394 protein-coding genes, 10 tRNA genes, 7 pseudogenes and 1 riboswitch (1 of these 412 cut by a window edge) are annotated in these 461,373 nt (G+C 73.3%); of the genes and pseudogenes, 187 read left to right on the forward strand and 224 right to left on the reverse strand.

Annotation, left to right across the window (positions count from 1 at the left end; genetic code table 11):
* From OVA32_RS06325 to nrdR, 23 genes are all read left to right on the forward strand, one after another.
* On the forward strand, positions 1–87 hold the 3' end of the coding sequence (locus tag OVA32_RS06325) for a DUF3040 domain-containing protein (protein WP_012750919.1). 300 nt of this gene lie to the left of the window's left edge; 87 of the gene's 387 nt are visible here — the last part of the coding sequence; its start codon lies off the left edge, out of view; it ends in the stop codon at positions 85–87.
* Between the two features lie 322 nt (positions 88–409).
* Positions 410–841 (forward strand): division/cell wall cluster transcriptional repressor MraZ, encoded by a 432-nt coding sequence (gene mraZ / locus OVA32_RS06330; protein WP_002854575.1) that lies wholly within the window; start codon positions 410–412, stop codon positions 839–841.
* A gap of 142 nt (positions 842–983) precedes the next feature.
* Positions 984–1,979 (forward strand): 16S rRNA (cytosine(1402)-N(4))-methyltransferase RsmH, encoded by a 996-nt coding sequence (rsmH, locus tag OVA32_RS06335; RefSeq protein WP_036384563.1) that lies wholly within the window; start codon positions 984–986, stop codon positions 1,977–1,979.
* Positions 1,980–1,999: 20 nt separating this feature from the next.
* Positions 2,000–2,569: a hypothetical protein gene (locus OVA32_RS06340; protein ID WP_235186537.1), complete on the forward strand. Its 570-nt coding sequence runs from the start codon at positions 2,000–2,002 to the stop codon at positions 2,567–2,569.
* Between the two features lie 68 nt (positions 2,570–2,637).
* Positions 2,638–4,392: a peptidoglycan D,D-transpeptidase FtsI family protein gene (locus tag OVA32_RS06345; RefSeq protein ID WP_245245376.1), complete on the forward strand. Its 1,755-nt coding sequence runs from the start codon at positions 2,638–2,640 to the stop codon at positions 4,390–4,392.
* A 38-nt stretch (positions 4,393–4,430) separates the two neighbouring features.
* Positions 4,431–6,188 (forward strand): Mur ligase family protein, encoded by a 1,758-nt coding sequence (locus OVA32_RS06350; RefSeq protein ID WP_101966016.1) that lies wholly within the window; start codon positions 4,431–4,433, stop codon positions 6,186–6,188.
* Positions 6,185–7,699: a UDP-N-acetylmuramoyl-tripeptide--D-alanyl-D-alanine ligase gene (locus OVA32_RS06355; protein WP_073116566.1), complete on the forward strand. Its 1,515-nt coding sequence runs from the start codon at positions 6,185–6,187 to the stop codon at positions 7,697–7,699. The genes OVA32_RS06350 and OVA32_RS06355 overlap by 4 nt, the downstream gene beginning before the upstream one ends.
* Positions 7,696–8,823 (forward strand): phospho-N-acetylmuramoyl-pentapeptide-transferase, encoded by a 1,128-nt coding sequence (gene mraY / locus OVA32_RS06360; protein ID WP_060973595.1) that lies wholly within the window; start codon positions 7,696–7,698, stop codon positions 8,821–8,823. The genes OVA32_RS06355 and mraY overlap by 4 nt, the downstream gene beginning before the upstream one ends.
* Positions 8,820–10,415 (forward strand): UDP-N-acetylmuramoyl-L-alanine--D-glutamate ligase, encoded by a 1,596-nt coding sequence (murD, locus tag OVA32_RS06365; protein ID WP_060973594.1) that lies wholly within the window; start codon positions 8,820–8,822, stop codon positions 10,413–10,415. The genes mraY and murD overlap by 4 nt, the downstream gene beginning before the upstream one ends.
* Before the next feature lie 44 nt (positions 10,416–10,459).
* Positions 10,460–11,752, forward strand: coding sequence for a putative lipid II flippase FtsW (gene ftsW / locus OVA32_RS06370; RefSeq protein WP_044659504.1), 1,293 nt, complete (start codon positions 10,460–10,462; stop codon positions 11,750–11,752).
* Positions 11,749–12,879, forward strand: coding sequence for an undecaprenyldiphospho-muramoylpentapeptide beta-N-acetylglucosaminyltransferase (gene murG / locus OVA32_RS06375; protein ID WP_041102719.1), 1,131 nt, complete (start codon positions 11,749–11,751; stop codon positions 12,877–12,879). The genes ftsW and murG overlap by 4 nt, the downstream gene beginning before the upstream one ends.
* On the forward strand, positions 12,876–14,363 hold the full coding sequence (gene murC, locus OVA32_RS06380) for a UDP-N-acetylmuramate--L-alanine ligase (protein ID WP_185194386.1): 1,488 nt from the start codon (positions 12,876–12,878) through the stop codon (positions 14,361–14,363). Before murG ends, murC begins: the two co-directional genes overlap by 4 nt.
* Complete coding sequence (locus OVA32_RS06385) at positions 14,360–15,145, forward strand: cell division protein FtsQ/DivIB (protein WP_245245375.1); 786 nt, start codon at positions 14,360–14,362, stop codon at positions 15,143–15,145. Before murC ends, OVA32_RS06385 begins: the two co-directional genes overlap by 4 nt.
* 317 nt (positions 15,146–15,462) lie before the next feature.
* Positions 15,463–16,686 carry a cell division protein FtsZ gene (gene ftsZ / locus OVA32_RS06390; protein ID WP_049146932.1) on the forward strand — a complete coding sequence of 408 codons (1,224 nt, stop codon included), beginning with the start codon at positions 15,463–15,465 and terminating at the stop codon, positions 16,684–16,686.
* A complete protein-coding gene (locus OVA32_RS06395; protein WP_060974345.1) occupies positions 16,683–17,504 on the forward strand; it encodes a polyphenol oxidase family protein in 822 nt (273 codons plus the stop codon). Before ftsZ ends, OVA32_RS06395 begins: the two co-directional genes overlap by 4 nt.
* Positions 17,501–18,289 carry a YggS family pyridoxal phosphate-dependent enzyme gene (locus OVA32_RS06400; protein ID WP_144825524.1) on the forward strand — a complete coding sequence of 263 codons (789 nt, stop codon included), beginning with the start codon at positions 17,501–17,503 and terminating at the stop codon, positions 18,287–18,289. The genes OVA32_RS06395 and OVA32_RS06400 overlap by 4 nt, the downstream gene beginning before the upstream one ends.
* 110 nt (positions 18,290–18,399) lie before the next feature.
* On the forward strand, positions 18,400–19,032 hold the full coding sequence (gene sepF / locus OVA32_RS06405; RefSeq protein ID WP_185194385.1) for a cell division protein SepF: 633 nt from the start codon (positions 18,400–18,402) through the stop codon (positions 19,030–19,032).
* 7 nt (positions 19,033–19,039) lie between these two features.
* The gene (locus tag OVA32_RS06410) at positions 19,040–19,336 is read left to right on the forward strand and encodes a YggT family protein (RefSeq protein WP_010078509.1); all 297 of its coding nucleotides are present in this window, start codon (positions 19,040–19,042) and stop codon (positions 19,334–19,336) included.
* A 139-nt stretch (positions 19,337–19,475) separates the two neighbouring features.
* Entirely contained in the window at positions 19,476–20,075 is a 600-nt protein-coding gene (locus OVA32_RS06415; protein WP_095353833.1) for a DivIVA domain-containing protein, read from the forward strand.
* Between the two features lie 56 nt (positions 20,076–20,131).
* The gene (gene lspA, locus OVA32_RS06420) at positions 20,132–20,602 is read left to right on the forward strand and encodes a signal peptidase II (RefSeq protein ID WP_095353834.1); all 471 of its coding nucleotides are present in this window, start codon (positions 20,132–20,134) and stop codon (positions 20,600–20,602) included.
* Between the two features lie 4 nt (positions 20,603–20,606).
* Positions 20,607–21,569: an RluA family pseudouridine synthase gene (locus tag OVA32_RS06425; RefSeq protein ID WP_095353835.1), complete on the forward strand. Its 963-nt coding sequence runs from the start codon at positions 20,607–20,609 to the stop codon at positions 21,567–21,569.
* 107 nt (positions 21,570–21,676) lie between these two features.
* Entirely contained in the window at positions 21,677–25,273 is a 3,597-nt protein-coding gene (gene dnaE / locus OVA32_RS06430) for a DNA polymerase III subunit alpha (protein ID WP_049146940.1), read from the forward strand.
* Positions 25,274–25,316: 43 nt separating this feature from the next.
* A complete protein-coding gene (gene nrdR / locus OVA32_RS06435) occupies positions 25,317–25,811 on the forward strand; it encodes a transcriptional regulator NrdR (protein WP_002855838.1) in 495 nt (164 codons plus the stop codon).
* Positions 25,812–25,969: 158 nt separating this feature from the next.
* Here nrdR and ppgK read toward each other — a convergent pair whose 3' ends face one another.
* Together ppgK and map are read right to left on the reverse strand one after the other, a co-directional pair.
* Complete coding sequence (gene ppgK, locus OVA32_RS06440; protein WP_036339941.1) at positions 25,970–26,794, reverse strand: polyphosphate--glucose phosphotransferase; 825 nt, start codon at positions 26,792–26,794, stop codon at positions 25,970–25,972.
* A gap of 21 nt (positions 26,795–26,815) precedes the next feature.
* Positions 26,816–27,760, reverse strand: coding sequence for a type I methionyl aminopeptidase (gene map, locus OVA32_RS06445; RefSeq protein WP_041102725.1), 945 nt, complete (start codon positions 27,758–27,760; stop codon positions 26,816–26,818).
* Between the two features lie 36 nt (positions 27,761–27,796).
* Between map and OVA32_RS06450 the strand changes: the two genes are divergently transcribed.
* Positions 27,797–28,009, forward strand: a complete 213-nt coding sequence (locus OVA32_RS06450) for an SPOR domain-containing protein (protein WP_036340724.1) — start codon at positions 27,797–27,799, stop codon at positions 28,007–28,009.
* Between the two features lie 67 nt (positions 28,010–28,076).
* On the opposite strand, the gene panB is transcribed toward OVA32_RS06450, so the two are convergent.
* Positions 28,077–28,940 carry a 3-methyl-2-oxobutanoate hydroxymethyltransferase gene (gene panB / locus OVA32_RS06455; protein WP_036383056.1) on the reverse strand — a complete coding sequence of 288 codons (864 nt, stop codon included), beginning with the start codon at positions 28,938–28,940 and terminating at the stop codon, positions 28,077–28,079.
* 36 nt (positions 28,941–28,976) lie between these two features.
* On the opposite strand from panB, the gene glnA (OVA32_RS06460) reads away from it, so the two are divergent.
* Positions 28,977–30,317, forward strand: coding sequence for a type I glutamate--ammonia ligase (glnA, locus tag OVA32_RS06460; RefSeq protein ID WP_210078875.1), 1,341 nt, complete (start codon positions 28,977–28,979; stop codon positions 30,315–30,317).
* Between the two features lie 10 nt (positions 30,318–30,327).
* Positions 30,328–33,450 carry a bifunctional [glutamine synthetase] adenylyltransferase/[glutamine synthetase]-adenylyl-L-tyrosine phosphorylase gene (locus OVA32_RS06465; RefSeq protein WP_267713715.1) on the forward strand — a complete coding sequence of 1,041 codons (3,123 nt, stop codon included), beginning with the start codon at positions 30,328–30,330 and terminating at the stop codon, positions 33,448–33,450.
* A 66-nt stretch (positions 33,451–33,516) separates the two neighbouring features.
* On the opposite strand, the gene OVA32_RS06470 is transcribed toward OVA32_RS06465, so the two are convergent.
* Together OVA32_RS06470 and glnA (OVA32_RS06475) are read right to left on the reverse strand one after the other, a co-directional pair.
* Positions 33,517–34,521, reverse strand: coding sequence for an LLM class flavin-dependent oxidoreductase (locus OVA32_RS06470; RefSeq protein ID WP_036314199.1), 1,005 nt, complete (start codon positions 34,519–34,521; stop codon positions 33,517–33,519).
* Positions 34,522–34,674: 153 nt separating this feature from the next.
* Positions 34,675–36,099 carry a type I glutamate--ammonia ligase gene (gene glnA / locus OVA32_RS06475; RefSeq protein ID WP_036314201.1) on the reverse strand — a complete coding sequence of 475 codons (1,425 nt, stop codon included), beginning with the start codon at positions 36,097–36,099 and terminating at the stop codon, positions 34,675–34,677.
* A 151-nt stretch (positions 36,100–36,250) separates the two neighbouring features.
* On the opposite strand from glnA (OVA32_RS06475), the gene OVA32_RS06480 reads away from it, so the two are divergent.
* On the forward strand, positions 36,251–36,751 hold the full coding sequence (locus tag OVA32_RS06480; RefSeq protein WP_049146950.1) for an RDD family protein: 501 nt from the start codon (positions 36,251–36,253) through the stop codon (positions 36,749–36,751).
* Between the two features lie 121 nt (positions 36,752–36,872).
* Here the strand turns inward: OVA32_RS06480 and OVA32_RS06485 are convergent, their stop codons facing one another.
* The 3 genes from OVA32_RS06485 to lipB are packed head-to-tail and all read right to left on the reverse strand — an operon-like array spanning position 36,873 to position 39,417.
* Complete coding sequence (locus OVA32_RS06485; RefSeq protein ID WP_036314203.1) at positions 36,873–37,685, reverse strand: DUF4191 domain-containing protein; 813 nt, start codon at positions 37,683–37,685, stop codon at positions 36,873–36,875.
* Positions 37,686–37,711: 26 nt separating this feature from the next.
* On the reverse strand, positions 37,712–38,719 hold the full coding sequence (lipA, locus tag OVA32_RS06490) for a lipoyl synthase (protein ID WP_036383060.1): 1,008 nt from the start codon (positions 38,717–38,719) through the stop codon (positions 37,712–37,714).
* Positions 38,716–39,417: a lipoyl(octanoyl) transferase LipB gene (gene lipB / locus OVA32_RS06495; RefSeq protein ID WP_036314221.1), complete on the reverse strand. Its 702-nt coding sequence runs from the start codon at positions 39,415–39,417 to the stop codon at positions 38,716–38,718. The genes lipA and lipB overlap by 4 nt, the downstream gene beginning before the upstream one ends.
* Before the next feature lie 108 nt (positions 39,418–39,525).
* Here lipB and OVA32_RS06500 point away from each other — a divergent pair, with 108 nt between their 5' ends.
* On the forward strand, positions 39,526–41,196 hold the full coding sequence (locus OVA32_RS06500; RefSeq protein WP_063189717.1) for a serine/threonine-protein kinase: 1,671 nt from the start codon (positions 39,526–39,528) through the stop codon (positions 41,194–41,196).
* Between the two features lie 116 nt (positions 41,197–41,312).
* On the opposite strand, the gene OVA32_RS06505 is transcribed toward OVA32_RS06500, so the two are convergent.
* The 4 genes from OVA32_RS06505 to OVA32_RS06520 form a co-directional block, all read right to left on the reverse strand.
* A complete protein-coding gene (locus OVA32_RS06505) occupies positions 41,313–41,657 on the reverse strand; it encodes a hypothetical protein (protein WP_010078527.1) in 345 nt (114 codons plus the stop codon).
* An 18-nt stretch (positions 41,658–41,675) separates the two neighbouring features.
* Positions 41,676–43,568 (reverse strand): 2-oxoglutarate dehydrogenase, E2 component, dihydrolipoamide succinyltransferase, encoded by a 1,893-nt coding sequence (gene sucB / locus OVA32_RS06510; protein WP_069941364.1) that lies wholly within the window; start codon positions 43,566–43,568, stop codon positions 41,676–41,678.
* Between the two features lie 98 nt (positions 43,569–43,666).
* Positions 43,667–45,046, reverse strand: a complete 1,380-nt coding sequence (gene lpdA, locus OVA32_RS06515; RefSeq protein ID WP_069941363.1) for a dihydrolipoyl dehydrogenase — start codon at positions 45,044–45,046, stop codon at positions 43,667–43,669.
* 115 nt (positions 45,047–45,161) lie between these two features.
* Complete coding sequence (locus OVA32_RS06520; protein WP_069941362.1) at positions 45,162–46,694, reverse strand: leucyl aminopeptidase; 1,533 nt, start codon at positions 46,692–46,694, stop codon at positions 45,162–45,164.
* A 234-nt stretch (positions 46,695–46,928) separates the two neighbouring features.
* Between OVA32_RS06520 and OVA32_RS06525 the strand changes: the two genes are divergently transcribed.
* The 3 genes from OVA32_RS06525 to OVA32_RS06535 all read left to right on the forward strand — a co-directional run bounded on the left by OVA32_RS06525 (position 46,929) and on the right by OVA32_RS06535 (position 50,691).
* Positions 46,929–47,885 (forward strand): PAC2 family protein, encoded by a 957-nt coding sequence (locus tag OVA32_RS06525; protein ID WP_036384622.1) that lies wholly within the window; start codon positions 46,929–46,931, stop codon positions 47,883–47,885.
* Positions 47,886–47,921: 36 nt separating this feature from the next.
* A complete protein-coding gene (locus tag OVA32_RS06530) occupies positions 47,922–48,980 on the forward strand; it encodes a DUF4192 domain-containing protein (protein ID WP_012750911.1) in 1,059 nt (352 codons plus the stop codon).
* 160 nt (positions 48,981–49,140) lie between these two features.
* Positions 49,141–50,691, forward strand: coding sequence for an RNA polymerase sigma factor (locus OVA32_RS06535; RefSeq protein WP_228070681.1), 1,551 nt, complete (start codon positions 49,141–49,143; stop codon positions 50,689–50,691).
* A gap of 65 nt (positions 50,692–50,756) precedes the next feature.
* Here OVA32_RS06535 and OVA32_RS06540 read toward each other — a convergent pair whose 3' ends face one another.
* Positions 50,757–50,966, reverse strand: coding sequence for a DUF7455 domain-containing protein (locus OVA32_RS06540; protein WP_002858172.1), 210 nt, complete (start codon positions 50,964–50,966; stop codon positions 50,757–50,759).
* A 252-nt stretch (positions 50,967–51,218) separates the two neighbouring features.
* On the opposite strand from OVA32_RS06540, the gene OVA32_RS06545 reads away from it, so the two are divergent.
* Complete coding sequence (locus OVA32_RS06545) at positions 51,219–53,324, forward strand: DNA gyrase/topoisomerase IV subunit B (protein ID WP_041104604.1); 2,106 nt, start codon at positions 51,219–51,221, stop codon at positions 53,322–53,324.
* Positions 53,325–53,448: 124 nt separating this feature from the next.
* Here OVA32_RS06545 and OVA32_RS06550 read toward each other — a convergent pair whose 3' ends face one another.
* The 4 genes from OVA32_RS06550 to OVA32_RS06565 form a co-directional block, all read right to left on the reverse strand.
* Complete coding sequence (locus OVA32_RS06550; RefSeq protein ID WP_041104605.1) at positions 53,449–54,522, reverse strand: NAD-dependent epimerase/dehydratase family protein; 1,074 nt, start codon at positions 54,520–54,522, stop codon at positions 53,449–53,451.
* On the reverse strand, positions 54,519–57,455 hold the full coding sequence (locus OVA32_RS06555; RefSeq protein ID WP_069941360.1) for an alpha/beta fold hydrolase: 2,937 nt from the start codon (positions 57,453–57,455) through the stop codon (positions 54,519–54,521). Before OVA32_RS06555 ends, OVA32_RS06550 begins: the two co-directional genes overlap by 4 nt.
* 18 nt (positions 57,456–57,473) lie before the next feature.
* Positions 57,474–58,505: a 3-oxoacyl-ACP synthase III gene (locus OVA32_RS06560; protein ID WP_044659529.1), complete on the reverse strand. Its 1,032-nt coding sequence runs from the start codon at positions 58,503–58,505 to the stop codon at positions 57,474–57,476.
* 139 nt (positions 58,506–58,644) lie between these two features.
* Positions 58,645–61,251 (reverse strand): DNA gyrase/topoisomerase IV subunit A, encoded by a 2,607-nt coding sequence (locus OVA32_RS06565; RefSeq protein ID WP_095354124.1) that lies wholly within the window; start codon positions 61,249–61,251, stop codon positions 58,645–58,647.
* 48 nt (positions 61,252–61,299) lie between these two features.
* Between OVA32_RS06565 and OVA32_RS06570 the strand changes: the two genes are divergently transcribed.
* The 3 genes from OVA32_RS06570 to OVA32_RS06580 are packed head-to-tail and all read left to right on the forward strand — an operon-like array spanning position 61,300 to position 65,933.
* Positions 61,300–64,029 carry a GNAT family N-acetyltransferase gene (locus tag OVA32_RS06570; protein WP_095354126.1) on the forward strand — a complete coding sequence of 910 codons (2,730 nt, stop codon included), beginning with the start codon at positions 61,300–61,302 and terminating at the stop codon, positions 64,027–64,029.
* Between the two features lie 57 nt (positions 64,030–64,086).
* The gene (locus OVA32_RS06575) at positions 64,087–64,755 is read left to right on the forward strand and encodes a DUF5998 family protein (RefSeq protein WP_036314118.1); all 669 of its coding nucleotides are present in this window, start codon (positions 64,087–64,089) and stop codon (positions 64,753–64,755) included.
* The gene (locus tag OVA32_RS06580; protein ID WP_095354128.1) at positions 64,752–65,933 is read left to right on the forward strand and encodes an alkaline phosphatase family protein; all 1,182 of its coding nucleotides are present in this window, start codon (positions 64,752–64,754) and stop codon (positions 65,931–65,933) included. Before OVA32_RS06575 ends, OVA32_RS06580 begins: the two co-directional genes overlap by 4 nt.
* 30 nt (positions 65,934–65,963) lie before the next feature.
* Here the strand turns inward: OVA32_RS06580 and sepH are convergent, their stop codons facing one another.
* Positions 65,964–67,388, reverse strand: a complete 1,425-nt coding sequence (sepH, locus tag OVA32_RS06585) for a septation protein SepH (protein WP_095354129.1) — start codon at positions 67,386–67,388, stop codon at positions 65,964–65,966.
* Positions 67,389–67,679: 291 nt separating this feature from the next.
* Here sepH and OVA32_RS06590 point away from each other — a divergent pair, with 291 nt between their 5' ends.
* Positions 67,680–67,979 (forward strand): DUF4193 domain-containing protein, encoded by a 300-nt coding sequence (locus OVA32_RS06590; protein ID WP_041104622.1) that lies wholly within the window; start codon positions 67,680–67,682, stop codon positions 67,977–67,979.
* 19 nt (positions 67,980–67,998) lie between these two features.
* Here OVA32_RS06590 and OVA32_RS06595 read toward each other — a convergent pair whose 3' ends face one another.
* On the reverse strand, positions 67,999–68,541 hold the full coding sequence (locus tag OVA32_RS06595; RefSeq protein ID WP_041104623.1) for a DUF3093 domain-containing protein: 543 nt from the start codon (positions 68,539–68,541) through the stop codon (positions 67,999–68,001).
* A 117-nt stretch (positions 68,542–68,658) separates the two neighbouring features.
* Here OVA32_RS06595 and dut point away from each other — a divergent pair, with 117 nt between their 5' ends.
* Genes dut through OVA32_RS06615 form a run of 4 tightly spaced genes read left to right on the forward strand, consistent with a single transcriptional unit; the run spans position 68,659 to position 70,956 of the window.
* Positions 68,659–69,141: a dUTP diphosphatase gene (gene dut / locus OVA32_RS06600; RefSeq protein ID WP_010078549.1), complete on the forward strand. Its 483-nt coding sequence runs from the start codon at positions 68,659–68,661 to the stop codon at positions 69,139–69,141.
* On the forward strand, positions 69,138–69,914 hold the full coding sequence (locus OVA32_RS06605; protein ID WP_041104624.1) for a DUF3710 domain-containing protein: 777 nt from the start codon (positions 69,138–69,140) through the stop codon (positions 69,912–69,914). Before dut ends, OVA32_RS06605 begins: the two co-directional genes overlap by 4 nt.
* Entirely contained in the window at positions 69,911–70,228 is a 318-nt protein-coding gene (locus OVA32_RS06610; RefSeq protein WP_041104625.1) for an OB-fold nucleic acid binding domain-containing protein, read from the forward strand. Before OVA32_RS06605 ends, OVA32_RS06610 begins: the two co-directional genes overlap by 4 nt.
* Positions 70,229–70,251: 23 nt before the next feature.
* A complete protein-coding gene (locus OVA32_RS06615) occupies positions 70,252–70,956 on the forward strand; it encodes a DUF3159 domain-containing protein (protein ID WP_041104626.1) in 705 nt (234 codons plus the stop codon).
* Here OVA32_RS06615 and OVA32_RS06620 read toward each other — a convergent pair.
* Positions 70,908–71,621: a potassium channel family protein gene (locus OVA32_RS06620; protein WP_041104627.1), complete on the reverse strand. Its 714-nt coding sequence runs from the start codon at positions 71,619–71,621 to the stop codon at positions 70,908–70,910. The two genes, OVA32_RS06615 and OVA32_RS06620, sit on opposite strands and share 49 nt — an antisense overlap.
* Complete coding sequence (locus OVA32_RS06625; RefSeq protein WP_010078554.1) at positions 71,618–72,319, reverse strand: potassium channel family protein; 702 nt, start codon at positions 72,317–72,319, stop codon at positions 71,618–71,620. The genes OVA32_RS06620 and OVA32_RS06625 overlap by 4 nt, the downstream gene beginning before the upstream one ends.
* Before the next feature lie 134 nt (positions 72,320–72,453).
* Here OVA32_RS06625 and OVA32_RS06630 point away from each other — a divergent pair, with 134 nt between their 5' ends.
* The 4 genes and pseudogenes from OVA32_RS06630 to OVA32_RS06645 form a co-directional block, all read left to right on the forward strand.
* Complete coding sequence (locus OVA32_RS06630; protein ID WP_041104632.1) at positions 72,454–74,406, forward strand: APC family permease; 1,953 nt, start codon at positions 72,454–72,456, stop codon at positions 74,404–74,406.
* Positions 74,407–74,565: 159 nt separating this feature from the next.
* Positions 74,566–76,038, forward strand: coding sequence for a class I SAM-dependent RNA methyltransferase (locus tag OVA32_RS06635; protein WP_020625083.1), 1,473 nt, complete (start codon positions 74,566–74,568; stop codon positions 76,036–76,038).
* A gap of 201 nt (positions 76,039–76,239) precedes the next feature.
* The gene (gene acnA, locus OVA32_RS06640; protein ID WP_041104628.1) at positions 76,240–78,942 is read left to right on the forward strand and encodes an aconitate hydratase AcnA; all 2,703 of its coding nucleotides are present in this window, start codon (positions 76,240–76,242) and stop codon (positions 78,940–78,942) included.
* Positions 78,943–79,172: 230 nt separating this feature from the next.
* Positions 79,173–79,890, forward strand: a pseudogene (locus tag OVA32_RS06645) (transposase); the annotation flags it as partial.
* Between the two features lie 336 nt (positions 79,891–80,226).
* Here OVA32_RS06645 and OVA32_RS06650 read toward each other — a convergent pair.
* On the reverse strand, positions 80,227–80,898 hold the full coding sequence (locus tag OVA32_RS06650; protein WP_311765026.1) for a CueP family metal-binding protein: 672 nt from the start codon (positions 80,896–80,898) through the stop codon (positions 80,227–80,229).
* Between OVA32_RS06650 and OVA32_RS06655 the strand changes: the two genes are divergently transcribed.
* Both OVA32_RS06655 and istB read left to right on the forward strand, forming a co-directional pair.
* Positions 80,876–82,399 (forward strand): IS21-like element ISMlu14 family transposase, encoded by a 1,524-nt coding sequence (locus tag OVA32_RS06655; RefSeq protein WP_031943827.1) that lies wholly within the window; start codon positions 80,876–80,878, stop codon positions 82,397–82,399. The genes OVA32_RS06650 and OVA32_RS06655 overlap by 23 nt on opposite strands.
* A complete protein-coding gene (istB, locus tag OVA32_RS06660; RefSeq protein WP_010078636.1) occupies positions 82,396–83,181 on the forward strand; it encodes an IS21-like element helper ATPase IstB in 786 nt (261 codons plus the stop codon). Before OVA32_RS06655 ends, istB begins: the two co-directional genes overlap by 4 nt.
* Before the next feature lie 503 nt (positions 83,182–83,684).
* On the opposite strand, the gene OVA32_RS06665 is transcribed toward istB, so the two are convergent.
* The 4 genes and pseudogenes from OVA32_RS06665 to OVA32_RS06680 form a co-directional block, all read right to left on the reverse strand.
* The gene (locus OVA32_RS06665; RefSeq protein WP_280790510.1) at positions 83,685–84,020 is read right to left on the reverse strand and encodes a metal-sensitive transcriptional regulator; all 336 of its coding nucleotides are present in this window, start codon (positions 84,018–84,020) and stop codon (positions 83,685–83,687) included.
* An 11-nt stretch (positions 84,021–84,031) separates the two neighbouring features.
* Positions 84,032–86,059, reverse strand: a pseudogene (locus OVA32_RS06670) (heavy metal translocating P-type ATPase).
* A protein-coding gene (locus OVA32_RS06675) for an IS3 family transposase (RefSeq protein WP_095695754.1) occupies positions 86,056–87,206 on the reverse strand; the annotation gives its coding sequence in 2 pieces (ribosomal slippage) (positions 86,056–86,936 and positions 86,936–87,206; 1,152 coding nt in all). The pseudogene OVA32_RS06670 and the gene OVA32_RS06675 overlap by 4 nt, the downstream one beginning before the upstream one ends.
* A gap of 301 nt (positions 87,207–87,507) precedes the next feature.
* Positions 87,508–88,095, reverse strand: a complete 588-nt coding sequence (locus OVA32_RS06680; protein ID WP_041103644.1) for a YdhK family protein — start codon at positions 88,093–88,095, stop codon at positions 87,508–87,510.
* A gap of 501 nt (positions 88,096–88,596) precedes the next feature.
* On the opposite strand from OVA32_RS06680, the gene dxs reads away from it, so the two are divergent.
* The 4 genes from dxs to OVA32_RS06700 are packed head-to-tail and all read left to right on the forward strand — an operon-like array spanning position 88,597 to position 92,434.
* Positions 88,597–90,612 (forward strand): 1-deoxy-D-xylulose-5-phosphate synthase, encoded by a 2,016-nt coding sequence (gene dxs / locus OVA32_RS06685; protein WP_052520056.1) that lies wholly within the window; start codon positions 88,597–88,599, stop codon positions 90,610–90,612.
* Positions 90,609–91,127 (forward strand): hypothetical protein, encoded by a 519-nt coding sequence (locus OVA32_RS06690; protein ID WP_041103646.1) that lies wholly within the window; start codon positions 90,609–90,611, stop codon positions 91,125–91,127. Before dxs ends, OVA32_RS06690 begins: the two co-directional genes overlap by 4 nt.
* 3 nt (positions 91,128–91,130) lie before the next feature.
* Entirely contained in the window at positions 91,131–92,105 is a 975-nt protein-coding gene (locus OVA32_RS06695; RefSeq protein WP_041103647.1) for an aldo/keto reductase, read from the forward strand.
* The gene (locus OVA32_RS06700; protein ID WP_020627854.1) at positions 92,105–92,434 is read left to right on the forward strand and encodes a PLD nuclease N-terminal domain-containing protein; all 330 of its coding nucleotides are present in this window, start codon (positions 92,105–92,107) and stop codon (positions 92,432–92,434) included. The genes OVA32_RS06695 and OVA32_RS06700 overlap by 1 nt, the downstream gene beginning before the upstream one ends.
* Positions 92,435–92,441: 7 nt before the next feature.
* Here the strand turns inward: OVA32_RS06700 and OVA32_RS06705 are convergent, their stop codons facing one another.
* Positions 92,442–92,954: a Rieske (2Fe-2S) protein gene (locus tag OVA32_RS06705; RefSeq protein ID WP_078025486.1), complete on the reverse strand. Its 513-nt coding sequence runs from the start codon at positions 92,952–92,954 to the stop codon at positions 92,442–92,444.
* Between the two features lie 94 nt (positions 92,955–93,048).
* Here OVA32_RS06705 and OVA32_RS06710 point away from each other — a divergent pair, with 94 nt between their 5' ends.
* A complete protein-coding gene (locus OVA32_RS06710; RefSeq protein WP_078025485.1) occupies positions 93,049–93,705 on the forward strand; it encodes a hypothetical protein in 657 nt (218 codons plus the stop codon).
* Positions 93,706–93,746: 41 nt separating this feature from the next.
* On the opposite strand, the gene OVA32_RS06715 is transcribed toward OVA32_RS06710, so the two are convergent.
* From OVA32_RS06715 to msrB, 4 genes are all read right to left on the reverse strand, one after another.
* Entirely contained in the window at positions 93,747–95,918 is a 2,172-nt protein-coding gene (locus OVA32_RS06715; RefSeq protein WP_267713747.1) for a 3-hydroxyacyl-CoA dehydrogenase NAD-binding domain-containing protein, read from the reverse strand.
* Positions 95,919–95,994: 76 nt separating this feature from the next.
* A complete protein-coding gene (locus OVA32_RS06720; protein ID WP_101967650.1) occupies positions 95,995–97,245 on the reverse strand; it encodes a ribonuclease D in 1,251 nt (416 codons plus the stop codon).
* A 71-nt stretch (positions 97,246–97,316) separates the two neighbouring features.
* Positions 97,317–97,931 carry a DUF3000 domain-containing protein gene (locus OVA32_RS06725; RefSeq protein WP_020627849.1) on the reverse strand — a complete coding sequence of 205 codons (615 nt, stop codon included), beginning with the start codon at positions 97,929–97,931 and terminating at the stop codon, positions 97,317–97,319.
* A gap of 75 nt (positions 97,932–98,006) precedes the next feature.
* Positions 98,007–98,522 carry a peptide-methionine (R)-S-oxide reductase MsrB gene (gene msrB, locus OVA32_RS06730; protein ID WP_020627848.1) on the reverse strand — a complete coding sequence of 172 codons (516 nt, stop codon included), beginning with the start codon at positions 98,520–98,522 and terminating at the stop codon, positions 98,007–98,009.
* Between the two features lie 87 nt (positions 98,523–98,609).
* Between msrB and OVA32_RS06735 the strand changes: the two genes are divergently transcribed.
* Positions 98,610–100,010 carry an alpha/beta hydrolase family protein gene (locus OVA32_RS06735; protein ID WP_020627847.1) on the forward strand — a complete coding sequence of 467 codons (1,401 nt, stop codon included), beginning with the start codon at positions 98,610–98,612 and terminating at the stop codon, positions 100,008–100,010.
* Between the two features lie 6 nt (positions 100,011–100,016).
* On the opposite strand, the gene OVA32_RS06740 is transcribed toward OVA32_RS06735, so the two are convergent.
* Positions 100,017–102,110 (reverse strand): M3 family metallopeptidase, encoded by a 2,094-nt coding sequence (locus tag OVA32_RS06740; protein WP_036380983.1) that lies wholly within the window; start codon positions 102,108–102,110, stop codon positions 100,017–100,019.
* Positions 102,111–102,209: 99 nt separating this feature from the next.
* On the opposite strand from OVA32_RS06740, the gene OVA32_RS06745 reads away from it, so the two are divergent.
* The 8 genes from OVA32_RS06745 (at position 102,210) to OVA32_RS06780 (ending at position 111,242) form a co-directional block, all read left to right on the forward strand.
* Positions 102,210–102,971, forward strand: a complete 762-nt coding sequence (locus OVA32_RS06745; protein WP_036317934.1) for a YebC/PmpR family DNA-binding transcriptional regulator — start codon at positions 102,210–102,212, stop codon at positions 102,969–102,971.
* Positions 102,972–103,018: 47 nt separating this feature from the next.
* Complete coding sequence (ruvC, locus tag OVA32_RS06750; RefSeq protein WP_036317938.1) at positions 103,019–103,654, forward strand: crossover junction endodeoxyribonuclease RuvC; 636 nt, start codon at positions 103,019–103,021, stop codon at positions 103,652–103,654.
* 80 nt (positions 103,655–103,734) lie between these two features.
* A complete protein-coding gene (gene ruvA / locus OVA32_RS06755; protein WP_036317942.1) occupies positions 103,735–104,379 on the forward strand; it encodes a Holliday junction branch migration protein RuvA in 645 nt (214 codons plus the stop codon).
* Complete coding sequence (ruvB, locus tag OVA32_RS06760) at positions 104,376–105,398, forward strand: Holliday junction branch migration DNA helicase RuvB (RefSeq protein WP_036317944.1); 1,023 nt, start codon at positions 104,376–104,378, stop codon at positions 105,396–105,398. The genes ruvA and ruvB overlap by 4 nt, the downstream gene beginning before the upstream one ends.
* 60 nt (positions 105,399–105,458) lie before the next feature.
* A complete protein-coding gene (locus tag OVA32_RS06765) occupies positions 105,459–105,890 on the forward strand; it encodes a preprotein translocase subunit YajC (RefSeq protein WP_036317946.1) in 432 nt (143 codons plus the stop codon).
* A gap of 70 nt (positions 105,891–105,960) precedes the next feature.
* Positions 105,961–107,727 carry a protein translocase subunit SecD gene (secD, locus tag OVA32_RS06770; RefSeq protein ID WP_250161804.1) on the forward strand — a complete coding sequence of 589 codons (1,767 nt, stop codon included), beginning with the start codon at positions 105,961–105,963 and terminating at the stop codon, positions 107,725–107,727.
* A gap of 49 nt (positions 107,728–107,776) precedes the next feature.
* Complete coding sequence (gene secF, locus OVA32_RS06775; protein ID WP_036317952.1) at positions 107,777–108,817, forward strand: protein translocase subunit SecF; 1,041 nt, start codon at positions 107,777–107,779, stop codon at positions 108,815–108,817.
* Between the two features lie 115 nt (positions 108,818–108,932).
* The gene (locus tag OVA32_RS06780; RefSeq protein WP_069941678.1) at positions 108,933–111,242 is read left to right on the forward strand and encodes a RelA/SpoT family protein; all 2,310 of its coding nucleotides are present in this window, start codon (positions 108,933–108,935) and stop codon (positions 111,240–111,242) included.
* A gap of 11 nt (positions 111,243–111,253) precedes the next feature.
* Here OVA32_RS06780 and OVA32_RS06785 read toward each other — a convergent pair whose 3' ends face one another.
* Both OVA32_RS06785 and OVA32_RS06790 read right to left on the reverse strand, forming a co-directional pair.
* On the reverse strand, positions 111,254–111,871 hold the full coding sequence (locus OVA32_RS06785) for a hypothetical protein (protein ID WP_036380977.1): 618 nt from the start codon (positions 111,869–111,871) through the stop codon (positions 111,254–111,256).
* Between the two features lie 85 nt (positions 111,872–111,956).
* On the reverse strand, positions 111,957–113,495 hold the full coding sequence (locus tag OVA32_RS06790; RefSeq protein ID WP_044659821.1) for a DUF349 domain-containing protein: 1,539 nt from the start codon (positions 113,493–113,495) through the stop codon (positions 111,957–111,959).
* Positions 113,496–113,669: 174 nt separating this feature from the next.
* Between OVA32_RS06790 and hisS the strand changes: the two genes are divergently transcribed.
* On the forward strand, positions 113,670–115,046 hold the full coding sequence (gene hisS / locus OVA32_RS06795; RefSeq protein WP_267713760.1) for a histidine--tRNA ligase: 1,377 nt from the start codon (positions 113,670–113,672) through the stop codon (positions 115,044–115,046).
* A 60-nt stretch (positions 115,047–115,106) separates the two neighbouring features.
* Here hisS and OVA32_RS06800 read toward each other — a convergent pair whose 3' ends face one another.
* A complete protein-coding gene (locus tag OVA32_RS06800) occupies positions 115,107–116,408 on the reverse strand; it encodes an APC family permease (protein ID WP_041103670.1) in 1,302 nt (433 codons plus the stop codon).
* Between the two features lie 145 nt (positions 116,409–116,553).
* Here OVA32_RS06800 and aspS point away from each other — a divergent pair, with 145 nt between their 5' ends.
* Positions 116,554–118,368, forward strand: coding sequence for an aspartate--tRNA ligase (gene aspS, locus OVA32_RS06805; RefSeq protein WP_078025478.1), 1,815 nt, complete (start codon positions 116,554–116,556; stop codon positions 118,366–118,368).
* Positions 118,369–118,391: 23 nt separating this feature from the next.
* On the opposite strand, the gene dtd is transcribed toward aspS, so the two are convergent.
* The 3 genes from dtd to OVA32_RS06820 all read right to left on the reverse strand — a co-directional run bounded on the left by dtd (position 118,392) and on the right by OVA32_RS06820 (position 121,358).
* Positions 118,392–118,844: a D-aminoacyl-tRNA deacylase gene (gene dtd, locus OVA32_RS06810; RefSeq protein ID WP_036313682.1), complete on the reverse strand. Its 453-nt coding sequence runs from the start codon at positions 118,842–118,844 to the stop codon at positions 118,392–118,394.
* A gap of 44 nt (positions 118,845–118,888) precedes the next feature.
* The gene (locus OVA32_RS06815) at positions 118,889–120,628 is read right to left on the reverse strand and encodes a choice-of-anchor I family protein (RefSeq protein WP_267713768.1); all 1,740 of its coding nucleotides are present in this window, start codon (positions 120,626–120,628) and stop codon (positions 118,889–118,891) included.
* Between the two features lie 139 nt (positions 120,629–120,767).
* Positions 120,768–121,358, reverse strand: coding sequence for a DUF1697 domain-containing protein (locus tag OVA32_RS06820; RefSeq protein WP_044659816.1), 591 nt, complete (start codon positions 121,356–121,358; stop codon positions 120,768–120,770).
* 52 nt (positions 121,359–121,410) lie between these two features.
* Here OVA32_RS06820 and OVA32_RS06825 point away from each other — a divergent pair, with 52 nt between their 5' ends.
* The 26 genes and pseudogenes from OVA32_RS06825 (at position 121,411) to OVA32_RS06950 (ending at position 150,313) form a co-directional block, all read left to right on the forward strand.
* Positions 121,411–122,808 (forward strand): replication-associated recombination protein A, encoded by a 1,398-nt coding sequence (locus OVA32_RS06825; protein ID WP_041103678.1) that lies wholly within the window; start codon positions 121,411–121,413, stop codon positions 122,806–122,808.
* A 172-nt stretch (positions 122,809–122,980) separates the two neighbouring features.
* Positions 122,981–123,544 carry a general stress protein gene (locus tag OVA32_RS06830; RefSeq protein ID WP_020621560.1) on the forward strand — a complete coding sequence of 188 codons (564 nt, stop codon included), beginning with the start codon at positions 122,981–122,983 and terminating at the stop codon, positions 123,542–123,544.
* A 282-nt stretch (positions 123,545–123,826) separates the two neighbouring features.
* Entirely contained in the window at positions 123,827–124,453 is a 627-nt protein-coding gene (gene rpsD, locus OVA32_RS06835; protein ID WP_041103680.1) for a 30S ribosomal protein S4, read from the forward strand.
* 169 nt (positions 124,454–124,622) lie between these two features.
* Entirely contained in the window at positions 124,623–125,012 is a 390-nt protein-coding gene (locus OVA32_RS06840) for a hypothetical protein (protein ID WP_041103682.1), read from the forward strand.
* Positions 125,009–127,720 carry an alanine--tRNA ligase gene (gene alaS / locus OVA32_RS06845; RefSeq protein ID WP_041103684.1) on the forward strand — a complete coding sequence of 904 codons (2,712 nt, stop codon included), beginning with the start codon at positions 125,009–125,011 and terminating at the stop codon, positions 127,718–127,720. The genes OVA32_RS06840 and alaS overlap by 4 nt, the downstream gene beginning before the upstream one ends.
* Entirely contained in the window at positions 127,680–128,249 is a 570-nt protein-coding gene (ruvX, locus tag OVA32_RS06850; protein WP_041103686.1) for a Holliday junction resolvase RuvX, read from the forward strand. Before alaS ends, ruvX begins: the two co-directional genes overlap by 41 nt.
* Complete coding sequence (gene mltG, locus OVA32_RS06855; protein ID WP_041103688.1) at positions 128,246–129,514, forward strand: endolytic transglycosylase MltG; 1,269 nt, start codon at positions 128,246–128,248, stop codon at positions 129,512–129,514. The genes ruvX and mltG overlap by 4 nt, the downstream gene beginning before the upstream one ends.
* Positions 129,514–130,437, forward strand: coding sequence for a shikimate dehydrogenase family protein (locus OVA32_RS06860; protein ID WP_041103690.1), 924 nt, complete (start codon positions 129,514–129,516; stop codon positions 130,435–130,437). Before mltG ends, OVA32_RS06860 begins: the two co-directional genes overlap by 1 nt.
* A gap of 79 nt (positions 130,438–130,516) precedes the next feature.
* Positions 130,517–131,752 (forward strand): chorismate synthase, encoded by a 1,236-nt coding sequence (gene aroC, locus OVA32_RS06865; RefSeq protein ID WP_041103692.1) that lies wholly within the window; start codon positions 130,517–130,519, stop codon positions 131,750–131,752.
* On the forward strand, positions 131,749–132,453 hold the full coding sequence (locus OVA32_RS06870; RefSeq protein ID WP_052520057.1) for a shikimate kinase: 705 nt from the start codon (positions 131,749–131,751) through the stop codon (positions 132,451–132,453). Before aroC ends, OVA32_RS06870 begins: the two co-directional genes overlap by 4 nt.
* On the forward strand, positions 132,450–133,619 hold the full coding sequence (aroB, locus tag OVA32_RS06875) for a 3-dehydroquinate synthase (RefSeq protein WP_041103694.1): 1,170 nt from the start codon (positions 132,450–132,452) through the stop codon (positions 133,617–133,619). The genes OVA32_RS06870 and aroB overlap by 4 nt, the downstream gene beginning before the upstream one ends.
* Positions 133,620–133,737: 118 nt before the next feature.
* Positions 133,738–134,301 carry an elongation factor P gene (efp, locus tag OVA32_RS06880; RefSeq protein ID WP_002857030.1) on the forward strand — a complete coding sequence of 188 codons (564 nt, stop codon included), beginning with the start codon at positions 133,738–133,740 and terminating at the stop codon, positions 134,299–134,301.
* A complete protein-coding gene (gene nusB, locus OVA32_RS06885; RefSeq protein ID WP_049145306.1) occupies positions 134,294–134,746 on the forward strand; it encodes a transcription antitermination factor NusB in 453 nt (150 codons plus the stop codon). The genes efp and nusB overlap by 8 nt, the downstream gene beginning before the upstream one ends.
* A gap of 169 nt (positions 134,747–134,915) precedes the next feature.
* A pseudogene (gene pyrR / locus OVA32_RS06890) lies at positions 134,916–135,523 on the forward strand (bifunctional pyr operon transcriptional regulator/uracil phosphoribosyltransferase PyrR).
* A 3-nt stretch (positions 135,524–135,526) separates the two neighbouring features.
* Positions 135,527–136,510 (forward strand): aspartate carbamoyltransferase catalytic subunit, encoded by a 984-nt coding sequence (locus OVA32_RS06895; protein ID WP_036380943.1) that lies wholly within the window; start codon positions 135,527–135,529, stop codon positions 136,508–136,510.
* Positions 136,507–137,886: a dihydroorotase gene (locus OVA32_RS06900; RefSeq protein ID WP_267713778.1), complete on the forward strand. Its 1,380-nt coding sequence runs from the start codon at positions 136,507–136,509 to the stop codon at positions 137,884–137,886. The genes OVA32_RS06895 and OVA32_RS06900 overlap by 4 nt, the downstream gene beginning before the upstream one ends.
* Positions 137,883–138,509 (forward strand): hypothetical protein, encoded by a 627-nt coding sequence (locus OVA32_RS06905; RefSeq protein WP_012750893.1) that lies wholly within the window; start codon positions 137,883–137,885, stop codon positions 138,507–138,509. Before OVA32_RS06900 ends, OVA32_RS06905 begins: the two co-directional genes overlap by 4 nt.
* Positions 138,506–139,690 (forward strand): glutamine-hydrolyzing carbamoyl-phosphate synthase small subunit, encoded by a 1,185-nt coding sequence (gene carA / locus OVA32_RS06910; RefSeq protein ID WP_267713779.1) that lies wholly within the window; start codon positions 138,506–138,508, stop codon positions 139,688–139,690. The genes OVA32_RS06905 and carA overlap by 4 nt, the downstream gene beginning before the upstream one ends.
* A gap of 3 nt (positions 139,691–139,693) precedes the next feature.
* Positions 139,694–142,999: a carbamoyl-phosphate synthase large subunit gene (carB, locus tag OVA32_RS06915; protein ID WP_267713780.1), complete on the forward strand. Its 3,306-nt coding sequence runs from the start codon at positions 139,694–139,696 to the stop codon at positions 142,997–142,999.
* Positions 142,996–143,883 (forward strand): orotidine-5'-phosphate decarboxylase, encoded by an 888-nt coding sequence (gene pyrF, locus OVA32_RS06920; RefSeq protein WP_041103705.1) that lies wholly within the window; start codon positions 142,996–142,998, stop codon positions 143,881–143,883. The genes carB and pyrF overlap by 4 nt, the downstream gene beginning before the upstream one ends.
* 138 nt (positions 143,884–144,021) lie before the next feature.
* Complete coding sequence (gene mihF, locus OVA32_RS06925) at positions 144,022–144,336, forward strand: integration host factor, actinobacterial type (protein WP_041103707.1); 315 nt, start codon at positions 144,022–144,024, stop codon at positions 144,334–144,336.
* A gap of 71 nt (positions 144,337–144,407) precedes the next feature.
* Positions 144,408–145,058 carry a guanylate kinase gene (gene gmk, locus OVA32_RS06930; RefSeq protein WP_010078602.1) on the forward strand — a complete coding sequence of 217 codons (651 nt, stop codon included), beginning with the start codon at positions 144,408–144,410 and terminating at the stop codon, positions 145,056–145,058.
* 66 nt (positions 145,059–145,124) lie between these two features.
* Positions 145,125–145,565, forward strand: coding sequence for a DNA-directed RNA polymerase subunit omega (rpoZ, locus tag OVA32_RS11650; RefSeq protein ID WP_010078603.1), 441 nt, complete (start codon positions 145,125–145,127; stop codon positions 145,563–145,565).
* Between the two features lie 7 nt (positions 145,566–145,572).
* Positions 145,573–146,859 carry a bifunctional phosphopantothenoylcysteine decarboxylase/phosphopantothenate--cysteine ligase CoaBC gene (gene coaBC, locus OVA32_RS06940; RefSeq protein ID WP_041103709.1) on the forward strand — a complete coding sequence of 429 codons (1,287 nt, stop codon included), beginning with the start codon at positions 145,573–145,575 and terminating at the stop codon, positions 146,857–146,859.
* A gap of 15 nt (positions 146,860–146,874) precedes the next feature.
* The gene (gene metK / locus OVA32_RS06945) at positions 146,875–148,137 is read left to right on the forward strand and encodes a methionine adenosyltransferase (RefSeq protein ID WP_036313737.1); all 1,263 of its coding nucleotides are present in this window, start codon (positions 146,875–146,877) and stop codon (positions 148,135–148,137) included.
* Between the two features lie 112 nt (positions 148,138–148,249).
* Positions 148,250–150,313 (forward strand): primosomal protein N', encoded by a 2,064-nt coding sequence (locus OVA32_RS06950; protein WP_167755869.1) that lies wholly within the window; start codon positions 148,250–148,252, stop codon positions 150,311–150,313.
* Positions 150,314–150,379: 66 nt separating this feature from the next.
* On the opposite strand, the gene OVA32_RS06955 is transcribed toward OVA32_RS06950, so the two are convergent.
* A complete protein-coding gene (locus tag OVA32_RS06955; protein ID WP_041103713.1) occupies positions 150,380–151,435 on the reverse strand; it encodes an alpha/beta fold hydrolase in 1,056 nt (351 codons plus the stop codon).
* 291 nt (positions 151,436–151,726) lie between these two features.
* Here OVA32_RS06955 and OVA32_RS06960 point away from each other — a divergent pair, with 291 nt between their 5' ends.
* The 6 genes from OVA32_RS06960 to holA all read left to right on the forward strand — a co-directional run bounded on the left by OVA32_RS06960 (position 151,727) and on the right by holA (position 161,352).
* Entirely contained in the window at positions 151,727–153,052 is a 1,326-nt protein-coding gene (locus OVA32_RS06960) for a membrane protein (RefSeq protein WP_041103715.1), read from the forward strand.
* A gap of 157 nt (positions 153,053–153,209) precedes the next feature.
* Positions 153,210–155,717, forward strand: a complete 2,508-nt coding sequence (leuS, locus tag OVA32_RS06965) for a leucine--tRNA ligase (RefSeq protein WP_041103717.1) — start codon at positions 153,210–153,212, stop codon at positions 155,715–155,717.
* A gap of 46 nt (positions 155,718–155,763) precedes the next feature.
* The gene (locus OVA32_RS06970) at positions 155,764–156,738 is read left to right on the forward strand and encodes a DegV family protein (RefSeq protein ID WP_041103719.1); all 975 of its coding nucleotides are present in this window, start codon (positions 155,764–155,766) and stop codon (positions 156,736–156,738) included.
* A 129-nt stretch (positions 156,739–156,867) separates the two neighbouring features.
* A complete protein-coding gene (locus OVA32_RS06975; protein ID WP_041103721.1) occupies positions 156,868–157,725 on the forward strand; it encodes a ComEA family DNA-binding protein in 858 nt (285 codons plus the stop codon).
* A 29-nt stretch (positions 157,726–157,754) separates the two neighbouring features.
* Complete coding sequence (locus OVA32_RS06980; RefSeq protein WP_063188946.1) at positions 157,755–160,322, forward strand: ComEC/Rec2 family competence protein; 2,568 nt, start codon at positions 157,755–157,757, stop codon at positions 160,320–160,322.
* A gap of 10 nt (positions 160,323–160,332) precedes the next feature.
* Positions 160,333–161,352: a DNA polymerase III subunit delta gene (gene holA / locus OVA32_RS06985; RefSeq protein WP_036317182.1), complete on the forward strand. Its 1,020-nt coding sequence runs from the start codon at positions 160,333–160,335 to the stop codon at positions 161,350–161,352.
* Between the two features lie 101 nt (positions 161,353–161,453).
* Here holA and rpsT read toward each other — a convergent pair whose 3' ends face one another.
* Together rpsT and OVA32_RS06995 are read right to left on the reverse strand one after the other, a co-directional pair.
* Positions 161,454–161,720: a 30S ribosomal protein S20 gene (gene rpsT / locus OVA32_RS06990; RefSeq protein ID WP_002854699.1), complete on the reverse strand. Its 267-nt coding sequence runs from the start codon at positions 161,718–161,720 to the stop codon at positions 161,454–161,456.
* 195 nt (positions 161,721–161,915) lie between these two features.
* On the reverse strand, positions 161,916–162,578 hold the full coding sequence (locus OVA32_RS06995) for a type II toxin-antitoxin system PemK/MazF family toxin (protein WP_036317185.1): 663 nt from the start codon (positions 162,576–162,578) through the stop codon (positions 161,916–161,918).
* 111 nt (positions 162,579–162,689) lie between these two features.
* On the opposite strand from OVA32_RS06995, the gene lepA reads away from it, so the two are divergent.
* Together lepA and hemW are read left to right on the forward strand one after the other, a co-directional pair.
* Positions 162,690–164,549, forward strand: coding sequence for a translation elongation factor 4 (gene lepA / locus OVA32_RS07000; RefSeq protein ID WP_036317188.1), 1,860 nt, complete (start codon positions 162,690–162,692; stop codon positions 164,547–164,549).
* Positions 164,550–165,830 carry a radical SAM family heme chaperone HemW gene (hemW, locus tag OVA32_RS07005; protein WP_267713790.1) on the forward strand — a complete coding sequence of 427 codons (1,281 nt, stop codon included), beginning with the start codon at positions 164,550–164,552 and terminating at the stop codon, positions 165,828–165,830.
* A 15-nt stretch (positions 165,831–165,845) separates the two neighbouring features.
* On the opposite strand, the gene OVA32_RS07010 is transcribed toward hemW, so the two are convergent.
* Together OVA32_RS07010 and OVA32_RS07015 are read right to left on the reverse strand one after the other, a co-directional pair.
* Entirely contained in the window at positions 165,846–166,265 is a 420-nt protein-coding gene (locus tag OVA32_RS07010; protein ID WP_002854682.1) for a DUF4870 domain-containing protein, read from the reverse strand.
* Positions 166,266–166,359: 94 nt separating this feature from the next.
* Positions 166,360–167,220: a DUF3097 family protein gene (locus OVA32_RS07015; RefSeq protein WP_010078617.1), complete on the reverse strand. Its 861-nt coding sequence runs from the start codon at positions 167,218–167,220 to the stop codon at positions 166,360–166,362.
* A 171-nt stretch (positions 167,221–167,391) separates the two neighbouring features.
* Here OVA32_RS07015 and hrcA point away from each other — a divergent pair, with 171 nt between their 5' ends.
* From hrcA to OVA32_RS07065, 10 genes are all read left to right on the forward strand, one after another.
* Complete coding sequence (gene hrcA, locus OVA32_RS07020) at positions 167,392–168,405, forward strand: heat-inducible transcriptional repressor HrcA (protein WP_036380886.1); 1,014 nt, start codon at positions 167,392–167,394, stop codon at positions 168,403–168,405.
* A 75-nt stretch (positions 168,406–168,480) separates the two neighbouring features.
* A complete protein-coding gene (gene dnaJ, locus OVA32_RS07025; protein ID WP_036380884.1) occupies positions 168,481–169,614 on the forward strand; it encodes a molecular chaperone DnaJ in 1,134 nt (377 codons plus the stop codon).
* Positions 169,611–170,372, forward strand: coding sequence for a 16S rRNA (uracil(1498)-N(3))-methyltransferase (locus OVA32_RS07030; RefSeq protein ID WP_170748129.1), 762 nt, complete (start codon positions 169,611–169,613; stop codon positions 170,370–170,372). The genes dnaJ and OVA32_RS07030 overlap by 4 nt, the downstream gene beginning before the upstream one ends.
* Positions 170,373–170,448: 76 nt before the next feature.
* On the forward strand, positions 170,449–171,486 hold the full coding sequence (locus OVA32_RS07035) for a PhoH family protein (protein ID WP_230278170.1): 1,038 nt from the start codon (positions 170,449–170,451) through the stop codon (positions 171,484–171,486).
* Positions 171,476–171,949 carry an rRNA maturation RNase YbeY gene (gene ybeY / locus OVA32_RS07040; protein ID WP_210078864.1) on the forward strand — a complete coding sequence of 158 codons (474 nt, stop codon included), beginning with the start codon at positions 171,476–171,478 and terminating at the stop codon, positions 171,947–171,949. The genes OVA32_RS07035 and ybeY overlap by 11 nt, the downstream gene beginning before the upstream one ends.
* An 11-nt stretch (positions 171,950–171,960) precedes the next feature.
* Positions 171,961–173,286, forward strand: a complete 1,326-nt coding sequence (locus OVA32_RS07045) for a hemolysin family protein (RefSeq protein ID WP_036315134.1) — start codon at positions 171,961–171,963, stop codon at positions 173,284–173,286.
* A gap of 43 nt (positions 173,287–173,329) precedes the next feature.
* Complete coding sequence (gene era / locus OVA32_RS07050; RefSeq protein ID WP_002854662.1) at positions 173,330–174,295, forward strand: GTPase Era; 966 nt, start codon at positions 173,330–173,332, stop codon at positions 174,293–174,295.
* Positions 174,296–174,632: 337 nt separating this feature from the next.
* Positions 174,633–176,366 carry a 2-isopropylmalate synthase gene (gene leuA / locus OVA32_RS07055; protein WP_069941925.1) on the forward strand — a complete coding sequence of 578 codons (1,734 nt, stop codon included), beginning with the start codon at positions 174,633–174,635 and terminating at the stop codon, positions 176,364–176,366.
* Entirely contained in the window at positions 176,363–177,184 is an 822-nt protein-coding gene (recO, locus tag OVA32_RS07060; RefSeq protein ID WP_069941924.1) for a DNA repair protein RecO, read from the forward strand. Before leuA ends, recO begins: the two co-directional genes overlap by 4 nt.
* Positions 177,181–178,044 carry an isoprenyl transferase gene (locus OVA32_RS07065; RefSeq protein ID WP_049161858.1) on the forward strand — a complete coding sequence of 288 codons (864 nt, stop codon included), beginning with the start codon at positions 177,181–177,183 and terminating at the stop codon, positions 178,042–178,044. The genes recO and OVA32_RS07065 overlap by 4 nt, the downstream gene beginning before the upstream one ends.
* On the opposite strand, the gene OVA32_RS07070 is transcribed toward OVA32_RS07065, so the two are convergent.
* Complete coding sequence (locus tag OVA32_RS07070) at positions 177,984–179,093, reverse strand: alpha/beta hydrolase (protein ID WP_069941923.1); 1,110 nt, start codon at positions 179,091–179,093, stop codon at positions 177,984–177,986. The two genes, OVA32_RS07065 and OVA32_RS07070, sit on opposite strands and share 61 nt — an antisense overlap.
* Positions 179,094–179,148: 55 nt before the next feature.
* Here OVA32_RS07070 and OVA32_RS07075 point away from each other — a divergent pair, with 55 nt between their 5' ends.
* The gene (locus tag OVA32_RS07075) at positions 179,149–180,276 is read left to right on the forward strand and encodes a quinone-dependent dihydroorotate dehydrogenase (RefSeq protein ID WP_113914196.1); all 1,128 of its coding nucleotides are present in this window, start codon (positions 179,149–179,151) and stop codon (positions 180,274–180,276) included.
* Positions 180,277–180,342: 66 nt separating this feature from the next.
* On the opposite strand, the gene OVA32_RS07080 is transcribed toward OVA32_RS07075, so the two are convergent.
* Positions 180,343–180,966 carry a DUF3043 domain-containing protein gene (locus OVA32_RS07080; RefSeq protein WP_113914195.1) on the reverse strand — a complete coding sequence of 208 codons (624 nt, stop codon included), beginning with the start codon at positions 180,964–180,966 and terminating at the stop codon, positions 180,343–180,345.
* Positions 180,967–181,046: 80 nt separating this feature from the next.
* Here OVA32_RS07080 and OVA32_RS07085 point away from each other — a divergent pair, with 80 nt between their 5' ends.
* The 5 genes from OVA32_RS07085 (at position 181,047) to OVA32_RS07105 (ending at position 186,264) form a co-directional block, all read left to right on the forward strand.
* A complete protein-coding gene (locus OVA32_RS07085) occupies positions 181,047–182,450 on the forward strand; it encodes a dipeptidase (RefSeq protein ID WP_267713807.1) in 1,404 nt (467 codons plus the stop codon).
* Between the two features lie 118 nt (positions 182,451–182,568).
* The gene (gene erpA / locus OVA32_RS07090) at positions 182,569–182,961 is read left to right on the forward strand and encodes an iron-sulfur cluster insertion protein ErpA (protein WP_002854644.1); all 393 of its coding nucleotides are present in this window, start codon (positions 182,569–182,571) and stop codon (positions 182,959–182,961) included.
* Positions 182,962–183,296: 335 nt separating this feature from the next.
* Entirely contained in the window at positions 183,297–184,157 is an 861-nt protein-coding gene (coxB, locus tag OVA32_RS07095) for a cytochrome c oxidase subunit II (RefSeq protein WP_069941918.1), read from the forward strand.
* A complete protein-coding gene (gene ctaD / locus OVA32_RS07100; RefSeq protein ID WP_051050340.1) occupies positions 184,157–185,866 on the forward strand; it encodes a cytochrome c oxidase subunit I in 1,710 nt (569 codons plus the stop codon). Before coxB ends, ctaD begins: the two co-directional genes overlap by 1 nt.
* The gene (locus tag OVA32_RS07105) at positions 185,863–186,264 is read left to right on the forward strand and encodes a cytochrome c oxidase subunit 4 (protein ID WP_063190179.1); all 402 of its coding nucleotides are present in this window, start codon (positions 185,863–185,865) and stop codon (positions 186,262–186,264) included. The genes ctaD and OVA32_RS07105 overlap by 4 nt, the downstream gene beginning before the upstream one ends.
* A 1,657-nt stretch (positions 186,265–187,921) precedes the next feature.
* Here OVA32_RS07105 and OVA32_RS07110 read toward each other — a convergent pair.
* The 4 genes from OVA32_RS07110 to OVA32_RS07125 form a co-directional block, all read right to left on the reverse strand.
* Positions 187,922–189,625 (reverse strand): cytochrome b, encoded by a 1,704-nt coding sequence (locus tag OVA32_RS07110; RefSeq protein ID WP_210078863.1) that lies wholly within the window; start codon positions 189,623–189,625, stop codon positions 187,922–187,924.
* A 5-nt stretch (positions 189,626–189,630) separates the two neighbouring features.
* Positions 189,631–190,707, reverse strand: coding sequence for a ubiquinol-cytochrome c reductase iron-sulfur subunit (locus OVA32_RS07115; RefSeq protein ID WP_063190030.1), 1,077 nt, complete (start codon positions 190,705–190,707; stop codon positions 189,631–189,633).
* Positions 190,708–190,776: 69 nt separating this feature from the next.
* Complete coding sequence (locus OVA32_RS07120; RefSeq protein ID WP_036315101.1) at positions 190,777–191,583, reverse strand: cytochrome c; 807 nt, start codon at positions 191,581–191,583, stop codon at positions 190,777–190,779.
* Between the two features lie 85 nt (positions 191,584–191,668).
* Complete coding sequence (locus tag OVA32_RS07125) at positions 191,669–192,247, reverse strand: cytochrome c oxidase subunit 3 (RefSeq protein WP_020625607.1); 579 nt, start codon at positions 192,245–192,247, stop codon at positions 191,669–191,671.
* Positions 192,248–192,497: 250 nt separating this feature from the next.
* Between OVA32_RS07125 and trpD the strand changes: the two genes are divergently transcribed.
* Positions 192,498–193,556, forward strand: coding sequence for an anthranilate phosphoribosyltransferase (gene trpD, locus OVA32_RS07130; RefSeq protein WP_041103765.1), 1,059 nt, complete (start codon positions 192,498–192,500; stop codon positions 193,554–193,556).
* Between the two features lie 54 nt (positions 193,557–193,610).
* Here trpD and OVA32_RS07135 read toward each other — a convergent pair whose 3' ends face one another.
* On the reverse strand, positions 193,611–193,892 hold the full coding sequence (locus OVA32_RS07135; RefSeq protein WP_002854527.1) for an Lrp/AsnC family transcriptional regulator: 282 nt from the start codon (positions 193,890–193,892) through the stop codon (positions 193,611–193,613).
* Positions 193,893–193,960: 68 nt separating this feature from the next.
* On the reverse strand, positions 193,961–194,377 hold the full coding sequence (locus OVA32_RS07140) for a DUF3054 domain-containing protein (protein ID WP_041103767.1): 417 nt from the start codon (positions 194,375–194,377) through the stop codon (positions 193,961–193,963).
* Positions 194,378–194,486: 109 nt separating this feature from the next.
* On the opposite strand from OVA32_RS07140, the gene OVA32_RS07145 reads away from it, so the two are divergent.
* Positions 194,487–195,137 (forward strand): hypothetical protein, encoded by a 651-nt coding sequence (locus OVA32_RS07145; protein WP_041103769.1) that lies wholly within the window; start codon positions 194,487–194,489, stop codon positions 195,135–195,137.
* A 191-nt stretch (positions 195,138–195,328) separates the two neighbouring features.
* Complete coding sequence (locus tag OVA32_RS07150) at positions 195,329–195,574, forward strand: superinfection immunity protein (RefSeq protein WP_020624801.1); 246 nt, start codon at positions 195,329–195,331, stop codon at positions 195,572–195,574.
* Positions 195,575–195,590: 16 nt separating this feature from the next.
* Here the strand turns inward: OVA32_RS07150 and OVA32_RS07155 are convergent, their stop codons facing one another.
* Complete coding sequence (locus tag OVA32_RS07155; RefSeq protein WP_100057212.1) at positions 195,591–196,139, reverse strand: maltokinase N-terminal cap-like domain-containing protein; 549 nt, start codon at positions 196,137–196,139, stop codon at positions 195,591–195,593.
* Positions 196,140–196,198: 59 nt separating this feature from the next.
* A complete protein-coding gene (locus OVA32_RS07160) occupies positions 196,199–198,304 on the reverse strand; it encodes an NADPH-dependent 2,4-dienoyl-CoA reductase (RefSeq protein WP_095353359.1) in 2,106 nt (701 codons plus the stop codon).
* 149 nt (positions 198,305–198,453) lie between these two features.
* Between OVA32_RS07160 and OVA32_RS07165 the strand changes: the two genes are divergently transcribed.
* From OVA32_RS07165 to OVA32_RS07175, 3 genes are all read left to right on the forward strand, one after another.
* Positions 198,454–198,930, forward strand: a complete 477-nt coding sequence (locus OVA32_RS07165; protein WP_061867282.1) for an NfeD family protein — start codon at positions 198,454–198,456, stop codon at positions 198,928–198,930.
* A gap of 88 nt (positions 198,931–199,018) precedes the next feature.
* On the forward strand, positions 199,019–200,209 hold the full coding sequence (locus OVA32_RS07170) for an SPFH domain-containing protein (RefSeq protein WP_095695735.1): 1,191 nt from the start codon (positions 199,019–199,021) through the stop codon (positions 200,207–200,209).
* Positions 200,210–200,296: 87 nt separating this feature from the next.
* Positions 200,297–200,644 (forward strand): RNA polymerase-binding protein RbpA, encoded by a 348-nt coding sequence (locus OVA32_RS07175; protein ID WP_012750883.1) that lies wholly within the window; start codon positions 200,297–200,299, stop codon positions 200,642–200,644.
* A gap of 76 nt (positions 200,645–200,720) precedes the next feature.
* On the opposite strand, the gene OVA32_RS07180 is transcribed toward OVA32_RS07175, so the two are convergent.
* The 10 genes from OVA32_RS07180 to OVA32_RS07225 all read right to left on the reverse strand — a co-directional run bounded on the left by OVA32_RS07180 (position 200,721) and on the right by OVA32_RS07225 (position 212,145).
* Positions 200,721–201,452: a polyprenol monophosphomannose synthase gene (locus OVA32_RS07180; RefSeq protein WP_036315073.1), complete on the reverse strand. Its 732-nt coding sequence runs from the start codon at positions 201,450–201,452 to the stop codon at positions 200,721–200,723.
* Positions 201,453–201,542: 90 nt separating this feature from the next.
* Positions 201,543–202,637, reverse strand: a complete 1,095-nt coding sequence (locus OVA32_RS07185; protein WP_095353360.1) for a hypothetical protein — start codon at positions 202,635–202,637, stop codon at positions 201,543–201,545.
* Positions 202,638–202,656: 19 nt separating this feature from the next.
* Positions 202,657–205,647 (reverse strand): DEAD/DEAH box helicase, encoded by a 2,991-nt coding sequence (locus OVA32_RS07190; RefSeq protein WP_267713825.1) that lies wholly within the window; start codon positions 205,645–205,647, stop codon positions 202,657–202,659.
* A gap of 74 nt (positions 205,648–205,721) precedes the next feature.
* Complete coding sequence (gene tatC / locus OVA32_RS07195; RefSeq protein WP_041103787.1) at positions 205,722–206,579, reverse strand: twin-arginine translocase subunit TatC; 858 nt, start codon at positions 206,577–206,579, stop codon at positions 205,722–205,724.
* A gap of 20 nt (positions 206,580–206,599) precedes the next feature.
* Positions 206,600–206,857 (reverse strand): twin-arginine translocase TatA/TatE family subunit, encoded by a 258-nt coding sequence (locus OVA32_RS07200; protein ID WP_002855080.1) that lies wholly within the window; start codon positions 206,855–206,857, stop codon positions 206,600–206,602.
* A 37-nt stretch (positions 206,858–206,894) separates the two neighbouring features.
* Positions 206,895–208,994 carry a helix-turn-helix transcriptional regulator gene (locus OVA32_RS07205; protein WP_210078855.1) on the reverse strand — a complete coding sequence of 700 codons (2,100 nt, stop codon included), beginning with the start codon at positions 208,992–208,994 and terminating at the stop codon, positions 206,895–206,897.
* Between the two features lie 11 nt (positions 208,995–209,005).
* A complete protein-coding gene (locus tag OVA32_RS07210; RefSeq protein ID WP_010078659.1) occupies positions 209,006–209,401 on the reverse strand; it encodes an FKBP-type peptidyl-prolyl cis-trans isomerase in 396 nt (131 codons plus the stop codon).
* A gap of 32 nt (positions 209,402–209,433) precedes the next feature.
* Positions 209,434–210,525 carry an FKBP-type peptidyl-prolyl cis-trans isomerase gene (locus OVA32_RS07215; protein WP_210078853.1) on the reverse strand — a complete coding sequence of 364 codons (1,092 nt, stop codon included), beginning with the start codon at positions 210,523–210,525 and terminating at the stop codon, positions 209,434–209,436.
* A 37-nt stretch (positions 210,526–210,562) separates the two neighbouring features.
* A complete protein-coding gene (gene pafA, locus OVA32_RS07220) occupies positions 210,563–211,957 on the reverse strand; it encodes a Pup--protein ligase (protein WP_210078851.1) in 1,395 nt (464 codons plus the stop codon).
* The gene (locus OVA32_RS07225; protein ID WP_017488237.1) at positions 211,954–212,145 is read right to left on the reverse strand and encodes a ubiquitin-like protein Pup; all 192 of its coding nucleotides are present in this window, start codon (positions 212,143–212,145) and stop codon (positions 211,954–211,956) included. The genes pafA and OVA32_RS07225 overlap by 4 nt, the downstream gene beginning before the upstream one ends.
* A gap of 124 nt (positions 212,146–212,269) precedes the next feature.
* Here OVA32_RS07225 and OVA32_RS07230 point away from each other — a divergent pair, with 124 nt between their 5' ends.
* Positions 212,270–212,734 (forward strand): pyrimidine dimer DNA glycosylase/endonuclease V, encoded by a 465-nt coding sequence (locus OVA32_RS07230; protein ID WP_098092764.1) that lies wholly within the window; start codon positions 212,270–212,272, stop codon positions 212,732–212,734.
* A gap of 40 nt (positions 212,735–212,774) precedes the next feature.
* Positions 212,775–213,368: a cyclodeaminase/cyclohydrolase family protein gene (locus OVA32_RS07235; protein ID WP_210078849.1), complete on the forward strand. Its 594-nt coding sequence runs from the start codon at positions 212,775–212,777 to the stop codon at positions 213,366–213,368.
* 15 nt (positions 213,369–213,383) lie between these two features.
* Here OVA32_RS07235 and dop read toward each other — a convergent pair whose 3' ends face one another.
* The 5 genes from dop to OVA32_RS07260 are packed head-to-tail and all read right to left on the reverse strand — an operon-like array spanning position 213,384 to position 219,808.
* Positions 213,384–215,111: a depupylase/deamidase Dop gene (gene dop / locus OVA32_RS07240; RefSeq protein ID WP_210078847.1), complete on the reverse strand. Its 1,728-nt coding sequence runs from the start codon at positions 215,109–215,111 to the stop codon at positions 213,384–213,386.
* Positions 215,108–216,862, reverse strand: coding sequence for a proteasome ATPase (gene arc / locus OVA32_RS07245; protein ID WP_098092775.1), 1,755 nt, complete (start codon positions 216,860–216,862; stop codon positions 215,108–215,110). Before arc ends, dop begins: the two co-directional genes overlap by 4 nt.
* Positions 216,863–217,927, reverse strand: a complete 1,065-nt coding sequence (locus tag OVA32_RS07250; RefSeq protein ID WP_020627227.1) for a tRNA (adenine-N1)-methyltransferase — start codon at positions 217,925–217,927, stop codon at positions 216,863–216,865.
* A gap of 16 nt (positions 217,928–217,943) precedes the next feature.
* Positions 217,944–219,071 carry a site-2 protease family protein gene (locus OVA32_RS07255; RefSeq protein WP_206451607.1) on the reverse strand — a complete coding sequence of 376 codons (1,128 nt, stop codon included), beginning with the start codon at positions 219,069–219,071 and terminating at the stop codon, positions 217,944–217,946.
* The gene (locus OVA32_RS07260; protein ID WP_049147716.1) at positions 219,068–219,808 is read right to left on the reverse strand and encodes an HAD family hydrolase; all 741 of its coding nucleotides are present in this window, start codon (positions 219,806–219,808) and stop codon (positions 219,068–219,070) included. Before OVA32_RS07260 ends, OVA32_RS07255 begins: the two co-directional genes overlap by 4 nt.
* A gap of 91 nt (positions 219,809–219,899) precedes the next feature.
* Between OVA32_RS07260 and OVA32_RS07265 the strand changes: the two genes are divergently transcribed.
* Positions 219,900–220,850: a proteasome assembly chaperone family protein gene (locus tag OVA32_RS07265; RefSeq protein WP_036315178.1), complete on the forward strand. Its 951-nt coding sequence runs from the start codon at positions 219,900–219,902 to the stop codon at positions 220,848–220,850.
* Between the two features lie 22 nt (positions 220,851–220,872).
* Here OVA32_RS07265 and mshC read toward each other — a convergent pair whose 3' ends face one another.
* From mshC to OVA32_RS07280, 3 genes are all read right to left on the reverse strand, one after another.
* Positions 220,873–222,141: a cysteine--1-D-myo-inosityl 2-amino-2-deoxy-alpha-D-glucopyranoside ligase gene (mshC, locus tag OVA32_RS07270; protein ID WP_192593302.1), complete on the reverse strand. Its 1,269-nt coding sequence runs from the start codon at positions 222,139–222,141 to the stop codon at positions 220,873–220,875.
* Between the two features lie 64 nt (positions 222,142–222,205).
* A complete protein-coding gene (locus tag OVA32_RS07275; protein ID WP_002854828.1) occupies positions 222,206–223,039 on the reverse strand; it encodes an undecaprenyl-diphosphate phosphatase in 834 nt (277 codons plus the stop codon).
* 69 nt (positions 223,040–223,108) lie between these two features.
* A complete protein-coding gene (locus tag OVA32_RS07280; protein WP_036315190.1) occupies positions 223,109–223,327 on the reverse strand; it encodes a hypothetical protein in 219 nt (72 codons plus the stop codon).
* A gap of 93 nt (positions 223,328–223,420) precedes the next feature.
* Between OVA32_RS07280 and OVA32_RS07285 the strand changes: the two genes are divergently transcribed.
* Positions 223,421–223,660 carry a DUF5703 family protein gene (locus OVA32_RS07285; protein WP_095346427.1) on the forward strand — a complete coding sequence of 80 codons (240 nt, stop codon included), beginning with the start codon at positions 223,421–223,423 and terminating at the stop codon, positions 223,658–223,660.
* A gap of 51 nt (positions 223,661–223,711) precedes the next feature.
* Here OVA32_RS07285 and OVA32_RS07290 read toward each other — a convergent pair whose 3' ends face one another.
* Positions 223,712–225,037, reverse strand: coding sequence for a M20/M25/M40 family metallo-hydrolase (locus tag OVA32_RS07290; RefSeq protein WP_210078846.1), 1,326 nt, complete (start codon positions 225,035–225,037; stop codon positions 223,712–223,714).
* Between the two features lie 116 nt (positions 225,038–225,153).
* Between OVA32_RS07290 and OVA32_RS07295 the strand changes: the two genes are divergently transcribed.
* Both OVA32_RS07295 and malQ read left to right on the forward strand, forming a co-directional pair.
* A tRNA-Leu gene (locus OVA32_RS07295) sits at positions 225,154–225,240 on the forward strand.
* 103 nt (positions 225,241–225,343) lie between these two features.
* On the forward strand, positions 225,344–228,832 hold the full coding sequence (malQ, locus tag OVA32_RS07300; protein ID WP_225348489.1) for a 4-alpha-glucanotransferase: 3,489 nt from the start codon (positions 225,344–225,346) through the stop codon (positions 228,830–228,832).
* Positions 228,833–228,896: 64 nt separating this feature from the next.
* Here the strand turns inward: malQ and OVA32_RS07305 are convergent, their stop codons facing one another.
* From OVA32_RS07305 to OVA32_RS07315, 3 genes are read right to left on the reverse strand one after another with little or no spacing between them, the layout of a single operon-like run.
* A complete protein-coding gene (locus OVA32_RS07305; protein WP_036315203.1) occupies positions 228,897–229,790 on the reverse strand; it encodes a MaoC family dehydratase in 894 nt (297 codons plus the stop codon).
* 2 nt (positions 229,791–229,792) lie between these two features.
* Positions 229,793–231,142 carry a 3-oxoacyl-ACP reductase gene (locus tag OVA32_RS07310; RefSeq protein ID WP_060974152.1) on the reverse strand — a complete coding sequence of 450 codons (1,350 nt, stop codon included), beginning with the start codon at positions 231,140–231,142 and terminating at the stop codon, positions 229,793–229,795.
* Between the two features lie 32 nt (positions 231,143–231,174).
* Positions 231,175–232,518: an acetyl-CoA C-acetyltransferase gene (locus OVA32_RS07315; protein ID WP_041103821.1), complete on the reverse strand. Its 1,344-nt coding sequence runs from the start codon at positions 232,516–232,518 to the stop codon at positions 231,175–231,177.
* A 127-nt stretch (positions 232,519–232,645) separates the two neighbouring features.
* Between OVA32_RS07315 and OVA32_RS07320 the strand changes: the two genes are divergently transcribed.
* Together OVA32_RS07320 and OVA32_RS07325 are read left to right on the forward strand one after the other, a co-directional pair.
* A complete protein-coding gene (locus OVA32_RS07320) occupies positions 232,646–233,359 on the forward strand; it encodes a TetR/AcrR family transcriptional regulator (protein ID WP_041103822.1) in 714 nt (237 codons plus the stop codon).
* Positions 233,356–235,479 carry an acyl-CoA dehydrogenase gene (locus OVA32_RS07325; protein WP_041103823.1) on the forward strand — a complete coding sequence of 708 codons (2,124 nt, stop codon included), beginning with the start codon at positions 233,356–233,358 and terminating at the stop codon, positions 235,477–235,479. Before OVA32_RS07320 ends, OVA32_RS07325 begins: the two co-directional genes overlap by 4 nt.
* A 75-nt stretch (positions 235,480–235,554) precedes the next feature.
* On the opposite strand, the gene glgA is transcribed toward OVA32_RS07325, so the two are convergent.
* The gene (gene glgA / locus OVA32_RS07330) at positions 235,555–236,751 is read right to left on the reverse strand and encodes a glycogen synthase (protein ID WP_041103824.1); all 1,197 of its coding nucleotides are present in this window, start codon (positions 236,749–236,751) and stop codon (positions 235,555–235,557) included.
* 113 nt (positions 236,752–236,864) lie between these two features.
* Between glgA and glgC the strand changes: the two genes are divergently transcribed.
* A complete protein-coding gene (glgC, locus tag OVA32_RS07335; protein WP_041103825.1) occupies positions 236,865–238,109 on the forward strand; it encodes a glucose-1-phosphate adenylyltransferase in 1,245 nt (414 codons plus the stop codon).
* A 103-nt stretch (positions 238,110–238,212) separates the two neighbouring features.
* The gene (gene pepN / locus OVA32_RS07340; protein WP_267713849.1) at positions 238,213–240,861 is read left to right on the forward strand and encodes an aminopeptidase N; all 2,649 of its coding nucleotides are present in this window, start codon (positions 238,213–238,215) and stop codon (positions 240,859–240,861) included.
* Between the two features lie 79 nt (positions 240,862–240,940).
* On the opposite strand, the gene OVA32_RS07345 is transcribed toward pepN (OVA32_RS07340), so the two are convergent.
* The 6 genes from OVA32_RS07345 to OVA32_RS07370 all read right to left on the reverse strand — a co-directional run bounded on the left by OVA32_RS07345 (position 240,941) and on the right by OVA32_RS07370 (position 245,989).
* Positions 240,941–241,585 (reverse strand): hypothetical protein, encoded by a 645-nt coding sequence (locus OVA32_RS07345; RefSeq protein ID WP_223247538.1) that lies wholly within the window; start codon positions 241,583–241,585, stop codon positions 240,941–240,943.
* Positions 241,586–241,958: 373 nt separating this feature from the next.
* Entirely contained in the window at positions 241,959–243,017 is a 1,059-nt protein-coding gene (locus OVA32_RS07350) for a lipoate--protein ligase family protein (protein ID WP_036383370.1), read from the reverse strand.
* Between the two features lie 103 nt (positions 243,018–243,120).
* Positions 243,121–243,378: a type B 50S ribosomal protein L31 gene (locus OVA32_RS07355; RefSeq protein ID WP_002855042.1), complete on the reverse strand. Its 258-nt coding sequence runs from the start codon at positions 243,376–243,378 to the stop codon at positions 243,121–243,123.
* A 109-nt stretch (positions 243,379–243,487) separates the two neighbouring features.
* On the reverse strand, positions 243,488–244,330 hold the full coding sequence (locus tag OVA32_RS07360; RefSeq protein WP_052007050.1) for a TrmH family RNA methyltransferase: 843 nt from the start codon (positions 244,328–244,330) through the stop codon (positions 243,488–243,490).
* Positions 244,323–245,168 carry a sulfite exporter TauE/SafE family protein gene (locus OVA32_RS07365; RefSeq protein ID WP_036315227.1) on the reverse strand — a complete coding sequence of 282 codons (846 nt, stop codon included), beginning with the start codon at positions 245,166–245,168 and terminating at the stop codon, positions 244,323–244,325. The genes OVA32_RS07360 and OVA32_RS07365 overlap by 8 nt, the downstream gene beginning before the upstream one ends.
* The gene (locus OVA32_RS07370; RefSeq protein ID WP_052007049.1) at positions 245,165–245,989 is read right to left on the reverse strand and encodes an ABC transporter ATP-binding protein; all 825 of its coding nucleotides are present in this window, start codon (positions 245,987–245,989) and stop codon (positions 245,165–245,167) included. Before OVA32_RS07370 ends, OVA32_RS07365 begins: the two co-directional genes overlap by 4 nt.
* Before the next feature lie 85 nt (positions 245,990–246,074).
* On the opposite strand from OVA32_RS07370, the gene serB reads away from it, so the two are divergent.
* On the forward strand, positions 246,075–246,911 hold the full coding sequence (gene serB, locus OVA32_RS07375) for a phosphoserine phosphatase SerB (RefSeq protein WP_210079367.1): 837 nt from the start codon (positions 246,075–246,077) through the stop codon (positions 246,909–246,911).
* A 73-nt stretch (positions 246,912–246,984) separates the two neighbouring features.
* Here serB and OVA32_RS07380 read toward each other — a convergent pair whose 3' ends face one another.
* Positions 246,985–247,743, reverse strand: coding sequence for an SDR family oxidoreductase (locus OVA32_RS07380; protein ID WP_225348484.1), 759 nt, complete (start codon positions 247,741–247,743; stop codon positions 246,985–246,987).
* A gap of 37 nt (positions 247,744–247,780) precedes the next feature.
* On the reverse strand, positions 247,781–248,527 hold the full coding sequence (locus tag OVA32_RS07385; RefSeq protein WP_036315234.1) for a beta-ketoacyl-ACP reductase: 747 nt from the start codon (positions 248,525–248,527) through the stop codon (positions 247,781–247,783).
* Between the two features lie 171 nt (positions 248,528–248,698).
* Between OVA32_RS07385 and OVA32_RS07390 the strand changes: the two genes are divergently transcribed.
* Genes OVA32_RS07390 through OVA32_RS07400 form a run of 3 tightly spaced genes read left to right on the forward strand, consistent with a single transcriptional unit; the run spans position 248,699 to position 250,430 of the window.
* On the forward strand, positions 248,699–249,148 hold the full coding sequence (locus OVA32_RS07390) for a DUF3099 domain-containing protein (RefSeq protein ID WP_210079366.1): 450 nt from the start codon (positions 248,699–248,701) through the stop codon (positions 249,146–249,148).
* Positions 249,145–249,516 carry a hypothetical protein gene (locus OVA32_RS07395; RefSeq protein ID WP_200968794.1) on the forward strand — a complete coding sequence of 124 codons (372 nt, stop codon included), beginning with the start codon at positions 249,145–249,147 and terminating at the stop codon, positions 249,514–249,516. The genes OVA32_RS07390 and OVA32_RS07395 overlap by 4 nt, the downstream gene beginning before the upstream one ends.
* Positions 249,513–250,430 carry an SURF1 family protein gene (locus tag OVA32_RS07400; protein ID WP_210079365.1) on the forward strand — a complete coding sequence of 306 codons (918 nt, stop codon included), beginning with the start codon at positions 249,513–249,515 and terminating at the stop codon, positions 250,428–250,430. Before OVA32_RS07395 ends, OVA32_RS07400 begins: the two co-directional genes overlap by 4 nt.
* 30 nt (positions 250,431–250,460) lie before the next feature.
* Here OVA32_RS07400 and abc-f read toward each other — a convergent pair whose 3' ends face one another.
* Complete coding sequence (gene abc-f, locus OVA32_RS07405) at positions 250,461–252,059, reverse strand: ribosomal protection-like ABC-F family protein (protein WP_098092828.1); 1,599 nt, start codon at positions 252,057–252,059, stop codon at positions 250,461–250,463.
* 122 nt (positions 252,060–252,181) lie between these two features.
* On the opposite strand from abc-f, the gene OVA32_RS07410 reads away from it, so the two are divergent.
* A complete protein-coding gene (locus OVA32_RS07410) occupies positions 252,182–253,129 on the forward strand; it encodes a neutral zinc metallopeptidase (protein WP_141842764.1) in 948 nt (315 codons plus the stop codon).
* Between the two features lie 108 nt (positions 253,130–253,237).
* Here OVA32_RS07410 and OVA32_RS07415 read toward each other — a convergent pair whose 3' ends face one another.
* From OVA32_RS07415 to OVA32_RS07435, 5 genes are all read right to left on the reverse strand, one after another.
* Positions 253,238–253,564 (reverse strand): metal-sulfur cluster assembly factor, encoded by a 327-nt coding sequence (locus OVA32_RS07415; protein WP_002855327.1) that lies wholly within the window; start codon positions 253,562–253,564, stop codon positions 253,238–253,240.
* A 1-nt stretch (position 253,565) separates the two neighbouring features.
* Complete coding sequence (gene sufC, locus OVA32_RS07420) at positions 253,566–254,330, reverse strand: Fe-S cluster assembly ATPase SufC (RefSeq protein ID WP_115164960.1); 765 nt, start codon at positions 254,328–254,330, stop codon at positions 253,566–253,568.
* Positions 254,331–254,376: 46 nt separating this feature from the next.
* Complete coding sequence (sufD, locus tag OVA32_RS07425) at positions 254,377–255,615, reverse strand: Fe-S cluster assembly protein SufD (protein ID WP_210079364.1); 1,239 nt, start codon at positions 255,613–255,615, stop codon at positions 254,377–254,379.
* Between the two features lies 1 nt (position 255,616).
* On the reverse strand, positions 255,617–257,089 hold the full coding sequence (gene sufB, locus OVA32_RS07430) for a Fe-S cluster assembly protein SufB (protein ID WP_098092835.1): 1,473 nt from the start codon (positions 257,087–257,089) through the stop codon (positions 255,617–255,619).
* A gap of 76 nt (positions 257,090–257,165) precedes the next feature.
* Positions 257,166–257,951, reverse strand: coding sequence for a helix-turn-helix transcriptional regulator (locus tag OVA32_RS07435; RefSeq protein WP_324287917.1), 786 nt, complete (start codon positions 257,949–257,951; stop codon positions 257,166–257,168).
* Between the two features lie 50 nt (positions 257,952–258,001).
* On the opposite strand from OVA32_RS07435, the gene OVA32_RS07440 reads away from it, so the two are divergent.
* From OVA32_RS07440 to OVA32_RS07450, 3 genes are read left to right on the forward strand one after another with little or no spacing between them, the layout of a single operon-like run.
* The gene (locus OVA32_RS07440; RefSeq protein ID WP_230956199.1) at positions 258,002–258,967 is read left to right on the forward strand and encodes an ABC transporter ATP-binding protein; all 966 of its coding nucleotides are present in this window, start codon (positions 258,002–258,004) and stop codon (positions 258,965–258,967) included.
* Complete coding sequence (locus OVA32_RS07445) at positions 258,964–259,740, forward strand: ABC transporter permease (protein WP_036315265.1); 777 nt, start codon at positions 258,964–258,966, stop codon at positions 259,738–259,740. Before OVA32_RS07440 ends, OVA32_RS07445 begins: the two co-directional genes overlap by 4 nt.
* A gap of 42 nt (positions 259,741–259,782) precedes the next feature.
* The gene (locus OVA32_RS07450) at positions 259,783–260,799 is read left to right on the forward strand and encodes a COX15/CtaA family protein (protein ID WP_210079362.1); all 1,017 of its coding nucleotides are present in this window, start codon (positions 259,783–259,785) and stop codon (positions 260,797–260,799) included.
* An 87-nt stretch (positions 260,800–260,886) separates the two neighbouring features.
* Here OVA32_RS07450 and OVA32_RS07455 read toward each other — a convergent pair whose 3' ends face one another.
* Positions 260,887–261,870, reverse strand: a complete 984-nt coding sequence (locus OVA32_RS07455) for a heme o synthase (protein WP_210079361.1) — start codon at positions 261,868–261,870, stop codon at positions 260,887–260,889.
* Positions 261,871–262,221: 351 nt separating this feature from the next.
* Between OVA32_RS07455 and OVA32_RS07460 the strand changes: the two genes are divergently transcribed.
* The 5 genes from OVA32_RS07460 to OVA32_RS07480 are packed head-to-tail and all read left to right on the forward strand — an operon-like array spanning position 262,222 to position 269,632.
* Positions 262,222–264,306: a transketolase family protein gene (locus OVA32_RS07460; protein ID WP_267715846.1), complete on the forward strand. Its 2,085-nt coding sequence runs from the start codon at positions 262,222–262,224 to the stop codon at positions 264,304–264,306.
* Between the two features lie 59 nt (positions 264,307–264,365).
* Positions 264,366–265,484: a transaldolase gene (gene tal / locus OVA32_RS07465; protein WP_036338557.1), complete on the forward strand. Its 1,119-nt coding sequence runs from the start codon at positions 264,366–264,368 to the stop codon at positions 265,482–265,484.
* A gap of 56 nt (positions 265,485–265,540) precedes the next feature.
* A complete protein-coding gene (locus tag OVA32_RS07470) occupies positions 265,541–267,142 on the forward strand; it encodes a glucose-6-phosphate isomerase (RefSeq protein WP_267713876.1) in 1,602 nt (533 codons plus the stop codon).
* On the forward strand, positions 267,132–268,694 hold the full coding sequence (zwf, locus tag OVA32_RS07475; protein WP_267713878.1) for a glucose-6-phosphate dehydrogenase: 1,563 nt from the start codon (positions 267,132–267,134) through the stop codon (positions 268,692–268,694). Before OVA32_RS07470 ends, zwf begins: the two co-directional genes overlap by 11 nt.
* Entirely contained in the window at positions 268,691–269,632 is a 942-nt protein-coding gene (locus tag OVA32_RS07480; RefSeq protein WP_267713880.1) for a glucose-6-phosphate dehydrogenase assembly protein OpcA, read from the forward strand. The genes zwf and OVA32_RS07480 overlap by 4 nt, the downstream gene beginning before the upstream one ends.
* Positions 269,633–269,725: 93 nt before the next feature.
* On the opposite strand, the gene secG is transcribed toward OVA32_RS07480, so the two are convergent.
* The 11 genes from secG to uvrA form a co-directional block, all read right to left on the reverse strand.
* A complete protein-coding gene (secG, locus tag OVA32_RS07485; protein WP_036315286.1) occupies positions 269,726–269,977 on the reverse strand; it encodes a preprotein translocase subunit SecG in 252 nt (83 codons plus the stop codon).
* A gap of 81 nt (positions 269,978–270,058) precedes the next feature.
* Positions 270,059–270,850: a triose-phosphate isomerase gene (gene tpiA, locus OVA32_RS07490; protein ID WP_010078716.1), complete on the reverse strand. Its 792-nt coding sequence runs from the start codon at positions 270,848–270,850 to the stop codon at positions 270,059–270,061.
* A gap of 2 nt (positions 270,851–270,852) precedes the next feature.
* Positions 270,853–272,100, reverse strand: a complete 1,248-nt coding sequence (locus OVA32_RS07495) for a phosphoglycerate kinase (protein WP_036315290.1) — start codon at positions 272,098–272,100, stop codon at positions 270,853–270,855.
* A gap of 107 nt (positions 272,101–272,207) precedes the next feature.
* Positions 272,208–273,218, reverse strand: a complete 1,011-nt coding sequence (gene gap / locus OVA32_RS07500; RefSeq protein ID WP_036315293.1) for a type I glyceraldehyde-3-phosphate dehydrogenase — start codon at positions 273,216–273,218, stop codon at positions 272,208–272,210.
* A gap of 185 nt (positions 273,219–273,403) precedes the next feature.
* A complete protein-coding gene (locus OVA32_RS07505) occupies positions 273,404–274,030 on the reverse strand; it encodes a superoxide dismutase (RefSeq protein ID WP_036315296.1) in 627 nt (208 codons plus the stop codon).
* 149 nt (positions 274,031–274,179) lie between these two features.
* The gene (whiA, locus tag OVA32_RS07510; protein ID WP_073116868.1) at positions 274,180–275,145 is read right to left on the reverse strand and encodes a DNA-binding protein WhiA; all 966 of its coding nucleotides are present in this window, start codon (positions 275,143–275,145) and stop codon (positions 274,180–274,182) included.
* A 31-nt stretch (positions 275,146–275,176) separates the two neighbouring features.
* Positions 275,177–276,223, reverse strand: coding sequence for a gluconeogenesis factor YvcK family protein (locus tag OVA32_RS07515; RefSeq protein ID WP_049147872.1), 1,047 nt, complete (start codon positions 276,221–276,223; stop codon positions 275,177–275,179).
* A complete protein-coding gene (gene rapZ, locus OVA32_RS07520; protein ID WP_070709578.1) occupies positions 276,220–277,116 on the reverse strand; it encodes an RNase adapter RapZ in 897 nt (298 codons plus the stop codon). The genes OVA32_RS07515 and rapZ overlap by 4 nt, the downstream gene beginning before the upstream one ends.
* The gene (gene uvrC, locus OVA32_RS07525) at positions 277,113–279,038 is read right to left on the reverse strand and encodes an excinuclease ABC subunit UvrC (RefSeq protein ID WP_036315391.1); all 1,926 of its coding nucleotides are present in this window, start codon (positions 279,036–279,038) and stop codon (positions 277,113–277,115) included. The genes rapZ and uvrC overlap by 4 nt, the downstream gene beginning before the upstream one ends.
* The gene (locus OVA32_RS07530) at positions 279,031–279,702 is read right to left on the reverse strand and encodes a lysophospholipid acyltransferase family protein (protein WP_036315306.1); all 672 of its coding nucleotides are present in this window, start codon (positions 279,700–279,702) and stop codon (positions 279,031–279,033) included. The genes uvrC and OVA32_RS07530 overlap by 8 nt, the downstream gene beginning before the upstream one ends.
* Positions 279,703–279,742: 40 nt before the next feature.
* Positions 279,743–282,727 carry an excinuclease ABC subunit UvrA gene (uvrA, locus tag OVA32_RS07535; protein WP_036315307.1) on the reverse strand — a complete coding sequence of 995 codons (2,985 nt, stop codon included), beginning with the start codon at positions 282,725–282,727 and terminating at the stop codon, positions 279,743–279,745.
* Positions 282,728–282,841: 114 nt separating this feature from the next.
* Between uvrA and OVA32_RS07540 the strand changes: the two genes are divergently transcribed.
* Positions 282,842–283,522, forward strand: a complete 681-nt coding sequence (locus OVA32_RS07540) for an MBL fold metallo-hydrolase (protein ID WP_063189256.1) — start codon at positions 282,842–282,844, stop codon at positions 283,520–283,522.
* A gap of 30 nt (positions 283,523–283,552) precedes the next feature.
* Here OVA32_RS07540 and OVA32_RS07545 read toward each other — a convergent pair whose 3' ends face one another.
* Positions 283,553–284,476 carry a methyltransferase domain-containing protein gene (locus OVA32_RS07545; protein WP_036382741.1) on the reverse strand — a complete coding sequence of 308 codons (924 nt, stop codon included), beginning with the start codon at positions 284,474–284,476 and terminating at the stop codon, positions 283,553–283,555.
* A gap of 42 nt (positions 284,477–284,518) precedes the next feature.
* On the opposite strand from OVA32_RS07545, the gene OVA32_RS07550 reads away from it, so the two are divergent.
* A complete protein-coding gene (locus OVA32_RS07550; RefSeq protein WP_267713890.1) occupies positions 284,519–287,152 on the forward strand; it encodes a DEAD/DEAH box helicase in 2,634 nt (877 codons plus the stop codon).
* Between the two features lie 32 nt (positions 287,153–287,184).
* Positions 287,185–288,648 (forward strand): alpha/beta fold hydrolase, encoded by a 1,464-nt coding sequence (locus OVA32_RS07555; protein WP_267713904.1) that lies wholly within the window; start codon positions 287,185–287,187, stop codon positions 288,646–288,648.
* Positions 288,649–288,701: 53 nt separating this feature from the next.
* Here the strand turns inward: OVA32_RS07555 and OVA32_RS07560 are convergent, their stop codons facing one another.
* The 7 genes and pseudogenes from OVA32_RS07560 to coaE (OVA32_RS07590) form a co-directional block, all read right to left on the reverse strand.
* Entirely contained in the window at positions 288,702–289,961 is a 1,260-nt protein-coding gene (locus tag OVA32_RS07560) for a TerC family protein (RefSeq protein ID WP_036315319.1), read from the reverse strand.
* Positions 289,962–289,977: 16 nt separating this feature from the next.
* Positions 289,978–290,817: pseudogene (locus OVA32_RS07565) on the reverse strand (TerC/Alx family metal homeostasis membrane protein); the annotation flags it as partial.
* A gap of 49 nt (positions 290,818–290,866) precedes the next feature.
* Positions 290,867–291,631 carry a hypothetical protein gene (locus OVA32_RS07570; RefSeq protein WP_036315322.1) on the reverse strand — a complete coding sequence of 255 codons (765 nt, stop codon included), beginning with the start codon at positions 291,629–291,631 and terminating at the stop codon, positions 290,867–290,869.
* Positions 291,628–292,266: a SatD family protein gene (locus tag OVA32_RS07575; protein ID WP_036315325.1), complete on the reverse strand. Its 639-nt coding sequence runs from the start codon at positions 292,264–292,266 to the stop codon at positions 291,628–291,630. Before OVA32_RS07575 ends, OVA32_RS07570 begins: the two co-directional genes overlap by 4 nt.
* Positions 292,267–292,343: 77 nt before the next feature.
* A complete protein-coding gene (gene uvrB, locus OVA32_RS07580) occupies positions 292,344–294,473 on the reverse strand; it encodes an excinuclease ABC subunit UvrB (protein WP_036315328.1) in 2,130 nt (709 codons plus the stop codon).
* A 37-nt stretch (positions 294,474–294,510) separates the two neighbouring features.
* Complete coding sequence (coaE, locus tag OVA32_RS07585; protein ID WP_036315330.1) at positions 294,511–295,158, reverse strand: dephospho-CoA kinase; 648 nt, start codon at positions 295,156–295,158, stop codon at positions 294,511–294,513.
* Positions 295,155–297,524, reverse strand: coding sequence for a dephospho-CoA kinase (coaE, locus tag OVA32_RS07590; protein WP_041102705.1), 2,370 nt, complete (start codon positions 297,522–297,524; stop codon positions 295,155–295,157). The genes coaE (OVA32_RS07585) and coaE (OVA32_RS07590) overlap by 4 nt, the downstream gene beginning before the upstream one ends.
* A 154-nt stretch (positions 297,525–297,678) precedes the next feature.
* On the opposite strand from coaE (OVA32_RS07590), the gene OVA32_RS07595 reads away from it, so the two are divergent.
* Together OVA32_RS07595 and OVA32_RS07600 are read left to right on the forward strand one after the other, a co-directional pair.
* The gene (locus OVA32_RS07595; RefSeq protein WP_041102704.1) at positions 297,679–298,380 is read left to right on the forward strand and encodes an IMPACT family protein; all 702 of its coding nucleotides are present in this window, start codon (positions 297,679–297,681) and stop codon (positions 298,378–298,380) included.
* Positions 298,373–299,590, forward strand: a complete 1,218-nt coding sequence (locus tag OVA32_RS07600; RefSeq protein WP_230260433.1) for a class I SAM-dependent methyltransferase — start codon at positions 298,373–298,375, stop codon at positions 299,588–299,590. Before OVA32_RS07595 ends, OVA32_RS07600 begins: the two co-directional genes overlap by 8 nt.
* Positions 299,591–299,725: 135 nt before the next feature.
* On the opposite strand, the gene rpsA is transcribed toward OVA32_RS07600, so the two are convergent.
* The 3 genes from rpsA to polA form a co-directional block, all read right to left on the reverse strand.
* The gene (rpsA, locus tag OVA32_RS07605) at positions 299,726–301,183 is read right to left on the reverse strand and encodes a 30S ribosomal protein S1 (protein ID WP_036315338.1); all 1,458 of its coding nucleotides are present in this window, start codon (positions 301,181–301,183) and stop codon (positions 299,726–299,728) included.
* 142 nt (positions 301,184–301,325) lie between these two features.
* Positions 301,326–302,699 (reverse strand): GNAT family N-acetyltransferase, encoded by a 1,374-nt coding sequence (locus OVA32_RS07610; RefSeq protein ID WP_041102702.1) that lies wholly within the window; start codon positions 302,697–302,699, stop codon positions 301,326–301,328.
* On the reverse strand, positions 302,683–305,496 hold the full coding sequence (gene polA, locus OVA32_RS07615; RefSeq protein ID WP_095353372.1) for a DNA polymerase I: 2,814 nt from the start codon (positions 305,494–305,496) through the stop codon (positions 302,683–302,685). Before polA ends, OVA32_RS07610 begins: the two co-directional genes overlap by 17 nt.
* A 67-nt stretch (positions 305,497–305,563) precedes the next feature.
* Here polA and OVA32_RS07620 point away from each other — a divergent pair, with 67 nt between their 5' ends.
* Positions 305,564–306,082 (forward strand): hotdog fold thioesterase, encoded by a 519-nt coding sequence (locus tag OVA32_RS07620; protein WP_041102712.1) that lies wholly within the window; start codon positions 305,564–305,566, stop codon positions 306,080–306,082.
* Between the two features lie 31 nt (positions 306,083–306,113).
* Here the strand turns inward: OVA32_RS07620 and OVA32_RS07625 are convergent, their stop codons facing one another.
* The 7 genes from OVA32_RS07625 to OVA32_RS07655 form a co-directional block, all read right to left on the reverse strand.
* Positions 306,114–306,491, reverse strand: coding sequence for a cation:proton antiporter (locus OVA32_RS07625; RefSeq protein WP_041102700.1), 378 nt, complete (start codon positions 306,489–306,491; stop codon positions 306,114–306,116).
* A gap of 13 nt (positions 306,492–306,504) precedes the next feature.
* Positions 306,505–306,789, reverse strand: a complete 285-nt coding sequence (locus OVA32_RS07630; RefSeq protein WP_010078747.1) for a monovalent cation/H+ antiporter complex subunit F — start codon at positions 306,787–306,789, stop codon at positions 306,505–306,507.
* Entirely contained in the window at positions 306,786–307,220 is a 435-nt protein-coding gene (locus OVA32_RS07635) for a Na+/H+ antiporter subunit E (protein ID WP_010078748.1), read from the reverse strand. The genes OVA32_RS07630 and OVA32_RS07635 overlap by 4 nt, the downstream gene beginning before the upstream one ends.
* Positions 307,221–307,258: 38 nt before the next feature.
* Positions 307,259–308,929: a monovalent cation/H+ antiporter subunit D family protein gene (locus OVA32_RS07640; protein ID WP_010078749.1), complete on the reverse strand. Its 1,671-nt coding sequence runs from the start codon at positions 308,927–308,929 to the stop codon at positions 307,259–307,261.
* On the reverse strand, positions 308,926–309,357 hold the full coding sequence (locus OVA32_RS07645) for a cation:proton antiporter subunit C (protein WP_010078750.1): 432 nt from the start codon (positions 309,355–309,357) through the stop codon (positions 308,926–308,928). Before OVA32_RS07645 ends, OVA32_RS07640 begins: the two co-directional genes overlap by 4 nt.
* Positions 309,354–312,227 carry a DUF4040 family protein gene (locus OVA32_RS07650; RefSeq protein ID WP_041102699.1) on the reverse strand — a complete coding sequence of 958 codons (2,874 nt, stop codon included), beginning with the start codon at positions 312,225–312,227 and terminating at the stop codon, positions 309,354–309,356. Before OVA32_RS07650 ends, OVA32_RS07645 begins: the two co-directional genes overlap by 4 nt.
* A 70-nt stretch (positions 312,228–312,297) precedes the next feature.
* Positions 312,298–312,379, reverse strand: a tRNA-Leu gene (locus tag OVA32_RS07655).
* Positions 312,380–312,555: 176 nt separating this feature from the next.
* Here OVA32_RS07655 and OVA32_RS07660 point away from each other — a divergent pair.
* A complete protein-coding gene (locus OVA32_RS07660; RefSeq protein WP_010078752.1) occupies positions 312,556–313,152 on the forward strand; it encodes an ANTAR domain-containing response regulator in 597 nt (198 codons plus the stop codon).
* A gap of 18 nt (positions 313,153–313,170) precedes the next feature.
* Here the strand turns inward: OVA32_RS07660 and pyk are convergent, their stop codons facing one another.
* The 14 genes from pyk to OVA32_RS07730 form a co-directional block, all read right to left on the reverse strand.
* Positions 313,171–314,658: a pyruvate kinase gene (gene pyk, locus OVA32_RS07665; RefSeq protein ID WP_041102698.1), complete on the reverse strand. Its 1,488-nt coding sequence runs from the start codon at positions 314,656–314,658 to the stop codon at positions 313,171–313,173.
* 53 nt (positions 314,659–314,711) lie between these two features.
* Entirely contained in the window at positions 314,712–316,169 is a 1,458-nt protein-coding gene (locus OVA32_RS07670; RefSeq protein ID WP_041102697.1) for a glutamate synthase subunit beta, read from the reverse strand.
* Positions 316,162–320,790, reverse strand: a complete 4,629-nt coding sequence (gltB, locus tag OVA32_RS07675) for a glutamate synthase large subunit (protein WP_267713917.1) — start codon at positions 320,788–320,790, stop codon at positions 316,162–316,164. Before gltB ends, OVA32_RS07670 begins: the two co-directional genes overlap by 8 nt.
* Positions 320,791–320,970: 180 nt before the next feature.
* Positions 320,971–321,972, reverse strand: coding sequence for a prolipoprotein diacylglyceryl transferase (gene lgt, locus OVA32_RS07680; RefSeq protein ID WP_041102695.1), 1,002 nt, complete (start codon positions 321,970–321,972; stop codon positions 320,971–320,973).
* 2 nt (positions 321,973–321,974) lie between these two features.
* The gene (trpA, locus tag OVA32_RS07685) at positions 321,975–322,781 is read right to left on the reverse strand and encodes a tryptophan synthase subunit alpha (RefSeq protein WP_036315356.1); all 807 of its coding nucleotides are present in this window, start codon (positions 322,779–322,781) and stop codon (positions 321,975–321,977) included.
* The gene (gene trpB, locus OVA32_RS07690; RefSeq protein WP_041102694.1) at positions 322,778–324,103 is read right to left on the reverse strand and encodes a tryptophan synthase subunit beta; all 1,326 of its coding nucleotides are present in this window, start codon (positions 324,101–324,103) and stop codon (positions 322,778–322,780) included. Before trpB ends, trpA begins: the two co-directional genes overlap by 4 nt.
* 29 nt (positions 324,104–324,132) lie before the next feature.
* On the reverse strand, positions 324,133–324,939 hold the full coding sequence (gene trpC, locus OVA32_RS07695) for an indole-3-glycerol phosphate synthase TrpC (protein ID WP_041102693.1): 807 nt from the start codon (positions 324,937–324,939) through the stop codon (positions 324,133–324,135).
* A 5-nt stretch (positions 324,940–324,944) separates the two neighbouring features.
* A complete protein-coding gene (locus OVA32_RS07700) occupies positions 324,945–325,268 on the reverse strand; it encodes an HGxxPAAW family protein (protein WP_036338645.1) in 324 nt (107 codons plus the stop codon).
* Positions 325,269–325,393: 125 nt separating this feature from the next.
* The gene (locus tag OVA32_RS07705) at positions 325,394–325,999 is read right to left on the reverse strand and encodes a Trp biosynthesis-associated membrane protein (protein ID WP_041102692.1); all 606 of its coding nucleotides are present in this window, start codon (positions 325,997–325,999) and stop codon (positions 325,394–325,396) included.
* On the reverse strand, positions 325,999–327,549 hold the full coding sequence (locus OVA32_RS07710; RefSeq protein ID WP_041102691.1) for a chorismate-binding protein: 1,551 nt from the start codon (positions 327,547–327,549) through the stop codon (positions 325,999–326,001). The genes OVA32_RS07705 and OVA32_RS07710 overlap by 1 nt, the downstream gene beginning before the upstream one ends.
* Positions 327,546–327,926: a phosphoribosyl-AMP cyclohydrolase gene (hisI, locus tag OVA32_RS07715; RefSeq protein WP_041102690.1), complete on the reverse strand. Its 381-nt coding sequence runs from the start codon at positions 327,924–327,926 to the stop codon at positions 327,546–327,548. Before hisI ends, OVA32_RS07710 begins: the two co-directional genes overlap by 4 nt.
* Before the next feature lie 116 nt (positions 327,927–328,042).
* The gene (hisF, locus tag OVA32_RS07720) at positions 328,043–328,813 is read right to left on the reverse strand and encodes an imidazole glycerol phosphate synthase subunit HisF (RefSeq protein ID WP_041102689.1); all 771 of its coding nucleotides are present in this window, start codon (positions 328,811–328,813) and stop codon (positions 328,043–328,045) included.
* A 46-nt stretch (positions 328,814–328,859) separates the two neighbouring features.
* On the reverse strand, positions 328,860–329,708 hold the full coding sequence (gene hisG, locus OVA32_RS07725) for an ATP phosphoribosyltransferase (protein WP_041102688.1): 849 nt from the start codon (positions 329,706–329,708) through the stop codon (positions 328,860–328,862).
* A 54-nt stretch (positions 329,709–329,762) separates the two neighbouring features.
* Positions 329,763–330,026, reverse strand: coding sequence for a phosphoribosyl-ATP diphosphatase (locus OVA32_RS07730; RefSeq protein ID WP_041102687.1), 264 nt, complete (start codon positions 330,024–330,026; stop codon positions 329,763–329,765).
* A gap of 1,008 nt (positions 330,027–331,034) precedes the next feature.
* Between OVA32_RS07730 and OVA32_RS07735 the strand changes: the two genes are divergently transcribed.
* The 5 genes from OVA32_RS07735 (at position 331,035) to OVA32_RS07755 (ending at position 336,496) form a co-directional block, all read left to right on the forward strand.
* Positions 331,035–331,661 carry a DJ-1/PfpI family protein gene (locus OVA32_RS07735; protein WP_041102686.1) on the forward strand — a complete coding sequence of 209 codons (627 nt, stop codon included), beginning with the start codon at positions 331,035–331,037 and terminating at the stop codon, positions 331,659–331,661.
* A 735-nt stretch (positions 331,662–332,396) separates the two neighbouring features.
* A protein-coding gene (locus OVA32_RS07740; RefSeq protein WP_119217444.1) for an IS5 family transposase occupies positions 332,397–333,291 on the forward strand; the annotation gives its coding sequence in 2 pieces (ribosomal slippage) (positions 332,397–332,753 and positions 332,755–333,291; 894 coding nt in all).
* On the forward strand, positions 333,261–333,719 hold the full coding sequence (locus OVA32_RS07745; RefSeq protein ID WP_061867684.1) for a GNAT family N-acetyltransferase: 459 nt from the start codon (positions 333,261–333,263) through the stop codon (positions 333,717–333,719). Before OVA32_RS07740 ends, OVA32_RS07745 begins: the two co-directional genes overlap by 31 nt.
* 339 nt (positions 333,720–334,058) lie before the next feature.
* The gene (locus OVA32_RS07750) at positions 334,059–335,480 is read left to right on the forward strand and encodes a hemolysin family protein (protein WP_041103920.1); all 1,422 of its coding nucleotides are present in this window, start codon (positions 334,059–334,061) and stop codon (positions 335,478–335,480) included.
* On the forward strand, positions 335,480–336,496 hold the full coding sequence (locus tag OVA32_RS07755) for a CNNM domain-containing protein (RefSeq protein WP_036337237.1): 1,017 nt from the start codon (positions 335,480–335,482) through the stop codon (positions 336,494–336,496). Before OVA32_RS07750 ends, OVA32_RS07755 begins: the two co-directional genes overlap by 1 nt.
* Positions 336,497–336,949: 453 nt before the next feature.
* Here the strand turns inward: OVA32_RS07755 and OVA32_RS07760 are convergent, their stop codons facing one another.
* Complete coding sequence (locus OVA32_RS07760; RefSeq protein ID WP_036382791.1) at positions 336,950–337,339, reverse strand: heavy metal-responsive transcriptional regulator; 390 nt, start codon at positions 337,337–337,339, stop codon at positions 336,950–336,952.
* Between the two features lie 71 nt (positions 337,340–337,410).
* On the opposite strand from OVA32_RS07760, the gene merA reads away from it, so the two are divergent.
* Positions 337,411–338,859, forward strand: a complete 1,449-nt coding sequence (gene merA, locus OVA32_RS07765) for a mercury(II) reductase (RefSeq protein ID WP_036341525.1) — start codon at positions 337,411–337,413, stop codon at positions 338,857–338,859.
* A gap of 271 nt (positions 338,860–339,130) precedes the next feature.
* Here the strand turns inward: merA and OVA32_RS07770 are convergent, their stop codons facing one another.
* From OVA32_RS07770 to OVA32_RS07780, 3 genes are all read right to left on the reverse strand, one after another.
* Positions 339,131–339,271 carry a hypothetical protein gene (locus tag OVA32_RS07770; RefSeq protein ID WP_002854087.1) on the reverse strand — a complete coding sequence of 47 codons (141 nt, stop codon included), beginning with the start codon at positions 339,269–339,271 and terminating at the stop codon, positions 339,131–339,133.
* A gap of 64 nt (positions 339,272–339,335) precedes the next feature.
* Complete coding sequence (locus OVA32_RS07775) at positions 339,336–340,247, reverse strand: cation diffusion facilitator family transporter (RefSeq protein ID WP_002854089.1); 912 nt, start codon at positions 340,245–340,247, stop codon at positions 339,336–339,338.
* Entirely contained in the window at positions 340,247–340,621 is a 375-nt protein-coding gene (locus tag OVA32_RS07780; RefSeq protein WP_041103922.1) for an ArsR/SmtB family transcription factor, read from the reverse strand. Before OVA32_RS07780 ends, OVA32_RS07775 begins: the two co-directional genes overlap by 1 nt.
* A 78-nt stretch (positions 340,622–340,699) precedes the next feature.
* Here OVA32_RS07780 and OVA32_RS07785 point away from each other — a divergent pair.
* From OVA32_RS07785 to OVA32_RS07795, 3 genes and pseudogenes are all read left to right on the forward strand, one after another.
* Positions 340,700–340,834: pseudogene (locus tag OVA32_RS07785) on the forward strand (ArsR family transcriptional regulator); the annotation flags it as partial.
* A 44-nt stretch (positions 340,835–340,878) separates the two neighbouring features.
* Positions 340,879–341,773, forward strand: a protein-coding gene (locus tag OVA32_RS07790) for an IS5 family transposase (RefSeq protein WP_267713934.1) whose coding sequence is annotated in 2 segments (ribosomal slippage) — positions 340,879–341,235 and positions 341,237–341,773 — 894 coding nt in all. Because the reading frame shifts where the segments join, the coding sequence is not laid out codon by codon here.
* A gap of 113 nt (positions 341,774–341,886) precedes the next feature.
* A complete protein-coding gene (locus OVA32_RS07795) occupies positions 341,887–342,894 on the forward strand; it encodes an IS481 family transposase (protein ID WP_101967801.1) in 1,008 nt (335 codons plus the stop codon).
* A gap of 266 nt (positions 342,895–343,160) precedes the next feature.
* Here OVA32_RS07795 and OVA32_RS07800 read toward each other — a convergent pair whose 3' ends face one another.
* From OVA32_RS07800 to OVA32_RS07850, 11 genes are all read right to left on the reverse strand, one after another.
* Positions 343,161–343,292 carry a hypothetical protein gene (locus tag OVA32_RS07800; protein ID WP_256998846.1) on the reverse strand — a complete coding sequence of 44 codons (132 nt, stop codon included), beginning with the start codon at positions 343,290–343,292 and terminating at the stop codon, positions 343,161–343,163.
* Positions 343,293–343,710: 418 nt separating this feature from the next.
* Positions 343,711–344,193, reverse strand: a complete 483-nt coding sequence (ribH, locus tag OVA32_RS07805; RefSeq protein ID WP_044659922.1) for a 6,7-dimethyl-8-ribityllumazine synthase — start codon at positions 344,191–344,193, stop codon at positions 343,711–343,713.
* Entirely contained in the window at positions 344,190–345,503 is a 1,314-nt protein-coding gene (locus tag OVA32_RS07810) for a bifunctional 3,4-dihydroxy-2-butanone-4-phosphate synthase/GTP cyclohydrolase II (RefSeq protein ID WP_044659921.1), read from the reverse strand. Before OVA32_RS07810 ends, ribH begins: the two co-directional genes overlap by 4 nt.
* Positions 345,500–346,156: a riboflavin synthase gene (locus OVA32_RS07815; RefSeq protein WP_044659920.1), complete on the reverse strand. Its 657-nt coding sequence runs from the start codon at positions 346,154–346,156 to the stop codon at positions 345,500–345,502. Before OVA32_RS07815 ends, OVA32_RS07810 begins: the two co-directional genes overlap by 4 nt.
* Positions 346,157–347,290 (reverse strand): bifunctional diaminohydroxyphosphoribosylaminopyrimidine deaminase/5-amino-6-(5-phosphoribosylamino)uracil reductase RibD, encoded by a 1,134-nt coding sequence (gene ribD, locus OVA32_RS07820; protein WP_044659919.1) that lies wholly within the window; start codon positions 347,288–347,290, stop codon positions 346,157–346,159.
* Positions 347,287–347,991 carry a nicotinamide riboside transporter PnuC gene (gene pnuC / locus OVA32_RS07825; protein WP_004167571.1) on the reverse strand — a complete coding sequence of 235 codons (705 nt, stop codon included), beginning with the start codon at positions 347,989–347,991 and terminating at the stop codon, positions 347,287–347,289. Before pnuC ends, ribD begins: the two co-directional genes overlap by 4 nt.
* A gap of 82 nt (positions 347,992–348,073) precedes the next feature.
* A riboswitch (FMN riboswitch) is annotated at positions 348,074–348,218 on the reverse strand.
* Between the two features lie 89 nt (positions 348,219–348,307).
* Positions 348,308–348,979, reverse strand: a complete 672-nt coding sequence (gene rpe, locus OVA32_RS07830) for a ribulose-phosphate 3-epimerase (protein ID WP_060973834.1) — start codon at positions 348,977–348,979, stop codon at positions 348,308–348,310.
* A gap of 16 nt (positions 348,980–348,995) precedes the next feature.
* The gene (locus OVA32_RS07835; RefSeq protein ID WP_060973833.1) at positions 348,996–350,627 is read right to left on the reverse strand and encodes an RsmB/NOP family class I SAM-dependent RNA methyltransferase; all 1,632 of its coding nucleotides are present in this window, start codon (positions 350,625–350,627) and stop codon (positions 348,996–348,998) included.
* Positions 350,624–351,706 carry a methionyl-tRNA formyltransferase gene (locus OVA32_RS07840; RefSeq protein ID WP_230278126.1) on the reverse strand — a complete coding sequence of 361 codons (1,083 nt, stop codon included), beginning with the start codon at positions 351,704–351,706 and terminating at the stop codon, positions 350,624–350,626. The genes OVA32_RS07835 and OVA32_RS07840 overlap by 4 nt, the downstream gene beginning before the upstream one ends.
* Before the next feature lie 14 nt (positions 351,707–351,720).
* A complete protein-coding gene (gene def, locus OVA32_RS07845) occupies positions 351,721–352,305 on the reverse strand; it encodes a peptide deformylase (protein WP_044659674.1) in 585 nt (194 codons plus the stop codon).
* Complete coding sequence (locus OVA32_RS07850) at positions 352,302–353,288, reverse strand: cytochrome P450 (RefSeq protein WP_044659673.1); 987 nt, start codon at positions 353,286–353,288, stop codon at positions 352,302–352,304. Before OVA32_RS07850 ends, def begins: the two co-directional genes overlap by 4 nt.
* A gap of 158 nt (positions 353,289–353,446) precedes the next feature.
* Here OVA32_RS07850 and OVA32_RS07855 point away from each other — a divergent pair.
* From OVA32_RS07855 to OVA32_RS07870, 4 genes are all read left to right on the forward strand, one after another.
* Positions 353,447–353,520: transfer RNA gene (locus OVA32_RS07855), tRNA-Gly, on the forward strand.
* An 18-nt stretch (positions 353,521–353,538) separates the two neighbouring features.
* Positions 353,539–353,609, forward strand: a tRNA-Cys gene (locus OVA32_RS07860).
* A 58-nt stretch (positions 353,610–353,667) separates the two neighbouring features.
* Positions 353,668–353,739: transfer RNA gene (locus tag OVA32_RS07865), tRNA-Val, on the forward strand.
* A gap of 28 nt (positions 353,740–353,767) precedes the next feature.
* Positions 353,768–353,841, forward strand: a tRNA-Gly gene (locus tag OVA32_RS07870).
* A gap of 100 nt (positions 353,842–353,941) precedes the next feature.
* Here OVA32_RS07870 and OVA32_RS07875 read toward each other — a convergent pair.
* Positions 353,942–354,832, reverse strand: a complete 891-nt coding sequence (locus OVA32_RS07875; protein WP_049147987.1) for a siderophore-interacting protein — start codon at positions 354,830–354,832, stop codon at positions 353,942–353,944.
* Between the two features lie 161 nt (positions 354,833–354,993).
* Between OVA32_RS07875 and OVA32_RS07880 the strand changes: the two genes are divergently transcribed.
* From OVA32_RS07880 to OVA32_RS07900, 5 genes are read left to right on the forward strand one after another with little or no spacing between them, the layout of a single operon-like run.
* Positions 354,994–356,589 carry a pyridoxal phosphate-dependent decarboxylase family protein gene (locus OVA32_RS07880; protein ID WP_049147986.1) on the forward strand — a complete coding sequence of 532 codons (1,596 nt, stop codon included), beginning with the start codon at positions 354,994–354,996 and terminating at the stop codon, positions 356,587–356,589.
* Positions 356,586–357,911, forward strand: coding sequence for a lysine N(6)-hydroxylase/L-ornithine N(5)-oxygenase family protein (locus tag OVA32_RS07885; protein WP_044659670.1), 1,326 nt, complete (start codon positions 356,586–356,588; stop codon positions 357,909–357,911). Before OVA32_RS07880 ends, OVA32_RS07885 begins: the two co-directional genes overlap by 4 nt.
* Before the next feature lie 5 nt (positions 357,912–357,916).
* On the forward strand, positions 357,917–358,561 hold the full coding sequence (locus OVA32_RS07890) for a GNAT family N-acetyltransferase (RefSeq protein WP_223246401.1): 645 nt from the start codon (positions 357,917–357,919) through the stop codon (positions 358,559–358,561).
* On the forward strand, positions 358,558–360,393 hold the full coding sequence (locus tag OVA32_RS07895) for an IucA/IucC family protein (RefSeq protein ID WP_020624757.1): 1,836 nt from the start codon (positions 358,558–358,560) through the stop codon (positions 360,391–360,393). The genes OVA32_RS07890 and OVA32_RS07895 overlap by 4 nt, the downstream gene beginning before the upstream one ends.
* A complete protein-coding gene (locus tag OVA32_RS07900; RefSeq protein ID WP_049147983.1) occupies positions 360,390–363,095 on the forward strand; it encodes a GNAT family N-acetyltransferase in 2,706 nt (901 codons plus the stop codon). Before OVA32_RS07895 ends, OVA32_RS07900 begins: the two co-directional genes overlap by 4 nt.
* 74 nt (positions 363,096–363,169) lie before the next feature.
* Here OVA32_RS07900 and zapE read toward each other — a convergent pair whose 3' ends face one another.
* Positions 363,170–364,225 carry a cell division protein ZapE gene (gene zapE / locus OVA32_RS07905; RefSeq protein WP_080981737.1) on the reverse strand — a complete coding sequence of 352 codons (1,056 nt, stop codon included), beginning with the start codon at positions 364,223–364,225 and terminating at the stop codon, positions 363,170–363,172.
* Between the two features lie 223 nt (positions 364,226–364,448).
* Here zapE and OVA32_RS07910 point away from each other — a divergent pair, with 223 nt between their 5' ends.
* From OVA32_RS07910 to OVA32_RS07920, 3 genes are read left to right on the forward strand one after another with little or no spacing between them, the layout of a single operon-like run.
* Positions 364,449–365,342: a sulfurtransferase gene (locus OVA32_RS07910; protein ID WP_044659665.1), complete on the forward strand. Its 894-nt coding sequence runs from the start codon at positions 364,449–364,451 to the stop codon at positions 365,340–365,342.
* A gap of 37 nt (positions 365,343–365,379) precedes the next feature.
* Positions 365,380–365,838 carry a SufE family protein gene (locus OVA32_RS07915; RefSeq protein ID WP_004167585.1) on the forward strand — a complete coding sequence of 153 codons (459 nt, stop codon included), beginning with the start codon at positions 365,380–365,382 and terminating at the stop codon, positions 365,836–365,838.
* A 7-nt stretch (positions 365,839–365,845) separates the two neighbouring features.
* Complete coding sequence (locus OVA32_RS07920) at positions 365,846–366,364, forward strand: aminoacyl-tRNA deacylase (protein ID WP_044659664.1); 519 nt, start codon at positions 365,846–365,848, stop codon at positions 366,362–366,364.
* Between the two features lie 25 nt (positions 366,365–366,389).
* Here OVA32_RS07920 and pgsA read toward each other — a convergent pair whose 3' ends face one another.
* From pgsA to OVA32_RS07945, 5 genes are all read right to left on the reverse strand, one after another.
* Positions 366,390–367,001: a phosphatidylinositol phosphate synthase gene (gene pgsA / locus OVA32_RS07925; RefSeq protein ID WP_044659663.1), complete on the reverse strand. Its 612-nt coding sequence runs from the start codon at positions 366,999–367,001 to the stop codon at positions 366,390–366,392.
* The gene (locus tag OVA32_RS07930) at positions 367,001–367,681 is read right to left on the reverse strand and encodes an HIT family protein (protein ID WP_095353994.1); all 681 of its coding nucleotides are present in this window, start codon (positions 367,679–367,681) and stop codon (positions 367,001–367,003) included. The genes pgsA and OVA32_RS07930 overlap by 1 nt, the downstream gene beginning before the upstream one ends.
* A complete protein-coding gene (gene thrS, locus OVA32_RS07935) occupies positions 367,678–369,696 on the reverse strand; it encodes a threonine--tRNA ligase (RefSeq protein ID WP_063189615.1) in 2,019 nt (672 codons plus the stop codon). The genes OVA32_RS07930 and thrS overlap by 4 nt, the downstream gene beginning before the upstream one ends.
* Before the next feature lie 109 nt (positions 369,697–369,805).
* The gene (locus OVA32_RS07940) at positions 369,806–373,504 is read right to left on the reverse strand and encodes a DNA polymerase III subunit alpha (protein ID WP_267713957.1); all 3,699 of its coding nucleotides are present in this window, start codon (positions 373,502–373,504) and stop codon (positions 369,806–369,808) included.
* On the reverse strand, positions 373,501–373,827 hold the full coding sequence (locus OVA32_RS07945) for a DUF6504 family protein (protein ID WP_036338972.1): 327 nt from the start codon (positions 373,825–373,827) through the stop codon (positions 373,501–373,503). The genes OVA32_RS07940 and OVA32_RS07945 overlap by 4 nt, the downstream gene beginning before the upstream one ends.
* Positions 373,828–374,302: 475 nt before the next feature.
* On the opposite strand from OVA32_RS07945, the gene OVA32_RS07950 reads away from it, so the two are divergent.
* Together OVA32_RS07950 and OVA32_RS07955 are read left to right on the forward strand one after the other, a co-directional pair.
* Positions 374,303–375,082, forward strand: a complete 780-nt coding sequence (locus OVA32_RS07950) for a DUF6318 family protein (RefSeq protein ID WP_267713960.1) — start codon at positions 374,303–374,305, stop codon at positions 375,080–375,082.
* Positions 375,083–375,561: 479 nt separating this feature from the next.
* Positions 375,562–376,032 (forward strand): PKD domain-containing protein, encoded by a 471-nt coding sequence (locus tag OVA32_RS07955; RefSeq protein ID WP_004167595.1) that lies wholly within the window; start codon positions 375,562–375,564, stop codon positions 376,030–376,032.
* Positions 376,033–376,100: 68 nt separating this feature from the next.
* On the opposite strand, the gene OVA32_RS07960 is transcribed toward OVA32_RS07955, so the two are convergent.
* From OVA32_RS07960 to OVA32_RS07975, 4 genes are all read right to left on the reverse strand, one after another.
* Positions 376,101–376,346 carry a hypothetical protein gene (locus tag OVA32_RS07960; RefSeq protein ID WP_036381645.1) on the reverse strand — a complete coding sequence of 82 codons (246 nt, stop codon included), beginning with the start codon at positions 376,344–376,346 and terminating at the stop codon, positions 376,101–376,103.
* On the reverse strand, positions 376,343–376,702 hold the full coding sequence (locus tag OVA32_RS07965) for a hypothetical protein (RefSeq protein WP_020628069.1): 360 nt from the start codon (positions 376,700–376,702) through the stop codon (positions 376,343–376,345). The genes OVA32_RS07960 and OVA32_RS07965 overlap by 4 nt, the downstream gene beginning before the upstream one ends.
* Positions 376,703–376,794: 92 nt before the next feature.
* Entirely contained in the window at positions 376,795–377,646 is an 852-nt protein-coding gene (locus OVA32_RS07970; RefSeq protein ID WP_078026249.1) for an SOS response-associated peptidase, read from the reverse strand.
* Position 377,647: 1 nt separating this feature from the next.
* Positions 377,648–377,896 carry a hypothetical protein gene (locus OVA32_RS07975; protein WP_036313195.1) on the reverse strand — a complete coding sequence of 83 codons (249 nt, stop codon included), beginning with the start codon at positions 377,894–377,896 and terminating at the stop codon, positions 377,648–377,650.
* Between the two features lie 203 nt (positions 377,897–378,099).
* Here OVA32_RS07975 and OVA32_RS07980 point away from each other — a divergent pair, with 203 nt between their 5' ends.
* From OVA32_RS07980 to OVA32_RS07990, 3 genes are read left to right on the forward strand one after another with little or no spacing between them, the layout of a single operon-like run.
* A complete protein-coding gene (locus tag OVA32_RS07980; RefSeq protein ID WP_267713965.1) occupies positions 378,100–379,194 on the forward strand; it encodes an S-(hydroxymethyl)mycothiol dehydrogenase in 1,095 nt (364 codons plus the stop codon).
* A complete protein-coding gene (locus tag OVA32_RS07985) occupies positions 379,194–379,850 on the forward strand; it encodes an MBL fold metallo-hydrolase (RefSeq protein WP_095346716.1) in 657 nt (218 codons plus the stop codon). Before OVA32_RS07980 ends, OVA32_RS07985 begins: the two co-directional genes overlap by 1 nt.
* Positions 379,851–379,882: 32 nt before the next feature.
* Positions 379,883–380,503: a uridine kinase family protein gene (locus OVA32_RS07990; protein WP_267713968.1), complete on the forward strand. Its 621-nt coding sequence runs from the start codon at positions 379,883–379,885 to the stop codon at positions 380,501–380,503.
* Positions 380,504–380,530: 27 nt separating this feature from the next.
* Here OVA32_RS07990 and OVA32_RS07995 read toward each other — a convergent pair whose 3' ends face one another.
* The 9 genes from OVA32_RS07995 to nrdH form a co-directional block, all read right to left on the reverse strand.
* Positions 380,531–381,301: a lipoate--protein ligase family protein gene (locus tag OVA32_RS07995; RefSeq protein WP_036338947.1), complete on the reverse strand. Its 771-nt coding sequence runs from the start codon at positions 381,299–381,301 to the stop codon at positions 380,531–380,533.
* A complete protein-coding gene (locus OVA32_RS08000) occupies positions 381,298–382,164 on the reverse strand; it encodes a thioesterase family protein (protein ID WP_267713972.1) in 867 nt (288 codons plus the stop codon). Before OVA32_RS08000 ends, OVA32_RS07995 begins: the two co-directional genes overlap by 4 nt.
* An 88-nt stretch (positions 382,165–382,252) precedes the next feature.
* Positions 382,253–382,930, reverse strand: coding sequence for a methionine ABC transporter permease (locus OVA32_RS08005; protein WP_061867741.1), 678 nt, complete (start codon positions 382,928–382,930; stop codon positions 382,253–382,255).
* Complete coding sequence (locus tag OVA32_RS08010) at positions 382,927–384,021, reverse strand: methionine ABC transporter ATP-binding protein (protein ID WP_084785995.1); 1,095 nt, start codon at positions 384,019–384,021, stop codon at positions 382,927–382,929. Before OVA32_RS08010 ends, OVA32_RS08005 begins: the two co-directional genes overlap by 4 nt.
* 3 nt (positions 384,022–384,024) lie before the next feature.
* Positions 384,025–384,975 carry a MetQ/NlpA family ABC transporter substrate-binding protein gene (locus OVA32_RS08015; RefSeq protein WP_061867742.1) on the reverse strand — a complete coding sequence of 317 codons (951 nt, stop codon included), beginning with the start codon at positions 384,973–384,975 and terminating at the stop codon, positions 384,025–384,027.
* A 459-nt stretch (positions 384,976–385,434) separates the two neighbouring features.
* Positions 385,435–386,418, reverse strand: a complete 984-nt coding sequence (gene nrdF / locus OVA32_RS08020) for a class 1b ribonucleoside-diphosphate reductase subunit beta (protein ID WP_239074567.1) — start codon at positions 386,416–386,418, stop codon at positions 385,435–385,437.
* A 249-nt stretch (positions 386,419–386,667) separates the two neighbouring features.
* Complete coding sequence (gene nrdE, locus OVA32_RS08025; RefSeq protein WP_180537555.1) at positions 386,668–388,794, reverse strand: class 1b ribonucleoside-diphosphate reductase subunit alpha; 2,127 nt, start codon at positions 388,792–388,794, stop codon at positions 386,668–386,670.
* Between the two features lie 47 nt (positions 388,795–388,841).
* Entirely contained in the window at positions 388,842–389,309 is a 468-nt protein-coding gene (nrdI, locus tag OVA32_RS08030) for a class Ib ribonucleoside-diphosphate reductase assembly flavoprotein NrdI (protein WP_004167610.1), read from the reverse strand.
* Between the two features lie 11 nt (positions 389,310–389,320).
* Complete coding sequence (gene nrdH, locus OVA32_RS08035; RefSeq protein WP_036313172.1) at positions 389,321–389,566, reverse strand: glutaredoxin-like protein NrdH; 246 nt, start codon at positions 389,564–389,566, stop codon at positions 389,321–389,323.
* A 411-nt stretch (positions 389,567–389,977) separates the two neighbouring features.
* Between nrdH and OVA32_RS08040 the strand changes: the two genes are divergently transcribed.
* On the forward strand, positions 389,978–390,283 hold the full coding sequence (locus OVA32_RS08040; RefSeq protein ID WP_095354181.1) for a GNAT family N-acetyltransferase: 306 nt from the start codon (positions 389,978–389,980) through the stop codon (positions 390,281–390,283).
* Positions 390,284–390,292: 9 nt separating this feature from the next.
* Here OVA32_RS08040 and OVA32_RS08045 read toward each other — a convergent pair whose 3' ends face one another.
* From OVA32_RS08045 to OVA32_RS08060, 4 genes are all read right to left on the reverse strand, one after another.
* The gene (locus tag OVA32_RS08045; RefSeq protein WP_267713981.1) at positions 390,293–391,336 is read right to left on the reverse strand and encodes a hypothetical protein; all 1,044 of its coding nucleotides are present in this window, start codon (positions 391,334–391,336) and stop codon (positions 390,293–390,295) included.
* A gap of 202 nt (positions 391,337–391,538) precedes the next feature.
* On the reverse strand, positions 391,539–392,609 hold the full coding sequence (locus OVA32_RS08050) for a DUF305 domain-containing protein (protein WP_036381622.1): 1,071 nt from the start codon (positions 392,607–392,609) through the stop codon (positions 391,539–391,541).
* Positions 392,610–392,731: 122 nt separating this feature from the next.
* The gene (locus OVA32_RS08055) at positions 392,732–393,607 is read right to left on the reverse strand and encodes a class F sortase (protein WP_041103013.1); all 876 of its coding nucleotides are present in this window, start codon (positions 393,605–393,607) and stop codon (positions 392,732–392,734) included.
* Between the two features lie 80 nt (positions 393,608–393,687).
* Positions 393,688–394,584, reverse strand: coding sequence for a LysR family transcriptional regulator (locus OVA32_RS08060; RefSeq protein ID WP_267713984.1), 897 nt, complete (start codon positions 394,582–394,584; stop codon positions 393,688–393,690).
* Between the two features lie 145 nt (positions 394,585–394,729).
* Between OVA32_RS08060 and gabT the strand changes: the two genes are divergently transcribed.
* The gene (gene gabT, locus OVA32_RS08065) at positions 394,730–396,052 is read left to right on the forward strand and encodes a 4-aminobutyrate--2-oxoglutarate transaminase (RefSeq protein WP_098092935.1); all 1,323 of its coding nucleotides are present in this window, start codon (positions 394,730–394,732) and stop codon (positions 396,050–396,052) included.
* 81 nt (positions 396,053–396,133) lie between these two features.
* Here the strand turns inward: gabT and OVA32_RS08070 are convergent, their stop codons facing one another.
* The 4 genes from OVA32_RS08070 to OVA32_RS08085 form a co-directional block, all read right to left on the reverse strand.
* Entirely contained in the window at positions 396,134–396,445 is a 312-nt protein-coding gene (locus tag OVA32_RS08070; RefSeq protein WP_017487866.1) for a hypothetical protein, read from the reverse strand.
* A 199-nt stretch (positions 396,446–396,644) separates the two neighbouring features.
* The gene (locus OVA32_RS08075) at positions 396,645–398,030 is read right to left on the reverse strand and encodes an NAD-dependent succinate-semialdehyde dehydrogenase (RefSeq protein ID WP_060973868.1); all 1,386 of its coding nucleotides are present in this window, start codon (positions 398,028–398,030) and stop codon (positions 396,645–396,647) included.
* On the reverse strand, positions 398,027–399,688 hold the full coding sequence (locus OVA32_RS08080) for an APC family permease (RefSeq protein WP_036316957.1): 1,662 nt from the start codon (positions 399,686–399,688) through the stop codon (positions 398,027–398,029). Before OVA32_RS08080 ends, OVA32_RS08075 begins: the two co-directional genes overlap by 4 nt.
* A gap of 26 nt (positions 399,689–399,714) precedes the next feature.
* The gene (locus OVA32_RS08085) at positions 399,715–401,247 is read right to left on the reverse strand and encodes a flavin monoamine oxidase family protein (RefSeq protein ID WP_041103003.1); all 1,533 of its coding nucleotides are present in this window, start codon (positions 401,245–401,247) and stop codon (positions 399,715–399,717) included.
* A 161-nt stretch (positions 401,248–401,408) separates the two neighbouring features.
* On the opposite strand from OVA32_RS08085, the gene OVA32_RS08090 reads away from it, so the two are divergent.
* Positions 401,409–402,101, forward strand: coding sequence for a TetR/AcrR family transcriptional regulator (locus tag OVA32_RS08090; protein WP_036381598.1), 693 nt, complete (start codon positions 401,409–401,411; stop codon positions 402,099–402,101).
* Positions 402,102–402,197: 96 nt separating this feature from the next.
* On the opposite strand, the gene OVA32_RS08095 is transcribed toward OVA32_RS08090, so the two are convergent.
* The 5 genes and pseudogenes from OVA32_RS08095 to OVA32_RS08115 form a co-directional block, all read right to left on the reverse strand.
* Entirely contained in the window at positions 402,198–403,277 is a 1,080-nt protein-coding gene (locus OVA32_RS08095; RefSeq protein ID WP_036381595.1) for a hypothetical protein, read from the reverse strand.
* 652 nt (positions 403,278–403,929) lie between these two features.
* Complete coding sequence (locus OVA32_RS08100; protein ID WP_041103000.1) at positions 403,930–405,183, reverse strand: IS256 family transposase; 1,254 nt, start codon at positions 405,181–405,183, stop codon at positions 403,930–403,932.
* A gap of 281 nt (positions 405,184–405,464) precedes the next feature.
* Positions 405,465–406,220: a TatD family hydrolase gene (locus tag OVA32_RS08105; protein ID WP_041102998.1), complete on the reverse strand. Its 756-nt coding sequence runs from the start codon at positions 406,218–406,220 to the stop codon at positions 405,465–405,467.
* Complete coding sequence (locus OVA32_RS08110; protein ID WP_267713993.1) at positions 406,217–406,792, reverse strand: hypothetical protein; 576 nt, start codon at positions 406,790–406,792, stop codon at positions 406,217–406,219. The genes OVA32_RS08105 and OVA32_RS08110 overlap by 4 nt, the downstream gene beginning before the upstream one ends.
* A 43-nt stretch (positions 406,793–406,835) precedes the next feature.
* Positions 406,836–407,309, reverse strand: a pseudogene (locus tag OVA32_RS08115) (transposase); the annotation flags it as partial.
* 54 nt (positions 407,310–407,363) lie between these two features.
* Here OVA32_RS08115 and OVA32_RS08120 point away from each other — a divergent pair.
* Entirely contained in the window at positions 407,364–408,707 is a 1,344-nt protein-coding gene (locus OVA32_RS08120) for an IS256-like element ISMlu11 family transposase (protein WP_042752856.1), read from the forward strand.
* Between the two features lie 9 nt (positions 408,708–408,716).
* Here the strand turns inward: OVA32_RS08120 and OVA32_RS08125 are convergent, their stop codons facing one another.
* From OVA32_RS08125 to OVA32_RS08140, 4 genes are all read right to left on the reverse strand, one after another.
* Positions 408,717–409,511: an IS3 family transposase gene (locus OVA32_RS08125; RefSeq protein WP_185194703.1), complete on the reverse strand. Its 795-nt coding sequence runs from the start codon at positions 409,509–409,511 to the stop codon at positions 408,717–408,719.
* A complete protein-coding gene (locus tag OVA32_RS08130; protein ID WP_185194702.1) occupies positions 409,508–409,807 on the reverse strand; it encodes a transposase in 300 nt (99 codons plus the stop codon). Before OVA32_RS08130 ends, OVA32_RS08125 begins: the two co-directional genes overlap by 4 nt.
* A gap of 155 nt (positions 409,808–409,962) precedes the next feature.
* Positions 409,963–410,280: a hypothetical protein gene (locus OVA32_RS08135; protein WP_052520104.1), complete on the reverse strand. Its 318-nt coding sequence runs from the start codon at positions 410,278–410,280 to the stop codon at positions 409,963–409,965.
* 34 nt (positions 410,281–410,314) lie between these two features.
* Positions 410,315–410,387: transfer RNA gene (locus OVA32_RS08140), tRNA-Ala, on the reverse strand.
* A 169-nt stretch (positions 410,388–410,556) separates the two neighbouring features.
* Here OVA32_RS08140 and OVA32_RS08145 point away from each other — a divergent pair.
* A complete protein-coding gene (locus tag OVA32_RS08145) occupies positions 410,557–411,687 on the forward strand; it encodes an oxidoreductase (protein WP_041104886.1) in 1,131 nt (376 codons plus the stop codon).
* Positions 411,688–411,773: 86 nt separating this feature from the next.
* On the opposite strand, the gene OVA32_RS08150 is transcribed toward OVA32_RS08145, so the two are convergent.
* The 11 genes from OVA32_RS08150 to OVA32_RS08200 all read right to left on the reverse strand — a co-directional run bounded on the left by OVA32_RS08150 (position 411,774) and on the right by OVA32_RS08200 (position 422,519).
* Positions 411,774–411,849: transfer RNA gene (locus OVA32_RS08150), tRNA-Ala, on the reverse strand.
* Between the two features lie 121 nt (positions 411,850–411,970).
* Positions 411,971–412,636, reverse strand: coding sequence for a histidine phosphatase family protein (locus OVA32_RS08155; protein WP_041104888.1), 666 nt, complete (start codon positions 412,634–412,636; stop codon positions 411,971–411,973).
* Between the two features lie 12 nt (positions 412,637–412,648).
* Positions 412,649–413,074, reverse strand: coding sequence for a ribosome silencing factor (gene rsfS, locus OVA32_RS08160; RefSeq protein WP_036316941.1), 426 nt, complete (start codon positions 413,072–413,074; stop codon positions 412,649–412,651).
* Positions 413,071–413,718 carry a nicotinate-nucleotide adenylyltransferase gene (gene nadD / locus OVA32_RS08165; RefSeq protein WP_041104890.1) on the reverse strand — a complete coding sequence of 216 codons (648 nt, stop codon included), beginning with the start codon at positions 413,716–413,718 and terminating at the stop codon, positions 413,071–413,073. The genes rsfS and nadD overlap by 4 nt, the downstream gene beginning before the upstream one ends.
* Before the next feature lie 74 nt (positions 413,719–413,792).
* On the reverse strand, positions 413,793–414,017 hold the full coding sequence (locus tag OVA32_RS08170) for a hypothetical protein (protein ID WP_041104892.1): 225 nt from the start codon (positions 414,015–414,017) through the stop codon (positions 413,793–413,795).
* Between the two features lie 79 nt (positions 414,018–414,096).
* Entirely contained in the window at positions 414,097–415,446 is a 1,350-nt protein-coding gene (locus tag OVA32_RS08175) for a glutamate-5-semialdehyde dehydrogenase (protein WP_041104893.1), read from the reverse strand.
* 72 nt (positions 415,447–415,518) lie between these two features.
* The gene (gene proB, locus OVA32_RS08180; protein WP_041104895.1) at positions 415,519–416,724 is read right to left on the reverse strand and encodes a glutamate 5-kinase; all 1,206 of its coding nucleotides are present in this window, start codon (positions 416,722–416,724) and stop codon (positions 415,519–415,521) included.
* Positions 416,725–416,727: 3 nt separating this feature from the next.
* Positions 416,728–418,275 carry a GTPase ObgE gene (gene obgE / locus OVA32_RS08185; RefSeq protein ID WP_041104897.1) on the reverse strand — a complete coding sequence of 516 codons (1,548 nt, stop codon included), beginning with the start codon at positions 418,273–418,275 and terminating at the stop codon, positions 416,728–416,730.
* A gap of 169 nt (positions 418,276–418,444) precedes the next feature.
* Positions 418,445–418,702, reverse strand: a complete 258-nt coding sequence (gene rpmA, locus OVA32_RS08190) for a 50S ribosomal protein L27 (RefSeq protein WP_002853915.1) — start codon at positions 418,700–418,702, stop codon at positions 418,445–418,447.
* A 51-nt stretch (positions 418,703–418,753) separates the two neighbouring features.
* On the reverse strand, positions 418,754–419,059 hold the full coding sequence (rplU, locus tag OVA32_RS08195; protein WP_002853919.1) for a 50S ribosomal protein L21: 306 nt from the start codon (positions 419,057–419,059) through the stop codon (positions 418,754–418,756).
* Between the two features lie 232 nt (positions 419,060–419,291).
* Positions 419,292–422,519, reverse strand: a complete 3,228-nt coding sequence (locus OVA32_RS08200) for an Rne/Rng family ribonuclease (RefSeq protein WP_101967222.1) — start codon at positions 422,517–422,519, stop codon at positions 419,292–419,294.
* Positions 422,520–422,916: 397 nt separating this feature from the next.
* On the opposite strand from OVA32_RS08200, the gene OVA32_RS08205 reads away from it, so the two are divergent.
* On the forward strand, positions 422,917–423,576 hold the full coding sequence (locus OVA32_RS08205) for a vitamin K epoxide reductase family protein (protein WP_041104903.1): 660 nt from the start codon (positions 422,917–422,919) through the stop codon (positions 423,574–423,576).
* 86 nt (positions 423,577–423,662) lie between these two features.
* On the opposite strand, the gene ndk is transcribed toward OVA32_RS08205, so the two are convergent.
* The 15 genes from ndk to OVA32_RS08280 all read right to left on the reverse strand — a co-directional run bounded on the left by ndk (position 423,663) and on the right by OVA32_RS08280 (position 441,418).
* A complete protein-coding gene (gene ndk / locus OVA32_RS08210) occupies positions 423,663–424,085 on the reverse strand; it encodes a nucleoside-diphosphate kinase (RefSeq protein WP_012750845.1) in 423 nt (140 codons plus the stop codon).
* Between the two features lie 75 nt (positions 424,086–424,160).
* Positions 424,161–424,661 carry a DUF4233 domain-containing protein gene (locus tag OVA32_RS08215; RefSeq protein WP_073115421.1) on the reverse strand — a complete coding sequence of 167 codons (501 nt, stop codon included), beginning with the start codon at positions 424,659–424,661 and terminating at the stop codon, positions 424,161–424,163.
* The gene (locus tag OVA32_RS08220) at positions 424,658–426,211 is read right to left on the reverse strand and encodes a bifunctional folylpolyglutamate synthase/dihydrofolate synthase (RefSeq protein ID WP_069941166.1); all 1,554 of its coding nucleotides are present in this window, start codon (positions 426,209–426,211) and stop codon (positions 424,658–424,660) included. Before OVA32_RS08220 ends, OVA32_RS08215 begins: the two co-directional genes overlap by 4 nt.
* On the reverse strand, positions 426,211–429,627 hold the full coding sequence (gene ileS, locus OVA32_RS08225) for an isoleucine--tRNA ligase (protein ID WP_210079340.1): 3,417 nt from the start codon (positions 429,625–429,627) through the stop codon (positions 426,211–426,213). Before ileS ends, OVA32_RS08220 begins: the two co-directional genes overlap by 1 nt.
* Positions 429,628–429,905: 278 nt before the next feature.
* On the reverse strand, positions 429,906–430,541 hold the full coding sequence (locus OVA32_RS08230; protein WP_210079339.1) for a TIGR03085 family metal-binding protein: 636 nt from the start codon (positions 430,539–430,541) through the stop codon (positions 429,906–429,908).
* Between the two features lie 61 nt (positions 430,542–430,602).
* A complete protein-coding gene (locus OVA32_RS08235; RefSeq protein WP_134377139.1) occupies positions 430,603–432,036 on the reverse strand; it encodes an FAD-dependent oxidoreductase in 1,434 nt (477 codons plus the stop codon).
* Positions 432,033–433,301 carry a uroporphyrinogen-III C-methyltransferase gene (cobA, locus tag OVA32_RS08240; RefSeq protein WP_101967219.1) on the reverse strand — a complete coding sequence of 423 codons (1,269 nt, stop codon included), beginning with the start codon at positions 433,299–433,301 and terminating at the stop codon, positions 432,033–432,035. The genes OVA32_RS08235 and cobA overlap by 4 nt, the downstream gene beginning before the upstream one ends.
* Positions 433,298–434,221 (reverse strand): ABC transporter permease, encoded by a 924-nt coding sequence (locus OVA32_RS08245; RefSeq protein ID WP_044659090.1) that lies wholly within the window; start codon positions 434,219–434,221, stop codon positions 433,298–433,300. Before OVA32_RS08245 ends, cobA begins: the two co-directional genes overlap by 4 nt.
* Positions 434,211–434,936 (reverse strand): ABC transporter ATP-binding protein, encoded by a 726-nt coding sequence (locus OVA32_RS08250; protein WP_010078844.1) that lies wholly within the window; start codon positions 434,934–434,936, stop codon positions 434,211–434,213. Before OVA32_RS08250 ends, OVA32_RS08245 begins: the two co-directional genes overlap by 11 nt.
* A gap of 31 nt (positions 434,937–434,967) precedes the next feature.
* Entirely contained in the window at positions 434,968–436,308 is a 1,341-nt protein-coding gene (locus OVA32_RS08255; protein ID WP_041104782.1) for a sulfate adenylyltransferase subunit 1, read from the reverse strand.
* Complete coding sequence (cysD, locus tag OVA32_RS08260; protein WP_060974121.1) at positions 436,308–437,243, reverse strand: sulfate adenylyltransferase subunit CysD; 936 nt, start codon at positions 437,241–437,243, stop codon at positions 436,308–436,310. Before cysD ends, OVA32_RS08255 begins: the two co-directional genes overlap by 1 nt.
* 32 nt (positions 437,244–437,275) lie before the next feature.
* Entirely contained in the window at positions 437,276–438,001 is a 726-nt protein-coding gene (locus OVA32_RS08265; protein WP_041104785.1) for a phosphoadenylyl-sulfate reductase, read from the reverse strand.
* Positions 437,998–439,713, reverse strand: a complete 1,716-nt coding sequence (locus OVA32_RS08270) for a nitrite/sulfite reductase (RefSeq protein ID WP_267714020.1) — start codon at positions 439,711–439,713, stop codon at positions 437,998–438,000. Before OVA32_RS08270 ends, OVA32_RS08265 begins: the two co-directional genes overlap by 4 nt.
* Before the next feature lie 117 nt (positions 439,714–439,830).
* Positions 439,831–440,580, reverse strand: coding sequence for a sirohydrochlorin chelatase (locus OVA32_RS08275; protein ID WP_044659093.1), 750 nt, complete (start codon positions 440,578–440,580; stop codon positions 439,831–439,833).
* Between the two features lie 43 nt (positions 440,581–440,623).
* On the reverse strand, positions 440,624–441,418 hold the full coding sequence (locus tag OVA32_RS08280) for an SDR family oxidoreductase (RefSeq protein ID WP_044659094.1): 795 nt from the start codon (positions 441,416–441,418) through the stop codon (positions 440,624–440,626).
* Between the two features lie 139 nt (positions 441,419–441,557).
* On the opposite strand from OVA32_RS08280, the gene valS reads away from it, so the two are divergent.
* Together valS and OVA32_RS08290 are read left to right on the forward strand one after the other, a co-directional pair.
* Positions 441,558–444,242, forward strand: a complete 2,685-nt coding sequence (gene valS, locus OVA32_RS08285; protein WP_044659095.1) for a valine--tRNA ligase — start codon at positions 441,558–441,560, stop codon at positions 444,240–444,242.
* A gap of 360 nt (positions 444,243–444,602) precedes the next feature.
* Positions 444,603–444,938, forward strand: coding sequence for a membrane protein (locus OVA32_RS08290; RefSeq protein WP_044659110.1), 336 nt, complete (start codon positions 444,603–444,605; stop codon positions 444,936–444,938).
* A gap of 84 nt (positions 444,939–445,022) precedes the next feature.
* Here the strand turns inward: OVA32_RS08290 and OVA32_RS08295 are convergent, their stop codons facing one another.
* From OVA32_RS08295 to OVA32_RS08325, 7 genes are all read right to left on the reverse strand, one after another.
* Positions 445,023–445,640: a DsbA family protein gene (locus tag OVA32_RS08295; RefSeq protein WP_044659096.1), complete on the reverse strand. Its 618-nt coding sequence runs from the start codon at positions 445,638–445,640 to the stop codon at positions 445,023–445,025.
* A gap of 62 nt (positions 445,641–445,702) precedes the next feature.
* Complete coding sequence (clpX, locus tag OVA32_RS08300; protein WP_036316877.1) at positions 445,703–447,001, reverse strand: ATP-dependent Clp protease ATP-binding subunit ClpX; 1,299 nt, start codon at positions 446,999–447,001, stop codon at positions 445,703–445,705.
* A gap of 167 nt (positions 447,002–447,168) precedes the next feature.
* The gene (locus tag OVA32_RS08305; protein WP_002855988.1) at positions 447,169–447,834 is read right to left on the reverse strand and encodes an ATP-dependent Clp protease proteolytic subunit; all 666 of its coding nucleotides are present in this window, start codon (positions 447,832–447,834) and stop codon (positions 447,169–447,171) included.
* Positions 447,835–447,875: 41 nt separating this feature from the next.
* On the reverse strand, positions 447,876–448,490 hold the full coding sequence (locus OVA32_RS08310; RefSeq protein WP_152743804.1) for a ClpP family protease: 615 nt from the start codon (positions 448,488–448,490) through the stop codon (positions 447,876–447,878).
* Between the two features lie 267 nt (positions 448,491–448,757).
* Positions 448,758–450,113 (reverse strand): trigger factor, encoded by a 1,356-nt coding sequence (tig, locus tag OVA32_RS08315; RefSeq protein WP_267714026.1) that lies wholly within the window; start codon positions 450,111–450,113, stop codon positions 448,758–448,760.
* Positions 450,114–450,155: 42 nt separating this feature from the next.
* Positions 450,156–450,229, reverse strand: a tRNA-Pro gene (locus tag OVA32_RS08320).
* 83 nt (positions 450,230–450,312) lie between these two features.
* Positions 450,313–451,206, reverse strand: coding sequence for an SDR family oxidoreductase (locus OVA32_RS08325; protein WP_036316872.1), 894 nt, complete (start codon positions 451,204–451,206; stop codon positions 450,313–450,315).
* A 76-nt stretch (positions 451,207–451,282) separates the two neighbouring features.
* Between OVA32_RS08325 and OVA32_RS08330 the strand changes: the two genes are divergently transcribed.
* Positions 451,283–451,353, forward strand: a tRNA-Gly gene (locus OVA32_RS08330).
* 122 nt (positions 451,354–451,475) lie between these two features.
* On the opposite strand, the gene OVA32_RS08335 is transcribed toward OVA32_RS08330, so the two are convergent.
* A complete protein-coding gene (locus OVA32_RS08335) occupies positions 451,476–452,387 on the reverse strand; it encodes an Fpg/Nei family DNA glycosylase (protein WP_041104798.1) in 912 nt (303 codons plus the stop codon).
* Positions 452,388–452,861, reverse strand: coding sequence for a ribose-5-phosphate isomerase (locus OVA32_RS08340; protein ID WP_044659097.1), 474 nt, complete (start codon positions 452,859–452,861; stop codon positions 452,388–452,390). It abuts the gene before it with no gap.
* 194 nt (positions 452,862–453,055) lie between these two features.
* On the opposite strand from OVA32_RS08340, the gene pepN (OVA32_RS08345) reads away from it, so the two are divergent.
* The 3 genes and pseudogenes from pepN (OVA32_RS08345) (at position 453,056) to OVA32_RS08355 (ending at position 456,877) form a co-directional block, all read left to right on the forward strand.
* Positions 453,056–455,677, forward strand: a complete 2,622-nt coding sequence (pepN, locus tag OVA32_RS08345) for an aminopeptidase N (RefSeq protein ID WP_254184517.1) — start codon at positions 453,056–453,058, stop codon at positions 455,675–455,677.
* A 126-nt stretch (positions 455,678–455,803) separates the two neighbouring features.
* Positions 455,804–456,235: pseudogene (locus OVA32_RS08350) on the forward strand (OsmC family protein); the annotation flags it as partial.
* Positions 456,236–456,403: 168 nt separating this feature from the next.
* Positions 456,404–456,877, forward strand: a complete 474-nt coding sequence (locus OVA32_RS08355; RefSeq protein WP_158184944.1) for a globin — start codon at positions 456,404–456,406, stop codon at positions 456,875–456,877.
* A gap of 37 nt (positions 456,878–456,914) precedes the next feature.
* On the opposite strand, the gene OVA32_RS08360 is transcribed toward OVA32_RS08355, so the two are convergent.
* Positions 456,915–457,625, reverse strand: coding sequence for a hypothetical protein (locus tag OVA32_RS08360; protein ID WP_267714030.1), 711 nt, complete (start codon positions 457,623–457,625; stop codon positions 456,915–456,917).
* A gap of 79 nt (positions 457,626–457,704) precedes the next feature.
* On the opposite strand from OVA32_RS08360, the gene OVA32_RS08365 reads away from it, so the two are divergent.
* On the forward strand, positions 457,705–458,724 hold the full coding sequence (locus OVA32_RS08365) for an acyl-CoA thioesterase (RefSeq protein WP_267715851.1): 1,020 nt from the start codon (positions 457,705–457,707) through the stop codon (positions 458,722–458,724).
* A gap of 188 nt (positions 458,725–458,912) precedes the next feature.
* Here the strand turns inward: OVA32_RS08365 and ettA are convergent, their stop codons facing one another.
* Both ettA and OVA32_RS08375 read right to left on the reverse strand, forming a co-directional pair.
* Positions 458,913–460,595 carry an energy-dependent translational throttle protein EttA gene (ettA, locus tag OVA32_RS08370; RefSeq protein ID WP_060974242.1) on the reverse strand — a complete coding sequence of 561 codons (1,683 nt, stop codon included), beginning with the start codon at positions 460,593–460,595 and terminating at the stop codon, positions 458,913–458,915.
* Between the two features lie 91 nt (positions 460,596–460,686).
* On the reverse strand, positions 460,687–461,235 hold the full coding sequence (locus OVA32_RS08375) for a single-stranded DNA-binding protein (protein WP_036316845.1): 549 nt from the start codon (positions 461,233–461,235) through the stop codon (positions 460,687–460,689).
* Between the last annotated feature and the right edge of the window lie 138 nt (positions 461,236–461,373).

Genomic DNA, 461,373 nt, shown 5'->3' on the forward strand with positions numbered 1-461,373 from the left:
TCGGGCGCACCGCGACGGCAGGGAGGCGGCGACTTCATGGGCCGCCTCGAGCGGCGCTGGGACGAGCGGCGCGCCGGAGGCGACTGAGCGCCTGGCCCGCCGGGCCCCCACTATCCTCCACTCCAGGCCCCGATCCGCTCCGGATCGGGGCCTTTCCGCTGCCCGAGGCTCCGTCGTCGCCGCGGCCCTCCACCGGGGCCCACCGGTCCTCCACGTCCCTCCACGGCGACACCGGCCCCGGGACCCGCGGGATGGCGCGCCGGACTCGGGGGGCCTCGACACGCCCGTGGCGCCGGGACCCGCGTCCGGGGTTGATGGTGGAGGGAAGTGGGGTAATGTGGAGGGAAGGAGAGAGCATGGGTCCCGACCTTGGTCGGGAGGGACCGCTTGACGAGCCAGGGGGTCTGCCGTGTTCTTGGGCACGTACACCCCCCGGCTCGACGAGAAGTCCCGGCTGATCCTCCCCGCCAAGTTCCGCGAGGAGCTGGCGGAGGGGCTGGTCCTGACCCGGGGTCAGGAGCGCTGCATCTACGTGTTCAGCGCTCGTGAGTTCGAGCGGGTCCACGAGCAGATGAGGTCGGCTCCACTGTCCTCCCGCCAGGCCCGTGACTACATCCGCGTCTTCCTCTCGGGGGCGTCGGACGAGGTCCCGGACAAGCAGGGTCGGGTGACCGTGCCGGCGCCGCTGCGGCAGTACGCGGGGCTGGACCGGGACGTGACCGTGATCGGCGCGGGGACGCGAGTGGAGATCTGGGACTCGGAGTCCTGGAACACCTACCTCGCCGAGCAGGAAGCCGCCTTCTCCGAGACCGACGAGGACGTCCTGCCCGGCGTCTTCTGACCATGACCACCCGACCTCGAGCGAGACCTCCAGCCGACGCCGCCGCACCTGACCCGTCTTCCCCTGGGCCAGGCGCGGCGGCGGACGGATGGGGATCCCGCCCGAGGTCCGCCAGGACCGCGATGTGAGCAGGAGGTCGAGAGTGGACGCAGGCCAGCCGCGCCCCGAGGACCGCCACCTGCCCGTGATGCGGGACCGCGTCGTCGACCTCCTCGCCCCCGCCGTCCAGGCCGCGCTCGAGGCCGGCCGCACGCCCGTCGCCGTCGACGGCACGCTGGGCATGGGCGGGCACACCGAGGCCCTGCTGACCCGGTTCCCCCACCTGCGCGTCATCGGCATCGACCGCGACGTCCACGCCCAGGCCATGGCCGTCGAGCGCCTCGGCCCCCTCGCCGAGCGCCTGATCCCCTTCCACGGCACCTACGACCGGGTGCCCGAGGCCATGGCCGCCGCGGGCGTCACGAAGGTCGACGCCGCGCTCTACGACCTCGGCGTGTCCTCCTACCAGCTGGACGACCGGGAACGCGGCTTCGCCTACTCCTACGACGCTCCGCTGGACATGCGCATGGACGACACCGCCGAGCGCTCCGCCGCGACGCTCGTGGCGGAGCTGGACGAGCAGGAGCTGCGCCGCATCATCCGTCGCGACGGTGAGGAGCGCTTCGCCGGCCCCATCGCACGGGCCATCGTCCGGGCCCGCGCCGAAGCCCCCATCGAGACCACCGGCCGCCTCGTCGAGGTGATCCGCTCGGCCGTCCCCGTCGCCGCGGGGGCCACCGGCGGGCACCCGGCCAAGCGCACCTTCCAGGCCCTGCGCATCGCCGTGAACGAGGAGCTCGACATCCTCGACGCCGCCGTGCCCGCCATCCTCGACGCCCTCCACGTGGGCGGCCGCCTCGTGGTGATGAGCTACCACTCCCTCGAGGACCGGATCACGAAGCGGCACCTGAGCGCGTGGGCCACGTCCACGGCGCCCCCGGGGTTCCCGGTGGTGCTGGAGGAGCACGAACCCGTGGTGCGGGTGCTCACCCGCGGCACCGAGAAGCCCACCGAAGAAGAAATCTCAGAGAACCGTCGCGCCTCCTCCGCGAAAGTGCGTGCGGTTGAGAAGATCAGGACGTCCAGGACCACGGCATGACGCTGCACGAGGAGATGAGCATGGCCGCACACGCACGGATCGCAGAGTCGCTGCGCCCCGGGTCGACCCCCGTCGCCCCCGCGCGGCCGGCTCCGCAGGAGCGCACGCCGCTCTCGGTGGTGCCCGCCCCGCTGCCCCGATCCCGCTCCGGCGTGACCGTGCTGTGCGTCCTCGTGGTGCTCGCCGCGCTCGCGGCGGTGCTCGTCATGAACATCACCATGTCCAACCGGCAGTACGCCCTCCTGGACCTGCGCCAGGAGCAGCAGGCCGTCACCGAGACCAATGAGCGGCTGGCCGAGCAGGTGGGCCACCTCGAGGCGCCGCAGAACCTGGCCGCGCGCGCCGACGCCCTCGGGATGGTCGCCCCCGCCGGCACCGCCTCCGTGGACGCGGGCACGGGCCAGTTCAGCGGCGAGGCCCAGGCGGCCCAGGACGGCGACATCTCCGCCACCTACGTCGCGCCGCCGGCGGACGCGGACGCGGTCCGCCAGGGGACGGCCGGCGACGGCCAGGACGAGATCGAGGGACCGCGCACCCTCGGCGGCGAGGACGCCTCCGCCGCCCCCGACCAGGACGCCGCCGACCGTTGATCGACCGTCCCGCCTCGCACCTTCCCCGCGGCGGATCGACGGTCGGGCCCGCTCCCGGGCACCCCGCCGTGCGCACCCGCATCCTTCTCCTGCTCGTCTTCGTCCTGCTCGGCGGGCTCGCACTGCGGCTCGTCTACGTGCAGGGCATCGACCCCACGGGGCAGGCCGCGGCGGCCATGGACCAGCGCCTGACCCACCAGGAGACCCTGCCGCAGCGCGGGTCCATCCTGGACCGCGACGGCGACGTGCTGGCCGCCAGCGTGCGCCGCTACGACATCGTCGTGGACCAGCGCCTCGTCAAGGACTTCAACGAATGGGACCGCGAGGCCCGGGAGACCGTGCTCGTGGACGTGGACTCCCGCCTGGCCAGCCTGGCCGAGGTGCTCGGCATGACGGAGGAGGAGGTGCGCGAGGCCACCATCGGCTCCCGCCCGTACGCCGTGGTGCGTCGCTCCGTGACCCCGGAGGTCCGGGACAAGGCCATGGCGCTCAACGTGCCGGGCCTGCTCTCCGAGGCGGTGGACCGCCGCACCTACCCGAACGGGTCGGTCGCCGGCAGCATCATCGGCTTCATGGGCGGTGACGGCACCGCCCTCGAGGGCCTCGAGCTCAGCCAGGACGACGTCATGACCGGCACCCCGGGCACCCGCACGTTCGAGGTGGGCGCAGACGGCATCCGCATCCCCAACGCCCCGCTCGAGGAGGTTCCGGCCGTGGACGGCGCCGACCTGCGCCTGACCGTGGACAAGGACGCCCAGTGGTTCGCGCAGGAGACCCTCGGCGCCCTCGCCGCCGAGTACGACGCGGAGTGGGCGAACGCCGTCGTGATGGACGTGAAGACGGGCGACGTGATCGTCATGGCGGACTCCACCACGGTGGACCCCGCCGACCCCGACGCCACCGAGGGGAACTTCCGCACCTCCACCGTGATGAGCACCCCGTACGAGCCGGGCTCCACGGGCAAGGCGCTGCCGATCGCGGCCGCCGTCGACGCCGGGAAGGTCACCGCCACGGACGGCTTCACCGTCCCCAGCAGCCAGGACTTCGACGGGCAGACCATCCGGGACTTCTCCCCGCACCCGACGTTCGACATGACCGTCGCAGGCATCTACGCGCGCTCCTACAACACGGGCACGGTGCAGATCGCCGAGAAGATCACGGACGAGCAGCGCTACGAGTACATGCGCTCCTTCGGGGTCGGCCAGCCCATCGACCTCGGCCTGCCGCAGCAGGCGGGCAGCGTCCTCGTCCCGCCCGAACAGTGGGACGGCCGCCAGCGCCTGACCACGGCCTTCGGCCAGGGCTACACCCAGACCACCCTGCACACCGCCCAGATGTATCAGGCCCTCGCCAACGGCGGCGTGCTGATCCCGGCCCGGCTGATCGACGCCACGGTGGACGGCGACGGCGCGGAGAAGCGCTGGGAGTCGTCCGCGGAGCCCCACCGCGTGGTCTCCGAGGAGACGGCGGCGCAGATGCTCCGCATGATGGAGACCGTCGTGACGCAGGGCACCAGCAAGGCCGCCGCGATCCCCGGGTATCGCGTGGGCGGCAAGTCCTCCACCGCCGAGGCTGCGAGCGACACCGGCACGTACGACGGCTACAACCTCGGCTTCACCGCCGTCGCCCCGCTCGACGACCCCCGCTTCGTGGTGTCCGTGTCCCTGCATCGGCCGCCGTCCAAGCAGGGCTCCCGGGACGTGTCCGTCGCGGCCGCCACGATCATGGAGTACATGCTCCGCCAGGCGGACGTGCCCGCCACCGGAGCCGAGCCGAACGACTACCGCGTCTTCGTGGACGATCCACAGGACCGGCCGTGGTGACCCACGCCGCCGGCCCCGAGCACCCCAGGAGCACCCCCATGACCACCCCGAGCGACCCCCCTGCGCCGCTGACCCCGGCCCAGCAGGACGCCGCCTTCCGGCCCTCCCACACCCCCGCCACGCCCTGGCCCGCCCTCGCACAGGCGCTGGCCGAGGCGGGGATCGCGGCCCACGTCCACGGCGCGGCCCCGGCCGACGGCGTCACGGGGGTCAGCCTCGACTCGCGTGTCGTGCGCCCGGGCGACCTCTACGTCGCCGTCCCGGGGGCGCACGCCCACGGTGCCGCGTTCGCGGCCACGGCGCTGGAGGCCGGCGCCGTCGGCGTCCTGACGGACGCGGCGGGCCGCGCGCTCTTGGCGGAGCAGGGCCTGGCCGACGTCCCGGTGCTCGAGGTCGACGCCGTGCGCACCGCCGCCGGCACCGTGGCGGCCCGCGTCTACGGCGGCGGGGGCGACGCCGGCCCGCGCCTGCTCGGCGTGACCGGCACCAACGGCAAGACCACCACGAGCTTCCTCGCCGCCGCCCTGCTCGAGGCCCTGGGGCGCCGGTCGGGCATCGTGGGCACGATCCTGATCCGCGCGGGGGAGCGGGAGGTCCCCTCCACGCTCACCACGCCCGAGGCCACCCAGCTGCACGCCCTCATGGCGCTCATGCGCGAGGAGGAGGTGGACACCGCCGTCATGGAGGTCTCCTCCCACGCCGTGGCGTACCAGCGGATCGCCGGCCTGCGCTACGCGGTGGCCGGGTTCACCAACCTGACCCAGGACCACCTGGACATGCACGGCTCGATGCAGGAGTACTTCGCGGCCAAGGCCGGTCTGTTCGACCCCGCCCGCACCGACCACGCCGTCATCACGCTCGACGGCGGCGAGGGGCCCCGCTGGGGCGTCGCCATGGCCCGGGCCGCCGGCGCTCCCGTCACCACGCTCGCCCTCGGGCCGGCCGCGCCGACGCCGGGCGCCCTGGCCGAACACGACCCCGGCCTCCGGGCGGACTGGGAGGTCGCCGAGCTCGCGCCGGACGGCCTCGGCCATCGCTTCACGCTGCGCCACGCGGCCACGGGCCGGGAGCTGCGGGCCTCCGTCGGTCTGCCGGGCCGCTTCAACGTGGCCAACGCGGCCCTCGCGGTCCTGCTCGTGCTGCACGCCGTGGGGGAGGAGCACCTGGACGCGCTCGCCGCCGTCCTGGACGTGCCCGCGGGCGAGGGCCCTCTGGCCGCCGCCGTCCCGGGACGGATGGAGGTCGTGGGCCGCGAGCCGGACGCCGTCGTCGACTTCGCGCACAACCCGGACGGCATAGTCCAGGCGCTGCGCTCCCTCGCCGACGCCCGGGCGGCGGCCGGGACGCGCGGCCGCACCCTGATCGTGTTCGGCTCCGCCGGTGACCGTGACCGTGACAAGCGGCCCGTGATGGGCGCGATCGCGGCCCGGGCGGCGGATGTGGTGATCGTCACCGACGACACCCCCCACTCGGAGGACCCGGCCCCGATCCGTGCCCACATCCTCGCCGGCGCCCGCGCCGAGGCCGACCGCATCGCGCGGGAGGAGGGCCGCACGGTCGTGATCGAGGAGGTGGCCGACCGTGCCGCGGCCATCCGCCGCGCCGTGGAGCTGGCGGGGCCGCAGGACGGCATCCTCCTGGCCGGCCGCGGGCACGAGACCACGATGGACTACGACGGCGAGCTCGTCCCGCTGGACGATCGGGTGGCCCTCCGCGAGGCCCTGGCAGCCCGTGTCGCGGCGGCCTCCGCCTCGGGCTCCGGCCCCGCCCGCGAGGGTAAGGTCATCGAGTCATGATCGCTCTCACCGCAGCCCAGATCGCCGAGGCCGTGTCCGGCACGCTCTCGGCCACCCTCGACCCCGCCACCGTGCTGGTGCACGTCACCCCCGACTCGCGGGAGGTCACCGCCGAGGGCACGCTCTACGTGGCGAAGCCGGGGGAGCGCGCCGACGGCCACGACTTCATCGACGCCGCGCTGGGCGCCGGCGCCGCCGCTGTGCTCGCCGAGCGCGCCACGCACGCCCCCGACGGCGCCGCGCACCCGGCGATCCTCGTGGAGGACGCCGTGCTCGCGATGGGCGCGCTCGCCCGGGAGGTCGTGCGCCGCGTCCGGGAGCACTCCCCGACCACCGTCATCGGCATCACCGGCTCGGCCGGCAAGACCACCACGAAGGACCTGCTCGCCGCCCTGCTGGCCACCCAGGGCCCCACCGTCGCACCGGTCGGCTCGTACAACGGCGAGGTCGGCGTGCCGCTCACGGTGTTCCGGGCGGAGCTGGACACGCGCTTCCTCGTGGTCGAGATGGGCGCGGACCACGTCGGTAACATCGCGTACCTCTGCGACCTCGTGCGCCCGGACATCGGCGTCGTGCTCATGGTGGGCACCGCCCACGCGGGCAGCTTCGGCGGCGTGGCGAACATCGCACGCACCAAGGGCGAGCTCGTGGAGGCCCTCGGCCCCGACGGCATCGCCGTCCTCAACCTCGACGACGAGCGTGTCGCCGGCATGGCGGCGCGGACCGCCGCCCCGATCACCTGGTTCACCGCGGACGAGCGGGGCGTCGCCCGCGCGGCCGAGGACGTGTCCGCCGGCCGCGCGTCAGGCCTCGTCGCCGCACGGGACGTGCGCGCCGACGACCAGGAGCGCCCCGTCTTCGACCTGCAGGTCGGGACGGATGGGGCCGCCCTGCGGCACCCGGTCGCCTCCGGACTGACCGGCCTGCACCACGTGCACAACGTGCTGGCCGCCGCCGCGGCCGCCCACGCCGCCGGCATGGACCCGGCCGAGATCGCCCGTGGTCTCGACGGGCTCGGGCCCGCCAGCCGCTTCCGGATGGAGCGCACCGACCGCGCGGACGGCGTCACGATCATCAATGACGCGTACAACGCCAACCCCGAGTCCATGCGCGCCGCGCTCCGGACGCTGGCCACCCTCGGCCGCTCCAGCGGCCGCCGCACCTGGGCCGTCCTGGGGGAGATGCTCGAGCTCGGCGATGCCCGCGTCCGTGAGCACACCCTCGTGGGCGAGTCCGTGGTGCGCCTGAACATCGCCCAGCTGCTGGTGGTGGGCGCCGGAGCCCGGCCGCTCTACATCGGCGCCCTCAACGAGGGCAGCTGGGGCGAAGAGGCGCACTTCGTCGACGACGCCGCGCAGGCCGAGGCGTTCCTCACCGAGCACCTGCGCCCCGGCGACCTCGTCCTCGTCAAGTCCTCCAACGGCGTCGGGCTCGCGGCCCTCGGCGAGCGCCTCGCCACGGCCGACGCCGTCGCCGCCCCCTCCGCCTCCCCGAAGGAGTCCCGACCGTGATCGGACTGCTCATCGGCGGCGTGCTCGGCCTGGTCCTCTCGGCCGCCGGCACCCCGCTGTTCATCCGGTTCCTCGTCAAGCGCGGGTACGGCCAGTTCGTCCGCGACGACGGCCCGACCACCCACAAGACAAAGCGCGGCACGCCCACGATGGGCGGCGCGGTCATCATCGGGTCCCTCGTGCTGGCGTATCTGATCACCCACGGGCTGCTCGCGGTGCTCGGCGTCGACTTCGGCGGGCCCACGGCCTCCGGCCTCATCCTCTTGCTGCTCACCGTGGGCATGGCCTTCGTCGGGTTCGTGGACGACTTCACGAAGATCACGAAGCAGCGCTCGCTCGGCCTGACGCCGCGCGGCAAGATCATCCTCCAGGCCCTGATCGGCACCGCCTTCGCCGTCCTCGCCCTGAACTTCCCGGACGAGCGGGGCCTGACCCCCGCCTCGACGGCGATCTCCTTCGCCCGGGACGTCCCGTGGCTCGACCTGGCCTTCGCCGGACCCGCGATCGGCGTCATCCTGTTCGTGATCTGGTCGAACCTCATCACCACCGCCACCACGAACGCCGTGAACCTCACGGACGGCCTCGACGGGCTCGCCACGGGCGCCACCGCCATGATCACGGGCGCCTACGTCCTGATGTCGCTCTTCCAGGCGAGCCAGTCGTGCGCGCTCGAGGGCACACGCGGCTGCTACGAGGTCCGCGACCCCATGGACCTCGCCCTGCTCGCGGCGATCCTCACGGGCAGCCTGCTGGGCTTCCTCTGGTGGAACACCTCCCCGGCCAAGATCTTCATGGGGGACACCGGCTCCCTGGGCCTGGGCGGCGCCCTGGCCGGCTTCGCGATCTTCACGCGCACCGAGATCCTGGTGGCCGTGCTGGCCGGCCTCATGGTCGCGATCACCCTCTCCGTCATCATCCAGGTGGGCTGGTTCAAGGTCTCCGGCGGCAAGCGCGTGTTCCTCATGGCGCCGCTGCAGCACCACTTCGAGCTCAAGGGCTGGGCCGAGGTGACCGTCGTGGTCCGCTTCTGGCTGCTGTCCCTGATGTGCGTCACCGTGGGGCTCGCGATCTTCTACGGCGACTGGCTCATCCGCCAGGGCGGCCTCGCGGGGGTGACCCCGTGACCGGCCCCGCGTCCGACGCCGCGCCCGCACCGGTGCGCCGGCCCCGCGCCGACACCGCCCGCACCGCCGACCTCACGTCCTGGGACGCCCCGGGGTGGGCCGGCCTGCGCGTCGTCGTCACGGGCCTGGGCGTCACCGGCTTCTCCGTGGCCGACACCCTGGCCGAGCTGGGCGCCGCCGTCGTGGTGGTGGACGGCGACGACGGCCCCGAGAACCGGGCGCGCGCCGAGACCCTGCGGATCGTGGGGGTCCGCGAGGTCCTGCTCGACCGGGCGGCCACGCAGGCGCTGCCCGAGGTCGACGGCGCCGCCGCGGACCTCGTCGTGACCTCCCCGGGCTGGCGTCCGGACCAGCCGCTGCTGATGGCCGCCCACGCGGCGGGCCTGCCGATCTGGTCCGACGTCGAGCTGGCCTGGCGGCTGCGCGAGCGCGCCGGCCGGAAGACCGCCGACTGGGTGTGCCTGACGGGCACGAACGGCAAGACGACCACCGTGACGATGGTCGAGGCCATCCTGCGGGCGGACGGCCGTCGGGCGGTGGCCTGCGGCAACGTCGGCACCCCCGTGCTCGACGCGATCCGCGACCCGGAGGGCTTCGACGTGCTCGCCCTCGAGCTCTCCAGCTTCCAGCTGCACTGGACGCACGGACTGGCGCCGGCGTCATCGGCGGTGCTGAACCTGGCCGAGGACCACGTGGACTGGCACGGCTCGATGGACGAGTACGCCGCCGCCAAGGGCAAGGTGTATGCGAACACGCGGGTGGCCTGCGTGTTCAACGAGCAGGACCCGCTGACCCGCACCCTCGTGGAACGCGCGGACGTCCAGGAGGGCTGCCGCGCGATCGGCTTCACCACGGACACCCCGGGCCTGTCCGACATCGGCGTCGTGGACGGGATCCTCGTGGACCGTGCGTTCCTGGACAACCGGCGTCACGAGGCGATCGCCCTGGCCGAGCGCGCCGACCTGGGCCCGGTGGCGCCGCGCCACACCATGGCCAACGCGGCCGCCGCGGCGGCGCTGACCCGGGCCGTCGGGGTGAGCCCCGCGGCCGTGGCCGAGGGCCTGCGCGCCTACGACCGCGGCGAGCACCGCATCCAGCTCGTGGCCACCTCCCGCGACGTCATGTGGGTCAACGACTCCAAGGCGACGAACCCGCACGCCGCGGACGCGTCGCTGGCGGCGTTCAGCTCCGTGGTGTGGCTGGCCGGCGGCCTGCCCAAGGGCGTGACCTATCACGAGCTGGTGGCCGCGCACGCCGACCGGCTCCGCGCGGTGGTGCTCCTGGGCAGGGACACCTCGGCCCTGCGCGCGGCCCTGGCCGCGCACGCCCCCGAGGTCCCCGTCCACGCCCCCCTCACCGCGGCCGACGGCACCGGCCCCGCCGACGGTGCGGCCGTGATGGCCGAGGCGGTGCGCGTGGCCGACGGCCTGGCCCGCCCCGGCGACACCGTGCTCATGGCGCCCGCCGCGGCGTCGATGGACCAGTTCCGCTCCTACGCGGCCCGCGGCGAGGCGTTCATCGAGGCCGTCGCCGGGCTGATGCGCGAGCACGGCTGGGACGTGCACGACGACGCCGCGCCCGACGCCGACTGACCCGCCGCCCACCCGACCGTCTCGCTTCCCCCGTGAGGAGGGCCATGTCCCCGATCGAGCTCCGCCCGGTGCGCTCCGGCGCGGACGACGACGCCCCCGAGCACCGGGAGCGGCTCCTGCGCCGGATGTGGCGGGTCCTCGAGGGTCGCCGCGCCCTCGACCTGTCGGTCCTGCTCATCAGCGGCTGCACCGCCCTGCTCACGGTGCTGGGCCTCGTGATGGTGCTCTCCTCGTCCTCCGTCGAGGCGATCGGCACCGGCGGCGGCTCGTACGCTCTGTTCCTGCGCCAGACCGCCTGGGCGGTGGCGGGCGTGGCGGCCCTGCTCGTGTTCTCGCGCCTGCCGGTGCGCGTCTTCAAGGCGCTCGCCTGGCCGGCGTTCGGCGTGGCCGTGATCCTGCTCGCGCTGGTCGCGTTTTCCCCGCTCGGGGTCACCGTGGGCGGCAATCGCAACTGGCTCGGCATCGGCGGGTTCCGGATGCAGCCCTCCGAGGCCGCCAAGCTCGCCCTGGCCCTGTGGGCGGCGGCGGTCCTGGAGCGCAAGCACCGCCTTGTCACCCAGGTGCGGCACGCGCTGATCCCGGTGCTGCCCGGCGGCCTGTTGCTGCTGGTCCTGGTGATGGCGGGCAGCGACCTCGGGACCGCGATCATCCTCGCGCTCGTGCTGGCCACGGTGCTGTACGTGGCCGGCACCCACTGGGGGGTCTTCCTCACCTTCCTGGCGCTGAGCGTGCTGAGCATCCTGGCCCTGACCCTCCTCGCCCCGCACCGCATGGTCCGGGTGCAGGCCTGGCTGGGGGACTGCTCCGACGCCACCGACCCCTGCTTCCAGCCGGCGCACGGGATGTACGCCCTGGCCTCGGGCGGCTGGTGGGGCGCGGGCCTCGGCCAGTCCCGCCAGAAGTGGAGCTACATCCCGGAGGCCGAGAACGACTTCATCTTCACCATCCTCGGCGAGGAGCTCGGGCTCGTGGGCACGCTGGTGGTGCTGCTGGCCTACCTCGGCCTGGCGATCGGCATCTACCGCGTCGCCGCCGGGACCACGTCCACGTTCATCCGCCTGTCCACGTGGGGGATCCTGGCCTGGCTGGTGGGCCAGGCGTCCGTCAACATCGCGATGGTCTCCGGGATCATCCCCGTGGTGGGCGTCCCGCTGCCCTTCATCTCCTATGGTGGTTCCGCGCTCACCCTGTCCTTGAGCGCGGTCGGCATCGTGCTGGCCTTCGCCCGCCACGAGCGTCGCCGTGCCGCGCAGCCGGACGCCCGCCCGCAGGCGGAGGAGCCGGACACCGACCCCCTCCCCGTGATCCCCACCCCCGTCCTCCAGGAGCCCCGATGACGCAGACCTCTCATCCCTCCGGACCCCTGCGGGTGGTGCTGGCCGGCGGCGGCACCGCCGGCCACATCTCCCCGATGCTCGCGATCGCCCGCGCCCTGGAGGATGACGGCGGCGGCCCCGTCGAGTGCACCATGGTCGGCACCGCCTCCGGCATGGAGACGCGTCTCGTCCCCGAGGCGGGCTACGAGCTCGACCTGATCGACCGGGTCCCGATGCCGCGCCGCCCGTCGATGGACGTCGTCCGCTTCCCGGCCCGCATGCGCGCCGCGGTCGCCACGGCGGCCCGGATCCTGCGGGACCGGCGCGCCGACGTCGTCGTGGGCGTGGGCGGCTACGTCGCCACCCCCGTGTACCTCGCCGCGTTCCGGGCCGGTGTGCCCGTGGTGGTCCACGAGGCCAACGCCCGCCCCGGCCTGGCCAACCGCATCGGCGCCCTGCGGGCCACGCACGTCGGCACCGCCCTGCCGGACACCCGCCTCCGCGGCGCCCGCTGGGTGGGCATGCCGATGCGCCCCGAGATCTCCGGCCTGGACCGGGCGGCCGCCGGCCGTGCCGCCCGTGAGGCCCTCGGCCTCGACCCGGACCGGACCACCGTCGTGGTGACCGGCGGCAGCTCGGGTGCGCTGGCCGTGAACCGCACCGTGCGCGCCGCGCTGGGCGACCTCCTCGACGCCGGTCTGCAGGTCTTCCACCTGACCGGGCGGGACAAGGCCCTCACCGAGGACGACGGCAGCCTCCTGGTCCGGGACGGCTACGTCCAGCGGGAGTACCTGGCGGGCATGGAGCAGGCCTACGCCGCCGCCGACCTGATCGTCGCCCGCTCGGGCGCCGGCACGGTCTGCGAGGTGTCCGCGGTCGGCCTGCCCGCCGTCTACGTCCCCCTGCCCATCGGCAACGGCGAGCAGGCGCTCAACGCCCGCCCCGTGGTGGAGGCGGAGGGTGCGCTGCTCGTCCGCGACGACGCCTTCGGGCGCGCGTGGGTGCAGCGTCAGCTGATCCCGCTGGCGACCGACCCCGAGCGTCTGGCGCGCATGGGGGAGGCGGCCGCCCGCTTCGGCGTCCGGGACGCGGACGTCACCATGGCCGGCCTCGTGCGCTCGGCCGCCCAGGAAGGAGCCCGGCGATGAGCCGCGACGAGAGCACCCGTCCCGCGGCCGAGGGCCGCTTCGCCGACCTGGGCCGCGTGCACCTGCTGGGGATCGGCGGCGTGGGCGTGTCGGGGGTCGCCCGCATCCTCCAGGAGCAGGGCGTCGCGGTGTCCGGCTCCGACGCGAAGGACCTGCCCGTAATGCGCGAGCTCGCCGCGGGCGGCGCCCGGATCACGGTCGGCTACGACGCCGCGCACCTCGGCCGGGACGTCACCACGGTGATCGCCTCCTCGATCGCCGGGCCGGGCAACCCGGAGCACGACGCCGCCGTGGCACGCGGACTGCGCGTGCTGCACCGTTCCGAGGGCCTCGCCCTGGCCATGCGCGGCCACCGGGTGCTGGCCGTCGCCGGCACGCACGGGAAGACCACCACGTCCTCCATGGCCGCCATGGCCTTCTCCGACGCCGGCTGGGACCCCACGTTCGCCGTCGGCGCCGCCGTCGCCGGGCTCGGCACCAACGCCCGGGCGGGCCGGGGCGAGTGGTTCATCGCGGAGGCCGACGAGTCCGACGGCACCCTGGTGAACTACCCGAGCACGATCGGGATCGTCACGACCGTGGAGGCCGACCACCTGGACCACTACGGGACCGAGGAGGCGGTGCACCAGGTCTTCCGGGACTTCGCGGGCGGGCTGCCGGCCGCCGCCCAGGGCGGGGTCCTCGTGGCCTGCCTCGACGACGCCGGCGCGGCGGAGCTCGCCGCGTGGGCCCGTGACAACGCGGCCGCCGACGTCGTGACCTACGGCACGGCGCCCCGCGACGGCGTGGTGCCGGACCTGCTGGTCACCGACCTCGCGGTGGAGCCGGGCGAGACCGGAGTGGGCCAGCGCGCCACGTTCCGGATGGCGGACGGGCCGGAGCGCACCCTGCACCTGCAGGTGCCCGGCCGGCACAACGCGCTGAACGCCGCCGCCGTGGTCCTGGCCGCCGTCCGGGCGGGCATGGCCTTCGAGGCCGCCGTGCGGGGCGTCGAGGCCTTCCGGGGCACGGCCCGCCGATTCGAGTTCCGTGGCGCCGCGCGCGGCGTGCGGGTCTTCGACGACTACGCGCACCATCCCACGGAGGTGGCCGCCGCGGTCTCCGCCGGCCGTGCCGTGGCCGGTGACGCCCGCGTGCACGTCCTGTTCCAGCCCCACCTGTTCTCCCGCACCCGGGACTTCGCCGCCGAGTTCGCCGCCGCCCTCTCCGGGGCGGACGTGGTGCGCGTGCTGCCCGTGTACGCGGCCCGGGAGGAGCCGATGCCCGGCGTCGACTCGTCCCTCATCGCCTCCCGCCTCACCACGGGTGCCGCCGAGGACCGCGTCGTCGCCGAGGACCGCGCCGAGGCGGTGCGCTCGCTCGCGGCGGGCGCCACGGCCGGCGACGTCGTCCTCACGATGGGCGCGGGGGACGTGACCGCCCTGGGCCCGGACCTGCTCGCTGAGCTCGGCCGGGACGCGGCGCTCGGCGTCGCCCACCCGTGAGGCGCGGCCACGGGACGCCGCCGGTCGCACCGGCCGGGGCCGACGCCTCCACCGTCGTCCGGTTCCCGGGGCGCACCGCGCGCCGGCGCCGCGCCACGCGCTGGGGTGTGGCGGCCGCGGTGCTCGCGGTGCTGGGCGCCCTGGGCTGGGTCGTGCTCTTCTCGCCCGTGCTCGCGGTGGACCGCGTCGAGGTCACCGGCACCCGCCATGTCTCCGCCACCGCCGTCCAGGAGCGCCTGGAGCCCGTGTACGGCGTGCCGCTGTCCCGCGTCGGGGCCGGCCGTGTGGGCGAGCTGGTCGGCGGTCTGCCCGGGGTGGCCGAGGTCCAGACCGTGCCCCGCCTGCCCACCGGCCTGGAGGTCGTGGTCCGGGAGCACGAGGCGCGGGCCCGGCGGGACGGTGACGACGGCGCGCAGCTGCTGCTCGCGGACGGCACCGTCCTGACGAGAGTGCCGGAGGAGCGGCTCGAGGGCGAGGACCTCCCCGCGTTCTCGGAGGAGCTGGCGCAGCGGGCACAGGAGGAGCGCGCCGAGGTGGCCGAGGTGCTGGCCGCCCTGCCGGAGCCTGTGGCCGATCGTGTCGAGACCGCCGACTCCCGGGGCCCGGGCCAGGTCTATCTGGCGCTCGAGGGCGGGGTGACCCTGGTCTGGGGCGACGCGCAGGACGCCGGCCTCAAGGGGTCCGTGGCCGAGGCGTTCCTGGCGGACGAGCGGCACGGGTCCGCGGCGGGCGGCGTCGCCGAGATCGACGTCTCCGTTCCCACGCGGCCGATCACGCGCTGAACCGGGGCCACAGGAGTCTCCAGTAGAACGTGAAGGTGAATGTCGGGGCGCCTGGTCTCGTGCGAGTCGGGGTGTCCTCACCGCGGAGGCTCGTCCTTCGAGTCTCACGTGAAAGTTGATGTTGAGGGCGTCTTTTCCGCGTGGACACGCCGTTTTCTTTTGCGCGTGACGCGGGCCTCCCAGTACGGTGGATCCGAACGCGCGCGAGGCTCGCTTCACGCTGTGCTTGAAGGTGTCCACCCCGGGTGGCCGCCGATCACCGGGGCGATGTGCCTCGCGCTGACCTCTCGAGATCTCGAACAAAGGGAACCAACACCGTGGCTGCACCCCAGAACTACCTGGCCGTCATCAAGGTCGTCGGCATCGGCGGCGGCGGCGTGAACGCCGTGAACCGCATGATCGAGGTGGGGCTTCGCGGCGTGGAGTTCATCGCCATCAACACGGACGCCCAGGCGCTGCTGATGTCGGACGCGGACGTGAAGCTGGACGTGGGCCGCGAGCTCACCCGTGGACTCGGCGCGGGCGCGAACCCCGAGGTCGGCCGCCAGGCCGCCGAGGACCACGCGGAGGAGATCGAGGAGGTCCTGCGGGGCGCGGACATGGTGTTCGTGACCGCGGGCGAGGGCGGCGGCACCGGCACCGGCGGAGCGCCCGTCGTGGCCCGCATCGCGCGCTCGCTCGGCGCCCTGACCATCGGCGTCGTGACCCGTCCGTTCACGTTCGAGGGCCGCCGTCGCGCCGGCTCCGCCGAGGCGGGCATCGACGCCCTGCGGGACGAGGTCGACACCCTCATCGTGATCCCGAACGACCGCCTGCTGTCCATCTCGGACCGCAACGTCTCGGTCATGGACGCCTTCCGTCAGGCGGACCAGGTGCTCCTCTCCGGCGTCCAGGGCATCACCGACCTGATCACCACCCCGGGCCTGATCAACCTCGACTTCGCGGACGTGAAGTCCGTGATGCAGGGCGCGGGCTCCGCGCTCATGGGCATCGGCCACGCGCAGGGCGAGGACCGCGCCGTCAAGGCGGCCGAGCTGGCGATCGCCTCGCCGCTGCTCGAGGCCTCCATCGACGGCGCGTACGGCGTGCTGCTCTCCATCCAGGGCGGCTCCGACCTCGGCCTCTTCGAGATCAACGAGGCCGCGCGACTGGTCCAGGAGGTCGCCCACCCGGAGGCCAACATCATCTTCGGCGCGGTCATCGACGACGCCCTCGGCGACGAGGTGCGCGTGACCGTGATCGCCGCGGGCTTCGACAAGGTGGACGTCACCTCCGCCCCGGCCGCCCCGCAGGCCGCGCAGCAGCAGCAGGCGGCCCCGCAGCGGGCCGCGGCCCCCGCGCAGCCGCAGCCCGTCCCCGCCCAGCCGCAGCCGGCCGCCCCGGCCCCGCCGCAGCAGGCCGAGCGCCCCGCCGTGCGCGGCACCGTGCCGCTGGCCCCGCAGGAGCAGCAGCCGCGCCGCCAGCAGGACCTGCCCACCGTGGTGGAGCCGGACCTCGGCGCCGGGTCCTCGGACCTGGACGTCCCGGACTTCCTCAAGTGACGGCCGCGGAGGGGCCGGCCGGGACCACACGGGTCCCCGCCGGCCCCTTCGTGCACCGCGAGACCGTCCGCACCGCGACGGGCGCCGTGCACGTCGCCTGGACCTCCGTGGCCGCCGGCAACCTCGCGCTGCACGTGGTCCCGCCGGACGAGGCCGAGGGGCTCGCTCGCGTCAGCGCCGCCCGTCGCGCCCTGGAGCGCGTGATGGGGGTCCCCGAGGGCGCCACGCTCTATCTGGACCAGGTGCACTCGGCCGACGTCGTGTGGGCGGACGGGCCCGGGCGCGGCGGTGCCCCGGCCCCCGTGGCCGACGCCGCCGTGAGCCGCGACGGGTCCCGGCCGCTGGCCGTCATGGTGGCCGACTGCCTCCCCGTGGTCCTCGTCGACGAGACGACCGGCGCGACCGCCGTGGCCCACGCCGGGCGACGCGGGCTGCTGGAGGGCGTCCTGGAGGCGACCGTCGATCGGCTGCTCTCCCTGCGTCCGGAGGCCGACCGAGCCGGTCCCGGCCTGCGCGCCTGGATCGGCCCCGGCGTGTGCGGCCGCTGCTACGAGGTGCCCGCGGCCATGCGCGACGACGCCGCCGCCCGCCTCCCGGCGACCGCCGCCACCACGTCCTGGGGCACCCCCGCCCTCGACCTGCCCGCCGGCGCCGCGGAGGTCCTCCGTGCCCGCGGGGTGGCCGCCGCGACGATCGACGTGTGCACGCGGGAGGACGAGCGCCTGTTCTCGCACCGTCGGGCGCCCGGTGAGGGCCGGTTCGCCGGCCTCGTCTGGCGCGCCGACCCCGACGCCACCACCCCGAGAGGAGACGCATGACCGCCCCCGCCACCGCCGGGCCGACCCCGACGGACCCCCGCGCCCGGGAGATCGCCGACGCGCTCGCCGCGGTGCACTCCCGCATCGCCGACGCCGCGCGGGACGCCGGGCGCGAGGCGGAGCCCGCGCTCGTCGTCGTGACCAAGACCCACCCCGCCGAGGACGTCGTGCGCCTCGCCGCGCTCGGCGTGACCGACGTGGGGGAGAACCGCGACCAGGAGGCCCGGCCCAAGGCCGAGGCCGTCGCCGCGGCCCTGGGGGCGGACGCCCCGCGCTGGCACTTCGTGGGCCAGCTGCAGACCAACAAGGCCAAGTACGTGGTGCGCTACGCGTCCGTGGTGGAGTCGGTGGACCGACCCGAACTGGCCGAGGCGCTCTCGCGGGCGCTCGTGCTGCGGCGCGAGCGCGAGCCCGAGGCCGCGATCCCCGACCTGGAGTGCCTCGTGCAGGTGGACGTCGACGACCGCGCCGACGAGGACCGTCCCGAGGGGATCGGTCCGCGCGGCGGCGCCCGCCCCGAGGACGTCGCCGCCCTCGCGGCCGTCGTCGCCGGCCTGCCGGGCCTGCGGCTGGGCGGGCTGATGTGCGTGGCACCGCGCGGCCTGGACCCGGAGGAGGCGTTCCGCCGGCTCGCCGCTCTCGGCGCGCGCGTGCGGCAGACGCATCCGGAGGCCACCGCGCTGTCCATGGGGATGAGCGCGGACCTCGAGGCGGCCGTGCGCGCCGGGGCGACACAGGTGCGCATCGGCTCCGACGTTCTGGGGGCCCGGGACGCGGTGGGCTAACGTTGACCCCGCGCGTCCCGGCGGGACGCGACAGGACCGTGCGGACGCATGCGCACCGACGACGAACGACGGCGGCCCCCGGGGCCGGAGGACGTGGTGAAGGAAGACTCATGGCTGGTGCCCTGAAGAAGACGATGATCTACCTCGGCCTGGCCGACGGCGACGAGTACGACGAGCAGCCCCGTGCCACCGAGCGGGAGACCGCGCCCCGACACGAGGTCGTCGAGGCGCGCCGCCCCGCGGAGCCGGACACCGACCCCCTCATGGAGGACGTCCGCCCGACTGCGGTCCGCGATCCCGAGCCGGCCGAGCGGCCGGAGCCCGTGACCCCGTCCGGCTCCACCGCGGCCGATCCCGCCGAACCCCGGCGTCCGGCGCGTCCCGAGCCGGCCGACCCGGGCTACCGGGCCCCGGTGACCCCCATCAAGCGAGCCGCAGCGTCGTCTGCCGAAGGAGCCTCCGTGCACACCCTGTCCACCGTCCACCCCCGCTCCTACAACGACGCGAAGGCGATCGGCGAGGCCTTCCGCTCCGGCGTCCCCGTGATCATGAACGTGACCGACCTCGGTGAGAACGAGGCCAAGCGCCTCGTGGACTTCGCGGCCGGCCTCGTCTTCGGCCTGCACGGCTCGATCTCCCGCATCACCAGCAAGGTGTTCCTGCTGACCCCGGCCACCGTGGACGTCGTCGGCGCCGAGCAGGGCGAGTCCGGCGCGGCCGACTCCCCGTTCGACGGCGACTGAGGCGCCCATGCAGCTGCTCCTCGCCCTCGCCTACATCGCCCTGACGGTGGTGCTCGCGGCGCTGACCGTGCGGATCGTCCTGGACGTCACGCAGTCGTTCGCCCGCCACTGGCGCCCCACCGGGGCGGCCCTCGTGCTGGCCAGCGGCGTGTACGGGGCCACCGACCCGTTGCTGCGCCCCGTGCGTCGTGCCGTGCCGCCGGTGAACCTGGGCGGCATCGGCCTGGACGTGGCCTTCCTCATCGTGTTCCTCGGCGTCGTCCTGCTGCGGGTCCTGGTGCTGAGCCTGGCCGGCGTGGCCTGACCCGCGGCCCGGGGCGGCTGTCGGCCCCGGTGGTAGTCTTCGCGGCAGGATCGGCGCCGCCCCTCACCGGCGCGCCGACCGCCGACGCGCCGGGCCGCCCGGCCGTCCCCGAGCACCGAGCAGAGAGCGAGACGGTTCCATGGCGCTGTCCTGGGAAGACGTGGTCAACAAGCAGTTCCAGCCCACGAAGTTCCGCGAGGGCTACGACCAGACCGAGGTGGATGACTTCCTCGACGAGATCGTGGCGGAGTTCAAGCGCCTGATCGCCCTCAACGAGCAGCTCGAGTCCGAGAACGCGGAGCTGCGCGCCGGCGGCGCCGCCCCGGCCGCCGGCCCCGCTGCGGACACCCCGCAGGCCGCCGCGACCCCGGCCTCCGCCGAGGAGTCGGCCCCGGCCGCCGCCCCCGAGTCCGCCGACGCGGCCGCGACCTCCGCCGCCGGCGTCCTGGCCATGGCCCAGCGGCTGCACGACGAGCACGTCGCCGCGGGCGAGCAGCGCAGCACCGAGCTCGTCGCCGAGGCCGAGGCCACCGCGGCCCGGCTCGTCAGCGACGCCGAGGAGCAGAAGGCCCGCACCCTCGAAGCCCTGGCCGAGGAGAAGGCCGGTCTGGAGGGCGAGGTCGAACAGCTGCGCAGCTTCGAGACCGACTACCGCAGCCGCCTCACCTCCTACATCGAGGGCCAGCTGCGGGAGATCCGCGCCCAGAAGCGCGTCGAGCCCCCCGCACCCACGGCGTGAGCCGAGCCGTCGACGCCGCGCCGGCCCCGCGATCCCCTCGCGCGGGCCGGCGAGCCGTGCTCACCGCCCTCATCGTGGCGGTGCTGGCCTACGCCCTCGACCAGCTGACCAAGTACGCGGTCGAGAGCACGATGCAGCTGGGGGACTCCGTCACGGTGATCCCCGGGGTGCTGCGCTGGCACTACATCCTGAACCCGGGCGCGGCCTTCTCCATCGGCGAGGACCACACCTGGGTGTTCACCATCATCCAAGCCGTGGTGGCGGTCGCCGCCCTCGTCGGGATCGCCCGCGTGCGCTCGACGCCGTGGGCCCTGGCGCTGGGCGGGCTCGCCGGCGGCGTGCTCGGCAACCTCACGGACCGGCTGTTCCGGCCCCCGGCGTTCGGGCGCGGCCACGTGGTCGACATGATCTCCGTGCCGCACTTCGCGATCTTCAACGTGGCGGACTCGTTCATCGTCTGCTCCGTCATCGGCGTCGCCCTGCTCGTGATGACCGGCCGCCGCCTGGACGGCACACGGGAGGCGTGAGGACATGGGCATGAGACCGGGACTGACCGAGCGGCTCGAGGTCACCGAGGCCGCGGCGGGCCGGAGGGTCGACGCGGTGCTCGCCGACGCGTTCGGCGTCTCCCGCTCGCTGCTGGCGGACTGGTTCTCCCGGGGCCTGGTGCGGGCCGAGTCGCGCTCCGGCCGCCGGGACCGCGTCCTGGCCAAGTCCGCGAAGGCCGTGGCGGGGGAGACCCTCGCCGTCGACGTCCCCGACGACCCCGACCCCCTGGAAGTGAGGGCAGAGCGCGTGGACGCGCTGAGCATCCTGTACGAGGACGAGGACCTGGTGGCCGTGGACAAGCCCACCGGCGTGGCCGCGCACCCCTCGCCGGGCTGGGTCGGGCCCACCGTGGTGGGCGCCCTGGCCGCCCTCGGCTACGACATCACCACCTCGGGCGCCCCTGAGCGCCAGGGGATCGTGCACCGGCTCGACGTCGGCACCACCGGGGTCATGGTCGTGGCCAAGACCGAGCGCGCCTACACGGCCATGAAGGACCAGTTCCGCGAGCGCGTGCCGGAGAAGGTCTACCACGCCGTGGTCCAGGGCATCCCGGACCCGCTGAGCGGCACCGTGGACGCGCCCATCGGGCGGCATCCCGGCCACCACTGGAAGTTCGCGGTGCTCGAGGACGGCCGGCCGTCCGTGACCCACTACGAGACGCTCGAGGTGTTCGGCCGGGCCACCCTGCTCGAGGTCCACCTGGAGACCGGGCGCACCCACCAGATCCGCGTGCACACCTCGGCGCTGCGCCACCCGTGCGTCGGCGACCTCACGTACGGGGCGGATCCGCGCCTGGCGGCCGAGCTCGGGCTGACCCGCCAGTGGCTGCACGCCCACCGCCTGGCGTTCCCGCACCCGGTCACGGGGGAGCCGGTGACGATCACCTCCCCGTATCCGGACGACCTCGCCCACGCCCTGGCGGCGCTGCGCGGCGACGAGGACTGAGCCTGCACCGTCGATGTGACCCCCGTCCCGGTCCGGCCCCGCCGCCCGGGCACCACGAGTAGGCTGGTGCGGCCCTGCCGTCCTCCCCGTCGAAAGGCCCACCCCGCATGACCGTGTCCGCCGACGCCCGCCCCGACGCCGTGAAGGACGGCGGCTTCGTCCACCTGCACACGCACACCGAGTACTCCATGCTCGACGGCGCCGCGAAGCTGGACGACCTGTTCGCCGAGGCTCAGCGGCTGGGCATGGACTCGCTGGCCATCACGGACCACGGCTACCTCTTCGGCGCCTACGACTTCTGGTCCAAGGCGAAGGCGGCGGGCGTCAAGCCGATCATCGGGCTCGAGGCCTACGTGGCCCCCGGGCAGCAGCACCGCACGGACAAGGAGAAGACCCGCTGGGGCGAGCCCCACCAGCGGGGGGACGACGTGTCCGGCGGCGGTGCGTACACGCACATGACGCTGCTGAGCGAGACCACCGAGGGGATGCACAACCTGTTCCGGATGGGCTCGATCGCCTCGCTGGACTCGGTGTACGCCAAGTGGCCGCGGCTGGACCGGGAGCTGCTGAGCCAGTACTCGAAGGGCCTGATCGCCACCACGGGCTGCCCCTCCGGCGAGGTGCAGACGCGCCTGCGCCTGGGCCAGTACCGGGAGGCGATGCAGGCGGCCTCGGACTTCCGGGACATCTTCGGCAAGGACAACTACTACTGCGAGATCATGCACCACGGCCTCGACATCGAGCGCCGGGTGATGACGGACCTGCGCCGGCTCGCCAAGGACCTGGGCCTGCCGTTCGTGGCCACGAACGACCTGCACTACACCCACGAGCACGACGCCAAGGCGCACGAGGCGCTGCTGGCCCTGCAGTCGGGCTCGAAGCTCAACGAGCCCAGCTACGACCAGGGCGGCTCCCGCTTCGCGTTCTCCGGCACCGAGTACTACCTGAAGTCCCCGCGGCAGATGCGCGAGCTCTTCGCGGAGCTGCCCGAGGCCTGCGACAACACGCTGCTCATCGCCGAGCGGTGCGAGGTCGAGTTCGACACGAAGGCCAACTACATGCCGGTCTTCCCCACGCCGGAGGGCGAGGACGAGACCAGCTGGCTCATCAAGGAGGTCGCCTCCGGTCTGGCCTACCGCTACCCGGACGGCGTGCCGGACCACGTGCGCAAGCAGGCGGACTACGAGCTGGACGTCATCATCTCGATGGGCTTCCCCGGGTACTTCCTCGTCGTGGCCGACTTCATCAACTGGGCCAAGGAGAACGGCATCCGGGTGGGCCCGGGCCGTGGCTCGGGCGCCGGATCGATGGTGGCGTACGCGCTGCGCATCACGGACCTGGACCCGCTCAAGCACGGGCTGATCTTCGAGCGGTTCCTCAACCCGGACCGCGTGTCCATGCCCGACTTCGACGTCGACTTCGACGACCGCCGTCGCTCCGAGGTGATCGACTACGTCACCCGCAAGTACGGCGACGAGCGCGTCACCATGATCGTCACGTACGGCACCATCAAGACCAAGCAGGCCCTGAAGGACTCGGCCCGCGTGATGGACCAGCCGTTCTCGATGGGCGAGTCCCTCACCAAGGCGCTGCCGCCGGCGGTGATGGCCAAGGACATCCCGCTCAAGGACATCGAGGACCCCGCGGCCCCGCGCTACGGGGAGGCCGCGCCCTTCCGCGAGCTGATCGCCACGGACCCGGTGGCGAAGGAGGTCTTCGAGACCGCCAAGGGTCTCGAGGGTCTGAAGCGGCAGTGGGGCGTGCACGCGGCCGGCGTGATCATGTCCTCGGTGCCGGTGATCGACGTCATCCCGATCATGCGTCGTCTCCAGGACGGCCAGGTCATCACCCAGTTCGACTACCCGATGGCGGAGTCCCTGGGCCTGATCAAGATGGACTTCCTGGGGCTGCGCAACCTCACGATCATCTCGGACGCGCTCGAGAACGTGAAGGCGAACCAGGGCGTGGACCTGGACCTGGAGACCCTCGACGTGGACGACCCGGCGGCCTACGAGCTGCTGGCCCGCGGCGACACCCTCGGCGTGTTCCAGCTCGACGGCGGCCCCATGCGCTCGCTGCTGAAGATGATGCGCCCGGACAACTTCGAGGACATCTCGGCGACCATCGCCCTGTACCGCCCCGGCCCCATGGGCGCGAACTCGCACACCAACTACGCGCTGCGCAAGAACGGGCAGCAGGAGATCACCCCGATCCACCCGGAGCTGGAGGAGCCGCTGCGGGAGATCCTGGACACCACCTACGGCCTGATCGTGTATCAGGAGCAGGTCATGGCGATCGCCCAGAAGGTGGCGGGCTACTCGCTCGGCCAGGCCGACATCCTGCGCCGCGCGATGGGCAAGAAGAAGAAGTCGGAGCTGGACAAGCAGTACGAGGCGTTCCACCAGGGCATGCTGGACCGCGGCTACTCGGAGGCCGCGGTGAAGGCCCTGTGGGACATCCTGCTGCCCTTCTCGGACTACGCGTTCAACAAGGCGCACTCGGCCGCCTACGGCCTGGTCTCCTACTGGACGGCCTACCTCAAGGCGCACTACCCGGCGGAGTACATGGCGGCGCTGCTCACCTCGGTGGGCGACGACAAGGACAAGCTGGCCATGTACCTCAACGAGTGCCGCCACATGGGCATCACGGTGCTGCCCCCGGACGTGAACGAGTCCCACCTGACCTTCACCCCCGTCGGCCGGGACATCCGCTTCGGCATGGGCGCCGTCCGCAACGTGGGCGCCAACGTGGTCAAGGGCATGGTCCAGGCGCGCGAGGACAAGGGCTCGTACACGGGCTTCGGCGACTTCCTGGCGAAGGTGCCGCTCGTGGTGTGCAACAAGCGCACCATCGAGTCCATGATCAAGGCCGGCGCCTTCGACTCCCTCGGCTACGCCCGCCGCGCCCTGCTGGCCGTGCACGAGGAGGCCGTGGACGCCACCGTGGCGCAGAAGCGCAAGGAGGATCACGGCGAGTTCACCTTCGACCTGTTCGCGCTCGGCGGCGGCGACGAGGACGACTCCGACGCCGCGGACGGCGTCGCCGTCCCGGACCTGCCGGAGTGGGCGAAGAAGGAGAAGCTCGCGTTCGAGCGCGAGATGCTGGGCCTGTACGTGTCCGACCATCCGCTGCAGGGCCTCGACGGCGTCCTGGCCCAGCACGCCGACGTCCAGATCACCCGCGTGCTCGACGACGACGGGCCCGCCGACGGCGCGATCGTCACCATCGCGGGCCTGATCACCACGCTCGAGCGCCGCATCGCCAAGTCCTCGGGCAACGCGTACGCGCGCTGCGAGATCGAGGACCTCGGCGGCTCGATGGACGTCATGTTCTTCGGCCAGGTGTATGCGCCCATCGCGATGATGCTGGCCGAGGACCTCGTCGTCGCCGTCAAGGGCAGGGTGCAGCGCCGGGACGACGGGTCGGTGTCCCTGTCGGCGATGGAGCTGACCATCCCGGAGCTCTCGGACGGCCCCGGCGGCCCCGTGCGGATCACGCTGCCCGCGTTCAAGGCCACGGAGCAGGTCATGGGCCAGCTGGCGGACGTGCTGCGCACCCACGAGGGCTCCTCGGAGGTGCGGCTGTCCCTGGTGGGCCAGCGTGCCACGCAGGAGTTCCAGCTGGGCCCGCAGTTCCGGGTGAGCCCGAACCCGGCGCTGTTCGGGGACCTCAAGATCCTGCTGGGTCCGGCCTGCCTCGGCTGAGCGGACGTAGCATGGGAGTGCCCCGCCCAGGAGGAGAGAGCTGATGCACTGCCCGTTCTGCCGTCATGAGGACTCGCGCGTGGTGGATTCACGCTCCCTCGACGACGGCTCCGCCATCCGTCGGCGTCGGCAGTGTCAGGCCTGCGGGAAGCGGTTCACCACCATGGAGACCACCGCCCTGACCGTCGTCAAGCGCTCCGGGGTGGCGGAGCCGTTCGACCGCTCCAAGGTGATCAACGGCGTCCGGAAGGCGTGCCAGGGGCGGCCGGTGACGAGCGACGACCTGGCCATGCTCGCCCAGGAGGTCGAGGAGACGGTCCGTGCCACGGGCAACGCCGAGGTGGACGCCCACGACGTCGGCCTGGCCATCCTCGATCCGCTGCGCCGTCTCGACCAGGTGGCCTTCCTGCGCTTCGCCTCCGTCTACCGGGACTTCGAGTCCCTCGACGACTTCGAGGAGGCCATCGCCGAGCTCCGGGCCGGTGACGGGGACGACCGCGGCCGTCCCGCCGTGCAGCCGCGGCTGTTCACCCGCTGACCTGGGCCGATGCGACGGCGCGGCCGGGATCGACGCTGCAGTGGTGCGCACGGCCTCCAGGCGCTACAGTGATCCCCGGGTCGACCTCGGTCGGCCCGGCAAGACTGCCGAGGGCGGTTCCGGAGGGGAAGCCGGAACCGCCCTCGGTGTCTGCGCCCTCAGTTGCCGTCGGCGAGCGAGCCGTGCGCGGCCAGGGCGGCGCCCACGATGCCCGCGTTGTTCTGCAGCTGGGCCGGGACGATCGGGGTGCGCAGGCGCAGCAGCGGCAGGTAGTCGTCCGGCCGCTTGGAGATGCCGCCGCCGACGATGAACAGGTCGGGCGAGAAGATCCGCTCCACGTGGGAGAAGAAGCGCTGCAGTCGCTCGGCGTACTCGGCCCAGCTGAGCTGATCGCGCTCCCGGGCCTTCGCGGAGGCCCGCGACTCGGCCATCACGCCGTCGAGCTCCAGGGAGCCGACCTCGAAGTTCGGGACGAGCACGCCGTCGTGGATCATCGCGCCGCCGATGCCGGTGCCGAGGGTGATCACGTGCACCAGGCCGCGCACGCCCCGCCCGGCCCCGTAGCGGGCCTCCGCGAGGCCGGCCGCGTCGGCGTCGTTGACCACGGTCACGGGGCGGCGCAGGTGCTCCTCGAACCTGCCGCGCAGGTCCGTGCCGATCCACGAGTGGTCGATGTTGTTCGCGGACAGGCACACCCCGTCCTTGACGATCGAGGGGAAGCACACACCCAGCGGGGCGGAGGGCTTCGGCGCCTTCTCGCGCCCGTCGAGCTCGGCGGTGATGGCCGCCAGGGTCGCCGCCACGGGCTCGGGCATGGCCGGCTGCGGCGTGGGGATGCGGAAGCGGTCCCCGCGCAGGGTGCCCGCCTTCGGCCCCGACCCGAGGCGGACCAGGCCGCCCTTCATGCCGGTCCCCCCGACGTCGATGCCGATCGTCGTGGGGTATTTGGAGGAGCGCTGGGCGGTGCTGGTGTGCGTCGTCACGGCCCCCAGCTTAGTGCCGGGTCACGGCAGCGTGAGAATCTCCGCGCCGTCGTCCGTGACCACGATCGTGTGCTCGAACTGCGCGGTGCGACGGCGGTCGCGGGTCACCACGGTCCAGCCGTCGTCCCACTGGTCCCACTCGATCGTGCCGAGGGTGAGCATCGGCTCGATGGTGAACACCATGCCGCGCACGAGCAGGCGGTCGTGGGCCGGGGCCGCGTCGTAGTGGGGGATCACGAGGCCGGAGTGGAAGTCCACGCCCACGCCGTGGCCGATGAAGTCGCGCACCACGCCGTAGCCGAAGCGCTTGGCGTAGGACTCGATGGCGCGGCCGATCACGTTGACCTGACGGCCGGGCTTCACGGCGCGGATGCCGCGGCGCAGGGCCTCCTCGGTGCGCTCGACGAGCAGCCGGGACTCCTCGTCCACGTCGCCGACCAGGTAGGTGCGGTTGTGGTCCCCGTGGACGCCGTCCAGGTACGCGGTGATGTCCAGGTTGACGATGTCCCCGTCCTCCAGGACGGTGCCGTCCGGGATGCCGTGGCAGATGACCTCGTTGATCGAGGTGCAGATGGACCGCGGGAAGCCGCGGTAGCCCAGGCAGGACGGGTAGGCGCCGCGCTCCACGAGGAAGGCGTGCGCGATCCGGTCCAGCTCGTCCGTGGTGACGCCCGGGCGGATGTGGGCGGCGGTGTGCTCCATGGCCTGCGCGGCCAGGCGGCCGGCGGCGCGGATCCGCTCGATGCCGGCGGCGTCGTAGACGTCCGAGGCGTTGCCCTCGTCCGGGGTGGCCTTGCCGACGTACTCGGGGCGCGGGATCGCGGCCGGCACGGGCGGGGCGGGGGACGGGGCCCCGGGCGTCAGAGTGCCGACGGGGGCGAGCGACCCGGGCTCCGGTGCGGTGGGGCCCGCGGGGCGGGGACCGTTGTGGCTGGACGGGACGGCGGGGTTCTGACGCTGGGACATGTCCTCCAGCCTATCGGCCCGGCTATTGTGGCCCCCATGACCGAGACGAGCGAGTTCTGGTACAACGTCAACACGCATCAGGTGGAGGTGGGCGCCCAGTCGGACTGGTCCCAGCTGCTGGGCCCGTTCGGCACCCGTGAGGAGGCCCAGGCCGCGATGGACCGCGTGCGGGCGAACAACGAGGCCGCCGACGCGGAGGACGCGCGCGACGACGACTGGGACAGCCGTCCCGTCGACGACGCCTCCTGACCGCGGCGCCGGACGACACCGGGCCCCCGTCCCTCGGACGGGGGCCCGGTCGTCGCACGGGGCGGGTTCAGCCCTCGAAGCCGTGCTCCGGGGCCGGGAACGCGCCGTCGAGCACGTCCGCGCGATAGGCCCGGACCGCGTCGCCCACGACCTCGTGCAGGCGGGCGTACTGACGGACGAACCGGGGCACCCGTCCCTCGCGCAGGCCGAGCATGTCCTGCCACACGAGCACCTGGCCCGTGGTGCCCGGGCCCGCGCCGATGCCCACGGTGGGCACCCGCAGCGCGGCGTCGACGGCGGCGGCGACGTCCGAGGGGACCATCTCCATCAGGACGGCGAACGCCCCCGCGGCCTCGAGGGCCCGGGCCGACGCCGTCATCCGCTCGGCCGCCCCCGCGCCGCGGCCCTGCACCCGGTAGCCGCCGAGCACGTGCTCGGACTGCGGGGTGAAGCCGATGTGGGCCATGACCGCGACGCCGGCTGCCGTCATCGCGGCCACGTGCTCGGCGAAGCGCTCGTCGCCCTCCACCTTGACGGCGTGCGCGCCGGACTCCTTCACGAGGCGCACGGCCGATTCGACGGCCTGCCGCGGGGAGGCCTCGTACGAGCCGAAGGGCAGGTCCGCGACCACGAGGGCACGCTCGGCACCGCGCACCACGGCCTGGGTGAACAGGATCATCTGGTCCAGGGTGACCGGCAGGGTGGTGGGATGGCCCAGCACGGTGTTGCCCACCGAGTCGCCCACGAGCAGCACCTCGACGCCGGCCTCGTCGAACAGGGCCGCCGTCATCGCGTCGTAGGTGGTGAGCATCGCGAAGCGCCGGCCCTCGTCCTTGGCCCGCTGCAGGTGGACCGTCCGGTACCGGGACGGGGCGGGCGGCCCGTAGGGGGCGGTGTCGTCAGGCTGCCGGGGGGACTGGGGAGCAGACATGGGCCGGAGTCTACGCGGCGCGTCTAGAGTGGCGGCATGGATCGACAGCAGGACTACGTGCTCCGCACCATCGAGGACCGGGACGTCAGGTTCGTCAGGCTCTGGTTCACGGACGTGATCGGTACGCTGAAGTCGGTGGCCCTGTCTCCGGCCGAGGTGGAGAACGCCTTCACGGAGGGCCTGGGCTTCGACGGCTCCTCGATCGACGGATACACCCGCATCTCCGAGTCGGACATGCTGCTGCAGCCCGATCCCTCGACCTTCCAGATCCTGCCCTGGCGCGGCGACCAGGGACAGAGCTCCCGGATGTTCTGCGACGTGCTCACCCCGGACGGCCGGCCCGCCCCCGCCGACCCGCGGCACGTGCTGCGCCGCGTGCTGGACCGGGCCGCGGACCAGGGCTTCACGTGCTTCACCCACCCGGAGATCGAGTTCTACCTCCTGCAGTCGGACCAGCCCGGCCCGGACGGGGAGCCGGTGCCCGTGGACCGCGCGGGCTACTTCGACAACGTGCCCGGCTCCGACGCGGCCGACTTCCGCCGCGACGCCGTCAGCCTCCTCGAGGGCATGGGCATCTCCGTCGAGTTCAGCCACCACGAGAACGGCCCCGGCCAGAACGAGATCGACCTGCGCGCGGCGGACGCGCTCACGACGGCGGACAACGTGATGACGTTCCGGACCGTCGTCAAGGAGGTCGCCGCCGCCCAGGGCACCTACGCCACGTTCATGCCCAAGCCGTTCTCCCACCACCCGGGCTCCGGCATGCACACCCACTTCTCCCTCTTCGAGGGCGACGCGAACGCGTTCTACGACCCCACGGACGAGTTCCGGCTCTCCGTCACGGGCCGCCGGTTCATCGCGGGCCTGCTGCGCCACTCCGTGGAGATCACCGCGGTGACCCACCAGTTCGTCAACTCCTACAAGCGTCTCTGGGGCGGGGGAGAGGCCCCGTCGTACACCTCGTGGGGGCACAACAACCGTTCCGCCCTCGTGCGCGTTCCCCTGTACAAGCCGGACAAGGCCGGCTCGGCCCGCATCGAGTACCGCGGCATCGACGCCTCGGCCAACCCGTACCTCGCCTACGCCCTGCTGATCGCGGCCGGACTCAAGGGCATCGAGGAGGGCTACGAGGTGCCCGAGGCCGCCGCCGAGGACATCAGCGCGTTGACCACCCACGAGCGGCGCGTGCTCGGCCATGTCCCCCTGCCCGGCACCCTGCACGACGCCCTGCGCGCCGCCGAGGAGTCCGAGTTCGTGGCATCCGTGCTGGGCGAGCACGTCTTCGACGCCCTGCTGCGCAACAAGCGCCAGGAATGGGACGACTACCGGGTGGAGGTCACGCCGTACGAGCTGCGGCGCTACCTCTCCGGCCTCTGAGGCGCCGGCCGTGTCCGCCCTGCCCGACGCGGCGACCGCCGACGCCCCGGACCGCCGCACCCTCGCGCACGCCGGCGTCGCCGACGCCGGCCGCGTGCAGACGCTGCTCACCTCGCCCGAGTTCGAGGGCGTGGACGTGCGTCCCCTCGTCGAGCTCCTCGGCCACGCCGCCGATCCCGACCGGGCCCTGCTGCTGTGGGTGCGCCTGGCCGAGCGCGAGCCCCGCGTCCACCACGCCCTCCGGGACCCCGAGACGACGGCCCGCCTGCTGCGGCTGCTCGGCGCCTCCGAGGCCCTCGGCGAGTTCCTCATCCGCCGTCCCGAGCAACTGGACCTCGTCCTCGACCCGGACGCGGCCGCCGCCACCGCGCCCGCCCTCGCCCAGCCCGACCCGACCGCCGGCGAGCCCTGGGGTGATGCGTCCGCCGCCCTGCGCCGCCTGCTCCTGGACTCGGTGGGCGCCGACCCGGACGCCGACCGCCCCCTCGCGGCCGTCACCGGCAAGGACGCCGCCGTCGCCTTGCGCCGCGCCTACCGCCGCCAGCTGGCCGCGATCGCCCTGCGCGACCTCGACTCCGCCGAGCCCACGGCGGCCATGCCCTCGGTGGGCCGCTGGCTCGCGGACCTGGCCGGCGCCACCGTGGACGCGGCGCTCGCCGTCTCACGGGCCGTCCTCACCGAGCGGGAGGGCCCCGTGGTGGACCGCGTGGACCTCGCCGTGATCGGCATGGGCAAGTGCGGCGCCGGCGAACTCAACTACGTCTCAGACGTGGACGTCGTGTTCGCCCACGCCGTCCGCGAGGCCGCGGACGGCGCGGACCCCGACGCCGAGGTCCCGGACGGGCCGCGCGCCGCCGCGCTCGCGGCCGAGCTGGCCGCGGGCATCGGCCGCGTGATCCAGGGCGCGGCCCCCGAGCCGGGACTGTGGGAAGTCGACGCCAACCTGCGTCCCGAGGGCAAGGACGGCGCCCTGAGCCGCACCGTGGAGTCCCACGCCGAGTACTACCGCCGCTGGGCCCACGGCTGGGAGTTCCAGGCCCTGCTCAAGGCCCGCCCCATCGCGGGCTCGCCACAGCTCGGCGAGCGCTACATCGCGGAGATCTGGACCCGGGTGTGGGAGTCCTCCGCGCGCGACGGGTTCGTCGAGTCCGTCCGGGCCATGCGCGCCCGGGTCCTGGACACCCTCGCCCCCGCGGAGCGCGAGCGGGAGATCAAGCTCGGGCCCGGCGGCCTGCGCGACGTCGAGTTCACGGCCCAGCTGCTCCAGCTCGTGCACGGCCGTGCGGACGAGTCGCTGCGGGTGCGCGGCACGCTCGACGCGGTGCGGGCGCTGCACGCCGCCTCCTACGTCACCACGCGAGACGCGCGGGCGTTCGACGAGCACTACCGGTGGCTGCGCACCCTCGAGCACCGCATCCAGCTCGTGCACCTGCGGCGCACCCACCTGATGCCGGTCAAGGAAGAGGCCCGCCGCGTCGTCGCCCGGTCGATGCGCGGCGCCGCCGACCGGGGCCCCGCCACCGGCGAGGACCTCCAGGCCGAGTTCACGCGCGTGCGCCGCGCCGTGCGCGGTCTCCACGAGACCGTGTTCTACCGGCCGCTGCTGTCGACGACGGCCGCCCTGTCCGCCGAGGACGTGCGGCTGTCCGCGGAGGCCGTCCGCGACCGCCTGGCGGCGCTGGGCTACCGCGACCCGCAGGGCGCCCTGCGGCACATCGAGGCCCTCACGCAGGGCGTCTCGCGCCGGGCCGCGGTCCAGCGGCAGCTGCTGCCGGCCATGCTCGGGTGGTTCGCGCGGGGCGCCGACCCCGACGGCGGCCTGCTCGCCTTCCGCCGGCTCTCCGAGTCGCTCGGCGGCACGGCCTGGTATCTGCGGATGCTCCGCGACTCCTCGGACGCCGCCCGGCGGCTGTGCCTGGTCCTGTCCGGCTCCCGGTTCGTGGGGGACCTGCTCGAGCACTCGCCCGAGGCCGTGGCCTGGGTGGGGGACGACCGGGAGCTCGACCCCCGGGGCGCCATACAGCTCTGGCGCCAGGTCGACGCGCGGCTCGACCGCCGCGTGGCCGCGCAGGAGGCCCCGGCCGCCGTCCGCCACGTGCGGCAGGTGCGCCGCAGCGAGACCCTGCGCGTGGCCCTGGCGGACATCTCGGGGCTGCTGGACCTCGAGGCCGTCACCGGGGCCCTGTCGGACATCGACCAGATCACCGTCGTCGGCGCCCTGCGCGTGGCCTCGCGCGCCGTCGTCGGGGACGCCGACCCGCTCACCGACGTGCTCGTGGTGGCCATGGGCCGCCAGGGCGGCCGGGAGATCACCTACGGCTCGGACCTCGACGCCCTGTTCGTGCACCGGCCACGCCCCGGCGTCGACGAGGGGCGGGCGCGCGAGCAGGCCGAGGAGGTCGTGCGGACGCTGATGTCCCTGCTGCACCGCCCCGCGACCCCGCCGCTGCCCGGCGAGCGGCCGCTCGAGGTGGACGCCGACCTGCGCCCCGAGGGGCGCCAGGGGCCGCTCGTGCGCACCCTGGACTCGTACCGGGAGTACTACGGGCGCTGGGCGGAGATGTGGGAGCGTCAGGCGCTGCTGCGCGCCCGGCCCCTGGCCGGCGACGACGACCTGGCCACCGACTTCCGGCGGTGGGCCGACGGGGTCCGCTACGCCGGGGACCTGACCACCGCGGACGCGCGGGAGATCCGGCGCATCAAGGCCCGTGTGGAGGCCGAGCGCCTGCCCCGCGGCGCGGACCCCTCCCGGCACGTCAAGCTCGGCCGCGGCGGGCTCTCGGACGTGGAGTGGCTGGTGCAGTCCCTGCAGCTGCGCCACGCGGGAGAGGTCGAGGACCTGCGGGTCACCGGCACGCTGCCGGCCCTGCGGGCGATCGCCCGGCACGGGCTGCTGCCCGAGGCCGAGGTCGCCGTGCTGGAGGAGGCGTGGCTGCTGGCCACCCGGATCCGCGCCGCCCTGCTGCTGTGGACGGGCAAGGTCTCGGACGTGCTGCCCACGAACATGCGCGACCTCGAGGCCGTGGCCCGCCTCAGCGGGGTGGGCACGACCGGCGGGGAGCTCGAGGAGCGCTACCTGCGGGTGACCCGCCTGGCCCGTCAGGTGTTCGAGACCCGGTTCTACGGGCTCTGAACGACGCCGGCCCGCCACCTCGACGGGGTGGCGGGCCGGCCGTGCTCCGGTGTCACGAGCGCCGGCTCAGGCGCGCACGACGTGCTCCCCGAGCAGCTCCAGGGTGCGTCGCCGCACGCCGGCGTCCTGGGCCGCCGTCGTGATGATCAGCTCGTCCGCCTGGACCCGCGCCGCGAAGTCGTGCAGCCACGCCGCCGTCGTCGGGCCGGTGCCCACGGCCGTGCACTCGAGCATCCCGAGCACCTGCTGACCGGCGGGGGAGTGCAGCAGCATCTCGACCTCGTCGTCGGTGAGGGTGCGGCCCCGGCCGAGCATCATCCGGATGCGCGCCCGCTGCGCGGCCTGCCACTCCCGCTCGGCCACCTCCTCGGTGTCCGCGGCGATCACGTTGGCCGCCGCGATGAAGTGCGGCTCCGCGAGGGCCTCGGAGGGCTCGAAGTGCTCCCGGTACAGGCGCGCCGCATGCTCGAGCATCTGCGGTGCGAAGTGGCTCGCGAACGCGTAGCCCAGGCCGAGCTGCGCGGCCAGCTGGGCGCCGAACGCCGAGGAGCCGAGGATGTACAGCGGCACGTTGGTGCCCTTGCCGGGGTAGGCGTCGATGCCGGGGATCAGGCTCTGGCCGGTGAGGTAGCCCTGCAGCTCGAGCACGTCCTGCGGGAAGCGCTCGGCCGCCGACGGATCCCGGCGCAGCGCCTGCAGCGTCCGCTGGTCGGTGCCGGGGGCGCGACCCAGGCCCAGGTCGATGCGGCCGGGGTGCAGCTCGGCCAGGGTGCCGAACTGCTCGGCGATCACCAGCGGCGAGTGGTTGGGCAGCATGACGCCGCCGGAGCCGAGGCGGATCGAGTCGGTGTGCGCGGCCACGTGCGCGATGAGTACGGCCGTGGCGGAGGAGGCGATGGAGGGCATGTTGTGGTGCTCCGCGTACCAGACGCGCCGGAAGCCGGCGGCCTCGGCGACGCGGGCCTGCTCCACGGATTCGGCGAAGGCTTCGCCCATCGGGGCGCCGTCGCGGACGAGGGCGAGGTCCAGCAGGGACAGCGGCAGGGGGGTGGGGGCGGTGTGCTCGGTCATGGTGCTCCTGGTCTGCGGGCCGCCCGGCCAGGCGGAGGTCTCCACAGATCCAGCGCCCACCGGCCCCGGACTATTCCGCGGCCGGGCACGACGACGGCCGCCCGCCTCCGGCGTGGGAGACGAACGGCCGTCGTCGGGGCCGCGGCGGGCGGATCAGACCGAGTAGTACAGCTCGAACTCGTAGGGGTTCGGGCGCAGGGCCAGCGGGGCGATCTCCATCTCGCGCTTGTACGCGATCCAGGTCTCGATCAGCTCCTCGGTGAACACGTCGCCGGCCAGGAGGAACTCGTGGTCCTCCTCGAGGGCGTTCAGGGCCTCGTCCAGGGTGGCGGGTGCCTTCTGGATGTCGGCGGCCTCCTCGGCCGGCAGCTCGTAGAGGTCCTTGTCGATCGGCTCGGCCGGCTCGATGCGGTTGCGGATGCCGTCCAGGCCGGCCATCAGCTGCGCGGCGAACGCGAGGTACGGGTTGCCCGAGGCGTCCGGGGCGCGGAACTCGATGCGCTTGGCCTTCGGGTTGGAGCCGGTGATCGGGATGCGGATGCCCGCCGAGCGGTTGCCCTGCGAGTAAACCATGTTCACGGGGGCCTCGAAGCCCGGCACCAGGCGGCGGTAGGAGTTCACCGTGGGGTTGGTGAAGGCCAGGACCGCGGAGGCGTGCTTCAGCAGGCCGCCGATGTACCAGCGGGCGGTGTCCGAGAGGTTCGCGTAGCCCTTCTCGTCGAAGAACAGCGGCTCGCCGCCGTTCCACAGGGACTGGTGGCAGTGCATGCCGGAGCCGTTGTCGCCGAAGACGGGCTTGGGCATGAAGGTCGCGGACTTGCCGAACATGTTGGCGACGTTCTTGACGACGTACTTGAACTTCTGCAGGTCGTCCGCCGAGTGGGTCAGCGTGTTGAAGCGGTAGTTGATCTCCGCCTGGCCCGCGGCGCCCACCTCGTGGTGGGAGCGCTCTACCTCGAGGCCGACCTCGGCCAGGACCGAGCAGATCTCGTCGCGCAGGTCGGCCTGCTTGTCCGTGGGGGAGACGGGGAAGTAGCCGCCCTTGAGGCCGGTCTTGTGGCTCAGGTTGCCGCCCTCGTCCTCGCGGGAGGCGTTCCACCAGGCCTCGTCCGAGTCCACGGCGTAGAACGAGCCGCGGGGGGAGGACTCGTAGCGGACGTCCTCGAAGATGAAGAACTCGGCCTCGGGGGCGAAGAACGCCGTGTCGGCGATGCCGGAGGAGCTCAGGTAGGCCTCCGCGCGCTGGGCCACGCCGCGCGGGTCGCGCAGGTAGGGCTCGCCGGTGCGGGGGTTCACGATGGAGAAGTTCATCGTGAGGGTCTTGCGGACCCGGAAGGGGTCCACGAAGGCCGTCGCGACGTCCGGGATGAGCTGCATGTCGGACTCGGCGATGCCGGCGAAGCCCCGGATCGAGGAGCCGTCGAAGAGCTGGCCCGTGACGAAGAAGTCCTCGTCGACGCTCGAGGCGGGCACGTTGAAGTGGTGCTGCATGCCGGGGAGGTCGGTGAAGCGGACGTCGACGAACTCGATCCCCTCATCCTTGATGTACGCGAGGACGTCCGCGGGGGAGGTGAACATGGTGCGCTCCTGTGGTCGTGACGATGGTGGCATGTCCGGCACGGCGGCGCTGGCGTGGCGGGTGTCATCACCCTACTTGCCCGGCGGCCTCCGTGGGCGTCGGTGACGCCCCACGGCGAGCCTCGCGGTTCCGCGCCGGTAGGCTGGGCCGGTGGCACGCAGAGCACCCGACCCCGCGCAAGAGCCCGAACCGACCCGCCGCGACGAGCCGCTGATCACCCGGCGCGACCTCGCCGGCTGGGTGGACGGTCCGGGCGGCGGCCTGGCCGGCGGCCGCTGGCCGGGGGACCTGCTGGGCCTCCCCGAGCACGGCCCGACCTCGATGGCCACTGCGGCCCGCCGCGCCGTCGCCCTCGTGATCGACTGGTTCCTGGCCCTGGGCGTGTCCTGGCTGCTCTTCGACTCCGACGCGATCGCCACCCTGATGGTCTTCGCCACCATGCACATCCTGGGCATCACCCTGCTGGCCACCACCGTGGGCAAGGCCGTGTGCCGCACCCAGGTGGTGCGCCTCGGCGGCCGGACCGCCCCCGTGCACCGCGTGGTGGTGCGCACGGCGCTGCTGTGCCTCGTGCTGCCGGCCGTCGTCGTCGGCCCGGACGGCCGCGGCATGCACGACAAGGTCGCCGGCACCGTCGAGATCCGCATGTGAGCGCACCGGCCCGCGCCGGACGACGCCGGATCCGACTCGACGCGAGGCCGGACACGACGAAAGGGGGGCGCCCCGCCGAATCCTCGGCGGGGCGCCCCCTTTCGCGCGGGTGCGTCGGCGCTCAGCGGCCGCGCATGGCGCGCCGGCTCGGGCGCACCTTGTTCGGGTCGACGCCCTTGGGGATGGGCAGCCGGTTGGTGTTGAGCGCGGTCAGACGCTTGTCCACGGCCTGGACCTCCTGCGCCGTGAGGGCCTTCTTCATGCCCTTGAGCGTGCCGGGCAGCTCGTGCAGCGGGACCTGGCCCTGACCGTTGCCGGACTCCACCACGGTGACGGGCACGCCGGGCAGGAAGCGGCGCATGGCCTTCTCCTCCTTGACCACCAGCGCGGCGACGCGGGGGGAGGGGCCCTCCGTCACCAGCACGACGCCCGGCCGGCCCACGGCGCGGTAGACGAGGTCCTGGGTCTTCGGGTTCACGGCGGCCGGCTGCTCGGACACGATCCAGCCGCGGCCCAGCGTGGAGAGCGCGGCGCCGGCGGCGCCGGGGCGGCCCTCGAGCTGGGCGAACCCGGCGCGGCGCGCCTTCCGGTTCAGGATGACGACGGCGGCGAGCACACCGAACGGGATCGCGATGAGCAGCCACGTGATCCAGTTGTCCAGCAGGAGGCCGATGACGAGGCCGACGACCAGGGCGCCCAGGAAGGCCAGCAGCATCCACAGTCCGACCTTGGGGTCGTGCGCCTTGGTCATGGCGTAGGCCTGCTTGAGCTGGGAGATCACGCCCGGGCCCTTCGTGGCGCGCTTGTCCCGGCGCTGGGCCTTCGCCTGCTCCTTCTCGCGGAGGCGACGCTCGCGCTGCATGGCCTTGACCTCCTTGAGCGTGGCGGAGGTGGAGCCGGAGGAGGACGCGGGGGGCTGGCTGTTCTTCGTCATGACGGGGTCCAGTCTAGTCGGGCGGCTCAGGACATCTGGGCGACGACGGCGGAGGCCTCCTGGCGGGCGGTCTTCTCCCCGGCCAGGTGCGCCAGGTTCTCCGGCAGGGTCCGGCCGAGGCGCTGCATGGCCTGCGCATAGAGCTTGCCCGCGCGGTACGACGAGCGCACCAGCGGGCCCGCCATGACGCCCTGGAAACCGATCTCCTCGGCGCGCTGGGACCACTGGACGAACTCCTGCGGCTTCACCCAGCGGTCGATGGGGTGGTGCAGCTTCGAGGGCCGCACGTACTGCGTGATGGTGATGATGTCGCAGCCGGCCTCGTGCAGGTCCACCAGGGCCTGGTCGATCTCGTGGTCCTCCTCGCCCATGCCGAGGATGAGGTTGGACTTGGTCACGAGCCCGTCGGCCTTGGCCATCGTGAGCACCCGGAGGGACTTCTCGTACGTGAAGGCCGGGCGGATGCGCTTGAAGATGCGCGGCACCGTCTCCAGGTTGTGCGCGAACACCTCGGGCCGCGCGTCGAACACCTGCTGGACGAGCTCCGGCACCGCGCCGAAGTCCGGCGGCAGGATCTCGACGCCGGTCCCCGGGTTGAGCGCGTGGATGCGGCGGATGGTCTCCGCGTAGAGCCACGCCGCGCCGTCCTTCTGGTCGTCACGGGCCACGCCCGTGACGGTGGCGTACCGCAGGTCCATCTCGCGGATGTTCTCGGCGACCTTCTGCGGCTCCTCCATGTCCAGGGGGCGCGGCTTGCCGGAGGTGATGTCGCAGAAGTCACACCGGCGGGTGCAGATGTCGCCGCCGATGAGGAACGTGGCCTCGCGGTCCTCCCAGCACTCGAAGATGTTGGGGCAGCCGGCCTCCTCGCACACGGTGTGCAGGCCGGCGGACTTGACCTTGTTCTTCAGGCCGATGTACTCGGGGCCCATGTGGACCTTGGCCTTGATCCACTCGGGCTTGCGCTCGACGGGCACCTCGGCGTTGCGCGCCTCCACGCGCAGCAGGCGGCGTCCTTCGGGGGCGAGGCTCATGCGGGGATTCCTTCCGTGGGGGTGACGGCGATGTACGCAGGCCCGAGCTCGTCCAGATGACGGGTGAGCACCGGCACGACGTCGGCCGGGGTGATGGTCCGGCCCGTCTCGACCGACAGGGTGGTGGTGGCGGCGTCCGTGATGCCGCACGCGATGATGCCCTCGTAGGGGGCCAGGGAGTTGGAGCAGTTCAGTGCGAAGCCGTGCATCGAGACGCCGTCGTGGATGGACAGGCCGATGGCGCCGACCTTGCGGTCCGGGCGGGCCGTGCCGTCGTCGTCCCGGTCCGCGAGGACCCAGATGCCTGCCCGCCCGTCCACGCGGACGGCCGTGACGCCGAACTCGGCGGCGGTGCGGATCAGCAGCTCCTCGAGGAACCAGACGTAGTCCTTGACGTGGGCACGGTCGCGCAGCCGGACCACGGGGTAGCCGACCAGCTGGCCCGGCCCGTGCCATGTGATCTTGCCGCCGCGGTCCACGTCCACGACGGGGGCGCCGTCCGTGGGGCGCTCGGCGTCCTCGGTGCGGCGACCGGCCGTGTAGACGGCTTCGTGCTCCAGGAGGAGGAATTCGCCGTCGGAGCGGCCGGCGACGACGTCCGCGTGCAGGGCGCGCTGGGCGTCCCAGGCGGCGTGGTAGTCCACCAGGTCGGGCGCCAGGCCGAGCACGCGCAGGGGCGGCAGGGGTGTCTCGGGCATGACGTCCACTGTAGTCCTCGGGCCCGGACCTGTGGACAACCGCCGTGACGCTCGGGGACATGCGGCACCCTGGGCTGGAACGGACGGCGCGGCGGAGAGGGGAGACCGATGCGGGACTGGGACGAGGCGGACGGCGGCGCGGCCGGACGCGTCGGCGGCGGGCCGGAGACCGAACCGGAGAGGTCGTCGGAGCCGGGCACGGCTGCGCCGCGCGCCCCGGGCTGGGAACCCGTCCGGCTGCTCGGCGCGGGCGCCCAGGCGGAGGTCTGGCTCGTCGAGGACGGTCGGGGCGTCCGGGCCGCCCTGAAGGTGCCCCGTGCCGGTGCGGCGCCGGATGCGCTGGCGGCGGAGGCGCAGGCCGGACGGGTCGCGCATCCCCATCTGCTGCGCGTGCTCGGCGTGGTGGAGACGGACCGGGGCCTCGGGGTCCTCACCGAGCACCGCGCGGCCGGCACGCTGCAGGACATGGTGCAGCGGGTCGGACCCCTGAGCCCGGGGCAGGCCGTCACCGTGCTCGTCCCGATCGCCCAGGCTCTCGCGTGCCTGCACCGCGAGGGGGTGGTGCACGGCGACGTGTCCCCGGCGAACGTCCTGTTCGGCGTCGACGGCAGCCCGGCCCTCGCCGACCTCGGCGTCGCCCGGGTGGTCGGCGGGGCGTCGGGGGCCGGGGCGACGCCGGGCTTCGCGGCCCCCGAGGCGCTCGCCGCGGTGCAGGGGGCCGGGGCGGAACCGGGGGCGTCTCCGGCGGTGGGGGCGCCGAGTGACGTCCATGCGTGGGCCGCCCTGGGCTGGTACGCGCTCACCGGTCGCGCGCCGGGGGCCGCCGGGCATCGGGCGCCGCTGCCCGTCCTGGTTCCCGAAGCATCCCCCGAGCTCGCGCTGCTGCTCGATGCGGCGCTCTCCCCGGACCCGGCGGCGCGGCCGAGCGCGGAGGAGGCCGCCGCCGCCGTGTATGCGACGGCCCGGCCCGAGCCGGTCCCGCTCGGAGAGGCCGCCCCCGCCGAGGTGGCGCACCTGCTGCCCACGGTGCTGCCGGGCTCCGGGCCCACGCGGCGACGCCGACGACGCGCGGGTCCGGGACGGCGCGCGCTCGCGCGCCGACGGGGGGCGGCGCCACGCCGGGGCGTCCTCCTGGCCGCAGGGCTGGCCACCGCGCTGGCCGTGGGCGGTGGCACCGTGGGGCTGTGGTGGCCGGCGGCTCCGGGCTCGGCAGCGGAGGGGGCGCCGGAGCCGGCGGGCGCGGTGCCGGCCGGCACCGCGGTGGACGCGGCGGGCCCGGCGGACGGGACGCGGGAGAGCGGGGCGCCGGCGAGGGTGCCGGACACGGGTGCCCCCGGGGAGGACGCCGCCGGGGAGGACGCCGTCGACGTGGGCGAAACGCTGGCCGCGGTCGGCCACGCACGGACGGCCGCGCTCACCGACCCGGAGCCCGCGCGACTGGACGCCTACGCCGTGCCTGGGGGACCGGCGTGGGAGAACGACCGGGATCTGCTGCGCCGGCTGACGGACGAGGGGTTCGCCTTCTCCGGCCTCGAGGTGACGGTGGAGCAGGCCGGTCCCGCCCGGCGGGCCGGGGACGACGCGCTGCGTGTCGACGCCGTGCTCCGGACGTCGGCCCACACCGTGCTGGACCGCGCGGGACGCGTGGCGGCGCATCGGGAGGCGACGGCCGAGGAGGTCGTGCTGGTCCTGCGCAGCGGCCACGGAGAGGGCCCCGAGGGGCGGGACGGCGGCGCGGCGGGTCGGACGTGGCGGGTCGAGACCGTCGATCCGCGCTGACCCCGGGCCCGGATCCAGCGCCGGAGGCCGGCGGTCCAGACGGGGGGACGCCGCGGGCCCCGGGGAGAAGCTCCCCGGGGCCCGCGGCGTGGTGCGGCGTCAGCCGCCTGGGCTGATCACTGCCAGAGGACGGCGACCAGGATGTTCACCAGGCCCAGACCGCCCACCGCGTGGGCCAGGCCCGTGGGCACGACCTCCCCGCGGTTGGACTTGCGGCGGCCGATCAGGGCGGCCACGAAGACGATGACGCCGATCAGGAACTTGACGCCCAGCTTCATGTGGTTCGGCTCCCCGCTCATGGCGAGGCCGAAAAGCACCACGCCGGAGACGATCATGCCCACGGAGCCCCACCACTGCGAGGTGGTGACGGTCGGGTTGCGGAAGTGCGCGAACCAACCGCCCACGATCGCTGCGGCGGACACGATGTGCACGGCCACCAGGATGCTGTGCAGGATATCCACAGTCCTTCTCCCTTTCCGTCAGAGACCAAGCTCGTCGGCGAACTGACCGCCCTCGAGACGCTGACGCAGCGTCGTCAGGAAGCGGCCCGCGTCGGCCCCGTCCACCAGGCGGTGGTCGTAGGTCAGGGACAGGTACATCATGTGGCGGATGGCGATCGAGTCGTTGCCGTCCGCGTCGGTCACCACCATGGGGCGCTTGACGATCGCACCGGTGCCCAGGATCGCGACCTGCGGCTGGTTGATGATCGGCGTGTCGAACAGCGCGCCCACGGAGCCGATGTTCGTGATCGAGAACGTGCCGCCCGAGAGCTCGTCCGGCGAGATCTTGTTCGTGCGGGTGCGCTCGGCCACATCGGCGATCTTCTGGGCGAGGCCCGTCAGGTTCAGGGAGCCGGCGTCCTTGATGACGGGCACCAGCAGCCCCTTCTCCGTGTCCACGGCGATCGCGATGTCCTCGGACGCGTGGTACGTGATCTCCTTGTTGTCCTCGGAGAACGACGCGTTCAGCTTGGGGTGCTGCTTGAGGGCCTCGGCGACGGCCTTCGTGATGAACGGCAGGTACGTCAGGTTCACGCCGGCCTGCTGCTGGAAGGAGGCCTTGGCCTTCTTGCGCAGCTGCACGATGCGGGTGACGTCCACCTCGTGCACCTGGGTCAGCTGGGTGGACAGGTCGAGGGACTCGCGCATGCGCTGGGCGATGACCTGGCGGATGCGCGGCGCCTTCTCCACCTCGCCGCGGACCGAGGGGTCCACGGAGGAGCTCGCGGCCGGGGCGGACGCAGCGGCCGGGGCGGACGCAGCGGCCGGGGCCGACGACGGGGCGGCAGCCTCGGAGGCCTGCTCGGCCGGAGCCTCGGACCCGCCCGCGGCGGCCTGCGAGGCCAGCGCGGCGGCGAGCACGTCCTGCTTGCGGATGCGGCCGCCGACGCCCGTGCCGCGGACCGTGGACAGGTCCACGTTGTTCTGGTGGGCCAGGCGGCGCACCAGCGGGGTCACGTAGCCCTGGCCGGGCTCGGTGGCGGCGGGCGCCTCGGCGGACTCGCCCTGCGCGGAGTCGCGCTCAGCGGACTCGCGCCGGGAGGCCTCCTCGGACGGGGACGCCTCGGGCGTCTCCTCCGACTTCTCGGCCCCGGCGGCCCCGGCGGCCTCGGCGGCCTCCTCGGTCTCCTCGGGGGCCTCGGCCTCGGTCGCCTTGTCCTCGATCTCATCGGCGGACGCCTCGTCCTGACCGGAGGAGCCCTCCGACGGGGCGGAGCCGCCGCCGGCGGAGCCGGAGCCGACGAGCGCGAGGATGGCGCCCACCTCGACGGTGTCGTCCTCCTCCGCACGGATCTCCAGGAGGGTGCCCGCCACGGGGGAGGGGATCTCGGTGTCGACCTTGTCGGTGGAGACCTCGAGCAGCGGCTCGTCGACCTCGACCTCGTCGCCGACGGACTTCAGCCAGCGGGTCACGGTGCCCTCGGTCACGGACTCGCCCAGCGCGGGCAGGGTGACCTCGGAGGCCTCGCCGCCGGCCGACGGGGCCTCGTCCGAGCCCTGGTCGGTGGAGGCGCGCTCCTCCGGGGCCGGCTCGCCTGCGGGCTGCTGCTGGGCGTCGTCCTGCTGCGCCTCCTCGACGGCGGGCTCCTCGGCCGCGGCGTCGTCCTCCGACGCGTCGGCGGAGCCGCCGCCGGAGCCGTCGCCGATCGTGGCCAGCGGGGCGCCGACCTCGACCGTGTCGTCCTCCTCGACCAGGATCTCCTCGAGCACGCCGGCCACGGGGGACGGGATCTCGGTGTCGACCTTGTCGGTGGAGACCTCCACCAGGGGCTCGTCGACGGCGACCTCGTCGCCGACGGCCTTGAGCCAGCGGGTCACGGTGCCCTCGGTGACGGATTCGCCCAGGGCGGGCAGGTTCACGGTTTCAGACATGGTTCCGATGCTCCTCATGAGGGGTGGGCGCCGGGGGCGCCCACCCGGGGTTGCGAGGTGGGCCCGACGCACGGACCCGGGATGGTCAGTGCGGTGGGTCAGCTGTGCAGCGGGTGGCCGAACAGGGCCATGGCGGCCTCGCCCAGGGCCTCGTTCTGCGTGGGGTGCGCGTGCACGAACTGGGCGACGTCCTCGGGGTAGGCCTCCCAGTTCACGATGAGCTGCGCCTCGCCGATCTGCTCGCCGATGCGCTTGCCGATGCCGTGCACGCCCACGATCGGGCCGTTCTTCTGGCGGATCATCTTGATGATGCCGCCGGTGCCGAGGATCGAGGACTTGCCGTTGCCGGCCAGGTTGTACTCGGCGACCTCGACGTTGTCCTTGCCGAACTTCTCCTCCGCCTTGGGCTGGGTGTAGCCCACGGACATGATCTCCGGCTCGGTGAAGGTGACCTTCGGGATGTTGATGTCCTCGACGACCATCGGCTTGTTGCCGGCGATCTCCTCGGCCACGAAGATGCCCTGCTGGAAGCCGCGGTGAGCCAGCTGCAGACCGGGGACGATGTCGCCCACGGCGTAGATGTTGCCGACGCCGGTGTGCAGGCGCTCGTCGGTGAGGACGAAGCCGCGGTCCATCTTGACGCCCTGCTCCTCGTAGCCGAGGCCCTCGGTGTTCGGGCCGCGGCCGACGGCGACGAGGCAGACCTCGGCCTCGAACTCCTTGCCGTCCGCGAGGGTCACCTTGACGCCCGAGTCGGTCTCCTCGACCTTGTCGAAGAACGTGCCCAGGTTGGTCTTGATGCCCTTCTTCCTGAACTCGCGCTCGAGGACCTTGATGATCGCCGGGTCCTCGTTGGGGACCAGGGTCTTCAGGCCCTCGATGATGGTGACGTCGACGCCGAAGGAGTTCCACAGGGACGCGAACTCGGAGCCGATGACACCGCCGCCGAGCACGATGGCCGACTTCGGGGTGTAGTCCAGCTCGAGGGCCTCCGTGGAGGTCATGATCTTCTTGGAGATGGGCAGGCCCATGGTCTTGGCCACGGAGCCGGAGGCCAGCACGATGTTCTCCGCCGTGTAACGGGTGCCGTCGACCTCGACCTCGTTCTTCGAGACGAGCTTGCCCTCGCCCTCGATGACCTGGACCTTGCGCATCTTCAGCAGGCCGGCCAGGCCCTTGTGCTTGCCGGCGACGATGCCGTCCTTGTAGTCGCGCACCTTCGCCATGTCCACGGACTCGAGGGTCGCGTTGACGCCGAACTTGGCGGCGTTGCGGGTCTCATCGGCCACCTCGGCGGCGTGCAGGTAGGCCTTCGTGGGGATGCAGCCCCAGTGCAGGCAGGTGCCGCCGACCTTGGACTTCTCCACGAGGGCGACGGACTTGCCGTACTGCACGGAACGCAGGGCTGCGGCGTACCCGGCGGAGCCACCGCCGAGGACGAGGACGTCGAATTCCTGAGCGGTTGCCTTGTCGGCCACGGTGTTGCTCCTTGGTGCTGGGGTCGGTGGATCGTGGTGGTGGTGCGTCACCGCCACCCCCGGCCGTCGGCGGCGGGCCGCGCGGCCGGGGATGCGGTGGACATCGGGACCAACCTTACCGGGCACGCCCCTCGATGAGACCCAACAGGGTCCGCACCATCACGCCGGTGGCGTCCTGCGGGGTGTAGCCGTACGCGGCCGACTCGTTGAAGGAGGGACCGGCGATGTCGAGGTGGGCCCAGGGGGTCCGCGCGGCGGCGTCGCCCTCCGGCCGTCCGGCGTCGACGAATTCGCACAGGAAGGTGGCGGCGGTCATCATGCCGCCGAAGCGGTCGCCCATGTTGGAGATGTCCGCGACGCGCGAATTGAGCGAAGCGCGCAGCTGCTCCGGCAGAGGCATGCCCCACGCGAGCTCCCCGGCGGCGTCGGCCGCGGCGACGACCTCGTCGCGCAGCGCGTCGTCACCCATGACGCCCGTGTGGCGCACGCCGAGGGCGACCAGCTGGGCGCCGGTGAGGGTGGCCACGTCGAGCACCGCGTCGGGGCGCTCGTCGGTGGCCGCCACGAGGGCGTCGGCCATGACGACGCGGCCCTCGGCGTCCGTGTTCATCACCTCCACGGTCTTGCCGCCGTACATCGTGATGACGTCGGACGGGCGGATGGCGGTGCCCGAGGGCATGTTCTCGGCCAGCGCCAGCCAGCCGGTCACCTTCACAGGGACGTCCAGGGCCGCGGCGGCGCGCACGACGGCGAAGACGGTGGCGGCGCCGGCCATGTCCGACTTCATCGTCATCATCGAGGCGGCGGGCTTCAGCGAGATGCCGCCCGTGTCGAAGGTGATGCCCTTGCCCACCAGCGCGATGTGCGCGGCGGCGTCGGCCGGCGCGTGCTCGATGCGCACGAGCCGCGGCGGGCGGGAGGAGCCCTGGCCGATCGCGAGGATGCCGCCGAAGCCTTCGGCGCGCAGGCGGTCCTCGTCCCACACGTCCACGCTCACGGACGAGTCCGCGAGGTCCTCCGCGACGGCGTCCGCGAACGTGGCCGGGTAGAGGTGCGAGGGGGCCGTGTTCACCAGGTCGCGCACGGCGCAGACCGCGTCGCCCACGACGGCGGCCCGGCGCAGCACGGGGTCGGCGTCCGCGGCGGCGAGCGGGGTGACGACCTCGACCTCGCGGACGGGACGGGACGTGTCCGTCTCGGCGCGGGCGCGCTCGGACTTCTGGGCGGTGAAGGCGTACGCGCCCAGGACGGCGCCCTCGGCGACGGCGGCCAGTCGGGCCGGGGTGTCGGCCGGCAGGGCCAGGGCCACGGCGTCGGTGCCGGCCAGGGAGCGCATGGCAGCCCCGGCGGCGCGGCGCAGGGACTCGTCCGCGGCCTCGCCGTCGTCGTCCAGACCGCCGACGCCGGCCAGGACCAGCAGCGGCACCGGCACGCCGCCCAGGCCCGGGAGGCGGTGGATCTCGTCCTCGGCGCCCCGCACGCCCAGCAGCTCGAACGAGGCCTCGAGGGCGGTGGCCGCCTCGGCCGGCAGCGCGTCCGTCAGGAGCACGGGGCCGTCCGGGCCGGTGCCCACCCCCACCACGAGGGCGGAGGCGGTCAGGTCCTCCAGGGCACAGGCGGTCAGGGTCGGGCGGTCCAGGGTGATCACGGACGGGCCTCTCTTCCGGGGGTGGGGGGATGCGCCCGGCGGGGTGGGCCGGGCCGTCCCGCGTCATCCTAGCCAGAGGGCTCGCGCGCCCGTCCAGGGCGCGCGGGCGCGGAATAGGAGTGTGCCGTGCCGTGGTTGACTGACGCCAGAGGACAGGGAGGGATCCGCGTCCGTCGCCATCCGGGCGGCGGGGACGGCTCTCCCGCAGACAGACCACCGGAAGGGGAACGAGACGTGCAGGACGCCGCGCCGCTGTACACCCGTCATGAGGGGGCGCCCGTGCCCCCCGGCCTGGGCATGCTCGTGGCCCTGACCGGGCACATGGACGCGGGCCGGGTCGCTCGGCAGGTGCGGGCCGCCCTGCATGAGCACCTGACCCATCGGACCGTCGTCTCCTTCGACGTCGACTCGATGTTCGACTACCGCGCCCGGCGTCCCCGGCTCCGGTTCGACCGGGACCGCTACCGCGATCTGCGCCTGCCCGCGCTCGAGGTGCAGCTGGTCGAGGACCTGCTCGGCCACCCCTTCCTGCTGCTGTCCGGCCCCGAGCCGGACTTCCGGTGGCAGGCGGTGACGGAGGCCGTGCTCGGCCTCGCGCAGGAGTGGGAGGTGGACTCGCTCACGTTCCTCGACGCGGCCCCGCTGCCCGTGCCGCACACGCGGCGGCTCGGGGTCACGACCCACGGGTCCCGCGCCGAGGCCGTCGAGGGGCTGTCCACCTGGAGCCCGCAGGCGGACATCGTCGCGGGGCTGCTGCAGATGCTGGAGCTGCGCGCCGAGGAGGCGGACCTGCCGACGGCGGGCTACACCGTCCATGTGCCGCACTACGTGGCCGAGGCGTCCTTCCCCCAGGCGGCCGTGGCCGCGCTCGAGTACGCGGGGGCCGCCATGGGGCTCATGCTGCCCTCGGACGACCTGCGAGACGCCTCGCGGGACATCGAGGCCGAGCTGGAGCGCCAGGTCTCCGGGTCCGGGGAGATCCAGCAGATGATCGCCGGCCTGGAGCGCAACTACGACCAGAACGCCGAGGACCAGGAGCGGTCGCTGCTGGAGACCGAGCAGGGCCTGCCCGACGGCGACGAACTCGCCTCCGCCGTCGAGGCGTACCTCGCCGCGCGGGACGCCGGCGGCGGGTCCGCTCCTGCACAGGAGGACGGACCCGGCCGTCCGTCCACCGACGACGGGGACTGATTCCACCGCGGGGGCCCGGTCGGCGAGGGTGGCGGCATGGAAGCCCCCACCTCGCTCGACGCCCCCGTCCTGCCGGCCCGCGGCCCGGAGGACCTGCTCGCCTACGTCGGCCACGCCCTCGGGCGGTTGCCCGAGGACAGCCTCGTCCTCCTCACCCTGCACGACGGGCGCCTGCGCGCTGTGGTGCGGGTCGATCTGCCTCCCGAGGAGGTCGACGTCGACGCCTGGGCCTGCGCCGTGGCCGAGGTGTGCCGGCGGGACGCGGCAGCGGACGCGACGCTCTGCCTCGCGCTGCCGGACGGCGCCCGAGCCACGCTGACCCGTCCCGGCTGGGCCGCGGCGCTCGACGACGCCCTGGCGTCCGCGGGTCGCCCCCTGGCCGCGGCCTGGACGTGCGCGCACGGACGGGCGCGCCCCTGGTGGGGGAGCAGCATCGCCGAGGAGGGCACCCTCGACCCCCGAGCCGCGCCGCTGTCCCTGCACCTGATGACCCGCGGTTCGGTCTGGGACCGCGCGGCGGTGTCCGACCCGGTCCCGCGTCGTGGTCCCGCCGCGGCCCGGCCCGACGACGCGCGGTGGCGGCCGCCCGAGCAGGACGCGCCCCCGGCACGCCGCGCGTGGCTGGCGCAGTGGGAGCCGGTGCTGACCGGCACGGCGCGTGGCCGCGGTGCGCCCGCCCCCGCCGTGCTGGGCTCGCCGCTGACGCGTCCGGCCTGGCGCGACGGCCTGCTGCTCCATGCCGCCGCGCCGTCCGGCGCGGCCACGGGGGATCCGGGGGACGAGGAACGGATCCTCACCGCGGCCTCGCGCCGGGCGCCGGCCTGGGACCGGCTGGACGCCCTGCGGGCGGGGCTGCGCGCGCTCGTGCCCGTCGCGACGCCGGCCGTGGCGGCTCAGGCCCTGGCACTGGCCGGGTGGGTCGGCTGGGCCCGCGGCCACGGCTCCGACGCGGACGCCCACCTGACCGCGGCGGCGGCGCTGAGTCCCGGCGACCCGTTCGTCTCCGTCCTGCGACGCATCGTGGCCGCGGGGTGCGTCGCAGGCTGGGCGACCGACCCGGCCACCGCGTGGCGGCCCGACGGTGGCCGCCCATGAGAGAATGATGCGGCTTCACGACGGCACGGCCGACCGCAGCCCGTTTCCCGGGTTCGGAATAGATCGGTCTCAGCCGTCGTTGGCACTCACGGACCCTGCAGTCGGCGGGCCCGGACGACGTCGGTCGTCCGAGGCCGCGACTTGACAGGGTCACGTGTCTATGGACTGCAAGGATCCGCGGGTGGCCGCGGACGAGACGGAAAGGCCTCGAGTGACCACTTCGACGACCAGCGGTGTGCAGGACGGCAAGGAGACCACTGCCTCCGAGGCCACGACCACGCGCACCCGCTCCACGGCAGCCAAGAAGTCGGCAGCCAAGAAGTCGGCAGCCACGAAGAGCGCCACGACGCGGACGACCGCGACGAAGTCGGCGGCGACCAAGACCGCTGCCACGCCGACGGCCAAGAAGAAGGCGACCCGGAAGCCCACCGCGGCCAAGACCACCGCCACGGCCAAGACCACCGCCGCGAAGAAGACCGCCACGACCGGGGGCAAGAAGGCCACCGCGTCCGCCGCCTCCGCCGAGCAGGCCGAGGACGACGAGGAGCTCGTCCAGGCGCGCGAGCGCACCGAGGCCGCCGACGCCGTCGAGGAGGACGTGGTGGAGGACGAGACCGCCACCGAGGACTCGGACGACGCGGACGCGGACGGCTCGGACGCTCCGGAGCGCCCGGCGATGGACGCGGAGGCCGTGACCGGCACGACGGCCGCCACGGGCCAGAAGGTGGCCCAGTCCAAGGGCGCGTTCGTCATGGACGACTCCGAGGACGACGCCCCGGTGCAGCAGGTGGTCGTGGCGGGTGCCACGGCGGACCCGGTGAAGGACTACCTGAAGCAGATCGGCAAGGTCGCCCTGCTCAACGCCGAGCAGGAGGTGGACCTGGCCATGCGCATCGAGGCCGGCCTCTACGCCGAGCACGTCGTGCAGCACGAGGCCTCCGACGACTACCGCGAGCGCCGGGACATCCAGCTGATCATCGCGGACGGGCGCAAGGCCAAGAACCACCTGCTCGAGGCCAACCTGCGTCTGGTGGTCTCCCTGGCCAAGCGCTACACCGGCCGCGGCATGCTGTTCCTGGACCTCATCCAGGAGGGCAACCTCGGCCTGATCCGCGCCGTCGAGAAGTTCGACTACACCAAGGGCTTCAAGTTCTCCACGTATGCCACGTGGTGGATCCGTCAGGCCATCACCCGCGCCATGGCGGACCAGGCCCGCACCATCCGCATCCCGGTGCACATGGTGGAGGTCATCAACAAGCTGGCCCGCGTGCAGCGGCAGATGCTCCAGGACCTCGGCCGCGAGCCCACCCCGGAGGAGCTGGCCAAGGAGCTGGACATGACCCCGGAGAAGGTCGTGGAGGTGCAGAAGTACGGCCGCGAGCCCATCTCCCTGCACACCCCGCTCGGCGAGGACGGCGACTCCGAGTTCGGCGACCTGATCGAGGACTCCGAGGCCGTCGTGCCCGCGGACGCCGTCTCCTTCACGCTGCTCCAGGAGCAGCTGCACTCGGTGCTGGACACGCTCTCCGAGCGCGAGGCCGGTGTCGTCGCCATGCGCTTCGGCCTGACCGACGGCCAGCCCAAGACGCTGGATGAGATCGGCAAGGTCTACGGCGTGACGCGCGAGCGGATCCGCCAGATCGAGTCGAAGACCATGTCCAAGCTGCGTCACCCCTCCCGCTCGCAGGTGCTCCGGGACTACCTGGACTGAGTCGGAGCGGCATGACGAAGGGCCGGACCCCCGCGGGGGTCCGGCCCTTCGTCATGCCGGGCGCGTCAGGCGCCGGCGGTGAGGCGGTCCGTCTCGTCCTGCCACAGTGCGGCCTGGGGACGCAGCGCGTCCTCGACGGCGCGGGCGTGGTGGGCGCAGAACTGGAGGGCACCGCCGGAGTGCAGCACGGCGCGGACGTAGGCCTGCGCGCCGCAGCGGTCGCAGCGGTCGGAACGGGTGAGGGCGGCCGGCTCGGCCACGGCGGTGATGGACATGGTGTCCTCCTCGGGTCTCTCGGGGCTGGAGGGCGACGACGCCGGTGGGGCGGGCCGGTCCTCCTCTTGTCCCATGGAACAGCAAGGATGGCAGGGAACTTCCCCGCGCGCCCGCCCCGCACCCGCGTTTCGCCACCCGCGTACGCAAGCGCGCGGGCCGGGCGGCCCGGGAGGTCCGGCTCGGACCCTGGCGTGTCCGGCCCGCGGAGTAGGCTGGACCGGCCGCCGTCGTCCACCGAAAGGCCCGCCCCCGTGCCCGCGAACACCGAGTACAACGCCCGCCACCTCTCCGTGCTGGAGGGGCTCGAGGCCGTCCGTAAGCGGCCGGGCATGTACATCGGCTCCACCGATTCCCGCGGCCTCATGCACTGCCTCTGGGAGATCATCGACAACTCGGTGGACGAGGCCCTGGCCGGCTTCGGGCAGTCGATCGAGATCACCCTGCATCCGGACGGCTCCGTCGAGGTCGAGGACAACGGGCGCGGCATCCCCGTGGATGTGGAGCCGCGCACCGGCCTGTCCGGCGTCGAGGTGGTGTTCACCAAGCTCCACGCCGGCGGCAAGTTCGGCGGCGGTTCCTACGCCGCTTCGGGCGGCCTGCACGGCGTGGGCGCGTCGGTGGTCAACGCCCTGTCCTCGCGCCTGGACGTGCAGGTGCTGCGCGCGGGCAAGGTCCATCAGATGTCGTTCCGGCGCGGCGAGCCGGGCCGCTTCCAGGACGGGTCGCGCCCGTCGCCGGACGCCCCGTTCGAGCCGTCCACGGACGCCTCGCCGCTGGACGTCGTCGGGAAGGCCAAGCGCGGGCAGACCGGCACGCGCGTGCGCTACTGGGCGGACGAGCAGATCTTCGTGAAGGACGCGACGTTCTCCGCCGAGGAGCTCCGTGCGCGGGCGCGCCAGACCGCCTACCTGATCCCGGGCCTGCGGATCACGGTCAAGGACCTGCGCCGCCGACCCGGCACGCCCGGCGCCGACGGCCCGGTCGAGGAGGTCTTCCAGTACGACGGCGGCATCTCCGAGTTCGTGGAGCACCTCACGCCCGCCACCCCGGTGACGGACGTGTGGCGGATCCAGGGCTCCGGCACCTTCAAGGAGCGGGTCCCGGTGCTCGGCGAGGACGGGCGCACCTCCATGCAGGATGTGCAGCGCACGTGCGAGGTGGACGTCGCCCTGCGCTGGGACGTCGGCTACGACACCGTGTTCCGGTCCTTCGTGAACATCATCGCCACGCCCAAGGGCGGCACCCATCAGTCCGGGTTCGAGGCGGCACTGCTGAAGGTGTTCCGGGCCCAGGTGGAGGCCAACGCGCGCCGGCTCAAGGCCGGGTCGGACAAGGTGGAGAAGGACGACGTGCTGGCCGGCATGACCGCCGTCCTGACGGTGCGGCTCGCCGAGCCGCAGTTCGAGGGGCAGACCAAGGAGATCCTCGGCACCTCCGCGGTGCGGCGGATCGTCTCCCAAGTGGTGGAGAAGCAGCTGACCGCCCGCCTCACCTCCACGGCCCGCGCCCAGAAGCAGCAGGTGCACACGCTGCTGGAGAAGGTCGTCGCCGAGATGAAGTCGCGCATCTCCGCGCGCACCCACAAGGAGAACCAGCGGCGCAAGAACGCCCTGGAGACCTCGACGATGCCGGCCAAGCTGGCGGACTGCCGCAGCAACGACGTCGCCTCCTCCGAGCTGTTCATCGTCGAGGGCGACTCGGCGCTCGGCACCGCCAAGCTGGCCCGGTCCTCCGACTTCCAGGCCCTGCTGCCGATCCGGGGCAAGATCCTGAACGTGCAGAAGGCCTCCGTCTCGGACATCCTGGCCAATGCCGAGTGCGCGGCGCTGATCCAGGTCGTCGGGGGTGGTGCGGGGCGCAGCTTCGACCTGGATGCGGCCCGCTACGGCAAGGTCGTGCTGATGACGGACGCGGACGTGGACGGTGCCCACATCCGCACCCTCCTGCTGACGCTCTTCTTCCGCTACATGCGGCCCATGGTCGAGGCCGGGCGCGTGTACGCGGCCGTCCCGCCGCTGCACCGGATCGAGGCGGTGACCCGGGGCGTCAAGGAACGCGAGGTCATCTACACGTACTCCGAGCAGGAGCTGCACGCGACGCTCGCCCGCCTGGAGCGGGAGGGCCGCTCGTATCGCGAGCCGATCCAGCGCTACAAGGGTCTGGGCGAGATGGACGCGGACCAGCTGGCCGAGACCACCATGGACCCGCGCCACCGCATGCTCCGCCGCGTGAACATCGCCGAGGTGGAGGCCGCCGAGCGCGTCTTCGACCTGCTCATGGGTTCCGCGGTGGCCCCGCGCAAGGACTTCATCGTCTCCCACGCCGACGAGCTGGACCGCGAGCGCATCGACGCCTGACCCTCCGCTTTCGTTCGGGAAACGGCGGCGCGGCCGCCGCCGTTTCCCGAACGAAAGCGGCGTGACCCGCGCCGTTTCCCGAACGAAAGCTCGGGACGGGCGCTCGTTCCGGCCGCGGCGGGCGTCAGCGGTCGCGGTAGTACGCCGCGACGCGGTGCAGGCCCTCGTCGATGCTCACGGTCGGCGTCCACGAGAGGACCTCACGGGTGCGACGCTGGTCGAACCAGTGGGCGGTCGAGAGCTGCTCGGCGAGGAACTCGGTCAGCGGCGGCTCGCCGTCGTCGGAGCCGACGCCCCGGGACCGCAGCCCGAACAGATCCCGCTCCCACGCCCGCTCGATCAGGGCGCCGGCGCGCCGGGCCAGGCCCGCCGGGATGCGGCGTTCGGGCTCCGCGGCGCCGCCCGCCAGCGCGATCTGGCGGATCAGCTCGCCGACCGGTCGCGGCTCGCCGTTGGTGACCACGAGGGCCTCGCCGTGGTGCACGTCGGCCGCGGACACGGCCGCCACCACGGCCTCGACGGCGTTGGCCGTGTACAGCGTGTCGACCAGGGGAGCGCCCGTGCCGAGCACGGGCATCCGCCCGGCCCGCGCGCGCTGCACGATCCGGTCGGTGAGCTGCAGGTCCCCGGGCCCCCACATCAGGTGGGGGCGCAGCACGAGGACGCGGAAGTCGTCGCGGTCGGCGGCCAGGGCCAGCCGCTCGCCGGCCGCCTTCGTGCGGGCGTAGGGTCCGCGCGCGTGCTCGGGGCTGGCGGCTCCGGCGCCCTCGCCGACGATGGAGTCGCCGGCGTGCGCCACGGAGGGGGAGGAGACGTGGACGAAGCGTCGCACGCCGTGCCGCTGCGCGGCGTGCAGCAGGATGCGCGTGCCCTCGACGTTCACGGCCTCGTATTCGTGCTCGGGGCCGGACACGGACACCTTCGCGGCCACGTGCACCACGGTGTCCGCGCCGGTCAGGGCCTCCTCGACGGCGGCCGGGTCGGTCACCGACCCGCGCACGTCCCGCGCACCGGGCACGCCCGAGGGACGCCGCTGCAGGGTGGTCACGTCGTTGCCGGCATCGGCGAGCACCCGGGCGACACCCGCGCCCAGCAGCCCCGAGGCGCCGGTCACCAGGACGCGGCGCGACTCGAGGCGCTCGACGAGGTCGGGCATGCCGGCGGCATCGAGGCCGACGTCGTAGCCGAAGCCGCTCACAGCGCACCCGCCTTCCCGCCGGCGAGCACGGCCTCCGCCCAGTCGGCCACCCGGGCGCGGTCGATCTTGGAATTGTGCCGGATGTCGGTGGGGATCTCATCGGCCACGAGCACCGCGGCCACCGGCAGCGGCTCGAGGGCCGCGCGCACGGCGGAGGCCAGCGCGGTCGGGGCGAGGCCCTGCTTGGGCCGGCCGTCGCGGTGGTGACCCGGGCGCCGCGCCGGGCGCGTGGCCGGCACGGCCGCCTCCACGACGACGACCACGGCCTGCGTGCCCCGGGGCCCGACGCCGACGACGGCGCTGCGCCGCACCGGCCCGAGCGCGTCGACGGTCTTCTCGGGCCCGCCCGGACCGACCGGGCCCTCGGGCGTGGTGATCACGTGCTGGAGCCGACCCTCGAGCCAGACGCGGCCCTCGGCGTCGAAGTGGCCGACGTCGGCGGTGCGGTGCCATACCCGGCCGTCCCGCCGCCACAGCCCGTCGCGCTTGCTCTGCTGGTCGGTGTGCCAGAGCGCGTCGTAGCGGTCCTTCAGGTGGGGGGCGCTGACCACGATCTCGCCGAGGACGCCGTGTCCCCGCGCGGGGTCGAGGATGACGTCCTCGGCGCTACCGTCCTCCAGCAGCGGCGCGATGGCCAGGGACACCGTGGGCAGCGCGGAGCCCACGCAGACGCCCGCGTCGTCGGCGGTGCGCAGGCGCTGCACCTCGGCGCCGTCGATGTCCGTGAGCAGCAGCCCCTCGGTCATGCCCCACGGCGTGTGGACCCGGGCGTTCGGCATGAGGTCCGAGACCTGGCGCATCAGCTGCGGGTGCACGGGGGCGCCGGCCGAGAGCACGAGCCGCACGGCGTCGAGCGCCTCGCGCCGGGGCGCGTCGAGGCCGTCGGCGGTCGCGACCACGTTCGCCAGGGCGGCGGGGGAGGCGAACAGCACGCTCGACTGCCCGGCGATCGCGGCGTCGGCCAGCTTCTGCGCGGTGAGGGTGGCCGGCTGGGTGACGTCCATGTCCGGGGAGACGGACGCGGCGCCGAGGGCGGGTCCGAGCAGCGCGAACGGGGCGAAGCCGGCCAGCAGGGACCCGCCCGGGCGGATGCCCAGGGTGCGGGCGATCAGCGCCACGAGGCGGCCCAGCCGCTCGTGCGTGTACACGACGCCCTTGGCCGGGCCCGTGGAGCCGGACGTGAACAGCACCGCGGCGTCCGCGTCCAGGGCGGGCTCGGGCAGCACGGTGCCGTGCTCGTCGACGGCGTCGCCCGCGGCCGGGTCGCGGTGGCGGTCGACCATCGCGTAGAGCGAGTCGGAGACGTCGAGCAGGCGGCGCTGGGCGGCGCCCGGCTCGGTCACGGAGATCCGGGTGCCCGGCCAGGACTGGGCGCGGGCGAGCGTCAGCCCGGGGGTGCGGCCGATGATCCAGCGGGGGCGGGCCGACTTCATCGCCCGGGTCATGCCCTTGACGCCGAGGCCCTGGTCCGCCACCACGGCGACGGCGCCCACGCGCAGTACGGCGTACAGGGCCGCCGACAGGTCGCGGCCCGGCGGCACGAGCATGGCGACCCGGTCGCCCGGCCGCATGCCCGCGGCCCACAGCCCGGTGGCGATGGCCGAGACCATCTCCTGCAGCTCGCCCCAGGTGACGGCCACGGGTCGGCGGGCGGTTCCCACGAGCGAGCGGCCGGCCTGGGCGCCGGCCATGTCCACCAGCGCGGTGTACTCGCGGTGGTCCGAGCCGGGGGCGCCCCAGTCGCGCAGGTGGTCCCAGAGACGGACCACGCCGGGCTCGCGGGCTCCGGGATCCTCCCCGAGGTCCACCTCCAGGCCCGGGTCGGCGGCGGCGTCGGCGGTGGCGTGCGGGACGGGGCCCGGCAGTCCCGAGGCGGGGTCGGAGAGCTGGCCGCCGCGCAGCAGCTGGGCCCACTGCAGCAGGGGTGCGGTGATGTCGCGGTCGTCCACGAGCAGGTGCCCCGCCCTCTCGTAGCGGTGCACGCGCGCGTGGGGCAGGCGGTCGCGGAGGTCGTCGAGGTAGCGGTCCAGGAAGACCGGGTCGTCGGCGCCCCACAGGATGAGGGCGGGCACGTCGGTGCGGCCCAGGGCGGCGAGGTCCTCGCCCACCCGCTGCAGTTCGGGATGGCTGCCGTGGCCGGGGTCGGCCGGGATGTCCGCGACGAAGCCGCCGACGCCGCCGCGTCGGGCCGCCGTGTCGTAGGGCAGGTGGTAGGCGGCCCGGGTCTCGCGGTCGAGGGCCGGGGTGGCGAGGGAGGTCGTCACGGAGAGGAAGGCGTCCGTGGTGACGGTGGAGGCCGGCAGGACCGGCCCGGCGAGGGCGGCCTGCAGCGGGGCGGGGATCGGCGCCCCCTCGGGCTGGTGGACTGCGGTGTTCAGGGTCGCGACGCCGGCCACCAGCTCCGGATGACGCGCCGCCCAGCCGAGGGACACGACGCCGCCCCAGTCGTGGCCGAGCGTGATCAGCGGGTGGCCGGTGGCTGCCAGGTCGCGCAGCCCGAGAGCCGCCAGCAGGGCGTCCAGGTCGGCGATGCGGCCGCCCAGCGTGCGGTAGGTGTCGCCGGCACGGCCCATCGACGCGGCGGACGGGGAGCCCGCGTGCGCGAGGCGCTCGGAGAAGCCCATGTCCAGCTGGTCCGGCGCCACGACGCGCCACGCGGCCATGCCCCGGCGTGCCCGGCGCACGGTCTCCGCGAGCAGGGACCGCCACAGCCAGGACCACGTCGGGTTGCCGTGCACCGCCACGATCGTGCCGACGATCTCCGCCCCGGCCGCCGCGAGCACGGGACCGGTGTCCGCCACGTGCAGCGTCCGCACAGTCCCCTCCGGGTCCGCGGCGGAGCGGATCTCCACGAGGCGGGACCACGCCGGGTCCCAGCCGGGCAGTCGGTCGGCCGGCGGCAGGGCGGCGGGGGCGGCGGGGATCTGGGGCATGGCTCTGGCTCCTTCAGCTCACCATTCGATCTCGAGCATCGCGGTGTTCAGGCCCGAGCCCACGCCCAGGCAGACCACCGTGTCCCCGTCCTCCAGGGCGTCCATCTCCCGCACGAGGGTGATGGGCAGCGACGCCGGGCCGACGTTGCCCAGCGTGGGGAACGTCGTCGGGATGCGCGCCGGGTCCAGGTGGGCGGACTCCGCGATCGCGTCGGTGTGCATCTGCGAGACCTGGTGGGTGATGAACCGGTCGGCCTCCGGCCACGCCCACTCCGCCGGGACGTCGTGCCACGCGTCCATCACGAGCTCGAGACCGTCCTTGAGCAGGGCGGTGGAGTCGGTGTACATGCCGTGGTGGTCGCCCACGCACAGGCCGTGGTGGTCGGTGCCGGCGCGGGTGATCCCGCGCACGATCCGGTGGGCGTCCGGATGGTCCTCGATGCGGCCGACGACAGCGGCGGCGGCCCCGGAGCCCAGCGTCAGGGACGCGAACTGCTCCATGAAGTTGCCGCGGTGCGTGGTCTCGGCGTGCAGGTTGGCCACGGTGGCGGCCTGCACCTTCGAGGCGTCCTCGGCGGCGACCACGACCGCGTAGTCGATCTGGCCGGCGTCCACGAGCGTGGAGGCGAGCATGAGGCCGTTGACGAACCCGAGACACGCGTTCGTGATGTCGAAGTTGGTCGCCGAGGTCGGCAGCCCCATGAGGTGGTGGATCCGCACGGCCACGGAGGGCTCGAGCGTGGCCCGGGTGACCGAGGTGTTCACGAGCAGCCCCACCCGCTCCCGGGGGACGCCGGCCTGCTCCAGGGCCGCGACGCCGGCGCGGGCGGCGGCCTCCTGGAAGTCCTCGGTCTCGTCCCAGTTCCGACGGCTGCGCACACCGGCCACCCGCTCCAGGAGGGAGCCGGGCAGGCGCAGGCGGGTGAGCACCTCCGCCAGCTGGTCGTCGAGGTCCCGCGAGGTGACTTCGACGGGGGCCTCCACCTCGGTGACCGCCAGGAGGGCGGCGCGGGAGTACTCGTAGCTGGCGTTGCCGGACACGTTCGTCACCAGGACCAATCTGCGGGGGGTCGGGGGAGGGGGCGCTCACCTGCGGTGAGACGACAGCCCACTGTATCGGAGGGGCCGGGTGGGGCGCCCATCGGGGGCGTCGATCGGCCCGAGGCGAACAGGCTCGCCCCGGGCCGGGTCAGTGGGCGGACACGGCCACGGCGTCGTCCTCGGCGGGCGGGGCCGAGACGAGGTCGGGGGAGGCGCCGGCGCCGACGGCCTCGATGCGCTGGTCCACGGGCACGCCCGAGCCGTCCCGACGCCCGTACTCGATCGGCAGCGCGCGGGCCACCCCGGCCCGCGAGGCCGCGAGCGCGGGCGCGGCGCCGATCCAGCCGAGCTCGAGGCCGCTCTCGCCCTTGAGCAGCCGGTGGGCGCGCACGCCGCCGGTGCCGCGGCCCCTGGCCGGATACTCCCCGAGCGGCGTGACCTTGACGGAGCCCGGGGCGGAGCCGAGCACGTCCGCCTCGCCGTCCGTCACGGTCACCACGACGGCGGGCCGAGGGTGGGCCGCGGCATCCGCACCGGTCTCGGTGAGGGAGGCGGCGGGGGCCACCCCGAACGCGAGCACCGTGTCGCCGGCGGCCAGCCGGATGCCCGCGACACCGCCGCCGGCCGGGCCCTGGGGGCGCACGGCGGAGGCGGCGTAGCGCAGCAGCTGGCCGGTGCGGGTGAGGAAGACGAGCTGGTCGGCCTCGTCCGGGGCGGGGGCGGCGCCGACCACCGCATCGCCGTCCTTCAGGGCGACGGCGTCGACGACCTGGCGGTTCAGGGGCCACTCCGGCCGGACGCGCTTGACGACCCCGTGGGCGGTGCCCAGCGCCAGGACGGCGTCCAGGGGGACCAGGGCCACGAGCGTCTCGCCCTTGGCCAGGGGCACCAGCTCCGCGGCGGGGAGGGCCGCGGTCATCGCGGGGGCCGCGGACGGCTCGCCGGCCGCCGGCAGGTCGACCGCCTGGAGGCGGTGCAGCGCGCCGGCGGAGGTGAGGGCCCCGATCTCGCCGCGGGCCGTCGTCGGGACCACGGAGGCGAAGGCGTCGTGTTTGCGGCGCCGGCCCTGCGGGGCGATCGGCGTGCGGTCCGCGGTGCGCAGCAGGCGTCCGGAGGTGGAGAGCAGGGCCCAGCACGCCGTGTCCGGGACCATCAGGTCCACCCCGGCCTCCGCGGCGCCGGCGGGGGTGGGCCCGGACGGCGCGGGCCCGGCGGCGGGGGCCGCGGCGGTCTCGGCCTCGAGCAGGACCGTGCGCCGGTCGTCGCCGTGCTCGTCGGCGACGGCCTGCAGCTCGGCCGAGACCACCTCACGCAGCCGCGCGTCGGAGGCGAGGATCGCCTCGAGCTCGGCGATCGCGGCCTGCAGCTCGTCGCGCTCGGCCTCCAGCTCGATGCGGGAGAATCTCGTCAGCTGGCGCAGCCGCAGCTCCAGGATGTGGTCGGCCTGCACCTGGGTGAGGTCGAAGACGCCCATGAGGCGGGTGCGCGCGGCCGCGGTGTCGTCCGAGGAACGGATGATCTCGATGACCTCGTCGATGTCCACGAGCGCCAGCAGCAGGCCCTCGACGAGGTGGAGGCGGTCGCGGTGCTTGCCGAGGCGGTGCCCGGTGCGGCGCCGCACCACGTCCAGACGGTGGTCCACATAGACCCGCAGCAGGGGCAGCAGGCCCAGGGTCTGCGGCTGGCCGTCGACGAGCGCGACGTTGTTGATCCCGAACGTCTCCTCGAGCGGGGTGTGCCGGTACAGGGCGGCCAGCACGGCCTGGGGGTTGAACCCGGACTTGAGCTCGATCTGCAGGCGCAGCCCGTTCTTGCGGTCCGTCAGGTCCACGACGTCGGCGATGCCGCTGAGCTTCTTCGCGTCGACGCCGGCCTTGATCCGCTCGATGACCTTCTCGGGGCCGACGCCGTACGGAAGCTCGGTGACGATCAGGCCGGTGCGACGCGCGGAGACCTGCTCCACGGCGACGGCGGCCCGCATGCGGAACGTGCCGCGGCCGGTCGCGTAGGCGTCGCGGACGCCGTCGAGCCCCACGATCCGGCCGCCCGAGGGCAGGTCGGGGCCGGGGATGTGGGCCATGATCGCCTCGAGGTCCGCCTCGGGGTCCGCGAGCAGGTGGCGCGCGCCCGCCACGACCTCGCGCAGGTTGTGCGGAGCCATGTTCGTGGCCATGCCGACGGCGATGCCGGTGGTGCCGTTGACGAGCAGGTTGGGGTAGGCGGCGGGCAGCACGGCCGGCTGCTGAAGCTGGTTGTCGTAGTTGGGGACGAAGTCCACGGTGCCCTCGTCGAGGTCCGCGGTGAGCGCCAGGGCGGCCGGGGCCATGCGGGCCTCCGTGTAGCGCGGAGCCGCGGGGCCGTCGTCGAGCGAGCCGAAGTTGCCGTGCCCGTCCACCACGGGCAGGCGCAGGGAGAACGGCTGGGCGAGGCGGACCATCGCGTCGTAGATCGCCGCGTCGCCGTGGGGGTGCAGCTTGCCCATCACCTCGCCCACCACACGGGCGGACTTCACGTGGCCGCGGTCCGGGCGCAGGCCCATGCGGGACATCATGTAGAGGATGCGCCGCTGCACCGGCTTGAGGCCGTCGCGGGCGTCCGGCAGGGCGCGCGAGTAGATCACCGAGTAGGCGTACTCGAGGAAGGACGCCTCCATCTCCTCGGAGACGTCGACGTCGACGATGTTCTCCTGCTCCAGCGGCAGCGGGCGCGGGGCGTCCTGCTCGGCGGGGCGGGAACGGGATGAACGGGCCATCATGGTGGTCGGGGAGTCCTCACGGCGTCGGGGATTGTCTACAGTGATCCTATGGGTGAGACTGAAGCCGACCGCGGATATCCCTCCCATTGGGAGGCCGATGTGGTGCTCCGTGACGGCGCCACGGCCCACCTGCGGCCCATCTCGCCCGAGGACGCCGCCGAGCTGCAGCGCATGCATGCCGGGCAGTCCGAGAACTCCATCTACCTGCGCTACTTCACGTACAAGTCCGAGCTGAGCGCCAAGGACCTGGACCGGTTCACCCACGTGGACCACCGAGACCGGGTGGCGTTCGTGATCACCCGCGGCGGCCGCCTGCTCGGCGTGGGCCGCTACGACCGCTACGGGGACTCCGACGCCGCGGAGGTCGCCTTCAACATCTCCGACGCCGCGCAGGGCCGCGGACTGGGCTCCATCCTCATGGAGCACCTGGCCGCGGCCGCCCGCGAGAACGGCATCCGCCGCTTCACCGCCGAGGTCCTGCCCGAGAACCGCAAGATGCTCTCGGTGTTCCAGGAGTCCGGCTTCGAGGTGACCCGCCGGTTCGAGGACGGCGTCGTGGCCGTCGAGTTCCCCATCGATCCCACCGCCCGGTGGCGCGCCGTCGTCGAGTCCCGCGAGCACCGGGCCGAGTCCCGCAGCGTCGCCGAACTGGTCGAGCCCGCCTCCGTGGCCGTGGTCGGCGCCTCCCGCGATCCGCAGGCCGTCGGCTCGCTCGTGCTGCGCCACGTCCTCGAGGCGGGCTTCACGGGCACCGTCCACGCCGTGAACCGCGCCGCCGAGGACGTTCAGGGCCTCACCGCCCACCGCTCCCTGGCCGACATCGGCGAGCCGGTCGACCTCGTCGTCGTCGCGGTGCCCGCCGACGAGGTCGAGGCCCTCATCCCCGAGGCCGCCGCGGCCGGGGCCCAGGGGCTCGTGGTCCTCACCTCGGGCTACGCCGACGCCGGCGCCGAGGGACTCGAGGCCCAGCGCCGCCTGGTCTCCCTCGCTCGTGCCCACGGCATGCGCGTGATCGGCCCGGCCTCCACCGGTCTGGTCCGCACGGACCCCGCGATCCGCCTCAATGCAACCCCGTCCCCGGGCCTGGCCCAGCGCGGCCCCGTCGGCCTGTTCAGCCAGTCCGGCGCCGTCGGCGCCATGGTCTCCGCCGGCGTCAAGCGCCGCGGGGTGGGGATCTCCACCTCGATCAGCGCCGGCAACCGTGCGGACGTCTCGGGCAACGACGCCATGCAGTTCTTCGAGGCGGACCCCCACACCGCCGCCGTCGGCGTGTACCTCGAGTCGTTCGGCAACCCGCGCAAGTTCTCCCGCATCGCCCGGCGGCTCTCCCGCACCAAGCCCGTCGTGGTGGTCCGCTCCGACGTCACCGGGCGCTTCCTGCCCCCGGGCCACGAGACCCGCACCACCCAGGCCCCCGAGGGCACCGTGGACTCGATGCTCGACCAGACCGGCGTGCTCGAGGCCCACACGCACGAGGCCATGCTCGACATCCTCATGGCCGTGGCCAGCCAGCCGCTGCCCACGGGCCACCGCGTCGTCCTCGTGGCCGACTCGCTCGCCCTGGACCGGCTGGGCCGCGACGCCGCGGCCGAGGCCGGGCTCGAGGTCACGGCCACCGTCGGCCTCGTCGGCAGCGAGCAGGGCATCGCCCCGCCCGCCGACACGCTGGTCTCCGCCGTCCGGGACGCCGTCTGCCACGAGCAGGCCGACGCCGTCGTGGTGCTGGCCCGCCTCGGCCTGCACCAGGCCGACGACGAGCCGGAACGGCTGGCCCACGCCCTCGCCGACGCGACCCGGGAGGCCCGCATCCCCGTGCTCGGCTGCCTGACCGACGTCGTCTCCCCGCGCTACCGGGGGGCCACGCTCGGCGCGGCCGGGCCTGTGGACGACGACGCCGAGCCCGGCTCCCTGCAGCCCGGCCTGCCCTTCTACCCGTCGCCGCAGCAGGCCATGGCCGTGCTCGGCGCGCTCGCGGACTACGTCCACTGGCGCCACCAGGAGGTCGGCGAGCCGCTCGAGCCGACCGGCCTGCACCCGCATGAGGCCGAGGAGCTCGTGGAGGCGGCCGCCGCGCGCGCCGAGGGCACCGAACTCGTCCGGCTCTCCGACGAGGAGACCGAGACGCTGCTGGGCCACTACGGGATCACCGTGCTGCCCTCGGTCCGGTTCGAGACCGCTGAGGAGGCCGTGGCGGCCGCCGAGCGGCTCGGCTTCCCCGTGGCCCTCAAGGCCGTGGACCCCCACCTGCGGCACCGTCTCGACCTGGGCGGCGTCCGCCTGAACGTGGTGGACGCCGACTCGCTGCGCCGCAACGTCGAGCAGATGCGGCGTCTGCTCGCGCCATTCGGCGTGCGCGAGCTCGAGGTCCAGGCCATGGCCCCCGCCGGGCAGGCCTGCGTGCTCACGGCGCTCGAGGACCCGCTGCTGGGCCCCGTGGTCTCCTTCGGCATCGCCGGTGACGCCACGGACCTGCTCGGGGACTGGGTGCACCGCGTGCCCCCGCTCACAGACCGGGACGTGGCCCGCATGGTCCGCGCCCCCCGCGCCGCCGTGAAGCTGCGCGGCACCGGCGGGGTGCCCCCCGTCGACCTCGCCGCGCTCGAGGACCTCGTGGGCCGCGTCAGCGTCCTCAAGGACGACCTGCCGCAGGTCGCCCGCCTGCGCTTCGCACCCGTGCTGGCCGCCCCCGAGGGCGTGACGGTCCTGCAGGCCGAGGTGCACGTCGCCAACGCGGCCCGCCGCACCGACTCGGCCCGGCGCGCGCTGCGCGGCCGCTGACCGGGCCGTCCACAGCGGGCCCGGACGGCCCGGCACCGGACCCGTAGCATGGGGGACATGAGCCCGTTCCGCAGGAGTCACGAGCCCGGCCGTCCCGACCACCGCTCCGGCACCCCCGAGGCCGAGGGACGGCAGCGCGAGGCCCGCACTCTGGACGGCAGCGGCGGCCTCGACGCCTCGCTCGTCCGCGCCGGCTTCTACCCGGACCTCGTGGCGCACGCCATCGCCGTCGAGCTCGAGGGTCGCACCCCGGACGCGCACCTCGTCCACGTGGACACGCACTTCGACTACGAGGAGATCCACCGGCACATCACGGCCCTCGTGCTCGCCGGGGACACCCTGCTGGCCGTCCATCTCGACGACCACGCCGCCGACCCGGCCGGCCAGGCGGTCCTCGCCCAGGTCTCCACCGAGATGGTCCCGGTCCGCGCCCTCGGCTCCGTGGTCCTGACCACCGGCCACGCCGACCCCGCCCGCTTCCGGCCGTCCGACCCCGTGGCCGAGATGACCCTCGGGCTGATGTGGGCCGGAGGCCAGCGACTGGACCTGCAGCCCGCCGGCTGCGCCGACCCCCAGTGCGACCTCGACCACGGCTACACCGGCACCGCCACCCGCGAGGACCTCGTGATCCGCGTCGCCGCCGACGCCGACGGGCAGGGGGCCGTCGACGGCGCCCTGGCCTTCGCCCGGGCCCTGCGCCGCGCCCACCTGGCGGCCACCACGTGACGGGGCCCGCCCTCCCCGCGGGCGTGGTCCCCGCCGACCGTGCCCTGCGCTCCGTCCTGACCTCCGCCGCGGCCGCCCTCGGTGTCCCGGGCTGTGAGAACGCGCTCGCGGTCCCGGCGGGCCGCCGCGTGGTCGTCGCCCTGGTGGACGGCCTTGGACGGTCCCTGCTGAAGCGCTTCGGCGGCCACGCCCCCACGCTGCGCTCGGCGATGGCCGACGGCGGCCGCGTCCTCGAGGTGGCCGTGCCCACCACGACGGCCGCCTCCCTCACGAGCCTGGGCACCGGGCTGGACGTCGGGGAGCACGGCGTGGCCGGCTACGACGTGCTCGACCCGGACCGGGACGTGGTGATCAATCAGCTGGGCGGCTGGGACGAGGCCACCGACCCGGTGGGGTGGCAGCCGAAGCCCACCGTGTTCGAGCGCGCCGCCGCGGCCGGCGTGGACGCCGTCACGGTCTCGCTGCCCGCCTTCGAGCGTTCGGCCCTGACACGGGCGGGGCTGCGTGGCGGCCGGTTCGTGGCCGGTCGCACCCTGATCGCCCGCGCCCAGGCCGCCGAACGCGTGATGAAGGACGCGCGCGTGCCCACGCTCGTCTACTTCTACGTCAACGAGCTGGACAAGGCCGGCCACCGGGACGGCGTGGGCTCGGAACGGTGGCTGCACGCCCTCGAGGAGATCGACGCGGCGGTGCGGCGCCTGGTGGACCGCGTGCCCGCCGGGACGGTGGTGCTCGCCACCGGCGACCACGGCATGGTCGACGTGCCGCCGTCGCGCCGCGTGGACTACGCCGCCCTGGACGAGGCCGGGGAGCTCGCCGACCCCGCGCTGCTCGAGGGGATCGCGCACACCGCGGGGGAGCCCCGCCTCGTGCAGCTGCACTTCCGGTCCGACGCGGGTCCGGACGTGCGCGAGAGGGTGCGGCGCACCTGGGCCGAGCGCTACGGGGCGCACGCGTGGGTGCTCACGCGGGACGAGGCCGTCGACGCCGGCTGGTTCGGCGCCGTCGTCGAGGACCGGGTCCGTGCCCGCATCGGGGATCTGCTCGTCGCCGTGCACGGGGATCTTGCCCTCTACGACGGCCGGCGGGTGCCCCCGCACGCCTTCGAGATGGTGGGCCAGCACGGCGCGCCCACGCGCGCCGAGCGGGAGGTCCCGCTGCTCACCTGGCACCGCTGAGCCCGCCCCGCGGCCGGGGCCGGGCCGGGGTCAGTCGCCCTTGCGGCCGAAGACGATCTCGTCCCAGCTGGGCACGGACGCGCGGCGAGCGGCCGAGCGGGCCCGGGGGCGCGGCGTGACGGTCGGCATGGCAGGGCGCGCGGCACGCTCGCGAGGCGCGGGCTCCGCCCCCTCGTCCTCGACACCCGCGTCCGCGACGTCTGCGGCAGTGTCCTCGGCGCGGTCGGTCTCGGCGGCCGGTTCCGGCGCGTCGACGACCGGGGCGTCGTCGGCGGTCGTCAGGGCCCCCTCGGCGTCGACCGGGGCGAGCCGCTCGGGCGCCTGGGCGGCCTCGCGCCGACTCCGGTCCTGGTGCTCGCGAGCGATCAGGTGCGCGAGCGCGTCGTCCGACTCCAGGTCCGCGCCCACACGCTGACCCCGGCGCACCCGCAGGATCTCCAGCAGATCGGCGTCGCGGTCGGCGGCCGGGGAGTGCGCACCCGCGGGGGTCACGGCGTCCTCGGCGTCCACGTCGTCCGTCACCGGTTCGGCCGCGGGGGCGCGGGGGACCAGGTCCCAGGCCTCCGCCTCGGACAGGGCGCGGGCCCAGGCGTTCTCGGGTTCGAGGTGGCGTCCGGCCGGGCGGAACGTCCAGAGCGCCGGCGGCTCCTCGCGGGTGGGCAGACTCCTCGCGCCGGCCACGGCGAACCGGGCGGCCACGGTCCAGCCGGCCTGGTCCTCGCGCCACGCGTCCCACTCGAGGCTCGCCTCGTCCACGCCCAGCTCGGCGAGCCGGTGCGCGGCGAGCTCCCCGAGCGTCGTGGGGCCGCCGTCCTGGACGAGGTCCGCGTAGAGGTCGGGCCCGCCGACCCAGACCTCGACGGCGCGGGCCTGCCGGGCGATCCAGTCGCGCTCGGCCAGGACGGGGTGACCGTAGGTGCGGATGCGCGAGAAGGCGTTTCCACTCTCCCGGGCCACCTGCTCCACGGAGGCGCCCGCACGGATGCGCTGCTGGATCTCCCGGGGGGTGAGGGGCACGGCCTCCTGGGTCGCGGCGGCCTTGACGGACTCCTGGTCGGTCAGCGGCGCCGGGGTCGGTCCGTCCGCGGTCTCGTCGTCGGCCGCGGGCTGCGGGTCGATGCGGGGGGTGAGCGCGAGGTCCTCGTCCGGACGGGTCGGGCCGGAGGGCACGTCGGGAGCCCGCTCGCCCTCCTCCGCGGCATCGTCGGCCTGCGTCGTCGCGTCCACCGGTCCCTCGGCGTCCTCGTCGCCCGTCCCGGGGACGTCCGTCTCCGTCATGTCGTGCCAGGCCGCGGGGCCGCCCTCGGCCGGTCGCACGGCCTCGGGCGCAGCGCCCTCGATGACCAGCCGGCGCAGATAGGGGGAGAGGGCGAGCGTGTGCTCCTCACCCTCGGGCCCCGACAGGCGCAGCGCGTCGCCGTCCTCGGTGGGTCCGGTCAGTCGCAGCTCTGCCATGGCGGTGGTCCCTCCCACATCGTGTTCTGGTCACCGGGCATGTGGACGCCCGGCCGGGCATGCCCCGATCCTAGCCGCCGTGCCGCAGACCACGGCCCGGGCGAGGGACGAGCGGCCGCGGGAATCCGCCCTGGGCGAGCGTGCCCGTCAACATTTGGCACGGGTTCGGCCATGGTGCACAATCTACGCGCAACGGCGCAGGCCGGTGACGCGTGGTCCGCCCACGACGCCGTCCGCGCAGTGCCGGCACCGGTCCCGGTGCCGTCCCCCACCAGCGGAGCGTGAAACCCCATGGCCACTGACTACGACGCCCCTCGCAAGAACGAGGAAGAGCTGAGCCAGAACTCCATCGAGGAGCTGAAGGCACGGCGCACGGACACCCAGTCCGCCGTCGTGGACGAGGACGAGGCGGAGGCCGCCGAGGGGTTCGAGCTGCCTGGCGCCGACCTCTCGGGTGAAGAGCTGATGGTGCGGGTGCTGCCCGCCCAGTCGGATGAGTTCACCTGCGCCTCCTGCTTCCTGGTCCGCCATCGCTCGCAGGCCGCGCGTGAGAAGAACGGCCTGATCTACTGCAGCGACTGCGAGGGCTGAGCCCCCGCCGCCGGGGCGGTCAGCGGTCCTCGGCCGCCCCCTCCTGCCGGGCCATGGCCCCGCCGAGGGCCGCGACCAGCTCCTCCGGACGCCGGGTGCTGGTCAGCCAGTAGGGCGTGCGGTCGCGCTCGTCGGTCAGCTGGATCCGCACGACGGGCCCGATCCAGCCGCGCAGGTTCACGAAGGCCAGCCCGTGCAGCAGCGGGCCGCGCTGGGCCCGGGCGTCCTCGCCGCGATACCCCGTGACCTGACCGACGTGGTGCCGTTCGATGCTGGCGCGGCCCACCTGGAGGGTGCGTTCGCGCACCACGATGCGCGGGGTGGTGGCCACCAGGAGCAGGGCCTCGACGGCGAAGAACACGACGGCGGCGGCGATGCCCAGCCCGAGGTCGATCGGCGCGAACACGAGGATCGTCAACGCCGCCAGCATGAGCGCCACGGCCCAGACCCCCGGGGAGGGCGTCAACCGCTCCTCGAACAGGACCGGATCGGGTCCCGCCGCAGCGCCCTCGGGGGCGCGGCGGGAGGCATCGGCGACGGGGTGCTGCTGGGGATCACGCATGGGTCCCAGCTTCCCACATCCGGACTCCGGTCCCGCCGCGCGGCACCGGCGAGGGCGCCCGCCCGACCGCCTCGACGCGGCCCCGGGCCGACGGGTGCTCGTGTAGGGTCGGGCCTCGTGACCGACTCCGCCGAGCTGCCCGTGCCCCTGCACGCCCTCGATCCGGGCCTGGCCCCGCCCGCCTACGCGCAGCCGGGCGACGCGGGCGCGGACCTGCGCACCGCCGTCGACGTGACCCTGGCCCCGGGCGAGCGCGCCCTGGTGCCGACCGGCGTGGCGTTGGCCATCCCGGAAGGCCACGCGGGGTTCGTGCACCCCCGCTCGGGTCTCGCGGTCCGTCGCGGCCTGACCATCGTCAACGCCCCGGGCACCATCGACGCCGGCTACCGCGGCGAGATCAAGGTGCCCCTGATCAACCTGGACCCGACCGAGCCGATCGTGCTGCGCCGCGGCGACCGGATCGCCCAGCTCGTGCTGCAGCCGGTCGTGCGCGCCCGCTTCGAGCCCGTGGACGTGCTGCCCGACTCCGAGCGCGGGGCCGGCGGCTTCGGCTCGACCGGCGGCTTCACCGCCGACACCACCCCTGGGAGGACGTCGTGATCTTCGGACGCAACCGCACCGTGCGCCACGAGCAGGTCAGCCTGCCGGACGAGCTGCTGGAGGAGCGCGACCTCGAGATCGCCGCCGCGCCGGCAACCGCCGACGTCGGTCCGCACGACGTCGCCACCCGCCCGGATCCCGCCGGCATGATCGACCTGGGGTCGCTGCGCCTGAGGGCCGTCCAGGGCATGAAGCTGCGCCTCGACGTCGAGGACGCGACGAAGCGGATCGTCGCCGCCACCATCAGCCTCGGACGCTCGGCCCTGCAGGTCCAGGCGTTCAGCGCCCCGCGCCGCACGGGTCTGTGGGACGACCTGCGCGCCGAGCTGCACGACTCCCTGTCGACCACGGCCCACGCGACCGTGCAGGAGCAGACCGGCCGCTTCGGCATCGAGATCCTCACGCGCGTGCCGGCGGCGCTGCCGGACGGCTCGCCGGGGTGGAACGTCGCCCGGTTCGTGGGCGTGGACGGTCCGCGCTGGTTCGTGCGCGGCGTGTTCCACGGCGAGGCCGCCTTCCAGCCGGAGGCCGCCGAGCCGCTGGAACAGGTGTTCTCCGACCTGGTCGTGGTGCGGGGCGACGAGCCGCTCCCGCCGCGCGAGCTGCTGCCCCTGCGTCCGCCGCCCAACGCGCGCCCGCTGCAGCGTCGCCGCCCGGCCCCGGACGGGGGCCGGGACGTGCTCGCGGACACCGCCGCCGGCCCGGGGGACGGCGCGGCACCGGAGACCACCGCGCTGCCCGAGCGCGGTCCGGAGATCACGGAGATCCGGTGAGCCCCGCCGTCGCGGCCCGCCCGACCGGCGCCGCAGGCCGCATCGAGCGCCGCGGCGTCATCGCCTCCGTCACGCTGCCCGGCGCGGACGAGGCGACCGTCTTCCGCGCGGCCCTGGCCGACCGCCTGCCCGCACCCGGGAGCATGGCGCCCGCCGAGACGCTGCAGCTGGTCTGGCACGGGCGGCGCCGCGTGCCCGGCGTCATGCCGGGGGAGTGGCTGACGGTCCGCGGCCGCGTCACCCAGATGGACGGCGTGCCCACCCTGCACAACCCCGAGTTCGACCTGGTCGACGCGCCCGAGGCCACGCTCTGAGCACGGCCCCGAGAGGAGAGCCCATGACCGAGCCGCGTGGCCCCGTCACCGCCGCCCCGGACGGGGCCGGCCCCCTGCCGTCTCGAGCCCGCCTGGACGAGCGCGGCCGCCTCGACGCGCTGGGCAGCGTCGGTGGCTGGCGCGGCATCGTCGAGGCCTCCCTGCCCACCCTCGTCTACATGGTCGGCTACGTCGCCACCCAGCAGGTGTGGCCCTCCGGCGTGGCCGCCGTCGCGGTCGCTCTCGTGCTGGGCGTCGCGCGCCTCGTCCAGCGCCAGTCGCCGGTCCAGGTGCTGGCCGGCCTCGCCGTCGTCGTCCTGTCCGTCGTGGTCTCCCTGACCACCGGCCAGGCCCGCGACTACTACCTGTGGGGCTTCGTCACCAACGCCGCCTACGGCCTCGCGTTCGCGGTGTCCGCCCTCGTGGGCTGGCCCGCGGCGGGCCTGGTGCTCGGCCTCGTGCGCGCCGAGGGCACCCGCTGGCGGGCCCACCGGCCTCGGCGCCGCGCCTACGCCGCGGCCACCTGGATCCTCGTGGCCGTGTTCGCGCTGCGCCTGGCGGTGCAGGTGCCCCTCTACCTCGGGGACGCCGTCACCGCGCTCGGGGTGGCCCGCCTGGTGATGGGCCTGCCGCTCTATGCCCTGGGGCTCTGGCTCGCCTGGTCCGTCAGCTCGCCCGGTCAGGACGACGGCGTGTCGGCGGACTCCGCCGCCTCCGAGCGCCCCTGAGCGCGGCCCTCGCCGACGAGGAGGCGACGCAGGGCCGGCTCGGCGGAGCCGGCGGCCAGGAAGAAGAGCTCGTCGCCCACCTCCAGGACCTCGTCCGCCGACGCCTGCCGGGGGGCACCGTCGCGCACGACCGCCACGAGCGGAGCCTCCTGCGGCCAGGACACGGTGCCGATGCGCCGGCCCTCGAGCCAGTGCTCCGCCGGGACCCGGAACTCGGACAGCGCCGCGCCGCCGGCCTCCAGCCTGAGCAGGCGCACGAGGTCCCCGGTCTCCACGGCCTCCTCCACGAGCGCCGTCATGATCGAGGGGGTGGACACGGCCACGTCCACGCCCCACGACTCGTCGAAGAGCCAGTCGTTGAGCGGGTTGTTGACGCGGGCCACGGTGCGGCCGACGCCGAACTCCGAGCGGCTCAGCAGGGAGCACACGAGGTTGACCCGGTCGTCGCCGGTCGCCGCGACGAGCACGTCCGCCTCCAGGGCGCCGCACTGCTCGAGCACGGTCAGGTCGCACGCATCCCCGAGGACGAGGCGTGCGCCGCCGACGTCGGCCTTGCGGGCCGCGTCCGTGCGCGCCTCGACGACGACCACCTCGTGGCCGTGCGCGTGCAGCTCCCGCGCGATGGAGGCGCCCACGGCGCCCGCTCCGGCGATGACAGCCCTCATGCCCGTCCCTCCTCGTCCTCGTCCGCGCCGTCCGGCACGCGTGCCTCGCCCTGCAGGGCGGCCTCCACCCGGTCCCGGCGGTCCACCGGGTAGACGGCGTGCAGCACGTCGCCCTCCTGCAGGCGGTCGCCCGGCCGGGGCAGCTGGCCGTCGCCGAGCCGGGTGAGGTAGGCGATGCGCATCCCCACCGTGGACTCGACGTCGCTCAGCCGGCGGCCCCACCACGAGGAGTGGGGGACCAGCTCGGTCACGAGCAGCCGGCCGGAGGCGTCGCGGTGCTCCGCGGCGGCGGTGCCGGCCGGCAGCAGCCGGTGCAGCACCTGGTCGGCCGTCCACTGGATCGAGGCGACCGTGGGGATGCCCAGGCGCTGGTACAGCCGGGCCCGGTCGGCGTCGTAGATGCGCGCCACCACGTGGTCCACGTGGAAGGTCTCGCGGGCCACGCGGGCGGCGATGATGTTCGTGTTGTCGTCCGCGGTCACGGCCGCCAGGCCCTGCGCGCGGTCGATGCCGGCGGCGCGCAGCGCGGAGCGGTCGAAGCCCACGCCGGCCACGAGCTCGCCGGAGAAGCCGGGGGCCAGCCCCTCCACGGTCCGCGGGTCGCGGTCCACGAGGGCGACGCCGTGACCGGCCGCGTCCAGCGCGGCCGCCAGCCGGGTGCCCACCCGTCCGCCGCCGACGATCACGTAGTGGGCCATGCCCGTCCCTGCCTCTCGTGCGGTGCTCCGTGCGCCGGGGAGCCGACGCGCGCTCCATCCTCGCATCCGGCGGGCACGTCCGGGAGCATCCGCGTCGCCGCGGCGCCCGGGCCCGGCGGGGGTACCGTGGTGCGGTGGCCACGCTGTCCTCCCTCCTGCGCCGCGGCCTCCTCGGTCGCCCCGTGACATCGCACGCCGCCGACGAGCCCCGCATGAACCGGTGGCGGGCGCTGCCAGTGACGTCGTCGAACGCCCTGTCCTCCCTCGCCTACGCCCCGGACGAGGTCATCCTCACCCTGGTCGCGGCCGGCACGTCCGCGCTCGCGCTCGGACCCGCCGTCGGCTGGGCCGTCGTCGCGGTGATGCTGCTCATCGTCGCGTCCTTCCGCGCCGCGGTCGCCGCCGTTCCGCACGGCGGCATCTATCACATGGCCGGCACGAAGCTGGGCCCGAGGGCCGGCGTCGTCGCCTCGGCCGCGCTCCTGCTGGACTTCGTGTTCACCGCCGCGGTCTCCGTGGCCGCCTTCGCCCACTTCGTGGCGGCGCTGGCCCCCGGACTCACCGTCGGCAGCCGCGTGCTGGTGGCCTCGGCCGCGCTCGTGAGCGTGCTGCTGGCCGCGCTCCGCGGGGTGCGGCTGTCCCGGTGGGTGCTGCCCGTGCTCGTGAGCGTGTTCATCGCTCTGACCGCGCTGCTCGTCCTGGCGGGCCTGTGGCAGGAGGGCCGTGGGCTGCTCGGCGCGGCGCCGACGGCCGGGTGGACGCAGGAGGGCGTCGGGGTCGGCGGGACCGTCGGCACCGTGGCGACGGCGCTGCTCGCCCTGCGCGCGTTCAGCGCGGGATCGGTGCTGCTCACCGGCGTCGAGGTGCCGGTCTCGAGCACCCGCCTGATGGCCCGGCCGGCCGTGCCCACGGTGCGGTGGGTGCTCACCGTGATGGCCCTCACCCTCGGCGCGCTGACCGTGGGCGTCATGCACCTGGCCCAGCGCACCGGCGTCGTCGTCGGGCTGGAGCTGGAGAACCTCCGGGACGCCGCGGGTGCCGAGGTCACGCCCGACCGCGCCCCCGCCCCCGTGCTCGCCCAGCTCGCGGACACCGTGTACGGCCCGGGCAGCATCCTGTCCGTCGCCACCATCGCGGCCACCGCCCTGCTCCTGCTGTTCGCGGCCAAGTCGGCGTTCCGCTCGTTCCCCGCCCTGGCCGCGCGCGTGGCCGAGGACGGCTACCTGCCCCGGCAGCTGAGGGTCCGCAGCGACCGGCTGGTGCACACGTGGAGCGTCCTCGGGATGGGGGCCGTGGCCCTCTCGCTCGTGCTGTTCTTCGAGGCCCGGACCGCCCTGCTCGTGCAGCTCTACGTCATCGGCGTGCTGCTGGCCTTCACGCTCGCGCAGGCCGGCATGCTGCGGCTGTGGCGCCGCCGGCTCGTGCACACGCCGGGCGCCCGGGCCCGCGCGGCCGTCCGGCTGCGCCTGATCATCACGGCGGTGGCCTGGGTGGTCACGGCGCTGGCGGGCGTCGTCGTCCTGGTCACCCGCTTCACGCAGGGCGCGTGGGTGGCGCTGCTGGCGATCGTGCTCGGCTCGCTGGTGATGGGGCGGATCCGCCGCCACTACGCGGACGTGGACCGCGAGCTCGCACCGGACCCCCAGGACGACGCGCGGGCCCTGCCCTCGCGGGTCCACGTGGTGGTCGTCGTGACCACGCTGGACCGGCCGGCGCTGCGAGCGCTGGCCTACGCCCGCGCGTCGCGGCCGTCCTCCCTCGAGGCCGTCGTCGTGGACGCCGAGCGCGCCGCCACCCTGGAGGTGATCGACGCCTGGGAGCGTGCCGGCCTGCCGATGTCGCTCACCGTGATCGCCTCGCCCTACCGCGACACGGTGGCCCCCCTGGTGCGGCATGTGCGCGAGCACCGACGCCGCTCCCCGCGGGACCTGACCATGGTGTTCATCCCGGAGTACGTGGTCCGGCCGGGCTGGCGCACGCTCCTGCACAACCGGACCGCCACCCGCCAGACGCGGCGACTGCAGCGGGAGCCGGGCGTGATGGTGGGCTCGGTGCCGTGGCAGGTCCACGAGGGCCAGGGCTCTTGACCGCCCCGGCGCCCCCGGGGAGCGGCGGATGACGCCGTCCGACGGCGCTCCCACGATCGAGGCGACACAGCCGCATCGGTCTGCAAGGATGATGATGATCTGACCAGTCGATGCTCAGGGCAAGACCTGAAGCGCGCTGCGATGCGAGAGGAGCCAGACATGGCAGTCGTCGACACGTCCACAGACGTCACCGGGATCGGGAGGACCATCGAGGTGGAGGTCGGGGCCATGGCCCACGGCGGCCACTGCGTGGCCCGGCACGAGGGGCGGGTCGTCTTCGTGCGCCACGCCGTGCCCGGCGAGAAGGTCCGGGTGGCCCTGACCGAGGCCGAGGACGGGGCCCGCTTCTGGCGCGGCGACGTCGTGGAGGTGCTGCGGCCCTCCGAGTTCCGCCGCATCCACCAGTGGAAGCTCGCGGACATGCTGCGCGCCCACGCCTCGGGTCGCCCGCCCGTGGGCGGCGCCGAGTTCGGCCACATCGTGGTCCCGCACCAGCGCCGGCTCAAGGCCCAGGTCTTCCGGGACACGGTGCACCGCATCGCCGACCTCGCGGTGGAGCCGGAGGTGTGCTTCGCCGGCTCCGAGGACGAGCCCACCGGCCAGCGCTGGCGGACCCGGAACGCGTTCGCGGTGACCCCCCAGGGGCACATCGCGATGCACGCCTACCGTTCGGCGACCCTCCTACCCGTGCGCAACATGCCGCTCGGCGTGCCGGCCCTTGATGCGCTCGCCCTGTGGGACTGGGACTTCACCGGAGCCGCCCGCGTGGACGTCGCGACGCCGGCCTCCGGCTCCCGCCCCCTCGTGCTGGTGACGCCCACCCCGCAGACGCGGGCGGACGAGGTCAAGCTCGGCCGGCTGCGCACCCGGATCCGCCAGGCGGCCAACGCGTGCGGCGTGGACGTCTCCACCGGCCTGGCCCTGCCCGGCCCGAAGCAGTTCCAGCCGGTCAAGGTCGAGCGCATCACCGGCAAGACCTGGGTCGAGGAGACCGTGGAGTCCGAGCGCGGCGGCACCAAGCGCTTCCGCGTCACGGGTGACGGCTTCTGGCAGGTCCACCAGCACGCCCCGGCCACCCTCGTGGACGCGGTGCTCGAGGACGCGCGCGTCGAGCCGGGCCAGGTCGTGGCCGACCTCTACGGCGGCGCCGGCCTGTTCAGCGCGTACCTGGCGGACGCCGTGGGACCCGAGGGCCGCGTGTACTCGGTGGAGGCCTCCCGCCAGGCCTCGAAGGACGCCCGCCGCAACCTGCACGACCAGCCGCAGGCCTCGGTGCTCAACGGCCCCACGGACAAGGTGCTCGGCAGCTGGCTGAAGTACCCCGAGCGTCCCGTGGCGGACGGCGGCCTCGGCGGTGCCGCGCTGGACACCGTCGTCCTGGACCCGCCGCGGGCGGGCGCGGGGCGGCGGGCGATCGAGCGCATCCTCGCGCTCGAGCCGGGCCGCATCGTGTACGTCTCGTGCGACCCCGCCTCGTTCGCCCGCGACCTGGCGTGGCTGCGCGACGGCGGCTACGAGGTGGAGCGCGCCCGCGTGTTCGACCTCTACCCGGACACGCACCACCTCGAGTCGGTGACCGTGCTGGTGCCGGCCGCCCAGAGCGCCCCGGCCGCGGCCGTCGTCGAGATCTGACCCGGCATCCGCGCGGCGGCCTGCGGGCCGCCGCGCGCCATGCCCGCGTCACACGGGACCGGCGCGGTACCCTGGGACGCAGTGCGGCACCTGTGACGCAGACGACGCCCGTCCCGGACGGGGCGCGGTCCGCGGCCGCGGGTGACCACCCCCCACTGGACGAGCGCCCGGAGGAAACCGGGCGGGAAGAGGAGTCCTCTCGTGACCACCGTCGACAGCTTCGGCTCCAAGGGCGTCCTGGACGTCAAGGGCGCCGAGTATGAGATTTTCCGTCTGAACAAGGTCGAGGGGGCGCAGAAGCTGCCCTACTCCTTGAAGGTGCTGCTGGAGAACCTGCTGCGCACCGAGGACGGCGCCAACGTGACCGCCGACCAGATCAAGGCCCTGGCCGCCTGGGACCCGAACGCCCAGCCGGACACCGAGATCCAGTTCACGCCGGCGCGCGTGATCATGCAGGACTTCACCGGCGTGCCCTGCGTCGTGGACCTGGCCACCATGCGTGAGGCCATCCAGGACCTGGGCGGCGACCCGGAGCGCGTGAACCCGCTCTCCCCGGCCGAGCTCGTGATCGACCACTCCGTGCAGATCGACTCCTTCGGCAACGACGCCGCCATCGAGCGGAACATGGAGATCGAGTACGAGCGCAACGGCGAGCGCTACAAGTTCCTGCGCTGGGGCCAGACCGCCTTCGACGACTTCAAGGTCGTCCCCCCGGGCATGGGCATCGTCCACCAGGTCAACATCGAGAACCTGGCCCGCACCGTGATGACCCGCGAGGTCGACGGCGTGCTGCGCGCCTACCCGGACTCCTGCGTCGGCACCGACTCGCACACCACCATGGTCAACGGCCTGGGCGTGCTCGGCTGGGGCGTCGGCGGCATCGAGGCCGAGGCCGCGATGCTCGGCCAGCCCGTGTCCATGCTGATCCCGCGGGTCGTGGGCTTCAAGCTGACCGGCAGCATCCCGTCCGGCGCCACCGCGACCGACGTGGTGCTGACCATCACCGAGATGCTCCGCCAGCACGGCGTGGTCGGCAAGTTCGTCGAGTTCTACGGCGAGGGCGTCGGCTCCGTGCCCCTGGCCAACCGCGCCACCATCGGCAACATGTCGCCCGAGTTCGGCTCCACCGCCGCGATCTTCCCGATCGACGAGGTCACCCTCGACTACCTGCGCCTGACCGGCCGCTCCGAGGAGCAGGTCGCCCTCGTGGAGGCGTACACCAAGGAGCAGGGGATGTGGCACGACCCGTCCTCCGAGGTCGCCTACTCCGAGTACCTCGAGCTGGACCTGTCCACCGTGGTGCCCTCCATCTCCGGCCCGAAGCGTCCCCAGGACCGCATCGAGCTCACCGACTCCAAGGACCAGTTCCGCAAGGACCTGCACAACTACGCCACGCAGGACGAGGCCGGCGAGGGCCGCCCGTCCAAGCTCGTGGACGTGGCCATGCCGGACGGCCGCCAGTTCCAGCTGGACCACGGTGCCGTGTCCATCGCCTCGATCACCTCGTGCACCAACACGTCCAACCCCTCCGTGATGATGGCGGCCGGCGTGCTGGCCCGCAACGCGGTCGCCAAGGGCCTGAAGTCCAAGCCGTGGGTGAAGACCTCCGTGGCCCCGGGCTCCCGCGTGGTGACCGACTACTACGAGAAGTCCGGGCTGCGCGAGTCCCTCAACGACCTCGGCTTCAACGTGGTCGGCTACGGCTGCACCACCTGCATCGGCAACTCCGGCCCGCTGGAGTCCGAGATCTCCGAGGCCATCCAGGAGAACGACCTGTCCGTGACCGCGGTGCTCTCCGGCAACCGCAACTTCGAGGGCCGCATCAACCCGGACGTGAAGATGAACTACCTGGCCTCCCCGCCGCTGGTGGTCGCCTACGCCCTGGCCGGCACCATGGACTTCGACTTCGAGAACGAGGCCCTGGGCCAGGACACCGAGGGCAACGACGTCTTCCTCAAGGACATCTGGCCGGACCCGACCGAGGTCCAGAAGATCATCGACGCGTCGATCGACACCGAGATGTTCACCTCGCAGTACGCCACGATCTTCGACGGCGACGAGCGCTGGCAGTCCCTGGAGACCCCCTCGGGCTCCACCTTCGAGTGGGACGAGAAGTCCACCTACGTGCGCAAGCCCCCGTACTTCGAGGGCATGACCATGCAGCCGGACCCGGTGTCGGACATCTCCGGCGCCCGCGTCCTGCTCAAGCTGGGCGACTCCGTGACCACGGACCACATCTCCCCGGCCGGCTCCTTCAAGTCGGACACCCCGGCGGGCCGCTACCTGCTGGAGAACGGCGTGCAGCGCAAGGACTTCAACTCCTACGGCTCCCGTCGTGGCAACCACGAGGTGATGATCCGCGGCACGTTCGCGAACATCCGCATCAAGAACCAGCTGCTCGACGGCGTGGAGGGCGGCTTCACCCGCGACTTCACCCAGGAGGGCGCCCCGCAGGCCTACGTGTACGACGCGGCGCAGAACTACGCCGAGCAGGGCACCCCGCTGGTGGTCCTGGGCGGCAAGGAGTACGGCTCCGGCTCCTCCCGTGACTGGGCGGCCAAGGGCACGGCGCTCCTGGGCGTCAAGGCCGTGATCACCGAGTCCTTCGAGCGCATCCACCGCTCGAACCTCATCGGCATGGGCGTGCTGCCGCTGCAGTTCCCCGAGGGTGAGAACGCCGACTCGCTGGGCCTGACCGGCACCGAGACCTTCGACATCTCCGGCATCACCGCCCTCAACGAGGGCACCACGCCGAAGACCGTGAAGGTCACGGCCACCGGCGAGGACGGCAAGGTCACCGAGTTCGACGCGGTCGTCCGCATCGACACCCCCGGTGAGGCCGAGTACTACCGCAACGGCGGCATCCTGCAGTACGTGCTCCGTCAGATCGCCTCGAAGGCCTGATCCACGGGACACCGCCCGCGCGCGGGCATCACGACGGCGGCCCGCCGCCCTCCGCACGGAGGGCGGCGGGCCGCCGTCGTCGTGGGCGCCGGGGCCGACGCCGGTGCAGGACCGCTCTTCATCCCCCAGCGCAGGGACCGTCCAACCCTTGGGCCAGACGGTCCTCGGGCGTGTCTGACAATGAAGCCGGGGGAAGGCCGGCACCCTCGAAGACACGGTCCCGGTTCCAGATGCTCTCCCACGCCCCCACAGGCCGGCAGGGCCGGCCGTTCGCCGATGCCCTCACGATGGTCGACGCCATCATCCACCGGTACAGGTGCATCGATCCCCTGGCGGGACCTGCCCGAGGTCTACGGGCCCTGGCTGAGTCGTGTGGACCTGGCACGGCCGCATGGCCGAAGAGGGCACCTGGGACACGGTGCTGGCAACACTGACCGCCGCAGCGGATGCCGAAATCGTGATCGATTGGTCGGTCTCGGTGGACTCCACGATCGCCCGCGCCCATCAGCACGCGAGGAACACCACCCGGCTCACGGGGGGCTGGATCGAACGACAAGGAATCCGCGTGAAGAGCCCGCCGACCACGGCCTCGGGCGCTCACGGAGCGGGCTGAGCACGAAGACCCATCAGCTGGTCGACGGTGCTGGGCGAGAGGGCGTACTCATCGCGGGCGATCGGCACCCATCTGCGCGCCGGTGGCATCGAGGCCGTCCTCCCCAACCGGCTGACCAGCAGGGCCACCGCAGACGCCGCGGCTCGGCCGGCGGCCGAACCGCGGGCCTGGACTTGGACGCTTACACGGGCCGGAACGTGATCGAGCGCCAGGACGCGCACCTGCAGCAATGGCCGGGCCTGGCGAGCACGTACGACAAGTACGCGATCGTGGACCGGGCTGCCGTGGTCCTGAATGCTGTGCTCGCGTGGTCAACGGCATTGTCGGACACGCCCGAGTGGCGTGTTCGAACGGATCGACGATCCAGGTCAAGTGCTCGAGAAGCTCGGCGAGGCTCAGCACCGGCAGGTATGAGCGTGAGGACCTGGACAGAGAGGATCCCCCGAAATGCACGTCGTGAAGCGGCGTGAGCGATGTAGTGCTCTTCAGTTGGCACTGGTTGATATTGGTCGACGAGGCTTCAGCCCGGTGTGGTGATGCCCTGCGATGACTCTGAAGCCGGCTCTCGGGCGAATCCTCACATCGGGACGCCGAGACCCTGTGGGAGTCCAAGGATGGGACGTCTCGACGCCTGATCTGTCGCCGCTGCAGAGGAGCATGAGGCCTGGGCCTCAAGCCAACTGAAGACCGGTCAAGCAGGTGGGGTCGTCGGGGCGGGTCGAGATGGCCTTTTTCGCGGTGCGGCCTTCAGCTGAGACAGTGAGAGTAGCGTCAATTCCACGCGGCAGCCAGACCCCGACGAATCCGTTGTCGTACGTCGTCAGCGTTTCATCGAGGAGGGTCTCCCCGGACGTCGCCTCGACCACGGTGACGTGGACGTCAGTATTGGCGAGTTCGCCGGTGCAGGTCGTGAGGCTGTGGAAGTAGCATTCGTGAGTCTGGCTGCGATACGGGGCGATAGAGACGTAGAACTCGTCTTCTGGCATCGGCACGGTGGTCTGATTGTTCTGATCGTCGGTCAGTACAAGCTGGTCGGGTTCAATCGACGCGATGAATTCAGACGAGCGATCTGTCACCTTCGTTGAGTCGAGGCGCGTGATGATCTCGTGTAAGCGGCCATGAAAAGCTGCCCATAGGTGGCCAGGGAATGACCCGCTGACGGCCATGAGGACTGCCCAGTGATGGCCACGGGAACTGCCCAGTGCTGGCCATCTGGTTTGCCCGCGTTGCTCGTTGCCCGCCGCGTCGTGAGCCGGCGGGGGCCTCCTCCCCGGGTTGGATATCGGTGTCGAATCGAATCCAGCGAGGAAGAGGCCCTGAATGAAGGATGCCGCAGAAACCATGAAAATACTCAGTGCCTATGACCTGACCAAGTCATTGCGGGGCGCCGCCGAGCTGGCCGGTTGCTCCCATCACACCGTGGCCCGGCTGGTGCGGGCCCGCGACGCCGGCCAGACCCCTGGATCCGGAGCCAGCCGCCCGAAGGTCACCGATGTCTGGCTGCCCAAGATCGAGGAATGGGTCGAGGCCTCCACGGGCAGGATCCGCGCCGATGTCGTGCACGCCAAGCTCACCGCAATGGGCTACACCGGCTCTGAGCGCTCCACCCGGCGGGCGGTGGCCGAGGTGAAGGCCGCCTGGCGGGCCGGGAAGCGCCGGGTGCACCGGCCCTGGATCACCGAGCCGGGCGCATGGCTGCAGTACGACTTCGGCGATGGGCCGGCGATCGACGGGGCCAAGACGGTGCTGTTCGTGGCCTGGCTGGCCTGGTCCCGCTACCGGATCGTCATCGCCCTGCGTGATAGGACGGCTCCGAGTGTGTTCGCCGCCCTGGACCGGTGCTTCCGGCTGATCGGGGGCGCGCCGACCTATGTGCTGACGGATAACGAGAAGACAGTGACGGTCTCTCATGTGGCCGGGGTGCCGGTGCGTAACCAGGCCACCGTGGCGTTTGCTCGGCATTACGGCGTGGAGGTGCTGACCTGCCAGCCAGCGGATCCGGCCGCCAAGGGCGGGGTGGAGAACGCGGTGAAGCTGGCCAAGGCCGACCTGGTCCCGAAGGACACCAACCTGCGGGACCAGTACGCCTCGTTCGCTGAGCTCGAGGCCGCCTGCGCGGGGTTCATGGCCATGGTGAACTCCCGGGAGCACCGGGTGACCCGGCGCCGCCCGGACCACATGCTCGCCGAGGAGACCAGCGCGTTGCATCGGATCCCCGCCACGGCGCACACCGTGGCCTACGGGGTGGGACGGAAGGTGCCGGAGAACACGCCGATGGTCTCCTTCGAAAACGCCCAGTACTCGGTGCCCGCGCACCTGCTCGGGGCCGAGGTGTTCGTGCGCCATCACGGCACCGGACCGGACTCGATGGTGGTGATCATGCACGCCGGTGCGCAGGGGCCGGTGGAGGTCGCCCGGCACCGGGTGGCCCGGCCCGGGTCCCCGGCCATCGACGACGCGCACTTCCCCGGCCACGAGACGGACAAGGTGCCCGGGGACTACACCCCGGTGCCCCGTTCGGCGGCGGAGGCCGAGTTCCTGGCCATCGGGGCCGGAGCGAGGACCTGGCTGGTGGAGGCCGCCGCGGCCGGCACCAGCCGGATCGGTCAGAAGATGGCCGAGGCCGTCACCCTGGCCAAGCTCGCCGGCACCGACCAGGTCGACCGCGCCCTCGGGGTGGCCGCGGTGCACCAGCGCTTCGCCCACGGCGACCTGGCCTCCCTGCTCACCGCCGCCGGCCACCGCACCGGGATGCACACCGCCACCGAGGAACGGTCCCTGACCCAGGGCACCGCCGGCTGGGCCGGCCTCGGTACCTCCAACACCGAGGGGGCAGCCCGGTGAGCATCCACACCCCGAACACCGCCGCACCGGCGCTGCCGGCCGATTTGGAGGCGCTGTTGCGGCAGCTGAAGATGCCCCACGCCCGCGGTATCGCCGCCGAGGTACTGGCCACCGCCCGGGCCCAACGCTGGGAGCCGGCCGAGGTCCTCAAGGCCCTGCTGGTCGAGGAGACCACCGGTCGGGCCCGATCCATGCTCGCCGCCCGGCGCAAGGCCGCCGGGTTCCCCACCGGCAAGACCTTCACGACCTGGGATCCGGGCGCCTCCTCGATCCCGGCCCCGACCCAGCAGTCCCTGCGCACCCTGGAATGGCTCTCGCGCAGAGAGAACCTCGTGGTCTGCGGGCCCTCCGGCACCGGCAAGACCTTCTTCCTCGAGGCCCTGGGCCAGCAGGCCGTGGAGGAGGGCAAGCGGGTGGCCTGGTTCACCCTGGAGGACCTCGGGGCGATGATCCGGGCCCACCGGCCCGATGACACCATCACCAAAGCCGTCGCCCGAATCCTGCGCGCCGACCTGATCGTCATCGACGACATCGGCCTGCTGCCGGTCGCCGACGATGCCGCCGAGGGCCTCTACCGCATCGTGGACGCCGCCTACGAGAAACGCTCCGTAGCGATCAGCTCGAACCTGCACCCGGCCGGCTTCGACGAGCTGATGCCCAAGACCCTGGCCACCGCCACCGTGGACCGGCTCCTGCACCACGCCCACGTCTGCCAGACCACCGGAGACTCCGTACGGATGACCCAGGCAATGGCCGGGAAGGGAGTCATGCCACTGAACTGATCCCATCACGGTGGCCAGCACCACCACCCAAACGGGCAAACCAGCTGGCCACCAGTGGGCAGTTCTGATGGCCACCAGCGGGAAGAAACACTGGCCGCCTATGGGCAGAACTCAATGGCCCTTGACAATCTCGCGAGCATTCAATCCGTCTAGATTGTGCTCGACCACCAGTGAGTGATCGGATCCTGCATCAGCGGACGGTCCCGCATCAGCACAGCCGCTGAGCAGGAGGACGGCGCTGGTCGCCAGACCGGTAAAGGCCGCGCAGATCCTCAGGCGGCTCCTGGAGGACTGGATCGGAGCAACAATGGCAAGTGGCATGCCCAACTCTTTTCTCAGGTGAACGTGTTCATGTCGTCAGGTTAGACAGAAGGCATCCCGAGTTCGCCGGTGCCCAGGGCGCGACGAGGTGCAAAGCACGCCTGCCCGGAGACATCAAGAGCCTTGTCCTGATCTGGGGTCCACCGGTCCGAGGCACCCTGTGTCGAAGACATCGGCTGGTGTCAGGAGCGCACGAGGCGATTGATGGCGTCGCTGGCCTCCTGGATCTTGGCGATGGCCGCGTCTTCATCGCCTTTCTTGGCGGCGTCGAGCACGCAGTGCTTGAGGTGGTCATCGAGCAGACCGGTCGCCACTCCTTGCAGGGCGCGGGTGAGGGCCGAGACCTGGGTGAGGATGTCGATGCAGTACTTTTCGTCGTCGATCATCTTCGTGATGCCGCGGGCTTGGCCTTCGATACGCTTCATGCGGTTGCGGTAGCGGTCCTTGACACTGATGTAGCCGTACCGGTGGGCTCCGGTGTCGGTACCGGTCTCATCGGCTGCAGTTTCAGTGGTCACGGGTGTGTCCTTCACTTCTGGTGCTCCAGGACGGAGCGGGTGCTGGCAGCTGGGGCGAGGTCGATGCGACGCAGCAGCTGGGCGTTGAGCGCGACGATGACGGTGGAGATCGACATCAGGATCGCACCTACTGACATCGGCATGACGAAGCCGACGGGTGCGAGCACGCCAGCCGCGAGCGGCACAGAGAGCAAGTTGTACCCTGCAGCCCACCACAGGTTTTGCCTCATTTTACGGTATGCGGCACGGGAGAGCTGGATCACCGAGAGCACGCTACGCGGGTCGGAGCTGGCGAGGATGACACCTGCAGAGGCGATGGCGACGTCGGTGCCGGCCCCGATGGCGATGCCGACGTCGGCCTGGGCCAGGGCAGGGGCGTCGTTGACGCCGTCGCCGACCATGGCGACCTTCTTGCCCTCCTTCTGCAGCTGGTCGACCTTGGCGGATTTGTCCCCGGGGCGGACGCCGGCGAAGACCCGGTCGATGCCGAGCTCTCTTCCCACCTCGTTCGCCACGGCTTCCGCGTCGCCGGTGATCATGACGACCTCGACGCCGAGCTGATGGAGCGCATCGACGGCGTCGCGGGACTCTGGGCGAACCTCGTCGGCGAGCTTGAGACCGCCGATGACCTTGCCGTCGCGGAGGACGTGCAGGATGATCGCACCCTCTGCCCGCCATTCGTCGGCGACACCGATCTCGTCCTGGCCGGTCTCCTCGAGCAGACGGGGTCCGCCGACGCGGATCTCATGGTCGGCCACCGTCGCGGTGACGCCGACCGCCGGGGAGGAGGTGAACCCGCTGGCCGGTTCGACGGCGAGGCCCTTCTCCTTAGCGGCGGTGACGATGGACCGGGCGAGGGGGTGCTCACTGTCGGCCTCGGCGGAGGCGGCCAGGGCGAGGAGCTGTGCGGCATTCAGGCCGCCGGTCGGCTCCACCCCGGTGACGGTGGGCTCGCCCTTGGTCAGGGTGCCGGTCTTGTCGAAGAGCACCGCGTCGACCTGGCGCATGGACTCCAGGGCGAGGCGGTCCTTGATCAGGACGCCGCCGCGGGCGGCGCGCTCGGTGGCGATGGACACGACCAGAGGGATCGCCAGACCCAGCGCATGGGGGCAGGCGATGACGAGGACAGTGATGGTGCGAACGACCGCGTCGTCGGGGAGCCCGAAGAGCGTCCAGACGACGGCGGTGATCAGCGCAGCTCCGAGGGCGAACCAGAACAGCAGGGCCGCAGCCCGGTCGGCGATGCGCTGGGCACGGGAGGATGAGCCCTGCGCCTCGGCGACGAGCCTGTTGATGCCCGCCAGAGCCGTGTCGTCGCCGGTGGCGGTGATCTCTACGCGCAGGCCGGAGTCGGTGGCCACGGTGCCGGCGGTGACGTTCTCGCCCTCGCCGCGGGCGACGGGGTGTGATTCGCCGGTGATCATGGACTCGTCCATGTCGGCGCGGCCGTCGACGACGGTGCCGTCGGCGGGGACGCTGCCGCCAGGCCGGACGATGACGACGTCGCCGACGCGCAGCTCTGCCGGGTCGACCTTGACGACGTCGTCTCCCTCTATACGCTCAGCCTCGTCAGGGAGCAGCGCGGCGAGGGAGTCCAACGCCGAGGTGGTCTGGGCCAGTGAGCGCATCTCGATCCAGTGGCCCAGCAGCATGATGACGATCAGCAGCGCCAACTCCCACCAGAACTCGAGCTCGGGGTGGACGAGACCGACAGTGGCGGCCCAGGAGGCGAGGAACGCTACGGTGATGCCGAGCGCGATGAGCAGCATCATCCCCGGCTGGCGGCTTTTCAGCTCGCTGACAGCACCGGTGAGGAACGGGGTGCCGCCCCAGGCCTACATGACGGAGCCGAGGACTGCGGCGACCCAGCCCGCCCAGCTGGGGACCGAGTAGCCCAGGAGCATGGCGAACATGGGGGAGAACGCGACCACCGGGATGGCGATGATCAGGTTGATCCAGAACAGCCGCCGGAACTGGCCGACGTGGTCGCCGTGGCCCGCGTGACCACCGCCGTGATGACCGTGAGCCGCCCCCTTCATTCGGTCCGGACGTTCTGTGAGTCGCCGGTTTCCATTTGATGGGTGCACTGCCGAGCGTACTCGGCTGGGGTTAGGTAGCCGAGCGAGGAGTGCCGGCGGTGGTGGTTGTACTCGTCCTTCCAGTCGCCGATGATGACCTGTTCGTGCAGCAGCGAGTAGAAGCTGTTGATGTTGAGGCACTCGTCGCGGATCCGGCTGTTGAACGACTCGACGTACCCGTTGCGCCACGGCGAGCCCGGAGGGATGTAGGACAGGCCGGTGCGGGTGCCGGCCCAGTCGGCCATCGCCTCGCTGATGAACTCCGGCCCGTTGTCCGACCTGAGCACCGCCGGGGCGCCCCGGGCGGCGACGAGGTCCTCGAGGTGGGCGGTGAGTCGGTCGGCGGTAATCGAGCGCTCCACGAGCCCGCCGATGCACTCCCGGGTGTGTTCGTCGACGATCGAGCAGATCTTGATCGGTCGTCCGTGCTCGTCGGCGTCGAACTGGAAGTCCACCGCCCACACCACGTTCGGCGCGTCCGCCGTCGGCGCGTCGACGGTCGAGGACCCAACGCGCTTGCGTCGACGCCGCTGCGGGACCCGGAGCCCTTCGTCACGCCACAGGCGTTGGATCTTCTTGTGGTTCACCACCCACCCCTCGGCGCGGGCGTCGTGATACGCCCGCCGATACCCGTAGCGGGGATGGTCCTTCGCCCAGGCGCGCAGCCACTCCCTGAGCGCCCGATCCGGGTCCGCGACCGTGTCGCCCTTGAGCGGTCGCCGGTACGCGGAGCGGCTCAGCCCGACCAGACGGCACGCCATCCGTTCGCTCACCCGCAACTTGCGCTTGAGGTGATCGACGGCGGCGCGGCGCCTGTCCGGGCTTAGAAGTTTCCCTCAGCCAGCTCCTTGAGCGCGGCCTTCTCCAGCTCCGCTTCCGCGAGCAGACGCTTCAGGGTCGCGTTCTGCTTCTCCAGCTCCTTCAGGCGCTTTGCGTCGTCGGCCTTGAGGCCGCCGTACTGGTTCCGCCACCGGTAGTACGTCTGCTCGGACACCCCGAGCTCCCGGCACACCGCCGCGACGTCCTGACCATCGGCGAGCATCCTGTCGGCCTGCCCGAGCTTACGGACGACCTGCTCGGGGGTGTGACGCTTCCTGCTGTTCGTCATGATCTGACCAGTCTCCCTGCCCGCGACCGCGGGCAACAGGACGACTCTCATAACGACTGGACCTACGAAACGGGGTCAGCCCAACCGTGCCCGGCGTGGTCACCGTGTTCCATGGTGTGGTCTTCGTTCTCGGCGCGCGAGTCGTCACGGTGGCCGGACTCGGTGGTCGCGACGCCGGCGTGGTCATGGTGATGCGTGGTCGGGTCCGTCATGCTCTTCGCTTCCCCTCGTCATTCCCCGATCTTTCCTTCGATCGGGTCGTATTTCGCCGCGGACCTTCAGCGCGCCCGCGGCGATCGGCTCAGGAGGCCGGCTTGAGCTCGCTCTCGACGACCCACTTGTGGTTGGTCATCGTCATGCCGTCGGACTCGTAATCGACCATGTAGACGGTCTCCTCGGTGGAGGAGGCGATGGTCGCCTTCGCGCCCTTCATGCCTTCCATGTGTTCGGCCTCGAGAGTGACCTCGGTGCCGTCGGCCAGACGTTCATCTCCGGCGTCCTTGATCTCCTGCTGGACGACCCACTTGTGGTCCTTGACCGGCTCCCCGCCTGCGGACGGCGTGAAGTCCACCGCATAGGTGTACGTGTCGTACGCGCCGGCGATCGTCGCGTTCGCACCGTCCATGCCCTCCATGTGGTCGGCGGTGAGCGTGACCTCGGTGCCGACCGGGTATGTGGGCGACGCAGCCGTCTCGATGCCCTCGGGGGCGGGGCCGCCGTCCATCGGATGCTCCATCCCGCCGCTGTCAGAGCTGCTGCCGTGGCCCTCGTGCTGGCTGGTCGTCGAGGGGGTCCCTTGGTCCTGGTCGCCGCCGGTGCTGCAGCCGGTGAACACGAGCGCTCCTCCGAGCACTCCTGCGGCGACGGTGGTCATGAGGTGCTTGCGCATGAAGTCTCCTGTTCGTTCTGGTCCAGTCAACGCTATACCCCTCCCGGGTATCAAGTCGATGTCGATCGGCGGGCATGGAATCGCCCGGCCAAGATCCAATCGACCCGGGGTGGCAGCGCTGAGGCTGCGATGGAGAACATCGGCTCGGCGGCTCTGGTCGCAGATGGAATCGAGGCCCGAACGGACGGGCTCACCTCGCTCGCCGTCGTGACGGGATCGGCTGCGTCGTCTCGTGAACATCACCGTGGTGAGAAGACGATCCCAGTACCGCCGATCACCCAAGAGAAATTGGTCTTGTACGGTTGCATCGTCGGGCGTCCCATCGAGACAGGGATCCTGAGAGCCGACGGAAGCTGTGCAACTATCGCCAGGCAGAGCGAAGCATGTCTCAGTACGTGCTCCGTCAGATCGCCGCGAAGGCCTGATCCACGGGGCCCGCCCGCGCGGGCCGCCGCCCGCGTCCCGCCCGGGTGCGGAGCCGCGGAGTAGGCTGGTCGCACCATGGAACATCTGCCCCCCACGAGCCCCGGCGCCCCGCTGCTGCCGCAGATCGCCCGCCCGGCGGACCTGTCGGCCCTCACGGAGGACCAGTTGACCGCGCTGGCGGCGGAGATCCGCGCCTACCTGATCGCCCACGTCTCCAAGACGGGCGGCCACCTCGGACCGAACCTGGGCGTCGTCGAGCTGACGCTGGCCGTGCACCGCGTCTTCGAGTCGCCGAAGGACGCGGTCATCTTCGACACGGGTCACCAGTCGTACGTGCACAAGCTGCTCACCGGACGCCAGGACTTCACGACGCTCCGCCAGGAGGGCGGTCTGTCCGGCTACGGCGACCGCACGGAGTCCGAGCACGATGTGGTGGAGTCCTCGCACGCCTCCAGCTCGCTCTCCTGGGCGGACGGCATCGCGCGGGCCTGGGCGCAGACCGGGCAGGGGGACCGCACCGTGGTGGCCGTGATCGGCGACGGTGCGCTCACGGGGGGCATGGCCTGGGAGGCCGTCAACAACATCGCCGCCGGCCGGGACCGGCGCGTGGTGATCGTCGTCAACGACAACGGCCGCTCGTACGCGCCCACCGTGGGCGGCGTCGCCGAGCACCTGGGCGGACTGCGCCGCGGGGTGCTGGACAAGGTGCGCACCCACCACCGCTACGAGCAGACCCTCGACTACCTCAAGCACCGCCTCCAGGAGGCCGGCCTCGCGGGCGAGCTGGTGTACCGGCCGCTGCACGCGGCGAAGAAGGGTCTCAAGGACCTCTGGGCGCCGCAGGGCCTGTTCGAGGACCTGGGCATGAAGTACATCGGCCCGGTCGACGGCCACGACCTCACCGCCATGGAGGAGGCCCTCGAGGACGCGCGGGCGTACGGCGGGCCCGTGATCGTCCACGCGATGACCGAGAAGGGGCACGGCTACGCGCCGGCGGTCGCGCACGAGGCGGACCAGTTCCACGCGATCGGCGTGATCGACCCCTCCACGGGCGAGCCCATCACCTCGTCGACGGCCCAGTCCTGGACCTCCGTGTTCGGCGAGGAGATGGTCGCGATCGCGGATGAGCGGCCGGACGTCGTGGCCATCACCGCCGCCATGCAGAACCCCGTGGGCCTGGCCCCGATGGCGCTGGCCCATCCGGACCGGGTGTTCGACGTCGGCATCGCCGAGCAGCACGCGGTCACCTCGGCCGCCGGCATGGCCTTCGGTGGTCTGCACCCCGTGGTGGCCGTCTACGCGACCTTCCTCAACCGCGCGTACGACCAGGTGCTCATGGACGTGGGCCTGCACCGTGCAGGCGTGACGTTCGTGCTGGACCGCGCGGGCGTCACCGGGCCGGACGGCCCGAGCCACCACGGCATGTGGGACCTGGCCCTGCTGCAGTCGGTGCCGGGGCTGCGGATCTCCGCGCCCCGCGACGCGGACACGCTCCGGGAGGAGCTGCGCGAGGCCGTCGCCGTCGAGGACGCGCCCACCGTGGTGCGGTTCGCGAAGGGCTCGGTCGGCGAGTCGGTGCGCGCCCTGGAGCGGTTGTCGGACGGCACGGACGTGCTCGCCCGGCGGGGCGAGGCCGGCGGACGCGACGGCGCCGAGCGGGACGTGCTGATCGTGGCGGTGGGCGCGATGGCCGAGCTCGGCCTCGACGTCGCCGAACGGCTCGAGCGGCACGGCATCAGCGCCACGGTGATCGACCCGCGGTGGGTCCTGCCCGTGGCCCGGTCCGTGATCGACACGGCCGCCCGCCACCGGATCGTCGTGTGCCTCGAGGACGGGGTGCGGGCCGGCGGCGTCGGCTCGCGGATCCGGCAGGAGATGCGCGCGGCCGGCGTGGACACCGCCCTGAACGAGGTCGGCCTGCCGGTCGAGTTCCTCGCCCACGGCAGCCGCGAGCAGGTGCTGGCCCGCGTGGGCCTCACCGCGCAGCGCATCACCCAGGACACCGTCGCCCAGGTCCTCGGCGCCAAGGTCCCGTACGCCCGGCCCGTCCCCGAGGACGCGGCCGCCCCCCACCACCAGGAGCAGGCATGAGCATCGTCCGGCTGTACCGTGAGAGCGTCGGCGACGACGGCGCCCGCCTCTTTGAGTACCGCGAGGCATGGGCCGACGCGGAGGCCGGGGAGTTCGTGGTCCACCACGGCCGGGTCGGCCAGCCCGGCACCGTCGGGGAGCAGCCCCTGGCCGACCAGGCCGAGGGTGATCAGCTGCTGGCCGCGTTCGTGGCGCAGGGCGCGGAGGAGGGCTTCGCCGAGGCGGACCCCGCGACCTTCGCCGTGCTGCCGGTGGCCTACCGGCTCCGCGGCCGGGAGGCCACGGCGATCGAGCGGCGCACCGTCGAGCGGCTGCGCGTCGAGATGACCCACCAGCTGGCCTGGCGCGGTCTCGGCGAGGTCGAGGACGTCGTCGAGGAGGTCGGTGCCCTCGTGCTGCGCGTCCGGACCCCCCACGCCCGCAAGGCCGCCGCCGAGATCCCGGCGGCCGCCAAGCGCGCCGACGGCGTGCAGCCGAACAAGGTGGACGTCCGCACCGCAGAGCAGGAGGGCTGACCCGTGCGCCACACCCGTCTCGGCCGCTCCGGGCTGACCGTCTCCGTCGTCGGCTTGGGGTGCAACAACCTCGGCCGCCCCGGCACCGCCACGCTGGAGCAGGCCGGCACCGACGACGTCGTCCACGCCGCGCTCGACGCCGGCATCACCTTCTTCGACGTCGCCGACGTCTACGGCGCCGAGCCCGGCCTGTCCGAGGAGCGGCTCGGCCGCGCCCTGGGCGCCCGCCGCGACGAGGTGGTGATCGGCACCAAGTTCGGCATGGACATGGGCGGTGTCGCCGGCGACGACGGCGGCGCGCGGGGCTCCCGCCGGTACATCGTGCGCGCCGTCGAGGACTCCCTGCGCCGCCTCGGCACCGACTGGATCGACCTCTACCAGTTCCACACCCCGGACCCGGCCACGCCCATCGAGGAGACCCTCCGCGCGCTCGACGACCTCGTGCGCGCCGGCAAGGTCCGCTACGTGGGCCACTCGAACCGGGCCGGGTGGCAGATCGCCCAGGCCGAGTACGTGGCCCGCGAGCTGGGCGTGGAGCGCTTCGTGTCCGCGCAGAACCACTACAACCTGCTGGACCGCCGGGCCGAGCTCGAGGTGGTCCCGGCGGCGGCCGAGTTCGGGCTCGGCGTCCTGCCGTACTTCCCGCTGGCCAACGGGCTGCTCACGGGCAAGTACTCGCAGGGCGACGCCCCCGAGGGCTCGCGCCTGTCCCACGTGCGCCAGCACATGGTGGCCGACGCCGACCTGGAGCAGCTGGCCGCCTTCGGCCGGTTCGCCCGGGAGCGGGGGATCACCGAGGTCCAGGCCGCGATCGGGTGGCTGGCGGCGCAGGGACCGGTGTCCTCCGTGATCGCCGGCGCCACCCGTGCCGCGCAGGTCGTGGAGAACGCGGCGGCGGCCGACTGGCTCGCCACCGCGGAGGACCTGGCCGAGCTGGACGCCCTGTTCCCGGGCCCGGAGAAGGTCGCGCTCTTCTGATGGCCGGCGCGCTGACCGGCGCGGCCGCCGCGACCCCGCTCGTGCCGACGCCGGGGGAGGCCGCCCTGGGCTGGACCGTGTCCGTCGTGGCCGGTGCGCTGTGGGTGGCCGGCTTCGTCTCGCTGGGCCGCAGCCCCCTGGACGCCCGGGCGCGCCTGCCGTGGGTCGGCCTCATGCTGCTGCTGCCGGTGCTGGGGGCGCTCATCTGGTTCTGGTGGCGGCACCGCTACTACCCGGCGCGGCGGCGCGAGCAGCCGGCGTGGGACCCCAACGACCGCTCCGCCGTCGTGGTGCCCCCGCGCCGGCGCTACGGCGCGCCGGAGGAATGAGCCGGGCTCAGAGCTTGACGACGATGCGGTCGTCGACGACGGCCGCGTCGTAGTCCATGAGGGCCTGGCGGGCCGGGCCGCCGAACGGCTTGCCCGAGGTGACGTCGAAGTGCGAGCCGTGGCAGGGGCACGCGTAGGCCGGGCCCTCCTGCCGGTCCACGACCTGGAGCAGGCAGCCCTGGTGCGTGCACACGTTGGTGAAGGCGGTCACCGTGGTCTCGTCCACGCGGTGCATCATCAGGGTCCGGCCCTGCACCTGGACCTCGCGGGACGCGCCCACGGGCAGCTCGGCGGCGGGCAGCGCGTCGACGGCGTCGGAGCCGGTGTAGTGGTCCTGCGCGGTGTCCTTCTCGCGCAGCTGGTCCGTGCAGCCGGTCAGCGCGAGTGCGCCGGCGCCCGCGGCGGCGACGGCGGCGCCGCGGCCCAGGACGGTGCGGCGCGAGGTGTCCGGGCGGGCGTGGCCGCCGCAGCAGGCGGACCGGGAGGAGTTCGGGGTGAGGGGGGAGTCCTGCGTGGTCATCGACCCATTATCGCCCGCGGCGAGGGCGGATGCGACCGGGCCCCACGGGTGCGAGGATCGAGGGGACGGACCCCCGAGCCCCAGGAGCACCGCCGTGACCGACCCCGCCCCGCGCCCCACCGGCGCCGCCCGCTTCGACCTCACCCCCTTCGAGCGGTGGGAGGCCGTGACCCTCGACGACGTGCACGTCGGCTTCCTGCACCGGGTGCTGGAGGACGGCGTGCTGACCACCCGGACGGGCTTCGCCCCCACAACCGCCCAGCGCGCCGCCCGCGACGGTCTGCCGGAGCGCTACCTCGCCCAGACGCAGGTCGGCTTCACGCCCGACGGGGACGGCTGGGCATGGACGACCCACGAGGACTCCGCCGGAGCCCAGCGGGTGCGCATCGACCGTGAGCGGGCCGGCATCGACGCCGCGGTGCTGCCCTCGTACGCGGAGTACCTCCTCCTCGCGCGGGTGGCCGCCGAGGGCCCGCTCGCCGTGGACCGGCTCGAGGAGGCCTCGCCCCTGCAGGGCGGGCTGCGCGTGCCCCGCGCCGAGCTGCGCCCGGCGGACGCGGGCGGGTCGGACGTGCGGGTGGCCGTCGTCGCGGACGGCGTGGAGCTGGGGGCGCACCTCGTGCGCGAGGGCGCCGTGGTCGCCTCCGACTGGGGCGGGGGCACCGCCTCGACCCCCGTGGCCGACCAGGCCGCGGCGACCGCCGGGCTCGACGCGCACGTGGTGACGTTCGCCGGGCTGCCGATCGCCTGAGCCGTGGGCCGGGCCGTCGCGGACGGCCCGGCCGGGGCCGGTCAGGCCTGCGCGGCCGGGTGGAAGCGCCGCCCGTTCACCCGCTCGGCGGCCCCGCAGTCGTCCAGGTACGGCGTGATGCCGCCCAGGTGCAGGGGCCAGTTGGCGCCGAGGATCATGCACAGGTCCACGTCCTCGGGGGCCGCGACGACGCGCTCGTCCAGGAGCAGGCCGATCTCCTCGGCCAGCGCGTCCTCGACCCGGCGCAGCAGCTCCTCGGAGGTCTGCGGGGTCGAGCCCTGCTCCAGCAGGGCCGCGGTCGCCTCCGGGATCTGCTCGCCGGTCGCGCCGGCGGCCTCCTCGTCGCGCCGGTCCGGGCGGACGTCCTTGGCCCAGATCGCGGTCTTGCCGGCGTCGATCAGGCGCTGCAGGTTCGCCGAGACCGGGAAGCGCTCCGCGCCGAAGGACGCGGAGAGGGACTCGGACACGTGCTGGGCCACGGGGATGCCGACCATGGCCAGGAGGGTGAACGGCGTCATCGGCAGGGCCAGCGGGTCCAGCGCGTGGTCGGCCTCGTGCGCGTCGGTGCCCTCGTCGAAGGAGTTCTGCACCTCGCCCATCATGCGCAGCAGGACGCGGTTGACCACGAACGCGGTGGCGTCGTGGACGAGCACGCCGGTCTTGCGGAGCCGGCGGGTCAGTTCGAACGCGGTGGCCACGACCTCGTCCGTCGTCGCCTCGGTCCGCACGATCTCCACGAGCGGCATGACCGCCACCGGGTTGAAGAAGTGGAAGCCCACGAGGCGCTCGGGACGCTCGAGGACCTCGGCCATGGCGGCCACGGACAGGCTCGAGGTGTTGGTCATCAGGATGGCGTCCTCACGCACGACGCCCTCGAGCTCGCGGAAGACGGTGCGCTTGACCTCGAGCTCCTCGAAGACGGCCTCGATGACGATGTCGGCGTCCGCATACACGGCTTTGTCCGTGTCCGCGGTGATCAACCCGGCCAGGGCCTGGCCGTCCTCGGCGGAGAGCCGTCCACGGGAGACCATCTTCTCGACCTGCGCGCGCACGCCCGCCAGGCCGCGCTCGACACGCTCGGCGTCGACGTCCGTCATCACGACGGGCACCCGCAGGTGCCGGGCGAAGACGAGGGCGAGCTGGCCGGCCATCAGGCCCGCACCGACGATGCCGACCTTCCGGACCTCGCGGGCGAGCTCGCGGCCCGGGTCGCCGGCGGGGCGCTTGGCGCGGCCCTGGACGAGGCCGAGGAACGCGTACACGGTGCGGCGGAACTCGGGGGAGTGCAGCAGCGTCCCGAGGGCGTCCGCCTCGGCCTGGGCGGACTCGGCGCGGGTGCGCGTGCGGGCCCCGGTGAACAGGGCCTCCAGGTGACGGCGCGCCGGCAGGTGGCGACCGGGACGGGCGGCCTGCAGCCGCTCCAGCGCCGCCAGGGCGCGGTCCCAGGCGGCGTCGGACACGTCGCGGTCGCGGTGGGCGGCCAGTTCGGCCGCCACGGACTCGTCCCCGGTGACCAGGGCGGCGGCGAGCTCGAGGCCGGCGTCGAGGAGGTCCCCCTCGACGATCCGGTCCATGAGCCCCAGCCCGTGCGCCGCGCGGGCGTCGAGCATGCGGTTGTCGTCGAGGGGGTTCTTCAGCACGACGTCGACGGCGGCCTCCGGGCCGATCAGATGGGGCACGCGCCACACGCCGGACCAGCCGGGGATCAGGCCGAGCCGGACCTCGGGCAGGCCGAAGCCCTTCGCATCGGCGGCCACCACGCGGTGTCCGGCGGCCAGGGCCAGCTCGAGGCCGCCGCCGAGGGCGAGGCCGTTCACGAGCGCGACCGTGGGGATCTCGAGGGCCGCGAGCCGGTCGTAGACGGCGTGGCCGAGCAGGGCCAGGTCGCGGCCGACGTCGTCGGTGAGGCCCGCGATCAGGGACAGGTCCGCCCCGGCCGCGAAGGTCCCCTCCACACCGGTCACGGCCAGGGCCTGGATCGCGCCCGCGGCGGCCCGGGCGGCCTGCTCGTCGAGCACCCGGCCGAGGCCGAGGAGCGTGGCCGGGCCCAGGGTCGCGGGCCGGCGGGGTCCCTGCCCGTTGTCCAGCGTGAGCAGCGCGAGCGTGCCCGCACCCTCGGGCAGGGCGTGGTCGGTCACGGTGACGGTGGTGACGACCTCATCCGGGGCCAGGGCGGGCAGGTGGTCGAAGGAAGCAAGAGAAACGGATGTCATGCGGGTCACACTACCGGCGAGTAGCCTCCGCGTCGACGCGACGCGACGGACCGATCCGGCCGGCCGCGTCGGGGGCTCAGGCGCCGGCGGGATCGGGGTCGAGGAGCGCGACCGTGACGATCGCGCCGACGTTCTCCACCTGCCACGGGCGCGCGCCCCGCTCCGTCAGGAACGCGTCGACGGTCTCGGGGGTGATCGGGGCGGGCGGGGTCCAGCAGATCCGCCGAAGGGTGTCCGGGGTGAGGAGGTTCTCGGTGGGCATCCCCAGCTGCTCGGCCCGTCGGGCGACGCGGGCCTTGGCCGTGCGCAGGCGGCGGTCCGCCACCGGGTCCCGGTCCTTCCAGGCCCGGGGTGGGGGCGGGCCGTCCCTGGTGCGGATCTGCGCCGCGGGGGCGTCGCCCCGCTCGGCGTCCTCGACGCCGGCCCGGATCGCGGCGATCCAGCGCGGGGCCTCGCGGCTCGCGGCGCGGCCGTGGAAGCCGGAGGTCTGGCGCAGGGCGGGGACGGTGCGCGGCTGGGCGGCCGCGGCGGCGACGATCGACCGGTCCGGGATGAGCCGGCCGGGGGCGACGTCGCGGTGGCGGGCGAGGTCCTCGCGGGCCTCCCACAGGCGCTTGAGGACCGCGCGCTGCACGGGGCGGCGCAGCGTCTGGGAGCCCGAGGTGCCGCGCCAGGGGTCCTTCTTCGGCGTGGGCGGCGGGGCCGTGCGCACGTGCTCGAACTCCTGCTCGGCCCACGCGAGCTTGCCGTCGGCCTCGAGGCGCGCGATCAGGGCCTCGCGCAGCGGGACGAGCAGCTCGACGTCGAGCGCCGCGTAGGTGAGCATCGCCTCGGGCAGCGGACGCACCGACCAGTCGGCGGCCGAATGCTCCTTGGCGAGGGTGACCCCCAGCAGCTCCTCCAGGACCGCGGCCAGGCCGACGCGCGGCAGGCCGGACACCCGGGCCGCGAGCTCGGTGTCGAACAGCCGATCGGGGCGCAGCCCCTGCTCGGCCAGGCAGGGCAGGTCCTGGCTGGCCGCGTGCAGGATCCACTCGACGCCCGCGAGGGCCTCCTGCAGCGGGGCCAGCCCGTCGAGGGCTTCGGGATCGACGAGCCAGATGCCGGCGCCCTCGCGCTTGAGCTGGACGAGCATGGCCCGCTGGCCATACCGGATCCCGGAGGCGCGCTCCGCGTCGACGGCGACGGGCCCGGTCCCCGCGGCGAGCGCCGCGGCGCAGGCCTCCAGGCCCGCGCGGGTGTCGGTGAGCCGGGGGACTCCACCGGCCGGTGTGGCGATCAGCCGCGGGGGCGCGTCCGGGGCGGCCGTCTCGGGGGCGTCGGTCATGCTGCTCCTGTTCGGGGAGGTCGGGGCGGGGACGGGCCGGGGCCCGGTGTGTCGGAGGCGCGGGCGCGCGGTCAGGGGCCGGCCGTGTGGACGTCCGCGGCGTGCTCGGGCGGCAGACCGGCGAACGCGCAGATCATGTCCGACCACGCCTCGAGATGCGAGCCGAGGTCCCGCGGGGCCGGGGTCCACGAGGCGCGCAGCTCGATGTCGGTGGTGTCCGGGGCCGCACTGAGCGTCCCGAAGCCCTCCGCGATGCTGCGCGTCGCGGTGCCGCCGGCGTGGGAGTGCTCGGCGTGGCGGCGCTCGAGCGCCTCCACGAGCCACGTCCACGCGACGGCGCCGGCCAGCTGGTCCAGTGCGACGTCCGGTTCCAGGCTCGCACGGATCCATGTCACCGCCCGGAAGCCTCCCGGCCACCGGGCGTCCGGGGCCGGGTCGTGCAGGAGGACGAACCGCCCCGTGGCCAGCACGCCGCCGGTCGCGCCCGGCCCGTCGCACACGTCGGCGGCGAGGGCGACGGCGAAGGGCGCCTGCCCCTCGGGTGCCGGGATCTCCCGCAGCCGCACCTCGGTCCGTGGCCGCGCATCGCGCAGGTCCGCCAGGGCACGCCGGAACACCCCCGGCGGCACGGGCGCCTCGACCGCCCCGGGGGCGGCGGAGAGGCGACGGGGCCCGATCACGCTCATGCCCGTCAGCCTAGGCTGCGGGGCCCAGCGGGCCGCGGGGGCGCGCCGTGGACGCCACGGCGCTCCCGCACCGGATCAGCGCGCCCCGTCCGGGGCCGCCGCGTCGTCGGCGGGGGCCAGGCGCAGCGAGATCGAGTTGATGCAGTAGCGCAGGTCCGTGGGGGTGTCATAGCCCTCGCCCGCGAAGACGTGACCCATGTGGGAGCCGCACGCCGCGCACCGCACCTCGATCCGCTCCATGCCCAGGGTGGTGTCCTTCAGGTACTCCACCCGGTCCTCCGCGAGCGGTGCGAAGAACGAGGGCCAGCCGCAGTGCGCGTCGAACTTCTCGTCCGAGCGGAACAGCTCGGATCCGCACGCCCGGCACGCGTACACGCCCTTCACGTGCGAGTCCCAGTACTCGCCCGTGAAGGGCCGTTCCGTGCCGGCCCGGCGCAGCACCTGGAACTCCTCGGGCGTGAGCCGTCGGGCCCACTCCTCGTCCGTCAGGCGGGCGCCGCCCGGGGCGGCCAGGGTCTGCTCGGGAGCGGGGACGTCCCGCGCGGGGTCGGGGGTGGGGCCGTCATGGGGGGTGTGGGGAGTCTCGGTCATGCCCGGTGCAACGGTCCGGAGCGCCGTCGTGTTCCCGACCGGCGTCGCATTGGCGGGCGCGCCCGCCCGTGGAGGACAATGGCGCGCATGGCCGCACGACCCCGCCGTCCCCGTCCCCACCCCGCCGACCTGCCGCCCGCCCTGGCCGCCGCCGTCACCGTGGCAGCCCGGCGGGCCGGGGGTCGCGACTCCCGCGTCCGCCGAGCGGGCCGCCTGGTCCGCCGCGGAGTCACCGGATCGGTGCGCGGCGGCGTGGCCGTGGCCTCCCCGGTGGCCCGCTGGGCCCCGCCCGTGCTCAGCGTCGCCGCGGCCTCCGCCTTCGTGCTGGCCGGGGCGAGCTCGGCGCTCGCAGGCGTGTTCGCCCGCACCGTGGTGACCCCCGTGCGCCGCCACGCCGAGTCCACGCCGATCCTCGCCGTCGTCGACACGCCCGCCGGGCAGGACGTGATCCTGCAGGCCGACGAGTACACCACCGTGCCCGGCCAGTACTCCCTCACGTTCGACGACGGCGCCGGATGCGCCCGCATCGGGGAGATCACCTCCTTCGACCCCCGGGACGGCACGGTGCAGCGCGCGGTCGAGGAGGTCTTCTCCGGCGATCTGACGACGGCGACCCGGGGCCGGTTCACCGGCTTCGTCTACCCGACCCCCGCCGACGCCGGGCTCGACGCCGAGGACGTGCAGGTGCCGGTGCCCGGCGGCCACGCCCGCGCATGGCGCATCGAGCCGGACCCCAGCGAGGACGGCGAACCCCGTCCCGCGGAGGGGCTGTGGGCGGTGATGGTCCACGGCCGCGGCGCGCGCCGCAACGAGGGCATCCGCGCCGTGCCGACCGCCCGCCGCCTGGGCATGACGTCGCTGCTGATCTCCTACCGCAACGACGGCGACGCCCCGGACGCCGCCGACGCCCGCTACGGGCTCGGCACCACCGAATGGGAGGACGTCGAGGCGGCCATCCGCTACGCCCTCGACCACGGCGCCCGGGACGTCGTCCTCTTCGGCTGGTCCATGGGCGGGGCCGTGGTGCTGCAGACCGTGGACCGCTCCCCGCTGGCCCCGCACGTGCGCGGCGTGGTCCTGACGGGCCCCGTCATCGACTGGGTGGACGTGCTGCGCCACCAGGCCCGGCTCAACCGGATCCCCGAAGCCGTGGGCCTGCTCGGCCAGTGGCTGCTGGCCAACCGGGCCGGCCGGTTCATCACGGGCCTGGCCGCCCCCGTGGACCTCAAGGCCCTGGACTGGGTGACCCGCGCCGACCACGTGCGTGTGCCCACGCTGATCCTGCACTCCGAGGACGACGAGTACGTGCCCGTCGGCCCCTCGCAGGACCTGGCCGAGCGCAACCCGGACCTCGTGCGGTTCGTCCGCTTCCACCAGGCCCGCCACACCCGCGAGCAGAACGTGGACCCGCGCAAGTGGGACACCACCGTGCGCGGCTGGCTGCGCGCCGTGCTCAGCGCCCCCCGCCCCGGCGGCCGGGGGCGCTGACCGCGCTCAGGCCGCGGCGTCCGCCAGCCCCCGACGGCGCAGCAGCGGCTCGAGCTCGGCGTCCCGGCCACGGAACGCGCGGTAGGACTCCAGCAGGTCACGCGTATCGCCCCGCGAGAGCAGCTCGTCCGCGAACCGGCGGCCGTTCTCCCGCGTCATCCCGCCGTGCTCGCGGAACCACTCCACGGCGTCCGCGTCCAGCACCTCGGCCCACACGTAGGAGTAGTACCCGGCCGCGTAGCCGCCGCCGAAGATGTGCTTGAAGTAGCCGGTGCCGTAGCGCGGAGGCACCAGGTCCGGGTCGATGCCCGCCTCGGTCAGCACCCGGCGCTCGAACGCGGCCGGGTCGGCCGTGGCGGCGTCCACCGTCTCCTCCGTCAGCGAGTGCCAGGCCCAGTCCACGAGCGCCGCGCCCAAATACTCGACCGTGCGGTGCCCCTCGCCCCACAGGTCCGCCGCCTCGAGCCGCTCCAGCGTCCCCGCCGGCAGCGGCTCGCCCGACTCCACGTGCCGCGCGTACGCGGCCAGCAGGGACGGCTCGCGCAGCCACACCTCGTTGACCTGCGACGGGAACTCGACGACGTCGCGCGGCACGTTCGTCCCGGTGAGCGAGGCGTACTCGCCCCGGGCCAGCAGCCCGTGCAGGGCGTGGCCGAACTCGTGGAACAGCGTCGTGGCCTCATCCAGCGTCAGCAGGGCCGGACGCCCCGCCGCCGGGGCCGGCACATTCATCGTGGTGAACACCACCGGGCGCTCGCCCAGGGCGTCCGCCATGTCCCGCACCGTGTGCATCCAGGCACCGCCCGACTTGGTCGGCCGCGCGAACAGGTCCGCGACGAACAGACCCACCCCGGCACCGTCCTCACCCGTCACCTCGAACACCCGGATCCCGGGGCGGTACAGGTGCCGCGCCAGCTCCGGGCGCTCGGCGAACGTGAGCCCGTACAGCGCCGTCGCCGCCGCGAACACGCCCTCGGTCAGCACCCGGTCCAGCTCGAAGTACGGGCGCAGGGCGTCCGCGTCCACCGCGAACTCCTCCCGCGCGTACGCCGCGGACAGCGCCGGCCAGTCCCATGGGGCCACCTCGGCGTCCGTCCGGCCCGCGTGCGCCGCCGCCGTCGCCGCGTCCGCCCGCGCGTTGGCCATCGCCCGCGGCGCCATCGCGGCCAGCAGCTCCTCCACGGCCGCCGTCGACGGCGCCGCCCGGTCCTTCAGCGCCTGCTCGGCCCAGCTCTGCGCCCCCAGCAGCCGCGCCTTGCGCAGCCGCAGCCGCACCATCGCCATCGCCGTCGTCAGCGTCTCGTGCTCCCCGGACCCGCCCCGGCCCGTCGACGCCTCGAACACCTCGCGCCGCATCCCCTCGTCCTGCAGGGACGCCAGCCACGGCTGCGACGTGAACAGGGACAGCGTCAGCAGCCACGGGCCCGCCGCCGCGTCCCCGTCCCCGTGCCCCGCCTCGGCGGCCGCCCCCGCCGCCGCGGCCAGGTCGTCCTCGCTCAGACCGGCCAGGCGCTCGCGGTCCGTGACGAGCACGGCGCGGGCGGCGGTGTCCGCGACGAGGCGGCGCGTGTAGGCGGCCGAGAGGGACGCCAGCTCCGTGTTGATCCCGCGCAGCTCCTCGCGCGCGGCCTCGTCCAGGTCCGCCCCCGCCAGGGAGAGGCGCAGGCGCAGCGTCTCCAGCAGGCGGGCGTCCTCGCCCGTGAGGCCGCCGTCGTCGATCGAAGCGGCGCGCGCCGCCAGCCGCGGGTCCAGCAGGATCGCGTCCTCGTGGGCCGCGAGCTCGGGGGAGAGCTCCTCGGCCAGGGCCTGCCGCGCATCCGTGCCGTCCGAGCCGACGAGCGTGAAGAACATCGCGGCGGAGCGGCGCAGCAGCTGGCCGGACAGCTCGAGCGCACGGACGGTGTTCTCGAAGGTCGGCGCCGTGGCCGCCCCGAGGATCTGGTCGACCTCGGCGCGCTGGGCCGCCATCCCCGCGCGCACGGCCTCGGCCAGCTGCGCGTCGGAGACGGCGGAGAAGTCGGGCAGCCCGTAGGGCAGGTCGGAGGGGGTCGCCAGCGGGTGGTCGGCGGGCAGGACGGAGGGCGCGGAGGTGTGGGTCATGGGCGCGAGTGTAGTCAGCCGTGATCCGCGCCACCCCACCGGGCGTCGCTAGACTGGGCGGTCGAGCCAGCAGACGAGATCCAGACCTGAGGAGGCGTGATGGCAGGACATTCCAAGTGGGCGACCACCAAGCACAAGAAGGCCGTCATCGACGCGCGGCGCGCCAAGGCGTTCGCGAAGTACATCAAGAACATCGAGGTCGCGGCACGTGCCGGCGGACCCGACGTCGCCGGCAACCCCGCCCTCGACCTGGCCGTGTCCAAGGCCAAGAAGGCCTCGGTGCCCAACGACAACATCGACCGCGCCGTCAAGCGCGGCGCCGGCCTCACCGGCGAGGTCATCGACTACGCCGAGATCATGTACGAGGTCCGCGGCCCCCAGGGCTCGGCGCTGCTGGTCGAGTGCCTGACCGACAACAAGAACCGCGCCGCCGCGGACGTGCGCGCGGCCGTCACCCGCAACGGCGGCACCATGGCCGACTCCGGCTCCGTCTCCTTCCTCTTCGAGCGCAAGGGCCTCGTGCGCCTGCCCGCCGAGGGCAACACCGAGGACGGCCTGCTCGAGGCCGTGCTCGAGGGCGGCGCCGACGCCGAGGAGGTCGTCGTCTCCGGCGACTCCTTCGAGATCCTCTCGGACCCCTCCGACCTGCAGTCCGTGGCCAAGGCCCTCGACGAGGCGGGCGTGGAGTACGAGTCCGACGAGCTCGAGTTCGTCCCCACCATGAAGGTGGACCTGGACGCGTCGGGCGCCCGCACCTTCCTCAAGCTGGCCGATGCCCTCGAGGACCTCGACGACGTCCAGAACGTCTTCTCGAACGTGGACATCGCCCCCGAGGTCCTCGCCGAGCTCGACGAGGACTGATCGCGCTGAGCGCGCGCCGGCCCGCCGACGTCGTCCGGATCCTCGGGGTGGACCCGGGGCTCACCCGCTGCGGGATCGCCGTGGTGGACGTGGACGCGCGACGGCGGGCCGCGCTCGTCCACGTCGAGGTCACGGGCACCCCGCCCACCGCCCCCCTGGACCAGCGCCTCCTGCGCATCGACGAGGCCGTCTCCGCGGTCCTCGCCGCGCACCGGCCCGATCGCGCCGCCGTCGAGCGCATGTTCGCGAACACGAACACGCCGACCGTGCTGGGCACGGCCCAGGCCGCGGGCGTGGCGATCGCCGCGGCCGCGCGCGCCGGCGTCCCCGTGGGCCTGCACACCCCCTCCGAGGTCAAGGCCGCCGTCACCGGACACGGCGATGCGGGCAAGGAGCAGGTCACCACGATGGTCACCCGGATCCTCCGCCTCGACGCCCCGCCGCGCCCGGCCGACGCGGCCGACGCCCTCGCCTTGGCCATCGCCCACGGCTGGCGCGGCACCGCCCTCGGCGCGGCCGCCGGCCAGACCGGCCTCGACACCGCGGACCTCGCCTCCCGGGCGGGGCGCTCGCAGTTCGCCGCCAAGGCGCCCGCGCGCGCCCGCCCGCGGGGCCAGCTCACCGCCGCGCAGCGGGCCTGGCTCGACGCCGAGCGCTCGGCGGGCGGCGGGCGACGCCGGTAGGCCGCTGCCGGGCCGGCGTTCGATGATATGTTCGAATCCGCGCCGACCGGCGTCCGTCCGTCCCGACAGGAGGGCCCCTCATGATCGCCTCGCTCAGCGGCACCGTCGAGCACGTGGCCCTCGACCGGGCGGTCATCGCCGTCGGCGGCCTGGGTGTGCAGTTCTCCGCCACCCCGCAGACGCTGGCCACCCTGCACGAGGGCCGGCCGGGGGCGGTGCAGACCCACCTCGTGGTCAAGGAGGACGCCCTGACCCTCTACGGCTTCGCGGACCGCGACGAGCGCGAGGTGTTCGAGGTGCTCATCACGGCCAACGGCGTGGGTCCCCGCCTCGCCCTGGCGATCCTCTCCGTCCACCACCCCGAGACCGTGCGCCGGGCGGTCACCGAGGAGGACGAGAAGACCCTCACCCGCGTGCCCGGCATCGGGCCGAAGATGGCGCGCAAGATCATCGTCGAGCTCTCCGGCCGCCTCGCGCCCACCGGGGAGCCGGTGCCCGAGGCGGAGGCCGAGGCGAGCGCCGAGCCGACCGTCGAGGCGCTCTGGCACGCCGACGTCGTGCAGGCGATGGCCGGCCTGGGCTGGTCCGAGAAGGAGGCGCTCAAGGCCGTCGAGGCCACCGTGGCGGCCCGCCCGGAGCTGGACGAGGGCCGCGACGTCGCCGCGCTGCTGCGTGCCACCCTGCGCGACGTCGGCATGGCCGGCTCTGTGCGAGGCGGGCGATGAGCGCGGAGTCCTCGCCGCTGTCCGCGGCGGCCGTCGACCCGGAGGAGCGTCGGCTCGAGGCCGCGCTGCGCCCCAAGCACCTGGACGAGTTCGTGGGCCAGATGCGCGTGCGCGAGCAGCTGGACCTCATGCTCGCCTCCGCCCGGCTGCGCGACCGCGCCGCGGACCACGTCCTGCTCTCCGGTCCGCCCGGGCTCGGCAAGACCACGCTGGCGATGATCGTGGCCGCGGAGATGAACGCCCCCCTGCGGCTGTCCTCCGGCCCCGCGATCCAGCATGCGGGCGACCTCGCGGCCATCCTGTCCTCGCTCACCGAGGGCGAGGTGCTCTTCCTCGACGAGATCCACCGGATGTCCCGCCCGGCCGAGGAGATGCTCTACATGGCCATGGAGGACTTCCGGGTGGACATCGTGGTGGGCAAGGGCGCCGGCGCCACCTCGATCCCGCTCGAGCTGCCGCCCTTCACGCTCGTCGGCGCCACCACGCGGGCCGGCCTCCTGCCGGGGCCGCTGCGCGACCGCTTCGGCTTCACGGGCCATCTGGACTTCTACACCGAGGTGGAGCTCGAGCGCGTCCTGCGCCGCTCCGCCCTGCTGCTGGACATGCGGCTGGCCACGGAGGGGTACCGGCAGATCGCCCGGCGCTCGCGCGGCACCCCGCGCATCGCCAACCGCTTGCTGCGCCGCGTGCGGGACTGGGCGCTCGTGAAGGGGCTGGCCGAGGTCGGCGCGCACGACGCCGCCGCCGCCCTGGACATGTACGAGGTCGACGGGCGCGGCCTGGACCGGCTCGACCGGTCCGTGCTCACGGCCCTGTGCACCACGTTCGGCGGCGGGCCCGTGGGGCTCAGCACGCTGGCCACCGCCGTGGGGGAGGAGGCCGAGACCGTGGAGACCGTGGCCGAGCCCTTCCTCATCCGCGAGGGCATGGTGGCGCGGACCCCCCGTGGCCGCGTCGCGCTGCCGGGGGCCTGGGAGCACCTGGGCCTCGCCGCTCCGGAGGCCACGCCGGGGCCGTGACGCCCAGGGCGGGCCCCTACACTGGACAGGCCCGCCCACCCCGAGCATCAGGAGTCCCCCATGCCCGTCGCCACCGCCGCGACCCTGCCCGTGATCGCCCAGCAGGCCCAGGGGGGTGGCGGCAGCCTGCTCATGCTCATCGCCTTCGCCCTGCTCGCGGTGATGCTCTTCCTCTCCTTCCGCAAGGGCAAGAAGATGCAGCAGCAGCAGGCGCAGATGCGCAGCACCCTCGCCCCAGGCGTCGAGGTCATGACGGGCGCCGGCATCTTCGGCACCGTCGTGGCCGTGGACACCGAGGGCCAGCGGGTGACGCTGGAGACCGCCCCGGGCACCCGCATGGACGTGCACCTGCAGGGCGTCACCACCGTCGTGGAGCCGGAGACGGCCGCCGCGCCCACCACGGACCCGTCGCGTCTGGATGACGCCCCCGGCACCGAGTACCGCGCCGACGACGCCGACGACCCGCGTCCGCGCCGCGACGACCTGGCCTGAGGCCCACCCACCCCTGCACACGCGGCCCCGCCTGGCGGGGCCGCTCGAATGTGACGGAAGCACCTGAGCAATGGCGAAGAGAACACCCACCGGCTCCGCCGGGCGCACCCTGGCCTGGCTGGCCGCCCTCCTCGTGGTCCTGGCCGCGATCCTCGGCGGGGGCGTGGCCTCCGGCGCGGCCTCCTGGGCTCCCAAGCTCGCCCTCGACCTCGAGGGCGGCACGCAGATGGTGCTGGCCCCCCAGACCTCGACGGGCGAGTCCGTCACCCCCGAGCAGCTGGACCAGGCCGTGGAGATCATCCGCCAGCGTGTGGACGGCTCCGGCGTGGCCGAGGCGGAGGTCGCCACGCAGGGCTCCCAGAACGTGGTCGTCTCCCTGCCCGGGGTCCCGGACGAGGAGACCCGCCGCCTGATCCAGGCGTCCGCGGACATGCAGTTCCGCCCCGTGCTGCAGTCCGGCCCGGGGGAGGCCACCCCCGAGGACCAGCGCCTGCCAGAAGACCAGCTGCCGAAGCCCGACGGGGAGCCGGCGGACGCCTACGACCCGAACTGGGTCACCCCGGCCCTGCTGGCCGAGTTCCAGGCCACGGACTGCACCGCCCCGCGGGACCCGGCCGCGCCCCCGCCGCCGTCCGACCGGGCGATCGTCGCCTGCCAGCCCTCCGAGGAGCTCGCCGACGGCGCCGTCACGCCGGCCCAGAAGTACATCCTGGGCCCCGTGGTCATCCCGGGCACCCAGATCAAGGGCGCGTCCAACGGCATGGCCCAGGCCCAGGGCGGCGTCTCCACCAACCAGTGGGTCGTCAACATCGAGTTCGACGAGGAGGGCACCAAGGCCTTCACGGAGGTCACCCAGAAGCTCACCCCGTACCCCGAGGGCGACCCGCGCAAGCAGTTCGCGATCCTGCTGGACGGGGACGTGATCTCCGCGCCGCAGTCCAACGTGGTCATCACCAACGGCAGCGCGCAGATCAGCGGCCCCACCCTGAACGAGCAGACGACGGCGCAGTTGGCCGAGCAGCTCAACTACGGCTCCCTGCCGATCTCCTTCTCGATCGAGTCCGAGCAGCAGATCTCCGCCACGCTCGGCCGGGACCAGCTCTTCTGGGGCCTGATCGCCGGCCTGATCGGCCTCGGCCTCGTGGCCGTGTACCAGTTCTTCCAGTATCGGGCCCTGGGCCTGCTGACCTTCGCCTCGATCATCGTGGCGGGCGTGCTGACGTGGCTGACCATCGCGATCCTGGGCTGGACGGACAACTACCGCCTGTCCCTCGCGGGCATCGCCGGGCTCATCGTGGCGATCGGTCTGACGGCGGACTCGTTCATCGTCTACTTCGAACGCATCAAGGACGAGCTGCGCGCGGGCCACACCGTGCCCGTCGCCGTGCACGAGGGCTGGAAGCGCGCCCGGCGGACGATCACCGCGTCCAAGGCCGTGAACCTGCTGGCCGCCGTCGTGCTGTACTTCGTGGCCGTCGGCAACGTGCGCGGCTTCGCGTTCACCCTCGGCCTCACCGCGATCGCCGACCTGATCGTGGTGTTCATGTTCACCCACCCGCTCATGGTGCTGTTGGCCCAGACCCGCTTCGTGGGCGAGGGACACCCGATGTCCGGACTGGACCCGTCGCTGCTGGGCGGGCCGTCCCTGTATCAGGGCGCCGGCCGCTTCCGCGAGCCCGCCCACGCCCCCCGCACCGGGCTCCCGGCGGAGGACTCCGACGAGCCGGCTGACGCGGCGGCCGCCGACGCCCCGCGCCCGCTCGTCGCGACGGGCGCCCCCCGCGCGGGCTCGTCCGCCCGGGGGGCGGCCGCCGCTCGCGCACCGCGCCGCCCATGACGATCGCCGAGCGACGCCGCGCCGAGCGACGCCGCCAGGAGGAGGACCAGTGAACCGCTTCGCCGACTGGGGCAACGCCCTCTACTCGGGCCGCATCTCCTACCCGTTCATCCAGCGCTGGCGGCGGTGGTTCGCCCTCGCCGCCCTGCTGCTCGTCCTCGCCGGCGGCCTGACCGCCCTCCGCGGTGGCTTCAACCTCGGCATCGAGTTCCGGGGCGGCTCCGAGTTCACCGTCTCGCAGACGGCCTCCACCGACGTGGCCGCGGGCGAGCGCGCCGTGACCGACGTGCTGGCCGACGGCCACGCCACCGTCACGAACGTCGCCCCGGGCACCGTGCGCGTCCAGACCGAGCAGCTCGACGACGCCCAGACCCGAGCCGTGGCCGCGAACCTGCAGGAGGCCTACGGCGTCGGCCAGGACCAGGTGACCTCGACCTTCGTGGGGCCGACCTGGGGCGCCGCGGTGTCGCAGCAGGCCCTGATCGGCCTGGTGATCTTCGTGGTGCTCGTGACCCTGTTCATGGCCGTGTACTTCCGCACCTGGAAGATGTCCCTGGCCGCCGTGCTCGGCATGCTCTACGTGGTCGCGCTGACCGCCGGCATCTACGGCGCCACCGGCTTCGAGATCACGCCGTCGGCCATCATCGGCTTCCTCACGATCCTGTCGTACGCGCTCTACGACACCGTGGTGGTCTTCGACAAGATCCGCGAGAACACGATCGGGGCCGAGGAGGACCCGGAGCGCTCCTTCGTCGAGAACGTGAACCTCGCGGTGAACCAGACGCTCGTCCGGTCCATCACGACCTCCGTCGTCGGCATCCTGCCGGTCGGCTCGATCCTGTTCATCGGCGCGGGGCTGCTCGGTGCCGGCACGCTGCGGGACATCGCGCTCGCGCTGTTCGTGGGCATCATCGTGGGCACCCTGTCCACCCTGTTCCTCCAGGCGCCGCTGTACGCCCTGCTGCGCCGCAACGACCCGGACGTGCGCGACCACGACGCCCGGGCCGCGGCCCGCGCCGCCCGGGAGCGTGCCTCAGAGGCGGTCACCGATCCCGACGTCGCCCCCTGGGACGACGGCGCGCGACTCTGACGGAGCCGCTGCGGCCCCGGTGGTCTTCCTGGGGCGGGGTGGGACGGGCGCGGGTAGACTCGCCGATCATCCCGGCCGGAGCGGTCGGGGCCGCACGAGTCAGGAGGCGTGGCCCATGAGCGAGCAGGACCCCACTCCCGCCCCGGCCCGTCCCGCCCCGGCCCGTCCCGCCCCGGTCCGGCCCCGCAGCCGGATCGCACGCCTGACCGGCCGGCACGCCACCGAGTACTCGCCCCTGCTCGAGCCGCTGATGCGCACCGTGCGGCAGCGAGCCACCAAGACCGAGCTGGCCGAGATCGTCCGCGCCTTCGAGGTCGCCCGCGCGGCACACGAGGGGCAGATGCGGCGCTCCGGGGACCCGTACATCACCCACCCCGTCGCGGTCGCCACGATCCTCGCCGAGATCGGCGTGACGGGCCCGACGCTCCTGGCGGCCCTGCTGCACGACACCGTCGAGGACACGGACTACTCCCTGGAGCGCCTCCGCGCCGACTTCGGCTCCGAGGTCGCCCTCCTCGTGGACGGCGTGACCAAGCTGGACAAGGTGACCTACGGCGCCGCGGCGCAGGCCGAGACCGTGCGCAAGATGGTCATCGCGATGGCCCAGGACGTGAACGTCCTGCTCATCAAGCTCGCCGACCGGCTGCACAACGCGCGGACGTGGCGGTACGTCTCCCCGGAGTCCAGCGCCCGCAAGGCCCAGGAGACCTTGGACATCTACGCCCCGCTGGCCCACCGGCTCGGCATGAACACCGTCAAGTGGGAGCTCGAGGACCTCTCCTTCGCCGCCCTCAAGCCCAAGATGTACGCGGAGATCGTGCGCCTCGTGGGGGAGCGCAACCCGGAGCGGGAGAAGCACATCGCGGCGCTGCGCACCGTGATCGAGGAGCACCTGCGCGAGCACCGGATCCGGGCGACCGTCACCGGACGGCCGAAGCACTACTACTCGATCTACCAGAAGATGGTGACGCGCGGGAAGGACTTCGACGACATCCACGACCTCACGGGCATCCGGGTGCTCGTGGACTCCGTGCGTGACTGCTACGCCGTGCTCGGCGTCATCCACGCGCGCTGGAACCCGGTCCCGGGCCGGTTCAAGGACTACATCGCGGTCCCGAAGCTCAACATGTACCGCTCCCTGCACACCACGGTGATGGTGCCGGGCGGCAAGCCGGTGGAGATCCAGATCCGCACGCAGGAGATGCACCGCCAGGCCGAGTACGGCGTCGCCGCGCACTGGCGGTACAAGGCCCAGGTCGCCGGCCAGGCGCCGGTGCAGGCCACGCCGGCCTGGCTGCGCTCGGTGATGGACTGGCAGGCGGACACCCGGGACCCGGACGAGTTCCTCGCCTCGCTGCGCACCCAGATCGGGGCGGACGAGGTGTACGTCTTCACGCCGAAGGGGGAGATCCGCACCCTGCCGGCCGGCTCCACGCCCGTGGACTTCGCCTACGCCATCCACACCGACGTCGGCCACCGCACCATCGGCGCCCGGGTCAACGACAAGCTCGTCCCGCTGTCCACGCCGCTCAGCCACGGCGACACCGTGGAGGTCTTCACCTCGCGCGCCGAGGACGCGGGGCCGAGCCGGGATTGGCTGGGCTTCGTGGTCTCGCCGCGGGCCCGGTCCAAGATCCGTCACCACTTCGCCACGCAGCGCCGCGACGAGCAGGCCGACCGGGGACGCGAGTCGCTGACCCGTCAGCTGCGCAAGGCCGGCATGGCCGTGCAGCAGGTGCTCGGCGGCGAGGAGCTGGTGCAGGTGGCCACGGATCTCGGCTACGCGGACCTCGACGGGCTGTTCGTGGCCCTCGGCGACGGCCACGTGTCCGCCCAGTCCGTGCAGGAACGCGTCGCGGAGCGCCTCGCTCCGCCGACGTCGACGCAGGCCGAGCCGGAGGGCGAGCTGACCGTCGGCGAGGTGGACCTGCAGGAGCTGGTCCCGGCCCAGTCGCGGCGCGCCCCCGCGCGGGCCACCAACGACGCCGGCGTGCTCGTGGACGGCGACGGCGGCGTCATGGCCAAGCTGGCACGGTGCTGCAACCCGGTGCCGCCGGACGCCATCGACGGGTTCGTCACCCGCGGCTCCGGGGTCTCCGTGCACCGGGTCGACTGTCCCAACCTGGCGACCCTGCTCGCGCAGGAGCCGGAGCGCCGCACCCCGGTCAGCTGGGCGCCGTCGCGGGACACCGTCTACCTGGTGGAGATCCAGATCGAGGCGCTGGACCGCAAGTCGCTGCTCTCCGACGTCACCCGGGTCCTCTCCGAGAACCACGTGAACATCCTCTCGGCCTCCGTGAACACCACCCGCGACCGCGTGGCGATGAGCCGGTTCGTCTTCGAGATGGGCGACCCCCGGTTCCTCGGCCACGTGATCGACGCGGTGCGCCGCATCGACGGCGTCTTCGACGTGCACCGCACCTGAGCCTCCCGGCCTCAGTCGGGGACGTCCAGCGCCGCCAGCAGCGCGCCCAGCCGGCGCCGGGCCGCCACGACGCCGGCACGGCGGGTCCGGCGGGCCAGCCGCTCCCGCAGCCCGGCGGCGCCGTGGGCGCCGATCACGGCGGCCGCGCGCCGCGCCGCATCCGGGTCGGCGCTGAGCAGCAGGTCTTCGACTGTCCGGGCGGGCGTCGTGACCCGCACGGGGCCGAAGCGGAGCACGTCGTGCTCGGCGGGGGCGACGCCCGTGGCATCGGCCGCGACGTCCGACTGCGTGAGCGTCCAGGGCAGCAGGCCCCCGCCGGCGGGGCGCCGGTGGAAGTGCGGCACGGCCGCGTGCAGCCGCCCGGGCGCCGCGCCGCCGGCCAGGATCCAGGCCGCCGACGGGCCGATCGCGGTCCAGCCGGCGGCCAGGAGCGGGCCGCCGAGGGTCCACAGGGCAGCGGCCCGGACCGCGGGATCGTCCGCGGCGTCCGGCCGCGCCCACACCCCGGGCAGCAGCGGCCGCACGGCGCCCCGCGCGCCGAGCGCCTGCAGCTCCGGCTCCGTGAAGGGGTCGCCCGCCAGCACGAGTGCCCCGGTCGGGGCGGTCTCCTCGATCGTCACGGTCGTCATGCCCGGATCCTGCCAGAGACGGGGACGCCCCCGCGGCCGCCTGTGGACAGGCGGGCCGCGGGGGCGTGCTCGAGACGGGTGGGGCTCAGCGGAGCTCGGAGGCCGAGGCCTCGAGGGCCTGCTTCCACTGCAGGCGCGCGTCGAGCGCCTCCTGGGCCTTCTTGACGGCGCGCTGGTCGCCCCGGGCCTGGGCCCGGGCGAGATCCGCCTCGAGCCCCGCGATGGTCTCCTCGAGCTGCGTGAGGGCGGAGTTCGTGCGGGCCTTGGTCTCCGGGTCGGTGCGGCGCCAGTGCTCGTTCTCCGCCTGCTTGAGGGCGTCCTCGAGCTTGCGGAAGCCCTCCTCCATCCGGCGGACGTCCCCGCGGGGCACGCGGCCGGCATCCTCCCACCGCCCGCGCAGCTCGTTGAGCGCGCGCCGTCCGGCCTTGACGTCCGTGAACGGGAGCAGCTTCTGGCCGTCGGCGAGGATCTGCTCCTTCACCTTCAGGTTGGCCCCGTACTCGCGGTCGATCTCCTGGTTCGCGGCCTTGCGGGCGGCGAAGAAGACGTCCTGGGCGGCGCGGAAGCGGGCCCAGAGGGCGTCGTCCTCCTTGCGGGAGGCCCGGGGGGCGCGCTTCCACTCGTCCATCAGGTCGCGGTACTTGCCGGCGGTCACGCCCCAGTCGGTGGAGGTGGACAGCTCCTCGGCACGGGCGATGAGACGCTCCTTGACCTGCTTGGCCTCGGCCGAGGCGGCGTCCAGCCGGGAGAAGTGGGCGCGGCGGGTCTTGTCGAACGCGGTGCGGGCGCCGCGGAAGCGCTTCCACAGGTCGTCCTCGACCGACTTGGCCAGACGCGGACCGGCCTTCTGGGCGGCCTTCCACTCCTCGAACAGCTCCGTCATGCGCTTGGACGCGGTCTTCCAGGGCATCCGCTCGGCCGGGGTCTGGGCGAAGGTCTCGGCCTCGGCGACGATGGCCTCGCGGGTGGCCAGCTGCTCGGCCTGGGCGGCCTGCCGGGCCTCCTGTTCCGCGGCGCGGTAGTCGCCCAGGAGGGTCTCCAGGGCCGCCAGGCGGGTGCGGAGGGCGTCCATGTCGCCGACCATGTGGCGCTCGTTCACCGCGGTCGTCATCTGACCCAGCGCCCGGCCCAGCTCACCCGAGGGGGCGCCGGCGGCGATGCGCTGCTCGAACAGGGCCATCTGGGCGCGCACGTCGTCGTACTTGCGCACGAAGTACGCCAGCGCGTCCTCGGTGCTCGCGTCCGGCACCTGGCCGACCGCGTGCTCCTCCTGCCCGTCCAGCAGCGTGACGTGGCCGTCCTCGCTCACCCGGGCGAACCTGGCGGCCTCCTCCACCGGGGTGGGCGGCACGGTCGGGGCCACGACGGGGGCCGGGGCGACGGACGCGGCGGCGGGCGTCGCGGGGCGCACGGCGGCCGGGCTGGCCTTCTTCATCGCGGCCGGGGAGGGCACGGCGGGCGTCTCGGCGGGCTGGGAGGAATCACCGTGCGCCGGGGCGTCGGGGACGATCTCGGGGACGGGCCGGGCCTCGGCGGGCACGGTCGTATCGGCGGCCTCGGCCGACGCGGGGGTGGACTCGGTGGCGGGGGACTGCTGGTCGTCGGGCTGCATGTGATTGGTCACCGCTGGAACTCTCCCTGACTGCGCCGGCACGCAGTCGTCGAGGGATGCGGCCGGTCGGGATGGACACGAACAGGGCCAGCGTACCGGGCCGGACAGCGCCCGCGCCTAGAATGGGCCGGTGCGCCGGCGGGGGACCGTCGCGCGTCCCCGCCGTCGTCGTCTCGAAGGATCGCCATGTCCCGCAAGGCCTCCCTGTCCGGTTTCCACGAGTGGCTGCCCGCCGAGCGGCTCGTGGAGCAGCACGTGCTCGACACGCTGCGGCGGACCTTCGAGCTGCACGGGTTCGCCGGCATCGAGACCCGTGCCGTGGAGACCCTGGGCCAGCTGCTGCGCAAGGGCGAGGTGGACAAGGAGGTCTACGCGGTCTCGCGCCTGGCCGAGGACGAGGAGGTCGCCGCGGGCCTGCGCGATCCCAAGGACCCGGCCGACCCCAAGCGCCTGGCCCTGCACTTCGACCTCACCGTGCCGTTCGCCCGCTACGTCGTGGAGAACGCCGGCCACCTCGCCTTCCCCTTCCGTCGCTACCAGATGCAGAAGGTCTGGCGCGGGGAGCGCCCTCAGGAGGGCCGCGCCCGCGAGTTCACCCAGGCGGACATCGACGTCGTCGGCGACGGCGCCCTCTCGCCCCGGTACGACGCCGACGTCGCACTGGTGATGGCCGAGGCGCTCGGCGCCCTGCCGATCGGCGACTTCCTCATCCGCGTGAACAACCGCAAGCTCGCCGAGGGCTTCTACCGGGGCATCGGCCTGGAGGACACCGCCGGCGTGCTGCGCAGCATCGACAAGCTGGAGAAGGTCGGCCCGGAGGAGGTCGCGCGGCTGCTCCAGGAGGAGGTCGGCGCGAGCCCCGAGCAGGCTGCGCAGGCGCTGGCCCTGGCGGACATCCGCACGTCGGACACCTCGTTCGTCGAGCGGGTCCGCGCCCTGGGGGTGACCCACGAGCTGCTCGAGGAGGGGCTGACCGAGCTGGCCGACGTCGTCGCCACCCTGCACCGCCGCGCCCCCGGGCGCGCCGTGGCGGACCTGTCCATCGCGCGCGGCCTGGACTACTACACGGGCACCGTCTACGAGACCGTCCTGGTGGGCCACGAGCAGCTCGGCTCGATCTGCTCGGGCGGCCGCTACGACGCGCTCGCGTCCAAGGGGAACCGCGTGTTCCCCGGGGTCGGACTGTCCATCGGCGTGACGCGGCTGGTGATGCGCATGCTGTCCCAGCAGATGGCCGTGGCCTCCCGCTCCGTGCCGACCGCGGTGTACGTGGCGCTGACGGCGGACGAGGACTGGTCCGAGGCCCAGGACGTCGCGGCCCTGCTGCGGGAGCGCGGCATCCCCGCGGAGGTCGCGGTGTCCGCGGAGAAGTTCGGCAAGCAGATCAAGTACGCGGACCGCCGCGGCATCCCGTTCGTCTGGTTCATGGGCCGGGACGACGCCGGCGCGCGGGTCCACGAGGTCAAGGACATCCGCTCCGGCGAGCAGCACGGCGCGGACCCGGCCGACTGGACCCCGCCGGCCGAGGACCTGCTGCCGCAGGTCGCCCGCGCGCAGGACTGAGCGGACGCGGCCGCTGTGCCGGCCCCGGTGTGCGGCGGCGGTGGGTGTCTGCGCGTCGGGTCACCGGCCCCGGCGCCCGGCCCGCACGAACGCACGCCCGCCCACCCCGATCAGGAACACGCCCGCCATCGCGGCCACGGACATCGGCGGCAGGCTGAGGGCGAGCAGCAGGCACAGGGCCAGGCCGAGGACGTTGACGGCGCGGGGCACGCGCAGCGGGCGCAGCGGGCGCGGCCGGGCCGGGCGGCGGCCGTCGTCGTCCCCGCGCAGGGCCAGGGCGGACAGGTTCGCCACCGCGTAGTAGACGAGCACGCCGAACGAGCTGAAGCCCACCACGGTGAGGATGTCCGTGGTGAGCAGGAGCAGGATCACGGCCGCGGCCACCGTCAGCTGAGCCGTCCACGGCGTGCCGGTCCCTGCATGGACCCGTGCCAGGGGGCGGGGCAGGTCGGACTCGCGGGCCATGGCCAGGGCGGTGCGGGAGATGCCCGTCAGCAGGTTGAGCATGGCCCCGGCCGCGGCGAGGGCGGCGCCGGCCACCGCCACCCAGCCCCAGCCGGAGCCCAGGGCGGTCTCGAGCAGGTCGCGCACGGGCGCCGGGGACCGGGCCAGCCCGGAGGTCCCGAGGCCCGAGATCAGCGCCGTGGCGAGCAGCAGGTACAACGCCACGGTCACGGCGAGGGCGATCAGGATGGCGCGCGGGATCGTGCGTGCGGGGTCGATGACCTCCTCACCCATGGTGGCCACGCGCGCGTAGCCGGCGAACGCGAAGAACAGGACGCCCGCGCCCATGAGCACGCCCTGCACGGGGGAGTCGACGCCGAGCGCCGCGGCCGAGCCCCCGGGGGCCTCGCGCGCCAGGCCTGCGCCGATGGCCAACACGAGCACGGCGAGCACGGGCACGAGGATCGCCAACGTCGCCTGCGCGGTCCGCGTCACGCCCGCCATCGCCACCCCGGTGAGCACGACGACGGCGGCCACGCCCGTCCACCGGGCCGCGGCGGCGTCGTCGGGGAAGAGGTACAGGCCGAGGGTGGCCGCCATCGCGGCCACCGACGCGGTCTTGCCCGTGACGAAGCCCCAGCCGGCGACGAAGCCGGCCCACGGGTGCAGCTGCCGCCGGCCGTAGACGTAGGCGCCGCCGGACTCGGGGTGGACGGTGGCCAGCTGCGCCGTGGACAGGGCGTTGCACAGGGCCGCGACGGCCGCGACCGCCAGGGCCCCGTACAGCAGGCCGGGGTGGCCGCCGGTGAGCGCGGCCGCCAGGCCGATCGCGGTGAACACGCCCGCGCCGATCATCGAGCCGAGGCCGATCGCGACGGCGTGGAGCAGGGTCAGGCGGCGCTGCAGGGCGGCGGTCATGACGGGGTCCTCCTGGGCTGGGGCAGTGTGGACGGGGCACTAGACTGACGGGAACGGCGCGCGCCCGCCCCGCAGGCGTATCACACGGCGTCGACCATCACATGAACCCCGCACATCGTCCGGCGACCGGACGGAGAGGATCCTCGTGCTGCGCACCCACTCCCTCGGCGAGCTCAACGCCTCGCTCATCGGCCAGACCGTCACCGTCACCGGCTGGGTGGCGCGGCGGCGAGACCACGGCGGCGTGGCCTTCGTGGACCTGCGCGACGCCTCGGGCTTCGCCCAGGTTGTGGTGCGGGACGAGGCGGACTTCGACCCGCTGCGCAACGAGTGGGTTCTGCAGGTCACCGGCACGGTCGAGCGCCGCCCCGAGGGCAACGAGAACCCGAACCTGCCCTCCGGCGAGATCGAGCTGATCGCGGAGACCGTGACGGTGCTCAACACCGCCGCCGCGCTGCCGTTCCAGGTGGACGAGCACGTGGAGGTCGGCGAGGAGGCCCGGCTGCGCCACCGCTACCTGGACCTGCGCCGCCCGCAGCCCTCGCGCATCATGCGCCTGCGCTCCGAGGTCAACCGGACGGCGCGCGAGCTGCTGCACGGCGAGGGCTTCGTGGAGGTCGAGACCCCGACTCTCACGCGCTCGACGCCGGAGGGCGCCCGCGACTTCCTCGTCCCGGCCCGCCTGGCTCCCGGCTCCTGGTACGCCCTGCCGCAGTCGCCGCAGCTGTTCAAGCAGCTGCTGCAGGTGGGCGGGATCGAGAAGTACTACCAGATCGCCCGCTGCTACCGCGACGAGGACTTCCGCGCGGACCGTCAGCCCGAGTTCACCCAGCTGGACATCGAGGCCTCCTTCGTGGAGCAGGATGACGTGATCGCCCTCGGCGAGAAGATCGTCAAGGCCCTGTGGGCCCTCGTGGGCGTGGACGTGCCGACGCCGATCCGCCGCATGACCTACGCCGAGGCGATGGAGAAGTACGGCTCGGACAAGCCGGACCTGCGCTTCGGCCTCGAGCTGACGGACCTGACCGAGTACTTCAAGGACACCCCGTTCCGCGTGTTCCAGAACGAGTACGTGGGCGCCGTCGTGATGCCGGGCGGCGCCTCCCAGGCCCGCCGCACCCTCGACGCGTGGCAGGAGTGGGCCAAGCAGCGCGGCGCCAAGGGCCTGGCCTACGTGCTCATCCAGGAGGACGGCGAGCTGACCGGCCCGGTGTCCAAGAACATCTCCGAGGAGGAGAAGGCCGGGCTGGCCGCCGCCGTGGGCGCGAACCCGGGCGACTGCGTGTTCTTCGCCGCCGGCAAGCCGAAGGAGTCCCGCGCGCTGCTGGGCGCGGCCCGCGTGGAGATCGGCCGTCGCTGCGGGCTGTTCACCGACGCCGGTGACGGCGTGGCCGCGAAGGATGCCGACTGGGCGTTCGTGTGGGTCGTGGACGCGCCGATGTTCGAGCCGGCGGCCGACGCCGTGGCTTCGGGCGACGTCGCCGTGGGTGCGGGCGCCTGGACCGCCGTGCACCACGCGTTCACCTCGCCCAAGCCGGAGTTCGCGGACACCTTCGACACCGACCCGGGCGCGGCCCTGGCCTACGCGTACGACATCGTGTGCAACGGCAACGAGATCGGCGGCGGTTCCATCCGCATCCACCGTCAGGACGTGCAGGAGCGCGTGTTCGAGGTCATGGGCTTGTCCCCGGAGGAGGCGAACGAGAAGTTCGGCTTCCTGCTCGAGGGCTTCAAGTACGGCGCCCCGCCGCACGGCGGCATCGCGTTCGGCTGGGACCGCGTGGTCGCCCTGCTGGCCGGCACCGACTCGATCCGCGAGGTCATCGCGTTCCCGAAGACCGGCGGCGGCTTCGACCCGCTGACGGCCGCACCGGCGCCCATCACCGCCCAGCAGCGCAAGGAGGCCGGCGTCGACGCGCAGCCGGAGCCGAAGCAGGCCGAGGCCGAGCCGGAGGCCTGATCCGGGTCCGCGGCGGGCCCGCCTCAGCCGCGCCGCGGACCGGCCAGCTCGTCCGAGTCCACGATCAGCGTGAACGGCCCGGAGTTGGTGAGGGAGACGTCCATCTTCGCGCCGAACACCCCGCGCTCCACGCGCACGCCGGCGGCCTCGAGCTCGGCCGTGAACCGCTCGTAGAGCGGCTCGGCCTGGTTGCCCTTCGCCGCGCGCGTCCAGGACGGCCGCCGGCCCTTCCGCACGTCGCCGTACAGCGTGAACTGGCTGACGACGAGCGCCGGGGCACCGGCGTCGGTGAGGGACCGCTCGCCGTCGAGCATGCGGAGCCCGGCCACCTTGCGGGCCACCTGGACGGCCTCGGCCTCCGTGTCCGTGACTGACACTCCGAGCAGGATCACCAGCCCCTCGCCCTCGAAGGAGCCGACCACCTCGCCATCCACGACGACGGAAGCGGAACGGGCGCGTTGCAGAACGGCTCTCATGCAGCCATTCTGCAACGCGCCCGGAACCGGTCCGCGTCAGCGGATCACTGACGACGGGTCGGATCCACCTCGTACACGGTGGTCGAGCCGGAGACCTCGTTGGCGACGATCAGCAGGGCGGTGCCGGAGGGGGACTCGTCGGCCGGCACGAAGGTCAGGCCCTCGGCGCCCATGTCACCCAGGCCGGCCGTGGCGTCGTCGCCCGCGGCATCCCAGTCACGGTCGTTGACGTAGTCCACGTAGGTGGCGTTCCGCGGGTCGGTGATGTCGAAGACCACCACGCCGCCGATGCGCTCGAGGCCCACGAACGCGTAGGTGCGGCCCTGGATCGTGCCCACCACTACGGACTCGGGCTCGGGGCCCTTGTCATCCGAACGGGAGTCCCCGGACGGGGTCTCGTCGTTGTTCGCGTTGAACGCGTGCTCCGGCAGCTCGCCGGCGGCCACGAGCCGGGCGATCTGCTCCTCGATCATGCCGGCGGAGTCGAACAGGCGGGTGCCGTCCGCGGTGTAGATGGAGAAGGACCGGCCGCCCAGTGTGGTCAGGGAGGAGTGGCACTCGCGCTCAGAGTCGTAGCCGAGGTCGGTGAGCACCTTCAGGCGGCCCAGGGCATCCTTCTTCTGCAGGGCCTTGGCCCCCGGGAACTCGGCGGCGCACAGGTCCAGGTCGCTGACGCGCTCGGAGTCGTTGAAGTCGCCCCACTCCCGCCCGTCACCCTCGTTGGCGGTGACGACCAGGTTCTGACCGCGCCAGCGGTACGTGTCGATGCCGTCGGGCATGGGCAGGCCGTCGACCGGCCAGTGGCCCAGCTCGATGCCGCCGTCCTTGTCCGAGGCGTCCAGCACGCCCTCGGTGGACCAATCGGTGGGCGTCAGCGCCCAGAGGTCCTCCAGCGTGGCGGACTTCAGGTCCACGACGGCGACGGCGTTGGCCTCCTGCACGGACACGTAGGCGGTGCGTCCGGTCGGGTCGACGGTGACGTACTCCGGCTCGAGGTTGCGAGCCACCCGACCGGCGGGCTCGTGACCGGCGGGCACCGCCATATCGGGGCCGGAGACGCGCACGCCGGCGGGCAGGGCGGTGCCGGCGTCGTAGGCACGGAAGTCCACGGTGCGCACCGCGTCCTGGGTCAGGCGGGAGAACTGCCGGGCGTTCTTCGGTACGGAGACCACGGAGATCGTGCCCTCCGGGTCGACGGAGAAGTCGTCGGCCGGTTCGCCCTCGTTGGCGACCACCACGTACGCCCCGTTCGGGGAGAAGGCCAGCGAGTCCGGCAGGGCACCCACCCGCACGCCGCCGAGGTAGCGCAGGGTGGTGGTGTCGAAGAACACGACCCAGCCGTGGTCGGTCTTCTCGGCGGCCTCGACGGCGACGGCCATCACACCGCCGGAGACAGCGACGGAGTTCACCGTGGCGCCCTTGTCCGTGACGGAGCCGTCCGCGGTGCGCAGGCCCTCGGCGGAGAGGGTCCGCTCGGCCACGGGGGCGGCGTCGGCGCCCAGGCGCATGACGTCGACGGCGCCGCGCTGCGCATTCACCACGAACAGGCGGCCGGAGACCGCGTCGAAGGCCGGGATCTCGGCGGCGGACTCGCCGAACACGCCGGTCTCGTGGGTGCCGGCGCGGGTGAGCTCGATGCTCTTGCCGGACGGGTTGGCGGCGATGGCGGCGCGCTGGGCCGTGGCCGAGTGCGGGGCGGGCGCGCTGAGGGAGGCCGGGGCGAGGAAGGCCGTGGACAGGGTCGCGGCGGTGACGGCCGTGGCGAGGCGTGCGAGGCGAGGCATGGATGCTCCAGTCAGGGCAGGGAGGCGGAGGACGGGGTCACCCCATCGCACGGATGTGAACGGTCCGTGACGTCCCGGCCAGCGCGCGGTGTCCCGCGGGTGTCGACGCCCCGGACGCCCCGCGTGCCGTCCGCCGAGGTCAGTCCTCGCTCGGCAGCCCCGCGAGCACCCGCACCGTCGTGAGGTTCCGGGCCGTGCCGCGCACCCCGAGCGCCCGGTCGAGGCGGGCCGGAGTGAGCGGGGAGTCGGCGACCCCCGCGGCGCAGCGCATCCACAGCAGCCGTCCCTCCAGGGCCGTGCGATCCGGCCCCGCGGGTCGGTCGTCCCCGTGGTCGAGCGCGGCCAGGGCGGCGGCCGCCTCGGGTGCGGGGTCGTCCTCGAGCACGGTGAGCTGCGTGCGTTTCGGCTCGCCGCCGGCCCAGGGGAGCGCGTCGTGCAGCTCCAGGGCGCGCCGGAGCGTGCCCACGTCCACGAGGACCACGGGGACGTCGAGGCCGCCCTCCTCACGCGCCCGTCGCGCGAACCCCTGCCGCACGCCCTCCGCGGCTGCGTCGGAGGACGCCCGGAACAGGACGTTGCCGCTGGCCAGGTGGGTGGTGACCGCCTCCCCGCCGGCGGCCTGGGCCCAGCGGATCAGCGTGTCCTTGCCGACACGGTTGCTCCGCCCCACGTTGATCCCGCGCAGCAGCAGGACGTGGGTGTGGTCGGTGCGCGGGGCGGCGGGGCTCATGCGGCCATGATGCCACCCACGCCCCCGCGGGCCGAGGACTACCCTGGACCCGATGGACGACCTCTTCAGCGCCGCCCACAACGGGGCCGACGACGACGGCCCGGCCGGCACCGTGGCCGCCCCGCACCCCGGCGCACCGCTGGCCGTGCGCATGCGCCCGCGCACGCTGGATGACGTGCTGGGCCAGCGGCACCTCATGCGGCCGGGCTCCCCGCTGCGCAAGCTCGCCGAGCCCGATCCGGACTCCGCCGCGGGACCGAGCTCGGTCATCCTCTACGGGCCTCCGGGCATCGGCAAGACGACGCTGGCCCACGTGATCGCCCGCGCCCCCGGGCGCACGTTCACGGAGCTGTCCGCGATCACGGCCGGTGTGAAGGACGTGCGGCAGGTGATGGAGCAGGCCCAGCGCGAACGGGACCTCTACGGGCGCACCACCGTCCTGTTCCTCGATGAGATCCACCGCTTCTCCAAGGCGCAGCAGGACGCGCTGCTGCCGGGCGTCGAGAACCGCTGGGTCGTGCTGGTGGCCGCGACCACGGAGAACCCGTCCTTCTCCGTGATCGCACCCCTGCTCTCCCGGTCGCTGCTGCTCACGCTGCGTCCCCTCACGGACGACGACATCGTCGGGCTGCTGGACCGTGCCGTGACCCAGGAGCGCGGGCTCAACGGCGCCGTGGTGCTCCAGGACGACGCGCGGGACTACCTGGTGCGGATGGCCGGCGGCGACGCGAGGCGGGCGCTCACGGTGCTGGAGGCCGCGGCCGGCGTCGCCCTGGACAAGGCGCGCGAGGCCGGCCGGGCGGGGGAGGGCGCCGTCGCGGTCACGGAGGAGGACGCCGCGCAGGCGATGGACCACCACGTCCAGCGCTACGACAAGGACGGTGACCAGCACTACGACGTGATCAGTGCCTTCATCAAGTCCATCCGCGGCTCGGACGTGGACGCGTCGATGCACTACCTCGCCCGGATGCTGGAGGCGGGGGAGGACCCCCGGTTCATCGCCCGGCGGCTGATCATCTCCGCGTCCGAGGACGTGGGCATGGCCGACCCGACCGCGCTGCAGACCGCCGTGGCCGCCGCCCAGGCCGTGCAGCTGATCGGCATGCCGGAGGGACGCATCATCCTGGCGCAGGCCGTGACGCATCTGGCCACCGCGCCGAAGTCCAACGCGAGCTACACCGCCGTGAACGAGGCGATCGCGGACGTGCGGGCCGGCCACACGGGCGCGGTGCCGGCGCACCTGCGGGACGCGCACTACCCCGGCGCGGCGGCCCTCGGCCACGGCCAGGGCTACGTCTACAGCCACGACGAGCCGCACGCCGTCGCCCGTCAGCAGTACGCGCCGGACCCCCTGGTCGGGAGGGACTATTACCGGCCCAAGCCCATCGGACACGAGAAGCGGCTCACCGAGCAGGTGGCCGCGCTGCGCCGGATCATCCGCGGCGACTGAGCGCGCGCCGGGCCCGGGGGCGGACGCCTCGGGCGGCCGCGCGGAATAAAGACGCCCGGATCACCGGTTGTCCAGGGATGAGCGGGGCGGTCGACGTCGGCCCGCCGACTCCTCGCCCGCTCGCGCCCCCATGCACCACCGACGCACAGAAGGAACAGAAGGAGCCGCCCCCATGACCCAGTCCACTCCGCAGCAGTCCACCCCCCAGCACACCGCCGCGCAGCAGCCGGCCCCGTACGGCCGCCCCGGCGCCGGCGGCCCCGCCCTCCCGCAGGCCGACTACCGCATCCTGCGCTCCGTCCCGGCCTACGCCGAGGCCCAGGCCCTCGTGGACCAGCTCTCCGACGCCGGGTTCCCCGTGGAGCGCGTGCGCATCGTGGGCACCGGGCTGCGCTCCGTGGAGCAGGTCCTGGGCCGGATGACCACCGGCAAGGCCGCCGTCCGCGGCGGGCTGCAGGGCCTGTGGTTCGGCCTCCTGCTCGGCCTGCTCTTCTCGATCTTCGCCCCCGGCTTCGGGTTCCTCTGGATCCTGCTGATCTCCCTGGGCCTGGGCGCCCTGTGGGGGGCGGTCTTCGGGGCGATCGGCCACGCGGCCACCGGCGGCAGGCGCGACTTCACGTCCCTGCAGACCATGGAGGCCGAGTCGTACGACGTGCTGGTCGAGGCCTCCCACCTGGACCAGGCCGGTCAGCTCCTCGGCGCGGACCCCGGCACCGCGGCCACGCCGCGCGCCTGAGCCCCGGCCCGCCCCGTCGTCGTCGCTCTGGTAAGGTGGACCGGTCTGGCAGGCGCTGCGCCCCGGACGCATCCCCCTCGAACGGTCCACGGGACACCCGCGTGCCCGGTCGAGGGACGCGCAGCGCATCAGTGGATGACGGGCGGCGGCACGCCCCTCAGCTCTCCTCAGGATCGCGGGGAGGCCAGGTTCGAGTCCCCTTGACCCGTGTGCCCCGGCGCGCGGACGAGACCTCGAGACAAACCCGAACCGTGCCGCACGTCAAGGAAAGGCAGGTCCACCATGAGTGGCAACCTTCGCACCCGCCGCACCGTGCGGCACTCCCGCGCCCTGGGCATCGCGCTGACCCCCAAGGCCGAGAAGTACATGGAGCGTCGTCCGTACGGCCCCGGCCAGCACGGCCGCGCCCGCCGCAAGCAGGACTCGGACTACGCGGTGCGCCTCAAGGAGAAGCAGCGTCTGCGCGCCCAGTACAACATCCGCGAGGCCCAGATGCGCCGCTACTTCGAGGAGGCCAAGCGCACCGCCGGCCTGACCGGTGAGAACCTGGTCGAGCTCCTCGAGCAGCGCCTCGACGCCCTCGTGCTGCGCGCCGGCTTCGCCCGCACCATCCAGCAGGCCCGTCAGCTCGTCGTGCACCGCCACATCCTGGTGGACGGCAAGCGCGTGGACGTCCCCTCGTTCCGCGTGAAGGAGGGCCAGATGATCCACGTGCACGAGCGCTCGGAGAAGATGGTCCCCTTCCAGCTGGCCGCCGCCGGCGCCCACCAGCAGGTCCTGCCCGCCACCCCGGGCTACCTGACCGTGGAGATCGAGAAGCTGCGCGCCACCCTCACCCGTCGCCCGAAGCGCTCCGAGGTCCCCGTGACCTGCGAGGAGCAGCTCGTGGTCGAGTACTACGCGCGCTGATCCGCCCCGTCCGGGCCCGTCCCGGACGACGGCGCCCCGCGCGTCCCGCAGGCCCGGTCACCTCTCGGAGGTGGCCGGGCCTGCGGCGTCCGCGGGCCCGCCGCCGGGGATCGGCGCCGCGCCCGGTAAGGTGGGGCCGGAATCCCTGCCGTCCGAAGGAGGCCCCGCCATGCTCCGCTCGCTGCTGCTCGTCGGCGCCGGCGCCGCGTCCGGCTGGTTCGCACACCGTGCCCTCGGCGACCGTGCCCACCCGGCCACCGACGGGACCGACGCGCCGACGTCGGGCCCCGGCTCCGCTGGGGGGCACGCGGGGTTCTCCGCCCGCCTGGACCCGGAGCGCCTGGCCCGCCAGGCCGGCGAGGCCGCCGCCGACGCCGCGGCGGCCGCCCTGCAGGACGGCGCGCGGCGCCTGGCCGACCGCGTGCGCTCCCAGGCCCCCTGGGCCGCCCCCTACCTGCCCCACACGGGGCCGATCATCTCCGGGGAGACCGTGGAGCCGCCGTCGCACGGCGCCGCCCGCCCCCAGACCACCACCACGCAGAAGGACACCCCCGCATGAAGTCCCAGGAGATCGCCCGCCGCTGGACCGCCTTCTTCGAGTCCAGGGGGCACCGCGTGGTGCCGTCGGCGTCGCTCGTCTCGCCGGATCCGTCGCTGCTGTTCACGGTGGCCGGCATGGTCCCGTTCATCCCGTACTTCCTGGGGGAGCAGACCCCGCCGAGCCCGCGCGTCGTCTCGGTGCAGAAGTGCATCCGCACCGCGGACATCGAGGAGGTCGGCAAGACCGTCCGCCACGGCACCTTCTTCCAGATGTGCGGCAACTTCTCCTTCGGCGACTACTTCAAGGAGACGGCCATCCCGATGGCCTGGGAGCTGCTGACGTCCTCGGTCGAGGACGGCGGCTTCGGCCTGGACCCCGAGCGCCTCTGGGTCACCGTGTACCGCGAGGACGACGAGGCCGAGCGCATCTGGCGCGAGGACGTGGGCGTCCGTCCAGAGCGCATCCAGCGCATGGGCAAGGAGGACAACTACTGGCACACCGGCCAGCCCGGCCCGGGCGGCCCCTGCTCGGAGATCTTCTACGACCGCGGCCCCGCGTACGGCGTCGACGGCGGCCCGGCCGCGGACGACACCCGCTACATCGAGATCTGGAACCTCGTGTTCATGCAGTACCGCCTCTCCGCGGTGCGCTCGAAGGACGACTTCGACGTCGCCGGCGAGCTCGAGCACAAGAACATCGACACCGGTCTCGGCCTCGAGCGGCTCGCCATGATCCTCCAGGGTGTGGAGAACATGTACGAGACGGACCAGGTCCGCCCCGTGCTCGACCGCGCCGCGCAGCTGGCCGGTCGCTCCTACACCTCCACCGAGGACCCGGCCGACCCGCACTACGACGACGACGTCCGCCTGCGCATGGTGGCCGACCACGTGCGCTCGGCCCTGATGCTGATCAGCGACGGCGTGCGTCCCGGCAACGAGGGCCGCGGCTACGTGCTGCGCCGCCTCATCCGCCGGGTCGTCCGCGCCCTGCGCCTGATGGGCGTCACCGAGCCCGTGTTCCCCGAGCTGCTGCCGGTCTCCCGGGACGCGATGAAGGGCACCTACCCGGTGGTCGCGGACGAGTTCGAGCGCATCTCCCGGATCGCCTACGCCGAGGAGAAGGCGTTCCTGCGGACCATCGCCGCGGGCACGGCCCGCCTCGACGCCGCGGTGGGCCAGGCCCGCTCGGCGGGCGGCGGCATCGCGGGCCCGGACGCGTTCGAGCTGCACGACACCTACGGCTTCCCGATCGAGCTGACGCTGGAGATCGCGGAGGAGGCCGGCGTCGCCGTGGACGAGGCCGGGTTCCGCGCCCTCATGGCCGAGCAGCGCGACCGCGCCCGCGCGGACGCCAAGGCCAAGAAGGCCGGCCACACGGACACCGCCGTGTACCAGCGCCTGCGCGCCGAGGGCCAGACCCACTTCACCGGCTACACCGAGCACACCACCGAGTCCGTGGTGCGCGGCCTGCTGCAGAACGGCGAGGAGGTCGCGTCCGCCGGCGCCGGCACGGAGCTCGAGCTCGTCCTGGACGCCACGCCGTTCTACGCGGAGTCCGGCGGCCAGGCCGCGGACACCGGCCTGATCACCGGCGACGGCTTCCGCCTCGAGGTGCTCGACGTGCAGGCCCCCGTGAAGGGGCTGTCCGTGCACAAGGTCAAGGTCCTCGACGGCGAGGTCGCCGCCGGCGCGCAGGCCCTCGGCGCGATCGACCTGCAGCGCCGCCTCGACGGCGAGAAGGCCCACTCCGGCACCCACCTGGTGCACGCCGCACTGCACCAGATCCTCGGCCCCGAGGCCACCCAGTCCGGCTCCTTCAACAAGGAGGGCTACCTGCGCTTCGACTTCCGCTGGGCCGAGGCGCTCTCGGCCGGGGCCCGCTCCGAGGTCGAGGACGTGGTGAACATCGCCATCCGCGACGACCACGCCGTGCTCACCCAGGAGATGAGCCTCGAGGAGGCGCGCGCACTCGGCGCGATGAGCCTGTTCGGCGAGAAGTACGGCGACCGGGTGCGCGTCGTGGAGATCGACGGCGCCTGGTCCCGCGAGCTGTGCGGCGGCACCCACGTGGGCCGCACCGCGCAGATCGGCTCGCTGACCCTGCTCGGCGAGCAGTCCGTGGGCTCGGGCAACCGCCGCGTCGAGGCCCTCGTCGGCCTGGACTCGTTCCGCCACCTCGCCGCGGAGCGCACCCTCGTCTCCGAGCTCTCGGAGATGTTCAAGGCCCCGGCCGAGGAGCTCAAGGACCGCATCGGCGCCACCCTGGACCGGCTCAAGGCGGCCGAGAAGCAGGTCGCGGAGCTGCGGGCCCAGGCGCTGCAGGCCCAGGCCGGACAGCTCGCCGGGCAGGCCCAGGACGTCACGACGTCCGGTGGGACGTCGGTGCGGGTGCTGGCCCACCACGCCGGCGACGTGGCCGGGGACCAGCTGCGTTCCCTCGCGCTGGACCTGCGCGCCCGGATCGAGTCGGCCGGCGGCAACGCGGCGGGCACGCCCGTGCTCGTGGCCCTCACGGCCGAGGCCAAGGGCCGGCCCCTCGTGGTCGTGGCGACCAACGAGGCCGCCCGCGCGGCCGGCCTCAAGGCGGGCGCCATGGTCAAGACCGCCACCGGCGTGCTCGGCGGCGGGGGCGGAGGCAAGGACGACGTCGCCCAGGGCGGCGGCCAGGACGTCACGCGCGTCGGGGATGCGCTCGACGCCGTCGTCGCCGCGGTGCGCGCGGCCTGAGGCGGACGTGAGCGCAGGTCAGGACGGGGCCAACGCGGCAACCGACGCCGTGCGCCGGGGGCGCACCCTCGGCGTCGACGTCGGCCGTGCCCGCGTGGGCGTCGCGTCGGCCGACCCCGACGGCCTGATCGCCACCCCCGTGGCCACCCTGCGGCGGGATGCGCGTCGACGTCGTGACGTGGACGAGCTCGTCGCCCACGCACGCGAGCTCGACGTCGTCGCCGTGTACGTCGGCCTGCCGGTGAATCTACGGGGCGAGCACACGCCGTCCACGCAGGACGCCCTCGACTACGCGGACGCCGTCGCCGCCGCCCTGGCCGAGGCGGGCCACCCTGTGCCGGTCCGGCTCGTCGACGAGCGGCTCAGCACGGTCTCCGCGCAGGCCGGACTGCGGGCCGCGGGCCGGTCCGTCAAGGACAGCCGCGGCGTGATCGACCAGGCGGCCGCCGTCGCGATCCTGCAGGCCGCCGTGGACGAGCAGCGCCGCACCGGGCGCTGGGCCGGCCAGGACCGGGAGCCGATCCGGTGACCGGCGACCACCAGCACGCTCGGCGTGAGGACCACTGGGACGATCTGCTCGACGACGAGGCCGACGTCCACGACGACCTCGACGTGTTCGGCTTCGCCCACGAGGAGGCGGACGAGGCCGACGTCGGCGCCCCGTCCCAGCCGGTCGGCGCGGCCGGCCCACGCCGGCCTCGCATGCTCCTGCGCCGCCGGGGCACCGGGTCCCACCCGGCCTCGCGGGTCGACCGCGGCGCCGGCCGGCGGCGGACCGCCCTGGTGCTGGGCACGGTGCTCGTGGCGTTCGCCGTCGTGGTCGGGCTGATCGTGCGCGGCTTCCTGAGCGGCCCCGACCACACGGCCGTCGAGGGCGACGAGGTGACGTTCTCGGTGGAGCCGGGCGAGGACCTGGGCTCCGTGGCGGCCCGCCTGGACCGGGCCGGCATCGTGGGCTCAGCCCGTGCTTTCGAGCGCGCCGCCAGGGACACGGGCAGCGGTCTCGTCCGTTCGGGGGACTTCGTGCTGCGCGAGCGGATGCCCGCGGCCGAGGCCCTCGCGGTGCTCCAGGGTGCCACGGACGGGGCCGTGCACTACGTGCTCGTGGAGCGCGGGCGGCGACTCACCGAGGTGCTGGACGCCGTCGCCGAGGCCACGGGGCTGCCCCGCGAGGAGCTCGAGGCCGCCGCCCAGGACCCGACCCGCTACGGCGTCCCCGGGGAGGCGGGCACGCTCGAGGGCTGGCTCGACGCCGGGGAGTACCGCCTCCCCGTCGACGCCACCGCCGGGCAGGTGCTCGACGCCCTGGTCCGGCCCACCCTCACCGAGCTCGAGGCCCTCGACGTCCGCGACCCGGCCGAGCAGCAGCGCGTGCTCACGATCGCCTCCATCCTCGAGGCGGAGGCCCTGCCCCAGGACTACCAGCAGGTCGCCGGCGCCATCGAGAACCGCCTCGCCCCGGACAACACCGAGACGCACGGGCTCCTGCAGATCGACGCCACCGTCACGTACGGCCTCGGAGTGCGCAGCCTCAGCTTCACCTCGGGCCAGCGGCAGGACGCCTCGAACCCCTACAACACGTACGTGCACCCGGGCCTGCCGCCGGGTCCGATCGGCATGCCCTCCGACGCGGCCGTCGAGGCCGCCCTCGACCCGGCCGAGACGGACGCCTACTACTGGGTGACCACGGACATCGGCACCGGCCACACCGAGTTCTCCCGCACCTATGAGGAGCACCAGCAGCACGTGCGCACCCTGCAGCGCTACTGCGCGTCCAACCCGGGGGTGTGCTGATGCGCCCCGTGCTGCGCGCGGCGGTCCTGGGCCGGCCGATCGCCCACTCGCTCTCCCCGGTGCTGCACGCGGCCGCCTACCGGGTCCTCGGCCTCGACGTCGACTACGGCCGCCGTGACCTGGGCGAGGACGAGGTGCTGGCCTTCGCGGCCGAGCACCTCGGCGCCCCGGGCGCGGCCGACGGCGGCGCGGCCGCGGCCCGCGGGCAGGACTGGCTCGGCTGCTCCGTCACCATGCCGCTGAAGCGGGCGGTCGTCGCCGCCGCCGGGCACGTCAGCGACCGCGTCCGGCTCCTGGGCACCGCGAACACCCTCGTGCGCGACCATCCCGCCGCCCCCGGGGTCGTCCACGCCGAGAACACGGACGTGGACGGCATCCTCGGCGCCCTCGCCGCGGCCGGCCTCGACCGTGCCGCCCGGGGCGGGACCGTCGGCGTCCTCGGGAACGGGGGGACCGCGACGGCGGCCGTCCTCGCCGCCGCCACGCTCGGCGCGGACGCGGTGCTCTTCGGCGTCCGCGACGCCGCCCGCGCCGCCGAGGTGACGGCCCTGGCCGACGCGCTGGGGCTGCGCTGGGCGACCCTGACCCAGGCGGATCTGCTCCGGCGGGCGCCGGGGCTGCGTGCCGTCGTCGCCACCCTGCCGCCGCGCGCCGCGGACGCCCTGGCCGCGCACGTGCCGGCCGACGCCGCCCTGCCGCCCCTGCTGGACGCGGCCTACGACCCGTGGCCCTCCGTGCTGGCGGCCGCCTGGTCCCGGGAGGGCGGTCCGGTGGCGTCCGGGCTGTCCATGCTGCTGCACCAGGGCGTCGAGCAGGTGCGGCTGTTCACGGCCCGGCCCCGCGCCGCGGCCGGGATGCCCGAGCCGGACTGGGCGGCGGTGACGCGCGCCGCGGCGGACGCCCTGGGGCCGGCCGCCGGCTGAGCGCCGGACGCCGCATCCGGCGCGTCCCGTCCGGTCACACGCGGCGGCGCGGTGCCCCGTGCGTGAGAGACTGCACGCCATGGTGCGCTGGTTGACAGCGGGGGAGTCTCACGGCCCCGCGCTCACAGGAATCGTTGAGGGACTGCCGGCCGGGATCCCGGTCACGACGCAGGACGTGCAGGACGCGCTCGCGCGCCGCCGCCTGGGGTACGGGCGCGGCGCGCGCATGAAGTTCGAGCAGGACGCGGTGACGATCCTCGGCGGCGTCCGCCACGGCCGCACCCTCGGCTCGCCCGTGGCGATCCAGGTGGGCAACACGGAATGGCCCAAGTGGGAGAAGGTGATGGCCGCCGATCCCGTCCCCGCGGAGGAGCTCGACGGTCTGGCCCGCAACGCGGCGCTCACCCGCCCGCGGCCCGGCCACGCCGACCTGACCGGCATGCAGAAGTACGGCTTCGACGAGGCCCGCCCCCTCCTCGAGCGCGCCTCCGCCCGTGAGACCGCCGCCCGTGTGGCCCTGGGCACCGTCGCCCGCGCCTTCCTCGGCGAGCTCGGCGTGCGGATCGTCTCCCACACCGTGGCCTTCGGGGAGGCCGCCCTGCCGGAGGGCCACCCGTTCCCCGTGCCCGAGGACGAGGCCCGCCTCGACGCCGACCCGGTCCGCTGCCTCGACCCGCAGACCTCGGCGGCGATGGTCGCCGAGGTCGACGACGCCCACCGCGCCGGGGAGACCCTCGGCGGCGTCGTGGAGGTGCTGGCGTACGGCGTGCCGATCGGCCTGGGCTCCCACGTGCACTGGGACCGCCGCCTCGACGCGCGGCTGGCCGGGGCGCTCATGGGCATCCAGGCGATCAAGGGCGTGCAGGTCGGCGACGGGTTCGCCACGGCCGCCCGACGCGGCTCCGCCGCCCACGACGGGATCGCCCGCGGCGCGGACGGCCGCCCCCGGCGCACGAGCGACCGGGCCGGCGGCATCGAGGCCGGCATGTCGACGGGCGAGCTGCTGCGCGTGAGCGCCGCGATGAAGCCGATCGCCACGGTGCCGCGCGCGCTGCCCACGGTCGACGTCGCCACGGGCGCGGAGACCACGGCCCACCATCAGCGCTCCGACGTGGCGGCCGTGCCCGCCGCGGGCATCGTCGCCGAGGCCATGGTCGCCCTCGTCCTGGCCGACGCGATGCTCGAGAAGTTCGGCGGCGACTCCGTGGCCGAGACGCGCCGCAACCTCGAGGCGTTCCAGGCCGCGGTCCCCGCCCTGCCGGAGCCGGCCGCCGACGTCGTGGCGGACGGCCCGATGGGCGACCCCCTGCCGTGACCGACACCCCCGGGACCGCGCCGGCCCCGGGACCGGACCCGAGCACGCGTCCCGTCCCCGGCCCCGTCACCGTGTGCCCGTGGGAGGGCATGACCGGTGCCCTCGAGGCGCGCCTGACGGCCGCGGCCACGGTGGCCGCCGCGGCCGACGAGGACCCGGCCGCGCGCCCGGCCCGCCGGGTCGTCCTCGTCGGCCCGATGGGGGCCGGGAAGACGACGGTCGGCCGGGCCCTGGCCGCCGTGACCGGGCTGCCCTTCGTGGACTCCGACGAGCTGTTCACCCAGGTCCACGGCCCGATCCCGGAGTTCTTCGCCGAGCACGGCGAGGCCGCGTTCCGGGCGGAGGAGGCGCGCGTCATCGGCCATGTGCTCGGCCGACCCACCCCGTGCGTCCTCTCGTGCGGCGGCGGCGCCGTCCTGCATCCGGGCACCCGCCGCGCGCTGGCCGGGCCGGACTCCGACGTCGTCTACCTCGCGGTCGGAGAGGAGGAGGCGCTGCGCCGCGTGGGCGGCGGCGCGGGCCGCCCCGTCCTGGCCGGCGACCCCGCCGGGACCTGGCGGCGCATCCTCGCCGAACGCGAGGGGCTGTACCGCGAGGTCGCCGACCTCGTGCTCGACACCACAGGCCTGACGGCCGCCGAAGCGGCCTGGCGTATCGTGGGGGACGCCCACCGCCCCCGAAGGAGTGAGTCACACCCATGACCGACCGTGAGCCGGACATCACCGAGCAGGAGACACCGGGGGCGGCGCCCGCGGCCGCTCCGGCCGCACCCGAGGACGTGACGGTCATCCCCGTGGCCGGCGGCCACGAGGCGGCCGTGCACGGCGGCTACGACGTGGTGGTGGGCCGGGGCCTGCTCGCGCGCCTGCCGGACCTGCTCGGCCCGACCGTCCGACGCGTGCTGGTCATCCATCCGCGCGCCCTCCGGGCCACCGGCGACGTCGTCAAGAACGACCTCGAGGCCGTGGGCCTGACCGCACTGACCGCCGAGATCCCGGACGCCGAGGAGGGCAAGCACCTGCAGGTGGCCGGGTTCTGCTGGCAGGTGCTCGGCCAGAACGACTTCACCCGGTCGGACGCGATCGTCTCCGTGGGCGGCGGCGCCGTGTCCGACCTGGCCGGCTTCGTGGCGGCCACGTGGCTGCGCGGCATCCGCGTCGTGCACATGCCCACCACCCTGCTGGGCATGGTGGACGCGGCGGTGGGCGGCAAGACCGGCATCAACACCGCCGAGGGCAAGAACCTGGTGGGGGCGTTCCACAATCCGGCCGGCGTGCTGGCCGACCTGGACACGCTGCTCACCCTGCCGGCCAACGAGCTGATCTCCGGCCTGGCCGAGGTCGTGAAGTGCGGCTTCATCGCCGACCCCGCGATCCTCGACCTCATCGAGGAGGACCCGGCCCAGGCCCAGAACCCGCACTCCCCGCGGCTGCGCGAGCTGATCGAGCGCTCGATCCGGGTCAAGGCGGACGTCGTCTCCCGCGACCCCCGCGAGTCGGGCGCCCGCGAGGCACTGAACTACGGCCACACGATGGGGCACGCGATCGAGCTCGCCGAGCGCTACCAGTGGCGCCACGGCGCCGCGGTGTCCGTGGGCCTGGTCTTCGCGGCCGAGCTGGCCCGCTCCCTCGGCCGGCTCGACGACGCCACCGCGGACCGGCACTGGTCGGTGCTGACGGCCCTGGGCCTGCCCGTCTCCTACCGCGGGGACCGGTGGCAGACCCTGCTCGAGGGCATCCGCCGGGACAAGAAGAACCGCGGCGACCAGCTGCGCTTCGTCCTGCTGGACGGGCTCGCGCAGCCCACCACCGTGGACATCCCGGACGCGTCCCTGCTCTTCGCGGCGTACCAGGAGATCGCGGAGTGAGCCGCCGCTGACCCCGGCCCCGCGCGGGGCCTCCCGTAGACTGGCCCGCGCACATCCAAGACCCCACCCACTGCAGGCGGACCCGTGACGGTCCGCGAGACCGATCGGGAGCACACACGTGGCAACGAGCAACGACATCAAGAACGGCGCCGTCCTGAAGCTGGAGGGCCAGCTCTGGAACGTCACCGAGTTCCAGCACGTCAAGCCGGGCAAGGGCGGCGCGTTCGTCCGCACCAAGATGAAGAACATCACCACGGGCAAGGTCGTGGACAAGACCTTCAACGCCGGCGCCAAGGTCGAGTTCGCCACCGTCGACCGCTCCGACTACCAGTACCTCTACCAGGACGGCGCGGACTACGTGTTCATGGACGTCAAGGACTACGACCAGATCACCGTGCCCGGGGCCGTGGTCGGCGACGCCGCGAAGTACATGCTCGAGAACACCCAGGTGGTCATCGCCCTGCACGAGGGCACGCCGCTGTACCTCGAGATGCCGGCGTCCGTGGTCCTGGAGATCACCTACACCGAGCCGGGCCTGCAGGGGGACCGCTCGTCCGCCGGCACCAAGCCCGCCACCGTGGAGACCGGCGCCGAGATCCAGGTGCCGCTCTTCGTCGAGCAGGGCACCCGCGTCAAGGTCGACACCCGCACCGGCGACTACCTCGGCCGCGTCAATGACTGAGCGGGCCTCCGCCGGCTCCGCTGCCAAGCGGGGGACCACGGCGCGCAGCCGCTCCCGGCAGCGTGCGGTGGAGATCCTGTTCGAGGCCGAGCAGCGCGGATCCACCGTGCTGGAGGGCATCCGCACCCGCCGCGAGAGCACCGACCTGCAGGTGAACGCCTACACCCAGCGGCTCGTGGAAGGCGTCATCGCGGACCAGGAGCGGCTCGACGAGGCCCTGAGCTCCTACTCCCGCGGCTGGTCCCTGGACCGCATGCCCGCCGTCGACCGGGCGATCCTGCGCGTGGGGGCCTGGGAGCTGCTGTTCCAGGACGACGTGCCGGACGCCGTCGCCATCTCGGAGGCCGTCGCCCTGGCCGCCCAGCTGTCCACGGACGACTCGCCCGAGTTCGTCAACGGTCTGCTCGGCCGCCTGCAGCAGGTCAAGCCGACGCTGCTCGCCTGAGCCGCCGAGAGCTCCGTCACGAGGCCCGTCCCGCACCGCGTCATCCGCGCCGTGGGGCGGGCCTCGCTGGTAGAGTCGGCGACGTCCCGCGCGGGGGCCCACCGGCGCCCCGGGACGAACCACGCATCCTTTAAGAGCCGTCCTGTGAGGCGGGGAAGGAGGCGCCGGCATGGGAACTGACCCCGCCGCACCTCGTGCTGCCCGGACCGTGCTGTCCACGTCCGAGATCGACCGGGCGCTGACCCGGATCGCCCACGAGATCCTCGAGTCCAACAAGGGCGCCGAGGGTCTCGTCCTGATGGGGATCCCGCGCCGCGGGGCCCCCTGGCCCGGCGGCTCGGCGCCCTGCTGGCCCGCATCGAGCCGGCCTTCGACCCCACCGCCGCCGTCGGTGAGGTGGACGTGACGCTCTACCGGGACGACCTCCGCCGCGGCACGGCCCGCACCCCGATGCCCACCCGCCTGCCCGAGGTCCCCCTCGACGGCGCCGTCGTCGTGCTCGTGGACGACGTCCTCTTCTCCGGCCGCACCGTCCGGGCCGCCCTCGACGCGATCGCCGACCTGGGCCGCCCCGCCGCCGTGCGCCTGGCCGTCCTCGTGGACCGCGGGCACCGCGAGCTGCCCGTCCGGGCCGACTTCGTGGGCAAGAACCTGCCGACCTCCACCGCCGAGCGCGTCCAGGTCCGGCTCATGGAGGTCGACGGCCCCGAGGGCACCGGCGAGGTCACTGAGGACGCCGTGAGCATCGTCGACCGTGTCGCGACCCGGGAGGGTTGAGCCGTGCGCCACCTGCTGTCCACCGCCGACCTCTCCCGCGCCGACGCCCTCGCCGTCCTCGACACCGCCGAGGAGATGGCCGCCGTCAACCAGCGCGAGGTCAAGAAGCTGCCCGCCCTGCGCGGCCGCACCGTGGTGAACCTCTTCCTCGAGGACTCCACCCGCACCCGCATCTCCTTCGAGGCCGCCGCCAAGCGGCTCTCCGCGGACGTGATCAACTTCTCCGCGAAGGGGTCGTCCGTCTCCAAGGGGGAGTCGCTCAAGGACACCGTCCAGACGCTCGAGGCCATCGGCGCGGACGCCATCGTGATGCGCCACTGGTCCTCGGGCGCGGCCCGCCAGCTGGCCGACTCCGGCTGGGTGCGCTCCGCCGTCGTGAACGCCGGCGACGGCACCCACGAGCACCCCACCCAGGCCCTCCTGGACGCCTTCACCCTGCGCCGGCGCCTCGCCGCGGCGACGGGAGAGGACCTGGTCGGCCAGGACCTGACCGGCATGCGCGTGGTGATCGTGGGGGACATCCTGCACTCGCGCGTGGCCCGGTCCAACGTGTGGCTGCTCAGCACGCTGGGCGCCCAGGTCACCCTGGCCGCCCCGCCCACCCTGCTGCCCGTGGGCGTGGCCGCGTGGCCGTGCCAGGTCACCTACTCGCTGGACGAGGCCCTCGACGCCGGCCCCGACGCCGTCATGATGCTCCGCGTCCAGGCCGAGCGAATGGGCGGCGCCTTCTTCCCGTCCGCAGGGGAGTACACCCGGACCTGGGGGCTGACCGACGACCGCTTCGCCCGCCTCACCGCCGGCCGGGGCGCCCTGCTCGACGAGCCCGTGGTCATGCACCCCGGCCCGATGAACCGCGGCCTGGAGATCAGCCCGGCGGCGGCGGACTCGCCCCGCAACACCGCCCTCGAGCAGGTCGCCAACGGCGTGTCCGTCCGCATGGCGGTCCTGCACCTCGTCCTCAACCACGACCAGGAGGTCCGCCCGTGAGCGCCCCCAGCCCCGCCCCCCTGCTGCTGCGCAGCGCGCGCCTGACCACGGGCGAGACCGCCGACGTGCTCGTCGCCGAGGGCCGGATCGCCGCCCTCGGCCCGGACGCCGCGACCCACGCCGCCGGCCTCGACCCGGCCCCCGAGGAGGTCGACTGCGCCGGCCTGGTGCTGCTGCCCGGGCTCGTCGACCTGCACACCCATCTGCGCCAGCCCGGCAAGGAGGACGCGGAGACGGTCGAGACCGGCACCCGCGCCGCCGCGATGGGCGGCTTCACCTCGGTCCACGCGATGGCCAACTCGACGCCGACGGCCGACACCGCCGGCGTGGTGGAGCAGGTGTGGCGGCTGGGCCGGGACGCGGGCTGGTGCGATGTGCACCCCGTGGGCGCGGTGACCGTGGGCCTGGCCGGCGAGGCCCTGGCCGACCTCGGCGCGATGGCCGACTCGCAGGCCCGCGTGCGGATGTTCTCCGACGACGGCATGTGCGTCCACGACGCCGTGCTGATGCGCCGTGCGCTCGAGTACGTGAAGTCCTTCGGCGGCTTCGTGGCCCAGCACGCGCAGGAGCCGAACCTCACCGCCGGCGCCCAGATGAACGAGTCCGAGCTCTCCGGCGTCCTCGGCCTGGCCGGCTGGCCCGCCGTGGCGGAGGAGGCCATCATCGCCCGTGACGTGCTGCTGGCCCAGCACGTGGACTCCCGCCTGCACGTGTGCCACGTCTCCACGGCCGGCTCCGTCGAGCTGATCCGCTGGGCCAAGGCCCAGGGCGTGGCCGTGACCGCCGAGGTCACCCCGCACCACCTGCTGCTCACCGAGGAGCTCGTCCGCTCCTACGACCCCGTGTTCAAGGTCAACCCGCCGCTGCGCCGCGAGTCCGACGTGATGGCCCTGCGCGCCGGGCTGGCCGACGGCACCATCGACACCGTGGGCACCGACCACGCCCCACACACCGCCGAGACCAAGCAGTGCGAGTGGACGGTCGCGGCGATGGGCATGACGGGCCTCGAGACCGCCCTGTCCGTGGTGCAGCAGGCGATGGTGGACACCGGCCTGATGGACTGGGCCGGCGTCGCCCGCGTAATGTCCACGGCGCCGGCCCGGATCGCCGGCCTGACCGACCAGGGCCAGGCCGACGAGCGCGGCGTCCCGCGCGTCGGCGCCGTGGCCAACCTCGTGCTCGTGGACCCGCAGGCCCGCCGCACCGTGGACCACGAGCAGCACCTGACCAAGTCCCGCAACAGCCCGTACCGGGGCATGGAGCTGCCGGGCGCGGTACGCCACACGGTCTACCGCGGCGCCCGCGTCGTCGCCGACGGCGCCCCCGCCCGGCCGTACCGCCACCCGGCCCTGACGGAGACGGGGGAGCGCGCGTGAGCATCACCTCCCTGGCCGCCGCCCTGGCGGCCCGTCCCGTCCCGCCGCGGACCCCGACGAAGGACTACGCGGACGTGTGGCTGCCGGTGACCCTGGGCACCCTGGCCGTCGTCCTCGTGCTGCTCGGCCTGCTGGCCCTCGGGTGGCGGGCCCGCCGCCGGGCGCAGGCCGGGATCCCGGCCCCGGCCCCCGTGCCGACGGCCCTCTACGACGCCGAGCCGACGCTGTCCGCGGAGGGCATGCACGTGGGCACGGTGCGCGGCGAGGACCGACTGGACCGCGTGGCGGTGCACGGCCTGGGCCTGCGCTCGCGCGCCGTCCTCGAGGTCCACGACGCCGGCACCCACCGCGGCCTGCTCGTGCTCCGCCCCGGGGCCGCCAACCTGTTCATCCCCGCGGACGACCTCGTCGAGGCCGGCCTGTCCGGCGGGATCGCCGGCAAGTTCGTCGAGCCGGGCGGGCTCGTCGCCTGGGGCTGGCGCCTCGGCGACGTCGAACTCACCTCCGCCTTCCGCCCCGACCGCCCCGAGGACCGCGACCGGCTCCTCGCCGCCCTGCAGACCATCATCGACCCCGCCCCGGCCGACCCGGCCGGCCGCGCAGGAGAAGGAGACCCCCGATGAGCACCCCCACCGACGACCTGGCCCTGCTCGTCCTCGAGGACGGCACCGTCCACCGCGGCCGGGCCTACGGCGCCCGCGGCCGCACCCTGGGCGAGGCCGTGTTCACCACGGGCATGACCGGCTACCAGGAGACCCTCACCGACCCGTCCTACGCGGGGCAGATCATCGTGCAGACCTCCCCGCACATCGGCAACACCGGGGTCAACGACGCCGACCGCGAGTCGCGGGCGATCTTCGCCGCCGGCTACGTGGTCCGCGACGCGGCCCGGCGTCCGTCCAACTGGCGCGCCGAGCGCACCCTCGACGAGGAGCTCGAGACGTTCGGCGTCGTCGGGATCCGCGAGGTCGACACCCGTGCCGTCACCCGCCGCCTGCGCACCGAGGGCTCGATGCGCGCCGGCGTGTTCTCCGGCGAGCACGCCGCCCGCCCCGAGGCCGAGCTGCTGGCGGAGGTGCGCGCCCAGCCGTCGATGGCCGGCGCCCGCCTCGCGGAGTCCGTCACCACGGAGGAGCCGTACGTCATCGAGCCGGCCGAGCACGGCTGGGAGGGCGAGCCGATCGCCGAGATCGCCGCCCTCGACCTCGGCATCAAGGCCGCCACGCCGCGGCACCTGGCCTCCCGCGGCATCCGCGTGCACGTGCTGCCCGCGGCCACGGACCTGGCCGGCATCCGCGCCGTGGACCCGGACGGCGTCTTCCTGTCCAACGGCCCCGGCGACCCGGCCACGGCAGACGCCCAGGTGGAGCTGCTGCGCGAGGTCCTCGACGCCGGCCTGCCGTTCTTCGGCATCTGCTTCGGCAACCAGATCTTCGGCCGCGCGCTCGGCTTCGACACCTACAAGCTGAAGTTCGGCCACCGCGGCCCGAACCAGCCGGTGCTGGTCAAGGCCACGGGCCGCGTGGCCATCACCTCCCAGAACCACGGCTTCGCCGTGGACGCCCCCCTCGGCGAGCCGATCGAGGCGCCGGAGTCGCGCTTCGGCCGCGTCGAGGTCTCCCACTGGTCCCTGAACGACCAGGTCGTCGAGGGCCTGCGCCTGCTCGACCGGCCCGCCTTCTCCGTGCAGTTCCACCCGGAGTCCGCGGCCGGCCCCAACGACACCCTCGACCTGTTCGACCGCTTCGTGCAGCTGCTCACCGAGCACCGCACCGCCACCACCCCCGCCACCGAAGGAGCCTGATCCATGCCCAAGCGCACCGACCTGAAGTCCGTCCTGGTCATCGGCTCCGGCCCCATCGTGATCGGCCAGGCCGCCGAGTTCGACTACTCCGGCACCCAGGCCATCCGCGTCCTCAAGGAGGAGGGCGTCCGCGTCGTCCTCGTCAACTCCAACCCGGCCACGATCATGACCGATCCGGAGCTGGCCGACGCCACCTACGTCGAGCCCATCACCCCGGCCGTGGTCGCCAAGATCATCGAGAAGGAGCGCCCGGACGCCCTGCTGCCCACCCTGGGCGGCCAGACGGCGCTGAACACCGCCATCGCCCTCGACAAGGACGGGGTGCTCGAGCGCTTCGGCGTCGAGCTGATCGGCGCGAACATCGAGGCCATCGAGCTCGGCGAGAACCGCGAGCTGTTCAAGGGCGTCGTGGAGCGTGCCGGCGGCGAATCCGCCCGGTCCCACATCGTGCACACGATGGAGGAGGCCCTGGCCGCCGTCGAGGACCTGAAGTACCCCGTGGTGGTGCGCCCCTCGTTCACGATGGGCGGCCTCGGCTCCGGCATGGCCTACGACGAGGCCGACCTGTACCGCATCTGCGGCGCCGGCCTGCAGTACAGCCCGACCTCCGAGGTCCTGCTCGAGGAGTCCATCCTCGGCTGGAAGGAGTACGAGCTGGAGATGATGCGGGACAAGAACGACAACGTCGTCGTCGTCTGCTCCATCGAGAACGTGGACCCCGTGGGCGTGCACACCGGCGACTCCATCACCGTGGCCCCGGCCATGACGCTGACGGACCGCGAGTACCAGAAGCTGCGGGACATCTCGATCAACGTCATCCGCGAGGTCGGCGTGGACACCGGCGGCTGCAACATCCAGTTCGCGGTGAACCCCGTGGACGGGCGCGTCGTCGTCATCGAGATGAACCCGCGCGTCTCCCGCTCCTCGGCGCTGGCCTCGAAGGCCACCGGCTTCGCGATCGCCAAGATCGCCACCAAGCTGGCCCTGGGCTACACGATGGACGAGATCCCCAACGACATCACCCAGAAGACCCCGGCGTCCTTCGAGCCGGTCCTGGACTACGTGGTCGTGAAGGTCCCGCGCTTCGCGTTCGAGAAGTTCCCGGCGGCGGACCCCACGCTGACCACCACCATGAAGTCGGTCGGCGAGGCCATGGCCATCGGCCGCAGCTTCACGGAGGCCCTGCAGAAGGCCCTACGCTCGCTCGAGCAGAAGGGCTCGGAGCTCGCGTTCCCGCAGGACGCCGACCCGCAGGCCCTGCTCGCGGCGGCGCGCACGGCCACCGCCGACCGGCTCTCCCAGACCCAGCAGGCGCTCTACGCCGGCGCCACGATCGAGGAGGCCTTCGAGGCCACCGCGATCGACCCGTGGTTCCTGGACCAGTTCGTGCTCATCAACGAGGTCGCGGACGAGATCCGCGACGCCGAGGTCCTCGACGAAACCCTGCTGCGCCGCGCCAAGCGGCACGGGTTCTCCGACGCCCAGATCGGCTCGCTGCGGCACATGGACGCGGCGGTCGTGCGCGGCGTGCGTCACGCCCTGGGCGTGCGCCCCGTCTACAAGACCGTGGACACCTGTGCCGCCGAGTTCGAGGCCTTCACCCCGTACCGGTACTCCAGCTACGACCTCGAGACCGAGGTCGCCCCGCACGAGGGCGAGTCGGTGATCATCCTCGGCTCGGGCCCGAACCGGATCGGCCAGGGCATCGAGTTCGACTACTCGTGCGTGCACGCCACCATGGCGCTGCGCGAGGCCGGCTACGAGACCGTGATGGTCAACTGCAACCCGGAGACCGTGTCCACGGACTACGACATCTCCGACCGCCTCTACTTCGAGCCGCTCACGCTCGAGGACGTCCTGGAGGTCATCGCGGCCGAGGAGGCCTCCGGCGGCGTGCGCGGCGTCTTCGTGCAGCTCGGCGGTCAGACCCCGCTCAAGCTGGCCCAGCAGCTCGCCGACGCCGGCGTGCCGATCCTGGGCACCTCGCCCGCGGCCATCGACCTGGCCGAGCACCGCGGCGAGTTCGCGCTCGTGCTCGAGCGCGCGGGCCTGGTGGCGCCGAAGAACGGCACGGCGGTCTCCTTCGACGACGCCAAGCGCGTGGCGGACGAGATCGGCTACCCCGTGCTCGTGCGCCCCTCCTACGTGCTCGGCGGTCGCGGCATGGAGATCGTGTACTCCGAGGAGGCGCTGGCCCACTACGTGGCGCACGCCACGGAGATCACCCCCGACCAGCCGATGCTCGTGGACCGCTTCCTCGAGGACGCGATCGAGATCGACGTCGACGCCCTCTACGACGGCACCGAGCTGTACCTCGGCGGCGTCATGGAGCACATCGAGGAGGCGGGCATCCACTCGGGTGACTCCGCGTGCGTGCTGCCCCCCGTCACCCTGGGCCCGGACGTGCTCGAGCGCGTGCACCGCGCCACCGAGCGGATCGCGGCCGGCGTCGGCGTGCGCGGCCTGATCAACATCCAGTTCGCGCTCGCCTCGGACGTGCTGTACGTGATCGAGGCGAACCCGCGTGCCTCGCGGACCGTGCCGTTCGTCTCGAAGGCCACGGGCGTCCAGCTGGCCAAGGCGGCCGCGCGGATCGGCGTCGGCGAGAGCATCGCCGACCTGCGCGCGGCGGGCATGCTGCCCACGGCGTACGACGGCGGCACCCTGCCGATCGGCGCGCCCGTGGCGGTCAAGGAGGCGGTGCTGCCGTTCACCCGCTTCCGCACCGCGGAGGGCCGCGTCGTGGACTCGCTGCTGGGCCCGGAGATGCGCTCGACGGGCGAGGTCATGGGCATCGACAAGCACTTCGACACCGCGTTCGCCAAGTCCCAGTCCGCCGCCGGCGGCCCGCTGCCCACCTCTGGGCGCGTGTTCGTGTCGGTCGCGAACCGGGACAAGCGCACCCTCGTGGGCCAGGCCAAGCGCCTCGTCGACCTCGGCTTCCAGGTGGTCTCCACCGGCGGCACCGCCGAGGTGCTGCGGCGCAACGGCATCCCCGCGGAGGTCGTGGCGAAGATCGCCGACGCCGGGCACGAGGACGGCGCGGGCACCGTGCTGGAGCAGCTGCACGCCGGCACCGTCGATCTCGTGCTGAACACGCCCTCCGGCGGCGACGCCCGCACGGACGGCTACGAGATCCGCGCGGCCGCGACGTCGCTCGGCGTGCCGGTGATCACGACCACGGCCGAGTTCGGGGCGTGCCTGCAGGCCATCGAGGCCATGCGGTCCTACGAGTGGTCCGTCACCTCACTGCAGGAGCACGACGCGCGCCTGCAGCAGGCCGTCGCCGGGCCGGAGGCCGCGGCGTGACCACGACGGCGACGGGCGGCACGGGGCCCCGCGCCCCCTTCGGGCGGCGGCTGGCCCACGCCATGGAGACGGCCGGTCCGCTGTGCCTCGGCGTGGACCCCCATCCGGGCCTGCTGCGGCAGTGGGGCCTGAGCGACACCCCGGCGGGCCTCGAGGCGTTCTCCCTGACCGCCCTCGAGGCGGCGGTGGGTCCCGAGGGGCCCCGCGTGGCGGCGATCAAGCCCCAGGTGGCGCTGTACGAGCGCCACGGATCGGCCGGCCTGGCGGCCCTGGAGCGGCTGCTCGCGGCCGCCCGGGACGCCGGGGTGCTCACGATCGCGGACGCCAAGCGCGGTGACATCGGCTCCACCATGGACGGCTACGCCGCCGCGTGGACCTCCGATGCCTCGCCCCTGGCCGCGGACGCGGTGACGCTCAGCCCGTACCTGGGTTTCGGCACCCTCGTGCCGACCATCCGCGCCGCCCACGGTGCCGGCCGCGGCGTGTTCGTCCTCGCGCTGACCTCCAATCCGGAGGGTCGTGAGGTCCAGCACGTGGGCGAGGGGTCGGCCGAGGGATCGGTCGCCCGGCGCATCGCCGCGGCCGCGGCCGCCGAGAACGCGGCCCTGCGCGGCGACGACGCGTGGGGGCCGGTGGGACTCGTCCTGGGTGCCACGGTGGCCGCCGAGGCGGACCGCCTCGGCCTGGACCTGCCGGCCCTCGGCGGGCCCCTGCTGGCCCCCGGGTTCGGTGCCCAGGGCGCCACGGCCCGGGGCATGCGGGCCGACTTCGGAACGGCCTGGCCGCAGGTCTTGGCGACCTCGTCCCGCGGCATCCTGAGCGCGGGTCCGTCGGTGGCCTCGCTGGTGGACACGATCGAGGCGAATCGCGCCGCCCTGCGGTGACGCTCGCGTCCTCCCGGCTCGCCCGTGCCGTGTGGACGGGATGGTATCTTCCCTTCCGATCGGCTGTGATCGTTGCTCTTGACCGTGGAAGGGTCACGACGGGGCCGGTGGGGAACGAGAGGCATCGAGGTCAGAGCCATGGCGTTGCGGCAGCTCAGTGTGCAGGAGCGGGCGGAGGCCCGGAGGAAGGCCCTCCAGGCCCGCCGGGCGCGGGCGGAGCTCAAGGCGGCCTTCGCCGCCGGTGAGGTCGGCCTGGCCGACATTTTCGCGCGCGCGGACGCCGAGGACGCCGTCGCCCGTCTGCGGACCGTGGACCTGCTGCTGGCCCTGCCGGGCGTGGGCGGGATCCGGGCCCGGGAGGCGATGGCGGGGTGCGGCGTCTCGCCGCGGCGTCGGCTGGGCGGCCTGGGCCGTCGTCAGCGCGAGGCACTGATCGCCTATATTGGCCGGTGACCCCCACACCCCGGCGGGTCGGCGCCGGCCCGGGTGAAGGGCCGGCGAGGCCCGTCCCACCAGGAGGATGCGTGACCGACACGTTCGACCCCGGACCCGCCCCCGCCGTCCCGGTGGCCCGCACCGCCGTCCAGGAACGCCCCCCGGGCCCGGGCGTCACCGTCCTGGCCGGCCCCACCGCCGTCGGCAAGGGCACCGTCTCGGCCTATGTCCGCGAGCACTACCCCGAGGCGTGGCTGTCCGTCTCCGCCACCACCCGCCCGGCACGCCCGGGCGAGGAGGATGGGGTGCACTACTACTTCACGACGCCGGAGGAGTTCGACTCCCTCGTCGAGGCGGACGAGATGCTGGAATGGGCCGTCGTGCACGGCGTCCACCGCTACGGCACGCGGCGCGACCGTGTGATGGAGGCCGTGGCGCAGGGCCGCCACGTCCTGCTGGAGATCGACCTGCAGGGCGCGCGCCAGGTCCGCCGCGCGCTGCCGGAGGCCACCTTCGTGTTCCTGGCGCCGCCGAGCTGGGAGGAACTCGTGTCCCGGCTGCTCGGCCGCGGCACCGAGAGCCCGGAGGAACAGCGCCGCCGGCTCGAAACGGCTAGACTGGAACTCGCCGCGGAACCCGAGTTCGACGCCGTCGTCGTGAACGACCGCGTGGAGCGGGCCGCCGAGGAACTGGTGAGACTCATGGGGCTGGACCCCGAGCGCCGTCCGACCGAGGCCTGAGGACCGGCCGCACCGACGCCGCACCCGGCGCCGACGTGACAGTGAGATGAAGACTTTGGAGACCCCGTGACCGAACAGTACGAAGGCATCGTCAACCCGCCCATCGACTCCCTGCTGGAGCGGGTCGACTCGAAGTACGCCCTGGTGCTCTTCGCCGCCAAGCGGGCCCGGCAGATCAACGCCTACTACTCGCAGCTGCACGAGGGGCTGTTCGAGTACGTCGGCCCGCTCGTGGACACCCAGCTGAACGAGAAGCCGCTGTCCATCGCCCTGCGCGAGATCGAGGCCGACCTGCTCGTGTCCCGCGAGGCCGTCGAGGCCACCCCGGAGGCCGACCTGGCCGCCGAGGACTTCGGCGACTTCTCCCTGCCGGGCGAGGACGACCCGTTCGCCACCCTCGAGTCGGCCGACGCCCACCAGCCGATGGGCGATCCCGCCGCCATCGAGGAGGCCGCCGAGACGGTGCGCGCCGAGGAGGGCACCTCCGAGGACGCCCCGGAGGCCTGAGCCCGTCATGGAGATCGTCCTCGGGGTCGGCGGCGGCATCGCGGCCTACAAGGCGGCGTTGCTGCTGCGCCTGATGACCGAGGCCGGCCACGGCGTGACCGTGGTGCCCACCGCCAACGCCCTCGAGTTCGTGGGCGCGGCGACGTGGGAGGCCCTCTCCGGTCGCCCGGTCCGCACGGACACGTTCGAGGCGGTCGACGAGGTGAACCACGTCCGGCTCGGCCGGCGTGCGGACCTCGTGGTGGTCGCGCCGGCCACCGCCGATCTGCTCGCGCGCACCGCCGCGGGGATGGCGCCCGACCTGCTGGGCAACGTGCTGCTGACCGCCACGTGCCCCGTCGTCCTGGCCCCCGCCATGCACACCGAGATGTGGCACCACCCCGCCACGGTCGCCAACGTCGCCCTCCTGCGCGAGCGCGGCGTCACGGTCGTGGACCCCGCCGTGGGCCGCCTCACCGGGGCCGACTCCGGCGCCGGGCGGCTGCCCGAGCCCGCCGAGATCTGGGAGCGTGCGCAGGCCGCCGCGGCCGCGGGCGCCCCGCGCCGTCCCCGGGCCTCCGGGTCCGACGCCGAGCCGACACCCGGCCCGCTGGCCGGTCGCACCGTGGTGATCACGGCCGGGGGCACCCGCGAGGCCCTGGACCCGGTCCGCTACCTGGGGAACCGCTCCTCCGGCAAGCAGGGGGCCGCCCTGGCGCGCGCCGCCCTCGAGGCCGGCGCCACCGTGCGGTTCGTCGCCGGGTCCATGTCCGTCCCGACGCCCGAGGGCGTCGAGCGCGTCGTGCTCGTGGAGTCCACGCAGGACCTGCTCGAGGCCGTGCTGGCGGAGGCCGCCGACGCCGACGTCCTCGTGATGGCGGCGGCCGTCGCGGACTTCCGACCGGCCGAGGTCTCCGACGCCAAGATGAAGAAGGGCGACGACGGCGGCGCGCCCGTCATCGTGCTCGAGCGCACCCCGGACGTGCTCGCCACGGCCGTGCGGACCCGCTCCGAGGGCGGGCCCATGGCCCCGCTCATCGTCGGCTTCGCCGCGGAGACCGGCGACGCGACGTCCTCCGTGCTCGAGTACGGCCGGGCCAAACTGGACCGCAAGGGCTGCGAGATGCTCGTCGTCAACGAGGTCGGCACGGACAAGGTGTTCGGCCGGGACGAGACCGCCGTGACCATCCTGTTCGCCGACGGCCGCCCCGCCGTGGAGACCGTGGGCTCCAAGGACCAGGCGGCGGCCGCCGTCGTGCAGGCGATCGTGGATGACCTCGCCGGTCGCGACCCCGCCGGCGCGTCGGGCCGCTGACCTAGACTGGGCGGCATGACCGATGCCGCCTCGCTGAGCCCCGCCCGCCACGCCGATCCGTATTCGGGGGTGGGCGGCGGAGAGCTCCGCCTCTTCACCTCCGAGTCCGTCACGGCGGGCCACCCCGACAAGATCTGCGACCAGATCTCCGACGCCATCCTGGACGCGATCCTCGCCGCCGACCCGTCGGCGAAGGTGGCCGTGGAGACCCTGACCACCACCGGCCTGGTGCAGGTGGCCGGCGAGGTGAACACCTCGGCGTACGTGGAGATCCCCAGGATCGTGCGCGAGACCATCCTGGACATCGGCTACGACTCCTCGGCCAACGGCTTCGACGGCGCCCAGTGCGGCGTGAACATCTCCATCGGCCAGCAGTCCTCGGACATCTTCGCCGGCGTCTCCCGGTCCCTCGAGGCCCGCGAGTACGGCTCGGCGGACGAGGTGGACGAGCAGGGCGCGGGGGACCAGGGCATCATGTTCGGCTACGCCACGGACGAGACCCCGGCGTACATGCCCATGCCCATCTACCTCGCGCACCGGCTCTCCGAGCGGCTCACCGCGGTGCGCCGGGCGGAGAACACGCCCATGCCGTACCTGCTGCCGGACGGCAAGACGCAGGTCACCATCGGCTACGCGCCCGGCCACGTGCCCACCACGGTGGAGGCCGTGGTGGTCTCCACGCAGCATCACGAGTGGGTCACGCAGGAGCAGCTGCGGGCGGACGTGGAGGAGCACGTGATCCGGCCCGTCATCGAGCGCTCCGGCCTCGACACCTCCGGCATGCGGATCATCATCAACCCGGGCGGCAAGTTCGTCATCGGCGGCCCCGTGGGCGACGCCGGCCTCACCGGTCGCAAGATCATCGTGGACACCTACGGCGGCATGGCCCGGCACGGCGGCGGCGCCTTCTCCGGCAAGGACCCGTCCAAGGTGGACCGCTCCGCCGCCTACATGCTCCGCTGGGTCGCGAAGAACGTGGTGGCCGCCGGCCTCGCCTCGCGCGCCGAGTTCCAGGTGGCCTACGCGATCGGCTCGGCCCGGCCCGTGGGCCTGTACGTGGACACCTTCGGGACGGCCACGGTGCCGGAGGAGAAGATCATCGAGGCCGTGAACGCGGTGTTCGACCTGCGTCCGGCCGCCATCGTGAAGGAGCTGAACCTCCTGCGGCCCATCTACCGACGGACCGCCGCGAACGGCCACTTCGGCCGGGACGACGCCGACTTCACGTGGGAGCGCACGGACCGCGTCGAGCAGCTGCGCGCTGCCGCCGGCCTCTGATCCGGAGGCGGGCATCACGGACGCGCTGTTCGCCCTCCCGGAGCCGGAGGACGCGCCCCGACTGCCGGAGCGGGCCGAGGGGTGGCCGGAGCGGCCGATCGCACGCGTCCTGCTGGACTCGCCCGTGCCGCACCTGGACCGCGAGTTCGACTATCTCGTGCCCGTGGCCCTGGACGACCGGGCGGTCCCCGGCTCCCGCGTGTCCGTCCGCTTCGGCGGACGGGCCATGACGGGCTGGCTCGTCTCGCGGGAGCAGGAGCCGGCCACCGGCGCCCAGCTCACCGAGCTCACCGGCGTGCTCACCGTCATCCCGCCGCTGACGGAGGAGGTCCTGGCGACCGCGCGCGCGGTGGCCCGCCGCCAGGCCGGCGTCGTCACGGACGTGCTGCGGGCCGCGGTGCCCCCGCGCGTCGCGCAGGTCGAGAAGGCCGCCCTGGCGGAGGACGCGGAAACCGCCGCGGACCACCCTGTGACGCTGACCGGCACGGACGCCGAGCGCCCGGAGCCTCCCGCGGCGGAGGAGGGCCTCGTGCCCACGGTGTGGGAGTCCCTCGAGGGGGGCACCGCGTTCGTGTCCGCCGTGCTGGCCGGGGACGCCGCGCGGGCGGCCGCCGTCGTGCCCTCGCGCCTGTTCGAATGGGACGAGGCGGGCGCGCTGGCCGCTCTGGCGCGCACGGTGGCCGCCTCGGACGGCGGCGTCCTGCTGCTGGTGCCCGACCACCGCGACCTCGACCGGCTCTGCGCCGCCCTCGACGAGCACGTGGGGGAGGACGCCTACGCGCGGATCGGCTCCGAGGACGGCAACACGCCCCGGTACCGCGCCCACCTGGCCGCGCTGCGCGGCACCCGGCGCATCGTGGCCGGCACCCGGGCTGCCGTGTGGTCGCCCGTGCGCGACCTGCGGCTGGTGGTGCTCTGGGACGACGGCGACGACGCGTGGGCAGAACCCCGCGCGCCCTACTTCCACGCCCGAGAGGTCGTGCTGGAGCGGGCCCGCGCGACCGGCGCGGCGCTGCTCTTCGCCGGGCCCTCCCGGTCCGTCCCGGTGCAACGGCTCGTCGAGTCGGGCTGGCTGCTGCACCTCGGCCCCTCCCGCGCGACCCAGCGGGAGCTCGGGCCGCGGGTCGTCTCCACCGCCGACGCCTGGGAGACGGCGCGCGACCCGTTCGCGCAGCGGGCGCGGCTGCCGCAGGCCGCCTGGGCCGCCGCCCGCGCCGCGCTGCTCGGGCCACGGCCCGGCCCGGTGCTCGTGCAGGTGGCCCGGGCCGGCTTCATCCCCGCCCTCGTGTGCGAGCGGTGCCGCACGCCCGCCCGCTGCCGCGTCTGCGCGGGGCCGCTGGGCTTCCGCGACGCGCGGGCCGCCCGGCACGGGGAGGTGGCCTGCCGGTGGTGCGGCACCCGGGAGCGCGGCTTCCGGTGCACCGAGTGCGGCGGCACGACGCTGCGGGCCGGCGCCCGCGGCGTGGACCGCACGGCCGAGGAGCTGGGCCGGGCGTTCCCGCGCGTGCCCGTGCACGCCTCCTCGGCGCAGCACATGCTCGGCTCGGTGCCGCCCGGGCCCTCCCTGGTGGTGGCGACCGTGGGGGCCGAGCCGGCGACACCCGACGGCTACGCGGCCGCCCTGCTGCTCGACGGGGACAGCCAGCTCCAGCGCGAGGGCCTCGACGTGCCGGGCCGCGTGCTCGCCCGCTGGCTCGCGGCCGCCTGCCTGGTCCGCCCCGCCTCCGACGGGGGCGTCGTGGTGGTCACCGCGGACGCGGGGGAGGCGGTGAACGCGCTCGTCCGACGGGACCCCGACGGCTTCGCCGCGCGCCAGGTCGCCGAGCGGCGCGAGCTGCACCTGCCTCCCGCCGGCCGCCTCGCAGAGGTCACGGGGGAGGCCGCCGCCGTCGCGGAGTACCTCGAGCTCGTGGAGGCCGCCCGCCGGGAACGGCCGGACGAGGACGTCCACGAGGATCCGCACTCGGCCCCGCTCGACGGCGGCCCGGCGCGGCTGCCCTGGATCGGGCCGGTGCCGGACCCCGCCGACGAGACCCGCTCCCGCGCCCTGCTGATCTTCCCCTACGCGGCGGCCGAGGCCACCGTCGGCGCCCTGCGCGCCGCCCGGTCCGCGGCGAGCGCTCGGCGGGAGACCGCCCCGGTGCGGGTGCGGCTCGACCCGGCCGGGGTGCTCTGAGGGGGCGGCCGGACCGACCCGCAGCCCGAGGGGCCGGAGCGCGGCGACGCCGGGGCGATGACGGCGTCAGCGGCCGGCGCGGCGGAGCCAGTCGCGGATCAGCGCCGCGCAGGCGGCCGGTCGCTCGTAGTGCAGCAGATGCCCGACGCCGTCGAGGACGTGCAGCTCCGCTGTGCCACCCGCGGCGTCGATCGCCGCGGCGAGCGCCTCCTGTGCCGGCACCGAGCCCAGCGGATCCTCCCGCCCCGCGACCAGCAGCCCCGGCAGGGTGAGGCGGGCGGCGACGTCGGCCACGCAGCCCGTGCTCGAGGCGCGGTACGCCTCGGAGAGCATGCGCGCGGAGGCGAAGCCCGAGAAGTGGCGCCGGTGCTGGTCATGGGTGTACGCGAGGACATCCCTGTCCCTGGTGCGGGTCATGGCGAGCGTGGTCACCCACACGACCGGCGGCGCGCCCAGCAGCAGCCGCGCCGGGCGCTCGGGCAGGCGGGCGGCGACCTCGTAGTACCCCTCGGCGACGGCCGCCAGCACCCGGCTCGTCACGGACGCGGACGCCTGCAGCGCGGGTTCGGCGATGGGGTTGAGCAGGACCAGCCGTCCCCACCGGGACGGCTCCCGGGCGACCAGCTCGGCCGCCACCGTCGTCCCGTAGGAGTGTGCGACCAGCACGGGGGCGGCCGGCAGCCCCAGGGCGGCGACGACGGCGGCCACCGCGTCCGCGTGATGGGCCACGGTGTGCTCGGCGTGGGGGAAGGGCTCCGAGGCCCCGAAGCCGGGCAGCTCGATCGAGTGGATCGGATGCTCCGGGAGCGCGTCGGCCAGCAGGGCGAGGCCGTGGTGGTCCCCGCGGAAGCCGTGCACGAACACGAGCGGGGCAGCGGCCGTGTCCCCCTTCAGCCCGGAGGGCGATCCCGGCGCGGCCTCCGGAACGGGGGCGTACTCCCACACGGCCACGGACGACGGGGTCCCGCTGACGGGGTCCGGCACGGCCAGGGTGCGCCGACGGGGCGTCCGGGCCGGGTGGCCCGTGAGCACGCGGGGATCGGCGGGCGCCGCGGGCGGGCGCAGCAGATCGCGCAGGCGGACGGGCGGGCCCGGGGCGGCGGGCGGCGTCGGGACAGGCACGTCCCCACCCTAGCCAGGCCGGTCTGGAACCTCAGCGACGTCACCCACGCCTCCCGCACGCTGCTGTTGGACCTGGGCGCGGGGACGGGGTCCGCCGAGATGCTCGGCCTGATCGCGACCGCGGCGTGCCCGCGGGAGGGCGGCCCTGGGGTGGGCCTGAGGCCACGCTGCCCGGAACCTGGCGACGCCTGGTCCTGGCCACGATGGCGCGCGCGTGCCTACCGTACTCCGGCCCGTCCTCGGTCCCGGGGCCCGGACGGGCGCACCCCGTCCCCCACGAAAGGCCCATGCGTGCAGCACCCCGTCGCCCTCAGATCCCTGAAGATCGCCCTCGCCTTCGTCGGCCTGCTCGTCGGCGCTGGCTTCGCCACCGGCGCCGAAGTCATCCAGTACTTCGTGGGCTTCGGCTGGATCGGCATCGTGGGCGCGGGACTGGCCGGCCTGCTCGTCACCGCCGGCGGCGCCGTCATCCTCCAGCTGGGCAGCGTGTTCCTCGCGGCCGACCACAAGGTCGTCTTCCGCAGCGTCTCGCACCCTGTGATGGCCCGGATCCTGGACGTCGTGGTGACGGTGACGCTCTTCGCGATCGGCGTCGTCATGCTCGCCGGGGCGGGCTCGACGCTCGCCCAGCAGTTCGGCTGGCCGACGTGGGCGGGCTCCACCCTGATGACCCTGCTCGTGGTCGTGACGGGCATGCTGGACGTGGAGAAGGTCTCCGCGATCATCTCCCTGATCACGCCCCTGGTGATCGTCGCGGTCGTGGCCGGGTTCGTCCACGTCCTGGTCGCCCGCGACGGCGGCTTCACCGCCCACGAGTCCCTCGCCGTCCAGGCCACCACGCCGGTGGACCCGTGGTGGCTGTCCTCGGTCAACTACTTCGGCCTCGTCGTCGTGATGGCCGTGTCCATGTGCCTCGTGATCGGCGGGTCCATCACCCACCCCCGGGAGGCGTTCCTCGGCGGCCTCACCGGTGGCCTGATGTACACCGCCCTGCTCCTGATGGCCTCCACGCTGCTCTACCTCGGCTACGCCGACATCGGCCGCGCCGACGTCCCCATGCTGCGGCTGTTCGCCTCGATCGCGCCCTGGCTGGGCTGGGCGATGGTCGTGGTGATCTACCTGATGATCTTCAACACCGCGATCGGCATGTTCTACGCGCTGGGACGCCGCCTCACGGCCGACCGCCCGGGCCGCTACCGGCCCGTGTTCGCCGGCGTCACGCTGCTGGCCTTCGCGGTGAGCTTCGTCGGCTTCGGCGACCTGATGAACGTCGTCTACCCGGCGCTGGGCCACCTGGGGATCGTGCTCGCGCTCGTGCTCCTCGTCTGGTGGCTCACCCACCGCCGGCAGATCTCCGCCGAGTCGGGGCTGCGTCTGCGCCTGCTCGCGCTGCTCCGCCTGCGTGAGCATCCGGAGAAGACCTTCACGGCCCAGCACGCCGTGCAGCTGCAGGAGGCGGTCGGGGACTCCGTGGCGGCCCCGGGCGCGGTGACGGAGGCCCTCGAGGACGAGGTCGCCCAGGTGCTGGAGGAGGACGACGTGGTCACCTCCGACGAGGTGCGCCCCGGTCCCGACGCCGGGCCCGAGCGTCCGGCAGGCGGCAGCCACTCCGCCTGAAACCGCGTGCCCGGCCGGGCACGGCGTCTCGGAGCGGCCCTGCGGCCGGGCCGGGGCGCCGTCGCCGTAGGATGGGGTGGCCGGCCGTGCCGCCGGCCCCGTCCGCGCCGCCCGAGGGCCGGCGCCCCATCCCGACTGCGTGAGGACTCGAACCGCCGTGAGCCAGACCCCCGACAGCGCCGTGCCGGCCACCCCCAGCATCCCCGCCGACGCGGAGTACTCGTTCCGTGACGTGGAGGCCCGCTGGGCCGGGTACTGGGAGCAGGCCGGGACGTTCGCCCCGCGCGAGGACGGCTCCGAGACCCGCACCGTGGTCGACATGTTCCCGTACCCGTCGGGCGACCTGCACATGGGGCACGCCGAGGCGTTCGCGATGGGCGACGTCGTCGCGCGCCACTGGATGCAGCGCGGCTTCGACGTGCTGCATCCCATCGGCTGGGACTCCTTCGGCCTGCCGGCCGAGAACGCCGCCATCAAGCGCGACGCCCACCCGGCCGAGTGGACCTACGCGAACATCGAGACGCAGAAGCGCTCCTTCCAGCGGTACGGCATCGCCGTGGACTGGTCCCGTGAGCTGCACACCTCGGACCCCGAGTACTACCGGTGGACCCAGTGGCTGTTCCAGCAGCTGTACCGCAGGGGCCTGGCGTACCGGAAGGACTCCCCGGTCAACTGGTGCCCCCAGGACCAGACGGTGCTCGCCAACGAGCAGGTCGTGGACGGCCGCTGCGAGCGCTGCGGCACCGAGGTCACCAAGCGGACCCTGAACCAGTGGTACTTCCGCATCACCGAGTACGCGGACGCGCTGCTGGACGACATGGACCAGCTCACCGGCCACTGGCCCGAGCGCGTGCTCGCCATGCAGCGCAACTGGATCGGCCGCTCCGAGGGCGCCCACGTCGACTTCCAGGTCGAGGACGGCCCCGTCGTCACGGTCTTCACCACCCGGCCGGACACGCTGTACGGCGCGACCTTCATGGTGGTCGCCGCCGACGCCCCGCTGGCCGCCGAGCTCGCCGGCGACGACGTGCGGGCCGAACTCGAGGCGTACCGCGAGGACCTGAAGAAGGTCTCGGACATCGACCGCCAGGCCACGGACCGCCCGAAGAGCGGCGTGTTCCTGGGCCGCCACGCCCTGAACCCGCTGACCGGTGAGCGCCTGCCGATCTGGGCCTCGGACTACGTGCTGGCCGACTACGGCACGGGCGCCATCATGGCCGTGCCGGCCCACGACCAGCGGGACCTCGACTTCGCCCGCGCCATGGGCCTGCCCGTGCGCACCGTGCTGGACACCGGCGAGGAGGACCCGGCCGTCTCCGGCGTCGCGACGACCGGCGAGGGCATCCTGGTGAACTCCGGGGAGCTCGACGGCCTGGACAAGACCGCCGCCATCGCGCGGGCCATCGAGATCGTGCAGGAGCGCGGCACCGGCCGAGGCACCACCACGTACCGCCTGCGCGACTGGCTGCTCTCCCGTCAGCGCTTCTGGGGCACCCCGATCCCCGTGGTCCACTGCCCGGACTGCGGCGAGGTCCTCGTGCCGGAGGACCAGCTGCCGGTCACCCTGCCGACCGACCTCAAGGGCGAGCAGCTCGCCCCCAAGGGCCAGTCGCCCCTGGCCGCGGCGACGTCGTGGGTCGAGGTGGACTGCCCGCAGTGCGGCGGCCCCGCGCGACGGGACACCGACACCATGGACACGTTCGTGGACTCGTCCTGGTACATGCTCCGCTACGCGTCCCCGGACGACGACGCCCGCGTCTTCGACCCCGAGGCCCTGCGCCGCTGGCTGCCCGTGGACCAGTACGTGGGCGGCGTGGAGCACGCGATCCTGCACCTGCTGTACGCCCGCTTCTTCACCAAGGCCCTGCACGACCTCGGCCTGGTGCCCTTCACCGAGCCGTTCCGCGCCCTGCTCAACCAGGGCCAGGTGCTCAACGACGGCAAGGCCATGTCCAAGTCGCTGGGCAACGGCGTGGACCTGGGCGACCAGCTGGACCAGTTCGGCGTCGACGCCGTGCGCCTGACCATGGTGTTCGCCTCGCCGCCCGAGGACGACGTGGACTGGGCCGACGTCGCCCCGGGGGCGGCCGGCAAGTTCCTGGCCCGCGCGTGGCGCCTGGCCCGCGACGTCCGCGCGACGGGCACCCCGGCCGGCACGGACCCGGCGGGCGGGGCCGTGGCCCTGCGCCGGGTGACGCACCGGACCGTGCACGAGGCCCAGCAGCTGCTGGACGACGGCAAGTTCAACGTGGTCGTCGCCAAGACGATGGAGCTGGTCAACGCGGCCCGCAAGGAGATCGACGCCGGCGCCGGCGCGGCCGACCCCGCCGTCCGCGAGGCCGCCGAGGCCGTGGCCGTGCTGCTCTCCCTCGTGGCGCCGTACACGGCCGAGGACATGTGGGTCCTCCTGGGCCACGAGCCCTCCGTGGTCCGCGCCGGCTGGCCCGCGGTGGACGAGGCGCTGCTGGTCGAGGACACCGTCACGGCCGTCGTCCAGGTCAAGGGCAAGGTCCGCGACACCCTCGAGGTGCCCGCGGACATCACCGCCGAGGACCTCGAGGCGCGCGCCCGCGCGTCGCAGAAGGTGCGGAACTTCATCGGGGACGCCGAGATCGTCAAGGTGATCGTGCGCGAGCCCAAGCTCGTGAACCTGGTGATCCGCTGACCGCGTGAGACCGGCCCCGACCAGGCCGGGGGAGAGGAGGCAGGCCGTGGCGAGCATCGAGCAGTGGCGCGACGACGCGCTCGTCCGCCTGCGCTCCCGCCGCTCCCAGCTGGCCGGGCGGGCACGCTACGGGCTGCGCCCGCCCCGCCGGGACCGCACGGCCGTCGTCACGGACTCGGCCGCGGCCCTGCCCGGCGCCGTCCTCGGACACGGTCTGGCCGCCGGGATCCGCCAGGTGGCGCTGCCCGTCATGGTGGGCGAGCAGATCCACACGGAGGGCACGGACGAGCTCGCGCTGGAGCTGCCGCTGGCCCTGGCCGCCGGCACCCCGGTGCGCACCTCGCGGCCCTCGCCGGGCGCGTTCCGGACGGCCTACGCCGAGCTGGCCCGCGCCGGCTACGCACGCATCCTCTCCGTCCACCTGTCCGGCGAGCTCTCCGGCACCGTGGAGGCCGCGCGCCTGGCCGCCGCGGACGCCGAGCGCCCGGTGACCGTGGTGGACTCGCGCACCGTGGGCTTCGCGCTGGGCATGGCCGTGGTGGACGCCGCCGTGGACGCGGGGGTGGGCATGCCCGTGGCCCGCATCCGCGAGCGGCTCGAGGCCACCGTGGACTCCAGCCACGTGCTGTTCACGGTGCCCAGCCTCGAGCAGCTGCGCCGGGGCGGGCGGATCGGCGGGCTGGCCTCGCTGCTGGGCACGCTGCTGCAGGTGCGCCCCGTCATGGCCGTCGACGACGGCGCGATCGGCCTGGTCGACCGCCCGCGGTCCGCGGCCCGGGCCGTCGACCGGCTCGTGGAGCTCGCGACCGAGCGGGCCGGCGGGGACCCGGTGCGGATCGCCGTGCACGAGTACGGCGACCCCGAGACGGCCGTGCAGCTCGCGGAGCGGCTCCAGCCGGTCTCCACCACCCCCGTGCCCGTCGTCGAGCTGCCCGCCGTGCTCGCCGCGCACCTGGGCCTGGGCGCCCTGGGTGTGGTGATCTGCCCGCTGGAATCGCCCACGGGGGGCTCGGGGGACTGAGGCCGCCCGTGCGGGAGCGCCGAGGAGACGGGCGCGTCCGTTCCTGCACACCGCCCTGGAGCGCGGTGGTGATCCCCAGGCCGGGTGCGGGACGCGCCCGGCTCAGACGCGGGGACGCAGACTGCCCGCATGAGCCCCAGCCACCGCCTCTGCGACGATCCGCCCGCCTTCGCCCCGGACCCCGCGCCCGCGGCCGTCCCCGACGTCGACACGGCCGGCCCGCACGCCGCGTCCGGGTGGGAGCGCACCCCGCCCCGGGGCCCGGTGCTGCGGTGGCGGCCGGCCCTGCTGGCCGTCACCGTGCTGCTCGTCGCCGCCGCGGCCTGGTGGGCGGTGGCCTGGCTGACCACCCCGGCGCCGCCCGCGGCGATCCCGGCGGCCGCGGCCGGGGCAGGCATCCCGCAGACCGGCGCGCCCTCCGCCGCCCCGTCGGCGGCGGGCACCGACGCGCGGACGTCCGAGGCGGGGCCGTCGGGGGAGGCGCCCGGGCCCGCCGGGTCCGGCCCGCTGCGGGTGCACGTGGTGGGCGAGGTCGCCCGGCCGGGTGTGGTCAGCCTCGCGCCGGGCTCCCGGGTGGCCGACGCCGTGCGCGCGGCGGGCGGCCCGACCCGGGACGCCCGGGCGGAGCGCATCAACCTCGCGGCCCCGTTGGACGACGGCCAACAGGTCCTCGTCCCCTCCGCCCACACGCCGCAGGACGCCCTGGACCGGGTGGCCGGGGCCGCGCAGGCGCAGCCCACGCCGACCACGGGCGGGGCCGGTGCCGGAGGCGAGCCGGGCGGCGCCGAGCCCGGCGGCACCGTGGACCTGAACACCGCTGACGCCACGGAGCTGCAGACCCTGCCCGGCGTCGGCCCCGCCACGGCGGAGAAGATCATCGCCCACCGCGAGACGGTCGGCCCGTTCACCGGCCTGCCGGACCTGGACGCGGTGCCCGGCATCGGCCCGGCCACGCTCGACCGGCTGCGTGACCACGTCTCGTGGTGAGCCCGGTCCCGGGCCCGTCCAGCGATCCCATGGACCGCCGCGCCCGCCGCCGCGAGGTGCCCGGCCCGCTCGAGGCCCGGTGGGTGCCCGCCCTGCTCGCCTGCCTGACCCTCGGGATCCTCGGCGTCGGCTGGGACGCCCCGGCCCGCTCGGCGGCGGCCCTCACCGGGCTGGCCGTCGCCGCGGCCGCCGTCCTGGGCGCCGCCCGCTCGACCGGTCGGATACGGGGCGTGGCCACCGCGGCGGCGCTGGCCGGCGTGGCCGCGGCCCTGATGCTGCAGCACTCGGCCGGGCCGGCCGCCGCGGCCGAGGGCAGCGGCTGGACCGGCGCGGTGCACGCGGGCTCACCGCTGCGGCTCGAGCTGACCCTGGACGGGCCCGCCACCCTGAGCGAGGCGGCCTTCGGCCCGCGCTGGAGCGTGCCCGTGCGGGTCGAGACGTTCGGTCATCCGCCGCGGGCCCCCGAGGCGGCCGTGACGGCCCGACTCACGGGCGGGGGAGCACCGCCCGCGACGATCGCCGCGCCGTCGGACGGAACGGCGGCCCCCGGCGGCGGGCCGGGATCGCGGGTGTGCGTCGTGGCCCGGCCGTCGAGGTCCGGCTCCACCGTGTTCCTGGCCGCCGCGGCCGCCCCGCAGCCGGGACCCTGCCCCGGCGGGGTGGAGACGGCGGGCGGGGCCATCGACGGCGGCCCGGGCCCGCCGCGGCGGGAGGCGCTGCGCGCCGCATTCCGTCAGTCCGCGGAGGGCACGGTCGGCGCGGCGCCGGAGCTCATCCCGGGGCTGGTGCTGGGCGACCGCTCCGCCCAGGGGCCCGCCCTCGACGACGCCATGAAGGCCTCGGGCCTGTCGCACCTGTCTGCCGTGTCCGGGGCCAACGTGGCCATGATCCTCGGCGCGGTCGCGATCACCCTGCGCTGCGCGCGGGTGCACCGGGCGGTGGTCCTCAGCGCCGGGCTGGCGGTCCTCGGGGTGTTCGTGGTCGTCGTGGGACCGGAGCCGTCCGTGCTCCGGGCAGCCGTGATGGGCGCTCTCGGAGCCCTCGCGGTGTTCTTCGGCCGCGCGCGGCAGGCGTTCGGACTCCTGACGGTGGGCGGCACGGCCCTGCTCGTCGCGGTGCCGGCCCTCGCCGTGGAACCGGCCTTCCACCTCTCCCTGGCGGCGACCGCGGGCATCGTCCTGGGCGGCGCGCCCCTCGACCGTGCGCTGCACGCCGGGCTCGGCCGGGTGCTGCCCGACGTCGTGGCGCGGTGGCTCTCGGCGTCGCTCGCGGTGACCGTGGCCGCCCACCTGGCCTGTCAGCCGATCATCCTGGCCATGACGGGCGAGGTGTCGGCCTACGCGGTGCCGGCCAATCTGCTGGCCGCCCCGGCCGTGCCGCCCGTGACCGTCCTGGGCACCCTCGCCGCGGCCCTCGCCCTGCCCGCGCCGGGGATCGCCGCCGCCCTCGTGGCCGTGATCCAGTGGCCCGCGGCCTGGATCGGGTGGGTCGCCCACACCAGCGCCTCCCTGCCCGGGGCGCTGCGTCCGTGGCCGGCCGGAGCCCTCGGCGCCGGGCTGGGCGTCCTGCTGGTGGCCGCGACGCTCCTCGGATTCGCCGCCGTGCTCCTGCTCGAACGACGCCGGGCCGCCCCGGTGCGGCGTGTCGGCCGCAGCGCGCCGCGGACCCGCGAGCGCCTCCCCGCCCTGGTCGTGCTCGCCGCCGCGCTGGCCGCGGCCACCACGGGTGCGGTCGGGGCGGTCCTCGTGCCGCGGGCCTCGGGCGCGGCCCCGCCGGACTGGGCGGTGGCGTTCTGCGACGTCGGCCAGGGAGACATGGCCGTGTTCCGGTCCGGCCCGCGCGCGGGGGTCGTCGTCGATGTCGGGCCCGAGCCTGGGCTCGCTCGTCGCTGCCTCGACGACCTCGACGTCGACCGGGTGGACGCCGTGCTGCTCACCCACCTGCACGCCGACCACACCGGGGGACTGCCCGGCGTGGTCGACCGCGCCTCCCGCGGGGCGGTGCACTACGCGACCCGGGACGCGCCGGCGCAGGGCAGGGGAGGGCGCGGCGGCGAGGCGGACGGCGTCGACCGGCCCGCCGACGCGGCACGGCTCCGCACCGGCGCGACGGGCACGGCCGGGCCGGTGCGGTGGCACGTGCTGCTCGCCGACGCGCGGGCCCCCGAGGAGAACGACGCCTCCGCCCAGGTGCTGGTCACCGTCGAGAGCGAGGCCGGTCCGGTCACGACGCTGATCACCGGCGACATGGAGGAGGACGCCTCCGCGGCATGGGTCGCGGGGCACCGGTCCGATGCCGCCGCTCCGCCGCGCGTGGACGTGCTCAAGGTCGCCCACCACGGGGCCCGCAACGGTGGGACGGCCGTGCCGCGCGCGGTCGGCGCCCGCCTGCACATGGTCTCCGTGGGCGCCGACAACCCGTACGGACACCCCCACCGGGCCACGGTGGACGCGCTCGGCCGCCTCGGGCCGGTGGCCCGCACCGACCTGCACGGCACGCTGGCCCTCACGGCCGCGGACGGCCCCGACCCCGACGGCGCGCCCGAGATCACGGCTCACACCGTCCGCCCGCCCTCGAGCGTCCGCACCGGACCCTAGGATGGGACGCATGTCCGCCGCCCGCAGCCCCCGTTCCGGCCGAGCCGGCCGCACCGACCCGCTGGCCTGGCGGCGAGCCGAGCCCGCCCCGCTCATGCTCCTCAAGGGACCCGAGGACCATGCCGCCCGCTGGGTGACGGACCGCGTGACCCAGGCTCTGCGCGAGCGCCACGGCCAGCTGGAGATCCACCGGCTCCGCGCGGGGGAGTACCAGCCCGGCCAGCTGGCCACCGCGGCCAGCCCGTCCCTCTTCGCCGAGCCCACCCTCATCACGGTCGAGGGCCTCGAGGCCATGAACGACGCGTTCCTCGAGGACGCCCTGCGCCTCGTCCAGCAGGGCCCCGGCGCGGACGACGTCACGCTCGTGCTGCGCCACACCGGCGGCAACCGCGGCAAGAAGCTGCTGGACGCCGTCGCCCAGGCCGGCACGGTGGTCGAGTGCGTGCCGCTGAAGAAGGACGAGGAGCGGCTGGCCTTCGTGCAGGCCGAGTTCCGCGACCGGCGTCGGCGCATCGACGAGGAGGCGGCCCGCGCGCTCATCCGCGCCACCGGCGCCTCGCTCACGGAGCTCGCGGCCGCGTGCGCCCAGCTCGTCGACGACACCGAGGGCGTCGTCACCGTCGAGACCGTGGACACCTACTACAGCGGCCGCGTGGAGGCCACGAGCTTCGCGGTGGCCGATGCGGCGCTCGAGGGGCAGGCGGCGAGGGCCGTGTCCCTCGTGCGGCACGCGATGGCCACCGGCGTCCACCCGGTGATGATCACCGCGGCGCTCGCGCTCAAGGCGCGGCAGGTGGCGCGGATGATCGACGCCCGCCGGCCCGCCGCCGAGCTGCCGTCCCTGCTCGGGGTGGCCCCGTTCCAGGTGCGCTACATCCAGCAGGCGGCGCGGCACTGGACGGCGGCCGGCATCGCGCAGGCCGTGGAGTGGATCGCCCAGGCCGACGCCGAGGCCAAGGGCGCCTCCCGCAACCCGGAGTTCGCCGTCGAGCGCGCGGTCATCCGCGTGGCCACCGCCGTCAGCCGCTGACGGCGCCGCCGGACGGCACCCCACGGGGGCAGCCCGGACACGAAACGGCCCCCGCACCGATCGCTCGGGGCGGGGGCCGCGGTCACAGCCGGGGGCGTGGATTAGCCGAGGAGGGCCTTCACGCGGGCGGCGATGCCGGACTTGCGGTTCGCGGCCTGGTTCTTGTGGATGACGCCCTTCGAGGCGGCCTTGTCCAGCTTGCGGGAGGCGGTGCGCAGGGCGGCGGCGGCGGCCTCGGCCTCGCCGGCGGCGACGGCCTTGTCCACGGCGCGGATGGCGGTCTTCAGCTCGGACTTCACCGCGACGTTGCGCTGGCGCGCCTTCTCGTTGGTGAGGATGCGCTTCTTCTGGGACTTGATGTTAGCCAAATCGGGTCCTTCGTCGTCGGCGGCGCGGACGAGGGTCCGGGCGCCGCATGAACAGGGGGTCGTGGAGGGTGCCCGGATCCGTGGACTGAGCGGCGTGGGGAACACCGATGATGACCCGTTCCGGGGGTGCCCGTCGACCGGCGGACACAATGCGGACGATCCTACCACCCAGACCCCGCGATCCGCGCGGCCGACTCAGCGCACCCGCCTCCGGGCGCGGGCCAGCGCGGCCGTGACCCGGTCGAAGGCCGCCCGGTCCAGGACGCCGCCCTCCCGGCGCACCGCGGCCGGATCCACGCGGACCACCCGGTCCAGCTTCACCTCCGAGGCGCGGCCGGACCGGTCCCAGGCGCCTGCGCCCACGTCCACGTAGTCCTCGTCGCGGGTCAGCGCGTTGTTCCGGTCCCGGCTGGTCAGCATGAGCCCGAGCAGGAGCGCCCCGTCCCGGCCGATCAGGAGCACGGGGCGGTCCTTGCCCCGGCCGTCCATCTCCTCGTACGGCACCCAGGTCCACACGACCTCGCCCGGCCCGGCCGTCGGCCCGGGCGCGGGCGCGTATTCGACGCGGACGGTCCCGGTGAAGTCCGGCAGGGACACGTGGCGGTCGGTGTCCTGTCGCCGGGGCCGGCGCTCCTGCCCGGGCCCGGGCATCGGCCACGAGTCGGTGGGCTCCGTGGGGTCCCACGCGGGCCCGGGAGGCCCGGGCGGGCCCGGGAAGGGCGACGGGCCGCTCCGTTCGCCGGCCCGTCGACCGGCCTCAGAGGCGGCTCGACGCGGCCGGGCGTCGTCGCGGAGGGCGCCGATCAGGCGTGCCGTCCGGCGGCCGAGGGACAGGGCGCGATGCAGGTCGAAGGCCATGGGCGTGAATCTAGTGGACGCGCGGGCCCGGCGTCCGGGTCGGGTCGGCGGCGGGACATGAGAGACTAGGCGGTCAGAGTCCCGTCCCCGTCACCCGTAGAGGAAGTGCCCGTGTCGCCCCTGGCGTCGAACCCCCCGGTGCCCGCTGCCACCGACCCCTCGGTGATCCGCAACTTCTGCATCATCGCCCACATCGACCACGGCAAGTCCACGCTGGCGGACCGCATGCTGCAGGCCACCGGCGTCGTGCAGCCTCGCGACATGAAGGCCCAGTACCTGGACCGCATGGACATCGAGCGTGAGCGCGGCATCACCATCAAGTCCCAGGCCGTGCGCATGCCCTGGTCCGTGGACGGGGTGGACTACGCCCTGAACATGATCGACACCCCCGGGCACGTGGACTTCACCTATGAGGTCTCCCGCTCGCTGGCCGCATGCGAGGGCGCGATCCTGCTGGTGGACGCCGCCCAGGGCATCGAGGCCCAGACCCTGGCGAACCTCTACCTCGCCATGGAGCACGAGCTGGAGATCATCCCCGTGCTCAACAAGATCGACCTGCCCGCCGCGGATCCGGACCGCTACGCGGCCGAGCTGGCCTCCCTGATCGGCTGCGAGCCCGAGGACGTGCTGCGCGTCTCCGGCAAGACGGGCGTCGGCGTCGAGGACCTGCTGGACCGCGTGGTCCGCGCCATCCCCGGCCCGGAGGGGGACGCGGACGCCCCGGCCCGCGCGATGATCTTCGACTCCGTGTACGACACCTACCGGGGCGTCGTCACGTACGTGCGCGTCGTGGACGGCCGGCTCTCCCCGCGGGAGAAGGTCCGCATGATGTCCACGGGCACCACCTACGAGCTCCTCGAGATCGGCGTCTCCTCCCCGGAGCCCGTGCCCACGAACGGTCTGGCCGCGGGCGAGGTGGGCTACCTCATCACCGGCGTGAAGGACGTGCGTCAGTCCAAGGTGGGCGACACGGTCACCAACCACGCCCACCCGGCGGAGCAGTCCCTGGGTGGCTACGAGGACCCCAAGCCCATGGTGTTCTCGGGCCTGTATCCCATCGACGGCTCGGACTATCCCGTGCTGCGTGACGCCCTGGACAAGCTCAAGCTCAACGACGCCGCGCTCGTCTACGAGCCGGAGACCTCGGTCGCGCTGGGCTTCGGCTTCCGCGTCGGCTTCCTCGGTCTGCTGCATCTGGAGATCGTGCGCGAGCGCCTCGAGCGCGAGTTCGACCTCGATCTCATCTCCACCGCGCCCAACGTGGTCTACGAGGTCACCCGGGAGGACCGTGAGGTCGTCACCGTGACCAACCCCTCCGAGTTCCCCGAGGGCAAGATCCTCGAGGTGCGCGAGCCCATGGCCTCGGCCACGATCATCGTGCCGGCGGAGTTCATCGGCGCCGTCATGGAGCTGTGCCAGGCCAAGCGCGGCAACCTCAAGGGCATGGACTACCTCTCCGAGGAACGCGTGGAGATCCGCTACTGGATCCCCCTGGCCGAGATCGTGTTCGACTTCTTCGACCAGCTCAAGTCCCGCACCAAGGGGTACGCCTCGCTGGACTGGAAGGCCGACGGCGACCAGGTCGCCGACCTCGTCAAGGTGGACATCCTGCTCCAGGGCGAACAGGTGGACGCGTTCTCCTCCATCACCCACAGGGACAACGCCTACGCGTACGGCGTGATGATGACGGGCAAGCTCAAGGAGCTGATCCCGCGCCAGCAGTACGAGGTGCCGATCCAGGCCGCCATCGGCTCGCGCATCATCGCCCGCGAGAACATCCGCGCGATCCGCAAGGACGTGCTCTCCAAGTGCTACGGCGGAGACATCTCCCGCAAGCGCAAGCTGCTCGAGAAGCAGAAGGAGGGCAAGAAGCGCATGAAGATGGTCGGCCGGGTCGAGGTCCCGCAGGAGGCCTTCATCGCCGCCCTATCCTCGGACGGCGCCGGCGCCGACCAGGCCGCGAAGAAGTAAGTGCCCGCCCTGCCCCTCGGCGAGCCCGTCCCCGACGACGGCCGGCTGCCGGCCGACGTCGGGCAGCGGGTGCGCGCGGCCGCCCGCGACGGCGCGGCGCGCACCTTCAGCCTGTACGTCCACGTGCCGTTCTGCACGGTGCGCTGCGGCTACTGCGACTTCAACACGTACACGGCCGTCGACTTTGGCCCCGGCGCGGGTCGCGGCGACTACTGGGAGTCGGCGGTCGCGGAGCTGGACTTCGCCGCGGACGTGCTCGCGTCCTCGGACGTGCCCGCCCGCCCGCTGCACACGGTGTTCTTCGGCGGCGGCACGCCCACGCTCCTGCCGGCCGCGGACCTCGTGCGCATCCTCCAGGCGGCGGTGGACCGGTTCGGGATCGCGCCCGGCGCGGAGGTGACCACCGAGGCCAACCCGGACACGATCACCCCGGAGTACGCCCGCCAGCTCGCGGCCGGCGGCTTCACCCGCCTCTCCCTGGGCATGCAGTCCGCGATGCCGCACGTGCTCGCCACGCTCGAGCGCACCCATCGGCCCGAGTCCGTCCCCGCCGCCGTCGCCGCGGCCCGCGAGGCCGGCCTGGAGGTGTCCCTGGACCTGATCTACGGGACCGCGGGGGAGTCCCTCGCCGACTGGCGGGCCACGCTCGAGGCCGCAGTCGTCCTGGCCCCGGACCACGTGAGCGCGTACTCGCTGATCGTGGAGGAGGGCACCAAGCTCGGGGCCCAGGTGGCCCGCGGCGAGGTGGCGGACGTGGACCCCGACGACCAGGCGGACAAGTACCTGCTCGCCGAGGAGCTGCTCAGCGCCGCCGGCTACCGCTGGTACGAGGTGTCCAACTGGGCGCGGGATCCGCGGGGGTCCGGGGTCCACCGCGCGCGGCACAACGTGGCGTACTGGGAGGACCAGGACTGGTGGGGGATCGGCCCGGGCGCGCACTCGCACCTCGCCGGGGTCCGGTTCTGGAACGCCAAGCACCCCGCCGCCTACGCGCAGCGGCTGGCCACAGGGGTCACCCCCGCCGTGGGCCGCGAGCGGCCCGACGCCGACGCGCGGCGCCTCGAGCGCATCATGCTCGCGGTGCGCACGGTGGACGGGCTCCCGACCGCGGAGCTCGTCTCGGAGACGTCGGGGGAGGCCGCGCGGATCCGCGGGGCGATCGCCGAACTCATCGCCGCGGGCCTGCTGGACGGGCGCGCCGCCGTCGACGGGCGCATCGTCCCCACGCTCGAGGGGCGGCTGCGCAACGACGCGATCGTCCGGGCGCTGGCCGGCTTCTGACCGGCCGGCCCCGGGTCAGCGCAGGATGCGCAGGTTGAACGGGTACCGGAACGGACGGCCCTTGGACACGTGCGAGGCGCCCATCACGCCGTAGACCGCCATGGCGGCCCACGTGAGCGCGCCGAGGATCGCGAAGATCGGGCCGACCACCGGCAGCAGGGATAGGAAGAAGAACAGGAGCGTGATGAGCGTGGGCGGCCCGGAGAAGTTCAGGGCCTCGCGCGACTCCTGCGAGGTGAACGGGCCGCGGTCGCGGTAGAGCAGCCACACGACCAGCGGGCCGAGCACGCCGAACGCCAGACTGAGGTGGGCCAGCGCCGCGCGGTCACGGTCCTGCTTCGCCGTGAGCGGGGCGCCGCGGCCGCCGGCCGAGACGAGCCAGGCGGGCGGGCCGTGGCCGGTGCGGCCGGCGTCGGGCTGCGCGCGGGTGTTCACGAGGGGCTCCTCCTGGATCGCGGGACCCGCGCGCCGGGGACCGGGCGCACGGCATGGGCCAGCATAGCGCGGGCGGGCGGGGGCCGCGCCGAGATCAGTGCTCGGGTGCGGCGGTGAGGAAGTCGATGAGCTCCTCCACGCGGCCCAGCAGGGACGGCTCGAGGTCCGCGTACGTGGTGACGTGGGAGAGCAGCCGCTTCCACCCCAGCCCCGTGGCCTCCTTGCTCCCGTGCGGCCAGCCCAGTCCCCGCAGGATCCCCGTCTTCCAGTCCTGCCCCTTCGGCACGACGGGCCACGCGGGGATGCCGAGGACGGAGGGCTTGATGACTTGCCAGACGTCCACGTAGGGGTGACCGAGGATGAGCACGTTGCCCGCGGCCCCCGGCACGCGCATGGCCTCGGCCGCGAGGCGCTCCTCCTTGGACCCGGTGACGAGGTGGTCCACGAGGATCCCGAGCCGGCGCCGCGGACCGGGGGCGAACGCACGGATCGCCCCGGCGAGGTCGTCCACGCCGTGCAGGGGCTCCACGACGATGCCCTCGAGGCGCAGGTCCTCGCCCCACACCTTCTCCACCAGCTCGGCGTCGTGCACGCCCTCCACCCAGATGCGAGAGGCGCGGGCGGTGCGGGCCCGCGCCCCCTCGACCCGTCGCGAGCCGGAGGCGGTGCGGGCCGGCGCCGCCGGGGCCGCGGCGGTCGGGGGGACCAGGGTCACGGGCTCGCCGTCGATCCAGAAGCCGCCGCCGAGGGGGAAGCCGCGGCGCACGCCGCGGCGGTCCTCCAGGACCACCACGTGCACGCCGCCGGAGCGCTCGATGCCGATCACGGCCCCGGTGAAGCCGGAGGCCACGTCCTCGACCACCGTGCCGGGGGTGGCGGGCACATCGGGGACGGTCCGGGCGGGGCGGCGCGTCAGGTCGTCGTGGCCCGCGGGGCCCCAGCTGCTCCAGTCCATGGGAGAGCACGGTAGCAACGGGGGCGGGCGATCACCGTGAGCGAAGCCGTGCGGGCCGGTCGGGTCGTCCCCCCGGGTCGGACGGTAGCATTGGCACTTGACCCGCCGGAGTGCCAGCCAGGGGCACCTCCGGGGTCGCCCCGGATCCCGACGGACCAGAGGAGGACCGAGATGTCGGAGCAGCCCCGCCGCCTGCAGGTGCTCCAGGCGATCGTGGAGGACTACGTGGCGCTGCGCGAGCCCGTGGGCTCCAAGGCGCTCGTGGAACGGCACGCCCTGGGCGTGTCCTCCGCGACCGTGCGCAACGACATGGCGGCGCTCGAGGAGGAGGGCCTCATCGTGGCCCCGCACACCTCCGCCGGGCGCGTCCCCACGGACAAGGGCTACCGCGTGTTCGTCGACCGCCTCTCCGAGGTGAAACCGCTGTCCCCGGCCGAGCGCCGGGCCGTGCGGACCCTGCTGGATCCGGAGACGGACACCGAGCACATGATGGAGTCCACGGTGCGCCTCCTGGCCCAGCTGACCCAGCAGGTCGCCGTCGCGCAGTTCCCCCACGAGGACGGCTCCACGATCCGCCACCTCGAACTGGTCTCCCTCGCGCCCACGCGCGTGCTCGTGGTCCTCATCCTGTCCACGGGGCGGGTGGACCAGCGGCACGCCGTGCTGGACCGTCCGGTCGAGGAGGCGGAGCTGTCCGTGCTCCGCGGCCTCCTGCTGGACGCCCTGCTGGGGCTCGGTCCGGTGCAGGCGGCCACCGTGGTGGACGACGTCGTCACCCGGGTCCGCCCGGAGCACCGGCAGTCCGCCGCCCTCGTGGCCGCGGCCGTCCACGACCTGCTCGAGGCCGGCCGGCAGGACCGCATCGTCCTGGCCGGCACCGCCAACCTGGCCCGCTCCCCGGGGGACTTCGGCGCGTCCATCGGGCCGATCCTGGAGGCGCTCGAGGAGCAGGTGGTGCTGCTGCGCCTGCTCACGGAGATGGAGCAGGACGCCCACGGGGTGTCCGTGCGGATCGGCTCCGAGAACGCCGGATCGCTCGCGGACACCTCGGTGGTCGCGGCCGCCTACGGCCCCGGCGCCGTGGCGAAGGTCGGTGTCATCGGCCCGACCCGGATGGACTATCCGGGCACCATGGCCGCCGTCCGGGCGATCGCCCGCTATCTCTCCCGCATCCTGACCACCTGACGCGCCTCCGCGCGTCCTGGCGGGCCCCGTCCCGCATCGCCCCACGTCCCGCTCTCCCCGAGAGGAATCCCCACCGTGACCGACCACTACGAGACGCTCGGCGTCAGCCGTGACGCCAGCACCGAGGAGATCCGCCGCGCCTACCGCAAGCTCGCGCGCACCCACCACCCGGACGTCAACCCCGACCCGGAGGCGGCCGAGCAGTTCAAGCGCATCTCCCACGCCTACGAGGTGCTCTCGGACGAGGGCCGGCGTCGGGCGTACGACACGACGGGCAATGAGAACGGCCAGGCCGGCTTCCCGGGCGGCTTCGGCGGGGCGGGCGGCTTCGGGGGCTTCGCCGACATCTTCGAGACCTTCATGAACGCCGCCGGCCAGGGCGGCCGCGGCGGCCCCGCCAGCCGCGCCCGCCGCGGCCAGGACGCCCTGGTGACCGCGCGGATCGACCTGCGCGACGCCGTCTTCGGCGGCGAGCAGACCATCGAGCTGGACACGGCCGTGCGCTGCGATCGGTGCGAGGGCTCGTGCTGCGAGCCCGGCACCCAGCCGGAGACCTGCCAGACCTGCCACGGCCACGGCATGATCCAGCGCCCCGTGCGGTCGCTGCTGGGCACCGTCATGGCCACCGAGGCCTGCCCCGCCTGCCAGGGGTTCGGCACCGTCATCCCGACGCCCTGCCACGAGTGCGACGGGCAGGGCCGCGTCCGCACCCGGACGCCGCTGACCCTGCGCATCCCCGCGGGCGTGGACGACGGCACCCGCATCCACCTCGCCGGCCGCGGCGAGGCCGGCCCGGGCGGCGGCCCGAACGGGGACCTCTACGTGGAGATCGCGGTCCGCCCGGACGAGACCTTCCGCCGCGAGGGCGACCACCTGGCCACCACCGTGACCGTCCCCATGGCCGCCGCGGCCCTGGGCACCACCGTCACGCTGGACACCCTGGACGGCAAGCAGTCCGTCAGCCTGGACCCGGGCGTGCAGTCCGGCCACGTCGAGGTCCTCCACGGCCTGGGCGTCGGCCGCCTGCGCGGGCAGGGCCGTGGCGACCTCAAGGTGGACGTGGTGGTCACCACGCCCACCGACCTGGACGACGAGCAGCGCCAGCTCCTGGAGCGCCTGGCCGAGGTGCGCGGCGAGGAGGTCGTGCACGGCGCACCCCAGGCCAAGGGCATGTTCGCCCGGCTGCGGGAGAACCTGAGGAACCTGTGACCGCCCCCCTGTTCCACCTCGAGCCGGGCGCCCTGGCCGGCGCGAGCGCGGGCGCGGAGGTCATCTTCGGCGGCCCCGAGGCCCGGCACGCCGCCGCGGCCATGCGCCTGGCCCCCGGGGAGGCCGTGCTCCTGGCCGACGGGTCGGGCACGCTCGGCCACGGCACCGTGCTCGCGGCCGCCCCGGACGCGGTGACCGTGCGGCTGGACACGGTGGCGGAGGAGTCGGCGCCCACCCCGGCGCTCGTGCTCGTCCAGGCCCTCGCCAAGGGCGACCGGGATCTCATGGCGGTCCAGGCCGCCGTCGAGCTCGGCGTGGACGCCGTGGTGCCCTGGGAGGCCGAGCGCTCGATCGTCCGCTGGAAGGGTCCCAAGGCCGCCAAGGCCCGCCAGAAGTGGGCGGACACGGCCCGCGCGGCCGCCAAGCAGGCGCGTCGCGCCCGGGTGCCCGCGGTCCGGGACCACGTCTCCGGGACGGCGGTCGCCGGGCTGGTCCGGGACGACGACGGCGGCCGGCTCGTCCTCGTGCTGCACGAGGACGCGGAGCACGGGGTGTCCGCGGTGCCCGTGGAGCGACTCTCCGCGGCCGCCGAGATCGCCGTCGTCGTGGGCCCCGAGGGCGGGATCGGTCCGGCCGAGCTCGAGGCCTGCGTGGCCGCGGGGGCCGTGCCGGTGCGGCTCGGCCCGCACGTGCTGCGCGCCTCCACGGCCGGCCCCGCCGCCCTCGCCGTGCTCCAGCACCGGCTCGGCCGCTGGTGAGCCCCGGCAGGACGACGCGCCGACGCCTAGACTGGACGGGACGTCCCGCCCCCACGACCCCGAGGTGATCCGCCCCATCGTGACCGTGCCCCCCACGACCCCGACCCCGCCCGCCACCGCGCACGAGGGGGTCGCGTTCGAGACCGCCGACCTCATGGTCCGCACGCTCGGACCGCAGGACGCCCTGCTGCGGATCCTCGGCGGCGTGTTCCCCACCGTGGACGTCACGGTCCGCGACCAGCGGCTGGACCTGGCCGGGCCGGTGGCCGACGTGGCGTCGGTGCGGCGCGTCGTCGAGGACCTGCGCTCGATCGCCCGCCGCGACCAGGCCGTCACCCCCGAGGTGATGGGCCAGGTCGTCCACCACGTCCGCGATGCCGCCACCGGGCGCGGCGCGGGTCAGCTGCACCTGGACTCGATCCTCTCGGGCCGGGGCCGCCGCATCCGCGCGAAGACCCTGCACCAGCAGGACTACGTGGAGGCGATCGACCGCTCCACCGTCGTCTTCGGCATCGGCCCGGCCGGCACCGGCAAGACCTACCTGGCGATGGCCAAGGCGGTGCAGGCGCTGCAGGCCAAGGAGGTCAACCGGATCATCCTCACCCGCCCGGCCGTCGAGGCCGGCGAGCGGCTCGGCTTCCTGCCCGGCGGGCTCTCCGAGAAGATCGACCCGTACCTGCGCCCTCTGTACGACGCGCTGCACGACATGATCGAGCCCGAGTCGATCCCGCGGCTGATGGAGGCCGGGACCATCGAGGTCGCCCCGCTGGCGTACATGCGCGGCCGCACCCTGAACGACGCGTTCGTGATCCTCGACGAGGCCCAGAACACCACCGGCGAGCAGATGAAGATGTTCCTGACCCGCCTCGGCTTCGGTGCCCGCATGGTCGTCACGGGCGACACCTCGCAGGTGGACCTGCCGCGCGGCACCCAGTCCGGCCTGGCCCAGGCCGTCGAGGTGCTCGAGGGGATCGAGGGCCTGGAGATGGTCCGCTTCGACTCCTCGGACGTGGTCCGGCACTCGCTGGTGAGCGCCATCGTGGACGCCTACGACGCCGCCCGCGGCCCCGCGGAGCGGTCCCAGAAGCGAGGAGGGGCCCGCCGTGGCCGTTGAGATCCTGAACGAGTCGGGGATCGAGGTCCCCGAGGACGCGCTGCTGCGCATGGCCCGGCACGTGTACGCGCGCCTGCACGTCCACGAGCGCGCCGAGACGGCCGTGACCGTCGTGGACGCCGCGCGCATGGCCGAGCTGCACGAGGAGTGGATGGACCTGCCCGGGTCCACCGACGTGATGAGCCTGCCCATGGACGAGCTGACCCCCGGCTCGCCCGAGGCGCCGGCCGAGGGCGTGCTGGGCGACGTCGTGCTCTGCCCCGAGGTCGCCGCCGAGCAGGCGGCGCGCGGCGGGCACTCCCGTGACGACGAGCTGCTCCTGCTGCTCACCCACGGCATGCTCCACCTGCTCGGGTACGACCACGTCGAGGACGCCGAGCGCGAGGAGATGTTCACGCTCCAGGATCGGCTCGTCTCCGAGGTCCTGGGGCGGCCCGCCCCGGCCCCCACCGTCGAGGATTGAGGGCACCGCCCATGCTGACACCCGCCGTCCTCTTCGCCCTCTTCCTGGTCTTCCTCGGCCTGACCTGGACGCTGTCCCTGGCCGAGTCCGCGTTCTCCTACCTCTCCCGGCGGGATGCGGAGGACATCGTCCGCGAGCAGCCCGGCTCCAAGGTCCTGGAGATCGCCCGCGAGCGGGAGAGCCACCTCGGGGCCCTGCGGGTCTGGCGCTTCGTGGCCGAGGCCCTGTCCGCCGTCTGCCTGACCGCGGCCGCCGACGCGGTGGTGGACGACACGTGGCTCGCCGTGGCGATCGCCGCGGTCGTGCTCGTGGGCGTGGCCGCCCTGCTGGGCGTCTGGAGCCCGCGGCCGATCGGCTCCCGCAACGAGGCCGCCGTCGCCCGCCGCCTGGGCGGGCTCGTGTGGGTGCTCCGCCGGGCCCTGGGCCCGCTCGCCGCCCGACTGGACCGGGACCGGCGCCGTCGCGAGGTCGAGCCGGAGGACGAGGACGACTTCCAGGAGCGCCACCTGCGTGAGTTCGTCGCCCGCGCCCACGACGCGGACGTGCTCGCGGACTCCGAGGCGGAGCTGATCCAGTCGGTGTTCTCCATGAACGACACCATCGTCCGCTCCGTCATGGTGCCGCGCACCGACGTCGTCACCATCGACGCCGACCACACGCTCGGCCAGGCGATGGCCCTGTTCCTGCGCTCCGGCAACTCCCGCATCCCGGTGATCGGCGACGACGCCGACGACATCCGGGGCATGCTGCACCTCAAGGACGTCACCCGCGCCCTGCACCACGACGGCGCTGCGACCGACACCCCCGTCACCGAGGTCATGCGCGACGTCCGCTTCGTCCCCGAGTCGAAGTCCGTGGCGACCCTCCTGCAGGAGCTGCAGCGCGAGTCCACCCACGTGGCCGTGGTGGTGGACGAGTACGGCGGCACGGCGGGGCTCGTGACCCTCGAGGACCTCATCGAGGAGATCGTCGGCGAGATCTACGACGAGGACGACCGCCCGGACCGCCCCGAGGTGGAGTTCGTCGCGCCCGGCGTCTACTCCGTCGACGCGCGCATGGGCATCCACGACTTCCGGGAGGAGTTCGAGCTGCCGGAGGAGGACGAGGACGACGACGTCGACACGGTCGGCGGCCTGCTCGCCAAGGAGCTCGGCCGCGTCCCGATCCAGGGCTCGCGCGTCGTGGTCCAGGGGATCGAGCTCGTCGCGGACACCCTCGAGCCCCGCCGCAACCGGGTCGCGCGCCTGCGCGTCTCCGAGACCCCCGACCGTCCGGTGCGGCTGCGCCGGCGCGAGGAGCAGGCCCACGGCGCCGAGCCCGCCGACCCCGTGGCCTGAGCCGGCCGCCCCACCCCACTCCCTGCCTGACAAGGATGACCCCATGACCGATCTCGTCGATCCGGCCCGCGCCGCGGACGGCTTCCGTTCCGGCTTCGTCTCGCTCGTGGGCCGGCCGAACGCTGGCAAGTCCACGCTGACCAACGCGCTGGTGGGGGAGAAGGTGGCGATCACCTCCTCCAAGCCGCAGACCACGCGCCACACCATCCGCGGAATCGTCCACCGCGAGGACTTCCAGCTCGTGCTCGTGGACACCCCGGGTCTGCACCGGCCCCGCACCCTGCTCGGCGAGCGCCTCAACGACCTCGTGGCGGAGACGCTCAACGAGGTCGACGCCGTGGGCATGTGCCTGCCGGCCGACGAGGCGATCGGCCCGGGCGACCGGTTCATCGCCCAGCAGCTCTCCTACCTGCACCGCACCCCGGTGGTCGCCGTGGTGACGAAGACGGACAAGGTGGGCCCGGAGCAGCTCATGGCGCAGCTCGTGGCCGTGACCGCGCTGGGCGACGAGGTCCTCGGGCCGGAGAACGGCGGGGAGGGCTTCGCGGCCGTCGTGCCGGTCTCGGCGGTGGCCGGCCGCCAGGTCGACGACGTCCTGGGCGTCTTCGCGGGCCTGCTGCCGGCCGGGCCGCCCCTCTATCCCGACGGCGAGCTCACGGACGAGCCGGAGGCGGTCATGGTGGCCGAGCTCATCCGGGAGGCGGCCCTGGAGGGCGTGCGCGACGAGCTGCCGCACTCGGTGGCCGTGGTGGTCGAGGAGATGTCCCTGCGCGAGGACCGCCCCGCGGATCGGCCCCTCATGGACGTGTGGGCGAACGTCTTCGTCGAGCGGGACAGCCAGAAGGGCATCATCATCGGCAAGGGCGGCTCCCGGCTGCGTGAGATCGGCGCGCAGGCGCGGGCGGGCATCGAGCGCATGCTCGGCACCAAGGTGCACCTGGACCTGCGGGTCAAGGTCGCCAAGGAGTGGCAGCGCGACCCCAAGCAGCTCGGCCGACTCGGCTTCTGAGCCGGAGGCCCCGGCCCGGTCGCGCACGCGCCGGAGCGGGCCGCCGTCGTCGTGCGTCACACGGGGGCGGCCTCCTGTGGCCCGGCCCACCTCGGTGCTAGGGTCGGGGGCATGTCCCTCCGCCTCGCGACGACAGCGCCGGCCACGGCCCGCCTGCTACTTCCCGGCCGCACGGGGTCCCCGTGCCAGGCCGTGATCCACGCCGCCTGAGCGCATGCGGAGGCAGGACGCCTCCCACCGGACCGGACACCCCGTGCGGAGCCCCTGACCTCCCGGTCCGGTCACCGACCATCCACCTTTCGCGCGGCCGCCGCGCGCACGTCGAGGGAGAACACGCATGAGCGCCCACCTGCAGAAGTCGTCGGGGATGAAGTTCCACAAGTACGTCCCGTTCCAGGACCAGATCGAGGTCGCCCTGCCGGACCGCACCTGGCCGGACAAGGTCATCACCGAGGCACCACGCTGGTGCGCCGTGGACCTGCGCGACGGCAACCAGGCCCTGATCGACCCCATGGGCCCCGAGCGCAAGCTGCGCATGTTCCAGCTGCTCGTCGGCATGGGCTTCAAGGAGATCGAGGTCGGCTTCCCGTCCGCCTCGCAGACCGACTACGACTTCGTCCGTCAGCTCATCGAGGGCGACCACATCCCGGACGACGTCACCATCCAGGTCCTCACGCAGTCCCGTGAGCACCTGATCGAGCGCACCTTCGAGGCGCTCGAGGGCGCCGACCGGGCCATCGTGCACCTGTACAACTCGACGTCGGTGCTGCAGCGCCGCGTGGTGTTCCGGCAGGACGAGGACGGGATCGTGGACATCGCGACCTCCGGCGCGCGCCTGGTGAAGAAGTTCGAAGAGCAGCTCAAGGGCACGCAGATCACCTACGAGTATTCGCCCGAGTCCTACACGGGCACCGAGCTCGAGTTCGCCCGGCGCATCTCGGACGAGGTGGCCACGGTCCTGGAGGCCTCGACCGACCGCAAGATGATCCTGAACCTGCCGGCGACGGTGGAGATGTCCACCCCGAACGTGTACGCCGACTCGATCGAGTGGATGCACCGCAACCTGGAGCACCGCGACTCGCTCATCCTCTCCCTGCACCCGCACAACGACCGCGGCACGGGCGTGGCCGCCGCCGAGCTGGGCTACCTCGCCGGGGCGGACCGCATCGAGGGATGCCTGTTCGGCAACGGCGAGCGCACCGGCAACGTCGACCTGGTGACGCTGGGCATGAACCTGTACTCGCAGGGCATCGACCCCATGATCGACTTCTCCGACATGGACCACATCAAGCGCACGGTCGAGTACTGCAACCAGCTGGCCGTGCCCGAGCGCTCGCCCTGGGGCGGCGACCTCGTCTTCACGGCCTTCTCCGGCTCACACCAGGACGCCATCAAGAAGGGCTTCGAGGCCATGGAGGTCGACGCGAAGGCGGCCGGCACGGACGTGGACGGCATCCCGTGGGCCGTGCCGTACCTGCCCATCGACCCGAAGGACATCGGCCGCTCCTATGAGGCCGTCATCCGGGTGAACTCGCAGTCCGGCAAGGGCGGCGTCGCCTACCTGCTCAAGTCCGAGCACAATCTGGACCTGCCGCGCCGCGCGCAGATCGAGTTCTCCCACGTCATCCAGGATCTGGCCGACTCCCAGGGCGGCGAGGTCTCCGGCGCCGACCTGTGGCGCGTGTTCCAGGACGAGTACCTGCCCGCCGACGCGGCGGAGGCGCAGTGGGGCCGCTACCGGCTCCGCTCGGTCTCCTCGGCCTCCGGTGAGGACGGCGCGTTCCGGATGGAGGCCGAGCTCGAGGTCGACGGCGTCACGCAGACCCGCACGGCGCAGGGCAACGGCCCGATCGACGCGTTCCTGCGCATCCTCGGCGAGGAGGGCGTGGACGTCCGCGTGCTCGACTACTCCGAGCACGCACTGTCCGAGGGCGGCGCGGCCATGGCCGCCGCCTACGTGGAGGCGGCCGTGGGCGACCGTGTCCTCTGGGGCGTCGGCCTGGACCACAACACCACCACCGCCTCGCTGAAGGCCGTGGTGTCCGCGGTGAACCGCGCCCTGCGCGCGTGAGCGGCTCCGGCTCCTCCCGGCGGGGTGCGCGGCACGGCGGCTACGCGGCGAACTCGTTCCGCACCGAGGCCATCGTGCTGCGCACCCACCGTCTGGGGGAGGCCGATCGCATCATCGAGGCGCTCACCCCCGAGCACGGCCTGGTCCGGGCCGTGGCCAAGGGGGTGCGCAAGACCTCCTCCCGGCTGGGCTCGGTGGTGGAGCCGTTCATGCACTCCACGCTCCAGCTCGCACGCGGCCGGGGGGAGCTGCACACCGTGAGCCAGGCGCAGCTGCTGCACCCGTACGCAACGATGCTGGCCGCTGACTACGACGCCTACACCGTCGCCGGCGCCCTCGCCGAGGCCGTCGAGCGGGTCCCCGCGGTCGACGACGACGGCCGGCGCGCCCAGTACCGCCTGTTCCACGGCGCGCTGGCCGCGCTGGCCCGCGGCGCGCACGACCCGCGCCTGATCCTGCACTCGTTCCTGTTGCGCGCGCTCGCCCAGGCCGGCTGGGCCCCGACCTTCGACCGGTGCGCCCGCTGCGGCGCCCCCGGCCCGCACACGGCACTGCACGTGGGCCTCGGCGGGGCCGTCTGCCCCGAGTGCAGGCCGCCCGGTGCCGCTCACCCGGCCCCGGAGACCCTCGACCTGCTCTCGGCCCTCGCGGCGGGGGACTGGGCCACCGCGGACGCCTCCGGGGCCCCCGCCCGCCGCGAGGCGGCCGGTATCGTGGCGGCGTACCTGCAGTTCCACGCCGAGCGGCGCCTGGTGTCCCTGTCCGTCCTGGACCAGGACCTCGGCCTCCCCGCCCCGCGCGTCGAGAGGAGACCATGAGCGCCGACCGAGCCCCGCAGCCCCCACCGCCGCACCCCTCGGGTGCGGTCGCCCCGCGGATCGACCCGCGTTTCGTGCCCCGGCACGTGGCGATCGTGATGGACGGCAACGGACGGTGGGCCAACCAGCGCGGCCTGCCCCGCACCGAGGGCCATCGGGCCGGCGAGGCGGCGCTGCTGGACGTCGTCGCCGGGGCGGTGGAGCTGGGGATCGGCCACGTGTCCGCGTATGCGTTCTCCACGGAGAACTGGCGGCGCTCGGCGGAGGAGGTCCGCTTCCTCATGGGCTTCTCCCGGGACGTGCTGCGCCGGCAGCGGGACACCCTGCACTCGTGGAACGTGCGGATCCGGTGGAACGGGCGGGCCCCGCGCCTCTGGACCCCCGTGATCCGGGAGCTGCAGGAGGCCGAGGAGCTCACGCGCCACAACACCGGCACCACCCTGCACATGTGCGTGAACTACGGCAGCCGCGCCGAGATCCTGGACGGCGTCCAGGCCATCGCCGAGGAGGTCCGGGCCGGCCGGATGCGGCCGGGGGAGATCAGCGAGGACGTCATCACCCGCTACCTCGACCGCGGCTTCCGCACGGGTCAGGACGTCGACGTCGTCCCGGACGTGGACCTGTTCCTGCGGACCTCGGGGGAGCAGCGCCTGTCCAACTACCTGCTGTGGCAGTCCGCCTACGCGGAGCTGCTGTTCCTGGACGTGCTGTGGCCGGACGTCGACCGGCGGACCCTGTGGGCCGCCGTCGAGACCTACGCCCGACGGGACCGCCGCTACGGCGGCGCCGTGGACACCCCTCAGCCGGCGCCGTCGTCCGGCGCGCCGGACTCGGCCTCGGACGCCGACGGCGGCGCGTAGGCCCCCAGCCACGTGAGCGTCGCGGCACCGGCCGCCTCGCGCACCGACGCGGGGGAGGCGAACACGTCGTGCAGCGCGTCGGGGAGCCGGTGGACGGTCACCCGGTCGCCGAGCCGCAGGGAGCGGCGGGCCATGGCGTCGGGGTCCAGGACGATGTCCGAGGTCAGCATCGCCTCGGCGTAGGACGTGCCCCGATGCCCGCGCGCGGAGACGAGCACGAGGATCGGCACGGTGACGTCGAGCCGCCCGGCCACGGCCCGGTGCCCCGAGAGGACCGCGCTCAGCCAGGCGGCCGGCACCTCGAACGCGTGCGGGGGACGCCAGAGCGGGTGCAGGTCCCATTCGCCCTCGGCCTGGTCCGAGAGGGTGCGCCAGTAGTGGTCGATGCGCGGCAGCGTGAGCATGGCGTAGGGCTTCATGGCGGAGACGGGCCCCACGATGGACTTCGCCAGCAGGCGCACCCCCGCGCTGCCCTGCATCTCCAGCCACGGGCTGTTGAGCACGAGCGCGGCGAGGCGGCCGGGATTCCGGTCCGCCCACAGCGCGGCGATCAGCCCGCCGGTGGAGTGTCCCATGAGGATGGGCGGCAGCGGGTGGTCCTGGGCGATGGTCTCGAACGCGGCCTCGAGGTCCGCGTCGTAGCGGGCCAGGTCGTCCGTCCAGCCGGGCGTCTGTCCCGTGCGCAGCGAGCGGCCGTAGTGGCGGAGGTCGACGGCGTGGAAGGCGTAGCCGGCGGCCTCGAACGCGCGGGCGAGCGGGGCGTTGTAGAAGTAGTCACTCCAGCCGTGCACCGAGAGGATGGGTCGCCGGGCCGGGTCACGGGCGGCGTCGGTGCGCGGACGCACCACTGTGACAAGGTTCTGTCCTTGTTCATCGGTGTCGAGGCCGAGCGTGCATCGTTCGAAGCCCGGCAGCCCGTCCGGGACCCAGCCCAGGCCCGGCGGATCGTCGAGGAACGGGCGGGTGTCCTCCTCCGTCGGTCCGCCGGCGGGTGCGCCGTGCGGGGCGGAGGGGTCCGGGGGCGGCGGCTGGAGCGGGTCACGGGCCATCCGACCACTCTAGGAGGACCCCGGGCGGGCGGGAGGCCCGTGCGAGGATGGGGGCATGCAGCTGCCTGATCCCAAGTCCGCCGTCGACGGCCTCCTGACCTCCCGCGCGCCTCGCCTGTACCCGCCCTTCTTCCGTGCCGTGTTCGGCGGCATGGACGCGGAGCGGGCGCATCATCGGGGCTTCGACGCGATCCGGCTGGCCGAGCGCACCGGGGCGTCCGCCGCCCTGCGCGCCGCCTTCCGCCCGGACCCGATGCTCGCGCGCACGGTCATGGGCCTGCGGTTCCCAACGCCCTTCGGCCTGGCCGCAGGGTTCGACAAGGACGGCCGGGGGACCGCCGCCGTGGCCGACCTCGGGTTCGGCCACATCGAGGTCGGCACGATCACGGCGCAGCCGCAGCCCGGCAACCCGCAGCCCCGACTGTTCCGTCTCGTGGACGACCGGGCGCTGGTCAACCGCATGGGCTTCAACAACGACGGCGCGGCGGCCGTCGCCCCCCGCCTGGCGCGGACCCGGCAGACGCTGGAGCGCCGCTTCGGCCCGGCCCGGCCGGTCCTGGGCGTGAACATCGGCAAGACCAAGGTGGTCCCGCTCGAGGACGCGGCGGACGACTACCGGGCCTCGACCCGCCTGCTCGCGCCCCACGCCGACTACCTGACGGTCAACGTGTCCTCCCCGAACACGCCGGGGCTGCGCCAGCTGCAGGAGATCGACGCGCTGGAGCCGATCCTCACGGCGGTGCGCGAGGAGGCCGACCGTGCGGTCCCGGGCCGTCGCGTGCCGCTGACCGTGAAGATCGCCCCGGACCTGGCGGACGACGACGTGCGCGCCGTCGGGGCGCTCGCCGAGCGCCTCGGGCTGGACGGCGTCATCGCGACCAACACGACCGTCTCCCGGGAGGGTCTGCGCACCCCGCGTGCCGACGTGGACGCCCTGGGCGCGGGCGGCCTGTCCGGCGCCCCGCTGCAGGAGCGGTCGATGCGGGTGCTGGAGGTCCTGCGGGCGGCGCTGCCGACGGGCACCGCCGTCGTCAGCGTGGGCGGCGTGACGGACGCCGACGACGTCCAGGCCCGGCTCGACGCGGGCGCGGACCTCGCCCAGGGCTACACCGCGTTCCTCTACGAGGGGCCGTTCTGGGCCGGCCGGATCACCGCCGGGCTGGCCCGGTCCCTGCGGGGCTGACGGTCTGCTCGCCGGTGCCGCGACGGCCCGTGCCCACCGGGGTCCGGGCCGTCGCGCGGTGTCGTGTCAGGCGGGGTACTCGCCCCGCTTGACCTGGGGCTTGGGCAGACGCAGGCGGCGGAACTGCAGGGCCCGCATGATGCCGTAGAAGCCGGTCCCGGGCTCCGGCGTGCCGAAGCGCTCCGTGAGGCCCTTCTTGATGTGCCGGCTGACCAGGAAGCTCTCGATGAGCACGAGGGCCACGAGGGCGTACAGGCTGATCATCAGGATCAGCTGCGCCTCGCGGCCGGGGATGAACATGAGCAGGACGTAGGCGAAGACGACGGGCATGAGCCACTCGCCGATGCCGGTCCGTGCGTCCACGTAGTCACGGACCCAGCGCTTCTGCGGTCCCTTGTCGCGTGCCGGGAGACCGCGCTCGTCTCCGGTCTCCAGCGCGGCGCGCTGGCGCATCCGCTCCTGGGCCATCGCCTGACGCTCGGCCTTACGAGCCGCCTTGCGATCCTCGGGGACCAGGGTGCGACGGCGCGCGGCCTCCTGGTCACGGCGCCGCGGAGTCGGGCCCTTCTTGCCCTGCGAGCGGTCGCGCGGCCCGGCCTCGGCCACGGCGGCGCCCTCGGCGGGAGCGGCCGAGGAGCCGTGAGTCGAGGGGGCGGGCGCGGTCTCGGGGGTCTTGTCTCGCTTGAACACCCGTCCAGTCTAGTGGTGGGGCGCGTCCGGCCCGGCCGGAGGCGCGGCCCTCGGCCCGGCCGCCGTCTACGCTGGCCGTCATGACTGACATCACCTCCCGTGCGCCGCAGGACGCGGCCCTCGTCTCCGCCGTCCGTGAGGCCGTCGAGGCCCGTTTCCCGACGACCCTCCAGACCCTCACCGACCTCGTGGCGATCCCGGGCATCGCCTGGGACTCTGCGGACCGCACCCAGCTCGAGCGGTCCGCCGAGGCCGTCGCGGGCCTGCTGCGCGAGGCGGGCCTGCAGGAGGTGGAGATCGTGACCGAGACCCGCGACGACGACCGGCCCGGCGGGCCGGCGGTGATCGGCGAGAAGCCCGGCGCCTCTGACAAGCCCACCGTCTTGTTGTATGCCCACCATGATGTGCAGCCGATCGGGGACGAGGACCTCTGGGACACCCCGCCGCTCGAGGCCACCGAGCGCGGTGGACGGCTGTACGGCCGCGGCGCCGCCGACGACAAGGCCGGCATCATGGTCCACCTCGCCGCCCTCGCCGCCCTGCGGGACGTCCTGCCCGACGCTGGCGTCGGCGTCCGCGTCTTCATCGAGGGCGAGGAGGAGGCCGGCTCGCCCACCTTCCGCACCTTCCTGGAGAAGCACCGGGCGCGCCTCGACGCCGACGCGATCGTGGTCGCGGACTCGTCCAACTGGGCCGTGGGGGAGCCCGCGCTGACCACCTCCCTGCGTGGGCTGGTGGACGGCACGGTGACCGTCCGGGTGCTCGACCACGCCGTGCACTCCGGCATGTTCGGCGGGCCGGTCCTGGACGCCGTCGTCCTGCTCTCGCGGCTGATCGCCACGCTCCACGACGCGGACGGCGCGGTCGCCGTGCCCGGCCTCGAGCCGCGGCAGACCGCGGGCCTGGACTACCCCGAGGACGTCTTCCGTGCGGACGCGGGCGTGCTGGACGGGGTGACCCTGGCCGGCCGCGGCCCGGTCGCGGACCGGCTGTGGAACGCTCCCGCGCTGAGCATCATCGGGATCGACGCGCCCTCGGTCGCGGAGTCCTCGAACACGATCCAGCCCGCGGCGCGCGCGAAGTTCTCGCTGCGCCTGGGCCCCGGCATAGAGCCCGCGGAGGCCTTCGAGGCGCTGCGCACCCACCTGGAGGCGCAGTCCGCGGCGGTGCTCGGCGCGGAGATCACGGTCACCGCGGGGGAGTTCGGTCAGCCGTTCACGACGGACACCTCGGCCCCCGCCGCGGCCGGGATGATGGCCGCCCTGGAGGACGCCTGGGGCGTCGAGCCCCGGGCGATCGGCATGGGCGGCTCCATCCCGTTCACCGCGGACCTCGCCGAGGTCTTCCCGGAGGCCACCCTCCTCATCACGGGCGTGGAGGACCCGGACACGCGGGCGCACTCGGCCAACGAGTCGCTGCACATCGACGACTTCCAGCGGGCCGTCGTGGCCGAGGCGCTCTGGCTCGCGCGGCTCTCCGCGTGAGCGCCGCCCGGCCCGTCGGTGCGGCGGGCCGGGAATGCCCCGTGGGCGGCTAGTGTTGCCCGGGAGACCACACGCGCGTGACGGCCCCGTCCGCGCCCCATGATCTGAGGAGGTCACGATGGCTCTGTCCGCAGAGGAGACCGGCGTCGAGATCGGCGCGACCCAGGACGCCGAGGGCCTGCCCCCGCACGAGGTCGAGCTGACCGACGTGGCGGCCGGCAAGGTGCGCTCGCTGCTCGAGCAGGAGGGTCGCACGGACCTGCGGCTGCGCGTGGCCGTGCAGCCGGGCGGCTGCTCGGGCCTGATCTACCAGCTCTACTTCGACGAGCGCGTCCTCGACGGCGACACCGTCCGGGACTACGACGGGGTCGAGGTGATCGTCGACAAGATGAGCGTGCCCTATCTCATGGGCGCGACCATCGACTTCGAGGACACCATCTCGAAGCAGGGCTTCACGATCGACAACCCCAACGCGGGCGGCTCGTGCGCCTGCGGCGACTCCTTCCACTGATCTGCGGGCGCCCGGAGCGCCTCGGACCGCGAACCGGCGGGTCGGCCTCGGCCGGCCCGCCGTCGTCGTGCCCGGGCACCGTGCCCAGGATGCTCGGACCCGACTCCCAGACACGATCGGCACGTGTCACGGTGCGGTGAATCCGCGTGTTTCGGCGTAGACTGGCTCTGAATCATCAGGGCATACCCGTGCTCCCTGCGAGGACGCTGCGAGAAGTCGCCGAATCGTCGGGGGAGCGGGGACGCCCCTCGCACACGAGATGAAGAGGAAGGCCGTCTGTGAGAGCACAGAATGACGCCGGACGTCGGACTCGCCGCCGCTGGAGCGCCGGTGCCGTGGGCACCACGGCGCTCCTGGTGCTGACCGGCTGCTCGGCAGAGGTCCAGCGCGGCTGGTACCCCGGCACCCGGGAGACCACCAACCACAACGCCCAGCTCACCGACCTGTGGGTGAACTCCTGGATCGCGGCCATGGCCGTCGGCCTGCTGGCCTGGGGCGCCATGATCTGGTGCATGGTGGCGTACCGCCGCCGCAAGAACGACCAGGGCTTCCCGAAGCAGACGGCCTACAACGTGCCGCTCGAGACCATGTTCACGGCCATCCCGATCCTGATGGTCTTCACCCTCTGGGGCTTCACCAACCGCGTCCAGACCGAGGTCGACCGCCCCGTGGACGACTCGCCGCTGACCGTCACCGTGTACGGCAAGCAGTGGTCCTGGGACTTCAACTACTCCTACGAGCAGGAGAACGGCGAGGTCATCGAGGCCCACTACTCCGGAATCCAGGCCCAGCTGGACGGCACCGAGGGCGTGCGTGACACCCTTCCGGTCCTGTACCTGCCGAATGACGTGCCGGTGCACTTCGAGCTGAAGTCCCGTGACGTGGCCCACTCCTTCTGGATCCCGCAGTTCCTCCAGAAGCGTGACATGGTGCCCGGCAAGACCAACCACCTGTACCTGACCCCCCAGGAGCTGGGCAGCTACGACGGCAAGTGCGCCGAGCTGTGCGGCGAGTCCCACTCCGAGATGCTCTTCAACGTGGAGGTCGTCGACGAGGCGGAGTTCGTCCAGCGCCTCGAGGAGATGGAGCCGGGTCAGGTGGGCGACGAGTACAGCCGCAATCCCAACAACAACCCTGACGGCGCCGGGACGATGGAGCGCGATCTCCAGACCCCCCGCGGTGGAGGTAGCCACTGATGACCACTTACGAGTACGCAACGGATGAGGTGCGCTCACAGGCGCAGCCTCGTGTGGTGCCCCGTTCGCTGGGCAAGATCGTCGTCAGCTGGCTGACGACGACCGACCACAAGGTGCTCGGGTACATGTACCTGATCACGTCCTTCATCTTCTTCTGCATCGGCGGCGTCATGGCCCTCATGATCCGTGCGGAGCTCTTCGAGCCCGGCATGCAGATCCTGCAGACGAAGGAGCAGTACAACCAGCTGTTCACCATGCACGGCACGCTCATGCTGCTCATGTTCGCGACCCCGCTCTTCGTGGGCTTCGCCAACGTGCTGGTGCCGCTGCAGATCGGCGCTCCGGACGTGTCCTTCCCGCGTCTGAACGCCCTGGCGTTCTGGTTCTTCCTGTTCGGCTCGCTCATCGCGACCGCCGGCTTCCTCACCCCGCAGGGTGCGGCCTCGTTCGGCTGGTTCGCCTACGCCCCGCTCTCCAACACCACGTACTCGCCGGGCGTCGGCGGTGACCTCTGGGTGTTCGGTCTGGTCCTCCAGGGCTTCGGCACGATCATGGGCGGCGTCAACTTCATCACCACGATCCTGACGATGCGTGCTCCGGGCATGACGATGTGGCGCATGCCGATCTTCACCTGGAACACGCTCATCACCGGCATCCTGATCATGATGGCGTTCCCGCCGCTGGCCTCCGCGCTCTTCGCGCTGGGCCTGGACCGTCGCTTCGGCGGCCACATCTTCAACCCGGAGAACGGCGGCGCCATCCTGTGGCAGCACCTCTTCTGGTTCTTCGGCCACCCCGAGGTGTACATCATCGCCCTGCCGTTCTTCGGCGTCGTGTCGGAGATCATCCCGGTGTTCTCCCGCAAGCCGATCTTCGGCTACAAGTCCATCGTGTTCGCGACGACGGCGATCGCCGCGCTCTCCGTGACGGTGTGGGCGCACCACATGTACGTGACCGGCGCCGTGCTCCTGCCGTTCTTCTCCGTGATGACCATGCTCATCGCGGTCCCGACCGGCGTGAAGTTCGTGAACTGGATCGGCACCATGTGGCGCGGTTCGATCACCTTCGAGACCCCGATGCTGTGGACGCTCGGCTTCATGGTCACCTTCCTGTTCGGTGGCCTGACCGGCGTCATCCTGGCGTCGCCGCCCCTGGACTTCCAGGTGTCCGACACCTACTTCGTCGTGGCGCACTTCCACTACGTCATCTTCGGCACCGTGGTGTTCGCGATGTTCGCCGGCTTCTTCTTCTGGTGGCCCAAGTTCACCGGCAAGATGCTGAACGAGCGTCTCGGCAAGATCCAGTTCTGGCTGCTGTTCGTGGGCTTCCACGGCACGTTCCTGATCCAGCACTGGCTCGGCGTCATCGGCATGCCCCGCCGCTATGCGGACTACATGGTGGAGGACACCTTCACCGCCATGAACGCGTTCTCCTCGGTCTTCTCCTTCGTTCTCGGCGCGTCGCTGATCCCGTTCTTCTGGAACGTCTACATCACCTCGCGCTATGGCAAGAAGGTCACCGTGGACGACCCGTGGGGCTTCGGCGCCTCGCTCGAGTGGACCACTTCGTGCCCGCCGCCGCGGCACAACTTCCACTCCCTGCCGCGCATCCGCTCCGAGCGTCCGGCGCTGGATCTGCACCACCCGGAGCTCTTCCCGCACTCGCCTCAGAACACGTCTGAGGCCTTCGGAGAGAAGGTCGCACAGTGAAGGTCGCAGCCAACATCTTCTGGATCATCGGCCTGTTCTTCATCGCAGCCGCCACCCTCTACGGGTTCTGGGTCGAGTGGACCGAGTGGGCAGGCATCCCGGCCATCTACGCCGTGGGCGGGATGTCCTGGATGATCGCCTGGTACCTGAACGCCGCCGAGCGCAAGTACGGCGTCGGGCCCGCCGATGACGAGGACGGCCAGATCGTCGACTACGCCGGCACCTACGGCACCTTCGCTCCCTGGAGCTGGTGGCCGCTGGGCCTCGGCCTGGCCTGCGCGATCATCGTGACCGGTCTGGCCGTCGGCTGGTGGGTCTTCATCATCGGCGTCATCGCGGGCGCCTACTTCACCTTCGGGTGGGTCTACGAGTTCTCTCGGGGCAAGTTCGCCCACTGACCTCGGGTCGATCACGCAGCGCCACCGGCGCTGACGACGACGGCGGGCCGGTCCTCTTCGGAGGGCCGGCCCGCCGTCGTCGTGCCCCCGGACGCTGAGCCCCGGCGCTTTCGTGCGGGAAACGGGAGCCTTCCCGAACGCTTTCGTCCGGGAAACGGGAGCCTCGCCAGGCCCCTCTGGATGGGAAGCGAGTATCGAGCGGCCCGAATCCGCCGAGGCCGGGGGAGAGCTCCCAGGAGGCCGACGACGACGGCACGGGGGTCTGGACGGTGGCGGGGGCGTGGACCGGGCGCAGATCTCGATCACACCGTCCTCCCGGTGTGGATCGGCCGACGACGTCGCGTGGGCACGAGCGGGTGGCCGGCCCGCGCGGACGCCGCCTCGGCCTGGAACGGGGGATGATCCTCAGCCCGCGAGCCACAGGGCTCGCGTCCTGGCTCCGACATGATCGTGACCCGGGTCGCGGGGCACGTCCCGCAGCCTCTTCACCGTCACCAGTGGGCGGCCCGGCGCCGAGTCTCGTCCAGCGGTCTCCGTTGGTCAGCTCGTGCAGGCCCTCGCCGGCCTCGACCTCACATGGACCCGGCCGAGGAACGACGCGATCACGCGGCCCTGGTCGGCACGGTGGCGGCCGCGAGGTACTGGCAGAGGAGCCCGACGGAGAGGACGTGCTGGCAGCGCACCCGAGCATCCGAGCGGTCCTGGAGACGGAGGCGGAGTACGTGCTGGGCTCAGGGCCGGCCCGCCAGGGGGCTCGTCCGCGGGCAGACTCCCGGTGGGTGATCGACGGCTGGGAGCGAGAAGGCCGGAGTTCGCTGCCCGGGGACTCCCGAGGCGTCCTCGAGGCCGGGGCGCGGGTGGAGCGGCGGGAGGAAGCCCGCGCAGCGGCAGGAATCCCGCAGACCCCACGGCGAACCGGTACGGGATCTGGTGGTCGATCCCGGTGGCCATCGTCGCAAGCGTCTCGCAGGTGCCTGCGGGGTTGGATCTCATCGGAGACGACTCCGGGGCGGGGACGGCCGCCGTGACCCCGTGGAACGATGTCGGACGTACGTACAAGGTGACCAGCCCGGGTGACCGGGCCCGGCTGTGGCGTAGCGTCCCTCTGGACGTGAGCGCCTCCAGGCGGCACGACTGGCACCGGGTGACCGGGGACCGAGTGGCAGGGGACCGGGAGGGCGGGTCGATGGTTGCACCCGGATCGGAAACGTGGAGCCCAGGAGTGGGATGCGCTCCACCTGACGGCACTCGGCTGCCTCGCCTCCGCCGCGCGCTGCCTGCCCGTCGCCTCGGGCGTCGCGACCGTGCTCGCCGGGTGGAACCCGGGCACGACGCTGTGGCTGACCGACGTCGTCCGACCCGCGCATGCACCCGTGCAGGGGTGGCGCCGGGACCCCGACGACGGCGCGTGGGTCTGGCGTCCAGATGCGCCGGACGACGCTTCCAGGGGAGGAGAACGGCCGGTTCGGCGTGGCCCGGTCGCAGGCTGAGAACCCGCAGCCTCCCGTATCCCGAACGAAAGCACCGCCGGAGGCTCCCGTTTCCCGGACGAAAGTGTCCAGACGACAGAGGACGCGAAGGGGCGGGAGTCCGGACAGCGGAAGGCCCCGCACACCGAGCGGTGTGCGGGGCCTTCTGCGTCCGAGAGGATCCGCGGTCAGCCGTCGATCTTCGGGTTGTGCGCGCTCGGGTCGGCGCCCAGCTCGTGGTGGCCGCCGTCCTCGTGGCCGTGCTGGCCGTGGGTGCGGGCCTCCACCAGCTCCTCGCGGGAGACCGGGGCGACGCGATCCTGGTAGAACATGCGGTTCAGGCCGGCACGGGCCTTCTCCAGCGCGCCCACCTTGCCGTTGCGGCCGGGGATGGCCGGCACCGGGCGACGGTCCTCGAAGGACACCAGGCGGTACAGCTCGTAGTCGGTGAGCTGGCGGTGGCGCTCGTGGAAGCCGCCCTCGGGGGACATCTCGATGACGCCGGCCTCGTGGCCGTGGAGCACCAGCTCACGGTCCTTGCGCTGCAGGGACAGGCAGATGCGGCGGGTCACGATGAAGGCGATCACCGGGCCGAGGAAGAACAGCGCGCGCAACACGTACAGCACGTCGTTCAGGGAGAGGTGGAAGTGGGTGGCGATGAGGTCCGAGGACGCGGCCGCCCACATGACGCAGTACCAGACGACGGCGGCCACGCCGATGGCCGTGCGGGCCGGGGCGTTGCGCGGACGGTCGAGCAGGTGGTGCTCGGTGTTGTCCTTGGTGATCCACCGCTCGATCCAGGGCCAGGTGCACATGCCGACGAGCAGGACGCCGACCGGGATCAGCGGCACGAGCACGCCCATGGGCAGCGACACCGAGGAGCCCCACGGCATCGGGATGTTCCAGAGGAAGGAGTAGTCGCCGATCATGCCCGGCATGAGGCGCAGGGCGCCGTCGAACACGCCGATGTACCAGTCGGGCTGGGTGCCGGCCTGCACCGGGGACGGATCGTACGGGCCGTAGTTCCAGTTGGCGTTGATCGTCACCGTGGAGGCGATGAGCGCGAGCACACCGAACACGATGAAGAAGAAGCCGCCGGCCTTGGCCGCGTACACGGGGCCGACCGGGTAGCCGACCACGTTGTCCTCGGTGCGGCCCGGGCCCGGGTACTGGGTGTGCTTGTGCACGACGACCATGAACAGGTGGATGCCGATGAGCAGCAGGATGGCGGCCGGCACGATCATGATGTGCAGGGCGTACAGGCGGCCGATGACCGAGTGGCCGGGGAACTCGCCGCCGAAGAAGAAGGCGGAGAGGTACGTGCCGACCAGCGGCAGGGACTTCAGGATGCCGTCGATGATGCGCAGGCCGTTGCCGGAGAGCACCTCATCGGGCAGGGAGTAGCCGGTGAAGCCGGCGGCCCAGCCGGCCATCAGCAGGAAGCAGCCGACCAGCCAGTTCAGCTCACGGGGGCGACGGAACGCGCCGGTGAAGAACACGCGCAGCATGTGGACCGACATGGCCGCCACGAACAGCAGCGCCGCCCAGTGGTGCAGCTGCCGCATGAACAGACCGCCGCGCACGTCGAACGAGATGTCGAGGGTCGAAGCGTAGGCCGCGGACATCTCGATGCCGCGCAGCGGGGCATAGGCCCCGTTGTAGACGACCTCCGACATGGAGGGGTCGAAGAAGAACGTGAGGAACGCGCCGGACAGCAGCAGGATGACGAAGCTGTACAGGGCGACCTCGCCGAACATGAACGTCCAGTGGTCCGGGAAGATCTTGCGGGCGAAGAACTTCACGATCGGCGACATCCCCGTGCGGGTGTCGACGAAGTTCGCGATGCGGCCGGTCGAGGTCGCCGGCTGGAACTCATTCACGGTGGTGCTCATAGGTGTCAGCCACGCTCCCAGTAGACAGGCCCGACGGGCTCATGGAAATCGCTCTGGGCCACGAGGAAGCCCTCGTCGTCCACGGTGATCGGCAGCTGCGGCAGCGCGTGGCTGGCCGGGCCGAAGATGACCTTGCACTCCTGCGTCAGGTCGAAGGTCGACTGGTGGCAGGGGCAGAGCAGGTGGTGGGTGTGCTGCTCGTACAGGGCGATCGGGCAGCCCACGTGCGTGCAGACCTTGGAGTAGGCGAAGATGCCGTCCACGTTCCAGTCCTCGCGACCCGGGGTGATCTTCACCTTGGCGGGGTCCAGGCGCATGAGCAGGACGACGGCCTTGGCCTTCTGGTTGAGCTTGTCGGGGCCCAGATCGTTCAGGCCGTCGGGGATGACGTGCACGGCCGAGCCGAGCGTGACGTCCGAGGCCTTGATGGGGGAGCCGGTGGGGTCACGCACGAGGCGCACGCCCTCGGCCCACATGGTGTGGCGCAGACGCTCCGGTCCGAAGTTGTGGGTCTCCTCGTCCGAGAAGTTGTCCGAGTCGTCCAGGTCGCGGAACACGGCGATGAACGGCAGGGGGGCCAGCAGGGCGGCACCGATCAGGGTGTTGCGCAGCAGGGGGCGACGCTTGATCTGCGACTCGTCCAGGATCTCGGAGATCATCCCGGTGGCGGCCACGCGGTCGGCCTCCGAGCGGATCTCGTGACGGTCCTCGACGGTCTCGTGGTCCGGCATCAGGGTCTTGGCCCAGTGCACCACGCCGATGCCGATGCCGAACATGGCGAGGGCGGTGCCCAGGCCGAGCAGCAGGTTCTGCAGGTAGATCTTGCTGAACGCCTCACCGTTGCCGATCTGCCCCACGCCGAAGTAGCCGATGAAGAAGAGCACCGTGCCCACGATGGAGATGAGGAACATGACCGAGACCTGACGCTCGGCGCGCTTCGCGGCCTTCGGATCCTCATCGGCCAGACGCGGACGGTGCGGAGGCAGGCCCGGGTTGTCGATCGCGTAGCGGGGCGCGTCCTCGCCGGCGTGCTCGAGGGAACCCGAGCGGTGCTCGGTCCCTTCAAAGCCTTTCTCGCCCATATGTCCTGTTTCCTTTACTCGAGTGATGAATGTCGATGACGGGTGGTCGGCGCGCCTGCGCCGACGGGATCAGGAGGACCGGCTGGTGAGCCAGACCATGAAGCCGATGATCAGCGCCAGGCCCGCGGTCCAGATGAACAGGCCCTCGGAGACGGGGCCGAGCGAGCCGAGGGCGAGGCCGCCGGGGGAGCCCTGGTTCTCGATGGTCTTGAGGTACGCGATGATGTCGCGCTTGTCCTCGGGCTTGATGTTCGAGTCGGAGAACACCGGCATGTTTTGCGGGCCGGTCTCCATGGCCTCGTAGATGTGCTTCTCCTCCACGCCCTGCAGAGAGGGGGCGTACTTGCCGCGGGTGAGCGCACCGCCGGCCGCAGCCGCGTTGTGGCACATGGCGCAGTTGATGCGGAACAGGTCGCCGCCGCGGGTGATGTCTACGTCCTCGTGGTTCACGTCCAGGTACTCGTCCTCGGGGACGGCCGGGCCGGCGCCGAGCGAGGCGACGTAGGCGGCGAGCTGCGCCGTCTGCTCGTCGTTGAACTGGTTCGGTTTGACCTGGGCCTGCGGGCCGTTCATCTGCATCGGCATGCGGCCGGTGCCCACCTGGAAGTCGACGGAGGCGGCGCCGACACCGATCAGGGACGGGCCGGAGGGACCCCCCGCAGCTCCCGTGCCGTGGCACGAGGCGCAGTTCGCGTTGAAGAGCTTCTCGCCCTCGGAGATGTCATCAGCCGAGGCGGCCGCGGTGACCTGCGTGGCCGCCTGCGCCTGGTTCACGGTGCTCGCGACGGAGTACAGTCCGCCGGTCACCAGGAGTCCCAGCAGGAGGAGCGCCAGCCCCATCAGGGGATGGCGTCGGTTCTGCGAAAGTGCCTTCACGGGGGTTTCCTATCGTTCTCTTCCCGGGCGGGCCGCTCATGCTGCCGGCCCGGGCCTGAAGTCGGTGCGGTGAGTGGGGGTCGTCTTACTTCAGGAAGTAGACGATGAAGAACAGGGCGATCCAGACGACGTCCACGAAGTGCCAGTAGTAGGACACGACGATCGCCGACGTCGCCTCGTGGTGGCCGAAGCGGCGGGCCATGTAGGCGCGGCCGATGATGAAGAGGAACGCGATCAGGCCGCCGGTCACGTGGATGGCGTGGAAGCCGGTGGTGATGTAGAACGCCGAGCCGTACGCGTTCGCCGCGACGGTCACACCCTCGGAGACGAGAACCGCGTACTCGTAGGACTGCACCGCCACGAAGATCGAGCCCATGATGAAGGTCAGGATGAACCACTCGACCATGCCCCACTTCCCGAACTGCAGGAAGCCGCCGGTGCGGCGGGGCTGAAGGCGCTCGGCGGCGAGGACGCCGAACTGGGCGGTGACGGAGGAGAGCACCAGGATCGTCGTGTTCACCGCGGCGAGCGGGACGTTGAGGATCGCGGTGTGCTCGGCCCAGAGCTCCGGAGACGTGGAGCGCAGGGTGAAGTACATGGCGAAGAGCCCACCGAAGAACATGAGCTCGCTGGCAAGCCACACCATGGTCCCGACCTGCACCATGTTCGGCCGGCTCGGGAGCCCCGTGGTGGGCTGATGGAGAGTGGGGTTAGCTGTGGTCACCCAGCCATTATGGCCCCAAACACCGCCCGGGCGGTAAATCGAACTTACCGTGTCGCAGGACAGGTCGTCAGCACCGTCGGGGGGTTTCAGTGTCAGTCGGAGGCTGGCGTCCAGGGGATGTCCAGGTTCACGGCGGGCGGCGCATGACACGACGCGGTGCCGGGTGCGGCCGGGCCGCTAGGCTCAGTGCGTGAGCACCCCCGAGAACACCGCAGCAGTCCTTGGGACCTCCTGGCCGGAGGTCTTCCGCGCCCTCACCGTCGGTGAGGACCTCAGCGACGACGTCGCCGCGTGGGCCATGGGGGAGATGATGGCCGGCGATGCCACCGAGGGGCAGGTGGGCGGATTCCTCCTCGCCCTGGCCGCCAAGGGGGTGACGGTGCCGGAGCTGCGCGGCCTGACCGAGGCGATGGTCCAGGCGGCGAACCCGGTGCACGTGCCGGGGGAGACCCTCGACGTCGTGGGCACGGGCGGCGACCGCCTGGGCACCGTGAACCTCTCCACGATGTCCTCGCTCGTGGCCGCCGGTGCGGGCGCGCGGATCGTCAAGCACGGGAACCGCGGCGCCTCGTCCACCGCCGGCGCGGCCGACGTGATTGAGGCCCTCGGCGTGGACTTGTCCATGCCGACCCGGAAGGCCGAGGAGTGCGCCGAGGCCGTGGGCATCACGTTCCTCTTCGCCCAGAACTACCACCCGTCCATGAAGTATGTGGCCCCGGTGCGCAAGCAGCTCGGCGTGCCCACCGTGTTCAACTTCCTCGGCCCCCTGAGCAATCCGGCCCAGGTCACCGCCCAGGCCCTGGGCTGCTCGAGTGAGGCCATGGTCCCGCTGCTCGCGCAGGTGCTCGCAGACCGGGGGGTGCGCGGCTTCGTCTTCCGCGGGGCGGACGGCCGGGACAAGATCACGACGTCGGGGCCGTCGACCGTCATGGAGGTCCGGGACGGTGTGCGCACCCACGAGCTCGATCCCCGGGAGCTGGGCATCGACCTGGCCCCCGTTCAGGCCCTGGCCGGGCGGGACGGTGCCTACAATGCGACCCTCGTCCGCGCTCTGCTGGCGGGGGAGAAGGGTCCGATCCGCGACGCCGTCCTCCTCAACGCGGCCGCGGGCCTGACGGCCTGGGACCGTGACGCGGACGCGCCGCTGATGGAGCGGCTGGCGGCCAACATGGCGCGGGCCGCCGAGTCGATCGACTCCGGCGCCGCGCGTGACGTCCTGGACCGCTGGGTCGCCTTCTCCCGGTCCTGATGGTGCGACGACGGGCCCTCGCCAGCGAGGTGGGGCCCGTCGTGGGGAGGACGCTCAGGAGTCGAAGCCGAGCGCCCATCCCTCGCCGAGGTCCTCGGACGAGTAGGTCCGGAAGGCCAGCATGGTCTCGGTGTCCTGGATCCCGTCGACCTTGGAGAGGTGGTCGGCGATCACGTCGGCGAGGTCCTCGTAGCGGCGCACCTTGACCATCGCCACCAGGTCCCACGCGCCGGTCACGGAGTAGACCGACCCGACCCCCTCGAGCGCGGCGAGGGTCTCGGCGGTCTCCGGGATGCTGGATTTGTCGGTCTTGATCAAGACGATGGCGGTGACCACGGGCGGTCCTCATTTCCTCGATGCTGTGGGTCCGGTGTCCGGGATGATCCTAGCTGCGCGCCGGGCCCTCACCTCCGGGTGCGGCGCACCAGCCAGGCGGTCACGGCCCGACGGCCCAGGAGCAGGACGCCCAGCACCCCGAGCGCCACGAGCACGAAGGACACGGGTGCGCCACCGAGGCCGAAGGCCACGCGTAGGACCATCCCGACGGCGACGGTCCCCAGCCACACGATCACGCCGTGGGGCCACACGCGGGCCCAGGTCCGGTGTCCGGCGGTCAGCCCGGTCATGACCAGGAGACCCGCGAGGAACGGCGCCGCCGTGACCAGCAGCCCCAGCGGCCCGCGCTCTGTCGCGTGCTGCCCCTGGCCCAGAGCCACGAAGAGGAGGGTGAGGAGGAGGTCGACGGCAAGTGCCGGCTGGGCGCCGCGCGGGTCACGGTGCTCGGCGGGCACGGCACGACGGGCGGTGGGGGAGGACGTCATGCATCCAGTCTGGCCCACCGCAAGGTCGAGGCGGCGCGTCCAGCCACAGGTGACTCGGTGGAGGGGGCCTATGACAAGATGCCAATGTTGTCAGAGGTAGGCTCTCTGTATGGTGTTCGTGCATCTGGTGCCCATCCGACCGACCGCTGCCACGGCCGACGACGCCCGACGTCTGGCAGCGGTGCTGCTCGATGATCCTCACCCGGACGCGTCCGTAGCCGCGGCGGTGTGGCGTGGCGACGAAGGGAACCCCGACGCCGATGCAGCGCCGGGCGACGGCGAGCTGGCCGTCACTCTCGACGGCATGGCGGCGGGGGTGGGCCTGGCACTGTGGGCCGTGCGGTCTGGGTCCTGGGCGGTGCTGCTGGATACAGAGGGCAACTACGACAAGCAGTCAGCCTTGTCACATATCACAGCCGGGGAGCGGCGCCGCGCCCGGCGGGCACCGGGACGGCTGGTGCTGCCGCACGGACGACGCCCGGGCCGCGCCTCGGAGACCGGCCGAGAGGCTGATCTGCGCTGTGCAGAGGCCACCCTGCAGCTGGTCGCCACGGTTGAACGGCGCCGGTCCGATGACCAGCATGCGGCGGGGCGGCTGGTCGAAGCCGGCGCCAGTCAGCGAGAGGCGGCGGCGGAGCTCGGGATCAGTCAGCAGGCCGTCCATTCCCGGTTGCGGCACGGGCTCTGGCACGAGAGCCGGACGGCGGTGGCGGCTGTCCTGCCGTTGCTGGAGCGGCTGTCCGCAGACCCGGGGGAGTGAACCCCGGCACGCGGTGTCGGTGCCGCCCGGCGCGGCCACCTGGGCCAGGTCCCGACGCGGCGCGTGCCGTGCAGGCGGCCTCCGAAGGGGAGGCGAAGAACGGGCTAGTTGACATAATGTAAATTATCGGCGCAACGCAGAACGGCGGACAGGGACGCCCGCGCGGCGGGTCTCGCGCGTAGCCTGGACCCATGACGATCATGACCGACCAGCGCGACCGCCCCCTGCACGCGACGATCGCCGTCGTCCTGGCCATCGCCACGGCGGGCTACCTGGCTCCGTGGGCCATTGCCGCCGTCCGCGGCCGTTCCAACGTGTGGGCGGTGTTCTGGGTGAACCTGCTCACGGGGTGGACCGTCCTCGGCTGGTGCATCGCGCTGTACATGTCACTCACCAGCCATCGCCGGCTGCGGCCCTGGGGTCCGCGCGGCCTCTGACCGCGCGGACCGCCCCTCAGGACAGGCGCGCGACGACGGCCCGCACACCGTCTCCCTCGGCGACCAGGCATCGCGGGCCGTCGACGTCCGCCTCGTCCGTCTCGGACAGCTCGACCGGCACCTCGAGCTCCCCCGTCGCATCGGCGCCGATCACGCGGAGGGTGAGATCCGGGGCGCGCGTCTCGAGGTAGGTCCCGGACTCGTCGTGCATCTCGAGCCGGGCCTGCGGGATCTCGCCGCGCACGGCGGCTGCGAGGATACGGCGCGCGTCCGGGTCGGTGGCGGCGTCCACGACCCAGCGGTGTCCCAGGACGGAGTGCTCCACCTCGGCCACGACGTCCCCCTCGGCGGGTGCGTCGCCTCGGTAGGCGAACGCAGTCTGGTAGAGCCGGTCCCCCACGCGCACGAGCATCGACTCGACGCCGATCTCGCCGGTGGGATCGTCGAACCGGTACGAGCCGACCTTCTCGGCGGTCACGTCCTCGGGCAGTCCGTGCGCCACGAGGCGGCGGCGGATCCATTCGGGCTTGTCCGGGTCCAGGCGTGCGGTGTAGATGAGAGCCATGCCCCGACCGTAGCCCCGACGTCGTCCGCCCGGGAGGGCCCGCCGGCCGGCGGCGCGGCTCAGCCCTGCACGGCCCGCACGGCGTGGTCCATGGCCCGGTAGGCGTCGAGCTCGCGGGCTTCGGCCGCGCCACCGATCAGGCGCACCGCCTCCGGCGCGTAGCCCGCAGCCACCAGGTCCTCGACGAGATCCGTCTCGGACTCCTGCCCGGCGCACACGACGACGTCCGTCACGTCCAGGGTCAGCGCCACGCGGGCCTCGGGGTCCTCCGGGGACGGCGCGGTCACGCGCAGGCCGTCGGGGCCGAGGCCCTCGTAGGTCACACCGGAGTGCAGGTGGACCCCGTGCTGCCGCAGCTCGGCGCGGTGCACCCAGCCGGTGGTGGGGCGCAGTCGGGCGCCGATCGGTCCGGGGCTGCGCTGGAGCAGGTGGACCTCGCGTCCCGGGTGGGCCGCGGCCGGCTTCGCCAGCTGGCCCGGCGTCTCCGAGGTCAGGGCCACGCCCCAGCGGGCCCGCCAGTGCTCCTGTGTCTCGGGTGTCCCGTCCGGCCGTTCCGTGCCGGCCGCCAGGGCCTCGGCGACATCCACGCCCACGCCGCCGGCGCCGATCACCGCGACGCGCGGGCCGACGTCGACGTGTCCCAGGACCACGTCGTCGTACGCGTGGACGGCGGGCGCGCCCGGCTCCCCCGCCCCGGGCAGATCGACGGGCCGCGGCCGCACGCCGGTGGTGAGGAGCACCTCGTCGTAGCCCGGCCGCCCATCGTCCGTCAGGAGTGTCTGTGCAGACACCTCCTCCCCGGTCACGAGCGTCACCCCGGATGCGGCTGCGCGGGCCGCCAGGTGCTCCAGCGCGGGACCGAACTCCTCCTTGCCGGGGATGCGCCGGGCGAGCCGGAACTGCCCGCCGGGCTCGGCGTGCCGGTCGAACAGGGTGACCTCGTGCCCGAACCGGGCCGCACGCTCCGCGGCCGTGAGGCCCGCCGGCCCGGCACCGACCACGGCGATCCGGCGCCGGCGGCCCAGGGCCACCGGGACGGGCGCGGCGTACTCCGGCTCCGTCTCCCGCCCGGCGCGGGGGTTCATCAGGCACGAGACCTTGGCCCCGGTGAACACGTGGTCGAGGCAGGCCTGGTTGCAGGCGATGCACGGGGTCAGGGTCCGAGCGCGCGGGTCGCTGATCGCGGCCATCCACTCGGGGTCCGCCAGCAGGGGCCGGGCCAGCCCGACGAGCGCGGCGGCCCCGGACGTCAGCGCCTCCTCCGCCTCGGCGGGGGTGGTGAGCCGGTTGGAGGCGATCACGGGGATGTCGACGGCGGCGGTCAGGTCAGCCGAGGCGGTGAGGAACGCGGCGCGCGGCACGGAGGTCACGATGGTCGGCACGCGGGACTCGTGCCACCCGATGCCGGTCATCAGGACGTCCGCTCCGGCGGCCTCGAAGGCCCGGGCGGTGTCCGCGATCTCCGCGCGCGTCTGCCCGTCGGGGACGAGGTCCGCCGCCGAGGTGCGCACCGAGAGCACGCCGCGCTCCCCCAGCGCCTCGCGCACGGCCGCGACCACCGCCACCGGGAACCGGCGTCGGCGCTCGGCGTCACCCCCGTACTCGTCCGCGCGTCGGTTCGTCGCCGGGGCGAGGAACTGGTTGAGGAGGTAGCCCTCCGAGGCCATGATCTCCACACCGTCGTATCCGGCCTCCAGGGCCAACGTGGCCGCGCGTGCGAACGCGTTCACGGTCCGCTCGATGTCCGCGGCCGTCATCTCCCGGGGCGTGTGCCGCGAGATCGGGGCGCGCACCGCGGAGGCCGAGACCAGGTCGGGGCTGGGGGCGTAGCGTCCCGCGTGCAGCAGCTGGGCGAGGATCCTGCCCCCGGCTGCGTGGACGGCGTCCGTGACGACGCGATGGGCGCGCGCGTCCTCCTCGCTGGCGAGCATCCCCCCGCCCAGCGTCACCGTGCCCTCGGGGACGACGCCCAGGCCGCCGGTGACGATGAGCCCGACGCCGCCGCGTGCCCGCTCCGCGTAGAACGCCGCCAGCTGCGGCAGGTCGTCGTGCCGGTCCTCCAGTCCCATGTGCATCGAGGCCATGACCACCCGGTTGGGCAGCGTGAGGGGGCCCAGAGTGATCGGCTGGAGCAGGGGCGAGACCGCGACGGGTGAAGATGTCATGCAGCTCACATTACCGGGCGGTAGCCCCCTCCTTCCAGGACCGCCTGGGGACACGCTGTGTCCGACGCCACTGCGTAGGGCAGGATGGGGATCACACGTCGACGCGCGGCAGACCCGTCCGCGCACCCGACACGGAGGGGAGCGCACGCATGGAGTGGATCGAGGCGAACGCGGGCTGGCTGTGGCTGGTGCTGGCCGCCGGCCTGGCCGGCGTCGAGCTGCTGACCCTGGACCTCGTCTTCCTGATGATCGCCGCCGGGGCCGGCGCGGCGGGCGTGGTCGCGCTCGTGGGCGGCCCGCTGGCGCTCCAGCTCGCGGCGTTCGCCGCCGTCGCCCTGCTGATGCTCGCCGCCGTGCGCCCCGTCGCCCTGCGCCACCTGCGCAAGGACACCGGCGCCGGCGCCTCCTACCTGGACACGCTCCCGGGGCGTCGCGTCGCGGCCCAGGGCGCGATCACCGGCGACGCCGGCACGCTCGCCGTCGACGGCGACACCTGGTCCGCCCGCGTCGAGCCCGGGGCGCCCGACGTCGCCCCCGGCGACGAGGTGACCGTCCTGCGCATCGACGGGGCCACCCTGGTGGTCCGCCCGCTCCCCCGCATCGACTGGGAGGCGGACGGCGCCTGAACCGCCCCACGTCCTTGTTCCGACCGCACCGACCGCACCGACCGCACCGACAGCACCGACAGCACCGACCCCAGAAGAAGGGACCCCGATGGAAACCCTCATCGTCCTCGTCGTCCTCGCCGTCCTCGCGGCGGTGATCGTGGCCTCCTCGGTCAAGATCATCCCGCAGGCGCGGACGGCCAACATCGAACGCCTCGGCAAGTACAACCGCACGGCCGGCGCCGGGCTGACCCTGATCATCCCGTTCGTGGACCGCATGCTCCCGATGGTGGACATGCGCGAGCAGGTCGTCTCCTTCCCGCCCCAGCCGGTGATCACCGAGGACAACCTCGTCGTCTCCATCGACACGGTCGTCTACTTCCAGGTCACGGACGCCAAGGCCGCGACCTATGAGATCGCCAACTACATCCACGCGGTGGAGCAGCTCACCACCACCACCCTGCGCAACGTCGTGGGCGGCATGAACCTCGAGGAGGCCCTGACCTCTCGCGACTCCATCAACTCCCAGCTGCGCGGCGTGCTGGACGACGCCACCACGCGCTGGGGCCTGCGGGTCTCGCGGGTGGAGCTCAAGGCCATCGACCCGCCCATGTCCATCCAGGACTCGATGGAGAAGCAGATGCGCGCCGAGCGCGACCGCCGCGCCGCCATCCTCACCGCCGAGGGCACGAAGCAGGCCGCCATCCTCACGGCCGAGGGCGAGCGCCAGTCCCAGATCCTCTCCGCCGAGGGCGAGGCTCAGGCCCGCGTGCTGCGCGCCAACGCCGAGGCCGAGGCGATCGAGGTGGTCTTCGACGCCATCCACTCCGGCGGCGCCGACTCCGAGGTCCTGGCCTACCAGTACCTGCAGTCCCTGCCCAAGATCGCCGACGGCCAGGCCACCACCATGTTCGTGGTCCCCGCCGAGCTCACCCGCGCCCTGCAGGGCCTCGGTGAGGCGTTCGCCCCCGGCGACGGCGACCGCCCCACCCCGGAGCACGCACCCCGGCGTCGGGACTCCGGGGACCGCGCGGGCGAGCCGGGCGCCGAGCACGTCGGCATCACCCCGGAGCGCGCGCGTCGGCCGCGTGGGTCCCGCCCCACCACCGCGGACGCCCTGCGCGCCAGCGGCGTCATGGACGCGATGACCGCCGGCGCGGTGACGGCGGAGGACATGCCGCAGACCTCGCTCGACGAGGCCCTGGCCACGCCGCAGGAGATCGAGCCCGACCCGTCGGCCGGCCGCACCCCCGGCACCCGCCCGGCCGGCGAGGCCGACGGGAATGCTGTGGGACACTGAATGGTTCCATCAGTGAGGACGACCCGCCGCGCCTCGATCGGCCCGCGCCCCCGCGCGGGCCTCGGCGCGGCCTGACGAGGAGGAAACGTGAGCGATCGCAGCCTGCGGGGCATGCGCCTGGGCGCGCAGTCCCTGGAGTCCGAGGCCGGCGTCGAGCCCGCCGCCCGGCAGCGGGTGGAGTACCGCACGGAGGACGGCGAGCAGGTGTTCGTGACCTTCTCCGTGGAGGCGGACGTGCCGGCCACCTGGACCTCGAAGACCGGCAAGGAGGCGTTCCTCGTCAGCGGCGAGAAGCCGGCTGAGACCGAGGGCAAGCCCGTGCGCACCCACTGGGACATGCTGCGCGAGCGCCGCAGCCTCGAGGAGCTGGAGGAGACCTACAAGATCCAGCTCAACAAGCTGCGCGCCAGCCGCGGCGAGGACGTCGACGCCTGACCCGCCGCTCCCCCATGCACGACGGGGCCGGATCCGCCATGGATCCGGCCCCGTCGTCGTTCGGGGGCTGTGCGCCTCACAGGCCGAGGCGGGCGCGCAGGCCCTCCCAGCGCGCAGCCAGGCCCCAGCGGGTCACGTTGACCACGGCCTCGCCGATGATGCCGCCGCTCATCTTGGACTCGCCGAGCTCACGCTCCACGAACGTGATCGGGACCTCGACGATCCGCTTGCCGAGCCGGGCCGTGCGGAAGGTCATGTCCACCTGGAACCCGTAGCCCTTGGACTCGATCGCGTCCAGGTCGATCGCACGGAGCGTGTCGGCCCGGTAGGCGCGGTAGCCCGCCGTGATGTCCGTCAGGTTGAGGCCGAGCATGATCCGCGGGTACAGGGAGCCGGCCCACGAGATCATCTTGCGGGAGGTCGGCCAGTTCACCATCTTGCCGCCCGGCACGCGGCGCGAGCCGATCACCAGGTCCGCGGTGCGGACGGCCTCCAGCAGGCGCGGCAGCTGCTCGGGCTGGTGCGAGCCGTCCGCGTCCATCTCGACCAGGACGTCGTAGCCGCGCTCCAGGCCCCAGCGGAACCCGGCGATGTAGGCGCCGCCCAGGCCGTCCTTGGTGGTGCGGTGCAGCACGTGCACGGAGGGGTCCTCGGCGGCGCGGGCGTCGGCCCAGTCGCCGGTGCCGTCCGGGGAGGCGTCGTCCACCACGAGAACGTCGGACTCCGGGACGGCGTCACGGAGTCGGCCGAGGGTCAGCGGCAGCGACTCGATCTCGTTGTACGTGGGGATGATGGTCAGCACGCGCATGTGCGGTTCTCGCCTTCCGGCCGGGGTCGTGGGGGCGGCCCGCCGGTCGGACGGGCCATCGCATCCGTTCGAGTATAGGAAGCGGAGGTCTCAGGCCGGCGTCGCGCCATCGCGCGCGTCGCGGGCCACGTCCTCCGCGGCGATCCGGCCGTCCACCCAGGTGGCCCGCCAGCGGGGCAGGGCGGTCTCGGCGTCGAGGGCCGGCAGCAGCGGCGTGCCGGCCCGGGTGTCCGTGCTCCATGCCGCCACCCGGCCGTCCGGCGACTGCACGGCCACCGCGTCCGCGTCCCAGACGCCGAACACGGCAGGGGCCGACACGCTCAGGCGCGGGGCGACGGACAGGCCTGCCGCCGGAGCGTCGGGCAGCGCGCGCAGCGGGGTGCGGGTCGCGGCGGCGAAGGCGGAGCGGGCGGAGATGCGCTCGTCCGGGTCGGGGTGGGACAGCGCCGACCGGACGGCGGCCCACGGGTCCCCGGCCGGGCCGGCGCCCAGGCACACGGAGACGGCGTCGGCCAGCAGGCTCGCCACGGGGGCGTGCAGCACGCCGTCCGCGTCGGGGACGACGGTGGCGCTGACCCCGGCGGCGGCCAGGAAGGCGCGGTCCTCGGCGGTGACCGAGTGGGTGACCACGAGCCGATGGCGCATGCGGCCCAGGGCGGCGGTGCCGAGTTCCTCCGCGACCGAGCGCAGGGCGGTCAGGGCCACGTCCTGGGCGGCGGGCCCGGCGTCCGCACCGCCGTCGGGGACGAGGTAGGCCTGCTCCCCCGCCTGGGTCGAGGCCGTCAGGAGACCGGTGAGCGTGGCGGGGTCGGTGTCGGTCCCGACGGGCAGCCACACCCCGGCCGCCTCGGCGTCCACGCGGTCCGCGTGCCGGTAGACGACCGTCTGGACGTCCTCGTCGGCGGGCGCGGCGCCCGTGTCCTCGGGCCCGGCCAGGACCGTCACGACGGCGGTGCCGCGGCTCAGCGCGTCCGGCGCGTCCGCGGGCCGGGCCAGCGGCTCGACGAACACGGGCACGACGACGGCGCCGTCGAGGTCCCGCCGTTCGTCACCCGGATCGGCCACGCGGTCCGCGGAGTCGTCCGCGCCGAGCCAGGCGATCACCCCGTCCCGGACCAGCAGCGCCTGTGCGTACGGGTCCGTCGTCGAGTGGATGATGCCGTGGGTCAACAGGTGTGCGCTCACCCGCCCACCCTAGCCCGTGTCAGTCCTCGTCCGCGCGCGGCGCCGAGGCCGCCGGCAGCGAGGTGGCCACGACGCCGCGGGAGACGAGGTCCGCGGCCCGGCGGCAGGCCCGGCTGCGACGGGCGTCCCCGGGGACGTTGGCCAGCTGGTCCAGCACGTCGATGACCTGCCGCGCCCAGCGGACGAAGTCGCCCGCGGCGAGGTCCGCGCCCTCGAGGGTGCGGCGCAGGGTGGCCCCCCGCACCCAGCGATGCATGGGCGCCACCAGGCCGGGGTCCGTCCGGGGCGTGGGCTCGAGCCGTGCCTGGGCCTCGTCCGTGCGCAGGCGCTCCTCGATGCGCTCGGCGGCCTCCGCGACGCGTGCGAGCCGGGGGGTCGGCATCGGGACCAGTCCGGGCTCGGTCTCCCCCTTGCCCTGGTACACGAGCAGCGCGGCGACGGCGGCCCACTCCTCCGGCGTCAGGCCGTCCGTGGCCGGATCCTGCAGCACCAGGGAGGTGAACAGGTCCCGCTCGCCGTAGATCCGGCGCAGGGCCTCGCCGCGCTCCGTGAGCGCCGCACGGGGCGAGGACGCGTCCTCCTGGACGTAGCCGTAGGCGCGCAGCAGAGCGACCACGCGGTCGAACGTGCGGGCGATGGTGTTGGTGCGGCCCGCGATGCGTTCCCGCAGGACGGAGACCTCCCGCCGCATGGCCCACCAGCGGTCGCCCCAGCGGGCGTGCTCCTCGCGGTCCTGGCAGCCGTGGCACGGGTGGCGGCGCAGCGCCCGGCGCAGCTCCTCGACCCGGGGCGCGGCCGGGTCCTCTCGGAGGCGGAAGCCCGCCGTGCGGCGGCCTCCGGCGGGCGGGCGGCCCGTGCGCACGGCCTCGCGCATGAGGGCGGCGACGTCCTTGCGCTGCGCGGGCGTCTTCACCTGCACCACCTGGGGCAGGGCGGCGCCCGCCACCGGCTCGACCGTTCCCGCGACGTCGTCCACCGTGATGCGGCGCAGCTGCGCCTTGTCCGTCACGACGCCGACGCGCGGGTTCTGGGGGTTGCCGGCGGGGAACACGACGACGGCCCGGCCGAGCGCGCGGCCGGCGTCGAGCTCGACGACGTCCCCGACCGCAAGGTTCGCGAGCGAGTCCTTCACGGCTGCCAGGTGGGCCCGACGGCGCCCCTGCGAGCCGGACTTCTCCGCGGCCGCGAGCTCCTTGCGCAGGGTGAGGTACTCGGCGAAGTCGCCGAGGTGACACTGCATGGCCTCCTCGTACTTCTCGAGGCTGGCCTGCTTCGAGCGGACCTCGCGGGCCAGCCCCACCACGGAGCGGTCCGCCTGGAACTGGGCGAACGAGGACTCGAGGATGCCCCGTGCCCGCTCCGCCCCGACCTGTGCCAGCAGGTTCGCGGACATGTTGTAGGTAGGCCGGAACGAGGAGCGCAGCGGGTAGGTGCGGCGCGAGGCCAGGCCCGCGACGGCGGCCGGGTCCAGCCCGGGACGCCACATCACCACGGCGTGGCCCTCGACGTCGATGCCGCGGCGGCCCGCCCGGCCCGTCAGCTGGGTGTACTCCCCCGGCGTGATGTCGACGTGGTTCTCGCCGTTGAACTTGACCAGCTTCTCGATCACCACGGAGCGGGCCGGCATGTTGATGCCGAGGGCGAGGGTCTCCGTGGCGAACACGGCCTTGAGCGCGCCGGCGGCGAACAGGTCCTCGACGGCCTCCTTGAACGGGGGCAGCATGCCGGCGTGGTGGGCCGCGAAGCCCCGGGACAGGCCGTCGCGCCACGCCCAGAACCCGAGGATCTCCAGGTCCTCGACGGGCAGCAGACGCGCCGCCTCCTCGACCCGCTCGGCCACGAGCGCCTTCTCCCGCGCCGTGGTGAGGTCGAGCCCGGCCCGGAGGCACTGCTCCACGGCGGCGTCGCAGCCGGTCCGGGAGAAGATGAAGGTGATGCACGGCAGCAGCCCGTCGCGGTCGAGGGCCCGGATCATCTCTGGGCGCGACGTGGACAGCCGCGGTCCGCGCCGCTGGCCGCCGTCGTGACCGCCCGGCCGACCGGAGACCGGCCGCTCCCGGTCCAGCGCGGAGGAGCCGTTCCGGCCCCGGCCGCCGTCGCGAGTCGTGCGTCGGCCGCCCCTGACCCGGCCCTTCGGGCCGCCCCCGCGCCCGTCGCGGTGCTGCTGCCGCCCGGGCCGTCCCCAGTCCGCGCGCTGGAACCGGCGCTCGGTCTCCTCCCCCAGGCGCTTGAGCTCGGGGTTGAGCAGGGCCTCCCCGTCCCGGTCCGCGGTGTCCTCGAAGGCGATGTCCTCGGCGAACAGGTCGTAGAGCCGGCCCCCGGCCATGACGTGCTGCCACAGCGGCACCGGCCGGTGTTCGGAGACGATCACGGTGGTGGCGCCCCGGACCGTGTCGAGCCAGGCGCCGAACTCCTCGGCGTTGGACACCGTGGCGGACAGGGAGATCAGCTGCACGTGCTCGGGCAGGTGGATGATGACCTCCTCCCACACCGGGCCCCGGAACCGGTCGGCGAGGTAGTGGACCTCGTCCATGACGACGAAGCCGAGGTCGATGAGGGTGTCGGACTGCGCGTACAGCATGTTGCGCAGCACCTCGGTGGTCATCACGACGACGGGCGCATCCGGGTTGACGGAGGTGTCCCCCGTGAGCAGGCCGACGTTCTCCGCACCGTGCACGCGGGCGAAGTCCGCGTGCTTCTGGTTGCTGAGAGCCTTGATGGGGGTGGTGTAGAACGCCTTCGTGCCGCGGGCCAGGGCCAGATGGACGGCGAACTCGCCGACCACCGTCTTGCCGGCGCCGGTGGGCGCCGCGACGAGGACGCCGTGGCCGTCCTCCACCTCGGCGCACGCGCGGCGCTGGAAGTCGTCGAGGGGGAAGCCCACGCGTGCGGCGAACCGGCCGAGCTCGGAGCCGGCGTGGTGCCGGGCCGCCCGGGCACGGGCGTAGCGCTCCGCCGGGCTCAGCTCGGGCTCGTCGTGCGGGGTCGCGGACGCGGGATGGTGGGCCATGGCCCCACCCTACTGGCGGGTCCGGACACCGTCGTGGTCGTGCGTCCGGGCGGGAGGGCCGCCGCGTACGACGCTCAGATCTGATCGAGCGGCTTCGGGCCTTCGGCGAGCTCCGCCTCGACGTCCACCTCGCGCTGCCCCGAGCGGCGGTCACGACGACGGTCCCCCCACAGGCACAGGACGATGGCCACGCCGAAGAGGACGACGAGCGGGATCGCCATGTAGAACATGGAGATGGCGTCCGCACCGGGGGCGGCGATCGCGGCGATCAGCATGATCACGAAGACGGTGATGCGCCAGTGGTGGACGATCGTGCGGCCCGGCAGGATGCCGAGCATGTTCAGTCCCACCAGCAGCACCGGCAGGACCATGGCCACGCCGAACGCGAGGTAGAGACGCGTGACGAAGCTGATGTACACCGACGCCGTCGGGAGGTTCGCGCCGCCCTCGGGAGTGAAGCCCACGAAGAACTGGACGGCCTGCGGCATCACGAGCCACCCCAGCGCGATGCCGAAGATGAACAGGGGCACGGCCGCGGCGATGAAGCCCAGGGCGTACTTCTTCTCGGCCTTCTTCAGACCCGGCACGATGAATGCCCAGATCTGGTAGAGCCAGACCGGGCTGGACAGGATGAGCCCGATGAACATGCTGACCTTGAGCATGAGGTCGAACGGCGAGGCCACCGTGTCATAGGCGACGGCCGCCGTGTGTCCCTGGCTGGCGATCTCCTTGACCGGGCGGAACAGCTCCGCCATGACCGGCTGGTAGACGAGGAAGCCGATCACCATGCCGACGGCGACGGCGAGCGCCGACTTCAGCAGTCGGTTGCGCAGCTCCGTGAGGTGCTCGCGCAGCGGCATCTCGCCGGTGGGGTTGTCCCGCCGCTTCCGGCGGCGCCGGGTGCGGCGGGCGACCTCGTCGACCTCGGTCATCGGGTGGGGGTCCTTCCGGCTCAGCGCGGGTCGCGCGGGTCGGTCTCGTCACGCTCGACGACGCGGCCCTCGACCGGCTCGTCCGCGGCGGTGGAACCGGCGCCGGAGCGCTCGTCCGTGGTGCCCTTGCCCTCGGTGCGCATCTGCTTCACCTCGGAGGAGAAGATGCGCATCGACTGGCCGAGGTTGCGGGCCATCGCGGGCAGCTTCGGCGCCGCGAAGAGCAGGATCGCAAGCAGGATGATGATGACGAGCTGCCAGCCCTGGAGTCCAGCCATGATGAAGGGTCCTTTCGATGGGGTTCCGGGGTCCAGGCTACCGCGCCGGCAGGGCCGCGAGGGCATCGCCCAGCGCGTCCGCCACGGTCGTCCGGAGGTCGGCGGGGGCCAGCACCTCGACGGCGCCGCCGTGGCGTCCGACCAGCGCGGCCGCCACGGCGGCGTCGGTCAGATGCACCCGGGTGAGCCGGTCGCCGTCGGGCAGGTCGGCCTGGGCGTCCGGGCGGTAGCCGGCGGCCGCGTCGCGGACGGGATGGGCCCAGCGCAGCAGCACCGGCACCCCCGCGGCGTCGTCGGGATGGACCCGCCAGCGCGCGGGCCGAGCCCGGGGCGCGAACGTCTCCCCCGTGGGTGCGGGCGCGCTGATCCGGTCCACCCGGAACACCCGGTGGTCCTCGGCGCGACGGCACCACGCCTGCAGGTAGAGGCGCGCCCCGTCCTGCACCAGGGCCAGCGGCTCCACGTCCCGCTCGGTGAGGGCGTCGGCATGCACGGAGCGGTAGGTCAGGTGCACGACGGCCCGCTCCGCCACGGCGGCCAGCAGGGTGCGCACCGTCGCGGGGTCCACGGCCACGTCCCAGTGGGCGGCGACGGCGACCGGGGGCTCGCCGGCGGTGTGCGCCTCGGCCTCCCGGAGGGCGGCGTCGTCCGCGTCGTCCGCATCCGGGGCCCCCGCGTCCAGGACCGCGGCGCGGATCCGGCGCTGGGCGGAGCGGGCGGCCTCGCGGTCGGCCTCGTCCAGCACCGGCAGGTCCGCGACCGTCTGCAGGGCGGCGACGAGGCTGTGCGCCTCGGGGCGCGTCAGCCGCACGGGACCGGCCAGGTCGGCGGCGCGCTCCACGTGGACGCGGCCGGCCACCTCCGCCACCTCGAACTGGAAGCCGGGGAAGTCCCGCTCGGGCATGCCGCAGTAGCGCAGCGTCTCGAGGTCGGCGTCGAGGCGCTCGTCGGTGACCCCGAGACGCGCGCGCAGCTCCGCCCGGTCCACCCCGCCGGCCCGGTTGGCCAGCCCCACGATGTCCAGCAGGCGGCCCACGAGGTCCTCGCTCGAGTCGCGGGCGCGACGTCGGACGGGCGCGGCGAGCGCCACCTCGAGCAGGGCCGGGTCGGCGGGGCCGGCGTGGGTCTCCGCCGCGGCGGCCAGGCCCGCGCGGACGCGGTCGGTCAGGTCCGGGTGCGCGGCCGAGGGCACGGCCCGGCCCAGCAGGCCGCCGATCTCTGCGGCGAGGCCGTCCTCGCGCGGCCCGGCGGGGGCCTCCCAGAGCTCCCAGTCGGGTCCCGGTGCGGCGCCGTCCTCGACGCGGGGCTCGGCGGGCTCACCGACCGCGCGGACGCCCTGACCCCGGCCGGGCGCGAGCCACACCCGGACCCGCTCGGCGTCGGCCTGCCCGGCCAGGCGCGCCACGAGGCCGGCGTGGTCGTGGTCCTCGGGACGGCCGGGGGCGTCCGTCGCCCGCTCGACGCGGCGCGGCTCCCCCTCCATCCGGGTGAGCCGGAAGCTGCGCTCGGCGCCGCGGTCGAGGTCCCAGCCGGTGAGGTACCAGCGGCCGCGCACGAGGGTGAGGAACCAGGCCCGCACGGTGCGCCGGGTGGCCCGCCCCCGCGCGTCGCGGTAGGGGAAGCGCAGCACGGCCTCGTCGGCCACGGCCTGGGTGAGGGCCTCGAGCCGGGGGTCGGCCCGGGGCATGAGGGTGTGGTACCCGGCCAGCTCGTCGTCGCCCGTGAGGTCGGTGGCCGGCTGGAACAGCAGGCCCACGGCGCGGACGACGTCGGCGCGCAGCGGCGAGTCGCCCCACAGGCGCCGCGCCCGCACGAGGGCGCGGCGCTCGTCCACGGTGAGGTCGAGGTCGCGCAGCAGCAGCGCGTCGCGGACGACGCGGTGCCGCACCCCCGCCTCGTCCTCGTCGAAGCCCGCGGGTTCGAGGGTCTCCAGCGGGACCCCCACGGCGCGCAGCACGCGGCGGTCCCGCTGGAAGAGCTTCTCGAAGGCGGTGTCCGTGAGCCCCTCGTAGCCGACGACCTGCCGTCGGATCCGGTCACGCTCGAGACCGTGCGGTGCCGAGAGCAGCAGCCACAGCAGCGAGATGATGCGCTCGGCGGCCTCGTCGCCGGCGCGCCGTGGGGCGGGTGGGGTCACGGGGCCCGGGGTCAGTCGACCGAGACGAGGTCGCAGACGAAGATGAGCGTCTCGTTCGGCCCGATCGCGGAGCCGGCGCCGCGGGCGCCGTAGCCCAGGTGCGGCGGGATCTCGAGGCGGCGGCGGCCGCCGACCTTCATGCCGAGCAGGCCCTGGTCCCAGCCGGCGATGACCTGGCCGACGCCGACGGTCAGGGGCAGCGGGGTGCCGCGGTTCCACGAGGCGTCGAACTCCTCGCCGGTGGACCAGGCCACGCCCACGTAGTGGACCTGCACGCGGGAGCCGGCCTCGACGGCCGGGCCGGAGCCCTCGATCAGGTCCTCCACCACGAGCTCGGTGGGCGGGGTCTCGCCCGGGAAGTCGATCTCGGGCTTGGTGCGGTCGTAGTCGCGCTGTCCGAAGGACACGGTGCTCTCCTCTTGGGTTCTCGTGGACGGGGTCAGTTCGCCGACGGGGTGGCGGACGCCTGGGCGTCCAGGATGTCCACGACGAACAGCAGGGGCTCGTTCTCGCCGATGTCCGGCGGGCTGCCCTGCTCACCGTAGGCCTTCTCGGCCGGGATCGACAGGAGGACGCGCGAGCCCACCTTCTGGCCGGCCAGACCCTCCTTCCAGCCCTCGATGACCTGGTTGAGGGAGAACGTGATGGCCTGACCCGTCTCCCAGGACGAGTCGAAGACCTCGCCGTCGGACCACGTCACGCCCTCGTACTGCACGGTCACGGTGTCGTCCGCCCCGACTTCGCGGCCCTCGCCCTCGATCAGGGGCTGGACCACCAGCTCCTGGGGCGCCTCGCCGTCGGGCTTCGCGATGCTCGGCCGGCCGCTCTGCTCGTCCACGGTGACGTCGGGCAGGCGCTCGTCCCGCTCGGTCACCTCTTCGCCCTCGGCCTGCTTCGGCAGGATGGCGTCGATCTTGTAGACGAACAGCTGGGCGGGCTGCGTCTGGGTGGAGGGGGAGGCGCTCGGCGACGCGCTCTCGGTCTGCGGGACGGGGACGTCGTACTCGGGGCTGTACGCGGCGACGATCGTGCCGGCGCCGTTGCCCACCAGCATCTCGTGGATCTCCGGGTTCATGGACTTGAGCTGGTCGTCCACGGGCACGGCTTCCGGTTCGCCGCTGAAGTTCTCGGCGACCACCTCGCCGCTGGCCGGATCGACGACGGCGATCGACATCTTCAGGACGTCGCCCTCCTGCACCTGCTCCCCCTCGCCGGCGGTCAGCACGCGCGTGGTGGGCTGGTCGGTGTCGATCTCCCCGTCGATCTCGACCGTCGGCGCCCCGCCGTCGCCCTCCGTGAAGGTGACACCCGTCAGGGCGTCCGGCTCCCCCTGGCCCTCGCCGACGGCCGCCCGCTCGGGGGCGGCCGACGTGGAGGCCGACGCGGTGTCGCTGTGGGGCTGGTCCGCGCCGTCGTCGCCGGTGGCGCAGGCGGTGGCCAGCATCAGGCCCGCGGCGCCGAGGGACAGCAGCGGCAGCAGGCGGCGACGGCGGCGGGCCGTCGGGGGCTGGGGGGTCTCGAACGAACTCATGCGGGTCACCCTAACGGCGCGTCCTGGACGCGCGCTGTCAGGCGATCCGCTCGAACAGCCGGTCGACGGCGGCCGACGACGTGTCGAACGGGTCCTTCGTCACGATCGCGTGCAGCGGATGGTCGGTGAGCTTCAGGGTCGTCCAGTCGACGGCGTAGTCCAGGCCGTGCTCCCGGGCGCGGGCCACGAAGTCCGCGCGCACGCGGGCCCGGGTGGTGGGCGGGGCGGTCTCCACGGCGGACCGGGCGGCGTCCTCGGGCAGCAGGCGCGCGACGGCGCCGCGCCGCCGCAGCATGCGGAACAGCCCCCGGTCGGGGTCGATGTCGTGGAAGGCCAGGTCCAGCTGGGCGAGGCGGGGTGAGCCCCAGTCCAGGTCGTGGCGGGCCCGGTAGTCCTCCAGCATGCGCAGCTTGATCGCCCAGTCGATGCGGTCCTCGATGCGGGACCGGTCACCGGTGCGGACGGCGTCGAGCACCTCGCCCCACAGGGTGAGGATCTCCCCCACCCGGTCGTGGTGGGCACCCTCCGCGGCGACGAAGGCGCGGGCCCGCTCGAGGTAGTGCTCCTGCAGCTCGAGGGCGGAGGCCTCCCCCTCGCGGAGCGCGATGCGGGCCGTGCCGGTGAGGTCGTGGGAGATCTGCCGCACCGCGCGGGTGGGGTGGGCGACGACGCGGTCCCCGAGCGGGAAGCCCGCCTCGATCATCCGCAGCAGCAGGTCGGTGGCGCCGAAGCGCAGCAGGTGGGTGTGCTCGGAGAGGTTCGTGTCCCCCACGATCACGTGGAGGCGTCGGTACTCGGAGGCGTCCGCGTGCGGCTCGTCCCGCGTGTTGATGATCGGCCGGGACCGCGTGGTGGAGGAGGACACGCCGTCCTGCACGAAGTCGGCGCGCTGGGAGAACGCGAAGTGGGCCGGGCCCTCGCCCTCGGGCCACGTGCCGGCGGGCACGACGCGGCCCGCGCCCACGAGGATCTGCCGGGAGACGAGGAACGGGACGAGCGCCTCGGTGAGCCGCCGGTACTCGGTGCGCCGGCGCAGCAGGTAGTTCTCGTGGGAGCCGTAGGAGCTGCCCGAGGAGTCGGCGTTGTTGCGGTAGAGGTGGATCCGGCCGCCGACCCCGTCCGCGGCCATGCGCTCCTCGGCCTGGACCACGAGGTCGTGCAGCAGCAGGTCCCCCGCCCCGTCCGAGGCGATGAGCTCGTCGAGCGTCGAGCACTCGGCGGTCGCGTACTCGGGGTGGGACCCGACGTCGAGATAGAGCCGGGAGCCGTTGGCCACGAACACGTTCGAGGACCTCCCCCACTCGACGACGGGCCGGAAGAGGTAGCGGACGACCTCTTCGGGGCTCAGCGGGCGCCCCTGCGGGTTCCAGTGCTGGACGCCGTACTCCGTCTCCAGCCCGAAGATCCGGCGGGCGCGGTCCGCGTCGGTCACTGGCCGCCCTTCTGGACGAAGCCCTTGACGAACTCCTCGGCGTTGGACTCCAGCACCGAGTCGATCTCGTCCAGCAGGCTGTCCAGGCCCTGGTCCTGGGCCGCGGGCTTCACGTGCGCCTGGCCCGCCGCGGCGCCGGTCTCGTCGTCGCCGCCGGACGGGCGTGGGCGGATCTGCTCCTGGGACATGGTGGCCTCCTCGTGCGTCGACGCGGGTCGGTGTGCTCCGTCCGCGTCCACCCATCCTGCCCCACGCGCGGGCCACGTTTCAGCCCCACGTCCCCGGGTTGCCCCGCGCTGGCAGGATGGGGGCATGCGCCTGTGGACCCTTCATCCCCGCCACCTCGACCGTCAGGGCCTGACGGGCGCCTGGCGCGAGGCCCTGCTCGCGCAGGCCGTCCTGGCCGGCCGCACGCGCGGGTATCGGGACCACCCGCAGCTGCTGAGGTTCCGGGAGCACCCGGACCCGTCCGGCGCCGTCGGTGCGTTCCTCTCCGGCCTCGAGGCCGAGGCCACGGCGCGCGGCTATCGCTTCGACCACTCCCGGATCGACCGGCCGTGCCCCGCCCCCGACGGCGCGGTGTGCATCCCGCCCGCCGGTCTCGCACCGATCCCGGCCACCACGGGCCAGCGCGACCTGGAGTGGCGTCACCTGTGCGCCAAGCTGGCCGCGCGCAGCCCCGCCTGGCTCGAACGGTGGTCGGACACGCCCGTCCCCGACGTGCACCCGCTGTTCACGATCGTCCCGGGGCCGGTCGCCTCCTGGGAGCGCGCCTGAGGGCGGGCCGCGGTCGGGCCCGGTCTGGCACGGTGGGCGCATGATCCGCGACGAGAGCATCGAGAGCTATCTGGGGCGCCTCGCCTCCGGCGAGCCCACCCCCGGCGGCGGCGCGACGGGCGCGCTCGCGGTCGCCGAGGGCGCCGGACTGCTGGCCATGGCGGCCCGGTTCAGCGCGGCCGAGGAGGACGCCCGGGCATCGGAGGGCCTGATCGCGGCGTGCCTCGGCCTCGCCGACGGCGACGAGCGGGGCTTCGGCGCCGTGGCCGAGGCGTTCGGGCTGCCCCGCGACACCCCGGAGGACCGGGCCCGGCGCTCGGCCGCGATCCAGGCCGCCCTGGCCGAGGCCGTCCAGCCGCCCCGCGGGATCGTCGATGCCGCCGAGCGTGCGCTGGACCTGGCCGAGCGTGTGCTGGACGCGGCGAACCCGAACGTGCTCTCCGACGTCGGTGCGGCGCTCGGCTGCGTCCGGGGCGGCCTCACCGCCGCCGCGGTCACCCTCGAGACCAACCTGGGCCCCCTCCGCGACGAGGGCCTGGAGGGCGTCCTGCGCACCGACGTCGACCGGGCGGACCGTCTCGTCGCGCGGGCGGACGCCCTGCTGGGCCGCGTGCGCGCGGCCGTCGCGGGCTGAGCGCCCGCCCTCGCCTCAGGCCCGCGCGCCGAACAGCGGCAGCAGCGTGGCCACGAGCGCCTCGTCGTCGGGCCGGGGCGCGGCGGCGTCCTCCCACCAGCCGGGCAGGTCGACGGCGGCGCCGACCAGCGGCTCGGCCAGGTGCAGCCGGTGCACCCGCTCCCCCGCCCCGCGCAGCAGCAGCGTCTCCCACGCGGCGCCGGCCACGCGGTCACCGTGGCGGCCCACGAGGTTGCCGCGGGTCCACGCGCGGGTGGCCCGCGGCGGCGTGGCGACGGCGGCACGGATCTCCGCCTCATCGGCGAGCGTCCGGAGGGCGCCGGCGGCCACGAGGCGGCGGTGCAGGGAGCGGGCCGGGCGCAGGTCGGCGTACTGCAGGTCCACCATCGCGAGGCGGGGGTCGGTCCAGTCCGCGCCCGTGCGGGCCCGCAGGCCCTCGAGGACGCGCAGCTTGGCCGCCCAGTCGGCGCGGTCGCTCAGGGACAGCGGATCCGCGGTGGCGTCGTCGAGGTCGATGGCCCAGGCCTCCAGCACCTCGCGCGTCTGCGGATCCGTCACCCCGAAGGCGGCGCAGTGGGCGCGGGCCGCGTCCAGGTAGGACCGCAGGATCTGCAGCCCGGTCCAGTGCCGGCGCACGGGGCCGTCCGCGGTGCGTTCGAGCAGCGGCACCGTGGCCCGCAGACCCGGGTCGTGGCTGATCGTCTGCAACGCGGCCACCGGGTCGTCCAGGGTGAGCCGGGGCGCCGTCCCGGCCTCGGCCATCGCGAGGACGAGCGCGGTCATGCCCATCCGCAGCCACGTGGCGTGCTGGCTCAGCGTCGCGTCGCCGATGATCACGTGGAGCCGGCGGTAGGCCTCGGGACGGGCGTGCGGCTCGTCCCGCGTGTTGACGATCGGCCGGTGGATCGTGGTCTCCAGCCCCACGGGCTCCTCGAAGTAGTCGGCCCGCTGCGACAGCTGGAAGCCCGGCCGCTCCCCCGCCGGGCCGAGCCCCACGCGGCCCGCGCCCACGAGCACCTGCCGCGCCGCGAAGAACGGCAGCAGGACGGCGGTGAGCTCCTCGAAGTCGAGGGACCGGGCCACGAGGTAGTTCTCGTGCGCGCCGTAGGACTGGCCCTTGCCGTCCACGTTGTTCTTGTAGACCAGCACCTCCGGGGCGCCCTCGGCCTGGCCGATGTGCTCGGCCGCCGCCTGCGCGACCAGGTCCCCGGCGGCGTCCCACACCATGGCGTCCCGCGGGGTGGTCGTCTCCGGCGACGAGTACTCCGGGTGGGCGTGGTCCACGTACCAGCGCGCACCGTTGGCCAGCACGGTGGACAGGAGCAGGTGCACGGGCTCCCCGTCCGGGCCCACGAGCGCCTCGTCGGTCAGCTGCGAGGGGTGCGCCGCCGAACGCGGCAGCCGCCAGCCGCGGGCGTCCACGAGCGGCGACTCCCCCGTGTAGTCCCACTCCGTGCCGGCCACCGCCGAGCCGGACCGGGTGACCAGGTCCGCGTACGCGTTCACGAGCTCGACCGAGAGCACGCTGTGGTGCGCCCCCGGGTTGGCCGGCGCGTGGATGCCGAACTCGGTCTCCGTGCCCATCACGCGGTGCACGCCCCAGCCGGCGGCGTCCCTCCCGTTCGGGGGCACCGCCGCGCCGTGGAACAGCCGGCGCTGGCCCTCGAAGGCGAGGGTCGGGCCGACGTCGACGGCGGCGGCCCGGGCGAAGCCGTCCGCGGCCCCGCGGCCGAACGCGCTCATGCCTCGACCCCCCGGACCATGCGCAGCGAGCGCAGCCGAGGACCGCGCCAGCCGGAGGTGCGCGCCCACTCGGCAGGCGCGACCGTGGCCAGCAGGTCCGTCTGGTCCTCCAGCACCGCGGCCACGGCCTCGCGCAGGTGGCCCTCGCGGACGCCGAGCGCGGCCGGGGCCTGGCCGGCGGCCAGGTAGTCGCGCACCGCGTGCCGCTTGGCGCGGTCCACGACGTCGGCCACCACGGCGCCCGAGACGAGGTCGGCCAGGTGCAGGGCGTGGGTCGTGCCGGACACGTCCGTCAGCTCCGCCAGCGCGGTGTCCGCGCCGCGGTCGTAGAGGGCGGCGACCGTCCGGGCGATGAGCGTCGCGCGGGCCGCGTCCGCGGAGCCGGCCGCGACGACGTCGTCGGCGTGCAGGGGCACGTCTACGGTGAGGTGCTTGGCCATGATCTCCGCGGCGCCGTCGGCGTCGGGACGGTCCACGCGGATCTTCACGTCCAGTCGGCCGGGGCGGAGCACGGCCGGGTCGATCATGTCCTCGCGGTTGGAGGCGCCGATGACGATCACGTTCTCGAGGGCCTCGACGCCGTCGATCTCGGTGAGCAGCTGCGGGACGATCGTGGTCTCCACGTCCGAGGAGACGCCGGAGCCGCGCGTGCGGAACAGCGACTCCATCTCGTCGAAGAAGATGACCACGGGGAAGCCGGCGTCGGCCTTCTCGCGGGCCCGGTCGAAGATGACGCGGATCTGCCGCTCGGTCTCGCCCACGTACTTGTTCAGCAGCTCGGGTCCCTTGACGTTGAGGAAGAACGAGCGCTCGCCGTCCGCGCTGCGGGCCGAGAGGGCGTTGGCCACGGCCTTGGCGAGCATGGTCTTGCCGGTGCCGGGCGGGCCGTACAGCATGATCCCCTTGGGGGCGCGCAGGCCGTGCTCGCGGTAGACCTCGGGGTGCAGGAACGGGATCTCGACGGCCTCGCGGATCCGGTCGATCTGCGGGCCGAGGCCGCCGATGTCCTCGAATGTGACGTCCGGGACCTCTTCCAGCAGCACCTCGTCCACCTCGGACAGCTCGACCCGCCGCAGCGCCCATTCGACGCGGGCGTCCACGGTGACGGCGTCCCCGTGGCGCAGGTCGACGCCCTCCAGCGCGGGCGCGCGCCGCACCACGCGCTCCTCGTCCGCCGTGCCGGCCAGGACGAGGCCGCCGTCGGGCAGCGCCTCCTTGACGCGCAGCAGCTGACCCGACCCCGTGCCCGGGGCGACGCCGACGATCGAGCTGGACTCGTCCAGCAGCACCTGGGCGCCGGGGGTGAGGCGGGCGGCGTCGAGCAGCGGGGAGACCGTCACGCGCAGCCGCCGGCCGTTCTGCACGACGTCCGCTCCCCCGCGCACCACGGCGCCGGTCTCCACGCCCTCCTCGGGCTCGCGCGGGGCATGGACGGCCTCGAGGGTGGCGAAGGTGAACGGCGGATGCGTGACGGCGTCCAGGTTCTCCTTGAGCGTCGTGATCTCGGCGCGCGTGGCCTCGAGCAGCTCGACCATGCGCCGGTTGTTGCGGGCGGCCGTCTGCGTCTGGGCCTCGGCGGCCCGACGGCGTTCGCTCAGGCCGGCGGCGTGCCGCTGGGCGGACTGCAGCTGGTGCCGCAGCCGTTCGGCCTCGGCCTGGGATTGCCGCAGCAGCTCCCGTGCCTCGGCGAGGCGCTGCTCGGCGTGCTCCGTGCCTGATTGCGCGTGGTGGTCCACCGGTGCTCCGTCCACTCAGTCCTGCTCCCCGGTCGGGGTCCTCCCACCGTACGCGTCCACGCCCTGCTCGGCGGCGCGTGACCGCGCGGCCATGAGGCGGGCCTCCTTCGCCGCCTTGCGCGCCTTCTTGTCTGTGATCGGCCGTTCGCCGAGGGCCTCGGGCGTCCACCGGGCCTCGTCGGCCGGCTGCCAGGCCTCGACGTCCTCGGCTCTGAACTCGGAGACCTTGGAGCGCTTCTTCAGGCGCAGCGCCTCCTCGCCCGAGGCCAGGCGGCGGGCCGTGAGGAGGAAGCCGGTGTGCGCGACCATGCGGTGGTCGGGGCGCACGGCGAGCCCGTCCAGGTGCCAGCCGCGCACGAGGGTCTCGTTGGCCTCGACCTGCGTGAAGCGGCCCGAGTCCCGGATGGCCTCGGCCACGCGGGAGAGCTGGGTGGCGGTGGCCACGTAGTTCAGCCACACACCGCCGGGGGCCAGGACCTCGGCGACGGCGTCGAGGCATTCCCAGGGGGCCAGCATGTCCAGGACCACCCGGTCCACGGAGCCCGGCTCGTGGACCTTGGGCATCTCCTCCTGCGCGTCGCCGAGGTGCACCGACCAGGCGGGGTGCTCGGCGCCGAAGAAGGCCTCCACATTGGCCCGGGCGACGTCCGCGAACTCCGGGCGGCGCTCGTAGGAGTGCAGGCGCCCGTGGTCGCCCACGGCGCGCAGCAGGGACATGGACAGGGCGCCGGAGCCCACGCCGGCCTCGACCACGACGGCGCCCGGGAAGATGTCCGCCTGCTGCACGATCTGCGCCGCGTCCTTCGGGTAGACCACCGTGGCGCCGCGGGGCATGGACAGGACGAAGTCGTTCAGCAGGGGGCGCAGCACCTGGTACGGCTGGCCGGCCGAGTTCTCGACCACGACGCCCTCGAAGCCGCCGATCAGGTCGTCGTGCCGCAGCACGCCCTGGTAGCTGTGGAACTCCCCGCCGGGCAGCAGGGTGATCGTGTTGAGGCGGCCCTTCGCGTCCTTGATCTGCACGCGCTGGCCGGCCCGCAGGGGGCCGCGGCGCGCGCTCACGCCGGTGGGTTCGGTCATGGGGGGCTCCTTCGGTTCAGGGACGCCGCGTCGCGTCGACGGCGGCGAGGATCGTCTCGCGGGGCACCACGGAGCGCACGAGGCCGTGCGCGTCGGTCAGCACCCACACGGGGGTCTGGGGGTCGGCCAGGCGGGCGGCCAGGTCGGGACCGGCGGCGGGGACGTCGTCGCGGACGAGGACGGCCTCCGGGGCCAGCGCGACGGCGACCGCGGCCAGGGCGGTGGTCGTGCGGCGCGCCGGGGTGAGGCCCGCCGCGGCCGTGTGGTCCAGCACGCCGCGGGGCCGACCGGCCCCGTCCACGGCCACGACGGCGCGGCGGCCGCCGTCCGCCTGGGCCAGGGCCTCGGCGACGCTGAGGTGCTCGGGCAGGGCGATGGCGGGCGCCTCGACCTGCTCGAGCCGCAGGGCCTCCAGCCGGCGGCTCCAGCGCCCGTGGCGCACGGCGTCGTCCGCGCCCCGCCACAGGGTGAGGGCGACCCAGGCCACCAGGAGGACGACGAACAGGTCCGGCGCGCGGCCCGCGAGGGTCGGGGGGCCGAGCACCGCCGCGAGGACGCCCACCGCGACGACGCGCCCGGCCCAGCCGGCCGCCTCGACGCCACGGGCCCGGGAGCCGGTGGCGGCCCAGACGGCGGACTCGACCATGCGGCCGCCGTCGAGCGGGGTGCCCGGCAGCGCGTTGAACGCGGCCAGGAGGAGGTTGGCCCACACCGTGACCTCGAGCAGCAGGGCGGGAACGGACGGGCCGGGCACGGCGCGGGCCGCCAGATGGGCGAGGCCCGCGAGCACGAGGTTCGCGGCGGGGCCGGCCATCGCGGTGAGGACCGTGTCCAGCGGTCGAGCGGACGGGCTGCGGAACTGGGTGTGCCCGCCCCACAGGGTGAGCGCGATCTCCTCGGTGCGCTGGCCGAAGGCGCGGCCGGTGAGGGCGTGGGCGGCCTCGTGGACCAGGACGGAGAGGGCCAGGAGCACGGCGTACCCCAGGGCGACCCCGTAGGCGACGCTGCCGATCGCGGGCAGCGCGCGCTGGATCTGCGGGCCGAACGCGAGGGTGATGACCGCGGCGATCAGGAGCCAGGACCAGGACAGGCGCACCGGCGCGCCGGCGATCGTGCCCAGCCGGACGGAGGCGAGCCCGCTCATCCGGCCCCGTCCGCCCCGGGCCCGCGCGCGGCGGCGATCCGGCGGACCGCGGCGAGGTCGGCCGGCGTGCGGCCGGCGAGCGTCGTCCACTCGACGGTCGCGAGCCCTGCCGGCAGCGGCAGCACGCTGGGCACGCCGACCGTCGGCAGGCCCGCGGCCACGGCCGCGCCGACGCCCACCGGGGAGTCCTCGACCGCCACACAGTCGGCGGCCGTCAGCCCCGGTGTCCGCTCGGCCAGCAGCTGCAGGCCCAGCCGGTACGCCTCCGGGTCGGGCTTGCCCCGGGAGACCATGTCCCCCGAGACGACGACGTCCAGCGTGCCCGCCGGCGCCCGCTCGGCCAGCGCGCGGGCCAGCGGGGCATGGGACATCGTCACGAGGGCGCCCGGCACGCCGGCCTCGGCGAGCGCGACGAGCAGCTCCCGGGCGCCCGGCCGCCACGGCACCCCGCTGACGACCCCCTGGACGACCTCGTCCATCGTCAGGTCGATGATCCGCTGCACGGGCAGGTCCAGCCCGGCCTCCTGCAGACGGCGCGCTCCCTCGTCGAGGGGGCGTCCCACGAGGGAGGCGGCCAGGTCCTCCGACCAGGTGCCGCCGTGCTCGACCACCAGCCGACGCTGGACGGCGTTCCACAGGGGCTCGGTGTCCACGAGGGTGCCGTCCATGTCCCACAGGACGGCGCGCGGCAGGCGGCGGGCACGGTCGTCCGGGGCGGGCGCGGGGTGGCGGGGCATGGAGTGCATCCTATCGAGCGCCGCCGCCGGGGTGTGCGGGGCGGGTCGCGGGCCGTGGCCCCGTCGTCGGGCCGTGTCTAGGCTGGCCGCCATGACCGACGCTACCTCCGAGGACCAGCCGGACGACGTCCTGGGCCCGCTGCGGACCCACCTGACGGCGACCGTGGACGAGCTCGAGGCCGGGCGGCGGGCCCCCACGGTCCTGTTGCTGGCCTTCGAGGGGTGGAACGACGCCGGGGAGGCCGCGACCGGGGCCCTGGGCGCGCTGCGGGAGCAGTGGGACGCGGCGGACGCGGGACGGGTGTGCGACGGCGAGTTCTACGACTACCAGGTCACTCGACCCCTGGTCCGGCGCGACGCCGACGGGCTGGGGACGCTGGACTGGCCGGCGGTCACCCTGCACGAGGCGCTCCTGGACCGTGAGGGTCGGCCCGTCGCGGGCGAGGCCGCCCCGCCGGACGGGGTGCGTGTGCTCCTCGCCGTCGGCGTGGAGCCGAACGTGCGGTGGCGCGCGTTCCTCGAGGAGCTGTTCACGGCGGCCGACGCGCGTGACGTGGACGCCGTCGTGACGCTGGGCGCGCTGCTGGCGGACGTGCCCCACACCCGGCCCCTGCGCGCCCGCCCGACCTCGCCGCTCGTGGACGTGCGGGTGGCCGTCGGTGCGGACCGTCCGGTCTACGAGGGGCCCACCGGCATCATCGGCGTCATCGCGGACGAGGCCGCGCGCCGCGGCCTGCCGAGCCTCTCGCTGTGGGGGACGGTGCCCCACTACGTGGCCCAGGCGCCCTCCCCCAAGACGCTGCTCGGGCTGGTCGAGGCGGTCGAGGACCTGCTGCACGTGAGCGTGTCCACGCGCGGGCTGGAGGACGACGCGAGGGCCTGGCAGCGCGGCGTGGACGAGCTGGCCGCCGAGGACCCCGACGTCGCCGCCTACGTCCGGCAGCTCGAGGAGGCCCAGGACACCCAGCAGCTGCCGGAGGCCTCGGGCGAGTCGATCGCGCGGGAGTTCGAGCGCTACCTGCGCGGGCGCGGCGGACGCTGACGCCCGGCCGCGCCCGGCGGGGTCAGCGCAGGCGCAGACCCAGCAGCGCCGCCACGACGTCGACCACCGGCACCGGGTCGGCGGCGGCCTCGGCCAGGCCCGGCAGGGTGCCGGCCGCCCATGCGTCGAGGGCCTCCAGCGCAAGGGGGGCGTCGAGGTCGTCCGAGAGCGCCGCGTGGACCGCGTCCAGCACGGCGACGCCGGCGGCGGCGTGCGGTCCGCCCAGGGCGGCGCGCCAGCGGGCCACCCGCGCCTGGGCGTCGGCCAGCACCTGCTCGGACCACTCCCAGTCCGACCGGTAGTGGTGCGCGAGGATCGCCGCGCGGACGGCCACCGGCTCGACGCCCCGCGCCCGCAGGCGGGAGACGAGTTCGAGGTTGCCGAGGGACTTGGACATCTTCTCGCCGTCCAGGGCCACCATGCCGGTGTGCGCGTAGGTGTGCGCGAGCGGCAGGCCGTCGACGGCGGTGGCGTGCGCGGCGGAGAACTCGTGGTGCGGGAACCGCAGGTCGGAGCCGCCGCCCTGCACCGTGAACGGCGCCGGCAGGTGGGCCCGGGAGATCACGGAGCACTCGATGTGCCAGCCGGGCCGGCCGGAGCCGAGCGACCGACCGTCCCAGGCAGGCTCGCCCTCGCGGTGCACGCGCCACAGCAGCGGGTCCAGCGGGTCGTGCTTGCCGGGGCGGTCGGGATCGCCTCCCCGCTCCGGGAACACCGCGGCCATCTCGTCCAGGCCCATCGCGGAGACCTGTCCGAGGCGCCAGTCGGTCGCGGACTGGGCCGCGCGGACGTCGAAGTAGACGTCCCCGTCGGGTTCGCCGTCGCCGCCCGGCACGCGGTAGGCCCGGCCCGCCGCCAGCATCGTCTCGACGGCGTCCACCACCAGGCCCACCGCCTCGGTCGCGCCGACGTAGTGGTCCGGGGCGAGCACCTCGAGGGCGGCCATGTCCGCACGGAACAGGTCGGTCTGCTCCTCGGCGAGCGCGCGCCAGTCGACGCCGGTCGCCTCGGCCCGCTCGAGCAGGGGGTCGTCCACGTCGGTCACGTTCTGGACGTAGGCGACCTCGAGACCGGCCGCGCGCCAGTAGCGGTGCAGCAGGTCGAAGGCCACATAGGTGCTCGCGTGGCCGAGATGCGTTGCGTCGTACGGGGTGATCCCGCAGACGTACAGCGAGGCGCGCTGCGCGTCGTTGCCCGGATGCCGGGTCCGTCCCGTGGCGGTGTCGTGCAGCCGCAGCCGGTCCGGGCGGCTCGGCACGGCGGGCGGGGCGGGGGTGCTCCAGGACTTCACAGGACTCCTCACATCGGGGTGGTTCGGCGGTGCCGGGCCGTCATGCCCGGCGGCGGGAGCGGGCTCAGGCGCTGATGACGCCCGCGCCCAGCAGGGCGAACAGCACTCCGCCCAGGAGGATGCGGTACCAGACGAACGGCAGGAACGAGTGGGTGCTGATGAAGCGCATGAGCCAGGCGATGACCGCGTAGCCCACCACGAAGGCGATCCCGGTCGCGACCAGCGTCTCCCCCATGCCGTACGGGCCCTGCGTGCCGGGATCGGTGAGCGAGGTGTACAGCTTGTACAGGCCGGAGGCGAACACGGCGGGCACCGCCAGCAGGAAGGCGTAGCGGGCGGCGGCGGGCCGGGTGTATCCCATGGCCAGGCCGGCCGCGATGGTGCCGCCGGAGCGCGAGACGCCCGGGACCAGCGCGAGGGCCTGGGCCAGCCCGTAGAGCACGCCGTCCCGCACGGTGAGCTTCTCGAGCGGCGTGGTCTGACGGCCGAGCCGGTCCGCCAGGGCGAGCAGGACGCCGAACACGATGAGCATGGTCGCCGTGATCCACAGCGACCGGAACTCCGTGTCGATCCAGTCCTGCAGCAGCAGACCCAGGACCGCGATCGGGATCGAGCCCACGATGATCAGCCAGCCCATGCGCGCATCGGGGTCCGAGTGCGGGATCCGCCCTGTGACCGCGGCGCACCACCGCCCGATGATGCGGGTGATGTCGCGCCAGAAGTAGATGAGGACCGCCAGCTCCGTGCCGAGCTGCGTGATGGCCGTGAAGGCCGCCCCCGGGTCGGCCCCGGAGGGCAGGAACTCGCCCACGATGCGGATGTGGGCGGAGGAGGAGATGGGCAGGAACTCCGTGAGGCCCTGCACCAGGCCCAGGATGATGGCTTCGATCCACGTCACGGAGGGTCACTGTACGCGACGGCCCCGGGTGGGAACCCGGGGCCGTGCGGTCCGTCACGAGCGGGACGGTCAGTCGTCGTCGTCCTCGTCGTCGAAGAGGTCGAGCGGGGTGACCTCCTCGGTGTCCGCGTACAGGGCGTCCTCGTAGGCCTCGAAGGCGTCGGCCACGGCGAAGAACGCGGCTTCGACGGCGGGGTCGTCCTCGCCCCGCTTGTTCTGCGCGGCCACGAGGTGTTCGTTCAGGGCGGTGGTGAGGGCCTCGAGGGCCATGCGGGCGTCAGAGCTCATGGGTGAACGGTAACCCGGTGGCCGGTGGCGCGGCCAGGGGTGGGCCGTGCGGGGCCGGCCGCCGGACCCGACGTCGTCTGCCAGGATGGGCGGGTGCGTGAACAGCTGATGTCCTCGACCCTCGACGCGATCTCCCGCGGACAGAAGTGGGAGTACCTGGTGATGACGGTCGCCGCCCACGAGTCCCTCGCCGACGCCCGGCGGCGCCTCGTGGAGCACGCGGAGTACGGCCAGTGGGAGCTGCAGCGCTCCGTGCACTACCGGGACGGGGCGCGCCGCTACTGGATGCGTCGCCGTGTGATGCGCGTGACCTCGACCCTGCAGACGGTCTGACGCGCGGGCGCGACGACGGCGTCCCGGCCGTCGTCGCGCCCGCGGCCCGGATCAGCGCGGCTCCAGCATCCGCTCGAGCACCCGGCAGCCGAACTCGAGCGCGTCCACGGGCACCCGCTCGTCGATGCCGTGGAACAGGGACGTGAAGGCCAGGTCGGCGGGCAGGCGCATGGGCGCGAAGCCGTAGCCGGTGATGCCCAGCCGGGAGAGGGACTTGTTGTCCGTGCCCCCGCCGAGCATGAACGGCAGCACCTGGGCCTCGGGGTCCTCCGCCTGCAGCGAGGCGATCATCAGCTCCACCAGGTCCCCGGAGAAGGGGGTCTCCAGGGCGACGTCCCGGTGCTCGGGTTCGATGGTCACGTCCGGACCGGCGAGCTCGGCGATCGTGGCGAGGGCGGACTCCTCCTCCCCGGGGATCAGGCGGACGTCCACGGTGCCGGTGGCCGAGGACGGGATGACGTTGTGCTTGTAGCCGGCGCTCAGCCCCGTCGGGTTGGACGAGGTGCGCAGGGTGCCGGCCACCCAGGACCGGGCCTGCCCGAGGGCGTCGAGCTGCGGCGTCGGGTCCGTCTCGTCGAAGTCGACGCCCATGATCTCCGCCACCTGTTCGAGCAGCGCGCGCGTGGTCTTGGTGTACACGAGCGGCCACTCGTGCCCGCCGATGCGGGTCATGGCGCCGGCCAGCCGGGTGACCGCGTTGTCCGGGTGCGGGGCCGAGCCGTGTCCGGGGGCACCCTCCGCGGTGAGATTCAGCCAGGCGAGCCCCTTCTCAGCGGTCTGCACCAGGTAGGCGCGCGAGCCGTGCACCTCGGTGGAGAAGCCGCCCACCTCGGAGATCGCCTCGGTGCACCCGTCGAACACCTCGGGGTGGTGGTCCATGACCCAGCGTGCGCCGTAGACGCCGCCGGCCTCCTCATCGGCGAAGAACGCGACCGTCAGGGGGCGCCGCGGCCGGCGGCCCGTGCGGGCCAGGTGCAGCAGCACCGCGAGCACCATGGCGTCCATGCCCTTCATGTCCACCGCGCCGCGCCCCCAGACCATGCCGTCCTTGAGCTCGGCGCCGAACGGGTCCACGCTCCACTCGTCCGCCTCGGCGGGGACCACGTCCGTGTGCCCATGGATGACGAGCCCCGGCGCCTCCGGATCCCAGCCCGGCAGGTGCCCGACGACGGAGACCCGGCCCGGCGCCGACTCGAAGAAGCGAGGGGTCATCCCCGCCTCGGCCATGAGCCGGGCGCAGTACTCCGCGGCCTCGGGCTCACCGACGGAGACGTTGCCCCCGCGGTTGGTGGTGTCGATCCGGATGAGGTCGCGGCAGATCTCCACGACGCGATCCTCGGGACGCGAGCGGGCGGGGTTCACGATGTTCTCGACCATGGTTTTGAGCCTAGCCCGAACCCGTGCTATCTTTCTCGAGTTGCCCGGAGCGGGACGGACCGGACAGGACCGGAACGCGGTGGGCGACGGAGCCTCTCCCAGGGCTCCACCGATGAGCGCGAGTGGCGGAATTGGTAGACGCGCAGCGTTGAGGTCGCTGTGTCCGCAAGGACGTGGGGGTTCAAGTCCCCCCTCGCGCACCACTCGTCGAGCAGCAGGGCCCCGGTCGTCACGACCGGGGCCCTGCGTGTTCCCCCGTCCGGCGTCCCCTCTAGAGTGGTGTCCGTGCGACGGCAGGCGCCGTCGGTGGAACCGCACGACGGCATGGAGGACCCGATGGCCCTGGAAGCCCCCGCACTGCTGCATCGGCTCGCGCGAGCCCACGGGGTGCAGCCCGAGTACGTCGGGCAGGACGGCTCGGCCCAGACCGTGCCGGACGAGGCCCTCGTGAAGGTGCTCGCCGCCCTCGGGGTGTCGGTCCGTCCGGACGGGGTCGCCGCCCTGGCCGAGGCGGTGGAGGAGGCGGAGACGGCCCCCTGGCGGGACGTGCTCCCGCCCACCGTGGCCGCCCGGTCCGGTCACCGCCTGTCCGTGCCGTGCCACGTGGCCGCGGGCGAGCCGGTCGTGGCCCGCGTGCACACAGAGGACGGGCGGACCCTCGAGGTGAGCGTGAGCGAGCCGGTGTCCGAGGTCCGCCTGGTCGACGGCGTCGAGCGCGAGCGCGTCCACGTTCAGATCCCCGCCGACCTCGCCCCGGGCTGGCACCGGCTGGAGGTGACCAGCGGCTCCGGCTCCACCGCCTCCGCGGTCCTGGTCTGCGCCCCGGCCCGGCTGAGCACGCCGCGTCCCTTCCTCGAGCGCCGCGGCTGGGGCGCGGCCGCGCAGGGCTACTCGGTGACCTCGGCGGACTCGTGGGGCATCGGCGACGCGGCGGACATGGGGTCCCTGGCCGAGATCGTCGCCCGGCACGGTGCCGACTTCCTGCTGCTGCACCCCCTGCATGCGGTCGAGCCCGGCCCCCATCCGGCGGACTCCCCCTACTCCCCCGTCTCCCGTCGGTTCCTCTCGGCGCTGGTCGTGCACGTGCCCTCGATCCCCGAGTTCGCCGACCTGCCCGCCGCGGAGCAGGCGGAGCTGCGGTCGGCCGGCGCCCGCGTCCAGGCGGAGCTGGAGCGCACCGGCCGGATCGACCGGGCCGCCGTCGCCGCCGTCCTGTGGCCCGCGCTGCGCCGCGTGCACGAGGTGCCCCGCTCCCCCGAGCGCGAGGCCGCCTACGCGCGGTTCCGCGCCGAGGCCGGCCCGGGCCTGGACGACTTCGCCCTCTGGTCCGTCCTGCGCCTGGACGGCGACGGCACCGGGCCCGATCTCGCCGACCCGGCCTGGGCGCCGGGCGGGGTCGAGGCCGAGCGGGTCCGCGTCGAACGCGCGACCGACGTCGACCTGCACCGCTGGGTGCAGTGGATCGCCGCCGAGCAGCTCGCCGGCGTGCAGGAGCGGGCCCGGGCGGCCGGCATGCGCATGGGCGTCATGGTGGATCTGGCGGTCGGGGCCACCCGCGAGACCGCGGACGCGTGGATGCTCGGGGACGTGCTGGTGCCGACCATGTCCGTCGGCGCGCCGCCGGAGCTGTTCAACCAGCTGGGCCAGGACTGGTCGCAGCACCCCTGGCATCCGCGCCGTCTGGCCGAGACCGGCTACGCCGCGTTCCGGGACATGCTGCGCACCGTGCTGCGCGGCGCGGGCGGCATCCGGATGGACCACGTCCTGGGGCTGTTCCGCCTGTGGTGGATCCCGGAGGGCGCCGGCGCCACCCAGGGCGCGTACGTCGAGTACGACCACGAGGCGATGCTCGCCGTGCTCACGCTCGAGGCCGAGCGGGCCGGCGTCGTCGTGGTGGGCGAGGACCTCGGCACCTTCGAGCCGTGGGTGCAGCGTCGCCTGGCCGAGGCCGGCGTGCTCGGCACGTCGATCCTGTGGTTCGAACAGGAGGACGGCGAGCCCACCCCGCCGGAGCGCTACCGGCGGCTGGCCATGGCGGCGGTGAACACGCATGACCTGCCGCCCACGGCCGGTTACCTCGAGGGCGTCCAGGTGGACCTGCGCGAACGGCTGGGCCTCTACACCGTGGACGTCGCCCAGGAACGCCGCCGGTCGGCGGAGGAGGTGCGCGCGTTCCTCGCCGCCGCGGCCCGGCGCGGGCTGCTCGCCGAGGCGGACGTGGACGTCCCCGACGCCGGCCCCGAGGTGCGCGAACGCCAGATCGTGGCCCTGCACCGCCTGCTCGCGCAGGCGCCCTCGGCCCTGCACAGCGTGGCGCTCGTGGACGCCGTGGGCGAGCGGCGCATCCAGAACCAGCCCGGCACCCTCCAGGACCAGTACCCGAACTGGACTGTGCCGCTCGGCGACGGCGCCGGACGGATGGTCTCCGTCGAGGACCTGGCGGACTCGGCGTCGGCGGCCCGGCTGTTCGACGCCGTGGACGCCGAACTGCGGGCGTCCGTGCCGGTGGGGATCGGGGTCAGCCTGCACACCTCCCCCCTGGCCCAGCCCGGCCGCGGCGACGCCGGCGGCATGAACGTCTACGTGCGGCAGGCCGCCGTGGCCCTGGCCCGCCGGGGCGTGCGGATGATCCTGCTGACCCGGGCGGAGGAGCCGGTGGGAGCGGATGGCGCACGGGTCCGGATGCTGGACGCCGGCGGGCAGGCCCCGCCGGTCACGGTCGTGGACCTCGCCGCCGGGCCGTCCGCTCCCGTGCCCAAGGAGGAGCTGGCGGGACTCGGCGCCGAGTTCACCCGCGCGGCCCTGGACTGGCTCGCCTCGGACGCCGTGCCGGGCGGTCCCGTCCTCGGTGGCGCGGACGCCCCGCCCGTCGCGTTCGTGCACGGCCACTACTGGCTCTCCGGGTCCACCGCCGCGGCGCTGGCGCGGGCGGCGCACGCCCCGTACCTGCAGACCATGCACACCACGGCGGCGGCGAAGATGCTCGAGGACCCCGAGCTGCGCGAGCCGGCCGCGCGGATCGAGGCCGAGCGCGAGGTCGCCGAGCGGGCCGACCTGCTCGTGGTCAACTCCGCCGCCGAGGTCGCCGACCTGCGCGAGCTGCTGGACGTGCCCCGCGCCCGCACCCGGGTGCTGCCCCCCGGGGCCGACCTCGAGACGTTCACGCCGGAGGGCGCCGCGCAGTGGCCGGGCGCCCCGGACGACAACGGAGCCCTGCGGGTTCTGTTCGCCGGCCGCGTGCAGCGGCACAAGGGCCCGCACCTGCTCGTGGCCGCCCTCGGTGTGCTGCGCGAGCGGGCCGGTGGCACGGGCGCCGACCCGGGTGTGCGCCTGCACGTGAACGGGGCCGCCTCGGGGGGCGACGAGCTGGACCTGGCGAGCCTGGCCGCGGAGGAGGGGGTCGCCGACCTGGTGACGTTCTCCGGGCCGGTGCCCGCGCCCGCCCTGGCCGCCCAGTTCCGGGCGGCGGACGTGGTGGCGATGCCGAGCGCGTCGGAGACCTACGGCCTGGTCGCCCTCGAGGCACAGGCCTGCGGCACGCCCGTGCTGGCGCACCGGGTCGGCGGACTGGTCTACGCGGTCCTCGACGGCGTGTCCGGCCGCCACGTGACGGCGGGCACCCCTGAGGCGTGGGCCGATGCCCTGGCCGAGATCCTGGCGGATCGTGACGCCTGGGCCGCGTTGGGGCCCGGCGCCGTGCGTCACGCCGCCGGTCACTCGTGGGAGGCCTACGCGGACGGGCTGCTCGAGGCCGTCGCCGCCGTGCCGCGGCGGTCGCCCGGGCCGGACGCCTGAGCCGCCGCGCTCACCGGCCCGCCGGGACGGGTGGTCCCGGCGGGCCGACGCGTCGGCCCGGCCGTCAGGGCTCGAGCGGAGTGATCTCCCCGGAGAAGTGCGGGCGCCGGCGCCGCGCATCCCAGCCCCACACGCGCGTGCCGCCGTCGGGCCCGGGCTCGTAGCGGACGGCCACGGTGGTCGGCAGCACGACGGGCGCCTCGAAGTCGATGTGCCAGCGGAACCCGGCGCCGGCCGGCTCCCGGCCCTCGAGCATCCGGGCGGCCAGGAACATCCCGTGGGCGATCGCGCCCTTCATGCCGAACAGTCGAGCCGAGACGCCCGTCAGGTGGATCGGGTTCCAGTCCCCGGAGACGCCCGCGTACCGGCGTCCGGCCCCCGTCCCGAAGCGCCACTGGGCGGTCGGCGTCGGGGGCACGAAGTCCGGGCGGGCGGGCCGCTCGGGACGCAGGCCGGAGAGGTGGACGCCCTTGGCGAGGTACCGGGAGACGCCCTCCCACAGCAGTGCCTCCTCGCCGTCGTCGCCGGGCCCCTCGACGGTCACGACGACGTCCACGGCGGTGCCCGCGTGGTGCGGGACGAGACCCACCGCACGTGCGGTGACGCGCAGGGCGGTCTCCGCCGCGACGGGCCGGTGGTGCAGGACGGTGTTGCTCAGGTGCACCAGCCCGGGCAGGGGCAGCGGGAACTCGGGGTCGGCCATCAGCTCCATGGCCGCGCCGAACACCTGGGTGTGCACCAGGACCGAGGGCAGGTCCGCCGGATTGGCGGACCCGACGGCCCCGCGCCACGCGGTCACGGCCTCGGCCGGGATGCGGTGGCCGGTCACGACCACCTGACGGTCCGGGAGCTCGCGGGGACGGCGCCGACGGACGACGGCGTCCGTGGCGGCCCGCCCGGCGGCCCGGACGTAGAGCCGGCCGAGGGAGGGCGGGGCGGACAGCTGCGTGGTCTGCATCCTCACGCCCCCAGCTTCGACTGGCCGCAGACCCGCAGCGTGGCCCCGTTGGTGCCGCCGGCGGCGTCCGAGGCGAGCCAGGCCACCGTCTCGGCCACGTCCTGCGGCAGGCCGCCCTGCTGCAGCGCGTTGAGCCGCCGGCCCACCTCGCGCGTGGCGAGCGGGATCTTCGCGGTCATCTCGGTCTCGATGAAGCCCGGGGCCACCGCGTTGATCGTGCCCCCGCGGGCCGCGAGGACCGGGGCGGACGCCGCGGTCAGGCCGATGACCCCGGCCTTCGAGGCCGCGTAGTTCGTCTGGCCGCGGTTGCCCGCGATGCCGGAGATGGAGGCCAGGCCCACGATGCGCAGCCCCTGACCCGCCACGTCCCGGGCGTCCTCGGCGAGGAACGCCTCGTTCATGGCCAGCTGGGCCGTGGTGTTCACGGCGAGGACGGAGTCCCAGCGTGCGGCGTCCATGTTGGCCAGCATCCGGTCCCGGGTGATCCCGGCGTTGTGCACCACCGCGTCCATCCGGCCGTGCCGGGTGCGGCAGTGCTCGAGGATGCGCGCGCCGGCGTCCGGCGCCGTGATGTCCAGGGCCAGCGCGGTGCCGCCCACCTCGTTCACAACCTCGGCCAGCGCCTCGCCCGCCGCCGGGACGTCCACACCGACGACGACGGCCCCGTCGCGGGCGAGCGTCCGAACGATAGCGGCGCCGATGCCGCGGGCGGCACCCGTGACCACGGCCACCTTGCCGGCCAGCGGGCGCGCCGCGTCGGCGGGGACCGCGCCGTCGGCGGTGGCGACGGGCACGAACTGGCCGGAGACGTACGCCGCACGGCCGGAGAGCAGGAACGCCAGCGCGCCGGCCGCACCGGGGGCGGTGAGCGGCACACCCTCGCCCAGGACCAGGCCGTTGGCCGTGCCGCCGCGACGCATCTCGTGCGCGATGGAGCGGGTCAGGCCCGTCACGCCCTGGCGGGCGGCGCGCAGGGTCGGGTCCGTGGCGGCCTCGGGGTCCTCGAACACGGTCACCACGCGCGAGGAGGAGCCCAGCGAGCGCAGCGCGCCGCCGATCTCCAGCGCCACCGCGCCGAGGTCCGCGGGCGTGGCGACCCCGTCGAAGCACGCGACGATCGCCGCGTGGCGGGCGCCCTCCCGGGGGGCGTCGGCGACCTCGAGGCCCCACGAGGCCAAGAGGGTGCGGGCGTCCGCGGCTGCGGGGGTCGCGCCCAGGACGAGAACGGAGCCGGGCAGCACGGGGTCGCCGGGGGTGTGCCGGCGCAGCTCGACGGGCTGAGGCAGGCCCAGGGCGCCGGTGAGGCGGCGGCCCAAGGGCGAGGCGACGAAGGTGCCGTAACGGTCGGTCATGGTCGGTCCTCTCGGATCGGGTCGGTCGGGGCTCAGCGGCCGCGCAGCAGGGCGACGATGCCCTGGCCGCCGGCGGCACAGACGGAGATGAGGCCGAGAGAGCCCTCCCCCTTCTCATGCAGCATCTTGGCCAGCAGGGCGACGATGCGGCCGCCGGTCGCGGCGAAGGGGTGACCGGCCGCCAACGAGGAGCCGTGCACGTTGAGCCGGGCGCGGTCCACCGAGCCCAGCGCACCCGGCAGCCCGAGGCGCTCGCGGCAGTACTCCTCGTCCTCCCAGGCGGCGAGCGTGGACAGGACGGTGCCGGCGAACGCCTCGTGGATCTCCACGAAGTCGAGGTCGTCGAGGGTGAGCCCGTGCCGGGCCAGCAGGCGCGGGACGGCGTAGGCGGGGGCCATGAGCAGGCCCTCGTGCCCGTCGACGAAGTCCACGGCGGCGTTCTCCATGTCCACGAACTCGGCGAGCACGGGAAGCCCGCGCTCGGCGGCCCACTCCTCGGAGGAGAGCAGCACCGCGGAGGCGCCGTCGGTGAGCGGGGTGGAGTTGGCCGCCGTCATGGTCGCCTCGTCCCCCAGCTGGCGACCGAACGCGGGCTTCAGGCCGGCCAGCTTCTCCGGCGTGGAGTCGGGGCGGAGGTTGTTGTCGCGGGCCAGGCCGTGGAACGGGGTCACCAGATCGTCCATGTACCCGGCGGCGTACGCGGCGCCGAGGTTCCGGTGGGAGGCCGCGGCGAGCTCGTCCTGGGCCTGACGGGTGATGCCCCACTTGTGGGTGGTCAGGGCCTGGTGCTCGCCCATGGACATGCCGGTGCGCGGCTCGCCCGCGCCGGCCGGCTCGGGCACGAGCTGCCCGGGGCGCAGCTGGGCGAGGGCGCGCAGGCGGTCCTTCGTGGTCTTGGCGGTGTTGAGCTGCAGCAGCACGCGGCGCGCACCGTCGGAGAGCGAGACGGGGGCGTCCGAGATCGAGTCCACGCCGCCGCCGATGGCGGAGTCGAGCTGGCCGAGCCGGATCTTGTTGGCCAGGGTGCCCAGGGCCTCCATGCCGGTGGCGCAGGCCACCTGGACGTCGGCGGCCGGGGTCGCGGCGGAGAGCGCGGAGCCCAGGACGGCCTCGCGGGTGAGGTTGAAGTTGCGCGGGTGCTTGAGGACGGCGCCGGCGGTGACCTGACCGAGGCGCTCGCCCTGGAGCCCGAACCGCGCGACGAGGCCGTCGAGCGTGGCCGTGAGCATCTCCTGGTTCCCGACCTCGGCGTAGGCGGTGTTGGCACGGGCGAACGGGATGCGGTTGCCGCCCAGGATGACGGCGGGGCGCAGCGCTCCGCCGGCGACGGCGGGGCGGGAGGCGGTCTCGGACGCGGGGGTCTCGTGGTGGGTCATGACGGTCCTCTCGACGGCGGGCCCACCGCCGACGCGGCGGGGGCGTTGTCACCCCGGACGATACGGACGATACGGACGTCGGCGGGGTGGGTGACTGTGATCCACAGTACCTGATACGCTCGGTTTCGTGAATCCCGTCACGTCCACCGCCCGGGACGGTCGCAGCGTCCGCTGGGACCGGCACCGCGCCGAGCGCCGTCTGGAACTGGTCCGGGCCGCCCGGTCGGCCGTGCACGCCCTGGGCGCACACGCCTCGATGGAGGAGATCGCGTCCCACGCGGGCACCTCCAAGACCGTCTACTACCGCTATTTCGGCGACCGCGAGGGCCTGCGCCTGGCGGTGTCCGAGCGGGTCACCGCCCACATGGAGCGCCGCCTGCTCGAGGTCGCGGACGAACCGGTCTCCGAACCCGAGGCGCTGCGTCGCATGGTCGAGGTGTATCTCACGGTCGCGGCGACGTCGCCCGAGGTGTACGCGTTCGCCGTCGCCCCGTCCCCCGCCGCGGCCGAGGCCCCTGTGCTGGGCCCGTTCCTCGAGCGCGTCTACGCCATGCTCGAGTCGGGCCTGGCGCGCGGGATGGCCGCGCGGGGCCACGCCCCGGCGCCGGCGGACCCGCTCGCCCTGTGGCCGCGCGCCGCCGTCGGCCTCGTCCGGGCCGCCGCCGAGACCTGGCTGCGGACCCCGGCCGCCGGTCGCATCCCGGTCGAGGCGATGGCCCGCGCCATCGCCGACTGGCTGCTCACCGGCCTCATCGGCGCCGCGCCCGGCGCCGCCCTCGAACCCGCGGCGGCGGACGCCGACCGCGCCCGCCCCCACTCACGAACAGGAGCATCGTCATGACCGTCCACGAGAAGCTCGCCCCCCAGTCCTCGACGCCCAGCACCGAGGTTCCCTCCGACGTCGCCGAGATCGCGCCCGAGCGGCCGACGCCCGGCTCCCTCGACGCCGCGGCCCTCGAGGAGGCCCTCCTCGGCCGCTGGGCCGCGGAGCGCCGCGAATCCCGCGAACTGGTCAAGGATCCCGCCCTGTGGCGCGACCCGCTGCTCGGCATGGACGAGCACCGCGCCCGCGTCCTGCGGCAGCTGGGCGTCCTCGTGGAGCGCAACGCGGTCCACCGCGCCTTCCCGCGCGAGTTCGGCGGCGAGGACAACCACGGCGGCAACCTCGCCGCCTTCGGTGACCTCGTGCTCGCCGACCCCTCCCTGCAGATCAAGGCCGGTGTGCAGTGGGGCCTGTTCAGCTCGGCGATCCTGCACCTGGGCACCGCGGAGCACCACCGCCGGTGGCTGCCGGGCGCGATGGACCTGAGCGTCCCGGGCGCCTTCGCCATGACCGAGATCGGGCACGGCTCGGACGTCGCCTCGATCGCGACGACCGCCACGTACGACGAGGCGACCCAGGAGTTCGTCATCCACACCCCGTTCAAGGGCGCCTGGAAGGACTACCTCGGCAACGCCGCGCTGCACGGCAGGGCGGCCACGGTCTTCGCGCAGCTGATCACCCGGGGCGTCAACCACGGCGTGCACTGCTTCTACGTCCCCATCCGGGACGAGGAGGGCGCCTTCCTGCCCGGCGTGGGCGGCGAGGACGACGGCCTCAAGGGCGGACTGAACGGCATCGACAACGGCCGTCTGCACTTCACTCAGGTCCGCATCCCGCGCACCAACCTCCTCAACCGCTACGGCGACGTGGCCGAGGACGGCACCTACTCCTCGCCCATCGCCTCCCCCGGGCGTCGCTTCTTCACGATGCTCGGCACGCTCGTCCAGGGCCGCGTCTCCCTGTCCCTCGCCGCCACCACGGCCTCCTTCCTCGGCCTGCACGGTGCGCTGGCCTACGCGGAGCAGCGCCGCCAGTTCAAGGCCTCCGACCCGCAGCGGGAGGAGGTGCTGCTGGACTACCAGAACCACCAGCGCCGCCTCATCGACCGCCTGGCCCGCGCCTATGCGGACGCCTTCGCCTCCAACGAGCTCGTCGAGAAGTTCGACGACGTCTTCTCGGGCCGCTCCGACACGGACGTGGACCGGCAGGAGCTCGAGACGCTCGCCGCGGCCGTGAAGCCGCTGACCACGTGGCACGCCCTGGACACCCTGCAGGAGGCCCGCGAGGCGTGCGGCGGCGCCGGGTTCCTCGCCGAGAACCGGGTGGCCCAGATGCGCGCCGACCTGGACGTGTACGTCACGTTCGAGGGCGACAACACGGTGCTCCTGCAGCTCGTGGGCAAGCGTCTGCTGACCGACTACTCGAAGGAGTTCGGACGTCTCAATGTGGGCGCCGTCTCCCGCTACGTGGTCCATCAGGCCTCGGACGCCCTCCACCGTGCGGGCCTGCACAAGGCCGTCCAGTCCGTGGCCGACGGCGGGTCCGAGCGCCGCTCGGCGAACTGGTTCAAGGACCCCGCCGTCCAGCATGAGCTGCTCACCGAGCGCGTCCGTGCCAAGACCGCCGACATCGCCGGCACCCTCTCGGGGGCCCGGGGCAAGGGCCAGGCGGCGCAGGCGGAGGCGTTCAACACGCGCCAGCACGAGCTCATCGAGGCCGCCCGCAACCACGGCGAGCTTCTGCAGTGGGAGGCCTTCACCCGCGCCCTGGAGGGCATCACGGATGAGACCACGAAGACCGTCCTGACGTGGCTGCGCGACCTGTTCGCGCTGCGCCTCATCGAGGACGACCTCGGCTGGTTCGTGGCCCACGGCCGCGTCTCGAGCCAGCGCGCCCGGGCCCTGCGCGGCTACGTCAACCGGCTGGCCGAGCGGCTGCGCCCCTTCGCCCTCGAGCTCGTCGAGGCGTTCGGCCTCGAGCCCGAGCACCTGCGCATGGCGGTGGCCACGGACGCCGAGACCCAGCGCCAGGAGGAGGCCCACGCCTGGTTCACGGCCCGCCGGGCCGCCGGCGAGGAGCCGGAGGATGAGAAGGCCGTGCGCGCCCGCGAGAAGGCGGCGCGGGGTCGCCGCGGCTGACCGTGGCCGTCCCCGGACGCACACGGGCCCCGTCACCTCGCGGTGGCGGGGGCCCGTGTGCGTGGTCGGGCGGGCTCAGCGCAGCACGGCCTCGTAGACCTCGATCGTGCGCTCCGCGATGGTCTCCCACGAGAAGTGCTCGATCGCGCGGGCCCGGCCGGCCTCACCCATCGCGCGGGCGCGCTCCGGGTCCTCCACGACGCGGGTGAGCGCGGCCGCGAAGTCGGCGGCGAACCCCTCCTCGTCCACGGGCGCCCCCGTGCCGTCGTCGACCTGCTCGAAGGGGACGAGCAGGCCGGTCTCGCCGTCCTGCACGACCTCCGGGATGCCGCCCACGGCGGAGGCGACGACGGCGGTGCCGCACGCCATCGCCTCGAGGTTGACGATGCCCAGCGGCTCGTAGACCGAGGGGCAGGCGAACACGGTGGCGGCCGTGAGGATCTCCATCACCTCGTGGCGCGGGATCATCCCCTCGATCACGACGACGCCCTGGCGGGTGCGCCGCAGCTCGGCGATCAACCCGTTCACCTCGTGCGCCAGCTCCGCGGTGTCCGGGGCGCCTACGCACAGCACGAGCTGGACGTCCTCCGGCAGTCGCAGGGCCGCACGGAGCAGGTGGGGCACGCCCTTCTGGCGCGTGATGCGGCCGACGAACGCGACGGAGGGCTTGTCCGGGTCGATCCCGTACTTCTCCAGTGCGGCGGTGCCGGTCTGCGGGGTCCAGACCTGGGTGTCGATGCCGTTGTGGACCGTGTGCACCTTGGTCGGGTCCACGTCCGGGTAGCAGGCCAGGATGTCCCGACGCATGCCGTCCGAGACCGCGATGACCGCGTCCGCCCCGAGGTAGGCCGTGCGCTCGGCCCAGCTGGACAGGGCGTAGCCGCCGCCGAGCTGCTCCGCCTTCCAGGGGCGCAGCGGCTCGAGGGAGTGCGCGGAGAGGACGTGGGGGGTCTCGTGCAGGAGCTTGCCGAGGTGGCCGGCCAGGTTGGCGTACCAGGTGTGGGAGTGGATGACGTCGGCGCCCTCGAGGTCGCCGAGGATCGTGAGGTCGGTGGCCAGGGTCTGCACGGCCCCGTTGGCGGCGTCGAACCCGGGCGGGTTCGGGTACGTCAGGACGCGGGCCCCGTGGTAGTCCGGGTCGCGCGGCTCGCCGAAGGCGTGCACGCGGACGTCGGCACGGGAGGCGAGGACGCGGGTCAGCTCGGCGACGTGGACGCCGGCACCGCCGTAGATGGACGGGGGGAACTCTTTGCTCACGATGTCGATGCGCACGCCCCCAACCTAGTTCAGCCCGGCGGGGGTCGATAGTCTGGCGGCACGGATGCCCCGCACGCCCAGAGCACGCGTGCGGGTCGCGACGACCCGGCTCACGAGGAGTGACGCAGATGGTGCAGAAGAAGGTCCTCTCGGTCGTGCTGGCGGGCGGTGAGGGCAAGCGTCTGATGCCGCTGACGGCCGACCGTGCCAAGCCTGCCGTCCCGTTCGGCGGCACGTACCGCCTCATCGACTTCGCGCTGTCCAACCTGGTCAACAGCCGGTACCGCGAGATCGTCGTGCTGACGCAGTACAAGTCGCACTCGCTGGACCGCCACATCTCCGAGACGTGGCGGATGTCCACGCTGCTGAACAACTACGTGGCCTCCGTGCCGGCGCAGCAGCGCCGGGGCAAGGACTGGTTCACGGGCAGCGCGAACGCCATCTACCAGTCCATGAACCTGATCCACGACGCACGGCCGGACATCGTCGTCGTCATCGGCGCGGACCACGTCTACCACATGGACTTCCAGCAGATGGTGGACCAGCACATCGCCTCGGGGGCCAAGGCGACCGTGGCCGCGGTGCGCCAGCCGCTCGAGCTGGCCTCCTCGTTCGGGGTGATCGAGACGGACCCGCAGGACAGGACGCGGATCTCGGCGTTCGTGGAGAAGCCGGAGACGACCCCCGGCCTGCCGGACGACCCCACGCAGTTCCTGGCCTCGATGGGCAACTACGTGTTCGACACGGACGCCCTCGTGGCGGCGCTGAACCAGGACGAGGAGAACCCCGAGTCGAACAACGACATGGGCGGGGACATCATCCCGCTGTTCGTGGAGCGCGGCGAGGCCGGGGTGTACGACTTCACCACCAACGAGGTGCCCGGCGGCACGGCCGGCAAGCACTACTGGCGGGACGTCGGCACCCTGGACTCCTACTACGACGCGCACATGGACCTGGTGCAGCCGTGGCCGGAGTTCAACCTCTACAACCGCGAGTGGCCGCTCTACACCCGCCAGTCCGTCTCCCCGCCCGCCAAGCTCGTGCGCTCGTCCACCCGCCGCCCCGGCTCGGCGAACGACTCGATCCTCTCCCAGGGCGTGGTCATCTCCGGCGGCACCGTGGCCCAGTCCGTGCTCTCCACGGACGTGCGCGTGCAGAACGAGGCGTGGGTGGAGCAGTCGGTGCTGCTGGACTCCGTGGTGATCGGCGAGGGGGCCCACGTGCGCAACGCGATCCTGGACAAGAACGTGGTCGTGCCCCCGGGCGCGCGCATCGGCTTCGACCGGGCGGAGGACGAGGCGAACGGCTACACCGTGACAGAATCCGGCCTGACGGTGCTCTCCAAGGGCCAGCCCGTCCCGACGCCGCACTGACGCGGCCACGGGCCGCCGGTCCCGGACCACCGCCGACGCGCGGGCACGCCCCGGTGTGTCCGCGCGTCGCCGTCCCCGCTGGATCCCCGACCGGAGGCTCGCCTTGACCGACACCACCCCCGACCTCGACGCCACCAACGTCACCCGCGCTGAGGCCGCGGACCGCTCCCGCCTGCTCACGGTGCAGGACTACGTCGTGGACGTGGACCTCTCCGACGCCCGGGACGCCGCGACCGACACCTATCCGGTCCGCACCGTGATCCGCTTCGCGTGCGCCGAGCCCGGCGCGCAGACCCACCTGGACTGGATCCACGGCGGTGTGGAGTCGGTGACCCTCAACGGCACGGCGCTGGACGTGGCCGAGGTCGTGGGCGGGGCCCGGGTGCTGCTGCCCGACCTGGCGGCGCAGAACGTGGTCGAGCTGGTCGGCCGTTCCGTGTACTCCCGGTCGGGCGAGGGCCTGCACCGCTTCACGGACCCCGCTGACGGCGAGGTCTACCTCTACACCCAGTACGAGCCCGCCGACGCGCGCCGCGTGTTCCCGGACTTCGAGCAGCCGGATCTCAAGGCCGCCTTCACCTTCTCCCTCACCGGACCCGCGGACTGGGTGCTGGCCTCGAACCGGCCGGAGGTGTCCCGGACGCCGGCCGGGGACGGTGTCGTCCGGGTGGAGTTCGCCCCGACGCTCCCCCAGTCCACCTACATCACGACGCTGCTCGCCGGCCCCTATGCGCAGTGGGAGGACGCCTGGGACGGTCACCCGGCCAGCGGTGCGCAGGCCGTGCCGCTGCGGCTGTTCACCCGGCGCACGATGGCCGACGCGTTCGACCCCGTGGCCGTGTTCGACGTGACCAAGCGGGGGCTGACGTTCTTCCACGACCTCTTCGGCGTCGCGTATCCGTGGGGCAAGTACGACCAGGCGTTCGTGCCCGAGTACAACCTCGGCGCCATGGAGAACCCGGGCCTCGTGACCTTCACCGAGGACTTCGTGTTCACCTCGCGGGCCACCGCGGTCCAGTACGAGGGCCGGGCCAACGTGATCCTGCACGAGATGGCGCACATGTGGTTCGGCGACCTCGTGACGATGCACTGGTGGGACGACCTGTGGCTCAAGGAGTCGTTCGCGGACTACATGGGCGCCCTCGGCGTGGACGAGGCCACCGACTTCCGGACCGCATGGGTGACCTTCGCGTCCCGCCGCAAGGCCTGGGCGTACGTGCAGGACCAGATGCCGACGACGCACCCCATCGTCGCGGACATCGTCGACCTCGAGGCCGCCCGTCAGAACTTCGACGGGATCACCTACGCCAAGGGCGCCTCCGTGCTCAAGCAGCTGGCCGCCTACGTGGGCCGTGACGCGTTCCTCGACGCCGCACATCGCTACTTCGCCGCCCACGCGTGGGGCAACGCCTCCCTCGCCGACTTCATGGCGGTCCTCGAGGCCGCCTCGGGGCGGGACATGCGCGCGTGGGCGGACGCGTGGCTGCACACCTCCGGCGTGCCCCGGCTGCGGGTCGACGTCGACGGCGACGCCCCGGTGCTGCGCCAGGAGGGCGCGGACCCGGTCACGGGCGGGCCGATCCTCCGCCCGCACGTGCTGAAGGTCGGCGTCTTCACGCCCGGGCAGGACGGCGTCCTGCGCCGCACCGCCCAGGTCACCGCCGATGTGCCGGGTGGGGCGGAGGGCGCGGCCGTGCCCCTGCCGGACCTCGAGGTGCCCGGGGGCGTCCGCCTCGTGCTGCCCAACGACGAGGACCTCACCTACGCCGCCGTCGCGCTCGACGCGGGCTCGCTGCGCGCGGCCCTGACGCACCCCATCGCGGACCCGCTCGCGGAGGCCACCGTGTGGGCCGCCCTGTGGTCGATGACCCGCGACGGCGAGCTGCCGGTCGCCCGGTTCCTGGACGCGGTGGCGACGCTGTCCGCGCGGATCGCGACCGTGGGCGTGCACGCGCAGGTGCTGGCGCAGGCCGCCGCGGCCGTGGGCCAGTACGCCCGCGCCGAGGACCGGGACGCGCTGCGGTCCCGGCTGGGCGAGGTCCTGGCCGAGCAGACCCGCACGCTCGAGGCCGGCTCCGACCGCCAGCGCACCGCGGCCCGCACGTGGGCGACGCTGGCGCGGGCCGACGTCGGGATGGCCGCGGCCCTCGAGGCCGCCCTGCTCGGCGAGGACGCGGCGGCGTTCGCGCCGGGCCTGGCGGTCGACGCGGAGCTGCGCTGGCTCGTGCTCCAGGCCCTCGCCGCGACCGGCCGGGCCGACCAGGACCGCCTGGACGCGGAGCTCGAGGCCGGCCGCACGGCGCAGACCGTCACGTGGCACCGGCTCGCCGCAGCCGCCCGCCCCGAGGCCGAGGTCAAGGCCGCCGCGTGGGAGGCGGTCATGTCCGGCCGCACGACCACCGGCACGGAGCTGTCCAACGACCTGCTCTCGGCCACGGCGGCCGGCTTCGCCGCGGGCGGGGTCGAGCTCCTCGCCCCCTACGAGTCCGGCTTCTGGCCGCGCCTGACCTCGGTGTGGGCCTCGCGGTCCAACGGGCTGGCCTCGCGCGCGATCGGCGGGCTGTTCCCGGGCCGCCAGGACGCGGTGGCCGGCGGCGCCGACGCGCAGGAGTCGCACCCGACGCTGGCCGCGGCCCAGCGCTGGCTGGACGAGCACCCCGACGCCCCGGGGGCCCTGCGGCGCCTGGTCGTGGAGCACACGGACGCCCTGCGGCGGTCCCTGCGCGTGCAGGCGGTGCAGCCGGCGGGCTGAGCGGTAAGCCCTCCCGCGCAGAGTGGTCACGACACGCCGCCTCCCCTCGGGCGAGGCGGTGTGTCGTGACCATTCCAGCTCAGGGCGCGGCAACGCGGAGCACGCGTTCCCGGCCCACCCGGCGCAGGCCCACGGCGTCGGCGGCGCGCTGGGCGTCCCGGTCGCGCATCCCCACCCGCTCGACGACGACGGGCCGCGTCTCCAGCACGGCCGTCAGTTCGGCGTGGCGCGCCACGTGCGCGGCCCCGCCGTCCGGGTCGAGAGACAGCGCCTGCCGGTCGGCCGCGTGGAGCCAGGCCGCCGACACGTCCTCCACCGGGCCGCGCAGGTGCGCGCCGAGGGAGGCGTCGTCGAGCAGGTCGGAGACGTCGGCGTCCGCGAGGCGGGCCACGAGTGCGGGTGGCCCGGCGACCACCGCGGTCGTGTGGAGCAGGACCACGTGCAGCAGCTCCGGGTCGGCGTCCGCGGCGGGCGCGAGCACGACGCCCGGGTCCTCCCACGCCGTCGGCGCGACGCCGAGTCCCGCGGCCAGCCCGGTCCGCAGCGCGGCGGTCGCGTCGGCGCCCAGCACGTCGGCCGGCGCGACCGTGCCGAGGGCCAGCGGGTGGACGCCGAGCAGCCGGTTCAGGGCGCGGGCCTCGCGGTGCGCCCGGTCCACGAGGGCGGCCAGCTCGGGCGAGGTCTCCCCCACCAGCGGCAGCTCGCGCAACGTTGCGGCACCCACCGGCACCCCGGCCTCGGCCGCGACCGCTGCCAGCGCGTCCCAGTGTCGCGTCTCCTCCTGGGCAGGCGTGCGGCCGCCGCCCGGCTCGTCCAGCCGCGGTCCGTGAGCAGAGGCACGCGGCGGCCGGAGGCCAGCTCCAGCTCGAGGGCGCAGTGGACGTCCACGGTCGACCGTGGGCGCCCCGGGGCGTCGGAGCGGGCGATCAGGCGGACGGGGGCGTCGTCGTCGGGGGTCATGGTCCGATCCTGACAGAGCCGCCCCGCCACACCTCGACGCGTCGGGGGCGGTTTCGGGCGGTATTCACGTCGAATACCACCGCAAACCGCCCCCGGACGGAAGCGTGCCGGACGGTGCCGGGACGCCGTCAGGCGGCTCAGGGCACCCGCGCGGTCCACTCCGGGGTCGCGAACTTGGTGCGGGCCAGCTGCTCGGCCTCCTCACGGGTGGCCTCGTCCAGCTCGACGCGGCGGGCGCCGTAGCGCTCCTCGAAGGTGGTCATCATGGTCTCCCAGATCTCGGCGCGGGAGACGCCGGTCTGGCGCCGGAGCGGGTCCACGCGCTTCTTCGCCGAGGTCACGCCCTTGCCGCGCAGCTTCTCCCGGCCGATGCGCAGCACCTCGAGCATCTTGTCCGCGTCGATGTCGTAGCTCATCGTCACGTGGTGCAGCAGCCCGGCCGTGCCCACCCGCTTCTGCGCGGCGCCGCCGATCTTCCCCTGGTCCGTGGCGATGTCGTTGAGCGGCTGGTAGAACGCGTGCACGCCGAGTCGGGAGAGCGCGTCCATGGTCCACTCGTCCAGGAACGGGTAGGACTCCGCCGTCTCCAGCCCGTCGACCAGCGACGACGGGACGTGCATCGAGTACGTGACGCAGTTGTCCGCCTCCATGAACATCGCGCCGCCGCCGGAGATCCGCCGCACCACGTTGATGCCGTGCCGCCGCGCCCCCTCGGGGTCCACCTCGTTGGCGAGCGACTGGAAGGCGCCGATCACCACGGCCGGCTCGTTCCACTGCCACAGGCGCATGGTCGGCTTGCGACGTCCCTCGGCCACCTGCCGGGTGAGCACCTCGTCCAGGGCCACGGTGAGCGCGATCGGCATCGGCTCCGGCCCGATGACCTCCCACTCGTGGTCCCCCCACGTGGTCGCCTTGCCGAGGGCCCGACGCACGGCCGAGGCCACCGCGAAGGCGTCCACGCCGAACAGCTCGGCCTCGGGTCGCAGACCCCGCTCGACGGCCTCCCGGATGACGCGGTGCTCAGCGTCCGCGGACAGCCCGGCCACCGCCGCGTTGAGGTCCTCGAGCGCCTCATCCGGCTCGAGGTAGAAGTCGCCGTTGATGCTCGCGGTCGCGATCCGGCCGTCCGCGAGGCTCAGGTCCGCCGCGACCAGCTTGCCGCCGATCACCTTGTATTCACCGTGGAGAGTCGTCATGCCCGTCAGCCTACGGGCGACGCGACGGGCCCCGCACCGCCCGGATCGTTCCGGGGGCGCGGGGCCCGTCGTCGTGGTGGGCGTGCGGCTCAGGCCGCCGCGGTCACTTCTTGCCGCCGAAGCCCTTGAAGCGGGCGTTGAAGCGCTCGACGCGGCCGGCGGTGTCCATGATGCGCTGCTTGCCCGTGTAGAACGGGTGCGAGGCGGCCGAGATCTCGACGTCGATCACCGGGTAGGTGTTGCCATCGGTCCACTCCGCGGTCTTGTCGGAGTTCGCGGTGGTGCGGGTGAGGATCTTCTCACCGGAGGCGAGGTCGTTGAAGATGACGTAGCGGTAATCCGGGTGGATCTCAGACTTCATGGTGCATCCTTCGTGTCAGCCGCCTGATTGGGACCAGGGGCGCGAGAGGTGTGGTCAGGGGGTCCGCCGGAGGGCGGGCCAGCCGCCCACTCTACCGCACCCGGGCCGGTCAGCGCGCGCGCAGCTCCCACAGCGCGACCGCCGCGGCCGCCGCCACGTTCAGCGAGTCGACGCCGGCGGGCATGGGGATGACGACGTCGGCGTCGGTCTGGGCGAGGGTCTCGGGACGGACCCCCGGCCCCTCCTGGCCGAGGACGAGGGCCAGGCGCTCGGCGGTGCGCAGCGGCTCGATCCAGGCGGAGTCCAGGCCCACGGCACGCTCCGTCACCTCGAGGGCGGCCACCGCGAACCCGGCCGCCCGCAGCGCGGGCAGCGACTGGGCGACCGGACCGGGCAGGCGCGCCCACGGCAGGCGGAACACCGTGCCCATCGAGACGCGGATGGCGCGCCGGTAGAGCGGGTCGGCGGCCTGCGGGGTGAGCAGCAGGGCGTCCCAGCCGAGGGCGACGGCGGAGCGCACCACGGCGCCCAGGTTCGTGTGGTCCACGAGGTCCTCGGCGATGAGCACGCGCCGGGCGCCCGCGAGGACGTCGGCGAGCGGCCGGGGTGCGGGGCGGTCCATCGCGGCCAGGGCGCCGCGGTGCAGGTGGAAGCCGGTGAGGGCCTCGAGCACGTCGTCGGGTCCGGTGAAGACCGGGACGTCAGGATGGGCGGCGAGCACGTCCGCGAAGGACCCGCGGTAGCGGTCCCCCAGCAGGAAGGAGCGCGGGGTGTGCCCGGCGTCCAGCGCGCGGCGGACCACCTGGGAGGACTCGGCGAGGAAGACGCCGTGCTCCGCGTCGACGCGACGGCGCAGGGCCGCGTCCGTCATGGTCGTGTAGGGGGCCAGGCGGGGGTCGGCGAGGTCCTCGATCCGCTCCAGGCGCACCTCGCGGGTCCCGACCTCACCCACCCGAGACCTGCCGCATCACCATGACCACCAGCCCGGCCAGGCCCACGATCACGATGGTGACGCGCAGCGCCGTCGGCGAGATGCGCCGGCCGATCCGCGCGCCTACGAGCCCGCCCACGAGCGAGGAGAGCGCGATCAACAGCACGGCCCGCCAGTCGATGCGGTCGAAGGCGAAGACCAGGTAGAACGCCGCGGCGGTGAGGTTGACCACCAGCGACAGCCACGTCTTCACGGCGTTGGCGTGCACGAGGGTGCCGCCCACCAGCAGCACGCCGAAGATCGCCATGAGCATGACGCCCTGGGCGGCCACGAAGTAGCCGCCGTAGATGCCGGTCAGGAACACGAGCGTCCACAGCGTCGGGGTCACGGGGCCCACCGGCACGGGAGAGTCCGCGCCGGGGGTCGGTCCCTGGTCCTCCGCCCGACGCCGGACCCACCGCTGGATGCGCGGCTGCAGCACGACGACCGTCAGGGCCACCACGAGCAGCACCGGCGCGACGTAGCCGAACACGGCCGGGGGCAGCGTGGTGAGCAGGGCGGCGCCGATGACCCCGCCGAGCAGGGACGCGACGGTCAGCTTCGGCAGGAGCGCCCGGGACTGGGCCAGCTCTCGGCGGTACCCGTACGTGCCGGAGAAGCCCGAGGCCACCAGGCCCATCGCGTTGGAGACCTGGGCCGTCACGGGCGGGAACCCGACCGCCACGAGCGTCGGGAAGGTGACGAGCGTGCCCGAGCCGATCACCGAGTTGATCGTGCCGGCCCAGAACCCCGCGAGCAGCACGAGCAGGACCTGCCACAGGTCCATGCCCAGCAGCTGCGCGGTCAGCAGCCCCGTCACCGGGCGACGGCGGTGTACCGACCGCCGGTGCGGGTCACCTTCAGGTCCGTGCCGAACGCCGCGGAGAGGTGCTCCTCGGTGAGCGTCGACTCGATGGGCCCGGCCGCCACGACGCCGCCGTCCCGCAGCAGCAGCGCATGCGTGAAGCCCGGGGGCACCTCCTCGAGGTGGTGCGTGACGAGGACCAGCGCGGGCGCGTCCTCGTCCGTGGCGAGCGCCGTCAGCTGGCGCACGAGGTCCTCCCGCCCGGCGAGGTCCAGGCCCGCGGCGGGCTCGTCCAGCAGGAGCAGCTCGGGGTCGGTCATCAGGGCGCGGGCGATGAGCACGCGCTTGCGCTCACCGTCGGAGAGGGTGCCGAACGCGCGGTGCGCGAGGCGGGAGAGCCCCCAGGTCGCCACGAGGCCGAGCGCGCGGGCGCGATCCTCCGTCTCGTACCGCTCGCGCCACGTGCCGGTGATCCCGTAGGCGGCGGTGACGACGGCGTCCTGCACGGTCTCGTTCGCGGGCACCTGGGCGGCGAGCTGGGCGGAGGACAGGCCGATGCGCGGGCGCAGCTCGAACACGTCGACGGCGCCGAGCACCTCGTCCAGCACGCCGACGTCGCCGGCGGTCGGGTGCAGGCGGGCCGCGGCCAGCTGGAGCAGCGTCGACTTGCCGGCGCCGTTCGGGCCCATCACGATCCACCGTTGCCCCGCGCGGACCGTCCAGTCCAGGGGGCCGAGGATGTCGGTGGCGCCGCGGCGCACGCGCACGCGGCGCAGCTGCAGCACGGCGTCCTCGTCCGGGAGGAACAAGTCGTCGAGAGGCGCGGGGGTGGTCATGGGGCCAGCCTAGTCCGGCTGGTCGGCGCGTCGCCGATGCGACGCACGCCCGGCCGCGCCCGCACCCCCGCCTAGGATGCCGCGCATGAGCACCGTGCGCCGCCTCGTCCTCACCGCCGACCCCGCCCTCCTCCTCACGGACGCGCCCCCGGTCGGCGTGCCCGACGACGCCGAGCGGCTCATCGACGACGGCCTGCTGGGCTGGCGCTTCGCCGCGGACGAGTGGGCGGCGGCCCCGGAGCCGGGCTCCGGGTGGGACGTGCTCACGCTGCCGGCGACGGTCGCCGCCGCACCGGCGCCCCTCGTGGTGACGGACGTGGACTCCACGCTGATCCGGCAGGAGGTCATCGAGCTGCTCGCCGCCCATGCCGGCCGCGAGGCCGAGGTCGCCGAGGTGACGGAGCGGGCGATGCGCGGTGAGCTCGACTTCGCCGCCTCGCTCCACGCGCGCGTCGAGGCGCTCGCAGGGCTGCCCGTGGGCGTCGTGGCGGACGTGGTGCGGGCCATCCGGCCCACCGACGGAGCCCTCGCGCTGATCGAGGCCGTCACCGCGGCCGGCGGCCGGGTGTGCGCGGTCTCCGGCGGCTTCACCCAGGTGCTCGCCCCGCTGGCCGAGGCATGGGGCGTGCACGCCTACTGCGCCAACGAGCTCGAGGTGCGGGACGGGCACCTGACGGGGAAGGTGCTCGGCGACGTCGTGGACCGCGCGGCGAAGGCCGCCATGCTGCGCGCCTGGGCCGAGGACGCGGGGCTCACCCCCGAGCAGGCCGTCGGCGTGGGCGACGGCGCCAACGACATCGACCTGCTCGAGGCGGCCGGCTGCGGCGTGGCCCTGTGCGCGAAGCCGATCCTCCGGGAGCACGCGGACGTCGTCGTCGACGTGCCCTCCTTCACCCCCCTGCGGTGGCTCCTCGGTCTCTGAGGCGTCCGCTCCCGGAGGTCACGAGGGCCGGATCCCACGGATCCGGCCCTCGTCGTCTGGGGTGTGGTGGGGTTCAGTCCTGCCCGAGGAAGTCCTCGGCGCCGCCCACGAGCTCGGTGTGGCCGACCTCGAGGTCCTCGCGGCCCACAAGGGAGGCGATCTCGGCGGCGAACTCCTCCACGGTGTAGAGCTTGCCGGCGGCCTCGCGGCGGGCCTCGATGGCACCGGGCTCGGCGCGGTCGAGCAGGGTGGCGGTGATGGTGCCCTCGATCATGTCGCCGGAGACCACCACGAAGCCCACACCCTTCTCGGTGAACGCGGGGATGCGCTCGCGCAGGGCGTCCTCGCCGGCGCGCTTGGAGCGGGCCACGGGCTCGTAGGAGTCCATCGTGGCGACCTCGTCGATGAAGTGCGCCTGGTGGGAGGTCACGAACACGATCTGCCCGCCGGCGCCCATGCGCTCGAGCGCGGCGTCGGCCAGCGCGGCCTGGGCGTCACGGTTGAGCTTCAGGGCGTAGTCCTCGCCGAACTGGGACTCCATGCCGCCCGAGGCGTTGAGCACGAGCACGTCGAGTGAGCCGAAGTGCTCCACGGCGGCGTCCAGCAGCGCGGCCCGGTCCTCGGCGACGGTCACGTCGCCGCCCACGGCCACGGCGCGGCCGCCGGCGTCCTCGATCCTCTGCACCACCCTGTTCGCGCGCGGCGCCTTCTGGCGGTAGTTCACCACGACGCCCGCGCCGCGGGCGGCCAGCAGCTCGGCGGTGGCGGCGCCGATGCCGCGGGAGGAGCCGGTGACGACGACGCCGCGTCCGGCCAGGTCCTGCTCGGTCATGTTCTGTGCTTCCTGTCTGCTCAGCGGTCGGTGGTCGTCAGTGGCCCATGCCCAGGCCGCCGTCCACGGGGATCACGGCCCCGGAGATGTACGCGGCCTCGTCCGAGGCCAGCCAGCGCACGACGCCGGCCACCTCCTCCGGGGCGGCGAAGCGGCCGGCCGGGATGGACGTCTTGTACTGGGCCTTGAGCTCGTCGTCGAGGGACTGCGTCATCTCGGTGTCGATGTAGCCGGGGGCCACGACGTTCGCGGTCACGCCGCGCGCGCCGAGCTCGCGCGTGATCGAGCGGGCCATCCCGACGAGGCCGGACTTGGAGGCGGCGTAGTTGACCTGGCCGGGCGAGCCGAGCAGGCCCACCACGGAGGAGACCAGGACGATGCGTCCGCGCTTCAGGCGCATCATGCCCTTGGTGGCGCGCTGCACCACGCGGAAGGCGCCGGTGAGGTTCGTGTCGATCACCGAGGTGAAGTCGTCCTCGGACATGCGCAGCAGCAGCTGGTCGTGGGTAATGCCGGCGTTGGCCACGAGCACCTCGACCGGGCCGTGGACCTCCTCGACCTCGCGGAAGGCCGCGTCCACGGAGGCCGCGTCCGTCACGTCGGCCCGGACCGCGAGGACCCCCTCCGGCCCCTCCCCCGAGCGGGAGGTGATGGCCACCCGGTCGCCGTGCGCGGCGAACGCCCGGGCGATGGCCAGGCCGATGCCGCGATTGCCCCCCGTGACGAGGACGCTGCGGCCGGCGGCCTGCGCGTCCGCTGCGGGCGTGGTGGTCTGATCGGCCATGGGAACACCTTCCGGACGGGACGGGACTAGACTGAAGCACCGGCGCGGCGCCGTCGACGCCGTCCTGCGGGACGCCGCCGAGGGCGGGCGCGCCGGCATGTGAACCACCACTCTACGTCCGCGGCCGCGCGGGGGCCCTCCGCAGGGCGCGACGTTCCAGGAGGATGCGCCATGACCAGCTCCGCCGCCGGCTCCCGAGCCGGGCGCGGGACGAAGCCGGAGGTCCAGGGTGTCACCACCGCCGCCGCCGGCCGCAGCGCGGACCGGCAGGCGCGCATGAGGGTCTACCTGGTCCAGATGCTGCTCCGCACCGCCTGCTTCGTCGCCGCGCTCTTCACCCACGGCTGGTGGCAGCTCGGGTTCATCCTCGGCGCGGTCGTCCTGCCCTACGTCGCCGTCGTGCGTGTGAACAACACCGGCCCCCAGCAGGCCGGCACCCTGCGTGCCGTCCCCGCCCAGGGACCGGCCCTGAACGCCCGCCCCGACGACGCGGCGGGGCCCGAGCCGGTCGTGCTCACCGGCGACCTCGTGGACGACCCGCGCGACCGTGCGCCCCGGGCGCTGGGCCGAGGGTCCTCGTCCGCCGGCCGTCCCGGCCTGCCCGGACGGGGTGCCGCGTGATCGGGGCGGGCCCGGGCGAGCCGGGCATGGACCTGCTGGGCGCCCTCGCCGCCGGCCGCCTCGACCCCGCTGCCGGTGCCTCCGCCGCTCGATCCCCGCACGCCGCTGCGGACGGGCCCGAGCGGCCGGTCTGCTCGCGCCGCGGGTGCACCGCGGAGGCGACCTGGGCCCTGGAGTGGAACAACCCGCGCGTCCACGCCCCGGACCGGGTGAAGACCTGGCTGGCCTGCGCGGACCATCGACCCTTCCTGGACGACTTCCTGAGCGCCCGCGGCTTCCTGCGGCGCTCCCGCCCGCTCGACCCGCCCGCCACGGAGGCGCCCGAGGTCGAGACGCCCGAGACCCCGCAGGAGCCCCCGCGCCCATGAGCACCCCCGCCCCCATGACGACCCCGACCGCCCGCGACGCCGAACGCCTGCCGCCCCTGCGCTTCGGCTTCCTCGCCACCGGCCCGTGGATCCTCGGCTTCGTGGTGTGCATCCTCTTCGCGTTCCTGTGCCACGCGCTCGCCCAGTGGCAGTGGGACCGCCGCGTGGAGGTCCAGCACCGCGTCAACCGCGTCCTGGAGAACTACGACGACGACCCGATCCCGTTCGCCGAGGCCTCCCGGCTGTTCACCGCGTTCCAGACCGAGGACGAGTGGACGCCCGTGACACTGACCGGCGAGTACCTCGTCGACGAGACGCTCATCGTCCGCAACCGTCCCCGCGCCGGCCAGCCCGGCTACGAGGTGCTCGTGCCGTTCCGGACGGACGAGGGCCCCGTCGTCGTGGTGGACCGCGGCTGGCTCCCGGTGGGCAACAGCCCGGGGCGACCGGACGCCGTGCCGGCCCCGCCCGCCGGCCACGCCGAGGTCGTGGTGCGGGTCAAGCCCGGGGAGCCGGCCCTGGACCGCGACGCCCCGGACGGCCAGGTGCCCTCGATCGACCTCGCCGAGATCGCCGACACCGTGGGCGGGCCCGTGGCCGGGACGGCCTACGGGATCATGGTCACGGAGGACCCGGCGGTGGAGTCGATGCCGCAGAAGCTCGTCGAGCCCACCCTGGACGAGGGCCCGCACCTGTCCTACGCGATCCAGTGGTACCTGTTCGCGGCCATGGGCTTCGGGGTGTGGGGGTACTCCGCGTGGATGCGCGCGCGCAACGACCGGGCCGACGCCCTCGACGACGCCGCGGACGACGGGCTGCTCTCCGCGCACCGGGTCCCCCGCGCCAAGCCGGTCCGGCGGCGGCGCGACGGGCGGCTCACGGACGAGGAGGCCGAGGACGCGCTCTTCGACTGAGCCCGCCCTCCGCCTCGGCGGCCCGCGCACTCAGGCGAGGGTGATGAGGTCCCTGTAGTCGTCGTTCCAGAGGTCCTCGACCCCGTCCGGCAGCAGCACCACGCGCTCGGGGTCGAGCGCCTCGACGGCGCCCTCGTCGTGGGTCACGAGCACCACGGCGCCCTCGTACTGGCGCAGCGCGTGGAGGATCTCCTCGCGGCTGGCGGGGTCGAGGTTGTTCGTGGGCTCGTCCAGCAGCAGCACGTTCGCGCTCGAGGCCACGAGCGTGGCCAGCGCCAGGCGGGTCTTCTCGCCGCCGGAGAGGACGCGGGCGGGCTTGTCGACGTCGTCGCCCTGGAAGAGGAACGAGCCGAGCAGCGTGCGCGCCTGGGTGTCGCCGAGCTGCGGGGCGGCGTGGCGCATGTTGTCCAGGACGGACGCGTCCTGGTCCAGGGTGTCGTGCTCCTGGGCGAAGTAGCCCAGCTTGAGCCCGTGGCCCGCCTGCACCTCCCCGGTGTCCGGGGTCTCCTCCCCGGCGAGCATGCGCAGCAGCGTCGTCTTGCCGGCACCGTTGTAGCCCAGGATCACCACGCGCGAGCCGCGGTCGATCGCCAGGTCCACTCCCGTGAAGATCTCGAGCGAGCCGTAGGACTTGGAGAGGTTCTCGGCGCGCAGCGGCGTCTTGCCGGAGGCCTGCGGGGTGGGGAAGCGGATCGCGGCCACGCGGTCGACCGCGCGCTCGCCCTCGACGCCGCGCATGAGCCGCTCGGCGCGCTTGATCATGTTCTGCGCGGCGGTGGCCTTGGTCGCCTTGGCGCGCATCTTCTCGGCCTGGGCCATGAGGGCCGAGGCCTTCTTCTCCGCGTTGGCGAACTCCCGGCGGCGGCGCGCCTCGTCCTGCTGGCGCTGGGCGAGGTAGTTCTTCCACGTCATGTTGTAGACGTCCATGGTCTGCCGGTTCGCGTCCAGGTAGAGGACCTTGTTCACGGTCATCTCCATGAGCTCCACGTCGTGCGAGATCATCAGGAGGCCGCCGGAGTAGGTCTTCAGGTAGTCGCGCAGCCACACGATCGAGTCGTGGTCGAGGTGGTTGGTGGGCTCGTCCAGCAGCAGGATGTCCGCGTCGGAGAAGAGGATGCGGGCGAGCTCCACGCGGCGGCGCTGGCCGCCGGAGAGGGTGTGCAGCGGCTGGTCCAGGACGCGGTCCGGCAGGCCGAGGTTGGACGTGATCCGGGCGGCCTCGGACTCGGCCGCGTAGCCGCCGCGGGCCTCGAACTCCGCCTCCAGACGGGAGTAGCGGTTCATCGCCCGCTCCCGCTCGGCGTCGTCGACGGCGGCCATCCCGGCCTCGGCCTCACGCATGCGGCGGATCGTCTGGTCCAGGTCGCGGGCGGAGAGGATGCGGTCGCGGCCGGACTGGTCCATGTCCTCGACCTTGGGGTCCTGGGGCAGGTAGCCGATGCGCCCGGTCCGGGTCACCGTGCCCGCCGTGGGCTGCCCGCCGCCGGCCAGGACCTTGGTCAGCGTCGTCTTGCCGGCGCCGTTGCGCCCCACGAGGCCGACCTTGTCCCCCTTGTCCACGCGGAAGTTCACCTCGTCCATGAGGAGACGGGCGCCCACGCGCAGTTCGACATCGGTGACGGTCAGCATGGGGGTGTCAGACTCCAGGGGTCGAGGGAAGAACAGGGGTGCATCGGCGGGGCCCGGCCGATCTCGACGGGCGGGGGCCAGCGCGGTGCCGGGCCAGTCTAGTCCGTCTACACTCTGGCCCCATGAGCTTCAACGAGAACGTGCAGATCGACGCCGGCCGGGCCCGATCGGGCGGTGGCGGCGGGCTGGGGGGCCGGGGCATCGCCATCGGCGGTGGCGGCGGCCTGCTCGCGTTGCTGCTCGCGATCTTCGCCCCCGGGCTGGCCGAGCAGCTCGGGATCGACACGGGCGGCGGGTCCGTCGGCCAGAGTCAGTACCAGCAGCAGACGGGCTCGGGCGGCCAGAGCCAGCCCCTCTCGGACGAGGAGTGCGCCAGCGGTGCGGACGCCAACCAGAACACGGACTGCCGCGTCGTCGCGACCACCGAGGCCGCGGACGAGTTCTGGGGCGAGTACCTCGCGCAGTTCTCGGACATCCAGTGGCGCCAGCCGCAGCTGACCCTGTTCCAGGGCGGCGTGAGCACCGGTTGCGGCAGCGCCTCCTCGGCCACGGGCCCGTTCTACTGCCCGGCGGACGAGTCCATGTACTTCGACACCGCGTTCTTCGAGACGCTGCAGACCGACTTCGGCGCCGAGGGCGGGCCGCTGGCGGAGGAGTACATTGTGGCGCACGAGTACGGCCACCATGTCCAGCAGGTCACCGGCTACCTGCAGCACTCGAAGGACGGGACCACCGGCCCCACCTCCGGCGCCGTGCGCGCGGAGCTGCAGGCCGACTGCTTCGCCGGCATGTGGGCCGGGCACGCCGCGTCCACCGTGGACCCCGAGTCCGGTGCGCCGTTCCTGAAGCCGATCTCGCAGGGCCAGCTGCGCCAGGCCATCGACGCGGCCTCCGCCGTGGGCGATGACCGCATCCAGTCCACCCACACCGGCCGGGTGGACCCCGAGGCGTTCACGCACGGCACCTCGGAGCAGCGCATGGCCTGGTTCATGCGCGGCTACCAGAGCTCCCAGCAGGAGCCCGACATCCGCCAGTGCGACACGTTCCGGGCCTCCTCACTGGACATCTGAGCCGGGAGCGCCGGGGCGCCTGCCGGCCCGTCCGCACTCCCCCACCACGACGGCGGCCCGTCACCTTCTGCGCGAAGGTGACGGGCCGCCGTCGTCGTCCGGACCGGATCAGATGTTGAAGCCAAGGGCGCGCATCTGGTCGCGCCCGTCCTCGGTGATCCGCTCGGGGCCCCACGGGGGCATCCAGACCCAGTTCAGCCGCCACTCGTCCACCATGGTGCCGATCGCGCGGGAGACCTGGTCCTCGATCTCGTCCGTGAGCGGGCAGGCCGCGGTGGTCAGGGTCATGTCCACGAGCAGCGCGCCGTCGTCGGCGTAGTGCAGCCCGTAGAGCAGGCCCAGGTCCACGACGTTGACGCCCAGCTCCGGGTCGATCACGTCCTTGAGGGCCTCACGGATGTCCTCCGTGGGCGCCTGGTTCGTGGTCTCCGTCATCTCAGGCCCCCGCCGCGGCCTTCTCGAAGCGGGCGTAGCCCTCGGCCTCGAGCTGCTCGGCGAGCTCCGGGCCGCCGGACTCGGCGACGCGGCCGTCCACCAGCACGTGCACGTGGTCCGGCTTGATGTAGTTGAGGATCCGCGTGTAGTGGGTGATCAGCAGGGTGCCCATCTCGTTCTTCGCCTGGGCGCGGTTGACGCCCTCGGAGACGATGCGCAGCGCGTCGACGTCGAGGCCGGAGTCGGTCTCGTCGAGGATCGCGAACGTGGGCTTGAACAGCTCGAGCTGGAGGATCTCGGCGCGCTTCTTCTCGCCGCCGGAGAAGCCCTCGTTGACGTTGCGGTTCATGAACGCCGGGTCGATCTGCAGGGCCTCGAAGGCGCCCTTGACGTCCTTGGTCCAGGTGCGCAGCGAGGGGGCCTCGCCGTCAAGCGCGGTCTTGGCGGTGCGCAGGAAGTTGGTCATGGTGACGCCCGGGATCTCCACGGGGTACTGCATGGCCAGGAAGAGGCCGGCCTGGGCGCGCTCGTCGACGCCCATCTCCAGCACGTCCTCGCCGTCGAGGGTGATGGAGCCGGAGGTGACCTCGTAGCGCGGGTGGCCGGCGATGGTCGAGGCCAGGGTGGACTTGCCGGAGCCGTTCGGGCCCATGATCGCGTGGGTCTCGCCCGTCTCGATGGTCAGGGAGAGGCCCTTCAGGATCTCCTTGGGGCCGTTCTCGGTCGCGATCTGCACGTGCAGGTCGGTGATCTGCAGGGTTGCCATGGTGGTTCTCCTCGGGTGGAAGGCGGTGGGGTCTGCGGGGCGTCGGTCAGAGCTGCGCGATGCGGAGCTCGTCCTCCATGACGGCGGTCAGCTCGTCCTCGACGTCGCCGATGCCGATCTTCTGGATGATCTCGTTGAGGAAGCCGCGCACGATCAGGCGTCGGGCCTCGGTCTCGGAGATGCCGCGGGCCATCAGGTAGAACAGCTGGGTCTCGTCGAAGCGGCCGGTCGCGGACGCGTGGCCCGCCCCCTCGATCACGCCGGTCTCGATCTCCAGGTTCGGCACCGAGTCCGCGCGCGCCCCGTCGGAGAGCAGCAGGTTCTGGTTCTTCTCGTACGTGTCCGTGCCCTCGGCCTCCTTGCGGATCAGCACGTCGCCCACCCACACGGTGCGCGCGTCCGTGCCCTGCAGGGCGCCCTTGTAGAGCACGTTCGAGACGCAGTCCGGCTGGTTGTGGTCCACGAACAGGCGGTTCTCGAGGTGCTGACCGGCGTCGGCGAAGTACAGGCCGTACATCTCGGCCTCACCGCGCTCGGCGGCGAACCGCGCGGTCGGGGTCAGCCGCACCACGCCGCCGCCGTAGGACACGGCCACGTGCTTGAAGTGCGCGTTCGTGGCGACCGAGGCCTGCTGGGCCGAGACGTGCACGGCATCGCCCTCCCAGGCCTGCAGTGCGACCACGTTCAGGCGGGCGTCGCGGCGCACGTCGAACTCGACGTTCTGGGCCAGCACGGCGGTGCCGCGGTGGGCGATCACCACGTCGGCCTGCGCGTTCTCCTCCACGAGCACGGTCAGGTGCATCGCGGCCGGGTCGGCGGAGGAGCCGACGACGTCGATGCGCACCGGCTCGGCGACCTCGCCGGAGATCGTGACGACGGTGGCCTCGGAGACCGAGTTCCAGGCCGCGGCGGACACGCGGTCGTCCGGGGTCAGGACGGAGCCGACGCGGGCGTCGTCGCGGGCCACGGTCTCCACCGTGACGCCGGCCTGCTCGGCCACGGTCACGGCGGGTGCGGCGCCGGTCAGGCGCGCGTCGTCGCCCTGGGGCAGGTGCAGCCCGCCCAGGCGCTTGAGCGGGGTGAAGCGCCAGTCCTCCTCTCGTCCTGTGAGCACGGGGAAGTCGGACAGCTCGAAGGAGCTGAGGCGGTCGGCGCGCGAGCCCGCGGCGTTGCGCTCCTGACCGCCGGTCCGGGCGGCCGGGGCCTGGGCGACGGCGAGCTTCTCGCCCTCCTCGCCCATGCCCGGGATCATGGTCCGCTGGGTGTTCTCCACGGTGTCGGTCATGTCAGCCCACCGATCCTTCCATCTGCAGTTCGATCAGCTTGTTGAGCTCGAGCGCGTACTCCATGGGCAGCTCGCGGGCGATCGGCTCGATGAAGCCGCGCACGATCATGGCCATGGCCTCGTCCTCGGACATGCCGCGGCTCATGAGGTAGAAGAGCTGCTCCTCGGACACCTTCGAGACGGTCGCCTCGTGGCCGAGGGTCACGTCGTCCTCGCGGATGTCGATGTACGGGTACGTGTCGGAGCGGGAGACCGTGTCCACGAGCAGGGCGTCGCACACCACCGAGTTGGCGGAGCCGTTCGCGCCCTCGGCGATCTGCACCAGGCCGCGGTAGGCGGCGCGGCCGCCGCTGCGGGCCACGGACTTGGACACGATCGAGGAGTTCGTGTGCGGGGCCATGTGCACCATCTTGGAGCCGGTGTCCTGGTGCTGGTCCTTGCCCGCGAACGCGACGGAGAGGGTCTCGCCGGTGGCGTGCTCGCCGGTCAGGTACACGGCCGGGTACTTCATGGTCACCTTGGAGCCGATGTTGCCGTCGATCCACTCCATGGTGCCGCCGGCCTCGACCACGGCGCGCTTGGTCACGAGGTTGTACACGTTCGTGGACCAGTTCTGGATGGTGGTGTAGCGCACGCGGGCGTTCTTCTTCACCACGATCTCCACGACGGCCGAGTGCAGCGAGTCGGACTGGTAGATCGGGGCGGTGCAGCCCTCGATGTAGTGCACGTACGAGTCCTCGTCCGCGATGATCAGCGTCCGCTCGAACTGGCCCATGTTCTCCGTGTTGATGCGGAAGTAGGCCTGCAGCGGGATCTCCACGTGCACGCCCTTGGGCACGTACACGAAGGAGCCGCCGGACCACACGGCCGTGTTCAGGGAGGCGAACTTGTTGTCGCCGACCGGGATCACGGTGCCGAAGTACTCCTCGAAGATCTCCGGGTGCTCCTTGAGCGCGGTGTCGGTGTCGAGGAACACGACGCCCTGCTCCTCCAGGTCCTCGCGGATCTGGTGGTAGACGACCTCGGACTCGTACTGGGCGGCGACGCCGGCCACGAGACGCTCGCGCTCGGCCTCGGGGATGCCCAGGCGCTCGTAGGTGTTGCGGATGTCCTCGGGCAGGTCCTCCCAGGTCTTGGCCTGGCCCTCGGTGGAGCGCACGAAGTACTTGATGTTGTCGAAGTCGATGCCGGACAGGTCCGGGCCCCACGCCGGCATCGGCTTGCGCTCGAAGTACTTGAGGGCCTTGAGGCGCAGGTTGCGCATCCACTCCGGCTCGTCCTTCTTGCCGGAGATGTCGCGCACGACGTCCTCGTTCAGACCGCGGACGGCCTTCTCGCCGGCCGCGTCGGAGTCGGCCCAGCCGTACTGGTAGGCGCCGATGGCGTTGAGCTCGGGGTTCTTGTCGAGGATCTCCTGGATCACGCCGGGGTGGGCGGTCTCCGCGGAGTCCCGCTGGACGATCTGGTCGGTCATCTCAGCCTCTCTCACTAGTCACTGCGGTCGGGGTCGGTCGGGTGGTCGGCGGGAGCCGGGGCGAGGCCCGCGCGGCTCAGTCGCGGCCCAGCGGCACATGTGTGGTGCACACGTGGGCGCCGGCGGCGAGGGTCGAGAGCCGGCGCACGTCCACCTCGAGCAGGCGGGCGAACAGCGCGGTCTCCTCTTCACAGAACTCCGGATGGCGGGCGGGAATTCCCTGGAACGGGCAGTGCCCCTGGCAGACCTGGTCCGCGCGGAGGGTGGGCGCCAGGCCCGCGCCGAAGTGGCGCAGCGTGCCGGCGTAGCCGGCCTCGTCGAGGACCCGCGCGAGGATCCGGGTGCGGTCCTGCAGCGCGGTCTCCCGGCCGCCGACGGCGGCCGTGAAGCGCTCCTCGATCTCCCGGAAGGCGTGGCGCGCGGTGCGGCGCACCTCCTCCTCCCCGCCGAGCTCCTCGAGGCGGGCCAGGGTGTCCAGGGCGACGGCGAGGTGGTCCTTGGGCAGGTGCTCCTGCGCGTGCGAGGTGACCACGTAGCGGCGGGAAGGCCGTCCCGCGCCGCGGGCCGCGGTGACCCGCTTGACCTCGACGAGCGAGTCCTCCTCGAGCGCGTCCAGATGGCGGCGCACGGCGGCCGCGGTCAGCTCCAGCTCGCGGCCGATCTCGGCCGCGCTCACGGGTCCACGCGTCAGGACCAGCTGCAGCACACGCTCGCGCGTGCCCTCGGCCGGGGCCGGAGCGGGGGGCGACGCAGACTGATCCGAATACACCACGCCATCATGACCTATTGATCTGGAACGGTTCAAGTGAGGCTCACCTGGCTTGATGACGCCCACGGCGGAACCCGCCGCAGGCCCGGGCACCCCCGGCCCCACGAGCCGGGGTCGCAGGGCCCGAGGACTAGACTGGCACAGTGCCCCGACCTCCCCTGACCCCGGATCCCGTGCCGCGCGACGAGCCCGTCCTGCGCCTGAGCGACGTCCACCGGAGCCTCGGCCGCGGCCGGTCCCGCACCCCCGTCCTGCGGGGCGTCGACCTCACCGCCCGTGCCGGCGCCGTCACGGTGCTGCTCGGCCCCAACGGGGCCGGCAAGTCCACCACCCTCGGCCTCTGCCACGGCATGGACCGGCCCGACGCCGGCACCGTGCGCGTCTTCGGCGCAGACCCGTGGCGGGCCTCCGCCGACCTGCGCGCCCGCATCGGCGTGATGTGGCAGGAGGGCGGCCTGCCGCCCGCGATCCCCGCCCGCCGCTTCGTCGGCCACGTGGCGTCCCTGTACCGCGACCCGCTGCCCGTCGAGCCGCTGCTGGAGCGCCTGCTGATCGCCGACGTCGCCGGCCGCCCCCTGCGCCGCCTCTCCGGCGGCCAGCGCCAGCGCGTCGCGCTCGCGGCCGCCCTCGTCGGCCGGCCGGACATGCTGTTCCTCGACGAGCCCACCGCGGGCCTCGACCCGGAGACCCGGCCCGTCGTGCACGACGTCGTGCGTGAACAGACCGACCGCGGCGCCGCCGTGCTGCTGACCACGCACCTGCTCGACGACGCCGAGCGGCTTGCGGACGACGTTGCCATCCTGCGCGCCGGCCGCGTGGTGCGCTCCGGCTCGCTGGCCGAGCTCACGCGCGTGGCCGAGGGCGACGTCGTCGACGTGGACTTCGGCGACGCCTCCCCCGACGCCGTCCGTGCCTGGGCCGACACCCTGCCCGCGCCGCTGCGCGCGGCCGGCCTCGACGAGTCCGCCCGCCTGCGCGTGGCCGGCGTCCGCGGCCCGGACGACCTGGCCGTCCTCGCCGCGAGCTGGCGGGAGCACGCCCTGATGCCCACCCGATTCGAGCGCGCTGGACTGCGCCTCGAGCAGATCCTCCGGGAGACCGCCGCATGAGCACGCCCGTCGTCGACCACCGCGCCCCGGCCGGCACCGGAGCCCACGCCGGCGCCGCCCCGCTGGCCGCCCGCGTCCTGCGTCAGGCCGGCTACGAGACCGGCACCGCGCTGCGCAACGGCGAGCAGCTGCTCGTCACCGTGGTGCTGCCCCTGCTCGCGCTCGTGGGCGTGCACGTCACCGGCCTGCTGGACGCCCCCGGCCGCTCGGGCCTGGACGTGGCCGTGCCCGGCGTGCTCGCCCTGGCCGTGATCAGCTCCGCGTTCACGGCCACCGCGATCGCCACGGGCTTCGAGCGTCGCTACGACGTGCTCGCCGCCCTGGCCACCACCCCGCTGGGCACGCTCGGCCTCGTCGCCGGCAAGGCCCTGGCGGTGGTGGCCCTCCTGCTGGTGCAGGTGAGCGTGATCGGCGGCGTCGGCCTGGCGCTCGGCTGGCGTCCGGACCCCGAGGGGATCCTGCCGGCCCTCGTCGCCCTCGCGCTGGGGGCCGCCGCCTTCACGGCCCTCGGGCTGCTGCTCGCCGGCACGGCCCGGCCGGAGGCGACCCTCGCCGTCGCCAACCTGCTGTGGGTGCTGTTCGGCGCCGTCGGCGGCACGGTGTTCCCCGCGCGGGTGCCCGGCGTGGACCTGCTCCCCTCCGGCGCGCTGGGCACGGCCCTGCGGGCCGCCCTCCTGGACGGGGCCTGGTCGCCCGTCCCCCTGCTCGTGCTCACCCTGTGGGGCGCCGTGGCCGTCGCGGCCGCGCTCCGCTGGTTCCGCTGGCGGCCCTGAGCCGTCTCCCGTCCCCCTGCATCGAACGATCGGAAGGACACCGTGTCCACCACCACCCCCGCGGCCGGGACCGCCCCGGCCGGGCTCGCCGCCCGCCTGCCGCAGCGCCTCACGAAGGCCACCATGGCCCTCGCCGTGGCGTCCCTGGCGTCCGAGATCGGCATCATCGTCACCGGCGGCGCCGTGCGCCTCACCGGCTCCGGCCTGGGCTGCCCCACGTGGCCCAAGTGCTCACCCGAGTCCCTCACCAACACCCCGGAGATGGGCATCCACGGCTACATCGAGTTCGGCAACCGGACGCTGACGTTCGTCCTGGTGGTCATCGCCGCCGCCATGTTCCTGTCCCTGTGGAACCTGCGCGGCACCCACCGGAGCCCCTTCTGGCTCTCCGTGGGCCTGCTGGCCGGCATTCCCGCGCAGGCCCTCGTGGGCGGCGTCGTGGTCCTGACGCATCTGAACCCGTGGTGGGTGGCCGGCCACTTCATCGTGTCCTCGATCATGGTGGCCGTGGCGACCCTGCTCGTGGTGCGCATCGCCGCCGAGCGCCGTGCCGGCCGGGCGGGGGTGCCCCTCGTGGACGGCGCCACCACCGGCCGGTCCCGTGCCGCCGCCTGGGCGGCGTTCGCGCTGACGTGGGCCGCCGTGTACCTGGGCACCGTGGTGACCGGCACGGGCCCGCACTCCGGCGACCCCGGCTCGCCGCGCCACGAGTTCGACCCGCTGCTGGTCACGCGTGCCCACGTGGTCCCGGTGTACCTGCTCCTGGCGGCCGCCCTCGTCCTGTTCTTCACGGTGCGCCGCGCGGCCGGTGCCTCCCGCCTGCAGCGCGCCGCCGTGCTGCGGCTCCTGCTCGCCCTCGTGTTCCAGGCCGTCGTGGGCTACACCCAGCACTTCACGGGCCTGCCGATCGGCGTGGTCCTGCTGCACATGCTGGGCTCTGCCCTGCTCGTGGCCGCCGCGACGGAGACCTGGGACCGCCAGGTCGCCCGCTACGTCACGGCCGGGCCGGGTGTCCCGGTGGAGGCCGTCGCCCCCACGCGCACCGTCGCCGCGGGCTGACGCCCCGCGCACGCGAACGGCCCCGCACCGGCAGGTGCGGGGCCGTCGTCGTCTGCGTCCCGGGGAGCGCCCGGGGCGGACCAGCGCTCAGGCGCCGAAGTGCATCAGCGGCGCGCCCACGAACGGGTCCACGGCCAGGGCGATGAACAGCAGCGTCAGGTAGGTGATGGAGAGGTGGAAGACCTTCATGGCCTTGCGGTCCTCGAAGTCCTCGCGCTGGGCCTGGACCTGCAGCACGTGGGACTCCCAGATGAACCAGCCGCCGACGACGAAAGCGACCGCGGTGTAGACGATGCCGGCCCAGCCCATCGGCACGAGCAGGAGGGAGCACGCCACGGTGGCCCACGCGTAGAGCACGACCTGGTTGGAGACGTGGCGCGCGGAGGCGATGGCGCCGAGCATCGGCACGTCGGCCTGCTGGTAGTCGCGCTTGTACTTCATGGACAGCGGCCAGTAGTGCGGGGGCGTCCACAGGAAGACCACGAGGAACAGCACGATGGCCGGCCACTCGACGGTCCCGCGCACGGCCGCCCAGCCGATCAGCACGGGGAAGCAGCCGGCGATGCCGCCCCACACGATGTTCTGCTCCGTGCGGCGCTTGAGCACGAGCGAGTACACGACCACGTAGAAGAAGATGGCGGCCACGCCCAGGCCCGCCGCCAGCCAGTTGGCGCCGAGCCCGAGGATCAGGATGGACACGACCGTCTGCACCCACGCGAACACGAGGGCCCCGCGCGGGGTGACCTCGCCGGTGACGAGCGGCCGGTTCTCGGTGCGCTTCATGACCCGGTCGATGTCCCGGTCGATGTAGCAGTTGAAGGTGCCGGAGGCGCCGGCGGCGAGCGCACCGCCGACGAGCGTGGCGATCATGGTGAGCACGTCCGGGAAGCCGCGCTGCGCGAAGATCATGGTCGGCAGCGTGGTCACCAGCAGCAGCTCGATCACCCGGGGCTTCGTCAGCTCGACGTACGCCCGGACCTTGCGGCGCAGGGGCAGCGGGGACCGGTCGACGGCGCCGGGCTCGGCGGCGGCGACGCGGGCGGCGGACGGCGACTCCAGGGAGGATGACATCTGCTTCTCACGGTGAGGGGACGGTGGGCGTGCCCGTCCCGGGGTTCGGATCGGCCACTCGGGCGGTCCGCCTGCGGGCAGGCCTTGACGCAGTCTACTCGTGTCAACGGCTGTTCGCCCGGGGGCGAACCATGTCATGGGGCGCCCGGTCGGGCCCGCCCCGCCGTCGCGCGGCTAGGCTGGGACGACGGCCCCGCGCCGAGACGCCCCGGCGTCGGCCGGGGCCGCGCCCCGACGCTCCCGATCCGCCAGGAGAGAACCCGTGACCGACGCCGCGCAGCCGTCCACCCCCCGACCCTGGACCGGGTGGCCCCGGCCCGCGGGTTCGTCTACTCGGAGCAGGACCGCCGGATGGTGGACACGCTCAAGGCGCTCTCGGCGGACGCCGTGGAGAAGGCCGGGCACGGCCACCCCGGCACCGCGATCTCGCTGGCCCCCGTGGCGTGGCAGCTGTACCAGAACGTCATGCACCTGGACCCCACGGACGACCGCTGGGAGGGGCGGGACCGCTTCATCCTCTCCGCGGGCCACGCGTCGCTCATCCAGTACCTGCAGCTGTTCGCCGCGGGCGCCGGGCTCGAGATCGAGGACATCCAGGCGTTGCGCACCGAGGGCTCCAGGACCCCGGGCCACCCGGAGTACGGCCACACCCACGGCGTCGAGGTGACCACGGGTCCGCTGGGTCAGGGCCTGGCGATGGGCGTCGGCTTCGCGTACGAGCAGCGTCGCGTGCGCGGGCTGATGGACCCCGACGCCGCCCCCGGCACCTCCCCCTTCGACCACCACGTGTTCGTGCTCGCCTCCGACGGGGACATCCAGGAGGGCGTCGCCGCCGAGGCCTCCTCGCTGGCCGGGCACCAGGAGCTCGGGAACCTGGTGGTCGTCTACGACGCGAACCGCATCTCGATCGAGGACGACACGGACGTCGCGTTCACCGAGGACGTGGTGCGCCGCTACGAGGCCTACGGCTGGCACGTGCAGGAGGTCGACTGGACCAACGGCGCCCAGGGCCACGCCGTGACCGAGTACACGGAGGACGTGGAGGCCCTGTACGACGCCCTCGTGGCGGCCAAGGCCGAGACCGGCCGGCCCTCGCTGATCAAGCTGCGCACCGTGATCGGCTGGCCCTCCCCCACGAAGCAGAACACCGGCGGCATCCACGGCTCCAAGCTCGGCACGGACGAGGTCGCCGGCCTCAAGGAGGGCCTCGGGCTGGACCCGGCCACGACCTTCGACGTCGACCCCGAGCTCCTGGCCGGTGCCCGGTCCATCGCCGAGCGCTCGGCCGAGTACCGCCGCGGGTGGGAGGCGGCGTTCCAGGCCTGGCGCGAGGCGAACCCGGAGAACGCGCGGCTGTACGACCGACTGGCCGGTCGAGAGCTGCCCGCCGGCTTCGCGGACGCGTTCCCGTCCTGGGACGCGGACGAGAAGGGCCTGGCCACGCGCGCGGCCTCCGGTGAGGTGCTCACGGCCCTCGCGCCGGTCATGCCCGAGCTCTGGGGCGGCTCGGCCGACCTCGCCGGGTCGAACAACACGACCATGAAGGGCGAGCCCTCCTTCATCCCGGCCCACCGCTCCACCGCCACCTGGCGGGGCGACGAGCACGGCCGCACCCTGCACTTCGGCATCCGCGAGTTCGCGGCCGGGGCGATCGTCAACGGCATCACGATCGGCGGACTGACCCGTGCGTACATGGGCACGTTCCTGACGTTCTCCGACTACATGCGCCCCGCCGTCCGCCTGGCCGCCCTCATGGGCACCCCGAGCACGTACGTGTGGACGCACGACTCCATCGGCCTCGGCGAGGACGGCCCCACGCACCAGCCGGTGGAGCACCTGGCCGCCCTGCGGGCCATCCCCGGGCTCGACGTCGTCCGCCCGGCCGACGCCAACGAGACCGCGTGGGCGTGGCGGACGGTGCTCGAGCACCGGGACCGCCCGGCCGGGCTCGTCCTGTCCCGGCAGAGCCTGCCCGTGCTCCCCCGGGACACGGACGGCTTCGCCCCCGCCTCGGGCGTGGCCCGCGGCGCCTACGTCCTCATCGACGCCACGGATGCCGACGGCGCGCCGACGCCGGCCCGCGCGCTGCTGATCGCGACCGGCTCCGAGGTCTCCGTGGCCGTGCGGGCCCGCGCGCTGCTGCAGGCCGACGGCGTCCCGACCCGCGTCGTCTCCGCCCCCTGCCTCGAGTGGTTCGCCGAGCAGGACGAGGCCTACCGGGCCGAGGTCCTGCCCGACGGCCCCGACGCCCCGGTCCGCGTCTCCGTCGAGGCCGGCATCGCGATGCCGTGGTTCGAGCACACGGTGACGGCCTCCTCCCCGGGCGCCCGCGTGAGCCTCGAGCACTACGGCGAGTCGGCCGACGGCGCCCGCCTGATGGAGAAGTACGGATTCACTGGCGAGCACGTCGCCGAGGTGACCCGCGGCCTCCTCTGAGGCCCGGCGCCCACGGCGCCCCGAGCACGTCCACCCCGAAGGGAAGGCACCCGCAGACCATGAGCACCCCGCAGAACCCGAACACCGCCGCGCTGGCCCAGGCCGGTGTGTCGATCTGGCTCGACGACCTCTCCCGCACGCGGCTGGACGAGGGCACGCTCGAAGAGCTGATCGCCACCCGCTCGGTCACCGGCGTCACCACGAACCCGTCCATCTTCGCGGTCGCCCTCGCGGACGCGGGCGCCTACCAGGGACAGCTGCGCGAACTCGCCGCGGCTGGCGCCTCGGTGGACGAGGCCGTCGTCGCCCTGACGACCGAGGACGTGCGCCGCGCCGCCGACGTGCTCGCGCCCGTCCACGAGCGCACCGGCGGGGCGGACGGCTTCGTCTCCCTTGAGGTCGATCCGCGCCTGGCCCGCGACGCCGCCGGCACCGTGGCGCAGGCCCGCGAGCTGGCGGCGGCCGTCGACCGTCCCAACCTCATGGTGAAGATCCCCGCGACCGTGGAGGGCCTGTCCGCCATCGCGGACGTGCTCGGCGCGGGCATCAGCGTGAACGTGACCCTGATCTTCTCCCTGCCCCGCTACCGCCGGGTGCTCAACGCCTGGCTCACCGGCCTGGAGAAGGCCCGGGCGAACGGGCACGACGTCCGCCGCCTCCACTCGGTGGCCTCCTTCTTCGTCTCCCGTGTGGACACGGAGGTCGACGCGCGGCTGCGCGCGATCGGCACCCCCGAGGCCGAGGCGCTGACCGGCCGGGCCGCCGTCGCCAACGCGCGCCTGGCCTACCGAGCCTTCGAGCAGGCCCTGGACTCGGAGCGCTGGCGCCTGCTCGAGGCGGCCGGCGCCCCCGTGCAGCGGCCCCTGTGGGCCTCCACCGGCGTCAAGGACCCCGCCCTGCCGGACACGCTGTACGTCACCGAACTCGTGGCACCGCACACCGTGACCACCCTGCCGGAGAAGACCCTCGAGGCGGTCGCCGACCACGGGGTGATCGCGGCGGACACCGTCACGGGCGCCTACGCCGAGGCCGATGCCCTGCTCGACGCGGTCGGCGCGGCGGGCGTGTCCTACCAGGACGTCGTGGACGTGCTGGAGACTGAGGGCCTGGAGAAGTTCGAGGCCGCGTGGGACGAGCTGCTCGGCTCGGTCCGCTCCGGGCTCGACGCCCATCGCTGACCGCACCCGCCCCCCGACCCCGCCGCCCGCTCGCCACGCGCACGGAAGGACCCCCCATGAGCACCCTCGGCCTCACCGCCACCGGAGCCGCCCTCGAGGCGATCGACCGCCATCTGCCCGCCCTCCTCCAGGACCGCGTCGCCTCCCGCCTCGGGGCGCAGGACGCCGACCTGTGGGGGGCGCCGGCCCGCGACGAGGCCGCCAAGCGGCTCGGCTGGATCGACCTGTTCGAGGACTCCCGCGCCCTCGTCCCGCACATCGCCCAGCTGACCCGGGAGCTGCGCGCCGAGGGCGTGGACCGCGTGCTCCTGGCGGGCATGGGCGGTTCGTCCCTGGCCCCCGAGGTGATCGCGGCGACGGCCGGCGTCGAGCTCGAGGTCCTGGACTCCACGGACCCGCTGCAGGTCTCCCGTGCCCTCGAGCGCGACCTCGAGCGGACCGTGCTGGTGGTCTCCTCCAAGTCCGGCTCCACCGTGGAGACCGACTCGCAGCGCCGCGTCGTCGAGGCCGCGTTCCGCGACGCCGGGATCGACCCCCGCACCCGCCTGGTCGCCGTCACGGACGCGGGCTCGCCGCTGCACGCCGCGTGCGAGTCCGCCGGCTGGCGCGCCGTCTTCACCGCGGACCCGACCGTGGGCGGGCGTTTCTCGGCTCTCACCGCGTTCGGCCTGGTCCCCACCGGCCTGGCCGGGGTGGACGTCGCGGCCCTGCTGGACGACGCGGAGGCCGTGCTCGACCTGCTGATCGCCGACGACGAGGACAACCCGGGCCTGCAGCTCGGCGCGGCCCTGGGCGGCACCCGCCCGCTGCGCGACAAGCTCGTCTTCGCCGACCACGGGTCCGGCATCGCCGGACTGCCGGCCTGGATCGAGCAGCTGATCGCCGAGTCCACGGGCAAGGACGGCACCGGGCTGCTGCCCGTCGTCGTCGCCCCCGGCGACCCCGAGACCGCGTGGGACGCCCCCGACCTGCTGCAGGTGCAGCTCGTCGGCGAGGACGACGTCGCGGCCCCGGGCCACGGCGTGCAGGTCGCCGGCTCGCTCGGCGCCCAGCTGCTGCTGTGGGAGGTGGCCACCGCGGTGGCCGGCCGCCTGCTCGGGATCAACCCCTTCGACCAGCCGGACGTGGAGGCCGCCAAGGCCGCCGCGCGCACCCTGCTGGACAGCCCCGCCGCCGAGCGGACGGCCGACGGCGAGGTGGAGGGCGTCGAGGTCTCCGGCCCGGCGTCCGTGACCTCTGCCCCGGACCTGGCCGGCGTGCTGCGCGCCACGGCGGCGCTGGTGCCCGAGGACGGCTACCTGGCGGTCCACGCCTACCTCTCCCGTCACGACGACGCCGAGCTCGAGGAGCTGCGTGCGGACCTGGCGGACCTGGTCGGTCGCCCGGTCACGTTCGGCTGGGGTCCGCGGTTCCTGCACTCCACCGGGCAGTTCCACAAGGGCGGCCCGGCCGTCGGCGTGTTCCTGCAGATCACCGGCGACGCCGGCCTGGATATCGAGGTGCCCGGCCGCCCGTTCTCCCTGGGCAGGCTCATCGCCGCGCAGGCCGCGGGCGACGCCCGGGTGCTCGGCGATCTCGGCCGCCCCGTGGTCACCCTGCACCTGCGCCGCCGCGACGCGGGCATCGAGGCCCTGAGGAGCGCCGTCCGTGGCCGGTGAGTCCCGGACCGCCCCCCGCAACCCGCTGCGCGACCCCCGTGACCGGCGCCTGACCCGCATCGCGGGCCCGTCGGCGCTCGTGCTGTTCGGCGTGACGGGCGACCTGGCGAAGAAGAAGCTCCTGCCGGCCATGTACGACCTGGCCCAGCGCGGCCTGCTGCCGCCTGCGTTCTCCCTCGTCGGCTTCGGCCGCCGCGACTGGTCCGACGAGGAGTTCGCCGACTACGTGCGCGCCGCCGTCGAGGCCTCCTCCCGGACCACGTTCGACGAGACCGTGTGGGACCAGTTCCGGGGCGGCCTGCGCTTCGTCTCCGGCGCGTTCGACGACGAGGCGGCCTACGTCCGTCTCGACGAGGTGCTCGCCGAGCTCGAGACCTCACGCGGCACGCGGGGGAACACCGCGTTCTACCTCTCCATCCCGCCGGACTGGTTCGAGGCCGTCTCCCGCCACCTGGCCGACCAGGGCCTGGCCGACCGGTCGCAGCCGGCCGAGGGCCCGTGGCGCCGCGTGGTCATCGAGAAGCCCTTCGGCCACGACCTGGCCAGCGCGCAGGAGCTCAACGCTGTGATCGAGCGCGTCTTCCCCTCGGACGCGGTGTTCCGCATCGACCACTACCTCGGCAAGGAGACGGTGCAGAACATCCTCGCGTTCCGGTTCGCCAACCGGATGTTCGAGCCGCTCTGGAACGCCGAGCACGTGGACCACGTCCAGATCACGATGGCCGAGGACATCGGCATCGGTGGACGGGCGAGCTACTACGACGGCGTGGGCGCGGCCCGCGACGTCATCCAGAACCACCTCCTACAGCTGCTCGCGTTCACCGCGATGGAGGAGCCGATCTCGTTCGACGCGGACCACCTGCGCGCGGAGAAGGAGAAGGTCCTCGAGGCCGTCACCGTCCCGGACACGCCCGAGGGACTCGCGGTGGCCTCCGCCCGCGGCCAGTACACCTCCGGCTGGCAGGGCGGCGAGCGGGTCACGGGCTTCCTCGACGAGGAGGGCTTCAACCCGGCGTCCGTCACCGAGACGTACGCCGCGCTCAAGGTGGGCATCCGCACGCGCCGCTGGCAGGGCGTCCCGTTCTACCTGCGGGCCGGCAAGCGCCTCGGCCGGCGGGTGACGGAGATCGCCGTCGTCTTCAAGAAGCCCCCGCACCTGCTGTTCCCCGTCCACGACGGGGACGAGTTCGGACAGAACATCATCGTCATCCGAGTGCAGCCGGACGAGGGCGTCACCATCCGCTTCGCATCCAAGGTGCCCGGCACGCAGACCGAGATCCGCGACGTCACGATGGACTTCGGCTACGGCCACGCCTTCACCGAGGACTCCCCCGAGGCGTACGAACGTCTCATCCTCGACGTGCTCCTCGGGGAGCCGCCGCTGTTCCCGCGCCAGGCCGAGGTGGAGCTGTCCTGGCGGATCGTGGACCCGTTCGAGGAGCACTGGGCGAGCCTGGGCACCCAGCCCGAGCCCTACGCCCCGGGCACGTGGGGACCGCCCTCGGCCGACGCCCTCATGGCCCGCGACGGACGAAGCTGGAGGCGCCCGTGAAGATCCGCATGCACGACACCACCACCTCCCAGGTGGCCAAGCGCATCACACAGCTGCGCGAGAAGAGCGGGGTCGTGACCCTCGGCCGCGTCCTGACCCTCGTGATCAGCACGGACGACGCCGGCATCGAGTCCGCCGTCCAGGCCGCCAACGCGGCCTCCCTGGAGCACCCGTGCCGCATCATCGTCCTGGCCCTGGGCGACCCCGCGGCCCCCACCCGCCTGGACGCCGAGATCCGGGTCGGCGGCGACGCCGGCGCCTCCGACGTCGTGGTGCTGTGGTGCGCCGGGGAGAACGCCCACGCCGACGAGTCGCTCGTCTCCGGGCTGCTCCTGCCCGATGCGCCCATCGTCGCGTGGTGGCCCGGGGTGCCGCCCGAGGTCCCCTCGGCGACGGCGCTCGGCCGCCTGGCCCACCGCCGGATCACGGACACGGCCTCGGCGTCCGCGGCCGAGCCCGCCCTGTGGGCTCTGCGCGCGGGCCACCATGAGGGGGACACCGACCTGGCCTGGACGCGCCTGACGCTGTGGCGGATCCAGGTGGCCGGGATCTTCGACACGCTCGACGTGGCCACCCTGCGCTCGGTGACGGTGGACGGGGCGCCGGACTCCCCCAGCACCATGCTGCTCGCGGCGTGGCTCACCCTGACCCTGAAGGTGCCCGTGACGATCGCGCACTCGAAGGTCGGCCACGGGATCCGTGCGGTGCGCCTGCGGTGCACGGACGGGGACGTGGTGCTCTCCCGCTCGCAGTCGCAGGTGGCCCGGCTCTATCAGCAGGGCCGGCCGGTGCAGCGCATCTCCCTGCCACGCCGGACGATCCAGGACTGCCTGGCCGAGGAGCTGCGCCGCCTGGACCCGGACGAGGTCTTCGGCGCCGTGCTCCACCAGGGCCTGCCGCGCACGGACCTCTCCCCCGTGCAGGCCTCCGAACGCTGAGGGGCCCCCGGCGCCCCACCGGTCCGGGACGCGCGAACGCCCCGCACGGATCTTCCGTGCGGGGCGTTCGCGTCGGGGCCCGGCGGGGCGGCCTCAGGACTCCATGGTCAGACGCGGCAGGACGCCGAGCAGGGCGATCACGACACCCCAGGCGACCACGGAGCCGACGGTCAGGCGGGTGAGCAGACGCTGGGCGGAGCCCGAGGAGCTCATCGAGCTGGTCACGCCGCCGCCGAACATGTCCGAGACGCCGCCGCCGCGGCCCTTGTGCAGCAGGATGAGCAGCACGATGACCACGCTGAGCACGACCACGAGGATCTGCAGGGCCAGGGTCAGGACGTCCACGGGAGGGCTCCTCGGGTCGAGGTGCGGCCCCGGCGCGCGCCGGGGCCGTCACGGAGAATGCGGTCGGTCGGGCCGGACGGATCAGGCCTGGTCGAACCGGACGATCTTAGCAAACTCGTCCGCGTCGAGGCTGGCGCCGCCCACGAGGGCGCCGTCCACGTCTGGCTGCGCCAGCAGCGCCGGCGCGCTGGAGGACTTCACGGAGCCGCCGTAGAGGATCCGCAGTCCGGCGGCGACGTCGTCGCCGTGCAGTGCGGCCACGCGGGCGCGCAGGGCCGCGCACATCTGCTGCGCGTCCTCGGGGCCGGCGACCTCGCCCGTGCCGATCGCCCACACGGGCTCGTAGGCGACGACGACGCCGGCCACGTCCTGCGCCGACAGGCCCGCGATGGAGCCCTCCAGCTGGGCGAGCGTGTGCTCGACGTGCCGGCCGGCCTGGCGCACCTCCAGGCCCTCGCCCACGCAGATCACCGGGGTGAGGCCGTGGCGCAGGGCCGCGGCGGCCTTGCGCGCGACGAGGGCGTCGTCCTCCCCGTGGAGGGTGCGGCGCTCGGAGTGGCCCACGATCGCGTAACGGCACCCCAGCGCGGCCAGGAACGCGCCGGAGACGTCGCCCGTGTAGGCGCCGGCGTCCTCGGGCGAGAGGTCCTGCGCGCCGTAGACGAGGTCCAGGCGGTCACCGGTGACGAGCGTCTGCACGGACCGCAGGCCCGTGAAGGGCGGGAACACCGCGACCTCCACGGCCTCCTGGTCATGGTCCGCGTCCGAGAGGAGCCACGTGAGGCGCTGCACCAGGGTGACGGCCTCGAGGTGGTCCAGGTTCATCTTCCAGTTGCCCGCGATCAGCGGCACGCGCGTGGTCTGCTCCGCCATGCTCACGCCCGCCCCTCGCCGGCCAGGGCGGTGACGCCCGGCAGCTCCTTGCCCTCGAGGTATTCGAGGGAGGCGCCGCCGCCGGTGGAGATGTGGCCGAACGCGTCGTCGGCGAAGCCGAGCGTGCGCACGGCCGCCGCGGAGTCGCCGCCGCCGACCACCGACAGGCCGCCGGCCGCGGAGGCCTCGGTGAGGGCCCGGGCCACCGCCCGGGTGCCCTCCGCGAAGGCCGGGAACTCGAACACGCCCATGGGGCCGTTCCAGAACACGGTCTGGGCGCCGCGGATCTGCTCCGCGAACGCCCGGGCCGTCTCGGGGCCGATGTCCAAGCCCATGGCGGACGCGCCGTGCGCGCCCGAGGTGAGGGCGTCCACGGCCAGGACCTCGTGCTCGGCGTCGGCCGCGAAGCCGGAGGCCATGACGATGTCCGTGGGGAGCACGATGCGGGCGGCCCCGGCCTCGGAGCGGCGCAGGTACTCGCGGACGGTGTCGAGCTGGTCCTCCTCGAGCAGGGAGGCGCCCACCTCGTGGCCCTGCGCCTTGAGGAACGTGAAGAGCATGCCGCCGCCGATCAGCAGCGTGTCGGCCTTGTCCAGCAGGTTGTCGATCACGGCCAGCTTGTCCGAGACCTTCGACCCGCCCAGCACGACGACGTAAGGCCGCTCCGGGGACTCGGTCAGACGGGTGAGCACCTCGAGCTCGGCGGCGACCAGCGGGCCCTGGTGGGCCGGCAGCTGTGCCGCGACGTCGAACACGGAGGCGTGCTTGCGGTGGACCGCGCCGAAGGCGTCGCCCACGTAGGCGCCGTCGTCGCCGGCCAGCGCCGCCATCTCGCCGGCCAGTGCGGCGCGCTCGGCATCGTCCTTGGAGGTCTCGCGGGCGTCGAAGCGCACGTTCTCCAGCAGCAGCACCTGGCCGTCCTGCAGGGCGGCGGCCTTCGCGCGCGCGTCGTCCCCGGTCACGTCCGCGGCGAGGGCGACGTCGGTGCCCAGCAGCTCGGCCATGCGCGCGGCGACGGGGCGGAGGGAGTACGCGGGGTCCGGCTCACCCTTGGGGCGGCCCAGGTGGGCCATGACGATCACGCGCGCACCGGCCTCGGCCAGGTCCCGGATCGCGGGCAGCGAGGCACGGATGCGGCCGTCGTCGGTGACGGTGTCCCCGTCCAGCGGGACGTTCAGGTCGGACCGGATGAGCACGGTGCGGCCGGCGACGCCGGCCTCGAGCAGATCGGTGAGGGTCGGTGCGGGCATGATGCCTCCTGGGGTGCCGGAGCGGGGTCGGTTCACGGTGCAGTCTAGGCGGACGGCCCGGGCCGACGGAGGAACCGTCGGCCCGGGCCGTCGGGCGCCGTGCGGGCTCAGAGCTTCGAGCCGATGAGGTCTGCGAAGTCCATGAGCTGGGAGGTGTAGCCGTACTCGTTGTCGTACCAGCCGATGATCTTCACGGTCTGGCCGATGGACTTGGTCAGCGGGGCGTCGAAGGTGCACGCCGCCGGGGAGGTGATGATGTCCGAGGACACGATCGGGTCCTCCGAGTAGACCAGGCGGCCCTGCAGCGGACCGGACTCCGCGGCCTTCTTGAACGCCGCGTTGATCTCCTCGACCTCCACGTGGCGCGTCAGCTCCACGGTCAGGTCGGTGGCCGAGCCGGTGATGGTGGGCACCCGCATGGCGAAGCCGTCGAGCTTGCCCTTCAGCTCCGGGATGACCTCGCCGATGGCCTTGGCCGCGCCCGTGGAGGTGGGCACCATGTTCTGGGCCGCGGCGCGCGCCCGACGGCGATCCTTCTTGTGCACGTTGTCGTGCAGGTTCTGGTCGCCGGTGTACGCGTGGATCGTGGTCATGATGCCGTCCACGATGCCGAACTCGTCGTTGAGGACCTTCGCCATCGGGGCCAGGCAGTTCGTGGTGCACGAGGCGTTCGAGACGATGTGCATCGACTCCGCGTCGTAGGTGTGCTCGTTCACGCCCATCACGAAGGTGCCGTCGACCTCCTTGGCGGGGGCCGAGATGAGGACCTTCTTGGCCCCCGCGTCGAGGTGGGCCTGCGCCTTGGGGCCGGTCGTGAAGATGCCGGTGCACTCGATGACCAGGTCCACGCCGAGCTCACCCCACGGCAGCTTCGTCGGGTCGGCCTCCTGGAAGAACGCGACGTCGCGGCCGTCGATGCGGAACCCCTTCTCGGTCCGCTCCAGCTCGCCCGGGTAGCGGCCCAGGATGGTGTCGTACTGGGTCAGCCAGAACAGGTCCTCGGGGTCGGCGAGGTCGTTCACCGCGACCAGCTCGAGGTTCTCGTGGCCGCGGTCCCTGAGCACGCGCACGATGTTGCGTCCGATGCGGCCGTAGCCGTTGATGGCGATCTTGGTCATGGTGGTCTCTCTCGTTAGTTCGCGTTGCGTGGTCCCCGTGGCGGTGGGTCCGGGGCGGTACGGTCGAGCGGTCGCGCCCGGTCCGGGCGCGCGGTGGGGACAGGGCCGGAGCGCCGAGCCCCTCCCCGCATCGGGGCGCTGACGTCGTGGGGCCACGACGTCAGCGCCCCGGTGCGCGGTGTGGATCAGGCCGGGAGGATCAGGCCGGAGGCGCCGGCGCGGGCGGCCTCGAAGCGGGCCTGCACGTCGGCCCAGTTCACGATGTTCCAGATCGCCTTGACGTAGTCCGCCTTGACGTTCTGGTAGTCGAGGTAGAAGGCGTGCTCCCACATGTCCAGCTGGAACAGCGGGATGGTGGCGACCGGCACGCCGTTCTGCTGGTCGTAGAACTGCTCGATCACCAGGTTGCCGCCGATGGGCTCGTAGGCCAGCACGGCCCAGCCGGAGCCCTGGATGCCGAGGGCGGCGGCGGTGAAGTGGGCCTGGAACTGGTCGAACGAGCCGAAGTACTCGTCGATGGCGGCGGCCAGCTCGCCGGTCGGCTTGTCGCCGCCCTCCGGCGAGAGGTTCTTCCAGAAGATCGAGTGGTTCGTGTGCCCGCCCAGGTTGAAGGCGAGGTCCTTCGACAGCTGGTTCACGGAGCCGAAGTCGCCGGCCTCACGCGCGGCGGCCAGCTTCTCCAGGGCGGTGTTCGCGCCCTTGACGTACGTGGCGTGGTGCTTGGAGTGGTGCAGCTCCATGATGCGGGCCGAGATGTGCGGCTCCAGCGCGGCGTAGTCGTAGTCCAGCTCCGGAAGGGTGTATTCGGTCATGCTTCCTCCTTGGTCAGGCGAGGCTGCGGGCAGGACGCCCTCGGCCTCCACCTCGGGCAACCTCGCGTCTCGGCGGCGTATTCCGTCCGTCTCCATTGTGATCGGGGGCGGAGCGCCGGGGCCAGATCCCGTCGACGGTGATCCCGCGCTCAGCCTTCGGAGGCCGCGTCCGTCCCGGGGATGCCCCGCTCGGCGGCCCGCTTGTCCGCCATGGCCAGTAGCCGGCGGATGCGCCCGGCGACGGCGTCCTTGGTCATCGGCGGGTCCGCGAGGCGGCCGAGCTCGTCGAGGGAGGCCTGCTTGTGCTCGAGGCGCAGCCGTCCCGCGTAGCGAAGGTGGTCGGGCACCTCGTCCCCGAGGATCTCGAGGGCCCGCTCCACCTTCGCCCCGGCCGTGACAGCGGCCTGGGCGGAACGGCGCAGGTTGGCGTCGTCGAAGTTCGCCAGGCGGTTGGCGGTGGCCCGGACCTCTTTGCGCTCGCGCCGCTCGCGCCAGAGGGTCGCGGTCTGCTCCGCGCCGACGGCGGCGAGCAGCGTGGCGATCGCCTCGCCGTCGCGGACCACGACGCGGTCCGACTGACGCACCTCGCGCGCCTTCGCCGCCACGCGGAGCCGACGCGCGGCCCCCACCAGCGCGAGCGCGGCCTCCGGGCCCGGCGTGGTCACCTCGAGGGCCGCCGAGCGGCCGGGCTCGGTGAGGGAGCCGTGGGCCAGCAGGGCCCCGCGCCACACGGCGGCGGTGGCCGCCGTCGTCCCGCTGACGAGGACCGGCGCGAGGCCACGCACGGGCCGTCCCCGCTGGTCGATGAGCCCGGTCTGCCGGGCGAGGTCCTCTCCCCCGCGCACGACCCGGAGCACGTACCGCTGACCACGGCGCAGGTTGCCGCCGGAGACCACCACGATCTCCGGGGCCAGGCCGTACAGCTCGGTGATGGCGGCGCGCAGGCGGCGCGCACTGGCGCCGTGGTCCAGCTCCGCCTCCACGACGACGCGGCCGGCCACGAGGTGCAACCCCCCGGCGAACCGCAGCATCGCCGCGGTCTCCGCCCGCCGCTCCGGGGTCGCGGCGACCGGCACACGGGCCAGCTCCTCCTTGAGGGTCATGGTCAGCGCCATGCTCGTGCTCCTTCTCGGCGAGGTGCGCGCGTCAGTGGGTCATCGCCTCGTCGATCGCGACGGCCAGGCGCAGCGGGTCGTGGACCTGGGGATCCTGGGCACTGCTCACTCTACTGAACGCCACGCGCGCGCCCATCCGGGCCGCCTCGGCCTCCACCGCCGCCCGGTCGGTGACCGCGTCCACGTCGGCGATCACCACGTCCAGCCGGAGGTCCGGCGCATAGGAGCGCAGCACCTTGAGGTGGTCGGCGTGGGTGAGGCCGGTGGTCTCCTGGTCTCCCGTGCGCAGGTTCAGCACCATGAGGCGCCGGGCGGTGGTGGCGGCGAGGGCCGCGCGCACGTCCGGCATCAGCAGGTGCGGCAGCACCGACGTGTACAGCGAGCCGGGTCCGAGCACCACCCAGTCGGCCAGCTCGATCGCCGAGAGCGCCTCCGGGGTGGCGGGGGCGTCGGACGGGCTCAGGCGGACGTCGGTGACGCGCCCCTCGAACGCGGCGACCGCGAGGGCCACCTGGCCCTCCACGCATCGGGTGCGCAGGCGGCCGTCCGGGCCGGCGCTGAGCACGTCCCCGCCGATGGTCAGCGGCACCCGCGAGACCGGCAGGACCTCGCCGTGCGCCCGCAGCAGGGCGCCGGCCCAGCGCAGCCCGTCCACCGGGTCGCCCAGCAGCTCCCAGAGGGCGACGATCAGGAGGTTCCCGAGCGCGTGGTTGTCCAGGGTGGCCTGGTCCGCGGGCACCTCGGTGGAGCGGAAGCGGTGCTGCATGACGTGGGCCCAGGTCCGACCCCAGTCGGTGTCGTCGCACAGGGCGGCCAGCGCCATGCGGAGGTCGCCGGGCGGCAGCACCGCCATCTCCCGGCGGATGGTGCCGGAGGAGCCGCCGTCGTCCGCCACCGTGACGACGGCCGTGAGGTGCCCGGCCACGTGCCGCAGGGCCGCGAGGGACGCGGAGAGGCCGTGGCCGCCGCCGAGGGCGGTGACCCGGGCCGTGGGGCGGGACATGCCGGCGCCCACCCCGCGCCCTTCCGAACCCATCCCGGGCGGCAGGGGCAGCTGGCCGGTGAGCGGGGACGTCATTCGCGCCCCATGTCCCGGTGCTGGACGTGCACCGTCACGTGGGGCACCTGGGCCAGGCGCCGGGCCAGCTCCTCGGCGACGGCCACGGAGCGGTGCTTGCCGCCCGTGCAGCCGATGGCGAGCGTGGCGTAGTGCTTGTTCTCCCGCCGGTAGCCCTCGAACACCGGCCCCAGCATGGCGACGTACGCGCGCAGGAAGTCCTCGACACCGGGGCGGGAGAGCACGTAGTCCGCGACCGCGGCCTCCGTGCCCGTGTGCGGACGCAGCGCCGGCACCCAGTGGGGGTTGGGGATGAAGCGCATGTCCGCCACGAAGTTCGCGTCCGCCGGGACGCCGTACTTGAACCCGAAGCTCATGATGGTCAGGCGCAGCGTGACGGGGCCGGACTCCGAGAACAGCTCGGTGATCTCCGTGGCCAGGCCGTGCACGTTCAGCTCGGTGGTGTCCACCACGACGTCGGCACGCGCCTTGAGCGGCTCGACGACGTCCCGCTCCGCGCGGATGCCGTCCAGCAGCCGGGCGTTGCCCTGCATCGGGTGGGGGCGGCGGCCGGCCTCGAAGCGTTGCAGGAGGACGTGGTCCTCCGCATCGAGGAACACGGTGCGATACTCCACTCCGCTGTTGGCCAGGTGCTGCAGGGCGGCGTACAGCTCCTCGAAGTATGAGCGCGAGCGCACGTCCACCACGATCGCCAGGCGCGGGAACGCCTCCGGCGAGCGGGCGATGAGCTCGGCCAGCGTGCCGAACAGGGCCGGCGGCATGTTCTCCACCACGTCCCAGCCGTGGTCCTCGAGCGCGTGCGCGGCGGTGGTCCGTCCGGCGCCGGACATCCCGGCGATCACGAGCACCTCGGATGTCGGCGGCTTCTCCGGCTGGAGGGTCTCCTCGATCATGACTCCACTGTATCCGCGGGCGTGTCGGCCGTGAGCGCCGTGTGGACGGCCTCGGCCAGCCGCGGCCCGATGCCGGCGACCTCGGTCAGCCGGTCCACGCCGGCGGCCCGGATCTCGGCGACGGAGCCGAAGTGGTTCAGCAGCGCGGTGCGCTTGGCCGGGCCCAGGCCCGGGATCCCATCCAGGGCGGAGACGGTCATCGCCTTGGACCGCCGGCTGCGGTGGCCCGCGATCGCGAACCGGTGCGACTCGTCACGGATGCGCTGGAGCAGGTACAGGCCCTCCGAGGTGCGCGGCAGGACCACCGGGAACTCGTCGCCCGGCAGCCACACCTCCTCGAGCCGCTTGGCCAGCCCGACCACGGGCAGGTCGTCCAGGCCCAGCTCCTCGAGGACCGCCGCGGCCGCGGCCACCTGGGGCGGGCCGCCGTCGACCACCACGAGCGAGGGCGGGTACGCGAAGCGGCGCCCCGCCTCCTGATCGTCCCCCTCGACCTGACCGGAGAGCGGGGCGCCCTCGGCGCGCTCCTTGGCCAGGCGGGCGAAACGACGCCGCAGGACGTCGCGCAGGGACGCCGTGTCGTCCCGGGCGGCCTCCCCCGTGACGTTGAAGCGGCGGTAGTCCTTCTTCTTCGGCAGCCCGTCCTCCATGACGACCATCGAGCCGACCACGTTGGTGCCCTGGGAGTGGGAGATGTCGTAGCACTCGATGCGCAGCAGGGGCTCGGTGATCTCCAGGGCCTCCTGCAGCTCCCGCAGGGCGGCGGAGCGGGTGGTGAGGTCCCCGGACCGCCGCGACTTGTGCAGCTTGAGGGCCATCTCCGCGTTCTCCCGGACGGTCTCCATGAGGTCCGCCTTCGAGCCCCGCCGGGGCACGCGCACGGCGACCCGGGACCCGCGCAGGCCCGAGAGCCACTCGGTGAGCTGTGCGGCGTCGTCGGGCTCGACCGGGACGAGGATCTCGTGCGGGATGCGCTCCGGCCCCTCGAGGTCGCCGTAGACCTGCTGGAGCAGGTGCGCGACCATCTCCGGCTCGGCGACGTCCTCCACGCGCTCCATGACCCAGCCGCGCTGGCCGCGGATGCGTCCCTGCCGGACGTGGAACACCTGCACCGCGACCTCCAGCTCGTCCGCGTGCAGGGCGAAGATGTCCGCCTCCGTGTTCTCCGGCAGCACCACGGCGTTGCGCTCGAACACGCGGCGCAGCGCGGCGATGTCGTCCCTCAGCCGGGCCGCGTCCTCGTAGCGCAGCTCCTCGACGGCACGGGCCATGGCCTTCTCCAGCTCGCGGATGAACCGGTTCGCGTCCCCGGCCATGAAGTCGCAGAAGTCCTGGGCCAGCGCGCGATGGTCCGCCGGGCTGATCCGGCCCACGCAGGGCGCCGAGCACTTGCCGATGTAGCCGAGCAGGCACGGCCGGTCCTGGGCGCGGGCCCGCTTGAACACGCCCGCCGAGCACGTGCGGACCGGGAAGACGCGCAGCATCAGGTCCACGGTCTCCCGGATCGCCTTGGCCGGGTGGAACGGGCCGAAGTACTTCACGCCGGGCTTCCGGTCGCCGCGCATCACCTGGACGCGCGGGAACTGCTCGTTCATGGTCACGGCCAGGTAGGGGTACGACTTGTCGTCCCGGTACATGATGTTGAACCGGGGGCGGTACTCCTTGATCCACGTGTACTCGAGCTGGAGCGCCTCCAGCTCGGAGCCGACGACGGTCCACTCGACCGCGGCCGCCGTGAACACCATGGTCCGGGTCTTGGTGGCCAGCCGGGCGGGGTCCTGGAAATAGGAGCTCAGGCGGGCGCGCAGGTTCTTCGCCTTGCCGACGTAGACGACGCGTCCGTCCGCGTCGCGGAAGCGGTAGACGCCGGGCGACGTGGAGATCTCGCCCGGAGCCGGGCGGTAGGAGGCCGGATCAGCCACGGGCACCCGGGGCGGCGTTGTAGGCGTCCACGCGCTCCTGCCCCGAGAGCGCGCCGATGGCGTCCATGATCGCCGCCGTCGCGTCGCGGCGCTGCGGCAGGGTGTGACGACGCCCGGGGTGGCCGAAGTCCAGGGGCGCGCCCACGCGCACGGAGAACCGGTGGGGACGGAAGCCGTTGGTGTCAGGCGGCTGGAGGTGCTGCGTGCCGACGAGGCCCACGGGCACGACGGGTGCGCCGGTGGCCAGGGCCAGCCAGGCCGCACCGGTGCGGCCGCGGTAGAGGCGGCCGTCGCGGCTGCGGGTGCCCTCCGGGTAGATGCCGACGCCCTGGCCGGACTCGAGCAGGCCCACGAGGGACTCGAGCGCGGCCACGGAGGCGGCCTGCTCGCCCCGGCGGACGGGGACGGAGCCCACGGACTCGAAGAACCGCCGCCGGACGCGGCCCCGCAGGCCCGTGCCCGTGAAGTACTCCTCCTTGGCGAAGAAGTGGACCGGGCGGGGGGCGAGGGCCTGGAGGATCACCGAGTCGACGAAGGACAGGTGGTTGGAGGCCATGACGAAGGGGCCCCGCGCAGGGACGTGCTCCATGCCGACGACCTCGGGGCGGCAGGTGAGCCGCAGGAGCGCGGCGGCGCTCCTGCGCACGGGCTCCGACGTCGCCATGGCTCTCCTTCGTCCGCGTCCTGCGTGGGCGGGGTCCATGCTACGCGAGCAGTTCCGCGAGGAACCGGCCCGTGTGGCTCTCCGCGACGTGTGCGACCTCCTCCGGCGTGCCCGCGGCCACGATCGTGCCGCCCCCGGAGCCGCCCTCGGGGCCGAGGTCGATCACGTGGTCGGCGCTCTTGATCACGTCGAGGTTGTGCTCGATGGTGAGCACCGTGTTGCCCTTGTCCACGAGGGACTGGAGCACGTGCAGGAGCTTGCGGATGTCGTCGAAGTGCAGCCCCGTGGTCGGCTCGTCCAGCACGTAGATGGTGCGGCCGTTGGAGCGCTTCTGGAGCTCGGCCGCCAGCTTCACGCGCTGGGCCTCGCCGCCCGAGAGCGTGGTGGCGGGCTGGCCCAGGCGGACGTAGCCCAGACCGACGTCGACGAGCGTGTCCAGGTACCGCGAGATGCGGGTGTACGCGCTGAAGAAGTCCGCGGCCTCCTCGATCGGCATGTCGAGGACCTCGGCGATGTTCTTGCCCTTGTAGGTGACCTCGAGCGTCTCCCGGTTGTACCGGGCCCCGTGGCACACCTCGCACGGCACGTAGACGTCCGGCAGGAAGTTCATCTCGATCTTCAGCGTGCCGTCCCCCGCGCACGCCTCGCAGCGCCCGCCCTTGATGTTGAAGGAGAACCGGCCCTGCTGGTAGCCCCGGACCTTCGCCTCGGGGGTCTCCGCGAAGAGCTTGCGGATCGCGTCGAACACGCCCGTGTAGGTGGCGGGGTTGGAGCGCGGCGTGCGCCCGATGGGGCTCTGGTCCACGTGGACCACCTTGTCCAGGTGCTCGAGCCCCTCCACGGACCGGTGCCGGCCGGGCACGAGCTTGGCGCCGTTGAGCCGGTTGGCCAGGACCTTGTAGAGGATCTCGTTGATCAGCGTGGACTTGCCCGAGCCGGACACGCCCGTCACGGCCGTGAGGACCCCGAGCGGGACCTCCACCGAGACGTCCTTCAGGTTGTTCTCCTGGGCGCCGCGGACCGTCAGCACGCGCCCCTTCTCCGGGACGCGACGCCGCTCCGGCACCGCGATGGAGCGGCGCCCGGAGAGGTAGTCGCCGGTGACGGACCGCGTGTTCGCCTTGAGATCCGCCAGGGAGCCCGAGTGCACGACCTCGCCGCCGTGCTCGCCCGCGCGAGGACCGATGTCCACGATCCAGTCCGCCTCGGCGATCGTGTCCTCGTCGTGCTCGACGACGATGAGGGTGTTGCCGAGGTCCCGCAGGCGCAGGAGGGTCTCGATGAGGCGGCGGTTGTCCCGCTGGTGCAGGCCGATGGACGGCTCGTCGAGCACGTAGAGGACGCCGACCAGCCCGGAGCCGATCTGCGTGGCCAGGCGGATGCGCTGGGCCTCGCCTCCAGAGAGGGTGCCGGCCGGCCGCTCCAGGTTGAGGTACTCCAGGCCGACGTCCAGCAGGAACGCCAGCCGGGCCAGGATCTCCTTGAGCACCTGGTCCGCGATCTGCCGCTCCCGGTCCGTCAGCCGCAGCCCCGAGAAGAACTCCATGGCCTCCCGCATGGGCAGGCGGGTGGCGTCCGCGATGGACAGGCCGCCCACGAGCACGTTCAGGACCGTGGGGTTGAGGCGGGCCCCGTGGCACGCCGGGCACGGGATCTCCCGCATGAACGACTCGTAGCGCTCGCGGGCGCCGTCCGACTCGGTCTCCCCGTGCTTGCGCATCACGTAGGGGATGACGCCCTCGAAGCCCGTGGTGTAGCGGCGCTCGCGGCCGAACCGGTTGCGGAACGTCACCTCCACCTTGAAGTCCTTGCCGTGCAGGACGGCGTCGCGCTCCGCCTCCGTCAGGTCCTTCCACGGGGTGTCCAGGGAGAAGCCCATCTCCTTGCCCAGCCCGCCGAGCACGCGCAGCCAGTAGTCCGAGGTGGACTTGCCGAGCGACCACGGCACGACGGCGCCCTCGCGCAGGGACAGCTCGTCGTTGGCGACGACGAGGTCCGGGTCCACCTGCAGACGGGAGCCGATGCCGGTGCACTCGGGGCACGCGCCGAACGGGTTGTTGAAGGAGAACGAGCGCGGCTCGATCTCGTCCACGGTCTGCTCGTGCCCGTTGGGGCAGGAGAGCTTCTCGGAGAACGAGCGGTACCGGGGGTTGCCCTCGGCGTCCCGCCCGCCGAACTCCGCGGTGTTCTTCCTGCCCTTCTCGGCGACCGGCTCCACGTCCACGAACTCGGCCACGACGAGGCCGTCCGCCAGCTTCAGGGCGGTCTCCACCGAGTCGGTGAGGCGCTGGCGGATGCCCTCCTTCATGGCGAGGCGGTCCACGACGACGGCGATGGTGTGCTTGACCTGCTTCTTCAGCACGGGCGGGTCCGAGAGCTGGACGGTCTCCCCGTCCACGACGGCGCGGGCGAAGCCCTGCGTGGACAGGTCCTTGAACAGGTCCACGAACTCGCCCTTGCGGCCGCGGACCACGGGCGCGAGCACCTGGAAGCGGGTGCGCTCGGGCAGCTCCTCGAGCTGGTCCACGATCTGCTGCGGGGTCTGCCGGCTCACCGGCTCGCCGCACTGCGGGCAGTGCGGCACCCCGACACGCGCCCAGAGCAGGCGCATGTAGTCGTAGATCTCGGTGATGGTCCCCACCGTGGAGCGCGGGTTGCGGTTGGTCGACTTCTGGTCGATGGACACGGCCGGGGACAGGCCCTCGATGAAGTCCACGTCCGGCTTGTCCACCCGGCCCAGGAACATGCGGGCGTAGGAGGAGAGCGACTCGACGTAGCGTCGCTGGCCCTCGGCGAAGATCGTGTCGAAGGCCAGGGAGGACTTGCCCGAGCCGGACAGACCCGTGAACACGACCATGGCGTCCCGCGGGAAGCTGACGTCCACGTCCTTCAGGTTGTGCTCGCGGGCGCCCTGGACGACGATGCGGTCCCGCTCGCCCGAGCGCGCGCCGCCGGGGCCGGAGGCGAGGCCGCCGGGGTGGGCCTCGACGGCGGAGGAGACGGTGGTGGAGGAGTTCTTGGGCACGCGGCCAGCATAGGGGCGGGTACGGACACGACACCGGGGTCTCGCCTGTGGGCGAACCCACCGCGGGCCGGGCCCGCCCTGGCGCCTCACCGCCCCGTCCGTACACTGTTGCGCATGCCCGAGACCGCCCGGAACCGCCTCCTGCACGATCTGCCCGCCGTCACGGTGCGCACCTGCTCCGTGTCGGAGATGGACAACAACGTGTACCTGCTCACCTCCAAGACCACGGGGGCGCAGGTGCTGATCGACGCCGCCGCCGAGGCCGAGGCCATCCGCGACCTCATCGCCTCGGCCGCGGACGACACCCCGTGCGAGCCGCGCCTCGAGATGATCGTCACCACGCATCGACACTGGGACCACGTGCGCGCGTTGCCGGCGCTGGCCTCCCTGACCGGGGCCCGCACGGCGGCCGGCGAGGACGACGCCGACGCGATCGCCGAGGCCACGGGGGTCGCCCCCGACGTGCGCCTGCGCCACGGGGACACCGTGGGGGCGGACGGGCTCCGGCTCGAGGTGGTGGCCCTGCGCGGCCACACGCCCGGGTCCATCGCGCTGGTGTGCCGCCCCGAGGCGGACGAGCCGGCCGTGCTCTTCACCGGCGACTCCCTCTTCCCGGGCGGGGTGGGCAACACCGAGGGCGACGACGGCCGGTTCCGTCAGCTGTTCACGGACGTGAGCGATCGGATCTTCGACGCGTTCGACGACGACGTGGTGGTCCACCCCGGCCACGGCGCCTCCACGACCCTGGGCGCCGAGCGCCCCCACCTGCCGGAGTGGGCCGAGCGCAGCTGGTGACGGTGCGCCCGGGCGGTCCCGGGCCCAGCGTCAGGCCGGCTTCTGCCCCGCCATGAACAGGCGCCGGGCCGGGAAGATCGTGACCGGGCCGCCGTCGTCGGCCGTGACACCGGGCACCGGCGGGTACGCCTCGCGCATGGCGGCGCGGTACCGGTCCACGAACGCCTCGAGCAGCCCGGCGCCCTCGGCGGCGCCCTCCTCGGCGTCCCAGCGGGCCAGGGCCTGCAGGCTCGGTCGCAGGGCCGCGCCGGAGGTCCACCGGAACACCGGGTCCTCGCCCGTCAGCACCTGCTGGTACTCCGTCTCCCAGACGACCGGGGACCACCCCGCCTCGAGGAATAGCCGCGTGTACTCCTCGGGCGGCGCCACGGTGCGGGTCGTCGCCACCCCGTGCAGCGGCTCGGAGAAGGCCGGGTCCTCCGCCAGCGCCACGATCGCCGCGTGGGAGGGCTGCTCGTAGGGCCGCGGGATCTGCGCCGCGAACCACGCCCCCGGCGTGAGGTCCCCGAGCCAGCGCCGGATCAGGCGACGGTGCGTCGGGATCCACTGGAGCATCGCGTTGGACACCACGACGTCCGTCGCCCCCGACGGGCGCCACTGCGAGGCGTCGACCGCCTCGAAGCGCAGGTTGGCGGGGGCGCCCGTGCGGGCCGCCTGCTCCCGGGCCCGCTCCAGCATGGCGGGCGAGTCGTCCAGACCGATCACCTCGGCGTCCGGCCAGCGCTCGGCCAGCGTCCGGGTCAGGGTCCCCGGGCCGCAGCCCAGGTCCACCACGACGCGCGGGGCCTCGGCGCGCACGCGCCCCACCAGGTCGTGGAAGGGGCGGGCGCGGTGTTCGGCGAAGCCCTCGTACTGCGCGGGATCCCAGGTGAACCCCCCGCCCTGTCGGCCGGTCACGTCCCCCACGACGGCGTCGGTGTCCGGGTGCGGGCTCTCGGGCGCGATCTGACTCATGGCGGCACCGTATCGCGCGGAGCGGCCGATACCCTGGGGGCGATGACTTCTGCCGCCACGAACCCGCCCTCGCTGACCGACCGCATCGACGCGCTCCCGCCGGCCCCGGACGCCGACGACGTCTTCGGGGCCTTCGCGGCCTGGACCGAGGACCGCGGGATCTCGCTCTACCCCGCCCAGGAGGAGGCCGCCCTCGAGCTGGTCCAGGGCCGGCACGTGATCCTGGCGACGCCCACCGGCTCCGGCAAGTCCCTGGTGGCGCTGGCCGCGCACGCCGACGCGCTCGCCCACGACGCCGTCTCCTACTACACGGCGCCGATCAAGGCGCTCGTCTCGGAGAAGTTCTTCGCGCTGGTGGACGTGTTCGGCGCGGAGAACGTGGGCATGGTCACGGGTGACTCCACCGTCAACGGTGACGCGCCGATCATCTGCTGCACGGCCGAGATCCTCGCCAACCGCGCGCTGCGCGAGGGCTCGGGCATGGAGATCGGCACCGTGGTGATGGACGAGTTCCACTACTACGCGGACCCCTCCCGCGGCTGGGCCTGGCAGGTGCCCCTCCTCGAGCTGCCGCAGGCCCGGTTCCTGCTGATGTCGGCCACCCTCGGCGACACGACCCGCCTCGAGGCGGACCTGACCGAGCGCACCGGGCGCGAGGTCGCCGTCGTCGCCCACGCGGAGCGCCCCATCCCGCTGACGTTCGAGTGGTCCGAGGTGCCGCTGCAGGAGAAGGTCGAGGAGTTCGTGAGCACCCACCAGGCACCGGTGTACATCGTGCACTTCTCGCAGCTGGACGCCGTGGAGACGGCCCAGGGTCTGTCCTCGATCTCGGTGACGTCCAGGGAGGAGAAGGAGGCGATCGCCGCGCGGATCGCCGGCTTCCGCTTCTCCGCGGGCTTCGGGCACACCCTGAACCGCCTCGTCCGGGCGGGCATCGGCGTGCACCACGCGGGCATGCTGCCCAAGTACCGCCGCCTCGTGGAGAAGCTGGCCCAGGACGGGCTGCTCAAGGTCATCTGCGGCACGGACACGCTCGGCGTCGGGATCAACGTGCCGATCCGCACCGTGCTGCTCACCGCGCTGTCCAAGTTCGACGGGGAGAAGACCCGCCTGCTCCAGGCCCGCGAGTTCCACCAGATCGCCGGCCGGGCGGGCCGGGCCGGCTTCGACACCTCCGGCACCGTGGTGGTCCAGGCCCCCGAGCACGTGATCGAGAACAAGGCGGCCGAGCGCAAGGCCGCGGCGAAGTTCGCGAACGTCAAGGACGAGGCCGAGCGGGCCAAGCGCATGAAGCAGTCCGTGAAGTCCGGCAAGCGCAAGACCCCGCCGGCCGGCTTCGTCTCGTGGGGGCCGGCGACGTTCGAGCGCCTCGTCTCCGCCGAGCCGGAGCCGCTGGTCTCCCGCATGCGGATCACGCACTCGATGCTGCTGAACATCCTCGACCGGCCCGGCGACCCGGTCATCGCGGTCCGGCGCCTGCTGCGCGGCACCCACGAGACCCCGGCCCGCCAGGCGGTGCTCATGCGCCGCGCGCTCGGGATCTTCCGGGAGCTGCTGGCCACGGGCGTCGTCGAGCGTCTGCCCGAGCCGGACGCCGAGGGCCGCACCGTGGACCTCACGGTGGACCTGCAGCCGGACTTCGCGCTCAACCAGCCGCTCTCCCCCTTCGCCCTCGCCGCGCTCGACCTGCTGGACCCGGCCGATCCCGACCACGCGCTCGACGTCGTCTCCGTGATCGAGGCGACCCTCGACCCGCCGCGCCAGGTGCTCTCGGCCCAGGTCAAGCACGCCAAGAGCGAGGCCGTGGCCGCCATGAAGGCCGAGGGCATGGACTACAACGACCGCATGCGGGCCCTCGACGAGATCACCCACCCGCGGCCGCTGGCCGAGCTCCTCGAGCAGCAGTTCGAGCTCTACCGGCAGGACGCCCCGTGGCTCGCGGAGTTCGAGCTGACCCCCAAGTCCGTGGTGCGCGACATGTTCGAGCGGGCCATGGGCTTCGGCGACTACGTGCGGTTCTACGGGATCGCCCGGTCCGAGGGCGTGCTGCTGCGCTACCTCACGGACGCGGTCAAGGCGCTGCGCCACACGGTGCCCGAGGCGGCCCGCACCGAGGATCTCCAGGTGCTGCTGGACTGGCTGGACGAGATGGTGAAGCAGACCGACTCGTCCCTCCTGGAGGAGTGGGAGGACCTGGTGGCCGGGGACATCGACGAGCTGCGCCGGGACATGGAGGCGCTCGAGCCGCCGGCCCCGCCTCGCCTGACGGACAACGAGCCCGTGTTCCGGGTGATGGTCCGCAACGCGATGTTCCAGCGGGTGCGCCTGTTCGGCGACGAGCGGGACGAGGCGCTCGCGCGCCTGTCCGGTGACCTGTCCGCCGACGACTGGGCCGACGCGCTCGACGCCTACTTCGACGACCACGACGACATCGACGACGGCCCCGCCGCGCGTGGCCCCGAGCTGTTCCGCGTGGCCGCGGCCCCCGACGTCGCCGCCCCGCTGGAGCTGGCCGGCCCGCGCTGGTGGGCGGTGCGGCAGGTCCTGAAGGACCCGGACGGGGACCTGGACCACGGGATCAACGCCGTGGTCGACCTGGACGCCTCCGACGAGGCCGGCCACCCCGTGATCCGGGTGGTCTCCGTGGGCGCGCCCGAGTCCGGGTGGGGCCTGTGAGCGCCGGGGACGCCCGGGCGGCAGGACGGCCCGTGGCGGGTGACCCGCGCGGCTTCTCTCCCCTCGAGCCGGCCCGCCACCGCGTGGGCGAGCGCACCGAGCTCTACGACGGCACCGTCACGGTGGACCACTGGTTCACGGTGCCGATCGACCACGCGCTGGGCCTCGCCGAGGCCGAGGCGCAGGACGCGGCGGGCACCGGCGTCGGGCCGCACGGGCGCGGCACGCTGACCGTCTTCGCCCGCGAGATCCGGGCGAAGGACGACCCCGAGGGCGAGCGCCCCTGGGCCCTGTACCTTCAGGGTGGCCCCGGCAGTGCCGGGCCCCGCCCGGCGCGCCTGGGCGGCTGGCTCGGCGCGCTGGCCGAGAGCCACCGCGTGCTGCTGCTGGACCAGCGCGGCACGGGGCGCTCGACCCCGGCCACCGTGGCGACCCTGACCGCCCCGGGCGCCTTCGCCACGGACGAGGCGCGCGCCGAGCACCTGGTGCACCTGCGGGCGCCCTCGATCGTGCGGGACGCCGAGATGCTGCGCCTCGCCCTCGGCGCCGGGCCGTGGACCACGCTGGGCCAGAGCTTCGGCGGGTTCTGCACGCTGAGCTACCTCTCCTTCCACCCGGAGGGCCTGCAGCGCAGCCTGGTGACCGGTGGCCTTGCCCCGCTCACCGGCCACGCCGACCGGGTCTACCGGGCCACCTACGCCCGGATGCGCGCCCGCGCCGAGGAGTTCTTCGACCGGCACCCGGCCGACCGCGACGCGTGGGCGGAGGCCGTGGGGCTGATCCGTGCCGCCGAGGCCGCGGGCGCCCCGATCCCCCTGCCCGGCGGCGGACCGCTCACCGTGGGACGGGCCCAGGCCCTGGGCATGCTGCTGGGCGGCAACACCCGCGTGGACCGCCTGCACTGGGTCCTCGCCGAGGCCGTGGACCGCACCGGACCCGCACCGCGCCTGTCCGAGACGTTCCTGGCCGCCGTCGCCGACCAGGACGACCGCCTCGTCAACCCGCTCTACACCGTGCTGCACGAGGCGATCTACGCGCAGCCGGCGGACCTGGCCGGCGGCCGGGCGGACACCGGCTGGTCGGCGTCCCGGATGCTCGCCGAGCACCCGGACTTCGACCCGGAGGCGACCGCGGTCCCGCTGCCCACGGGCGAGCACGTCATGCCCTGGTCCGTCGAGGTCGACCCCCGGCTGCGGCCCCTGGCCGGCACGGCGCGGCTGCTCGCCGAGCGCACGCAGTGGGGCCCGCTCTACGACGTGGCTGCCCTGGCGCAGAACACCGTCCCCGTGGCCGCCGCGGTCTACGCCGACGACGTGTACGTGGACCGGGACCTCTCGCTCGAGACGGCGCGGCGCGTCCGCGGCCTGCAGGTGTGGGAGACCGACGCCTTCCACCACGACGGCATCGCCGACGACGGGCCGGCGATCCTCGACCGGCTCCTGGCGATGACCGCGGCGGACCCGGAGACGACGACGGCCCCCGACCCGGCCGGCTGACCGGCCCGGGGGCCCGGGCGCCGGCGGAGCACTCCCCCGGTGCCGTGATCGGCTCAGACGGTGGGCCCGTCCTGTCGCACGATCTGCTCGGAGACCCCGCGCGCGTCGTCGTCACGGGGATCGGCGAGCCGGGTCTCGTGGGCCGTGCGGATGATGGCCGACCACGCGTCCTTGTGCTCGAGCAACTGGTCGCGCCAGCGCTGGTCCAGGGCCTCGGCCCGGGCCGTCCAGCGGTCCATCAGGGCGGCGGCGCGCTCGCGCTCGGCCGGGTCGGCGTCCTCGGCCAGCTTCGAGTACCGATACGAGTACTTCTCGGCGTTCTGCAGCGCCCGCAGGGCCTGGCCCTTCGGCGAGGCCAGGGAGATCGCCACGGTGATCGCCAGGATCACGACGACGACCACGAGGGACAGCGTCGTGGGGATCTCGACGACGGGCACGTTCTCGCCGCCGTTGATGAACGGCAGGTTGTTCTCGTGCAGGGCGTGCAGGATCAGCTTCACGCCGATGAACGCCAGCAGCGCGGAGAGCCCGTAGGCCAGGTAGACGAGGCGGTCGAGCAGGCCGTCGATCAGGAAGTACAGCTGGCGCAGGCCCATGAGCGAGAACGCCGTGGCGGTGAAGACGATGTACGCCTCCTGGGTCACGCCGAAGATCGCGGGGATGGAGTCGAAGGCGAAGAGGATGTCCGTGGCGCCGATCGCGATCATCACGAGGAGCATCGGCGTCATGAGGCGCTTGCCGTCCACCGTCGTGAAGAGGCGGTCGCCGTCGAACTGCTCGGAGGCGGGCAGGAACCGCTTGACGAGGCGGACCATCACGTTGTCCGCCTCGTCCTGGGCGCCCTCGGCGTCGCCGGACATCTCGCCCTTGAGCTGGCCGCCGGCGATGATCAGCAGGAACAGGCCGAAGAGGTAGAACACGTCCGACCACGCGGCGATGACGGCGGCGCCCAGCAGGATGAACAGGGTGCGCGAGATCAGCGCGAACGTGATGCCGAACAGCAGCACCTTCTGCTGGTACTCGCGCGGCACCCGAAAGCTGGCCATGATGACCAGGAAGACGAACAGGTTGTCGACGCTGAGCGCCTTCTCCAGCAGGTAGCCGGTGTAGTACTCGACCGCGTGCTGGGTGTCGCCGAAGGCGAAGAACACGAGGCCGAAGACGAGCGCGAGGCCGACGTAGACGCCGGACCAGATCGCGGCCTCCCGGATCGACGGCGTGTGCGCCTTGCGGACATGGGCGAAGTAGTCGAACGCGAGGAGCCCGACGATCAGCGCGATCGTCAGGCCCCAGGTCAGGCCGTTGATTTCCACGGGTCACCTCTCGGCGTCAGGGGTCAGGACGGTGCCGCAAGTCTCTCCGCCCGCCGCGGCCGCGGCCCGGGCCCCTGTGTCCGGCCGGCGGCGCGCTCTCGGCGGCCGCGGCGTGCTGACGTCCACAGTGTTCGGGATACTCCCCTACGTCGCCGGTCAGTCTACCCGGTCGCACGACGACGCCCCGACCCGCGGCGGGCGGAGCGGGGCGTCGTCGGGCCCGCTGGCGCAGGCCCATGAGGGCGAAGATATTGGCGGTCAGGACGATGAACCAGTTCTGGGTGAGGCCGAAGATCGCCGGGATGGAGTCCACCGCGAACATCACGTCCGTCAGGCCGATCGTGATGAACACGACCACCATGGGGGTGAACATGCGCCGGCCGTCCACGGTGGTGCGCAGTCGGTTGCCGTCGTAGTCCGGCGCCACGTTGAGGCGGCGGGTCAGGCGGGCCACGACGCCCGGCTCGGACTCCTCGTCCCCGCCGTCGTCCTTGAGCTGCTGCCAGGCGGTCCAGAGCAGGAAGGCGCCGAAGATGTAGAACTCCCACGTCAGGTGCTCGATGGCGACGGCGCCGACCGCGATGAACACCGCGCGGGCGATCAGCGCGATGATGATGCCCACCATCAGCACCTCCTGCTGGTAGCGGCGGGGCACCTGGAACTTGGCCATGATGATGAGGAACACGAACAGGTTGTCCACGCTGAGGCTGTACTCGGTGACCCAGCCGGCGAGGAACTCGGTGCCGTGCTGCGCATCGCCCAGGGCGAAGAGCAGCCCCGCGAAGACCAGCGCCAGCGCCACGTAGAACCCGATCCACAGGCCGGCCTCCTTCATGGAGGGCTCGTGGGGGCCGCGCCAGTCTAGACGGGTGCGGTCCCGCGCGCGGATGCGGGTGGGCCCGGTCTCAGGCTGCGCCGGGGGCGGTCAAGCCGAGGGCGAGCCAGACGACGACGGCGCCGGCGGCGGCCAGGCCCCAGCTGGCGAGGGAGCCGATGAGGAACTCCTCCGCGCGCGAGCCGGCTCCGCGGTCCGCCGAGATCTCCGGGAAGCGCACGATGCCCTTGGCCGCCATCAGGGCCGCGATCACCGGATAGGCCTGCGCGAGCCCCAGGACGACCATGAGCAGTCGCTCCATGGGCCCGATGTAGCGACCGCCGCGCAGGCCGTCGGCCGCGGGGTCCGTGGGCGCGGCGGACGGCACGGTCGTGGGCTCCGCCGCGGGGTCCTCCGCCTCCTCGTCGCCCCCGTCGGCGGACCGGCCCGCCAGGGCGAGGACCGCGCGGGTGACCCGGTTGCCGGTCTCGGTCAGCGCCACCGTCACCGCCAGCAGCGTGAGTGCCGGGGGCGCGGAGCGCAGACCCGCGGGCGCCAGGGTCGACTCGAGCACGGCCACCAGGCCGACCGCGGCCGCCACCGCGACCACCCCGAGCGGCCGGTCCGGGTGCAGCCACGTCCAGCCCATCAGCAGGCCGAGGGCCACCAGGCCGCCGCCCACCGCGACGGAGATGCCGGTCGGCGCCAGGACGGCCACCAGCACCGCGGCGAGGACGGCGGCCACCGCCGCGCCGGCCCGGGCCAGCCACCGCCGCCGGGGGGTGGGCCAGGCGCCGGGCAGGACGGCGTCGAGCAGGTCGTGCAGCCCCAGCGCGAGCAGGGCGAGGGCGGTCACGGCGCGACCTCCGTCGCCGCGGCGGCGAGCTCGGCGTCCAGCTCGAGCAGCCGGTCGATCCCGGACCGCGCGACGGCCTGTGACACCGCGGACTGCGTGATCCGCTCCGCCCGTGCCGCCTCCGCCTGGGTCGCCCCGCCCAGCAGGGCGGCGGCGATTCGGCGTTCGCGGGCCTTGAGCCGGCCGAGGACATGGTCGCGCAGCAGGACGAGCCCGTCCACGGCGGCGGTGAGGGACGGGTCCGCGGCGCGGAAGGCGGTCGCGGCTCCGACAGCCCGCTCATGCGCGCGCTCGACGGCCTCGCGGGCCCGATACCAGGCCGGTCCGTCCTCGATGCCGTCTCCGCCGGCGTCCAGGGCCCGCCGCTGCCCCAGGCCGATCCCGAAGCGCAGGTCCAGGCCCGGGGGCAGGGCGAGCGTGACGCGGACGGTCAGCCGGAGCGCGTCCGGCCAGGTGCGGTGCAGCGCCTGGAACTCGTCGCCGACGCTGGCCCAGGCGGGACGCAGCGGCGGGACGTCCTGTTCCGCGGCCGCGAAGGCGGCCAGGATCTGCTCCTGCGCGCGGTCCCGGTCCGGGAGGGCGCGGGAGCCGACGATGTCCGCGATCACGGCCGCGACCGGGGGTGCTGCGCTCATGGCGTCACACTATCACTGATATGAAGATATTCATCAGTGTTTTCATAACACCCCGGGGCGCGGAACGCGCCGGGCGGTCACTGCTCCCGCTTCATCTGCCGCAGCTCCTTCTTGAGCTCGCCGACCTCATCGCGCAGGCGGGCCGCGAGCTCGAACTGCAGGTCCGCCGCCGCCTGGTGCATCTGCTGCGACATCTGCTCGATCAGATCGGCCAGGTCCTTGGCGGGCAGCGACGCCGGGTCCACCGCCGGGGCCTCGGCACCCTCCCCCGTGGCCGGGGCCCGGTCCAGTGAGCTGAGGCCGCGGTGGCCCATGCCGAAGTCGAACCCGGACTTCACGCCCCCCATGCCCTTGAGGAAGTCGGCGGTGTCCGCGTCCTCCCGGGCCAGCTGGTCCGTGATGTCCGCGATGCGCTTGCGCAGCGGCTGGGGGTCGATCCCGTGCTCCTCGTTGTACGCGATCTGCACGGCCCGGCGCCGCTCGGTCTCGTCGATCGCCCGCCGCATGGAGTCCGTGACGTTGTCGGCGTACATGTGGACCTCGCCGGAGACGTTGCGGGCGGCGCGGCCGATGGTCTGGATGAGGGAGGTGGTGGAGCGCAGGAAGCCCTCCTTGTCCGCGTCCAGGATCGCCACGAGCGAGACCTCGGGCAGGTCCAGGCCCTCGCGCAGCAGGTTGATGCCCACCAGCACGTCGAAGGTGCCCTTGCGCAGCTCCCGCAGCAGCTCCACGCGGCGCAGCGTGTCCACATCCGAGTGGAGGTACTCGACCTTCACCCCCGCCTCGAGCAGGTAGTCCGTGAGGTCCTCGGCCATGCGCTTGGTCAGCGTGGTCACCAGGACGCGCTCGTCCTTGGCCGTGCGCACCCGGATCTGCTCGAGCAGGTCGTCGATCTGGCCCTCGGTCGGCTTGACCACCACCTGCGGGTCCACCAGCCCGGTGGGCCGGATGATCTGCTCGACGTAGCCGTCCGCCTGGCCGAGCTCGTAGGCGCCCGGCGTCGCGGAGAGGTACACGGTCTGCCCGATCCGTTCGAGGAACTCATCCCACTTCAGCGGGCGGTTGTCCATGGCCGAGGGCAGGCGGAAGCCGTGCTCCACGAGGGTGCGCTTGCGGGACATGTCCCCCTCGTACATCGCGCCGATCTGCGGGATGGTCACGTGGGACTCGTCCACCACGAGCAGGAAGTCGTCCGGGAAGTAGTCCAGCAGGCAGTGCGGGGCGGAGCCGGCGGGACGGCCGTCGATGTGGCGCGAGTAGTTCTCGATGCCGTTGCAGTAGCCCATCTGCTGCATCATCTCGAGGTCGTACGTGGTGCGCATGCGCAGCCGCTGCGCCTCGAGGAGCCTGTCCTGGGACTCCAGCTCCTGCAGCCGCTCCCGCAGCTCGTCCTCGATGGTGGTGATCGCCCGGCCCATGCGCTCGTCGCCGGCCACGTAGTGCGAGGCCGGGAAGATGTACATCTCCTCCTCCTCGCGCACCACCTGGCCGGTGAGCGGGTGCAGGGTCTGGATGGACTCGATCTCGTCCCCGAAGAACTCGATGCGCACCGCGAGCTCCTCGTACATGGGGATGATCTCCACGGTGTCCCCCCGCACCCGGAAGGTGCCGCGGTGGAAGTCGACGTCGTTGCGCACGTACTGCATCTGCACGAACCGCCGCAGGAGCACGTCCCGGTCCATCTCCGCACCGCGGCGCAGGGTGACCATCTGCTCGATGTACTCCTCGGGCGTGCCGAGGCCGTAGATGCAGGAGACGGTGGCCACCACGATCACGTCCCGCCGGGTCAGCAGCGCGTTCGTGGCCGAGTGGCGCAGCCGCTCGACCTCCTCGTTGATGGAGGAGTCCTTCTCGATGAAGGTGTCCGTCTGCGGGACGTACGCCTCGGGCTGGTAGTAGTCGTAGTAGGAGACGAAGTACTCGACCGCGTTGTTGGGCAGCAGCTCCCGGAACTCGTTGGCCAGCTGCGCCGCGAGCGTCTTGTTCTGCACCATCACCAGCGTGGGCCGCTGGAGGCGCTCGACGAGCCACGCCGTCGTCGCCGACTTGCCCGTGCCGGTGGCGCCCATCAGGACGACGTCCTTCTCCCCCGCCTCCACGCGCTCGGCGAGCTCGGCGATGGCCTTCGGCTGGTCACCGGAGGGCTGGTAGGGGGAGATGACCTCGAACGGGGCGACGACGCGGTTGATCTTCTGGGCCAGGCTCATGGCAGAACCCTACGTCGCGCCCCGGACACCCCGGCGGTCAGTCCGCCGAGGGCTCAGCCGCGCCGGGGGCGAGGAACCGGTCCCACACCTGGTTCGCCACGGACGCGAGCCGCTCGAGGTCGGCGTCGTTGACGATGACCACGTCCGCGACGGCGCGCCGCTGCTCGTCCGTGGCCTGGGCCGCGATCCGCGCCTCGGCGTCCGCGCGGCTCATGCCGCGGTCCTCCACCATCCGGCGCAGGCGCTCCTCGAGCGGGGCCTCCACCACGATCACGAGGTCGAACGCGTCCGCCTGCCCGGTCTCCACCAGCAGCGGCACGTCCTGGACCACGACGGCGTCCGGCCCGGCCTCGGCGACGATGCGCCGGGCCGCAGCCCGGATCCGGGGGTGCACGATGCGGTTCAGGCGCTGTCGGGCGCCCTCGTCCCCGAAGACGATGCGGGCCATCTCGACGCGGTCGAGCTCACCGTCCGCGGTGATGACGCGGTCCCCGAACTCGTCCTGGACGGCGGCCAGCCCGTCGGTGCCCTTCTCGAGGACCAGCCGGGCGAGGGCGTCCGAGTCCACCAGGAGCGCGCCACGCTCCTGCAGGACACGGGCCACCGCGGACTTGCCGGCGGCGATCCCGCCGGTCAGGCCCACATGGACGCGCGGCCGTTCGGCCACCGGGTCGGTCTCGGTCATACGCGCTCTCCTCGGGCGGCCTCGAGCTGAGGCTGGATCTTGGCCTCCCAGTATGCCCGGACGGCCTCCTGCAGGTCCTCGAGCGAGCCGTCGTTCTCGATCACGGTGTCCGCGATCTCGGCCCGCTCCTCGTCCGCCGCCTCCTCGTCGATGAAGGCCCAGGCCCGCTCGCGGGTCATGTCGTGGGACTCCATGAGCCGGGCGACGCGCACCTCGGCGGGAGCGGAGACGGCCAGCACCTGGTCGAAGTCCTGTCCGGAGCCGGTCTCGGCCAGCAGGGCCAGGTCGACCACCAGCACGGAGTCCTCGCCGATCTCGCGGGCCCGGCGGTTCGCCTCGTCGCGCACCGCCGGGGAGACGATCTCGTACATGCGCGTCCGGGCGGTCGAGCTCTCGGTGGTGAGCCGGTTGAGGGTGCGCGCGTCCAGGGTGCCGTCCGCGCGGACGATGTCCTCGCCGAAGACCGAGCGGAGCTCCTCGAGCACGGGGTTGCCGGGCACGAGGATCTCCCCCATCAGGTCGTCGAACTCCACGACGACGGCGCCCAGCCGCTCGAGCTCCGCGCCGACCTCGGTGCGGCCCGCGGCGATGCCGCCGGTCAGGCCGACGGTGACGAGGGCCTTGGCCGCGTCGATGCGCTGCTGGTGCCACGTCTTCGGGGTGTGCGTGTCGTTCTCCGGCTCGGTGCCGACCTCGAACTCGGGGCGGATCACGAAGTCCGAGACGTCCACGCCGTCCTCGGTGGCGCGGCGGCGGTACTCCTCGACCGGCAGCACCTGCTTCCACTGGCGGGTCCGCATGGGCCGCGCGGCACCCGCGTCCTCGCGCAGGGCCTGCAGCAGCAGTGCGGCCTGCGTGACGGTGATGAGCAGGATGGGCAGGCCGATCACGATGATGACCTCCTGCAGCGCCGCCAGGCCGTTCTCGCCCGCGGTGAGGATGATGGCCGCGCAGACCGCGCCGATGGACACGGCCCAGAACACGGACTGGCGGCGGGGCGCGGCATCCTCGTGGCCATTGGCCATCGCGTCCATCACGAGCGCGCCCGAGTCGATCGAGGTGATGAAGAACAGCGTGATGACCACGAGCGCCACGACCGCGGCCACCGTGTAGAGCGGCGTGCCCTGCAGGTGCTGGAACAGGGCGGCCTGGACGTTGCCGTCGGTGACGATCGTCTGCGTGAGGTCACCGCCCTGGCCCGGCGCCGGCGCGGTGGCGCGGTCCGACTGGAACGCGGAGTAGCCGTAGATGCCCATCCAGATGATGACGAACGCCGTGGGCAGGCCGAGGCCGGCCATGATGAAGGAGCGGATGGTGCGGCCGCGTGAGATGCGGGCGAAGAACATCCCCACGAAGGGCGCCCACGTCACGGTCCAGGCCCAGTAGAAGACGGTCCAGTCACCGGACCACTGGCCCGAGTTGTACGTGTCGTTGTAGGTGGAGAGCACGGGCAGCATGGAGGCGTACTCGCCGATCGCCTGCACGGTGCCGCGGATGACGTCCATGCTGGAGACGGCCCACATCAGGACGTACACGAGCAGGGCGATCGCCAGCAGGATGTTGGCGTAGGACAGCCGCTTGACGCCCTTGTCCATGCCGACCAGCACGGAGGCCGTGCCCACGGCGGTGACGACGGCCAGGATGAGCGCCTGGACCCAGCCGGCCACGGGGGTGCCCAGCACGTAGTTCATGCCCGCGTTGATCTGCAGGGCGCCCAGGCCCACGGACACGCCGAGGCCGAACACGGTGGAGACCACGGCGATGATGTCGATCGTCTTGCCGATGGGGCCGTGGATGCGATCGCCGAGGAGGGGCTGGAAGGCGGAGGACACGCGCGGGGGCAGCTTGCGCTTGTACGTGAAGTAGCCGAAGCACAGGCCCGGGACGAGCAGGATCGCCCACATGTGGATGCCGAAGTGGAAGTTCGCGATCGCCATGGCCTCCGAGGCCGCGCGGTCGGAGAACGGCTCCGTCCCCGCCATGGGCGGGTTGGCGTAGTGGTTCATCGGCTCCGCGATGCCCCAGAACATCAGCACCGCGCCGACGCCGGCGGCGAACATCATGCCGAACCAGGTCAGGCCGGAGTACTCCGGCACCGCGTCGTCGTCGCCGAGCTTGACCCGGCCGTACCGGGTCACGGCGAGGATGAACAGGAACGCCACCAGCAGGGTCAGGCTGAGGGTGTAGATCCAGCCGACGTCGTAGCGCAGCCAGCTCGAGACCACGCCGAAGGCCGCCTGGACCGGGCCAGGGAACAGGCCCATCGCGGCGGTGAAGAGCACGACCGCGGCGGCCGAGCCGAAGAAGATCGCCGGACTCGTGCGGAGCCCCAACGTGTCGTGCAGGCGAGTGAGCGGGGAAGTCATGAGTCTCCCGGGACAGGGTCGTGGGAGGCCCGCGGCGGCACGCGTGCTCGCTCACCGGTGGGCCGGTGCCGGGTGGCACGGTCTTCCACTGTACCGAAGCTCACGTCCGGGCTCGACGGCGTGCCCGTCCTCGGCCAGCCCCTAGGGTGGGGTCATGCCCGATCCCGCCCCCGCCCCGACCGCGCGCTGCACGGTCCTGCCGGCGTCCGCCCGCGACCCCGACGGCTGGCTGGAACGGGAGGTGGAGATCCGCCGCAGCCGCTTCCTCACCTACCTCGGGCGCGTCGAGGACGAGGCGCAGGCGCGCGAGATGGTCGCCGTCCTGCGGCGCCGGCACCACGACGCGCGGCACGTGTGCAGCGCGTTCGTCCTCGGCCCCGCCCGGGACCGGATGCGCTCCAGCGACGACGGCGAGCCCGCCGGCACGGCCGGCGTCCCCATGCTCGAGGCCGTCCTCCAGCGCGAGACCGCGCCGGGCCGGACCGACCTGACGGACGTGTGCGCCGTCGTCGTGCGCTGGTTCGGGGGGATCAAGCTGGGCGCCGGGGGCCTGGTGCGCGCCTACTCGGACTCGGTGTCCGGGGCACTCGACGCCGCCCCGCTGCGCACCCGCTCCCGGCTGGCCCTGCTCGCGGTGGAGGCGCCCCACACCGACGCCGGCCGGTGGGAGAACGAGCTGCGCGCGGCGGGCGTGTCGGTGCTGGAAGCGAGCTACGGCGCCGCGGCGGTCCGCCTGACGGTCGGCGTGCCGGACACCGAGGAGGCCCGCGCGGCGTTCGCGGCGCGGCTCGCGGACGTCACGGCCGGCGCGGGGCGTGCGGAACGGATCGGAGAGGACTGGGTGGACCATGAGTGAGCCGTTGCCCCGGGGGGTCACCCCCGATGTCGCCCGTGGCGGGCTGCCGGACGACCTCACCGCGGGCGTGGACTTCGCGGCGCTGGATCGGTGGCCGCTGCCGACCGAGCCCGACCGCCAGGCCCACGACGCGGCGGACCTGCTCCTGCTCGACACCCTGGCCGGGTGGATCGCGAGCGGGCACGTCCCCGGCCCGGTGGCCGTCCTGGAGGACCGGCACGGCGCGCTGACCCTGCCCCTGCTCACGGCCGGCCACGACGTGCGGATCCACCAGGACGACGCCTCCGCCGAGCGCTCGCTGGACGCGAACCTCGCCGCGTGGCGCGCCGCCGGTCGCCTCGGCGGGGAGGCGGGCGAGCTCGAGCGAACGGCCACGCCCGAGGACGCGGCCCGGGGAGCCCGGACGGTCCTGCTGCCGCTGCCCCGCTCGCTCGACGAGCTCGACCGGCTGTCCCGGATCGTCGCAGCCGCGGCCGACCCCGGCGTGGTCCTGCTGGCCGGCGGCCGCGACAAGCACATGAGCCCGCGCATGAACGCGGTGCTCGGCGCGGCCTTCGAGGACGTCGTCGCCGGACGGGGCCGCCGCAAGGCGCGCGTGCTCACGGCCCGGGGCCCGCGTCCCGGCGTGACCCCCCGGCCACCGGAGGAGGCCGACCGCGACGTCCCCGGCGTGGGGAGCCTGCATCTGGTGGCCCACGCCGGCGCCTTCGGTGGTGCCGCCGCCGACCCGGGCTCCCGTCTGCTGCTCGCCTCGCTCGCCGACGACCCGCGCCCGCCCGGGCGCGTCGTGGACCTGGGCTGCGGCAACGGGCTGCTCTCGGTCGGGGCGGCGCGGCTGTGGCCGCACGTCACCGTGCTGGCCACCGACCAGTCCGCCGTGGCGGTGGCCTCGACGCTGGCCACGGCCCGCGCGAACCGCGTGGCGGACCGCGTCCGGGCCGTGCGCGACGACGCCCTGGCCACGTGGCCGGACGGGACGGAGGAGTGCGTGCTCCTGAATCCCCCGTTCCACGACGGCAACGCCGTGGACCCCTCCGTGGCCCACCGGCTGGTGGCGGCCGCGGCGCGGGTGCTGGAGCCGGGCGGCCGGCTGTGGTGCGTCTGGAACTCGCACCTGCGGTACCGGCCGGTGCTGGAGGACCTCGTCGGGCCGACCCGGCAGACGGCGCGCGACCGCACGTTCACCGTGACGGTCTCCGAGCGCCGCTGAGCGCGGCCGTCGGGTCCCGTCCGCTCCCCCACGGCCAGCCCCCCGGGACGCGACGACGCCCCGCCCCTCCGGAGGGAGGGACGGGGCGTCGGGTGCTCGGCGCGGGCCGTCAGGGACGGTCACGCACCGCGGCGATCAGTTGCCGGTGAGCTTCTCGCGCAGGGCGGCGAGGGCCTCGTCGGAGGCCAGGGTGCCTCCGTCCGAGGACGGGGCCTCGGAGGAGTAGGACGAGCCGCCCAGGCCCGCACCGGCGTCGGCGCCGGCGGTGGCCTCCTCCTGGAGGGAGCGGCGCACCTGCTCCTTGTGGGCCTCCCAGCGGGCCTGAGCGTCGGCGTACTGCTGCTCCCAGGCGGCGCGCTCGGTCTCGAAGCCCTCCATCCACTCGTTGGTCTCGACGTCGAAGCCCTCGGGGTACTTGTAGTTGCCCTCCTCGTCGTACTCCGCGGCCATGCCGTAGAGCGCCGGGTCGAACTCGGTGCCCTCGGGGTCCACGCCCTCGTTGGCCTGCTTGAGGGACAGGGAGATGCGGCGACGCTCGAGGTCGATGTCGATGACCTTGACGAACAGCTCGTCGTTGACCGACACGACCTGCTCGGCGGTGTCGATGTGGCGCGAGGCCAGCTCCGAGATGTGCACGAGGCCCTCGATGCCGTCCTCCACGCGGACGAACGCACCGAACGGCACGAGCTTGGTGACCTTGCCCGGCACGACCTGGCCGAGGGCGTGGGTGCGGGCGAAGAGCTGCCACGGGTCCTCCTGGGTCGCCTTCAGCGACAGGGAGACACGCTCGCGGTCCATGTCCACCTCGAGGACCTCGACGGTGACCTCCTGGCCCACCTCGACGACCTCGGACGGGTGGTCGATGTGCTTCCAGGACAGCTCGGAGACGTGCACGAGGCCGTCCACGCCGCCCAGGTCCACGAAGGCGCCGAAGTTGACGATGGAGGACACGGTGCCGTTGCGGACCTGGCCCTTCTCCAGCTTGTGGAGGAAGTTGGAGCGGACCTCGGACTGGGTCTGCTCGAGCCAGGCGCGGCGGGACAGGACCACGTTGTTGCGGTTCTTGTCCAGCTCGATGATCTTCGCCTCGAGCTTCTGGCCGATGTAGGGGGCCAGGTCGCGCACGCGGCGCATCTCCACGAGGGAGGCCGGGAGGAAGCCGCGCAGGCCGATGTCGAGGATGAGGCCGCCCTTGACCACCTCGATGACGGTGCCCTCGACGACGCCGTCCTCCTCCTTGATCTTCTCGATGTCGCCCCAGGCGCGCTCGTACTGGGCGCGCTTCTTCGAGAGGATCAGGCGACCCTCCTTGTCCTCCTTGGTGAGGACCAGGGCCTCGACGGTGTCGCCCACGGCCACGACCTCGTCCGGGTCCACGTCGTGCTTGATGGACAGCTCGCGGGACGGGATGACGCCCTCGGTCTTGTAGCCGATGTCGAGCAGGACCTCGTCGCGGTCCACCTTGACGACGGTGCCCTCGACGAGGTCGCCATCGTTGAAGTACTTGATGGTCGCGTCGATGGCGGCGAGCAGGTCCTCGGCAGAGCCGATGTCGTTGATGGCGACCTGCGGGGCGTTGGAAGTGGTGGTCATGTAGGAGGGACTCCGTTGGGATCGGGGGTCACGTCGGGATCGATGCCGCCGGTGGGCGGCATGCGGGCACCAGAGGGGCCCCACCCGGCGTGGGTCGTGATGGACATGTATCAAACGCGCACGAATGTGCTCGTCCAGCGTATCAGAAGCCGACGAGGGTGTGCAGGGGTCGGCTGGGTCGCACAAGCCCGTCGAACGCCTCCGCCGCGCCGGCCCGCAGCTCCGCCACGACACCGGCCTCCGCCAGCACCGCGGCGCCGGCCCCGCGGGAGTGCCCGCCGAGCCAGAGCGCGGAGAACCGGGCCGCGTCGAGCCGGAGTCCCGCGCCCAGGCCCACGGCGTCGGCCGCGGGGCCCAACCGCTCGGCGGCGCCGCGCCCCTGGCGGACGGTGAGCCGCCACGTCCCGTCGATCGCGCCGAGCGCGTCCTCGACGGCGACGACGACCTCCCCGTCGCCCGCCCAGCCACGGGCCGCCATGGCGGCGGGCAGGTTCAGGACCCGCAGGTACAGGTCGTCGGAGCCGCGGTGCCGACTCACCCGCCGCTCGTCGACGAAGAGCGCCTCGAGCCAACCGGGCTCGGGCGCGCGGCCCCACTCGATCCGCTCGACCAGGTCCAGTCGGGCCAGGTGGTGGACGAGCCCGCGCCGCGCGTCGGCGGTCGCCGCGAGGAACGCGGTGACGGTGATCGTGGGCGGCTCCTTCTCCCAGCCCTCGAACCGATACAGCGCGACGCCCTGGACCCGCCCGTCGTCGTCGCGGTGGACCGCCGCGTACAGCCCCGAGCCGCGCCCCTCGTTCCGACTCGCCTCGCGGTCCTCCCAGCGAGGCACGCTGAACGAGGTCCGCTGGACCGAGCCCGGGGTGGCCGGCAGCACCCGCCCGTACAGCTCGTCCACGAGGCCGGGGATCTCCCGCGGCTCCTCGACCGTGACCCGCCCGCCGGCCGGGGCGCCCGTGAACGGGGGGGCGCCCGAGACGTCGATCCGCACGGCGTGCCACCGGGTGGCGGCCCCGAAGCCGAAGCGGCCGTAGATGGCGGCCTCGGTCGCGGTCAGGGCGGCCGCGCACAGGCCGGCATCGCGGGCGTCCGCGAGGGACCTGAGCATCATGGCCCGCAGCACGCCGCGCCGGCGGGCGTCCGGCGAGACGGTCACGTCGGTGATCAGCCACGCGTCGACGGTGCGGCCGGGCCACGTGGTCAGCGGCTGCACGAAGTCCTCGAAGGTGGCGGCGGGGCGGCGGGCCGCCGGGTCGTCCCCCGGCGCGTAGACGCCGAGCCGGCGCCGTCCGTCGGCCGCGTGGGCCTCGAGCTGCTGGCGGAGCGCGGCGCCCGTGGGCACCGTCTCGTAGAAGCCCCGTTCGACCGCGGCCACGAAGTGCGATGCGGCAGGGTCCTCGGGCCCGAGGACCCCGAGGTCGCGCAGCGCGAGGCCGTGCTCGCCGAGCCGGGCCTCGGCGGCGTCGGCCAGCCGCCGCAGCGACGGACCCTCCGGCGCGTCAGTGCGCGGCGTCATGCCAGCTCCTTCCCCGGCCCACGTGCACGTCGAGCGGCACGGAGAGCTCGGCGGCCCGGCCCATCCGCTCCTTCAGGAGCGCCGTGGCCTGCTCGAGCTCGGCGGCCGGGACCTCGAGGATGAGCTCGTCGTGGACCTGCAGCAGCAGGCGCGAGGCCAGCCCGTGCTCCTCGAGGCCGGCCTGCACGTCGAGCATCGCGCGCTTGATGATGTCCGCGGCCGAGCCCTGGATGGGGGCGTTGAGCGCGGCGCGCTCGGCCATGTCCCGCAGCTGACGGTTGTCCGAGCTGAGGTCCGGCAGGTAGCGGCGGCGCCCCTCGATCGTCGAGGTGTACCCGTCCTGCCGGGCCTGCGCGACGACGTCGCGCAGGTAGTCGCGCACGCCGCCGAAGCGGTCGAAGTAGCCCTTCATGAGGCCGCGCGCCTCGTCCACCGAGATCTTCAGCTGCTTGGACAGCCCGAAGGAGGACAGCCCGTAGGCCAGGCCGTAGCTCATCGCCTTCACCTTGGCGCGCTGCTCGGCGGTGACGTCGTCCGGGTCCACGCCGAACACCTGCGAGCCGACGAACGAGTGCAGGTCCTCGCCCTCGCGGAAGGCCTGGATCAGCCCCTCGTCCTCGGACAGGTGCGCCATGATGCGCATCTCGATCTGGGAGTAGTCGGCCGAGAGCAGCACGGCCTGCTCGCCGGCCACCTCGTCCGCCACGAACACCTCACGGATGCGGCGGCCCGCCTCGGTGCGCACCGGGATGTTCTGGAGGTTCGGGTGCAGCGAAGACAGCCGGCCCGTGGCGGCGGCGGTCTGCGAGTAGGTGGTGTGGATGCGGCCGTCCGGGGCGACGGTCTCGAGCAGCCCCTCCACGGTCTGCCGGAGCTTCGTGGCGTCACGGTGGGCCATCAGGTTCTCGAGGAACGGGTGCCGGGTCTGCTCGAGCAGGTCCTGCAGCGAGTCCACGTCCGTGGAGTAGCCGGTCTTCGTCTTGCGCGTGCGCGGCATGTTGAGCCGCTCGAACAGCACCTCCTGCAGCTGCTTGGGCGAGCCGAGGTTGACCTGCATCCCGCCGGTCTCCTCCGCGACGGACGCCCACGCGGACTCCTTGGCGGCGTCGGCGGCGTCGGTGAAGTCCTCGCGCAGGCCGGTCAGGGCGTCGACGTCGACGGCGATGCCGGTCAGCTCCATCCGGGCGAGCAGCCGCGAGAGCGGGATCTCGAGCTCTTGCAGCAGCCGCTGGGCCCCGCGGTCGAGCACCTGGGGCGTGAACTGGGTGGAGAGACGGCGCACCACCCAGGCGGCCCGCACGGCGTCCGCGGCGCGGTCCGCGCGTTCGGCGGCGGCCTGCCCGCCGTCGAGGTCGAACGTCCCCTGCGCCCGCTGCTGCGCGGGCTCGCGCGGGGCGGTGAGGGGGGTGTGCAGATGCGCCTCCGCCAGCGCCTCGAGCGAGGTGTCCCGCCGGTCCGGCTGGATCAGGTAGGCCGAGAGCAGCACGTCGTCCACCACGCCGTCCAGGGCCGCGTCCGGGCCGAGCCCGTCGCCCTCGGTGGGCGCGGCCAGCGCCTTGAGCGTGCGCTTGAGGTCGTGCACGGCCTTGGCCAGTCCGCCCTCGCCCAGGGCCTCGCGCACGGCGGCCACCAGCGCCGGGTCCGGGGCGTCGCCGTCGAGGGTGACGTGCAGGCCCGCGTGCTCGCCCACCAGCGCGACGCCGACGGGCGTGCCGAACGTGCCGGGCACGGGCACCTTGCGGCGGGGCAGCAGGGCCGGGCCCTCGACGTCCACGTGGACGCCGAGCAGGTTGCCGGCCTCGGCGGCGAGGAAGGATCGCACGTCCTCGGCCGTCGTCGCCTCGGTGAACTCCGGGGCGGCCTCGACCTCGGGGGGCGGCGCGTCCTCGCCCACCCGCTCGCCGAACACCTCGAACACGCGCTCCCGGATGCGGTTGAACTGCAGCGCGTCGAACAGCTCCTCCACGGGCTCGCGCTCGGGCATCTCGAGCCGCATCGCCTCGAGCCCGATCGGCAGGTCGAGGTCGCGCACGAGGGCGTTGAGGCGGCGGTTGCGGCGCACGTCCTCGAGATGCTCGCGCAGCGCCTCCCCCTTCTTGCCCGTGATCTCGTGCGCGTGTGCGAGCACGCCGTCGAGGTCCCCGTACTGCTTCAGCCATTTCGCGGCGAACCCGGGACCGACGCCGGGGACGCCGGGCAGGTTGTCCGCGGCCTCGCCGACGAGGGCCGCGAGCTCGGGGTACTGGGCGGGGGCGACCCCGTACTTGGCCATGACGGCGTCCGCGTCCATCGGCGGGATGTCGGAGACGCCCTTCTTGGGGTAGAGCACGGTGGTGCGCTCGGAGATGAGCTGGAACGCGTCCCTGTCACCGGAGACGACGACGGCCTCCCACCCCGCCTCCTCGGCGCGCGCGGACAGCGTGGCCACGATGTCGTCGGCCTCGTAGCCCTCCAGCGTGAGCGTGGGGATGCCCAGGGCCTCCATGACCTTCACGGTCAGCTCGATCTGGCCCGCGAACTCCGCGGGCGTCTCGGAGCGGCCCGCCTTGTACTCACCGTACTCCTCGGAGCGGAACGTGGGCCCGGAGAGGTCGAACGCCACGGCCACGTGCGTGGGCCGCTGCTGCCGGATCATGGTCAGGAGCATGGCGGTGAAGCCGTACACGGCGTTCGTGTGCTGGCCCGTGTCCGTGGCGAAGTTCTCGGCGGGCAGCGCGTAGAACGCGCGGAACGCCATCGAGTGTCCGTCCAGGACCAGCAGCCGCTGCGGGGCCTCTGGGGTCGGATCTGCCGCCATGGGTGCTCACGTCTCCTCTCGGCGCGCGGCGCGGGGCGCGCCGGTCGCGTGTGCCAGCCTAGTGCTCATGAGTGAGCACACCGAGACCACCCCCGCCGCCTCCGAGCGCGTGTACCGCCCCGGCGTCACCCCCGAGCTGAGCCCCGCCGAGCTGGAGGCGGCCTGCGCCGAGGCCGGTCTGACGCCCGAGCTTGTCACCGCCCTCGGCGGCGCGGCGATCAGCCCCCTCGCCCAGAAGATGGGTCTGCGCTTCCTCGAGCTCACGGCCGAGCGCGCCGTCGCCACGCTGCCCGTGGCGGGCAACGAGCAGCCCGTCGGGCTGCTGCACGGCGGCGCCCACCTCGTCCTCGCCGAGTCCCTGGGCTCGATGGCCGCGAAGATCCACGCCGGGCCGGACCGCAACGTCGTCGGGGTCGAGATCAGCGCCACGCACCACCGGGCCGTCCGCTCGGGCCTCGTGACCGGCACCGCGACCGCCGTCCACCTGGGCGGCACCCTCGTCACCCATGAGGTGGTGATGATGGACGAGCAGGGCCGGCGGCTCTCGACCGTGCGCATGACGAACATGCTCCTCGACGCGCGCTGAGGCACGCCGCCCGGGCGGGCCGGCCCGTGCCTCAGTCCATGTCCGGAAGGCGCGGGGCCGCTCGGCCACCCTCGCGGCCGGGGGTATCCTCGGCGAGCTCGTCGTAGTGCCCCGGATTCATGGGCACCCCAGTGAGGTAGGCCGAGCGGCCCAGGGCCATGGTGGCCACCGAGGCCGAGCCCAGCTGCAGCACCAGGATCAGGGCCACCTTCACGAACGCGGCCACCCCCGGGGCCAGTAGCAGGGCGCCCACCACGATCAGGATCATCCCGACGCCGCCGGCGGTGCCCACGGCGGAGACGCGGGTGTAGGGGTCGGGGAACCGGATCAGACCGAGTCCCGCGGTGACGAACGCAAGGGCTCCGATCACCACGAGCACGGAGCCGGCGGCGGTCAGGACGACGTCCACGGGTGCGACCTCCTCAACGCTTGCCGCGCGTGAGCGCGCGGGCCAGGGACATGCCGGACAGGAAGGCCACGACCGCGGCGATCAGGACCAAGTCGAACGTCCACGGGTTGTCCGCCCGGACGCCGAACAGCACGAGCATCCCGAGCACGCTGAACGTGAGCAGGTCGCCCGAGACCGCGCGGTCCGCGTCGAGCGGGCCCACCACGATCCGGTACGCGGACACGAGCGCCGACACGGTCAGCAGCGCGATGGCCAGGTCGATCCCCACCAGGGACCAGTCGTAGGCGAAGGGCATCATGCCACCCCCGTCTTCCGCATCGCGTGGAGCATGCGCGCCTCCATGTCGTGGATCTCCGCGCGCAGGGCGTCGGCGTCGTCAGCGTACAGGCCGTGCACGTAGAGCAGGCGCCGCGCGTCCGGGTCACCGTCCTCGTCACCGACGGCGCCGGCACGCCGGGTGCCCAGCGTCAACGTGCCGGGCGTCAGGGTGATCAGCGCCGAGAGCAGGGTGACCTCGGCGTCCGTGCGGCAGTTGCTGCGCACGCGGGCGATGCCCGAGCGCGCCTGGACGCCGGGGGTGACGAGGTCCTTGATGACCGCCTTCGAAGAGGTCACCAGGGCCCACGCGTACCAGCACCAGAACACGAGCCACCGCCAAGGCCAGGACACGGCGGAGGCCGTGCCGGGCGCCAGGTCGACGGTCCCGTCGGCGGGGGCGACGGTGTGCATGGGGGCGTCTCCTTCCGGAGGCTGCGGGAGTGCGGTGCTCATGGGTTGAGCACCGCCTCGATGTACCTGCTGGGGTCCATCAGGCCCTGAGCCGCGAGGTCGGTGACGGTCCACAGGGCCTGACCGCCGAGCCCGAGGGCGAGGGTGGCCATAGCTAGGACGACGGCGGGGGCGGCCAGCCGGCCTGGGATGCGGGAGCGCGTGACGTCCTCGTCCGGATCCACGGTCACCGGCAGCACGCCCGTGGGCGGATCGAGGGTTTCCTGCGAGGCCCACGACTCGGTGCGCTCGTGGTCGGTGCTCGAGCCGCGGCCGGAGGGCGACGGCACGGAGCCCGCCCGGCCCACGATGGGCATGGCCGCGGTGGCCAGGCGCTCGCGGTGCCCGTGTGGGGCCGTCGGAGCGCCCCAGAACCAGGCGTCCCACACCCGCAGCAGAGCCCACAGGCTCACCAGGGAGGCGCCCAGCACCAGCGCAGCGGTGACACCGCGGCCGGCGTCCAGGCCGGCGCTGACGAGCATGAGCTTGCCCACGAACCCGGAGAAGGGCGGGATGCCGACCAGGGAGAGCAGGCCCACGAAGAAGGCGACGGCGATCAGCGGCTCGCGCCGGGCCAGGCCCTGCAGGTCCGCGAGACGGCCGGTGCCGTAGCGCACCTCGATCGCGCCGGCCGCCATCAGGAGGCAGCCCATCGCCACCATGTGGTGCACGAGGTAGAACAGGCCCGCCGCGAGACCCAGGCGCGTGGAGAGCCCGAGTCCGACGAGGATGCCGCCGATGCCGCTCACCATCTGCCACGACAACACGGCGCGCACACCGTGCTCACCGACCGAGGCGAGCGCACCCACCACGAGGGTGGCGAGGGACAGGACCAGGATGAGCGGCAGCAGACGCGCATCGCCGTCGTACATGACGGAGTAGATCCGGTAGAGCCCGTACACGGCGACCTTGGTGTGCAGGGCGGCGAAGAGGGCCGTCACCGCCGGGGAGGTCGAGGAGTACGCCCAGGCCAGCCAGCCGTGCAGCGGGGCCACCGAGGCCTTGATGGACAGTGCGAACAGCACCATGCCCGCGGCGATCGCGATGCGTGGGTCCGCCGCGGCGGACCCGGCGAGCATCGCGAGGTTCACCGAGCCGGTCAGCCCGTAGACGAAGCCGACGCCGACCAGGAGGATCGTGGAGGTTAGCAGGTTGAGGGTGACGTACAGCCGCGCCCCGTCCACTCGGCGCAGGGGCTCACGGCGGTTGGCGGAGAGGACGTAGAGGCCGTAGCTGGGCACCAACATGACCTCGATGAACACGAACAGGTTGAACAGGTCCGCCGTCAGCAGGGCGCCGTTGACTCCGCCGATGAGGATCAGGAGCAGCGGGGCGAAGAACTGGGAGTTAGCGACGCGGGAGCCGTAGGCGAACGCCGCGCCCACGATCGTGAGGGCGCTCGTGAGCACGAGCATCAGGGCGGACAGCATGTCCGCTGCGAAGCCGATCCCGATGCCCCCGGGCCAGCCGCCCAGCGAGGTGGCGAGCACGGACCCGTCGAGGGCGTGGACGCCCAGGGCCAGCCCGCCGGTGGTGACGAGTCCGAGCACCGCGAACAGGACTGCCCGGTGGAGGCGGGGACGCTCCCCCGCCAGCACGAGCAGACCGGCGGACAGCAGCGGGACGGCGGCGAAGAGGGGCAGCAGCTGGCCCAGCGGGACGGCGCTCATCGACGCACCTCCGGGCCCTGGCCGGCGTAGTGCTGCGCGATCCGGCCGGCCGCGGCGTGCCGCTCCTCGCGCGGGAAGCGTGCGTCGGCGGCGGCCTGCTCCAGGGAGTCGCGGGTCTCCCCCGGCGAGGCCACCGCGTCGTCCGCGCGCCCGGTGACGGCCAGCGCGAGCAGCAGCACGGTGATCGCGAAGGCGATCACGATAGCGGTCAGGACGAAGGCCTGCGGCAGGGCATCGGCCTGCACCTCGACGTCTGAGGTCCCCGCGAAGGGCAGCCCGCGGCGGTCGGTGCCGCCCGCGGCGATGATGGCCAGGTTGGCGGCGTGGCCCAGCAGGACCATGCCGAGGATCACGCGCAGCAGCTCGCGCTTGGAGAACAGGTAGAACGCGCCGAAGGTCAGAAGTCCCACGGTAAGGGCGACGGTCATCGGGTGACCTCCTCTCGTGCAGTCGTGGTGGTCGGGGCCGAGGGATCGGAGGACGGGGCCGCCGGCGCGACGCCGGGGTCACGGCTCGAGGCGCGGAGCGGGTCCTCACCCGGCCGCTCGGGGCCGAGCAGGGAGAACGCGGCCACGATCAGGCCGATCACGGCCAGGTACACGCCCATGTCGAACGCGAGCGTGGTGGAGAGCCCGTAGTCCAGGACCTTCACTCCCGCGGCTCCGAGGAAGCCCTTGCCGGTGAGGTAACCGACGATCCCCGTCGCGGTGCCGACGGCGATGCCCGAGCCGATGAAGGCCAGGTACGGCCACCGCAACTCCGGGGCCGTGTCCGAGTCGGCGGCCAGGTAGAGCAGGGCGTAGCCGGCACCGGCGACCAGTGCGGCGATGAAGCCGCCGCCGGGCTCGTAGTGCCCGCGCAGCAGCAGGAACGCGGACAGCAGGATGATCAGCACGCCGAAGACACGGCCGAACACCCGGATGTGGACGAGGTTCTCGCGCACGTGGGCGAGTGGGGAGCGCATGTCCACGGCGGAGGGCTGTGGAGGCGTCGGCCGACGGTTGAGCAACAGGGCCGCGATGGTCAGCGCCGTCGCCCCGAGCACGGTCATCTCGCCCCACGTGTCCACGGCGCGGAAGTCCACGAGGATCACGTTCACCACGTTGGTCCCCCCAGCCTGGGCATAGCTCTGGGTCAGGTAGAAGTGGGCGATCTCCGACATGCTGGAGCGGCCGGTGAACGCGAGCACGCCCAGGGTCGCGGCGACGCCGGCGACGGAGGCGGCGAGGACCGCCTGCATCCTGCGCGGGGTCGGCTCGTCGCTGAAGCGGGCGGGCAGGCGGCGCAGCAGCAGCACCATGACGCACACCGTGAGCACCTCGACCATCAGCTGGGTCAGGGCCACGTCCACGGCGCCGAGGGTGAGGAACCACAGGGTCATGCCGAACCCTACGACGCCGACCACCACCATGGCGGCGATGCGCGTCTTGGCGCGGATGGTGGCGATCACGCCGGCACCCACCAGGACGACCAGCACCCAGTCGTGCCAGCGCGAGGGCTGGCCGACGACGGCGGGCAAATCCTCGATCGTGGCGACACCGGCCACGGCGAGGAGCCCCAGGACCAGGGCGGGGATGAGGAGGTGGGGGCGGGGAGCCAGGGTGCCGGAGGCGCGCGAGACGACCGCGCCGACGCCGATCAGCCGGTGCCGAACCTCGTCCACCGCATCCAGGGCGGAGAACGGCAGGGCGGCGTGGGAGGCCACGCGCTCCACCGGGCGGCGCAAGGCCACCAGCAGCAGACCGAGCACGATGATGGCGGCGGAGACGAGCAGGGCCGTGTTCACGCCGTGCCACAGCGCCAGGTGCGCGTGCACCTCCGCGCCGGAGGCGGCCTCGGCCGCGTAGGAGACGGGGGTGTCCAGCACACCGGGCAGCAGGCCCAGGGCCACGCCCGCGGCCGCGGCCAGCACGGGCACGCCCCAGAAGGTGGCAGGAGCCTCGTGGACCTCGTCCTCCCGGCCGGTCGGCCACGAATGGGCGGCCCCGTCCGGGCTTGGACCCCAGAGGCCCAGGGCGCCGAGCACGAGACGGCCGGAGTAGGCCACGGTGAACACGGAGGTCAGGGCGATGCCGGCGGTGACGAGGACGGGGAGCCATGCGGGACCGGGGGTCCCGAGAGCGGCCTCGACCAGGCCCTCCTTGGAGATGAAGCCGAACAGCGGCGGGATGCCCGCCATCGACAGGGCGGCGACGGCGATCGCCGTGCCGGTGACCGGCATGCGCACGTGGCGGGCCGCGAGCTCTCGCAGGTCGCGGGTGCCGGCCTCGTGGTCGACCACGCCGATCAGCATGAACAGCGCCGACTTGAACAGCGCGTGCGCCACGGTGTGCACGATCGCCGCGGTAAGCGCGACGGGGGTGCCGATGCCGATGGCGGTCACCAGCAGGCCCAACTGGCTCATCGTGGAGTAGGCCAGCAGACCCTTGAGGTCGTGGCGACGGATCGCGGAGACGGCGCCCAGCAGGGCCGTGATGAGGCCCGAGCCGATCAACAGCGCGGACCACACCGGGTTCCCGGCCAGGACCGGGCTGAACACCAGCAGCAGGAAGATGCCGGCCTTGACCATCGCCGCGGCGTGCAGGTAGGCGGAGACCGGGGAGATGGCCACCATGGAGTCCGGCAGCCACGCCTGGAACGGGAACTGGGCGGACTTGGTGAACGCGGCCACCGCCAGCAGGACGGCGACCGTGGTGGTGAAGCCCGCCTCGGACCACACGTCCGAGGCCAACACCCCGGACAGCGAGGCAGTGCCGGTCCGCACGGCCATGAGGGCGACGGCGGCCAGCAGCGCGAGGCCGCCGCCCACGGTCACGAGCAGGGTCCGGATCGCGGGGTCGCGGGCATGGTCCCCCGAGCGCCCGATGAGGAAGAAGGAGGTGAAGGAGGTGAACTCCCACGCGACGAAGAGGACCACGATGTTGTCGGCGAGCACCAGCAGCAGCATCGACGCCGCGAACGCGGTCATCAGCAGGTAGAAGGAGCCGGGTCGGCTCTCCGTGCGGTCCCGACTGAGGTACCGGCTGGAGTAGGCGAGGATCGCGGCGCCGATGACGAGGACGATCATGGCGAACACCAGGGCCAGGCCGTTCAGCCGGAGGTCGAGGTCCACCCCGACCGCGGGGATCCACGGATGGTGCTCCGTCCGGACGTCGCCCGTCCACGCCGCGATCAGCACGCCGGCCGCGGCGAGCAGGGGTGCGGCCAGGACCCAGCCCGCATCCCTGCCCAGCACGCGGGAGGCCGGAACGGCCGCCACCACCGAGAGGAGGGTCAGCAGGAGACTGGTCAGGAGCACAGGACACCACTCAGCTCGGGTCGATCGGTCACGGACACGGCGCCCACGGCGGGTGGCCGCGCGCCGACGGTGCCCGAAGTGGGACTCGAACCCACACGCCTCTCGGCACCGCATTTTGAGTGCGGCGTGTCTACCGATTCCACCATTCGGGCAGTGCCGCCCGGAGGCGGGACTCGATCACCCTATCAGCGCCCCGACCCGGCGTCCCCGGCCTTCCGGCGGGGGGTCACCGCCGCCGCGCCCGCGCCGCACTCATCGCGCACGGTAGCCTGGTGGACCACCAGCGGCGCCGCACCGACGCCGTCCCGGCCCGCGCGAAGGAGCTGCCGTGTCCACGCTGACGCCTCCCGAGGAGACCGGCCTGCGGGCCGTCGTCGCCGAGGACGAGACCCTCATCCGCCTCGACCTGGTGGAGGTGCTCACCGGGGCGGGCTACCGGGTGGTCGCCGAGGCCGGCGACGGCCGCGCCGCCGTCGAGGCCGTGCGCGAGCACCGCCCGGACATCGTGGTGATGGACGTGAAGATGCCCGTGATGGACGGCATCGCGGCTGCGGGCGAGATCGCCGGGGAACGGCTCGCCCCCGTGGTCATGCTGACCGCCTTCAGCCAGCGCGAGCTGGTGGAGCGCGCCCGGACCGCCGGGGCCATGGCCTACGTGGTCAAGCCCTTCACCGAGGCCGACCTGGTCCCCGCCATCGAACTGGCCGTGGCCCGCTTCGACGAGCTGCGCAGCCTCGAGGCCGAGGTGCGGGACCTGGGCGACCGCCTGGAGACCCGCAAGATCGTGGACCGGGCCAAGGCGCTGCTCCAGGAGCGGATGCGCCTGACCGAGGCCGAGTCCTTCCGCTGGATCCAGAAGACCTCCATGGACCGGCGCCTGACCATGCGGGAGGTCGCGCAGGCCGTCATCGACCAGGTCGGCTGAGCGGCGCCCGCGCGCTCGTCAGAGCGGGGAGCGGGCCGGCCAGAAGCCGACCGGCTCGCGCGTCTGCGGCGAGGCGGCGGACGAGCCGCCCGCGGCGTCGTCGCCCACGCGGTGCACGCGCAGCGTGTTCGTGGAGCCCACGGCCCCGGGAGGGGACCCGGCGGCGATGACCACGAGGTCGCCGTGCTGGGCGATGCCCTCCGATGTGAGCGACTGCTCCACCTGGAGGGTCATCTTGTCCGTGGAGTCCTGGAACGGGACCATCTTCGGGTAGACGCCCCAGGTCAGGCACAGGATGTTGTGCGTGTGCTCGTGGTGGGTGAACGCGTAGATCGGCTGACGCGGCCGCAGGCGGCTGAGCCGACGGGCCGAGTCGCCGGACTCGGTGAACGTGGCGAGGAACGGGATCTCGAGCTGGTTCGCGACCTCGACGGCGGCCCGGGTGATCGCGCCGCCGCGCGTGCGGGGACGCGAGCCGAGCGGGTGGATGAGCTCCAGGCCGTGGGTCTCGGTGGACTCGATGATCCGGGCCATCGTCTGGACCGTCTCGACCGGATATGCGCCCACCGAGGTCTCGCCCGAGAGCATGACGGCGTCCGCGCCGTCGAGCACGGCGTTGGCGCAGTCCGAGGCCTCGGCGCGCGTCGGGCGCGGGCTGTCGATCATCGACTCGAGCACCTGCGTGGCCACGATGACCGGCTTCGCCCAGCGGCGGGCGAGGTCCACCGCGCGCTTCTGCACCACGGGCACGTCCTCGAGCGGCAGCTCCACGCCGAGGTCGCCGCGGGCCACCATGACGGCGTCGAACGCGTCCACGATGGCCTCGAGGTTCTCCACCGCCTGGGGCTTCTCGATCTTCGCGATGACCGGGACCCGGCGCTCCTCCTCGTCCATGATCTCGTGCACCCGGTCCACGTCCGCGGCGTCCCGCACGAAGGACAGCGCCACCATGTCCACGCCGGTGCGCAGCGCCCAGCGCAGGTCCCGCTCGTCCTTCTCGGACAGGGCCGGCACGTTCACCGCCACGCCGGGCAGGTTGATCCCCTTGTTGTTCGAGACCATGCCCGGCACCTCGACCTCGGCCAGCACGTCCGTGTCCGTGACCTCGACAGCGCGCAGGCGCACCTTGCCGTCGTCCACCAGCAGCACGTCACCGGGGGCGACGTCCCCGGGCAGCCCCTTGTGGGTGGTGCCCACCAGCTCCCGGGTCCCGGGCACGTCCCGGGTGGTGATGGTGATCCGATCGCCCCTCTCGAGCAGATGCGGGCCGTCGGTGAAGCGGCCGAGGCGGATCTTGGGACCCTGGAGGTCGGCGAAGATCGCGACGGGGCGGCCCTCCTCCACGCTGAGGCGGCGCACCCGCTCGAAGGAGGCCGCGTGCACCTCGTGGTCCCCGTGGCTCATGTTGAGGCGGACCACGTCCGCCCCCGCCCGGATGATCGAGCGGGTGGTCTCGTCGGAGTCGGTGGCGGGCCCGAAGGTGGCGATGATCTTGGCGTGTCGCATGGGTCCACTCTAGGCGCGGGCGCGCTCCCTGTCCGAGGGGCTAGCCCCGCCGTTCACCTCAGGACGAAGCCGTGGTCGGAGGGCCGGACCGGCGCCGGGAGCATGGTGTCCCCCGAGAGGAACCGGTCCACCTCGGCCGCGACGGCGCGGCCCTCGGCGATCGCCCACACCACGAGCGAGGCGCCGCGCGAGACGTCGCCGCACGCGAACACGCCCGGGGCCTGCGTGGCGTACGTCTCGTCGCGGACCACGAGGCCGCGCTCGAGGGACACGGCGGAGCGGTCCACGAGCTCGTCCAGGTCCGCGCCCGTGAAGCCGAGGGCCAGCAGCACGAGGTCGGCCGGGATCTCGTGCTCGGTGCCGGCGCGCGGGCCGCGGGTGCCGTCGGCCCGGATCTCGGTCTCGGCCACCTTCAGGGCGCGCACCCGGCCGTCCGCGTCGCCGAGGAACTCGACGGTGGAGGCGAGGTAGGTGCGCTCGCCGCCCTCGGCGTGCGCGGAGGCGACCTCGAACAGGGTGGGCACGGTGGGCCAGGGCTGATGCTCGGGGCGCTGCTCCGGCGGCCGCCTGCCGATCGCCAGCGTGGTGACCGAGGCGGCCCCCTGGCGGTGGGCGGTGCCGATGCAGTCCGCGCCCGTGTCGCCGCCGCCGAGGATCACGACGTGCCGGCCCTGGGCGCTGATCGGCTCGGGCTCGCCGCCGGCGACCCGCCGGTTGACGGGCACGAGGTAGTCCATGGCCAGGTGGATGCCGTCCAGGCCGCGGCCCGGCAGGGGCAGCTCCCGGCCGACGGGGGCGCCGGTGGCCAGCACCACGGCGTCGTAGCGGCGCTGCAGCGCCTCCCAGCTCATGTCCGTGCCGATCCGCACGCCGGTGCGGAACCGGGTGCCCTCCTCGGTCATCTGGGCGATGCGGCGGTCGATCAGATGCTTCTCCAGCTTGAAGTCCGGGATGCCGAACCGCAGCAGCCCGCCGAGCGCCTCGTCCTTCTCGTAGACCACCACGGTGTAGCCGGAGCGGGTCAGCTGCTGGGCGGCGGCCAGGCCCGCCGGGCCCGAGCCGACGACGGCGACGGTCAGCCCGTTCTGCCGCTGCGGCGGGTGCGGGGTGAGGGAGGGCGCGTCGAAGAGGTGGTCCGCGATCGACAGCTCCACCTGCTTGATGGACACGGCCGGCTGGTTGATGCCGAGCACGCACGAGGCCTCGCACGGGGCGGGGCAGATCCGGCCGGTGAACTCGGGGAAGTTGTTCGTGGCCTCGAGGCGGGCGCCGGCCTCGTCCCAGTCGTCCCGGTACACGAGGTCGTTGAACTCGGGGATGAGGTTGCCCAGGGGGCAGCCGGCGTGGCAGAAGGGCACGCCGCAGTCCATGCAGCGGGAGGCCTCCGTGCGCACGATCGCCTCGTCCTGGCGCACGTGGACGTCCTTGAAGTCCATGATGCGGACGGGGACGGGGCGCGAGGGGCGCGCGACGCGCTCGCGATGCTTCAGGAATCCGCGCGGGTCAGCCACGGGTCACCTCCAGGATTCGGGCCCAGGCGGCGTCGCCGTCGGGGTCGGTGCCGGCGTCCCGGCTCTCAGTTCGGATCTCCTGCACGGCCGCGTAGCGGCGCGGCCGGACGGTGGTGAAGCGCTCCCAGAGCGCCTCGGCGGCCTCGGCGGGGCCGTCCAGCTCGGTGAGCAGGCGGGCGGCCAGGTCCGAGCCGGTGGCGGCCCGGTGCTCCTCGAGCAGCTCGCGGATGAGCGCGCGGTCCGCGCCCTCGGGGCGGCCGAGCAGCAGCTCGTCCTCCTTGACGGCGAGCGGGTTGAGCTGGGCGGGGTCCAGGTCCAGGAAGAACCCGACGCCGCCGGACATGCCGGCCGCGAGGTTGCGGCCGGTGTTCCCCAGCACGAGGGCGGTGCCGCCCGTCATGTACTCGAGGCCGTGGTCGCCGATGCCCTCGACGACGGCGACCGCCCCCGAGTTGCGGACCAGGAACCGCTCCCCCACGCAGCCGTTGAGGAACAGCCGCCCCGAGGTGGCGCCGTAGCCCACCACGTTGCCGGCGATCATGTTCTCCTCGGCCGCGAAGGGGGCCTCGGGGGCGGGTCGCAGGGCCACCGTGCCGCCGGAGAGGCCCTTGCCCACGTAGTCGTTGGCGTCCCCGGACAGGGTGATGCTCACGCCGGCCGGCAGGAAGGCGCCGAGGGACTGCCCGGCCTCGCCGGTCAGCTCGATGCGGATGGTGTCCCGGGGCAGCTCGTCGTCGAGCCGGGCCGCGGTGACGCGGTGGCCCAGCAGGGTGCCCACGGAGCGGTCGGTGTTCACGAGGCGGTCCGTGACGGTCACGGGCGTCTCGGTGAGCACGGCGTCCGCCACCTGGTCCAGCCAGCGCTGGTCCGCCTGGTCCTGGAGCCGGTGGTCCTGCTCCGTGAGCCGGCGGCGCGGGGCCTCCTCGGGCACCCCGACGTCCGAGAGCACGCCGGACAGGTCCAGGCCCTCGGTCTTGAAGTGCCCGATCGCCGCGTCCTTGTGCAGCAGGTCCTGGCGGCCGATCGCCTCGTCCAGGGAGCGCAGGCCGAGCTCGGCGAGCAGCTCGCGCACCTCCTGGGCGATGTACTCGAAGAACGTCACCACGAACTCCGGCCGGCCGGTGAAGCGGGCGCGCAGCTCGGGGTTCTGCGTGGCCACGCCCACGGGGCAGGTGTCCAGGTGACACACGCGCATCATGATGCAGCCCGAGACCACGAGCGGCGCCGTCGCGAAGCCGAACTCCTCGGCGCCGAGCAGGGCCGCGATCACCACGTCCCGGCCGGTCTTGAGCTGGCCGTCCACCTGCACGGTCACGCGGTCGCGCAGCCCGTTGAGCCGCAGCGTCTGCTGGACCTCGCTCAGCCCCAGCTCCCACGGGGTGCCGGCGTGCTTGAGCGAGTTCAGCGGGGAGGCCCCGGTGCCGCCGTCGTGCCCCGAGATGAGCACGACATCGGCCTTCGCCTTGGTCACGCCGGCCGCCACCGTGCCCACGCCGGTCTCGGAGACCAGCTTGACGTGCACGCGGGCCTGCGGGTTGGCGCGCTTGAGGTCGTGGATCAGCTGGGCGAGGTCCTCGATCGAGTAGATGTCGTGGTGCGGCGGCGGGGAGACGAGGGAGACGCCCGGCGTCGAGTGCCGCGTGCGCGCCACCCACGGGTACACCTTGGCGCCCATGAGCTGGCCGCCCTCGCCGGGCTTGGCGCCCTGGGCCATCTTGATCTGCAGGTCCGTGGCGGTGGACAGGTACAGGCTCGTGACGCCGAACCGGCCCGAGGCGATCTGCTTGACGCGCGAGTTGCGCTCCGGGTCGAGCAGGCGCTCGGGGTCCTCGCCGCCCTCGCCCGAGTTCGAGCGGGCGCCGAGGCGGTTCATGGCCACCGCGAGCGTCTCGTGGGCCTCCTGGGAGATCGAGCCGTAGGACATGGCGCCGGTGGAGAACCGCTTCACGATCGACTCGACGGACTCGACCTCGGAGACCGGCACGCGCTCGCGCCCCTCCGTGGCGAGCCCGAGCAGGCCGCGCAGGGTCATCAGGTCCGCGGACTGCTCGTCCACGCGCCGCGTGTAGTCCTTGAAGATGTCGTAGCGCCGCTCGCGGGTGGCGTGCTGCAGGCGGAACACGGTCTCGGGGTTGAACAGGTGCGGCGGCCCCTCCCGGCGCCACTTGTACTCGCCGCCCACGGGCAAGCCCGCGGTGCCGCGCGGGCCCACGGTGGAGGCGGAGGAGCCGTCCACGGGGAACGCCGTGGCGTGGCGGGCCGCGGACTCGGCCGCGATCACGTCCAGCCCCACCCCGTCCATCGGCGAGCGGGTGCCCGTGAAATAGCGGTCCACGAAGGACCGGGAGAGGCCGAGCGCCTCGAACGTCTGGGCGCCGCAGTACGAGGCCACCGTGGAGATGCCCATCTTGGACATGATCTTCTGCACGCCCTTACCGAGCCCGTGGATGAGGTTCCGGGTGGCCTCCTGCTCGGTGACGCCGGTGAGCGTGCCGGTGCGCACGAGCTCCTCGGCCGTCTCCATGGACAGGTACGGGTTGACGGCGGAGGCGCCGTAGCCGATCAGCACGGCCACGTGGTGGACCTCGCGCACGTCGCCGGCCTCCACGAGCAGGGAGGTGCGGGTGCGCGAGGCGCTCGCCAGCAGGTGGTGGTGCACGGCCGAGGTGAGCAGCAGGGACGGGATGGGCGCCCACTGCGCGTTGGCGTCCCGGTCCGAGAGGACCACGTACTGCACGCCGCGCTGGACGGCCGCGGAGACCTGCTCGCAGATCTCCTTGAGGCGGGAGCGCATCTCCTCGGCGCCGCCGGCCACGAGGTAGAGCCCCTTGACCTTGAGGGCGCGGCGCGTGCCGTCCTCGGCGCGCACCGCGGCGATGCGGGCGAGCTGCTCGTTGTCCAGCACCGGGAAGGGGATCTCGACGGCGTCCGTCGTCACCTTGCCCGCGGCGAGCAGGCTCGCCTGGGGTCCGATGCACGTGCGCATCGAGGTGACCTGCTCCTCGCGGATGGAGTCCAGCGGCGGGTTGGTCACCTGCGCGAAGTTCTGCGTGAAGTAGTCGAAGAGCAGGCGCGGGCGCGGGGAGAGCGCCGCGATCGGGGTGTCCGTGCCCATCGCCCCGAGGGGCTCGGCGCCGTGCCGCGCCATGGGCTCGATGATCGTGCGCACCTCCTCGTCCGTGTAGCCGAACAGGCGCTGGCGCAGGCGGACGGAGTCGCCGTGGTAGCGGACGGGCTCGCGCTCGGGCAGGTCCTCGATCCGCCGCAGCGAGTCGGCCACCCAGTCCTTCCACGGGGCGGAGGCGGCGATCTCGGCCTTGACCTCCTCGTCCTCGATGATGCGGCCCTGCTCGGTGTCCAGCAGGAACATCCGCCCGGGCTTGACCCGGCCCTTACGGACCACGGTGGCCGGGTCGATGTCCAGGACGCCGACCTCGGACGCGAGCACCACGAGCCCGTCCCGGGTCTCCCAGTAGCGGGCGGGGCGCAGGCCGTTGCGGTCCAGCACCGAGCCGAGCTGCACGCCGTCGGTGAAGGCGATCGCGGCGGGGCCGTCCCACGGCTCCATGAGCATCGAGTGGTACTGGTAGAACGCGCGCCGGTCCTCGTCCATGGTGGTGTGGTTCTCCCACGCCTCCGGGACCATCATCATGATCGCGTGCGAGAGCGGGCGGCCGGCCAGGTGGATCAGCTCGGCCACCTCGTCGAACGAGGCCGAGTCCGAGCCGGAGGCGCTCACGATGGGGAACATCTCCTCGGGCACCTCGCCGAGCAGCGGGTGGCGCAGCTCGCCCTGGCGGGCCCGCATCCAGTTGCGGTTGCCCTTGACGGTGTTGATCTCGCCGTTGTGCGCGATCGTGCGGAAGGGCTGGGCCAGCGGCCACGAGGGGAACGTGTTCGTGGAGAAGCGGGAGTGGACCACGGCCAGGCGGGTCACGTACCGCTCGTCCGAGAGGTCCGGGTAGAACGGCTCGACCTGCGCCGTCGAGAGCATGCCCTTGTAGACGAGGGTGCGCGAGGACAGGGAGGGGAAGTAGACGCCGCTGCGCTGGGCGCGGCGGCGCAGGCGCCAGGCCCGGGCGTCCAGCGAATGGCCGGGGGCCTCGACGTCCTCGCCGGCGGGGACGGCCAGGAAGAGCTGCTCGAAGACCGGCATGACAGCGCGCGAGCCCGGGCCGAGCACGGACTCGTCGGTGGGGACGGGACGCCAGCCGAGCAGGTCGAGGCCCTCGACGACGGCGGCCTCGGCGATCGCCTCCTGCGCGGCGGCGCGGGCGGCCTCGTCCTGGGGCAGGAAGGCGGTGCCGACGGCGTACTCCCCCGCCGCGGGCAGCTCGAAGGAGACGGTGGCGCGCAGCAGGGCGTCGGGGACCTGGGTGATGATGCCCGCGCCGTCGCCGGTGCCCTCGTCCGCTCCCACGGCGCCGCGGTGCTCGAGCGCCCGCAGGGCGGTCAGCGCGTCCTGGACGATCTTGTGGGTGGCCGGGCCGCGCAGGGTGGCCACGGCGGCGAGGCCGCACGCGTCCTTCTCCTGCTCCGGGTCGTAGAGACCCGCCGCCTCCGGCTGGGCGGCGAACGCGCGGAACGGGTCGGCGTGCGGGGTCTTCGATGGGTGCTGCATGGCGCGTCCTTCTCCTGTGGCCGGCCGGAGGGCCGGGGTGAGGAGGGGACGACGCTGGCCCCTGCGATGGTGAGCGGACCCTGCCTCGGGGATCGCCCGGCGGGTCGCGTTGCGCACGAGAGTAGCGAGGAAGGCGACCTGCGCCACATTCTCAGACGCGGATGTCCGAATGCTGGACGCTCAGCGGTCCTCGCGGACCCCCGCGGCCGTGGATCCGGCGCCGTCGTCGGGGCCCTGCCCCGCGACCGCCGCGTCGACGGGCGCGCCCGCGCCGGCCTCGAGGGCGGGGCCGCGGCCGGGCAGCCACACGGAGTCGTCCGAGCGCGGGCCGGCGGCGGCCGGGCCGTGCTTGACCAGGATGACGGCGAGCATCACGAGCGCCAGCAGGAGCATCACGATCGAGGTCCACACGTTCAGGCGCTGGGTGAGGCCGAACAGGGTGACCAGCTCCGCGTCGTCGATGCGCAGCGTCTCGATCCACACGCGCCCGGCGGTGTACCAGGCCACGTAGGCCCAGACCATCGCCCCGCGGCGCAGCCGCCACCGGCGGTCCGCCAGGAGCAGCACGGCCACGCCGAGCAGGCACCACAGGGACTCGTAGAGGAACGTGGGGTGGAACAGGGTGTCCGGGGCGACGCCGTCCGGGAAGTTCGGGTGGCCGGCGTCCACGCGCAGACCCCACGGGGCCGTCGTCGGGCCGCCGAAGAGCTCCTGGTTGAACCAGTTGCCCCACCGGCCCACGGCCTGGGCCAGCAGGATGCCCGGGGCGACGACGTCGGCGAACGCGCTCAGCCGCACCCCGTAGCGCCGGCAGGCGATCCACGCGCCCACCGCCCCGAGTGCGATGGCGCCCCAGATGCCCAGTCCGCCGTTCCACACGTACAGGATCTGGATCGGGTCGCCCGTGCCGTCGAAGCCGGGCCCGAAGTACCGGTCCGGTGAGGAGAACACGTGGTAGAGCCGCCCGCCCACGAAGCCGAACGGGATGGCCCACAGGGCGATGTCGAGCACGCGGTCCTCGGGGCCGCCGCGGGCGCGCCACCGGCGCTCGGCGAGCCACAGGGCCAGGACGATGCCCAGGATGATGCACAGCGCGTACGCGTGGATCTTCACCGGGCCCAGCTGGAACCCGTCCCACCCGGGGGCGGGGAACGCGGCGAGCGGTGCCAGGGCGGCGGTCACCCTCAGCCCTCTCGGACCGTGCCGGCGGCGAGCTCGCGGGTCAGCGTGCCCACGGTCTGCGGGCCGCCGTCCGTCAGCGCGCGCACCAGGGCCGTGCCGACGATCGCGCCGTCGGCGTAGGCGCCGATCTCGCGGACGTGCGCCGCCTGGGAGACGCCGAGGCCGACGCACACGTGCTCCGCCCCGGCATCCTGGGCCCGGCGGACCACGGTCTCGGCGACGGTGGACACCGCGTCGCGGGTGCCGGTGACGCCCATGACCGACACGGCGTACACGAAGCCGCGGGAGGAGTCGACGGTGAGGCGCACCCGCTCGTCCGTGGACGAGGGCGCGGTGAGGAACACGCGGTCCAGGCCGTGACGGTCCGAGGCCTCCATCCAGGCGCCGGCCTCCTCGGGCACGAGGTCGGGGGTGACGAGACCGGCGCCCCCGGCCTCCGCGAGGCGGCGCGCGAACTCGTCGACGCCCATGCGGTCCACGAGGTTCCAATAGGTCATCACCAGCACCGCGGCGTCGGTGCGCTGGGTCACCCGTCGGATGATGTCGAAGACGTCGGCCACGCGGAAACCGGCCTGCAGCGCCGCCTGGGTCGCGTCCTGGATCACGGGGCCGTCCATCACGGGGTCCGTGTAGGGCAGGCCCAGCTCGATGACGTCGGCGCCGTTCTCCGCGGCGGCGACGACGGCCTCGACGCACTCGTCCACGGACGGGTAGCCGGCCGGCAGGAAGGCGACGAGGCCGGTGCGGCCGGCCGCCTTCGCGGCGTCCAGGGCCGCGGCGGTCTTGGAGTGCACGGTCATGCCGGTCACTGCTCCTCTCCGGGGGTCATCTCCTCGAGCGGGTCCTTCTCCTCCGCGGCCGTGCCGAGGCCGAACCAGGCCGCCGCGGTGGCGACGTCCTTGTCCCCGCGGCCGGAGAGGTTCACGATGATGATCCGCTCCTCCCCCTCCGGGGCGTCCGGCCCCACGAGGCCCTCGTCCGCCCAGCGGCGGGCCAGGCGCAGCGCGCCGGCCAGGGCGTGGGCCGACTCGATGGCGGGCGTGATGCCCTCGGTGCGCGTGAGCCGGAGGAAGGCGTCCATGCACTCGGTGTCCGAGACCGGCTCGTAGACGGCGCGGCCCGTGTCGTGCAGGAAGGCGTGCTCCGGGCCGACGGCCGGGTAGTCCAGGCCGGCGGAGATCGAGTGGGAGTCGATCGTCTGCCCGTCCTCGTCCTGCATCAGGTACGTGCGGGCGCCGTGCAGCACGCCGGTGCGTCCGAGCGTGATGGACGCGGCGTGGCGGCCGGTCTCGAGGCCCTCGCCCCCGGCCTCGAAGCCGTAGAGCTCCACCTCAGGGTCGTCGAGGAAGCCGTGGAACAGGCCCATCGCGTTGGACCCGCCACCCACGCACGCCGCGACGGCGTCCGGCAGGCGGCCGGCCTGCGCCAGGATCTGTTCGCGGGCCTCCTCGCCGATCACGGAGTGGAAGTAGCGCACCATGGCGGGGAACGGGTGCGGGCCCGTGACCGTGCCCATCAGGTAGTGCGTGGTGTCCACGGAGGCGACCCAGTCCCGCAGGGCCTCGTTGATCGCGTCCTTCAGGGTGCGGGCGCCGATCGCCACGGGCACCACCTCGGCGCCGAGCATCTGCATGCGCGCCACGTTCAGGGCCTGGCGACGGGTGTCCTCCTCCCCCATGTACACGGTGCACTCCATGCCGAACAGCGCGGCCGCCGTCGCCGTGGCCACGCCGTGCTGGCCGGCGCCGGTCTCCGCGATCAGGCGCGTCTTGCCCATGCGGCGGGCGAGCAGCGCCTGGCCGATCACGTTGTTGATCTTGTGCGAGCCGGTGTGGTTGAGGTCCTCGCGCTTGAGGAAGATACGCACGCCGGGGGTGTCCGCGGCGAACCGCGGCACCTCGCTCAACAGGGAGGGCCGGTTCACGTAGTCCCGGAACAGGGTCCGCAGCTCGGCCTCGAAGGCGGGGTCCTGCCGTGCCTCCTCGTAGGTGCGGGTGAGCTCCTGCAGCGCGGCCATGAGGGACTCGGGCATCCACTGCCCGCCGTAGTCGCCGAAGTAGGGCCCGGCCTGACCCTGATAGGGCCCCTCGAACTCGATCGCGGGCTCGGTGCTCGGACGGTAGGCGCTCATGGTGACCACGCTCCTCGGGTCTGGTTCGGTCAGCGGACGGTGAGGGACGCGGCGCGGAACGCGCGCAGCGCCTCCTCGGGGGCGCCGTGGCGCACGAGGGCCTCGCCCACGAGCACGACGTCGGCGCCCGCGGCGGCGTAGGCCTTGATCTGCGCCTCGGACTCGACGCCCGACTCGGCGACCCGGACGACGTCCTCGGGCAGCCCGTCGGCCAGCGCGGCGTAGCGGGCCGGGTCGACGTCGAGGGTCTTGAGGTTGCGCACGTTGACGCCGAGGATGCGGGCGCCGGCGGCGACGCCGCGCTCGATCTCCTCGGGCGTGTGGGCCTCCACGAGGGCGTGCATGCCCAGGGACTCGGTGAGCTGCAGGAAGCCGGCCAGCTCGGCGTCGTCGAGGGCGGCCACGATCAGCAGGACGAGGTCGGCCCCGTGGGCGCGGGCCTCGTGGATCTGGTACTCGGTGACGGTGAAGTCCTTGCGCAGGACCGGCAGATCGACGGCGGCGCGCACGGCGTCCAGGTCGGCCAGGCTGCCGCCGAAGCGGCGGGCCTCGGTGAGCACGGAGACGGCGCTGGCGCCGCCGCGCTCGTACGCGCGGGCCAGGGTGGCCGGCTCGGGGATCTCGGCGAGCGCGCCCTTGGAGGGGCTCGCCCGCTTCACCTCGGAGATCACCCGGATCCCCGCGGGGTCGGTGCGTCCGCCGTGCAGGGCCGCGTGGGCGTCGCGCGGCGCAGGGGTGGCGGCCACCAGCTCGGCCAGGCGCGCCTCGGGCACGGCACGGCGACGAGGCTCGAGGTCCTCGCGGACGCCGTCGATGATCTCCTGGAGGACGGACACGCGGATCAGTGACCGTGCTGGCCGCGACCCGCGCCGGCCTTGCCGGCGACGATGCCCACGACGACGCCCACGGCCATCAGGGCCACGCCGATCCAGACGACGACGCTCCAGTCGGCGAGCAGGCCGACGCAGCCGGCCACGAAGCCGACGAGCACGAGCGCCACCATGGCCCACGCGCCGGGCGAGTTGCCGTGGCCGGGCAGCTCGAGGTGGGTCGGGTCGTTGAGCACCAGGCCGTCCTCGGTGACGACGACGTCCTCGACGGCGCCGCGGCGGGCGGCGCGACGGGTGGTGGGCTCGGTGTGCGCGGTGTTCGCGGTGTGGCTCATGGCTGTCCCTCACTGGTGCGTGGTGTACATGACGACTGTCCCTCATTGTGCCATGCGGGCACGGGGCCGGGCCCGCGTGACCCGGGACGACCCGGGCGGTGCGGGGCGGTCCGAGAGACGGGCACTCACGTGGGGTCGTTGCCGCGGGACAGCTCGTCCCACGCGTCCATCTGGTCCACGCGCCGGCGCTGGGCCGCCTCGCGGGCGGACTGCGCGGGCTGCTCCCCGGCGGCGGCCGGGCCGGGCTCGGAGGCCGCAGGCGCCTTCTCGTAGCGCCGGGACGAACGCCAGCCACGGCCCGCCAGTGCCGCCACGACGCCGCACAGCGCCGCGAGGACGCCGCCAGCCGCCGCGACCCACGGCCACGCCGTCACGGCGTAGTCCTGCGCGAGCGCAGTGGTCCCGGTCGCGTCGGCGACCGCGGCGGCCGCCGTCGTCGCCGGATCCAGGGCGGCGGTGACCGAGGTCGAGGCGATCACGACCCCGGCCAGCGCCATGAGCACGCCGACGATCACGGCGCCGAGGCGCCGGGCGGTGGTCAGGGCGAGGGCACCGGCCATCACGACCAGGGCCATGGCGGTGGCGACGGGCGCGGCGGCGCCGCCCGACGTCGTCGCCTCGGAGGCGATCCCGCCGGACAGGCCCGTGGCGGTCACCCAGGTGCGGCCCGCCGTGAGCAGCACGAGCCCGCCGGCGGCCAGCGCGGTGAGGACCACGGTGCGGCGGCGCATCACGCCTGCCCCAGCTCGCCCGCGGTCAGCACGGACCGCAGCGGCGCCGTCGCCTTGGTGACGGTCTCGGCGGTCTCGGCGTCGGGATCGGAGTCGGCGACGATGCCGGCGCCGGCCTGCACGTGCGCCTGGCCGCGGTGCAGCGTGGCCGAGCGGATGTTGATCGCCATGTCCATGTTGCCCGCCAGGTCGAAGTAGCCGACGACGCCGCCGTAGGGCCCGCGCTCGGTCGGCTCCCACTCGTCCAGCAGCTGCAGGGCGCGGGGCTTCGGGGCGCCGGACAGCGTGCCGGCGGGGAAGGCGGCGCGGAGGACGTCGAGCGCGTCGACGTCGTCGCGCATGCGGCCCTCCACATGCGAGACCAGGTGGAGGATGTGGCTGAACGCCTCGAGCTCCATGAACTGGGTGACCTCGACGGTGCCGGGGCGGCACACGCGCGAGAGGTCGTTGCGGGAGAGGTCCACGAGCATGAGGTGTTCGGCCCGCTCCTTCTCGTCCTCCAGCAGGTCCTTGCCGAGGAGGCGGTCGTCCTCCTCGGTGGCCCCGCGCCGCCGTGAGCCGGCGATCGGATGGGTGACCACGCGGCGGTCCCGCACGGTGACGAGCGCCTCGGGCGAGGAGCCCACGATCTCGTACGGCTCCCCGTCCGGGGTCTCGAAGGAGAAGAGGTACATGTAGGGGCTCGGGTTCACCGTGCGCAGGACGCGGTACACGTCCAGACCGGTGGCGTCCGTGGTGACCGAGAGGCGGCGGGAGACGACGGCCTGGAACACGTCGCCGTCGCGGATCGCCCGCTGGGCCTTCGCGACGGCCTCGCGGAAGCCTTCGGCACCCCACCGGTCCTCGGCCTGGGCGGCGACCTCGTCCGCGTCCGCCTCGAGCCAGCGGCGCGGGACGTCGCTGACCGGGTCCGCGGCCGGGGCGGCCAGGCGCTCGACCATGGCGTCCAGGCGGGCGAGCGCGTCGTCGTAGGCGCGGTCCGCGCCGGTGGCCAGGCCGTTGCCGTTCACCGCGTTGGCGATCAGCGTCACGGTGCCGTCGAGGGCATCGTGCACGGCCAGGTCGGTGACGAGGTTCATCGCGAGGTCGGGCAGGCCGAGGTGGTCCTCGGGCGGGTGCGGCAGGCGCTCCCACGCGCGGACCGTGTTCCAGCCCAGGAAGCCGGCCATGCCGGAGACGAGGTGCGGCAGGACGCCTCCGACCTCGGCGCGCACGTCCGTGCGCAGCAGGCGCAGGCACGCCGCGAGCACGTCCAGGGCGCGGCCCTGCGTGGGCAGCCCCTCGGGCGGGGTGCCCTGCCAGTGCGCCTCGCCGTTCCGCGAGGTCAGGGTGACGGATGAGCCGGCCCCGATGAAGCTGTACCGGGACCACGCCGCGCCCGGGGTGGCGGACTCCATCAGGAAGGTGCCGGGGCGGGAGCCGGCCAGGCGCCGGTGGATCGCCAGCGGCGTGAGGCCGTCCGCCAGCACCGTGCGGACCACGGGGATCACGCGGGCGGTGTCCGCCAGACGCAGGAACTCCGCACGGGAGGGAGTGGTGGCGGCGGTCATCGGGCGGCCTCCTCGGGGTCGACGGCGGCCGGCGGCATGACGAGCTCGCGGCCGGTGAAGCAGGTGCGGGTGCCCGTGTGGCAGGCGGGGCCGGTCTGGTCCACGGTGAGCAGCAGGGTGTCGCCGTCGCAGTCCGCGTGGACCGCGCGCACCCGCTGCAGGTGGCCCGAGGTCTCCCCCTTGCGCCACAGCTCGCCGCGCGAGCGGGACCAGTAGGTGGCCCAGCCGGTCTCGAGCGTCGCGCGCAGGGACTCCTCGTTCATCCACGCCATCATGAGCACCTCGCCGGTGCCCTCCTGCTGGGCGATGGCGGGCACCAGGCCCCGGTCGTCGAAGGTCACGGAGGCCACGAGGTCATCGGGCGGGGAGAGGCTCATGGAGGTCCAGTCTAGGGAGCCGGAGCGGGGCGTGGCCGCCGGGGTAGGCTCCCCCGCACCCTCGGGCCGGCGCCCCCGCGACGACGCGGCCGCCGCGCGGACGGTTCCGTCCGGGGTCAGCGGACGGTGTGCCCCGCCTGCCGCAGGGCGTCCTTGACGCGGGCGAGCATGTCGTCCGGGCCGAAGTGGAACAGGGAGGCGGCGAGCACCGCGTCCGCGCCGGCCGCGACGGCGGGCGGGAAGTGCTCGGGCTCGCCGGCGCCGCCGGAGGCGATCAGCGGCACGCGCGTCACGGCGCGCACGTCCCGGATCATCTCCAGGTCGAAGCCCTCGCGGGTGCCGTCCGCGTCGATCGAGTTGAGCAGGATCTCCCCCACCCCGCGCTCGGAGGCCTCCCGGCACCAGGCGACGGCGTCGATGCCGGTGCCCCGGCGGCCGCCGTGGGTGGTGACCTCGTAGCCGGAGGCGCAGCCCGGGTCCTCCGTGCGCCGGGCGTCGAGGGAGAGCACGAGGACCTGGGACCCGAAGCGGCGGGTGATCTCCGTGATCACCTCGGGCCGGGCCACGGCCGCCGTGTTGACGGAGACCTTGTCCGCCCCCGTGCGCAGCAGCCGGTCCACGTCCTCGACGGTGCGCACGCCGCCGCCCACGGTCAGCGGGATGAAGACCTCCTCGGCCGTGCGGGTCACGACCTCGTAGGTCGTGGCGCGGTCCGAGGTGGAGGCGGTGACGTCGAGGAACGTGAGCTCGTCGGCGCCGGCGGCGTTGTAGCGGCGAGCGAGCTCGACCGGGTCGCCCGCGTCACGCAGGTTCTCGAAGTTCACGCCCTTGACCACGCGCCCGGCGTCCACGTCCAGGCAGGGGATGACACGCACGGCGAGGCTCACGTCGGCTCCTTCGTCTCGGGGGGCTCGGGCGGGACGGCGCGGGCCGTCAGAGGCGGATCGCGTGGATCGCGGAGATCAGGATGCCGCGGGCGCCCAGGGCGTACAGCTCGTCCATGACGCGGTTGGCGTCCGGTTTGCGGACCATGGAGCGCACGGCGACCATCGTCTCGTCCCGCAGCGGGGAGACCGTCGGTGACTCCAACCCCGGGGTGACCGCGGTGGCCGCCTCCAGCAGGTCACGGCGGATGTCGTAGTCGATCATGACCCAGCGGCGGGCCACGAGCACGCCCTTGAGGCGGCGCAGCAGCACGTCGAGGCCCTCGGGGCGCTCCCCCGCGCGGCCGATCAGCACGGCCTCCGAGTCGAGGATGGGCTCGCCGAAGACCTCCATGCCGGCGGCGCGCAGAGTGCTGCCGGTCTCCACGACGTCGGCGATCGCGTCCGCCACGCCGAGCTTGACGGAGGACTCCACGGCGCCGTCGAGGTGCACCACCGTGGCGTCCAGGCCGGTGCGGGCCAGGTAGTCGGAGAGCAGGCCGTCGTAGCTCGTGGCGATGCGCTTGCCGGCGAGCTGCTCGGCGGAGGTGAAGGAGCCGGCGGGGGCGGCGAGACGGAACACGGAGCGGCCGAAGCCGAGCGGCATGATCTCCTCGGCGGTGTCCCCCACCTGCGCGTCGCAGAACAGGTCGCGGCCGGTCAGACCGACGTCGAGGGTGCCCTGGCCGACGTAGACGGCGATGTCCCGTGGGCGCAGGTAGAAGAACTCCACCTGGTTCTCGGGGTCCACGAGGACGAGCTCGCGGGAGTCCCGGCGTTGCCGGTAGCCGGCCTCGGTCAGGATCTCGCGGGCGGACTCGGACAGGGCGCCCTTGTTGGGCACGGCGATGCGCAGCACGCGTCGGTCTCCTCGGGGATGCGGTGGGGCGGGCGGGGAATGGGGCCGGCGGCCTCAGAGGTGACGGTAGACGTCCTCGAGGCTGATACCGCGGGCGATCATCATGGTCTGCACGTGGTACAGCAGCTGAGAGATCTCCTCGGCGGCGGCCTCATCCGACTCGTACTCGGCGGCCATCCAGACCTCGGCCGCCTCCTCGACGACCTTCTTGCCGATCGCATGGACGCCGGCGTCGATCTGGGACACGGTGCCGGAGCCCTCGGGGCGCTCCTGCACCTTGCGCGTCAGTTCCGCGTACAGCTCGTCGAAGGTCTTCACGGGACCACCCTAGCGACCCGGCCCCTCCAGCCCGGACCGCAGTCGGTCATTGTGACGGACGGGACGGCGGGGTCTTCGCCACGCGCTGCACCTGTGAGCCCACGTGGTACGTCCAGGCCGCCCAGCATCCTCCCCCTCCCCGGCCTGCATGCTCTTCCATCCCCCATCGGGACACGAGCGCGAGGCATCGCGGCTCCAGGACGAATCCACGAGACTCGGTCGTCCTCCGGGCGGCCATCCGATCCACCTCCCAGCGGCCCACGCGGTGGGGGGTGAGGGGGGACGGGCTGAACGCGCCCGTGCGGTCCGAACGGACGGCCCGGGCGAGCTCCGACAGGTGGGCACGACACGCTCGTTCCTGACCCCAGCGACGACACCGCTCCTTGCACACCTGTGACACCGCCCGGTAGATCACTGCCCCGAACTCCGCCCGGGCCCACCGCACAGATCTGTTGGGCGACGCACGCATCCATCTCGTGGACTGTCCACGCGTGCTGACCTCGGGTCCAGGTCCCGGAGGCCACTGGTGGGCGGCGCGGCCGCGCCTACGTCGCCGACGGGGAACCGGCATGATTTGGCGAGCGGTCCTGCGGAGGAATCGCCGGCGTGGCCCTCCTCCCCCTCCTAGACGGGGAGCAGAACGCCGTGCTCGGACCCTCGGATTGGACCATGACCCACCATGATGAAGGTGCCCCATTCCGTCCCCCGCGCCGGCGCACCACCGTGCGGGGCGTCGGCCGACTCCCACCGGGGCTGGCCTGCAGGTCCCCGACGGTCTGTCCCACCACGTCATGGACCCTCCTCCACTTCTGTCCAACAGCCCGGGCCGGGGCCGTGACTGACGCGATGGCCTTGTGGGTGGGCGGGGCGGGTAAAGGGGTATACCCGACTTGACGGCGCGGGGCTGGCCCAACGAGGACTCGGCACCGGGGATAGCGCAGCGAATCATCCTCCACCGAACCCGGCGTTCAACACCCTGTGCTGCCGGCCGGTGCGAGGATGGGCGACATGACGGCGACTCCCCCGGCACCACGTCGTGTCTGCATCGTGCTCTTCGAGGGCTTCGAACTGCTGGATGTCTTCGGCCCCGCCGAGCTCTTCGGGCTGGTCCCACAAGTGAGCGTGGAATACGTCGGCCCTCAGCCCGGCCCGGTCACCAGCTCCCACGGCGCCCAGGTCGTCGCAGACCTCGCCTACGCAGACCTCGCCCAGCCCGGCATCCTGCTGGTCCCCGGCGGCCAGGGGACCCGGCGGCTCGTGCACGACCAGGAGTTCCTCACTTGGTTGCGGCATGTGGCCGGCACAGCGCAGATCCTCGCCTCCGTGTGCACCGGTTCGGCTCTCCTCGCCGCGGCCGGTCTGCTCGAGGGTCATCAGGCGACCTCGAACAAACGTGCCTTCACGTGGGCCGCCGGCTTCGGCACGCACGTGGACTGGAAGGCACAGTCCCGGTGGGTCCAGGACAGGAACCGGTGGACGTCCTCTGGTGTAGCCGCAGGCATGGACATGACCGCCGCACTGATCACCGAGCTGCATGGCGAGGCCGTCGCCGAAGCGGCCACACGCCGCGCAGAGTACGAGCCCCACACGGACAGCTCCCGGGACCCGTTCGCCGCCCGCCACGGCTTGAGCTGATCTCTTCCCTTCCGACCCCATGGCGGCGACCCGGACTACCCCGAGCCGTCGTCGTTGCCTCCCACGACCGGTGGCTCCCACATCGTGTCGCACTCCTCTCCCTTCGGGCCTCACCGACATGCGCCGGCGACGTGCCCCAGGGGCATCTTCTCCTGCGCCGGTCCATCCACAGGACCACGCGGACACCTGTCCAGCGCACGCCGGCTGACGTACCAGCGTGGTCCCGCAGGGTCCTCGACAGGGGGTGGTGTCCGCTCGGGGCCGGGCGGGCACCTCCAACTGCTTCCGCCACGGGGTGGGGCCTAGGGCAGCCTGGGGTCGTGCCGGGGCCAACGCAGCGGCGGGGCTCGGGGTGGCCACCGAGCCCAACGCGAACGCCCTCGCGCTGCTGCGCGGGGGCGTCGTGGTCATCGTCCGCTCTCGTGGTCCTCCCGGCACTCCGGGCAGGGGCTCCTTCGGGGGGCATCCGGTCGGCTCAATCGGTCGTTTGTGGCCATCCTGGCTCGCGCCATATGCATGGACACAAGTTCGAGACTGTCCGAGGCAGGGACCAGGTACTTCACTTCGACCGGCGCCGACGAACTGGTTGACATCTCCGGCCCGCCGGGCTCTGCTTGCCCTCATGACGGAACAGGTTCGCCTCCGGCCACTTTCCCCGGGGGATGCACCCGAGATGGCCAGGGTCCTAGGGCGTGTCTGAGAATAGATGCACGAGTCAGCTGAGACCCTGGGGACATGTCCCGGTTCCAGATGCTCTCTGACACCCAATGGGAGTTGATCGCCCCGATGCTCCCGACCCGGACCGGCCGCGCCGGCAGGCCGTTCGCCGACGCCCGCACCATGGTGGAGGCGATCATCTACCGGTACCGGTGCGGAATCGCTTGGAGGGATCTGCCCGAGGTCTACGGGCCCTGGCAGACCGTGTGGACCTGGCATCGGCGCTTGGCTGAAGAGGGCACATGGGACACGGTGCTGGCCACGCTGACCGCCGCCGCTGACGCCGAAGGCCTGATCGATTGGTCGGTCTCGGTGGACTCCACGATCGCCCGCGCCCACCAGCACGCGACGAACATCACCCGCCACACAGGGGGATGGATCGAACTACAAGAATCCGCGTGAGGAGCCGGCCGATCACGGCATCGGGCGCTCCCGTGGCGGGCTGAGCACGAAGATCCATCAGCTCGTGGACGGGACCGGGCTGCCGCTGGTCAGCCTGATCACCCCCGGCCAGGCAGGGGACTCCCCGATGCTGCTTCCTCTTCTGGCGCAGCTGCGCGTGACCCGGCCAGTAGGGCGGCCCCGGACCCGCCCCGAGGCCGTGCTGGGCGATAAGGCGTACTCCTCCCGGGCGATCCGCACCCACCTACGTGCCCGTGGGATCAAAGCGGTCATCCCCGAACCGGCCGACCAGCAGGGCCACCGCAGACGGCGCGGTGCCCGCGGCGGGCGCCCCGTCAGCCTCGACGCGGACGCCTACAAGGGCCGCAACGTCATCGAGCGTCAGTACGCGCACCTGAAGCAGTGGCGGGGTCTGGCGACCCGGTATGACAAGTACGCGATCGTCTACCGGTCCGCTGTGGTGCTGAATGCTGTGATCGCATGGTCCAAACGATTGTCAGACATGCCCTAGCCGACCCGGCCCTCTACCAGTACACCGGGGGTGAACCGCCGACCGTCGAGGGGCTCACCCGCCAGTACACCCTTCAGAGCCGGGGCCACTCGGCTGATGAGACCGAGACCTGGCTCAATCACGTGGTGGTATTCGAGACCTCCGGGGAAGCACTCGGCTACGTTCAAGCCACTATCCCGGTCTCTGGCCAGCCCGCCGAAATCGCCTGGGTCATCGGAGCACCGTGGCAACGCCAGGGCTGCGCCTCAGCAGCAGCTGCTCTCCTGCTGGCTGAACTCGCGGACATGGGCGCGAAACAGGTCATCGCCCATATCCACCCCGACCATGAGGCGTCAGTCGCCGTGGCCCGTCGTATCGGAATGAGCCCGACCGGCGAGGTCGTGGACGGCGAAGTCCGATGGGAGGGCCCGGTGACCCCCAGGGGATGACCGGCCCCTCCCCCACGTCCCCCGCCTTGGGGCGTCGAGGGCGTGTCTCCCAACGTGGCAGGGTATTGGGCGACAGGATGGAGTCGTGTCGCGTACTCATACCCGGCTGGACATCCTGGCGGGCAGATGCCCGATGTCGGCGGCGAGGCCACACCCCACCCTGCCCTGCGACCGGTTACCGGTGGTAATGTGCCGCCATTATTCATTCGACCCCTTTTGGAGCCCCTGAATACATGAGCGACGGCCCAGCCGCCTGCCCTGGTGACAGTCCGAGCGTCACCCCCACCCCACCCCGCAGCTGGCGGGGTCGCCTGCACCTCGTGGGGAGGTGACTCAGGCATGGATCCAGTCCTGACACTGATCCTCGGATCCCTCATCATCCTGGCGATCATCGCCGCCAACGGCTTCTTCGTGGCCCAGGAATTCGCGTACATGTCTGTCGACCGCGTCCGCCTGCAGACCGCCGCCAAGGCCGGCGACCGCGCCGCCGCCCGCGCACTGCAGGTCACTCGCCGCACCTCCTTCATGCTCTCCGGCGCGCAGCTGGGGATCACGGTCACAGGCCTCATGGTGGGCTACGTGGCAGAGCCGATGGTGGGTGCGGCCCTGACCGAGTTGCTCGGCGGCACCGCACTGCCTTCTGAAGTGGTCATCGCCATCTCCACGCTGGGCGTACTGATGGTGGCCACCCTGGTGCAGATGATCATCGGCGAGCTGTACCCCAAGAATTTGGCCATCGCCAACCCCGAGCCCTTGGCCCGCGCTCTGGCCAGGCCCACGCAGATCTACCTCGGCCTGTTCGGCTGGCTCATCTGGGTCTTCGACAAGGCGGCCGAGGTGCTGCTCAAGCTCCTGCGCATCGAGCCAGTGCACGACGTCGACAGCACCGCCACCGCCGAGGACCTGGACCGCATTGCCCTGGACTCCAGAGCGTCCGGATCCTTGCCCGCGGAGGTCTCCGTCCTGATCGACCGGGTGCTGGACTTCCCAGACCAGGACGTGCAGCACGCGATGGTGCCCCGCTCGCGTGTGGACGAGGTTCAGCCCCAGACCTCCCTGGCTCAGGTGCGCGACCTGATGGCCACCGGCCACACCCGCTACCCGGTGATCTCGAACGAACACGAACCGCTCGGGGTAGTCCACCTCACCGACCTGCTCGGTGAGACCCGGATGGCCCCGGACACCCCCGTGTCCGCCCTGATGCGCCCTGCACTGGTGCTGCCCACGATGATGTCCCTGCCCGACGCAGCCCGGGAGCTCGACGGCTCAGGGCAGCAGATGGCGTGCATCGTGGACGAGTTCGGCGGCTTCGTCGGCGTGCTCACAGTGGAAGACCTCGCGGAGGAGCTCGTGGGCGAGCTCACGGACGAGCACGACCTGCACCCCCAGGAGGAGATCACCGCCACAGGCCTGCACTCCTGGGTCCTGAGCGCAGAGGCCCACCTGGACGAGCTCGAGCGCCTCGTCGGGCACCCCCTGCCCGTGACCGAGGCCGAGTCCGCCGCCGGTCTGACCATCGACGCTCTGGGCCGTCTGCCCCGGGAAGGCGAGGTCATCACGATCGACCTGCCCGAGGACCCACGAGACTTCGGGGCTGAGGAGGTCTACGACCGCCACCTGCAGGTCGAGGTCCTCTCCATCCAACGCAGGGTCCCGGCTCGACTGCGGATCCACCTCATCGAGGTGCCCCGCTCTGACACCGCCGGCAGCCATGCCGCCCACGAGGCCCAGCCCGACGCCACCACGGACGAGGAGCGATGATGCACGGTCCACTGATCGTCATGCTCGTGACCACAGCGCTGATCGTGCTCAGCGCGATCTTCGTCATCATGGAGTTCTCCCTGCTGGGCGCCCGCCGGCACCGGCTAGAGGCCGAGGCAGGACGCAGCCGCGCCGCGCGGGCCGCTCTCAAGGGAGTCGACGAGCTGACCCTCATGCTCGCCGCAGCCCAGTTGGGCATCACCTTGTGCACCTTCGCCCTGGGGGCGATCACCAAGCCGGCCGTCGACGCATGGCTCGGCCCCGTCCTGGAGGACTGGGGCATCCCCGCAGCGGCAGCCGGAACCGCCTCCTTCGTCCTGTCCTTGCTGGCCGTGACCTTCCTTCACCTGGTCATCGGGGAGATGGCCCCCAAGTCCTGGGCCATTGCCCACCCCGAGACCGCAGCCAAAGCCGTGGCCGTGCCCGCACGCGCCTTCGTCTGGACCGTTCGCCCCCTGCTGCTGCTGGCCAACCGGCTGGCCAACCGCCTGGTGACCCTCAGCGGCGTCACCCCCGTGGACCAAGCCGCCGTGGGCGGCTACGACGCAGCGGCCATTCGTCAGCTGGTTGAGCACTCCGCCGCCGCCGGCACCCTGGACCGGCAGAACCATGAAGCCTTGGCCGGTGCCCTGGACCTTCAGACCCTCACTCTCGGGGACCTCCTCCCCCAGGGTCAGCACCCGGTCAAGGTCGCCCCCGACGCCGACGTCGAGGCGGTCCAGAATGCCGCTGCGTGCTCAGGGCACTTGCGTATCCTGGTCCAGCCGGACCATACCCCTGAGAGCGTTCCGGGCGTCGTCCACGTGCGGGACACCCTCACGATGGAGCCTTCTGCGCCAATCCAGCCGCTTATCCAGCAGGCTCTGACGCTGCCCTCCACCACACCGTTGCACGAAGCACTTGCCTCCATGCGCCGCAACAGCCGCCAGCTGGCCGCAGTAACCCAGGACAACCGGTTCACTGGGGTCGTCACCCTCACCGACGTCTTGCGCGGAGTGTTGCCCCGCGCGGCTTGAGTCCACACCTCGGCAACACCACCGCGGGGGCCGCTGAAACGGCCCCCGCGGTGGTGTGGACAAAGAATCAGAATCGGCACAGTGGCCTCGCCCCCCATTCCGGCCTCAATGGGCTCAGTCATGCTCCGACTCACGGGCGTGTAACGGCTAAATCGGTCGTTTGTGGCGGCTGCTCGGTGTGCCGCCCGGTGTCATGTGTGGCTTGCGCCGCTATATGGCGGGGTTCTGTCGGAGCTCAGTGGCGGCCTCCAAGCACGCGGGCAAGAGGGCGCTGCGAGTGAGGCTCACGTTCCGCAAGCCGATCCTTCACCGGGACAGCGGCCGACGGCAGGCCGGAGGAATAGGCGTCGCGATAGGGTGCACCCCGCGCAACAGAACCGTTGCGAAAGGTCTAACACCCCAACGCAACAGAGTGGGCCGCCATGCGCTGCCACGGGCCCGTGAACTTCGGTGTCACAGGTAGCGGCAGACATCCTCGGGGGAGCACGTGGCCGGGTCGCCGGCGGCGGCGTCCTCGCGCAGGTCGGCGATCGTGGTGCGTAGCTGCGCGAGCTCGGCGAGTTGCCGGTCGATCACATCAAGGCGGGTGTCGAGCAGGTCGGTGACGTGCCGGCAGGGGGCCTGCCCCCGGTCGCGGATGTCCAGCACCTGACCGATCTGGGCCAGGGTCAGCCCGGCCGCTTGCCCCCGGCGGATGAAGTCCAGCCGGTCGAGCACCTCGGCGCCGTAGTCCCGGTAGCCCGCCGGGGTGCGGTCCGCGGCGGGTAGCAGCCCGACCTCCTCGTAGTACCGCAGGGTCTTGCTCGTCGTGCCCGACGCCCGAGCCACCTCACCGATCCGCATGCCACTCATTCTCCCCCTTGACCTTCCAGTGCACTGGAAGGTCGATCCTGAGGGCGATGAAGGAGGAGTTCATGACGGCAACGGCTAACAGCAGGTCGTATGACCTGGCAATGATCGGGTTCGGTGGGGCGGCGTTCGCGGCCGCGATCCGCGCCACCAACCTCGGCAGACGGGTGGTGATGATCGAGCGTGGCACCGTCGGCGGTACCTGCGTGAACACCGGGTGCGTGCCCTCCAAGGCCTTGCTCGCGACCGCCGAGGCCCGCCACGTCACACTCGACGCCTCCCGGTTCCCCGGCCTGCCGCTCCCCGAAGTCCGGCCGGTCGACATGCCCGCCTTGATCGCCGGCAAGGATCGGCTCGTCGGGTCACTGCGTGGCGAGAAGTACCTGGACCTGGCCACCGAGTACGGATGGGATCTCCACCCCGGGGACGCCACGTTCGTCGGCACACCCAGCGAGCCGGCACTGCGCGTCACCGGCCCTGACGGCACGGTGGAGACGGTCCGGGCCGCGCACTACCTCATCGCCACCGGCTCCAGGCCCTGGGCGCCGCCGGTCCCCGGCCTGCAGGAGGCCGGTTACCTGACCTCGACCACCGCGATGGAACTGGACCACGTCCCGGAGTCGCTGCTGGTCATCGGCGGCGGCTACGTCGCGATGGAGCAGGCCCAGCTCTTCGCTCGGCTCGGCGTCCGGGTCACCATGCTGGTCCGCTCACGGCTGGCGTCCCAGGAAGAACCCGAGGCGTCCACCGCCCTGGATGAGATCTTCACGGACGAAGGCATCCAGATCATCCGCGGCGCGGTGCCCAGCGCGGTCCGCCGCGACCCGGCCACCGGCGAGGTCACGGTCACTGCCACCACCACTGACGGCTCACAGGAACTCCGGGCGGCCGAGGTACTCGTCGCCACCGGGCGCCGCCCGGTCACCGCCACGCTCGGTCTCGACACCGTCGACGTGCGCACCGGCGACCACGGCGAGGTGGTTGTCGACAGCCATCTGCGCAGCACCAACCCGCGCGTCTGGGCTGCCGGTGACGTCACCGCCCACCGTCAGTTCGTGTACGTCGCCGCGGCCCACGGCGCCCTCGTCGCCGACAACGCCCTCACCGGCGCCGGCCTCGAGGTCGACTACCGCCACCTGCCCCGGGTCGTGTTCACCAGCCCCGCCCTGGCCGCCGTCGGGATGACCGAACGGCAGGCCTCCGCTGCCGGGATCCGCTACGACAGCCGTGTCCTGTCACTCGCGCACGTCCCACGCGCGATCGTCAACCGCGACACCCGCGGGTTCATCAAGATGGTCACCGACGCCGACACCGGCCGCATCATCGGCATTACCGCCCTGGCCCAGGACGCCGGCGACCTCGCCGCCGCCGGGGTCTACATGCTCGAGGCCGGCATGACCACCAGCCAGGTCGCCAACCTCTGGAGCCCCTACCTGACCATGGCCGAAGGCCTCAAGCTCACCGCGCAGGCCTTCACCACCGACATCGCCAAGCTCTCCTGCTGCGCGGCGTGAACCTGCCCCGCACACAGGGACACCGATAGGGGACCGCCTCGCCCCGGGGCGCGAGACAAGAAAATGGGCGCCGATCAGCCCTACTTACTGGCACCCCTGCGTATCGGACCTGCAACCACCGGGGAGTTCAGTCGATGCAAGAACTCCCGTCCCAGGCCTATATCTGGACGTCTTCACGACCTCTACGTGCTCGACCCGACGAGGACAGCACTGGACGACGCGATGACCGCCTTGCGGCGCCGCCATGAGGCCGCGGTCCGTTTGGGCCGCGTCACCGCACCACCATGACCACGATCGTCACCACGTAAGCCGCGGCGACCAGACCGATCCCCAGCAGGGTGAGCACCACCCCGCGCCGGGCCGGCCGCTGGCCCTCGTCCGGCCCGGGGCCCTTGCCGTGCTTCGCGGTCATCGCGCGCTCCTAAGACGTTGCTCAAGCATGTGCGGCTCTCGCGAGCGGGCTTCCGTGCCGAGTGCTACCAGCTCAGGTCGTGACAGCCGTCGCTGCCGGCGCCCTCCACCTGCAAGGTGGCATGGGCGATACCGTAACGGTCGCGCAGCACCCGGCGCGCGCCGGCAAGCACGGCGCCGTGGTCCGCGCCCTGGTCAGCGACCAGGTGGGCCGTGGCCACGTTCATCCCCGACGTCAGGGTCCACAGGTGCAGGTCGTGGACCTCCTCCACCCCCTCGACCGCGTCCAGGTCACCGGCGACGTCCTCCGGGTCCACCCCTTCCGGGGCGTGCTGGCCCAGCACCGCGATCACCTGCCTGCCCAGAACCACCGCCCGGATGATGACGAAGACCGCGATGAGCGCCGCGACCACGACGTCCCAGATCGGCTGGCCGGTGAGGATGATCAGCACGCCGGCGACCATGACACCCACCGACCCGGCGGCGTCGGCGATCACCTCGTAGTAGGCGCCCTTGACGTTCAGGCTGTCCTTGGCCCCGCTGCGCAGCAGCAGCATGGAGATGATGTTGATCACCAGGCCGGCGAAGCCGACCGCGAGCATGGCGCCGGAGGCCACCTCCGGCGCGTCGCCCAGCCGGCTGATGGCCTCGACCACCACGTACACCCCGACCGCGAGCATCGCCAGCACCGCCAACGCCGAGGCGAACACCTCGGCCCGGTAGGAGCCATAGGTGCGTCGCCCCGTGGAGTCCGGCCGGCTCGCGATGCGCGTCGCCAGCAGCGCCGCACCCAGCACCACCACATCGGCAGCCATGTGCCCGGCATCCGACAGCAGCGCCAACGACCCCGACACCAGCCCCGCGACCAGCTCGATCAGGAAGAAGCCCGCCGTCAGGGCGAACGCCCCCGCCAGCCGCCGACGGTAGCGGCCACCGGCATGCCCGGTCGCCGGGGCATGGCTGTGTCCCGCCCCCATCAGCCCTGCCCCTCGTGGCGGGCGTGCTCACGGGAGACGTCCAGCAGCATCCGCACATGCCCGTCAGCGAGGCGGTAGTACACCATCCGCCCCTCCCGGCGGTTCTCGACCACCCCAGCGGAACGCAGCACCCGCAGCACCTGGGACACCGACGCCTCCGCGACATCGACCGACGCCGCCAGGTCACACACGCACAGCTCGCCGGCCTCCAGCAACGCATACAGCACCCGGGCACGGCGCGGGTCCCCCAGGAGCTTGAACAGCCCGGCCAACCTGCCGGCCTCGCGCTCGTCGGGGATCCTCTCCCGGGTCAGCGCCACCTTCTCCGGATGGACGGCGGTGACCTGACACGAATCCAACGGCGTCACACTCATGCCACGACCATACACCTATGCAGATATCAGCAGCGGGAGCCACACACGAGAGGTCAGCAGGTTCTGTATGGTCAGCGCATGCTGACTATTGCTTCGCGGCTGGACGTGATGAACCGGCTGGGCCGGGCGATGGCCGACCCGACCCGCTCCCGCATCCTCATGACACTCCTCGAGGGCCCGAGCTACCCGGCGGTACTCGCCCGCGACCTAGGGCGTGTCTGAGAATAGATGCACGAGTCAGCTGAGACCCTGGGGACATGTCCCGGTTCCAGATGCTCTCTGACACCCAATGGGAGTTGATCGCCCCGATGCTCCCGACCCGGACCGGCCGCGCCGGCAGGCCGTTCGCCGACGCCCGCGCCATGGTGGAGGCGATCATCTACCGGTACCGGTGCGGAATCGCTTGGAGGGATCTGCCCGAGGTCTACGGGCCCTGGCAGACCGTGTGGACCTGGCATCGGCGCTTGGCCGAAAAAGGCACATGGGACACGGTGCTGGCCACGCTGACCGCCGCCGCTGACGCCGAAGGCCTGATCGATTGGTCGGTCTCGGTGGACTCCACGATCGCCCGCGCCCACCAGCACGCGACGAACATCACCCGCCACACAGGGGGATGGATCGAACTACAAGAATCCGTGTGAGGAGCCGGCCGATCACGGCATCGGGCGCTCCCGTGGCGGGCTGAGCACGAAGATCCATCAGCTCGTCGATGGGACCGGGCTGCCGCTGGTCAGCCTGATCACCCCCGGCCAGGCAGGGGACTCCCCGATGCTGCTTCCTCTTCTGGAGCAGCTGCGCGTGACCCGGCCAGTAGGGCGGCCCCGGACCCGCCCCGAGGCCGTGCTGGGCGACAAGGCGTACTCCTCCCGGGCGATCCGCACCCACCTACGCGCCCGTGGGATCAAAGCGGTCATCCCTGAACCGGCCGACCAGCAGGGCCACCGCAGACGGCGCGGTGCCCGCGGCGGGCGCCCCATTGGCCTCGACGCGGCCGCCTACAAGGGCCGCAATGTCATCGAGCGCCAGTACGCGCACCTGAAGCAGTGGCGGGGCCTGGCGACCCGGTATGACAAGTACGCGATCGTCTACCGGTCCGCTGTGGTCCTGAATGCTGTGATCGCATGGTCCAAACGATTGTCAGACATGCCCTAGGTGTTGTGGGTCATGAGGTTCTTGCCACGGGGTACGGGCTGAGATGAGACGAGCGGGCCTCTCCCGCAGGATGGAAGTTCCTCAACAACCCACCTGCCAGAAGAGACCCGCTCATGACTCACGCTAACGCACCCCTGACCCCGACCGGCCGTCTCAGGATGGTCCACCGCCACCTGCACGACGGGATCCCGCAGTCCCACGTGGCCGCCGAGTTCCGGGTGAGCCGGCCCACGGTGGCCACCTGGGTGGCCCGCTACCGCGCCGAGGGCGAGGCCGGGCTGCTCGACCGGCCCAGCCGTCCGCGCCGTTCACCTGCCCAGCTCGACCCCGAGGTGGTGGCCCAGATCCAGACCCTGCGTCGCAGGGAGAAGTGGTCAGCCCGCCGCATCCATCACCACCTCGTCTCTGAAGGCCACCAGCTGTGCCTGCGCACTGTGGGCAGGTGGCTGCACCGACTGGGCATCTCCCGGTTGCCAGACCTCGCGCCCACGGGTGAGGACCTGCGCCAACGACCGCAGAAGATCACCGCCCGCGGCCCGGGGCACATGGTGCACCTGGACGTGAAGAAGATCGGGAAGATCCCTGACGGGGGCGGCTGGCGTGCTCACGGACGTGAAAGTGAAGCAGGCCGTGCTTCCAAGCGTGGTGCAGGCCGGCGGGTCGGGTACACCTATCTGCACTCGGCGATCGACGGGTTCACCCGCCTGGCGTACACCGAGGCGTTGGAGGACGAGCGGGCGGCCACGACCGTGAGCTTCTACTGCCGGGCGAGGGCGTTCTTCGCCGCCCACGGGATCCGGATCGACAGGGTGATCACGGACAACGGCAACAACTACCGGGCCGCGGACTTCACCGCCAAGGTGGTCTCGCTCGGGGGCCGGCACCACCGGATCCGCCCCTACACCCCGCGCCATAACGGGAAGGTCGAACGCTACAACCGGCTGATGGTCGATGAGGTCCTCTACGCCCGCCCGTATACCTCAGAGCAAGCTCGGCGTGAGGCCCTTCAGGTGTGGGTGAACCACTACAACTATCATCGGCCTCATACCTCCTGCGGAGACGCCCCTCCGGCCTCACTGGCACCGACCCGAGTCAACAACGTCATGCCCTCCTACAACTAGGGCTTCGATGACCGCGGCCTGGCTGGGCGTTGCCGGGTTCGTGGCGGCCTCTCGACGCACCGCGTCGCGGATCGCTTCGGGCACTCGCACGTTCAGGGCCGCGGTCGGCGCCCCACGCCGCGCCAGGGGCGCATACCCACCGGCCGGGTCCGAGGTCGTTGCCGGTTCTGCGGGGATCACCGCTCCGGGAGCCGGGGTCTGGGGGGCCGGGGTGGGCTTGCGTCGCTGTGCTCGCAGACTCAGGTCGGGCTCAAGCTGCTTCTCGTTCATGCGGTGACCCTTTCGAAGATGAGGCCGGCCAGGTCGGCGTAGGCGGAGGCGACGGGTTCGCGCTTCTCATAGTGGCCCAGCCAGTCGCAGGCCAGACGTGCACCGGGGACGATGGAGCGGGCCGGCACCAGGGGGGTGAGCAGCAGCCCGGTCTCGCGCAGCTCCCAGCAGGGCCATGGACTGTTTGAACGCGGCCACGCTGCGGCAGGCTCCGTGCACCCCGACGCAGTCGTCCGAGGCGGGGCGGGCCGCATAGATCACCCGTCTGCGGCGGTGAACGCGTTGGGGGTCAACGGCCCGCCCTGACGGTCGGGGCAGTGGACGACGAGCTGTGGATGCCGCGAGCGAGACGAAGGGCGGGGGCTTCGCGTCTCCGCCTCTATCGTCGGGTCCCCGCGCCCTCCGGCCGACCCCATCCATGACGGCGCGGGGCTGCCGGCGTTCCGGACGGGCCCGGTTGACCGGCCTGCGATCACCCCACCGGCCCCGGGGACAGGGTCCACGTCGAGAGCAGCCGACCCAGCAGGCAGCCCCGCCCGGCCACCCTCAGTCCCGTGGCGTGACCGAGCGCAGCGCGAGCTCGGTGAGGACGGCCGCCTCGAGGGCCTCGCGTCCCTTGTCCTCTCGGGATCCGGGCAGGCCCGCCCGGTCGCGGGCCTGCTGCTCGGTGTCCACGGTGAGCACGCCGAAGCCCACGGGAACGCCGGTGCGCACCGAGACCTCCGTCACGCCCTGGGTCACGGACTGGCACACGTAGTCGAAGTGCGGGGTGTCCCCGCGCACCACGACGCCGAGGACCACGACGGCGTCGAAGCGCTCCGCCAGCCGCGCCGCAGCGACGGTGAGCTCGACGGTGCCGGGCACGCGCACGAGCACGGGCTCCAGGCCCAGGTCCGCTGCGGCGGCCTGCGCCCCGGCGATCAGTCCGTCCATGATCTCCGTGTGCCACTGGGCGGCGACGATCGCCACGTTCAGGCCGCTCGCAGCGGCGGGGTCGGGGGTGAAGGTCGGGGCTCCGGCGCCGCTCATGGGGTGTCCTCCTGGTGGGTGGGGTGGGTCGGGTCGGTGGTCGGGTCATCGGCCGGCGTGGCGGGGCCGCCGGTGGCCGTCGGCGGTTCGAGCACGCGGTCCGCCAGGGCGTGGGCCATCCGGTCCCGCTTGGTGCGCAGGTAGACGACGTTGTGCTCGGTGACGGGCGTGGGGGCCGGGACACGCTCGACGACGTCGATGCCGGCCGCCCGCAGCCCCGCGACCTTCGCGGGGTTGTTGGTGACCAGGCGGATGCGCCGATGGCCGGCGGCCGTGAGGACGGCGGCGGCCCCGGCCCAGTCGCGCGCCTCGGCGGGCAGACCGAGGGCGAGGTTGGCCTCGACGGTGTCCATCCCCTCCTCCTGGAGCCGGTAGGCGCGGATCTTGTTCGCCAGGCCGATGCCGCGTCCTTCGTGGCCCCGGAGGTAGAGGACGGCGCCGCCCTCGATCGCCGCGCGGGCCAGGGCGTCCTCGAGCTGGGGGCCGCAGTCGCAGCGCAGGGAGCCGAGGACGTCGCCGGTGAGGCACTCCGAGTGCACGCGGACGGTGAGGGGACGCTCCGGGTCGGTCTCCCCCGCCACGAGCAGCAGGTGTTCGGCCCCGGTCTCGGCGTCCACGTGCACGCTCACGCGGAACAGGCCGTGCCGGGTCGGCAGGGTGGCCTCGGCGGGGACGGCGGTCAGGGCCGGCGTCGTCTCCTCCAGGTGGGCCACGAGGTCCTCGATGGAGATGAGGACGAGATCGTGCTCGTCGGAGAACTCCCGCAGGGCGGGCAGGCGCATCATGGTGCCGTCGTCGTGGACGAGCTCGGCGATGGCGGCCACGGGCGCGACGCCGGCCAGGCGGCACAGCTCGACGCCGGCCTCGGTGTGGCCGCGGCGGGCCCGGACGCCGCCGGGGACGGCGCGCAGGGGGAACACGTGACCGGGCCGGGTCAGGTCACCGGGGGCGGCACCGGGGTCGGCGAGCACGCGGAGGGTGCGGGTGCGGTCGGCGGCGGAGATGCCGGTGGTGACGCCGGCGGCGGCGTCCACGCTCACGGTGTAGGCGGTCCCCTTGGGGTCCTCGTTGACGGTGGTCATGGGCGGCAGGGCCAGGCGGTCGGCCAGGCCGGCCGGCAGGGGCGCGCAGATGACGCCCGAGGTGTGGCGGACGGTGAAGGCGGTGACCTCGTCGGTGGCCAGGGCGGCCGCGTAGATCAGGTCGCCCTCGTTCTCGCGGTCGGCGTCGTCCACGACGACGACGGGCCGGCCGGCGGCGATCGCGGCGATCGCCGCGGGGACGGGGTCCAGACGGATGTGCTCGCTCACGGGCGGGCCTCCTCGGTGGGTGCGGCGGGGGCGGACGGGATGAGCGCGAGACGCTCGGCGTACCGGGCGAGGACGTCGGTCTCGAGGTTGACGCGGTTGCCCGGCCGCAGGGCGCCCAGGGTGGTGGCCTCGAGCGTGGCCGGGATGATGCCGACCTCGAACCAGTGCGCGGCCGCGCCCGGGTCGGAGACGGCGGTGACGGTGAGGGAGACGCCCTGCAGGGCGATGGCCCCCTGCGCGGGGACGTAGCGGGCCAGGCGGGCGGGCAGGCCGATGCGCAGAGTGGTCCAGGCCCCGTGCGGGGTGACCGCGAGGACCTCGCCGGTCCCGTCCACGTGGCCCTGGACCACGTGCCCGTCCAGGTGGTCGGTGGGGCGCAGGCAGCGCTCGAGGTTGACCCGGTCCCCCGGGGCGCGGTCGCCGAGGCTGGTCATGCGCAGCGTCTGGCCCATGAGGTCGGCACGGAACACGCCGGGGCGCTCCGTGGGCTCGTCGAGGGCCGTGAGGCACACGCCGTCGACGGCGAGCGAGCCGCCGGCGGGCAGCCCGTCGAGGGCGCCGCCGGCGTCGAGGGTCAGCAGGGCGGTGTCGGCGGCCGCGTCGTGCTCGAGGGCGACGACGGTGCCGAGATGGGTGACGATGCCGGTGAACACTCAGTCCTCCTGGAAACGGGTCGGGGCGGGGGCGGTGGGCAGGCGCGGGGCCGGCACCGGGCTCAGGTGGGTCCAGACGTCGACGCCGAGGGCACGGACGGGGCCGCCCTCCGCGGGGTCGGGGTGCCAGCGCAGTCCCTCGGACAGCGTGGCGACGTCCAGGCCGGCGACGGCGGCGCGGCCCGGGCCGAGCAGCAGGGGCGCGGTGTAGACCATGAGCTCGTCCACGAGGCTGGCGCGCAGCCACGCGCCGAGCACGCGGGGCCCGCCCTCGATGAGCACGTGCTCGGCACGGCGGCCGTGGGGCCAGGGCCCGGGGTGGGCCGCGAGCACGGCCAGGACGGCGTGCGGGTCGTGGTCGAGGACCTCCAGCACCACCGGGTGGGTGCGCAGGGCGGCGCCGTCGGGCACGGGCCGGTGACCCTGGACGACGGGCACGGGCTGGTGCGCGAGTTCGGCGCCGACGGCGTCACGGGCGGTGAGGCGGGGGTCGTCGGCCAGCACGGTCCCCGTGCCGACGACGATGGCGTCGACGCGGGAGCGCACCTCATGGGCGTGGACGCGGGAGTCCGGGCCGGTGATCCACTGGCTCGTGCCGTCGGCGGCCGCGGCGTGGCCGTCGAGGGACTGAGCGAGGTGCCCGGTCACCCACGGACGGCCTGCGTCGCGGACCTCGCGCCAGCGGGCGGTGAGCGTGAGGGCGGCCGCCTCGCCGGTGGGGCCGGTGACGTGCACCCCGTGCGCGGCGAGGCGGGCCGCGCCGCCGCCGTCGTGACCGGTGGGGTCCGCGACGGCGTAGCGCAGTGCGCCGATCCCCGCGTCCAGGACGGCCTGCGAGCAGGGGCCGGTGCTGCCGGTGTGGTCACAGGGCTCGAGGGTGACGTGCAGCGTCAGGCCGGCGGGGTCGAGGGCGGCCAGGGCCGGATCCGTGGCGCGGGCGGCCCGCCAGCGGGTCAGGGCGTCGACCTCGGCGTGGGCAGTCCCCCGTCCGCGGTGGTGGCCGACGGCCAGGACGCGGCCGGCCTCGTCGGTCAGGACGGCCCCGACGAGGGGGTTGGCGCCGCGCACACCGCGCAGCGCGGCGCGGACGGCGAGGTCCATGGGGTCGGCGGACGGGGTCTCGGCGGCGCTCATCGGGCGACGTCCCCCTCGGGGCCGTCCGGCAGCAGCGTCTCCACGGCGGGCTTGTCCCGGTCTGTGGCGCGCAGCCACACGAAGAAGCCGATCAGGGTGAAGGCGCCGTAGAAGGCGTACATCACGGCCGAGGCGTAGTAGCCGGTGCTCCACAGCAGGGGCACGCCGACGACGTCCACGGCCACCCAGATCAGCCAGAACTCCACCCAGCCGCGCGCCATGCCGTAGGTCGCCAGCAGCGATCCCACGAACGTCCAGGCGTCCGCCCACACCGGCTCCCACGAACCCAGGGCGCGGAACACGGGGGTGAGGGCGACGGTGCCGACCGCCATGGCCGTCACGAGGAACACGCGCCCGCGCCAGCCGGCCCACTCCGGGGTGATGGCGGGAGCGTCCTCGGCGTGGCCCCGGCGGGCCTGACGCCAGCGCGCCCAGCCGTAGACGGAGACGGCGATGAACATGACCTGTCGGCCGGCCTGGCCGAGCAGGGTGGCGTGATCGGCCCCCGTGAACAGGGAGGCGAGGAAGACCGTCAGCAGGATGAGGTTGCCGAGGATGCCCACGGGCCAGGCCCAGACCCTGCGCGCCATGCCGCCCAGGGCGGAGGCGAGGCCGAAGACGTTGCCCAGCACCTCGCGCATGAGCAGCCCGCCGCCGGCGACCGGGATGGTCCAGTTGAACGCGTCCACCAGCCAGTCCATGACCGTGACGCCACCTCCTCGGATCGGGACTCCGAGGGGTGCGCTCCGCAGCCCTCCCGCGCAGGGCGCGGAACGGCTCCGCCGCGTGCCTCTCCCATCCCGACTGTACGGTCGGCACCGGAATTCCACCGGTCAGGCCGCCCGGCACCGCCTCGGATGAGGACGGGCCGCGCGGTTAGCGGGCTGTCACCGCCGGTGCGGATTTCCACCGCATCTCGGAGCACGTTGCTGTCCAGCAGTATCGCACGCCCGGCCGGCCGCGCATGCCGGACGTCGCCGGGCGACGTCCGGCGCGGCGGGCGGGCGCGTCGCCGGGCTAGTGGCAGGCGCGGGCGGCGGCGGTGCGCAGGCCGACGAGCGCGGCGTCGGGGTCCTCGGCGCCGAACACCGCGGAACCGGCCACGAACACGTCCGCCCCGGCCTCGGCCGCACGCTCGATGGTCTCCCGGTTCACGCCGCCGTCGACCTGGAGGGCCAGCGGGGCGGACCCGCCGTCGAGGGCGCGGCGGGCCCGGCGGATCTTCGGCAGCACGACGTCGAGGAACGCCTGCCCCCCGAAGCCGGGCTCCACGGTCATCAGCAGAAGCATGTCCAGCTCCGGGAGCATGTCCAGGTAGGGCTCGACCGCGGTCGCCGGCCGCAGCGCCATGCCGGCCCTCGCTCCGGCCGCGCGCAGCTCCCGGGCCAGCCGGACGGGCGCGGCCGAGGCCTCGGCGTGGAAGGTGACGGACTCGGCCCCCGCCTCCGCGTAGCCGGGCGCCCAGCGGTCGGCGTCCTCGATCATCAGGTGGAGGTCCAGCGGCAGGTCCGTGGCGCGTCGGATCGCCTCGACCACGGGCAGGCCGAGGGTGAGGTTCGGGACGAAGTGGTTGTCCATGACGTCCACGTGCACCGCGTCTGCGCTGGGGATGCGGGCCAGCTCGTCGGCGAGGCGGGCGAAGTCCGCGGACAGGATCGAGGGGTGCAGGCGCGGGGCGCGGGCGGTCATGGGCGGGTCCTCTCGGTCAGGCGCCGGGGGCGCGCAGCAGGGCCAGGAACATGGCGTCGGTGCCGTGCCGGTGCGGCCAGAGCTGGGCCGTGCGGGCGACCACATCGGCTGGCTCCGGCGCGCCGGCGGGTTCGGCCTCGTCCAGGCGCAGGTCGTCGAGCGCGACGGTGTCGAGGGCGGTGCGGGCGTCGAGCAGCTCCAGCTCGGGGTGGCGGCGCACGAGGTCCTGGACCTGGACGACGGTCTCCGCGACGTGCGGGGAGCAGGTGACATAGGCGAGCACGCCGCCGGGGGCGAGGACGGAGACCGCCGCGTCGAGCAGCTCGGCCTGCAGGCCGGTGAGCTCGGCGAGGTCGGCCGGAGTGCGGCGCCAGCGCGACTCGGGTCGGCGGCGCAGCGCCCCGAGGCCGGTGCAGGGGGCGTCCACGAGGACGCGGTCGAACGCCGGGGCCGCCTCGGGGGCGTCGGCGATCGTGCGACCGTCCCCGGCCCGGACGGTCCAGGCGTCGGCGGGCACGGCGGCGAGTGCCTGCCGGACGAGGTCGCCGCGGTGCGGGGCGACCTCATTGGCCACGAGCGTCGCCCCCCGCTCGGCGGCGAGGGCGGCCAGCAGGGCCGCCTTGCCGCCAGGGCCGGCGCACAGGTCGAGCCAGCGCTCGGCCCGCCCCTCGGCCGCGGGGACGGGTGCCTGGGCCAGGGCACGGGCGGTGAGCTGGGAGCCGGCGTCCTGGACGCGGAGCACGCCCTCGCGCACCCCGGGCAGACGGCCGGCGTCGCCACCGGAGTGCAGGGCGGAGTCCGGGGCCAGCGGCCCGGGCTCGGCGCCGTCGTCGAGGGCCGCGGCGAGCGCCTCGGCCCCGCCGGCCACGGGCAGGGCGACGAGGTTGACCACGGGCGGGGCGTTGTCCGCCTCGAGCAGGGCGGCCAGCTCGGCGTCGCGGTCGGCGGTGTGGCGGGTGCCGCGGTGGGCGGCCAGGGCCTGGCGCAGCGCGCGGACGATCCACACCGGGTGCGAGGCTCGGACGGCCAGGGCGGCGTCGCCGCCGTCGGCGGGGGCGACGTCGGCCAGCCACTCGTCGAGGGGGCGTTCGGCGACCCGACGCAGCACCGCGTTCACGAACCCGGAGGCGCCGGCCCCGATCTCGGCGCGCACGAGGGAGACGGTGGCGTCGAGGGCGGCGTGGGCGGGCACGCGCATGCCCAGCACCTGGTGGGCGCCGAGCCGCAGGGCGTCGAGCACGGGTGGGTCGATCTGCTCGAGCGGGCGGTCCACGCAGCGGGTCAGGATCGCGTCGTACAGGCCGAGCCCGCGCAGGGTGCCATAGGCGAGTTCGGTGGCGAAACCGGCGTCGCGCCGGTCGAGGCGGGCCTGGCGGATGCGCGCCGGGAGGACCAGGTTCGCGTACGCGTCCTCGGCGTGGACGGAGCGGACCACCCCGAACGCGACGCGGCGGGCCGGGTCGGCGGTGCGGGAGCGCTGGGACGGCGCCTGCGCCGAGTACTTCCGTCCCGCGCCCGAGCGACCCCGGTTGCGGGTGCGCCCCTGCGCGTCGCGGCGGTCCTGGGCGTCCGGCCGGGGTGCGCGGCCGCGTTCCCCGCGGGCCCCTCGCTCGCCCCGGCCCTGTCCTGCCTGTCCTTCGCGGCTCATGCGCGTGCCTCCTCGTCCTGTGCCGCGGCGTTCCGCGCGGCCTCGCGTGCCGCCGCCCGGGCGGCGGCCTTCTGGCGGGCCTGTTCTTCGTGGTGGGCGAGCGCCTCCCCGGCCAGCAGCGCGGCCCCGGCGGCGGCGCCGCGCGCCCAGTCGGCGGCCGGCATCAGCTTCCTGCCCGCCGGCTGGACGCGGGAGAGCCGGACGGCCCCGCCGGACGTGCGCAGCCAGGCGGCCTTCGCGGCCACCAGGATCTGCCCGGGAGCCGCGGCGTCGAGTACGGAGGGCCAGCCGTCGTCGCCGGCGCGGACCGGGGCGACGCCGTCGAGCTTGAAACGGGCCGGGGCGGCGCCGTCGTCCGCGGTCAGCCAGCCCCAGGCGCCGGGCTCGGGGGTGACGCCGTTGATCCGGGCGGCCACCTCGGCCGCCGGGCGGGCGGGGTCCACCAGGCCGTCTGCGGCCGTGAGCTTCGGCGCGTGGGTGGGTTCGCCGCGCTGGGGCGTGGCCGTCGCGGTGCCGGCCGCCAGGCGGTCGAGCACGTCGATCACGAGCGGGCCGCCGCGCTCGGCGAGGTCGGTGAGCACGGTCCCGGCGGTCTCGTCGGCCGCGACGGGGCGGGTGAGTCGGGCGAAGACGGGTCCGGTGTCCAGGCCCTCTTCGAGCTGGAACACGTCGGCGGCGATCTCGGTCTCCCCGGCCATCACGGCGCGCTGAACGGGGGCGGCGCCGCGGTAGGCCGGCAGCGCGGAGAAGTGCAGGTTGAGCCAGCCGTGGCGCGGGATCTGCAGGGCCTCGGCGGGCACGAGCGCCCCGTAGGCGACGACGGCGGCCACGTCCGCCTCGAGCGCGCGGATCGCCTGGAGGGCATCGGCACCCTCGGGTCCGCGGAGTCGGTCGGCCTTGAGCACGGGCAGGCCGGCCTCCTCGGCCACGACCGCGACCGGCGACGGGGTCAGCACCCGCCGGCGCCCGACCGGGGCGTCCGGCCGGGTGAGCACGCCGACGACCTCGTGGGGCGAGTCGAGCAGGGCGCGCAGCACGGGCACGGCGGTCTCGGGCGTGCCGGCGTAGAGCACGCGCAGGGGCGTCGGGGCGGTCATCGGGCGGCTCCTGTTCCGGCGGCGGGGGCGGCGGGGGCGCCGAAGACCGAGCTGACGGCGGCCGCGCGCTCGGCCCCGATGCGGCGGGCGGCGCGGTCCACCTCGCCGGCGCGCATGCGGCGGCGGGCCTCACGGCGTTCCTCGCCGTCGAGGCGGTCGACGTAGAGGATCCCGTCGAGGTGGTCGGTCTCGTGCTGGAGACAGCGGGCGAGCAGGCCGGTCCCCCGGTGCTCCACCGGGTTCCCGTCGACGTCGGTGCCGCGGACGACGGCTTCGGCGGCGCGCGCCGGGTGGTAGCGCAGCCCCGGCACGGACAGACACCCCTCGCCCGGCTCCCGCAGCGCCTGGCCGGCGGTCTCGAGTACGGGATTGACCACGTGCCCGGCGACGCCGGCGACGTCGAACACGAAGACGCGCAGGCCCACGCCCACCTGGGGCGCGGCCAGGCCCACGCCCCCGACGGCGTGCATCGTCTCGATCATGTCCGCCACGAGGGCGCGCACATCCGCGCCCGGGGGCACGGGCGACGCGGCGGTGCGCAGGACGGGGTCGGGGATGGTGCGGACGGGCAGGACGGTCACGCCGTCACCCTATCGCCGCCCTCGGCAGACGCCGGGCGCGACGACGACCCGTCGGGCGCCACGTCCGGGGCGGCGTGGGAGCCGCCGCCGAACGCCGCGGCGCGCACGGCCTGCAGTCCGGTGGCCGCCGACGCCGGGACCGACGGCGGAGGCGGGCCGATGACGCGGAGCGCGGGGCCGGCGTCGTCCACGGCCTGCGCGTGCTTCCAGACCTGGCGCAGGGCCCAGAACTTGTGCCAGTGGCGGGGCAGCACACCGGGGTTGGCCTGGTGCACGGCGACCTCGGTCTCCCCCAGGGCGACGCCGAGCAGCATCTCGGCCTGGCCGTGCCGCCACTCTTCCCAGGTGCCGGCCTCGGGGTCCACCAGGGACTCCTCCGCCTTCAGGCCGGCGGTCAGCTGCATGACCACCTTGGGATCGAGCGCCTTGACCCGTCCGTCCCGCCCCGTGCCCTTCGTCTTGTAGTCGATCAGGCACAGCCGGCCGCCGATCCGGGCGACGAGGTCCAGCGTGCCCGCGTAGCCCACCGTGTGGTTCCAGACGGTGATCTCGGCCGCGATCGGCCGGACGTCGTAGAGGTCCCACCACTCGTCGAAGCGGTCCGCGTAGGCGCCCTCGCCGTGCTCGATCAGCCGGGCCCGGGCCTCCGCCATGGTGTGGGGGCGGCCGAGGGCGCGCTGGGCCACCTGCTCGGCGTAGTCGTGCACGCGGTCCCCGCGCTCGGCCGCGGCGTCCCGGTAGCGGGCGGCGGCGTCGGCGGACTGCCGGGCCACCTGCTTCAGGCGCGCGGCGGAGCCCACGGATTCCGCCAGGCGCGGATCCTGGGTCACGGACTGGGCCGCCATCCACCCGACCCAGCCGTCCAGGTCCGTCTTCTCCATGCCGATCACGGTGGTGATGGACGGGACCTCGGGCAGGCCCGAGAGGGAGCGCGCGTACATGCGCCCGTGGGGGGTCTGATGCGCGAGGCGTGGCTGGGTCATGGTCAGCCATTCTGGCAGGGTCCGCGGACCCCCGACGGGGTGGCCCGACACGCCAGCGGACGCCGATTTTGCATCCGGGCGGAGATGGCCTAGAGTTCTTTCTCGTTGGAAAACGCAGGTGAGCGGCTCGGACGAGCGGATCCCGGCGGCACCGACACGCGGATGTAGCTCAGTTGGCTAGAGCGCCACCTTGCCAAGGTGGAGGTCGCGAGTTCGAATCTCGTCATCCGCTCGCTCAACCTTCACCCCTGGTCGGGTGGCCGAGAGGCGAGGCAGCGGCCTGCAAAGCCGTATACGCGGGTTCGAATCCCGTCCCGACCTCGCAGCCTTCTCCGACCGGGAGTGGCGGCATGTTCACCACCTCTTCGGAGGTGGACGAGCGCGATTGGCGCAGCGGTAGCGCGCTTCCCTGACACGGAAGAGGTCACTGGTTCGAACCCAGTATCGCGCACGGAGACGATCCGTGACGATCGACTCAGGCGGATGTAGCTCAGTTGGCTAGAGCGCCACCTTGCCAAGGTGGAGGTCGCGAGTTCGAATCTCGTCATCCGCTCCCCACACGAAGGGCCCCTCCTGACGGAGGGGCCCTTCGTCGTTCCGGGGCGTGCGGTCGGCCTCGTGCTCGGAGCACGGACGCCGACCGTCGGACGGGATCAGAGCCGCGGGCCGTCCACCCGCCAGTAGCCGCTGAACATGATCGCGCGCTTCGGTGCGATGCCGCGGCGGACGATCACCCGCCGCGCCGCCGTCGCGAGCGACTGCTCGCCGCACGCCCACACGTGGTCGCGGGGCGCGGCGGGGAGGTCCTCGAGGTGCGGCGTGAGCAGGGCGCCCGGCACGGCGTCTCCGCGGTGCAGGACCGTGAGCGTGGCGCCCTCCGGGACCTCGAGGGCGGGGACGTGGTCACGGCCGGGCACCTCCAGGACGACGTCCATCCGGCCCCCGCGCGGCGTGCGACGCTGCGCGGCGAGGGCGGCGGCGATGCTCGGGACTGCGGTCTCGTCCCCCACCACGAGGTGCGACTCCCCCGCCGCCGGCAGACGATAGGCGCCCGTCCCGGTGCGGAAGCCGGCGACGTCGCCCGGACGTGCGGTGCGCGCCCACGTGCCGGCGGGGCCCGCATGGTCGTGCACGACGACGTCGACGTCGATCTCACCGACGGAGGGCCGGTGCTCGGCGACCGTGTACCACCGCAGATCCGGCCGCACGTCCTCGGGGATCCGCCCGACCGCTCGCCGCGCATTGAGCGCCGCGGGATCGGGCATCACGAGCGCCCGCCCCGGGGGCGGGGTGAGCAGCCCGAAGTACTCGTCGCAGCCCTGCGGGGTGAACGTGCGGAACTCCTCCGCGGCGAACGTGAGACGACGCAGCCGGGGGGCGAGCAGCCACGTGGCGCGGACCGTCATGGTCCACTGCGGATACTCGTCGCGGTCAACGGGCATCGCCTGGCCGAGGGCCGCGAGCCCGCGGTAGGCCTTCATCTGCAGGGCCTCGACACGCGAGGGACGGGCGGCAGGCGGGGGGAGGACGGAGGAGCTCGTCATCCGGTCATCATAGGTGAGCCTCACCTTTGCTGGAGTCCTCCCTTTGAATACGTTACGTCATTGTTGCGTATTTGCTTTCTTAGGTAAGGCTTCCCTACTGTGCGGGACGTCCGTGGCGCACGCCGCCCGGAGCCGACGACCCCCTCACGGAAGGCCCTCCCATGCTCCCTCGCCTGTTCGGACTCGGCGATCCAGCCGCCTACCTCGACGCCACCGGCAGGGCGGCCCGGGTGGCCGTCGACACCGCCTACGACCGCGCGGGGGTCCACCCGGACACCCCGTCGACGCACCTGGCCGACGCCGTCGGCGCCGTCGACTTCTCGCAGCCGACGGGCAGCCTCGACGACGCCCTCGCCGAGGTCGCGGAGCTCTACGCCCACCAGACCACCGCCTACCACCACCCGCGCTATGCCGCTCACCTCAACTGCCCGGTCCTGCTCTCCAGCACCGCAGCGGACACCGTGCTCGGGGCGCTCAACACGGCGGTCGAGTCCTGGGACCAGGCCCGCTCCGCGGCGCTCATGGAGCAGCGGCTCCTGGCCGAGGTCGGACGCTGGTGCGGGTTCGCCGCGGGCGACGGCGTCTTCACCTCCGGAGGGTCGGCCTCCAACCTGCAGGCCATGACGCTGGCCCGCGGCCGCGCCGTGCAGCGCCTCACCGGCCACGCCGGGCTCGCCGACCTGCCCGCCGAGGTGCTCGGCTCGCTGCGCGTCTTCGTCAGCGCCGCCACGCACTACAGCATCGCCAAGGCAGCCGGCCTGCTCGGGCTGGGCCGCCACGCCGTGGTCGTCGTCCCCACCGACGCCGCCGGGCGTCTGGACCCAGGGGCCCTGGCCGAGGCGGTCGAACGTGAGGTGGCCGCCGGTGCCGTGCCGATGGCCGTCGTCGCGACGCTGGGGACCACCGACCGCGGCGCCATCGACCCGCTGCCGGCCATCGCCGACGTCGCCGAACGCCACGGGATGTGGGTCCATGCGGACGCGGCCGTGGGCGGGATCCTCGCCGCGAGCGCGGCGACGCGCCACGAGCTGCCGGGGCTGCACCGTGCGGACTCGGTGACGATGGACTTCCACAAGACGTTCTACGTGGGGCTGGCCTGCAGCGCGCTGGTGGTGCGGGACGCCGAGAGCCTGCGCCATGTGACGGTGCATGCGGACTACCTGAACCCGGAGGACAGCGTCCATCCGAACCTGGCGGATCGGTCCTTGCAGACGAGCCGCCGGTTCGACTCGCTCAAGCTGTGGCTGACGCTGCGTGAGCATGGGGCCGAGGCGGTGGTGTCCCTGTTCGCGGGGGCGCGCGAACGCACGCGGCAGGCGTGCGGGATCCTGCGGGCCCGGCCGACGTTCGCGGTGCTGGAGGATCCGACGCTGGTGACAGTGCTGTTCCGGGTGCGGGCCGAGGGACTGTCGGAGGAGGAGTGCACGGCGGTGCAGGCGGCGACGCACCGGGAGCTCGTGGCCGGCGGGCGCGCGCTGATCGCGACGACGGTGGTGGACGGGGTGCCCCATCTGAAGTTCACGATCCTGAACCCCGCGGTCACCTCGGGCGAGCTGGAGGAGCTGGTCGACGTCGTGGAGGAGGCGGCGCTGCGGCACGTCGACGCGGTGCGGGCGAGCCGTCATCGGTGGCGCGGGGTGGCGCGGACCCGTCCGCATGGCCCGTCGGTCGCCGTGTCCTGCACGCTCCCCGCTTCGGCGGGGCCACGTCCGTCCGCGGCGCGCGTGGACGAGCACGGAGAGCAGGTGTGCGCATGAGCCCGGCGTCCACGTCCCCCCGCCGCGTGCTCGCGATCGGGCTGGGCCCGTTCAACCTGAGCCTGGCCGCGCTGGCCCACCCGCTGCCCGACGTCGAGGTGGAGGTGGTGGAGAGCCGCGACGCGTTCGTGTGGCACCCGGGCATGATGCTGCCGGGCGCGCAGATCCAGGTGCCGTTCCTCGCGGACCTGGTGACGTTCGCGGACCCGACCTCCCCGTACTCGTTCCTGGCGTATCTCAAAGCGATGGGCCGGCTGCACCGCTTCTACATCCGGGGTTCCTGGTACCCGCTGCGGCGGGAGTTCTCGGACTACTGCGCGTGGGTGGCAGCCCAGCTGCCCGGCATCGCCTACGCGACCACGGTGACGGCGGTGCGGTGGGACGATCAGGCGGACGAGTTCGTGGTGGAGGCGGCCTCCGCGGCCGGGACCAGCACGCACCGGGCCGACCACGTGGTGGTGGGCACGGGCACGGTGCCGTCCCTGCCCGCGCCGCTCGCGCGCGTCGCGGAGGAGTCGGCCCGGGTCGGCGCGTCCCCCGTGGTGCACACGGGTGAGTACATGGGCCGTCGCGAGGACATCGCCGGGGCCGGGTCGGTCCTGGTGGTGGGCAGCGGCCAGTCGGCGGCGGAGTGCGCCCTGGACCTGCTGAACGCGGGCCACCCGGACCTCACGTGGGTCACGCGCTCACCCCGGTTCTTCGGCATGGAGGTCGGCCAGCTCACGCTCGAGCTGACCTCGCTGGACTATGAGCGGCACTTCGCCACTCTGCCCCGGGCGCGGCGGGATGAGATCAACGCATCCCACCGGTCCCTGTACAAGGGGATCAGCGAGTACACGATCGAGGACGTCTACCACGCGCTGTACGAGCGCCAGGTGGGTCCGCTGGACCCGGCCCGGCTGTGGCCGGGCACGTCGGTGACGGACGCCCGCCTGGTCGCGGGCCCGGGTGCGCCCCGGGTGGAGGTCACCCTGCGCGACGAGGAGACCGGGGTGACCGGGGGGCGCGTGGTGGACCGTGTCGTCGCGGGCACGGGCTACCGCCACCCGGACCATCCGTTCCTGGAGCCGGTGCGGCACCTGCTGCGCGCGGAGGACGGTCGGACGACGGCGAACGCGGACCACGCGATCGACGTGAGCGGCCGCCGGATCTTCGTGCACAACACCGCCGAACAGCCCCTGGGTCTCACCGGCCCGGACCTGGGCATGGCGGCGGAGCACAGCGGCCGCATCCTCAGCACGATCGCCGGCCGCCAGGTCTACGCGCAGGCCGAGTCGATCGCGTTCCAGGACTTCGGTGCCGTCGCGGCGGGCGTCCGGTGAGCGCCGTGACGCCGCCGCAGACCACCGTGGACGGTGCGGCCGCGAGCGCGGCCCGTCGTGTGGAGCTCCGTCCCGTGGGCGCGCAGGACCATCCGCTGCTGCACCGGTGGGTGACGTCCCCGCACGCCGTGTACTGGGAGATGACGGAGGCGGGTCTGGCCGACGTCGTGGCCGAGTACGAGGCGATCGCCGCGCACCCGCACCACCACGCGCACGTGGGGCTCGTGGACGGGACCGCGACCTTCCTGGTGGAGGTCTACGACCCGGCCCACTCGGAGCTGGCCGGACGGTATGCGGGCGCGCCCGGCGACGTCGGCCTGCACGTGCTCGTCGCCCCGACGGACACCCCGGTGCCCGGGACCACGGACCTGGTGATGGCCGCGGTGGTGCGCTGGTGCCTGGCCCAGCCGGGGGCGCGGCGCGTCGTCGTCGAGCCGGACGAGCGCAACGCCGCCATCCGGGCGAAGAACCTGGCCGCCGGGTTCACGGAGCTCGGTCCCGTGGCGCTGGGATCCAAGACGGCGATGCTCTCGATCGCCACGCCCGAGTCCTTCACTGCCAGCCGGATCGGCGTCCTCGCCGCCGGGCTGGACCTCACCCTCCCCGAGCCCCCGCTCCTCCTCACCCCCGACAGGCAGGTGTCCGCATGACCCCCGTCCCCCCGTCCTCCCCGTCCCGCCTGGACGCGCTGACGGCGCCGACCGCCCGGCACGCCCACCGGCTGCTCGTCGCCAAGGCGATCCGCGAGTTCACCCATGAGCGGCTCCTGACGCCGGTGCGCGGCGAGCGGGTCGACGACGCCGGCCGCCACGCCTACACGCTCACCCTGGGCGGGGTGCGGTGGACGTTCACCGCGCGTGCCCTCCCGCTCGAGCACCTCGGCGTGGATCCGGACTCGGTGTGCCGTGCCGGGGATCCGGACGCGGTGGCCGTCGACCGCTTCGTCCTCGACGCGGCCGAGGTGCTCGGGCTGGCCGGCGAGGCGCTGGACGTCTATCTCGAGGAGCTCGCCTCCACCTTCGCCGCCCGGTGCCACACCCTGGCCGGCGAGCGCCCGTCCGCCGCCGACCTGGTGGACGCGGACTACACGGCGGTGGAGGCCGCCATGAGCGAGGGACACCCGGGCTTCGTGGCCACCAACGGCCGCATCGGCTGGGGGGCCACGGAGTACGCGATGTTCGCCCCCGAGGGCGGGCGGGCGCTGCACCCGGTGTGGCTCGCGTTCCCCTCCGAGCTCGGGGGACGGTGGACCTGGCCCAAGACCGCGAGCGCGGGCGCCGCCGTGCCGGCGCCGCCCCCGCCGATCACCGAGGCGGTGGCGGGCCTGTGGGCGGAGCGGGCGGCGGCGCTCGACGTCGATCCGGAGGCGTACACGCTGATCCCGGTGCACCCGTGGCAGTGGGAGCACCGGATCCAGGTGGCGTTCGCCCCCGACCTCGCCGCGGGGCGGCTGGTGCACGTGGGCGAAGACCCGGACGCGTTCACGGCCATGCAGGCGGTGCGCACCCTGTTCAACGCGAGCGACCCGCACGCCCCGCAGCTGAAGACGGCGTTGTCCGTGCAGAACATGGGGTTCGTGCGCGGCCTCTCCCCCGCGTACATGTCCGTCACCCCGGCGATCAACGCGGTGGTGGCCGACCTCGTGGACTCCGACCCCCTGCTCGCGAGGTGGGGCTTCGGGGTGCTGCGGGAGTACGCCTCGGCCGGGTACACCGGGGACGCCTTCCATGCCGTGGGCTCGAAGGGTCCTCACACGAAGATGCTCGCCGCCCTGTGGCGGGAGAGTCCGCTGCCGCGCCTGGCGGAGGGCGAGCGGGTCATGACCATGGCGGCGCTGCTGCACCGGGACGGCGGGGGCCGCTCCGTGGCGGGGGCGCTCGTGGAGCGCTCGGGGCTGACGGCGGCGCAGTGGCTGCACGGGGTGGTGACGGCCTACGTGACCCCGCTGGTGCATCTGGCCGCCGCCTACTCGACCGTGTTCATGCCCCACGGGGAGAACATCGTGCTCCGCCTGCGGGAGGGACGGGTCACCGGCGCCTTCCTCAAGGACATCGGGGAGGAGGTGGTGGTCGGCGCGGACGGCGTCCCGCTCACGGAGCAGACCCGGCGCATCCGCATCGACCTCACCGACGAGGACCTCTCCCTCTCCTTCTTCACGGACATGCTGGACGGCGTGCTGCGCCATCTGGCCGACGTGATGGACGCGGACGCCCTGCTGCCGGCGGAGGAGTTCTACGCCGTGGTGGGGCGGGTCCTCGCCGAGTACACGGCCCTGGGGCTCGCGGATGTGGAGCGCCTCGGCCTGGACGCGGAGGACTTCGCGCACTCGTGCCTGAACCGGTTGCAGCTGCGGAACGCCACGCAGATGGTGGACCTGACGGACCCGTCGGGCTCGCTGCTCTACGCCGGTCGCCTGGCCAACCCGGTGGCCGCGCCGCTGCGCCGCGCGCTGGCGGAGCTCCGGCAGGACGCCGCGGCATGAGCGCGGACGCGTGGACCGGGACGGCGACGGGTGACGTGGCGGGCCGTTGCCACCGGGACGCGCACGGCGTGCCGACGCTCGTGGCCGCGTCCCTGCCCGAGCTGGCCTACCTCCAGGGGTGGCACGTGGCGACGGAGCGGGCCTGGCAGGTCGACTGCGAGCACCGCCGGGTCACCGGCATGAGCGCCGAGGTGTTCGGCCCGCCGGCGGTGGCGAACGACGTCGCCGCCCGGCAGATGGACCTGGACGGTGCGGCCCGCCAGGCGTTCAACGCCCTCGACGACGCGGAGGACCGGGCCTGGTTCACCCGGTTCGCCGACGGCGTGAACGCGGGGCTGGACGCCGGGGCCCGGCGCGCGCCCGAGTTCGCCGCCCACGGGGTGAAGCCGCTGCCGTTCGACCCGCACACGGCGCTCGCCCTGCACCTGGGCTACAACGTCTGGCTGACCAACGCGCCGGCCGCCCTGTTCCGCACCCTGCTGGCCGAGCGCTTCCCCGCGCTCGCCGCGGCGCTGATCTCGCCGCGCCCCGACGCGGACGGCTCGAACGCCTGGGCGGTGCGCGTCGGCGCCGAGGGCGCTCCGCTCGTGGCCGCCGACCCGCACCGGCTGCTCGAGCTGCCCGGCGTCTACCAGCAGGTGCGCCTCGTGGTGGAGGCCGAGCGTCCCCGGGACCGCGTCGACGTCGTCGGCCTGGCCTTCCCCGGTGTGCCGGGCGTCCCGCATGTGGGGCAGTCCGAGCACGTCGCGTGGGTGACGACCTCGGCGATGGTGTCCTCGCTCGAGATGGTCCTCGAGGACGCCCCCGAGGGGCCGGAGGTCCTCGACGCCCGGACCGAGCGGGTGCACGTGCGCGGCGGCGACCCCGTGGACGTGCGGGTGGCCCACACCCCGCGCGGGCGGCTCGTGGACGTGCCCGGCGCCGGCCCGGTGAGCATGCGGTTCCCCGCCTGGGACCGCGCCGACACCGGCCTGCCGAGCGCGCGCCGGCTGCTCACGGCCGCGAGCGCCGCGGAGGCCTGCGCGGTGCTGGACGGGCACGTCGAGCCGGTCAATCGCGTGATCGTCGCGGACCGGCGGACGGTGCTCACCCGGCACGCCGGGGCCGTGCGGCGCCGGGATCGACGCTCGGCCTGGGGTGCGGCGCGGGCCTCCGCGCTGGGCCGGGGCTCCGCCGACGGGTCCCTCGATCAGCGCTGGGTGCGCTGGCCCGCGCCGGCCGCGGCGGACGACGTCGTGGTGGCGGCCAACGAGCCCCACCCGGACACCGCCTGCCTCACCGTGGACGCGTGCGCGCCGTGGCGGTCCCGCCGCATCCGGGAGGCCCTCGAGGCGCTGGCACCGCAGGAGCGGACCGTGGACGCGATGGCCGCCCTGCAGACGGACACCCGGACCCCGGGCGCGCCGCGGGCCTGGCTCGCCGACGCCGTCGACGCGCTCGTCGCGGACGACGTGCTGGCCGCGGAGTCCGTCCCGGCGTGGGCCGGCGACGCCGCCGCCGGATCGGCCGCGGCCCGCTGGTGGCTCCTCGTGGAGCACGAGGTGGCCGCCGCCCTGATCGCGCACCTGCCGCCCGCCTCGCGGGCCCTGCTCGGCGGCCCGTGGGCACCGTGGGGCGACGCCGCCGCATGGGTCGGCGCGGCGCTCGCCGAGCGCGGGCCGGAGCCGCTGCGCGCGGCCCTGGGGGTCGCAGCGTCGACGAGGGACCTCGTGCGGGCCGCCGTCGCCGCCGTCGGCGACGCCGCTGAGCCGCCGGGCCCCGACGACACGGCTCGGACGTGGGGTGCGGCGCATGCCCTGACCCCGTTCCTGTTCACGCACGAGCATCCCGGCGGGCCGGATGTGCCGGGGCTCGCCGACGTGCTCGACACGATCGGGTCCGTCCGGGTGGGCGGCACCGCGGACGCGGTCTGCGCCACCTCGCACGCCCCCGGCCTGGCCGTCGGCACCCACCGCGGGCCAGTGGCCCGGGTCGTGTTCGACCTCGGCGACCGCACCCGCAGCCGGTGGGTCGTCCCGTTCGGCGCCTCCGGTCTCGGAGGCGGGCACGTGACGGATCAGCTGGACGCGTGGGCCGCCGGCCGCCTGCTGCCCGTGCCGTCCGGTCCCGTCCCCCCGTCCGCCGGCAGCGGCGTCGCACCCGCCCGCTCCGTCCCCGGCGGGGCCCCTCCGGGACGCATCGTGGCCGAGGTCGGCGTCGGGGCGTTGGGCCTGACCATGACGCGCGTCCGCCCGGCCCTGGACGCCCCGCTGATCCACGCACTCGTCACGGAGCCGCGGGCGGAGTTCTACGGGATGCGCGGGCACAGCGTGCAGGACGTCGAGGAGGTCTACGACTTCCTCGAGTTCCAGCCCACCCACGCGAACCACCTCGTGTGGCACGGCGGGACCCTCGTGGCCCTCGTGCAGACCTACGACCCTCGCGCGGAGGAGGTCGGCGGCGCCTACGAGGTGCGGGACGGGGACCTCGGATTCCATTTCATCACCGCCCCCGGCGGCCTGCAGGGGCGCGCCCGCGCCACGGCCTACCGGAGCATTGTGGACTGGTTGGGCGCACGCCCCGGCACGCGTCGGCTCGTGATCGAGCCGGACGTCCGCAACACGCGGGCCGTGAAGACCGCCCGGGCTCTGGGCTTCACGGTGGACCGGGAGGTCGAGCTGCCGGGCAAGCGGGCGGCGCTGTGCTTCCGCGCCGTGCACTGACCCTGCCCCGCACACGGCGACGGCGCGCACCCGCCTCGGTGCGCGCCGTCGTCGTGCCGGTCAGGGGCGGTGGCTCACTTGTGCTCGGCCACGCCCGTCTGGCCCTCCCGGACCAGGGCGGTCATGCGGGAGACCGTGCGGAAGTACTTCTTCATGTAGCCGCCGTGCATCATCTCCTGCGTGAACAGGGCGTCGAAGGGCACGCCGGAGGCGAGGACGGGCACGTCCTTGTCGTACAGGCGGTCCGCGAACACCACGAAACGCAGGGCCGTGGCCTGCTCCGTGATGGTGTGCACGTCGTGGAGGGCGAGCACGTCCACGTCCTTGACGAGCTCGCGGTAGCGGGAGGGATGCACGCGGGAGAGCATCGCGGTGAGGTCCGCGAAGTCGTCCACGGCGAGCACACCCGCGTCGGGGAAGTTCTCCTGGGCGGTGGCCTCGACGGCGGCGTCGTCCAGCGGCGACGGGGCGGCGGAGAGGCCGCGGTGGCGGTAGTCCTCGCCGTCCACGCGGATGACCTCGAACTGGTCGGCCAGGACCTGGATCTCGCGCTTGAAGTCCTGCGCCGCGAAGCGCCCCTCGCCGAGCGAGCCCGGCAGGGTGTTGGAGGTCGCCACCAGGCGCACGCCGGCGTCGGCCAGCTCGCGCATGAGGCGGGACATCAGCACGGTGTCCCCCGGGTCGTCGAGCTCGAACTCGTCGATGCACACGAGGGTGTACTCCTTGAGCTCGTCCACCGCCTTGCGGAAGGACAGGGCGCCCACGAGGTTGGTGTACTCCACGAACGTGCCGAACGCCTTGGGCCCGGGGGCCGCGTGCCACGTCGAGGCCAGCAGGTGGGTCTTGCCGACGCCGAAACCGCCGTCGAGGTAGATGCCGGCCGGCCCTGCCGCCCGCTTCTTCCCGCCGAACAGGCCGCCGAGGAACCCGCCGCCCGAACCGCCCCGGCCGAGGTCTGCCGCGAACCGGCGCAGCCGCTCCACGGCCTGTGCCTGCGAGGGGTGCGCGGGGTCCGGGATGTAGGTGTCGAAGGACACCGTGCCGAAGCGGTACGACGGGTGGAAGCCGGACAACAGCTGGTCCGGGGTGACCTGCGGCGAACGGTCGGCGAGGTGGACGATCTGAGCCACGGGACACTCCCAGGGTCGACGACGGGGATTCCGGGCCATGCTATCGGGCCGCGGACCCGACCCATGTGACCTCGCGTGTCCCGGACTGAGGGGCCCCTACCCTCTTACGTGACACCGACGTGCCGTAATCTGGCGCGCAGGGCACGGACACGGAACCCGCCGTCGTCGTGCCGCCCGCCCCGGGCCCGTGCGGGCCCGCCCCGACGCGAAGGAAGGCAGTGCCATGACCGATACCGCCGCGAAGTTCTCCGAGTACGCCCACCCCGAGAAGCTGGTGTCCACGCAGTGGGTCGCCGACCATGTCGGCGACGAGGACGTCGTGGTCCTCGAGTCCAACGAGGACGCTCTCCTCTACTCCACCGGCCACATCCCCGGCGCCCAACGCGTCGACTGGCACACCGAGCTCAACGACCCCGTCACCCGCGACTTCGTCGGCCCCGAGGCCTTCGCCGAGTTCGCCGCCTCCAAGGGGATCTCCCGGGACACCACCGTGGTGTTCTACGGCGACAAGTCCAACTGGTGGGCCGCCTACGCCCTGTGGGTGTTCACCCTCTACGGCCATGAGGACCTGCGCCTGATGGACGGCGGCCGTGACAAGTGGATCGCGGAGGGACGCGAGACCACCCGCGAGGTCCCGACCGTGGCCCGCGCCGAGTACCCGGTGATCGAGCGCGACGACCACACAGATCGTGCCGCCCGCGAGGACGTCCTGCAGGCCATCGGGACCACCCCGCTGATCGACGTCCGCTCCCGTCCCGAGTACACGGGCGAGACCACGCACATGGCCGGCTACCCGCAGGAGGGCACCCTGCGCGGCGGCCACATCCCCACGGCGGCGTCCGTGCCGTGGGCGTCCGCGGCCAACGAGGACGGCACCTTCAAGTCCCGCGCCGAGCTGGAGCAGGTCTATCGCGCCGGCGCCGGGCTGCAGGAGGGTGACGACGTGATCGCCTACTGCCGCATCGGCGAGCGGTCCTCCCACACCTGGTTCGTGCTCAAGTACCTGCTCGGCCACGAGGACGTCCGCAACTACGACGGCTCCTGGACCGAGTGGGGCAACGCCGTGCGCCTGCCGATCGCCGTCGGCGAAGAGCCGGGCGAGGCCCCCGCGCGCTGAGCCCCCGGCACGGCGTGGATCACTAGACTGGGACACCATGACCGAGAACCACGCCGTGCCCGCCGCCCTGGCCGAGATCATCGACGACTTCGCCGGGGTGCCCGATCCCGAGAAGCTCGAGCTGCTGCTGGAATTCTCGGACGAGCTGCCGGCGCTGCCGGAGCGCTACGACGGCCACGAGGCCGAGATGGAGCAGGTCGTGGAGTGTCAGACCCCGCTGTTCCTGGCCGTGGAGCTCGAGGGTGAGCCCGGTCCGCAGGCCCCGGTCCGCCTCTTCATCACCGCTCCCCCGGAGGCGCCCACCACGCGCGGTTTCGCCTCCGTGCTCACCCAGGGCCTGGACGGGCTGAGCGCCCTCGAGGTCCTGGACGTGCCCGAGGACATCCCCACCCGCCTCGGTCTGGCCAAGGCCCTCACCCCCCTGCGCCTGCGCGGAATGTCCGCCATGCTCGGCCGCATCAAGCGCAACGTGCGCGAGCAGGCCGGGATCGCCTGAGTCCGCCGTGGGCCAGCGCAAGAAGGATCGCAGCGCCCGGCACGGGGCGGCCACACCGGCCGTCGCCGCCCTCGAGGCCGCCGGGGTCCCGTACCGGCTGCACACCTTCGACGTGGCCCTCGACGCCGGCGGCGAGCGGTTCGGCGTCCAGGTCGCCCGGGCGCTCAGCGTGCCCGCCGACCGACTGTTCAAGACGCTGATGGTGGCGGACCCCGACGGCGCGCTCGCCGCGTGCGTGGTGCCCGTGTCCGGTCAGCTGGACCTGCGGGCCGCCGCCGCGGTGCTGGGCGTCAAGCGACTCGCCCTGGCCGATCTGGCCGTCGTCGAACGCCGGACCGGCTACGTGCGGGGCGGCGTCTCTCCCCTGGGCCAGCGCCGGCCCCACCCCGTCGTCCTGGACTCCTCCGCCCTCGACGCGGAGCTCATGTACGTCTCCGGCGGGCAACGCGGCCTGGATGTGGAGATCGCGCCCGCCGACCTCGTGCAGGTGACGGGCGCCGTCGTCGCGGAGATCGCGGCGGACTGACGGGCGGGTCCTGCGGCCGGGCCGGTCAGACGTCGTCGCGCGCCTGGCGGCGCACCACAGCCATGCGCTGGCCGACGGTGACCAGGGAGGCTGCGGCGAGCAGCCCCAAGGTGACGGCCAGGACGACCGGGGGCAGACCGAGGCCGGTGAGGCCGGCGACCACGAGGGTGGCCACGAGCCGTTCGGCGCGCTCGGCGATGCCCACGTGCGCGTCCCAGCCGAGGGCCTCCGCCTTGGCGCGCACGTAGGAGACGAGCATGCCCAGGGCCAGGCAGGCCCCGGAGAGCGCGCCGACCGCGGGTGCGGCGCCGACGCCGAAGCCCCACAGGCACAGCCCGAGGAACACGGCCGCGTCCTGCACGCGGTCCAGGGTGGAGTCGAGGAACGCGCCCCAGCGGCCGGTGGACCCGGCCTCGCGCGCCATGATCCCGTCCACCAGGTCCGAGAACACGAACGCGGTGATGAAGAGCGTGCCCCAGAACAGGTGCCCCAGGGGGAAGAGCACGAGCGCGCCCAGGCTCACGCCGAGTGTGCCGACGACCGTCACGGTGTCCGGACTGACCCCGGCCCGCAGGAGCGTACGGGCCACCGGGGTGAACAGGCGGGTGGTGACGCCGCGCGCGTGACGGTCCAGCATCAGGCGGGGTCTCCGGCCCCCGGGCGAGGATGCTCGGCCGCGGCACGGGCGTTGGCCGCCCGGCGCGCGGCGTGGTCCTGGGCGGCCCGGTCCCAGACGTCCGCGAGGATCTGACGGGTCTCCCCCAGGGTCTGCGACATGTTCTTGGTCCGGGCGATGATCGGCAGGAAGTTGCCGTCGCCGGTCCACCGCGGCACCACGTGCTGGTGCAGATGGGCCGCGATCCCGGCGCCGGCCACCGCCCCCTGGTTCATGCCGAGGTTGTAGCCGGACGCGCCGGCGGCCTGGCCGAGGGCGAGCATCGCCGTCTGGGTCAGCTCCGCCATCTCGGCGGCCTCCTCCGTGGTGGTGTCCGTGTACAGGGGCACGTGGCGGTAGGGGCAGACGAGCAGGTGACCGGGGTTGTACGGGTACAGGTTCAGCACCACGTAGGCGGTGCGGCCGCGGTGGACGATGAGGGAGTCCTCATCGTCGCGCTGCGGGGCCGCGCAGAACGGGCAGGTGTGCTCGTCCTTGACCTGGCCCGTCCCCTTGGACACGTACGCCATGCGGTGGGCGTTCCAGAACCGCTCGAAGGCGTCCGGGGCGCCGGGCAGCTCGAAGCCGTCCGTGGCGGCGGCGTCCGCCGACGCGCGGGCCTGCGCCCGCGCGTCGGATCCGCCGGTGCCGGGGCTGGTCATGGGGTGACCTCGCGCTCGCGCACCGCCTTCACAATGCGTTCGATCGCCTCCTCCACCGGCACGCCGTTGTCCTGGGTGCCGTCGCGGAAGCGGAAGGACACGGCGTTCGCCTCCCTGTCCTCGCCGCCGGCGATCAGCACGAACGGCGCCTTCTCCTTGGCCGCGGTGCGGATCTTCTTCGGGAAGCGGTCCGAGGAGTCGTCCAGGCGCGCCCGGATCCCCTCGGCACGCAGCTTCGCGACGACGTCGTCCAGGTAGTCGTTGAATGCCTCGGCCACCGGGATGGCCACGACCTGCTCCGGGGCAAGCCAGGCCGGGAACGCGCCGGCGTAGTGCTCGGTGAGGACGCCCAGGAAGCGCTCGATGGAGCCGAAGAGGGCGCGGTGGATCATCACGGGGCGCTGACGGGTGCCGTCGGCGGCCTGGTACTCGAGGTCGAAGCGCTCGGGCAGGTTGAAGTCCAGCTGGATGGTGGACATCTGCCAGGTGCGGCCGATGGCGTCCCGGGCCTGGACCGAGATCTTCGGGCCGTAGAACGCGGCGCCGCCCGGATCCGGGACGAGCTGCAGACCGGAGGCCTCCGCGACCTCGGCGAGGGTGCGGGTGGCCTCCTCCCAGATCTCGTCGGAGCCGACGAACTTCTCCGGGTCCTTCGTGGAGAGCTCGAGGTAGAAGTCGTTGAGGCCGTAGTCCTTGAGCAGGTCGAGGACGAAGTTGAGCGTGGTGGTCAGCTCCTCCTTCATCTGCTCGCGGGTGCAGTAGATGTGGGCGTCGTCCTGGGTCATGCCGCGCACGCGCGTGAGCCCGTGCACCACGCCGGACTTCTCGTACCGGTACACGGAGCCGAACTCGAACAGCCGCAGCGGCAGCTCACGGTAGGACCGGCCGCGGGAGCGGTAGATCAGATTGTGCATGGGGCAGTTCATCGGCTTGAGGTAGTAGTTCTGCCCCTGGCGCGTGATCTCGCCGGTCTCGGGATCACGGACCTCGTCGATGCGCATGGGCGGGAACATGCCGTCCGCGTACCAGTCGAGGTGGCCGGACACCTCGTAGAGGTGCTGCTTGGTGATGTGCGGGGTGTAGACGAACTCGTAGCCGGCCTCGGTGTGGCGCCGACGGGAGTAGTCCTCCATCTCCTTGCGGATGATGCCGCCGCGCGGGTGGAACACGGGCAGGCCGGAGCCGAGCTCGTCCGGGAAGGAGAAGAGATCCAGCTCGGCGCCGAGCTTGCGGTGGTCGCGGCGCTCGGCCTCGGCGAGGCGCTCCTGGTAGGCCTTGAGGTCGTCCTTGCTGGCCCAGGCGGTGCCGTAGATGCGCTGCAGCTGCTTGTTCTTCTCGTTGCCGAGCCAGTAGGCGGCGGCGGAGCGGGTGAGCGCGAAGCCGTTGCCGATGAGCTTGGTGGAGGGCAGGTGCGGGCCGCGGCAGAGGTCGCACCACACGGCGTCGCCGGTCTTGCGGTCCACGTTGTCGTAGATGGTGATCTCCCCGGCCCCGACCTCCACGGAGGCGCCCTCGCCGGCGGTGTCCGCGGCGTCCTTCTTGCCGAGCAGCTCGAGCTTGTAGGGCTCGTCCGCCATCTCGGCGCGGGCGGTCTCCTCGTCCACGACGCGGCGGCGGAAGGTCTGGCCGGACTTCACCATCTTCTGCATGAGCGAGGAGATCTGCTTGAGGTCCTCGGGGGTGAAGGGCTCGTCGACGTCGAAGTCGAAGTAGAAGCCGTCCGTGATGTACGGGCCGATGCCGAGCTTGGCGCCCGGACGCAGCTGCTGCACGGCCTGGGCCATCACGTGGGCGGTGGAGTGCCGCAGCACCTCGAGGCCCTCGGGCTCCGTGATGTCCACCGACTCGACGGACGCGCCGGCGGGGATCTCGCGGGCCAGGTCCCAGAGCAGGCCGTCCACCCGCATGACGGCGGTGGTCGGCTTCTCGCGGAAGAGGTCGAGGCCGGTGGTGCCGTGCGTCACCTCCCGCAGCTCTCCGTCCACGGTCAGCAGGATGTTCTTCGGCTCCGACACGGTGCTCCTTCGAGGTCTGGCTTCGGGATCGGTGGCGTACGGGGGCCACCGTCGGCCGCGTCCCATTCTAGGGGCGCGGCCGGACGGCGGGGCACGGAGGCGGACGGTCTCATCTGTCCGGGGTGGGCAGCAGCTCCCACGTCTCCGGGTGGGGCACCGGGATCGGGGGGTGCTCCGGAGCGGGCCGATCGGGTGCCGTGCGGCCGGGGCGGGCCCCGCCGGCCGGCCCGACGTCGGTGCGCACCTTCACGGGCCAGCCGCCCGTGCCGTGGTGCGGGATGTCCGGCAGGGGCTGCGCCCCGGTGCCCGCCCGGCCGCTGCGGCGCGCGGCGGCGGCACGGCGGTCCGCCGCGAGCCAGTCCCGCCACTGCTGCCGAGTGGTGTCCAGGTAGTCGGGGTCCGGGAGCGTCTCGGGCCGGTGCAGGTCCCAGGCGCGCACGGCCTGGACGGACACGGCCCGGTCGCCGGTGCGCCGGACGGTGCCCTCGATCAGCAGGAGGCGGGCGGAGAAGAGCATCTCCCCGGAGGCGTGCTGGGCCTCGGTGAAGAAGGAGGCGTCCACGCAGCCGGTGCCGTCGTCCACGGAGAGGAACACCACCCGCTTGCCGCTGCGCATGGGCGGGGTCTGGGTGGCCACGCGCACCCCGGCCACGAGCACCCGGGACTGCGTGCGCAGCCCGAGCAGGTCCTTCGCCCGGGTGACGCCGAGCGCGTCCAGGTACGGGGCGTGGGAGTCCATGAGGTGGGCGGTGACGTCCAGGGCGGTGAGCTCCAGCTCGGTGCGGACCCGGGCGGCCGGGCCCGGGTCAGGGAAGAGCGGGGCGAGGGCGGTGAGCTCGGTGTCCGGCAGGTCCAGGGCCAGCTGGCCCTCCACCTGCCGCGGACGGGCGGACCGCGAGCGCGGGGCGGTGCGGCCGGGGGCGGTGCCGCGGGTGGTGGAGTGCTGGAGTTCGAGGTGGTGGACGAGGTCGGTGCGGGAGGCGCCGCCGGGTGGGAGGAGGCAGTCGAGGGCGCCGAGCTGGGCGAGGCGTTCGAAGTTGCGGGCGGTGGGGCGGGCGCGGTCGCGGACGTCGGCGAGGGAGCGGTAGGGGCGGCCGGCGTCGAGGCGGTCGGTCTCGGCTTCGCTGAGTCCGGAGAGGCTGGTGAGGGGCAGGCGGATGCCCCAGCGGCCGGGGGCGCCGTCGTCGACCTCGGGGTGGGCGGGGACCCATTCGACGTGGACGTGGCGGGAGGAGGCGTTGACGTCCACGGGGAGGACGGGGATGCCCATGCGGCGGGCCTCGGCGACCATGAGGCGGGCGGGGTACATGCCGGGGTCGTGTTCGAGGATGGCGGCCATGAAGGCGGCGGGGTGGTGGGTCTTGAGCCAGGCGGAGTGGTAGGTGGGGACGGCGAAGGCGGCGCCGTGGGCCTTGCAGAAGCCGAAGGAGCCGAAGGCGGAGAGGGTGGCCCAGACCTCGTCGATGACCTCGAGGGAGTAGCCGCGGGCGAGGGCGCCGGTGCGGAAGGCCTCTTCGACGAGGTGTTCCTGCGGGCCGCCGAGGAGGCGGCGGTGCTCGTCGGCGCGGGCCAGTCCGCAGCCGGTCATGACGTCCATGGTGCGCAGGACCTGTTCGTGGAAGACGGTGACCCCGTGGGTCTCGGCGAGGACGGGCCGCAGGTCGGGGTGCGGGTAGTGGGCGGGTGCCCAGCCGTGCCGCTGTTCGAGGAAGGGCCGGACCATGTCGGACTGCATGGGGCCGGGGCGGAAGAGGGAGATGTCCACGGTGAGGTCGTTGAACTCGCGGGGGGCGAGTTTGCCGACGAGCTCGCGCTGGCCCGGGGACTCGATCTGGAAGCAGCCGAGGGTGTGGGTGGTGCGGATCATCGCGTAGGTGGCGTCGTCGTCCAGGGGCACCTGTTCGAGGTCGATGCGCTCGCCCGTGGTGCGTTCGACCTCGGCGATCGTGTAGGCGATGGCGGACTGCATGCGCACGCCGAGGATGTCGAGCTTGAGGAAGCCCATGGGGTCCATGTCGTGCTTGTCGAACTGGCTCATGGGCAGGCCCATGCCGGAGGGCTGGACGGGGGTGCGGTGCAGCAGGGCGGCGTCGCCGAGGATGACGCCGCAGGGGTGCATGGAGATGTGGCGGGGCAGGCGGTCGAGGCGTTCGGTGAGGTCGACGAGCAGGTCCAGCTGGCGGTCGCCCTCGGCGCGGCCGGACTCGATGCGGCGGGAGAGGCCGCCGAGTTCGGGCATGCGCTGGAGGGCCTCGCGGAAGTTCGAGGCGGAGAAGCGCCAGAGCTGCTTGGCGATGGCGTCCACCTCGGGTTCGGGCATGCCGAGGGCGAGGCCGGCGTCGCGGACGGCGCCGCGGGCCCGGTAGGCGTTCTGCATGCTCATGAGGGTGGTGCGCTCGGCGCCGAAGCGCTCGACGACGGCGTGGTAGATCTCGTGGCGGCGGGCGGACTCCACGTCGATGTCGATGTCCGGGAGGGTGGAGCGGTCGGTGGAGAGGAAGCGCTCCATGATCAGGCCGTTGGCCATGGGGTCGACGTGGGAGATGCGCAGGGCGTGGTTGACGAGGGAGGAGGCGCCGGAGCCGCGGGCGGCCACGCGGATGCCCATGCCCTCGATGAGGTCGACGACGGCGGCCACGGTGAGGAAGTAGGAGGAGAAGCCGAGTCGGGTGATGATGCCGAGCTCGTGTTCGGCGCGGTCCTGCAGGTCCCGGGCCGCCTGGCTGGTGCCGGGGAGGCCTCCCCCGGTGTGGAGGTGGGGGTAGCGGGCGAGGAGGCCGGCGCGGGTGCGCTCGCGCAGCACGTGCTCCGGGGGGCCGTCGATGCCGATGACGGCGGCCTCGGGGACGCGGGGCACGCCCCAGCCGAGGTCGGTCTCGGGGTCGAGCGCGCAGGCCTCGGCGAGGCGGCGGGTGGCCTCGAGCAGGGGGGCAGGGCGGTCGTCGGCGGCGGAGGCGACCTCGTGGGCGATGCGGTGCATGGCGGCGGTGGACTTGAGCCAGCCCTGCCCGTTGGGTTGCAGGTCGTGGAGGGCGTCGAGGGAGCTGAGGGCACGGACGGCGTCGAGGACGTCCGCGGTGGCGGCACCGTCCGGGGCCGCGTAGCGCACGGCGTTGGTCAGGACGGCGGGGATGCGGGCCTGGCGGGCGGCGCGGAGGGTCTTCACGGCGTGCCCGGTGTCGAGGCGGCGGCCGGGGGCGGAGAGGTGGGTGACGACGTCGGCGTGGGGGCTGCCTGCGGGCAGGGCCGCCTTCCAGCGGTGCAGGGCGGCGAGGCCGGCCGCGTACCGGCGGCGGGCCAGGTGGCGGCCGACGTCCGAGTCCGGGCCGAGGAGGACGAACAGCTCGGGGGTGGACGGGTTGTCCCGGTTGGCGGCGGTGGGGACTCGGCCGGCCGCCGCGGCGGCGAGCTCGGCGACGCTGGCCCAGGGGCTGCCGCCTGCCGCTCCCCCGGTGGTGCGGGCGTGGGCGGCGGAGACGAGCTCGCACAGGGAGCGGTAGCCGGAGCCGTGGCAGCCTCCTCGGGCGAGCACGACCACGCGGCCGGCGTCCTCGTCCTCGCTCCACCGGACGGCCAGGTCCACGCCCACGATCGGGGTGATGCCGTGGCGCAGGCAGGCGCCCACGTGCTTGGCCATGCCGTAGAGCCCGTCCCGGTCGGTGCAGGCCAGCAGGTCCATGTCCGCGGCCGCGGCGGCGGCCACGAGGTCCTCGGGCCAGCTGACCCCATGGTGGGCGCTGAACGCGGAGGCGACGTGCAGGTGGGCGAAGGGTGCGGCGGTGCGTCCGGCCGCGGCGGCCTGGCTCATGCCGACCGCCTCAGGTCCTGGGCGTGCTCGTGGACGCGCACGAGCCGCCACCGGCCGGAGTCCAGGTGGTGGGCGACGTCGAGGGTCTGCAGGGGCGCGGCGCCGGCCCGGGCCAGGCGGACCTGCAGCCGCCACATCTCGTGGTCGACGAGACCGGCGCCGCGGCCCTTCTCCGCGCGGACCTCCTCCGCCCACCAGCGGCGCCGCTCGAACCAGCGCACGGGGCGCTCTGCGAGGACGTAGTCCCGCCCGTTCCAGCGCAGCCCCTGCGGGGTGCCGTCTGCCCCGCACTCCACCGCCACCGACTGTGTGAGGACTCCCATTCTGCTTCTCTCCCTGTGCACTGCTGACCGGACCGACGACGGGGTGCCGTCGGGCGATGGGAGCGCGGCCCGTCCGGCGGACCGGACGCGGGGAAGAAGTGGGAAGGTGGGGCCGCACCCCCGATCGTACTCGAACATGTGTTCGAATGCGATGAGTGCGAAGGTAGGGTGGCCGCCGGACACGTTAAGGACGCATCGCCCCGAGACGAGCGAGGCCGGGAACGCCCTTTTCGTGAGACCGGCTGGCCGAGTCCTGGCCGGGGACCTCGAATCCGACCCTGGAGCGCACATGCACGAGAAAATCGTCTCTTGGGCCGGAAGAAGTGCGTCGGCACGGCCCTGTGGACAATGCGAGCAGGACCACAATCCGTCTGCGTATACTCCGAACCAACCGGGCCTCGCATGCCACGGGCACCGCGCTGCGGGATCAGCGCGGGAGGCGCGGACACACGACGGACGTCCAGTTGGAGGGGAAATGTCTCTCACCGCACCCGGGCGCGCCCTGCGCCGCCACCGATTCGCCCAGGCCGGCACGCTCAGCGTGGCCTTGGCGCTCGCACTGACCGCCTGCGGCGGGCAGTCCGAGCCCGCCGAGTCGTCGACGACGTCGCCCTCGTCCGCCAAGCCCGCCGTCGAGACGTCCGCGCCCGCGAGCACGAGCGAGACCGCGAGCACGAGCGAGACCGCGAGCACGAGCGAGACCGCGAGCACGAGCGAGACCGCGGGCGTCAGCTCATCCCCCATGGCCACGGAGAGCGGGTCCGGCGAATACGTGCCCGCGTCTGCCGACGGTCCCGCTCAGAACGTGCCCAAGCCGGAGATGCCCGCCGCCATGAAGGAAGAGACCAAGGAGGGCGCCGAGGCGGCGATTCGCTATTTCTGGGACGTGCACTACTACGCCGAGCAGACCGGAGACACGGAACTCCTCGACTCTCTCTACAGCGAGTATTGCGAGTTCTGCCAGTTCAGCTCGAACGACCTGCAAATGATCTACAAAGACGGGGGGTGGTACACCGGCACTGAGGTACAGATCGATTCGATTCTGACTCATCGATCCGAAACCGGGTATGTCTCGACACTCCTTGTCACTACGGGCACAGGAACGGGATACACCAAGGGCGGGGTTGTTCCCGAGAACGGAGATGTTGAAGCGGCCTCCAAGCAGCCTTGGATCGCGGAGGTCTCGTTTAACCCCGAATCTTCACACTGGATTGTTGATGAGATGTCATATGAAGGTTCGATCGGATCTAACTGATGGGGCGCACCTGGATTGTATTAGTGGCATTATTGATCAGCCTCCTATTCGTGCCTACCACTGCCGCCGCCACCCCTTCACACGCACGAGACATCGAGTCGTGCACTTCTTCGAAGAGCCACTACTCAATAAATAAAAAGGGCATTGCGGCGAATAAGAGATGCTCAGATAGACACTCAGCAACCTCGAGTTCAGTTGTTGCAACTGATTACTCAGCGACCGCCGCCCGCCCGGACCCACACCTAGAGCACAAAACGGTCAGTGCATGCTTCTCGGGGCAGCTGGGCAATCCGGATTTCGAGAGTTGTCGAGAGCAAGAGGCGAACTTCTGCCCCGAGGGTTCGTGGATCCGGGCGCAGACCGTAGACACTCGTCAGCCTGATGCTAATCCCGCCTATGGCGCCCCTAAATGTTGGACGGCCAAGGCCTCCAGCAACGGCGCCCCGCCCGTCTCCATCGACGAGGTCCGCACGCTCCTCGTGCTGGAGCCTGAGATCCGGTCGGACAATGGCGGACGCGGGATCCGCAATGCGGAGACCAACTTCTACGCAGACGCCGAGACACGCACGCTCGTCACCACCCTCAACGGGGTCGAGGTCGAACTCCGCGCCACGCCGGTGAGCTTCCACTGGGACTACGGGGACGGCTCCCCCACCAAGACCACCTCGGTCGCAGGCCAGAGCCAGCCGGAGTTCAACGTCCCCACCCCCACGAGCCACGTGTACGAGGACACCGGGCAGTACACGGTCCGCCTCACCACCGTCTACATCGGCGAATACCGGGAGGCCGGGGGCGAGTGGGTGCTCATCCCGGGCACCATCAGCCTCGACTCGGCCCCTGTCACCGCGAATATCTGGCGCACCATCACCCGCAATGTCGCCGATGACTGCAGCGTCGACTCCTCAGCCTGGGGCTGCACCGGCCCCATCGAATCCGCTCCGGCCGGCTGAGCACAGACCGCGGGGCGGCCGACGGTCTCCCGTCCACCGCCCCGCGGCCCCCTCGTCGGCCGGGTGTGTCAGACCCGGCGCACCCGCCCCCGGGCCATGAGCACGAGTCCCGCGCCGAGGGCCGCGAGCGCTCCGAGCGCGCCCGCCGGAACCTCACGCCCGGTCTCGACCGTGTCCGGGGTCGTGTGGGCGTCCTCCCCCGCCGGCACGTTCAGGGCCCGGGGCTTCTGCCCATCCGCGAGCGACTCCACGAGTGCGAAGACGTCGGACCGCTCCGCGTCCTGGGTGATAATGACGTCCTCACTCCTGGTCACCCCGTCCAGCGACCAGTCGCGAACGAGGCGGTCGTCGGTCGGGTATGTCGCGTCGGCGAGGTAGTGAAACCCGGTGAAAATTCCAACGCGGTGTCGCGCCAGAGGGTGCCCCAGCGCGGACCCCACGAGAGTTCCGCGACCGACGCGTCGTCGCCCTGGCGCTTGGACCACAATGGCAGCTCCACGCCCGGCTCGGCGTACTTCAGCGCGAGGACCCGCTCGGGGTAGTCCCCAAACACGGGGTCGGCCCGGCTGTGCTCGCCCCACGCGTAGACGAGCCCGGCAGAGGGGCCTCTGTTGCCCTCCGGAATGCCGGCGGTCTCGTCGTCGAGGGCGGCCACCGGGGTGCCGCCCACGGACAGGGTGAACAGGAGATGACCGTCTCCGGCCTCACCGCGGCACCGCGCTTCCGCGTCTCACGGGCAGGTCATCCCCGTCGCCCCGTCTCTCAGAGCAGCGTTCCCTGCTGCTCTCTCATCTCCTGGATCAGTTCTGGCCCGTTGTTCCGGACGTTCCCCACGGCGCTCCCCACGGGCCGCAGCGACCAGCCCGCCGCGACGTCGTACGCGCCGGCGCACACCTGGCCCACGAGGGCGTCGGCTTCTTCGGCAGACCCGAGCGTGTCCGGAGCGAGCCACCGGTCCATCGTCTCGGCATCCATGGGCACGGGCAGCCGGTCGTGCAGCTGGCCGAGCGCGGCGAGCACCGGATCGTCGTCGTCCGCGTCGGGCGCGGCCATGGTGAGGATCGTCGTCGAGAGGACCCAGGCGTCCTCCCCCGCGGCCTTGGCCTCGGGGTCCTGCCACCATTCGTACAGGCCGGCGAACCAGATGACCGGTCCCTCGCCGTCCCCGGCCCCGGCCGGGTGCACGTAGTAGGGCTGCTTCTTCGCGATCCGCCCGTCGGGACCCTTGGCACCAGGCTCCGGCGTCTTCCACTCGTAGTAGCCCTCCACCGGCACGGCGCAGCGGCGGGCGCGGACGGCGGCCCGGAACGTCGGCTTGGAGGCCACGGTCTCCGAGCGCGCGTTGAACGCACGGGACCCCACGGACAGCTCCTTCGCCCACGGCGGCACCAGGCCCCAGCGGGCCACGTGGATCCGCCGGGTCACCCCGGCACCGCCGTCGCCCCCACGGGTGCCTCCGGCGCCGACGTCGTCCGCGTGCGCCACGAGGATCGGCACCTCGGCTGTCGGCGCCACGTTCCAGCTCTGGCGCAGCACCAGGTCCTCATTCGCCTCGGCATCGCCCAGGGCCACCAGGTCGCTCGTGGCGCGGGCCATCACGTAGCGGCCGCACACGTCAGCGGTCCCTCCCGTCCCGGCCGCGCTCGACATACATCCACGCGATGCCGAGGGCGAAGCCCATCATCGCGCAGCCGATCACGGTGCCCCAGGGCCTCTCGGTGCCCAGTCCGAACACCACGCCCAGCCCGACGCCGATCAGCAGCCCCACCAGTGGGATGCGCCACTGAGCGAGCGTGCCGGCACCGGCCGGAGCCCCGGCTGGAGCCTCGTGGGCCTCGTCCTCGTCTCTGCCATGTCGTGCCACGGTTCGCCCCTCCGTTCACATCGATGTTGCGGCTCAGGTTGCAGTCTCCCCCGGCCGCCGCGGCGACACCACACCCCAGGCCCGGGCCTCTCACCGATGCGTCGCACAGAGTCCTGTGATGGGATGGGCAGAACGAGCCCGCACGCCGCGCCGCCCCACGCATGCGCGGCATCGGGCAGATCCCCACCACCAGGAGGAACAACGTGTCCCAGAAGGTCCGCGGCGTCGTCGCCATGGCGAAGGACGCCCCCGTCACCGTCGAGACCATCGTCATCCCCGATCCGGGACCCGGCGAGGCCGTCGTCGACATCAAGACCTGCGGCGTCTGCCACACGGATCTGCACTACCAGCAGGGCGGGATCGGGGACGAGTACCCGTACCTGCTCGGCCACGAGGCCACGGGTGTGGTCTCCGCGATCGGCGAGGGCGTCGACCACGTCAAGGTCGGCGACATCGTGATCCTCAACTGGCGCGCCGTGTGCGGCGAGTGCCGCGCGTGCCGGAAGGGCGAGCCGAAGTACTGCTTCAACACCCACAACGCGACCCAGAAGATGACCCTCGAGGACGGCACGGAGCTGTCCCCGGCCCTGGGCATCGGGGCGTTCGCGGACAAGACGCTCGTCCACGCCAAGCAGTGCACCCAGGTCGACGGCGTCGACACTCCCAAGGAACAGGCCGCGGTCGGCCTGCTCGGCTGCGGGATCATGGCCGGCATCGGCGCGGCCATCAACACCGGCGAGGTCAAGCTCGGCGAGTCCGTGGCCGTGATCGGCTGCGGCGGCGTCGGCGTGGCCGCGATCGCCGGGGCGAAGCTCGCCGGCGCCACCACGATCATCGCGGTGGACATCGACGCCAAGAAGCTCGCGAAGGCCGAGGAGCTCGGCGCCACCCACACCGTGAACTCGAAGGACGAGGACCCCGTGGAGGCCATCCGCGCGGCGACCGGCGGCTTCGGCGCCGACGTGGTCATCGAGGCGGTCGGCCGCCCGGAGACCTACGAGCAGGCGTTCTACGCCCGGGACCTGGCCGGCCGCGTCGTCCTGGTGGGCGTGCCCACCCCCGGCATGGAGCTGAAGCTGCCCCTGCTGGAGGTCTTCGGCCGCGGCGGCGCGCTGAAGTCCTCGTGGTACGGCGACTGCCTGCCGGAGCGCGACTTCCCGATGCTCGTGGACCAGTACCGCCTGGGCCGCCTGCCGCTGGACGAGTTCGTCACGGAGACCATCGCCCTGGACGAGGTGAACGAGGCCTTCGAGACGATGAAGTCCGGCGACGTCCTGCGCTCGGTGGTGGTGCTCTGATGGCGCGCATCGATCACCTGGTCACCTCCGGCACGTTCTCCCTGGACGGGGAGACGTTCGACGTGGACAACAACGTGTGGATCGTCGGCGGCGCGGAGCAGTGCGTCGTCATCGACCCGGCCCATGATGCCTCGGCCGTCTGGAAGAAGGTGAACGGCCGCCAGGTGCTGGCCATCGTCCTCACCCACGGCCACGACGACCACATCCGCCAGGTCCAGGAGTTCCGCCAGATGGTGGACGCCCCCGCGCTGCTCCACCCCGCCGACCGCATGCTCTGGGACGACGTCTTCCCCGACGAGGAGCCCGATGGCGCGCTCGCCGAGGGCGACGTCCTGCGCGTGGCCGGCGTCGAGCTGCGGGTGCTGCACACCCCCGGTCACTCCCCCGGCTCGGTCTGCCTGTACGCCCCCGCCCTGGGCGAGGCCGGCGACGACGGCGCCCCGACCGGCGTCGTGTTCTCCGGCGACACCCTGTTCCAGGGCGGGCCCGGCGCCACCGGCCGCTCGTACTCGGACTTCGACACGATCATCGAGTCCATCCGCGAGCGCCTGCTCCCGCTGCCGGAGGCCACCGTGGTCCACACCGGCCACGGCGACTCCACCACGATCGGCACGGAGAAGCCGCACCTGCAGGAGTGGATCGACCGCGGCCACTGAGGACGCGCCGAGGTGGGGAAGAATGGTCCCCCGTGACCATCCTCCCCGCCTCGCCCCCTCCCTCCGTGATCCTGCTCGGCGGCGCGTCGGGCTCCGGCAAGTCCTACCTGGCCCGGCAGCACGGCCGACCCCACCTCTCGCTCGATGCGTTCTACCGTCCGCAGTCCGACGACGGCGCCGCGGGTGGGCCCGGCCCCGTGTTCCCGCGCACCCCGTACGGCGAGATCGACTGGGACCACCCCGGAACATGGGATGAGCAGGCGGCCGTGGACGCCGTCGTCGAGCTGCTCGAGGAGGGCGCCACGCGCGTGCCCGACTACGACATCTCCACGTCCTCCGTCCGCGGGCACAGCACCGTCGCGCTCGAGCCGGACGGGGTGATCGTGGCGGAGGGCATCTTCGCCGAGCGCATGCCCGCCGCCCTGGACCGGGCCGAGGTCCACTACGCGGCCTGGTACATCGACCAGGCGCGGACCACGACGGCGGCCCGCCGGTTCGTGCGCGATGTCGCCGAACGCCGCAAGCCGGTGCCGTTCCTCGTGCAGCGGGGCTGGTCCCTGTACCGGACGGACGCGGCGCGCCGGGCGGCGGCCATGGCGGCCGGCTTCACCCCGCGACGCAAGCGGGAGATCATCGCGGATCTCACGGCCTGACGGCCCGCCCGCAGCCAGTCCGTGCCCTCAGCCGGAGGTGCGCGCGCCGAGGACGGCGAGCTGCTCGGCCACGACCTCGATCCCGGCGGCGGCCGCCCACGCCGTGTACTCCTCCCGCAGGGCCGCGGCGAACGCGGGAACGCTCACCCCGGGACGCACGTCCTCGGCCGCGCCCGCCGTACGGGGATCCATGTCCAGACCGAGCTCCCGGTAGACGTCGACGAGCACGGCCCGCAGCGGAGCGGGGTCGGACACCACCACGTGGGTGGAGAACAGGAACGCCCCCTTCACCACGCGCTGCGCGGAGCCGGCCAGCTTCACCGGGTAGGTCGGCGCAGGACCCTGCACGGAGAACTCGCCCGGGCAGTACTCCCCCGGAATCTCGCCCACGGAGGCGGGCACGTCCATGCGCGCGAACGCCCGCACGAACAGGTCGGCGAACTCCGCGAACCGGGCCTGCTGCGTGAGCGCCGCGTCCTCCTGCTGGCTCAGGTGGTCCACCACCAGGCAGCCGTGGTGGTAGGCCGCCGCCCGTCCGCCGGCCCGGCGCACCACCGGCTCGAAGCCGTGGGCGCGGGCCGCCGCGGCCGCGGCCTCGAAGCCGGGCAGCCGGGCGTCGCGCTGGCCGAACGCGACCGTCGGTTCGGGCACGTAGACGCGGATCAGGCCGTCGAGGGCCCTTCCCTCGGCCGCGGCGGCGCGGAAGACGGCCAGCTCGTCCATGGCCCAGTCGAGGTCTTCGACGGCCCCGAGGGTCCGCTCCTGCACGGCCCAGCGCAGCCGGGGAGCTGCGCTCACAGGCCGCCCTCGGCCGGCCAGGAGCGCAGGGTGAGGGTCTGCTCGGCGTGGGCGAAGGGGCCGTCGTCGTCGTGGAGGACGGTGCTGGTCAGGCCCACGCCGTCCGGGCCCACCGTGACCTGCCCCGCGAGGCCGAGCCAGTGGCCGGTGGGCTCGCGGTACAGGTGGATCTGCAGGTCCACGTTGGGGAAGAACCACCCGCCCGGTTTCGCCGGCAGGGCCGGGGCGATCCCGTTGGCCGCGTCGGTGAGGCTGATCAGGCGGACCAGGTCGCTCGTGCTCTCCCCCGCCACCATCTCACGGTCCGTGGTGAGCCACACCCGGCCGTGGCCCGGCCCGTGGCCGGGCAGGATGACGCCGTCGAGGGAGGCGATGTACCCGCCCCCCCATCCGTGGAGCGCGTTGTGCGCCTGCGCCTGCGAGCGCGGCGGGAGGGGCTCGTCCGGCAGCTGGGCGACGGCGGAGGTGTCCGAGGTGGACAGCAGCCAGGCCCGCAGGGTCAGCACGGTGCGGCCCCGGGCGTGGAGCACGGACTCGACGAGCTCGATGGTCCGGCCCGGACGCAGGGTGCGCGTGACCACCTCGAGCTCGCCCGACCAGAGCGTGCCCAGGATGTCGTAGGAGAGCCGTCCCACCCGCAGCCCGGGAGTGGTCTCGTGCGCAGCCACCTCGTGCAGCAGCAGGCCCGAGACGGCGGCCATGTGCATCTCCTCTTCCCGCCATGCGCCCTGGGCGTGCACGGTGGAGCGCACGCGGGAGGTGCGGACGCCGTCCTCGTCCACGGTGGGCTCGCCGAGGCGCACGTAGAAGGCCAGGGGATCGTCGGCGACGGAGGCCGCGGGGGTGGAGGTGATGTCGGTCATGGGCCGAAGTCTGCCAGAACGACGACGACGGCCGGTGACGTCCCCGCGGGGATGTCACCGGCCGTCACGGCGTGGGCCGAGCCGGGGTTCAGCGGCGCATGACCTTGCGGGCGATGCCGTTGCCGATCAGCTGCAGCGCCTGGACGAACACGATCACCACGACGACGGCCAGCCAGGTGACCTCCGGACGGAACCGGTTGTAGCCCTCCACGATGGCGAAGTTGCCGACGCCGCCGCCGCCGATGATGCCCGCCATGGCGGACATGTCCACGAGCGAGATGATCACGAATGTGAAGCCGAGGATCAGCGGGCCGAGGGCCTCGGGCAGCACCACGGTGCGCACGATCCGCATGCGTGAGGCGCCCATCGCGCGGGCGGCCTCGATCACGCCGGGGTCGAGGGAGACGAGGTTCTGCTCCACGATGCGGGCGATGCCGAACGTGGACGCCCAGATCATGCAGAACACCACGGCGGTGTTGCCGATGCCGGTGCCGAGCACCGCGATGGTCAGCGGCTGCAGGGCGGCGATGAGGATGACGAACGGGATGGGCCGGATGAGGTTCACGATGAAGTTCGTGACCAGGTAGACGGCGCGGTTGGCGAAGATGCCGCCCGGGCGCGTGGTGTAGAGGAGGAGCCCGACCAGCAGGCCGAGGACGCCGCCGATGACGAACGCCCAGCCGACCATGTAGAGGGTGTCCCCCACGGCGGTCAGGAGTTCGGGGCCGTAGTACCCCCAGTCGAGGTTCTGGAAACGGTCGATCACTGCTGCACCTCCTGCACGTCCCCGGCGCCGGCCAGGTCCGCGACGAACGCGTCCACCGCGGCGGGCTCACCCGTGAGCGCCACGGTGAGCAGGCCGTACGCGGAGTCCTTGGTGGCGGACATGCCGCCGTGGGCGATCTCGAAGCCGACGCCGCGCGTCGACGCGGTGCCGAGCACGGCCGACACCGCGGCGGCGTCCTTGAGCGAGACCATGATCAGCCGACCCTCGGTGCGCGCCCGGATGCGGGCCACCTCCTCGGCATTCGGCCGGTCCTTGAGCGCCGTGGCCACGAAGGACGCGGCGTCGGCGGAGTGGGCGGGCCGAGAGAAGAGGTCGTAGACCTTGCCGGACTCCACCACGCGGCCGCTGTCCATCACGGCGACGCGGTCGGCGATCGAGCGGATGACCTCCATCTCGTGGGTGATGGCCACGATCGTGACCCCGAGCTCCTCGTTGACGCGGCGCAGCACGGAGAGCACCTCGTGCGTCGTCGAGGGATCCAGGGCGCTGGTGGCCTCGTCTGCGAGCAGGATCTCCGGCTCGGCGGCCAGGGCGCGGGCGATGCCGACGCGCTGCTTCTGGCCGCCCGAGAGCTGCTCCGGGTAGTGCTTGGCCTTGTCCGCCAGGCCGACGAACTCGAGCAGCTCCGCCACGCGAGCGCGGCGTTTGGACCGCGGCCAGCCGGCCGTGTCCAGGGCGAACTCGATGTTCCCGGCCACCGTGCGGGAGGTCAGCAGGTTGAACTGCTGGAACACCATGCCGATGCGGGTGCGCAGCGGACGCAGCTTCGCCTCGGACAGGTGGGAGACCTGCTGGCCCAGCACGGTGACGGTGCCCGACGTCGGCTTCTCCAGCCCGTTGATCATGCGGATCAGGGTGGACTTGCCGGCGCCGGAGAAGCCGATGACGCCGAAGACCTCGCCGCGGTTCACGGCGAGCGAGACGTCGTCCACGGCCTTCACACCGGCACCCTTCTTGGCGGCGTAGACGCGGCTGACGTGGTCGAAGACGATGACCGGCTCCCCCGGGGCGCCCGCGGAGGGGCGCCCCGGGGTGACCGCGTCACGGTCGGACGTATGGGAACCTGCCATGGATCAGGCGTCCTGCTTCGCGATCGCGTCCTGGTACTGCTTCAGGGTCTCGTCGATCTGGGCGGTGTCGAGCTGCACCGGCACGCTCGTGTCGGAGGAGAGCTTCGCGGACTCGTCCAGCACGGCCTGCTCGTGGTACAGGGCCGCGACCTTCTTGTAGGTCTCGTTGTCGCGGTCCGCGCGACGCACGGCGAAGCCGTTGACGAACGGCTTGGCGGAGTCGGCCTTGGGGTCGTCCTTGAACAGGGCGGTGTTCGTGTCGATGCCGGCGTCGGCCGAGAACGTGTTGTTGATGACCGAGCCCTGGACGGACTCGAGCGCGTTCACGGTCTGCTGGGCGGCCACGGTCTGGACCTTCACGGTGGAGGCGGCCTCGTCGATGTCCTTCGGCTCCGGGCGGATGGTCTCGTTGGACAGCTTCAACAGGCCGGCGGCGACGAGCACGTTGATGGCACGGGCCTGGTTCACGGTGTCGTTCGGGATGGCGACGGTGTCGCCCTTCTTGAACTCGGAGACGTCCTTGTACTTCTTGGAGTACAGGGGCAGCGGGATGATCTCGGTGGTCCCGATCAGCGTCAGGTCCTTGCCGGAGGCCTGGTTGTAGTCGGCCAGGTAGGCGATGTGCTGGAACCAGTTCATGTCGATGTCGCCGTTGTCCAGCGCCGGGTTCGGCTGCGTGTACTCGGTGAAGTTGCGGATCTCGACGTCGATGCCGTGCTTCTCCTTGGCGAGCTTCACCAGGGCGCGGTGCGTCTCGTTCTCGGACACGACGCCGATGCGCACGGTCTGCGCGCCGTCGTCGCCCTTCTCCTCGGCCTGCGAGTTGCAGGCGGTCAGGGCGAACGCGCCGACGGCGGCCAGGGACAGGCCGGCGAACGAGCGGCGGGAGATGTTCGAGGGGGTCATGGGGTTCTCCTTGGAGGACAGGGCGAGGCCGCCGGCGCGGGTGGGCACGGCGGGCGCGGAACGGTGCGGGGTGGGCCGTGCGGTGGGTGGTTCCCCGCGGGGCACAGCACGGCGGGCGGGGGGCGAGAGACGCCCCGAGCCGGAGGCCGGGATCCTTTCGAACGCTGCTCTTGCCCGTCCCCCAGTCACTGCGTGCTGCCCTCGATGGGTCTGCACGCAGCGGAGGCGGGCCGCTTCTCGGTCCGTTGCCACCCGTGAACATGGGGTTGGCGAGCGGCTCGTCGTGGGACCACGTGGACCCGCCGAGGCGGGGTTCACAGCCGCTTCTCCTGAAGCTGGGCCCAAGCCTATCGCAGCGTGTGCGCTCCATCGCGCAGGGCGGTGACGCGCAGCGTCATACTGCGGGGCCCGGGGCCGACGTGTGATGCCCCTCGCGAGACGACGACGGCCGGGCGCCTCCACGGGAGGCGACCGGCCGTCGTCGGGACGGGGCTCAGGCGGACGGGATCAGAAGTCCCAGTCCTCGTCCTCGGTGTTCTCGGCCTTGCCGATCACGTAGGAGGAGCCCGATCCGGAGAAGAAGTCGTGGTTCTCGTCCGAGTTCGGGGAGAGCGCGGAGAGGATGGCGGGGTTCACGTTCGTGGTCTCGGCCGGGAACATGGGCTCGTAGCCCAGGTTCATCAGCGCCTTGTTCGCGTTGTAGTGCAGGAACTTCTTCACGTCCTCGGCCAGGCCGAGGGCGTCGTAGAGGTCATGGGTGTACTCGACCTCGTTCTCGTACAGCTCGAACAGCAGCTCGAAGGTGAAGGCCTTGAGCTCCTCCCGCTTCTCCTCCGGCAGGGTCTCGATGCTCCGCTGGTACTTGTAGCCGATGTAGTACCCGTGCACGGCCTCGTCGCGGATGATCAGGCGGATCAGGTCGGCGGTGTTGGTGAGGCGGGCGTGCGCGGAGAGGTACATGGGCCAGTAGAAGCCCGAGTAGAAGAGGAAGGACTCGAGCAGGGTGGAGGCGATCTTCTTCTTGTACGGGTCCTGGCCGTCATAGCGCTCCACGATCAGGCCGGCCTTGGCCTGCAGGTTCCGGTTCTCACGGGACCAGCGGAACGCCTCGTCGATCTCCGGGGTGGAGGCCAGCGTGGAGAAGATCGAGGAGTACGACTTCGCGTGCACCGACTCCATGAACGCGATGTTCGTGAGGACGGCCTCCTCGTGCGGGGTCATGGCGTCCGGGATGAGGGAGACGGCGCCCACGGTGCCCTGGATCGTGTCCAGCAGCGTCAGGCCCGTGAACACGCGCATGGAGAGCAGTCGCTCCTCATCCGTGAGGTGGGACCAGGACTGGACGTCGTTGGACAGCGGCACCTTCTCCGGCAGCCAGAAGTTGTTGACGAGGCGGTTCCACACCTCCACGTCCTTCTCGTCCTGAATGCGGTTCCAGTTGATCGCCTCGACGAGGTGGGACTGCTGGGTCTCGGTCACGGCAGGGCACATCCTTCAGAAGAATTCGTTGAGAATCCGCGGATTCCGGGGGCTCTCGAGAGCACGGTCAGCGGGGCGCGGGTCCGGGACAGTCTAGGCCCGCAGGGGCAGCGGCAGCCACTCGGGCAGGTCCGGGCTCACGACGTCGTGGGCCCGCCCCGCCCGGCCAGGCGCGCCGCTCCACTTCGCGGCGGGAAATCGAGCGCACCCGCGCTCAGAAGCGCGGAATACTCGGGATTTCCCGCCTCGAATGGCCGGCTGTCAGAGCATGCAGCTGACGCAGCCCTCGACCTCGGTGCCCTCCAGCGCGAGCTGGCGCAGGCGGATGTAGTAGATCGTCTTGATGCCCTTCGTCCACGCGTAGATCTGCGCGCGGTTCAGGTCACGGGTGGTGGCCGTGTCCTTGAAGAACAGCGTCAGGGACAGACCCTGGTCCACGTGCTGCGTCGCCGCGGCGTACGTGTCGATGATCTTCTCGTAGCCGATCTCGTACGCGTCCTCGTAGTACTCGAGGTTCTCGTTGGTGAGGTACGGCGCCGGGTAGTAGACGCGGCCGAGCTTGCCCTCCTTGCGGATCTCGATCTTCGAGGCCACCGGGTGGATCGAGGAGGTCGAGTTGTTGATGTAGGAGATCGAGCCCGTCGGCGGGACGGCCTGCAGGTTGCGGTTGAAGATGCCGTGCTCCATGACGGAGGCCTTCAGCTCACGCCAGTCGTCCTGCGTGGGCAGGGCGATGCCGGCCTCGGCGAACAGCTCGGCGACGCGCTCGGTGGCGGGCGCCCACTCCTGATCCGTGTACTTGTCGAAGAACTCTCCGGAGGCGTACTTCGAGTCCTCGAACCCGCCGAACCGCTGGCCGGTCTCGATGGCGATCCGGTTCGAGGCCCGCAGCGCGTGGAACAGCACCGCGTAGAAGTACATGTTCGTGAAGTCGATGCCCTCCTCCGAGCCGTAGTGGACGCGCTCGCGCGCCAGGTAGCCGTGGAGGTTCATCTGCCCCAGGCCGATGGCGTGGGAGGCGGCGTTGCCCTTGGCGATGGACGGCACCGACTGGATGTCGGACATGACCGACACGGCCGTCAGCGCACGGATCGCGGTCTCCACGGACCGGCCGAAGTCCGGCGAGTCCATGGTCTTGGCGATGTTCATCGAGCCGAGGTTGCAGGAGATGTCCTGGCCCACGTGGGCGTAGCTCAGGTCCTCGTTGTACTCGGAGGCCTCGGAGACCTGCAGGATCTCGGAGCACAGGTTGGACATGGTGATGCGGCCCTTGATCGGGTTCGCGGCGTTCACGGTGTCCTCGAACACGACGTACGGGTAGCCGGACTCGAACTGGATCTCGGCGATGGTCTGGAAGAACTCGCGCGCGTTGATCTTGGTCTTCTTGATCCGCGCGTCGTCGACCATCTCGTAGTACTTCTCGGTCACGGAGATCTCGGAGAACGGCACCCCGTAGACGCGCTCGACGTCGTACGGCGAGAACAGGTACATGTCCTCGTTCTTCTTCGCCAGCTGGAACGTGATGTCCGGGATCACGACGCCGAGGGAGAGGGTCTTGATGCGGATCTTCTCGTCCGCGTTCTCGCGCTTGGTGTCGAGGAAGCGGTGGATGTCCGGGTGGTGCGCGTTGAGGTACACCGCGCCGGCGCCCTGGCGCGCGCCGAGCTGGTTGGCGTAGGAGAAGGAGTCCTCGAGGAGCTTCATCACGGGGATGACGCCGGAGGACTGGTTCTCGATCTGCTTGATGGGCGCGCCGTGCTCGCGGATGTTGGTCAGCGAGAGGGCCACGCCGCCGCCGCGCTTGGACAGCTGCAGGGCGGAGTTGATGCCGCGGGCGATCGACTCCATGTTGTCCTCGATGCGCAGCAGGAAGCAGGAGACGAGCTCGCCGCGCTGCTTCTTGCCCGAGTTGAGGAAGGTGGGGGTGGCCGGCTGGAAGCGGCCGGCGATCATCTCGTCCACCAGGTGGGTGGCCAGCTCCTGGTCGCCCCGGGCCAGGTGGAGGGCGACGACGGCGACGCGGTCCTCGTAGCGCTCGAGGTAGCGCTTGCCGTCGAAGGTCTTCAGGGCGTACGAGGTGTAGAACTTGAACGCGCCGAGGAAGGTCGGGAAGCGGAACTTGGCCTTGTAGGCACGATCGAACAGGCCCCGGATGAACTCGAAGGGGTACTGCTCGAACGTCTCGGTCTCGTAGTAGTCGTTCTTCTGCAGGTAGTCGAGCTTCTCCTCCAGGTCGTGGAAGAACACCGTGTTGGTGTTGACGTGCTGCAGGAAGTACTGGCGCGCGGCCGCGTGGTCGGCCTCGAACTGGATGCGACCGTCGGCGCCGTAGAGGTTCAGCATGGCGTTGAGCTCGTGGTAGCCGAGGTTCTGCCACTCGGCGGGCATGTTCTTCGCCTGGCGGATGAGGTCCGCCTCGGTGGGTGCGGTGGTGGTCATGTCCACAGTCCTTCCAGGCCGCCGCGGACGCGTTCGACGTCGTCGGGCGTGCCCATCAGCTCGAATTTGTACATGAGGGGGACCTGGCACTTGCGGGAGATGATGTAGCCGGCCAGGCAGTAGCCCTCATGGAAGTTGGTGTTCCCGGACGCGATCACGCCCCGAATCCAGTGACGGTTCTCCGGGACGTTGAGGAACTTGATCACCTGCTTCGGGACCGCGCCCGGCCCGCTGCCCCCGCCGTAGGTGGGGGTCATCAGGACGTACGGGGCGGTGGCCCCGAGGGTGGGCTCCCGGGTGATCAACGGCAGTCGAGCCACCCGGTCCTCGGGCAGCTCGAGCTTCTCGACGAAGCGGTGCGTGTAGTTGGAGGCGGAGGAGAAGTAGATCAGTCCCGCGTCGGTGGGGACGAGCCCCTGCGCCTCGGCCGAGCGGATGTGGCTCGGGTCCGCGGCGACGGTCATGTCGACTCCGGTCAGGCCACCGATGCCGCGGCGGACTCGGCGAGCTCGGCGATCTTGTCCGGGCGGAAGCCGGACCAGGAGTCGGTCTCGGTGACGACGACGGGGGCCTGCATGAAGCCGAGGGCACGGACGCGCTCGAGGGCGGCGGGGTCCTGGGACATGTCCACGACCTCGTAGGCGATGCCCTTCTTGTCCAGTGCACGGTAGGTGGCGTTGCACTGCACGCAGGCCGGCTTGGTGTACACGGTGACGGTCATGGCGATCCCTGTTCCTTCGTGGTCTCTGGTGGTCTGCGGGTGTCGGCGCGGCGCCCGCGAGGTGAATCACGGGGCGTGCCGAACATCTGCGTCGATACTACATCTAGTGATCACAGCCGGGAACCATCCCTACATGTAGTAGTCACACCGCTGTAGTTACGTATCCCCACCCTCTGCCCATCCTGTCCACACCCTGCTGTGCGAGACGATCCGCGCGGACATGCGGGACACGCCGGGACCGAGGTCGACTGTCCACAGCCGGTGGAGATCTCGGGGCCGGGTTCCCACAGCCGGAAAGTCGGGTTCGCCACGTCCGCGAGCGGCGTGTCCGGCCCCCGCGGACCACTACATGTAGGAGCCCGCCGCCGGCCGGCGTCGGAATACCCCGTGACCACCGGGGGTTGCCCCGGCATGAGCACCTCCCCCACCGTCACCCGCAATGACGCCGAGTCCCGCTACGAGCTCCACGACGGCGGCACACTGCTCGCCGTCCTCGACTTCCGGGACAACGGCGCGGCCGTCTCCCTGAACCGCGCGTTCACCATCCCGGTGCACCGCGGCCGGGGCCACGCCGCCGCGCTGACCGCGGGCGCCGTCGAGGACATCGCGACGAACGGCGGCCCCGCAGGGGGCCGCCGCATCGTGCCGATGTGCTGGTACGTCGCCCAGTGGTTCGACGAGCACCCGGAGAAGAGCGCGCTGCTCGCGCCCCACTGACCGGCGCGGTCAGGCCGCGACGCGGTGCCGGCGCACCACGGCCAGGACGCCCGCGGCCAGCACCGCGACGGCGACGGGCCACGCCGCCGGACCACGCCCGGTCTCGACCGTGTCCGGCACCGTGTGCTCGCCGTCGGCCGGATCCGCAGGGGTCTCGGGCTCCGCCGGCGAGGTGGGAGTGTCGGGATCGGCCGGCTGGCCCGGAGCGTCGTCGAACGGGCCGGCCACGGGGAAGGTCACGAACCCCGGGATCCGCCCGTTCTCCCAGTCGTAGAGGTCCACGCGGGGATCGCCGAACCGCACGGTCACCGTCCGCGTCGTCGTCACGCCGTCCCTCGTGGCCCGCAGGGTGACGGTGTCGGATCCGGTGAAGCCCTCGGGCGCCTGGTACACGTAGCCGCGCGGCCCGCCGGTCTCCTCCTCCGTCACCTCGACGACCCGACCCTCGGCCGGGCCCGCGACGAGCGTCAGCGGCGCCGCCTCATCGCCCGTGTACGAGGAGATGAACACGTGTCGCTCCCCCGGCGCCGCGAGCAGGGTGGTGTCCCAGGCGGTGGGGAGCATGTGGAAGCCGAGCTCATGACGCTGGTCGGCGCGCAGCGGCTCGCCCGGGTCAGCGTCGGTGAGGTCGGCGTCCGGACCGTAGGTGAGGGCGGCCACCTCGCCGCCCAGGACGTAGAGGGTGTAGACGACGGGACCGGTCCCCGACTCGCCCAGGCTCCGCCGGGCCGCGGCGACGTCGAAGTCACCGCGCTCCAACTCGTCGTCGTACGTGAACGGGACCTCGGTCTCGGCGCCGCGGGCCTCCCCCTCCAGCACCGGAGCCACCGTCAGGCGGACGTCGGACTCGTCCACCTCGAACTCGGTGCCGAAGGAGGCACCGGTCTCACCCTCCGCGCTGGCCACGAGGAAGGATCCGCCGGGCAGGTCGTGCTCGGCGGTCCATCCAGCGGGGTGGGCGGGTGAGGCGAGGGCGGGGGTCGCCCCCAGGCCGGTGAGAAGGACGCCGGCGCCCAGGGCGGCGGCAAGGCGGGTCGGTCGGGCGGTGCGCATCGTGCTCCTCCAGGGGTGCGGTGCTGCGACGGGCCGAAGGGTTCTCCGGCTCGGACGCCCGAGGTCGACCGGATGCCGCACTCGCCGCTTCGGCACGAATCTACGCCGCGCGGACGTGAGGCGGGTCACTGTCCGGTGACGAAGCGCTATCGACTCGGTCACGGCGACGCGCGATGCGGATCGGGCCGGCCGGCGCCGCGCGTCAGCGGGACGCGCTGGGCGAGGGGCTCGCCCCGGAGGAGGGGCGCGGGGTGGCCTGCGCCGTGTCGGCCGGGCTGGGCGACGGGCTCGCCGACGCGGCGTCCCGCCCCCGCTGGTCCTCGGCGTCCCGGCCGGAGGCGCTGGCGGAGCCCGACGCGCCGGAGGAACTGGGCGAGCTCGACGACGGCAGCACCGGCTTCTGGGTGGCGCGGAAGTTGCGCACCTCCTGCACCGACTCCGGGACGAAGTCCGAGGGGACGGAGCCGCCGTCGGCGCCGGTGCCCTCGATCTTGATGGGGCCGGTGAACCCGGACGGTTCCGCCGTGCGCGCCCCGCTCGACCCGATCACGCCCATCTCCCCGAGCGTCGCGGCCAAACTCTCCAGCTCCTTGCGATGGCCCTCGACCACGCTGGAGGCCAGCTCCTTCGCCGCGTCGTCCGAGCCGTCCTCCGCCTCCGTGGCGGAGATCGTCAGCGCGCCCTGATAGAGGCGGCGCATCTGGAGCAGGTAGATCCGTCCTGCCTCCTCCGGCTCGGCGGCGGCCAGCACGTTCTTCTCCCGGTCGGACAGGAGTCCGGCGCGCAACTCGTCGCCCACGATCTGGGTCGGCTCCGCGTCCTCCGTGGACTCGGGCTGCGCAGACGGGGTCGACTCGGCACCCGCACCGCGCACGTCATCCGAGGGGACGCCCCAGCCCTCGAGCATCGACTCGAGCCGGCGCGCCCGCTCCTCGTGCTCGGACTTCATCCGTTCGGCGGTGGCCCGGATCTCCTGGTCCACGCCGTCCTTGCCCAGCACCTCATCGGACTGCTGGATCGCGTCGCGGTGGTTGCGCAGCAGCAGACCCGCGAACTGGATGTCCGCCGCGAGCGGGTCGGCGGACGTCTGGCTGGGGCTGGCCAGCACGCCCTCCAGGTAGGTGTTCCCCGCCTCCGTGCCACCGGTCTGTCCGGGCTCCTCGGCGACGCTGCAGCCGCCGGTGGCCAGGGTGATGCTCAGGAGCGCCCCTCCGACGGCCACGCTCCAGCGGCGGGGGCGCACGCGGGCGGGGGCGATGTCGGCTCGGCTCATGGGCGCAGGTCCTCTCGGCGGTCGTCACCCGGTCACGGGGTCAATGGCGGTCCGACGCGGTCGGCCGCCCCGGCCTCCCCAGGGTACCCCTCCGGCCTGCCGGCCCCGGGGTCGCCGCGGCCTCAGGCGACGCGGGTGGCCTGCACCACCCAGTTGTTGAAGGCGTTCCCGGCCATCCCGGTGCCCGGCACGAGGTCGCACGTGATCAGCGTGACCTTTGCGTCATCGCCCCCGGGCTCCCAGGCCCAGCGGTGCGCCGGATCCTGGGTGAGCGCCTCCTTCTCCACCGAGACCGCGTCCGCGTCCGCCTCGAAGGCGGCCTGCGTGCCGTCGTCGTACGTCACCACGACGACGGCGCCCGCCCGCACGTCGCCCAGGTTCCAGAACACGTCCCGCACGCCGTAGTAGACGACGTGCCCGGCCAGGACCCCCGCGTACGGGGAGCGCTCCCCCGGCGTGGTGCCCCACTGCGGCGGACCGTACCAGCCGACCGTCTGCGGCTCCGGGTCGAGGTCGCCGCCCTCGTCCAACTGTGTCAGGTCGATCCCCGCTCCGACGATCTGCTCGCCGTCCTGGTGGACGTCCACGTGCACGGGTGTCGCCGTGATCTCGTCCCACGGGGCGGCGGGGCCGGAGAGGTGGGCGGCCGCGGCGGGGGCCGGCTCCTCGGTGGGGGTCGGCTCCTCGGACGGCGTGGGCTCCGCCGATGTGGGCGTGCCGGCGGGTTCCTGGGTCCCGCCGGGAACCGCCGCTTCGCCCGTGGGTGCCGCGGAGGACGGGGTCGGCGTCGGGGTCGGTGTGGCCGTCGGTGCAGGGCTGGGCGTGGAGCGTGCTGAGGACGACGGCGACGGGGTCGCGGACGCCGTGGCGCTGAGGGTGGGGGCAGCGCTGATCGGCACGGCGCCGACCGCCAGCACCCCGCGCAGCGCGAGGAACACGAGGCCCAGGCACAGCAGCACCAGGACCACCCACAGGGCGCGTCGGACGGTGGTGTTCATCCGGGTTCTCCCCTCGTGTGCATCGACGCGGCCCGCCCGGGGCCGCGTCCGACGACGGCATGGTCTCACGCGCTCCGGCCTCAGCGCGGCGCGTCATCCCCGGGCTCGGCATAGCGGTCCCGGACGAAGGCCTGCAGGCGACGGGCGAGCGCCTGCAGCGTCTCGGCGGCGAAGTGGTCCTCCCGCCACGCCGCGTGCAGTCGTACCGCGAGCGTCCGCCCCTGCGCGATGACCCGCACCGGCGTCAGCCCGAAGGCCGGGTCCTCGGTGACGACGGCGACGCCCGCCCCCGTCGCGACCAGGGCCTGGGCCACCCGCCCGGAGTTCGCCTCGGTGAGGGCCGGCGGCGTGAGGCCCGCCACGGCCACGGCGCCGTCGAGGACGCGCCGCGCCATGAAGGTGCGGGCGGGCGCGACGACGGGTTGGGCCACGAGCTCGTTGAGGGACACTCGCGTCCGGCCCGCCCAGGGGTGGCCCGGGGCGACGTACGCCCAGACCGGCAGGTCCATCAGCGGCAGCGACGCGACGGAGGGCGGCGGCACCGTCGGCATCACCACGAGGTCGTGCCGCGCGACGGCGTCGAGCAGCGAGTCGTCCAGCTGGGTCTCCGCGACGCGCGGGCGCGGGTCCTCCTCCCCGAAGGTGGCCACGAACGGCAGCACGACGTCGATGAGGGTGGTGCCCGGTGCGGCCACGGCCACGTCCGTGAGCCGACCGGAGGCGAGCGTGCGGGCCGCCTGCTCCGCCCGGCGATGGGCGACGAGGACCTCGCGCGCCACCGGGAGGAACGCCTCGCCGGCCGTCGTCAGCTCGAGCCGGCCACCGACCCGGGCGAACAGGGGCAGGCGCAGCTCACGCTGAAGCCGCTGCAGCTGCCGACTGAGCGCGGACTGCACGAGGTCCAGGCGGATCGCGGCCCCCGAGACCGTGCCGACCTCGGCCACGGTGACGAAGGCCCTGAGCAGTTTCTCCTCCATGCCGGATGAGCATAGCCGGCATGCCGGATCATCACTGGACGGCATGGAGTCGATACCCCACCATGGGAGGACGCGGCCCGACGCGTCGTCGTCGTGCCCACCCGTCGTCCACGCTCCCCGTGAGCCGTCCCCAGGAGGCATCCCCATGACCGCCACCCCCGACCTCGAGCAGACCCGCCATCTGGCCACCGAGCTGCCCGGCCCTCGCTCCCGTGAGCTCGCCGAGCGCCAGAAGCGCGCCGTCCCGGCCGGCGTGGCCACCACCATGCCGGTGTACGCGGCCCGCGCCGCGGGCGGCATCCTCGAGGACGTGGACGGCAACCGCCTGATCGACCTGGCCTCCGGCATCGCCGTCACCTCCGTGGGCGCCTCCCACCCGCGCGTCGTGGCCGCCGTCCAGGAGCAGGTCGCGCAGTTCACCCACACCTCGTTCATGATCACGCCCTACGAGGGCTACGTGGCCGTGGCCGAGCAGCTGGACCGCACCAGCCCGATCCCCGGCGAGACCCGCACCGCCCTGTTCAACTCCGGCGCCGAGGCCGTGGAGAACGCCGTCAAGGTGGCCCGCGCCTACACCGGCAAGCAGGCCGTGGCCGCGTTCGACCACGCCTACCACGGCCGCACCACCCTGACGATGGCGTTGACCGCCAAGTCCATGCCCTACAAGCACAGCTTCGGACCGTTCGCCCCCGAGATCTACCGCGTGCCCGGCTCCTACCCGCTGCGGGACGGCCTGTCCGGCGCCGAGGCCGCGCAGCGTGCCATCTCCGCGCTGGAGAAGCAGATCGGTGCCGACGACCTGGCCGCCGTGATCATGGAGCCGATCCAGGGCGAGGGCGGCTTCATCGTCCCGGCCGAGGGCTTCCTGCCGGCCGTGGTCGAGTGGTGCAAGGCCAACGACGTCCTGTTCATCGCGGACGAGGTCCAGTCCGGCATCGCCCGCACCGGCGCCTGGTTCGCCTCCGAGACCGAGGGCATCGAGCCGGACCTGATGGCGACCGCCAAGGGCATCGCCGGCGGCATGCCGCTGTCCGGCGTCACCGGCCGCGCCGAGGTGATGGACTCTGTGCACCCGGGCGGCCTCGGGGGCACCTATGGCGGCAACCCCGTCGCCACGGCGGCGGCGCTCGCCGTGTTCGAGGCCGTCGAGGAGGACGGTCTCCTGGAGAAGGCCCGCCGGATCGAGCAGGTCATCCGCGAGCACTTCGCGCAGAACGCCGACGACCGCATCGCCGAGGTCCGCGGCCGCGGCGCGATGATGGCGATCGAGTTCGTGGACCCCGCCACCGGCGAGCCGGACGCGACGCTGACCGCCACCGTGGCCGCGGCCGTGCGCGCCACCGGCGTCATCCTGCTCACGTGCGGCACCTACGGCAACGTCGTCCGCTTCCTGCCGCCGCTGACCATCGGTGAGGACCTCCTCAAGGAGGGCCTGAGCGAGGTCACGAAGGCGCTGCAGTCCGCCTGAGCCCCCGCCACCGGCGGACCGACGACGACGGCCCCGCATCCCTGCCCGGGATGCGGGGCCGTGCGCCTTTCGGCAGAGGCCTCAGATGTCGTCCTCGTACGCGGGGCCGCCTTCGTTCTCCAGGGCCTCGAGGCGCCGGGACTTCTCGGCGGTGAAGATCCGGCGGACCCCCGTGCCGCCGAACTCGTCCTCCGGGACCAGCCCGACGCCGTACTTCCGCAGGGCCTTCTCCAGACGCAGACGCTCGTCCACCCGCAGGTCGGCCAGCCCCTTCTCGAAGCGGCGCAGCTGCTCCTTCTCGAGGCCTGCCGCGGTGGCCAGGGTGCGGACACTGACCTGGGCGAGAGCGCGGCCGGCACGCGCCACGTCGAAGGTCATGGGGGTGGGGTACATCAGACATTCTCGATTCTGCAGTTCTCGACGGGGATCCGCTCCATGATGGCCACGCCCCGGATGAAGGGACAAGGGCGCGCCAGCCTAGAACCCGCTGTGCGGCAGGCGCGTCGCTGACCCATCGCTCCCGCCACGCCGGCGGGACGCGGACGGGCCCGCCTCCGGTCACCGGAGGCGGGCCCGTCGTCGTCGTGGGGTGTCAGTCCTGGACGAAGTACATCTGCTTGTTGACGAACTCGTCCATGCCGAGCGGGCCGAGCTCGCGGCCGAAGCCGGAGCGCTTGATGCCGCCGAACGGGATCTCCGCCCCTTCTCCCGCCGGCGTGTTGACGTTGGCCATGCCGACCTCGAGCTGCCGGGCGATCCGCTCGGCCTGAGCCTCGTCCTGGGAGAACACGGCGCCGCCCAGGCCGTACTGGGAGTCGTTGGCGAGAGCGAGCGCCTCGTCCGCGGACTCCACCTTGTAGACGACGGCGACGGGGCCGAAGAGCTCCTCGCGGTAGGCGTCCATCTCGGAGGTGACGCCCGTGATCACGGCCGGGGCGAAGCGGGCGCCCGCCTCGTCCGTGACGGTCCCGCCGACGTGGACGGTCGCGCCCTGCTGACGGGCCCGCTCCACCTGCTCGGCCAGGCCCTCGGCGGCACCGCGCGAGGACAGCGGGGTGAACACCGTCGGGTCCTCGTCGGCGGCCTCCCCGGGCTTCATGGCCTCGGCCAGGGACACCAGCTCGGCCACGAAGGCGTCATGGATGTCCGCCGAGACGATCATGCGCTTGTTGGAGTTGCAGGCCTGGCCCATGTTGTACATGCGGGTCGCCCACGCGGTGCGGGCGGCCTCGGCCGGATCCTCGGCGTCGAGCACGATGTACGGGTCCGACCCGCCGAGCTCGAGGACGGCCTTCTTGAGGTGCTGGCCCGCGAGCGCGCCGATCACGGAGCCGGCCCGCTCGGAGCCGGTCAGGGAGACGCCGGCCACGCGCGGGTCGGCGATGAACTCGGCGATCTGGTCGTGCGTGGCGAACACGTTGGTGTACACGCCGGCCGGCACGCCGGCGTCGTCCATGATCTGCTGCACGGCCAGGGCCGAGCGCGGGCAGATCTCGGCGTGCTTGAGCACGATCGCGTTGCCGAGCATGAGGTTCGGCGCGGCGAAACGGGCGATCTGGTAGTACGGGAAGTTCCACGGCATGACGCCCAGCAGCACACCCAGGGGCAGGTGGCGGATCATGGCGCGGCCGCCCCCGTAGGTCTCGATGGGGCGGTCCGCGGCGAGGGTGGGGCCCTTGTCCGCGAAGTAGCCGAAGATGGCCGAGCTGAACTCCGCCTCCTCGACGCCCTCGGTCACGCGCTTGCCCATCTCGGTGGCGATGATCTGCGCGAGCTCGTCTTTGCGCTCCTCGAAGAGGTCCGCGACCTTCTGCACGATGGTGGCGCGTTCCTCGATGGGGCGGGCGGCCCATGCGCGCTGGGCGGTCTCGGCGGCGGCCAGCACCTGGTCGACCTCACCGTCGGCGAGGGCGGGGAAGGTCTCCACGACCTGGTCGGTGCTGGGGTCCTGCACGCGATAGCCGGTGGGGGTGCTCATGAGTGGGTCCTCTCGTTGGGGTCCCGGACCACGGCAGTGCCGTCGTCGTCCGGACGGATGATCGGGATGGGTCGGGTCGAGTCCGTCTGCGGCAGGGTCTCGCCACGGAAGTAGGCCGGGTGGCGCAGCCGCGTCCACATCATCAGTACCACGCCGATGGCCAGCACGCCCATGCCCAGGATGAACACGGTGCCGACACCGAACACGGAGGAGCCGGAGCCGTAGTCGGGGTCGGTGGAGTCCATCGCGGTCACGCAGAACATCACCAGCAGCACGAGGCCGCCGATCAGCGGGAACAGGAAGGTGGTGAGGGCGTTGCCCACCGAGGTGAACCACTCGCGGCGGAAGTACCAGACGCAGGCCAGGGCGGTGATGCCGTAGTAGAAGCAGATCATCAGGCCCAGAGCGGTGATGGTGTCCCACAGGGCGTTCTCGGAGAGCAGCCGCGTGACGACGTAGAAGAGGCCGGCGAAGCCCGCGCACACCCAGGTCGCGAAGGCCGGGCTGTTGAACCGGGGGCTCAGCTCGGCGAAGCGCGCGGGCACAGCCCGGTAGAAGCCCATCGCCAGCAGGGTGCGGGCCGGGGAGACCATGGTGGACTGCAGGGAGGCCAGGGAGCTGACGAGGATCGCGCTGGACATGATCACGGCAAAGGGGCCCAGGATCGGGCCGGCGAGGACCGCGAAGATCGACTCCTGGTTGTCCGGGTTGCCCGCGCCCAGGCCCTCGGAGCCGATGCCCGCCCAGGAGATCACGGCCAGGGCGGACAGGATGTAGACGGCGATGATGACGAACACGGTGACGGCGGCGGCCCGGCCGGGGGTGCGCTCGGGGTCCTTGGTCTCCTCGTTCATCGTGAGGGTCACGTCCCAGCCCCAGAACAGGAAGATGGACAGGGAGACGCCGGCCGCGACCACACTGAAGTCGCCCGCGGTGAACGGGTTGAACCAGTCCAGCTGCACCGGGGTGGGGTCGAAGCCCGCGCCACGGGAGGACTGCGTCAGGGCGGCGACCGCGAACGCACCGAGGGCCAGGATCTGGAAGGCCACCAGGATGTACTGCAGGTGCTTGGTGGTCTCCATGCCGCGGTGCGAGATCCATCCGGCCAGGGCCAGGTACACCAGGGTCAGGGGGATGTTGACCCACAGGTTGCCGGCCAGGTCCGCGATGGCCTGGCTCCCGGTGATCTGGGCGAGCAGCAGGAACGTGAAGTCGACGGCGACGGCCGCCAGGTTGGACAGCACGATCACGGAGGCGGCGATGAGCCCCCAGCCGCCCATCCACCCGACATACGGCCCGAAGGCGTGCGTGGCCCAGGTGAACGACGTGCCGGAGTCCGGCACCCGCGTGTTCAGCGCCCGGTAGCCGAGGGCCACCAGGAGCATCGGGATGAAGCCGAGCAGCAGGATCGCGGGCACGTGGGTGCCGACGGTGCTGATGGTCGGCCCGAGGCCCGAGGTCAACGTGTAGGCGGGGGCGACGACGGAGACGCCGATCACCACCGCCCCGAGCAGGCCGACCTTGCCGGCCTGGAGCCCCTTGTTGCTCACCCCGCCCGGGTTGAGCAGGTTGACCTGCTCGATGGCGGAGGTGGTCGGGTACACGTGCTCGTGTCCCTCATTGTCGACGACGCGGCGTCGTGGGGTGGATGCGCTCATGAGGATGTCCTTGTCCGTCGGGCCGGTCAGCCGGTGGGCTGCCCCGCGTCGGTGGCTTCCCGCTCGGCGATGGCCAGGGCGGCGGCCTCGCCCATGCGGATCGCGCCGTCCACGTGCTGGTAGCCCTCGGCTGCGATGTCCGAGCACGCGTAGTGGATGGGACCGGTCGGGCGGTTCTGGAGGTGGCCCCAGCGGGAGAGCCCGCCGAGGTCGTAGCTGGTGGCGTAGGCGCCTCGGGTCCACTCCTCGGCGGCCATGTCCGAGAGGAAGAACGCGATCGGCTCGAGGGTCCGGGGGCCGAGGTACTCGGCCATGGCGCCGAGGATCGCGGCCTTGCGCTCCTCCTCCGGCAGGGCCCACATCTGCTCCGCGTACACGTCGGACACGAAGCCGACGAGGGTGCCGTGCGGGTCCTCCTTGCCCGGGGCGCCACCGGCCAGGTTCTCGCCGCGGTTGGTGTTGTCATAGATCTCCTGGACGAGACGGCCCCCACCGAAGCACGTGCCGGACAGGCCCTCCTCGCGCCAGAACGGGGTCTCGTACACGGCGTGCACCTTGATGACCAGGCCCATGGAGATGTGCTGGTGCGCGATCTGCTGCTCGCGCGGCATCGGCGGCTCGAAGGAGATGCGGCTGTAGAGGTTCGGCGGGACGGCCAGGACCGCGTAGCGGGCGTGCACCTCGTAGTCGTCAGTGAGCGCCACGACGTCGCCGGCGGCGCCGTCGTGCGCCACGCCGTTGCGCACGTCTGCGGCCACACCGTTCTTCTCGTCCGCGGTGGACGGGTCCGGCTCGGCCCAGCGCAGGGTGCGCACCGGCTGGCCGAGGACGACGTCGTCGCCCAGCTCGGCGGCCATGGCCAGGGACACGGACTGCATGCCGCCCTCGACGCGCTTGTCCAGGATGAAGTCCTCGTCCACCAGGTTGCGGAACGACCCCGCCGAGGCGGACATGAGCAGCGCCTGGAGCAGGGAGAAGGTGTGGGAGGGCTTGGTCAGCATGCCGGAGGCGATGTAGATGGAGACGTTGTCGATGGCCTCCGGGTCGTCGGACTGCTGCTCCAGCCAGTGCCGGAAGGAGATCTTGTCCAGCTCGGCGGCCCGCGGGTGCTCCCACGGGGCGGCGGCGTCGATCTCGGCGGTCAGTTCGTCGATCTTGGCGATCAGGCGATCCATCTCCCGGTCCGTCTTCTCGGCCACCGGGAAGTCGAGGCCGTCGTAGACGTGGCGTTCTCCGCGCGGGTCCACGTAGACGTTGCGACCGTCGCGGAAGCGGGAGAACGTCGGCAGGCCGAGCTCCTCCACCAGGGAGATGAGGCGGGTCTGGTCCGGGGAGATCCACTGGCCGCCGATCTCGATGAAGTGGTCCTTGCCGTCGGCGCCCTCGACCAGGCCGTTCCAGGTGCGGCCGCCGACGCGCCGGCGAGCCTCCAGGACGGTGACGGACAGGCCCTGGGCCTTCGCGGTGCGGGCGGCCATGAGGCCGGCCGGGCCGGCGCCGATCACGACGACGTCGCTCGTCCGGCGCTCGCGGCCGGCGGTGGCGGGGGCGGTGGTCATGGGGTGCTCCTCTGGCGGGGACGGGGCATCGGGCGGGGCCCGGGTGAATGCCGTTCATTTAGAGGTTCGGCGCTCACTGTACGGGCCGCGCGCCGGGAAGGGAAGGCTGGTCCGTAGCCGGCCTGACACCTCCTGCCCGTCCGACGGGTCAGAATGGCCGGATGGACGAGACCACTGAACCGCCCCGGGCGCGCCGCCGCCGCGGACGACCTCTCTCCCCCGCTCTGAGCCGCGAAGCGATCGCGGACGCGGCGCTCGCGGTCGCCCGCACCGAGGGATACGAAGGGCTCACCATGGCGGCGGTCGGCCGTCGCCTGGGCGTGGCGCCGAGCGCGCTCTACAACCACATCAGCGGCAAGCATGAGCTGCTCGTCCTGCTGCAGGACGCCGTGATGGGCGAGGTCTCGCTCGTCGAGCTGGAGGCCGCGATCCGGGGCGAGGTGCCCGTCGTCGCCGCCCTGCGGGCGTGGGCGCGCTCCTACCGCGACGTCTTCGCGGCCCATCCGCCGCTGATCCCGCTCATCGCGACCCTGCCGATCGAGGGAGCCCCGTCGACGCAGCGGGTCTACGAGACGGTGTGCGCGGTGTTGGCCCGGACCGGTCTGGCGCCGGAGCAGGTGCTGGCCCGGGTGATCGCGCTCGAGTCGTTCATCTACGGGTCTGCGTACGACGTCGACGCTCCGGCCGACATCTTCGAGGTGGCGGGGGCGCAGGAGCGCCTGCCCGCGCTTGGCGCGGCCGCCGAGGCCTTCCGGGCGGGCGGGGGCACGCGCGCGACGGGGGCGCGGAACCCCTATGCGGACGCACCCTTCGAGGAGGGACTGGACCTGCTGCTGGCGGGCCTCGGCGACTGACCCGCGGACTGCCGGCCGCGTGTCAGGCCGGCACGGACGCGCCGCCCCTGTGTGTGAGAGGGGCGGCGCGTCGACGGGGCCGTGTGCGGCGGGCCGTCAGCGGGTCAGGCCGAGACGACGGCGGGCCGCGACCAGCACCCCCGCGGCGGCGGCGCCGAGGCCGGCCAGCCACCAGCCGGTGGACTGCCCCGTCTCGACGGTGTCCGGGGTCGTGTGCTGCTCGTCGGCGTCGTCCTCGACCGGAGCGGGCTGTTCCTCCTCATCCTCCGGAGCCGGGGCGGCCTCGTCGCCCCGGAACGCGGCGAGCGCCGCTGCGGTGTCCGGGTCGGTCAGGTCGAGCGGCTTCCCGTTGAGGACGCCGTCCTCGGCATCGAGGAAGCCGTCGTACGCGGCGGAGATCTCCTCGCCGACATGCACGGTGACGGTCTGGACGTGGGCGACGTGGTCGCTGTGGAAGTCGACGGTGAAGGTGTCCGTACCGACGAAGCCCTCGTCGGGGATGTACCAGGCACGGAGCTCGGAGTGCTCCGAGTCACGGAACGCGAAGACCTCACCGTGGGCCGGCTCGGCCACGACCGCCGCGTAGGCGTCCTCCATCGTCGGCGCGGCGACCAGGTGGACGATCTCAGCGCCCGCCACCCCGGGAGCCAACTGCATGGCCGAGTCCCAGACCAGGGGCCGGTCCCCGAGGTCGGCCGTCTGCGGGCCGTCGACGGCGTGCACGGCCGCCCCCTGATCGTCGGCGAGGTCGGCGTCCGCCTGGAGCGTGATGCCCATGTTCAGCATCTGCCCGTCCACCTCCACGTCGTACCGCACGAGGCCTTCACCGGCCGCGCCGAGCGCGCGGCGGGTCTCCAGGACGTCCACCGCGCCGCCGTCGATGACGTCCAGGGCGGTGAACTCCACCTCCTGGCCGCCCTCCAGGCGGGTGCCGTCCTCGGCCACCGGGGTGAGCGTGAGCGTGAGGTCCTCCGGGTCGTAGCCGTCGTAGGTCTGGAAGAAGGCGGCGGTGACGTTCTCGTGGTCGACGGCCTGGAAGTAGCCGGCCTGGGGGCCATGGGCGTCGTCCCAGGCCGCGGCGGGGCCGGCGAGGGCGACGGTGGTGATGAGGCCGGCGGCGGCGACGGCGGCGGGCAGGTGACGGAGGGAGGGACGACGGGTACGGATGACGGACATGGCAGCTCCTCACTGAGTCGGCCGGACAGGGCCGGCGGCCCCCGCCCCTGCAGCACCGGTGGTCCGGGCTCGATGGGCGGGGTCGCCTCGAGTCTGTCCGCCGAGAGCCTGCCGTGAAAGGGCTGTGCGACGTCGATGCGTGATCGACGCTGGAGCGCAACCCGGTCGTGACCGGCGTGGGTGCCGTGCGGGAGGGGAGCGCAGAGTGGCCACGACGGGGCCGCCACGACGACGAAGGCCCGGTCCGTACGGACCGGGCCTTCTGACGGGTGGACCTAGCGGGAGGCTTGTCGAAACTTGCCCCTGCGCTGGTTCGTATGGGGCGGCTGCACCGAGCGATCCGCGCCCGCGCGGCACGTGCCACCCATCGGCGAGTGGCGCCGGACAGCATGCAACGCAGAGTCACCGGCGAGGCGCTCGAAGCTGCGGTAGCGCGCTACCGCGCTGGAGAGACTCTTCGCGCGATCGCCACCGATGTCGGTCTCAGTCGTCACGGACTGGCGGCATTGCTCCGGGAGCGAGGCGTCCGCATACGGCGGGCGACCCCTTCCGCTGCAGAGGTGCGCGACATGGTTCAGCGTTATGCGAACGGAGAGTCGCTCGGGTCAAGCCCCTTGTGGTGGTGTAGCGGTTGGATCCTTCGTTGGGGTTGTCAGGCGCTGAGCTCGAGGGCAGTGTCGGTGTCGGTGCCCACCTCGCTTCCGGTGTCCTCGACGGGGGTGAGGCGGCAGCGGGCGAGGACCTCGAGGCCGAGGTAGCGGCGCCCTTCGGCCCATTCGTCGGTCTGCTCGGCCAGCACCGCACCCACTAGCCTGACGATGGCCGCCCGGTTGGGGAAGATGCCCACCGCGTCGGTGCGACGGCGGATCTCCCGGTTGAGCCGCTCGGCCGGGTTGTTCGACCAGACCTGCGTCCAGACGTCCTTCGGGAACGTCGTGAAGGCCAGGATGTCCGCCCGGGCATCACCGAGGTGCTCGGCCACCGCCGGGAGCTTCTCGCTCACGTAGTCCAGCAGCCGATCGAACTGCGCGTTCACCGCCGTGGCGTCGGGCTGGTCGTAGACCGAGTGGAGCATGGCCTTCACCGCCGGCCACATGGACTTCGGGGTGATGCCCATCAGGTTCGCCGCGTAGTGGGTCCGGCACCGCTGCCAGGTGGCGCCGGGCAGGTTGGCGGCGATGGCGTCCTTGAGCCCGGCATGGGCGTCACTGGTGACCAGGCGAACCCCGGCCAGGCCCCGGGCCACGAGGTCAGCGAAGAACTCGTTCCACGCCGCACCGGTCTCACTGGTCGCCACGCGCATCCCCAGGACCTCGCGGTGGCCGTCACCGTTGACCCCGGTAGCCAGCAGCACCACCGCGTTGACCACCCGCCCGCCCTCGCGGACCTTCATCGTCAGCGCGTCCGCGGCCACGAACGTGAACGGACCGGCCTCATCCAGGGGCCGGTGGCGGAAGGACTCCACGTGTTCATCCAGGTCCGCGGCCATCCTGGAGACCTGGGACTTGGAGAGGGCATTGATCCCCAGGGTCTTGACCAGCTTGTCCATCCGCCGGGTACTCACCCCGGCCAAGTAGCAGTCCGCCACCACGGTGATCAGCGCCGACTCCGCTCTCTTTCGGCGTTCCAGCAGCCACTCCGGGAAGTACGTCCCAGAGCGCAGCTTCGGGATGGCTACATCGACCGTGCCGACCCGGGTGTCCAGGTCCCGGTGCCGGTACCCGTTGCGCTGGGCGGACCGTGTCGGGGTGGGCTTGCCCCATTCGGCGCCGACCACCGCGTCGGCATCGGCGGAGAGCAGGGTGTTGATCATGGTCTGCAGCAAGTGGCGCATCATGTCCGGGGACGCTTCGGACAGGGCTTCGCTCAGCAGGCCGGCAGGGTCGAGAATATGAGGAGCGGTCATCGTGATGACTCCATTCGAGGGTGCTGTGAGAGGTTCACTCGAAGGATCACACGGTGGCCGCGTCCACGTCTGAGACGACGTGCCCGACCACCGGGCGCTACACCACTATGCGGGACTCAACTGTCGCTCGAACGTGTTGGTGAGCGCCAGGGGTTCTCAGCGGGCACAGTTCGGAATCATCTGATCGCTGCGGGAGTGGCTTTGCGTGACCCCCAGGGGCGTGACAGATAAAGACGCCGCGGCCGGGCAGTCCCCATTGGGTAGACCATGCCGTCGCACGTCTACAGGTAGAGGAGGGTGTCGGCGACTGCCTCTGGCAGGCGTTCGATGGCGCCGGAGCGTTCGCTCAGGGTGCGCAGGTTCCACCACGTTCGGGCGCGGACCTCTTCGGGCGTCTTGTTCCAGATCTGGCTGAGCAGGTGTTCGATGCGCTCTGTGTCGGCAGGTTTGCGGGCCCGGATCTTGCGAGTCGGGAAGTCTGTCTCGCACAGGACTCGTTCCGGGGGCAGTTGCCTGATCTGGTCCTCGGACATCGCGGCGTTGACCGAGAAGTACGCGTCGGTCTCAATCGCGCCAGCGATGTCGGTGGAATCACCGTTGAACCAATGCAGGATCGCACCCCGCATGCCGGCGGCCTGGAGGTGTTCGACGACCTCGGTTGCGAGGCCGTTGCTGTGGATGGAGACGAGTACCGGTTCGCTGCGGACGATGCTCAGTACGTCCTTGAAGATCGAACGCTGGCGTACCAGGTCGCCGCCTCGGCGGTCGAGACCGATTTCCCCGACCAGGGCGAACGAGCCGAGCAGAGCGGTGAAATGTTCGGGGTCCCATGCCTCGCGCGCTGTCGCTAGGCCGGGGTGGACGCCGATCCCCCAAACGAGCGCTGGATCTCGCCGGTTCTTGACTTTGCGGGCTTCGTCCAGGCTCCGGGTCATGGCGAACACGACGGATTGTCCGAGGGCCGCGATCTGTGTCGGTGTGACGTCCGGCGCGATGTGGGCGTGGGCGTCTAGTGCGGGGAGAGCAGACCTGCTCATATCAGGGTCACCTTTCCAAGTTCGGCGAGACCTCGGCGGGCGAGGTCGCTGATTTCGTCCAGGTCGGCGTCTGGGGGCCAGGTTCCTGCGTCGATCACGTCGTCGTCGATGCCGCGAGTTGTTGCGTACGAGATGGCGGCGCGGTCGCTGTAGCGCCGGTCAAGGAGTTCGAGCCGCGCGTTTCCAGTGAGTCCGTCGGACAGGTAGCTGGTCGAGTCGTTGACCCCCGCCGCGATGAATGCACCCCTGCGAGTGACGCATGCGTAGCAGAGGCCACAGTTGAGGGTCGAGTTTCCGCCCTTGATCCGAGCGCCGTCGAGTTTGCTACAGGACACCGTGAGCCCAGCGATGCGGTCCCAACCACCCGGTGGGTGGCTATCAGCGACCAGCCGCATCTCCTCCCCCTTGGTGAAAGTGGCGAAGGGATTAGTCACGGCGAGTGACAGGTTAAGGCTCTGCAGGAGCAGGTTGACCCGATAGAAGGTCTCGGGGTGGGTAGAACGAGTCGAGAGCGCGCCGGCCCGGTTGGGGTGTAGGGGGAGATTGAGACTGGTGAATCCGTTCTCGGTCAAGCCCCTTGTGGTGGTGTAGCGGTTGGATCCTTCGTTGGGGTTGTCAGGCGCTGAGCTCGAGGGCAGTGTCGGTGTCGGTGCCCACCTCGCTTCCGGTGTCCTCGACGGGGGTGAGGCGGCAGCGGGCGAGGACCTCGAGGCCGAGGTAGCGGCGCCCTTCGGCCCATTCGTCGGTCTGCTCGGCCAGCACCGCACCCACTAGCCTGACGATGGCCGCCCGGTTGGGGAAGATGCCCACCGCGTCGGTGCGACGGCGGATCTCCCGGTTGAGCCGCTCGGCCGGGTTGTTCGACCAGACCTGCGTCCAGACGTCCTTCGGGAACGTCGTGAAGGCCAGGATGTCCGCCCGGGCATCACCGAGGTGCTCGGCCACCGCCGGGAGCTTCTCGCTCACGTAGTCCAGCAGCCGATCGAACTGCGCGTTCACCGCCGTGGCGTCGGGCTGGTCGTAGACCGAGTGGAGCATGGCCTTCACCGCCGGCCACATGGACTTCGGGGTGATGCCCATCAGGTTGGGCGTGTCAGATGGTCTGTGTAAGCCGTACCGAGAGGAACGGTAAGAATCATGACCATGATCGACGAGAAGAACCCAGGCGAGCCCTCGGGCCAGGACCTGGTCGAGCAGCTGAAAGCCTCAGGGCAGCTTGATTCCCTATTCGCGCAGATCGACGCGGGCGGCGTCGAGCTCACCGGTGACGGCGGGTTCGTGCCCGCGCTGGTCAAGGCCGCGCTCGAGCGGGGCCTGCAGGCCGAGCTGACCAGCCATCTGGGCTACGAGAAGGGCTCGAGCGAGGCGCCGAAGCACGCCAACTCCCGCAACGGGACCACCCCGAAGACCGTGGAGTCCGAGGTCGGGCCGATCGAGCTGGACGTCCCGCGAGACCGGGGCGGGTCGTTCACCCCGCGCCTGGTGCCCAAGGGCCAGCGGCGCCTCGGGGGCCTGGATGACATGATCATCAGCCTCTATGCCGGCGGAATGACGATCCGGGACATCCAGCACCACCTGGCCTCCACGATCGGCACGGACCTGTCGCACGAGACGATCTCCAACATCACCGACGCCGTGAGCGAAGAGGTCCTGGCGTGGCAGTCGCGGCCGCTGGAGGAGTTCTATCCGGTGATCTATCTCGACGCAATCCGGATCAAGATCCGAGAGAACAGCCAGGTCCTCAACCGTGCCGCCTACATCGCCGTCGGCGTGGACCTCGAGGGCATCAAGCACGTGCTGGGGATCTGGGTCCAGGACACCGAGGGCTCGGCGTTCTGGGCCCACGTCTGCGCCGATCTCGCCAACCGGGGCGTGCAGGACGTGCTGATCGTGTGCTGCGACGGGCTCAAGGGCCTGCCGGAGGCGATCGAGGCGACGTGGCCGGACTCGATGGTCCAGACCTGCGTGGTTCACCTGATCCGGGCCGCGATGCGGTTCGTGGCCTACCAGGACCGCAAGAAGGTCGCCGCCGCGCTGAAGCCGATCTACACCGCCCCCAACGAAGAGACCGCGAGGAAGGCGCTGGCCGAGTTCGAGGCCTCCGAGCTCGGCACGAAGTACCCGTCTGCAGCCGCGACCTGGGCGAACTCCTGGGAGCGGTTCATCCCGTTCCTGCAGTTCCCACCCATGCTCCGCAAGGTCATCTACACGACCAACAGCATCGAGTCGCTGAACTTCCAGCTACGGAAGGTGACCAAGAACCGCGGCCACTTCCCCTCGACCGAGGCGGCGGTGAAGCTGCTCTGGCTGGCGATCTGCAACATCGAAGACAAACGCGCCGCCGAACGCGCTCGGGACCGGGGCAAACCCGCCGGCCAGCGCAAAGCCCAGGGCCGGCTCGTCGAAGGTCAGGCCGTCACGAACTGGAAGCAGGCCCTCGCCCAGCTCGCCGCGGCCTACCCCGACCGGATCAACCCCTACCTGTGACCACCCCGCTTACACAGACAAGTTGACACGCCCCACGATCGCGAGCCGGAGCTGGTCGAAGGACTGCCAGCGACGCCGGTTCAGCACGTTCTTCTGCAACAGCGCGAAGAAGGATTCCATTGCCGCGTTGTCCCCAGCAGCACCGACCCTGCCCATCGACCCGACCAGGCCGTTGACCCGCAGCGTCTCCACGAACCGGCCGGCTCGAAATTGCGATCCTCGATCCGAATGCACCCGGCAACCCTGCACCTCGGCCTTGCCTCCACGCCGGGCCAGAGCCATCTGCAGGGCGTCCACGGCCAGCTGCGAGCTCATCCGCCGATTGATCGAGTAGCCCACGATCCGGTTCGAGAACACGTCCTTGACCGCGCAGAGATAGAGCTTGGAATCCCCGGCCCAATGCTCTGAGATGTCCGTGAGCCACAGCTGGTTCGGCTTCTCAGCGCGGAACTCACGACGAACCAGATCATCATGAACGGCAGGGCCAGGACGCTTGCCCGAGCCGCGACGGATCGAGTGGCAGCAGCGGACCTTCACGAGCCGACAGGCCTTCAACACCTGATGGTCCGACACGGCCAGGCCACGGCCGCGGAGCTCATCAGCCAGGAACCGGTATCCGAACTCCGGGTCATCGGCATGGGCATCGAGGACGGCGTTGGCGGCATGCGCGTCGGACCATTCCCGCTCGCTGACAGGTTCGGCCAGCCACTGGTAGTAGGCCTGACGGGAGAACCCGAGGACCCGGCAGGAGAGTTTCACGGGAATCCCGTCGCGGGCCAGGTCCTTCACGACGGGATAGGTCATTTTGGGGACTGACCGAATTTCAGGTTCGCCTGGGACAGATACGCGGCCGCACGCCGTAGGACCTCGTTCTCCATCTCCAACTCGCGGTTGCGGCGCTTGAGAGCCTTCAGCTCCTCGTTCTCAGCCTTGGTGATGCCGGGCCGGATCCCGGCCTCGACATCATCCTGGGCCAGCCAGCGCCGTAGGCAGGACTCGGCGATGCCGAAGTCCTTAGCGACCTGCGCGATCGGCATCTGACCCTTACGGGCGATCGCGACCACGTCCTGGCGGAACTCTCGGGGGTATGCAGCGGGCATGAGGCCATCCTTCCAGCAGTCCCTCCCGGGACCACAGATCAGATGTCAACCAAACTCACGGCAGACCCCTCCTGGAGACGCAGCGGGACAAGCTCGAAGCCGAGCGCCTCAAGCTCGTCCAGGCCCACTACGCCGACGCGATCCCCCTCGACCTCCTAAAGAGCGAACAGGAACGCATCCGCACCAGCCTCGACGCGATCACCAACCGGCTCGACAGCCTCACCGACACCTACGCGACCGCGCGCACCGGGCTCGATCAGATCGCGGACGTCCTCACCGATCTCGGGGACCTCTACGCCAAGGCCGAGCCAGCTGAACGCCGCATGCTCAACCCGGCCCTCTTCACACGCATCATCGTCGACGAGGACGAACAGGTCAGCTACACGCCCGACGAGCCCGTCGCCAGCGTCCTCGCCCACACCGGCACCGCCGTGACGAGCGACATCCACGCAAAAACGAACCTGCCCCGTCATCAGACGGGGCAGGTTTCGATCTTCTCAACTTACGTGGAGGTAAGGGGATTCGAACCCCTGACCTTCTGCATGCCATGCAGACGCGCTACCAACTGCGCCATACCCCCAGGTGGGTGGTGACTCCGTTCCCGGCGGGCCGGCCGGAGCACCTGGATAGGATACCCAGCCTGCGGCGGCCGTGCAAACCGGCCCGGCGGCGTCGATGGACCGCCGCGGCCCCACGGCCTAGCGTGCAGGGGACGCCCCCATGCCCGCCGCCAGACCAGGAGGTCCTGCATGTCCCCCACCGACGCACCGATCCGCACCGCGCTGATCGGCTACGGGTTCGCCGGGAAGACGTTCCACGTCCCCCTGCTCCATGCCACGGAGGGACTCACGCTCACCCACATCGTCTCCAGCCGCCCGGACGCGGTGCACGCGGACCTGCCGGACGTCGTCGTGGTGCCCGACGTGGACGCGCTCCTGGCGCGCCACGACGTGGACCTCGTGGTGATCGCCGCCCCGAACGACCAGCACACGCCGCTCGCGCGCGCGGCCCTGAGGGCGGGCAGGCACGTGGTGGTGGACAAGCCCTTCACGCTGGGTCTCGCCGAGGCGCGGGAGCTGCGCGACCTCGCGGCCGAGACGGGGCGGGTGCTGCGGGTGTTCCAGAACCGCCGCTTCGACAGCGACTTCCTGGGCATCGCCGAGCTGGTCCGCTCCGGCCGGCTCGGGGACGTCGTCCACCTCGAGTCCCGCATCGACCGCTTCCGCCCGACCGTCCGGGACCGCTGGCGGGAAGCTGCGGTGCCCGGGGGCGGCATCTGGTTCGACCTCGGCCCGCACCTGATCGACCAGGCGCTCCTGCTCTTCGGCGTCCCCGAACGCGTGGACGCCGACCTCGCAGCTCTGCGCCCGGGCGCCCCGGTCGAGGACTGGGCGCACTGCGTGCTGCAGTACCCGGGCCGGCGCGTGGTCCTGCAGGCATCGATGCTCGTGGCCGGCGGCAGCCCGCGCTTCGCGGTCCACGGCACGCGCGGCTCCGCGGTGAAGGAACTGCCGGATCAGCAGGAGGGGCAGCTGCGCGCGGGTCTGCTCCCCGGCGCCGAGGACTGGGGCGTCGACCCCGATCCGATCCTCCTGCACGACGGGGAGGGGAACATCGAGCGCGTCCCCGCGCCCACCGGAGCCCAGCAGCGGTCCTACACGGGCGTGCGCGACGCGATCCTGGGCCGCCCGAGCGGCGACGCCGCCACCCCGGACCAGGCCGTCGCCGTGATGGCGGTGCTCGAGGCCGCCGTTGCCTCGGCGCGGGAGGGCCGTGCGGTGGAACCCGCACTCACGGCGGTGGAGCGCGCCGCGTACCCCGGCGTGTCCCCCGCACGGACCGCGGCGGAGCGACATCACCGCAGTGCAGCAGCGCGGTGATGTCGCAGGGCGGCGGTCGCCGCCCGGCCCCGCACGGGAGCCCGACGACGACGAAGGCCCGGTCCGCATGGACCGGGCCTTCTGACTGGTGGAGGTAAGGGGATTCGAACCCCTGACCTTCTGCATGCCATGCAGACGCGCTACCAACTGCGCCATACCCCCAGATGTGGGCGTCACCCGCGATGTCCACGCGCCGTTTCCGGCCCGTTCGCCTCGCTGGCAACTCGACCAGCGTACACGGTCCCCGCGCGGGCGCCAAATCGGCGTCCTGGCCGGGGCGCCCTCAGATGTTGTAGCCCTCGAGGGTCCAGTCGCCCCAGCCCTCGGCCCCGGTGTTGGCAGTGAACGCGCCCTGCAGTACGGCGGCGCGGGCGTTGCCGATCCGTTCCATCGCCGCGAAGGCCTCGCCCTCGTGACGCAGGAGCAGCCCCGTGGCCGCGCGGATCAGCGCACCGTGGGCCACGGCGAGCAGGGTCTGGGCACCACCGTCGCGCGGGGTGTCCGCCCAGTGCGGGGGAACGTGTCCGCGCAGCGCACGCAGGGCCCGCTCGCCGCCCCCGCGCAGGGTCTCCCCGCCCACGGGGCCGGCGTCGAGCGCCGGCTCGGCCCGCCAAAGGCGGTGCTCGTCCGGCCAGCGTTCCGCGATGGCACTGAGCTCCAGGCCCTCCCACTCTCCCCCGGCCAGCTCCATCAGCTCCGGGTCGACGGCCACGGACGCCGCGCCCACCCGGGCCTCGAGGACGATCTCGGCCGTGCGGCGCGCCCGGGCCAGCGGGGAGCACACGGCCACGAGCTCCTCCGCGTCCTCGACCAGGTCACCCACGGGCCCGCCGGCGGCGCGGCGGGCCTGGCGCTCCCCCTCGGCGTTCAGCTCGATGTCCGTGTGCCCCTGGTAGCGGTCCAGGACGTTCCAGTCGGTCTCGCCGTGACGCAGCAGGATCAGGCGCATCTCCCGGCCCGCTCAGGAGGCGTGCGAGGCGGAGGCGCCGTCGTCCTGGGTGGCCGCGTCCGGTCGGGTGCTCTCCTCCGGCAGGCCGAGGTCGATCGCCGGGGTGTCCTTCCACAGGCGGTCCAGCGCGTAGAACTCGCGGTCCTCGCGATGCTGGACGTGCACCACGAAGTGTCCGTAGTCGAGCAGCACCCAGTGGCCGTCGGACCGGCCCTCGCGACGCAACGGCTTGAGCTGCTCGTCCTTCAACAGCGCCTCCTCGACGCCGTCGACGATCGCGTTGACCTGACGCTCCGAGGCGCCGGAGGCGATCAGGAAGGCGTCGGTCAGGCCGAGCCGCTCGGCGACGTCGAACGCGACGATGTGCGTGCCGAGCTTGTCCGCGGCGGCGGCCGCGGCGGTGGTGAGGGCGTCCAGGGTGGTCTGGGGAACGGTCACGAGGTCTCCTCTTCCGAGACGTAGAGGTGGTGCTTGGCGATGTATTGGACGACGCCGTCCGGGACGAGATACCAGACGGGCCGGCCCCGGCGGACGCGCTCCCGGCAGTCCGTGGAGGAGATCGCCATGGCGGGGATCTCCATCAGGGAGACGTCGGCGCCCAGGCCCATGTCCGAGAGGTCGTGGCCGGGACGGGTGACACCGACGAAGTGCGCCAGGTCCCAGAGTTCGTCCACGTCCTTCCACGTGAGGATCTGGCCCATCGCGTCCGCGCCGGTGATGAAGAACAGCTCGGCGTCCGGGTGCAGGCGGCGCAGGTCCCGCAGCGTGTCCACGGTGTAGGTCACGCCGGGGCGGTCGATGTCCACGCGGGAGACGGTGAACCGGGGGTTGGAGGCGGTGGCCACCACGGTCATGAGGTAGCGGTCCTCGGCCGGGGAGACCTGCCGGTCCGACTTCTGCCACGGCTGACCCGTGGGGACGAAGACGACCTCGTCCAGCTCGAACTCGGCGGCCACCTCGGAGGCGGCCACGAGGTGCCCGTGGTGGATCGGGTCGAAGGTGCCGCCCATGATGCCGAGGCGACGACGGCGCGCGCCCCCGGCGGTGGGCGCGGGCACGGGGGTGCGGGAGGCGACGGTCATGCGCTCAGGAGACGAACGGACGGCCCGCCACGCAGCCCCCGGCAGGGGCGACGACGCGGCGGGCCGGTGAGACGTCAGTGACCGGAGGTGTGCGAGCCGCGGCCGGTGCCGTGGTGCTGGACCGCGGTGGTGGGCTCGGGCAGGCGCAGCGCGCGGGAGCGCATGGACATGGTGGCGGCCAGGGCGGCCATCAGCAGCGCGAAGACGAGCAGGCCGTACCAGATGGGGTCCATCGGCAGCTCGTTGACGACGTGGTGGCCCTCCTCGGCGGCGGCCAGGATCAGGGCGGTGTTCAGCATGGATGCTCCTCGGTGCAGCGGGTCAGACGGCCGGGCCGGGGCCGGGCCGAAGGGGTCCTGGTGTCCATCGTAGCCCGGCTCAGCGGCGGATCTGCCCGTCGCCGCGCAGGATCCACTTGGTGGTCGTGAGCTCCTCCAGGCCCATGGGCCCGCGGGCGTGCATCTTCTGGGTGGAGATGCCCACTTCGGCGCCGAGGCCGAGCTCGCCGCCGTCGGTGAAGCGCGTGGACGCGTTCACGATGACGGCCGCGGCGTCCACCTCGGTGATGAACCGTTCGGCCGCGGCCAGGTCGTTCGTGACGATGGCCTCGGTGTGGCCCGTGGACCACCGGCCGATGTGCTCGATCGCCTGGTCGAGGGAGTCCACGACGCGCACGGCCATCTCCATGTCCAGGTACTCGGCGCCCCAGTCCTCCTCGGTGGCGTCCACGGCGTCCCGGGCGTGGTCGCCACGGTCGGCGAGCGTGGGCAGCCAGGCCCGCGCGGCCTCGTCCACGTGCAGCAGTACGCCGGCACGGGTGAGGGCGCGCAGCACCTCTCGGCCCACCTCCTCCGCGTCCCGGTGGAGCAGCAGGGTCTCGGCCGCATTGCACACGGAGGTGCGGTGGGTCTTCGAGTTGAGAGCGATGTCCACCGCCATCTGCTTGGGTGCGGAGGCGTCCACGTACAGGTGCACGTTGCCCTCACCCGTCTCGATCACGGGCACCCGGGCCTCGCGGACCACGCGCTGGATCAGCTCACGGCCGCCGCGCGGGACGAGGACGTCCACCGCGCCACGGGCGGCCATCAGGGCCGCGACGCCGGGACGTCCCAGGTCGTCGATGCCCTGGATGATGTTGGGGTCGAAGCCCTGGTCCACGAGCGCCTCCCGCAGCACCTGGGTCAGGACCGCGTTGGTGGACTCCGCGGCCGAGCCGCCGCGCAGGATCACGCCGTTGCCCGACTTCAGGGCGATGCCGGCGATGTCCACCGTGACGTTCGGACGGGCCTCGTACACGGCGCCCACGACGCCCAGGGGCACCCGCACCTGGCTCATCCGCACACCGTTGGGCAGCGGACCGCCGCGGACCACGGTGCCCACGGGGTCCGGCAGGCCGGCCAGGGTCTCCAGGGCGAGGGCCAGCGCCTCGACGCGCGCCTCGTCCAGCTTGAGGCGGTCCAGCAGGGCCGCCGAGGTGCCGGCCTCGCGGCCGCGGCCGCGGTCCTCGCGGTTGGCCGTGATGATCGCGGCCGCGTTGGCGCGCAGGGCCTCGGCCATGTGGCGCAGGACGGCGTCCTTGCGGGCGCGGCCGGCGGTGGCCAGCTCGGGCACGGCCTGACGCGCCCACTCGGCCCGCTGGCGGACGGCCTCCTCGACCTCGGGCGTCGGCGCCTCGGCGTCCTGGCGGCCGGACTGATCCTGGGGTGCGGTGCTCTCGGTGGTCTGCATGCCGCCAGCCTATCGAGCGCCCCGGACGAGGCACGAGGCCCGGTCCGTCGACTCGGCCGGAGCCCGTGCCGGTCAGCGCTGCGGCGGAGCCAGGCGCACCCAGTCGTCGGCGTGCACGACGACGCCGTCGTAGCCCGCGCCGAGGTCCTCGCGGAGGTCGGCGGTCGTCCGCCCGAGCATGGCGGGCAGCTGCGACGAGGAGTACTGCACGAGGCCGCGCGCCCGCACCCGGCCGTGCGCGTCCACGATCTCGACGACGTCGCCCGGCGTGAAGTCGCCCGTGCAGCCGGTGATGCCCGCGGCCAGCAGGGAGCGGCCGCGGTCGATCGCCCCGGCCACCGCGCCATCGTCGATGACGAGCCGGCCCCGGACCTCCGCCGTGAGGCCGAGCCACGCCGCGCGTGCGGACCGGCGGCGGCCGGTGGCGGAGAACCACGTGCCCACGTCCTGCCCCGCGAACGCGGCGCCCGCGTTCGCGGCCGAGGTGAGCAGGGTCGGGATGCCGGTGGTGGCCGCGATGCCGGCCGCGTCCACCTTGGTCACCATGCCGCCCGTGCCCACGCCCGCGGAACCGGGCACACGCACGTCGACGCCGGCCAGATCGTCGTCCGAGGCGACCTCCGGGATGCGCCGCGCGTCCGGGTTCGAGGGGTGGCCCGTGTAGAGGGCGTCCACGTCCGAGAGCAGGACCAGCAGGTCCGCCTTGCAGAGGTTGGCGGTGAGGGCCGCGAGGCGGTCGTTGTCGCCGAAGCGGATCTCACGCGTGGCCACGGCGTCGTTCTCGTTCACGATCGGCATCACGTCGAGCGTGAGCAGCCGCGACAGGGCGCGGTGCGCGTTCGTGTACTGGGTGCGCCGCATGAGCTCCTCGGCGGTCAGGAGCACCTGGGCCACCTCGGTGTCGTGCCGGCCGAAGCTCGTGGTGTAGTGCGCCATGAGCTTGCTCTGGCCCACCGCCGCGGAGGCCTGCTGGGTGGCGGTGTCCTTGGGGCGTCGGCCCAGTCCGAGGTGGGGGAAGCCGGCCGCGATGGCGCCGGAGGACACGAGCACCACCTGGGTGCCCTTCTGCCGTTCGGCGGCGAGGACGTCCACGAGCCGGTCGATGGCCGCCACGTCCAGGCCGTCCGGGGTGGTCAGCGAGGACGAGCCGATCTTCACGACCACTCGGCGTGCGGCCTGCATCGTCTCCCGCGAGGTCACGGGGTTGGCCCGCGGGTCCTCGGAGCCGCGCGTGGCGGGGGTCGGATAGCGGGTGACGACGGTGCGCCGCACGGACATGGATCATCCCTCTCGATCGTCGGTGTCGTTCCACAGGCCGGAGCGTCGCTCGGCCTCCATCTCGGCCCGGGTCGCCGCACGGGCGGCCCGGCGGGCATCCTGCTCGGCGCGCTTCTCCGCGCGGGTCGCGCGGGTGCGCTCGTCGAGCCGCAGGTCGGTGCCACGGGGCCCGGCGAGCAGCTCGGCTCCCGCGGACAGCGTGGGCTCCCAGTCGAAGACCACGCCCGTGACGTCGTCGCCGATCACCACGGCGTCGCCCGGCCTCGCGCCGGCCTTGAACAGGCCGTCCTCGACGCCGGCCCGCTGGAGCCGGTCCGCCAGGTAGCCGATCGCCTCGTCGTTCTGGAAGTCCGTCTGGGCCACCCACCGCTCGGGCTTCTCGCCGCGCACGCGGAACAGCGGCTCGAGGTTGCGTTCCTCGCGGCGGATCGTGAATTCGGCCCGCTCGCCGCGGCGGCGATGCCGGCGCGGCACCTCGACGGGCGCGGCCGGCGCGGGCTCGACCACCCGGGAACGGGCCTCCGCCACGAGCTCGGCCATGGCGTACTTGAGGGCGTCCAGGCCCTCGCGGGCCAGCGCGGAGATGTCGAAGACCCGCAGGCCACGGCCCTCGAGCTCGTCGCGGACCATGTCCGCCATCGCGGCGCCGTCGGGCAGGTCGGTCTTGTTCAGGGCGATGAGGCGGGGCCGCTCGTTCAGCGGTACGACGCCCTCCCCGCCCTGGGAGAAGACGGGCTCCACCGCGTAGGCCTCGAGCTCGGCCTCGATGGCCTCGAAGTCGGCGATCGGGTCGCGGTCGGACTCGAGGCTGCCGCAGTCGAGGACGTGCACGAGCGCGGCGCAGCGCTCGACGTGGCGCAGGAACTCCAGGCCGAGGCCGCGGCCCTCCGAGGCACCGGGGATCAGGCCCGGGACGTCGGCCACCGTGAAGCGCACGTCGCCGGCCTGCACGACCCCGAGGTTGGGCACGAGCGTGGTGAACGGGTAGTCCGCGATCTTGGGACGGGCCGCAGACAGGGCAGCGATGAGGGAGGACTTGCCGGCCGAGGGGAAGCCCACGAGCGCGACGTCCGCCACGGTCTTGATCTCGAGCGTCAGGTCCCGGCTCTCCCCCGGCAGGCCGAGCAGCGCGAAGCCGGGCGCCTTGCGCTTCACGGAGGCCAGAGCCGCGTTGCCGAGGCCGCCCTGACCGCCGGCGGCGGCGACGTAGGTCGCGCCCTCCCCCACGAGATCGGCCACGATGTTGCCCTGCTCATCCTTGACCACCGTGCCGTCCGGCACGGGCAGCACGAGCGACTGGCCGTTCTTGCCCTCGCGGTGGTCGCCCATGCCCGGCTGGCCGTTCTCAGCGGACCGGTGCGGGGCGTGGTGGTAGTCCAGCAGCGTGGTGGTCTGCGAGTCCACCACGAGGGTGATGTCGCCGCCGTCGCCCCCGTCGCCGCCGTCGGGGCCACCCAGGGGCTTGAACTTCTCGCGATGCACGGAGACGCACCCGTGCCCGCCGTTGCCGGCGGTGAGGTGGAGGACCACGCGGTCCACGAAGGCTGCCATGGGAGTGCTCCTAGGGGCTGGAGGGATCGGACTCAGACGGCCCAGGGGCCGGAGACGCCGACGGCGGGGGCGGGTCCGGTGGATGCCGGGCCCGCCCCCGCCGGGGCGTCAGGGGGTGCGGGTGTCCTCGCCGGGCGAGGGTCCGCACGCAGACCGCACGAGTGTCAGATCACTCCGCGGCGGGGACGATGTCCACGACCTTGCGGCCGCGGCGCTGGCCGAAGGCCACGGAGCCCGCGGACAGCGCGAAGAGGGTGTCGTCCTTGCCGCGGCCGACGTTGCGGCCCGGGTGGAACTTGGTGCCACGCTGGCGGACGATGATCTCGCCGGCGTTGACGTCCTCGCCGCCGTAGCGCTTGACGCCGAGGTACTGCGGGTTCGAATCGCGGCCGTTCTTCGAGGAACTGCCGGCCTTCTTATGTGCCATTGCTGTTGCCTAACCTCTCGGATGCTCGGTTTCGCCGGTGCCGGTGACGGCTCAGGCGATCCCGGTGATCTTGACCGTGGACAGCTCAGAGCGGTGGCCCTGGCGCTTCTTGTAGCCGGTCTTGTTCTTGTACTTCATGATGACGACCTTCTTGCCACGGGAGTGGGAGACGACCTCGGCGGTCACCTTCACACCGGCGGCATCGGCGCCAGCCTTGACCTCGTCCCCGTCCACCAGCATCAGAGCGGGCAGCTCGACGGAGCCACCGGTCTCAGCGGGAACGCGGTCAAGGGTAACGAGGTCTCCGACGGAAACCTTCTCCTGGCGGCCGCCAGCGCGGACAATCGCGTACACCACTTGGGACTCACTTCTCTCGACGTTTCAATGGATCAGATCGGGTTCTGCTCGCCCGCACCTCGACCGCGGCTGCGTCCGGGTCCGGCGGTCCCTCACCGGGACATGCGGGGGCGTGCGGGCGGTGAACACCGATGGTCCAGCATACTCGCTGCCGGGCATCCGGACCAAACAGAGGCGTGTCGGCGCGTCGCCGCCGCCCGGGGCAGGCCCGGGGCGGCGGCACCGACGACGGTCAGCGGCCGCGCCGGGCCAGGTCGGCGGCCTTCACGCCGACGCCGAGCATCACCGGGGCGGCACCCTGCGGCTCGGCGGGGGTGGACGCTTCGGCCACGGCCGCGGTGAAGCGGCCGCCCTGGGCGCCGCCGGGCGCGGCCTGGACCTGGACGTGGACGCCGTCGGACGACACGGCGCGACGCGAGCGCCGGCGCGGCGATCCGGGCGCCGGGGCGGTCGGGGCCGCCTGGGTCTCGGCCGGGGCGTCCGCGGCGGGCGCCTGCTCCGCGTCCGCCGCGGGCGCCGCCGTCGGCTCGGTCGCCGCAGGCTCCACCATCACGGCCTCCTCGACGGCGGCCGGGGCGGCGGGCTGCTCGTGGACCTCGGTGGCGTCCGTGGACTCCTCGGGCGAGGGCTCGGTGGCCTCCACCGGAGCCGCGTCCGTGCGGTCGGCCGTCCGCTCGGCGGACGCGTCCGCACCGGCGGCCGGACGGACGACGCCGTCGCTCGAGGCCCGGCGGGACCGGCGGCGCCGGGGCGCCGGGGCATCCTCGGCGGGCACGGGCACCGGGGCATCCTTGGCGGGCACGGGCTCCGATGCGTCCTCCGCGGGCGCGGCCGCCGAGGACTCGGCGTCCGCGGCGTCGTGTCGCGACGGCGTGGCGCGCTCCGCGCCCTGGTCCTCGGCGTCGGTCTCGGTCGAGGCCGCCTCGCCGTCCCGCCGGGACCGGCCACGGCCACCCCGGCGACGCCGGGACCGGCGCGGGCGGTCGCCCTGCTCGGCCGCATCCTCCGTGGGCTCGGCCTCGGCATCGGCCTCCGGCTCCGCGACGGCGGCCACGGCCTCCTCGGCCTGCACGACCGGATCCTGGTGCTCAGGGGCCCCAGGGGCCTCGGAGGCGGCCTCCTCCTCGGTCTGACGGGGCTGACCGGCGGACTCGGCGAGCCCATCGTCGTGCGACCGCGCGGCATCCTCGGAGCCCGCGTCCTCGGCGCCGGTGTCCGCCGACTCCTCGGTGCGGCCCCGGCCGCGGCGGCGGCCCCGACGACGCCGGCGACGCGGCGTCTCCTCCTCGTCCGTCCCGGCCGGCTGCCCGGCCTCCGCGGGCCCGGCCGACGCGGCCTCGACGGCCTCGGCCGCGGAGTCCTCGGCGGCGTCCGCCGCCTGCTCGGCGGGGGCGGACTCCTGGGCGGGGGCCTCGTCCTCGGCCACCTTGCCGGAGGCCTTCGCGATCGAGTGCAGGGCGACCCGGGCGGCCTCGGCCCGCTCACGGCGCTGCCGCTCGTCCTCCGAGTCGGCGTGCTCGGCGCCCGTCGTCGTGGCCGCGGCGGCGTGGGCGTGCTCGCCCTCGCCGTCGCCCCGACGCCGGCGACGACGGCGGCCCTCCGCCTCGCCGCGCTGCTCACCGCCGGAGCGGCCCCGCTCGACCGGCGTGTCCTGGATGAGGATGCCGCGGCCGGCGCAGTGCTCGCAGGTCTCCGAGAACACCTCCACGAGCCCGGTGCCCATGCGCTTGCGCGTCATCTGGACCAGGCCGAGCGAGGTCACCTCGGCGACCTGGTGCTTCGTGCGGTCCCGGCCCAGGCACTCCACGAGACGGCGCAGCACGAGGTCGCGGTTGGCCTCGAGCACCATGTCGATGAAGTCGATGACGATGATGCCGCCGATGTCCCGCAGGCGCAGCTGCCGGACGATCTCCTCGGCGGCCTCGAGGTTGTTCTTGGTGACGGTCTCCTCGAGGTTGCCGCCGGAGCCCGTGAACTTGCCGGTGTTCACGTCCACCACGGTCATGGCCTCGGTGCGGTCGATCACGAGCGAGCCGCCGGAGGGCAGGTACACCTTGCGCTCGAGCGCCTTGTGGAGCTGCTCGTCCACGCGGTGGGTGGCGTACAGGTCCTCGCCGTCGTGGTCCTCCGGCACCCAGTGGTGCAGACGGCCCAGCAGGTGCGGGGCCACGTAGGTCACGTAGGCCTCGATGTTGTCCCACGTGGCCTCGCCCTGCACGAGCATGGCGGAGAAGTCCTCGTTGAAGACGTCGCGGACCGTCTTGATGGTCAGGTCCGGCTCGGCGTAGAGCAGCTCGGGGGCGAGCACCTTGGTGCCGGACGCCTTCTCCTGGATGCCCTCCCACTGGGCGCGCAGACGGTTGATGTCGTTCTGCAGCTCCTGCTCGGAGGTGCCCTCGGCCGCGGTGCGCACGATCACGCCGGCGTCCTGCGGCAGGTGGTCCTTGAGGATCTTCTTCAGACGCGAGCGCTCCACGTCCGGCAGCTTGCGGGAGATGCCGGTCATCGAGCCTCCCGGCACGTACACGAGGTAGCGGCCGGGCAGGGAGACCTGGCTGGTCAGACGGGCGCCCTTGTGGCCCACCGGGTCCTTGGTGACCTGGACGAGCACGGTGTCGCCGGACTTGAGCGCGTTCTCGATCTTTCTCGGCTTGCCGTCCAGCTGGGCGGCGTCCCAGTTGACCTCGCCCGCGTAGAGCACGGCGTTGCGTCCGCGGCCGATGTCCACGAACGCGGCCTCCATGGACGGCAGCACGTTCTGGACCTTGCCCAGGTACACGTTGCCGATCATCGAGTCCTGCGTGGTGTGCGAGACGAAGTGCTCGGCCAGCACGCCGTCCTCGAGCACGGCGATCTGGATGCGCTGGTCGCGCTGGCGCACCAGCATCTTGCGGTCCACGGCCTCGCGGCGGGCCAGGAACTCGGCCTCGGTGATCACGGTGCGGCGACGCCCGCCCGAGCGGGAGTCGCGGCGGCGCTGGCGCTTCGCCTCGAGCCGGGTGGATCCCTTGACGCTCTGGACGGTGTCCGAGGCGGTGCCGACGGCCTGGCGCGGCGCGCGCACGCGGGTGACGGTGTGCTCGGGATCGCCGGCCTCGCCGCCGTCGAGCTCCATGTCCACCTCACCGCGGCGGCGTCGGCGGCGCCGCCGGGAGACCACGGCGCCCTCGGCCCGGTCCTCGGACTCTCCGGCGTCCTCGTCCTCGGAGCGCTGCCGGGACGTGGTCTCGGTGCGCAGGACCTCGATCAGGTTCGCCGGCACGGCGAACGGGTCGGTCGGGTCGACCTGCAGCGTCGGCGCGCTCGGCTCCTCGGCCGGGTCCGCGGCGTCGTCGGACGCGGCGGTCCGCTCCGGCTCCGCCCCGTCGGCGGTGTCCGCCGCGGTCTGCGTCACGGCCTGCTCGGCCGTCTCTTCCACGCGTTCGTCTGCGCGGGTCGTGTCCTCGTTGTTGGCCGCCATGGCAGCACCTCCCGCCGACCGACGACGCCACACTCGCCGCCGCCCGGCGTGTCCGCGTCCGCCGCCGGCCGCGTTGCCCCGGGCGCCGTGCGCCACGGGTGCGCCGGGAGGCGGACTCCGAGAAGTCATCGGGTGGACCGCGTCGACCGTCAGGGCCCGGCGCGGAACCGCTGCGCCCTCGAGATCGGGGCCTGGGCGTCACGTGCCGTCCGCCGGCCGGCGCACGGACGCGCACGGGCGAAGCCCGGCGTCCACCTCCCGCACGATGCTCGACGCGGGGGCGCCTCGGCGGCGGCCCGACGTCGGGCGCGCAGCGGGCTGCCCCGCGGTGTGGCCACGGGACGGCCAGGGCCGATTCTCTCACATCCGCCCCGGGCACGCGCCTAGAATCGTGTCCATGCCTGCGACCCCGCTGACGGACGACATCCGCCTCTCCCCCGCCGACGACATCCCCGCCGAGGAGGCCCGGCTCACCTGGTACGCCCGGCCCGCGGGCACGGCGGCGCTGCTCCTGATCACCTCGCTCGTGGCGCTGACGGCCACCATCATCATCATCGTCGAGCGCGCCCTCCTCACCGCGGACCCGACGCACCGCACGTCCTGCGACCTCAACCCGTGGGTGTCCTGCGGCCAGGTGATGCAGTCGTGGCAGGCCCACACCTTCGGCTTCCCGAACACGTACATCGGCGTGGTCGCGTTCTCCGTGCTCATCACCGTGGGGATGTCCCTGCTCGCCGGCGCCCGCTTCGCCCGCTGGTACTGGCTGCTGATGAACGCGGGGATCCTGGCGGGCTTCGCGTTCTGCGTGTGGCTCTGGTACTCGGCCGTCTACAGCATCGGCACGCTCTGCCTCTACTGCATGATCGTGTGGGCCATGGTCATCGCCCAGCTCGTGCTTGTGACGTCCCGGAACCTGCAGACCGGCACGCTGCCGGCCCCGGCCGGTCTCGTCCGCCTCGCCCGGGAGCTGGCCTGGCCCGTGATCGTGCTCCTCTACGTCCTGGTGTTCGCCTCGATCCTGCTGGAACTGGGCCTCGGGGTCGTCGGGATCGACTGAGCCTAAGCTCCCCCACCGGACACGACGACGGCGGCCGGTCACCCCACCAGGGTGACCGGCCGCCGTCGTGCGGGCCCGGAACGGGCTCAGCCGAACCAGATCGCGAGCTCGCGCTCGGCCGAAAGGGTCGAGTCCGAACCGTGGACGAGGTTCTTCTGGACGGCCTCGCCCCAGTCCCGGCCCAGGTCGCCGCGGATGGTGCCCGGGGCGGCCACGGTGGGGTCGGTCTTGCCGGCCAGCGAGCGGAACCCCTCAATCACCGAATCGCCCGTGACGCGCGCGGCCACCACGGGGCCGGAGGCCATGAACGCCACCAGCGGCTCGAAGAACGGCTTGCCCTGGTGCTCCTCGTAGTGGCGCTCCAACATGGCGCGGGTGGGCGTGAGCATCTTCAGGTCGGCGATCACGTAGCCCTTGCGCTCGATGCGCGCGAGGATCTCGCCGACCAGGTTGCGGGCCACCCCGTCCGGCTTGATGAGGACGAGGGTCTCTTCGGTGTGGTGCGTCATGGGGTGTGCTCCTAGCGTCGTCGGACGGCCGCGAGCGCGGCCCGGTTCCCGCTCCACCCTAGTGGGGCCCGGGACTCAGCGTCCGTGCTCGGCCTCCCAGGCGGCCTCGAGGCGGTCGCGCTGGGCGTTCTCGACGTCCATGGCACCGCCCTTGATCACGGCGTACGCCCACGTCAGCGCGAAGAGGGCCCCCACCACGAACATCGAGTACTCCCAGAAGCCGGAGGCCAGCAGGACGGCCTGGATCGCCCAGCCGATCGCGATGCCGACGGGCTTGCGCACCAGGGCGCAGGTCAGCACCGCGACGACGGCCAGCGCGGAGTAGCCCGCCACGAACCACCAGGCGCCCGGCTCGTCCCGGTGCATGCCGAACAGCATGAGTCCGAGGAAGAAGATGAGCACCGCCTCGAGCATGAGGATCGTGGAGGTGAACAGGGCGCGCACGGAGCGGCGGCGCCGACGAGTGCCGGGGCGCCACTGCCGCTGGGCTCGCGTCTCGCGCTCGGGGCGCCAGGACTCGTCGCCGAAGCGCCCCTGCTCCGGGGCGCCTCCGGTCTCCGGCTGGTCGGGGCTCATCGGTCCTCCTCCGTCCGGCGGCGGGCGCCGGCGTCGTCGCGGTCCTCGAGCAGCTCGAGGATCTCCGGGTCCAGGTCGTCCTCGTCGGCGTCCGCCAGCCCGACGGCGTCGAGCAGGTCGGCGGGGTCGAGGCCGCGGGCGGCCACGGTGACGGGGCCGGCATGGCGGGGCTCGCCCACGAGGGTGCGGACCTCGGCGGCCAGGGTGATCGAGCCGAGCACGAGCACACCGCCGCCGGTGCCGGAGGCCAGTTCGTCCGCGCTCGTCTCGAGGGCCTCCGCGCGGCCGACCGCCCACTCGAGGGCGTCCGGCACGGACTCGGTGGCGTACACGTCGTCCTCGGGCCAGCCGGCGTCGACGGCCATGCGGGCCAGCTCCCCGGCCGGGATGGCGCGGGCCGAGGAGGACTGCGTCACCGCGAGGTCCTCCACGTCGTCGCCGAACGCCCGGTAGAGCGCCGCGAGCATGCCCGGCGCGTCCTTCTCCTGGAGGATCCCGACGACCAGCGAGAGGCGGGTGAAGCCGAACGCCTCCTGCACCGCACGGGCCGTGGCCCGCACGCCGTCCGGGTTGTGGGCGGCGTCCACGATGAGCGTGGGGGCGGTGCGCAGCACCTCGAGCCGGCCGGGCGAGGTGACCTGGGACAGCCCCTCGCGCAGCAGCTCCTCGTCCAGCGGTCGCTCGCCGCCGCCCAGGAACATCTCCAGGGCCGCCACGGCCACCGCGAGGTTCTGCGCCTGGTGCTCCCCGAGCAGCGGCAGGAACAGGTCCCGGTACTCGGCCGCGAGGCCACGCACGGACACCTGCTGGCCGCCCACGGCCAGGGAGCGCTCGAGCACGCCGAACTCGACGCCCTCGAAGCGGAACGGCACGTCGGCCGCCTGCGCCGCCTCGAGCAGCACCTGGGCGGCGTCGCGCTCCTGGGCGGCGGAGACGAGGGCGCCGCCGGGCTTGATGATGCCGGCCTTCTCCTCGGCGATCTCGGCCTCGGTCTCCCCCAGCAGGTCCGTGTGGTCCAGGGAGATGGGGGTGACCACGGAGACGACGGCGTCCGCGACGTTGGTCGCGTCCGTCACGCCCCCGAGGCCCACCTCGAGGACGACGACCTCCACGGGCTCGTCCGCGAACACCGCGAAGCCCAGCGTGGTGACCGCCTCGAAGTACGTCAGCGGGACCTCGCCCGCGGCCTCGAGCTCCGCGTCCACGGTCTGCACGATCGGGAGGATCTCCCCCCACACGCGCACGAAGGTCTCGTCGGCCACCGGGGCGCCGTCGATGCTGATCCGCTCCGTGACACGCTGCAGATGCGGCGAGGTGTAGCGCCCGGTGCGCAGCCCGTAGGCGCGCAGGACGGCCTCGACCATCCGCGCCGTGGACGTCTTGCCGTTGGTGCCGGTCAGGTGGATCACCGGGGCCGCGTGCTGCGGGTCGCCGAGCAGCGCGAGCACGCGCCGCATCGGCTCGAGCCGCGGCTGCATCTTGTTCTCCGGGGCGCGGGCGAGCAGGTCCCGGTAGACCTCCTCGACCGTGCCCGGGACGTCCCCGCGCATCACGCGTCTGCCTTCGCGACGGAGACGGCCACGGTCTTCATGGCGTCGTCGGCCGGGTCCTTGCGCGGGTCGGCCGCGCCGGAGTCCACGAGCTCCAGGTCCACCGTGAGGGTCTCCTCCGCGACGAGACCGCGGTGGGCCTCGAGCGCCGCCACGACGGCGGTGGGGCCTTCGATCCGCGTGCGCACGCGGTCGGAGACGTCCAGGCCGGCGTCCTTGCGGGCCGCCTGGACGGCGCGGACCACGTCCCGGGCGGTGCCCTCGGCGGCCAGCTCCGCGGAGACCTCGGTGTCCAGCACGAGGAAGCCGGCGGTGCCGGGCAGCACGCCCACCGCGGTCCCCTCGGGGGCACCGGTGGAGACGGTGCGCAGCTCGTAGAGCGCGGGGGCCAGGGTCACGGTCTCGCCGTCGGCGAGCGTGACCGCCAGGCCCTCGGCCGTCTCCTCGTACGCGCCGGCGTCGACCGCCTGCTTCACGAGCGGCACCTGCCTGCCGAACGCCTTGCCGAGCTCGCGGAAGTTCAGCTTCAGCTCCGTGCCGATGCCGTAGCGGGCGATCGCCTCCTCCGAGAGCTCGGTGAGCTCGACGTCCTTGAGGTTCAGCTCGTCCGCCACGATGCGGGCGTAGGTGCCCTCGAGGCCCGCCGCGTCCGGGACGACGACGGACAGGCGGGGCAGTGGCAGGCGCACCCGGCGCCCGGCCCCCTTGCGCAGGGCCGAGCCGGCCGAGCTGATGCGGCGCACGGCATCCATGCGGGCCACGAGGGAGTCCGCCTCGGGCCCGTGGGGGAACAGGTCGGCGTCCGGGTAGTCGGTCAGGTGGACCGAGCGGCCGCCGGTGAGGCCGCGCCAGATCTCCTCGGCGATCAGCGGCATCAGCGGTGCGGCGGCCCGGGTGAAGGCCTCCAGGACGGTGTAGAGGACGTCGAAGGCGACGGTGTCCTCGTCGAAGAACCGCTCACGGGACCGGCGGATGTACCAGTTGGTCAGGGTGTCCATGAAGCCGCGCAGCGCGTCCGTGGCGTCCGAGACCTCGTAGGCGTCCAGGCCGGTCTTGACCTCCCGCAGCATGCGGCCCGTGGCGGCCAGGATGTACTGGTCCAGGGGGTCCTCGGCGGTGTGCCGCTCCTGCGCGCGGTACCCCTCGGGGCGGGCGCCGCCGTCGTGCGCGGTGTTCGCGTACAGGGTGAAGAAGTGGTAGGCGTTCCACGCCGGCAGCAGCACCTGGCGGACGCCCTCGCGGATGCCCTCCTCCGTGACGATCAGGTTGCCGCCGCGCAGGATGGGGCTGGCCATGAGGAACCAGCGCATGGCGTCCGCGCCGTCGCGGTCCAGGACCTCCGTGACGTCCGGGTAGTTGCGCAGCGACTTGGACATCTTCTGCCCGTCCGAGCCGAGCACGATGCCGTGCGCGATCACGTTGGAGAACGCCGGCCGGTCGAACAGGGCGGTTGCCAGGATGTGCATGGTGTAGAACCAGCCGCGCGTCTGGCCGATGTACTCCACGATGAAGTCCGCCGGGTTGTGCGTGGGGAACCAGTCCGCGCGCTCGAACGGGTAGTGCACCTGGGCGTACGGCATGGAGCCGGAGTCGAACCAGACGTCCAGCACGTCCTCGACGCGGCGCATGACCGCACCGGCCGCGGCGGCCTCGGGGTCCGGGTGGGGGCGGGTGAGGTCGTCCACCCACGGGCGGTGCAGGTCCACCTCGCCCTGGGCGTTGCGCGGCAGGCGGCCGAAGGCCTCCTCGATCTCCGCGAGCGAGCCGTAGACCTCCTGGCGGGGGAAGTCCGGGTGGTCGGACTCCCACACCGGGATGGGCGAGCCCCAGTACCGGTTGCGGGAGATGGACCAGTCGCGCGCGTTGGCGACCCACGTGCCGAACTGCCCGTGCTTCACGTTGCCGGGGATCCAGGTGATCTCCTCGTTCAGCTCGAGCATGCGCTCCTTGATCTGGGTGACCTTGACGTACCAGGACGTCACCGCGCGGTAGATCAGCGGCGTGCGGCAGCGCCAGCAGTGCGGGTAGGAGTGCTCGTAGGAGGCCTCCCGCGCGAGCCGGCCCAGCGAGCGCAGGGCGCGGATGATCGTGCGGTTGGCCTCGAAGACCTGGACGCCGGCGATCTCGCGCAGGTCGCCGCGCCCGACGTCCTCGCGGGCGAACAGCGGCAGGAACCGGGCACCGGAGTCCACGGAGAGCAGCACGGGGATGCCGTTGGCCTCGCACACGCGCTGATCGTCCTCACCGTAGGCCGGCGCCTGGTGGACCACGCCGGTGCCGTCCTCGGTGGAGACGTAGTCGTCCACGAGGATGCGGTGGGCGCCCTCGACGCCGAGGTCACGGCCGTTGACGGTGAAGGTCTCCCCGCGGTGGGCGTCGAACACGTCCGTGAACAGCGGCGCGTAGGCCAGGCCGCCGAGGCGGGCGCCGGGGATCGTCTCGGTGACCGCGGCGCGGGCGGCGTCGGCGTCGGCGTAGCCGAGCTCCTTGGCGTGGGCGCCCACGAGGTCCACGGCCAGGAGGAAGCGGTCCCCGTCCGCGGTCGCGCCCTCGGGGCCGGCCGGCACCACGGCGTACTGGATCTGGGGGCCGACGGCGAGGGCCGCGTTGGTCGGCAGCGTCCAGGGCGTGGTGGTCCAGGCCAGGACGTGGACGCCGGCCAGGTGCGCGGCGAGCGCCGCGTCGGCGCCGCCGTCGGGCACGAGGGCGGGGTCCGCCGGGAGGCCGGTGATCGGGAACGTGACGGTGACCGAGGGGTCCTGGCGCATCTTGTAGACGTCGTCGTCCATGCGCAGCTCGTGGTTGGACAGCGGGGTCTCGTCGTTCCAGCAGTAGGGCAGGACGCGGAAGCCGCGGTAGGTCAGGCCCTTGCGGTGCAGCTCGGAGAAGGCCCAGATCACGGACTCCATGAAGTCCGGGGTGAGGGTCTTGTAGTCGTTCTCGAAGTCGACCCAGCGGGCCTGGCGGGTCACGTAGTCCTGCCACTGGTCCGTGTACTTCAGGACCGAGGAGCGGCAGGCGTCGTTGAACGTGTCGATGCCCATGGCCTCGATCTCGGACTTGTCCGTCATGCCCAGCTGCTTCATCGCCTCGAGCTCGGCGGGCAGGCCGTGGGTGTCCCAGCCGAAGCGGCGCTCCACGCGGCGGCCCTGCTGCGTCTGGTAGCGGGCCACGAGGTCCTTGACGTACCCGGTGAGCAGGTGGCCGTAGTGCGGCAGGCCGTTGGCGAAGGGCGGGCCGTCGTAGAAGACGAACTCGTTCTGCGAGCCGTCCTCGTTCCGGGTGGGACGCTGGTCGATCGAGGCCTGGAAGGTGCCGTCCTCGTCCCAGTACGCCAGGATGCGGCGCTCGATCTCCGGGAAGCGCGGGGAGGCGGGGGTGCGGCCGTCAGGGGCGGAGGAGGCGAGGGGGTACACGGGGGTCCTTTGCGTCCGGGGCGTCGGTTCCGTGCAAGGACGCCCGAGGGCCCGACCCTCCGGCCGGCCGCGGACGCGGTACCACCTTGCTTGCCGGCGTCGGGAGGTCCCCGGGGTGCCGGCCGCTTGATGACTGCTGTGACGGGCTTACCCGTCCGGTTCTACTGGGGCCGTGCGGCCCGTTCTTCCGGAGGCTCGCCGGTGATGGCCGGGTCGACGCCTATGCCCGCCAGTGTAGTGGACGCTGCGCCGGCCCGTGGTCGCGGGGCCGGAGCGCGTCAGAGGGCGGTGCGCACGGCCGCCGACGCGTCGCCGTCGATCTCCACGTGCACGGCGTCCCGGCCCGAGGCCCAGAGGAGGAGCTCCCCGACCTCGCCGGTCACCGTGACGGGCGCCCGCAGCGCCACGGCCCCACGGGTGACGGTGACCGGGGCGCGACCCGGGCCCTGGAGGACCACCGGCGCCGCGGACGTACGCAGGAACAGCGGGGCCATGCGGCGCAGCGAGCGGTAGAGGGCGTCCTCCTCGTCCGGGGAGAACGAGCGCGGGGCGGGCAGCGAGCCGCTGGCCGCGGACTCGCCGCGCCGGACGTCCTCGAGGTGGATGAAGTGCTCGGCCGCGTTCACGTGCCTATCCGCCGCCCGCATGGGGTTCAGCGCCGACGGGCCCGCGGCCCACTCCCGCACGACCTCGGCGTAGTCGCGGCGCGTGGTGTCCGCGGTCAGGCGGTCGAGGTGGCGGGACAGCGGCGGGATGAACAGGGCGGCGAAGGCGTCGGGCCGGCTCTCCCGCAGCCAGAGGTGGGCGGCGAGGTCGCGGGTGCTCCAGCCGCCGCACAGGGTGGGCGCGTCGGGGCCCTTCTCGAGCAGGAGGTCAGCGAGGCGGGCACGTTCGGCTGCGGCGAAGGTGGTCATGGGCACCACGGTAGGGAGCGGGCCGCGGCGCGGGCGAGGGGTGGGCCGCGCCCGGCCCGGATCAGGCGGTCGGGACGGACGCCCCGTCGCGGGAGATGCGGGTCATCTCCTCCCGGTCCACGACCTTCACCCGCTCCCGCGCCACCGGCCCGGCCTCCGTCGCCTGCGCACCCAAGGACTTCTCATGCTCATCCAGAGCATGCCAACCAGCCCACGTCGTGTACGGGACGCCGCGGGACTCGAGCAGCTCGATCACCGACTCCTCCGAGGGCTCCTGGGCCGTCCACAGCCCCGGCTCGTCCTCGATCAGATGCTTGATCGTCTCCAGAGAGTCACCCTTGGTGTGCCCGATCAACCCCACCGGGCCCCGCTTGATCCACCCCGAGGCATACAGACCCGGCACCGGGGCACCGTCCGCGTCCAGCACCCGGCCTTCCGCATTCGGGATCACACCGCGCACCTCATCGAACTCCACCCCCTCCACCGGGGACCCGAAGTAACCCACGGCCCGGTAGACCGCCTGCACCGGGTAGTCCACGGTCTCGTCGGTCGGGCGGACCCCACCGGAGCCGTCGAGCTCCATCCGACGCATCCGCAGACCGTCCACCCGGCCGTCCCCGTCCTCGTCCAGGAACTCCTCGGGGGCCTGGAGGAAATGCAGGTGCAGCCGGCGGGAAGCGCTCTGCTGACGGTCCTCCTGCTCCATGAGCCAGTTCGTCAACGTGCCCACCATGGTGCGGACCTGGTTGTTCTCCTCGATCGCCTGCTCCGAGGCCTCATCGAAGTCGAAGTCCTCCTCGTACAGCACGATGTCCACATCCCGGGAATGGGCGAGCTCCCGCAGCTCCAACGGGGTGAACTTCACCTGCGCCGGCCCGCGACGACCGAACACGTGCACGTCCGTGACCGGGGACGCGGCCAGGTCCCGGTACACGTTGTCCGGGATCTCGGTGGGCAACAGGTCCTCGGCATGCTTGGACAGGATCCGGGCCACATCCAGGGCCACGTTCCCGTTGCCGATCACCGCCACCTGCGTGGCCTCCAACGGCCAGTGCCGCGGCACGTCCGGGTGCCCGTCGTACCAGGCGGCGAAGTCCGCGCCACCGAATGAGCCGGCCAGCTCGACGCCGGGCACGTCCAGGGCCGCGTCGCGCACAGCCCCGGTGGAGAACACGATCGCGTCGTAGTGCCGACGCAGGTCCGCCAGGCTCAGGTCCGTGCCGTAGTCCACATTCCCCAGGAAACGGATGTCGCCCCGGTCCATGACCTTGTGCAGGGCGTTCACGATGCCCTTGATGCGCGGATGGTCCGGGGCCACCCCGTAGCGGATCAGGCCGAACGGGGCCGGGTACCGGTCGAACAGGTCGATGCTGACGCGGAAGTCCCGCTCCTCCTTGGTCAGGATGTCCGCCGTGTACACCCCGGCGGGTCCGGCACCGATGATGGCGATGCGCAACGGGCGGTCAGGCCTCGAGGCCGAGGGGGTCAGGGTCATGCTCGTGCTCCTTCGGAGGTCGGGTTCAGGGTCAAGATCGGGGCAGGGGCGGCGGCCGCAGGCGCGCCGGTGGCGTAGGGGCTCAAGCGCACGACGTCGCCCACGACGATCACGGCGGGGTTCTCCACACCGACGGCGGCCGCCTGCGCGGCGATGGTCTCCACCGTGCCCACGGTGACCCGCTGGTCCGGCATCCAGCCACGCTCGATGATCGCCACGGGCGTCGCACCGTCGAGGCCGCGCTCCGTCAGTCGGCGCGCGGTGTCCGCGAGCCGACGCACGCCCATCAGCAGGACGAGCGTGTGGTCGGCCCGGGTGGGCACTTCGGCCAGCTCTTCGTGGCCGGTCACCAGCGTGAAGCCGGTGGCGACGCCGCGATGGGTGACCGGGATCCCCGCGGCGGCGGGCACCGAGACGGCGCTCGTGACACCGGGGACCACCTCGACGTCGACGCCATGGGCGCGGCAGTGCGCTGCCTCCTCGCCGCCGCGGCCGAGCACGTACGGGTCGCCGCCCTTGAGCCGGACGACGAGGCGGCCGGCCCGGGCCTCCCGGACCAGGACGGCGTTGATCTCGTCCTGCGTGGCCAGGTGGTTCCCGGGGGCCTTGCCGACCTCGATCACGGGCACCGCCGGGTCCAGCTCGGCCAGGAGGGCGCGCGGGCCCAGCCGGTCGGCGACCACCACGTCGGCCTCCGCGAGCAGCTGTCGGCCGCGCACGGTGATGAGCCCGGAGTCGCCGGGGCCGCCGCCGACGAGGGCCACGCGGCCGGGCTCGGCGGACGCGCGCCGCCGGCGCAGCGGCAGCCGCCCCGTCGACAGGGCGAGGGTGATCGCATCCTTCAGGGCGCGGGCGCGGCGAGGGTCTCCCCCGGCGTTGACGGCCACGGTCACGTCCCCGGCCCGGACGACGGCGGGCGTCCAGGCGGCGGAGGACTCGGCATCGGAGGCGTCGACGCACCAGACGCGGCGGGCCTCGGCGTCGGAGGCCACGGCCCCGTCCACGGCCCGGTCGCCGGTGGCGGTCTGGGCGAACCAGACCCCGTCGAGGTCGGACGGGCGGTAGGGGCGGCGGTGCAGGGTGATCAGGCCGGCCGCCGCGAGCCGCTCCACCTCCTCCCCCGGCTCCGGGGCCACCACGGTGACGAGCGCGCCGGCGTCGAGGAGGGCGCCCATGCGGCGGCCGGCCACGCGCCCGCCGCCCACGACCAGGACGGGCCGGCCGAGCAGACGCAGGGAGGTGGGGTACAGATCGGACGCGGTCATCGCGTGCTCCCTTCCAGCAGCCCGCGGCGGCGCAGCATGCGCCGCTCGACGGGGCCGAATGCGGCCAGTTCGACGAGGACGCCGACGGCCAGGATGGTCAGGACGGCGCAGAGGACGACGGCGAGGTCGGACGCGGCACGTCCCTCGTGGAGCAGGGTCCCGAGTCCCACGCCCATGGGCCCGCCGACGGCGATGATCTCGGCGGCCATGAGGCCTCGCCACGCGAAGGCCCAGCCCTGGCGCAGGCCGGAGACGAAGGCGGGCAGGGCGGCCGGGAGGACCACCAGCAGGGCGGTCTCGAGACGCGAGGCGCCCAGCACCCGGGCCGCGCGACGCAGCTGCGGCGGCACCTGGTCCGTGCCGGTGGTGAGGCCGGCGACCACGGCGGGGACGGCGCCGGTGAGCATCACGAAGTACGCGGTGGCGTCGCTGAGGCCGAACCACAGCACCGCGAGCGGCACCCAGGCCACGTTGGGCAGCACCATCAGGGCCGTGAGCAGCGGGCCGAACGCCCGCCGCAGGACGCCGACCTGTCCGAGCACGAGGCCCAGCCCGACGCCGACGACCACGGCGAGTGCGAAGCCCACGACGGCGCGGCCCACCGACGTCGCCACTGCCTGCTGGACGAGGCCCTGCGCCCACAGCGTCCCGAAGGCCCCGACGACGTCACCGGGACCGGTGATCGGCTCACCGCGCGCACCGGCCAGCCACGCGAAGGCCTGCCAGATCGCCACGAGCAGGACGACGGCGGCCACCGGGAGCAGGACCCGGCTCCAGTCCCACCCGGCCAGACCCGTCCGACGGGTCGAGTCGACGGCCTGGAGCGCGTCGAGGCCGCTGTCGAGCTCGCGCAGCTCGTCGTCGGTGGCGGCCCCCGGCGCGCGGCCGGGGGCGTCGAGGGTGGGGGTGTCAGTGCGCATGGCGACGGATCTCCTGACCGAGTCGGGCGGTGATGGCGGCCGTGAGGGCGGCCGCGGCGGGCGCGTCGTGGCGGGCGGCCGCGGGCACGTCCCATTCGGCGACGACGCGACCCGGACGTGAGGACAGCAGCAGCACCCGCTGGCCGAGGCGGACGGCCTCGGCCACGTTGTGGGTGACGAACACGACCGTCCGACCGGTCTGCCGCCACACGCGCTCGAGCTCCCCATGCAGCAGGTCGCGGGTGATCGCGTCCAAGGCCGCGAACGGCTCGTCCATGAGCAGCAGGGGGCGGTCCTGGGCGAGGGCCCGGGCCAGGGCGACGCGCTGGCGCATGCCGCCGGAGAGCTGGTGGGGTCGCAGGTCGGCGGCGTCGTCCAGGTGGACGAGGCGCAGCAGCTCCCCGGCACGCTCCCGACGCTCCCCCGCGGCCACACCGGCGAAGCGGAGGGCGAGCTCGATGTTGCCGCGGGCGGTGAGCCACGGGAAGAGGGCGGCGTCCTGGAACATGAACGCGGCCCCCTCCCGGGGGGTCTTGACGACGCCCGCGGTGGGCGCCTCGAGCCGGGCGATGATGTTCAGCAGGGTGGACTTGCCGCATCCGGACGCGCCGAGCAGGCAGACGAACTCGCCCGGCTCGATCCGCACGGAGACGTCCTCCAGCACGGGCGTGGGCCCGCCGAAGCTCTTGCCCACGTCCTCCATCACCACTGTCATGACCGCTCCCGTCCCGCCGTCGTCATCCGTCTCAGGCCTCGTCGCCGCCGCGCACCATGCCGGCGGCGAGCGTGGCCCCGTCGTGGGGGTCGATCACGAGGAACGCCCCGGTGCGCCGATGCACGGCGTAGGGCTCCACGGGCAGCGGCGCGGCCAGGTGCAGGCGCACCTGTCCGATGTCGTTGAGCCCGAGGGTCTCGGCCGGGTCGAGCCGCAGGGTGTCGAGGTCGAGCCGGCCGGCCACCTCCTGGACGAGCGCCCGGACGACGGCGGTGCCGTGCTTGACGAGGACCTGCTGCCCGACGCGCAGCGGCGCGGCGGAGAGCCAGCACAGCGCGGCGGCCACCTCCGCGGTGGGGCGCGGGGCGGTGTCCGCGGCGGCGATCGTGTCCCCGCGGGCCACGTCCACCTCGTCGGCCAGGCGCAGGACCACCGACTGCGGGGAGGAGGCCTCCTCGAGGGACTCGCCGGCGGCGTCCACGCCCACCACGGTGGTGGTGCGCACCGGCTGCCCCGGGGTGAGGACGGCGACGGCGTCCCCGGGCCGGACGGTGCCCGCCACCACCTGCCCGGCGTAGCCGCGGTAGTCGCGGAAGACCTCGGGGTCGAGGCCGGGGGCCAGGGCGCCCTGGGGGCGCACCACGAGCTGCACCGGGAAGCGGAAGGAGGCCGCGGCGTCGTCCTCGGCGTCCGCCCCGGGCAGGGACTCGAGCAGCTCCATGAGCGTGGGGCCGGTGTACCAGTCCGTCCGCTCGGAGCGGGTGACCACGTTGTCGCCCTGCAGGGCGGACACCGGGACGCTCACCGCGTCGGAGAGGCCGAGCTCCCGGGCCACGCGCCGCACGTCCTCGGCGATCGCGGTGAAGACCTCCTCGGCGTAGTCCACGAGATCGATCTTGTTGACCGCGACGATCACGTGCGGCACCCGCAGCAGGGCCACCACGCTGAGGTGGCGTCGGGTCTGCTCCACCACGCCCTTGCGGGCGTCCACGAGCAGCACGACGGCGTCGGCCGTCGAGGCGCCCGTGACGGTGTTCCGGGTGTACTGCACGTGCCCGGGGCAGTCGGCCAGCACGAAGGTGCGCCGGTCCGTGGCGAAGTACCGGTACGCGACGTCGATCGTGATCCCCTGCTCCCGCTCGGCGCGCAGGCCGTCGGTCAGCAGCGCCAGGTCCAGCCCGCCCTCGGCGCCGCCGAAGCCCCGCTCGGCGGAAGTGCGGGCCACGGCCTCGAGCTGGTCGGCCAGGACGGCCTTGGAGTCGTGCAGGAGGCGGCCCACGAGGGTGGACTTGCCGTCGTCGACCGAGCCGGCCGTGGCCAGGCGGAACAGGGTCCCGGCGGGGGCGCGCCGGTCCAGCAGTGCGGTGCTCATCAGAAGTACCCGTCCTTCTTGCGATCTTCCATGGCCGCCTCGGAGATGCGGTCGTCGGCGCGGGTGGCCCCGCGTTCGGTCAGGGTGGAGGCGGCGACCTCGAGCACGACGTCCTCGACGGTGGCGGCCTCCGAGAGGACGGCGCCGGTGCAGGACATGTCGCCCACCGTGCGGTAGCGCACCGTCCGCGTGGTGACCTCCTCGTTCTCGGCCGGGCGGGAGTGCTCCCCCACGGCGCGCCACATGCCGTCGCGGCGGAAGACCTCCCGCTCGTGCGCGTAGTAGATGGAGGGCAGCTCGATGCCCTCGCGGGCGATGTACCGCCACACGTCCAGCTCGGTCCAGTTGCTGATGGGGAACGCGCGGACGTGCTGGCCGGGGGTGTGACGGCCGTTGTAGAGGTTCCACAGCTCGGGGCGCTGGTTGCGCGGGTCCCACTGGCCGAACGCGTCCCGCAGGCTGATGATCCGCTCCTTGGCCCGCGCCTTGTCCTCGTCACGGCGGCCTCCCCCGAAGACGGCGTCGAACCGGTTGGTCCGGATCGTGTCCAGCAGGGGGGTGGTCTGCAGGGTGTTGCGGGTGCCGTCGGCGCGCTCACGCAGCTCGCCGCGGTCGATGTACTCCTGCACGGAGCCCACCACGAGCCGCAGGCCGAGCCGCTCCACCGTGCGGTCGCGGAACTCGAGGACCTCGGGAAAGTTGTGGCCGGTGTCCACGTGGACCACCGGGAAGGGGATCCTGCCCGGCCAGAAGGCCTTCGCGGCCAGGTGGAGCATCACCACCGAGTCCTTGCCGCCCGAGAAGAGCATGGCGGGGCGCTCGAACTCGGCCACCACCTCGCGGATGATGTGGATCGCCTCGGCCTCCAGGGCGTCCTGGACGTCGGGCCCGGCGGGGCTCACGGTCCCCGGGTCGGGGGCATGGGTGAGGGTCATCGTGTCTCCTTGGTCTGTCTCGGGTGCGGCGCTCAGACGTGGATGCCGCACTCGGTCTTCGCGGTCCCGGCCCAGCGCCCGGCTCGGGGGTCCTCCCCGGGGGCGACGGGGCGGGTGCAGGGACGGCAGCCGATCGACGGGTAGCCGTTCTGCAGGAGCAGGTTCACGGGCACGTCGTGGTCCGTGGCGTAGCCGACCAGGTCGTCGAAGCTCCACGGGGCGACGGGGTTGACCTTGACCATGCCGTGGGCCTCGTCCCAGCCCACCAGCGGGGTGTTCGTGCGCGTCGGCGCCTCGTCCCGGCGGACGCCGGTGAACCACAGGTCGTATCCGGCCAGCGCCCGGTTGAGGGGCTCGACCTTGCGCATCGCGCAGCACAGCCCCGGGTCACGGGCGAACAGGTCCTTGCCGTGGCGCTCGTCCTGCTCGGCCACGGTCAGCTCCGGCAGCACGTCCACCACGGTGACGTCGAGGCGGCGGGCCACCTCGTCGCGCGTCGCGAGGGTCTCGGTGAAGTGATAGCCGGTCTCCAGGAAGAGGACGTCCACGCCGGGCATCCGCTGCGCCACCAGGTGCGGCAGGACGGCGTCGGCCATGGAGCAGGCGACGGCGGCCCGGCGGAGGTCCACATGGCGGGCGGCCCAGTCGACCACCGCCGCGGCGGGGGCGTCCCAGCCGAGCTCGGCGGCGCCGGACTCCGCGAGTGCCTGCAGGCGCTCGAGGTCCTCGGTCGGACGGGTGGGGGGAACGGTGCTCATCGGAGGGCCTCCTCGTCGACTCGGTGCGCCCACCGGGCGAAGGTCTCGCCCGGCTCGCGCTGCTCGTCGTACCGGCGGACGAGGCGCTCGACGTAGTCGACCAGCCCGTCCGCGCGGACCTTCAGGCCGCGGACGCTGCGTCCGAGGCCGGCCTCGGCGCGGTCCACGGAGGCCAGCCCGCCGCCCAGGTGCACCTGGAAGCCGGGCGTCTGGCCGCCGTCGTCGTCCGGGAGCAGCTGCCCCTTCAGACCGATGTCCGCGGTCTGGATGCGGGCGCAGGAGTTGGGGCAGCCGTTCACATGCAGGCTCAGCCGCTCGGGGAGGCGGTCGGCGAGGTCGGCCAGGCGCTCCTCCAGCTGGGCGATCGCGGCGGTGGCGGTGTCCTTCGTGTCCACGATGGCGAGCTTGCAGAACTCCAGGCCCGTGCAGGCGATGGTGGAGCGGCGGAACACGGACGGCTCCGGGTTCAGTCCCAGCTCCTTCAAGCCGGCCACGACGGCGTCCACCCGGTCCCGCTCCACGTCCAGCACCACGATCTTCTGGTGGGGGGTGGTCCGCAGCCGCGTGGAGCCGTGGGCCTCGAGCAGGTCCGCGAGGGCGGTGAGGGTGGTGCCGCTGGAGCGGCCGACGACGGGGGCGGCACCGATGTAGAAGCGGCCGTCCTTCTGCTCGTGGACCCCCACGTGGTCGCCGGGGCGGGTGGGCGGGGCCGGGGCGGGTCCGTCGGGCAGGGCGTAGCCGAGGTACTCCTCCTCCAGCACGGTGCGGAACCTCTCCGGCCCCCAGTCCTCGAGCAGGTACTTCATGCGGGCCTTGTTGCGCAGGCGCCGGTAGCCGTAGTCACGGAAGATGCTCACGACGGCGTGCCACACCTCGGGGGCGCGCTCGGCCGAGACGAAGGCGCCGATCCGGTCGGCCAGGCGCGCCTTCGTGGACAGGCCGCCGCCGACCCACAGGTCGTAGCCGGGGCCCAGCTCGGGGTGCACGACACCGATCAGGGAGACGTCGTTGATCTCGTGGACCACGTCCTGGGAGGGGTGCCCGGTGATGGCGGTCTTGAACTTGCGGGGCAGGTTGGAGACCTCGAGGTCGCCGATCCAGCGGTCCGCGATCTCCCGGATCACGGGCGTGGGGTCGATGATCTCGTCCGCGGCGATCCCGGCCACCGGTGAGCCGAGGATCACGCGCGGCACGTCGCCGCAGGCCTCGGTGGTGGACAGGCCCACGGACTCCAGGCGCCGCCAGATCTCGGGGACGTCCTCGACGCGGATCCAGTGCAGCTGGACGTTCTGCCGGTCCGTGATGTCCGCGGTGTCACGGCCGAAGTCGGTGGAGATCCCGCCGATCACGCGCAGCTGCTCGGTGGTGAGGTCGCCGCCGTCGATGCGCACGCGCAGCATGAAGTAGCGGTCCTCGAGTTCGTGGGGCTCCAGGGTGGCGGTCTTGCCGCCGTCGATCCCCTGCCGGCGCTGGGTGTACAGGCCCCACCAGCGGAAGCGGCCGTGCAGGTCGTCCGAGGGGATCGAGTCGAAGCCCTCCCGGGCGTAGACCTGCTCGATGCGCTCGCGGACGTTCAGGCCGTCGTCCTGCTGCTTGAACTCCTCGTTGTGGTTCAGGGGGGCGGTCCCGTCCACCTTCCACTGGCCGTGCGGCTTGGCGGAGGGACGGCGCGGAGTGCGCGCCGGCCTCGACGTCTCGTTCACCTGGGTCATGGCCGCCACGCTAGGAACCCGGCATGCCGCCCCCAAGATCGTCGACGCGGTTCGTCACGTTCCCGGGGCCGGGCCGCGGTCGGTGCCCGGCCCGGCCCCGGTCGTGTGACGAACGGCTCAGCGGCCTCCGGCGGCTCCCCTCGGGGCCTCGGCGAGGGCGGACCGCAGCCGGTCCAGGGCGATCCGCGCCACCAGCGGATGCGGCAGCAGGGGGTCGGTGACCGCGTCCGCGCCGGCCTCGCCGAGTCGGTCGTGGAAGTACCCGGGGGCCAGCAGGTGGGCGGCCACCACGGCGCGACGGCCGGCGGCGCGCACCCGGGAGACGGCGTCGGGCACACGGGGGGTGGCCGCCGCCCCGAACGCAGCGGTCACGGGCAGTCCCGTGGCCCGGGCCAGGGCCCCGGCCAGGGCGTGCACCTGGGCCTGGCCGTCCGCGGCGCGGGTGCCGGCCGCCGCCAGGATGACGTCCGATGTCGCGGCCTCACCGGCCGGCACCGCCCGGGCCACCCGCTCGGCCAGAACGGTCACCAGGCGCGGCTCGACGTCGTCCCCGGCCCCGGCCAGCGGTGCGGCGGCGATCGTGCCGGGTCGGGCGGCTGCGGCGTGGTGGATGTCGTGGTGGACGTGATGGCCCAGGGACAGCAGCAGCGGCACGATCACGGCCGGCTCCCCCGGGGGCAGGGCCGCCACGACCTCGTCGAGGGAGGGGCTCTGCACGTCCACGTAGGCCTCGTGGACCTGGGCGCCCGGCCCCTCGGCGGCCAGGAGGGCCGCCAGGTCGGCACGGAGGCCGTCGATCACGTCGCGGCCGGCCGCGTCGTGCGTGCCGTGGGCGCAGGCGATCACGTGCAGCACGGGCGCGCTCATGCCGAGCCCACCGCGTCGGCCCACACGTTCTGCGGCCCGCCGCTCACCGGCGGATCACCTTGTGCTGGGCGGCCTGGGCGACCGGCCGCATCACGATCTGATCCAGGTTCACGTGGTGGGGCAGCTCGACGGCGTGGACGCACACCTCGGCGACGTCCTCGGCGGTGAGCGGCTTCTCCACGCCCGCATACACGGCGTCCGCGGCGGACTGGTCGCCGCCCAGGCGGTTGCGGGAGAACTCCTCGGTGTGGACCATGCCCGGGAGCACCTCGATCACCCGCACGTTGTGCTCGGCCTCCTCCAGGCGCAGCGCGCCGGTGAGCCCGTGCTGGCCCATCTTCGCGGCGTTGTAGCCGGCGCCGCCCTCGTAGGCGGTGACGGCGGCGGTCGAGGTCAGGTTGAGCACGGTGCCCTCGCCGTGGGCGCGGAGCATGGGCAGGAACGCCTGGCACATCGTCAGGGTGCCGAGCACGTTGACGCGGTACATCCACTCCCAGTCGGCGCGGTCGCCCACGCCCACCGCGTCCGTGCCGAGCGCTCCGCCGGCGATGTTGACGAGGGTGTCGGCGCCGCCGTCGGCCTCGACGCGCGAGGCCAGCGCGGCGACGGCGGCCTCGTCCGTGACGTCCAGGGCGGCGGGGACGACGTCGCCGCTCACGCCCTCGGCCCGGGCGTCGGCAGCGAGGGTCTCGAGGCGCTCGGCCCGGCGGCCGACGGCGTACACGCGCCAGCCGCGGCGGGCGAGCTCGAGGGCCGTGGCGCGGCCGATGCCGCTCGTGGCCCCCGTCACGACGGCGGCGCGGGCGGGGTTCTTCGCAGGTTCATGGGTGTGGCTCACGCCTCCGACCGTAGCCGAGCCGTGCCGTTCGGAGCACCGCCCCGTTCACCTCCGCCAGGTCGACCGACTGGAAGGGCGGGACGTCCCGGGCATCGTCGCAGGCCCGGCCCGCCGCCCCGGTCATGGGAGGATGGCAGGCATGGCTGAGAACACGCAGGGCACAGACACGCCCATCGACGCATCGACCCCGTCCACCCCCGCCGCCGGCGCCGTGGCCGTGCCGGACAAGCCGGCCCTCGAAGGCCTCGAGGAGAAGCTGACCGCCCGCTGGGCCGACGAGCGCACCTACGCGTTCGACACGCAGACCACCCGCGAACAGGTCTACTCGATCGACACTCCCCCGCCGACCGCCTCCGGCTCGCTGCACGTGGGCCACGTCTTCTCCTACACGCAGACCGACGTGCTCGCCCGCTACCAGCGCATGAACGGCAAGAACGTGTTCTACCCGATGGGCTGGGACGACAACGGCCTGCCCACCGAGCGCCGTGTGCAGAACTACTACGGCGTCCGCTGCGACCCCGCCAAGCCGTACGTGGAGGGCTACCGCCCGCCGGAGAAGCCGGCGAAGAACCAGCGCGACTGGGACGTGATCTCCCGCAGGAACTTCATCGAGCTCTGCGAGGAGCTCGCCGTCGAGGACGAGAAGGTCTTCGAGGACCTCTTCACCCGTCTCGGCCTGTCCGTCGACTGGGACATGACCTACCGGACCATCGACGACGTCTCCCGCGCCGTCTCCCAGCGCGCCTTCCTGGCCGGCATCGCCTCGGGCGACGCCTATCTGGCCGAGGCCCCCACCATGTGGGACGTGACCTTCCGCACCGCCGTGGCCCAGGCCGAGCTCGAGGACCGCGAGGTCCCCGGCGCCTACCACCGCTACGCCTTCACCGCTGCGGACGGCGAGCAGGTCTTCATCGAGACCACCCGCCCCGAGCTGCTGGCCTCCTGCTCCGGCCTGGTCGCCCACCCGGACGACGAGCGCTACCAGCACCTGTTCGGCACGACCGTCACCTCCCCGCTGTACGGCGTGGAGGTGGAGGTCTTCCCGCACCCGCTGGCCAAGCCGGACAAGGGCTCCGGCATCGCCATGGTCTGCACCTTCGGCGATCTCAACGACGTCACCTGGTGGCGCGAGCTGCAGCTGCCCACCCGCACCCTGATCGGCCGTGACGGCCGGTTCGCCGCCGACGCCCCCGAGTGGATCACCACGGACGCCGGCCGACAGGCCTATGCGGACACCGTGGCCGGCAAGACCGTGTTCTCCGCCAAGCAGGGTGTGGTGGACGCCCTCACCGCGGCCGGCCTGCTGGACGGAGAGCCGAAGAAGATCATGCACGCCGTGAACTTCTACGAGAAGGGCGACAAGCCGCTCGAGGTCGTCACCTCCCGCCAGTGGTACATCCGCAACGGCGGCCGCGACGCCGACCGCCGCGCGGAGCTGATCGAGCGCGGCCGCGAGCTCTCCTGGCACCCGGAGCACATGCGCCACCGCTACGAGAACTGGGTCGAGGGCCTCAACGGTGACTGGCTCGTCTCCCGCCAGCGCTTCTTCGGGGTGCCGATCCCGGTCTGGTACCCGCTGGACGCGGAGGGTGAGCCCGACTATGAGAACCCGATCCTCCCGGCCGACGAGCAGCTCCCCGTGGACCCGGCCGCCGAGGCCGCCCCGGGCTACTCCGAGGACCAGCGCGACGTCCCCGGCGGCTTCACCGGCGACCCGGACGTCCTGGACACCTGGGCCACCTCCTCGCTGACCCCGCAGATCGTGGGCCGCTGGTCCCGTGACGAGGCGTTCTTCAACAACGTCTTCCCGTTCGATCTGCGCCCGCAGGGCCACGACATCATCCGCACCTGGCTGTTCTCCACCGTGGTGCGCGCCCACGCCCTCAACGGCTCCGTGCCGTGGACGGACACCGCGCTCTCCGGCTGGATCCTCGACCCGGACCGCAAGAAGATGTCCAAGTCCAAGGGCAACGTGGTGGTCCCGACCGACATCCTGGACCAGTTCGGCTCGGACGCCGTCCGCTACTGGGCCGCCTCGGCCCGCCTCGGCGCGGACACCGCCTACGAGGTGGCGCAGATGAAGATCGGCCGCCGCCTGGCCATCAAGCTGCTCAACGCCGCCAAGTTCGTGCTGAACCTGGGCGCCACGCAGGACGCCGTCATCCGTACGGCCGACGACGCCGCGGCCGTCACCAACCCGCTGGACGCCTCCCTGCTGACGCGCCTCGCGGCCACCGTGGAGCAGGCGACCCGCGCGTTCGAGGCCTACGACTACGCGCGTGCCCTCAACGTGACCGAGCAGTTCTTCTGGGCCTTCACGGACGACTACGTGGAGCTCGTGAAGGACCGTGCCTACGGTGGCCACGGCGAGGCCGAGCAGGCCTCGGTGGTGACCACGCTGGCCACCACCCTGGACGCCCTGCTGCGTCTGCTGGCCCCGTTCCAGCCGTTCGCCACCGAGGAGGTGTGGAGCTGGTGGCGCGCCGGCTCCGTGCACACCGCCGCGTGGCCGGGCGCCGCGGACGAGGTGGCGGCCCTGTCCTTCGCCGCCTCCGCCGGCGACGCCGAGGTCCTGCCCACCGTGGCGCAGGTCCTGGGTGGCATCCGCAAGGCGAAGTCCGAGGCCAAGGTGAAGCAGCGGACCGAGGTGCGCTCCGCCGTGGTGACCGGACCGGCCGACTGGCTCGAGAAGCTGCGCGGCGGCCTGGCGGACCTCAAGGCGGCCGGCAACATCGCGGACCTGTCCCTCACGCAGGGCGAGGCCGGCGAGTCCGCGCCCCTGACCGTCTCCGACGTGCAGCTCGCACCGGTCGACGACGACTGACCCGCGCCGCGCGTTCCCGGACGGTGTCTCGGGAGCGCACGCGGCACGACGACGGCCCCGTCGCCCATCACGGGCGGCGGGGCCGTCGTCGCGCCCGTGCTGCAAACCCGAGTCTGCCGTCAGCGTGGGATGTTCGTGGCCCGGATCCGGTAGGGCACAGCACGCGTCGGACAGTCCGCCGCCGGATCGGAGTTCGTCGGGAGGCGGCCCTCCCGGGGGTGTCGTGGTGCACCTCCCGGTCGTGCTCCTGCCGCATGTCGCAGTGCGGTCACCGCGGCAGGGGTGGACACTGAGAGGATGAGACCGACACCCGATCCCGCCCCGGCCGGCCGCCGCGCCTGCGACTCCTCCGCCCGGCGGATGTCCGCCGCCCTCGCCGCCATGGGCGTGCTCCACTTCGTCCGACCCGAGCCCTTCGACGGGCTGATCCCGCCGTTCCTGCCCGGCTCGGCCCGCGCGTGGACCCACGGCTCCGGCGTGGCCGAGCTGGCCGTGGCGGGTCTGCTGGCCGTCCCGCGCACCCGGCGCGCGGGCGGACGCGCCGCGCAGGCGCTCTTCCTCGGCGTGTGGCCCGGCAATGCGTGGATGGCCTGGCAGTGGCGACGCCGGCCCTGGCCGGCGCAACTGGCCTCCCTCGGGCGGCTGCCCCTGCAGGTCCCCCTGATCCGCGCGGCCGGCCGGGTGGCGCGCAGCTGACCCCCGCCGCCCCGCGCCCCCGACGACGCCGGCCCCACACCTTCGCGCTGAAGGTGTGGGGCCGGTCTCGTGCGAGCCGGGGGCTCAGTCGAACTGCGGATCCGTGGTGCGGGCCCGCTTGATCTCGTAGAAGTACGGGAAGTCGGCCAGGGCGACGGCGCCGTCGAAGATGCGGCCCGCCTCCTCGCCGCGCGGGATGCGGGTCATCACGGGACCGAAGAAGGCCGTGCCGTTGAACGCCACGACGGGCGTGCCGACGTCGTTGCCCACGAGGTCCTCCGCCTCCTTCTGGCTGGCGCGCAGCTGCTCGTCGGCCACGTCGGTGCGGGCGGCGTCCAGGATGTCCGCGTCGTGGCCGAGCTCCTCGAGGGCCTCGGCCACCACGGCCTCGTAGTCCGTGCGGCCCTGCTCATGGATGCGGGTGCCGACCGCGGTGTACCACGGGCCGAGCGCCTCGGCACCGTGCCGCTCGCGCACCTGCACGGCGGCGCGGGCCGGCAGCCAGGCCTTCTCGAGGCGGGCCAGGTAGCCGGGGTCCAGGTCGCGGCCCTCGTTCAGGACGGCGAGCGACATGATCTTGAAGACCACCCGCACGTCGCGCACCTTCTGGACCTCCAGGATCCACCGGGAGGTGATCCAGGCGAACGGGCACGTGGCGTCGAAGTAGAAGTCGACGGTGGGCTGCTGCGTGGTGTCGGTCATGCTGTGCTCCTTGCGGTCAGGGAGCCGTCTCGGCTCCGGTCGGTCCTGCTGGGCGACGGCGGTCAGGCGCTCCGGCCGCGTCGACGTCGTTCCACCTCGGCCGGGATGAGCGTGGGCTCGGCCTCGCCGCGCACCACGTCCCCGGAGATGACGACCGTGCCCACATCCGAACGGGAGGGCAGCTCGAACATCACGGGCTTGAGGACGTTCTCCATGATGGAGCGCAGGCCGCGGGCGCCGGTGCCGCGGGCCTCGGCCTGGGCGACGACGGCGTCCAGGGCGTCCTGCTCGAACTCGAGCTCCACGCCGTCCATGAGGAACATCTTCTGGTACTGCTTGAGCAGGGCGTTCCTCGGTTCGGTCAGCACCCGCACGAGCTGTTCGTGCGTGAGGTCCTCGACAGTGGTGATCACGGGCAGGCGGCCGATGAACTCGGGGATAAGGCCGAACTTCAGCAGGTCCTCCGGCCGCACGTCCGCGTAGGTGACGTCCCCCGCGCCCAGGTGGTTCAGGGGCGCGCCGAACCCGATGCCCTTGCGTCCGGCACGGGAACCGATGATCTCGTCCAGGCCCGCGAACGCGCCCGCCACGATGAACAGCACGTTGGACGTGTCGATCTGCAGGAACTCCTGGTGGGGGTGCTTGCGCCCGCCCTGCGGCGGCACCGACGCCACCGTGCCCTCGAGGATCTTCAGCAGGGCCTGCTGCACCCCCTCGCCGGAGACGTCCCGGGTGATGGAGGGGTTCTCGGACTTCCGCGAGATCTTGTCGATCTCGTCGATGTAGATGATGCCCTGCTCGGCCTTCTTCACGTCGTAGTCCGCGGCCTGGATGAGCTTGAGGAGGATGTTCTCCACGTCCTCGCCCACATAGCCGGCCTCGGTGAGGCTGGTGGCGTCCGCGACCGCGAACGGGACGTTGAGCCGCCGGGCGAGGGTCTGCGCGAGATACGTCTTGCCGGAGCCGGTGGGGCCGACCATGAGGATGTTCGACTTGCCGACCTCGACGTCCGCGAGGTCGTCCCGCTCGGTGAGGCGGTCGGCCAGGTCACCGCCCCGCGCCTGCGGCCCACGCACGCGCTTGTAGTGGTTGTACACGGCGACGGCGAGGGAACGCTTGGCCGCCTCCTGACCGATCACGAAGCTCTCGAGGTGGTCGAAGATCTCCTGCGGGGTGGGCAGGACGGTCTCGTCCGCCTCCGCCGCCTCGCCGAGCTCCTCCTCGATGATCTCGTTGCACAGCTCGATGCACTCGTCGCAGATGTAGACACCCGGGCCGGCGATGAGCTTGCGCACCTGCTTCTGGCTCTTCCCGCAGAACGAGCATTTCAGCAGGTCAGCGCTCTCTCCGATACGCGCCATGGTGGTACTCCTCGAAGGCCGGGCGGAGACGTCCGCCCCGCGCGGGCGGCGTCGCTGTCAGATTCCGTCCAGCATACGGCCGTGGACGGACACGTTAAGGGACCGGGTCCCCGGTCGGCGCCGAGGGGCCCGGCCGCGCGGCCGGACCCCTCGGCGGGCGTCGTCGGTCAGGCGGACGGGCGGGTGATCTTGCGGGAGGCGAGGACCTCGTCCACAAGGCCGTACTCGAGGGCCTGCTCGGCCGAGAGGAACTTGTCCCGGTCGATGTCCTGCGAGACCTCCTCGGGCGTGCGGTTGGTGAGGGAGGCCAGCGTCTCCTCCATCCACACGCGCATCCGGTTGATCTCCTGGGCGTGGATCTCCAGGTCCGTGGCGGTGCCGCGGTCGCCCTGCATCGCCGGCTGGTGGATCAGCACGCGCGCGTTGGGCAGCGCCAGACGCTTGCCGGGGGCGCCCGCGGCCAGCAGCACGGCCGCGGCGGAGGCGGCCTGGCCCAGGCACACGGTCTGCACCTCGGGCCGGATGAACTGCATGGTGTCGTAGATCGCCGTCATGGCCGTGAACGAGCCGCCCGGCGAGTTGATGTACAGGGTGATGTCACGCTCGGAGTCCATCGCCTCGAGCACGAGCAGCTGGGCCATCACGTCGTCGGCCGACGCGTCGTCCACCTGCGCGCCGAGGAAGACGATGCGGTCCTCGAAGAGCTTGGCGTAGGGGTCCTGACGCTTGAAACCGTAGGGGGTGCGCTCCTCGAACTGCGGGAGGATGTAGCGCGCGTCCGGCGTGGGCAGGGAGGGCATCCCGGTGGGGAGCCCGGCGGGGAACTGGGTCATTCTTGGTCTCCTGGAGAGGGTCGGGACGGTCCGGGCCGGGCTCAGCCCCGGACGCCGCCGCCGCCGGTCACGGACGCGGCACGGTCGGCGATGTGGTCGATGAAGCCGTACTCGAGGGCCTCCTGCGCGGTGAACCACTTGTCACGCGCGTTGTCCTCGAGGATGGTCTCCACGGACTGGCCGGTCTGCTCGGCGGTCAGCTCCGCCATCACCTGCTTCATGTGCAGGATCAGCTGGGCCTGGATGCGGATGTCCGACTCGGTGCCGCCGATGCCGCCGGAGGGCTGGTGCATCAGCACGCGGGCGTGGGGGGTGGCGTAGCGCTTGCCCTTGGTGCCGGAGGCGAGCAGGAACTGGCCCATGGACGCGGCGAGGCCGGTGGCCACCGTCACGACGTCGTTGGGGATGTACTGCATCGTGTCGTAGATCGCCATGCCCGCGGTGACGGAGCCGCCCGGGGAGTTGATGTACAGGTAGATGTCCTTCTCCGTGTCCTCGGCCGAGAGCAGGAGCAGCTGGGAGCAGATCGCGTTGGCGTTGTCGTCACGGACGTCCTCGCCCAGCCAGACGATGCGCGACTTCAGCAGCTGGGTGTAGAGGAAATCCTCGCGCTGCGCCGGGTCCACCGAACGCATGCTGGGGGTGATGTCGGTCATCACTTCCGCCTTCCTGTCGAGATGTCCACGGGCCTCCCGAACGGCGGCCGCTCGCGCGGACGGACGGGTCCCTGATCGAGTCCGACACTAGCCGGGCGTCCGGGCCAGCGCGCGGGACGCCGTCGGCGTTTCGCTGTTGGCGCAGGTTGTCGCGGACCCCGCCCGGGGCCGCCCACCGGGGCCCCGGGACGACGACGGCGCCCCCACCGGCGTGGGCGGGGGCGCCGTCGTCGTGGCTCGGCGGGGGTGCGTCCCCACCGGCCGGGATCAGGCCTGCTCGGCCGCCTCGGCGTCGTCGGCCTCGGCCTCAGCGTCGAGGGCCTCCTGGCCGCCCGGGGTCACGAACGCCGTCAGGTCCACGGCCTTGCCGTCGGTGTCGGTGACCTCGGCGTACTCGAGGACCTTGGCCAGGGCCTTGCGGCGGCGGACCTCGCCCATGATCATCGGGATCTGCCCGCCCTGGTCGAGCATCATGGCGAACTGGTTCGGGTCCATGCCGTACTCGGAGGAGGTGGCGATGATGTACTCGATCAGCTCGCCCTGGTCGACCGTGACCTCCTCGGCCTCGGCGACCTCGTCCAGGATGACCTCGTTGGCGAACGCCTCGCGGGTGTTCTGCTCGAGCTCGGCACGGTGCTCGGCGGTGTCGTGGTCGTCGCCCGCGGTGTGGCCGCCGGCGGAGAAGTGCTGCTCGACCTGCTCGGCGATGACGCCGTCCGGCACCGGGACCTCGACGAGCTTGGCCAGCTCCTCGAGGACCTTGTCGCGGGCCTCGACGCCCTGGCGGTTCACGGCCTCCTCGGCGGCCTGCTTCTTCAGGTCCTCCTTGAGCTCGGCGATGGTGTCGAACTCGGAGGCCAGCTGGGCGAACTCGTCGTCGGCCTCGGGCAGCTCGCGCTCCTTGACGGCCGTCAGCTCCAGCTTGACCACGGCGGTCTCGCCGTCGTGCTCGCCGCCGTTGAGCGTGGTCTCGAAGGTGGCGTCCTCGCCGGCGGACAGGCCGTCGAGGGCCTCGTCGATGCCCTCGAGCATGGTGCCGGCGCCCACCTGGTAGGACAGGCCCTCGGCCTGGTCGACCTGCTCGCCGTCGACCGTGGCGGTCAGGTTCATCGTGACGAAGTCGTCCTGGGCGGCCGAGCGGTCCACATCCTTGAGGGAGCCGAAGCGCGAGCGCAGGGCGTCGAGGGCCTTCTGCTCGTCCTCCTCGGTGGCCTGGGCGGGCTCCACCGTCACCTTGAGGCCCTTGTAGTCGGGCAGCTCGATGGTCGGGCGCACGTCGAACTCGGCGGTGAAGGCCACCGGGCCCTCGGCGTTCTCCGCGTCCGGGGTGGCGGTCACGTCGACCTCGGGGCGGGAGATCGGCGTGACCTCGGCCTCGGCGATGGCGGCGGAGAACCAGGTGTTCAGGCCCTCGTTGACGGCCTGGTCCACGACGATCTCGCGGCCGAAGCGCTGCTCGATCAGGCGCGCCGGGATCTTGCCCTTGCGGAAGCCCGGGATCTGGACCTGGTTGGCGATGTCCTTGAACGCCTTGTCCAGGGCGGGCTTCACCTCCTCGAACGGCACCTCGACGGTCAGCTTGACGCGGGTCGGGCTGAGGTTCTCTGCGGTGGACTTGACCACGGATGACTCCTGTTGGTGGTGGTGGATGGTCTTGACGTCGAGTCGGGGTGACAGGATTTGAACCTGCGGCCTCACGCTCCCAAAGCGCGCGCTCTACCAAGCTGAGCTACACCCCGCCGTCGTCCCCGACGCCGGCGGGCTCACGCGGTGGAGGCTCGCCGGACACCCGAGGGACTGCCCGAGGGCAGACTGTGGAATCCTAGCGCGCCGTCTCGCGCCCCGCGAAAAGCCGCGACCGCCGGCCCGTGAAGCCGTCCATCGTGGCGTTGACCCCGAGGACGTCCATCGCGCGGTCGAAGACGGGCGCCGGCAGGGCGCGCAGGGGCGCGATCAGACCGACGGCGCGCGGCAGCAGCAGGCGGGTGCGGCCGGCCTCGACGGCGTCCAGCACCTCCTGCGCCACGTGGCGCGGATCCAGCACGGGCAGCAGCCAGGGCACCCGGCTGCGCACGCCCGCGAACATCCCGGTGTCGATGTAGAAGGGGCAGACGGCGAGGGAGGTGACGCGGCTGCCGTCCTTGCGCAGCTCCGCGGCGAGGGACTCGGCGAAGCCGACCGCGGCGTGCTTGGTGGCGGAATAGTCCGTCTGGCGCGCGACGCCGACCAACCCCGCGGCCGAGGCCACCGTGACCACGGCCCCGCGGTCCCGGGCCCGCATTCCGGGCAGGACCGCCCGGGTCAGCCAGTACGGCGCGAGTGCGTTCACCTCGAAGGTGCGGCGGATGCCCTCCTCCGTGGCGTCCTCGAGGCGCACGCCCGTCACGACGCCCGCGTTGTTCACGGCGACGTCCACCTCTCCGGCGCGGGCGGCGGCGGCCTCGACGGCGGCCGCGTCCGTCACGTCCACGCGCTCGGCCTGGGCGTCCGCGCCCTGAGACCGGATCTCGGCGGCGACGGCCTCAGCCCCCTGCAGGTCGAGGTCCCAGACGACGACGCGGCCCGCGCCGCGGCGGGCGGCCCCCAGGGCGATCAGTCGACCGATGCCGGACGCGCCGCCCGTCACGAGGACGGTGGCGCCGCGCAGGGACAGGGGACGACGGCCGGCGAGGGCGGACGCGGCCCTGCGGAGGGCGGGACGGGAGCCGTGCATCATGCCTCTTCCCCCACGGCCGACGCGGGCCCGCCGTGATACGGTGTCAGCCGCTGGTCCGCGCCGAGCGCGGCCCCGCGGGGATGTAGCTCAATGGTAGAGCCCCAGTCTTCCAAACTGGCTACGCGGGTTCGATTCCCGTCATCCCCTCCGGACCTCATGAGCCGGGTCATCGTGTGCACACGATGGCCCGGCTCATGGCTTTCTCGGGTGCGTCGTCGTCCGCGCCGGTGCCTTGACCGCTGTGCCCGGTCGGGCCTGCTACAGGCCCCTCAGCTCTGACAGGTGAGGCACCGGTAGAGCTTCCGGGCCGCCATCTCCTCCACCACGATCGTCTCGCGCCCGCACACGAGGCAGGCCAGGCCCTGCCGCTGGTACACGTAGTTCGCGTGCTCGGGCCAGGCCGATTCGGCAGGGATCCCCGGCCGGTGCTCGGGCCGCGTGGTGACGATCCGCCCGAGCCGCACGCCCTCCCGCATGAGCGCGGCGTTGTCCGCCCAGAGGAATGCCAGGTCCGACGCGGAGACCTCCCGGGCCGGCCGCCACGGGTCGATGCCGGCGCGGAACAGCGCCTCGGCCCGGAAGATGTTGCCGATCCCGCTGACGGCCGCCTGGTCCATCAGCACGACGCCGATCGGCCGCCGTGTCCGCCGGGCGAGGTCGTAGAACGGCGCGGGATCGTCGTCGCTCAGCGGATCCGGGCCCAGGCCGGCGACGACGTCGGCAGCCTCGGCCGGAGTGAGCGCGCGGCACCGGCTCGCGCCGATCAGGTCGGCCCAGCCGTGCTCGGCGCGCAGTCGCAGCCGGACCGTGGCGGCCGGCGGCGGGGGCTGGACCCAGCCGTCGGCGTCGCGAGCGGGCTCGGCGGCCGGGGCGCCGTCGTCGTGGACCTCCCGCTCGCCGATCCGGCGGGGTGCGCCGATCGAGGACGCGGCCGCGAAGTCCTGATCCCCGCCGAAGGTCCACGCCCCGTACATGCCCAGGTGGACGTGGAGCACGTGGCCGCCGGAGACGTCGGCGAAGAAGTGCTTGCCGTGGGCCCGGGCGCGCTTCAGGACCTGGCCGTCGAGCAGGGCGGCCCCCTCGGCGAAGCGGCCCTGCGGACTCGTGGCGCGGATCCGGCGGCCGCCGAAGACGTCGGTGAACTGGCGCGCGAGACGGTGGACGGAGTGGCCCTCAGGCACTCACATCAGCACCTCTCCGGTGGTCTCGTAGTGCGCGATCTTCCCGATGCGGCGCACGTGGCGCTCGTCCTGGGAGAACGGTTCGGCCAGGAACGCCTCGATGAGCTCGGTGGCCTCCTCGAGCGAGTGCTGTCGACCGCCGACGGCCACGACGTTCGCGTCGTTGTGCGCGCGGGCCAGCCGCGCCGTGTCCAGGTTCCAGGCCAGGGCGGCTCGGACGCCGGCCACCTTGTTGGCGGCGATCTGCTCGCCGTTGCCGGAGCCGCCCAGCACGATGCCGAGCGAGTCCAGTCCCTGCTCGCGGTCGGCGACGACGGCGCGGGCGGCGTTGATGCAGAAGCCCGGGTAGTCGTCCTGCGCGTCGTACTCGGTGGGTCCGTGGTCCACCATCTCGTAGCCAGCGGCGGTGAGGTGCTCCACCAGGTGGGCGGACAGCTCCATGCCGGCGTGGTCGGTGGCGATGTGGACGCGCATGCGCAGACTCCTTAGGGGCGGTGGCTCGGGGTCCCCGCCAGTCTAGTGAGGGGCGGGGCATCCAGAGGCCGACGACGACGTCCGGGCCAGGTGGCACACTGGGGAGCACCGTGCCGTGGCCCCCATCACAGGTCCCGGCCGTGCCGCATCCGCCCGACCCCAGGAGGAGTCCGACCGTGACCACCGCCGCCGCCATGAACATCACCCGCGAAGAGGCCGCCGCGCGCGCGGCCGCCCTCACCGTGGACGCGTACGAGGTGAGCCTGGACCTCACCCGCGGAGCGGAGCACTTCCGCACGGCCACCACCGTGACGTTCGCGGCCACGCAGGACGCGGTGGGCACCCACACGTGGATCGACTTCGTGGCGGAGCAGGCTCCCACGGTGACCCTCAACGGCGAGGCGCTGGACGTGGCGGACTTCGACGGCGCCCGACTGCGGATCGGCCCGCTGGCGGCGCAGAACACCCTCGTGGTCGACGGGCTCGGGGACTACAGCAACACCGGCGAGGGCCTGCACCGGTTCGTGGACCCCGTGGACCAGGAGGTCTACCTCTACACCCAGTTCGAGGTGCCCGATTCCCGCCGCATGTTCGCGGTGTTCGAGCAGCCCGACCTCAAGGCCGCGTTCCGCTTCACCGTGACCGCGCCGGCACACTGGGCTGTGGTGTCCAACCAGCCGGAGGACTCCCGCCGCACCCTCGGCGTCGTGGCGAACGAGGAGAACCTGCAGGGCGTGGACGCCGCGGTCTGGGAGTTCACCCCCACCCCGCGCATCTCCTCCTACATCACCGCGCTCGTCGCCGGCCCGTACGCCTCCGTGCATTCGGAGCTGACCAGCGCCGACGGCCGCACGATCCCCCTCGGCGTCTACTGCCGCGCGTCACTGGTGGAGCACCTGGACGCGGAGAACGTCTTCGAGCTCACCCGCCAGGGCTTCGAGTTCTTCGAGGCCCAGTACGGCCACGCCTACCCGTTCGAGAAGTACGACCAGCTGTTCGTGCCCGAGTTCAACGCCGGCGCCATGGAGAACGCCGGCTGTGTGACCTTCCTCGAGTCGTACGTCTTCCGCGGGACCGTGCCGGAGGCGCTGATCGAGCGCCGCGCCATCACCATCCTCCACGAGCTGGCCCACATGTGGTTCGGCGATCTCGTGACCATGCGCTGGTGGAACGACCTGTGGCTCAACGAGTCCTTCGCCGAGTTCATGTCCACGCTCGCCGCCGCCGAGAACACGCAGTACACCAGCGCCTGGACCACCTTCTCTTCCATGGAGAAGAACTGGGCCTACCGCCAGGATCAGCTCTCGTCCACGCACCCCATCAAGGCCCGGATCCGCGACCTCGACGATGTGCTCGTCAACTTCGACGGCATCACCTACGCCAAGGGCGCCTCCGTGCTGCGCCAGCTCGTGGCCTGGGTGGGCCAGGAGAACTTCATGGCCGGCGTCCGCGCGTACATCGCCCAGCACGCGTGGGGCAACACCGAGCTGCCGGACCTCATGTCCGAGCTCGAGGCGGCTTCCGGCCGCGACCTGTCCGAGTGGACCCGCGTGTGGCTCGAGACCTCGGGCGTGAACACGCTGCGCACGGAGGTGGAGACGGATGAGGCCGGCACCATCACCGCGCTGCGCCTGCGCCAGAGCGCCCCGGACGGCTCGCCGTCGGCGCCTGGCGACGACGTGCTCCGCCCCCACCGCCTGGCTGTGGGCTTCTACGACGTGGACGAGGCCACCGGCCGCCTGACCCGCACCGAGCGCTTCGAACTCGACGTGGCCGGTGAGGTGACCGAGGTCGCCGAGGCCGTCGGCCGCCGTCGTCCCGCCGTGATCCTGCCCAACGACGACGACCTGGCCTACGCCAAGCTGCGCCTCGACGACGCCTCGTGGGAGGCCGCGTCCACCCGCCTGAAGGACGTGGACGGCTCGCTGGCGCGCACGCTGCTGTGGGGGGCGGCCTGGGACACCGTGCGCGACGGCGAGGCCTCCGCCGCCTGGTTCGTCGACCTCGTCCTGGCCAACGTCGGCCACGAGCGGGACTCGTCCGTGGTGCAGACGCTGCTGCGCCAGCTCGCGACGGCGATCGGCCTGTACCTGCCCGAGGACCAGGCCGAGGCCGTGCGGGTCGCGGCGGCCGACCGTCTGTGGGGCCTCGTCGCGGAGGCCGAGGACGGCTCGGACAACCAGCTGCAGTTCGTCAAGGCGTTCGCCCTGCACGCGCGCACCACGGCGCAGCTGGACCGCCTGGCGGCCCTCGTGGACGGCACCCGCACCGTGCCCGGGCTGGACCTCACCACGGACCTGCGCTGGGAGCTGCTCACTGCGCTGGTGGCGGCCGGCCGTGCCGGGGAGGCCGAGATCGCCGAGGCCGAGCGCGCCGACGCGACCGCCACGGGCGCGCTCGCCGCGATCCAGGCCCGGGCCGCCGTGCCGACGGCCGAGGCCAAGCGCGCGGCCTGGGACCGGGTGATGGCCGGCGAGCTGTCCAACACGGAGCAGCGCCAGGCCCTGATCGGGTTCGCGCGGGTCCACGACGCCGCGCTGATCGCGCCCTTCGCGGACTCCTATTTCGAGGGCGTCGAGGCGATGTGGGACTCCCGTTCTCACGAGATGGCCGAGACCGCCGCGACGCTGGGCTACCCGACCGCCCAGGTCACCCGGGAGATCGCCGACCGCGCCACCGCCCTGTCCGAGCGGCTGGCCGGCACCCGCGCGGGGCTGTCCCGCGTCCTCGCCGAGGGCCGGGACGAGACCGTCCGCGCCCTGGCCGCGCGCGAGCACGCGACGGCGCACGTGCATCAGGTCCACGCCGGGGCCTGAGCCGGACGGCGGCTGACGCCTCTGCCGGCGCTTGCGGGGCGGTGCTGCTGGTGGGTATTCCACGGAAGATGCCCTCCAGCACCTCCCCGGCCGCTGTCGGGGCGCGGGCTGGCTAGGCTGGAACCCATGAAGCACACCTTCTCCCTGCGCACCGAGTGGACGGGCGACCGCGGCTCGGGCACCTCCGGCGTCCGCGACTACGACCGCTCCGTGGTGATCCAGGACGCCGCTGTCGGCGAGATCCAGGCCTCGGCCGCCCGCCCCTTCCGCGGCGACGACTCGAAGTGGAACCCGGAGACCCTCCTGCTCGGCGCGCTCGCCGAGTGTCACGTGCTCTCGTACCTCCATGTCGCGGCGACCTCCGGGGTCGTGGTCACGGGGATGACGTGCGGGGTCGAGGGCGAGCTCGAGGTGGACGGCGACGGCGCCGGTCGGTTCACCGCGATCACGCTGCGGCCCGAGGTCACGCTGCAGGACGAGGCCGACCGGGAGCGGGCCGAGGCCCTCCACGCCGAGGCGCACCGGCTGTGCTTCATCGCGAACTCGCTCTCGGCCCCGGTCGCCGTCGAGCCGGTCCGCCCCGAGGCCCTGCCCACCGGCACGCCGACGCTGCCGGACCACTCCGCGCGCCTGGGCGCCCCCCTGGCGGTGCTGCGGCCGCGCGTCGCCAAGGGCCCGTCCCGTGTGACGGGCCTGGCGGAGCGGCCCACCGAGGTCGAGCCGGTGATGCAGGAGGGCACGCCCGCCCCGGTGGAGCAGGTGCGCGCCCGCGACGCCGCGGCGGGCCCCGCCGGTGCGACCCCGGGGACCCCGGCCGCGCCCGGTCAGGCCACCAGCTTCTACGACGCCGTCGGCGGCCGCCCGACCTTCGACCGGCTGACCGCCGAGTTCTACGCCCGCGTGCGCGAAGACGAGATCCTCGCCCCGATGTATCCGCAGGACGACTTCGAGGGCGCCCAGCGCCGGCTGCTGATGTTCCTGGAGCAGTACTGGGGCGGACCGCGGACGTACTCCGAGGAGCGCGGCCACCCCCGCCTGCGCATGCGCCACGCCTCGTATCGGATCGACCCGGCCGCGCGCGACGCGTGGCTGCGCCACATGCGCGCCGCCGTGGACACGCTGGAGCTGTCACCGCTGCACGAGGCCGAACTCTGGGACTACCTGGAGCGGGCCGCCCACTCCCTGCAGAACTCGGCCTGACCGGCCCGCGGTCCGCGCCCCGACATGGGGCGCGGGCTCACACCGCCATGGCGGGGCGGCCCAGTACGAAGCCGCCGGGGGTGTCCAGGCGCGTCCACGGCCCCGCCGTGCTGAGCCGGGCGCGGCCGCCGGGCCGCAGGAAGCCCAGCGCGTGCGCGCCGAAGGCCATGCCGGCCGGGAACTGCAGAGCGTCGCCCCCGAGCAGGGGTCCCCACATCTGCGCCCGGATCTTGCGGACCAGCGCCTCCCCCGGGTTCTCGGGCAGGGCGTCCCGCACGGCGTCGGCGCCGCGCGTGGCCACTTCGGCCAGCTCCTCGTCGGCGACCTCGGCCACGGGCGTCCAGCCGCCGCGGGGCGGGGTCAGCGCGGTCCAGGTGACGTGCTCGCGGCCCGGCGGCACGGCGAACGCCAGGTCGACGGGGTCCTGACCACGCATCCGGGCGGTGCGCTCGGTGACGGAGCCCAGGGCGACGACGGCGTCCAGGTCCGCCACGCCGTCGGCGGTCGCCAGGGGCACGGTGCGCAGACCCAGGACGACGGGCACCCCGTCTCCCAGCCCTGCCGGCTGCAGCACGGACACCCACTGGGCGAGCATCGGGGTGCGGGAGCGCCCCGCCTCAGGCACGACGTGCAAACGCATGCCCGTGTCGGCGACGCGCCGGGCGCGGCTGGCCAGCTGCTCGAGGTCCCGCACAGCGCGGTCGTCGACGAAGCGGAGGACGGGGGCGGCGGCGGGGTGCTCGGTCATGCAAGCATTGTCCCAGGTCCGTCGCGTCCCGGGCCGCCCCGCCGTCGTGGGGTCCATCCATGTCGAAGGAGAGCCGTTCGTGCCGCAGCGCCATCCCCGTCCCCGCCCCGGTCACGCACCGGTCCGCCCGGCCTCGGCCCCGAAGGACCCCACCGAAACGCTGCGGGGGATCCTGGAGCTGACGCCGGCCGCGCCGGACGCGGTGACGGGTCAGGTCCGCTTCACGGGCACGACCCCCCGGCAGACGCACGGCCGGGTGTTCGGCGGCCAGGTGCTCGCCCAGGCGCTGGCGGCCGCCTCCCGCACGGTGCCGGCCGCCCGTTCCGCCCACTCGCTCCACGGCTACTTCATCCGCCCCGGGGACGCGCTGCAGCCCATCACGTTCACCGTCGAGACGCTGCGGGACGGCCGCTCCTTCTCCGTCCGCCGGGTGCTGGCCTCCCAGAACGAGAAGGCCATCCTCGCCCTGACCTGCTCCTTCCAGGAGCCCGCCGGCAGCGCGCTGGACCACCAGGTGGCCATGCCGGACGGAGTGCCCCGGCCTGAGGACCTGCCCACGACGGCGGACGTGCTGGGCGGCATCAACCACCCCGTGGCCCAGGAGTGGGCCTGGTCCCGGCCGTTCGACATCCGCCACGTCACCCCGGCCATCTATGTGGAGCCGGCCGCCGAGACCGAGAACTGCAACATGGTGTGGATGAAGACCTTCACGCCCCTGGCGGACGACCCCGCGCTGCACCTGGCGGCGCTCACCTACGCCTCGGACTACACGCTCCTCGAGCCGATCCTCCGGCAGCACGGCATCGCCTGGATCCAGCCCGGCATGTCCGTGGCCTCCCTCGACCACGCGATGTGGTTCCACCGGCCCGCCCGCGTCGACCAGTGGCTGCTCTACGTCCAGGACTCCCCCAGCGCCCAGGGCGCGCGCGGCCTCGGCACGGGCGCCGTATTCACCGAGGACGGGACGCTCGTGGCTACGGTCGCCCAGGAGGGCATGATCCGCCTGCCCGAGGGGGCCGCCGCCCGGCGGGCGCGGGTTCGTGGCGCGGCCCAGCGCATGGCCCTGCGGACGGTGCTGCGCCGCAGCTGGCGGCGCTGACCCGGCGGTTCCGCAGGGGGTGAGGCTGCCCATCGGGCCCTGCCACGGGTGAGGCGGCTCGCCGTCCGCGCCGCGGGCGCACCGTTCGTGGCGGTCGACGTGGACCCGGCCCCGGCACGACGACGGCCCGTCGCGATCACGTGATCGCGGCGGGCCGTCGTCGGCGCGGCGCCCGGGGGCGCGTCGGCTCAGTCGCGCGTGAGCTTGCGGTGCGTCATGCGGTGCGGGCGGGCGGCCTCGGGGCCGAGCCGATCGACCTTGTTGGCCTCGTAGGACTCGAAGTTGCCCTCGTACCAGTACCAGTTGGCCGGGTCCTCCGCGGTGCCCTCGTAGGCCAGCATGTGGGTGGCGACGCGGTCCAGGAACCAGCGGTCGTGGGAGACGACCACCGCGCAGCCCGGGAACTCGAGCAGCGCGTTCTCGAGGGAGGTCAGGGTCTCCACGTCGAGGTCGTTGGTGGGCTCATCGAGGAGCAGCAGGTTGCCGCCCTCCTTGAGGGTCAGGGCCAGGTTCAGGCGGTTGCGCTCACCGCCGGAGAGCACGCCGGCCTTCTTCTGCTGGTCCGGGCCCTTGAAGCCGAACGCGGACACGTAGGCGCGCGAGGGCATCTCGACGTTGCCGACCTTGATGTAGTCCAGGCCGTCCGAGACGACCTCCCACAGCGACTTCTCGGGGTCGATGTTGGAGCGGGACTGGTCCACGTACGAGATCTTCACGGTCTCGCCGATCTTCAGCTCGCCGCCGTCCAGGGGCTCGAGACCGACGATGGTCTTGAACAGGGTGGTCTTGCCGACGCCGTTCGGGCCGATCACGCCGACGATGCCGTTGCGGGGCAGGGAGAAGGACAGGCCGTCGATGAGGACGCGGTCCCCGAAGCCCTTCTTCAGGTCCTTGGCCTCGATCACGACGGTGCCCAGGCGCGGGCCCGGCGGGATCTGGATCTCCTCGAAGTCCAGCTTGCGGGTCTTCTCGGCCTCGGCCGCCATCTCCTCGTAGCGGGCCAGGCGGGCCTTGGACTTCGCCTGGCGGCCCTTCGTGTTGGAGCGGACCCAGTCGAGCTCATCGGCCAGGCGCTTGGCGAGCTTGGCGTCCTTCTTGCCCTGCACCTCGAGGCGGGCGCGCTTGGTCTCCAGGTAGGTGGAGTAGTTGCCCTCGTACGGGTAGAGGCGGCCGCGGTCGACCTCCGCGATCCACTCCGCGACGTGGTCGAGGAAGTACCGGTCGTGGGTGACGGCGATGACGGCGCCCGGGTAGGAGGCCAGGTGCTGCTCGAGCCACAGCACGGACTCGGCGTCCAGGTGGTTGGTGGGCTCGTCGAGCAGGAGGAGGTCCGGCTTCTCCAACAGCAGCTTGCACAGCGCGACGCGGCGCTTCTCGCCACCGGAGAGGTTTGTGACCGGCTCGTCCCCCGGGGGCGTGCGCAGGGCGTCCATCGCCTGCTCGAGCTGGGAGTCGATGTCCCACGCGTCCGCGGCGTCGATGGCGGACTGCAGTTCGCCCATCTCCTCCATGAGGGCGTCGAAGTCCGCGTCCGGGTTCGCCATCTCCTCGGAGATCTGGTTGTAGCGCTGGATCTTGCCGTAGATCTCGCCGACGCCCTCCTGGACGTTCTCGAGCACGGTCTTGGACTCGTCCAGCTTGGGCTCCTGCATCAGGATGCCCACCGAGTAGCCGGGAGAGAGCCGCGCCTCGCCGTTCGAGGGCTCGTCCAGCCCGGCCATGATCTTCAGGATCGTCGACTTGCCGGCGCCGTTGGGGCCGACCATGCCGATCTTCGCCCCGGGGTAGAACGACATGGTGACGTCGTCCAGGATCAGTTTGTCGCCCACCTTCTTGCGGGCCTTGACCATCGTGTAGATGAATTCCGCCATGCGGCCCAGGCTAGTCGGTGGCCGCGGGATTCCACTCATCGTGCCGATCCCGCGACCACCGAGCCCGCTCCCCCTCCGTGCCGCCCCGTGGTCAGGCGACGCCGGCCGCCGCCGGCTCGCGCTCGGGGGCGCCCGCGTCCGACTCGTCCGGGCCGGGCGAGGCCGGGGCGTCGCCACCCTGGAACCCGTCCGGCAGGCCCGCGCTGAACCCGTCGCCGACCGCGCCGGCCCGTCCGCCCGACGCGTCGTCGCGCGGGGCCGACTCGGGGCGCGGCACGGCCGCGCGCTGGCTGCGCTGGAACGCCGCCGAGCCGAAGCCCAGGTCCAGCCCGACGGCGTCCGCCACCACGTCCACGGACGTGCCGGAGCGATCGCCCGAGGACCAGTCGCGGACCCGGAGTCGACCGGTGACGATCACGGGGTTGCCCTTCTTCACGGACTGGGCGGTGTTCGAGCCGAGCTGGCCGAACGCCGAGATGCTGTACCAGTTGGTGTGGGCGTCCACCCACTCGGCGGTCTCGCGGTCGAAGCGCCGCTCGGTGGTGGCCAGGCGGAAGCCGGTCACGGCGGCCCCCGATGCGGTGTGGCGGGTGGCGGGGTCCGTGGCCACGAAGCCGCGCACGGTGATGAGGTCCTGCATGGTGTGCCTCCTGGGCTGGGCCCCGGTGGGCGCCGGGGCGGGTCGTCGGCGCATCGGCTGATCCGCCATGGCCAGACAACCCCACCGCGGGGCACCCCGGCAGGATCGGGGCCGGTCTGGGGACGCGCGGAGGTCCCC

It is taken from the genome of Micrococcus sp. SL257, from assembly GCF_026625585.1.
Lineage (GTDB): Bacteria > Actinomycetota > Actinomycetes > Actinomycetales > Micrococcaceae > Micrococcus > Micrococcus luteus.

Coding starts and splice junctions, on each gene's coding strand:
- OVA32_RS06340 (WP_235186537.1), top strand. CDS start 2,000: ATGGCCGCACACGCACGGATCGCAGAGTCGCTGCGCCCCGGGTCGACC.
- OVA32_RS06350 (WP_101966016.1), top strand. CDS start 4,431: ATGACCACCCCGAGCGACCCCCCTGCGCCGCTGACCCCGGCCCAGCAG.
- OVA32_RS06355 (WP_073116566.1), top strand. CDS start 6,185: ATGATCGCTCTCACCGCAGCCCAGATCGCCGAGGCCGTGTCCGGCACG.
- ftsW (WP_044659504.1), top strand. CDS start 10,460: ATGTCCCCGATCGAGCTCCGCCCGGTGCGCTCCGGCGCGGACGACGAC.
- murG (WP_041102719.1), top strand. CDS start 11,749: ATGACGCAGACCTCTCATCCCTCCGGACCCCTGCGGGTGGTGCTGGCC.
- murC (WP_185194386.1), top strand. CDS start 12,876: ATGAGCCGCGACGAGAGCACCCGTCCCGCGGCCGAGGGCCGCTTCGCC.
- OVA32_RS06400 (WP_144825524.1), top strand. CDS start 17,501: ATGACCGCCCCCGCCACCGCCGGGCCGACCCCGACGGACCCCCGCGCC.
- sepF (WP_185194385.1), top strand. CDS start 18,400: ATGGCTGGTGCCCTGAAGAAGACGATGATCTACCTCGGCCTGGCCGAC.
- OVA32_RS06410 (WP_010078509.1), top strand. CDS start 19,040: ATGCAGCTGCTCCTCGCCCTCGCCTACATCGCCCTGACGGTGGTGCTC.
- OVA32_RS06415 (WP_095353833.1), top strand. CDS start 19,476: ATGGCGCTGTCCTGGGAAGACGTGGTCAACAAGCAGTTCCAGCCCACG.
- OVA32_RS06425 (WP_095353835.1), top strand. CDS start 20,607: ATGGGCATGAGACCGGGACTGACCGAGCGGCTCGAGGTCACCGAGGCC.
- dnaE (WP_049146940.1), top strand. CDS start 21,677: ATGACCGTGTCCGCCGACGCCCGCCCCGACGCCGTGAAGGACGGCGGC.
- nrdR (WP_002855838.1), top strand. CDS start 25,317: ATGCACTGCCCGTTCTGCCGTCATGAGGACTCGCGCGTGGTGGATTCA.
- map (WP_041102725.1), bottom strand. CDS start 27,760: ATGTCCCAGCGTCAGAACCCCGCCGTCCCGTCCAGCCACAACGGTCCC.
- OVA32_RS06450 (WP_036340724.1), top strand. CDS start 27,797: ATGACCGAGACGAGCGAGTTCTGGTACAACGTCAACACGCATCAGGTG.
- panB (WP_036383056.1), bottom strand. CDS start 28,940: ATGTCTGCTCCCCAGTCCCCCCGGCAGCCTGACGACACCGCCCCCTAC.
- glnA (WP_210078875.1), top strand. CDS start 28,977: ATGGATCGACAGCAGGACTACGTGCTCCGCACCATCGAGGACCGGGAC.
- OVA32_RS06470 (WP_036314199.1), bottom strand. CDS start 34,521: ATGACCGAGCACACCGCCCCCACCCCCCTGCCGCTGTCCCTGCTGGAC.
- glnA (WP_036314201.1), bottom strand. CDS start 36,099: ATGTTCACCTCCCCCGCGGACGTCCTCGCGTACATCAAGGATGAGGGG.
- OVA32_RS06485 (WP_036314203.1), bottom strand. CDS start 37,685: ATGACGAAGAACAGCCAGCCCCCCGCGTCCTCCTCCGGCTCCACCTCC.
- lipA (WP_036383060.1), bottom strand. CDS start 38,719: ATGAGCCTCGCCCCCGAAGGACGCCGCCTGCTGCGCGTGGAGGCGCGC.
- lipB (WP_036314221.1), bottom strand. CDS start 39,417: ATGCCCGAGACACCCCTGCCGCCCCTGCGCGTGCTCGGCCTGGCGCCC.
- OVA32_RS06500 (WP_063189717.1), top strand. CDS start 39,526: ATGCGGGACTGGGACGAGGCGGACGGCGGCGCGGCCGGACGCGTCGGC.
- sucB (WP_069941364.1), bottom strand. CDS start 43,568: ATGTCTGAAACCGTGAACCTGCCCGCCCTGGGCGAATCCGTCACCGAG.
- OVA32_RS06530 (WP_012750911.1), top strand. CDS start 47,922: ATGGAAGCCCCCACCTCGCTCGACGCCCCCGTCCTGCCGGCCCGCGGC.
- OVA32_RS06535 (WP_228070681.1), top strand. CDS start 49,141: ATGGACTGCAAGGATCCGCGGGTGGCCGCGGACGAGACGGAAAGGCCT.
- OVA32_RS06540 (WP_002858172.1), bottom strand. CDS start 50,966: ATGTCCATCACCGCCGTGGCCGAGCCGGCCGCCCTCACCCGTTCCGAC.
- OVA32_RS06555 (WP_069941360.1), bottom strand. CDS start 57,455: ATGCCCCAGATCCCCGCCGCCCCCGCCGCCCTGCCGCCGGCCGACCGA.
- OVA32_RS06565 (WP_095354124.1), bottom strand. CDS start 61,251: ATGATGGCCCGTTCATCCCGTTCCCGCCCCGCCGAGCAGGACGCCCCG.
- OVA32_RS06570 (WP_095354126.1), top strand. CDS start 61,300: ATGGGTGAGACTGAAGCCGACCGCGGATATCCCTCCCATTGGGAGGCC.
- OVA32_RS06575 (WP_036314118.1), top strand. CDS start 64,087: ATGAGCCCGTTCCGCAGGAGTCACGAGCCCGGCCGTCCCGACCACCGC.
- sepH (WP_095354129.1), bottom strand. CDS start 67,388: ATGGCAGAGCTGCGACTGACCGGACCCACCGAGGACGGCGACGCGCTG.
- OVA32_RS06590 (WP_041104622.1), top strand. CDS start 67,680: ATGGCCACTGACTACGACGCCCCTCGCAAGAACGAGGAAGAGCTGAGC.
- OVA32_RS06595 (WP_041104623.1), bottom strand. CDS start 68,541: ATGCGTGATCCCCAGCAGCACCCCGTCGCCGATGCCTCCCGCCGCGCC.
- OVA32_RS06615 (WP_041104626.1), top strand. CDS start 70,252: ATGACCGAGCCGCGTGGCCCCGTCACCGCCGCCCCGGACGGGGCCGGC.
- OVA32_RS06620 (WP_041104627.1), bottom strand. CDS start 71,621: ATGAGGGCTGTCATCGCCGGAGCGGGCGCCGTGGGCGCCTCCATCGCG.
- OVA32_RS06625 (WP_010078554.1), bottom strand. CDS start 72,319: ATGGCCCACTACGTGATCGTCGGCGGCGGACGGGTGGGCACCCGGCTG.
- OVA32_RS06635 (WP_020625083.1), top strand. CDS start 74,566: ATGGCAGTCGTCGACACGTCCACAGACGTCACCGGGATCGGGAGGACC.
- OVA32_RS06655 (WP_031943827.1), top strand. CDS start 80,876: ATGAAGGATGCCGCAGAAACCATGAAAATACTCAGTGCCTATGACCTG.
- OVA32_RS06650 (WP_311765026.1), bottom strand. CDS start 80,898: ATGGTTTCTGCGGCATCCTTCATTCAGGGCCTCTTCCTCGCTGGATTC.
- OVA32_RS06680 (WP_041103644.1), bottom strand. CDS start 88,095: ATGCGCAAGCACCTCATGACCACCGTCGCCGCAGGAGTGCTCGGAGGA.
- dxs (WP_052520056.1), top strand. CDS start 88,597: ATGGAACATCTGCCCCCCACGAGCCCCGGCGCCCCGCTGCTGCCGCAG.
- OVA32_RS06690 (WP_041103646.1), top strand. CDS start 90,609: ATGAGCATCGTCCGGCTGTACCGTGAGAGCGTCGGCGACGACGGCGCC.
- OVA32_RS06700 (WP_020627854.1), top strand. CDS start 92,105: ATGGCCGGCGCGCTGACCGGCGCGGCCGCCGCGACCCCGCTCGTGCCG.
- OVA32_RS06705 (WP_078025486.1), bottom strand. CDS start 92,954: ATGACCACGCAGGACTCCCCCCTCACCCCGAACTCCTCCCGGTCCGCC.
- OVA32_RS06715 (WP_267713747.1), bottom strand. CDS start 95,918: ATGACATCCGTTTCTCTTGCTTCCTTCGACCACCTGCCCGCCCTGGCC.
- OVA32_RS06720 (WP_101967650.1), bottom strand. CDS start 97,245: ATGACCGACGCCCCCGAGACGGCCGCCCCGGACGCGCCCCCGCGGCTG.
- OVA32_RS06725 (WP_020627849.1), bottom strand. CDS start 97,931: ATGAGCGTGATCGGGCCCCGTCGCCTCTCCGCCGCCCCCGGGGCGGTC.
- msrB (WP_020627848.1), bottom strand. CDS start 98,522: ATGACCGAGACTCCCCACACCCCCCATGACGGCCCCACCCCCGACCCC.
- OVA32_RS06735 (WP_020627847.1), top strand. CDS start 98,610: ATGGCCGCACGACCCCGCCGTCCCCGTCCCCACCCCGCCGACCTGCCG.
- OVA32_RS06740 (WP_036380983.1), bottom strand. CDS start 102,110: ATGACCCACACCTCCGCGCCCTCCGTCCTGCCCGCCGACCACCCGCTG.
- OVA32_RS06745 (WP_036317934.1), top strand. CDS start 102,210: ATGGCAGGACATTCCAAGTGGGCGACCACCAAGCACAAGAAGGCCGTC.
- ruvA (WP_036317942.1), top strand. CDS start 103,735: ATGATCGCCTCGCTCAGCGGCACCGTCGAGCACGTGGCCCTCGACCGG.
- ruvB (WP_036317944.1), top strand. CDS start 104,376: ATGAGCGCGGAGTCCTCGCCGCTGTCCGCGGCGGCCGTCGACCCGGAG.
- OVA32_RS06765 (WP_036317946.1), top strand. CDS start 105,459: ATGCCCGTCGCCACCGCCGCGACCCTGCCCGTGATCGCCCAGCAGGCC.
- secD (WP_250161804.1), top strand. CDS start 105,961: ATGGCGAAGAGAACACCCACCGGCTCCGCCGGGCGCACCCTGGCCTGG.
- OVA32_RS06780 (WP_069941678.1), top strand. CDS start 108,933: ATGAGCGAGCAGGACCCCACTCCCGCCCCGGCCCGTCCCGCCCCGGCC.
- OVA32_RS06785 (WP_036380977.1), bottom strand. CDS start 111,871: ATGACGACCGTGACGATCGAGGAGACCGCCCCGACCGGGGCACTCGTG.
- hisS (WP_267713760.1), top strand. CDS start 113,670: ATGTCCCGCAAGGCCTCCCTGTCCGGTTTCCACGAGTGGCTGCCCGCC.
- OVA32_RS06800 (WP_041103670.1), bottom strand. CDS start 116,408: ATGACCGCCGCCCTGCAGCGCCGCCTGACCCTGCTCCACGCCGTCGCG.
- dtd (WP_036313682.1), bottom strand. CDS start 118,844: ATGAGAGCCGTTCTGCAACGCGCCCGTTCCGCTTCCGTCGTCGTGGAT.
- OVA32_RS06815 (WP_267713768.1), bottom strand. CDS start 120,628: ATGCCTCGCCTCGCACGCCTCGCCACGGCCGTCACCGCCGCGACCCTG.
- OVA32_RS06820 (WP_044659816.1), bottom strand. CDS start 121,358: ATGAGCCCCGCCGCCCCGCGCACCGACCACACCCACGTCCTGCTGCTG.
- OVA32_RS06825 (WP_041103678.1), top strand. CDS start 121,411: ATGGACGACCTCTTCAGCGCCGCCCACAACGGGGCCGACGACGACGGC.
- OVA32_RS06830 (WP_020621560.1), top strand. CDS start 122,981: ATGACCCAGTCCACTCCGCAGCAGTCCACCCCCCAGCACACCGCCGCG.
- rpsD (WP_041103680.1), top strand. CDS start 123,827: ATGAGTGGCAACCTTCGCACCCGCCGCACCGTGCGGCACTCCCGCGCC.
- OVA32_RS06840 (WP_041103682.1), top strand. CDS start 124,623: ATGCTCCGCTCGCTGCTGCTCGTCGGCGCCGGCGCCGCGTCCGGCTGG.
- alaS (WP_041103684.1), top strand. CDS start 125,009: ATGAAGTCCCAGGAGATCGCCCGCCGCTGGACCGCCTTCTTCGAGTCC.
- ruvX (WP_041103686.1), top strand. CDS start 127,680: ATGCGCTCGACGCCGTCGTCGCCGCGGTGCGCGCGGCCTGAGGCGGAC.
- OVA32_RS06860 (WP_041103690.1), top strand. CDS start 129,514: ATGCGCCCCGTGCTGCGCGCGGCGGTCCTGGGCCGGCCGATCGCCCAC.
- aroC (WP_041103692.1), top strand. CDS start 130,517: ATGGTGCGCTGGTTGACAGCGGGGGAGTCTCACGGCCCCGCGCTCACA.
- aroB (WP_041103694.1), top strand. CDS start 132,450: ATGACCGACCGTGAGCCGGACATCACCGAGCAGGAGACACCGGGGGCG.
- nusB (WP_049145306.1), top strand. CDS start 134,294: ATGACTGAGCGGGCCTCCGCCGGCTCCGCTGCCAAGCGGGGGACCACG.
- carA (WP_267713779.1), top strand. CDS start 138,506: ATGAGCACCCCCACCGACGACCTGGCCCTGCTCGTCCTCGAGGACGGC.
- carB (WP_267713780.1), top strand. CDS start 139,694: ATGCCCAAGCGCACCGACCTGAAGTCCGTCCTGGTCATCGGCTCCGGC.
- mihF (WP_041103707.1), top strand. CDS start 144,022: ATGGCGTTGCGGCAGCTCAGTGTGCAGGAGCGGGCGGAGGCCCGGAGG.
- coaBC (WP_041103709.1), top strand. CDS start 145,573: ATGGAGATCGTCCTCGGGGTCGGCGGCGGCATCGCGGCCTACAAGGCG.
- metK (WP_036313737.1), top strand. CDS start 146,875: ATGACCGATGCCGCCTCGCTGAGCCCCGCCCGCCACGCCGATCCGTAT.
- OVA32_RS06975 (WP_041103721.1), top strand. CDS start 156,868: ATGAGCCCCAGCCACCGCCTCTGCGACGATCCGCCCGCCTTCGCCCCG.
- OVA32_RS06980 (WP_063188946.1), top strand. CDS start 157,755: ATGGACCGCCGCGCCCGCCGCCGCGAGGTGCCCGGCCCGCTCGAGGCC.
- holA (WP_036317182.1), top strand. CDS start 160,333: ATGTCCGCCGCCCGCAGCCCCCGTTCCGGCCGAGCCGGCCGCACCGAC.
- OVA32_RS06995 (WP_036317185.1), bottom strand. CDS start 162,578: ATGGCCTTCGACCTGCATCGCGCCCTGTCCCTCGGCCGCCGGACGGCA.
- OVA32_RS07015 (WP_010078617.1), bottom strand. CDS start 167,220: ATGGACTGGAGCAGCTGGGGCCCCGCGGGCCACGACGACCTGACGCGC.
- hrcA (WP_036380886.1), top strand. CDS start 167,392: ATGTCGGAGCAGCCCCGCCGCCTGCAGGTGCTCCAGGCGATCGTGGAG.
- OVA32_RS07045 (WP_036315134.1), top strand. CDS start 171,961: ATGCTGACACCCGCCGTCCTCTTCGCCCTCTTCCTGGTCTTCCTCGGC.
- era (WP_002854662.1), top strand. CDS start 173,330: ATGACCGATCTCGTCGATCCGGCCCGCGCCGCGGACGGCTTCCGTTCC.
- leuA (WP_069941925.1), top strand. CDS start 174,633: ATGAGCGCCCACCTGCAGAAGTCGTCGGGGATGAAGTTCCACAAGTAC.
- OVA32_RS07065 (WP_049161858.1), top strand. CDS start 177,181: ATGAGCGCCGACCGAGCCCCGCAGCCCCCACCGCCGCACCCCTCGGGT.
- OVA32_RS07070 (WP_069941923.1), bottom strand. CDS start 179,093: ATGGCCCGTGACCCGCTCCAGCCGCCGCCCCCGGACCCCTCCGCCCCG.
- OVA32_RS07075 (WP_113914196.1), top strand. CDS start 179,149: ATGCAGCTGCCTGATCCCAAGTCCGCCGTCGACGGCCTCCTGACCTCC.
- OVA32_RS07085 (WP_267713807.1), top strand. CDS start 181,047: ATGACTGACATCACCTCCCGTGCGCCGCAGGACGCGGCCCTCGTCTCC.
- erpA (WP_002854644.1), top strand. CDS start 182,569: ATGGCTCTGTCCGCAGAGGAGACCGGCGTCGAGATCGGCGCGACCCAG.
- ctaD (WP_051050340.1), top strand. CDS start 184,157: ATGACCACTTACGAGTACGCAACGGATGAGGTGCGCTCACAGGCGCAG.
- OVA32_RS07110 (WP_210078863.1), bottom strand. CDS start 189,625: ATGAGCACCACCGTGAATGAGTTCCAGCCGGCGACCTCGACCGGCCGC.
- OVA32_RS07115 (WP_063190030.1), bottom strand. CDS start 190,707: ATGGGCGAGAAAGGCTTTGAAGGGACCGAGCACCGCTCGGGTTCCCTC.
- OVA32_RS07125 (WP_020625607.1), bottom strand. CDS start 192,247: ATGGTGCAGGTCGGGACCATGGTGTGGCTTGCCAGCGAGCTCATGTTC.
- OVA32_RS07140 (WP_041103767.1), bottom strand. CDS start 194,377: ATGACGTCCTCCCCCACCGCCCGTCGTGCCGTGCCCGCCGAGCACCGT.
- OVA32_RS07145 (WP_041103769.1), top strand. CDS start 194,487: ATGGTGTTCGTGCATCTGGTGCCCATCCGACCGACCGCTGCCACGGCC.
- OVA32_RS07150 (WP_020624801.1), top strand. CDS start 195,329: ATGACGATCATGACCGACCAGCGCGACCGCCCCCTGCACGCGACGATC.
- OVA32_RS07155 (WP_100057212.1), bottom strand. CDS start 196,139: ATGGCTCTCATCTACACCGCACGCCTGGACCCGGACAAGCCCGAATGG.
- OVA32_RS07160 (WP_095353359.1), bottom strand. CDS start 198,304: ATGACATCTTCACCCGTCGCGGTCTCGCCCCTGCTCCAGCCGATCACT.
- OVA32_RS07165 (WP_061867282.1), top strand. CDS start 198,454: ATGGAGTGGATCGAGGCGAACGCGGGCTGGCTGTGGCTGGTGCTGGCC.
- OVA32_RS07170 (WP_095695735.1), top strand. CDS start 199,019: ATGGAAACCCTCATCGTCCTCGTCGTCCTCGCCGTCCTCGCGGCGGTG.
- OVA32_RS07180 (WP_036315073.1), bottom strand. CDS start 201,452: ATGCGCGTGCTGACCATCATCCCCACGTACAACGAGATCGAGTCGCTG.
- OVA32_RS07190 (WP_267713825.1), bottom strand. CDS start 205,647: ATGGCCCACCATCCCGCGTCCGCGACCCCGCACGACGAGCCCGAGCTG.
- tatC (WP_041103787.1), bottom strand. CDS start 206,579: ATGACCGAGGTCGACGAGGTCGCCCGCCGCACCCGGCGCCGCCGGAAG.
- OVA32_RS07200 (WP_002855080.1), bottom strand. CDS start 206,857: ATGGCTGGACTCCAGGGCTGGCAGCTCGTCATCATCATCCTGCTTGCG.
- OVA32_RS07215 (WP_210078853.1), bottom strand. CDS start 210,525: ATGAGTTCGTTCGAGACCCCCCAGCCCCCGACGGCCCGCCGCCGTCGC.
- OVA32_RS07225 (WP_017488237.1), bottom strand. CDS start 212,145: ATGTCCCAGGAGCAGATCCGCCCACGCCCGTCCGGCGGCGACGACGAG.
- OVA32_RS07230 (WP_098092764.1), top strand. CDS start 212,270: ATGCGCCTGTGGACCCTTCATCCCCGCCACCTCGACCGTCAGGGCCTG.
- OVA32_RS07235 (WP_210078849.1), top strand. CDS start 212,775: ATGATCCGCGACGAGAGCATCGAGAGCTATCTGGGGCGCCTCGCCTCC.
- dop (WP_210078847.1), bottom strand. CDS start 215,111: ATGAGCGCGTTCGGCCGCGGGGCCGCGGACGGCTTCGCCCGGGCCGCC.
- OVA32_RS07250 (WP_020627227.1), bottom strand. CDS start 217,927: ATGACCGAACCCACCGGCGTGAGCGCGCGCCGCGGCCCCCTGCGGGCC.
- OVA32_RS07255 (WP_206451607.1), bottom strand. CDS start 219,071: ATGAGCGGGCTCGCCTCCGTCCGGCTGGGCACGATCGCCGGCGCGCCG.
- OVA32_RS07260 (WP_049147716.1), bottom strand. CDS start 219,808: ATGCCCCGCCACCCCGCGCCCGCCCCGGACGACCGTGCCCGCCGCCTG.
- OVA32_RS07265 (WP_036315178.1), top strand. CDS start 219,900: ATGACCGACGCTACCTCCGAGGACCAGCCGGACGACGTCCTGGGCCCG.
- OVA32_RS07280 (WP_036315190.1), bottom strand. CDS start 223,327: ATGAGCTCTGACGCCCGCATGGCCCTCGAGGCCCTCACCACCGCCCTG.
- OVA32_RS07290 (WP_210078846.1), bottom strand. CDS start 225,037: ATGGTCGAGAACATCGTGAACCCCGCCCGCTCGCGTCCCGAGGATCGC.
- OVA32_RS07305 (WP_036315203.1), bottom strand. CDS start 229,790: ATGCAGACCACGCAGCTGTCCGCCCCGCCCTCCCTCGGCCGGCTCTAC.
- OVA32_RS07310 (WP_060974152.1), bottom strand. CDS start 231,142: ATGACCGACCGTTACGGCACCTTCGTCGCCTCGCCCTTGGGCCGCCGC.
- OVA32_RS07315 (WP_041103821.1), bottom strand. CDS start 232,518: ATGACCCACCACGAGACCCCCGCGTCCGAGACCGCCTCCCGCCCCGCC.
- OVA32_RS07325 (WP_041103823.1), top strand. CDS start 233,356: ATGACCGTCCACGAGAAGCTCGCCCCCCAGTCCTCGACGCCCAGCACC.
- glgC (WP_041103825.1), top strand. CDS start 236,865: ATGGTGCAGAAGAAGGTCCTCTCGGTCGTGCTGGCGGGCGGTGAGGGC.
- OVA32_RS07350 (WP_036383370.1), bottom strand. CDS start 243,017: ATGACGACTCTCCACGGTGAATACAAGGTGATCGGCGGCAAGCTGGTC.
- OVA32_RS07355 (WP_002855042.1), bottom strand. CDS start 243,378: ATGAAGTCTGAGATCCACCCGGATTACCGCTACGTCATCTTCAACGAC.
- OVA32_RS07370 (WP_052007049.1), bottom strand. CDS start 245,989: ATGACCACCCCCGCGCCTCTCGACGACTTGTTCCTCCCGGACGAGGAC.
- serB (WP_210079367.1), top strand. CDS start 246,075: ATGAGCACCGTGCGCCGCCTCGTCCTCACCGCCGACCCCGCCCTCCTC.
- OVA32_RS07380 (WP_225348484.1), bottom strand. CDS start 247,743: ATGACCGAGCAGGACCTGGCCGGACGCGGCGTCGTCGTCACCGGCTCC.
- OVA32_RS07385 (WP_036315234.1), bottom strand. CDS start 248,527: ATGGCCGATCAGACCACCACGCCCGCAGCGGACGCGCAGGCCGCCGGC.
- OVA32_RS07390 (WP_210079366.1), top strand. CDS start 248,699: ATGACCAGCTCCGCCGCCGGCTCCCGAGCCGGGCGCGGGACGAAGCCG.
- OVA32_RS07400 (WP_210079365.1), top strand. CDS start 249,513: ATGAGCACCCCCGCCCCCATGACGACCCCGACCGCCCGCGACGCCGAA.
- abc-f (WP_098092828.1), bottom strand. CDS start 252,059: ATGCTGACCGTCACCGATGTCGAACTGCGCGTGGGCGCCCGTCTCCTC.
- OVA32_RS07410 (WP_141842764.1), top strand. CDS start 252,182: ATGAGCTTCAACGAGAACGTGCAGATCGACGCCGGCCGGGCCCGATCG.
- OVA32_RS07415 (WP_002855327.1), bottom strand. CDS start 253,564: ATGACGGAGACCACGAACCAGGCGCCCACGGAGGACATCCGTGAGGCC.
- sufC (WP_115164960.1), bottom strand. CDS start 254,330: ATGGCAACCCTGCAGATCACCGACCTGCACGTGCAGATCGCGACCGAG.
- sufD (WP_210079364.1), bottom strand. CDS start 255,615: ATGACCGACACCGTGGAGAACACCCAGCGGACCATGATCCCGGGCATG.
- sufB (WP_098092835.1), bottom strand. CDS start 257,089: ATGACCGACCAGATCGTCCAGCGGGACTCCGCGGAGACCGCCCACCCC.
- OVA32_RS07445 (WP_036315265.1), top strand. CDS start 258,964: ATGAGCACGCCCGTCGTCGACCACCGCGCCCCGGCCGGCACCGGAGCC.
- OVA32_RS07455 (WP_210079361.1), bottom strand. CDS start 261,870: ATGTCATCCTCCCTGGAGTCGCCGTCCGCCGCCCGCGTCGCCGCCGCC.
- OVA32_RS07460 (WP_267715846.1), top strand. CDS start 262,222: ATGGTGGACACGCTCAAGGCGCTCTCGGCGGACGCCGTGGAGAAGGCC.
- tal (WP_036338557.1), top strand. CDS start 264,366: ATGAGCACCCCGCAGAACCCGAACACCGCCGCGCTGGCCCAGGCCGGT.
- OVA32_RS07470 (WP_267713876.1), top strand. CDS start 265,541: ATGAGCACCCTCGGCCTCACCGCCACCGGAGCCGCCCTCGAGGCGATC.
- tpiA (WP_010078716.1), bottom strand. CDS start 270,850: ATGGCGGAGCAGACCACGCGCGTGCCGCTGATCGCGGGCAACTGGAAG.
- OVA32_RS07495 (WP_036315290.1), bottom strand. CDS start 272,100: ATGCCCGCACCGACCCTCACCGATCTGCTCGAGGCCGGCGTCGCCGGC.
- gap (WP_036315293.1), bottom strand. CDS start 273,218: ATGACCAAGATCGCCATCAACGGCTACGGCCGCATCGGACGCAACATC.
- OVA32_RS07505 (WP_036315296.1), bottom strand. CDS start 274,030: ATGACCGAATACACCCTTCCGGAGCTGGACTACGACTACGCCGCGCTG.
- whiA (WP_073116868.1), bottom strand. CDS start 275,145: ATGGCGCTGACCATGACCCTCAAGGAGGAGCTGGCCCGTGTGCCGGTC.
- OVA32_RS07515 (WP_049147872.1), bottom strand. CDS start 276,223: ATGACGTCCCCGCTCACCGGCCAGCTGCCCCTGCCGCCCGGGATGGGT.
- rapZ (WP_070709578.1), bottom strand. CDS start 277,116: ATGATCGAGGAGACCCTCCAGCCGGAGAAGCCGCCGACATCCGAGGTG.
- OVA32_RS07530 (WP_036315306.1), bottom strand. CDS start 279,702: ATGGCGACGTCGGAGCCCGTGCGCAGGAGCGCCGCCGCGCTCCTGCGG.
- OVA32_RS07540 (WP_063189256.1), top strand. CDS start 282,842: ATGCCCGAGACCGCCCGGAACCGCCTCCTGCACGATCTGCCCGCCGTC.
- OVA32_RS07545 (WP_036382741.1), bottom strand. CDS start 284,476: ATGAGTCAGATCGCGCCCGAGAGCCCGCACCCGGACACCGACGCCGTC.
- OVA32_RS07550 (WP_267713890.1), top strand. CDS start 284,519: ATGACTTCTGCCGCCACGAACCCGCCCTCGCTGACCGACCGCATCGAC.
- OVA32_RS07575 (WP_036315325.1), bottom strand. CDS start 292,266: ATGAGCGCAGCACCCCCGGTCGCGGCCGTGATCGCGGACATCGTCGGC.
- uvrB (WP_036315328.1), bottom strand. CDS start 294,473: ATGAGCCTGGCCCAGAAGATCAACCGCGTCGTCGCCCCGTTCGAGGTC.
- coaE (WP_036315330.1), bottom strand. CDS start 295,158: ATGACCGAGACCGACCCGGTGGCCGAACGGCCGCGCGTCCATGTGGGC.
- coaE (WP_041102705.1), bottom strand. CDS start 297,524: ATGACTTCCCCGCTCACTCGCCTGCACGACACGTTGGGGCTCCGCACG.
- OVA32_RS07595 (WP_041102704.1), top strand. CDS start 297,679: ATGCCCGATCCCGCCCCCGCCCCGACCGCGCGCTGCACGGTCCTGCCG.
- OVA32_RS07600 (WP_230260433.1), top strand. CDS start 298,373: ATGAGTGAGCCGTTGCCCCGGGGGGTCACCCCCGATGTCGCCCGTGGC.
- rpsA (WP_036315338.1), bottom strand. CDS start 301,183: ATGACCACCACTTCCAACGCCCCGCAGGTCGCCATCAACGACATCGGC.
- OVA32_RS07610 (WP_041102702.1), bottom strand. CDS start 302,699: ATGACGCCGCGCACTGACGCGCCGGAGGGTCCGTCGCTGCGGCGGCTG.
- polA (WP_095353372.1), bottom strand. CDS start 305,496: ATGGCGGCAGATCCGACCCCAGAGGCCCCGCAGCGGCTGCTGGTCCTG.
- OVA32_RS07620 (WP_041102712.1), top strand. CDS start 305,564: ATGAGTGAGCACACCGAGACCACCCCCGCCGCCTCCGAGCGCGTGTAC.
- OVA32_RS07630 (WP_010078747.1), bottom strand. CDS start 306,789: ATGATGCCCTTCGCCTACGACTGGTCCCTGGTGGGGATCGACCTGGCC.
- OVA32_RS07635 (WP_010078748.1), bottom strand. CDS start 307,220: ATGCACACCGTCGCCCCCGCCGACGGGACCGTCGACCTGGCGCCCGGC.
- OVA32_RS07640 (WP_010078749.1), bottom strand. CDS start 308,929: ATGAGCGCCGTCCCGCTGGGCCAGCTGCTGCCCCTCTTCGCCGCCGTC.
- OVA32_RS07645 (WP_010078750.1), bottom strand. CDS start 309,357: ATGACCGTCGCCCTTACCGTGGGACTTCTGACCTTCGGCGCGTTCTAC.
- pyk (WP_041102698.1), bottom strand. CDS start 314,658: ATGCGACACGCCAAGATCATCGCCACCTTCGGGCCCGCCACCGACTCC.
- gltB (WP_267713917.1), bottom strand. CDS start 320,790: ATGCAGCACCCATCGAAGACCCCGCACGCCGACCCGTTCCGCGCGTTC.
- trpB (WP_041102694.1), bottom strand. CDS start 324,103: ATGAGCGCCTACCGTCCGAGCACCGAGCCCGCGATCGAGTTCGAGGGG.
- OVA32_RS07700 (WP_036338645.1), bottom strand. CDS start 325,268: ATGAGCCACACCGCGAACACCGCGCACACCGAGCCCACCACCCGTCGC.
- OVA32_RS07705 (WP_041102692.1), bottom strand. CDS start 325,999: ATGCGCCGCCGCACCGTGGTCCTCACCGCGCTGGCCGCCGGCGGGCTC.
- OVA32_RS07710 (WP_041102691.1), bottom strand. CDS start 327,549: ATGACCGCCGCCACCACTCCCTCCCGTGCGGAGTTCCTGCGTCTGGCG.
- hisI (WP_041102690.1), bottom strand. CDS start 327,926: ATGAGCCTCTCCCCGCCCGATGACCTCGTGGCCTCCGTGACCTTCGAC.
- OVA32_RS07735 (WP_041102686.1), top strand. CDS start 331,035: ATGACGGCGACTCCCCCGGCACCACGTCGTGTCTGCATCGTGCTCTTC.
- OVA32_RS07745 (WP_061867684.1), top strand. CDS start 333,261: ATGGTCCAAACGATTGTCAGACATGCCCTAGCCGACCCGGCCCTCTAC.
- OVA32_RS07750 (WP_041103920.1), top strand. CDS start 334,059: ATGGATCCAGTCCTGACACTGATCCTCGGATCCCTCATCATCCTGGCG.
- OVA32_RS07755 (WP_036337237.1), top strand. CDS start 335,480: ATGCACGGTCCACTGATCGTCATGCTCGTGACCACAGCGCTGATCGTG.
- OVA32_RS07760 (WP_036382791.1), bottom strand. CDS start 337,339: ATGCGGATCGGTGAGGTGGCTCGGGCGTCGGGCACGACGAGCAAGACC.
- merA (WP_036341525.1), top strand. CDS start 337,411: ATGACGGCAACGGCTAACAGCAGGTCGTATGACCTGGCAATGATCGGG.
- OVA32_RS07770 (WP_002854087.1), bottom strand. CDS start 339,271: ATGACCGCGAAGCACGGCAAGGGCCCCGGGCCGGACGAGGGCCAGCGG.
- OVA32_RS07775 (WP_002854089.1), bottom strand. CDS start 340,247: ATGGGGGCGGGACACAGCCATGCCCCGGCGACCGGGCATGCCGGTGGC.
- OVA32_RS07780 (WP_041103922.1), bottom strand. CDS start 340,621: ATGAGTGTGACGCCGTTGGATTCGTGTCAGGTCACCGCCGTCCATCCG.
- OVA32_RS07795 (WP_101967801.1), top strand. CDS start 341,887: ATGACTCACGCTAACGCACCCCTGACCCCGACCGGCCGTCTCAGGATG.
- ribH (WP_044659922.1), bottom strand. CDS start 344,193: ATGAGCGGCGCCGGAGCCCCGACCTTCACCCCCGACCCCGCCGCTGCG.
- ribD (WP_044659919.1), bottom strand. CDS start 347,290: ATGAGCGCCGCCGAGACCCCGTCCGCCGACCCCATGGACCTCGCCGTC.
- pnuC (WP_004167571.1), bottom strand. CDS start 347,991: ATGGACTGGCTGGTGGACGCGTTCAACTGGACCATCCCGGTCGCCGGC.
- rpe (WP_060973834.1), bottom strand. CDS start 348,979: ATGACCGCCCGCGCCCCGCGCCTGCACCCCTCGATCCTGTCCGCGGAC.
- OVA32_RS07835 (WP_060973833.1), bottom strand. CDS start 350,627: ATGAGCCGCGAAGGACAGGCAGGACAGGGCCGGGGCGAGCGAGGGGCC.
- OVA32_RS07850 (WP_044659673.1), bottom strand. CDS start 353,288: ATGACCCAGCCACGCCTCGCGCATCAGACCCCCCACGGGCGCATGTAC.
- OVA32_RS07875 (WP_049147987.1), bottom strand. CDS start 354,832: ATGACGAGCTCCTCCGTCCTCCCCCCGCCTGCCGCCCGTCCCTCGCGT.
- OVA32_RS07880 (WP_049147986.1), top strand. CDS start 354,994: ATGCTCCCTCGCCTGTTCGGACTCGGCGATCCAGCCGCCTACCTCGAC.
- OVA32_RS07885 (WP_044659670.1), top strand. CDS start 356,586: ATGAGCCCGGCGTCCACGTCCCCCCGCCGCGTGCTCGCGATCGGGCTG.
- OVA32_RS07895 (WP_020624757.1), top strand. CDS start 358,558: ATGACCCCCGTCCCCCCGTCCTCCCCGTCCCGCCTGGACGCGCTGACG.
- OVA32_RS07900 (WP_049147983.1), top strand. CDS start 360,390: ATGAGCGCGGACGCGTGGACCGGGACGGCGACGGGTGACGTGGCGGGC.
- OVA32_RS07910 (WP_044659665.1), top strand. CDS start 364,449: ATGACCGATACCGCCGCGAAGTTCTCCGAGTACGCCCACCCCGAGAAG.
- OVA32_RS07915 (WP_004167585.1), top strand. CDS start 365,380: ATGACCGAGAACCACGCCGTGCCCGCCGCCCTGGCCGAGATCATCGAC.
- pgsA (WP_044659663.1), bottom strand. CDS start 367,001: ATGCTGGACCGTCACGCGCGCGGCGTCACCACCCGCCTGTTCACCCCG.
- OVA32_RS07930 (WP_095353994.1), bottom strand. CDS start 367,681: ATGACCAGCCCCGGCACCGGCGGATCCGACGCGCGGGCGCAGGCCCGC.
- OVA32_RS07940 (WP_267713957.1), bottom strand. CDS start 373,504: ATGAGCCAGGCCGCCGCGGCCGGACGCACCGCCGCACCCTTCGCCCAC.
- OVA32_RS07945 (WP_036338972.1), bottom strand. CDS start 373,827: ATGGGAGTCCTCACACAGTCGGTGGCGGTGGAGTGCGGGGCAGACGGC.
- OVA32_RS07950 (WP_267713960.1), top strand. CDS start 374,303: ATGTCTCTCACCGCACCCGGGCGCGCCCTGCGCCGCCACCGATTCGCC.
- OVA32_RS07985 (WP_095346716.1), top strand. CDS start 379,194: ATGGCGCGCATCGATCACCTGGTCACCTCCGGCACGTTCTCCCTGGAC.
- OVA32_RS08000 (WP_267713972.1), bottom strand. CDS start 382,164: ATGACCGACATCACCTCCACCCCCGCGGCCTCCGTCGCCGACGATCCC.
- OVA32_RS08010 (WP_084785995.1), bottom strand. CDS start 384,021: ATGGCAGGTTCCCATACGTCCGACCGTGACGCGGTCACCCCGGGGCGC.
- nrdF (WP_239074567.1), bottom strand. CDS start 386,418: ATGTGCCCTGCCGTGACCGAGACCCAGCAGTCCCACCTCGTCGAGGCG.
- nrdE (WP_180537555.1), bottom strand. CDS start 388,794: ATGCCCGCCGAGTGGCAGAACCTCGGCTACCACGAGCTCAACGCCATG.
- nrdI (WP_004167610.1), bottom strand. CDS start 389,309: ATGACCGTCGCCGCGGACCCGAGCCACATCCGCTCGGCCGAGGCGCAG.
- nrdH (WP_036313172.1), bottom strand. CDS start 389,566: ATGACCGTCACCGTGTACACCAAGCCGGCCTGCGTGCAGTGCAACGCC.
- OVA32_RS08040 (WP_095354181.1), top strand. CDS start 389,978: ATGAGCACCTCCCCCACCGTCACCCGCAATGACGCCGAGTCCCGCTAC.
- OVA32_RS08045 (WP_267713981.1), bottom strand. CDS start 391,336: ATGCGCACCGCCCGACCGACCCGCCTTGCCGCCGCCCTGGGCGCCGGC.
- OVA32_RS08050 (WP_036381622.1), bottom strand. CDS start 392,609: ATGAGCCGAGCCGACATCGCCCCCGCCCGCGTGCGCCCCCGCCGCTGG.
- OVA32_RS08055 (WP_041103013.1), bottom strand. CDS start 393,607: ATGAACACCACCGTCCGACGCGCCCTGTGGGTGGTCCTGGTGCTGCTG.
- OVA32_RS08060 (WP_267713984.1), bottom strand. CDS start 394,584: ATGGAGGAGAAACTGCTCAGGGCCTTCGTCACCGTGGCCGAGGTCGGC.
- gabT (WP_098092935.1), top strand. CDS start 394,730: ATGACCGCCACCCCCGACCTCGAGCAGACCCGCCATCTGGCCACCGAG.
- OVA32_RS08070 (WP_017487866.1), bottom strand. CDS start 396,445: ATGTACCCCACCCCCATGACCTTCGACGTGGCGCGTGCCGGCCGCGCT.
- OVA32_RS08075 (WP_060973868.1), bottom strand. CDS start 398,030: ATGAGCACCCCCACCGGCTATCGCGTGCAGGACCCCAGCACCGACCAG.
- OVA32_RS08080 (WP_036316957.1), bottom strand. CDS start 399,688: ATGAGCGCATCCACCCCACGACGCCGCGTCGTCGACAATGAGGGACAC.
- OVA32_RS08085 (WP_041103003.1), bottom strand. CDS start 401,247: ATGACCACCGCCCCCGCCACCGCCGGCCGCGAGCGCCGGACGAGCGAC.
- OVA32_RS08090 (WP_036381598.1), top strand. CDS start 401,409: ATGGACGAGACCACTGAACCGCCCCGGGCGCGCCGCCGCCGCGGACGA.
- OVA32_RS08095 (WP_036381595.1), bottom strand. CDS start 403,277: ATGTCCGTCATCCGTACCCGTCGTCCCTCCCTCCGTCACCTGCCCGCC.
- OVA32_RS08100 (WP_041103000.1), bottom strand. CDS start 405,183: ATGACCGCTCCTCATATTCTCGACCCTGCCGGCCTGCTGAGCGAAGCC.
- OVA32_RS08105 (WP_041102998.1), bottom strand. CDS start 406,220: ATGAGCAGGTCTGCTCTCCCCGCACTAGACGCCCACGCCCACATCGCG.
- OVA32_RS08120 (WP_042752856.1), top strand. CDS start 407,364: ATGATCGACGAGAAGAACCCAGGCGAGCCCTCGGGCCAGGACCTGGTC.
- OVA32_RS08125 (WP_185194703.1), bottom strand. CDS start 409,511: ATGACCTATCCCGTCGTGAAGGACCTGGCCCGCGACGGGATTCCCGTG.
- OVA32_RS08130 (WP_185194702.1), bottom strand. CDS start 409,807: ATGCCCGCTGCATACCCCCGAGAGTTCCGCCAGGACGTGGTCGCGATC.
- OVA32_RS08135 (WP_052520104.1), bottom strand. CDS start 410,280: ATGACGGGGCAGGTTCGTTTTTGCGTGGATGTCGCTCGTCACGGCGGT.
- OVA32_RS08145 (WP_041104886.1), top strand. CDS start 410,557: ATGTCCCCCACCGACGCACCGATCCGCACCGCGCTGATCGGCTACGGG.
- OVA32_RS08155 (WP_041104888.1), bottom strand. CDS start 412,636: ATGCGCCTGATCCTGCTGCGTCACGGCGAGACCGACTGGAACGTCCTG.
- nadD (WP_041104890.1), bottom strand. CDS start 413,718: ATGACCGTCGCCTCCCGCACCCCCGTGCCCGCGCCCACCGCCGGGGGC.
- OVA32_RS08170 (WP_041104892.1), bottom strand. CDS start 414,017: ATGCTGAACACCGCCCTGATCCTGGCCGCCGCCGAGGAGGGCCACCAC.
- OVA32_RS08175 (WP_041104893.1), bottom strand. CDS start 415,446: ATGCAGACCACCGAGAGCACCGCACCCCAGGATCAGTCCGGCCGCCAG.
- proB (WP_041104895.1), bottom strand. CDS start 416,724: ATGTCCGTGCGGCGCACCGTCGTCACCCGCTATCCGACCCCCGCCACG.
- obgE (WP_041104897.1), bottom strand. CDS start 418,275: ATGGCAGCCTTCGTGGACCGCGTGGTCCTCCACCTCACCGCCGGCAAC.
- rpmA (WP_002853915.1), bottom strand. CDS start 418,702: ATGGCACATAAGAAGGCCGGCAGTTCCTCGAAGAACGGCCGCGATTCG.
- OVA32_RS08200 (WP_101967222.1), bottom strand. CDS start 422,519: ATGGCGGCCAACAACGAGGACACGACCCGCGCAGACGAACGCGTGGAA.
- OVA32_RS08205 (WP_041104903.1), top strand. CDS start 422,917: ATGCCTGCGACCCCGCTGACGGACGACATCCGCCTCTCCCCCGCCGAC.
- ndk (WP_012750845.1), bottom strand. CDS start 424,085: ATGACGCACCACACCGAAGAGACCCTCGTCCTCATCAAGCCGGACGGG.
- OVA32_RS08215 (WP_073115421.1), bottom strand. CDS start 424,661: ATGAGCCCCGACCAGCCGGAGACCGGAGGCGCCCCGGAGCAGGGGCGC.
- OVA32_RS08220 (WP_069941166.1), bottom strand. CDS start 426,211: ATGCGCGGGGACGTCCCGGGCACGGTCGAGGAGGTCTACCGGGACCTG.
- OVA32_RS08230 (WP_210079339.1), bottom strand. CDS start 430,541: ATGACCACCTTCGCCGCAGCCGAACGTGCCCGCCTCGCTGACCTCCTG.
- OVA32_RS08235 (WP_134377139.1), bottom strand. CDS start 432,036: ATGACCCTGACCCCCTCGGCCTCGAGGCCTGACCGCCCGTTGCGCATC.
- cobA (WP_101967219.1), bottom strand. CDS start 433,301: ATGACCGCGTCCGATCTGTACCCCACCTCCCTGCGTCTGCTCGGCCGG.
- OVA32_RS08245 (WP_044659090.1), bottom strand. CDS start 434,221: ATGCGCACTGACACCCCCACCCTCGACGCCCCCGGCCGCGCGCCGGGG.
- OVA32_RS08250 (WP_010078844.1), bottom strand. CDS start 434,936: ATGACAGTGGTGATGGAGGACGTGGGCAAGAGCTTCGGCGGGCCCACG.
- OVA32_RS08255 (WP_041104782.1), bottom strand. CDS start 436,308: ATGAGCACCGCACTGCTGGACCGGCGCGCCCCCGCCGGGACCCTGTTC.
- cysD (WP_060974121.1), bottom strand. CDS start 437,243: ATGACCCTCACCCATGCCCCCGACCCGGGGACCGTGAGCCCCGCCGGG.
- OVA32_RS08265 (WP_041104785.1), bottom strand. CDS start 438,001: ATGAGCACCGTTCCCCCCACCCGTCCGACCGAGGACCTCGAGCGCCTG.
- OVA32_RS08270 (WP_267714020.1), bottom strand. CDS start 439,713: ATGACCCAGGTGAACGAGACGTCGAGGCCGGCGCGCACTCCGCGCCGT.
- OVA32_RS08275 (WP_044659093.1), bottom strand. CDS start 440,580: ATGAGCGCGCCCGTGCTGCACGTGATCGCCTGCGCCCACGGCACGCAC.
- valS (WP_044659095.1), top strand. CDS start 441,558: ATGGCTGAGAACACGCAGGGCACAGACACGCCCATCGACGCATCGACC.
- OVA32_RS08290 (WP_044659110.1), top strand. CDS start 444,603: ATGTCCGCCGCCCTCGCCGCCATGGGCGTGCTCCACTTCGTCCGACCC.
- OVA32_RS08295 (WP_044659096.1), bottom strand. CDS start 445,640: ATGACCGACACCACGCAGCAGCCCACCGTCGACTTCTACTTCGACGCC.
- clpX (WP_036316877.1), bottom strand. CDS start 447,001: ATGGCGCGTATCGGAGAGAGCGCTGACCTGCTGAAATGCTCGTTCTGC.
- OVA32_RS08305 (WP_002855988.1), bottom strand. CDS start 447,834: ATGACCCAGTTCCCCGCCGGGCTCCCCACCGGGATGCCCTCCCTGCCC.
- OVA32_RS08310 (WP_152743804.1), bottom strand. CDS start 448,490: ATGACCGACATCACCCCCAGCATGCGTTCGGTGGACCCGGCGCAGCGC.
- OVA32_RS08325 (WP_036316872.1), bottom strand. CDS start 451,206: ATGATGCACGGCTCCCGTCCCGCCCTCCGCAGGGCCGCGTCCGCCCTC.
- OVA32_RS08340 (WP_044659097.1), bottom strand. CDS start 452,861: ATGCGCGTCCACATCGCCACCGACCACGCCGGCATGGAGCTGTCCGCC.
- pepN (WP_254184517.1), top strand. CDS start 453,056: ATGAACATCACCCGCGAAGAGGCCGCCGCGCGCGCGGCCGCCCTCACC.
- OVA32_RS08355 (WP_158184944.1), top strand. CDS start 456,404: ATGCAGGAGGGCACGCCCGCCCCGGTGGAGCAGGTGCGCGCCCGCGAC.
- OVA32_RS08360 (WP_267714030.1), bottom strand. CDS start 457,625: ATGACCGAGCACCCCGCCGCCGCCCCCGTCCTCCGCTTCGTCGACGAC.
- ettA (WP_060974242.1), bottom strand. CDS start 460,595: ATGGCGGAATTCATCTACACGATGGTCAAGGCCCGCAAGAAGGTGGGC.
- OVA32_RS08375 (WP_036316845.1), bottom strand. CDS start 461,235: ATGCAGGACCTCATCACCGTGCGCGGCTTCGTGGCCACGGACCCCGCC.